Source organism: Streptosporangium sp. CA-135522, from assembly GCF_050949235.1.
Taxonomy (GTDB): domain Bacteria; phylum Actinomycetota; class Actinomycetes; order Streptosporangiales; family Streptosporangiaceae; genus Streptosporangium.
Genome location: NZ_CP192026.1, coordinates 9,249,915 through 9,702,244, shown reverse-complemented (window position 1 = coordinate 9,702,244; position 452,330 = coordinate 9,249,915). Strand labels below are relative to the sequence as shown.

409 protein-coding genes, 4 tRNA genes and 9 pseudogenes (2 of these 422 cut by a window edge) are annotated in these 452,330 nt (G+C 69.7%); 206 read left to right on the top strand and 216 right to left on the bottom strand.

The window, feature by feature from the left end:
- From ACQPYK_RS45565 to ACQPYK_RS45535, 7 genes are all read right to left on the bottom strand, one after another.
- Window positions 1–649: the start of an ADP-ribosyltransferase gene (locus ACQPYK_RS45565; RefSeq protein WP_433246628.1), read on the bottom strand. 2,303 nt of this gene lie to the left of the window's left edge; 649 of the gene's 2,952 nt are visible here — the first part of the coding sequence; it begins with the start codon at window positions 647–649; the stop codon falls past the left edge of the window.
- 386 nt (window positions 650–1,035) lie between these two features.
- The gene (locus tag ACQPYK_RS45560) at window positions 1,036–2,871 is read right to left on the bottom strand and encodes an ADP-ribosyltransferase (RefSeq protein WP_433246625.1); all 1,836 of its coding nucleotides are present in this window, start codon (window positions 2,869–2,871) and stop codon (window positions 1,036–1,038) included.
- Window positions 2,872–2,874: 3 nt separating this feature from the next.
- Window positions 2,875–3,180 carry a hypothetical protein gene (locus ACQPYK_RS45555; protein ID WP_433246622.1) on the bottom strand — a complete coding sequence of 102 codons (306 nt, stop codon included), beginning with the start codon at window positions 3,178–3,180 and terminating at the stop codon, window positions 2,875–2,877.
- Entirely contained in the window at window positions 3,177–3,572 is a 396-nt protein-coding gene (locus tag ACQPYK_RS45550; protein WP_433246619.1) for a YbaB/EbfC family nucleoid-associated protein, read from the bottom strand. The genes ACQPYK_RS45555 and ACQPYK_RS45550 overlap by 4 nt, the downstream gene beginning before the upstream one ends.
- A gap of 211 nt (window positions 3,573–3,783) precedes the next feature.
- Window positions 3,784–4,389 (bottom strand): hypothetical protein, encoded by a 606-nt coding sequence (locus ACQPYK_RS45545; RefSeq protein WP_433246616.1) that lies wholly within the window; start codon window positions 4,387–4,389, stop codon window positions 3,784–3,786.
- A 230-nt stretch (window positions 4,390–4,619) separates the two neighbouring features.
- Window positions 4,620–6,986 (bottom strand): helicase-associated domain-containing protein, encoded by a 2,367-nt coding sequence (locus ACQPYK_RS45540; RefSeq protein WP_433246613.1) that lies wholly within the window; start codon window positions 6,984–6,986, stop codon window positions 4,620–4,622.
- A gap of 103 nt (window positions 6,987–7,089) precedes the next feature.
- The gene (locus tag ACQPYK_RS45535; protein WP_433246610.1) at window positions 7,090–7,713 is read right to left on the bottom strand and encodes a TetR/AcrR family transcriptional regulator; all 624 of its coding nucleotides are present in this window, start codon (window positions 7,711–7,713) and stop codon (window positions 7,090–7,092) included.
- Between the two features lie 237 nt (window positions 7,714–7,950).
- Between ACQPYK_RS45535 and ACQPYK_RS45530 the strand changes: the two genes are divergently transcribed.
- Entirely contained in the window at window positions 7,951–8,568 is a 618-nt protein-coding gene (locus ACQPYK_RS45530; RefSeq protein WP_433246607.1) for an HAD family hydrolase, read from the top strand.
- A gap of 90 nt (window positions 8,569–8,658) precedes the next feature.
- Window positions 8,659–9,057 (top strand): cold-shock protein, encoded by a 399-nt coding sequence (locus ACQPYK_RS45525; RefSeq protein WP_433246604.1) that lies wholly within the window; start codon window positions 8,659–8,661, stop codon window positions 9,055–9,057.
- Between the two features lie 10 nt (window positions 9,058–9,067).
- On the opposite strand, the gene ACQPYK_RS45520 is transcribed toward ACQPYK_RS45525, so the two are convergent.
- On the bottom strand, window positions 9,068–10,687 hold the full coding sequence (locus ACQPYK_RS45520) for an MFS transporter (protein WP_433246601.1): 1,620 nt from the start codon (window positions 10,685–10,687) through the stop codon (window positions 9,068–9,070).
- 181 nt (window positions 10,688–10,868) lie between these two features.
- Here ACQPYK_RS45520 and ACQPYK_RS45515 point away from each other — a divergent pair, with 181 nt between their 5' ends.
- The 3 genes from ACQPYK_RS45515 to ACQPYK_RS45505 all read left to right on the top strand — a co-directional run bounded on the left by ACQPYK_RS45515 (window position 10,869) and on the right by ACQPYK_RS45505 (window position 16,140).
- The gene (locus tag ACQPYK_RS45515; protein WP_433246598.1) at window positions 10,869–11,687 is read left to right on the top strand and encodes a DUF3027 domain-containing protein; all 819 of its coding nucleotides are present in this window, start codon (window positions 10,869–10,871) and stop codon (window positions 11,685–11,687) included.
- A 96-nt stretch (window positions 11,688–11,783) separates the two neighbouring features.
- Window positions 11,784–14,948: a sacsin N-terminal ATP-binding-like domain-containing protein gene (locus tag ACQPYK_RS45510; protein ID WP_433246595.1), complete on the top strand. Its 3,165-nt coding sequence runs from the start codon at window positions 11,784–11,786 to the stop codon at window positions 14,946–14,948.
- A 208-nt stretch (window positions 14,949–15,156) separates the two neighbouring features.
- The gene (locus ACQPYK_RS45505; RefSeq protein WP_433246592.1) at window positions 15,157–16,140 is read left to right on the top strand and encodes a helix-turn-helix transcriptional regulator; all 984 of its coding nucleotides are present in this window, start codon (window positions 15,157–15,159) and stop codon (window positions 16,138–16,140) included.
- 12 nt (window positions 16,141–16,152) lie between these two features.
- Here the strand turns inward: ACQPYK_RS45505 and ACQPYK_RS45500 are convergent, their stop codons facing one another.
- The 4 genes from ACQPYK_RS45500 to ACQPYK_RS45485 form a co-directional block, all read right to left on the bottom strand.
- Complete coding sequence (locus ACQPYK_RS45500) at window positions 16,153–17,169, bottom strand: hypothetical protein (RefSeq protein ID WP_433246589.1); 1,017 nt, start codon at window positions 17,167–17,169, stop codon at window positions 16,153–16,155.
- Window positions 17,166–18,425, bottom strand: a complete 1,260-nt coding sequence (locus ACQPYK_RS45495) for an MFS transporter (protein ID WP_433246586.1) — start codon at window positions 18,423–18,425, stop codon at window positions 17,166–17,168. Before ACQPYK_RS45495 ends, ACQPYK_RS45500 begins: the two co-directional genes overlap by 4 nt.
- 141 nt (window positions 18,426–18,566) lie before the next feature.
- Window positions 18,567–20,276, bottom strand: coding sequence for an alkaline phosphatase family protein (locus tag ACQPYK_RS45490; RefSeq protein WP_433246583.1), 1,710 nt, complete (start codon window positions 20,274–20,276; stop codon window positions 18,567–18,569).
- Between the two features lie 97 nt (window positions 20,277–20,373).
- A complete protein-coding gene (locus ACQPYK_RS45485; protein ID WP_433246580.1) occupies window positions 20,374–21,600 on the bottom strand; it encodes a S8 family peptidase in 1,227 nt (408 codons plus the stop codon).
- A gap of 247 nt (window positions 21,601–21,847) precedes the next feature.
- Here ACQPYK_RS45485 and ACQPYK_RS45480 point away from each other — a divergent pair, with 247 nt between their 5' ends.
- Window positions 21,848–22,447, top strand: a complete 600-nt coding sequence (locus ACQPYK_RS45480; protein WP_433246577.1) for an ATP-binding protein — start codon at window positions 21,848–21,850, stop codon at window positions 22,445–22,447.
- A gap of 31 nt (window positions 22,448–22,478) precedes the next feature.
- Window positions 22,479–23,852, top strand: coding sequence for an L-serine ammonia-lyase (locus ACQPYK_RS45475; RefSeq protein WP_433246574.1), 1,374 nt, complete (start codon window positions 22,479–22,481; stop codon window positions 23,850–23,852).
- A gap of 2 nt (window positions 23,853–23,854) precedes the next feature.
- Here the strand turns inward: ACQPYK_RS45475 and ACQPYK_RS45470 are convergent, their stop codons facing one another.
- A complete protein-coding gene (locus ACQPYK_RS45470) occupies window positions 23,855–24,142 on the bottom strand; it encodes a DUF2530 domain-containing protein (RefSeq protein WP_433246571.1) in 288 nt (95 codons plus the stop codon).
- A 131-nt stretch (window positions 24,143–24,273) separates the two neighbouring features.
- Between ACQPYK_RS45470 and ACQPYK_RS45465 the strand changes: the two genes are divergently transcribed.
- From ACQPYK_RS45465 to thpR, 4 genes are all read left to right on the top strand, one after another.
- Window positions 24,274–25,737 (top strand): NCS2 family permease, encoded by a 1,464-nt coding sequence (locus ACQPYK_RS45465; RefSeq protein WP_433246568.1) that lies wholly within the window; start codon window positions 24,274–24,276, stop codon window positions 25,735–25,737.
- 607 nt (window positions 25,738–26,344) lie between these two features.
- Window positions 26,345–26,803, top strand: a complete 459-nt coding sequence (locus ACQPYK_RS45460) for a MarR family winged helix-turn-helix transcriptional regulator (RefSeq protein ID WP_433246565.1) — start codon at window positions 26,345–26,347, stop codon at window positions 26,801–26,803.
- Between the two features lie 86 nt (window positions 26,804–26,889).
- The gene (locus tag ACQPYK_RS45455; protein ID WP_433246562.1) at window positions 26,890–28,362 is read left to right on the top strand and encodes an MFS transporter; all 1,473 of its coding nucleotides are present in this window, start codon (window positions 26,890–26,892) and stop codon (window positions 28,360–28,362) included.
- Window positions 28,319–28,891: an RNA 2',3'-cyclic phosphodiesterase gene (gene thpR, locus ACQPYK_RS45450; RefSeq protein ID WP_433246559.1), complete on the top strand. Its 573-nt coding sequence runs from the start codon at window positions 28,319–28,321 to the stop codon at window positions 28,889–28,891. The genes ACQPYK_RS45455 and thpR overlap by 44 nt, the downstream gene beginning before the upstream one ends.
- A gap of 98 nt (window positions 28,892–28,989) precedes the next feature.
- Here thpR and ACQPYK_RS45445 read toward each other — a convergent pair whose 3' ends face one another.
- Entirely contained in the window at window positions 28,990–29,958 is a 969-nt protein-coding gene (locus tag ACQPYK_RS45445) for an aldo/keto reductase (RefSeq protein WP_433246556.1), read from the bottom strand.
- A 163-nt stretch (window positions 29,959–30,121) separates the two neighbouring features.
- Here ACQPYK_RS45445 and ACQPYK_RS45440 point away from each other — a divergent pair, with 163 nt between their 5' ends.
- Both ACQPYK_RS45440 and ACQPYK_RS45435 read left to right on the top strand, forming a co-directional pair.
- The gene (locus ACQPYK_RS45440; protein ID WP_433246553.1) at window positions 30,122–31,222 is read left to right on the top strand and encodes a hypothetical protein; all 1,101 of its coding nucleotides are present in this window, start codon (window positions 30,122–30,124) and stop codon (window positions 31,220–31,222) included.
- 81 nt (window positions 31,223–31,303) lie between these two features.
- Window positions 31,304–35,032 (top strand): SCO7613 C-terminal domain-containing membrane protein, encoded by a 3,729-nt coding sequence (locus ACQPYK_RS45435; RefSeq protein WP_433246547.1) that lies wholly within the window; start codon window positions 31,304–31,306, stop codon window positions 35,030–35,032.
- 2 nt (window positions 35,033–35,034) lie between these two features.
- Here the strand turns inward: ACQPYK_RS45435 and ACQPYK_RS45430 are convergent, their stop codons facing one another.
- Complete coding sequence (locus ACQPYK_RS45430; protein ID WP_433246544.1) at window positions 35,035–36,138, bottom strand: hypothetical protein; 1,104 nt, start codon at window positions 36,136–36,138, stop codon at window positions 35,035–35,037.
- A 331-nt stretch (window positions 36,139–36,469) separates the two neighbouring features.
- Between ACQPYK_RS45430 and lhgO the strand changes: the two genes are divergently transcribed.
- From lhgO to ACQPYK_RS45400, 6 genes are all read left to right on the top strand, one after another.
- Window positions 36,470–37,660, top strand: coding sequence for an L-2-hydroxyglutarate oxidase (lhgO, locus tag ACQPYK_RS45425; protein WP_433246541.1), 1,191 nt, complete (start codon window positions 36,470–36,472; stop codon window positions 37,658–37,660).
- 35 nt (window positions 37,661–37,695) lie between these two features.
- Complete coding sequence (locus ACQPYK_RS45420; protein WP_433246538.1) at window positions 37,696–38,403, top strand: response regulator transcription factor; 708 nt, start codon at window positions 37,696–37,698, stop codon at window positions 38,401–38,403.
- On the top strand, window positions 38,400–39,788 hold the full coding sequence (locus ACQPYK_RS45415) for a sensor histidine kinase (RefSeq protein ID WP_433246535.1): 1,389 nt from the start codon (window positions 38,400–38,402) through the stop codon (window positions 39,786–39,788). The genes ACQPYK_RS45420 and ACQPYK_RS45415 overlap by 4 nt, the downstream gene beginning before the upstream one ends.
- Window positions 39,789–39,969: 181 nt before the next feature.
- A complete protein-coding gene (locus ACQPYK_RS45410; RefSeq protein ID WP_433246532.1) occupies window positions 39,970–40,674 on the top strand; it encodes a response regulator transcription factor in 705 nt (234 codons plus the stop codon).
- Between the two features lie 262 nt (window positions 40,675–40,936).
- Window positions 40,937–42,826 (top strand): ABC transporter, encoded by a 1,890-nt coding sequence (locus ACQPYK_RS45405; protein WP_433246529.1) that lies wholly within the window; start codon window positions 40,937–40,939, stop codon window positions 42,824–42,826.
- The gene (locus tag ACQPYK_RS45400) at window positions 42,823–44,556 is read left to right on the top strand and encodes a GTPase family protein (protein ID WP_433246526.1); all 1,734 of its coding nucleotides are present in this window, start codon (window positions 42,823–42,825) and stop codon (window positions 44,554–44,556) included. The genes ACQPYK_RS45405 and ACQPYK_RS45400 overlap by 4 nt, the downstream gene beginning before the upstream one ends.
- A gap of 169 nt (window positions 44,557–44,725) precedes the next feature.
- On the opposite strand, the gene ACQPYK_RS45395 is transcribed toward ACQPYK_RS45400, so the two are convergent.
- Genes ACQPYK_RS45395 through ACQPYK_RS45385 form a run of 3 tightly spaced genes read right to left on the bottom strand, consistent with a single transcriptional unit; the run spans window position 44,726 to window position 46,604 of the window.
- Window positions 44,726–45,181 (bottom strand): hypothetical protein, encoded by a 456-nt coding sequence (locus ACQPYK_RS45395; RefSeq protein ID WP_433246523.1) that lies wholly within the window; start codon window positions 45,179–45,181, stop codon window positions 44,726–44,728.
- Window positions 45,178–45,675: an RNA polymerase sigma factor gene (locus tag ACQPYK_RS45390; RefSeq protein WP_433246520.1), complete on the bottom strand. Its 498-nt coding sequence runs from the start codon at window positions 45,673–45,675 to the stop codon at window positions 45,178–45,180. The genes ACQPYK_RS45395 and ACQPYK_RS45390 overlap by 4 nt, the downstream gene beginning before the upstream one ends.
- A complete protein-coding gene (locus ACQPYK_RS45385) occupies window positions 45,672–46,604 on the bottom strand; it encodes an alpha/beta fold hydrolase (protein ID WP_433246517.1) in 933 nt (310 codons plus the stop codon). The genes ACQPYK_RS45390 and ACQPYK_RS45385 overlap by 4 nt, the downstream gene beginning before the upstream one ends.
- Before the next feature lie 74 nt (window positions 46,605–46,678).
- On the opposite strand from ACQPYK_RS45385, the gene ACQPYK_RS45380 reads away from it, so the two are divergent.
- Window positions 46,679–47,215 (top strand): DUF3995 domain-containing protein, encoded by a 537-nt coding sequence (locus ACQPYK_RS45380; protein WP_433246514.1) that lies wholly within the window; start codon window positions 46,679–46,681, stop codon window positions 47,213–47,215.
- A gap of 158 nt (window positions 47,216–47,373) precedes the next feature.
- Here the strand turns inward: ACQPYK_RS45380 and ACQPYK_RS45375 are convergent, their stop codons facing one another.
- The 6 genes from ACQPYK_RS45375 to ACQPYK_RS45350 form a co-directional block, all read right to left on the bottom strand.
- Window positions 47,374–48,606 carry an MFS transporter gene (locus ACQPYK_RS45375; protein WP_433246511.1) on the bottom strand — a complete coding sequence of 411 codons (1,233 nt, stop codon included), beginning with the start codon at window positions 48,604–48,606 and terminating at the stop codon, window positions 47,374–47,376.
- Window positions 48,603–49,838, bottom strand: coding sequence for a tetratricopeptide repeat protein (locus tag ACQPYK_RS45370; RefSeq protein WP_433246508.1), 1,236 nt, complete (start codon window positions 49,836–49,838; stop codon window positions 48,603–48,605). Before ACQPYK_RS45370 ends, ACQPYK_RS45375 begins: the two co-directional genes overlap by 4 nt.
- On the bottom strand, window positions 49,831–51,069 hold the full coding sequence (locus tag ACQPYK_RS45365) for an FxsB family cyclophane-forming radical SAM/SPASM peptide maturase (RefSeq protein WP_433246505.1): 1,239 nt from the start codon (window positions 51,067–51,069) through the stop codon (window positions 49,831–49,833). Before ACQPYK_RS45365 ends, ACQPYK_RS45370 begins: the two co-directional genes overlap by 8 nt.
- A gap of 70 nt (window positions 51,070–51,139) precedes the next feature.
- Window positions 51,140–51,307 carry a hypothetical protein gene (locus ACQPYK_RS45360; RefSeq protein ID WP_433246502.1) on the bottom strand — a complete coding sequence of 56 codons (168 nt, stop codon included), beginning with the start codon at window positions 51,305–51,307 and terminating at the stop codon, window positions 51,140–51,142.
- Window positions 51,308–51,551: 244 nt separating this feature from the next.
- Complete coding sequence (locus tag ACQPYK_RS45355; protein WP_433246499.1) at window positions 51,552–51,899, bottom strand: hypothetical protein; 348 nt, start codon at window positions 51,897–51,899, stop codon at window positions 51,552–51,554.
- 665 nt (window positions 51,900–52,564) lie between these two features.
- Window positions 52,565–52,975 (bottom strand): SgcJ/EcaC family oxidoreductase, encoded by a 411-nt coding sequence (locus ACQPYK_RS45350; RefSeq protein ID WP_433246496.1) that lies wholly within the window; start codon window positions 52,973–52,975, stop codon window positions 52,565–52,567.
- Window positions 52,976–53,131: 156 nt separating this feature from the next.
- Here ACQPYK_RS45350 and ACQPYK_RS45345 point away from each other — a divergent pair, with 156 nt between their 5' ends.
- The gene (locus tag ACQPYK_RS45345) at window positions 53,132–54,136 is read left to right on the top strand and encodes a sigma-70 family RNA polymerase sigma factor (RefSeq protein WP_433246493.1); all 1,005 of its coding nucleotides are present in this window, start codon (window positions 53,132–53,134) and stop codon (window positions 54,134–54,136) included.
- Window positions 54,137–54,376: 240 nt separating this feature from the next.
- Here ACQPYK_RS45345 and ACQPYK_RS45340 read toward each other — a convergent pair whose 3' ends face one another.
- The 4 genes from ACQPYK_RS45340 to ACQPYK_RS45325 all read right to left on the bottom strand — a co-directional run bounded on the left by ACQPYK_RS45340 (window position 54,377) and on the right by ACQPYK_RS45325 (window position 56,673).
- Window positions 54,377–54,832, bottom strand: a complete 456-nt coding sequence (locus tag ACQPYK_RS45340) for a hypothetical protein (protein WP_433246490.1) — start codon at window positions 54,830–54,832, stop codon at window positions 54,377–54,379.
- Complete coding sequence (locus ACQPYK_RS45335; protein WP_433246487.1) at window positions 54,829–55,437, bottom strand: hypothetical protein; 609 nt, start codon at window positions 55,435–55,437, stop codon at window positions 54,829–54,831. The genes ACQPYK_RS45340 and ACQPYK_RS45335 overlap by 4 nt, the downstream gene beginning before the upstream one ends.
- A 199-nt stretch (window positions 55,438–55,636) precedes the next feature.
- Entirely contained in the window at window positions 55,637–55,849 is a 213-nt protein-coding gene (locus tag ACQPYK_RS45330; RefSeq protein WP_433246484.1) for a DUF397 domain-containing protein, read from the bottom strand.
- Complete coding sequence (locus ACQPYK_RS45325; RefSeq protein WP_433246481.1) at window positions 55,837–56,673, bottom strand: helix-turn-helix domain-containing protein; 837 nt, start codon at window positions 56,671–56,673, stop codon at window positions 55,837–55,839. The genes ACQPYK_RS45330 and ACQPYK_RS45325 overlap by 13 nt, the downstream gene beginning before the upstream one ends.
- 231 nt (window positions 56,674–56,904) lie before the next feature.
- Here ACQPYK_RS45325 and ACQPYK_RS45320 point away from each other — a divergent pair, with 231 nt between their 5' ends.
- Window positions 56,905–57,384, top strand: a complete 480-nt coding sequence (locus ACQPYK_RS45320; protein ID WP_433246478.1) for an ATP-binding protein — start codon at window positions 56,905–56,907, stop codon at window positions 57,382–57,384.
- 188 nt (window positions 57,385–57,572) lie between these two features.
- Here the strand turns inward: ACQPYK_RS45320 and ACQPYK_RS45315 are convergent, their stop codons facing one another.
- The gene (locus ACQPYK_RS45315; RefSeq protein ID WP_433246475.1) at window positions 57,573–58,685 is read right to left on the bottom strand and encodes an ABC transporter substrate-binding protein; all 1,113 of its coding nucleotides are present in this window, start codon (window positions 58,683–58,685) and stop codon (window positions 57,573–57,575) included.
- 146 nt (window positions 58,686–58,831) lie between these two features.
- A complete protein-coding gene (locus ACQPYK_RS45310) occupies window positions 58,832–59,566 on the bottom strand; it encodes a helix-turn-helix domain-containing protein (protein WP_433259104.1) in 735 nt (244 codons plus the stop codon).
- Window positions 59,567–59,788: 222 nt separating this feature from the next.
- Here ACQPYK_RS45310 and ACQPYK_RS45305 point away from each other — a divergent pair, with 222 nt between their 5' ends.
- Both ACQPYK_RS45305 and ACQPYK_RS45300 read left to right on the top strand, forming a co-directional pair.
- On the top strand, window positions 59,789–60,460 hold the full coding sequence (locus ACQPYK_RS45305) for a DUF4097 family beta strand repeat-containing protein (RefSeq protein WP_433246472.1): 672 nt from the start codon (window positions 59,789–59,791) through the stop codon (window positions 60,458–60,460).
- 95 nt (window positions 60,461–60,555) lie between these two features.
- The gene (locus ACQPYK_RS45300; RefSeq protein ID WP_433246469.1) at window positions 60,556–61,686 is read left to right on the top strand and encodes a serine hydrolase domain-containing protein; all 1,131 of its coding nucleotides are present in this window, start codon (window positions 60,556–60,558) and stop codon (window positions 61,684–61,686) included.
- Here ACQPYK_RS45300 and ACQPYK_RS45295 read toward each other — a convergent pair.
- The 5 genes from ACQPYK_RS45295 to tdh form a co-directional block, all read right to left on the bottom strand.
- Entirely contained in the window at window positions 61,587–62,753 is a 1,167-nt protein-coding gene (locus ACQPYK_RS45295) for a hypothetical protein (protein WP_433246466.1), read from the bottom strand. The two genes, ACQPYK_RS45300 and ACQPYK_RS45295, sit on opposite strands and share 100 nt — an antisense overlap.
- Window positions 62,754–62,759: 6 nt before the next feature.
- Entirely contained in the window at window positions 62,760–63,044 is a 285-nt protein-coding gene (locus ACQPYK_RS45290) for a hypothetical protein (RefSeq protein WP_433246464.1), read from the bottom strand.
- 237 nt (window positions 63,045–63,281) lie between these two features.
- Window positions 63,282–64,193: a LysR family transcriptional regulator gene (locus ACQPYK_RS45285; RefSeq protein WP_433246461.1), complete on the bottom strand. Its 912-nt coding sequence runs from the start codon at window positions 64,191–64,193 to the stop codon at window positions 63,282–63,284.
- Window positions 64,194–64,289: 96 nt separating this feature from the next.
- Window positions 64,290–65,462, bottom strand: a complete 1,173-nt coding sequence (locus ACQPYK_RS45280; protein ID WP_433259103.1) for a glycine C-acetyltransferase — start codon at window positions 65,460–65,462, stop codon at window positions 64,290–64,292.
- Window positions 65,462–66,490: an L-threonine 3-dehydrogenase gene (gene tdh / locus ACQPYK_RS45275; protein WP_433246458.1), complete on the bottom strand. Its 1,029-nt coding sequence runs from the start codon at window positions 66,488–66,490 to the stop codon at window positions 65,462–65,464. Before tdh ends, ACQPYK_RS45280 begins: the two co-directional genes overlap by 1 nt.
- Window positions 66,491–67,064: 574 nt before the next feature.
- On the opposite strand from tdh, the gene ACQPYK_RS45270 reads away from it, so the two are divergent.
- The 5 genes from ACQPYK_RS45270 (at window position 67,065) to ACQPYK_RS45250 (ending at window position 73,760) form a co-directional block, all read left to right on the top strand.
- Window positions 67,065–67,967: an ABC transporter permease gene (locus ACQPYK_RS45270; protein ID WP_433246455.1), complete on the top strand. Its 903-nt coding sequence runs from the start codon at window positions 67,065–67,067 to the stop codon at window positions 67,965–67,967.
- Entirely contained in the window at window positions 67,964–68,866 is a 903-nt protein-coding gene (locus ACQPYK_RS45265; protein ID WP_433246452.1) for a carbohydrate ABC transporter permease, read from the top strand. Before ACQPYK_RS45270 ends, ACQPYK_RS45265 begins: the two co-directional genes overlap by 4 nt.
- A gap of 27 nt (window positions 68,867–68,893) precedes the next feature.
- Complete coding sequence (locus tag ACQPYK_RS45260; RefSeq protein WP_433246449.1) at window positions 68,894–70,522, top strand: hypothetical protein; 1,629 nt, start codon at window positions 68,894–68,896, stop codon at window positions 70,520–70,522.
- A 42-nt stretch (window positions 70,523–70,564) separates the two neighbouring features.
- Window positions 70,565–71,734 (top strand): Gfo/Idh/MocA family protein, encoded by a 1,170-nt coding sequence (locus ACQPYK_RS45255; protein WP_433246446.1) that lies wholly within the window; start codon window positions 70,565–70,567, stop codon window positions 71,732–71,734.
- A 139-nt stretch (window positions 71,735–71,873) separates the two neighbouring features.
- Window positions 71,874–73,760, top strand: a complete 1,887-nt coding sequence (locus tag ACQPYK_RS45250; protein WP_433246443.1) for a hypothetical protein — start codon at window positions 71,874–71,876, stop codon at window positions 73,758–73,760.
- Here ACQPYK_RS45250 and ACQPYK_RS45245 read toward each other — a convergent pair.
- The 12 genes from ACQPYK_RS45245 to ACQPYK_RS45190 form a co-directional block, all read right to left on the bottom strand.
- Entirely contained in the window at window positions 73,736–74,827 is a 1,092-nt protein-coding gene (locus tag ACQPYK_RS45245) for an SPFH domain-containing protein (protein WP_433246440.1), read from the bottom strand. The two genes, ACQPYK_RS45250 and ACQPYK_RS45245, sit on opposite strands and share 25 nt — an antisense overlap.
- Before the next feature lie 2 nt (window positions 74,828–74,829).
- Complete coding sequence (locus tag ACQPYK_RS45240; RefSeq protein ID WP_433246437.1) at window positions 74,830–75,264, bottom strand: NfeD family protein; 435 nt, start codon at window positions 75,262–75,264, stop codon at window positions 74,830–74,832.
- A 157-nt stretch (window positions 75,265–75,421) separates the two neighbouring features.
- The gene (locus tag ACQPYK_RS45235) at window positions 75,422–76,513 is read right to left on the bottom strand and encodes an Ig-like domain-containing protein (RefSeq protein ID WP_433246434.1); all 1,092 of its coding nucleotides are present in this window, start codon (window positions 76,511–76,513) and stop codon (window positions 75,422–75,424) included.
- Between the two features lie 183 nt (window positions 76,514–76,696).
- Entirely contained in the window at window positions 76,697–77,833 is a 1,137-nt protein-coding gene (gene fahA / locus ACQPYK_RS45230; protein WP_433246431.1) for a fumarylacetoacetase, read from the bottom strand.
- On the bottom strand, window positions 77,833–78,612 hold the full coding sequence (locus ACQPYK_RS45225; protein ID WP_433246429.1) for a hypothetical protein: 780 nt from the start codon (window positions 78,610–78,612) through the stop codon (window positions 77,833–77,835). The genes fahA and ACQPYK_RS45225 overlap by 1 nt, the downstream gene beginning before the upstream one ends.
- Window positions 78,594–79,763, bottom strand: a complete 1,170-nt coding sequence (locus ACQPYK_RS45220; RefSeq protein ID WP_433246426.1) for a homogentisate 1,2-dioxygenase — start codon at window positions 79,761–79,763, stop codon at window positions 78,594–78,596. The genes ACQPYK_RS45225 and ACQPYK_RS45220 overlap by 19 nt, the downstream gene beginning before the upstream one ends.
- Before the next feature lie 256 nt (window positions 79,764–80,019).
- On the bottom strand, window positions 80,020–81,063 hold the full coding sequence (locus ACQPYK_RS45215) for a scabin-related ADP-ribosyltransferase (RefSeq protein ID WP_433246423.1): 1,044 nt from the start codon (window positions 81,061–81,063) through the stop codon (window positions 80,020–80,022).
- A gap of 85 nt (window positions 81,064–81,148) precedes the next feature.
- Window positions 81,149–81,412: a hypothetical protein gene (locus ACQPYK_RS45210; RefSeq protein WP_433246421.1), complete on the bottom strand. Its 264-nt coding sequence runs from the start codon at window positions 81,410–81,412 to the stop codon at window positions 81,149–81,151.
- Window positions 81,413–81,660: 248 nt separating this feature from the next.
- Complete coding sequence (locus ACQPYK_RS45205) at window positions 81,661–83,379, bottom strand: HAD-IIB family hydrolase (RefSeq protein WP_433246418.1); 1,719 nt, start codon at window positions 83,377–83,379, stop codon at window positions 81,661–81,663.
- A gap of 65 nt (window positions 83,380–83,444) precedes the next feature.
- A complete protein-coding gene (locus tag ACQPYK_RS45200; protein ID WP_433246415.1) occupies window positions 83,445–84,677 on the bottom strand; it encodes a cytochrome P450 in 1,233 nt (410 codons plus the stop codon).
- A gap of 39 nt (window positions 84,678–84,716) precedes the next feature.
- The gene (locus ACQPYK_RS45195) at window positions 84,717–86,117 is read right to left on the bottom strand and encodes an NAD(P)/FAD-dependent oxidoreductase (protein WP_433246413.1); all 1,401 of its coding nucleotides are present in this window, start codon (window positions 86,115–86,117) and stop codon (window positions 84,717–84,719) included.
- On the bottom strand, window positions 86,101–86,334 hold the full coding sequence (locus tag ACQPYK_RS45190) for a ferredoxin (RefSeq protein WP_433246410.1): 234 nt from the start codon (window positions 86,332–86,334) through the stop codon (window positions 86,101–86,103). The genes ACQPYK_RS45195 and ACQPYK_RS45190 overlap by 17 nt, the downstream gene beginning before the upstream one ends.
- A gap of 568 nt (window positions 86,335–86,902) precedes the next feature.
- Here ACQPYK_RS45190 and ACQPYK_RS45185 point away from each other — a divergent pair.
- Genes ACQPYK_RS45185 through ACQPYK_RS45170 form a run of 4 tightly spaced genes read left to right on the top strand, consistent with a single transcriptional unit; the run spans window position 86,903 to window position 90,133 of the window.
- Window positions 86,903–87,055 carry a hypothetical protein gene (locus tag ACQPYK_RS45185; protein ID WP_433246407.1) on the top strand — a complete coding sequence of 51 codons (153 nt, stop codon included), beginning with the start codon at window positions 86,903–86,905 and terminating at the stop codon, window positions 87,053–87,055.
- A gap of 30 nt (window positions 87,056–87,085) precedes the next feature.
- Window positions 87,086–87,589, top strand: coding sequence for a MauE/DoxX family redox-associated membrane protein (locus ACQPYK_RS45180; RefSeq protein ID WP_433246404.1), 504 nt, complete (start codon window positions 87,086–87,088; stop codon window positions 87,587–87,589).
- A 10-nt stretch (window positions 87,590–87,599) separates the two neighbouring features.
- Window positions 87,600–88,130 carry a TlpA family protein disulfide reductase gene (locus ACQPYK_RS45175; protein WP_433246401.1) on the top strand — a complete coding sequence of 177 codons (531 nt, stop codon included), beginning with the start codon at window positions 87,600–87,602 and terminating at the stop codon, window positions 88,128–88,130.
- Complete coding sequence (locus ACQPYK_RS45170; RefSeq protein ID WP_433246398.1) at window positions 88,127–90,133, top strand: ABC transporter ATP-binding protein; 2,007 nt, start codon at window positions 88,127–88,129, stop codon at window positions 90,131–90,133. The genes ACQPYK_RS45175 and ACQPYK_RS45170 overlap by 4 nt, the downstream gene beginning before the upstream one ends.
- Before the next feature lie 122 nt (window positions 90,134–90,255).
- Here ACQPYK_RS45170 and ACQPYK_RS45165 read toward each other — a convergent pair.
- Window positions 90,256–90,540, bottom strand: a pseudogene (locus ACQPYK_RS45165) (S24/S26 family peptidase); the annotation flags it as partial.
- Between the two features lie 246 nt (window positions 90,541–90,786).
- On the opposite strand from ACQPYK_RS45165, the gene ACQPYK_RS45160 reads away from it, so the two are divergent.
- Complete coding sequence (locus ACQPYK_RS45160) at window positions 90,787–92,094, top strand: hypothetical protein (protein WP_433246395.1); 1,308 nt, start codon at window positions 90,787–90,789, stop codon at window positions 92,092–92,094.
- A gap of 305 nt (window positions 92,095–92,399) precedes the next feature.
- Here the strand turns inward: ACQPYK_RS45160 and ACQPYK_RS45155 are convergent.
- Together ACQPYK_RS45155 and ACQPYK_RS45150 are read right to left on the bottom strand one after the other, a co-directional pair.
- Window positions 92,400–92,498 (bottom strand): annotated as a pseudogene (locus ACQPYK_RS45155) (hypothetical protein); the annotation flags it as partial.
- A gap of 125 nt (window positions 92,499–92,623) precedes the next feature.
- On the bottom strand, window positions 92,624–93,514 hold the full coding sequence (locus tag ACQPYK_RS45150; RefSeq protein WP_433246392.1) for an NmrA/HSCARG family protein: 891 nt from the start codon (window positions 93,512–93,514) through the stop codon (window positions 92,624–92,626).
- 403 nt (window positions 93,515–93,917) lie between these two features.
- Between ACQPYK_RS45150 and ACQPYK_RS45145 the strand changes: the two genes are divergently transcribed.
- Entirely contained in the window at window positions 93,918–95,045 is a 1,128-nt protein-coding gene (locus tag ACQPYK_RS45145) for a hypothetical protein (RefSeq protein WP_433246389.1), read from the top strand.
- A 94-nt stretch (window positions 95,046–95,139) separates the two neighbouring features.
- Here the strand turns inward: ACQPYK_RS45145 and ACQPYK_RS45140 are convergent, their stop codons facing one another.
- A complete protein-coding gene (locus ACQPYK_RS45140; protein WP_433246386.1) occupies window positions 95,140–95,772 on the bottom strand; it encodes an IclR family transcriptional regulator in 633 nt (210 codons plus the stop codon).
- 243 nt (window positions 95,773–96,015) lie between these two features.
- Between ACQPYK_RS45140 and ACQPYK_RS45135 the strand changes: the two genes are divergently transcribed.
- From ACQPYK_RS45135 to ACQPYK_RS45115, 5 genes are all read left to right on the top strand, one after another.
- Window positions 96,016–97,245, top strand: a complete 1,230-nt coding sequence (locus tag ACQPYK_RS45135; protein WP_433246383.1) for an NAD(P)/FAD-dependent oxidoreductase — start codon at window positions 96,016–96,018, stop codon at window positions 97,243–97,245.
- 119 nt (window positions 97,246–97,364) lie between these two features.
- Complete coding sequence (locus ACQPYK_RS45130; RefSeq protein WP_433246380.1) at window positions 97,365–99,101, top strand: fatty acyl-AMP ligase; 1,737 nt, start codon at window positions 97,365–97,367, stop codon at window positions 99,099–99,101.
- A complete protein-coding gene (locus tag ACQPYK_RS45125) occupies window positions 99,101–103,111 on the top strand; it encodes an MMPL family transporter (protein WP_433246378.1) in 4,011 nt (1,336 codons plus the stop codon). The genes ACQPYK_RS45130 and ACQPYK_RS45125 overlap by 1 nt, the downstream gene beginning before the upstream one ends.
- Before the next feature lie 74 nt (window positions 103,112–103,185).
- Complete coding sequence (locus ACQPYK_RS45120) at window positions 103,186–104,574, top strand: MFS transporter (RefSeq protein WP_433246375.1); 1,389 nt, start codon at window positions 103,186–103,188, stop codon at window positions 104,572–104,574.
- A complete protein-coding gene (locus ACQPYK_RS45115; protein WP_433246372.1) occupies window positions 104,571–105,788 on the top strand; it encodes a glycosyltransferase in 1,218 nt (405 codons plus the stop codon). The genes ACQPYK_RS45120 and ACQPYK_RS45115 overlap by 4 nt, the downstream gene beginning before the upstream one ends.
- Before the next feature lie 138 nt (window positions 105,789–105,926).
- Here the strand turns inward: ACQPYK_RS45115 and ACQPYK_RS45110 are convergent, their stop codons facing one another.
- Both ACQPYK_RS45110 and ACQPYK_RS45105 read right to left on the bottom strand, forming a co-directional pair.
- A complete protein-coding gene (locus ACQPYK_RS45110; protein ID WP_433246369.1) occupies window positions 105,927–107,213 on the bottom strand; it encodes an SGNH/GDSL hydrolase family protein in 1,287 nt (428 codons plus the stop codon).
- 78 nt (window positions 107,214–107,291) lie between these two features.
- Window positions 107,292–108,089 carry an SDR family oxidoreductase gene (locus tag ACQPYK_RS45105; RefSeq protein WP_433246366.1) on the bottom strand — a complete coding sequence of 266 codons (798 nt, stop codon included), beginning with the start codon at window positions 108,087–108,089 and terminating at the stop codon, window positions 107,292–107,294.
- Window positions 108,090–108,456: 367 nt separating this feature from the next.
- Between ACQPYK_RS45105 and ACQPYK_RS45100 the strand changes: the two genes are divergently transcribed.
- From ACQPYK_RS45100 to ACQPYK_RS45090, 3 genes are all read left to right on the top strand, one after another.
- Window positions 108,457–109,803, top strand: a complete 1,347-nt coding sequence (locus tag ACQPYK_RS45100; RefSeq protein WP_433246363.1) for a hypothetical protein — start codon at window positions 108,457–108,459, stop codon at window positions 109,801–109,803.
- A 586-nt stretch (window positions 109,804–110,389) separates the two neighbouring features.
- Window positions 110,390–111,505 carry an FAD-dependent oxidoreductase gene (locus ACQPYK_RS45095; protein ID WP_433246360.1) on the top strand — a complete coding sequence of 372 codons (1,116 nt, stop codon included), beginning with the start codon at window positions 110,390–110,392 and terminating at the stop codon, window positions 111,503–111,505.
- A gap of 31 nt (window positions 111,506–111,536) precedes the next feature.
- Window positions 111,537–112,397 (top strand): L,D-transpeptidase family protein, encoded by an 861-nt coding sequence (locus ACQPYK_RS45090; protein WP_433246357.1) that lies wholly within the window; start codon window positions 111,537–111,539, stop codon window positions 112,395–112,397.
- On the opposite strand, the gene ACQPYK_RS45085 is transcribed toward ACQPYK_RS45090, so the two are convergent.
- On the bottom strand, window positions 112,394–113,527 hold the full coding sequence (locus ACQPYK_RS45085; protein WP_433246354.1) for an alpha/beta hydrolase: 1,134 nt from the start codon (window positions 113,525–113,527) through the stop codon (window positions 112,394–112,396). The two genes, ACQPYK_RS45090 and ACQPYK_RS45085, sit on opposite strands and share 4 nt — an antisense overlap.
- 254 nt (window positions 113,528–113,781) lie before the next feature.
- On the opposite strand from ACQPYK_RS45085, the gene ACQPYK_RS45080 reads away from it, so the two are divergent.
- The gene (locus ACQPYK_RS45080; protein WP_433246351.1) at window positions 113,782–120,264 is read left to right on the top strand and encodes an SDR family NAD(P)-dependent oxidoreductase; all 6,483 of its coding nucleotides are present in this window, start codon (window positions 113,782–113,784) and stop codon (window positions 120,262–120,264) included.
- Window positions 120,261–121,571: a crotonyl-CoA carboxylase/reductase gene (ccrA, locus tag ACQPYK_RS45075; RefSeq protein WP_433246348.1), complete on the top strand. Its 1,311-nt coding sequence runs from the start codon at window positions 120,261–120,263 to the stop codon at window positions 121,569–121,571. The genes ACQPYK_RS45080 and ccrA overlap by 4 nt, the downstream gene beginning before the upstream one ends.
- Here the strand turns inward: ccrA and ACQPYK_RS45070 are convergent.
- The 4 genes from ACQPYK_RS45070 to ACQPYK_RS45055 all read right to left on the bottom strand — a co-directional run bounded on the left by ACQPYK_RS45070 (window position 121,552) and on the right by ACQPYK_RS45055 (window position 126,017).
- A complete protein-coding gene (locus tag ACQPYK_RS45070; protein ID WP_433246345.1) occupies window positions 121,552–122,805 on the bottom strand; it encodes a PucR family transcriptional regulator in 1,254 nt (417 codons plus the stop codon). The two genes, ccrA and ACQPYK_RS45070, sit on opposite strands and share 20 nt — an antisense overlap.
- Before the next feature lie 117 nt (window positions 122,806–122,922).
- The gene (locus tag ACQPYK_RS45065; RefSeq protein ID WP_306863101.1) at window positions 122,923–123,123 is read right to left on the bottom strand and encodes an EF-hand domain-containing protein; all 201 of its coding nucleotides are present in this window, start codon (window positions 123,121–123,123) and stop codon (window positions 122,923–122,925) included.
- A 173-nt stretch (window positions 123,124–123,296) separates the two neighbouring features.
- Window positions 123,297–125,567, bottom strand: a complete 2,271-nt coding sequence (gene secD / locus ACQPYK_RS45060) for a protein translocase subunit SecD (protein ID WP_433246341.1) — start codon at window positions 125,565–125,567, stop codon at window positions 123,297–123,299.
- A gap of 78 nt (window positions 125,568–125,645) precedes the next feature.
- Window positions 125,646–126,017 (bottom strand): hypothetical protein, encoded by a 372-nt coding sequence (locus ACQPYK_RS45055; RefSeq protein ID WP_433246338.1) that lies wholly within the window; start codon window positions 126,015–126,017, stop codon window positions 125,646–125,648.
- Between the two features lie 103 nt (window positions 126,018–126,120).
- Here ACQPYK_RS45055 and ACQPYK_RS45050 point away from each other — a divergent pair, with 103 nt between their 5' ends.
- Window positions 126,121–127,779 carry an alpha-amylase family protein gene (locus ACQPYK_RS45050; protein WP_433246335.1) on the top strand — a complete coding sequence of 553 codons (1,659 nt, stop codon included), beginning with the start codon at window positions 126,121–126,123 and terminating at the stop codon, window positions 127,777–127,779.
- Window positions 127,780–127,837: 58 nt separating this feature from the next.
- Here ACQPYK_RS45050 and ACQPYK_RS45045 read toward each other — a convergent pair whose 3' ends face one another.
- The gene (locus ACQPYK_RS45045) at window positions 127,838–128,197 is read right to left on the bottom strand and encodes a hypothetical protein (RefSeq protein ID WP_433246332.1); all 360 of its coding nucleotides are present in this window, start codon (window positions 128,195–128,197) and stop codon (window positions 127,838–127,840) included.
- A 94-nt stretch (window positions 128,198–128,291) separates the two neighbouring features.
- Here ACQPYK_RS45045 and ACQPYK_RS45040 point away from each other — a divergent pair, with 94 nt between their 5' ends.
- Window positions 128,292–130,955 carry a LuxR C-terminal-related transcriptional regulator gene (locus tag ACQPYK_RS45040; RefSeq protein WP_433246329.1) on the top strand — a complete coding sequence of 888 codons (2,664 nt, stop codon included), beginning with the start codon at window positions 128,292–128,294 and terminating at the stop codon, window positions 130,953–130,955.
- A 119-nt stretch (window positions 130,956–131,074) separates the two neighbouring features.
- On the opposite strand, the gene ACQPYK_RS45035 is transcribed toward ACQPYK_RS45040, so the two are convergent.
- From ACQPYK_RS45035 to ACQPYK_RS45020, 4 genes are all read right to left on the bottom strand, one after another.
- Window positions 131,075–132,658, bottom strand: a complete 1,584-nt coding sequence (locus tag ACQPYK_RS45035) for an ABC transporter permease (protein WP_433246326.1) — start codon at window positions 132,656–132,658, stop codon at window positions 131,075–131,077.
- Window positions 132,655–133,536 carry an ABC transporter ATP-binding protein gene (locus tag ACQPYK_RS45030; RefSeq protein WP_433246323.1) on the bottom strand — a complete coding sequence of 294 codons (882 nt, stop codon included), beginning with the start codon at window positions 133,534–133,536 and terminating at the stop codon, window positions 132,655–132,657. Before ACQPYK_RS45030 ends, ACQPYK_RS45035 begins: the two co-directional genes overlap by 4 nt.
- Window positions 133,537–133,810: 274 nt before the next feature.
- Window positions 133,811–134,554, bottom strand: coding sequence for a cytochrome d ubiquinol oxidase subunit II (locus tag ACQPYK_RS45025; RefSeq protein WP_433246320.1), 744 nt, complete (start codon window positions 134,552–134,554; stop codon window positions 133,811–133,813).
- 10 nt (window positions 134,555–134,564) lie between these two features.
- Complete coding sequence (locus tag ACQPYK_RS45020) at window positions 134,565–135,815, bottom strand: cytochrome ubiquinol oxidase subunit I (RefSeq protein ID WP_433246317.1); 1,251 nt, start codon at window positions 135,813–135,815, stop codon at window positions 134,565–134,567.
- 432 nt (window positions 135,816–136,247) lie between these two features.
- Here ACQPYK_RS45020 and ACQPYK_RS45015 point away from each other — a divergent pair, with 432 nt between their 5' ends.
- Window positions 136,248–137,150: an endo-beta-N-acetylglucosaminidase H gene (locus tag ACQPYK_RS45015; RefSeq protein ID WP_433246314.1), complete on the top strand. Its 903-nt coding sequence runs from the start codon at window positions 136,248–136,250 to the stop codon at window positions 137,148–137,150.
- A gap of 121 nt (window positions 137,151–137,271) precedes the next feature.
- A pseudogene (locus tag ACQPYK_RS45010) lies at window positions 137,272–137,373 on the top strand (IS481 family transposase); the annotation flags it as partial.
- A 2-nt stretch (window positions 137,374–137,375) separates the two neighbouring features.
- Here the strand turns inward: ACQPYK_RS45010 and ACQPYK_RS45005 are convergent.
- The 4 genes from ACQPYK_RS45005 to ACQPYK_RS44990 all read right to left on the bottom strand — a co-directional run bounded on the left by ACQPYK_RS45005 (window position 137,376) and on the right by ACQPYK_RS44990 (window position 141,499).
- A complete protein-coding gene (locus ACQPYK_RS45005; RefSeq protein WP_433246311.1) occupies window positions 137,376–138,041 on the bottom strand; it encodes a response regulator in 666 nt (221 codons plus the stop codon).
- Window positions 138,038–139,342 (bottom strand): sensor histidine kinase, encoded by a 1,305-nt coding sequence (locus ACQPYK_RS45000; protein ID WP_433246308.1) that lies wholly within the window; start codon window positions 139,340–139,342, stop codon window positions 138,038–138,040. The genes ACQPYK_RS45005 and ACQPYK_RS45000 overlap by 4 nt, the downstream gene beginning before the upstream one ends.
- The gene (locus ACQPYK_RS44995; protein ID WP_433246305.1) at window positions 139,329–141,194 is read right to left on the bottom strand and encodes a CASTOR/POLLUX-related putative ion channel; all 1,866 of its coding nucleotides are present in this window, start codon (window positions 141,192–141,194) and stop codon (window positions 139,329–139,331) included. Before ACQPYK_RS44995 ends, ACQPYK_RS45000 begins: the two co-directional genes overlap by 14 nt.
- A gap of 95 nt (window positions 141,195–141,289) precedes the next feature.
- The gene (locus ACQPYK_RS44990) at window positions 141,290–141,499 is read right to left on the bottom strand and encodes a hypothetical protein (RefSeq protein WP_433246302.1); all 210 of its coding nucleotides are present in this window, start codon (window positions 141,497–141,499) and stop codon (window positions 141,290–141,292) included.
- 153 nt (window positions 141,500–141,652) lie between these two features.
- On the opposite strand from ACQPYK_RS44990, the gene ACQPYK_RS44985 reads away from it, so the two are divergent.
- From ACQPYK_RS44985 to ACQPYK_RS44955, 7 genes are all read left to right on the top strand, one after another.
- The gene (locus ACQPYK_RS44985) at window positions 141,653–142,060 is read left to right on the top strand and encodes a hypothetical protein (protein WP_433246299.1); all 408 of its coding nucleotides are present in this window, start codon (window positions 141,653–141,655) and stop codon (window positions 142,058–142,060) included.
- On the top strand, window positions 142,054–143,214 hold the full coding sequence (locus ACQPYK_RS44980; RefSeq protein ID WP_433246296.1) for an adenosylhomocysteinase: 1,161 nt from the start codon (window positions 142,054–142,056) through the stop codon (window positions 143,212–143,214). Before ACQPYK_RS44985 ends, ACQPYK_RS44980 begins: the two co-directional genes overlap by 7 nt.
- Window positions 143,211–144,836: an ABC transporter ATP-binding protein gene (locus ACQPYK_RS44975; protein ID WP_433246293.1), complete on the top strand. Its 1,626-nt coding sequence runs from the start codon at window positions 143,211–143,213 to the stop codon at window positions 144,834–144,836. The genes ACQPYK_RS44980 and ACQPYK_RS44975 overlap by 4 nt, the downstream gene beginning before the upstream one ends.
- Window positions 144,833–145,396: an ECF transporter S component gene (locus ACQPYK_RS44970; protein WP_433246290.1), complete on the top strand. Its 564-nt coding sequence runs from the start codon at window positions 144,833–144,835 to the stop codon at window positions 145,394–145,396. The genes ACQPYK_RS44975 and ACQPYK_RS44970 overlap by 4 nt, the downstream gene beginning before the upstream one ends.
- Before the next feature lie 6 nt (window positions 145,397–145,402).
- Window positions 145,403–146,221, top strand: a complete 819-nt coding sequence (locus ACQPYK_RS44965) for an energy-coupling factor transporter transmembrane component T family protein (protein WP_433246287.1) — start codon at window positions 145,403–145,405, stop codon at window positions 146,219–146,221.
- Window positions 146,218–147,525 (top strand): amidohydrolase family protein, encoded by a 1,308-nt coding sequence (locus ACQPYK_RS44960; RefSeq protein ID WP_433246284.1) that lies wholly within the window; start codon window positions 146,218–146,220, stop codon window positions 147,523–147,525. Before ACQPYK_RS44965 ends, ACQPYK_RS44960 begins: the two co-directional genes overlap by 4 nt.
- A gap of 61 nt (window positions 147,526–147,586) precedes the next feature.
- Window positions 147,587–149,500, top strand: coding sequence for a sensor histidine kinase (locus tag ACQPYK_RS44955; RefSeq protein ID WP_433246281.1), 1,914 nt, complete (start codon window positions 147,587–147,589; stop codon window positions 149,498–149,500).
- A gap of 131 nt (window positions 149,501–149,631) precedes the next feature.
- Here ACQPYK_RS44955 and ACQPYK_RS44950 read toward each other — a convergent pair whose 3' ends face one another.
- The 8 genes and pseudogenes from ACQPYK_RS44950 to ACQPYK_RS44915 all read right to left on the bottom strand — a co-directional run bounded on the left by ACQPYK_RS44950 (window position 149,632) and on the right by ACQPYK_RS44915 (window position 153,699).
- Window positions 149,632–149,802 (bottom strand): hypothetical protein, encoded by a 171-nt coding sequence (locus tag ACQPYK_RS44950; RefSeq protein WP_433246279.1) that lies wholly within the window; start codon window positions 149,800–149,802, stop codon window positions 149,632–149,634.
- A 154-nt stretch (window positions 149,803–149,956) separates the two neighbouring features.
- Window positions 149,957–150,132, bottom strand: a pseudogene (locus tag ACQPYK_RS44945) (IS701 family transposase); the annotation flags it as partial.
- A gap of 19 nt (window positions 150,133–150,151) precedes the next feature.
- Window positions 150,152–151,084 (bottom strand): oxidoreductase, encoded by a 933-nt coding sequence (locus tag ACQPYK_RS44940; protein ID WP_433246276.1) that lies wholly within the window; start codon window positions 151,082–151,084, stop codon window positions 150,152–150,154.
- Window positions 151,084–151,686, bottom strand: a complete 603-nt coding sequence (locus tag ACQPYK_RS44935; protein ID WP_433246273.1) for a TetR/AcrR family transcriptional regulator — start codon at window positions 151,684–151,686, stop codon at window positions 151,084–151,086. The genes ACQPYK_RS44940 and ACQPYK_RS44935 overlap by 1 nt, the downstream gene beginning before the upstream one ends.
- Window positions 151,683–152,138 carry an ester cyclase gene (locus ACQPYK_RS44930; RefSeq protein ID WP_433246270.1) on the bottom strand — a complete coding sequence of 152 codons (456 nt, stop codon included), beginning with the start codon at window positions 152,136–152,138 and terminating at the stop codon, window positions 151,683–151,685. The genes ACQPYK_RS44935 and ACQPYK_RS44930 overlap by 4 nt, the downstream gene beginning before the upstream one ends.
- A 303-nt stretch (window positions 152,139–152,441) precedes the next feature.
- Window positions 152,442–152,720: a transposase gene (locus ACQPYK_RS44925; RefSeq protein WP_433246268.1), complete on the bottom strand. Its 279-nt coding sequence runs from the start codon at window positions 152,718–152,720 to the stop codon at window positions 152,442–152,444.
- Window positions 152,721–152,783: 63 nt separating this feature from the next.
- A pseudogene (locus ACQPYK_RS44920) lies at window positions 152,784–153,019 on the bottom strand (transposase); the annotation flags it as partial.
- Between the two features lie 86 nt (window positions 153,020–153,105).
- On the bottom strand, window positions 153,106–153,699 hold the full coding sequence (locus ACQPYK_RS44915; RefSeq protein ID WP_433246265.1) for a TetR/AcrR family transcriptional regulator: 594 nt from the start codon (window positions 153,697–153,699) through the stop codon (window positions 153,106–153,108).
- 94 nt (window positions 153,700–153,793) lie between these two features.
- On the opposite strand from ACQPYK_RS44915, the gene ACQPYK_RS44910 reads away from it, so the two are divergent.
- Together ACQPYK_RS44910 and ACQPYK_RS44905 are read left to right on the top strand one after the other, a co-directional pair.
- Window positions 153,794–155,014: an alpha/beta hydrolase family protein gene (locus tag ACQPYK_RS44910; protein ID WP_433246262.1), complete on the top strand. Its 1,221-nt coding sequence runs from the start codon at window positions 153,794–153,796 to the stop codon at window positions 155,012–155,014.
- 19 nt (window positions 155,015–155,033) lie between these two features.
- Complete coding sequence (locus ACQPYK_RS44905; RefSeq protein WP_433246259.1) at window positions 155,034–155,603, top strand: TIGR03086 family metal-binding protein; 570 nt, start codon at window positions 155,034–155,036, stop codon at window positions 155,601–155,603.
- Window positions 155,604–155,806: 203 nt separating this feature from the next.
- On the opposite strand, the gene ACQPYK_RS44900 is transcribed toward ACQPYK_RS44905, so the two are convergent.
- Entirely contained in the window at window positions 155,807–156,340 is a 534-nt protein-coding gene (locus ACQPYK_RS44900) for an NmrA family NAD(P)-binding protein (protein ID WP_433246256.1), read from the bottom strand.
- Window positions 156,341–156,395: 55 nt separating this feature from the next.
- Window positions 156,396–156,731 carry an ArsR/SmtB family transcription factor gene (locus ACQPYK_RS44895; protein WP_433246253.1) on the bottom strand — a complete coding sequence of 112 codons (336 nt, stop codon included), beginning with the start codon at window positions 156,729–156,731 and terminating at the stop codon, window positions 156,396–156,398.
- Between the two features lie 101 nt (window positions 156,732–156,832).
- Here ACQPYK_RS44895 and ACQPYK_RS44890 point away from each other — a divergent pair, with 101 nt between their 5' ends.
- Complete coding sequence (locus ACQPYK_RS44890; protein ID WP_433246250.1) at window positions 156,833–157,777, top strand: MFS transporter; 945 nt, start codon at window positions 156,833–156,835, stop codon at window positions 157,775–157,777.
- Window positions 157,778–158,789: 1,012 nt separating this feature from the next.
- Here the strand turns inward: ACQPYK_RS44890 and ACQPYK_RS44885 are convergent.
- The 6 genes from ACQPYK_RS44885 to ACQPYK_RS44860 all read right to left on the bottom strand — a co-directional run bounded on the left by ACQPYK_RS44885 (window position 158,790) and on the right by ACQPYK_RS44860 (window position 165,299).
- Complete coding sequence (locus ACQPYK_RS44885; protein WP_433246247.1) at window positions 158,790–159,056, bottom strand: hypothetical protein; 267 nt, start codon at window positions 159,054–159,056, stop codon at window positions 158,790–158,792.
- Complete coding sequence (locus ACQPYK_RS44880; protein WP_433246244.1) at window positions 159,053–159,454, bottom strand: hypothetical protein; 402 nt, start codon at window positions 159,452–159,454, stop codon at window positions 159,053–159,055. Before ACQPYK_RS44880 ends, ACQPYK_RS44885 begins: the two co-directional genes overlap by 4 nt.
- A 242-nt stretch (window positions 159,455–159,696) precedes the next feature.
- A complete protein-coding gene (locus tag ACQPYK_RS44875) occupies window positions 159,697–160,911 on the bottom strand; it encodes a helix-turn-helix domain-containing protein (RefSeq protein ID WP_433246241.1) in 1,215 nt (404 codons plus the stop codon).
- Between the two features lie 4 nt (window positions 160,912–160,915).
- The gene (locus tag ACQPYK_RS44870) at window positions 160,916–161,449 is read right to left on the bottom strand and encodes a flavoprotein (RefSeq protein WP_433246238.1); all 534 of its coding nucleotides are present in this window, start codon (window positions 161,447–161,449) and stop codon (window positions 160,916–160,918) included.
- A 162-nt stretch (window positions 161,450–161,611) separates the two neighbouring features.
- Window positions 161,612–163,033: a replication initiator gene (locus tag ACQPYK_RS44865; protein ID WP_433246235.1), complete on the bottom strand. Its 1,422-nt coding sequence runs from the start codon at window positions 163,031–163,033 to the stop codon at window positions 161,612–161,614.
- A 721-nt stretch (window positions 163,034–163,754) separates the two neighbouring features.
- Window positions 163,755–165,299, bottom strand: coding sequence for a recombinase family protein (locus ACQPYK_RS44860; RefSeq protein ID WP_433246232.1), 1,545 nt, complete (start codon window positions 165,297–165,299; stop codon window positions 163,755–163,757).
- Here ACQPYK_RS44860 and ACQPYK_RS44855 point away from each other — a divergent pair.
- Both ACQPYK_RS44855 and ACQPYK_RS44850 read left to right on the top strand, forming a co-directional pair.
- The gene (locus tag ACQPYK_RS44855; protein ID WP_433246229.1) at window positions 165,262–165,897 is read left to right on the top strand and encodes an MFS transporter; all 636 of its coding nucleotides are present in this window, start codon (window positions 165,262–165,264) and stop codon (window positions 165,895–165,897) included. The genes ACQPYK_RS44860 and ACQPYK_RS44855 overlap by 38 nt on opposite strands.
- 10 nt (window positions 165,898–165,907) lie before the next feature.
- Window positions 165,908–167,350: an FAD-dependent monooxygenase gene (locus ACQPYK_RS44850; RefSeq protein WP_433246226.1), complete on the top strand. Its 1,443-nt coding sequence runs from the start codon at window positions 165,908–165,910 to the stop codon at window positions 167,348–167,350.
- Window positions 167,351–167,553: 203 nt separating this feature from the next.
- On the opposite strand, the gene ACQPYK_RS44845 is transcribed toward ACQPYK_RS44850, so the two are convergent.
- The 3 genes from ACQPYK_RS44845 to ACQPYK_RS44835 form a co-directional block, all read right to left on the bottom strand.
- On the bottom strand, window positions 167,554–168,618 hold the full coding sequence (locus ACQPYK_RS44845) for a cobalamin-independent methionine synthase II family protein (protein WP_433246223.1): 1,065 nt from the start codon (window positions 168,616–168,618) through the stop codon (window positions 167,554–167,556).
- A gap of 297 nt (window positions 168,619–168,915) precedes the next feature.
- Window positions 168,916–169,830, bottom strand: coding sequence for an NADP-dependent oxidoreductase (locus ACQPYK_RS44840; RefSeq protein WP_433246220.1), 915 nt, complete (start codon window positions 169,828–169,830; stop codon window positions 168,916–168,918).
- Window positions 169,827–171,389: an MDR family MFS transporter gene (locus tag ACQPYK_RS44835; protein ID WP_433246217.1), complete on the bottom strand. Its 1,563-nt coding sequence runs from the start codon at window positions 171,387–171,389 to the stop codon at window positions 169,827–169,829. The genes ACQPYK_RS44840 and ACQPYK_RS44835 overlap by 4 nt, the downstream gene beginning before the upstream one ends.
- Window positions 171,390–171,454: 65 nt before the next feature.
- Here ACQPYK_RS44835 and ACQPYK_RS44830 point away from each other — a divergent pair, with 65 nt between their 5' ends.
- On the top strand, window positions 171,455–172,051 hold the full coding sequence (locus tag ACQPYK_RS44830; RefSeq protein ID WP_433246214.1) for a TetR/AcrR family transcriptional regulator: 597 nt from the start codon (window positions 171,455–171,457) through the stop codon (window positions 172,049–172,051).
- 103 nt (window positions 172,052–172,154) lie between these two features.
- Here the strand turns inward: ACQPYK_RS44830 and ACQPYK_RS44825 are convergent, their stop codons facing one another.
- Window positions 172,155–172,922, bottom strand: coding sequence for an SDR family oxidoreductase (locus ACQPYK_RS44825; protein ID WP_433246211.1), 768 nt, complete (start codon window positions 172,920–172,922; stop codon window positions 172,155–172,157).
- A 302-nt stretch (window positions 172,923–173,224) separates the two neighbouring features.
- Here ACQPYK_RS44825 and ACQPYK_RS44820 point away from each other — a divergent pair, with 302 nt between their 5' ends.
- Entirely contained in the window at window positions 173,225–174,106 is an 882-nt protein-coding gene (locus ACQPYK_RS44820; protein WP_433246208.1) for a helix-turn-helix transcriptional regulator, read from the top strand.
- A 34-nt stretch (window positions 174,107–174,140) separates the two neighbouring features.
- Here the strand turns inward: ACQPYK_RS44820 and ACQPYK_RS44815 are convergent, their stop codons facing one another.
- The 3 genes from ACQPYK_RS44815 to ACQPYK_RS44805 all read right to left on the bottom strand — a co-directional run bounded on the left by ACQPYK_RS44815 (window position 174,141) and on the right by ACQPYK_RS44805 (window position 176,139).
- Window positions 174,141–174,680: a DUF4262 domain-containing protein gene (locus ACQPYK_RS44815; RefSeq protein ID WP_433246205.1), complete on the bottom strand. Its 540-nt coding sequence runs from the start codon at window positions 174,678–174,680 to the stop codon at window positions 174,141–174,143.
- Window positions 174,681–174,850: 170 nt separating this feature from the next.
- Complete coding sequence (locus ACQPYK_RS44810) at window positions 174,851–175,294, bottom strand: hypothetical protein (protein ID WP_433246202.1); 444 nt, start codon at window positions 175,292–175,294, stop codon at window positions 174,851–174,853.
- Between the two features lie 221 nt (window positions 175,295–175,515).
- Window positions 175,516–176,139 (bottom strand): pentapeptide repeat-containing protein, encoded by a 624-nt coding sequence (locus ACQPYK_RS44805; RefSeq protein ID WP_433246199.1) that lies wholly within the window; start codon window positions 176,137–176,139, stop codon window positions 175,516–175,518.
- Between the two features lie 264 nt (window positions 176,140–176,403).
- Here ACQPYK_RS44805 and ACQPYK_RS44800 point away from each other — a divergent pair, with 264 nt between their 5' ends.
- The 3 genes from ACQPYK_RS44800 to ACQPYK_RS44790 all read left to right on the top strand — a co-directional run bounded on the left by ACQPYK_RS44800 (window position 176,404) and on the right by ACQPYK_RS44790 (window position 178,436).
- Window positions 176,404–176,958 carry a hypothetical protein gene (locus ACQPYK_RS44800; protein ID WP_433246196.1) on the top strand — a complete coding sequence of 185 codons (555 nt, stop codon included), beginning with the start codon at window positions 176,404–176,406 and terminating at the stop codon, window positions 176,956–176,958.
- A gap of 244 nt (window positions 176,959–177,202) precedes the next feature.
- The gene (locus tag ACQPYK_RS44795; RefSeq protein WP_433246193.1) at window positions 177,203–178,198 is read left to right on the top strand and encodes an NAD-dependent epimerase/dehydratase family protein; all 996 of its coding nucleotides are present in this window, start codon (window positions 177,203–177,205) and stop codon (window positions 178,196–178,198) included.
- 70 nt (window positions 178,199–178,268) lie between these two features.
- Complete coding sequence (locus ACQPYK_RS44790) at window positions 178,269–178,436, top strand: hypothetical protein (RefSeq protein ID WP_433246190.1); 168 nt, start codon at window positions 178,269–178,271, stop codon at window positions 178,434–178,436.
- A gap of 240 nt (window positions 178,437–178,676) precedes the next feature.
- Here ACQPYK_RS44790 and ACQPYK_RS44785 read toward each other — a convergent pair whose 3' ends face one another.
- Complete coding sequence (locus tag ACQPYK_RS44785; RefSeq protein ID WP_433246187.1) at window positions 178,677–179,357, bottom strand: TetR/AcrR family transcriptional regulator; 681 nt, start codon at window positions 179,355–179,357, stop codon at window positions 178,677–178,679.
- Between the two features lie 140 nt (window positions 179,358–179,497).
- Between ACQPYK_RS44785 and ACQPYK_RS44780 the strand changes: the two genes are divergently transcribed.
- The 4 genes from ACQPYK_RS44780 to ACQPYK_RS44765 all read left to right on the top strand — a co-directional run bounded on the left by ACQPYK_RS44780 (window position 179,498) and on the right by ACQPYK_RS44765 (window position 183,398).
- Window positions 179,498–180,316, top strand: a complete 819-nt coding sequence (locus ACQPYK_RS44780) for an alpha/beta fold hydrolase (protein WP_433246184.1) — start codon at window positions 179,498–179,500, stop codon at window positions 180,314–180,316.
- Between the two features lie 123 nt (window positions 180,317–180,439).
- Entirely contained in the window at window positions 180,440–181,285 is an 846-nt protein-coding gene (locus ACQPYK_RS44775; RefSeq protein ID WP_433246181.1) for an NAD(P)H-binding protein, read from the top strand.
- 404 nt (window positions 181,286–181,689) lie between these two features.
- A complete protein-coding gene (locus ACQPYK_RS44770) occupies window positions 181,690–182,211 on the top strand; it encodes an RNA polymerase sigma factor (protein ID WP_433246178.1) in 522 nt (173 codons plus the stop codon).
- Entirely contained in the window at window positions 182,208–183,398 is a 1,191-nt protein-coding gene (locus ACQPYK_RS44765; protein WP_433246175.1) for a CU044_5270 family protein, read from the top strand. The genes ACQPYK_RS44770 and ACQPYK_RS44765 overlap by 4 nt, the downstream gene beginning before the upstream one ends.
- A 157-nt stretch (window positions 183,399–183,555) precedes the next feature.
- Here ACQPYK_RS44765 and ACQPYK_RS44760 read toward each other — a convergent pair whose 3' ends face one another.
- A complete protein-coding gene (locus tag ACQPYK_RS44760; protein WP_433246172.1) occupies window positions 183,556–185,337 on the bottom strand; it encodes a sensor histidine kinase in 1,782 nt (593 codons plus the stop codon).
- Complete coding sequence (locus ACQPYK_RS44755) at window positions 185,334–186,023, bottom strand: response regulator (protein WP_433246169.1); 690 nt, start codon at window positions 186,021–186,023, stop codon at window positions 185,334–185,336. Before ACQPYK_RS44755 ends, ACQPYK_RS44760 begins: the two co-directional genes overlap by 4 nt.
- An 81-nt stretch (window positions 186,024–186,104) precedes the next feature.
- Between ACQPYK_RS44755 and ACQPYK_RS44750 the strand changes: the two genes are divergently transcribed.
- The 3 genes from ACQPYK_RS44750 to ACQPYK_RS44740 all read left to right on the top strand — a co-directional run bounded on the left by ACQPYK_RS44750 (window position 186,105) and on the right by ACQPYK_RS44740 (window position 187,992).
- Entirely contained in the window at window positions 186,105–186,869 is a 765-nt protein-coding gene (locus ACQPYK_RS44750) for a L,D-transpeptidase (RefSeq protein WP_433246166.1), read from the top strand.
- A gap of 38 nt (window positions 186,870–186,907) precedes the next feature.
- A complete protein-coding gene (locus ACQPYK_RS44745; RefSeq protein WP_433246163.1) occupies window positions 186,908–187,201 on the top strand; it encodes a hypothetical protein in 294 nt (97 codons plus the stop codon).
- 188 nt (window positions 187,202–187,389) lie between these two features.
- Window positions 187,390–187,992, top strand: coding sequence for a hypothetical protein (locus tag ACQPYK_RS44740; protein WP_433246160.1), 603 nt, complete (start codon window positions 187,390–187,392; stop codon window positions 187,990–187,992).
- A gap of 44 nt (window positions 187,993–188,036) precedes the next feature.
- Here ACQPYK_RS44740 and ACQPYK_RS44735 read toward each other — a convergent pair whose 3' ends face one another.
- The 3 genes from ACQPYK_RS44735 to ACQPYK_RS44725 all read right to left on the bottom strand — a co-directional run bounded on the left by ACQPYK_RS44735 (window position 188,037) and on the right by ACQPYK_RS44725 (window position 191,145).
- Window positions 188,037–189,308 (bottom strand): MFS transporter, encoded by a 1,272-nt coding sequence (locus ACQPYK_RS44735; RefSeq protein ID WP_433246157.1) that lies wholly within the window; start codon window positions 189,306–189,308, stop codon window positions 188,037–188,039.
- A gap of 80 nt (window positions 189,309–189,388) precedes the next feature.
- Window positions 189,389–189,868, bottom strand: a complete 480-nt coding sequence (locus ACQPYK_RS44730; RefSeq protein ID WP_433246154.1) for a GNAT family N-acetyltransferase — start codon at window positions 189,866–189,868, stop codon at window positions 189,389–189,391.
- A 311-nt stretch (window positions 189,869–190,179) separates the two neighbouring features.
- Window positions 190,180–191,145 carry an RNA polymerase subunit sigma-70 gene (locus tag ACQPYK_RS44725; protein ID WP_433246151.1) on the bottom strand — a complete coding sequence of 322 codons (966 nt, stop codon included), beginning with the start codon at window positions 191,143–191,145 and terminating at the stop codon, window positions 190,180–190,182.
- A gap of 90 nt (window positions 191,146–191,235) precedes the next feature.
- Here ACQPYK_RS44725 and ACQPYK_RS44720 point away from each other — a divergent pair, with 90 nt between their 5' ends.
- Both ACQPYK_RS44720 and ACQPYK_RS44715 read left to right on the top strand, forming a co-directional pair.
- Window positions 191,236–192,606 carry an MFS transporter gene (locus tag ACQPYK_RS44720; protein ID WP_433246148.1) on the top strand — a complete coding sequence of 457 codons (1,371 nt, stop codon included), beginning with the start codon at window positions 191,236–191,238 and terminating at the stop codon, window positions 192,604–192,606.
- 225 nt (window positions 192,607–192,831) lie between these two features.
- Window positions 192,832–193,653 carry an alpha/beta fold hydrolase gene (locus tag ACQPYK_RS44715; protein ID WP_433246145.1) on the top strand — a complete coding sequence of 274 codons (822 nt, stop codon included), beginning with the start codon at window positions 192,832–192,834 and terminating at the stop codon, window positions 193,651–193,653.
- A gap of 36 nt (window positions 193,654–193,689) precedes the next feature.
- Here ACQPYK_RS44715 and ACQPYK_RS44710 read toward each other — a convergent pair whose 3' ends face one another.
- From ACQPYK_RS44710 to ACQPYK_RS44700, 3 genes are all read right to left on the bottom strand, one after another.
- Entirely contained in the window at window positions 193,690–194,571 is an 882-nt protein-coding gene (locus tag ACQPYK_RS44710) for an alpha/beta fold hydrolase (protein ID WP_433246142.1), read from the bottom strand.
- A gap of 213 nt (window positions 194,572–194,784) precedes the next feature.
- Window positions 194,785–195,240, bottom strand: coding sequence for an ATP-binding protein (locus tag ACQPYK_RS44705; protein WP_433259102.1), 456 nt, complete (start codon window positions 195,238–195,240; stop codon window positions 194,785–194,787).
- A 731-nt stretch (window positions 195,241–195,971) separates the two neighbouring features.
- On the bottom strand, window positions 195,972–196,346 hold the full coding sequence (locus ACQPYK_RS44700) for a hypothetical protein (protein WP_433246139.1): 375 nt from the start codon (window positions 196,344–196,346) through the stop codon (window positions 195,972–195,974).
- A 92-nt stretch (window positions 196,347–196,438) separates the two neighbouring features.
- Between ACQPYK_RS44700 and ACQPYK_RS44695 the strand changes: the two genes are divergently transcribed.
- From ACQPYK_RS44695 to ACQPYK_RS44680, 4 genes are all read left to right on the top strand, one after another.
- A complete protein-coding gene (locus tag ACQPYK_RS44695) occupies window positions 196,439–197,713 on the top strand; it encodes a helix-turn-helix domain-containing protein (protein WP_433246136.1) in 1,275 nt (424 codons plus the stop codon).
- Complete coding sequence (locus ACQPYK_RS44690; RefSeq protein WP_433246133.1) at window positions 197,710–199,578, top strand: S9 family peptidase; 1,869 nt, start codon at window positions 197,710–197,712, stop codon at window positions 199,576–199,578. The genes ACQPYK_RS44695 and ACQPYK_RS44690 overlap by 4 nt, the downstream gene beginning before the upstream one ends.
- Window positions 199,571–200,041, top strand: coding sequence for a very short patch repair endonuclease (locus tag ACQPYK_RS44685; RefSeq protein WP_433246130.1), 471 nt, complete (start codon window positions 199,571–199,573; stop codon window positions 200,039–200,041). Before ACQPYK_RS44690 ends, ACQPYK_RS44685 begins: the two co-directional genes overlap by 8 nt.
- Before the next feature lie 475 nt (window positions 200,042–200,516).
- Complete coding sequence (locus tag ACQPYK_RS44680) at window positions 200,517–202,556, top strand: DNA cytosine methyltransferase (RefSeq protein WP_433246127.1); 2,040 nt, start codon at window positions 200,517–200,519, stop codon at window positions 202,554–202,556.
- Window positions 202,557–203,197: 641 nt separating this feature from the next.
- Here the strand turns inward: ACQPYK_RS44680 and ACQPYK_RS44675 are convergent.
- From ACQPYK_RS44675 to ACQPYK_RS44660, 4 genes are all read right to left on the bottom strand, one after another.
- Complete coding sequence (locus tag ACQPYK_RS44675; protein ID WP_433246124.1) at window positions 203,198–205,207, bottom strand: AIPR family protein; 2,010 nt, start codon at window positions 205,205–205,207, stop codon at window positions 203,198–203,200.
- Window positions 205,200–206,210: a PD-(D/E)XK motif protein gene (locus ACQPYK_RS44670; RefSeq protein ID WP_433246121.1), complete on the bottom strand. Its 1,011-nt coding sequence runs from the start codon at window positions 206,208–206,210 to the stop codon at window positions 205,200–205,202. Before ACQPYK_RS44670 ends, ACQPYK_RS44675 begins: the two co-directional genes overlap by 8 nt.
- A complete protein-coding gene (locus ACQPYK_RS44665; RefSeq protein ID WP_433246118.1) occupies window positions 206,207–208,990 on the bottom strand; it encodes a Z1 domain-containing protein in 2,784 nt (927 codons plus the stop codon). Before ACQPYK_RS44665 ends, ACQPYK_RS44670 begins: the two co-directional genes overlap by 4 nt.
- A gap of 63 nt (window positions 208,991–209,053) precedes the next feature.
- Window positions 209,054–210,529, bottom strand: coding sequence for an ATP-binding protein (locus ACQPYK_RS44660; protein ID WP_433246116.1), 1,476 nt, complete (start codon window positions 210,527–210,529; stop codon window positions 209,054–209,056).
- Window positions 210,530–210,767: 238 nt separating this feature from the next.
- On the opposite strand from ACQPYK_RS44660, the gene ACQPYK_RS44655 reads away from it, so the two are divergent.
- The gene (locus tag ACQPYK_RS44655; RefSeq protein ID WP_433246113.1) at window positions 210,768–211,295 is read left to right on the top strand and encodes a transposase; all 528 of its coding nucleotides are present in this window, start codon (window positions 210,768–210,770) and stop codon (window positions 211,293–211,295) included.
- Window positions 211,296–211,498: 203 nt separating this feature from the next.
- Here ACQPYK_RS44655 and ACQPYK_RS44650 read toward each other — a convergent pair whose 3' ends face one another.
- The 6 genes from ACQPYK_RS44650 to ACQPYK_RS44625 all read right to left on the bottom strand — a co-directional run bounded on the left by ACQPYK_RS44650 (window position 211,499) and on the right by ACQPYK_RS44625 (window position 218,427).
- Window positions 211,499–212,326 (bottom strand): NAD-dependent protein deacetylase, encoded by an 828-nt coding sequence (locus tag ACQPYK_RS44650; protein WP_433246110.1) that lies wholly within the window; start codon window positions 212,324–212,326, stop codon window positions 211,499–211,501.
- 102 nt (window positions 212,327–212,428) lie between these two features.
- Window positions 212,429–212,671, bottom strand: a complete 243-nt coding sequence (locus tag ACQPYK_RS44645; protein WP_433246108.1) for a hypothetical protein — start codon at window positions 212,669–212,671, stop codon at window positions 212,429–212,431.
- 65 nt (window positions 212,672–212,736) lie between these two features.
- Window positions 212,737–214,968, bottom strand: coding sequence for a hypothetical protein (locus tag ACQPYK_RS44640; protein ID WP_433246105.1), 2,232 nt, complete (start codon window positions 214,966–214,968; stop codon window positions 212,737–212,739).
- Window positions 214,965–216,551 (bottom strand): peroxidase family protein, encoded by a 1,587-nt coding sequence (locus ACQPYK_RS44635; RefSeq protein WP_433246102.1) that lies wholly within the window; start codon window positions 216,549–216,551, stop codon window positions 214,965–214,967. The genes ACQPYK_RS44640 and ACQPYK_RS44635 overlap by 4 nt, the downstream gene beginning before the upstream one ends.
- A gap of 2 nt (window positions 216,552–216,553) precedes the next feature.
- A complete protein-coding gene (locus ACQPYK_RS44630) occupies window positions 216,554–217,900 on the bottom strand; it encodes a cytochrome P450 (RefSeq protein WP_433246099.1) in 1,347 nt (448 codons plus the stop codon).
- A 299-nt stretch (window positions 217,901–218,199) separates the two neighbouring features.
- The gene (locus ACQPYK_RS44625; RefSeq protein WP_433246096.1) at window positions 218,200–218,427 is read right to left on the bottom strand and encodes a hypothetical protein; all 228 of its coding nucleotides are present in this window, start codon (window positions 218,425–218,427) and stop codon (window positions 218,200–218,202) included.
- Here ACQPYK_RS44625 and ACQPYK_RS44620 point away from each other — a divergent pair.
- On the top strand, window positions 218,417–219,331 hold the full coding sequence (locus ACQPYK_RS44620; RefSeq protein ID WP_433246093.1) for an acyl-CoA desaturase: 915 nt from the start codon (window positions 218,417–218,419) through the stop codon (window positions 219,329–219,331). The genes ACQPYK_RS44625 and ACQPYK_RS44620 overlap by 11 nt on opposite strands.
- Window positions 219,332–219,425: 94 nt before the next feature.
- On the opposite strand, the gene ACQPYK_RS44615 is transcribed toward ACQPYK_RS44620, so the two are convergent.
- The 3 genes from ACQPYK_RS44615 to ACQPYK_RS44605 are packed head-to-tail and all read right to left on the bottom strand — an operon-like array spanning window position 219,426 to window position 223,785.
- Window positions 219,426–221,441 carry an ABC transporter ATP-binding protein gene (locus ACQPYK_RS44615; protein ID WP_433246090.1) on the bottom strand — a complete coding sequence of 672 codons (2,016 nt, stop codon included), beginning with the start codon at window positions 221,439–221,441 and terminating at the stop codon, window positions 219,426–219,428.
- Window positions 221,438–223,171: an ABC transporter ATP-binding protein gene (locus ACQPYK_RS44610; RefSeq protein WP_433246087.1), complete on the bottom strand. Its 1,734-nt coding sequence runs from the start codon at window positions 223,169–223,171 to the stop codon at window positions 221,438–221,440. Before ACQPYK_RS44610 ends, ACQPYK_RS44615 begins: the two co-directional genes overlap by 4 nt.
- Complete coding sequence (locus ACQPYK_RS44605) at window positions 223,165–223,785, bottom strand: TetR/AcrR family transcriptional regulator (RefSeq protein ID WP_433246084.1); 621 nt, start codon at window positions 223,783–223,785, stop codon at window positions 223,165–223,167. The genes ACQPYK_RS44610 and ACQPYK_RS44605 overlap by 7 nt, the downstream gene beginning before the upstream one ends.
- 533 nt (window positions 223,786–224,318) lie before the next feature.
- Between ACQPYK_RS44605 and ACQPYK_RS44600 the strand changes: the two genes are divergently transcribed.
- Window positions 224,319–224,567, top strand: a complete 249-nt coding sequence (locus ACQPYK_RS44600) for a hypothetical protein (protein ID WP_433246081.1) — start codon at window positions 224,319–224,321, stop codon at window positions 224,565–224,567.
- Window positions 224,568–224,642: 75 nt separating this feature from the next.
- Here the strand turns inward: ACQPYK_RS44600 and ACQPYK_RS44595 are convergent, their stop codons facing one another.
- Complete coding sequence (locus tag ACQPYK_RS44595) at window positions 224,643–225,032, bottom strand: winged helix-turn-helix transcriptional regulator (protein ID WP_433246078.1); 390 nt, start codon at window positions 225,030–225,032, stop codon at window positions 224,643–224,645.
- A 140-nt stretch (window positions 225,033–225,172) separates the two neighbouring features.
- Between ACQPYK_RS44595 and ACQPYK_RS44590 the strand changes: the two genes are divergently transcribed.
- Window positions 225,173–225,757 (top strand): YceI family protein, encoded by a 585-nt coding sequence (locus ACQPYK_RS44590; protein ID WP_433246075.1) that lies wholly within the window; start codon window positions 225,173–225,175, stop codon window positions 225,755–225,757.
- Window positions 225,758–225,901: 144 nt separating this feature from the next.
- Here the strand turns inward: ACQPYK_RS44590 and ACQPYK_RS44585 are convergent, their stop codons facing one another.
- Window positions 225,902–226,918 (bottom strand): NAD-dependent epimerase/dehydratase family protein, encoded by a 1,017-nt coding sequence (locus ACQPYK_RS44585; RefSeq protein WP_433246072.1) that lies wholly within the window; start codon window positions 226,916–226,918, stop codon window positions 225,902–225,904.
- A 254-nt stretch (window positions 226,919–227,172) separates the two neighbouring features.
- On the opposite strand from ACQPYK_RS44585, the gene ACQPYK_RS44580 reads away from it, so the two are divergent.
- From ACQPYK_RS44580 to ACQPYK_RS44565, 4 genes are all read left to right on the top strand, one after another.
- Complete coding sequence (locus ACQPYK_RS44580; RefSeq protein ID WP_433246069.1) at window positions 227,173–227,463, top strand: STAS domain-containing protein; 291 nt, start codon at window positions 227,173–227,175, stop codon at window positions 227,461–227,463.
- Window positions 227,463–228,416 carry an anti-sigma factor RsbA family regulatory protein gene (locus ACQPYK_RS44575; RefSeq protein WP_433246066.1) on the top strand — a complete coding sequence of 318 codons (954 nt, stop codon included), beginning with the start codon at window positions 227,463–227,465 and terminating at the stop codon, window positions 228,414–228,416. Before ACQPYK_RS44580 ends, ACQPYK_RS44575 begins: the two co-directional genes overlap by 1 nt.
- A 106-nt stretch (window positions 228,417–228,522) precedes the next feature.
- Window positions 228,523–230,232, top strand: coding sequence for a PP2C family protein-serine/threonine phosphatase (locus ACQPYK_RS44570; RefSeq protein ID WP_433246063.1), 1,710 nt, complete (start codon window positions 228,523–228,525; stop codon window positions 230,230–230,232).
- Window positions 230,232–230,606 (top strand): STAS domain-containing protein, encoded by a 375-nt coding sequence (locus ACQPYK_RS44565; protein ID WP_433246060.1) that lies wholly within the window; start codon window positions 230,232–230,234, stop codon window positions 230,604–230,606. The genes ACQPYK_RS44570 and ACQPYK_RS44565 overlap by 1 nt, the downstream gene beginning before the upstream one ends.
- A gap of 176 nt (window positions 230,607–230,782) precedes the next feature.
- Here the strand turns inward: ACQPYK_RS44565 and ACQPYK_RS44560 are convergent, their stop codons facing one another.
- Genes ACQPYK_RS44560 through ACQPYK_RS44540 form a run of 5 tightly spaced genes read right to left on the bottom strand, consistent with a single transcriptional unit; the run spans window position 230,783 to window position 234,477 of the window.
- The gene (locus ACQPYK_RS44560) at window positions 230,783–231,223 is read right to left on the bottom strand and encodes a hypothetical protein (protein WP_433246057.1); all 441 of its coding nucleotides are present in this window, start codon (window positions 231,221–231,223) and stop codon (window positions 230,783–230,785) included.
- Window positions 231,220–232,320 carry a molybdopterin-dependent oxidoreductase gene (locus ACQPYK_RS44555; RefSeq protein ID WP_433246054.1) on the bottom strand — a complete coding sequence of 367 codons (1,101 nt, stop codon included), beginning with the start codon at window positions 232,318–232,320 and terminating at the stop codon, window positions 231,220–231,222. The genes ACQPYK_RS44560 and ACQPYK_RS44555 overlap by 4 nt, the downstream gene beginning before the upstream one ends.
- On the bottom strand, window positions 232,299–232,910 hold the full coding sequence (locus tag ACQPYK_RS44550; RefSeq protein ID WP_433246051.1) for a class I SAM-dependent methyltransferase: 612 nt from the start codon (window positions 232,908–232,910) through the stop codon (window positions 232,299–232,301). Before ACQPYK_RS44550 ends, ACQPYK_RS44555 begins: the two co-directional genes overlap by 22 nt.
- A complete protein-coding gene (locus ACQPYK_RS44545) occupies window positions 232,907–233,815 on the bottom strand; it encodes a TIGR04282 family arsenosugar biosynthesis glycosyltransferase (RefSeq protein ID WP_433246048.1) in 909 nt (302 codons plus the stop codon). Before ACQPYK_RS44545 ends, ACQPYK_RS44550 begins: the two co-directional genes overlap by 4 nt.
- Window positions 233,812–234,477, bottom strand: coding sequence for a glycosyltransferase family 2 protein (locus ACQPYK_RS44540; RefSeq protein ID WP_433246045.1), 666 nt, complete (start codon window positions 234,475–234,477; stop codon window positions 233,812–233,814). Before ACQPYK_RS44540 ends, ACQPYK_RS44545 begins: the two co-directional genes overlap by 4 nt.
- 193 nt (window positions 234,478–234,670) lie before the next feature.
- Here ACQPYK_RS44540 and ACQPYK_RS44535 point away from each other — a divergent pair, with 193 nt between their 5' ends.
- A complete protein-coding gene (locus ACQPYK_RS44535; RefSeq protein WP_433246042.1) occupies window positions 234,671–235,888 on the top strand; it encodes a hypothetical protein in 1,218 nt (405 codons plus the stop codon).
- A 96-nt stretch (window positions 235,889–235,984) separates the two neighbouring features.
- On the opposite strand, the gene ACQPYK_RS44530 is transcribed toward ACQPYK_RS44535, so the two are convergent.
- Both ACQPYK_RS44530 and ACQPYK_RS44525 read right to left on the bottom strand, forming a co-directional pair.
- Window positions 235,985–236,983, bottom strand: a complete 999-nt coding sequence (locus ACQPYK_RS44530) for an NAD-dependent epimerase/dehydratase family protein (RefSeq protein WP_433246039.1) — start codon at window positions 236,981–236,983, stop codon at window positions 235,985–235,987.
- Window positions 236,984–237,185: 202 nt separating this feature from the next.
- Window positions 237,186–237,605: a MarR family winged helix-turn-helix transcriptional regulator gene (locus ACQPYK_RS44525; RefSeq protein WP_433246036.1), complete on the bottom strand. Its 420-nt coding sequence runs from the start codon at window positions 237,603–237,605 to the stop codon at window positions 237,186–237,188.
- 97 nt (window positions 237,606–237,702) lie between these two features.
- Here ACQPYK_RS44525 and ACQPYK_RS44520 point away from each other — a divergent pair, with 97 nt between their 5' ends.
- Window positions 237,703–239,301 carry an MFS transporter gene (locus ACQPYK_RS44520; protein ID WP_433246033.1) on the top strand — a complete coding sequence of 533 codons (1,599 nt, stop codon included), beginning with the start codon at window positions 237,703–237,705 and terminating at the stop codon, window positions 239,299–239,301.
- Window positions 239,302–239,441: 140 nt separating this feature from the next.
- On the opposite strand, the gene ACQPYK_RS44515 is transcribed toward ACQPYK_RS44520, so the two are convergent.
- Complete coding sequence (locus ACQPYK_RS44515; RefSeq protein ID WP_433246030.1) at window positions 239,442–240,578, bottom strand: sugar ABC transporter substrate-binding protein; 1,137 nt, start codon at window positions 240,576–240,578, stop codon at window positions 239,442–239,444.
- A 50-nt stretch (window positions 240,579–240,628) separates the two neighbouring features.
- Window positions 240,629–241,159 (bottom strand): hypothetical protein, encoded by a 531-nt coding sequence (locus ACQPYK_RS44510; protein ID WP_433246027.1) that lies wholly within the window; start codon window positions 241,157–241,159, stop codon window positions 240,629–240,631.
- A gap of 280 nt (window positions 241,160–241,439) precedes the next feature.
- Between ACQPYK_RS44510 and ACQPYK_RS44505 the strand changes: the two genes are divergently transcribed.
- Both ACQPYK_RS44505 and ACQPYK_RS44500 read left to right on the top strand, forming a co-directional pair.
- On the top strand, window positions 241,440–242,672 hold the full coding sequence (locus ACQPYK_RS44505; RefSeq protein ID WP_433246024.1) for an FxsB family cyclophane-forming radical SAM/SPASM peptide maturase: 1,233 nt from the start codon (window positions 241,440–241,442) through the stop codon (window positions 242,670–242,672).
- Entirely contained in the window at window positions 242,669–244,012 is a 1,344-nt protein-coding gene (locus ACQPYK_RS44500) for an HEXXH motif domain-containing protein (protein WP_433246021.1), read from the top strand. The genes ACQPYK_RS44505 and ACQPYK_RS44500 overlap by 4 nt, the downstream gene beginning before the upstream one ends.
- A gap of 121 nt (window positions 244,013–244,133) precedes the next feature.
- On the opposite strand, the gene fxsT is transcribed toward ACQPYK_RS44500, so the two are convergent.
- A complete protein-coding gene (gene fxsT, locus ACQPYK_RS44495; protein WP_433246018.1) occupies window positions 244,134–246,695 on the bottom strand; it encodes an FxSxx-COOH system tetratricopeptide repeat protein in 2,562 nt (853 codons plus the stop codon).
- Window positions 246,696–246,951: 256 nt separating this feature from the next.
- On the opposite strand from fxsT, the gene fxsA reads away from it, so the two are divergent.
- The 3 genes from fxsA to ACQPYK_RS44480 all read left to right on the top strand — a co-directional run bounded on the left by fxsA (window position 246,952) and on the right by ACQPYK_RS44480 (window position 251,172).
- Window positions 246,952–247,122 carry an FxSxx-COOH cyclophane-containing RiPP peptide gene (gene fxsA / locus ACQPYK_RS44490; protein WP_433246015.1) on the top strand — a complete coding sequence of 57 codons (171 nt, stop codon included), beginning with the start codon at window positions 246,952–246,954 and terminating at the stop codon, window positions 247,120–247,122.
- A gap of 406 nt (window positions 247,123–247,528) precedes the next feature.
- Window positions 247,529–249,565: a hypothetical protein gene (locus tag ACQPYK_RS44485; protein WP_433246012.1), complete on the top strand. Its 2,037-nt coding sequence runs from the start codon at window positions 247,529–247,531 to the stop codon at window positions 249,563–249,565.
- Between the two features lie 188 nt (window positions 249,566–249,753).
- Window positions 249,754–251,172 (top strand): MFS transporter, encoded by a 1,419-nt coding sequence (locus ACQPYK_RS44480; protein WP_433246009.1) that lies wholly within the window; start codon window positions 249,754–249,756, stop codon window positions 251,170–251,172.
- 63 nt (window positions 251,173–251,235) lie between these two features.
- Here ACQPYK_RS44480 and ACQPYK_RS44475 read toward each other — a convergent pair whose 3' ends face one another.
- Window positions 251,236–251,667, bottom strand: a complete 432-nt coding sequence (locus ACQPYK_RS44475) for a hypothetical protein (RefSeq protein ID WP_433246006.1) — start codon at window positions 251,665–251,667, stop codon at window positions 251,236–251,238.
- A gap of 210 nt (window positions 251,668–251,877) precedes the next feature.
- Here ACQPYK_RS44475 and ACQPYK_RS44470 point away from each other — a divergent pair, with 210 nt between their 5' ends.
- On the top strand, window positions 251,878–253,341 hold the full coding sequence (locus ACQPYK_RS44470) for an FAD-dependent oxidoreductase (RefSeq protein ID WP_433246004.1): 1,464 nt from the start codon (window positions 251,878–251,880) through the stop codon (window positions 253,339–253,341).
- Here the strand turns inward: ACQPYK_RS44470 and ACQPYK_RS44465 are convergent.
- On the bottom strand, window positions 253,322–256,843 hold the full coding sequence (locus ACQPYK_RS44465) for an AfsR/SARP family transcriptional regulator (RefSeq protein WP_433246001.1): 3,522 nt from the start codon (window positions 256,841–256,843) through the stop codon (window positions 253,322–253,324). The genes ACQPYK_RS44470 and ACQPYK_RS44465 overlap by 20 nt on opposite strands.
- A gap of 300 nt (window positions 256,844–257,143) precedes the next feature.
- Between ACQPYK_RS44465 and ACQPYK_RS44460 the strand changes: the two genes are divergently transcribed.
- Window positions 257,144–257,968: a hypothetical protein gene (locus ACQPYK_RS44460; protein ID WP_433245998.1), complete on the top strand. Its 825-nt coding sequence runs from the start codon at window positions 257,144–257,146 to the stop codon at window positions 257,966–257,968.
- 205 nt (window positions 257,969–258,173) lie between these two features.
- On the opposite strand, the gene ACQPYK_RS44455 is transcribed toward ACQPYK_RS44460, so the two are convergent.
- Window positions 258,174–258,632, bottom strand: a complete 459-nt coding sequence (locus tag ACQPYK_RS44455) for a carboxymuconolactone decarboxylase family protein (RefSeq protein WP_433245995.1) — start codon at window positions 258,630–258,632, stop codon at window positions 258,174–258,176.
- Window positions 258,633–258,679: 47 nt separating this feature from the next.
- On the opposite strand from ACQPYK_RS44455, the gene ACQPYK_RS44450 reads away from it, so the two are divergent.
- Both ACQPYK_RS44450 and ACQPYK_RS44445 read left to right on the top strand, forming a co-directional pair.
- Window positions 258,680–260,122, top strand: coding sequence for a PLP-dependent aminotransferase family protein (locus ACQPYK_RS44450; RefSeq protein ID WP_433245992.1), 1,443 nt, complete (start codon window positions 258,680–258,682; stop codon window positions 260,120–260,122).
- A gap of 108 nt (window positions 260,123–260,230) precedes the next feature.
- Window positions 260,231–260,656 (top strand): hypothetical protein, encoded by a 426-nt coding sequence (locus ACQPYK_RS44445; RefSeq protein WP_433245989.1) that lies wholly within the window; start codon window positions 260,231–260,233, stop codon window positions 260,654–260,656.
- A gap of 48 nt (window positions 260,657–260,704) precedes the next feature.
- On the opposite strand, the gene ACQPYK_RS44440 is transcribed toward ACQPYK_RS44445, so the two are convergent.
- Together ACQPYK_RS44440 and ACQPYK_RS44435 are read right to left on the bottom strand one after the other, a co-directional pair.
- A complete protein-coding gene (locus ACQPYK_RS44440) occupies window positions 260,705–261,292 on the bottom strand; it encodes a hypothetical protein (protein ID WP_433245986.1) in 588 nt (195 codons plus the stop codon).
- 186 nt (window positions 261,293–261,478) lie between these two features.
- Window positions 261,479–261,985 (bottom strand): DinB family protein, encoded by a 507-nt coding sequence (locus ACQPYK_RS44435; RefSeq protein WP_433245983.1) that lies wholly within the window; start codon window positions 261,983–261,985, stop codon window positions 261,479–261,481.
- A 597-nt stretch (window positions 261,986–262,582) separates the two neighbouring features.
- Between ACQPYK_RS44435 and ACQPYK_RS44430 the strand changes: the two genes are divergently transcribed.
- The gene (locus tag ACQPYK_RS44430) at window positions 262,583–263,344 is read left to right on the top strand and encodes an SDR family NAD(P)-dependent oxidoreductase (RefSeq protein WP_433245980.1); all 762 of its coding nucleotides are present in this window, start codon (window positions 262,583–262,585) and stop codon (window positions 263,342–263,344) included.
- Window positions 263,345–263,495: 151 nt separating this feature from the next.
- Here ACQPYK_RS44430 and ACQPYK_RS44425 read toward each other — a convergent pair whose 3' ends face one another.
- The 10 genes from ACQPYK_RS44425 to ACQPYK_RS44380 form a co-directional block, all read right to left on the bottom strand.
- A complete protein-coding gene (locus ACQPYK_RS44425) occupies window positions 263,496–264,554 on the bottom strand; it encodes a lytic transglycosylase domain-containing protein (RefSeq protein WP_433245977.1) in 1,059 nt (352 codons plus the stop codon).
- Between the two features lie 394 nt (window positions 264,555–264,948).
- On the bottom strand, window positions 264,949–265,998 hold the full coding sequence (locus ACQPYK_RS44420; protein WP_433245974.1) for an AraC family transcriptional regulator ligand-binding domain-containing protein: 1,050 nt from the start codon (window positions 265,996–265,998) through the stop codon (window positions 264,949–264,951).
- Between the two features lie 246 nt (window positions 265,999–266,244).
- Complete coding sequence (locus tag ACQPYK_RS44415; protein ID WP_433245972.1) at window positions 266,245–267,054, bottom strand: SDR family oxidoreductase; 810 nt, start codon at window positions 267,052–267,054, stop codon at window positions 266,245–266,247.
- Between the two features lie 62 nt (window positions 267,055–267,116).
- Entirely contained in the window at window positions 267,117–268,094 is a 978-nt protein-coding gene (locus ACQPYK_RS44410; RefSeq protein WP_433259101.1) for an NADPH:quinone reductase, read from the bottom strand.
- Entirely contained in the window at window positions 268,094–268,261 is a 168-nt protein-coding gene (locus tag ACQPYK_RS44405) for a hypothetical protein (protein WP_433245969.1), read from the bottom strand. The genes ACQPYK_RS44410 and ACQPYK_RS44405 overlap by 1 nt, the downstream gene beginning before the upstream one ends.
- A gap of 31 nt (window positions 268,262–268,292) precedes the next feature.
- Window positions 268,293–268,472: a DUF1348 family protein gene (locus ACQPYK_RS44400; RefSeq protein WP_433245966.1), complete on the bottom strand. Its 180-nt coding sequence runs from the start codon at window positions 268,470–268,472 to the stop codon at window positions 268,293–268,295.
- Window positions 268,473–268,667: 195 nt separating this feature from the next.
- Complete coding sequence (locus tag ACQPYK_RS44395) at window positions 268,668–268,823, bottom strand: hypothetical protein (RefSeq protein ID WP_433245963.1); 156 nt, start codon at window positions 268,821–268,823, stop codon at window positions 268,668–268,670.
- 1,083 nt (window positions 268,824–269,906) lie between these two features.
- Window positions 269,907–270,833 (bottom strand): S1 family peptidase, encoded by a 927-nt coding sequence (locus tag ACQPYK_RS44390; RefSeq protein WP_433245960.1) that lies wholly within the window; start codon window positions 270,831–270,833, stop codon window positions 269,907–269,909.
- 491 nt (window positions 270,834–271,324) lie between these two features.
- Window positions 271,325–273,556 carry a catalase/peroxidase HPI gene (gene katG, locus ACQPYK_RS44385; RefSeq protein ID WP_433245957.1) on the bottom strand — a complete coding sequence of 744 codons (2,232 nt, stop codon included), beginning with the start codon at window positions 273,554–273,556 and terminating at the stop codon, window positions 271,325–271,327.
- Between the two features lie 32 nt (window positions 273,557–273,588).
- Window positions 273,589–274,026: a Fur family transcriptional regulator gene (locus ACQPYK_RS44380; RefSeq protein ID WP_433245954.1), complete on the bottom strand. Its 438-nt coding sequence runs from the start codon at window positions 274,024–274,026 to the stop codon at window positions 273,589–273,591.
- An 882-nt stretch (window positions 274,027–274,908) separates the two neighbouring features.
- Between ACQPYK_RS44380 and ACQPYK_RS44375 the strand changes: the two genes are divergently transcribed.
- Both ACQPYK_RS44375 and ACQPYK_RS44370 read left to right on the top strand, forming a co-directional pair.
- Window positions 274,909–275,445: a hypothetical protein gene (locus tag ACQPYK_RS44375; protein WP_433245952.1), complete on the top strand. Its 537-nt coding sequence runs from the start codon at window positions 274,909–274,911 to the stop codon at window positions 275,443–275,445.
- A 435-nt stretch (window positions 275,446–275,880) separates the two neighbouring features.
- Window positions 275,881–276,036 (top strand): annotated as a pseudogene (locus ACQPYK_RS44370) (IS5/IS1182 family transposase); the annotation flags it as partial.
- A gap of 651 nt (window positions 276,037–276,687) precedes the next feature.
- Here ACQPYK_RS44370 and ACQPYK_RS44365 read toward each other — a convergent pair.
- From ACQPYK_RS44365 to ACQPYK_RS44350, 4 genes are all read right to left on the bottom strand, one after another.
- Window positions 276,688–277,191 carry an inclusion body family protein gene (locus ACQPYK_RS44365; protein ID WP_433245949.1) on the bottom strand — a complete coding sequence of 168 codons (504 nt, stop codon included), beginning with the start codon at window positions 277,189–277,191 and terminating at the stop codon, window positions 276,688–276,690.
- A gap of 1,126 nt (window positions 277,192–278,317) precedes the next feature.
- Window positions 278,318–278,593 carry a helix-turn-helix domain-containing protein gene (locus ACQPYK_RS44360; RefSeq protein WP_433245946.1) on the bottom strand — a complete coding sequence of 92 codons (276 nt, stop codon included), beginning with the start codon at window positions 278,591–278,593 and terminating at the stop codon, window positions 278,318–278,320.
- 138 nt (window positions 278,594–278,731) lie between these two features.
- Window positions 278,732–279,226, bottom strand: a complete 495-nt coding sequence (locus ACQPYK_RS44355) for a hypothetical protein (protein ID WP_433245943.1) — start codon at window positions 279,224–279,226, stop codon at window positions 278,732–278,734.
- A gap of 18 nt (window positions 279,227–279,244) precedes the next feature.
- A complete protein-coding gene (locus tag ACQPYK_RS44350) occupies window positions 279,245–279,523 on the bottom strand; it encodes a hypothetical protein (protein WP_433245940.1) in 279 nt (92 codons plus the stop codon).
- A gap of 85 nt (window positions 279,524–279,608) precedes the next feature.
- Here ACQPYK_RS44350 and ACQPYK_RS44345 point away from each other — a divergent pair, with 85 nt between their 5' ends.
- Entirely contained in the window at window positions 279,609–280,349 is a 741-nt protein-coding gene (locus tag ACQPYK_RS44345; RefSeq protein ID WP_433245937.1) for a tyrosine-type recombinase/integrase, read from the top strand.
- A 129-nt stretch (window positions 280,350–280,478) separates the two neighbouring features.
- Here ACQPYK_RS44345 and ACQPYK_RS44340 read toward each other — a convergent pair whose 3' ends face one another.
- The 3 genes from ACQPYK_RS44340 to ACQPYK_RS44330 all read right to left on the bottom strand — a co-directional run bounded on the left by ACQPYK_RS44340 (window position 280,479) and on the right by ACQPYK_RS44330 (window position 282,381).
- A complete protein-coding gene (locus ACQPYK_RS44340; RefSeq protein WP_433245934.1) occupies window positions 280,479–281,111 on the bottom strand; it encodes a hypothetical protein in 633 nt (210 codons plus the stop codon).
- Window positions 281,108–281,716, bottom strand: coding sequence for an RNA polymerase sigma factor (locus ACQPYK_RS44335; protein ID WP_433245931.1), 609 nt, complete (start codon window positions 281,714–281,716; stop codon window positions 281,108–281,110). Before ACQPYK_RS44335 ends, ACQPYK_RS44340 begins: the two co-directional genes overlap by 4 nt.
- A 188-nt stretch (window positions 281,717–281,904) precedes the next feature.
- Window positions 281,905–282,381, bottom strand: a complete 477-nt coding sequence (locus ACQPYK_RS44330; protein ID WP_433245928.1) for an NUDIX hydrolase — start codon at window positions 282,379–282,381, stop codon at window positions 281,905–281,907.
- Between the two features lie 102 nt (window positions 282,382–282,483).
- Here ACQPYK_RS44330 and ACQPYK_RS44325 point away from each other — a divergent pair, with 102 nt between their 5' ends.
- The 4 genes from ACQPYK_RS44325 to ACQPYK_RS44310 all read left to right on the top strand — a co-directional run bounded on the left by ACQPYK_RS44325 (window position 282,484) and on the right by ACQPYK_RS44310 (window position 284,929).
- Window positions 282,484–282,840 carry an ArsR/SmtB family transcription factor gene (locus ACQPYK_RS44325; RefSeq protein WP_433245925.1) on the top strand — a complete coding sequence of 119 codons (357 nt, stop codon included), beginning with the start codon at window positions 282,484–282,486 and terminating at the stop codon, window positions 282,838–282,840.
- Window positions 282,841–282,881: 41 nt separating this feature from the next.
- A complete protein-coding gene (locus tag ACQPYK_RS44320) occupies window positions 282,882–283,343 on the top strand; it encodes an SRPBCC family protein (RefSeq protein WP_433245922.1) in 462 nt (153 codons plus the stop codon).
- Window positions 283,343–283,807: a VOC family protein gene (locus tag ACQPYK_RS44315; RefSeq protein ID WP_433245919.1), complete on the top strand. Its 465-nt coding sequence runs from the start codon at window positions 283,343–283,345 to the stop codon at window positions 283,805–283,807. Before ACQPYK_RS44320 ends, ACQPYK_RS44315 begins: the two co-directional genes overlap by 1 nt.
- A gap of 234 nt (window positions 283,808–284,041) precedes the next feature.
- Window positions 284,042–284,929: a permease-like cell division protein FtsX gene (locus tag ACQPYK_RS44310; RefSeq protein ID WP_433245916.1), complete on the top strand. Its 888-nt coding sequence runs from the start codon at window positions 284,042–284,044 to the stop codon at window positions 284,927–284,929.
- A 214-nt stretch (window positions 284,930–285,143) separates the two neighbouring features.
- Here ACQPYK_RS44310 and ACQPYK_RS44305 read toward each other — a convergent pair whose 3' ends face one another.
- On the bottom strand, window positions 285,144–285,488 hold the full coding sequence (locus ACQPYK_RS44305) for a hypothetical protein (RefSeq protein WP_433245913.1): 345 nt from the start codon (window positions 285,486–285,488) through the stop codon (window positions 285,144–285,146).
- A 403-nt stretch (window positions 285,489–285,891) separates the two neighbouring features.
- On the opposite strand from ACQPYK_RS44305, the gene ACQPYK_RS44300 reads away from it, so the two are divergent.
- Window positions 285,892–286,503, top strand: coding sequence for a hypothetical protein (locus ACQPYK_RS44300; protein ID WP_433245910.1), 612 nt, complete (start codon window positions 285,892–285,894; stop codon window positions 286,501–286,503).
- Window positions 286,504–287,125: 622 nt separating this feature from the next.
- Complete coding sequence (locus tag ACQPYK_RS44295; protein WP_433245907.1) at window positions 287,126–290,263, top strand: tetratricopeptide repeat protein; 3,138 nt, start codon at window positions 287,126–287,128, stop codon at window positions 290,261–290,263.
- A gap of 163 nt (window positions 290,264–290,426) precedes the next feature.
- Here ACQPYK_RS44295 and ACQPYK_RS44290 read toward each other — a convergent pair whose 3' ends face one another.
- The gene (locus ACQPYK_RS44290) at window positions 290,427–290,693 is read right to left on the bottom strand and encodes a GntR family transcriptional regulator (protein WP_433245904.1); all 267 of its coding nucleotides are present in this window, start codon (window positions 290,691–290,693) and stop codon (window positions 290,427–290,429) included.
- A 230-nt stretch (window positions 290,694–290,923) separates the two neighbouring features.
- On the opposite strand from ACQPYK_RS44290, the gene ACQPYK_RS44285 reads away from it, so the two are divergent.
- Window positions 290,924–291,286, top strand: a complete 363-nt coding sequence (locus ACQPYK_RS44285; RefSeq protein WP_433245901.1) for a hypothetical protein — start codon at window positions 290,924–290,926, stop codon at window positions 291,284–291,286.
- A gap of 98 nt (window positions 291,287–291,384) precedes the next feature.
- A complete protein-coding gene (locus ACQPYK_RS44280) occupies window positions 291,385–292,065 on the top strand; it encodes a hypothetical protein (protein WP_433245898.1) in 681 nt (226 codons plus the stop codon).
- Between the two features lie 462 nt (window positions 292,066–292,527).
- Here the strand turns inward: ACQPYK_RS44280 and ACQPYK_RS44275 are convergent, their stop codons facing one another.
- The 3 genes from ACQPYK_RS44275 to ACQPYK_RS44265 form a co-directional block, all read right to left on the bottom strand.
- The gene (locus ACQPYK_RS44275; RefSeq protein ID WP_433245895.1) at window positions 292,528–293,121 is read right to left on the bottom strand and encodes a guanylate kinase; all 594 of its coding nucleotides are present in this window, start codon (window positions 293,119–293,121) and stop codon (window positions 292,528–292,530) included.
- The gene (locus ACQPYK_RS44270; protein ID WP_433245892.1) at window positions 293,118–293,858 is read right to left on the bottom strand and encodes an AAA family ATPase; all 741 of its coding nucleotides are present in this window, start codon (window positions 293,856–293,858) and stop codon (window positions 293,118–293,120) included. The genes ACQPYK_RS44275 and ACQPYK_RS44270 overlap by 4 nt, the downstream gene beginning before the upstream one ends.
- 566 nt (window positions 293,859–294,424) lie before the next feature.
- Entirely contained in the window at window positions 294,425–294,793 is a 369-nt protein-coding gene (locus tag ACQPYK_RS44265) for a GntR family transcriptional regulator (RefSeq protein WP_433245890.1), read from the bottom strand.
- A 138-nt stretch (window positions 294,794–294,931) separates the two neighbouring features.
- Here ACQPYK_RS44265 and ACQPYK_RS44260 point away from each other — a divergent pair, with 138 nt between their 5' ends.
- From ACQPYK_RS44260 to ACQPYK_RS44215, 10 genes are all read left to right on the top strand, one after another.
- Window positions 294,932–295,270 (top strand): hypothetical protein, encoded by a 339-nt coding sequence (locus tag ACQPYK_RS44260; protein ID WP_433245887.1) that lies wholly within the window; start codon window positions 294,932–294,934, stop codon window positions 295,268–295,270.
- Window positions 295,267–296,640: an FtsK/SpoIIIE domain-containing protein gene (locus ACQPYK_RS44255; RefSeq protein ID WP_433245884.1), complete on the top strand. Its 1,374-nt coding sequence runs from the start codon at window positions 295,267–295,269 to the stop codon at window positions 296,638–296,640. The genes ACQPYK_RS44260 and ACQPYK_RS44255 overlap by 4 nt, the downstream gene beginning before the upstream one ends.
- Window positions 296,641–296,661: 21 nt before the next feature.
- Window positions 296,662–297,393: a DUF2637 domain-containing protein gene (locus ACQPYK_RS44250; protein WP_433245881.1), complete on the top strand. Its 732-nt coding sequence runs from the start codon at window positions 296,662–296,664 to the stop codon at window positions 297,391–297,393.
- 18 nt (window positions 297,394–297,411) lie between these two features.
- Window positions 297,412–297,774: a hypothetical protein gene (locus ACQPYK_RS44245; protein ID WP_433245878.1), complete on the top strand. Its 363-nt coding sequence runs from the start codon at window positions 297,412–297,414 to the stop codon at window positions 297,772–297,774.
- Between the two features lie 16 nt (window positions 297,775–297,790).
- A complete protein-coding gene (locus ACQPYK_RS44240) occupies window positions 297,791–297,967 on the top strand; it encodes a hypothetical protein (protein WP_433245875.1) in 177 nt (58 codons plus the stop codon).
- A complete protein-coding gene (locus ACQPYK_RS44235) occupies window positions 297,964–298,095 on the top strand; it encodes a hypothetical protein (protein ID WP_433245872.1) in 132 nt (43 codons plus the stop codon). Before ACQPYK_RS44240 ends, ACQPYK_RS44235 begins: the two co-directional genes overlap by 4 nt.
- Window positions 298,096–298,196: 101 nt before the next feature.
- The gene (locus ACQPYK_RS44230) at window positions 298,197–299,576 is read left to right on the top strand and encodes a replication initiator (protein WP_433245869.1); all 1,380 of its coding nucleotides are present in this window, start codon (window positions 298,197–298,199) and stop codon (window positions 299,574–299,576) included.
- The gene (locus ACQPYK_RS44225) at window positions 299,573–299,764 is read left to right on the top strand and encodes a helix-turn-helix transcriptional regulator (RefSeq protein WP_433245866.1); all 192 of its coding nucleotides are present in this window, start codon (window positions 299,573–299,575) and stop codon (window positions 299,762–299,764) included. The genes ACQPYK_RS44230 and ACQPYK_RS44225 overlap by 4 nt, the downstream gene beginning before the upstream one ends.
- Window positions 299,761–301,122 carry a tyrosine-type recombinase/integrase gene (locus tag ACQPYK_RS44220; RefSeq protein ID WP_433245863.1) on the top strand — a complete coding sequence of 454 codons (1,362 nt, stop codon included), beginning with the start codon at window positions 299,761–299,763 and terminating at the stop codon, window positions 301,120–301,122. Before ACQPYK_RS44225 ends, ACQPYK_RS44220 begins: the two co-directional genes overlap by 4 nt.
- A 271-nt stretch (window positions 301,123–301,393) precedes the next feature.
- A complete protein-coding gene (locus tag ACQPYK_RS44215; protein ID WP_433245860.1) occupies window positions 301,394–301,765 on the top strand; it encodes a hypothetical protein in 372 nt (123 codons plus the stop codon).
- 13 nt (window positions 301,766–301,778) lie between these two features.
- On the opposite strand, the gene ACQPYK_RS44210 is transcribed toward ACQPYK_RS44215, so the two are convergent.
- Both ACQPYK_RS44210 and ACQPYK_RS44205 read right to left on the bottom strand, forming a co-directional pair.
- Window positions 301,779–302,432 (bottom strand): HAD family hydrolase, encoded by a 654-nt coding sequence (locus tag ACQPYK_RS44210; protein ID WP_433245857.1) that lies wholly within the window; start codon window positions 302,430–302,432, stop codon window positions 301,779–301,781.
- A 218-nt stretch (window positions 302,433–302,650) separates the two neighbouring features.
- Window positions 302,651–302,723 (bottom strand) — tRNA-Arg (locus ACQPYK_RS44205).
- Between the two features lie 1,206 nt (window positions 302,724–303,929).
- Between ACQPYK_RS44205 and ACQPYK_RS44200 the strand changes: the two genes are divergently transcribed.
- Window positions 303,930–304,916: a D-alanyl-D-alanine carboxypeptidase family protein gene (locus tag ACQPYK_RS44200; protein WP_433245854.1), complete on the top strand. Its 987-nt coding sequence runs from the start codon at window positions 303,930–303,932 to the stop codon at window positions 304,914–304,916.
- A 236-nt stretch (window positions 304,917–305,152) separates the two neighbouring features.
- On the opposite strand, the gene ACQPYK_RS44195 is transcribed toward ACQPYK_RS44200, so the two are convergent.
- Together ACQPYK_RS44195 and ACQPYK_RS44190 are read right to left on the bottom strand one after the other, a co-directional pair.
- Window positions 305,153–305,758: an RcpC/CpaB family pilus assembly protein gene (locus ACQPYK_RS44195; RefSeq protein ID WP_433245851.1), complete on the bottom strand. Its 606-nt coding sequence runs from the start codon at window positions 305,756–305,758 to the stop codon at window positions 305,153–305,155.
- Window positions 305,759–306,293: 535 nt separating this feature from the next.
- On the bottom strand, window positions 306,294–307,103 hold the full coding sequence (locus ACQPYK_RS44190) for an S-methyl-5'-thioadenosine phosphorylase (protein WP_433245849.1): 810 nt from the start codon (window positions 307,101–307,103) through the stop codon (window positions 306,294–306,296).
- Window positions 307,104–307,251: 148 nt separating this feature from the next.
- Between ACQPYK_RS44190 and ACQPYK_RS44185 the strand changes: the two genes are divergently transcribed.
- Together ACQPYK_RS44185 and ACQPYK_RS44180 are read left to right on the top strand one after the other, a co-directional pair.
- A complete protein-coding gene (locus ACQPYK_RS44185; protein WP_433245846.1) occupies window positions 307,252–309,252 on the top strand; it encodes an MFS transporter in 2,001 nt (666 codons plus the stop codon).
- Window positions 309,253–309,456: 204 nt separating this feature from the next.
- Window positions 309,457–309,603 carry a hypothetical protein gene (locus ACQPYK_RS44180; RefSeq protein ID WP_433259151.1) on the top strand — a complete coding sequence of 49 codons (147 nt, stop codon included), beginning with the start codon at window positions 309,457–309,459 and terminating at the stop codon, window positions 309,601–309,603.
- A gap of 14 nt (window positions 309,604–309,617) precedes the next feature.
- Here ACQPYK_RS44180 and ACQPYK_RS44175 read toward each other — a convergent pair.
- From ACQPYK_RS44175 to ACQPYK_RS44165, 3 genes and pseudogenes are all read right to left on the bottom strand, one after another.
- Window positions 309,618–309,857: pseudogene (locus ACQPYK_RS44175) on the bottom strand (FmdB family zinc ribbon protein); the annotation flags it as partial.
- Between the two features lie 31 nt (window positions 309,858–309,888).
- Window positions 309,889–311,397: a potassium/proton antiporter gene (locus ACQPYK_RS44170; RefSeq protein WP_433245843.1), complete on the bottom strand. Its 1,509-nt coding sequence runs from the start codon at window positions 311,395–311,397 to the stop codon at window positions 309,889–309,891.
- Between the two features lie 99 nt (window positions 311,398–311,496).
- The gene (locus ACQPYK_RS44165; protein WP_433245840.1) at window positions 311,497–312,078 is read right to left on the bottom strand and encodes a 5-formyltetrahydrofolate cyclo-ligase; all 582 of its coding nucleotides are present in this window, start codon (window positions 312,076–312,078) and stop codon (window positions 311,497–311,499) included.
- Between the two features lie 25 nt (window positions 312,079–312,103).
- Between ACQPYK_RS44165 and galU the strand changes: the two genes are divergently transcribed.
- The 7 genes from galU to ACQPYK_RS44130 all read left to right on the top strand — a co-directional run bounded on the left by galU (window position 312,104) and on the right by ACQPYK_RS44130 (window position 316,952).
- Window positions 312,104–313,003 carry a UTP--glucose-1-phosphate uridylyltransferase GalU gene (galU, locus tag ACQPYK_RS44160; protein ID WP_433245837.1) on the top strand — a complete coding sequence of 300 codons (900 nt, stop codon included), beginning with the start codon at window positions 312,104–312,106 and terminating at the stop codon, window positions 313,001–313,003.
- Window positions 313,004–313,008: 5 nt separating this feature from the next.
- Window positions 313,009–314,196: a molybdotransferase-like divisome protein Glp gene (gene glp, locus ACQPYK_RS44155; RefSeq protein ID WP_433245834.1), complete on the top strand. Its 1,188-nt coding sequence runs from the start codon at window positions 313,009–313,011 to the stop codon at window positions 314,194–314,196.
- Between the two features lie 194 nt (window positions 314,197–314,390).
- Window positions 314,391–314,861, top strand: coding sequence for a cyclic pyranopterin monophosphate synthase MoaC (moaC, locus tag ACQPYK_RS44150; RefSeq protein WP_433245831.1), 471 nt, complete (start codon window positions 314,391–314,393; stop codon window positions 314,859–314,861).
- Between the two features lie 61 nt (window positions 314,862–314,922).
- The gene (locus tag ACQPYK_RS44145; protein ID WP_433245828.1) at window positions 314,923–315,405 is read left to right on the top strand and encodes a MogA/MoaB family molybdenum cofactor biosynthesis protein; all 483 of its coding nucleotides are present in this window, start codon (window positions 314,923–314,925) and stop codon (window positions 315,403–315,405) included.
- Between the two features lie 37 nt (window positions 315,406–315,442).
- Complete coding sequence (locus tag ACQPYK_RS44140) at window positions 315,443–316,096, top strand: GNAT family N-acetyltransferase (RefSeq protein ID WP_433259099.1); 654 nt, start codon at window positions 315,443–315,445, stop codon at window positions 316,094–316,096.
- A 124-nt stretch (window positions 316,097–316,220) separates the two neighbouring features.
- Window positions 316,221–316,820, top strand: a complete 600-nt coding sequence (gene sepX, locus ACQPYK_RS44135; protein WP_433245825.1) for a divisome protein SepX/GlpR — start codon at window positions 316,221–316,223, stop codon at window positions 316,818–316,820.
- A gap of 58 nt (window positions 316,821–316,878) precedes the next feature.
- Window positions 316,879–316,952: transfer RNA gene (locus tag ACQPYK_RS44130), tRNA-Ala, on the top strand.
- 135 nt (window positions 316,953–317,087) lie between these two features.
- Here ACQPYK_RS44130 and ACQPYK_RS44125 read toward each other — a convergent pair.
- Window positions 317,088–318,170 (bottom strand): DUF6461 domain-containing protein, encoded by a 1,083-nt coding sequence (locus tag ACQPYK_RS44125; protein WP_433245822.1) that lies wholly within the window; start codon window positions 318,168–318,170, stop codon window positions 317,088–317,090.
- 17 nt (window positions 318,171–318,187) lie between these two features.
- Between ACQPYK_RS44125 and ACQPYK_RS44120 the strand changes: the two genes are divergently transcribed.
- Complete coding sequence (locus ACQPYK_RS44120; protein ID WP_433245819.1) at window positions 318,188–318,427, top strand: GntR family transcriptional regulator; 240 nt, start codon at window positions 318,188–318,190, stop codon at window positions 318,425–318,427.
- A gap of 248 nt (window positions 318,428–318,675) precedes the next feature.
- Here ACQPYK_RS44120 and ACQPYK_RS44115 read toward each other — a convergent pair whose 3' ends face one another.
- Genes ACQPYK_RS44115 through ACQPYK_RS44095 form a run of 5 tightly spaced genes read right to left on the bottom strand, consistent with a single transcriptional unit; the run spans window position 318,676 to window position 322,115 of the window.
- A complete protein-coding gene (locus ACQPYK_RS44115) occupies window positions 318,676–318,933 on the bottom strand; it encodes an NAD(P)H-dependent oxidoreductase (protein ID WP_433245816.1) in 258 nt (85 codons plus the stop codon).
- On the bottom strand, window positions 318,933–319,796 hold the full coding sequence (locus ACQPYK_RS44110) for an alpha/beta fold hydrolase (RefSeq protein WP_433245813.1): 864 nt from the start codon (window positions 319,794–319,796) through the stop codon (window positions 318,933–318,935). The genes ACQPYK_RS44115 and ACQPYK_RS44110 overlap by 1 nt, the downstream gene beginning before the upstream one ends.
- A gap of 2 nt (window positions 319,797–319,798) precedes the next feature.
- Window positions 319,799–320,422, bottom strand: a complete 624-nt coding sequence (locus tag ACQPYK_RS44105) for an HD domain-containing protein (protein ID WP_433245810.1) — start codon at window positions 320,420–320,422, stop codon at window positions 319,799–319,801.
- Entirely contained in the window at window positions 320,419–321,555 is a 1,137-nt protein-coding gene (locus ACQPYK_RS44100) for an MFS transporter (RefSeq protein ID WP_433245807.1), read from the bottom strand. Before ACQPYK_RS44100 ends, ACQPYK_RS44105 begins: the two co-directional genes overlap by 4 nt.
- Entirely contained in the window at window positions 321,552–322,115 is a 564-nt protein-coding gene (locus tag ACQPYK_RS44095; RefSeq protein WP_433245804.1) for an NADPH-dependent FMN reductase, read from the bottom strand. Before ACQPYK_RS44095 ends, ACQPYK_RS44100 begins: the two co-directional genes overlap by 4 nt.
- Before the next feature lie 93 nt (window positions 322,116–322,208).
- Here ACQPYK_RS44095 and ACQPYK_RS44090 point away from each other — a divergent pair, with 93 nt between their 5' ends.
- The 3 genes from ACQPYK_RS44090 (at window position 322,209) to ACQPYK_RS44080 (ending at window position 324,537) form a co-directional block, all read left to right on the top strand.
- Window positions 322,209–322,346 (top strand): winged helix-turn-helix domain-containing protein, encoded by a 138-nt coding sequence (locus ACQPYK_RS44090; RefSeq protein WP_433245801.1) that lies wholly within the window; start codon window positions 322,209–322,211, stop codon window positions 322,344–322,346.
- A 439-nt stretch (window positions 322,347–322,785) separates the two neighbouring features.
- Window positions 322,786–323,325 (top strand): carboxymuconolactone decarboxylase family protein, encoded by a 540-nt coding sequence (locus tag ACQPYK_RS44085; protein WP_433245798.1) that lies wholly within the window; start codon window positions 322,786–322,788, stop codon window positions 323,323–323,325.
- 282 nt (window positions 323,326–323,607) lie between these two features.
- Entirely contained in the window at window positions 323,608–324,537 is a 930-nt protein-coding gene (locus ACQPYK_RS44080) for a DMT family transporter (protein ID WP_433245795.1), read from the top strand.
- Here ACQPYK_RS44080 and ACQPYK_RS44075 read toward each other — a convergent pair.
- Complete coding sequence (locus tag ACQPYK_RS44075) at window positions 324,471–327,416, bottom strand: tetratricopeptide repeat protein (protein ID WP_433245792.1); 2,946 nt, start codon at window positions 327,414–327,416, stop codon at window positions 324,471–324,473. The two genes, ACQPYK_RS44080 and ACQPYK_RS44075, sit on opposite strands and share 67 nt — an antisense overlap.
- A 111-nt stretch (window positions 327,417–327,527) precedes the next feature.
- On the opposite strand from ACQPYK_RS44075, the gene ACQPYK_RS44070 reads away from it, so the two are divergent.
- The 5 genes and pseudogenes from ACQPYK_RS44070 to ACQPYK_RS44050 all read left to right on the top strand — a co-directional run bounded on the left by ACQPYK_RS44070 (window position 327,528) and on the right by ACQPYK_RS44050 (window position 330,356).
- Complete coding sequence (locus tag ACQPYK_RS44070) at window positions 327,528–328,298, top strand: alpha/beta fold hydrolase (RefSeq protein ID WP_433259097.1); 771 nt, start codon at window positions 327,528–327,530, stop codon at window positions 328,296–328,298.
- A 189-nt stretch (window positions 328,299–328,487) separates the two neighbouring features.
- Window positions 328,488–328,712 (top strand): annotated as a pseudogene (locus ACQPYK_RS44065) (thioredoxin family protein); the annotation flags it as partial.
- Between the two features lie 65 nt (window positions 328,713–328,777).
- Window positions 328,778–329,200, top strand: coding sequence for a nuclear transport factor 2 family protein (locus ACQPYK_RS44060; RefSeq protein ID WP_433245789.1), 423 nt, complete (start codon window positions 328,778–328,780; stop codon window positions 329,198–329,200).
- Window positions 329,197–329,796: a pyridoxamine 5'-phosphate oxidase family protein gene (locus ACQPYK_RS44055; RefSeq protein WP_433245786.1), complete on the top strand. Its 600-nt coding sequence runs from the start codon at window positions 329,197–329,199 to the stop codon at window positions 329,794–329,796. Before ACQPYK_RS44060 ends, ACQPYK_RS44055 begins: the two co-directional genes overlap by 4 nt.
- Window positions 329,793–330,356, top strand: coding sequence for a CGNR zinc finger domain-containing protein (locus ACQPYK_RS44050; protein ID WP_433245783.1), 564 nt, complete (start codon window positions 329,793–329,795; stop codon window positions 330,354–330,356). Before ACQPYK_RS44055 ends, ACQPYK_RS44050 begins: the two co-directional genes overlap by 4 nt.
- 49 nt (window positions 330,357–330,405) lie before the next feature.
- Here the strand turns inward: ACQPYK_RS44050 and ACQPYK_RS44045 are convergent, their stop codons facing one another.
- Window positions 330,406–331,107 carry a winged helix-turn-helix transcriptional regulator gene (locus ACQPYK_RS44045; RefSeq protein ID WP_433245780.1) on the bottom strand — a complete coding sequence of 234 codons (702 nt, stop codon included), beginning with the start codon at window positions 331,105–331,107 and terminating at the stop codon, window positions 330,406–330,408.
- A gap of 351 nt (window positions 331,108–331,458) precedes the next feature.
- Here ACQPYK_RS44045 and ACQPYK_RS44040 point away from each other — a divergent pair, with 351 nt between their 5' ends.
- Entirely contained in the window at window positions 331,459–332,622 is a 1,164-nt protein-coding gene (locus ACQPYK_RS44040) for an MFS transporter (protein WP_433245777.1), read from the top strand.
- Window positions 332,623–333,023: 401 nt separating this feature from the next.
- The gene (locus tag ACQPYK_RS44035) at window positions 333,024–333,845 is read left to right on the top strand and encodes a nitroreductase/quinone reductase family protein (RefSeq protein ID WP_433245774.1); all 822 of its coding nucleotides are present in this window, start codon (window positions 333,024–333,026) and stop codon (window positions 333,843–333,845) included.
- Window positions 333,846–334,431: 586 nt separating this feature from the next.
- Here ACQPYK_RS44035 and ACQPYK_RS44030 read toward each other — a convergent pair.
- Window positions 334,432–334,815, bottom strand: coding sequence for a hypothetical protein (locus ACQPYK_RS44030; protein WP_433245771.1), 384 nt, complete (start codon window positions 334,813–334,815; stop codon window positions 334,432–334,434).
- Window positions 334,816–335,111: 296 nt separating this feature from the next.
- Here ACQPYK_RS44030 and ACQPYK_RS44025 point away from each other — a divergent pair, with 296 nt between their 5' ends.
- Complete coding sequence (locus ACQPYK_RS44025) at window positions 335,112–335,909, top strand: neutral zinc metallopeptidase (protein WP_433245768.1); 798 nt, start codon at window positions 335,112–335,114, stop codon at window positions 335,907–335,909.
- 335 nt (window positions 335,910–336,244) lie between these two features.
- Complete coding sequence (locus ACQPYK_RS44020; protein ID WP_433245765.1) at window positions 336,245–336,589, top strand: hypothetical protein; 345 nt, start codon at window positions 336,245–336,247, stop codon at window positions 336,587–336,589.
- 187 nt (window positions 336,590–336,776) lie between these two features.
- On the opposite strand, the gene ACQPYK_RS44015 is transcribed toward ACQPYK_RS44020, so the two are convergent.
- Window positions 336,777–337,718, bottom strand: coding sequence for a helix-turn-helix transcriptional regulator (locus ACQPYK_RS44015; RefSeq protein ID WP_433245762.1), 942 nt, complete (start codon window positions 337,716–337,718; stop codon window positions 336,777–336,779).
- Window positions 337,719–337,808: 90 nt separating this feature from the next.
- On the opposite strand from ACQPYK_RS44015, the gene ACQPYK_RS44010 reads away from it, so the two are divergent.
- From ACQPYK_RS44010 to ACQPYK_RS44000, 3 genes are all read left to right on the top strand, one after another.
- Entirely contained in the window at window positions 337,809–338,282 is a 474-nt protein-coding gene (locus ACQPYK_RS44010) for a VOC family protein (protein WP_433245759.1), read from the top strand.
- Window positions 338,283–338,571: 289 nt separating this feature from the next.
- Window positions 338,572–339,144: an RNA polymerase sigma factor gene (locus ACQPYK_RS44005; RefSeq protein WP_433245756.1), complete on the top strand. Its 573-nt coding sequence runs from the start codon at window positions 338,572–338,574 to the stop codon at window positions 339,142–339,144.
- A gap of 20 nt (window positions 339,145–339,164) precedes the next feature.
- Window positions 339,165–339,830 (top strand): hypothetical protein, encoded by a 666-nt coding sequence (locus ACQPYK_RS44000; RefSeq protein WP_433245753.1) that lies wholly within the window; start codon window positions 339,165–339,167, stop codon window positions 339,828–339,830.
- Window positions 339,831–339,911: 81 nt separating this feature from the next.
- Here the strand turns inward: ACQPYK_RS44000 and ACQPYK_RS43995 are convergent, their stop codons facing one another.
- The 3 genes from ACQPYK_RS43995 to ACQPYK_RS43985 all read right to left on the bottom strand — a co-directional run bounded on the left by ACQPYK_RS43995 (window position 339,912) and on the right by ACQPYK_RS43985 (window position 344,147).
- Window positions 339,912–341,207: an AI-2E family transporter gene (locus ACQPYK_RS43995; protein ID WP_433245750.1), complete on the bottom strand. Its 1,296-nt coding sequence runs from the start codon at window positions 341,205–341,207 to the stop codon at window positions 339,912–339,914.
- A gap of 95 nt (window positions 341,208–341,302) precedes the next feature.
- A complete protein-coding gene (locus ACQPYK_RS43990) occupies window positions 341,303–342,517 on the bottom strand; it encodes a hypothetical protein (RefSeq protein WP_433245747.1) in 1,215 nt (404 codons plus the stop codon).
- A 112-nt stretch (window positions 342,518–342,629) separates the two neighbouring features.
- On the bottom strand, window positions 342,630–344,147 hold the full coding sequence (locus ACQPYK_RS43985; RefSeq protein WP_433259096.1) for a dolichyl-phosphate-mannose--protein mannosyltransferase: 1,518 nt from the start codon (window positions 344,145–344,147) through the stop codon (window positions 342,630–342,632).
- Between the two features lie 212 nt (window positions 344,148–344,359).
- On the opposite strand from ACQPYK_RS43985, the gene rsmI reads away from it, so the two are divergent.
- A complete protein-coding gene (gene rsmI, locus ACQPYK_RS43980; protein ID WP_433245745.1) occupies window positions 344,360–345,214 on the top strand; it encodes a 16S rRNA (cytidine(1402)-2'-O)-methyltransferase in 855 nt (284 codons plus the stop codon).
- A gap of 59 nt (window positions 345,215–345,273) precedes the next feature.
- Window positions 345,274–346,836 (top strand): dolichyl-phosphate-mannose--protein mannosyltransferase, encoded by a 1,563-nt coding sequence (locus tag ACQPYK_RS43975; RefSeq protein WP_433245742.1) that lies wholly within the window; start codon window positions 345,274–345,276, stop codon window positions 346,834–346,836.
- Here the strand turns inward: ACQPYK_RS43975 and ACQPYK_RS43970 are convergent.
- A complete protein-coding gene (locus ACQPYK_RS43970; RefSeq protein WP_433245739.1) occupies window positions 346,784–348,367 on the bottom strand; it encodes a hypothetical protein in 1,584 nt (527 codons plus the stop codon). The genes ACQPYK_RS43975 and ACQPYK_RS43970 overlap by 53 nt on opposite strands.
- A gap of 101 nt (window positions 348,368–348,468) precedes the next feature.
- Between ACQPYK_RS43970 and ACQPYK_RS43965 the strand changes: the two genes are divergently transcribed.
- From ACQPYK_RS43965 to ACQPYK_RS43955, 3 genes are all read left to right on the top strand, one after another.
- Complete coding sequence (locus ACQPYK_RS43965) at window positions 348,469–349,761, top strand: glycosyltransferase (protein WP_433245736.1); 1,293 nt, start codon at window positions 348,469–348,471, stop codon at window positions 349,759–349,761.
- A gap of 25 nt (window positions 349,762–349,786) precedes the next feature.
- A complete protein-coding gene (gene metG, locus ACQPYK_RS43960; RefSeq protein WP_433245733.1) occupies window positions 349,787–351,565 on the top strand; it encodes a methionine--tRNA ligase in 1,779 nt (592 codons plus the stop codon).
- Between the two features lie 63 nt (window positions 351,566–351,628).
- Window positions 351,629–352,489 (top strand): TatD family hydrolase, encoded by an 861-nt coding sequence (locus ACQPYK_RS43955; protein WP_433245730.1) that lies wholly within the window; start codon window positions 351,629–351,631, stop codon window positions 352,487–352,489.
- A 157-nt stretch (window positions 352,490–352,646) separates the two neighbouring features.
- Here ACQPYK_RS43955 and ACQPYK_RS43950 read toward each other — a convergent pair whose 3' ends face one another.
- Window positions 352,647–354,167, bottom strand: coding sequence for a hypothetical protein (locus ACQPYK_RS43950; RefSeq protein ID WP_433245727.1), 1,521 nt, complete (start codon window positions 354,165–354,167; stop codon window positions 352,647–352,649).
- The gene (locus ACQPYK_RS43945) at window positions 354,164–355,879 is read right to left on the bottom strand and encodes a protein kinase domain-containing protein (RefSeq protein ID WP_433245724.1); all 1,716 of its coding nucleotides are present in this window, start codon (window positions 355,877–355,879) and stop codon (window positions 354,164–354,166) included. The genes ACQPYK_RS43950 and ACQPYK_RS43945 overlap by 4 nt, the downstream gene beginning before the upstream one ends.
- A gap of 159 nt (window positions 355,880–356,038) precedes the next feature.
- On the opposite strand from ACQPYK_RS43945, the gene rsmA reads away from it, so the two are divergent.
- The 3 genes from rsmA (at window position 356,039) to ACQPYK_RS43930 (ending at window position 359,766) form a co-directional block, all read left to right on the top strand.
- Entirely contained in the window at window positions 356,039–356,884 is an 846-nt protein-coding gene (gene rsmA, locus ACQPYK_RS43940) for a 16S rRNA (adenine(1518)-N(6)/adenine(1519)-N(6))-dimethyltransferase RsmA (protein ID WP_433245721.1), read from the top strand.
- Window positions 356,885–357,033: 149 nt separating this feature from the next.
- On the top strand, window positions 357,034–357,936 hold the full coding sequence (locus tag ACQPYK_RS43935; RefSeq protein ID WP_433245718.1) for a 4-(cytidine 5'-diphospho)-2-C-methyl-D-erythritol kinase: 903 nt from the start codon (window positions 357,034–357,036) through the stop codon (window positions 357,934–357,936).
- 27 nt (window positions 357,937–357,963) lie between these two features.
- Window positions 357,964–359,766, top strand: coding sequence for an ABC-F family ATP-binding cassette domain-containing protein (locus tag ACQPYK_RS43930; RefSeq protein ID WP_433245715.1), 1,803 nt, complete (start codon window positions 357,964–357,966; stop codon window positions 359,764–359,766).
- Window positions 359,767–359,814: 48 nt separating this feature from the next.
- Here ACQPYK_RS43930 and ACQPYK_RS43925 read toward each other — a convergent pair whose 3' ends face one another.
- Entirely contained in the window at window positions 359,815–360,357 is a 543-nt protein-coding gene (locus tag ACQPYK_RS43925) for a MarR family winged helix-turn-helix transcriptional regulator (protein ID WP_433245712.1), read from the bottom strand.
- A 56-nt stretch (window positions 360,358–360,413) separates the two neighbouring features.
- On the opposite strand from ACQPYK_RS43925, the gene ACQPYK_RS43920 reads away from it, so the two are divergent.
- The gene (locus tag ACQPYK_RS43920) at window positions 360,414–361,178 is read left to right on the top strand and encodes a trans-aconitate 2-methyltransferase (protein WP_433245709.1); all 765 of its coding nucleotides are present in this window, start codon (window positions 360,414–360,416) and stop codon (window positions 361,176–361,178) included.
- 90 nt (window positions 361,179–361,268) lie between these two features.
- On the top strand, window positions 361,269–362,747 hold the full coding sequence (locus ACQPYK_RS43915) for a CHAD domain-containing protein (protein ID WP_433245706.1): 1,479 nt from the start codon (window positions 361,269–361,271) through the stop codon (window positions 362,745–362,747).
- Window positions 362,748–362,781: 34 nt separating this feature from the next.
- Here the strand turns inward: ACQPYK_RS43915 and ACQPYK_RS43910 are convergent, their stop codons facing one another.
- The 5 genes from ACQPYK_RS43910 to ACQPYK_RS43890 form a co-directional block, all read right to left on the bottom strand.
- On the bottom strand, window positions 362,782–363,414 hold the full coding sequence (locus ACQPYK_RS43910) for a TMEM175 family protein (RefSeq protein WP_433245703.1): 633 nt from the start codon (window positions 363,412–363,414) through the stop codon (window positions 362,782–362,784).
- A 74-nt stretch (window positions 363,415–363,488) separates the two neighbouring features.
- Complete coding sequence (locus ACQPYK_RS43905) at window positions 363,489–364,367, bottom strand: NUDIX hydrolase (RefSeq protein ID WP_433245700.1); 879 nt, start codon at window positions 364,365–364,367, stop codon at window positions 363,489–363,491.
- Window positions 364,360–366,423 (bottom strand): RNA degradosome polyphosphate kinase, encoded by a 2,064-nt coding sequence (locus ACQPYK_RS43900; protein ID WP_433245697.1) that lies wholly within the window; start codon window positions 366,421–366,423, stop codon window positions 364,360–364,362. Before ACQPYK_RS43900 ends, ACQPYK_RS43905 begins: the two co-directional genes overlap by 8 nt.
- 62 nt (window positions 366,424–366,485) lie before the next feature.
- Entirely contained in the window at window positions 366,486–367,484 is a 999-nt protein-coding gene (locus tag ACQPYK_RS43895) for a TetR family transcriptional regulator (protein ID WP_433245694.1), read from the bottom strand.
- Window positions 367,485–367,611: 127 nt separating this feature from the next.
- Window positions 367,612–368,553: an acyl-CoA desaturase gene (locus tag ACQPYK_RS43890; protein WP_433245691.1), complete on the bottom strand. Its 942-nt coding sequence runs from the start codon at window positions 368,551–368,553 to the stop codon at window positions 367,612–367,614.
- Between the two features lie 324 nt (window positions 368,554–368,877).
- Here ACQPYK_RS43890 and ACQPYK_RS43885 point away from each other — a divergent pair.
- The 6 genes and pseudogenes from ACQPYK_RS43885 (at window position 368,878) to pth (ending at window position 373,055) form a co-directional block, all read left to right on the top strand.
- Window positions 368,878–368,952: transfer RNA gene (locus ACQPYK_RS43885), tRNA-Gln, on the top strand.
- Window positions 368,941–369,000, top strand: a pseudogene (locus ACQPYK_RS43880) (PEP-CTERM sorting domain-containing protein); the annotation flags it as partial. The gene ACQPYK_RS43885 and the pseudogene ACQPYK_RS43880, both read left to right, overlap by 12 nt.
- Window positions 369,001–369,115: 115 nt before the next feature.
- Window positions 369,116–370,567, top strand: a complete 1,452-nt coding sequence (gene glmU, locus ACQPYK_RS43875; RefSeq protein WP_433245688.1) for a bifunctional UDP-N-acetylglucosamine diphosphorylase/glucosamine-1-phosphate N-acetyltransferase GlmU — start codon at window positions 369,116–369,118, stop codon at window positions 370,565–370,567.
- On the top strand, window positions 370,564–371,541 hold the full coding sequence (locus tag ACQPYK_RS43870; protein ID WP_433245685.1) for a ribose-phosphate diphosphokinase: 978 nt from the start codon (window positions 370,564–370,566) through the stop codon (window positions 371,539–371,541). The genes glmU and ACQPYK_RS43870 overlap by 4 nt, the downstream gene beginning before the upstream one ends.
- Window positions 371,542–371,786: 245 nt before the next feature.
- Window positions 371,787–372,386, top strand: a complete 600-nt coding sequence (locus ACQPYK_RS43865) for a 50S ribosomal protein L25/general stress protein Ctc (protein ID WP_433245683.1) — start codon at window positions 371,787–371,789, stop codon at window positions 372,384–372,386.
- A gap of 63 nt (window positions 372,387–372,449) precedes the next feature.
- A complete protein-coding gene (gene pth / locus ACQPYK_RS43860) occupies window positions 372,450–373,055 on the top strand; it encodes an aminoacyl-tRNA hydrolase (RefSeq protein WP_433245680.1) in 606 nt (201 codons plus the stop codon).
- A 20-nt stretch (window positions 373,056–373,075) separates the two neighbouring features.
- Here the strand turns inward: pth and ACQPYK_RS43855 are convergent, their stop codons facing one another.
- Window positions 373,076–373,579, bottom strand: a complete 504-nt coding sequence (locus ACQPYK_RS43855) for a 3'-5' exoribonuclease domain-containing protein (protein ID WP_433245677.1) — start codon at window positions 373,577–373,579, stop codon at window positions 373,076–373,078.
- A 117-nt stretch (window positions 373,580–373,696) separates the two neighbouring features.
- On the opposite strand from ACQPYK_RS43855, the gene ACQPYK_RS43850 reads away from it, so the two are divergent.
- From ACQPYK_RS43850 to ACQPYK_RS43820, 7 genes are all read left to right on the top strand, one after another.
- Window positions 373,697–375,163 carry a sugar transferase gene (locus ACQPYK_RS43850; protein WP_433245674.1) on the top strand — a complete coding sequence of 489 codons (1,467 nt, stop codon included), beginning with the start codon at window positions 373,697–373,699 and terminating at the stop codon, window positions 375,161–375,163.
- Window positions 375,163–375,930: a 3'(2'),5'-bisphosphate nucleotidase CysQ gene (locus tag ACQPYK_RS43845; protein ID WP_433245671.1), complete on the top strand. Its 768-nt coding sequence runs from the start codon at window positions 375,163–375,165 to the stop codon at window positions 375,928–375,930. Before ACQPYK_RS43850 ends, ACQPYK_RS43845 begins: the two co-directional genes overlap by 1 nt.
- A 20-nt stretch (window positions 375,931–375,950) precedes the next feature.
- Window positions 375,951–376,865, top strand: coding sequence for a sulfate adenylyltransferase subunit CysD (gene cysD / locus ACQPYK_RS43840; RefSeq protein ID WP_433245669.1), 915 nt, complete (start codon window positions 375,951–375,953; stop codon window positions 376,863–376,865).
- A gap of 118 nt (window positions 376,866–376,983) precedes the next feature.
- Window positions 376,984–378,246: a sulfate adenylyltransferase subunit CysN gene (gene cysN, locus ACQPYK_RS43835; protein ID WP_433245666.1), complete on the top strand. Its 1,263-nt coding sequence runs from the start codon at window positions 376,984–376,986 to the stop codon at window positions 378,244–378,246.
- 213 nt (window positions 378,247–378,459) lie between these two features.
- Entirely contained in the window at window positions 378,460–379,419 is a 960-nt protein-coding gene (locus tag ACQPYK_RS43830) for a sulfotransferase (RefSeq protein WP_433245663.1), read from the top strand.
- The gene (locus ACQPYK_RS43825; protein WP_433245660.1) at window positions 379,416–380,357 is read left to right on the top strand and encodes a glycosyltransferase; all 942 of its coding nucleotides are present in this window, start codon (window positions 379,416–379,418) and stop codon (window positions 380,355–380,357) included. Before ACQPYK_RS43830 ends, ACQPYK_RS43825 begins: the two co-directional genes overlap by 4 nt.
- Window positions 380,357–381,196 carry a WecB/TagA/CpsF family glycosyltransferase gene (locus ACQPYK_RS43820; protein ID WP_433245657.1) on the top strand — a complete coding sequence of 280 codons (840 nt, stop codon included), beginning with the start codon at window positions 380,357–380,359 and terminating at the stop codon, window positions 381,194–381,196. The genes ACQPYK_RS43825 and ACQPYK_RS43820 overlap by 1 nt, the downstream gene beginning before the upstream one ends.
- Before the next feature lie 66 nt (window positions 381,197–381,262).
- Here ACQPYK_RS43820 and ACQPYK_RS43815 read toward each other — a convergent pair whose 3' ends face one another.
- Genes ACQPYK_RS43815 through ACQPYK_RS43790 form a run of 6 tightly spaced genes read right to left on the bottom strand, consistent with a single transcriptional unit; the run spans window position 381,263 to window position 387,584 of the window.
- Window positions 381,263–382,165, bottom strand: coding sequence for a sulfotransferase (locus ACQPYK_RS43815; RefSeq protein WP_433245654.1), 903 nt, complete (start codon window positions 382,163–382,165; stop codon window positions 381,263–381,265).
- Window positions 382,162–383,478: a lipopolysaccharide biosynthesis protein gene (locus ACQPYK_RS43810; protein WP_433245651.1), complete on the bottom strand. Its 1,317-nt coding sequence runs from the start codon at window positions 383,476–383,478 to the stop codon at window positions 382,162–382,164. The genes ACQPYK_RS43815 and ACQPYK_RS43810 overlap by 4 nt, the downstream gene beginning before the upstream one ends.
- A complete protein-coding gene (locus tag ACQPYK_RS43805; RefSeq protein WP_433245648.1) occupies window positions 383,445–384,302 on the bottom strand; it encodes a sulfotransferase domain-containing protein in 858 nt (285 codons plus the stop codon). Before ACQPYK_RS43805 ends, ACQPYK_RS43810 begins: the two co-directional genes overlap by 34 nt.
- A complete protein-coding gene (locus tag ACQPYK_RS43800; protein ID WP_433245645.1) occupies window positions 384,299–385,198 on the bottom strand; it encodes a hypothetical protein in 900 nt (299 codons plus the stop codon). Before ACQPYK_RS43800 ends, ACQPYK_RS43805 begins: the two co-directional genes overlap by 4 nt.
- The gene (locus tag ACQPYK_RS43795; RefSeq protein ID WP_433245642.1) at window positions 385,195–386,487 is read right to left on the bottom strand and encodes a hypothetical protein; all 1,293 of its coding nucleotides are present in this window, start codon (window positions 386,485–386,487) and stop codon (window positions 385,195–385,197) included. The genes ACQPYK_RS43800 and ACQPYK_RS43795 overlap by 4 nt, the downstream gene beginning before the upstream one ends.
- Window positions 386,484–387,584, bottom strand: coding sequence for a YveK family protein (locus ACQPYK_RS43790; RefSeq protein ID WP_433245639.1), 1,101 nt, complete (start codon window positions 387,582–387,584; stop codon window positions 386,484–386,486). The genes ACQPYK_RS43795 and ACQPYK_RS43790 overlap by 4 nt, the downstream gene beginning before the upstream one ends.
- Window positions 387,585–387,886: 302 nt before the next feature.
- Here ACQPYK_RS43790 and ACQPYK_RS43785 point away from each other — a divergent pair, with 302 nt between their 5' ends.
- On the top strand, window positions 387,887–388,969 hold the full coding sequence (locus tag ACQPYK_RS43785) for a glycoside hydrolase family 26 protein (protein WP_433259095.1): 1,083 nt from the start codon (window positions 387,887–387,889) through the stop codon (window positions 388,967–388,969).
- On the opposite strand, the gene ACQPYK_RS43780 is transcribed toward ACQPYK_RS43785, so the two are convergent.
- From ACQPYK_RS43780 to ACQPYK_RS43770, 3 genes are all read right to left on the bottom strand, one after another.
- Window positions 388,853–389,806, bottom strand: a complete 954-nt coding sequence (locus tag ACQPYK_RS43780; RefSeq protein ID WP_433245636.1) for a sulfite exporter TauE/SafE family protein — start codon at window positions 389,804–389,806, stop codon at window positions 388,853–388,855. The two genes, ACQPYK_RS43785 and ACQPYK_RS43780, sit on opposite strands and share 117 nt — an antisense overlap.
- A gap of 54 nt (window positions 389,807–389,860) precedes the next feature.
- Complete coding sequence (gene cysC / locus ACQPYK_RS43775) at window positions 389,861–391,090, bottom strand: adenylyl-sulfate kinase (protein WP_433245633.1); 1,230 nt, start codon at window positions 391,088–391,090, stop codon at window positions 389,861–389,863.
- An 80-nt stretch (window positions 391,091–391,170) separates the two neighbouring features.
- On the bottom strand, window positions 391,171–391,905 hold the full coding sequence (locus ACQPYK_RS43770) for a class I SAM-dependent methyltransferase (RefSeq protein ID WP_433245630.1): 735 nt from the start codon (window positions 391,903–391,905) through the stop codon (window positions 391,171–391,173).
- Between the two features lie 170 nt (window positions 391,906–392,075).
- Between ACQPYK_RS43770 and mfd the strand changes: the two genes are divergently transcribed.
- Genes mfd through ACQPYK_RS43755 form a run of 3 tightly spaced genes read left to right on the top strand, consistent with a single transcriptional unit; the run spans window position 392,076 to window position 397,227 of the window.
- Complete coding sequence (gene mfd, locus ACQPYK_RS43765; protein ID WP_433245627.1) at window positions 392,076–395,606, top strand: transcription-repair coupling factor; 3,531 nt, start codon at window positions 392,076–392,078, stop codon at window positions 395,604–395,606.
- A gap of 27 nt (window positions 395,607–395,633) precedes the next feature.
- Window positions 395,634–396,254, top strand: a complete 621-nt coding sequence (locus ACQPYK_RS43760) for a SurA N-terminal domain-containing protein (RefSeq protein WP_433245624.1) — start codon at window positions 395,634–395,636, stop codon at window positions 396,252–396,254.
- Window positions 396,255–396,264: 10 nt separating this feature from the next.
- Entirely contained in the window at window positions 396,265–397,227 is a 963-nt protein-coding gene (locus ACQPYK_RS43755) for a MazG family protein (RefSeq protein ID WP_433245622.1), read from the top strand.
- Window positions 397,228–397,243: 16 nt separating this feature from the next.
- Here ACQPYK_RS43755 and ACQPYK_RS43750 read toward each other — a convergent pair whose 3' ends face one another.
- Window positions 397,244–397,987 (bottom strand): class I SAM-dependent methyltransferase, encoded by a 744-nt coding sequence (locus ACQPYK_RS43750; protein WP_433245619.1) that lies wholly within the window; start codon window positions 397,985–397,987, stop codon window positions 397,244–397,246.
- A 111-nt stretch (window positions 397,988–398,098) separates the two neighbouring features.
- Here ACQPYK_RS43750 and eno point away from each other — a divergent pair, with 111 nt between their 5' ends.
- From eno to ACQPYK_RS43695, 11 genes are all read left to right on the top strand, one after another.
- Window positions 398,099–399,376, top strand: a complete 1,278-nt coding sequence (eno, locus tag ACQPYK_RS43745; protein ID WP_433245616.1) for a phosphopyruvate hydratase — start codon at window positions 398,099–398,101, stop codon at window positions 399,374–399,376.
- Window positions 399,377–399,592: 216 nt separating this feature from the next.
- Window positions 399,593–400,000: an FtsB family cell division protein gene (locus ACQPYK_RS43740; RefSeq protein WP_433245613.1), complete on the top strand. Its 408-nt coding sequence runs from the start codon at window positions 399,593–399,595 to the stop codon at window positions 399,998–400,000.
- Window positions 400,001–400,041: 41 nt separating this feature from the next.
- Entirely contained in the window at window positions 400,042–400,662 is a 621-nt protein-coding gene (locus ACQPYK_RS43735; RefSeq protein ID WP_433245610.1) for a DUF501 domain-containing protein, read from the top strand.
- Window positions 400,659–401,618 (top strand): exopolyphosphatase, encoded by a 960-nt coding sequence (locus tag ACQPYK_RS43730; RefSeq protein ID WP_433245607.1) that lies wholly within the window; start codon window positions 400,659–400,661, stop codon window positions 401,616–401,618. The genes ACQPYK_RS43735 and ACQPYK_RS43730 overlap by 4 nt, the downstream gene beginning before the upstream one ends.
- A gap of 170 nt (window positions 401,619–401,788) precedes the next feature.
- Window positions 401,789–403,171 carry a hypothetical protein gene (locus ACQPYK_RS43725; protein WP_433245605.1) on the top strand — a complete coding sequence of 461 codons (1,383 nt, stop codon included), beginning with the start codon at window positions 401,789–401,791 and terminating at the stop codon, window positions 403,169–403,171.
- 198 nt (window positions 403,172–403,369) lie between these two features.
- Window positions 403,370–404,167, top strand: coding sequence for a uracil-DNA glycosylase (locus ACQPYK_RS43720; RefSeq protein WP_433245602.1), 798 nt, complete (start codon window positions 403,370–403,372; stop codon window positions 404,165–404,167).
- A 171-nt stretch (window positions 404,168–404,338) separates the two neighbouring features.
- Complete coding sequence (locus ACQPYK_RS43715) at window positions 404,339–405,655, top strand: NAD(P)/FAD-dependent oxidoreductase (protein WP_433245599.1); 1,317 nt, start codon at window positions 404,339–404,341, stop codon at window positions 405,653–405,655.
- Window positions 405,656–405,762: 107 nt separating this feature from the next.
- Window positions 405,763–406,260, top strand: coding sequence for a glycine cleavage system protein R (locus ACQPYK_RS43710; RefSeq protein WP_433245596.1), 498 nt, complete (start codon window positions 405,763–405,765; stop codon window positions 406,258–406,260).
- 59 nt (window positions 406,261–406,319) lie between these two features.
- Entirely contained in the window at window positions 406,320–406,874 is a 555-nt protein-coding gene (locus ACQPYK_RS43705) for a peptide deformylase (RefSeq protein ID WP_433245593.1), read from the top strand.
- Window positions 406,875–407,068: 194 nt separating this feature from the next.
- Window positions 407,069–407,141: transfer RNA gene (locus ACQPYK_RS43700), tRNA-Leu, on the top strand.
- A gap of 81 nt (window positions 407,142–407,222) precedes the next feature.
- Window positions 407,223–407,756: a hypothetical protein gene (locus ACQPYK_RS43695; RefSeq protein WP_433245590.1), complete on the top strand. Its 534-nt coding sequence runs from the start codon at window positions 407,223–407,225 to the stop codon at window positions 407,754–407,756.
- Between the two features lie 28 nt (window positions 407,757–407,784).
- Here the strand turns inward: ACQPYK_RS43695 and ACQPYK_RS43690 are convergent, their stop codons facing one another.
- Window positions 407,785–408,060 carry a hypothetical protein gene (locus tag ACQPYK_RS43690; RefSeq protein ID WP_433245587.1) on the bottom strand — a complete coding sequence of 92 codons (276 nt, stop codon included), beginning with the start codon at window positions 408,058–408,060 and terminating at the stop codon, window positions 407,785–407,787.
- 20 nt (window positions 408,061–408,080) lie between these two features.
- On the opposite strand from ACQPYK_RS43690, the gene ACQPYK_RS43685 reads away from it, so the two are divergent.
- The 4 genes from ACQPYK_RS43685 to ACQPYK_RS43670 all read left to right on the top strand — a co-directional run bounded on the left by ACQPYK_RS43685 (window position 408,081) and on the right by ACQPYK_RS43670 (window position 410,131).
- Window positions 408,081–408,251, top strand: a complete 171-nt coding sequence (locus ACQPYK_RS43685) for a winged helix-turn-helix transcriptional regulator (RefSeq protein ID WP_433245584.1) — start codon at window positions 408,081–408,083, stop codon at window positions 408,249–408,251.
- A 153-nt stretch (window positions 408,252–408,404) separates the two neighbouring features.
- Entirely contained in the window at window positions 408,405–409,190 is a 786-nt protein-coding gene (locus ACQPYK_RS43680) for a Bax inhibitor-1/YccA family protein (RefSeq protein ID WP_433245581.1), read from the top strand.
- Window positions 409,191–409,376: 186 nt separating this feature from the next.
- Window positions 409,377–409,598: a DUF4287 domain-containing protein gene (locus tag ACQPYK_RS43675; protein ID WP_433245578.1), complete on the top strand. Its 222-nt coding sequence runs from the start codon at window positions 409,377–409,379 to the stop codon at window positions 409,596–409,598.
- 122 nt (window positions 409,599–409,720) lie between these two features.
- Entirely contained in the window at window positions 409,721–410,131 is a 411-nt protein-coding gene (locus ACQPYK_RS43670) for a PPOX class F420-dependent oxidoreductase (RefSeq protein ID WP_433245575.1), read from the top strand.
- Here ACQPYK_RS43670 and ACQPYK_RS43665 read toward each other — a convergent pair whose 3' ends face one another.
- From ACQPYK_RS43665 to ACQPYK_RS43655, 3 genes are all read right to left on the bottom strand, one after another.
- The gene (locus tag ACQPYK_RS43665) at window positions 410,132–411,352 is read right to left on the bottom strand and encodes an acetyl-CoA C-acetyltransferase (protein ID WP_433245572.1); all 1,221 of its coding nucleotides are present in this window, start codon (window positions 411,350–411,352) and stop codon (window positions 410,132–410,134) included.
- 144 nt (window positions 411,353–411,496) lie between these two features.
- The gene (locus ACQPYK_RS43660; RefSeq protein ID WP_433245569.1) at window positions 411,497–412,846 is read right to left on the bottom strand and encodes a PQQ-binding-like beta-propeller repeat protein; all 1,350 of its coding nucleotides are present in this window, start codon (window positions 412,844–412,846) and stop codon (window positions 411,497–411,499) included.
- A 53-nt stretch (window positions 412,847–412,899) separates the two neighbouring features.
- A complete protein-coding gene (locus ACQPYK_RS43655) occupies window positions 412,900–413,874 on the bottom strand; it encodes an SGNH/GDSL hydrolase family protein (RefSeq protein WP_433245566.1) in 975 nt (324 codons plus the stop codon).
- Window positions 413,875–414,007: 133 nt separating this feature from the next.
- Here ACQPYK_RS43655 and ACQPYK_RS43650 point away from each other — a divergent pair, with 133 nt between their 5' ends.
- On the top strand, window positions 414,008–415,378 hold the full coding sequence (locus ACQPYK_RS43650) for a cystathionine beta-synthase (RefSeq protein WP_433245563.1): 1,371 nt from the start codon (window positions 414,008–414,010) through the stop codon (window positions 415,376–415,378).
- A gap of 18 nt (window positions 415,379–415,396) precedes the next feature.
- Here the strand turns inward: ACQPYK_RS43650 and ACQPYK_RS43645 are convergent, their stop codons facing one another.
- Window positions 415,397–416,692, bottom strand: coding sequence for a sensor histidine kinase (locus ACQPYK_RS43645; protein ID WP_433245561.1), 1,296 nt, complete (start codon window positions 416,690–416,692; stop codon window positions 415,397–415,399).
- Window positions 416,693–416,829: 137 nt separating this feature from the next.
- Here ACQPYK_RS43645 and ACQPYK_RS43640 point away from each other — a divergent pair, with 137 nt between their 5' ends.
- Both ACQPYK_RS43640 and ACQPYK_RS43635 read left to right on the top strand, forming a co-directional pair.
- On the top strand, window positions 416,830–417,042 hold the full coding sequence (locus ACQPYK_RS43640) for a hypothetical protein (protein WP_433245558.1): 213 nt from the start codon (window positions 416,830–416,832) through the stop codon (window positions 417,040–417,042).
- Between the two features lie 185 nt (window positions 417,043–417,227).
- A complete protein-coding gene (locus ACQPYK_RS43635) occupies window positions 417,228–418,367 on the top strand; it encodes a cystathionine gamma-synthase (protein ID WP_433245555.1) in 1,140 nt (379 codons plus the stop codon).
- A 70-nt stretch (window positions 418,368–418,437) separates the two neighbouring features.
- Here ACQPYK_RS43635 and ACQPYK_RS43630 read toward each other — a convergent pair whose 3' ends face one another.
- A complete protein-coding gene (locus tag ACQPYK_RS43630; protein WP_433245552.1) occupies window positions 418,438–418,863 on the bottom strand; it encodes a hypothetical protein in 426 nt (141 codons plus the stop codon).
- A 90-nt stretch (window positions 418,864–418,953) separates the two neighbouring features.
- Complete coding sequence (locus ACQPYK_RS43625) at window positions 418,954–419,139, bottom strand: hypothetical protein (RefSeq protein WP_433245549.1); 186 nt, start codon at window positions 419,137–419,139, stop codon at window positions 418,954–418,956.
- 210 nt (window positions 419,140–419,349) lie between these two features.
- On the opposite strand from ACQPYK_RS43625, the gene ACQPYK_RS43620 reads away from it, so the two are divergent.
- A complete protein-coding gene (locus ACQPYK_RS43620; RefSeq protein ID WP_433259094.1) occupies window positions 419,350–419,766 on the top strand; it encodes a DUF6292 family protein in 417 nt (138 codons plus the stop codon).
- A 104-nt stretch (window positions 419,767–419,870) separates the two neighbouring features.
- On the opposite strand, the gene ACQPYK_RS43615 is transcribed toward ACQPYK_RS43620, so the two are convergent.
- A complete protein-coding gene (locus ACQPYK_RS43615; RefSeq protein WP_433245546.1) occupies window positions 419,871–421,817 on the bottom strand; it encodes a vWA domain-containing protein in 1,947 nt (648 codons plus the stop codon).
- 9 nt (window positions 421,818–421,826) lie between these two features.
- On the bottom strand, window positions 421,827–423,224 hold the full coding sequence (locus tag ACQPYK_RS43610) for a sigma 54-interacting transcriptional regulator (RefSeq protein ID WP_433245543.1): 1,398 nt from the start codon (window positions 423,222–423,224) through the stop codon (window positions 421,827–421,829).
- A gap of 192 nt (window positions 423,225–423,416) precedes the next feature.
- On the opposite strand from ACQPYK_RS43610, the gene ACQPYK_RS43605 reads away from it, so the two are divergent.
- The 4 genes from ACQPYK_RS43605 to ACQPYK_RS43590 all read left to right on the top strand — a co-directional run bounded on the left by ACQPYK_RS43605 (window position 423,417) and on the right by ACQPYK_RS43590 (window position 426,088).
- Window positions 423,417–424,577, top strand: a complete 1,161-nt coding sequence (locus ACQPYK_RS43605) for an FIST signal transduction protein (protein WP_433245540.1) — start codon at window positions 423,417–423,419, stop codon at window positions 424,575–424,577.
- Window positions 424,578–424,799 carry a hypothetical protein gene (locus ACQPYK_RS43600; RefSeq protein WP_433245537.1) on the top strand — a complete coding sequence of 74 codons (222 nt, stop codon included), beginning with the start codon at window positions 424,578–424,580 and terminating at the stop codon, window positions 424,797–424,799.
- A gap of 250 nt (window positions 424,800–425,049) precedes the next feature.
- Complete coding sequence (locus ACQPYK_RS43595; protein WP_433245534.1) at window positions 425,050–425,652, top strand: MerR family transcriptional regulator; 603 nt, start codon at window positions 425,050–425,052, stop codon at window positions 425,650–425,652.
- Window positions 425,642–426,088 carry a hypothetical protein gene (locus ACQPYK_RS43590; protein ID WP_433245531.1) on the top strand — a complete coding sequence of 149 codons (447 nt, stop codon included), beginning with the start codon at window positions 425,642–425,644 and terminating at the stop codon, window positions 426,086–426,088. The genes ACQPYK_RS43595 and ACQPYK_RS43590 overlap by 11 nt, the downstream gene beginning before the upstream one ends.
- A 134-nt stretch (window positions 426,089–426,222) precedes the next feature.
- On the opposite strand, the gene ACQPYK_RS43585 is transcribed toward ACQPYK_RS43590, so the two are convergent.
- The 7 genes from ACQPYK_RS43585 to ACQPYK_RS43555 all read right to left on the bottom strand — a co-directional run bounded on the left by ACQPYK_RS43585 (window position 426,223) and on the right by ACQPYK_RS43555 (window position 432,533).
- Window positions 426,223–427,398 (bottom strand): ABC transporter permease, encoded by a 1,176-nt coding sequence (locus tag ACQPYK_RS43585; RefSeq protein ID WP_433245528.1) that lies wholly within the window; start codon window positions 427,396–427,398, stop codon window positions 426,223–426,225.
- Between the two features lie 2 nt (window positions 427,399–427,400).
- A complete protein-coding gene (locus tag ACQPYK_RS43580; protein ID WP_433245525.1) occupies window positions 427,401–427,577 on the bottom strand; it encodes a hypothetical protein in 177 nt (58 codons plus the stop codon).
- Between the two features lie 2 nt (window positions 427,578–427,579).
- Complete coding sequence (locus tag ACQPYK_RS43575) at window positions 427,580–428,419, bottom strand: ABC transporter ATP-binding protein (protein WP_433245522.1); 840 nt, start codon at window positions 428,417–428,419, stop codon at window positions 427,580–427,582.
- Window positions 428,409–430,160, bottom strand: coding sequence for a peptidoglycan-binding protein (locus ACQPYK_RS43570; protein ID WP_433245520.1), 1,752 nt, complete (start codon window positions 430,158–430,160; stop codon window positions 428,409–428,411). Before ACQPYK_RS43570 ends, ACQPYK_RS43575 begins: the two co-directional genes overlap by 11 nt.
- 67 nt (window positions 430,161–430,227) lie before the next feature.
- Complete coding sequence (locus tag ACQPYK_RS43565) at window positions 430,228–431,136, bottom strand: hypothetical protein (RefSeq protein WP_433245517.1); 909 nt, start codon at window positions 431,134–431,136, stop codon at window positions 430,228–430,230.
- Between the two features lie 126 nt (window positions 431,137–431,262).
- On the bottom strand, window positions 431,263–432,186 hold the full coding sequence (locus tag ACQPYK_RS43560) for a hypothetical protein (RefSeq protein ID WP_433245514.1): 924 nt from the start codon (window positions 432,184–432,186) through the stop codon (window positions 431,263–431,265).
- Window positions 432,187–432,191: 5 nt separating this feature from the next.
- Window positions 432,192–432,533, bottom strand: coding sequence for a PadR family transcriptional regulator (locus tag ACQPYK_RS43555; RefSeq protein WP_433245511.1), 342 nt, complete (start codon window positions 432,531–432,533; stop codon window positions 432,192–432,194).
- Between the two features lie 134 nt (window positions 432,534–432,667).
- Here ACQPYK_RS43555 and ilvA point away from each other — a divergent pair, with 134 nt between their 5' ends.
- Complete coding sequence (gene ilvA / locus ACQPYK_RS43550; protein WP_433245508.1) at window positions 432,668–433,876, top strand: threonine ammonia-lyase; 1,209 nt, start codon at window positions 432,668–432,670, stop codon at window positions 433,874–433,876.
- Between the two features lie 18 nt (window positions 433,877–433,894).
- Here ilvA and ACQPYK_RS43545 read toward each other — a convergent pair whose 3' ends face one another.
- The 3 genes from ACQPYK_RS43545 to hppD form a co-directional block, all read right to left on the bottom strand.
- The gene (locus tag ACQPYK_RS43545) at window positions 433,895–435,355 is read right to left on the bottom strand and encodes a M1 family metallopeptidase (RefSeq protein WP_433245505.1); all 1,461 of its coding nucleotides are present in this window, start codon (window positions 435,353–435,355) and stop codon (window positions 433,895–433,897) included.
- An 82-nt stretch (window positions 435,356–435,437) separates the two neighbouring features.
- Complete coding sequence (locus tag ACQPYK_RS43540) at window positions 435,438–435,863, bottom strand: RDD family protein (RefSeq protein ID WP_433245502.1); 426 nt, start codon at window positions 435,861–435,863, stop codon at window positions 435,438–435,440.
- A 150-nt stretch (window positions 435,864–436,013) separates the two neighbouring features.
- Window positions 436,014–437,123, bottom strand: coding sequence for a 4-hydroxyphenylpyruvate dioxygenase (hppD, locus tag ACQPYK_RS43535; RefSeq protein WP_433245499.1), 1,110 nt, complete (start codon window positions 437,121–437,123; stop codon window positions 436,014–436,016).
- A 102-nt stretch (window positions 437,124–437,225) separates the two neighbouring features.
- Here hppD and ACQPYK_RS43530 point away from each other — a divergent pair, with 102 nt between their 5' ends.
- Window positions 437,226–437,705: an Lrp/AsnC family transcriptional regulator gene (locus ACQPYK_RS43530; RefSeq protein WP_433245497.1), complete on the top strand. Its 480-nt coding sequence runs from the start codon at window positions 437,226–437,228 to the stop codon at window positions 437,703–437,705.
- A 102-nt stretch (window positions 437,706–437,807) separates the two neighbouring features.
- Complete coding sequence (locus ACQPYK_RS43525) at window positions 437,808–440,012, top strand: transglycosylase domain-containing protein (RefSeq protein WP_433245494.1); 2,205 nt, start codon at window positions 437,808–437,810, stop codon at window positions 440,010–440,012.
- Window positions 440,013–440,148: 136 nt separating this feature from the next.
- Here the strand turns inward: ACQPYK_RS43525 and ACQPYK_RS43520 are convergent, their stop codons facing one another.
- Together ACQPYK_RS43520 and ACQPYK_RS43515 are read right to left on the bottom strand one after the other, a co-directional pair.
- Window positions 440,149–442,254, bottom strand: a complete 2,106-nt coding sequence (locus tag ACQPYK_RS43520; protein WP_433245491.1) for a thioredoxin domain-containing protein — start codon at window positions 442,252–442,254, stop codon at window positions 440,149–440,151.
- A gap of 302 nt (window positions 442,255–442,556) precedes the next feature.
- Window positions 442,557–442,919, bottom strand: a complete 363-nt coding sequence (locus ACQPYK_RS43515; protein WP_433245488.1) for a nuclear transport factor 2 family protein — start codon at window positions 442,917–442,919, stop codon at window positions 442,557–442,559.
- A 55-nt stretch (window positions 442,920–442,974) separates the two neighbouring features.
- On the opposite strand from ACQPYK_RS43515, the gene ACQPYK_RS43510 reads away from it, so the two are divergent.
- Window positions 442,975–444,120 carry a hypothetical protein gene (locus ACQPYK_RS43510; RefSeq protein WP_433245485.1) on the top strand — a complete coding sequence of 382 codons (1,146 nt, stop codon included), beginning with the start codon at window positions 442,975–442,977 and terminating at the stop codon, window positions 444,118–444,120.
- A 39-nt stretch (window positions 444,121–444,159) separates the two neighbouring features.
- On the opposite strand, the gene ACQPYK_RS43505 is transcribed toward ACQPYK_RS43510, so the two are convergent.
- Both ACQPYK_RS43505 and mca read right to left on the bottom strand, forming a co-directional pair.
- On the bottom strand, window positions 444,160–444,336 hold the full coding sequence (locus ACQPYK_RS43505; RefSeq protein ID WP_433245482.1) for a hypothetical protein: 177 nt from the start codon (window positions 444,334–444,336) through the stop codon (window positions 444,160–444,162).
- 34 nt (window positions 444,337–444,370) lie between these two features.
- Window positions 444,371–445,255, bottom strand: coding sequence for a mycothiol conjugate amidase Mca (mca, locus tag ACQPYK_RS43500; protein ID WP_433245479.1), 885 nt, complete (start codon window positions 445,253–445,255; stop codon window positions 444,371–444,373).
- A gap of 230 nt (window positions 445,256–445,485) precedes the next feature.
- Here mca and ACQPYK_RS43495 point away from each other — a divergent pair, with 230 nt between their 5' ends.
- The 3 genes from ACQPYK_RS43495 (at window position 445,486) to ACQPYK_RS43485 (ending at window position 448,090) form a co-directional block, all read left to right on the top strand.
- Window positions 445,486–445,914, top strand: a complete 429-nt coding sequence (locus ACQPYK_RS43495) for a DUF4307 domain-containing protein (protein WP_433245476.1) — start codon at window positions 445,486–445,488, stop codon at window positions 445,912–445,914.
- Window positions 445,915–446,019: 105 nt separating this feature from the next.
- Window positions 446,020–446,520 carry a transcription elongation factor GreA gene (greA, locus tag ACQPYK_RS43490; protein ID WP_433245473.1) on the top strand — a complete coding sequence of 167 codons (501 nt, stop codon included), beginning with the start codon at window positions 446,020–446,022 and terminating at the stop codon, window positions 446,518–446,520.
- A gap of 274 nt (window positions 446,521–446,794) precedes the next feature.
- Window positions 446,795–448,090 carry a C40 family peptidase gene (locus ACQPYK_RS43485; protein WP_433245470.1) on the top strand — a complete coding sequence of 432 codons (1,296 nt, stop codon included), beginning with the start codon at window positions 446,795–446,797 and terminating at the stop codon, window positions 448,088–448,090.
- Between the two features lie 92 nt (window positions 448,091–448,182).
- Here ACQPYK_RS43485 and ACQPYK_RS43480 read toward each other — a convergent pair whose 3' ends face one another.
- Together ACQPYK_RS43480 and ACQPYK_RS43475 are read right to left on the bottom strand one after the other, a co-directional pair.
- Window positions 448,183–448,782: a TetR family transcriptional regulator gene (locus ACQPYK_RS43480; RefSeq protein WP_433245467.1), complete on the bottom strand. Its 600-nt coding sequence runs from the start codon at window positions 448,780–448,782 to the stop codon at window positions 448,183–448,185.
- A complete protein-coding gene (locus tag ACQPYK_RS43475; RefSeq protein WP_433245465.1) occupies window positions 448,779–448,916 on the bottom strand; it encodes a hypothetical protein in 138 nt (45 codons plus the stop codon). Before ACQPYK_RS43475 ends, ACQPYK_RS43480 begins: the two co-directional genes overlap by 4 nt.
- A gap of 82 nt (window positions 448,917–448,998) precedes the next feature.
- Between ACQPYK_RS43475 and ACQPYK_RS43470 the strand changes: the two genes are divergently transcribed.
- From ACQPYK_RS43470 to ACQPYK_RS43460, 3 genes are all read left to right on the top strand, one after another.
- Window positions 448,999–449,526 (top strand): hypothetical protein, encoded by a 528-nt coding sequence (locus ACQPYK_RS43470; protein ID WP_433245462.1) that lies wholly within the window; start codon window positions 448,999–449,001, stop codon window positions 449,524–449,526.
- 290 nt (window positions 449,527–449,816) lie between these two features.
- The gene (locus ACQPYK_RS43465) at window positions 449,817–451,616 is read left to right on the top strand and encodes a phosphoenolpyruvate carboxykinase (GTP) (protein WP_433245459.1); all 1,800 of its coding nucleotides are present in this window, start codon (window positions 449,817–449,819) and stop codon (window positions 451,614–451,616) included.
- An 85-nt stretch (window positions 451,617–451,701) separates the two neighbouring features.
- On the top strand, window positions 451,702–452,330 hold the 5' portion of the coding sequence (locus ACQPYK_RS43460) for a TIGR04222 domain-containing membrane protein (protein WP_433245456.1). Its footprint extends 391 nt past the window's final position; 629 of the gene's 1,020 nt are visible here — the first part of the coding sequence; it begins with the start codon at window positions 451,702–451,704; its stop codon lies off the right edge, out of view.

The following is a 452,330-nucleotide window of genomic DNA, read 5'->3' as shown; positions in this document are numbered from 1 at the left end:
ACTTAACTGGGGACAGGCCGGTGAACAACGTCAGGAAAACCCCGTTCAGCGCTCCACCCTCGGCGCTGGCCCGGACCTGCTTCCAATCGATGTGATCACGACGCGACTGAGACGCCTGCACCGCGAAGTCCATGCCGGCGCCCAAAGCGCCGAACAGTCCCACGTTGAAGAGCAACCGCTTGCCCAACTGCGCGATGAAGGCACGGGTCAGCCTCATCCGCAGCCCGATCATGGCCAGCGCGGGAGCACCCAGCGGGCTCGTCCTGGCCACCACCAGCAACCAGCCGATCTGGAAAATGAGGAACCAGACCGACACCTCGATCATCTTCTTGGTGTATTCGACCTGCACCCCCACCCGGTTGAACTCCAGGGCCGCCGTCACCAGCTGCTCGATCAGATCGGCCTTCATGCCTCCCGACACGGTCCGCACGTGCTCGGCGAACGCCTTCAGCGCATCGCCGTCCCAGTCCTGGCCGGGAAGCGAGCTCTCCGACAGGTCTCTGCCCGTCTCCACGCTCTTGGCGGTGGCCACGCAGGCGTCGGCGAGCCGGAAACATCGGGACTCGTCACCTTCAGGCCAGTCCATGCCGACCACCCAGCCCACGTAGGGCTTGGCCCAGTCGGGCACGAGGAAACCGTCAAATCCCATGGGGGCTCACAGCTTAGACAGGTGACTCTAAAACCATCATGATCGTAGGGGGCCGGGTGCCCGGTAATCTATGCGATGACTTCATGGCTTGTCTGGCCGCCGCCCTCGCCGCTCTGGCGCGGTGGCGGTGCGAGGCCGTTGGCCTTCACCCAGCGTGGTCTCCGCACCTAGGCGACACCGGCGTCGAAGCCGGCGTCCTTGCGTGCAATGTGCCGAGTGGCGTCATCGGTGACCGCCGCCCACAGGTAGCCGACGACGGCGCCGTCCATGATGACCGGTGCAGATCGGACAGCGGACCGGGCTGTCCGTGGGTAGCTCCCAGGCGCCCGGACCGTCTGAGGTTCCGGATCGTCGTCCAGAGGCGAGGTCGGTGCTCCTTCTTCGGGTCACTCGTCCGGAAGCACCCGGCCGTAGACGTGCAGTATTCCGTCCACTCTCTCCACGTCTTCGACGAACCACGATCGGTCGCTGGCGAGCAGCAGCTCATACTCCCCGCCGTTGGTCATCGATTCGATATAGATCGCCGGCGTGCCCTCAGGCACTCGCAGGTGCAGGTGAACGTTCAGGTCCTTCCAATATGCCCAGTGCGCCTCGTTGCCGATTCTGGTCGACATGAACCCCCGTTCTCTCTGTACGGTTCCCGGTAGGTCGTCGACGGGCACGGTGAAGAGATCGTCGTTCATGGTCAGCGTCCGGAAAACGTCGATCGCCTCCGGGAGCGGCAGGTGACGCGTGGCCCGGTTTATGAGCTCGATCTTCGTGGGGAACTCCGCCCTCTCCCGGGAGATCCTCTCCTCCGAGGCGCCGCGGGCCAGTCTCTTCTCGAAGAATTCGCTGTCGCGCAGATATCCGTTGATATTCTTGTAGTCGCTGAGGATGTATCTGTAGACCGCTTCGTATTCCTCGGCGGGGAGATTTCTGACGACGTCGTCCCAGATCGCGCTTCCGAACGACGGGGTGACCAGGCGGTCTCCGAAGGGCGGGTCCATGGGGACGAACGAAGGAATGCGCCCATCGCCTTGCCCGCTCAATTCGGTGGCAGGCGCACTCGGGTGGGGGGTCCCGGGTTCTCCCGCGACCAGCCCGTCGGGTTCGGCGGCGATCCTTCCGCCTTCTCCGGCGAACCCCGCGCCTTCCTGGGAGGGCAGGGGCAGTCCATCCGGACGGTCACCGTTGGCCAGCCTGGTGCCCGCTTCGGAGACGGGCCCCGGACCGGACGAATCGTGCGCGGCGAGCTTCGAGCCGACGTGAGCGGTGGCGAGGTCGCTGTGCAGGCCGGCCGGGTCGGGCAGCGTGGGCAGGCGCAGCCCGTCTGCCGCTCGCGGACCTGTGTGCCCGGCCCTGCCGTCGATGCCGCCGATGAACCCCGAGGCCGCCGCCTTGGCCAGAGCCTCGGCGTTCAGCTGCCCGGTCGCGGCCAACGTCGGGATCGACCCGAGCAGAGAGGCGACGGTGCCCTGCACCGCCACCCCGCCCACCGTTTGCGACAGGAATGCCGCCACCTGCTCTCTGGCGGTCATCTCGCCCTTGAGCACGACACCGTCGAGCAGTCGCACCCCGCCCAACCGGGTGATGGCACCACCCAGCCCCATGAGGGCCAGCGCGGTCAGCATGCCACCCTCCGCCGCTACCAGCGTCTTGTCCGCGTCCCAGCTGTCGCGATCACCCTCCGCCATCTGCCACACCTGCGTGGCACCGTCCACGCCGACCATGAACGCGATGCTTCTCAGCAACAGCGCGGCGATCGTCCGCACGTTCATCCGCGCCAACGTGCACGCCGGACCGATGCTCCAGAACGACGCCCCGCCCGTCACCGGACCGAATGCGTAAGCACGCAACAAGGTGAAAGCCAGCAGAATGAGAACCAGGGCGATGTACTTCTGCGTGTAGTCGATGTCCAGGCCGTACTTCTCCAGCTGGTCCGCGGCCTTCTCGCACGCCCTGGCCAGCTCCTCCACATAGGCGGGTTCGTCGGCCGTGAACGTTCGCCAGTACGCGGTCATCGCGTTGGCCGCAGGGCCCTGCGCGAACCTCAGCACATGATTGAGAGCCTGGTCCCCCTCACCACCCGCGATCCGGATCTGACCGGCGGTCGCCCGCAAGACCTCGACCCCGGTCAGGCACTTTTCGGCGTCGCCTTCGGGGTAGTCCATCCCGACCACCCAGCCGAGCACCGGTTCCACGTACGGGAAGGCCGGCCCGAGCAGGGTCTTCAAATCCACGGCTCAGGCCTGGACGACGCGTGGCTGGTCGGCGTCTCGATAACAGTCCGATGCCCTGCCGACGCACTGCGTCAGCTCATTCATGCTGTCCGCGCCGCGTCGGCAGGCGTCGGCGAGATCTTCGAGCGTTTCTGCGAATCGGAATCGGAACTGCTCGGCGTACTGGTCTCTGCCCCACGGCGCGTCGGCCAGCACAGAGTCGATCAGGTCACCGCTCTTGCGTATCCGGTCGGCGGGACTGGACCAGTCTGTGCCGGCCCGTCGCATGTGGTCCCAGAAGACGGCGAACCCGTCCGCCCGCTCGGTCACTGCCTGGTCCTCCTCGCCGTCGGCTGTGGCTTGGGCGGCAGGAAGGTCATGTCGGCGGCGGTGCCGAAGAACTCGTCGACGGACATGTCCTCGTGGACGAGCGGGGCCATCAGTTCCCGGGTCTGGGCGGTGACGGCGGAGGTGGCTTGGTCGATCAGATCAAGGATGGTGCCGGACAGATCCGAGGGCGACAGCCTGGAGTAGACGCGGGGATGGAACTCGAGGGCGTCGACCCTGCCCTGAAGGCCCACCCTCACCGTCACCGTGCCATCAGGGGCCGTGACCGTGGCGCTCACCTCGTGGAGCCTGGCGTGAACTTCGCGAACCTGCTTGACCTGCCGGTTGTATTCGCCGAGAAGCTTCTCCAGGGTGGCCTGAAACTCCTCGTGCACCGATGCATCCTCCCGCCAGCAGACGATCCAGGACGCATATAGTCCCATAGATCATCGTTTTCGTCTTGGGTGGTAAGGATCGATTTCCTTCTGTTTCATCACCCGTCCCCACCTGGCCATGTCCTGCTGGAGGACGGTGGGGCGGGGACCGCTCCGTGAGGGTGTGATGCGCGGGAAGGGCTGTCGCGAAGGGTGGCCCATCCTCTTCGGCTCAGCTGTCGAACGCGCCGTTGATGCCCGCGATGACGAAGGCGCCGACGCCCAGGACGACCAGCGCGACGTTGATGCCGATGCTGATCCAGACCCACTTGAGCAGGTTCCTGGCGCCCCGGGGGTCGGTGTCGACCTTGCCCAGCGCGATGCCGGACAGGATGGCGCCGGCGATGCCGCCGATGCTGATGTAGCAGCTCAGGGCCAGCACGATGCTGATGACGAGCGCGACGATCGCGTGGGTCCTGGGGCCATCACCGCCCTGGTGCGGCGGCGGCGCGTAGCCGTAGCCCTGCTGATACTGCCCGTAGGGCTGCTGCTCGCCGTAGCCGTAACCGGGCTGTCCGTACTCCTGTCCCGGCTGGCCGTAGCCGGGCTGGCCGGGCTGGCCGGGCTGGCCGTACTCCTGCCCTGGCTGTCCGTACTCCTGCCCCGGCTGGCCGTAGGCGGGCTGGCCGTAACCCTGCCCCGGCTGGCCGTAGTCCGGCTGCTGGTGCCCCTGGCCGGGCTGCTGGCCGTAGCCGGGATTCTGGTTGGGGCCGGTGCTGTATGGGCTCTTCCAGTCGTCCGGGTTCGTGCTGGGGCCCTCGGGGTTGCCACTGCTCACTGTGAATCTCTCGCTTCTGTTGAGCCGGGAACATCAACAAATATCACGATATTGGGTTCGTGCTGTGGACCGTGGACCGAGGGTCCGGGCCGCATCCCGCATCCCGCATGACGGAGCCGGAGGCGAGTCCGCCCATCTGGTGGACGACGAGCACCTGGTGGACAACGAGCTTCCCCCAATTCGTGGCCGCCCGTGGCCGGGGCGGGCAATCCACGCCGAGGAGTTTTCACTCAGTTGATGTCGGCGATGCCGGTGATGCGGTGCAGGGCGAAGCGGTGCACCGCCGCGCGCGTCTCGTCGTAGGCGGTGAGATAGCCCCCTTCCATCCGGGCGGGTTCGAGGATCCGGCTGGTGGCGTTGCCCTGGGAGTCGAGGTAGCCGATCCAGACCTGGGAGCCCTGCCGGATGGCCTCGCGCAGCGCGACGATGGTGGCGGTCGCGGGAGAGCGGGGCACCTGGCCGTCGGGCGCGTCCACGGGCGCGCGCCGCGCCTGGTGCGCGGCGTCACCGGCCCGGACGGCGCGGACGGCCGCCGCCACGACGTCGGCCTCCAGCCCGCTGAAGGTGGCCGGGGGGCGGACGAGGGGTTGGCCGTCGGTCCGGCGGACGTCGAGCTGAGTGATGATCACGTCGCCGTCCAGGGACTCGGCCGCCGGGGCGTAGCCCATCGCGCGCAACGAGTCGACCAGGGTCGGCCGGGAGGTCTTGGAAGCGATCACGGTGGGGGCGAGCCGGCGCAGCCGTAGCGGCAACGCGCGCTTGTCGGCCATCACCTCGTCCAGCAACGAGGGGTCGTCGCACCGCACGTAGGCGCTCGCCGTACCGACACGCATGCGGCCGTGACGGCGGGCCACGTCGGTGACCAGGTAGCCGAGCGGCTGCGGCACCGGCGTCGCCGAGTGCCGCTCCAGCATGGCCAGCATCTCGTCGGCGCTCTGCCCGGCGTCCAGCGCCCGCCGGATGGACCGCTCGTCGAAGCGGTAGACCGTCGCGCCGCCGGTCGACTCCACGTCGGCGGCCAGTGCCAGCCACCGCCTCAGATCGCTGGTCAGCGGCCCGGGGGCGACGGCGGTCAGATCGGCCTGCAGGAGCACGTGGTCGAGTGGCTCCGGCAGCAGCGGGGCCAGCAGCTGGCCCGCCGACGTCGTCCGGTCCCCGCCGGGGAGCAGGGCGCACCCGTGACCGACGATCGCGCCGAGACCGGTGACCCCGATCTGCTCGGCCTCGCGCAGCGTGAACTCCACCAGCTGGTCACGGTGACCGCCGCGGCGGCGGGGCTGCTCCCATGCCAGGCGCCCGCGCACCGATTCGAGGGTGGGCGCCACTTCGGGGCCGGCGACGGCGAGCATGCCCAGGGTTGTGGTGCGGACCTCCGCGGCGGCCGAGCGGCGCAGGTCGGGGTGGAGGGCGTTGAGCAGCCGGTCGCGCTCGTCGCGCTCACCGATCACGCCCGGCACCCGGTCCATGGTGAGCCAGGTCGTGGCCAGCACCGTCCAGCGGTCCTCGGTGCCCTTCACCCGCCAGGAGTCATAGGCGGGAGTGGGCAGCCAGTCGCCGTCCACGGCGCCGCTCGCGGCCACCAGCCCGGCCGCGTGCGCCACCTCGATGACCAGTCCCGCCGCCCACTCGGGCAGGTCGAGCAGGACCGCGGCCCGCTTCAGGTCGCGCACGGCCAGGCCGCCGCTGCGCAGCACACCGGGAGGATCGACGCTCCAGCGCTCGCACAGCTCCTCCACCGCCCGGGTGAAGGCGAAGGCCTGCCCGGCGGCCGTGCGGCCGGCGAGCCCCCGGTCGCGGACCGTGCCGTCGAGCGCGGGCGGAAGAGGAGAGAGGTCCTGGTGCACCCGGCCGCCGCGCAGGAACAGGCCGACCTCACGGGGTAGGACGACGGTCTCCTCGCCGGTGGCGCCGAGCAGCGCTCGGGAGAGTAGCTGCTCGATCGGCGACTGGGCGGTGGCGGCCCGCACCTCCCGGCGCGCGTTGGGCACCCGTCCGCTGGCGGGCCCCCAGACCAGCTCGTTGAGGGCGGAGCGGGCCTGGGGGGAGACCTCCTCGATCAGCCGTCCGACGATTTCCGGGTCGCCGAGCAACTCGGCGAGGGCCTCCTTGGTGTCGCCGTCGCCACCGGCGTCCTGGATCAGCTCGGCCAGGCGCTCGGCGGGATGGTGCCTGAAGACCTCCGCCGCCGGCGGGCCGAGCCCCGCGGGCGCCTCAAGGACCTCCCGCACGCCCGGGGCCGGCGCCAGAGCCTTGTCGGGTCCGTAGACCAGGGCCAGGGTCCGCAGCCGGTCGACGGTCTCCTGGAGCGCGCCCTGGAACGCGGCGTCCGCCGAGCCCCGCAGCGCACGGCCCATCTGGGCGCGCAGCGTCCGGTAGGCGATCGGTGCCGGGAGCACCACCAGGGTCTCGATCACCGAGAGTGTGAACAGGTCGAGCCGGTCGAGCACGCGGCCGATCGCCGACGGGCTGCTCGCCCGCCCCGCCAGCCCTTCGAGGTGTGCCGGAACGGGGGTGATGAGCTCGGGTCGCACGGCGACGAGAGCCCGCAACTGGTCATCGCTCCGGCCGCGCAGCCACTCGGTGAACTCCGTGCTCATTCCGTCAATGGTAGGAGGCCTTACCGACAAAGCACCGCGCGGGGAAAATCCGGCTTCGTCGCGACAGACGGTGAATCAGGGGGAGCCGAGGGCTCGTTCCGGTTCAGGTGATCACCTGGACGGCCGGTCGGGGCAGCAGTCCGATCGCCAGCCGCACCCAGGAGGCGACGAAACGATCACGCTCGGCGCGCCCGGGGGGCTCGCCCACGGTCTCCTGGAAAAGCCGGTAGTGCACCACCGCGCCACCCAGCACGGCGCCGATCGCGGGCCAGTCGAGGTCGGCCTCGGCGTATTCGGGCTGGGCGCGAAACCACGCGGTGACCGCGTCGAACATGGGCTGCAGCAGGCCGTCGCGGACGATCGCCACCAGCTCGGGGAACTGGCTCAGATCACGGAAGAAGACGCGCGTCAGCTCGCTCTCCTCACGGACCTTGGCCAGCCCGGCCTTGCACAGGTGCGCCAGACGCTCCTCGATGTCGGTCGAGGGATCGACGGCGCTCATCTCGGTCAGGGTTTCGGCGATCTGCGTCCGGGTCCGGGCGGCGTGCTCGTTCACCGCCGCCGCCAGCACCTCGTACTTGGACTTGAAGTGCCGGTAGAGCCCGCCGGCGCCGGGAGACAGCCCGGAGGCGGCCTCGATCTCCGCGACCGAGGTCGCCGAGTAACCTCGCTCTGCGAACAGGCGCAGGGCTTCGTCGATGATCCGCTCGCGCGTCGATCTGGTCATTTCTCTGCCGATACCTCCCCCATGACCCTATCCAGTGCCGAACCCCCGGGCTTTCGGCGCGCCGGGCCGATCCCCTCGCCGCGGCCGGGGATTACCCGTGTCCCCAGAGATTTGGCATGCTTCGAAAGTCAAGCGGAGCAGACTCTCCGGCCGGCGCGTGAGGGAGCGGTGAACAACCGAATGAGCACCCGTACGAGCATCAGAACGAGCACCGAATGAGCACCGAATGAGCACCGAATGAGCTCGGTGGGGTTCGATCTGGACCTGACGCTCGCGGACACGCGCGCCGGTATCGCCGCCGTCTACGACGAGCTGGCGTCGCGCATCGGCGTGGTCATCGACAGCGCCGCCGTGGTGGCCCGGCTGGGGCCGCCGCTGGAATGGGAGCTGGCCAACTGGCTGCCCGCGGCGGAGATCCCCGCGGCCGCCGACCTCTACCGGTCGCTGTATCCCTCGATCGCCGTTCCGGCCACCACCCTCATGCCCGGCGCCCGCGAGGCCGTGGCGGCCGTACGGCGGGCCGGCGGCAGGGTCATCGTGGTGACCGGGAAGAACACCCCCGACGCCACCAGGACGGTCGAATTCCTCGGCCTGGACGTGGACGAGATCGCCGGGTCGGTGTTCGGGGCCGACAAGGGCCCGGCGCTGGCCGAGTTCGGCGCGACGGCCTATGTCGGGGACCACGTCGCCGACATCGAGGCGGCGCGGGCGGGCGGCGCGGTCAGCGTGGCGGTGGCGACCGGCCTCTACCCGCCGCGGGAATTACGCGATCACGGAGCCGACGTGGTGCTCGGTGATCTGACCGAGTTCGCCGAATGGTTCGGCGGGTGGCGAACCCCCGCCGCGCTCGTGTAATTCAGGCCTGAATAGACGGTCGCCCTCGGCCTCTGCTGGGCATAACCTACATCCATTCCTTTTCACGACAGTCTGAACGAGGTCACCCCTGTGCCGAGTGGCAAGGTCAAGTGGTACGACGCCGACAAGGGTTTCGGCTTCCTCACCCGCGACGACGGCGGTGAGGTCTTCGTGCATTCTTCCGCGCTTCCCGCAGGCGTGGACTCCCTCAAGCCGGGGCAGAAGGTCGAGTTCGGCGTGGCCGAGGGGCGCCGCGGTCAGCAGGCACTCTCGGTCCGCGTGATCGACCAGCCTCCCACGCTCGCCAAGGCCGTCAAGCCGAAGGGCAAGCGCAAGAAGCCCGACGAGATGGTCGTCATCGTGGAAGACCTGATCAAGCTCCTGGACGCGGTCTCCACCTCGTACCAGAAGGGCAAGCACCCCGAGGCCGTGCACGCCAAGAAGATCGCCGCCGTGCTCCGGGCCGTCGCCGACGACCTGGACGACTGACCCCCGCGGCTCAGCCGTGGGGATTGGTGAGTGGTTTGGTCCGCTTCTCCGTCGGGGGGTCCTCCCGTCGCACGACCGCGGTCGTCGTGCCCGCCGAGTCGGGCCGGCGCCGCTCCCAGGGGGCCGGCTCCGGGTCTTCCGAGGCCTCGGGCCGGGCTCCCGGGGCGTCCGCCTCGTCGCCGGGGGCCGCGGGCCGGGGGCCGTGGGCGGCCTCGACCCTGGCGTCCCTGGCGTCCAGGCGCCGGCGCCGCCGCACCAGCAGCCAGCCGAGCGAGCCCCCCAGCACCGCGGCCATCACCGCGAGGCCGGCGGGTCCGTCGGCGAACAGCGACGACAACAGGCCGGCCAGCCCGCCGAGCACCCATGCGACCTGTAAGAACGCCTCCACCACGCCGAAGGTGGACGAGCGCACCTCCTCGCCGATCTCACGCTGCACGATCGCGTCCAGGGCGAGCTTGCCCAGACCCTGGGCGAACGCGGAGACCAGGGCGACGCCCACCACGGTCCACAGGTCGAACACGATCGCCGCGACCACCGTGGTCACGGCCGACAACGCGAGCGTGAGCAGCACGATGAGCTGCGGTGAGCGGCTGCGCACCCAGGAGGCCACGACCGTTCCCGCCAGGCCGCCGGCGCCGGCCGCCACGGCCAGGACGCCGATCGTGACCGGGGGGGCGAACCCGGGCAGCTCGCCGTCCTGCACCAGGAAGAGCAGGTAGAACAGCAGGAATCCGGAGTAGAGGCGGATGGCCACGTTGGCCTTCATCGCTTCGGCGACCACCGGGCCAACGTTGAACATGGTGCGCCAGCGGGGCGGACGCTCTCCCTCCTCCTCCAGCTCCTCCAGGTCGGGGGAGTCGACGTGACGCGGGAGCCGTACGGCCAGCACGCCCTGGAACAGGAAGACCACCGTCGCGCCGCGCAACACCCACTCGGCGCCGAGCCAGGCGCTGGCGCCCGCCCCGACCGGGATCGCGACACCGGCCGTGACCAGGGAGAACAGGGCGGTTCTGGCGTTGGCGGTGACCAGCGAGATGTCGGCGGGCAGCACGTTCGGCGTGATCGCCGCGCGGGAGACGCTGTAGGCCTTCGACAGCACCAGCACGGCCAGCGCCGCGGGGAAGATGGTGAGCACGTCGTCCGGGACGATCGCCGCCGCCATCGCGAAGCAGAGCAGGCCGCGTCCGAACAGGGTGCCCGCCATCACGAAGCGCCGGCCCGAGCGGAACCGGTCGAGGACCGGGCCGACGAACGGCGCGACCACCACGAAGGGGATCATCGTGATCAGCAGGTAGAGGGCGACCTGGCCGCGGGCCTCGTTGACCGGAAGCTTGAACAGCGTCCCGGCCAGGGCCGCGGTGACCAGGGCGTCGCCGGCGCTCTGCGTCGCGGTCAGCTCGATGAGCTGGCCCAGCCCCGTGCGACCCGCGCCCTGGGCATGGGTCAGCCGCCGCGCGGCCCGCCCGGCCCGTCGCGTCCCGCCGACCGCGCCGCGGCCGGCCCGCGCGCTCGCCCGCCCCGCGCTCCTGCCGGCCCGCGCGCTCGCCCGTCCCACCCGGGCGGCCGAGCGGCCCACCCGGCGGGAGGCCTCGCCCACCGTCTTCCGCGCTCGTTCCCACCCACCTGCCACGCATCCAGTCTTACCCGAATGACGTGTGAGATGTCCGGTGCGGTAGGTCACTCCTCGTATCATCGCCCGATGGCGGTGCAGTACGCTCCGGGCATAGGTGAGAATGAACTGTGAGTCAGCGCAGCGAGCGAGCCAGAAAGCACAGCGGCCGTCGGGTTGCGAGGCCGACGGAGGAGAACTCGTGAGCCGTACTCGATCCCGCACCGCGCCCCTCGACCCGGCCTGCGTCGCCGCCGTCGACCTGGCCCGCTCCGCCATCGAGGAGAACGTCAGGCCCGACGAGGTGGGCGAACACCTCGGAGTCGAGGGTGAGGGCGAGCGCGTCGTCACCCATTACTTCGTCTGTCTCGACCGCGCCTACCGCGGCTGGCGCTGGGCCGTCACCGTCGCCCGGGCCTCCCGGGCGCGCAACGTGACGGTCAGCGAGGTCGTGCTCCTGCCCGGCGCCGGCGCGCTGCTGCCGCCGGAGTGGGTGCCGTGGAGCGAGCGGCTGCGTCCCGGCGACCTCGGCGTGGGCGACCTGCTGCCCACCGCCGCCGACGACGACCGGCTCGCGCCCGGCTACACCGAGACCGAGGACGACTCCGACCCTCAGATGATCCTGGAGTACGGCCTCGGCCGGGCCCGGGTGCTCTCCCCGATCGGCCGCGACCGTGCCGTGCGGCGCTGGCACTCCGGCGATTCCGGCCCGCACACCCCGCTCGCGCACGCCGCTCCCGCCCAGTGCTCGACCTGCGGCTTCTACTGGCCGCTGGCCGGCGTTCTGGGTGCCGGCTTCGGCGTCTGCACCAACGAGTACGCCCCCGACGACGGCCGGGTGGTCGCCGCCGACCACGGTTGCGGCGCGCATTCCGAGGCCGCCGTGCTGCCGCACCAGGTCGAGCCCACCTCGCCGATCCTCGACGACCTCGCCTACGACCACCTCCCCGAGGAATCCGCCGAGGCGGACATGGCCGGCTCCGTGGACGAGACCGACGCCGAGCCGCTGGGCCATTCCTGATCTGACGCTGTTCTCGCAGGCCGCGGGGCCGTACCCGGCCCGGCAGTCCGCCGTGCGACGTGACCTGCGGGCCCTTCGACCTTTGGACTCATCGCCTTGACTGACATTTTCGGCACCGACCGACTGCGTTCCGCCGTGCTCGCCGCCTGGACGGCCTCACCCGCGCGCTTCCGCGAGGACGCCAACGCCGAGGAGGACTTCGCGCTCGGCGGCTACCGCGACCGGCTGATCGTCGAGCTCGCCCAGAACGCCGCCGACGCCGCGCTCCGCGCGGGGGTGCCCGGCCGGCTTCGCCTGTCTCTGCGCGAGGGGGTGCTGTCGGCCGCCAACACCGGCGCCCCGGTGGACGCGGCCGGCATCGAGGGCCTGTCCACGCTGCGCGTCTCCGGCAAGCGAGACGAATCCGGCATGGCCGGCCGCTTCGGCGTCGGCTTCGCCGCCGTGGTGTCGGTCACCGACGAGCCGGTGATCGGCTCGCTCGGGTCCGGGGTCGTCCGCTGGTCGCGCGACCAGACGACGGCCCTGGTGGCGGGCGAGCCCGCGCTGGCCAAGGAGCTCGCCGAGCGTGGCCGGCACGTCCCGCTGCTGCGCCTGCCCTTCCCCGCCGGCCCGGTGGAGATCCCCGGCGGGTTCGACACGCTCGTCCGGCTGCCGCTGCGTGACAGGGCGGCCGAGGACGCGGTCCGGCGGATGCTGGCCGAGACCGGTCCCGCTCTGCTGCTCGGCCTGCCCGCGCTCGAATCGATCGAGATCGACGTGGACGGCGAGGTCCGCACGGTCCTGCCGGACGGCTGGCGGGTGGTGTCGGCCTCCGGGACGTTCGCCCCGGAGCAGGTGGCCGAGCTGTTCGCCGACCGGCCGACCGAGGAGCGGGCCCGGCCGTACTGGCTGGTCCGCTGGGCGGTGCCCGTCGACGAGGCCGCCGAAGGCGGCTCGCCGGACGCCTCGCGGGACGGTTCTCCGCAGGGGGCGCGAACGGGCGAGCCCCGGCCGCTGCCCGCGCGAGTTCCGCCCGTGGTGCACGCGCCGACGCCGAGCGACGAGCCGCTGGACCTGCCCGCGCTGCTGATCGCCTCGTTCCCGATGGCCACCGACCGGCGGCACGTGGCCATGGGCCCGCTGACCGGCTTCCTGGTCGAGCGGGCCGCCGACGCCTACCTCGAACTGCTCGCCGGCCTGCCCCGCACGCCCAAGCTGCTCGATCTCGTCCCCGGCCTGATGGGCAAGGGCGAGCTCGACGCCCGGATCCGCCGGGCGATCCTGCGCAGGCTCCCCGACGCCCCGCTGCTGCCGGCCCTGTCCCCGCCGTCCCCGCCGTCCCCGCCGTCCCAGTCGGCCCCGCCCGCCGAAGGCGACGGCCCGCAGACCGGCGGGGAGGGCCTGACCGACGGCGATGACCTGGTCGTGGCGGGACGGCAGGCGTCCGTGGTGGCGGCCCCGGCCGAGCTGCTGGAGAAGGTCGCCGATATGGTGCCCGGCCTGCTGCCCGCCGGATGGCCGTCCCGGCACCCCGCGATCAACGCGCTCGGCGTGAAGCGGGTGGAGCTCGCCGACGTCGTGGACCTGCTCTCCGGCGACGCCGTCAAGGACAGGGACCCGGCCTGGTGGCGGTCGCTGTATGAGGTGCTGCCCGCCGACGACCCCGAGGCGCTCGGCGCGCTGCCGGTGCCGCTGGCCGACGGGCGCCTGGTGCGGGGGCCCCGGGGCACGCTGCTGCTGTCCGACGGCTCCACGCTGGACCCGGCCGTGCTCGCTCCGCTCGGGCTGCGCGTCGTCCACCCGGACGCCGCCCACCCCCTGCTGCTGCGGCTCGGCGCGGGGGAGGCGACGCCCCGGACGGTCCTGGAGGACCCGCTGACCCGCGCCGCCGTCGCGCAGTCCATCGACAGCCCCGACGCGGAGCCGGTGGCCCAGGCGGTCCTCGCGCTGGTGGAAGCCGCCGGGCTGACCGCCGGTGAGGCCCCGTGGCTGGCCGAGCTGGCGCTGCGCGGCGCCGACGGCGAGCTCTATCCGGCCGGTGAGCTGCTGCTGGCCGACGGGTCGCTGGCCGGGCTGCTGGATGAGGAGACGCACTTCGGCACGGCCGCGCCCGAGCTGGTGGAGCGCTACGGCCCCCGCGTGCTGGCCGCGGCCGGGGTGCTCGACGGCTTCGCCGTGGTGAACGACGCCGACGTCATGATCGACCCGGACGAGTGCGACCACGACCTCGACCGCGAGGACGAGTGGCTGGAGGTCGTTCTCGACCTGCTGCCGGAGATGGACGTGCCGCCCGTCGCCCGGGAGTTCTCCGCGATCCGCGACCTGGAGTACGTCGCCGACTGGCCCTCGGCCCTGGCGCTGCTGTCGCGCCCGCCGCTGCGCTCGGTCCTGCACCCGCTGCGGATCCTGGTCGCCGGCGAGGTCGTGGAGGTGCCCTCCTACACCGCCTGGTGGCTGTCCACCCACCCGGTGCTGGGCGGCAGGCGCCCCACCGAGCTGCGGCTGCCGACCGGCGACCCGCTGCTGTTCGGCCTGTACGGCGAGGCCCCCGCGGGCATCGACGAGGCCGCACTGGCGATGATCGGCGTCCGGACCACCCTGCCCGACCTCCTCGCCTCGCACGGCGGCCCCGACGAGCTCCTGGAGCTGCTCGCCGACCCCGCGGTGGAGGTGGACCGGGCCCAGCTCCGCGCCCTGTGGGTGGCTCTGGCCGCCGTCGCCCCAGCCCGTGTCGCGCCCCCTCGCGCGGTGCGCGCCGTCCTCGACGGCGAGATCGTCGTCGCCGACGCCGAGGACGGCCACCTGCTGTCCGGCGCCGGGAGCGAGGCGGGCGGCGAGACGGGCGAACCGGTCGTGGTCGAGGCGCCCGACCTGCTTCCGCTGGTCGCCGGCCGGCCGCTGATCCTGGCCCCGTTCGACCTGGCCGAGGCGCTGTCGGAGCTGCTCGACCTGCCGCTGGCCGGGGAGGAGGCCGCCGGCGAGGTGACCTCCACGGGCACGGTCCGCGAGGTTCCGCCCGCCGTACGGTCCCTGCTGCCGACCGCGCCGGCCACCTACGTGGAACACGAGAAGCTGCTCGTGGACGGCGTCCCCGCGGCCTGGCGCTTCTTCGAGGGCACGGTGCACGCCACGGGCGTGGAGGGTCTGGCACGCGGTCTGGCCTGGGCGTCGGGCCAGTGGGGCGACCGGCTCGCGGCCGCGGCGCTGCTGCGTGACCCGGCCGCGGTGCCGCTGCTGCTCGCCGAGGCGGACCTGGACAGCTGGACCGCCTCGACCGGCTAGGCACGGGTCCCGCGAGTCCCCGATCACGGCCCGTTCCGGTCGTCCGGAACGGGCCGCCGTGCCCGGACGACCCCGTGGGCCGCCGGTGCCGCCTGCCGGTAACCATCCGGAAACGGGCCCTCACAGCTCGGCGTCCGATGGTTTACGCTTTCCGCGTTCTCACCGTTTGCTCATAAAGAGTCTTCCGGACAGGGCAGGCGACAACGCCATGATTCACGAGGAACTGCCGCGCCATCTCGCGCATCTCGGGCTCGGTGATCGCGAGGCCCTGGTGTACACGACCCTGCTGCAGACGGGTCCCATCACCGTCGAGGAGTTCGCCGACGCGCTGCTGTGGGACGTCGAGGTCCTCCAGGAGACGGTCGCCCGCCTGATCGAGCTCGGCCTGGCCGCCAGTTCGGGCGCCGACGGCGCCGCCGTCACGCCCGCGGAGCCGTCCATCGCGCTGGATCGGCTGGCCCACGAGCGGGCGGCCGAGCTGCAGCGGGCCCAGATCGCCGCGGCCAACGCCTATTTCACCTACCGGCGCACGGTCCACTCGCAGGCCACCGAGGACCTGGTCGAGGTGGTCACCGGGCCGCAGATCGTCGAGCGCATCCACCACATCGAGGGCGCGGCCGAGACGCAGGTGCTGCGCTTCGACTCGCCGCCGTACCACACCCACGGCCAGCCCAACGAGGAGGAGATCCGCAACCTGGAGGGGAACGTCGAGTACCGGGTGGTGTACTCCAGGTCGGCGGTCCAGAACGCCGACTACTACGCCCGCAACATCAAGCCCTGCATCGCCGCGGGAGAGCATGCACGGGTGCTGCCGACGGTGCCGGTGAAGCTGACGGTCTTCGACAGGCGGGTGGCGTTCGTCTCGATGTCGTTCGTCGAGGCCGAGATCAACGACTCGATGTTGATCGTGCGCCCGTCGAGCCTGCTGTCGGCGCTCATCGGCCTGTTCGAGACCGCGTGGCGCTCGGCGTTCCCGATGCACCTGGGCGAGCGCGAGCCTCCGGCGCTGAAGCAGATCCAGCGTCGGATCCTGGAGCTGCTCGCGACCGGCATCACCGACGAGAAGATCGCCGAACTGCTGGGCGTCAGCCGTCGCACGCTCTCGCGCCACCTCGAACAGCTCACCCACAGCGCCGGGGCCGCCACCCGTTTCCAGCTCGCCCTGCACGCCTCCCGCAACGGCTGGATCTGAGACCGCGGGAGCTCAGCCGAGCGCGGCGGGCGAGTCTGCGCCGCCGATGAGCGGCCGTGGCCGGCCGGAACCGTCGGCCGGCACCTGCCACACGTCCGCCTCCCCCCGGCCGCGCGGGATCGCGTACGCCACGGTGTTCCCGTCGATCCAGGCGGCCTGGTCGTCCACGCTGCGGGTCTCGGCCAGGCGGGTCTCGCGCATGGTCGCCAGGTCGAGGACCGACAGCCGCCAGCCCCGCCGGGGATCGCCGTCCACGGCCGACTTGAACGCCAGCCGGGTGCCGTCGGGCGACAGCGACGGGCATTCCACGTTCTCGTGCAGCGTCCGCAGGGTCTTGGCGATCAGGTCGCCCTCCACCAGGTAGCGGTGTCCCGCGGTGGACATGGTCGCGTAGAACCGCTGGTCGTCGGTGGTGAACGTGACACCCCAGAAGTTCAGGTCGGCGGCCTTGTAGGGCCTGCCGCCGACCGTGACCGCCCAGTCCTCCAAGGTGGGCACGAGTTCCTGGGTGTGGGTGTCGAGCAGGCCCACCCGGGTGGAGAACCGCCCGCCGTTGTAGGAGTCGCCGGTGACGAACACCGTCCAGGCGACCCAGCGCCCGCTGGGCGAGACGCGGGCCCGGTTGGGCACACCCACCAGCGGAATCGCACGTCGTTGCGCCAGCCCGGCGTCCAGCACGACCAGCTGGTAGGTGGTCAGGTCGCCGTCCAGCCGCAGGCACAGGCCGGTGCCGGCCGCCGCGTGGAAGCGCGCGCACGTCAGAGGCGACACCTGGCGCCGGGCTCCCGGGTCTCGCGACGGCACCGAGACCAGGTGACCGCGGCTGCTCCGATCGGTGCTGAGCGCCACCAGCCTCGGCCCGGGCGCGAGCGACAGCGCCGCGCCGGCGAGCCTGGCCGTGGCCGTACGGCCGCCGCCCGTGGCGGAGGCGATCGACAGCAAGGCGACGACGGCGAGCACCGCCGCGCAGGCGAACGCGAGGGCGAGCCGGAGCCGGCCGCCCTTCCCGGCACTCGTCGCGGCGCTCATGTGCGTACCTCCACGGGGGTGGGCCGCCGCAGCAGGGCGGCGGTCAGGACGATGGCGACGGCCACGCCGCCCGCGGCGATCCGGGTCGCGGCGGCCGGCCCCCAGTACTGCCAGGCGAGGCCGAAGCAGACGGACGAGGCGAAGTAGGCGAGCGCCTGGACGGTCTGGATCAGGGCGATCCCGGTCGTCCGCATGGGCTTCGGCAGTGTGGGGCCGGCGAGCGCCATGAGCACCCCGTCGGTGGCGGCGTAGAACGCGCCGTACAGGCCGACGGTGACGACGACGACGGCCGTCCCGGCGAACGGGCCGAACAGCAGCAGGTAGACCGCCAGCAGGGCGGCGTATCCACCCAGCACGACGGGCAGGCGGCCGCACCGGTCGGCGAGGGCCCCCAGCGGCGCGGCCAGCAGCAGGTAGGAGAGGTTGGTGCCGACGGCGAGCAGCGGGAACCAGCCGGCGCCGAAACCCTGGCCGCGCATCAGCATCAGGTAGACGAATCCGTCGCCGACGGTGGCCACGCCCAGCACGCAGGCCGCGCAGGCGAGCCTGCGCACGGCCGTGATCCGCAGCAGCCCGGCCGCCGTGCGCGGCGACACCGTGCCCGCGGGCGGGCGGGGTTCACGGCGGTCGCGTACGGTCGTCATCAGGATCAGCAGTCCCAGCGCGGCCACGCAGAAGCTCGTGACGAACAGCGCGTCGAACGCCGCCGCCGACGTGGTCCCCACCAGCGACAGCACGCCGAGCGCCGCCAGCGGGCCGGCGAAGGCGCCCAGGCTGTCCATGGCGCGGTGCACGCCGAAGGCCCGGCCCAGCAGCGGCTCGGGGGTCGACAGGGTGATCAGGGCGTCGCGCGGGGCCGTACGCAGGCCCTTGCCGCAGCGGTCGGCGACGATGACGGCGCCGATCGCCGTCACCGAGCCGCCGGCCGCCAGCAGTCCCAGCTTGGCGACGGCGGAGACGCCGTAGCCGATGCCCGCCACCGCCTTGCGGCGGCGGGCGCGGTCGGCGACGTAGCCTCCGACTAGGCGCAGCAGCGCGGTGGCGCCGGTGTAGAGGCCGTCCATCAGGCCGTAGGCGATCGGGCTCACCTGCAGGGTGAGGATGAAGTAGAGGGGCAGTACGGCGGTGACCATCTCCGACGAGATGTCGGTCATCAGGCTCACGGCACCGAGCGCGAAGACGTTCGCGGCGATTCCTCGCCCGCTCCGCCCGGCGCCGGCCTCCCCGTGCCGGAGACCGATCGTGGACAAGTACACGTTTCCTCCCGCGTCCCCGACGATGATCTGTGCCGCTGTGCCGCTGTGCCGCTGTGCCGCTGTGCCGCTGTGCCGCTGTGCCGCTTGTGGGGCCGGTGGCCGCGGGGTCGGCGGCCACCGGCTGTGGTCATGCGGTGGTCGTCATGAGGTGGTGGTGATGGTCAGGTCGTCGATCTGTGTTTCGAAGAGGCTGGCGGTGCCGGCGTCGGTCGCTTCGATGAGCAGGCGGATGGTTTCGCCGGCGTGGGCCGACAGGTCGGCCGTGGCCTGTCGCCAGGTGCCGTCGACCTCTGCGTTCCGGCCTTGTTCGTCGAAGACGGTTGCGGTGGTGGTTCCGTTGAGGATTTTGATCCGCAGGTGGTCGTCGGGTGTGGAGTTGGCGCCGTTGGCGAGGTTGTAGGAGAAGGCGAGGGTGGTCTTTCCGCCGGCGGGCAGGGTGATGGCGGTGGAGCGGACGGTGGTGGTCCCGCCGTCGAGGTCGTTGGCGCCGTAGGAGGTGCCGGCGGCGGCGCCGGTGACCAGGCAGGTGGCTCCGGAGACGGTGGCGCCGAGTTGTTTGGCCCTGTTGGTGGCGGTGGAGATGGTCTCCTCGGGGTCGCCGCGTTCCCAGGCGCCGCTGGTGGCGGTGTCGGTGCCGGCGGGGTCGACGCTCCAGCCCCTGTCGGACTCGAAGTCATCGGCGAACACCGTCACCGGTCCGGTTCCCGACGGGTTGATCTTCCAGGTGAACGTGGCGGAGGCGGTGGCCCCGTTCGCGTCCCCGGCCGTCGCCGTGACGGTCGAGGTGCCGGCCTCGGCAGGCGTTCCGGAGATCAGCCCGGTGGAGGCGCCCAGCGACAGTCCGGCGGGCAGGCCGGTGGCCGACCAGGTGTACGGCGTCGCGCCGCCGGAGGCCGAGAGCTGCAGCGAGCCGGCGACCCCCACGGTCCCCACCCGGTCGCCGGGACTGCTCACGGTCACGCCCGAGGCGGAGCCCCAGACGTCGGTGACGGCCGACTTGCTCCCGGCGCTGCCCAGCGCGGGGAGACCGTACATGTCCTCCAGCGTGCGCAGGATCGTGTAGTGGTCGATCTGGTTGGCGGACTGGTAGCCGGTCTTGACGTTCTGGCCGACGAACGTGGTGAAGATCTTGTTCACCGAGGTGAAGTTGTCCTCGTCGAAGGTCTGGATGAGCAGGCTGTTGTGGGTCTTGGCCCACTGGGCGTACTTGTCCAGGTTGTTCTTCAGCCAGGTGTCGCCCGTCTTGGTCGAGCAGTCGTGCATGTCGCTGCACATGTCCGGCACGACGAACGACACCGTGGGCAGCTTGGTGTAGTCGGTCGGGAAGCTGGAGAAGGGCACGTGGTACGCCGCTCCGCCGACGGTGGGGAAGTCGGCCCACGGCGCGTGCTTGCGGACGTATCTGCCACTGCTGCACTGGGTGTAGCCGGCGCTGGGCAGCCCCTCCGAGTACGCCTTGAAGGTCAGGCCCGCGTTGAGGAGCTGCTGGCCGAGGTTGCCCGTGGTGAAGTTCTTCGGACAGGAGTCGTTGGAGACGCCCTGCTGTGAGCCGGAGAACAGCGCGATGTAGTTCGGCTGGCTCGGGTGCGTCACCCCGAAGGAGTTGGTGAACAGCGCGCCCTGCGCGGCGAGTGAGTTGAGGTAGGGGGCGTTGGCGCTGCCCTTGATCGTGGAGTAGTTGGTGTTCTCGAAGATCACCACGACCACGTGGTCGTACCTGGGGACGGACGGAGCGGTCGCGGCCACCGGGGTGACGGCCGGGAGGGAGCCGGCCTGCACCGGACCGGCCGCCGTGGTGGCGGTGATGAGCGCCGCGGCCAGAGCCGCTGCTGCGATGCGATCGAGGCGCATGAAAGAGACCTCCTGGATGAGGACTGGGCACAAGGGCCGATGTGGTTTTACCCGCACTTCGCCCCGCCGGGTGGCGAAGCTGCGCCGTTGGCGTGTCTCAGCCATCGGCTGTGGCGGCGGTCGGGGCGTCGGCGCCGTCGACGAACAGCAGCCGGTTCGGGGAGCCGCTGCCCGGGTTGGAGATCTTTCCGGTGGTGGCGGCGGCGATCAGCGCCGACTGGACCTCCGCGGGCGTCGCGGCCGGATGCGCGGCCAGGTACAGCGCGGCCGCGCCGGTGACGTGCGGCGCCGCCATGGAAGTGCCGCCGAGGGATCTGGTCGCGGTGTCGCCGCTGTTCCACGCCGAGGTGATGCCCACCCCGGGGGCGAACAGGTCGGTGCAGCGGCCGTAGTTGGAATCGGAGGCGCGCCGGTCGCGGGAGTCGGCGTTGTTGACCACTATCGCGGCCTGGACGCGCCCGGGGGAGTTACGGCACGCGTCGGCGCCGGCGTTGCCCGAGGACACCACGTAGGTGATGCCCGCGGCGATGGAGTTGCCGATGGCGGTGTCCTGGGCGTCGCTCACCCCATTCGTGGTGTTCAGGCTCATGTTGACCACGGCGGGCTTGACCGCGTGCGCGGTGACCCAGTCCACGCCGGCGATGATCTTTGAGGCGGTGCCGTTGCCGGAGCAGTCGAGCACCCGGACCGCGACCAGCTTGACCTCCTTGGCGATGCCGTAGTCCCGGCCGCCGACCGTGCCGGCGACGTGGGTGCCGTGACCTTTGCAGTCCTGCCCGGCGCGGCCGTCGCCGACCTCGTCGACGCCGACGACGGCCCGGCCGCCGAACTGGGTGTGCGAGGTCCTGATGCCGGTGTCGACGATGTAGGCCGTGACCCCCGCGGCCGTGGTGCCGTAGCTGTAACTCTTGTTCAGGGGCAGGTCGCGCTGGTCCACGCGGTCCAGCCCCCAGGACGGCGGGTTGGGCTGGGTGGTACTGGCCTGCACCACGCTGTCCTGTTCCACGTAGGCGACCCGGGGGTCGGCGGCGATCTGTTGAGCCTGGTCGGCGCTCATCTCGGCGGCGTAGCCCTTGATCGCGAACGCGTAGCGGTGGTGGACCAGCCCGCCGTACCTCTCGGCCAGATCGGTGGACTGCTCGGTTGCCGACCGGGCGGACATCGTCCGGTCCTTCAGGACCACGATGTACCTGCCGGGCACCGGGTCGGAGGCCGCCATGACCCGGCCCGGACCCGACCGGTCCTGCTCGGCGCGCGAGGCCGCGGCGGCTCCCGGAGTGGGGAGGACCGCGCACAGTGTGGCCAGCGCACCGACCGCGGCCATGCTTCGAAGACGTTGTGACACCGCTGCTCCAATGGGGGGAGGGGAAAGGAGATCGACCAGGAGACCTGGTGGTGCATCGGTCTATCTCCCGCGGTGTCCCGGCAGGGGTACATCGCCGCCACTGGCGCCATTGCGACGCTTCCTGGGAATTGGCCATTTCGCGCCATTAGCGCGTGCGTGTCACCATGACCGGCCCACCGGCGATACATCTGGGCTGTTCCCGTCCGCCGAGGAGGACCAGCCCGCCATGCCCCGCGCCAGGATGCACTTCACCGTCGTCGCGACGCCCGAGGCCGTGAGCGCAGCGCGGCACCGGATCTCGGCGGCCGTCCGGTCCTGGGGTGTCCGGCTCGACCGGGACCTCGCCTACGCGATCGAGCTGGTCGCCTCGGAACTCCTGACGAACGCGCTGGTGCACGCGGGCGGGACGCTCATCGCCGGAGCCGTCCTCGACGCCGACCGTCTCGTCGTCGAGGTCTTCGACAGCAGCCCGGTCGAGCCCCGGCCCCGCGAGGCGAACCGGGACGACGAGGGCGGCCGGGGCCTGGCTCTGATCGGCTCGTTCGCCCTGGCCGGCGGCTGCGAGCCGATCCGGGGAGGCAAACGTTGCTGGGCGCTGCTGGAGGTCCCGGACTCCGCCACGCCGCGACAGGCGGTCGAGCAGTACGGGTCCGGTCCCTGCCCGGTCGAGCAGCACATGGCCGGTCCCCGCCCGATCGAACACCACGGGCCCGGTCCCTGTCCGGTCGAGCAGCACATGGCCGGTCCCCGCCCGGTCGAACACCACGGGTCCGGTCCCTGCCCGGCCGCTCCCGCGCCCCTGTCGCCCTTTCCCGCACGTATCTGAGCACCGCCCGAGCCCTCACCGGAGTGTCCCCTTGGCCATCAGCGTCTTCGACCTCTTCAAGGTCGGTATCGGGCCGTCCAGCTCGCACACCGGCGGCCCGATGACCGCCGCCCACGCCTTCGCCCGCGGCCTGCGCGACGACGGCCTGCTGCACCGGACCGCCTCGGTGCAAGTGATCCTGTACGGCTCGCTCGGGCTGACCGGCAAGGGCCACGGCAGCGACAAAGCCGTCATCCTCGGTCTAGAGGGCGACACGCCCGAACGAGTCGACGTGGACACCGTCGACGCGCGGCTGGCCTCCACCCGCGAGTCGGGCACGGTGTGGCTGTACGGCGAGCGGCAGGTGCCGTTCGTGGTCGGCGGGCACCTGATCTTCGAACGCAAGATCTCGCTGCCGCACCACCCCAACGGCATGCGCTTTTCCGCCTTCTCCGAAACCGGAGAACCGCTGCGCGAGAAGGTCTACTACTCGGTGGGCGGCGGCTTCGTCGTCGACGAGAGCGCCACCGGCGCCGACCGGATCAAACCGGACGACACCGCCCTGCCGTACCCCTTCACCACGGCCGCCGAACTGCTCGCCCACTGCGCCGAGACCGGCCTGTCGATCTCCGGGCTGATGCTGGAGAACGAGAAGGCCTTCGGCCGCTCGGCCGCCGAGATCGAGAAGCGGTCGCTCGACCTGTGGCGGGTGATGCGCGAATGCGTGATCCGCGGCTGCTCCCGTGAGGGAGTGCTGCCGGGCGGCCTACAGGTACGCCGTCGCGCGCACCGGCTCCACCGCGAGCTGGCCGCCGAGATCGGCACCGGCTCACTGCACGCGGTGGACTGGGTCTCGCTGTTCGCCCTCGCCGTGAACGAGGAGAACGCGGCGGGCGGCCGGATCGTCACCGCCCCGACCAACGGCGCCGCCGGCATCGTCCCGGCCGTGCTGCACTACTACGACCGGTTCACCCCCAAATCCGACGACGACGGGGTGATCCGCTTCCTGCTCACCGCGGGCGCGGTCGGCGTGCTGTTCAAGGAGAACGCCTCCATCTCCGGCGCCGAGGTCGGCTGCCAGGGCGAGGTCGGCTCGGCCTGCTCGATGGCCGCCGCCGGGCTCACCGAGGTGCTGGGCGGCACCCCGGAACAGGTGGAGAACGCCGCCGAGATCGGCATCGAGCACAACCTCGGCCTGACCTGCGACCCGATCGGCGGCCTGGTGCAGATCCCGTGCATCGAGCGCAACGCGGTCGCCTCGATCAAGGCCATCGCCGCCGCCCGCATCGCGCTACGCGGCGACGGCCGCCACTTCGTCTCGCTGGACAAGGCCATCAAGACCATGCGCGACACCGGCCGCGACATGCTCGACAAGTACAAGGAGACCAGCCGCGGCGGCCTGGCGGTGAACGTCGTCGAATGCTGACGTCACGGGGCCGGAGGCGCGGGGAAGACGGGCGGGATCGCCGTCGCGGGCTCGATCGGCGCCTCGGCGGACGGCGGTTCACGGCGGTCGCGGCGCCGGACGTACAGCAGGCCGAACAGACCGCCGCAGATCCCCGACACGCAGGTCCAGATCCACCAGCGGTGCCCGGGATCCGGCTGCATGATCAATAGCACGACCAGGGCGACCGCCCACAGGCACGTGCCCGCGAGGATCGTGGCCGTGTCGTTGGTCTTCAACGGCCGGAGATCCGGACGGCTAGGCTGGTTCACACGATCCAGCGTAGGCGACGGGTTCTCACTACTCGCAAAACGCCCCCGGTGAGAGCGCGAATCGATCTCGAAACCATCACCATCGGGACCCGGGGCTTCCGGTGACGGATGCTCGCTGCCACCCTGCGTCCGTGAGTGACACCAAAACCTCCCAAATAAGCGCTCTTGACCGTTTCTTTCACATCTCTGACCGAGGCTCATCAGTGGGCCAGGAAGTCCGCGGCGGTCTGGCCACGTTCTTCACGATGGCCTACATCGTCGTTCTCAACCCACTGATCATCGCCACCGTCAAGGACGCGGACGGCCAGTTCATCGGTGACGGAAGCGTGCCCAACGTGCCGCTGGTCGCGGCCGGCACCGCCCTGGTGGCCGGCCTGCTGAGCATCCTGATGGGCGTCATCGGCAAGGTTCCGTTCGCGATGGCCGCCGGTCTGGGCCTGAACGCCTTCGTCACCTACGGCATCGCCTCGCAGATGTCGTGGGAGTCGGCCATGGGCCTGGTCTTCCTGGAAGGCGTGATCATCGCGCTCCTGGTGCTGACCGGGTTCCGGACGGCGGTGTTCAACGCCATCCCGCCCCAGCTCAAAACCGCGATCAGCGTCGGCATCGGCCTGTTCATCGCGCTGATCGGCTTCGTGGACGCGGGTTTCGTCCGTAAGGCGCCCGCCGTGCCGCTGGAGCTCGGCATCGGCGGCAACCTGGCCAGCTGGCCGATCTTCGTCTTCGTGATCGGGGTGCTGACGATCGCCGTGCTGGTGGCCAGGAAGGTGAAGGGCGCCATCCTGATCGGCATCGTCGCGACCACGGTCCTCGCGGTCGTCGTCGAGGCCGTGGCCAAGGTCGGCGGCGCGGGGGCGCCCGACAGCCCGAACCCCGCCGGCTGGCGGCTCGTCGTGCCGACGATGCCGGAGAAGATCTTCGGTTTCAGCAACCCGCTGGTGCTGTTCAGGGAGTTCGACCCGTTCGGCGCCTTCGGCTCCGTCTCGGTCATCCTGGCCCTGCTGCTCGTCTTCACGCTGCTGATCACCGACTTCTTCGACACCATGGGCACCGTCGTGGGCGTCGGCGGCCAGGCCGGGCTGATCAGGGAGGACGGCACCATGGCCAGGACCCGCGAGATCCTCCTCGTCGACTCCATCGGCGCGGCGGTCGGCGGTGCGGCCTCCGTGTCCTCCAACACCACCTACGTCGAGTCGGCGGCGGGCGTCGGCGAGGGCGCGCGCACCGGCCTGGCCAGCGTCGTCACCGGCCTGCTCTTCCTGCTGGCCATCTTCGTCTCGCCGCTGGTCGCCGTCGTTCCCTACGAGGCCGCCGCGCCGGCACTGGTCATCGTCGGCTTCCTGATGATGACCGCGATCCGCGAGATCGACTTCACCGACTACGAGATCGCCATCCCGGCGTTCCTCACGATCGTGCTCATGCCGTTCAGCTACTCCATCGCCAACGGCATCGGCGCCGGTTTCATCAGCTTCGTGCTGATCAAGGTGGTCAAGGGCAAGGCCCGCGAGATCCACCCCCTGATGTGGCTGGTCGCGGCCCTGTTCGTCCTCTACTTCGCGCTGGGACCCATCAAGACGCTCCTCGGCCTCGGCTGAGAACCGCGCCATGGACCGTCATGGTGATCCACGGGAGTCGATCACCATGACGGCCTCTCATCCGGCAGGTCCGAGTCGAGATCGGCGGGTCGTTCATGATGCTGCCCTCCGCTCAGGGGTGTGTTGAGTGGCCCCAGCCGGCCGGCACCGCATCGAGGTCGACCCGCATGCGTGTGCCAAGGCCGCCCCGCGGGTCCGCCGACCAGCGAAGTGCCGTCTCGTCCGCCGGCGCCCAGGCCCGATCCGAGCACGGTGATCACACCTTCGGGCCGGTAGATGTGACTGCCCAGCCACAGGGTGGAAGCAAGGACGGGTGTCGGTGTGCGGCCGATCCTTTCGGCGTTCGGCCGCGAGCGCTTCGGCCGAAAAGGCGACCGGACAGGTGCGGCCCCGGTGCACGAGATACGACGATGGTCGCAGGAAGCGGATGCCGCAGGCCCTGCGTGGGGATGACGGATGACGGATCCGCCGGCTTCCGCCTGCGGAGACGTCACGCCGAGGTTGGGGATCGCCTCCCGGTCTGCCACGCTGTACGGCCCGCCTTGAGGAAACTCCCGGCCGGCGGGAATCCCGCGAGGTCGTATATAGTTAGCAAAGGTAATGACCCATGCTAATGAAACCCAAGAAGGATCCCGTCGCGAGCCTGCGAAGCGACGCCGGTCTAGCCTCAGCACTGCGCGTGTCACTGGCACGACTGAACAGACGCCTGCGCAGGCAGGCCGCGGGGCACTCGCTGACCCCCACCCAGCTCGCGACGCTCGCCGCGGTGGAACGGCATTCCGGGATAACCCCCGGCGAATTGGCCGAGCACGAGAAGGTGCAACCGCCCTCGATGACCCGCGTGATCGCCGTGCTGGAAGAGCGGGGGCTGGTGTCCCGTACGCCGCACCCGACCGACCGGCGTCAAGTGACCGTGAGCGTGACCGAGCAGGGCTCAACCCTGCTGAAGGAGGAGCGCCGCCGCAAGGAGGCGTGGCTGACGCAGCAGCTGAAGGAGCTGTCGGCCGAGGAGAGGGCGGTGCTCCGGCAGGCGGCTCCGATCCTGGAGAAGCTCAGCCGGATCTAGCCGAACCCGAGGAACCCGGGGCCTCGGCGGTCCCGCAGGACGCCGAGGCGCACGCCGCACCGGGCATCGAGCCGGGGTGGCGGGCAATGCTGCGACGGCGGCGCGTCGTGCGCGCCGTACCCGGAAAGAAGCCGGAATCCGACGAGAAGCCGGAAGCTGACAAGAAGCAGGAATCCGACGCGAAGCCGGAACCCGGCAAGAAGCTGGGATGGCGGGCGAGGCTGCGGCGGCGGCGCGTCGCGCGGGCCGCGGCGGCCGACGAGCTGCAGGCCGTCGAGACCGCGACCGCGCGGGCCGTTCCCGAGACGCGGGGCGGCATGTTCCGGTCGCTGCGCAACCACAACTACCGCCTGTTCGCGATGGGTGGGGTGATCTCCAACGTCGGCGGGTGGATGCAGCGCACCGCGCAGGACTGGCTGGTGCTGGACCTGACGCACGGCAGCGCCGCGGCGCTGGGCCTGACCACCGCGTTGCAGTTCCTGCCGCTGATGCTGTTCGGGCTCTGGGGCGGAATGCTCGCCGACCGCTATCCCAAGCGGCCGCTGCTGATGGTCGCCCAGTCGATCATGGGCCTGCTGGCGCTCACCATGGGCCTGCTCGTCGTGACCGGCGCCGCCCAGGCCTGGCACGTCTATGTGATGGCCTTCACGCTCGGCCTCATCTCCTGCGTCGAGGTGCCGACCAGGCAGTCGTTCGTGGTCGAGATGGTCGGCCGCCAGGACCTGTCCAACGCCATCGCGCTGAACGCCTCCAGCTTCAACCTGGCCCGCGTGGTCGGCCCGGCCCTCGCGGGAGTGCTGATCTACGCGCTCGGCGGCACGGGCCCGATGTTCCTGATCAACGCGATGTCGTTCCTCGCCGTGCTCGGCGGACTGGCCCTGATGCGCGCCTCGGAGCTGACCACCCCCGACCCGGTGCCCAGGGCCAAGGGCCAGCTTCGCGAGGGCCTGCGCTACGTGATGGCCCGGCCGGACCTGCTGATGCCGATACTGCTGGTCGCCTTCGTGTCGCTGTTCACGCAGTCGTTCTCGATGTCGATCGCGCTGATGGCGCGTGAGGTCTTCGGCGCCGGGGCCTCCTCCTTCGGCCTGGCCTCCAGCATGTTCGCCGTGGGCGCGCTGGGCGGAGCGCTGATGGCGGCCCGGCGGGTACGGCCCAGCCGGAAACTGCTGATCGGCGGCGCCCTGTCGTTCGGGCTGTTCCAGGTCGCCACCGGCCTGGCCCCCTGGTACCCGCTCTACCTGCTCTTCCTCATCCCCGCCGGCGTCGCGCTGATCTCGATAAACACCGCCGCCAACACCAGCGTGCAGCTCGCCTCCTCGCCGGAGATGCGCGGCCGGGTGATGGGCATCTACGTGCTGGTGTTCACCGGCGGCGCCCCGATCGGCGCGCCGTTGCTCGGCTGGGTCTCCGACCTGGGCGGCCCCCGCGTGGGAGTCATGATCGGCGGGGTGCTCACCCTCGCTGGGGTCGGCGCGGCGATAATGCTGACCAAGGTGCTCAGCAGGAGGTCGCATGCGACTGTTCGTGGGGCTACCGCTGCCGCGGCGGGTGCGTGACGAGCTCGATCACGCTCTCGTGCCCCACCGCGCCGCCTGGCCCGGCCTGCGCTGGCCCGATCCGGCGACCTGGCATGTGACGTTGTCGTTCCTGGGCGAGGTCCCGGAGGGGATCCTGCCCGACCTGGAGACGCGCCTCGCCCGGGCCGCGTCGCGCTACGCGCCGATGACGCTGTCGCTCACCGGCGCCGGCGCCTTCCCCTCGGCTCGCCGGGCGCGCGTCTTCTGGACCGGCGTGTACGGCTCCCGCCCCCAGCTCGTCCGGCTGGCCGACTCCCTGGGGGCGGGAGCGCGGCGGGCGGGAGCCGTACAGGCGGATCGGCGCCGGCTCCACCCGCATCTGACACTGGCCAGATCCGGCGCCGGCGCCGATCTGCAGCGCCTGGTCGAGGACTTCGGATCGTTCGCCGGCGCCGCCTGGGAGGCCGGCGCCGTGCACCTGGTGAGAAGCCATCTCGGGGCCGCGGTCCGCTACGAGACGATCGCGGAATACCCCCTTGCGGCGTCGGCACCCGGTGGGCAGAGCTAAGCTCCAGAGCGTGGATCGTCCCCGTCGCTGGCTGCTGCCCACGGTGCTCGCACTGCTCGTGCTGCTCGTGGTGATCGGCGCCCTGGTCTCCTAGCCTGCTACCAGGCGTATTCCTCGGGGGCGGTCTTGAACCCGGGGAAGATCTCGTCGAGGCGGGTCAGAGCCTTCTCGTCCAGCTTGATCTCCAGGGCCCTGGTGGTGCTGTCGAGCTGGTCGAGCGTGCGCGGACCGATGATCGGCGCGGTGACGACCTTCTGATGCAGCAGCCAGGCCAGGCCGACGTTCGCCGGGTCCTCACCGAGCTCCTCGCAGAACGCCTCATACTGCTCGATCTTGTCGCGGTGCTTGTCCAGCTCCTTGACCATGTGCTCCGCTGCCGAGCGACCCTTGTCGATCTTCCGGAGGATGCCGCCGAGCAGGCCGCCCGCCAGCGGGCTCCACGGGATCAGGCCCAGGCCGTAGTCCTCGGCCGCCGGGATGACCTCCAGCTCGGGAGTCCGGACGAGGAGGTTGTAGTGGGACTGCTCGGAGACCAGGCCGAGGCTGTTGCGGCGGCGGGCGGCCTCCTGGGCCTTGGCGATGTGCCAGCCCGCGAAGTTGGACGACCCGACGTACAGGATCTTGCCCTGCTGCTTGAGAATGTCCATGGCCTCCCAGAACTCCTCGAACGGGGTGTCCCGGTCGACGTGGTGGGCCTGGTAGAGGTCGATGTAGTCGGTCTGCATCCGCTTCAGCGAGGCGTCGGCGGCGCGGCGGATGTTGAGCGCGGACAGGCGGCCGTCGTTGGGCCAGTCACCCATGTCGCCGTAGAGCTTGGTGGCGATGACGGTCTTCTCACGGCGTCCTCCGCCCTGGGCGAACCATCGGCCGATGATGTTCTCGGTGATGCCCTCGCCCTTCTTCCAGCCGTAGACGTTGGCTGTGTCGAAGAAGTTGACTCCCAGCTCGTGGGCGTGGTCCATGATCGCGAAGGAGTCGTCTTCCGAGGTCACGGGGCCGAAGTTCATCGTGCCCAGGCAGAGGCGGCTGACCTTCAGGCCGGTACGGCCAAGCTGCGTGTAATCCATGGGTCCACCCTAAAGACCTGGAGCGCACTCCAGGCGAGCGTTGGCCTCCCCGACCCTGCGTCACCCTGCTTTCCGGCATTTTCGGCAATGCTGAGATGACCTTGAGGGAGACGAGAGGCTTCTGGGCCGTCCCGGGGCGCCGTCGGCAGGGCATGATGGCTGAATGGGGAGTAGGCCGGGCAATGTCATGACTCGCGGGTTCGTGGTGGCCGTGCTGGCCGGGGCGACGGTGTTCGCGGGAGCGGGAGCGGGAGCCGAAGCGGAAGCACGGGCGGAAGCACGGGCGGGAGCGGAAGCACGGGCGGACGGCGACGCGCTGCTGTTCACCTTCAAGGACAGGCGGATCACCGAGTCGAGCGGCCTGGCGGTCTCGCCGACGCACAAGGATCTCTACTACACCCACAACGACAGCTCGGCAGGGCCCGTCTTCTACGCCGTCGGGCCCAACGGACGCACCCGCGCGACCTTCACCCTCCGGGGCGCGGAGGCCCGCGACTGGGAGGGGATGGCCGCCACCAAGGATCCGGTGACCGGCGCGGGGGTGCTCTGGTTCGCCGACATCGGCGACAACTTCGACGGCGCGTGGCCGGACGTCTCCGTCTACAAGGTGACCGAGCCCACCACCTTCACCCGGACCGCGCTGCCCACCATCCTCCCCGCCGTGCGCTACCGGTTCCGCTACGAGGACGGCGGGCACAACGCCGAGGGCGTCATGGTCAACCCCCGCACCGGGCGGCTCTACATCGTGAGCAAGGAGTTCTCCGGCTCGGTGTACGCGGCCCCCAAGCGGTTGCGCGCCGACAGGGACAACGTGCTCCGCAAGGTCGGCTCCGCGCCCATCATGGCCACCGACGCCGCCTACGCCCCCGACGGGTCGAGTTTCGTGATCCGCACCTACTTCTCGGCCACGGTCTACCGCGTCCCGGGCGAACAGATCGCCCGGGTGTCGATGCCGGCCCTGGACCAGGCCGAGTCGATCACCTACACACCCGACGGCCAGGCGCTGCTGACCGGCAGTGAAGGGACAGGCAGTCCGGTCTACCGCGTGCCGCTGCCCGCCGACGTCCTGCAGCGGACGGCGCCCAAACCCGCGGCCACGCCGATGGCCAGCAGGAGCATCGGTGATGACACCGCCCTGGTGGCCAACGCCAGGGCGGACGAGGACGCCGACGCCGGAGTGCCGGGTTCGGTGGTGGCCGCCTGGCTGGCGGTCGCGGCCGCGGCCACCGGAATGATCACTTTCATCGCCCGCCGTACCCGCTAGCCGAGCCCGCATCGGACGACGCCGACGGCCGGATGGCGCACCGCAACCGAACAGCAATCTGCGCCCGGCATCCTTCGTGTCATGCGCGATCAGAATCCCCCACCAGGCCCGCGTCGTCCTCCGGCGGCGGTGAGCTGCCCGGAATGCGGCGCGGACATCACCGGGGCGCACGATCGCTGTCCGCACTGCGCGCTGCGGCTACGCGGACCGGTGGCGGCCGAGCTGTGGCAGCTCGACGGGGAGCTGGCCGGGCTGCGGGCCAGGGAAGCGCACCTCCTGCTGCGGCGCGACCAACTGCTCGGCCTGCTCAGAGGACAGCCGGCCGACCAAGCCGAGGGCGGCCCGAGCGTACGGCGGGCGGCGGCCGGAGCGGGTTCCGGGACGGAGCCGGTGAGGCTCCCCGGGACGGGTTCCGGGACGGAGCCGGGGCTCCCCTGGGCGGCGCCGGGAGCGTCCGGGCGGCCCGGTTCTTCCTTACCGCCGACGCAGAGGCTTCAGGGATCTGCGACGCCGGGCTCCTCCACGCCCGGGAGATCATCCGAGCCCGAAAGGACCTCCGCGTCCGGGCGGCCCGAGCCTCCGGAGCCCGTCGCGCCGCGGCGGGACTTCTCGCCGAAGGCCGTGCAGAACCTGCTGCTCGTCCTCGGCGGCCTGCTGCTCGTCGTGGCGGCCATCGTCTTCACGGTGGTCAGCTGGGGACACATCGGCATCGGCGGGCGGGCCGCGATTCTCGCCGGGGTGACCGCGCTGACCCTCGCCGCGCCGAAACTCCTGGTGAGGCGGGAGCTCGTCGCCACCGCCGAGACCATCGCGATGCTCGGCGTCGCCCTGCTCTTCCTGGACGGCTACGCGGCCCGGCGGGTCGGTCTGGCCGGAGCCGACGCCCTTCACGGGCTCGACTACGCCGCTTCACTGATCGGCCTGGTCGCACTCCTCATGGCGGGATACTCGCGGCTGCTTCCGCTGAGACTGCCGCTGCCCGTGGCGATCGTGCTCGCCCAACTCCCGCTCCCGCTGCTCGCCCTGGACGAGACGGCCCCCTGGATCACCGCCGCTTTGGCGGCGACCGCCGCCGCCGATGCCGCCTTCCTGGTGTTCGGCGGCGGGGGAGAGCGCGCCCGCGGGGTCCGGGGGACGGCGGGAGTCTGTTTCGGCGTGGTGTGGTCGCTGGGAGTGGGCTACGGGGCGCTGAGCTCCTACCCGGGCATGACGGGTCTCTTCGGCGCCGATGATCTGACGACATCCCTGGCCAAGGGGGTGCTGCTGATCGCGCTCGCGGTGATCGGCGCGACCGTGGCGTTCAATGGGGCCGTGCTGCCGAGGAGAGCCGTGGCGTCCGGGGCGGTGGTGCCCTCCGGGGCGGTGCCACACGAAACGGTGGTGCCACACAAGGCGGTGGTGCCACACGAGGCGGTGGTGTCCTCCGAGGCGGTGGTGTCCTCCGAGGCGGCGGTGCCATCCGAGCCGGTGACGGTGTCCGAGCCGGCTGTGTCGTTCGAGGCGATGGTGGCTTCCGAGGCGGGTGCGCACCGGCTCACGCTCCTGGCGGGCGCATCCGCGCTCGCGCTGACCGCCGGTCTGGCCGCGCCCGGCTGGCAGGTGTTCCCGACCGGTTGGCAGACCGTCCCGTACACCGTGGCGGCGCTGGTCACCGCGGTGATCGCGCTCCGGCTGCCCGTCTCGAACGTCTCAAACGTCTCGGATGCCTCGAAGACCTCCGACATCTCCGACGCCTCGAACGCCACGAACGCCTCGCGGGTCCGCTCGGCCGGGGCCGTCTCCGCCGCGATCCTGGCCGCGCTCACCGCGGTCCCGTTCCTGCCCGTCGCGATCCTCACGCTGCTCCTGCCGTTCAGCCGGCTCGGCGACGTCTGGTCGGGGGTCCACGGGTTCGACGACGGCCGGTGGGTCTCGCCGTTCCCGGAGGGGGCGGTCGTGTTCGGGCTGCTGGCGCTCGCCGCGGCGGTGACGGCGCTCCGGGGACGGCCACCCGCGCGGGGCGTCGCCCTGGCCACCGGCGCGTTGACGGTGGCGGTGGCCCCGATCGCCTTCGGCTGGGGCCACGCGGCGGACGTCGCGGTCCTGCTGACCCTGGCCGTCGTCCTCGCGGCCGGACTGACCCTGGCCAGACGGCCCTGGTGGGCGCGGGCTTTCACGGCCGTGGCCGGACCGGTCACCGCGGTGGCCGTGGCCACCGCGCTCGCGGACCGCGGCGGCACCTACGCGGTGCTCGCGGTTCTGGTGGTGGCCTACGGCCTGGCGACGTTCACCGCCCGGGTGCCCTGGTCGGCGGCGGTCGCGCTGGCGGCGGCGGTGCTGTCGGCGACCGGCCTGATCTGGGCGGTGGCCGCCGGGACACGCTGGCAGCCTGCCGGTGAAGCGTTGTCGCTGGCCCTGGCCGTCGGCGCCCTGCCGGCCGGGCTCCTGGCCCTGCGCCGGTGGCCCGCCGCGAGGGCGGCGTCCACGTCCGCGCCGGACGAGGTCGCCGACCCCCGGCGGGTGACCGGCCTCGTGCTGGGGGCCGTGCTCGCCGGGCTCGCGCTGCTTCCCATGTACGGCGCCGTCGCCGAGATCCTCGGGTTCTACCGCCCGGTCGCGCGGCCGTGGACGGCGTTGGACTCCCCGGCCGGCCGCCACCCGCTCCTCGTCGTGATCACGATCCTCGTCACGGTCGCGGCGCTGCTGGTCTCCTGGCAGGCGGCCGGGCGCAAGGGCGCGCTCAGGGCCGGTCTGACGGCCTGGCCGGTGGTGCTGGCGGCCCTGCCGGTCTCGGTCGGCCTGCCGTACGGGCTGGAGGTGGGGCTGTTCGTCGCGGGGCTGGGGCCGCTGGCGTGGACGGCCGCGCGAAGCCGTACGAGCTGGGCCTTCGGCGGGGCGGCCGCGCTGGTCATGGCCTCGGTCGCGCTCTCCTGGGCGTTGATGAGCGAGCCCGCCACGTTGGTCGTGCTCCCCGTGGTGGCGGTGATCGCCGCGACGACCGCGTTCTACGGGCGGGGGCGGGCCGTGCGGGTCGCGGGGGCAGGGTTGGCGACGCTGCTCGCCGGCGGGGAGGCCTTCGCCGCCGGGATGGCGCTTGAGTGGCCGGTACGGCATGCGGCGTTCGGCGTGCTCGCCGTGGCCTGCCTGGCCGCGGCCGTGGCGGGCCGGTTCAGGCGCTCGACGTTCGCGATCGGCGTGGAGACGTCCGGATACGTCCTCGTCGTCGCCGGCCTGCCGCTCGGTGCCGCCGATCTGCCGCTGGCAGGGTTGGCCTGCGCCGTCGTCGGCGTGCTGATGGCCGGTACGGCGCTGCGGCCCGACCGGCGGTGGGCCGGATATGTGAGCACGGGCTTTCTGCTGGCGGCCTCCTGGCTGCGGCTGCTCGCCTCCGACATCACCGTCGTCGAGGCCTACACGGTGCCGTTCTCACTGGTCCTGCTGGCCTTCGGCTGGTGGCGGGCGAGGGGCCGCGAGATCTCCTCCTGGGTCTCCTACGGGTCCGGGCTCGCCTCCAGCCTGCTTCCCAGCGTGATCGCCGTGCTCGCCGGCACCGGCTGGGTCCGGCCGCTGCTGCTCGGCGTGGTCTCGCTGGCCGTGCTGCTGGTCGGGGCCCGTTTCCGGCTCCAGGCTCCCGCGCTGCTCGGCGGGCTCACCCTGGCCGCCGTCGCCCTGCACGAGCTGGCACCGTGGATCGCACAGGTCGTCGTGATGGTGCCGAGATGGGTGCCGATGGCGGCCGGCGGGCTGTTGCTCGTCGTGGTGGGCGCGACGTACGAGGCGCGGCTGGGAGACGTACGCCGTCTGCGGGCGGCCGTCGGCCGGATGCGCTGACCTCACCCGCCCACGGCCGGTCTGGCGGCCGGCCTGATGGCCGGTCTGGCGGTTGATCTGGTGGTCGGCCTGATGGCCGGTCCGGCGGTCGGTCTGATGGTCGGTCTGGCGGCCGGTCCGGTGCGGCGGTAGGCCACGACGACGATCCTGCCCTCGCCGCACGCGCCCCGGTCGTCACAGGCCTTGACCGGCACCTGGTAGAGACCCGGACTGACCGGCCTGGCGGTCACCGCCCCATTGGCGCGGACCCTCACGTCCACCCACGGCTCGGGGACGCCCACGACGTAGGTAACCGTTCCTCCCTCCGGGTCCGTGGAGGCGAGGGAGCCGTCGAGGCTGCTTCCCGCCGGTCCGGACAGCACGAGGTACGGCATGCCGGGCGGCTGGTTCCCCTCCTCGGAGGGCGATGTGCAGGAGATCGACACCGAGTCGAGGAAATTGCCGTAGCCCGGCAGGGCCGTCCCGGAGGAGTTCGGGATGAACTCCACCCGGGTGCTCCGCTGTCCCCGAGGAACCCGGTAGCTGCCGCGGTAGTGTCCCCACGCGTCGTTGCCGTCGGCGATGCCGGGCCGATCCCGTCCGTCCGGGATCTGCGTGATGCCGCCGATCCGGACCACCATGATGTCCTTGCTGTTCGGGCTCCTCGTGCGTCCCCGGTGCGCCAGGCTCCAGCTCAGGGTGGAGCCCGGTGTCGTCGGGACGTCCTGGTAGAGCGTGGCCGCCGAGGTCCCGTTCAGCTCGGCGAACTGGTCTCCGGTGTCGGCCGGGACGGTGAAGTTCATGGGGGCGGCGCGGTTGCCCGGCCCCCAGAGCTCGACGAGACCGTCCCTCGACGACGTGTGCCACCCGAGCACGCCTCTGAGCCGGTTCTCCTGTCCGCGCAGGCCGCCGGGCTCCTCGAAGCCGCCGTTCATCGCGCATTCCCCGACCGCGGCCGTCACGCCGGTGCCGGCGGTCCTACCGGTCCCGGCGGACGCACCGACCGCGATCGTCGCGGCGGTCGCGGCGGTCCCGGCGGTCCCGGCGGTCGCGCCGGTCGTGCCGGTCGCGGCGGTCACGACCGGCACCGGCGGGATGGTCAGGACGAGGACGGCGGCAGCCGTCACCGACGACGCCGCGCCCCGCAGGAGCGCTCCCCGGGATCTCCGCGTCCCGACACGTGACCTTTTCATCTTTCCCCCGAGATCGATGGCCGCATCACGGTTCCCGACGCTGGCGTATTCACGTATTCCCAGGTCACAGCTGGTAAAGCTTGCCTACATATGGTTACGATCACCAACGAGACGGGGCATCCCCCTTCTCCTCCGGAGACAATTGCCGTTAACTTTCGACCATGCGTGTTCTGGTGACCGGAGCGTCCGGCTTCGTCGGCTCCCACGTGGTCGTCGAACCGGTTTTCTCGGATGGGGTCGGCAGGCCGGCCGGTAGGGGCGCGCGGTGAAAATCGGAATCGTCGGCGCGGGAATCGTCGGCCTGGCGGTGGCCAGGGAAGTGGCGCGGACCCACGGTGCCACGGTGACCGTCCTCGACAAGGAGGACCACGTCGGGGCCCACCAGACCGGTCACAACAGCGGGGTCGTCCACGCGGGGATCTACTACCAGCCGGGATCGCTCAAGGCCCGGCTCTGCCGCGAGGGCGTGGCCCTGCTCAGGCAGTACTGCGCCGAGCACGGCATTCCCTACGACGAGGTCGGCAAGCTCGTCATCGCCTCCACCCCGGCCGAGCGGGCCGGGTTGCGCGGGATCGCCGAGCGCGCCCGCGCCAACGGGGTCCCCGGCATCGCCGAGCTGGACGCGCTGGCACTGCGCGAGATCGAGCCGTACGCCGTCGGGGTGGCCGCCGTGCACTCCCCGCACACCGCGATCGCCGACTTCCCCGCCGTCGCCCGCAGGCTGGCCCAGGACGTGGAGGAGATGGGCGGCTCGGTGCTGCTGTCCCATCCGGTCCGCGCGCTGCGGGAGACCGCGGGCGGGGTGGACGTGCTGGCCGGGCGGCGCAAGCTGAGCTTCGACCGGTTGATCGTCTGCGCCGGACTCGGCACCGACGCCGTCGCCGAGATGGCAGGGGCCGCCGGTGACGTGCGGATCGTCCCTTTCCGGGGGGAGTACTACGCGCTGGCCGACGCGTCGAAGGACCTGGTGCGCGGGCTCATCTATCCCGTCCCCGACCCCCGATACCCGTTCCTCGGCGTTCACCTGACCCGCAGGATCGACGGCGAGGTGCTGGTCGGCCCCAACGCGGTCATGGCCCTGGCGCTGGAGGGCTACTCCTGGGGTGACATCGATCTCAGAGATCTACGCCGGATCCTGGCGTGGAAGGGCACCCGGCGACTGGCGGCCAGACACTGGCGGACCGGGGTGCGGGAGGTGCTCGGGTCCATGGCCAAGGGGTCCTTCCTGGCCGCCGCGCGCCGCTACGTACCCGCCCTCACCAGGGCCGACCTGGTCAGGACGACCGGTGGAGTGCGGGCCCAGGCCGTGGCCGGAGACGGGAGCATGCTCGACGATTTCGCGATCGACGTGCACGGCCGGGTCGTCCTGGTGCGCAACGCCCCCTCACCGGCGGCGACGTCCAGCCTGGCGATAGCCAGGCATATCGTGGGGTTAACCTCTGTGTTGACCTTTTAACTGCTTTTCCATGTAGGCAAGTGAAGATAAAACCCGTGACCGACTCACCCGAAGCCCGCCTGCTGATCGTCGAGGACGAGCCGAACATCCTCGAACTGCTGGCCGCGAGCCTGCGATTCGCCGGGTTCGGGGTGAACACGGCCGGCAACGGCACGGACGCCGTGGCCGCGGTGCAGCGCCACCGTCCGGATCTCATCGTGCTCGACGTGATGCTGCCCGACATGGACGGGTTCGACGTCGTGCGGCGCCTGCGCGGCGGCGGCACCGACACGCCCGTGGTCTTCCTCACCGCGCGTGACGCCACCGAGGACAAGATCCGCGGACTCACGGCGGGCGGGGACGACTACGTGACCAAGCCGTTCAGCCTGGAGGAGGTCGTGGCCCGGATCAGGGCGGTGCTCCGCCGTACCGGCTCGGGAGACCTGCTCGGCCGGCCGGCCCGTCTCACCTTCGCCGACATCGAGCTCGACGAGGAGAGCCACGAGGTGTGGCGCAGGGGCAGGGCGGTGGCGCTGTCACCGACGGAGTTCAAGCTTCTGCGCTACTTCATGGCCAATGCCGGCCGGGTGCTGTCCAAGGCCCAGATCCTCGACCACGTGTGGGACTACGACTTCCGGGGTGACGTCGGGATCGTGGAGTCCTACGTCTCCGTGCTCCGCCGGAAGATCGACAACGCCGACCCCCGACTGATCCACACCCTGCGCGGGGTGGGCTACGTGCTACGCCTCCCGCCCATATCGTGACCATCAACGGGGTCCCGCTGCGGGTGCGGCTGATCGCGATCATCCTGACCCTGCTGGCCATCGCGCTCACCCTCATCGGCATCGGCAGCGTCTCGATCATGCGCGGTTACCTCATCGACCGTGTCGACGGCCAGATCGACCTGACCATGGACGCCGCGCTGCGCCGCCTGCATCGCGGCGCCGCCACACTGGTGGGCAAGCCGCTTCCGGCCGACACCATGCTGGAGCTGCGCAACGCGGCGGGCACGATCGTCCTGCGGCTCAGCGGAACCGACGTGGAGGACAAGCCCGCTCCCCTGGTGTCCGCAGAACAAGGGGGCGGGCCGTTCGACAGTGGCGAGTGGCGCGCCCGCCGCACCACGCTGAACAGCGGCGGTACCCTCCTGACAGCCGTGGACATGACCGAGGTCCGGCAGATCGTCGGCCAGCTCGCGCTGGTGGAGCTACTCGGCGGAGGCGGGCTGATGCTGGCGCTGGCCGGAGCCGGAGTGATGGTCATACGACGCAGCCTGCGCCCGCTGGAGGAGATCGAGCTCACCGCCCAGGCCATCGCCGCCGGAGACCTGAGCCGCCGCGTCGCCGACGCCGACCCGCACACCGAGGTCGGGCGCCTCGGCCAGTCGCTGAACGGCATGCTCGCCCAGATCGAGGCCGCCTTCCGGGCCAGGTCGGAGTCCGAGGCCTCGGCCCGCCGGTCGGAGGAGCGCATGCGCAGGTTCGTCGCCGACGCCTCGCACGAGCTCCGCACGCCGTTGACCTCCATTCGCGGCTTCGCCGAGTTCTACCGGCAGGCGCCCGACACCGACGCCGCGCCGCTGATGCGCCGCGTGGAGTCCGAGGCGGTCCGGATGGGCCTGCTCGTGGACGACCTGCTGATGCTCGCCCGGATGGACCAGCAGCGCCCGGTGGCCATGCGCCCGGTGGACCTGCTCGCCATCGCCGCCGACACCGTCCACGACGCCCGCATCCTCGCCCCCGCCCGCGAGATCACGCTCTCGGTGGACGGCGCCGCGCTCATCGTCTCCGGCGACGAGGTACGGCTCCGCCAGGTCGTGGGCAACCTGATGACGAACGCGCTCACCCACACGCCGGACGGCACCCCCGTGCGGACGGCGCTGTCCGCCCAGGACGGCATGGCCGTCATCGAGGTGGCGGACGAAGGGCCGGGGCTCGACGCCGAGCAGTGCGAACGCGTCTTCGAGCGGTTCTACCGCGCCGACTCCGCCCGGGGGCGCCGCGCGCCCGAGGACGGCGGCAGCGGTCTCGGCCTGGCCATCGTGGCGGCCATCGTCGACGCCCATGGCGGCACGGTCGAGGTGGAGTCCGCTCCGGGGAAGGGCGCGGCGTTCCGGGTCCTCCTTCCCCTGGCGTCCGAATACGGCTGACGCCGGTGTCCGAACACTGCTGATGTCGACATCTGAACACGGCTGACGTCGGTGTCCGAACACCGCGACCGCGATCAACGAGTCGGGTGTCCGCAGGTGACGGCTCGCTTTCACGGGAAACGTTTTCTCAGGAAACGTTCAGCCTGAGCTGAGCTGCGTTCCAGCGGGGTCGGCGAGCCTCATGGGTGTGCTGGAGAGAGTCGAGGCCAGGCTGCTGGTCGTGGACGACGAGCCGAACATCCGCGAGTTGCTCTCGGCCAGCCTGCGCAGGTCCGGGTTCGAGGTGGTGACCGCGGTGGACGGCCGGGAGGCCGTGCACTTCGCGGAGCGGATCCGCCCGGACCTCGTCGTGCTGGACGTGATGCTGCCCGACATGGACGGCTTCGCGGTCGCGGGGCGGTTGCGGGAGATGGGCGGGCAGATACCGGTGGTCTTCCTGACCGCCAGGGACGCGACCGATGACAAGGTCACCGGCCTGCACGTGGCCGACGACTACGTGACCAAGCCGTTCAGCCTGGAGGAGGTCCTCGCCCGGATCCGGGCCGTGCTGCGCCGTACGAGAGGGGACCTCGACCTGCCCTCCCGCCTGCAGGTCGGCGACCTGGAGCTGGATGAGGAGGCGCACCAGGTGTGGCGCTCCGGCACTCCGGTACGGCTGTCGCCCACCGAGTTCAAGCTGCTGCACTACTTCATGGTCAACACCGGCCGGGTCCTGTCCAAGGCGCAGATCCTGGACCACGTCTGGAACTACGACTTCGGAGGCGACGCCGGGGTCGTCGAGTCCTACGTCTCCTATCTTCGCCGGAAAGTGGACATGACTGAGCCGCGACTCATACACACCCTGCGTGGCGTGGGATATGTCCTGCGGTTACCGCGCGGTGATTGAATCTTCAGCGAACACTCAGCTTCGCCTGACCTGACCTTGAGTTTCGGCTGTTCAAATGGTCAGCGCGTAACCCCTGATCACCCCGTGTTCGCACGGTGGGTCCGGGCTCGCCTCCAGCTGCGGGGGAGACGAGTCCGATACGGCCCGCCGCGCGAGGCTCGGGGGAAGGCCCCATCGCTCTACCGAGTTCGCCCCCGTGACCCGGTCGAGCGGTGGGGCAAAATCACGTCTAGGGGGCCTTTCGGCGGGAAGGATCGCTCCTATGAACGGGAGCGACGGTCTGCTTGAGGCGCTACGGGAGCTGCGACGCCACCTCGATCTCGGCCTGTTCCCGTTCGCGGCCGGCGACGTCGGGGATGACCGCCGGGCGCTGCGGGAGCTGACCGGCCAGCTCGACGACTATCTGATCCCCCGGCTCAGCGCGATCGACGCCCCGCTGCTGGCCGTCGTCGGCGGTTCCACCGGAGCGGGCAAGTCGACCCTGGTCAACTCCCTGGTCGGCGCCGACGTCTCCGAGCCCGGCGTGCTGCGGCCCACCACGCTTGCCCCGACCCTCGTCGTCAGCCCCGCGGATCAGGCCTGGTTCACCGCCCAGCACGTCCTGCCGGGCCTTCCCCGTGTCACGGGAGAGGGGCGCGGCGAGCCCGGCACGCTGCGGGTGGTCACCGTCCCCGACCTCCCGCCCGGTCTGGCCCTGCTCGACGCGCCGGACATCGACTCGGTCGTCACCGCCAACCGCGAGCTGGCCGCCCAGCTCCTGGCCGCCGCCGACCTCTGGCTGTTCACCACCACCGCGTCCCGCTACGCGGACGAGGTGCCGTGGGGCTTCCTGCGTTCGGCCAGGGAGCGCAGCACGGCGCTGGCCGTCATCCTGTCGCGGGTCCCGCCGGAGGCGCTGGGCGTGGTGAAGCGCGACCTGACCCGGCTGCTGGAGGCCAACGGGCTGGGTGGGACGCGCCTGTTCGAGGTGCCGGAGCTGGTGCTGCCCGAGGAGAACGCCCGGCTGCCGTACACCGCGGTCAAGCCCGTCGCCGGCTGGCTGGCCGGCATCGCGGCCGACTCCCAGGCCCGTGCCGACGTGGTGCGCCAGACCCTGTCCGGTGCCCTGGAGAGCCTCGCGACCCGGGTGCCCGCGCTCGCCGACGCGGTGGACCGCCAGCACGCCGTGGCCGCCGACCTCCGCTCGATGACGGACGCCGCCTACGCCGGAGGGCTGGCCGCGTTCGACGAGGGCATGCTGGACGGCTCGCTGCTGCGAGGCGAGGTGCTGGCCCGCTGGCAGGATTTCATCGGAACCGGTGACCTGATGCGTTCCCTGGAGAACCGGGTGGGCCGGTTCAGGGATCGCCTGGTGGCGCTGTTCACCGGGCGGCCCGCGCCCGAGAGCGAGCTGCGGGTGGCGCTGGAGAGCGGGGTGGAGGCGCTGATCAGGGCGTCGGCCGACGGCGCCGCCGAACGTGTGCTGGAGTCGTGGTCGTCGCACCCGTCGGGGCGCGCCCTGCTGGAGGAGGCCGGGGTCGCCGCCGCCGGGCGCCTGGGCAGGGCCTCGGCCGGACTGCCCGCCGACACGGAGGCGGCGGTTCGCGACTGGCAGGGATACGTGCTCGGCCTGGTCCGCGAGGAGGGCGCCGACAAGCGGACCACCGCCCGGCTCACCTCCTACGGCGTGAACGGCGCGGGGCTGCTGCTGATGCTCGCGGTGTTCGCCTCCACCGGCGGCCTGACCGGGATCGAGGTCGGCATCGCCGGAGGCACCAGCGTGCTGAGCCAGAAGCTTCTGGAGGCCGTCTTCGGTGACCAGGCCGTCCGCACCCTCACCGTCAAGGCCCGCACCGACCTGCGGGCACGGGTCGCCGTCCTGCTCGGCGCGGAGGCCGCACGTTTCACCGCGCTCCTCGACGCCGTCCAGCCTCCGCTGGAGGCCGCCCCCGCCCTGCGCGCCGCCGCGCGTGCCGTACGGGACCATCGTGGCGAGATCCCGGCGGCGGACCGCCGGACCGCGCTGCCGCCGGGGGAGCGGCAGGGGAGCCTTCCCGCCACGCCCGTCACGCTCACGCTCCCGGCCGGCGGGGCGAACATCGCCCCGGACCCACGGGACCGGTCCCCGGACGCCGTCGCCCGCACGAACGACCGGGAGGGAGAGGAGAGGTGAAGCTGTTGCGCCGCAGGAGCTCGGTCTCCCTGGACGACCGGCTGAGCGGGCTGGCCGAGGCCGCCGACCTCGCCGACGGGCGGCTGGACGCCGACGCGATCGCCGGGGCGCGTTCGGTGGTCTCCCGCGCCGGAGTACGGCGGAGCCTGTCCGTGGACCACACCGCGGTCGCCCTGGCCGGGGCCACCGGCAGCGGCAAGTCTTCGCTGTTCAACCTGCTGTCCGGCACCTCGCTCGCCACGGTGGGGGTCACCCGCCCGACCACCTCGACCGCGCAGGCCGCGCTCTGGGAGGGGTCGGGATCCGGGCCGCTGCTCGACTGGCTGGAGATTCCCCGCCGCCACGAGATGACGGCGGCGGGCCGGGCGGACGGCGACGCGGCCGGGCTGATCCTGCTCGACCTGCCCGACCACGACTCCATCGAGCTGGCGCACCGGCTGGAGGTGGACCGGCTGGTCGAGCTGGTCGATCTGCTGGTGTGGGTGCTCGACCCGCAGAAGTACGCCGACGCGGCCGTGCATGAGCGCTACCTCCGGCCGCTGGCCCGGCACCGGGACGTCATGGTCGTCGTCCTCAACCAGATCGACCGGCTGAGCCCGGCCGCCGCCGAGCGGTGCCTGAAGGATCTGCGCAGGCTGCTCGACGAGGACGGGCTCGCCGGGGTGCCGCTGGTCGGCGTCTCGACGCGCACCGGGGCGGGCCTCGCCGAGCTGCGTTCCCTGCTCGCCTCGCGGGTCGCCGACCGGCGATCCTGGGCCACCCGGTTGGCCGCCGACGTCGGCACCGCCGCGGACGCCCTGGTCAGAGCGTCCAGTGGTGGTTCCGCCGCCGGGCGGCTCGATTCGGGAGCCGGCTCGGCATCCGGCTCCGCGCCGGGCTCCGTCTCGGGCTCCGAGAGCGGCTCCGGCGCGGTCGCGATGGCGGCGGCGCCCGAGTCGTCCGTGGACCGCCTCGCGAAGCCGCTGACCGCCGCGCTGTCGGAGGCCGCCGGGGTGCCGGTCGTCGTCGAGGCGGTGGCCAAGGCCCATCGGCACCGTTCGGTCGTCGCCACCGGCTGGCCGCCGACCCGGTGGATCCGCCGGTTGCGGCCCGATCCGCTCCGCCGTCTCCGCCTGGGCACCCCCGCGGTCCAGTCCTCCGGCGAGCCCGTGGGACGGACCTCGCTGCCCGTCACGACCGCCGTGCAGCGCTCCCGGATGGACACCGCGATCCGCGAGGCCGCCGGGGCCGCCTCGGCGGGACTTCCCGAACCGTGGGCGGCGGCCGTACGGCGGGCGGCCCGCTCACACGCCGACGACCTGGAGAACGGCCTCGACCGGGCGGTGGCCACCACCTCGCTGGGGGCGGCCAGACGGCCCACCTGGTGGCGGGTCGCCGGGCTGGCGCAGTGGGCGGTGCTCGCGGCCGTGCTGGCGGGCGGGCTGTGGCTGTTCGGCCTGCTGGGGATGGACTACCTCCGGCTCCCGCGGCCGTACCTGCCGACCGCGGGCGAGTTGCCCTGGCCCACCCTGCTGCTGATCGGCGGGGTCCTCCTCGGACTGGTGATCGCGCTGCTCTCCCGGGTGGCCGCCTGGCTGGGAGGCCGCAGGCGGGCGCGCAAGGCGGCCAGGGCGCTTCGGGTGAGCGTGGACCGGGTCGGCCGCGAGCTCGTGCTGGCGCCGGTGGACGAGGAGCTGTCCCGCTACCGCCGGTTCGCCGAGGCGATCACGACGGCCCGCGACGGTGACTAGCAGGTCGGTCGGCTCGGCCGGCAACGCGGCCGCACCCGGTAGCGGGCGCACCGAGTCGACCTGCTCGGTGTAGGCGTCCGCGTGCGCCTGCCGCACCTCGTCGATCTGCCGCTGCGTCGGCGACAGGCCGGCCTCGCGCAGCAACGCGGTAACGAACGGGCCGGGTGTCTCACGCGAGCCGTTCCCGCACGCGGGCCTCGAAGCGGTCGAGCTCCCTTTCGAAACCGTGCCGCAGCAGCGGCATGGCGAGCTTGCGCAGGCCGGGTCTGCGGGTGGCGCCCGCGCGGGCGAGCAGGGTGCCGCCGGGCACGGGGATCGCCGCCAGGCCGAAGACGACGCGGTGGCTCTGCATCCAGCACCAGCCCGGCCGGAGGACGGCGTCGAATCGGGCGCACAACCCGGCCCGGCCGAGGGCCAGGACGTCCAGCCGGTCGCCCTGGCCGGGGGTGACCCGCAGGGTGTGGACATGGGGCTGGTAGCGGGGCAGTTCCCTCTCCAGGTCGGCGACGACCGCCCAGACCGTGTCGAAGGGAGCCGCGATCACCCGCTCCAGCAGCACGCACCCGGGGGTGGCGGCCGCCATGACGCGCAACCGCCGTACCGGATCCAGATCGGGTGAGTTCATCGGCTCCACGCCTTTCGGAAACTGAGTCGCGCCCGGTGCAGCCGGGACTTCACCGTGCCCTGGGGAAGGTTCAGCACGGCCGCCGCCTGCTGCTCGTCGAGTCCTTCCAGGTCGCGCAGGACGAGCACGGCCCGATGCTCGGGCGACAGCCTGTCCAGCGCATCGCGAACGTCGACGGACAGCTCGCCGTCGTCGCGTGCGGGGGTGTCGACCGGCGTCGCCGGCGGGTGCGCGCCGTGGCGGCGGGCGGCACGCACGGCCTCGCGCACCGCGATCGCGCGTACCCAGCCGCGCAGGGCCGCGGGTTCGCGCACGCCGCGCAGGCCGCGGAAGACCGCGATCAGCGTTTCCTGGGCGGCGTCCGGACCGTGCTGGGGGGTGATCGCGCCACAGATCCTGAAGACGTACGGCGACAGCTCGTCCATGAGGTCGTTCATCGCCATGGTGTCGCCCCGCTGCGCGGCCAGGACCAGGTCACCGAGCCCCTCCTTCACAGGAAGTCCCGCAGCAGGCGGTTCACCGGTTCGGCGCAGTCCATCTGCACGGCGTGGCCGCACCCGTCGAGCACCTCCACCCGGGCGCCGGGCATCAGCTCACCGATGCGCCGCGCCTGCCAGGCGGGCACCACCCTGTCCTGCCCACCCCACAGCAGCAGGGTGGGGGTTCTCGTCACGGGCATCGCGCTCTCCGTCTCGCCCCAGTCCAGGCCGCGTTCCAGCAGATACATGGCGCGCAGATTGTCATGGAAGGTGGCGGGCGCCCACAACTCGTCCACCAGTTCGTCGGTGGCCAGCTCCTGGTGAACGAAGAGGTTCCTGGTCCAGCCGAGGTAGGTCGCCCTGGTCGCGCCGCCGAGGTTGGCGAGCAATTCCCCGATCACCGGATACTTCATGATCTCCCAGCTCCAGGTGTCGCGGACGTGCAACGCGGTCGCCCCCAGCAGCGCCAGCCTGCTCACCCGGTCGGGGTGGCGCTGGGCGAACGCCAGCGCCCAGCCGCCGCTCCAGGAGTTGCCGGCCATCGCCGCCCGCCGTACGCCGACCCCGTCCATGAAGGCGCCGATGGCGCCGGTCATCGCCGCCAGATCCCAGTGGAAGTCGCGGTCCTTCAGCCGGGTGTAGCCCTGACCGGGCAGGTCCACCACGTAGACCGTGTGCCGCTCGGCGAGCGCCCGGAGCTGTTCCCTCCAGCCGATCACCGAGGCGGCCCCGGGAGACAGCAGGACCACCGGGGAGCCGGATCCGGACCGGACGTAGTGGAAGCGGGCGACGGGGGTGTCGACGAAGCGTGATCCCACCGCCCGCAGGTAGGGCGAGCGGAAAGAGCGGCCCGTCTCCGGGGGCTGGTAGCCGTACGCGCCGTAGAGCACCGCGGAGAAAAGGGCGGCGAGCAGGACGGCGAGCACCGCCCGGAGTATGCGCATCAGTCTGGCTCCTCCAGCTTTGACGATCTGTCTCGTCACCCAAGAGGCGTCGCACACCGCGGAGGTTCCACGGTGTGACGGTGATCACACCGTGGAACCCGGGGGCCGGACCGCTCCTCCTGGAGGGCATGAAGCAACAGACGAGAGTGCGCGCGGGCGTCGCCGTGGCGGCGGTCCTGGGCGCCGACGCCCTCATCCACCTCTACTGGTCGACCGGTGCGACCTGGCCCGCTCAGGGTGCCCGGGAGGTGTCCCTGGCGGTGCTCGACTTCGAGGTGCCGTTCACGCCGCGGGTGCTGCTGCCCCTGGTCGCCCTGCTCTGCGCAGGGGCGCTGGTGATGCTCGCGAGCGTGGACCGCCTCGGCGGGCTCGGCCGCCGGATCCCCGGCCGGGTGCTGAGACTGGGCACCTCCGCCATCGCCGCCGCGACCCTGCTGCGCGGGCTGCTGGGCGTGGTGTGGGCACTGGGGTACGGCACGCAGACCTGGACGCCGTTCTACTGGCTCAACCTGCTGCTCTACACCCCGCTCTGCCTGATGCTGTTCGCCGCCACGCGGGCCGCCGCGGGAGCCGGCGCCGCGAAGGCCGCCGCGAGCCCGCGACCTTCCTAACCCGCGGCTCTCCTCGCCTGCGACCTTCCTACAGGGTGACGGCAACGCGGAACACGATCGACCAGGGTGACGGCAACGCGGAACACGATCGACGCTGACCGGCCGGACGGCGTGCTCCACGCGCGCCAGGCGGGTGGGCGCGTCCCACTAGTCGTGACTCAGACGGTGGATTCGGCCAGGAAGGCCGACGGCCGGCGGATGGCGGGAACGGTGGTGGCCCAGACGGTGAGGAGGAGCATTCCCGCGAACAGGATTCGCACGGTGACGTCGACGCCCAGGTGTTCCGTGAGGAATCCACCGCAGACGGGCCCCACCGCGTTGCCGACGAACATGGACATGAGTATGACGCTGGACACCCGGCCCAGCATGTGCTCAGGGGCCTGCTGAACCAGATATGTATTCATGGCCACATTCCCCACCGAGCCGACGAACCCGCTGAGCAACAGGGTTCCCATCATCGGAAGGACGTCGACGCCCAGGAGCGGAAGGGCGAGCGCGCCGGTCCAGATCCACATTTGCGCGAGGACCAGCGAGAAGCCGAAGCGCCGGAAGAGCGGGGCCGCGACGAGTCCGCCGAGCACCCCTCCGATTCCCGGTGCCGAGAGCGTCACGCCGACCAGGAACGGCGACACCCCGTTCTGCTGGGCACTCGCCACGAAGGTGAGGATGAGAGCGTGCACGAGAATGCCCACCCCCACCGACATCACGATGTCGGCTCGTAGGAACGGGTTGCGCCCCACCCAGCCGAGCCCCTCGAGCATCTCCTGCAGGATGTGTCGTCGCTCGTGAGCCGGCCGCCTGGTGGTCACCCGCATCGAGACGAGCGTTCCAAGCGAGACGGCGAATGAGAGCGCGTCGACGACGAAGGGGACAGCCCGCCCAAGGCTGAAAAGGAAGCCGCCCAGCGACCGGCCCAGCAGCATGGCGGAATGGGTGCGGGTTTCGTTGCTCGCTATGGCGCCCGCGACCTGGTCGGTGGGCACGACCGACGGGACGGAGATCCGCTCGGCCAGGCGGTAGAAAACGCCCAGGGTTCCCTCGACGAAGGCAACGGTGATGATGAGGGCGATGCCCGGAGTCCCGAAGATCAGGGAGATGACAAGAGTGCAAACGGCCAGTCCTCGTCCGAGCTCGGCCAGCACCATCACTCTCCGCCAGTCCCACCGGTCGACCAGAGGGCCCGCCGGAGGGTAGAGCAGAAGATCGGGGAGCACCCCTGCGAACGCGACCCATCCCGCTTGCACGGGCGACCCGGTCAGCGCCAGAACGAGCAGGGGGAGCGCGATGCTGGAAGCCCGGCTGCCGAGGATGGAGACCGCGGACCCGATCCAGAGGAGGACGAAGTTTCTGTTCCGCCATAAGGCAGGGGGCTTCTCGTCGCCGAGCCTCATTTCGGCAGGCTCTTCAGCCGTTCATCCACCATGTCGACCGTGGGATCGACACGTTGGGACAGCAGGTAGTGATCACGAGCGAGATCCGGCTTCCCGAGCTGTTCGTAGACCCAGCCCAGGTAGAAGGCGGCCTCGGCGACCGCGAGGCCTCCCAACGGGAGCATGCGCTCGAACGCGTACAGCGCCTCGTCGACGCGCCCCGCCGCGACAAGAGCCCGCCCGCGCAGGTTCCACGTTCTGCGGTCGTGCGGGTTGAGCTCGACCAACCGGTCCGTCGCCGCTACGGCCAGCTCTACCTGGCCGAAGATGAGGAGAGTCTTCCCCAGAGTCTCGTACAGGGGCGTGGCGTGATCCTCCCAGGCCACGAGGCGCAACGTCCCATGAGAAGGTCGTCCGAGGACGAGACACTCCTCGGCGCGGTCGAGCGTGGCGAGCGTGGCCTTGGTGTCTGACTTCAGGAAAGGGAGGTAGGCCACCGCGCGCAGCCAGGTGTGCTCGGCCAGGAATGTGGCCGGTTCCGAGTCGTCGAGGGACGCCAGCGCCGCTTTGCCCAACTCCGCCGCTCGGTGTGCCTGCGGCGTATCGGTTCCCCTCTTGCCGTTGCGCACCACGATGAAGTTGGCCAGCATGAGACGCGCGTACGCGTCGATCCTCTCGTCCGCCGCCGCGTCCAGCGCCAGCTGCTCAAGCCGGGGCGAGTCATAGTGAAATTTGAAGAGGACCGACATCTCCTCGCGGGCGAACCGGGGACTGAAGCGATAGGCGTCGAGATCCGTCACGGACATGCCGAGGATCTCAGCTGCTCTCTTCGGATATCCCAGACGGAGCATCAGGTCGCAGGCAGCCCGCAATTCGGGAGGCGTGAGGGAGTCTCTGCCGCGGCACACTTGATCGACCTGGGACCACAGGCCGGACGCCAGGTCGGCGGGCATGTCCCCGAATTCCTCGGCGAAGGCGTCGGGACGGTTCCAACTGGCCGCGGTGAGAATCCGCAAAGCGTCGGGGGGCCGGGTGTTGAAGACCGGCAGCGCGGCGGCGGTTCCCTCCACCAGATGCCTGGCGATGGCATGCGTACTGATCGCGACGGTGTCGGACAGCGGCTGCGGATCCGCGAGGCCGACGTGCACGGGACATGCGGCGGGCCGGTCTGCGGACAACAGCGCGCGTATGCGCCGGGCGAACGGCTTCGTTCCCCCCGGATACTGGTATCTGGGAATGAGAAGTTCAGACATCAGACGTTTCCCCGTCCGGAAGAAGCTCTCGTCGCATGTCCCGCCGAACGTGCGTGATCAGCCGCAGCAGATCGGCGCAATATACCGACGGGTTGAGGAATCCTGAGCCGCTGCGATATCTGTGCGTATAGAGTCCGCCACCGCACGTGTCTCTGACGGAGCATGCCTGGCACGTCTCGCTGAGGCCCGAGACTCCTATCTGCCTGGCCGTCACCGCCGGGTGGGCCAGGGCCGTGTCGAAGCTGTGCTCAAAGACATTCAGCCCGGTCTCGGGGGCCCCGGGGAACGCCGACTTCAGCGAGTCGACCTGCTGGAGGCTGCCGTCGGTGTCGATGACGATGAGCCGGATCGGTGACAGCCCCATGGATTCCACGGTGCTGGGACCGCCCAGCAGCATCCTGAAGAGGTTCTGAAAGACCCGCACCTTCGCCTTCTGCGGATTCTTTCGCCAGTGCTCGTATATCTGGATCAGCCAGTCCGCGTACGGCGCGGGACTGGAACCACTCTCGGCACGTGGGGGAGGGGTCGTCCAGTTCGCGTGCGGAAGCATGAAGTCGATGATCGGCGGAGAGAACGCGGCCAAAGCCTCGTAGCACTCTATCGGGTCGTTTCTCAGGTCGATGGCGCAGAGGACTCCGCCGAAGGACGGCCGGAACCGGTCGGAGCCGAGAAGCTCCATCGCGCGTGCCACGTCCGAATAGCTGCCCCGGCCGTTGCGGTATTTACGGCTGCGATCGTTCGCCTCCATGCCGCCGTCCAGGCTCACCCCGATGCGAACGTCGTTGGCGAGCAGCATGTCGAGCATTCGCTCGTCGAGAAGCAGGCCGTTCGTCTGCATTTTGAACTGCACCGCGGCCCTGTCTCCGACGGCGCCGCGCACGGTGTGCACGAAACGGTCGATCATGTCGGCGCCGGCGAGCAGGGGTTCGCCTCCGTGAAGGACGACGTCAACATCGCGCAGGTCGTGTGCATCGACGTGCTCGGAAAGACGCCTGGCGAGTGCCTTGACGGTCTCGTTGGCCATCACCACCGGCCGCCCACGCCACGACTGGTCCGCCATTTCGTACATATAGCAGTACGTGCATGCCAGATTGCAGCGCTCATGAATTTTGGCGATGAACAGATTGAATGGCAGCGGTTGCCATCCTCCGGCGCGTAGCGCCGCTACATCCAGACCGCTCTCCGGCCATTCCTTGCGATTTAACTCGGTAATCTGAATTAATTCTGACATGCTTTATCCTTGCCACTAATAACAGTATCCCTCTCCCTGGTGACAGGTTGAGGGATACTGCGATCAAGCCTTAGATGCCAGAATTAAAGGTGGTGTCTCCCACGCAACCGACGAAACCTGCCGCCAGCTGCTCCAACTCGTCGGCGAAAGGGGTGCCGAGCAATTGCCTGGCGCCATTCGCCGTCTTCATGCTGCTCTTGATCTGGGAAATCTCCGAGGGATTCATGAACACCTCCACGGTTGGTCCTGTATGGACCTCGCCTTCCCCTATCTGGGGATGCTCGGCGAGCGTATGTTTCGATGATCAAGCCTGTCAATAGGGTCTTCGATCTTGAAGAAGGGGCTTGGACGTGGTCTGATGGGTGCGGTCCCGTGGCTCCGCGACGTGGATGCCGGCGACGTGGGGTCGGGCTTCCGGGCCGCGACCAGCATGGTCGCTCGCAGTTGACAGGACTGTTCATTCCGTTATTGGAACGCCTTCTTCATTGGTTGCTCCGGCGTCCGATCAATTCAATTCCCGCCTTGGCGAGATCGATTTTCTCTTCCTTTATTCGAGAGCAGGAGATTGCGATGCGCTGCCTCCCTTGATATTCCGCAATCGTGTTTCCTGGCCGCTCTCCAGCGATCTCGCCGGACCCGTGGGGGCAGTTTTCCGGATTCGTCTGCCGAAGATCGGTGAGATGCGTCGACGGCGGTGGTCTGAATGAAGGAATGCCGGCTCGCCGGGTGATCGCGGCGGTGGCGGTCATGAAGAGCGCTTTGACGACCGGTTCCGTGGTCCGGCGTTCACGGATGGACTGTCCGGCGATTCGCGGTGAATGGTCGTCCACGACGGCCGCGCGATAGGGCCGTCCTCCTTCGGAGGGGTGCCCGGTGGCGTCGGCCGGTCCGGGCCGGTCGGGTGCCTGGAGAGTCGGGTGCCTGGAGATGAGGGGCACCGGAGCAGGCCCTCCCCGGCCACGGCGTCAGCCAAGCCGCGACGGCCTCGTCGCAGGTGGGCACCCTGCGGTCCGGCCTCGCGCATCAGATGTCCGACGCGCTTTCGGCCCACGTCCGGCTTCAGGCCGAGCATCGGCTCCGTGTGTGCCGGGGACAAGTCGTAACCGCCGCGGAATTCGCCATGGATCTTTCCGAATGATCTTTACGAGGTCGGTATCGGTCTGCTCCGGCGGCGAGGTGGGCCGGCCGAGCCAATCGTGATATCTCGACCGGAACACCCCTGATGCTCAGCGGTCCACCGCGATGGGGACGTCATCGCCGGCGAGTTCGTGGACCGGCGAGCATGCTATTTCGGTAAATCGTTCTAACGGATGAGGCAGACCGTCACGCGTTTCAAGATCTCTTTCTCCCGCGTCGGTTGCCTGTTGTCGCGCTGTAGGTCGGCGGGCTCTCGTTTCTCCCCGGCCGTCAGTCGTTCCGAGGCGCCGTCCTTTTCGTCGGCCTGGGCCGACCGAGACTCGGCGCCGCGGGGAGACGGCGAAGGTCACCGGACGGGTCAGGCGGGGCAGTTGTGGTATGCGGCGAGGAGCCACTTGTCCTTCTGCTTGGTGAGCACCCAGGTCGCGACGACCCATCGGTCGGCGGGGGCTTCGGTCTCACCGGCCATGAGGACGGCGCTGCGGCTGACCACCACCGCCGCGCCGTCGTTCAGGAAGCGGACGTTCTGCACCTCGTCCAGGACCCGGGAGCCCTTGAGCGGGCCGGCGAAGGCGGCGGCCATGCGGTCACGGATCATGTCCCGGTTCTCCCGGTAGGAGCCGGGCAGGATGGAGGTCGCGTCCGCGACGCAGGACGCGACGAAAGCGTCCGCGTCGTTGTCCACCCAGGCCGTGTAGACGTCGTCGAGCACCGCGAGGACGGCGCTGTCGTCGGCGGTCGGAGCGGTCATGAGGTCGTTGCTCGTCATGGTTTTTCCTCTTCTGTGATGTCCTGTGATGGCATGACGCGAGCCGGTGGTTCGGCTCGCTGGTACATACCGAGCGGCCCGGCCGGACTCATCGCCGCCGCCGCGATGACTTTCGATCCGCCGGCCGGTATGTACCGACGAGGATTGGGAGCGATCGTGGTGGAGGACATGGTGGTGACACCGACCAGCGAGGACTTCGCCATCCGGACCGATCCGTTCCGGCGGGAGCTGCTGGCGCACTGCTACCGGCTGCTCGGTTCGGTCCACGACGCGGAGGACCTGCTTCAGGAGACCCTGCTGCGCGCCTGGCGGGCCTACGACCGTTTCGACGAGAGCCGCGCCTCGCTCCGCACCTGGCTGTACCGGATCGCGACCAACGCCTGCCTGACCGCGCTGGAACAGCGCAGCCGCAGGCCACTGCCCTCCGGCCTCGGCGCCTCTCCGAGCTCCGACCCCGAACAGCCGCTGATCCGCGGGGAGGAGGTGCCATGGCTGCAGCCCTTCCCGGACGCCATGCTCGGCGCCGACCACGGCGATCCCGCCGCCGTCCTGGCCTCCCGGGGAACCCTGCGACTGGCCTTCATCGCCGCCATGCAGTTCCTGCCCGCCCGGCAGCGCGCGGTCCTGGTGCTGCGTGACGTCCTCGACTGGCCGGCCGCGGAGGTCGCCGAAGCGTTGGACACCACCTCGGCCGCCGTGAACAGCGCCCTGCAGCGCGCGCGGGCCCGGCTCAGCGAGGTGGGCCTTGACGAGGACCAGATCGACGAACCGGCCGATCCGAGCCACCGCGCCCTCATCGACCGGTATGTCACCGCGTTCGAGAACGCCGACCTCGCCACGCTGGAGCGACTGCTGACCGACGACGCCGTCCTGGAGATGCCGCCCTTCCTCAACTGGTACGTCGGCCGCGAGGCCTATGTGCGCTTCATCGCCCGGATCTTCACCCTGCGCGGCACCGATTGGCGCATGCGGCCGGTCCGGGCCAACGGCCAGCCGGCGGTGGCGGCCTACGTCCGGGGCCGGGACGGCACGTACGGCCTCCATACCCTCCAGGTCTTCACCGTCACCGGCTCAGGCGTCAGCCGCACCACGGTCTTCCAGGACCCCGCCCTCTTCACGACCTTCGCGCTTCCCACCCGCCTTACATCCGACGCGGTGTGACACCCGGCTCCCGCCGCGGGTGGCGAGAGTGAAACAGGAGAAGCCCTCCGGACGCGTGGCCGAGGGCTTCCCAAGGGCATTCACATAGTTGTCGTGGGGTCAGTCGAACTCGCCGTTCTTCACACCGCCGACGAAGGCGGCCATTTCCCTTCACCCTGACCCGGTTCGTCGGTTGGCGTCGACGTCGGCTGGGTGCCGCATCTCAGCGAAGGGGAGATCGTCTCGCGTGTCCTGGTCACTTCAGAACAGGCCGAGGTGGTTGAGGAGTTTGTTTGCGGCGTCGATGAGCGAGCGTGCGGCAGTTATGGCGCGGTCCGCTTCGGCTGTTTCGACGACTTCATCGGGGAACTCTGGATATTCGAGTTCGTTGCGCCTGCGGCGCATGGTGCCGTACGGCTCGAACGTGGAACCGAACTGCCGGATCACCGCCTGCTGGACGGCATAGTGACCTCCGGAGGTGGTGGCGCGTAGTCCTTGCTGCGCCAGCAGACCGGCGCAGGCGAAGCGTGCCGCGTCATAGGCGAGGGTGTAGGCGGAGTTCGCGTCGCTGGCTTTGAGCTCCTCGGCGCTGGCGAGAGTGGTGGTTGCCTTTTCCAGCCACCCGGTGCCGTCGGCGGCCTCCCCCCGGACGCGCTGGAGTTCGCCGGAGGTCAGCATCCGTTCGATGTCGGCCTCGCCGCGTGTCCAGCGCGTCATGGGGTGAGCTTCTCCGATCGTGTTTGGATGTCAGCGGTCAGGTCGATCACGGGGGCCGACTTGATCTGCCGGATGAGGGCATCGGCTGCCGCGTCCCAGCGGCGCGCGGAGGCGAGGACGGGGTTGACCGGCATGCCGATGCGTTCCTGAGCGCGGTCCGCGGCGGCGTAGAGGGCAGCCCGGTCGACCTCGCCGACGACAAGTATGTCGATGTCGTGGGGGACGGGTCCTGGGTTTCCCGAATGGCGGGCGGCCCAGGAGCCGAAGATGAGCAGGCGCTCGATACCGGGGATGCCGGTGAACTCCTCGCTGAGGGCCGCACGAGGTCCATACATGTAGCTCAGGATCTCGGTCAGGGGCTGGATCAACGGATGGTCGGGATTGGCGTGCAAGACGCGGGAGCGTCCGACCTCGGTCACGGTGATGAGCTGTGCTTCGGTGAGGCGGTGGATCTCGGGGTGCAGGGTCGAGGGAGCCACATGGAGATCTCTGGCAAGCGAGGCGAGAGTCCAGGTCCGCTGAGGTCGCAGGTAAATGGCGGCGAGCACTTCCGCCTGGGTCTGGGTCCTGAAGATGGGAACGACGGGCGCGACGACGCTTCGCATAAGCCGAAGATATCTTCCGTTATATCGAATATCAACGCTCTGTTACGGGGGTAGCGCAGAGGAAGGACTGTCGGGGTCTGGCCTGTTCCGCCGACGCGGACAGAGGTGACCTCTCGAAGGGCATGGGGAAGCCCTCCGGGCGGGTGGCCGGAGGGCTTCTCGGGTGGACGTTCGGGTGAACGCCGTGGGTGTCGTGGGGTCAGTCGAACTCGCCGTTCTTCACGCCGCCGACGAAGGCGTCCCACTCTCCGGGGGTGAAGACCAGCGTGGGGCCGCCACGGTCCTTGCTGTCGCGTACGGCCCGGCGGCCGCCGGACAGGTCGGCGACCTCGACGCAGTTGCTGCCGTCGTCGCCGGAGAGAGTGGACTTACGCCACTGAGCGTTGTGGATTTCCTGGGTCACGTCGTCCATTTCCGCATCGTCTCCTTGATCATGTCGAGTGACTGGCGCCGGGACAGGGCGTCCACCCGGATCAGGTCATGTCTGAATGCTAGACCTTCCACCTCTTCAACCCGCTCGCTTACCCGATCTCCCGTGCTCTGTGAATCGATGTAGGCCACGGGGGGCGCGTTTCTCGGCATGTCCGCGACGACGAAGCCGCCCAGCAGACCAACTACATTGCACGCCTCGTGAGGAAGCACCTGGATCGAGATCGACCGGCTTTCCCCGACCTCAAGAAGGTGCTCGAACTGGCCTTTCATCACTTCCGCACCGGCGATGGGCCGGTGGAGAACACCCTCGTCCAGGATGACCCAGAGCATCGGGGGCGTCGGCCGCCGGAGAATGCCCTGCCGATCCATGCGGGCTATGACGTTTTCTTCCGCTTGCTCGGCGGTGACGCCGGGGCTGTGGCTCAGAATGGCGCGCGCGTAGTCCTCGGTCTGGAGGAGGCCGGGCACCATCAGCGGCTCCCACATGCGCAGTGCCTCCGCCTCGCGCTCGAACTCCAGCCAGGGCCGGAACCAGCGGGGGAGCTGATCCGCCGTGCGGTTCAGGCGGTCCAGCAGATCCACGAGCGTCGTGCCCAGGCCGAGAACGCCGTCCATCTTGCAGGCCAGTTCCCGGTTGGGCGCCCGGTGGCCGTTCTCCAGCATGCTCAACTGGCTGACGGAGAGGTGGATGGCCGTGCAGAGCTTTCTTTGGGTAAATCCCGACATAAGCCGGAATTTACGTAGTTCGATACCGAATTGGATGCGAGTGGACGTATATGGATCTGGTTCCGGGGGGACGTTCATTTTCCGGCTCCTCTCACCGATTCGCGCCGTGCACAGTCCATTGTCCTGGGAGTTCGCCCGGCCGCGCGAGAGGGTTCACAGGACTGTGAACACATTGCGAATACGGTTCACCGCCCCGATCTCCGCGTTTTTGCGACCGTATGAATGCCGCGCCGAAATGACGGCGGCGCCTCGGCCGACGGCCCGAGCGAGACGGAAATCCGGCCGGATTCGGCCGGGGGAGGCGAAACGATGAATCCGGAGACTCTCAAAGAGATATGTCTGCCCGGCGATCCCGGATCGGCCTCACGGGCGCGGGAAGAAGTCCGTGAATGGCTCGGGGAGGAGCACCCCGCCTACGAGACCGTACGGCTGGTCGTCTCCGAGCTGGTGACCAACGCCGTCCGGCACGCCCGGCCGGGGGTCGGCCCCGCCGCCGTCGACCCGCTGGTCCTGCGGCTGGTGGCGTACGGCGGGCTGCTGCGCGTCGAGGTCATGGACGCGGGCCTGACCATCGAGGAGCCCCGGGTCTGTGCGGACCCGGCGTGCCTCCTGACGGAGGGCGGACGAGGCCTGGCGATCGTCAGCGAGCTCTCCGGCGGGAACTGGGGCTACCGCTCGCACGAGCGCCGCCCCGGCCGGACCGTGTGGTGCGAGCTCCGGGCGGACCCGTCACCCTCTGGCGAGCCCTTCCCTGAAGTATCCGCCGCCCTGTCCTCCCTCGGGTCGTGACTCATGCTCTCCCTCCGGTGCTGGGTGGCATCGCCGTCCACATACCTTCAACGGGTTCGGCCTTCCCAGACGCCGGTACGGCGAGCGGGGGCACGGACCTGATCCGGCCCCGGTACCGGTGAACTCGCCTGTTCAACTGTCGCGAGTCATCGGCAACGTGGAGCTCGACGGTGACCGTCCGTGCTCTCTCAGCCGGCGTGAAGGATTCGAAAGCGATCGGGTTCCTCTGGATCTCGATCGACGACCTGGATCGGCGCCCAAGCCCATTGCCAAACGTTGATGCCCGGCGTGCGGGAGAACCGGATCTGCCCGCGGGTGCCTTCGACTGCAACGCGCGGCCAGGATTCGGCGGTGCGTGCCCGGTCCGTGCCGTGAGAACGCAGCACGTCGGCGAGGACGGTGACCGTGTCGTAGCCCTCGAAGGCGACGAAGGAGGGCGCTTCGGCCAGCCGCTCGCGGAGGGCCGTCTCGACTCGTGCACCGAGTGGGCTGAGGCGCTCGGGCAGGTAGCGCAAGAATGGGATCGCGGCGCTGTCGTCGCCCAGCAACCTCGCCCATTCGGCGAACTCCGGTTGCCCGGCCGGAGCACCGATCATGATCTCGGTGAGGCGCTGGTCGCGGCGGACAGCCTTGACGATCGACACTGCCGGCTCCGGGTGGCCGACCAGAAGAAGGAGGGCTGTCGCGCGATTGTCGACGAGTTCGTCGCACACGGCCGTGGGGGCGAGCGCGCGCATGTCGAGTTCGATGACGGTGCCGCCGCGTGGAGCGAGGTGGTCCCGCAGAATGCGGGCCCCAGATGACCAGTAGACACTCGACTCGGCTGCTACGGCGATTCGGCTGTGGCCCGCGCTGAGGAGGAAGTCCGCGTAGACCTGCCAGCCGTGGGACTGCGCCGGGGCGAGGCGCGCGACCCATTCCGTTGGCTGTTCGGTGAGCGCGTCGAGAACCGCTGACGAGCAGAGGAACGGCAGGCCGAGGGCATCGGCCCTGGCGGCGGCGGCGCGAGCGACGACGCTGTGATACTCCCCCGCCAAGGCGGCCACGCCCAGGCGAGCCAATTCATCTACGGCCGCCGCGGCCCTCTGTGGATCAGCCGCGGTGTCTCGGACCACCAGCTCGAGTGGTCTTCCGACGATCCCACCGGTGTCGTTGACTTCGCGAACGGCCAGCTCGAGTCCAGCGAGCAAGTGCTGGCCGGCCCCGACCCAGCCAGGCCGAGTCAGCGGAACGAGAGCGCCGATCTGGACGGATGATCCGTCAGTCCGCTCCGCTCCAGGTGGCGATGGTGGCGTATTCATCCGCTGGCGTCTCCCTTGTGATGATTCGGTCGCAGTATGCCCGGAGCGCAGAGTGGCGATGGCCTCGGTACCGGTGAGATCGCCTGGTCGACTGTCACGAGTGTCGACAACGTCAGGTTCAATGATCAACGTCCGTTGAACGTGGCTCAGGTGGTGCTGTCCGAGGTCGTTTCGGGTTTCGTGTGGAGGATCTCGCGGGCCTGCTCCGCGGCGCGGGCGATGCTCTCGGAGACGAAGTCGACGAAGCGGGCGATGTTCTCCAGTCGGGTGGCGGCCGGGGTGCCGGGGCCGAGGATGCTGACGCCCTGTCGTGCGGTTTCGCCGAGGTGGGCGGTGGCGCGGGCGCTGGCCATCGTTGACTGGTACATGACGTCGTCGTCGACGACGTAGCGCTCGCGGCGGCGTTCGTCGCGTTCCCGGCGGATAAGGCCCTGGCTCTCGAGGAACGCGACCGCTTTGGAGACGGACGCCGGGCTGACCTGGAGGCGCTGGACGAGTTCGGAGGCGGTGAGGCCGCCCGTGTCGGTGGTGTAGAGGCTGACCAGCGCCCGGGCCGTCATCTTGGGCAGGCCCGATTGCATGAAGACGGTGGCGAACACCTCCTCGTACTCGCGCACCGCCTCGGCGTCGCGTCCGTGGGCCTGCGGGGGCGCCTCCGACCCCCGGGGCGCGGCCCGCCTGCGGCGGTGGGTGCGGTGTTCGGTGGCGCGGTGGGCCAGGTCGGCGCGGTAGGCGGTGGGGCCGCCGTTGCGCATCACCTCACGCGTGATCGTCGAGGTGGGGCGGTCGAGGCGTCTGGCGATCTCGGCGTAGGCGAGGCCGTCGGCCAGCCCCAACGCGATCTGCTGACGGTCCTGCTGGGTGAGCCTGCCTCCCGGCATCGCGGTCTCCTTCATGGTCCGTGGTATCTCCACCCTAGCGTTCATCCCCGATTCATTGCAACGAACAGAGCGGGAATTGTTGCATTGAATTCAATACCAATGCAACGATTTCTCGGCTCCCACCAGCAAAAATGGCGATTATATGCAACGAGCACGTTGCCAAAATCTTGAGTGCAACGTAGCTTTTCCATCATCAGAAACAACGAACCACAGGAGCGCACCATGCAGAAGTTCGACACCCCCACCCCGGTGACCGCCATCCTCGACATCCCCGCCGGACACATCCGACTCATCGCCGCCGACCGAACCGACACCACGGTCGAGATCCTGCCCGCCAACACCGCCAAGAGCCGCGACGTCCAGACCGCCGAACAGACCACCGTCACCTACACCGACGGCATCCTGCGCATCCACACCCCCCAGCCCAAAAACCAGCTCCTCGGCCCCTCCGGATCCATCGAGGTGACCATCCAGCTGCCCGCCGGCTCCCACATCGAGGCAAAAGCGGCCAGCGCCGAATTCCGCGGCGTCGGACGACTCGGCGACGTCACCCTCGACGGCGCACACGGCTCGATCAAGCTCGACGAGACCGAAAGCGCCCACCTGACCCTCCAGGCCGGCGACATCACGGTCGGCCGCCTGGGCGGCCCCGCACAGATCAACACCCAAAAGGGCGACCTCCGCATCACCGAGGCCGTACGCGGCACGGTCGTGCTGCGCACCGAGGCCGGTCAGATCGCGATCGGCGCCGCCCGCGGCGTCTCCGCCTCCCTGGACGCCGGCACCTCCTACGGCCGCATCCACAACGCGCTCAACAACACCGACGGCGCCGCCGCCGCCCTGACCATCCACGCGACCACCGCCTACGGCGACATCACCGCCCGCAGCCTCTAGCCCACAGCCCACAGCCCACAGCCCACCCCCACGGCGACACCACCGCCCACAGCCTCTAGACACCACCGCCCACAGCCTCTGAAGGAGCACCCACCATGACCAACACCACCGACAACAGCGTGGCCATGCCGAAGCCCGCTACCGGGCAGGACCGCCCGGAACTACAGCAGGCCATCCAGGCGTTCGTCGATGCCGGTTTCGCCGGGGTGCAGCTGCGCGTGCGCGATGAGCGGGGGGAGTGGGTCGGCAGCGCCGGGGTGCGCGAGCTCGGCCAGACCGCCAAGCCGCCGACGAACGGGCACTTCCGGATCGGCAGCTCCACCAAGCCCTTCGTCGCGACCATGGTGCTGCAACTGGTGGCCGAGGGCAAGATCGGACTGGACAGCCCGGCGGACGACTACCTGCCCGAGTTCGGCCTGGGCCGGCGGATCACCGTGCGGATGCTGCTGCAACACACCAGCGGGGTGTTCAACTTCACCGGCGAGTACTACGACGACGGGACGGTCGCACCGGGGATCGTCTGGCAGGGCCAGGAATGGGTGGACAACCGGTTCAAGACCTACCAGCCGCAGGAGCTGGTACGGCTGGCGCTGTCCAAGCCGGCGCGGTTCGAGCCGGGCGCGGACTGGAGCTACGCCAACACCAACTACGTGCTGGCCAGGCTGCTGATCGAGCAGGTCACCGGCCACTCGTTCGCCGAGGAGCTGCAGCGGCTGATCCTGGGGCCGCTCGGGATGTCGGACACCGTGGCGCCGGGCACCTCGACGGAGATCTCCGAGCCGCACGCCCACAGCTACTACCGGTACGAGGAGGACGGTCAGGAGACGACGGTCGACGTCACTCGCCAGAACCCCTCCTGGGTCTCCGCCGGCGGCGACATGATCTCCACCACCCAGGACCTGGCCACGTTCTTCTCCGCGCTGATGGGCGGCAAGCTCCTGCCGGCCGAGCTGCTGGCCGAGATGCGCGAGCCGCACCCGAAGGTCGGCTACGGCCTGGGGGTGTTCGTGCAGGACCTGGGCCCGGACGGCGGCACCATCTTCCACCACAACGGCGGCATCGCGGGCTCCGGGGCGCTGATGTACAGCACGCCCGACGGCAAGAAGACCCTGACCGCCTCGGTGACCTATGTGGACGACGCAGCGATGTCCCTGGCAGCGGCGTTCCCGAAGGTGCTGGAGGGGCTCGTCAACGAGGTCTTCCACGGCGGGCAGGCCGAGGGCTGACGGGGTCGAGCCGGCTCAACAGCGTGGGCCGCCTCCCGCAACCCATCCCGCCCCAGGGCGGCGTACCCCGACACCGCGTCGGCGTACGCCGCCCCGTCGGCGTTCTCGGCCATGTGCGAGTTCTGCGAGAGTCCCGGAACGTGATCCGTGAACGGTGAACGGCCCGGTGAACGTTGGTGGTCACCCACAGGCAAGGGCCGGAAGGGCAGGCTTAAACCGGAGCCCGGCGCAGGGCCGTAGCGGCGTCCTGGAGGGCGTCCAGCAGGGGTGGCGCTCCGCACCATCGCCATGCCCGCCTCCTCAGGACTCCTCAAGGAGCTCGGCGGCGGCTTGGGATCCATGATGTTGGACCAGGCCTGCTCGGCAGGGAGAAGATGGCGCTCGGGCAGTGCGTACTCGGGGAACCATCCGTCCACTCCGCAGCCGGGAACCCGACTCAGGATCATCGCGGTCAGGTTCGCCGGGACCGAGCCGGTGATCCGGATCGCCGCGTAGGTCTCGTTACCGTCGTCGGCGCGGATCTGGATACCGAGGCGGAAGCCCGGGAAGTCGATGGCGTGCTCGTGGCCGTCGCGCAGGGAACCGCGTGCGAGGTCACGGACTGTGGAGTTGAGCCGGAGAACGAACCGGGTGGCCGCCTCGAGCCGGTAGCGGTCATGGTCGTCGCGGTTGGGCAGGAGATGCCCGCTGTAGGTGCCAGTGGTCAGAGGTTGATCGCGTTCGGCGTTGTAGCGGGCGCGGGCAGCCTTCGCGCTGCTCTCCAGGGCGGTGTAGAAGTCATCGCCGGAGCCGTCCTCACGGATGCCCGCCGCGACCAGCCACGTCCGGACCTCGGCGTCGGGTTCGTCGGCCCAGACGGCTCCGCGCCAGCGCCGCACCTTCACCTTGAACAACACCACGTCATCGATGGCACGGATGCGCTCGTGCGGAGTTCCCGGATCGGCGAACTGCTCGGAGGCCTTATCGAGCAGGGGATGACTGATCGTCTCCAGAGGGACTTGGGCGGAGGGGATGGGCAGTTCCAGGTCGTCGCGCAGGACACGGAGCGTAGGACGGACGCGGTGCACGGGATGTCATTCCTCCCAGTCGCCGGTGCCGCCGAGCTCGTTGATGCGTTCGGACGTCAGGCCGGTGAGCAGGGAGACGCTGGAGCTCAGGGAGCCATCCAGGACCTTCATCGATTCGATCATCCCGCGCCGGATGTGCTCGCGTTGCTGTTCCAGGTAGACGCGGACGGCGGCGGCGACCAGGTCCTTCTTGGTCATCCCCAGGAAATGAGCGCCCTGGGAGATCAGCTCGTCGGTCGCGGGGTCGACTTTCAGTGGTGACTGCCGCTTGGCCTGCTGGGGCATCGTCATGGCATCCTCCTGAGCCCATAGTACCTAGGTACCTCATACAGGAAGTAGTGAATCGCCTGTGGGTGCTGGAAACTCGACTAATGATCTTGAAAGGCCGGTGTACGACAACTCGAAGATCAGATGGCGGCGCTGCCTGTGAAGCTCTGACGAGTCGCTCGCCCTCCCGGTAGAGCACCAGATTTTCGTGGTGGTTGCTCCAGGTGTCGTCACAAGAACCTGGAAGCGGGCGGCGCGGCTTCAAACCGGGGCCCGGCGCAGGGCCGTAGCGGCGTCCTGGAGGGCGTCCAGCAGGGGGAGAAGCAGGGGGTGGCGCTCCGCGCCACGCCGTACGGCGGCGAAGACCCGCCGCTGCGGGCCGGCGACCGGGCGGACCACCACACCGGACAGGTCGGCCGCGCGCAGCGCCAGGCGTGGGACCATCGCCACACCCGCCCCGGCGGCGGCCAGGGCGACCACCGCGCTGAAGTCGTCGGAGGAGTGCGCGAACTCGGGGGCGAAACCCGCGTGCTCGCAGGCCAGGGCGATCACGTCGTGACAGGGGTTGCCCGGGTAGGGGCCGATCCACGTCTCGCCCGCCAGGTCCGCGACCGTCACCTCGTTTTCGGCGAGGGCGTGGTCGTGGGGGAGCACCACGTCGAACGGCTCGGAGTAGAGGGGAATGCGCGACAGGCGCCGGTCGTCCTCCGCCGGGGCGCCGCGATACTCCACGGCCACGGCCACGTCCACCGCGCCGTCCAGGACCATGGTGAGGCTCTGGTCGCCCTCGGCGTCGAGGACCCGCACCCGGATGCCGGGCTCCTTGTCCCGGAGCGCGCCCACCGCCGGCGCCACGACCAGCCCGATCGCGGTGGCGAAGGAGGCCGCCGTCACCTCGCCCGCCGTACCCGTCGTGTAGGCGGCGATGTCGGCCTCGGCCCGCTCCAGCTGGGCGAGCACCTCGTTGGTGTGGCCGAGCAGGATCTTGCCGACGGAGGTCAGGCGCACGCCCCGGCCGTCGCGTTCCAGCAGCCGGTGACCCACCTCGTTCTCCAGGGCGACGAGCTGCTGGGAGACGGCGGAGGGGGTCAGGTGGAGCGCGGCGGCGGCGGCGGTGACCGTCCGGTGGTCGGCCACCGCGCGCAGGGTCCTGAGCCGCCGCGTGTCTATCACCCGTACATTCTCGCCGAGGTCACTTCCTGGCCGAACCGGAGGTCACTCCGGCCGCGGTCACGTGCGGGCCGAGCCGGAGGTCACCTCGGCGAAAGGTCACTTGCGGGCCGCGACGAAGGCGTCCACCGCCCGGTCAACGTCGTCGGTGGAGTGGGCCGCCGAGAGCTGGACCCGGATCCGGGCCTTGCCGTGCGGGACCACGGGGTAGGAGAAGCCGATCACGTAGATGCCCTGCTCCAGCAGGCGATCGGCCATCGCGCCGGCCTCGGCGGCGTCGCCGATCATCACCGGGGCGATGGGGTGGTCACCGGGCAGGACGTCGAACCCGGCCTCGGTCATCCTGGTGCGGAACCGCTCGGTGTTGGCGCGCAGCCGCTCGCGGGCCTCATTGGAGCCGCTGATCAGGTCGAGGATGCGCAGCGAGGCTGCGGCGATCACCGGGGCGAGCGAGTTGGAGAACAGGTAGGGGCGTGAGCGCTGGCGCAGCAGCTCGCAGATCTCCTTGCGGGCCGCCACGTAACCGCCGCTGGCCCCGCCGAGCGCCTTGCCCAGGGTGCCGGTGATGATGTCGACCCGGTCCATCACCCCGTGCAGCTCGGGAGTGCCCCGGCCGTTCGGGCCGACGAAGCCGACGGCGTGCGAGTCGTCCACCATGACCATGGCGTCGTATCGCTCGGCCAGGTCGCAGATCTCCCGCAGCGGCGCGACGTAGCCGTCCATCGAGAAGACGCCGTCGGTGACGATCAGCCTGCGCCGGGCGTCGGCGGACTCCTTGAGCCTGGCCTCCAGCTCGGTCATGTCGCGGTTGGCGTAGCGCAGGCGGCGGGCCTTGGACAGCCGGATGCCGTCGATGATGCTCGCGTGGTTGAGCGCGTCGGAGATCACCGCGTCGCTGTCGTCGAGCAGCGTCTCGAACACCCCGCCGTTGGCGTCGAAACACGAGCTGTACAGGACCGTGTCCTCCTGGCCGAGGAAGTCCGACAGCCGTGTCTCCAGCTCCTTGTGCACCTCCTGGGTGCCGCAGATGAAGCGCACGGACGCCATGCCGAAGCCCCAGCGGTCCAGGGCCTCCTTGGCGGCGGCCACCACCTCGGGGTGGTCGGCCAGCCCGAGGTAGTTGTTGGCGCAGAAGTTGAGCACCTCGCCGCCTCCGGCGACGGCGATGTCGGCGCGCTGCGGGGTGGTGATGACCCGCTCGGGCTTGAGCAGCCCGGCGGAGGCGATCTCGTCGAGGGTGGCGCGCAGGTCGTCGCGGACGTTGTCGAACATCAGGCGGTCCAATCCAAGATGATCTTGCCGGTCTTGCCGCCGGCGGCGGTGTCGAAGGCCGCGTCGAAGTCGCGGTAGGAGAAGCGGTCGGTGATGACGGGAGAGAGGTCGAGGCCCTTCTCCAGGAGCACGGACATGGCGTACCACGTCTCGTACATCTCCCGGCCGTAGATGCCCTTGATGGTGATCATCGAGGTCACGATCGTCGCGAAGTCGACCGCGAACTCCTCGGCGGGCAGCCCGAGCATGGCGATCTTCCCGCCGTGCGTCATGTTCGCGATCATCTCGCGGAGCGCCTGCGGGTGCCCGGACATCTCCAGGCCCACGTCGAAGCCCTCACGCATGCCGAGCTGGTGCAGGCCGTCGGCGACGGACCGCTCGGCGACGTTCAGCGCCAGGGTGACCCCGAGCTTGTCCGCGATGGCCAGCCGCTCGGGGCTGACGTCGGTGATGACCACGTTGCGGGCGCCCACGTGCGTGGCCACGGCGGCGGCCATCAGCCCGATCGGCCCGGCGCCGGTGATCAGCACGTCCTCGCCGACCATCGGGAACGCCAGGGCGGTGTGTACGGCGTTGCCGAACGGATCGAAGATCGCCGCGACGTCCGGGTCCACCGGCACGCGGTGCACCCAGACGTTGGAGGCCGGAAGCGTCACGTACTCGGCGAAGGCGCCGTCCCGGTTGACGCCCAGCCCGACCGTGTTGCGGCACAGGTGCCGCCGACCGGCCATGCAGTTGCGGCACTTGCCGCACACGAGATGACCCTCGCCGCTGACCAGGTCACCGACCGCGATGTCCTCCACGCCGGGAGCCACCTCGACGACCTCGCCGCAGAACTCGTGCCCGACGATCAGCGGCGTCCGCAGGGTCTGCCGCGCCCACGCGTCGAAACTCCGGATGTGCAGGTCGGTTCCGCAGATCCCGGTCCGCAGCACCTTGATCAGGACTTCTCCGGCCCCGACGACCGGCTCCGGCACGTCCGTCAACCACAGGCCTGGCTCGGCCTTCTCCTTGACCAGCGCTTTCATCACAGATCCCCCCTCAGCTTCGACCTTACGCACTGTGCCCGGTCGGTTCCGAAGGTGTCCATCGCGGTTTTCTTAAGCCCGTTCCCAGTTCCGCTTCACGATGATTACGCAAGCAAGTTGGTTAAGTAAGGTGACCGGGTCGCGTGATCTTGGTCTGGTCGCATGGTCCCGGGGAAGCGCCCGGCCGTGGAATCGTCGCCTCCAGCCCGGCGGCGAGCCGGTTGTCCGGGGCGCGATCGGGCTCGCGTTCGACCATGCCGACCGGACGCTCTTTACCTCAGAGAGTTGCATAAATTGAGCCGGGCTCACGCTCCAGCCAGGCCGCCTCGGTAGCGGGGCAAAGCATGCCAAATAGGCCGTTTGTCTGATATAACGGTTCAGTCGCGGGCCGATCGCCGGCCGGTATCGAATCAGCCTTCCTGCTCGATCCTGCTCTATTTACGCTAGTTCATTCCATAAATGAGCGCTAGCCTCCCACTCACTCGGACAGGGAGGTTGAATCGTGGCGTCATCCACGGCGTCTCCGACGCTTGAGACTCCAGCGGAGTCGCGCCCCACGCAGGGGCCCCGCCACATGAGCCTGTGGGGCCGTTTGTGGCGGGATCGCACCCTGCTGCTGCTCTGCCTGCCAGGCGTGCTCTACTTCGTGCTCTTCTTCTACGTTCCGCTGGCCGGCAACGTGATCGCGTTCAAGGACTACGCGCCCTTCCTCGGCATCGGCGAGAGCCCGTGGGTAGGCCTGGAGAACTTCACCGTGCTGCTGTCGGAGCCGGAGTTCTGGACGGCGGTCGGCAACACCCTGCAGATCACCGCGCTTCAGCTGCTGCTCTTCTTCCCGGCCCCGATCGCGCTGGCGCTGCTGCTCAACTCGATCGTCGGCCACCACCTCAGGCGGTTCGTGCAGACCGTCGTCTACCTGCCGCACTTCCTGTCCTGGGTCGTCGTGGTCGCGATGTTCCAGCAGGTCATCGGGGGCGCGGGCACGGTCACCAGCTTCCTCGTCGAGCACAACGTGAACATCGGCAACCTGATGTCCAACCCGGACACCTTCAAGCTGCTGGTGACGGCCCAGTCCATCTGGAAGGACACGGGCTGGGGCACGATCATCTTCCTGGCCGCGATCACCTCGATCGACGCCTCACAGTACGAGGCGGCCGCGATCGACGGGGCCGACTGGAAACGCCGCCTCTGGCACGTCACGCTGCCCGGCATCCGCCCGGTGATCCTCATGCTGCTGATCCTGCGGCTGGGCGACATCCTCTCGGTCGGCTTCGAGCAGATGATCCTGCAGCGGCAGGCCGTCGGCGTCGACGTGTCCGAGGTGATCGACACCTACGTCTACTACCACGGCGTCATCGACGGGAAGTGGGGCGTCAGCACCGCCGCCGGGCTGATGAAGGGCGTACTCGGCGCGGGGCTGATCTACGCGGCGAACAAGCTCGCCCACCGCTTCGGAGAGCAGGGAATCTACCGATGAGCATGCTCAGCGCGGGAATCCGCCCGCCGTGGATGGAGCGGCCGACGCCGCTGGGCCGTACGGCGAAGTTCGTCGTGCTGGCCGCGGTCGTGCTGGTCGTGCTCTACCCGTTCGGCCTGGCCGTCGGGACCAGCCTGACCGGGCACGAGGAGAGCATCGCCAACGGCGGCTCCTACGTGCTCTTCCCCGAGCATCCCACGCTGGACGCCTACCGGGCCGTGCTCTCGGGTGGCGCCGTCTCGCACGCCGTGCTCGTCAGCGTCGCCGTCACGCTCGCGGGAACCCTGCTGAGCCTGATCTGCACGGTCTTCCTCGGCTACGGCCTGTCCCGCAAGGACCTGGTCGGCGGCAAGCCGATCCTGTTCATGGTGCTCGGCACCTTCCTCTTCGCGCCCGGCATGATTCCCAGCTACCTGACGGTCAAGGAGCTCGGGCTGCTGGACACCTACGCCGCGCTGATCGTGCCCGTCCTGGTCAACACGTTCAACGTGATCGTGGTGCGCGCGTTCTTCCAGGGGCTGCCGGACGAACTGTTCGACGCGGCCAGGATCGACGGCGCGAGCGAGTGGCGCATCCTGTTCAGGATCGCGATCCCGTTGTCCAAGGCGGTCATCGCCGTGGTCGGGCTCTTCTACGCGGTCAGCTACTGGAACACCTTCTTCAACGCGATCCTCTATCTCAACGACTCCACGATGTACCCCATCCAGGTGATCCTGCGGCAGTACATCTTCATGGGCGGCGGACCGGCCGCCAGCGAGCAGCTCATCAGCCGCAACGTGCCCGCGTCGTCCATCCAGATGGCGGTCCTGCTGATCGCGATGATCCCGATCCTCGCCGTCTACCCGTTCCTGCAGAAGTACTTCGTCAAGGGTGTCCTCACCGGCGCCATCAAGGGCTGAACCCCTCACCCCCCAGGAGAATCGATCATGTCTGCAAGCATGTCCCGCCGCGGTTTTCTCAGTCTCGCGATCGCCGGTGTCACGGCCGCCGGTCTCGCCGCCTGCTCGGGGCAGGTCGGCGGCGCGGCCGGAGTGAAGAAGGGTGGCGCGGAGCTGTCGGCCAAGCTCAAGCTGCCGACCTACGTCCCGGCCAAGGTGCCGACCCCCGACCTGCCGGGCAGCGCCCAGGGCATCGACCCCGCCTACCTGAAGTACCCGAAGGAACTGGTCAAGTCCGTCGCCGCGCCTCCCGGCGACGGCAGCAAGATCACCGCGCTGACCGAGACCTTCAATACCCCGGCCCCGCCGATGGCGCAGAACGCCTACTGGCAGGAGCTCAACAAGCGCCTCGGCTCCGAGTTCGACATGACGATCGTCGTGGACGACTACCCGGCCAAGTTCAACGCCGTGATCGCCAGCGACGACATTCCCGACCTGGTCTGGTTCCCGCCGAACCAGGGCCTGCAGCGTGTCCCGGAGCTGCTGGAGGCCAAGTTCCACGACCTCACGCCCCATCTGTCGGGCGACGCCGTGAAGAAGTACCCGAACCTGGCCAACATTCCGGAGTACGCCTGGAAGACGGCCGTGATGAACGGCAAGATCGTCGGTGTCGCGGTCGCCTACGGCATCTTCGGCCAGGTCTTCCTGACCAACACCGACTTCTGGCAGCCGGTCGGCGGCACCGCCTTCACCAGCGCCGACGACTTCCTGGCGAAGGCCAAGACGCTGCTGGACGCCAAGCGGAAGAAGTACGTCCTAGAGCCCGCGTACACGAACATGCTGCACATGTTCAGCCACTGGTACGGCGCGCCCAACACCTGGAGGCTGGAGGGCGGCAAGCTCGTCCACCAGATGGAGACCGCCGAGTACCAGGCCGCGATCGAGTTCACCAAGAAGGTCTACGACGCCGGGCTGTTCTGGCCCGACCCGAAGCTCACCACCACCCCCGAGAAGGTGGCCAACGGCAGCATCGGCGCCTACGTGCAGTCCTTCCCCGGCTTCATCCTCGACGCCAAGACCGTGAAGTTCCCGCTCGGCGTCATCAAGCCGTTCGCGGCCACCCCGGGCTCCAAGCCGGTCTTCAACGCCGGATACGGCTCGGTCGGCTTCACCGCGATCAACAAGAAGGCCGATCCGAAGCGCGTGGAGATGCTGCTCAACGTGATGAACTACCTCGCCGCGCCGTTCGGCACCGAGGAGGCCCAGTTCATCAACTTCGGCGTCGAGGGCACCCACTTCACCAAGACGGCCGACGGCGACATCGCCTTCACCCCTAAGGGCGAGGCCGAAGCCCCCACCACCTGGCAGCCGGTCTCCTTCCTGGTCAACTCGCCCGAGTACATCTACATCCCGAGCAAGCCCGACGCCGGAAAGCTCATCCACGAGTTCGAGACCACCGTCATGCCGATCATGCAGCCCCGGATCACCGTCGGCCACTTCTCCGACACCTTCACCGCCAAGGGCGCCGAGCTGACCACCATGCTCAGCGACGGGCTCGACGACGTCATCACCGGGCGCAAGCCGATGTCCTTCGTGAAGACCCTGACCGAGGACTGGAAGAAGAAGGGCGGCGACGCGATGCGCGCCGAGTACGAGGCGTCCCTGGCCAAGGGCTGACCCCACCGTTCAGCACCGCCGTACCACACGAAAGGAAAGCACGTGGAAGACCTGCGCATCGGAGTCATCGGCCTCGGTCTCCGGATCAACCTCGCCCTGTCGGCCCACCGGCCGGGCAAGGGGTCGGTCGTGACCGCGGTCTGCGACGCCGACCCGGCGGTCCTCGACAAGCAGGCGAAGAGGTTCGAGGCGAAGCTCGTGACCGAGGACTACCGGGAGTTGCTCGACTCGCCGGAGATCGACGCGGTCATCGTGATGACGCCCGACGACACCCACGAGCGCATCGCGATCGACTGCCTCCAGGCCGGCAAGGCCGTCTACCTGGAGAAGCCCATGCACATCACGGTGGAGGGCTGCGACAACATCCTGCGCACCGCGTACGAGACCGGAACCCGGCTCTACGTGGGGCACAACATGCGGCACATGGGCGTCGTCAGGCTGATGCGCGACATCATCGTCAAGGGTGTCATCGGCGAGCCGAAGACCGTCTGGGTCCGCCACTTCGTGTCGTACGGCGGTGACTACTACTTCAAGGACTGGCACGCCGAGCGCGGCCGCACCACCGGGCTGCTGCTGCAGAAGGCGGCCCACGACATCGACGTCGTGCACTGGCTCGCCGGGGGCTACACCACCCGGGTCAACGCCCTGGGCGACCTGATGCTCTACGGCGACCTGCCGCGTCGTGAGCCGGGCACGCCGCGCCCCGACGGCTGGTTGCACGAGTTCGAGTGGCCGCCCACCACCAGGAAGAACCTCAACCACCACATCGACGTCGAAGACGTCTCGGTGATGAACATGCGCCTGGACAACGGCGTCATCGCCGCATACCAGCAGTGCCACTTCTCGCCCGACTACGTGCGCAACTACACGGTCATCGGCACCGAGGGCCGCCTGGAGAACTTCGGCGACGGTCCCGGCGACACGGTCAAGGTCTGGAACACCGGGCCGACCGGCTACCGGGACGACTGCGACATCGCCTACAAGATCCCGGACGCCGAGGGCGGTCACGGTGGCGCCGACCCGGGGATTCTGGGTGAGTTCTGCAGGTTCGTCCGCGACGGTGGGGTCACCGACACCTCGCCGGTGGCGGCCCGGATGAGCGTGGCGGCCGGATACATGGCGACGATGTCGCTGCGCGACGGCGGCACGCCGTACGACATCCCGCCGCTCGACCCCGAGCTGATCGCCTACTTCGACCGCGGGCAGAGGTGATCGTCTCGATCTCCGGCCCGGTCCCGATCTCCGGCCCGGTCCGGTTCTCCGGCCCGGTCGAGGGAGCCGGGCGGCCACGGGGGAAGCCCGGGCGGCCACGGGAGAAAGAAGCCGTCCGCCGCGTTCGAGGAGCAGGACATTGACCAGGTACCACCTCCGCTACCAGCTCGCGCCCGGGCAGGATCCGGCCGCTCTGGCGGACTTCTGCGCCGGGCACGGCGTCGAGGAGGTCGTGCTGATCTACAACTCCGAGGAGCTGCACACCGGGCACCCGGTCGGCGCCGACGAGGACCTGTGGTTCGAGACCGTGCGCGCCGCCCGTGACCTGTTGGTCGACCGCGGCGTGTCGGTCAGCCTCAACCCGTGGGTGACGGTCGGTCACGTCGACCGGGGCAGAACCCAGGACGTGGGCTTCGCGCCGCTCGTGTCGCCCTACGGCGAGGTCGCCACCGCGGCGGCCTCGCCCGCCTGTCCGGTCTGGCGGGAGTGGCTGGCCGCGCACTACGGCAGGTTCGCCGAGATCGGCTTCCGGGTGATGTGGCTGGAAGACGACTTCCGCTACCACAACCATCGTCCGCTGACCTGGGGCGGCGGCTTTGAACCCGGGATTCTGGAGCGCCTGGGGCTGGACGCCACCCGCGAGGAACTGCTCGCCGCGATCACCGCTCCCGGCGAGCCGCACCCGTGGCGCCTCCTGCTACAGCGCAGGTGGCGGGAGATCCAGCTCGAAGTGGTGGATCTGGTACGGCAGGCCATCGGGGGAAGGGCCAAACTCGGGCTGATGAGCTCCGGACTCGGTATCGCCTCGGTCGAGGGACGAGACTGGGGCCGCATGTTCGAGCGGGTCGAGGTGCACCGCCCGCACTTCGCCCCCTACGGCGACACGGCGGCCGCCGACCTGTCCTACTCGCTGGCGATGCTCGAACTCCAGCGCCCCCTGCGGCCCGCGGGCGTCGAGGTGGCGCCCGAGATCGAGAACTGGCCGCACACCGAGTGGACCAAGTCCGACACCCAGACCTGGTCGGAGATGGTCGCCGCGCACCTGTCGGGCGCCGACGCGCTGCTCCTCGACGTGTTCCCCTTCGTGACCGGCGCCCCCGCGCGCTACCCCAGGGTCGGGCGGATGCTAACGGCGTCCAGGCCCGCGCTGGACGCCACGCTCACCCCCGACCTCACGACGTACGGCGTGGGCGTGCCGTGGTGGCAGGACACGGCCGCCTCCGTCGAGGGTGACGGGAGCCTGCGCGGGCTGACGGCGGATCCGCTGCGGGCCGCGGACTTCCTGCTCCCGTACGGCGTGCCGATCCAGGGGGGTGCCGCCCCGGTGACCGCGCTGTTCGGCGAGGTCGCCTGGGGCGTGCCCGACCCGCTGGAGCTGCTGCGCGGTGGGCTGTTGCTGGACGGTACCGCCGCGGCCATCCTGACCAGGCGCGGCTTCGGCGACCTGCTCGGCGTGCGGGTCGAAACGGTCGTGGATCGCATGACCCCCTCGGCCACGCCGTACAGCATGGAGCGGATCGTCGACGGCGGCGCGCTGCTGAGCGTCAACGAGCAGCGGCGGATGGCCCGGCTGGTCGCCGAACCGGGCACCGACCTGTGGACCGAGATCGTCACGGCGCGCGGCGAGCACTGGGGCGCGGGCAGGGTCGCGGCCGTCAACGCGCTGGGCGGGCGAGTGGTCACCATGGCCGCCTGCGAGCCCGAGCGCCTGGGCCGCTGCGACGACGGGCGGCGCCTGGCCCACACCGCCGTCGCCTTCGCCGGTGCCGACCTCCCGCTGGTCACCGGAGGGCCGCAGCTGATGGCGCAGTACGCGCGGGTGGGCGGCCGGTGGCGGCTGGCCGTCGTCAACGGCTCAGCCGACCCCGCCCGCCCCGAGGTCCTGCTCGACCGCGACCCGACGGCCGTACTGCTGGCCCCCCTGACCGAGCCGCGGCCGGTTCCGGTGACGCGCCGCGCGGCCGGCCGCGTCACCGTGGAGGCCGACGTGCCGCACCGTGGTTACGTCCTGTTCGAGTGGGACTGATCCCGTTCGGTGAAGGCGGCGAGGGCGTCGGGGGTGACAGGGCCGGGGCCGAGCTGACCGGGGCCGAGCTGGCGGGGACCGGCGTCGACGTCGGCGGCCTCGGCCACCGCCTCGGCCGCGGCCTGTTCCGCCTGGGCCGTCTCCCGGGCGGTCGCCTCGCTGATCGCGGGAGCCTCGCGGGTCGCGGCCGACTGGGGCAGGGACTCGGTGAAGGCCTTGGAGACGCTCTGGAGCGCGGAGGTGACCTCGCTCGGAATCACCCAGAAGGTGTTGCCCTGACCCTTGGCGAGCTCCGGCAGCACCTGAAGATACTGGTAGGCCAGCAGCTTGGGGTCCGGGTCGTTGCGGTGGACCGCCTGGAAGACCTCGTCGATGGCCTGGGACTGGCCCTGGGCCTTGAGGATCGCGGCGCTCCGGTCACCTTCGGCGCGCAGGATCGCGCTCTGCTTGTCACCCTCGGCGGTGAGGATCTGGGACTGACGCTGGCCTTCGGCGTTGAGGATCGCGGCGCGCTTGTCACGTTCGGCGCGCATCTGCTTCTCCATCGCCTCCTTGATGCTCTTGGGCGGGTCGATGGCCTTGATCTCCACCCGGTTGACCCGGATGCCCCACTTGCCGGTCGCGTCGTCCAGCACGCCGCGCAGCTGGCTGTTGATCGTGTCACGCGAGGTGAGCGTCATCTCCAGGTCCAGCGAGCCGACGACGTTGCGCAGGGTGGTGACCGTGAGCTGCTCGACGGCCTGGATGTAGTTGGCGATCTCGTAGGCGGCGGCGCGGGGGTCGGTGACCTGGAAGTAGAGGACGGTGTCGATCTCGACGACCAGGTTGTCCTCGGTGATCACCGGCTGCGGGCGGAAGGAGACCACCTGCTCGCGAAGGTCGATCATCGGGTAGACCCGGTCGATGTAGGGGATCACGAAGTTCAGGCCCGGCTTGAGCGTGCTGTGGTAGCGGCCCAGCCGCTCCACGTTGCGCGCACGGGCCTGCGGGACGATGCGCACCGAGCGGACCACGGTCAACACGGCGAACAGGACGATGAGCAGACCGGCGATCAACAATGCATCCATGGTCACTCCCGGGGATAGACGAGCGCGGTGGCGCCCTCGATCTCGATGACGTCGACGATCGCTCCCGCTGGGATCACCAGCGTCTCGTCGTAGGCTCTCGCCGACCACTCCTCGCCGCCGATCTGCACCCGGCCGTCGCGGCCGGTCACCTCGCGCACGACATAGGCGGGCTTGCCGACGAGGGCCTGGATTCCGAACCGCTGGGCCGCGGGCGTCCGCATGAGCTGGCGCCTGGCGAGGGGCCGGACCGCGACCACGCCGGTGGCCAGGGCGGCGGTGAACACCACGAGCTGAAGAGGGACCGGCAGGCCGAGACCGGCGGCGACGGCGGCGAACAACGCGGCGCCGCCGAGCAGGCCGAGCGCGGTGGTCAGGGTGAAGATCTCGGCGACGCCCAGGGTCACCGCGAGAATCAACCAGATCACCCAGTCATCCATGCTCCGGCCCTCCTACCTTGTTAAACGGGGCAGACGCCCGGGAGGTTCCTCTTTCCACCGTATGCCGTCATCCGAGGGCTGTCAGGTCCGTTCGGACCCACTTTGTCGATCATTTCAGACATGCCGACGTGCTGTCCTCGCCGTGCCGCCACCGGGTTCAGCGCGGCGCCGGAGCGGGGGTGATCAGGGGCCGTGGCGGCCTGGCGACGTGCAGGGCGCTGCCCCCGAGCCACTCCTGCCAGGACCGCTGCCAGTAGCCCCAGCCGTTGTTCCACGCCAGCTCACGGTCGGTGCCGCGGACGATGACGGGGTCGCCGCGCAGGGAGCCGTCGAAGAACCAGGCGGCCTGGTCGGGCCGGGCGTTGATGCAGCCGTGGCTGACGTTCTGCCTGCCCTGGGCCCAGAGGTTGTTCTTGGCGTGGACGTATTCGCCGCTGTCGGAGATCCGGACCGCATGGTCGATCATGACGTCGTAGAAGCCGGGATCGCCCTTCTTGCGGCCGGGGGAGACCATGCGGACCGGGCTGGCCTTGTCCATGGTCAGGTGGACGCCGCTCGTCGTGGTGTACTCCTCGGTGGTGGCCATGCCGGCGCTGACGGCCATCCGCTGGACCACCCGGCCGTCCCGCACGACCCGCATCTGGTGGGCCACGGTGTCGATGAGGCTGACCTGTTCCCGGCCGACGTCGAAGGCGACGGTGCGGTCGGCCGTGCCGTAGACGCCCCTGGACGCGCGGACGCCGGACAGGTGCGCGGTGAAGGAGACCCGCTGGTGGGCCGGCCAGTTGCGGTGCGGGCGGTAGACCACCTCGGTGTCGCTCACCCAGTGCCAGGCGCCCTCGACCGGCCTGGTGGAGCGCACCTCGAGGGCCCGCTCGACGGCCGCCCTGTCCTCCACCGGCGTGGTGAAGCCGACGATGACCGGCATGCCGACGCCCACGGTCTCGCCCGGATCGGGTGTGACGGAGCGGACCTGGAAGGTCTGGGCGGGAGTGAGCGTGCGGAACCTGCCCGAGGTGGTCACCGTGGCCCCGCCGGCTCCCGTCGCGGTGACGTTGACGACGTACTCCCGGCCGGGGGTCAGGGCCCAGTCCGAGCGCCAGATCGACCGGCCGCCGTAGAACCGGCCCGGCACCGGGACGCCGCCCGCGTAGGCGGTCACCCCGGCCAGCGTGCCGGTGCCGGCCCGGACGACCAGGCCGCGTCCGGTGCCCGCCCTCGTCGAGTTCAGAGGCGGAGAGATCTTCACGCCGGACGCCGACGCCCTCAGGTGGTCGCCGCCGGACACGAACGAGGAGCAACCCGTCACCGTGAGCGCGAGGAGAACGATCGGGAGACATCCCGCGGCGCGCCGCATCTGTTCCTGCCTTAGGGGTCGGCGAATACTCGGGCACCCCACATTAGCGACGAGTGATCAGATGAGCACACCAAGTCACCTCGCGGGCAGGACGGTCCCCGTCACCTCGCCTAGGGTGATCACGGTCCCGTCGGGGCCGGGGGCGGACGCGCTGATCGTGACGGTGTCGCCGTCCTCCAGGAAGGCTCGGGCCGAGCCGTCGGGCAGCTTGAGCGGCTCGGAGCCGTTCCAGGTGAGCTCGATCAGCGAACCCCGCTCGCCCGGGTCGGCGCCGGAGACCGTGCCGCTGGCGTAGAGGTCGCCGGTGCGCAGGGCGGCGCCGTTGACGGTCATGTGGGCGAGCATCTGGTCGGGCGTCCAGTACATGTCACGGTACGGCGGGCGGGAGACGACCTCGCCGTTCAGCCTGACCTCCATCGTCAGGTCGAGTCCCCACGGCTCCTGGCGGCGCAGGTAGTCCAGCGGCTGGGGGTCCTGCTCCCGGCCCGCGACGCGGGCCTGCGACAGGGCCGCGAGCGGGGTGATCCAGGGCGAGACGGAGGTGACGAAGGACTTGCCGAGGAACGGGCCCAGCGGGACGTACTCCCACGCCTGAATGTCCCGGGCGCTCCAGTCGTTGACCAGCGTCACGCCGAACACGTGGTCCTCGAACCGGCCGGCCCGCTCGCCGAGGGCCGTCGGCGTGCCGACCACGAATCCGAGCTCCGCCTCGATGTCCAGCTTGGCCGAGGGGCCGAAGACGCCGGCGCCGCGCTGCCCGGACGGCCGGACCACCGGGGTGCCGGACGCCACGACGGTCCCGGCCCGGCCGTGGTAGCCGACCGGCAGGTGCCGCCAGTTCGGCTTCAGCGGCTCGTCGTCGGGACGGAACATCCGGCCGAGGTTGGAGGCGTGCTCCAGCGAGCAGTAGAAGTCGACGTAGTCGGCCACCTCGATCGGCAGGTGCAGGGTGACCCGGTCCAGCGGGATCAGGTGCGGCTCGACCGCGGCCCGGTCACTGCTCAGCTTGTTCTGGATCACCGCCCGAGTGTCCCGCCACGCGGCCGCGCCCCTGGCCATGAAGGCGTTGAGCGAGCCGGTGGCGAACACCTCGTCGTGCAGCGCCCCGGCCAGGTCGACCACGTGCTCGCCGTAGCGCACGCCGACGCGCGGGGTCTCGTCCTCCTGCCGGGAGAAGACTCCGTAGGGCAGGTGCTCCAGGCCCCAAGACATCACACGTTCTCCTCTGCGTCGGCGGTCGTGCCGGTGGTGATCAGGCCGAGGGCCAGCAGGTCCTCGATCGGGGTGCTCGTGCTGCACGAGCCGTACGAAACCAGCAGCCTTCTGGCGCGCTCGGCGGTGTCGTCCGGTACGGCCTGCGCCAGCCGTACCAGCTCGCCCACGTCCGTCGAGCGCAGCACCGGCACCGGGTCGCGGCCCTCCACCGTCGCGCAGACCGCGAGGACCAGGTTGAGGAAGCCGTGCCGGTCGGTGCCCAGAGCCGGGTGGAAGTGGCGGACCGCGTTGTGCAGTCCGGCGGTCGCCTTGAACGGCAGATCGCGCTCGGCGCAGTAGACGATGAAGCGGCCCAGGTCCTGGGCGGTGGGGAAGGCCGCCGCGGTCAGCCCGCCGCATCGGATCTTCAGCCCGACCCCGGACGGCACGTCCACGGGCAGCTGGGCGGCGGTGACCTCGACGAACTGCCGGGCGGGGATGTCCAGCCCGACGGCCTTGCCGCCGGGCACCTCGACCAGCTCGACGGTGAGGTCGTCGAGCGGCGGGACGTCGGGGGTGTCGAGGATCAGCCCCAGCCTGACCGGGAAATCCAGGTGGGCGCGGAGCTCCGGCAGGCGGCTGGCCGAGCAGAGGAAACGGTGGGTGAGCACCGCGCTGCCCCTGTCCAGGTCGTTCCGGTGCCGCCGGAGGGCCTCGGCCATCGGCAGCGCGGTCGGCGGGAACAGCCCGGCGTCGTCGACGAGGTCGTGGAAGAGCCTCATCGGGCCCAGGTCCACGCGTAGGCGGGGTCCTCGACCGATAGCCCGGCGGGGCCCAGGTCGAGCGGGCGGAAGGTGTCGACCATCACGGCCAGCTCGCTGGTCTGGGTGTGCCCCTGCCGTACCGCTTCGATGACGGCCTCGACGGCGCCCGGCTGCGGGCCGTGGGTGAACCCGGCCGGGTGCAGCGAGATCGAGCCGACGTCGATGCCCGAGCCCTTGCGCGCGGTGTAGTCGCCGCCCGCGTAGAACATCAGCTCGTCGGAGTCGACGTTGTGGTGGTTGTAGGGGATCGGGACGGCGTCGGGGTGGAAGTCCAGCGGCCGGGGGCAGAACGAGCAGATCACGAAGTTCGGGCCCTCGAAGGTCTGGTGCACCGGCGGCGGGGCGTGGGTGCGCTTCACGACGGGCTCGAAGTCGTTGATGTTGAACGCGTAGGGATACAGGCAGCCGTCCCAGCCGACCACGTCGAAGGGGTGGTTGCGGTAGACCAGCCGGGTCAGCCCGCCACGCGTGCGAACCAGCACCGGCACCTCCTCGCCCTCGACGATCAGCGGCTCCTGCGGGGTGCGCAGGTCGCGCTCGGAGTAGGGGGCGTGCTCCAGGAACTGGCCGTACTTGGACAGGTAGCGCTTGGGCGGCCTGATGTGCCCGGCCGCCTCGATGGTGAAGGCCGTGACCCGGCCCTGGGGGACCCAGCGGTGGATCGTCCCGGTCGGGACGACGACGTAGTCGCCCTCGCCGGCTTCGATCACGCCGTAGGTCGACTCGAACCTGACCCGGCCGCTGGCGATGTAGACGCACTCGTCGCCCATGGAGTTGCGGTAGAGCTCGCTGGGGGTCTCGCTGGCGGCGTACGACATGCGGACGTCGGCGTTGCCGGCCAGCAGCCCGCGTCCGGTGACCAGGTCGCCGCCGACCGGCAGGTCCTGGGTGCGGAAGTGACGGGGCGACAGCGGCAGGTTGGGGGTCAGCGTCACCGGGGCGGGGGGCTCGACCGCCTCGGCCTTGATGATCGCCGTGGGGAGATGGCGGTGGTAGAGCAGGGAGGAGTCGCTGGAGAACCCTTCCTCGCCCATCAGTTCCTCGGCGTACAGCCCGCCGTCGGGCCGCCGGAACTGCACGTGTCGCTTGCGGGGGACCTCGCCCACGACCCGGTAGTACGGCATCCGCTTCTCCCCACGCTTGTCCGCTTATCGGACACTAGTGTCCTTTATACGAACAACCATCGGTCACCGGTGTGAGGATGTCAACCAGGGGCCGGCAGGTGTCGTTTCCCGCGCGGCTGTTCCTTTCCCGTATGCCCGCCGTGTGAAGCGCCGCATTCTCGCCGCGGCCGTCGGCCGTTCTTCGGGGATGCGGACGACCGGGCCGGCGAAGCCGGGCCGGTCGTGAGGCAGGCGTGATCAGCGCCCCGATCAGGGGTCAGGGGCGGTAGTGGGGATTATTTATATAGTCCCCGAACGTCTTGGTCGCCTCGTCGTAGGGGCGTGCCCCCTTGATGAATCGTCCTTCGACCCCGCCGGGGAACGCCACCTCCTGCTGGTGTCCGGTGCGCAGGGCGCTGCCCATGGTCTTGGTGATGTCGACTCCCCCTGGCGCGTCCACGTCGTAGAGGTATCTCGTGGGGAAGATGTCCATCGGATTCGACAGCCGGGTGGTGCTGACGAACGCCGACTCCTCGAACCGCAGGTGGGATTCGAGATCGGTGTTGTCGGGGCGGCGGGGGTGGAAGCCCGGTCCGAAGACCTCGTCGGGGTGGCGGTCGTCGGCGCGCCGGAGGATGAGCCGGTCGGTGCGCCACACCGGAGCGGGGGTGATCGCCTTGACGTTGACGTTCCGGTTGGCCGCCGCCCTCAGCGGATCCGGCCGGCCGCCGAACCGCATCCGGAGCCGGTCGGGGGATTTGGCGCCGAGGATGCCGTGGAGCCGGGTCGTGATGCCTCGGACCAGGGTCTTGCCGAAGAACCGTTCGAGTTCGCGGCGGAAGACGGCCGTCGCGCGCTGGGCGAGCATCCGCGAGCCCAAGATGGCCGTACGCGCCTGAACGGCGGCCATGCCGAAGGTGAAGGCGGACGCCGCGATGGCCCACGCCAGGATGGCGGCCACGATCCCGGCCGCGATGACGAGAACCTTTTTGAGGACTTCGACGAAGGTGGCGAACCCGTCGTGGGTGTCGGCCAGGGCGTGCATGGTGGTGGCGAGACTGGACAGGTGTCCGGAGTCGTCATCGTCGCGGTGGTAGTCGGCCCAGAAGGCGGTGAACGCGTCGATGTCGTCACCGGCGTTGTCCACGGCGGCGAACTGGACGGCACCGTGCGCGCCCGGGATGACATCGGCGGTGATCGTGATGGCACAGGCCCGGTACGCGGTGGCGCAGTCGCGCAGCCCGTCCTCGTCCTCGGTGGGCCACGGCACGCGCAGCATCCCGAACGCGGTCTCCAGTTCGGCGGGAAGCGTCACCGCCACCGCGCAGGCCCCCGTCCGCAACGCCGCTGTCCGGCCGTCGTCTCCCCGACCGGTCCCGTTCGGTACGGGCGGCTCACGTCAAGCGTCATCGGGTGGACGGATCCAGATCCTGGACGGTGAGCGTGTTGACCAGTTCGGTGCCACGTGCCTGACCGGCCATCTCCTGGACGCCCGCACCGGTCATGTCGAGATTGGCGTGCAGGTGACCGCATGCCTGACCGAGCGTCTCGTTGATCTGGTCCATGACCATGCCGATGACGCCGATCCCCCACGGCGAGCGTCCACCGCCGGCCACGGCCTTCAGTAACGCGTCCGTGTGCTGCCCGAACAGATCGATCGGCTCTTGCATGCGTCGTCCGGCACCGGTCAACGACACATGATCAATCTGCAGCTCGTGCCCCACCACCCACCACCCATACGGCTCGACCCGTGATCAGAACCATAGATTATTACTTGATACGGCCCATGAATTCCAGAAATTATGCCCAACCGAAAATGGCGGCAAGACCGGAGGGGGGGGAAGAACGCCCCGGATGCGGTCGATCGCACGGGATTCCCTGGGCCGCTCTCCAGGCGGCGGGCGGGTGCCGCTTGCTCTCAGGCGGACTCGGCGGAGGCGGTGTAACGCGCTCGGACGAGCTCGCACACGCGCCTTCTCGTGTCGCCGGACGGCTCCCCGGAGGCCCCCTCGACCTCGGCCACCTCGGCCGCCAGCTCCTCGTCCTTGACCTGTACGGCCAGCCATCGCGAGTAGTCACCCCGGCGCAGGTGGTGCTCCCACGTCTCGTCGTCGACGCCTTCGGCCAGGCTGCAGAAGGTCATGAGGTTGTTGGCCCGCAGGTTCAGGGCGCCCCGGGGGCCGCGGAAGTAGAAGCTCTCCACCCCGAGATCTCCGGTGGCGTACTTGCGGCGGTGCCGCCGGCGCTCCTCCTCGGGCGGGGCGAGCTCCACCCGGACCGGTCCACCGGCGGTGGGGTTCCACAGGAGCAGTTCCCCGGTCGGCAGGTCGGGGAGATCCTGACGGGGCAGGGGCCGGCCGGTCGCGGCGGCGAAAGCGCCGAGGACGTCCCCCGGCCGCTCCCCCACCGCGACGATCGCGTCGAGCGCCCGCAGGACCGGCTCGCTGACCGCGCCGGGATGCACGGTGACCAGCAGCAGCCCGCCCATCTCGCGCAGCAGTCCGATGGGCTGCGGGCCGAAGCCCTCGGGCATCATGTGGTGGGCCTCGTCCACCACCAGCCAGTGCGGGTGCCCCTGGCGGGCGCACAGCGCCGACAGGCGGGGCAGGAACGCCTCGAAGAAGCCCGGCCGGTCGTCGATGGGCAGGCCCAGCAGGTCGATCACCACGCTCTGCCGGAGGTCCTCCAGCACCTGGAGGACCTCGTCCCCGGTGGGCGTGCGGCGGGCGTCGCCGAGCACGATCGCCCCCTCGACCCCTTCGGCGTAGTCCCCTTCGGGATCGATCAGGCAGAACTGGTAGCCGGCCCTGGCGAGGCGCTCCAGCAGCGCCGCCGTGACCGTGGACTTCCCGCTGTGCGAAGGCCCGGCGACCAGCAGTCGCGGGCCGTACGGCGACAGCCACGTCTGCCCGGTTTCGCCGGTGCCGAGTAGCAGGCGGCGCCGTACCACGTCCACGTCGGCCAGGTCGGTCTCGAGAAGGCGGTCGGCCAGTTCGGCGACCCCGGCGCCGTGGTCCCGCTCGGTCACGAGATCGCAGCGTTCCTTGATCGCGGGGAGCGCGTTGGCCACCGCCACCGCGCACTCGCAGGCCGACAGGAAAGCGTGGTCGTTCTCCGCGTCGCCCACGCCCACCGTGCTGTGCTCCGATATCCCGAGCTCCACCAGGGCGGCGGCCAGGCCGCTGGCCTTGTTCACGCCCGAGGGCAGGACCATGACGGCGCCCTTGTTGAAGATCACCTGCATCTCCAGGCCGAGGTCGCGGATCGCGTCGAGAACGGTCTCACCGTGGGGTTCCCAGGTGGCGACGATCACCGAGCCGACACTGAGCGGCGCCACGCCGAGCTCGCGCAGGCGCCCTGCCAGGGCGACGGGCGGGCCTTCCGCCAGAGGCGAGACCGCCTGTGCCTCGGGCTCCCCGGGGCGGTACAGCACGGCCCCGTTCTCGGCGACGATCCGGTCGAACAGGTCCATCCGTCCGAAGTCTCGCCGCAGGTCGTCGATCTCCCGGCCGGTGACCATGACCAACCGTCGCCCGGAGCGCGCGAGGCGTTCGAGTGCGTCGAGGGTGTCGTCGTCGACGCGGCCGTCGGTGGCCAGCGTCCCGTCGTAGTCGCAGGCCACCGCGTGGTAACGCATACTCGACGCCTACCCCTGTCCGGTGATGGCACCATCCCGAACAGGTGAATTCCCGGTCGTGTTCGCTACGCCGTGATGCCGTCGAAGGCGACGGGAAGGTGGCGGGGGCCGCGCAGGACCGGGTTCTGCCGGTACGGGGGCGGGTCCTCCACCAGCCGCGGACCGCCGAGCCGCCGGGCGAGCTCGGTCAGCGCGATCTGTGCCTCCAGCCGGGCCAGCGGCGCGCCGAAGCAGTAGTGGATGCCGTTGCCGAAGCCGAGGTGCTGGTTGTCCGGGCGTCCGGGGTCGAACCGGTCGGGGTCGTCGAAGCGCCGGGGGTCGCGGTTGCCGGAGGCCAGCATGAGCCAGACGGGCGCGCCCGCGGGAATGACGGTGCCGGCGATGTCGATGTCGGCCAGCGCGGTGCGCTGGGGCAGCAACTGCACGGGAGGTTCGTAGCGCAGCAGCTCCTCCACGAGCGGGACGGCCAGGTCGGGGTCGCCGCGCAGCCGGTCGAGGACCTCCGGGTTGCGCAGCAGGGTGAGCATCCCGTTGGTGATGAGGTTGACGGTGGTCTCGTGGCCGGCGATGAGCAGCAGGACGGCGGTGGTGACCAGCTCCAGCGGTGACATCCGCCCGTCCGGGCCCTGATCGGTGACCAGGGCGGACAGCATGTCGTCGCCGGGGGCGCGGCGGTGTTCCTCGACGAGCCCGGCCAGGTAGGCGCCCAGTTCGGTCCGGGCCTGCTGGGACGTGCGCTGCCGCTCGGCGGGGCCCTCGGCGGGGCTGGGGTCGAGACCGGCGACGACCGCCTCGGCCCAGCCGTGGAAACGTGCCTCGTCCTGGTGGGGCACTCCCAGCAGCTTGCAGATCACCATCACCGGGAAGGGATAGGCGAAGTCCTCCACGATGTCGACCTGCTGCCTGCCCTGGAAGCCGTCGACCAGGCCGGACACCATCCGGGTGAGGTCGCCGCGCATGTCGCTGATCCGCCTGGGGCTGTGCGGCGGTCCGAACGGCCGCGTCGCCAGGCGGCGCAGCCGGTCGTGCTCGGGCGGGTCGAGCCGCAGGAAGCTGGGCGGCAGGGTCGAGTCCTCCTCGGGGGGGAGGGAACCGCCCGCCTGGGGTGCGAGGTTGCGCGCGTCGGAGCTGATCCGCGGGTCGTGCAGCAGGCTGAGGATCTCCCAGTAGGTGCTGACGGTGTAGACGCCGTCGTCCTGGCGCGCCACCGGTGTCCTGCGGAGCTCGGCGTACAGCGGGTAGGGGTCGGCGCGGTTGGCGTACTCGGTGATCTGGTGCAGCAGGGTGCCCGATGTCATGGCGAAGTCCTTGAACGTGGTCGGCAGGGGCGCTCGTCGTCAGGCGCGGGCCGGGGTGAAGGTGACCCGTCGATCGCTGGGCGAGTAGCCGCTCAGGGTGACGGTGGGCCCGTGGGTGGGCAGGGCGGGGTCAGGGAAGTCGGCTCCGACCGGCCGCAGCCCCTCGGGGCGCCGGTCGGCGTTGGTGAACTCGGGCGGGAACGGCGCGGCCGTCTCGATCTGCCGGCGGTAGAAGTCGATCCATCTGGCGTGGTCGAAGGTGACCGCGGCGATGACCCGGCCCTGGTAGCCGTAGGCCGCGGCGAAGCGCCGCTCGGCGAGGGATCCCTGGGTGACGAGGAGTTCGTCGCCCATGGGCGGGACGCCGATGGATTTGATGTTCACGCCGAACTGGGCGGACCAGAAGGCCGGCACCCACAGGTGCGGGCGGCGATCGGGCCCGGAGCTGATCATGTTGTGGGCGGCGATCTCGGCCTGGGCGACCGCGTTGCCCCAGTGCTCCAGGGAGAGGAACTGGTAGCCGAAGAGCGGGTGCGGGGAGCGGGCGACGTCGCCGGCGACGAAGATGTCATCGGTGACGATGCCGTGGACGTCGAAGGCCCGGCATCCGGCGTCGCAGGCGACTCCTCGCGGGCCGGCGCCCAGGCCGGACCCCGTGAGCCACTCGGTGTTGCGCATCGCGCCGAGTGCGATCACCGCCACCTCGGCCTCCAGCGTGGTGCCGTCGGACAGGTGGGCGCACCGGAGCCGTCCGGCCGGGTCGCCTTCGAGCGCGGTCACCGTGATGCCGCAGCGCAGATCGACGCCGTGCTCGCGCTGGAGCCGCGCCGCGACCGCGCCGACGACACCCCCGAGCGCCCCCACCAGCGGCGCCGGGCCGCGCTCGGCGACCGTGACCTCAAGCCCTCGCTCCCGGCAGGCGGAGGCGACCTCGGAGCCGGTGAACCCGGCGCCGATGACGAGCACCCGGCGCGGTCCGGCGGCCAGGCGCCGGTTCAGCCGGGCCGCGTCGTCGCTGGTGCGCAGGACGAAGACACCGTCCAGGTCGGCCTCCGTCTCCTTGATCCACGGCCGGGCGCGGGTGCCGGTGGCGATCAGCAGGCGGTCGAACTCGACCTCCTCGCCGTCGGCCAGGCGCACCCGCTTGCCGGTCAGGTCGAGTCCCGTGGCGGCGACCCCGAGCCGCCACTCCGCGTCGATCGCGCGGCGCCGGGGCAGGGCGGTGCCGTCCGCGGGCGTCCTGCCGAGCAGGACCTGTTTGGACAGCGGCGGCCGGTCGTAGGGCTGGTGCGACTCGTCCCCGATCATGGTCAGCGACCCGGTGAAGCCCTCCTCGCGAAGCGTCTCCGCGGCCCGCAGGCCCGCCAGGGAGGCGCCGACGACGACGATGCGGCCCTGACGCAAGAACGCCTTCGCCGGCGCGTCAACGGGCATGGTCATCCGCCCTTTCCAGCGCGGCCGGCACGTCGGCCAGATCGACGAGGATGGCCTGGACCGGGCAGGCCGCCGCGGCCCTCAGGACGTTCTCGCGCTGCGCCTCATCGGCGCCCGGGTCGTACATCAGTGCCTCTTCACCGTGCATGGTGAAGACGTCGGGCGCCAGGAAAGCGCACTGCGCATATCCCTCACACCGGTTGAGGTCGACGACTAGCCTCATGAGGACCCTGTCCCTCCGACGGGTTCGGTCATCAAGTGCTGTCAGGCTAAGGCGCTGAACAGGGAAAACGTCGACCGGAATCGCCGGTATGCGCCTTTTGGTATTACCTTTGCCGTGTTCCTCCCGAACGGTGGCCAACGAGCCGTCCGAAACCGGGGCGGCGGGCAGGGCGAAAAGCGCCTGACGTTTCGACGGGCAGGGAGTCGCCAATGAAGGCGCTCTTGAAGACACTCTGCCGGTGTAATCTATAAAAGATCCGCAAAACGCAGATATATCGTGATATCCGAATGGCGTTCCCTGGTGCCACCGGATCGCCGTTCGCCGGAAACCCGGGGTCACGTCACTTCGACGTCGGCCGGATGGTGAGGCGGGATAGAATCGGCAATGGACCGTTCCTGTCCAAATTCCTCCCTGTTCGGGGGGTTTGTTGTCAAGATCACTAAGCGCCAAAGTCGGACGCCGCTCTGGGCAAGGTCATCCGTTCTCCTGTGATCTTCAGGGACTGATCGTTGGTCACGCCAGTCACTTCTCTTCCAAGGAGAACACCGTGATCCGCGCCATCACCCGCATGGGAGACCAGCTTCTCGACAAGCTGCTGCCCAAGACCTCGGCCGCAGCCGTCTACTGCTGGACCGAATCCAACACCTCCGGCACGCGCTGCCGTCAGTGCTGCTGGCGCGACTGCTGCGGCACCAGCTGCGGTTCGTTCGACTACTGCTGACCGACCTTCCTCACGGATCGACCGATCGCGATGCAGTACGCCGTTCTGACCTTCCGCTGCCTGCTGGGCCTGGTCTTCCTGTCCGCGGTCGCCGGCAAGCTGCGCGACCCGGCCGCGTTCCGCGCCTCCGTGGCGGACATGGTTCCGGTCGGGCCTCGTGGAGTGCCGGTCGTGGGCCGGCTGACGATCCTCGCGGAGATCTGCGCGGTCGTACTGCTGGCGATCCCCCAGACGGTGCCGGCCGGGTTCGTCCTGGCCGGCACCGTGCTGACCGGATTCAGCGCGGGAATCGCCCGAGCCCTGCGGGCCGGCGCCCGCACGCCGTGCGGATGCTTCGGCGCGACGGCCACCCCGCTGGGGGCGCGCCACCTCGTCCGCAACGCCGCTCTCCTACTGTTCGCCGTGGCCGGGTTCGCCCTGACCGGAGCCGGTGACGCCGCCCATCCCGCAGGCATCGCCCTGGCCCTGACGACGGCCGCCCTGCTGGCCCTGCTCGTCGTCTTCTTCGAGGACATCGCAGACCTGTTCGCCTAGGAGTTCCGCCATGCCGTTTCTCGTCGCCGCCGTCGTCCTGGTCGGCGTCCTGTGCGTCCTCAACCTGGTGCTCACCGTCGCGGTCATCCGCCGCCTCCGGGAGCACACTGTCAAACTCGCCGAGGGTATGCCGACGCGGCCGAAGATGATCGAGGCCGGGACCGAGTTGCCCGCCTTCGACGCGACCGCCCTGGACGGCACCGGCGTGTCGAAGGAGTTCTTCACCGGCCCGACCGTGGTCGGCGTCTTCTCCACCAGTTGCGCGGCCTGCCACGAGCGGATGCCCGAGTTCACCGGTTACGTGGCCGGGATGGGAACCGATCAGGTGCTCGCCGTCGTGGTGCAGGACCGTGAGGGGGACGCCGGCTTCGACGCCGAGCTGTCCGCCGTGGCGACCGTGGTCCACGAGCCCGCGGGCGGTCCGGTGAGCAAGGCGCTGCAGGTGTCGATGTTCCCCGGCTTCTACCTCGTGGACGGAGACGGGGTGGTCGTGGCGGCCGTGGGCTCGCCCGCCGACCTGCCGCTTCCGGCCCGCTCATGAGCGTCGGCGCGATGCTCCACCGCGCACGGACCGCCGCGGGTCTCGCCTGGCGGGCACACCCCTCGGCGAGCGTGGGCGCGGTGGCGCTCGCGGCGGGCATGGGCGCGGTGCCGGTGGCGGCCGCCCTGCTGACCAAGCGGGTCATCGACGGCCTCTCCCGGGGAGACGGAGCCGACCGGCTGCTGCCGGCCGCCCTCGCCCTGGGGATCACGGCGCTGCTGGCGGTCACCCTGCCCGCGCTGTCGGAATACCTCCAGGGCCAGCTCCGCCGGGCGCTCGGGCTGCTGATCCAGGACCGGCTGTTCCGCGCGGTGAACGCCCACCCGGGGCTGCGGCACTTCGAGAACCCCGAGTTCCACAACCGGCTCAAGCTGGCCCGCGAGGCGGGTCAGAACGCGCCGGAGCGGATCGTCTCCTCCCTGCTGACGGTCGGCCAGGCGGTCCTCACCCTGGCCGGGTTCGTCGCGACGCTGATCGTGCTCAGCCCGGTGCTGGTCGCCGTGGTGGTCCTCGCGGCGCTGCCGTCCATCCGCGTGCAGCTCCACCTGAGCCGTCACCGGGCCGGCATGATGTGGGGCATCAGCGCCGGCACCCGCCGCCAGATCTTCTACGCCGACCTGCTCACCAGACCCGACGCCGCCAAGGAGATCCGGCTGTTCGGGCTGGGCGACTTCCTGCGTGAGCGCATGCTCGGCGAGCTGCGTACGGTCAACGCCGCCGAGCGCGAACTCGCCCGCCGTACGCTGCGCAGCCAGTGGTGGCTGTCCCTGCTCGGCGCGGTCGTCGCCGCGGCGGGGCTGGTCTGGGCCATCGTGAGCGCGGCCTCCGGGACGCTCACGGTCGGAGACGTGGCCGTGCTCGTCGCCGCCACGGCCGGCGTCCAGGGGGCGCTGTCCTCGATCGTCGCGCAGTCCGCCGACACCCACAACGCGCTGCTGATGTTCGGGCACTATCTCGACGTGGTCCGGGCCGTTCCCGACCTGCCGACGCCCGCCGAGCCCGCGGACCTGCCCGCGCTGCGCGACGGCATCGAGCTGCGCGACGTCTGGTTCCGCTACGAGGAGGACCATCCCTGGGTGCTTCGCGGGGTCGACCTGTTCATCCCGCGCGGGCAGTCGGTCGCCCTGGTCGGGCTGAACGGCGCGGGCAAGAGCACGCTGGTCAAGCTGTTGTGCCGGCTGTACGACCCGGAGCGCGGCGCCATCCTGTGGGACGGCGTCGACATACGGCACGTCCGCCCCGCCGACATGCGTGAACGTGTCGGAGCGGTGTTCCAGGACTACATGTCCTACGATCTCACGGCGCGGGAGAACATCAGGCTCGGCGACCTCAGAGCCGACGACCCCGACCTGGTGACGGCGGCGGCCCGGCGGGCCGGGATCCATGACAAGTTGAGCGGGCTGCCGAAGGGATACGACACGCTGCTCAGCCGGATCTTCTTCGGCGAGCAGGACGAATCGGCCGGGGTGGTGCTCTCCGGCGGCCAGTGGCAGCGCCTGGCGCTGGCCCGCGCCTTCATGCGTGATCGGCGCGACCTGCTCATCCTCGACGAGCCGAGCTCGGGCCTGGACGCCGAGGCCGAGTACGCCGTGCACGACGGCCTGCGCCGCCACCGTGAGGGACGCACCAGCCTGCTGATCTCCCATCGGCTGGGCGCCATCCGGGACGCCGACACGATCGTCGTCCTCGCCGACGGACGGATCGTGGAGCGCGGCTCGCACGCCGAGCTGATGGCCGGCACCGGAGAGGCCGCAGGGACCGGAGAGTACGCCCGGCTGTTCGCCCTGCAGGCCCGCGGTTACGGGCCGGCGGAGTCCGCCGGGTCCGACGACGGCTCAGGACCGGCGGGCATGGTGGCGATCGGCGGTCCCGGAACGGCGGGCATCGCGGGCACGGCGGAGCCGGGTGGTCCCGGGATGACGGGCGTCGCGGGGCCGGATGATCCCGGCCGGGACGACAGCCGCCGCACGACCACCCCGAGCATGCGGTCCGTGGGAACGTAGCCCCACGAGCGCGAGTCGGTGCTCAGCTTTCCGTCACCGATGACCACCATCCGCCCCGCGGGCACCCGCCCGCCCGGCGGTGTCTCGACCCGGTCCGCGACCTCCTCGGGGACCGGGTCGCCCGGCAGCGCGGTGACCCGCTTGATGACCCACTCCGCCTCGGACGGCGCCGGAAGCGGCCCGGTGTTCCATCTCCCGCGCCGCCCGCCCAGCAGCACGCGCGGCTCGAAGACCACCACCTGACCGCGCCTGAGCGCGGACGCGGCCACCCGGCGGATCAGGACGCGGTCACCGGACCGGTAGGTCGGCAGCATGCTCGGCCCGGTCACCCCGACGACGACGAACCGTCGCCTGGCCATCGCCAGGCCCATGGCGAGCGCCACGGTGGACGCCAGTACATAGCGCATTCTCATGATCGGACAATCATGGCGTATCGGACCGGCTGCCGGGGTGAGGCGCACTCTTCCGCGTGCCCGCCGACCGCCCGGCCGACTTCTTTCGCAAAACGGTGGCTTCCACGAAGAAGCCACTCCAGTGCATGATCTAGCCTTTGACGCCACTTGTTGATCATTATCATCGGCTGTGACGAGCGCTCGACGTGGCCTTCCAGGTCTACGGAGGCTGTACGCCGACCTAGGGGATGAGGCGACCATATGGCTGGTGAGGATGGGTTCGGCTACGACGGGGGTCTCCTCGGCGGGCTGGCGGAGGGCTTGCACGGCATGGCGGACAGGCTTGGGAGTCTGAGGTATTCCGGGGATGATGTCGTTCTTCCCACCTTCGCGCTGGGCGGGGCGGGTGAGTGGCCCGCCCGGCACGAGTACGGGAAGACCTGGGATGAACTCGGGCAGGAGTTCGGCTACGGCGAGCGCGAGGCCAGGACCCTGGGGGACAACCTGCGGCAGACGCGGAACAGTTACGCCAAGGTCGAAAGCGCGAATGTCCGCAGGGTGCTCGACGCCGTGGCCCAGGCCCGGCGGGCGGACCACGGCGTGCGTCCGGGCCTTTGGGACGGCTCTCCCGATTCCTATGATTACGATGCGAGCATATTCGAGCAGATGTTTGCTGATCCAACCGCATTGTCGTTCGGCGGTGGGGCCGCCGCCATAGCGGCGGGTGCGGGGGGACGCCTCATGGCTAATTTTCAAAAAGAGAGGGATCTTGAATCTCTTTGGCACAGGAAAATGGGCATTAATGAGGATGTGGATAGGCGCATAGGGAGCGTCGGTAAATCCATCGTCGAGCATATGGAGCGCACGAACTGGTCGAACGATCTCAATCCATACGAGGCGGAGCACCGGAAAAATTTGTTCAGAAAGGTGGAGGACCTGCATGCGGAAAGGGAGAGGAGATTGTCGGAGCTCGCCAAGCTCAGTAAGGGTACGCAGGTGAACGTCGCACGGGCGAAGGCGTTCTCCTGGACGGCCATAGCCGGTGGACTCGCCTGGAGTGTCATGGTCATCCCTTCGGACGAGGACATCGACCGTGCGATCAAGGGCTGGAACGCCCTCGCGTACAACTGCGGGGAGATCTTCGGGTATGACACCCGCCTGGTCCGTAAGGCCATAACGGAGGCCTGGGCCGGGTCCGCGATGGAGGCCGCCGACGCGAGGTTGGTCGACTTCATCGCCGCGGGCGTCCATCTGACCGAGAGGGTGCAGCACCTGTCCACGGCGCTCTCCACCACGGTCGAGGATCTCGGTGGCATCCACAAGGCCGCGCTCGCCTTCTCCCTCGCCAGCCTCGCGGCCATCACGGGCCTGGGAGTCGCGGCCCGGTTCAACCCCGCTCTGCGTCCCGCCGTCGAGCTTCTCGGCACCAGGCTCACCTCCGTGATGATCGTCTGCGCGAACATCGCCCCGGCGGTCACCGCCGCGGGCCTCTCCTGGTACAAGGTCGCCGACGCGAACCGGGTGACGAAGATCGGCGGTCGCGAGGTCACCGGGTTCCGGCGCTCCTGACCGGGGCCCTCGGGGTCGGCAGAAGCCGGGCCGTGGGCGCATTCGGCGCCTTCTTCGACTCGTGCCTTCACGGGCGGTCGCCGACGCGGCACCGCCACCGCCAGGCCGTCGTCCCCCTCCGCCACGGTGAGGTGCGCGGTCGCGCCGACCTCCTCGGCGAGCCTGCGCAGGGTGGGCAGGGCGCCCTCACGCAGCAGCGGCTGGACGGCGCGCGCCAGGACGAGGACGCCGAAGCCCAGGTGGACCCGGCCGTCGTCGTCCCGGCGGACGAAGCCCTCGCTCTGGAGGGTGGTGAGCAGGCGGTAGACCGCCGGGCGGCTCAGCCCGAGCTCGGCCGCGAGCTCGGTGGGCGTGCGGCCGCGGCGGCCGCCGCCAGTACGTAGCGCATTCTCATGATCGGACAATCATGACTTATCGGGCCGACGAACGGGATCATGCCGGGGAGGCGGTCGCTCCGGCGGCGAACGCCGGGAGCGGCCTCCGGGACTCCGGAAGCCGGTGGCTTGGTCGGCCGCTCCTCCGGAAGAGGCTAGGGACGGCCGGCCGCCAGGGCCGTGAACCTGGCCCCGCCTTCCCGATCCAGCCAGGTGGCGAAGTCCATGAGGTCGGGATGGAGCGCGCGGAGGGCGGGGATGTCGGCCTGCCAGCCGCCGAGGGATTCGGTGCGGGCCGCGTTGCCGCCGTCCGCGCCGGCCTCCGTGGGCTTCTCGCGGGAGGCGGGGGCGATCGGAAGCGCGCGGCCGACGGCTTCTTCGATGGCGGTGACGAGCTGCTGCCTGGTCAGCTCGTCACCGGCGATCTCGATGGCCTTGCCGAGGTAGGTGTCCGGGTCGGCGAAGGCCAGCCCGGCGAACGCGCCGATGTCGGTCACGGCGATGAGCTGGACCGTGGCGTGCGCCGGGATCATCCCGAGCAGCGGGGTCTCGCCGAAGACGCCGAACGGTCCCTCGATGTGGTTCTCCATGAACATCACGGGACGCAGGATCGTGTGCGGCAGGCCGAGCGCGCGGATGTGCTGCTCGATCCTCCACTTGGTGTTCCAGTGGTTGACGGTGGTGCCGCGGTCCGCGCTGCCGACCGAGGTGTAGACGAGGTGCCCGGCCCCGGCCGCGAGCGCCGCTTCGGCGACGTTCACCCCCAGCCGCACCTCCTCGTCGTCGAGGTGCGGTGCCGTGGCGGGCGGCTGGACGCTGAAGACGCCGTGGACGCCCTCGGCCGCCGCGTCCAGTGAGGCCCGGTCGTCCATGTCTCCTTTGACAAGCTCGGCGCCCGCGTCGGCGATCGCCCGCGCCGCCTCGGTCGAGGGGTCCCTGACCAGGGCTCTGACCCGCCAGCCGTCGGCCAGCAGCCGCCTCGCAGTCGCGCCGCCCTGCTGCCCGGTGGCGCCGGTGACCAGGATGATCTTCTCTGAGCTGGACATGTCTCTCCCGTGACCAGAATACGGAGCATCGCTCCGATTTAAATGGAGCACTGCTCCGGTTGTCAACGTCTCGCGTGGACACGGGAGTCCGGGGTCGTTCGCGGGCGGCGTCCTGGCCTTGACGGCGGCCACCCTGTCGGCCCTGCTCGTCGCCCCCTTCGAGGGCGTCGTGGATCCGGGTGCGGTCCTTGGGTCGACGGGTCGGCGGTGTGCTCGGTCCGGTAATCCTTGAAGCCGGCTATTTTCTGATTCGTCCCTTGATGTTCACTGATTCGTCCTTGATGTTTGCTTATTCATCCCGCGATGTCGACTAGTTGATCATTATCGTTGGGGTGCGAAGAACGCTGGGCGTGGTCTCCGGGGCCTTGGAGGCCGTGCGTCTGATCATGAGACGGATGGCTGTATGGCTGGTGAGAATGGATTCGCCTACGAAGAGAATGTCTTCGGTAAGGCGGCGCAGAGTTTGCAGGATATGCGTCACAAACTTGATGATCTGTCTAGATCCGGCGCGGATCTCCCCACCGGGGCGCTGGGTGTGGCGGGTTGGCTCGCCCAGAAAAAGTACGCCAATGCCTGGGATGATCTTCGGATAGAGATCTTCAATGGCTACGGAGAGGCCCGGGATCTGGCCGAGATGATGGGGAAGACCGGGAAAAATTACACCGGTACCGAGGGTGTGGTCATCGGCAGAATGCTCGACGCGCTGTCCGAGGCCAAGGATGTGTCCGAGGACAGGAAGGGCAGGCCTCCCGCTATTTTTCCCAGTTACCGTGGTTGGGCTCAGTTTGGCGATCCGGGGCAACCCCCAGCACAAATCCCAGGGTTGATGACCGCCGCAGCGGGCTTGGGAGCAGCCCTCAAATTCGACGAAATACTGTGGGAACAAGACCAGATGCGATGGGAATGGCTGAAGAGGAGGACGCCGTCGAGGCTCGCCACGTGCAGTCTGGCCACGGAAAAGAACCTGGTGTGCGCGAGGGCGTTCTCTTGGACGGTCATGGCCGGCGCGCTCGCCTGGAGTGCCACGGTCATCCCCTCGGACGATGTCATCGAGGAGGCGATCACGAGCTGGGGGTACCTCGCGTACAAGTGCGGGACAATCTTTGGATACGACACCAAGTTGGTTCGTGAGGCGGTGGAGGCGGCCTGGGCCGGGCCCGCCATGGAGGCCGCCGACGCGAGGCTGGTCGACTTCATCGCCGCGGGCGTCCTTCTGACCGAGCGGTTGCAGCACCTGTCCAAGACACTTTCCACCACGGTCGAGGATCTCGACAGGATCCACACGATCGCACTCGCCTTCTCCGCCTCCAGCCTCGCGCTCATCGTGGGCTTGGGAATCGCGGCCCGGTTCAGCCCCGCTTTGCGTCCCGCCGTCGAGCTTCTCGGCACCAGGCTCGCCTCCGTGATAATCGTCTGCGCGAACATCGCCCCGGCGGTCACCGCCGGCGCCATCACCGCGTTCGCGAACGTCGACGCGAACAAGGTGACGAAGATCGGCGGTCGTGAGGTCACCGGCTTCAGGCACCTCTGATCCAGGAAGGCGGGTGCGGGCCGCCGCGCCGAGCCGGTCGGGGCTCGCGTGATGGGAAACCCGCATCCCGGAGACCGAAACCGTGCGGCACCGGTCAGGCCAGGGAGGCGGCCAGTTCGGCGGCGGCGGCGGCGACCCGGGGGCCGACGGTCCCGGGATCGAGGGGGGTGAAGGCGATTACCCCCACCGAGGCTTCGAGCCAGGGGACGCCGGGGACGGGGGCGGCTATGCCCCGGGCGCCCTCCTGGAGCTGCCCCTCGGTGACGACGTAGCCGGTGCGGCCCTGACGCAGGGCGAGGACGGCGAGTCCGGCGGCGCCCCGGGTGAGCGGGTGGCGGGACCCCTCGCGGTAGGCGACGTGCATGTCCGTCCAGGAGGGCTCCACCACCGCCACCGCCAGGCCGTCGTCCCCCTCCGCCACGGTGAGGTGCGCGGTCGCGCCGACCTCCTCGGCGAGCCTGCGCAGGGTGGGCAGGGCGCCCTCACGCAGCAGCGGCTGGACGGCGCGCGCCAGGACGAGGACGCCGAAGCCCAGGTGGACCCGGCCGTCGTCGTCCCGGCGGACGAAGCCCTCGCTCTGGAGGGTGGTGAGCAGGCGGTAGACCGCCGGGCGGCTCAGCCCGAGCTCGGCCGCGAGTTCGGTGGGCGTGCGGCCGCGGCGGCCGTCGGCGAGCAGGCGGAGCAGGCGCAGGCCGCGCTCCAGGGTCTGCGAGGATTCGGCCGCCATCAGGGCGCCTGCCGTACTGGGAGCATGCTCCTGATTATCGACCGATCGCCGACGGGCGGCGGGCATGGTCCGCAGCGGAAGCGGTCCGTGGCGGAAGCGGTCCGCGGCGACCGGGGGCGGTCCGTGGCGGAAGCGGTCCGCGACGGGCCGGCGACGCTTGCGGTCGCGAGCGGGCATGGCCCACGGTGGATCCGAACGGGCATGGCCCACGGTAGGGAGAGCCCGGAAAAGGGGGAGCTCGGCATGAAGTCGGCCATCGTGGTCGGGGCGGGGATCTGGGGCACGTCGCTGGCGCTGCGGCTGGCGGAGTCCGGTTGGCGGGTCACACTGGTCGAGCAGTACCAGCCAGGGCATCTACGGCAGGCGAGCGCCGGGGAGACGCGGTTGCTGCGCGCCTCGCACGGCGGCGACGACTGGTACGCCCGGATGGCCCGCCGAGCCCGTGAGCTGTGGCGCGAACTCGGCGAGCGCATCGGGGAGGAGCTGTACACCGAGACGGGAATGCTCTGGTTCGCCCGGCGGGCGCAGGGCTGGGAACGGGCGAGCGCCTCGGTCCTGGAGCGGCTCGACATCCCGCACGAACTGTGGGACCCGGCCAGGGCGGCGGCGGCCTTCCCCGACTTCCGCGGCGATGACCTGGAGTTCGCGCTGTGGGAGCCGCAGGCCGGGGTGGTCAGGGCGCGTCGCGCCACGCAGGTGACGGCCCGCCTCGCCCGCGCCGCCGGAGTCACGGTGGTCAGGGGACGGGCGGAGCCGTACACCGAGACCCCCGAGGAGGTGGCCAGGCCGTACGACATGACGTTTCCGGGCGGGACGGAGCGGCACGGCCTGGCGTTCCAGGGATGGCGGGAGCGGGACGGTGCGGGCCGCGGGCCCGCGGTGCGGGTCGGAGACGAGGTGCTGCGGGCCGACCGGGTGGTGTGGGCCTGCGGGGCGTGGCTGCCGCGGCTGTTTCCCGGGGTTGCGGAGCTGCAGGTGACCAAGCAGGACACGGCGCACTTCGCGGTGGCGCCCGGGTGGGACGACACCCCCGCGTGGGTCGACTACGAGGGGTCGGTCTACGGGCACGGCGACATCGACGGGCTCGGGATGAAGGTCACCTCGGACGCCGAAGGCGAGCCGTACGACCCGGAGACCGGAGACCGGCGGATCTCGCCGTCGAGCGAGGAGGCGTCGCGGGCCTACCTCCGCCGCCGGTTCCCCTCTCTGGCCGGGGCGCCGCTGCTGTTCAGCCAGGTCTGCCAGTACACCCTCACCCCCGACGGCGAGTGGGTCATCGCGCAGGCGGCGGACGGGGTCTGGCTGCTCGGCGGGGACTCCGGCCACGGGTTCAAGCACGCCCCGGCGCTGGCGGAGTACGTCGCCGGGCTCCTCGACGGCGAGCGGGAACCCGAGCCCCGCTTCGGCCTGCACCACCGCGTCCCCACCCGGGGCCTGCGGACGAGCGGCCGGACCGACCTGGCCGACCGGTGATCAGTTGTCATGCGGGTAATAACCGGACGCCCGGAATGTGGATGTCTTTGGCAAGAACTGCCGGAGCCGCCTGACATAGGTTGCTAGGTCCCTGTACCTCGGCGAGGGGACCTTGAGTCATGAGCGACGCGCTGATCGCCCGGGTTGAGCGATGGGCAGGGGAGATCCCGGACGCCCCCGCGTACACCTTCATGGACTACTCCGCCGGGAGCGACGGGGTGAAGCGCACGCTCTCCTGGGCGAAGGCGCATCTCAAGGCGCGGGCGCTGGCCGTACGGCTGCGCGAGGTGACGCTCCCGGGCGAGCGGGCGGCGATCCTGGCGCCGCAGGGACTGGAGTACGTGGTCGCGATACTCGGGGCGATGTACGCGCGGGTGGTCGCGGTGCCGTTGTTCGCACCCGACCTGCCCGGCCACGCCGACCGGCTGATCCGCGCCTACGCCGACGCCGACCCGGTGTGCGTGCTCACCACGACCACCGCGCTGGAGGGCGTCCGCGCCTTCCTGGACGGCGGGTCCGCGCCCCGGCCCAAGCAGGTCATCACCCTGGACACGGTCTCCGACCTGCTCGCCGACGAGTGGGAACCGGAACCGATCGGGATCGACGACCTGGCCTACCTGCAGTACACCTCCGGCTCGACCCGCGTTCCCACCGGGGTGGAGATCAGCCACGCCAACGTCACCGCCAACGCCGAGCAGCTCTGGGAGGCCTTCCGGGCCACCCCCCGGGTCTCCACGGCTGCCCTGTGGCTGCCGCTCTTCCACGACATGGGCCTGATCGCCACGATCGCCGCGCCGATGGTGGGCGGCAACCAGGCGGTGTTCATGGACCCGGTCGCGTTCGTCATGCACCCGGTGCGGTGGCTGCGGATGCTCAGCGAACACGACGACGTGTTCACCGGCGGCCCCAACTTCGCCTACGAGTACACGGCCGCCCGCGTCACCGAGGAGGAGAAGGCCACGCTCGACCTGTCCGGGGTCTCGGTCATGCTCAACGGCGCCGAGCCGCTGCGGGGCAGCACGATCGACCGCTTCTCCGAGGCGTTCGCCGCGTGCGGGCTGCGACCCGAGGCGCACACCCCCGGATACGGCCTGGCGGAGGCGACGGTGTTCGTCACCGCGATGGACCGCGACCTGCCCGCCCGGGTGACCCGGTTCGACCGGGACGAGCTGACCGCCGGGCGGGCGGTGCCGGTCACCGGCCCGTCCACGGGCGGACGCATGGTCAGCGACCTGGTGTCCTGCGGGGTGCCGACGGGGCAGCGGGTGGTCATCGCCTCGGAGTCCGGTACGGCGAAGCCGGACGGCGAGGTCGGCGAGATCTGGGTGCGGGGGCCGAACGTGTCGCGCGCCTACTGGCGGGACGAGGAACGCAGCGCCGAGGTCTTCGGCAACGTGCTGGACGGCGAGGAGGGCACCTGGCTGCGGACCGGGGACCTGGGCGTCGTCCACGAGGGCGAGCTCTACATCACCGGGCGGATCAAGGACCTCATCATCGTCGACGGGCGCAACCACTATCCCCAGGACGTGGAGGTGACCGTGCAGGAGGCCGATCCCGCCGTCCGCCGGGACCACGTGGCGGCGTTCGCGGTGGCGGGGGAGGAGACCGAGCGGCTGGTCGTGGTGGCCGAGCGGTCCCGCAAGGCCGACGGCCGGGACCCGGCCGAGCTCACGGCCAACGTCCGCGCCGCCGTCGCGAAGAACCACGACCTGCGGTTGCACGACTTCGTGCTGGTCGAGGCGGGAGCCGTACCACGCACGTCGAGCGGGAAGATCGCCCGCCGGGCGTGTGTGCGGGCCTACCTGGACGGCGCCTTCGGCGCGCGGGCGGCCGGCTCCGGGGACGCCGACTCCTGATGTTCGAGTCGTTCGGGCGGACCGTCCATCGAGGGCGCTGGTCCGTGCTGGCGCTGGGGGTGGCCTTCGCGGTCGTCGCCGGATACTTCGGGCTGGGGCTGTTCGGGCGGATGGCCGACGGTGGTTTCGAGGATCCGGGCGCCGAGTCGACCTCGGCCGCCCGGTGGGGCGAGCAGTGGTTCGGCGGCAGCTCACCCGACGTGGTGGTCCTCTACACGCACCCGACGTTCGAGGCGGGCGACGAGCAGTACAGGAAGGACGTGCAGGCCGCGCTCCGGGCGCTGCCCGCCGAGCACGTCGCCAGGACGTCCACCTACTGGTCGACCAAGGCCAAGGAACTCGTCTCCAAGGACCGGCACTCCACCTACGCGCTGGTCACCCTGCGGGGCGGGCAACTGACGAAACAGAGCGGCTACGAGCAGATCAAAGACCTGCTCCGAAGGGCGCCCGCCGGATACACGGTCAAGGTCGGCGGTCCGATCCCGCTGCTGAAGGATCTGAACGCGCAGACCGGCGCGGACCTGCAACAGGCCGAGGCCCTGTCGATGCCGGTCCTGCTCGTCCTGCTCGTGCTGGTCTTCGGCAGCCTGGTCGCGGCCGGACTGCCGCTCGTCGTCGGGCTGTTGTCGGTGGTGGGCGCGCTCTTCCTGCTGCGGTTGCTCACCGAGGTGACCGACGTCTCGGTCTTCTCGCTGAACGTCGTGACGATGCTGGGCCTGGGCCTGGCCATCGACTACTCGCTGTTCGTGCTGAACGCCTTCCGCGAGGAGATCCGCCGGGGCTCGCCGGTGGAGACGGCCGTCGTGCGGACCATGGCGACGGCCGGTCGCACGGTCGCCTTCTCCGGGCTGACCGTGGCGACCTCGCTCAGCGGGCTGCTGCTGTTCCCGCAGATGTTCCTGCGCTCGATCGGCCTGGGGGCGGCGGCCGTGGTGCTGGTCGCGATGGCGGCCGCGCTGGTCGTGCTGCCCGCGCTGCTGGCCGTGCTGGGGCCGAAGGTGGACGCGCTCCGGGTCGCGCCGGATTTCGGCTTCGCCAGGCACAAGGGCGGCAGCGGGACCTGGCACGCCATCGCCTCCAGCGTGATGCGCCGCCCGGTGGTCTACCTCACCGGGGTCGGCGTGGTGCTGATCGCGCTGGCCGCGCCGTTCGCGCACGTGCGGTTCGGCAGCGTGGACCACCGGGTGCTGCCCGAGCGGTTCGAGAGCCGCCAGGTCGCGGAGGAGATCAACACGAGGTTCGCCCGGAACGCGATGTCGCCGATCGACGTCATCGTGCTCGTCGAACGCGACCTCGTCGGGCCGATGACCGTCTCGGCGCCCGGCGCGCTCACCTCGGAGGTGGGGACGCGGCGCGGCCCCGTCGGGGTCGGCAACTCGGGGATCACCCCGGTCACCGAGGTCGGCCCGCTGGACGTGCGGTCCTTCGCGGAGAGGCTGGAGGCGCTCGACCACGTCACCGGCGTGGACCTCACCGGGATCTCGCAGAACAACGGGGCCGTACGGCTGGCGGTCCGCTACGACAAGGATCCGATGTCGGACGAGGCCCGCTCGCTGGTCGAGCGGATTCGGGCCCTTCCCCACGAGCGGAACTTCCAGGACGTGGTCGTCGGCGGTCCCACCGCGGCCCAGCTCGACCTGCAGGCCAGCCTGAGGTCCACCCTGCCGTGGACCGCGCTGGTGGTCTGCCTGATGACCGGCATGCTGCTGTTCGCCGCGTTCGGCTCGGTCCTCCTGCCGATCAAGGCGATCCTGATGAACGTCCTGTCGCTGGGCGCGTCCTTCGGCGTGATCGTCTGGGCCTTCCAGGACGGCAACCTCGCCGGTCCGCTCGGCTTCACCCCGACCGGCAGCGTCGAGGCGACCATCACCGTGCTGATCCTGGCGGTGGTGTTCGGGCTGTCGATGGACTACGAACTGTTCCTGCTCAGCCGGGTCCGCGCCGAGTGGCTGCGGACCGGGGACAACACCGCCGCCGTGGCGACCGGCCTGGAGCGGACCGGCGGGGTCATCACCAGTGCCGCCCTGCTGCTGCTCGTGGTCATCGCCGCGTTCTCCACCGCGGGGATCACCATTGTGAAGATGCTCGGCGTCGGCATGTTCGTGGCCATCGTGGTGGACGCGACGCTGGTCCGGGCGCTGCTGGTGCCCGCGACGATGCGGCTGATGGGCAATGCCAACTGGTGGTTGCCGGGCTTCCTGCAGGGGTTCCACCGGCGCATCGAGATCCGTGAGCACGACCCGGCCGAGGTCGCCGCCGCCTATGTCACCGTGGAGCGCGAAGACGGCCCTGCCGACGGCCGCGCCGCGAACCGCCGCGCGATGAACCACCACGTCGCCGACCACCGTGCCGACCATCTGGCCGACCACCGTGCCGACCTGACGCACCACCTGGCGGTCCCCCCGCCGATTCCGCAGATCACCGCCTCCGAGGCGCCGCCCCTCGCCCCCGCCGTCCCGGTGCGCGTCATCAAGACCACCCGTGACGGCTCCGACTGGCAGTGGGTCGAGCAGCCCGCCCTCGACGCCGAACTTCCCGCGTCCCCTGCGTCTCCCGGGTCTTCTTCCCGTGCCGCGTCCCCTGCGTCTCCCGGGTCTTCTTCCCGTGCCGTGCCTCCCGGGTCTTCCGAATCCCCTTCCCCTGCCATGTCCCCCTTATCTCCCGGGTCCCCTTCCCGCGCCGCGTCCCCCTTGTCTCCCAGGTCCCCTTCTCGTGCCGTGCCTCCGTCTCCTCCGTCTCCTCCGCGACCGGTTCCGCCTCGCGCGAATCCGATCTCACCGTGGACCGCCCCCGCGTCACCTTCTCCGGTGCCCGCCCCCCGGCCTTTGCACCCGGAATCCCGGCCCGCGCCGTCACGGGCCTCTGCCCCTCCGCCCCGACAGCACCGGTCGAACCCCTATCCCCTTCCGGGACTCGACCCCGAGTCGGCACCTCCCGCTGTGTCTCCTCCCGCCACGGCACCCCCCGCCACGGCACCGTCCGCCGGGTCACCGGAGCGCGAGCCCACCCGGGCACGTAAGACCAGGAAGGTCATCAAGCCCAATCTGGACGGTCCCGGTTGGCACTGGGCCGAGGAGCACGAAGATCCGTCCCCGCCGCAACCCTTACTGACCGTTCAGGACGCGGTGGGACCCGCCCGCCACGCCCCGGTTCATTCCCCGATCCCCGGCCGCCCGGTTCCCCCGGCCGCCCCACCGACGCCGCCCCGACGGGAGCCCCCCACGCCGCCTCCCGTCATCCGGCTGCGCCCGGAGCCCGATCCCTTGCCACGAGCCAGACCGGTCCCTTCCACCCCGCCGGTCCTTTCCACCCCGCCGGTCCTTTCCACCCCATCGGTCCCTCCGGCCGTACCGGCGCCTCCGGCTCGCCAGGCCCTTCCGGCTCGACAGGTCCCGCCTGTTCATCAGGCCCCTCCGTCCGTACCGCCCTCCCCTCGGCCGGCTTCTCCCGGCGTCCCCGCACGGTCCGAGCCCGCCTCATCCGCGCCGACCGGCCGCGCGGCCGATGCCGGTGACGCGCCCCCTGCGCGGAGCGCGCCGCTGGTAAGCAGCCATCTGATCGACCAGTTGGAGCCGCTCATCAGACCGGCGGCGCCGGTCGCGGGGGAGCGGGCCGTACCGGCGCGGAGGAAGCAGCCCCTGGCAGTGCAAGCCGTACCTCCCGTGCCCCCGGCGAATGCCGCGCCATCGGCGGATGCCGCGCCGCCGATGGTGGAGGAGACCGGGCCCGCCGCGTCTGCTCCACCGACCTCGACCCCGACCCCGACCCCGACGCCGACCCCGGCACCGACGCCGACGCCGACGCCGACCCCGGCACCGACGCCGACCCCGGCACCGGCACCGACCCCGACCCCGGCACCGACGCCGACCCCGGCACCGACGGGGGCGGGGGAGCGACGGCAGGAGAGAAAGAGCGCCGGAGGCTGGGTCGCCGTGGGAAACCGCACCACGCGAGTCGTACGGCCCAAATCGGATGGATCCGGTTGGGAATGGTCGGAGGTGCAGGAGTGAGTGACCTCGCGGCCGACCCCGCGGACCTTCCGGATCCCATGGATTCCGCTGATCCTGCGGTTCTCCCGTACCCCGTGGATTCCGCCGATCCCGCCGATCCCGCGGATCTCCCGAACCCCGCACTCCGGTCGCGGACCGCACGCCGGGGGCTGCTGTTGCTGGTCATCGGCCTGGCCGGATTCGTGACGACGCTGGACAACACGGTCGTCACGGTGGCGCTGCCCACCCTGCAGGTCGAGCTGCACGCCTCCCTGGCGGCGCTCGAATGGGTCGTCACCGGCTACGTCCTCACCTTCTCCGGCCTCATGCTCGCCGGAGGCCGGCTGGCCGACGTCTACGGCCGCCGCAGGGTCCTCGTCGCCGGCCTCGCCGTCTTCACCGCGGCGTCCTTCGCCGCCGGGCTGGCCACCTCGGCGGGTGTGCTCGTCACCGCCCGGCTGGTGCAGGGGGCCGGCGCCGCGCTGATCCTGCCGGCGATGCTGGCGGTGGTCTCGGTGGGCAACGACGACCGGCAGCGGTCGGTCGGGGTGGCGGTCTGGATGGCCTCGGGCGCGGGAGCGCTCGCCCTGGGCCCGGTCGTCGGCGGCTACCTGACCCAGCACTTCCACTGGAGCTGGGTCTTCCTGCTCAACGTCCCCCTGGGCGTGCTCGTCATCGCGCTCGCCGTCGTCGCGGTCCCCGAGACGCGTGACGAGACGGCGGCCCGGGTGGACGTCGCGGGGGTCGTCACCTCGGTGGTCGTCCTGTCTGCGGGCACGTTCGCGCTGACCTTCGGGGCCGAGGTGGGCTGGACCTCGCCGGTGATCCTGGTCACGGCGGCCGTCAGCGCGGTCGCGGCCTTCGTCTTCGTGACCGTCGAGAGGCTCGGCGGGGACCCGATGGTCGATCTCGCCCTGTTCCGGTCCCGGACGTTCACCGGCGGAGTGGTCGCCCAGGTGCTCTGGGGGCTCGGTGTCAACGGGGTGTTCTTCTTCACCGCGCTGTTCCTTCAGGGAGTCCTCGGGTTCAGCCCGACCATGTCCGGTCTGGCGTTCGTGCCGCTGGCGCTGCTCGTCGCCGTGGTCACGCCGCTGGTCCCGGCCGTGGAACGCCGGCTCGGCGCCGGCCGTACGGTCGCGCTGGGACTTCTTCTCGTCGCCGCGGGCATGGCCGCCGTCGGGTTCCTACGTCCGGGGGACGGCTGGGCCGACCTGTTGCCCGCCGTGTGCGTGATCGGGGCCGGCTCGGCGCTGACCATGCCGCTGGGTTCGGCCGTGCTGGGAGCCGTTCCGGAGTCCAGGGCGGGTGTGGCGGGAGGGGTGTTCAGCGTGGCGCGGGAGATGTCGGGGTTGCTTGGCATCGCGGTCATCGGAGTGATCGTCAGCGGTTCGGCCAGCTTCACCCTGGGCTATTCGATCGGTCTGCTCACCGCCGCCGGCCTGGTCGTCGTCGGAGCCGCGGTCAGCCTGGTGACCCTCCCATGAGGATCGCGATCCTGGCGTTCGGGTCGAGGGGGGACACCCAGCCCTGCGTGGCGCTCGGGGTGGGGTTCGCGGCGCGTGGGCACCGGGTCACCGTCGTCGCCGCCGCGCGGTACGGCGGACTGGTGGCGGAGGCCGGGCTCGCACTCGCCCCGATCAGCGTCGACCCATTGAAGATCATGGAGTCCGAGGAGGGGCAGGCGTGGCTGCGCAGTGGTCCGGCCGGGTTCGTCCGGGGGTTCCGCAGGATCGTGGAGCCGCTCGCCGAACGGCTGGTCACCGAGGTGGACGCGGCCTGCGCCGACGCCGACCTGGTGCTCTCGCCCGCATTGGGCGGGTTCGGGCACCATCTCTCCGAGCGGTACGGCATGCCGTACGCGCTGCTCCACTTCCAGCCCAGCGAGCCCACCGCGGCTTTTCCCAACCCGCTGGTCCCGCTGCGCACCCTGGGCAGGCTGGGCAACCGGGCCAGCTACGCGCTGGTGGAGGGACTGAGCTGGCTGCTGCTCGGCCGCATGGTGAACAGGCTGCGGAGCAGGGTGTTCACGCTCGGCCCCCTGCGGGGCAGTCCTTTCCGGCAGGCACGTGCCGACCGGGTGCCGGTCCTGTGCGGGGTGAGCTCCTCGGTCGTCGCGCGCCCGGCGGACTGGCCGGACTACGTGCACCTGACCGGGTTCTGGCCGCTGGAGCGCCCCTGGGCCCCCAAGCCCGAGCTGACGGCGTTCCTGGACGCCGGGCCGCCGCCCGTCTACGTGGGATTCGGCAGCATGGTCCCCGCCGACCCCGCCGCGCTGGCGGAGACGGTGGTGGCGGCGCTGCGCCGGGCCGGGGTGCGGGGGGTCCTCCAGGGCATGCCGTACGGCGGGGCGGACGACATGTTCGTGATCGGCGACGCCGACCACGGGGAGCTTTTCCCGCGGATGGCCGCGGTGGTGCATCACGGGGGCGCCGGGACGACGGGAACCGGCCTGCGGGCGGGGGTCCCGGGGGTGGTCTGTCCCTTCTTCTCCGACCAGCCGTTCTGGGGCGCCCGAGTGGCCCTGCTGGGCGCGGGGCCCGAGCCGCTGCCGGTCCGCAGGGTCACCGCGCAGGCACTGGCCGACAGGGTGGCGCGTGCCGTACGGGATGACGGGATCCGGGCGGCGGCGGCCAGGATGGGGCGGCTGCTGCGCGCCGAGGACGGGGTGGGCCGCGCGTGCGAGGTGCTCAAGGTCTGACGACGTGCGGGGTGCCGGAGGTCCGGCGGGAGGGGTGTGGTCCCCGTGCTCTTCGCCTTCCCCGCCCCCGGCTCGTCGCCTTCCCCGCCCCCGGCTCGCCTTCCCCGCCCTGGCGGTCCCGGCCATCGCCGGGATCGATCAGAGAGAGTCGAGGTCGACGGCGTCGGCCATGGCCCGGTATCCGGCCGGGTTGGGGTGCACGGGGTCGTAGACCGTGTCGCTGAACCTGTGCATGAACTCCCTGCGCATCCGGGTCGGGTCGGCGGGGTCGGCCACAGCGCGGTCGAAGTCGGCCACCGCGTCATACTCACCGCTTGTGCGTATCCAGGAGTTGACCGCCTGGCGGAGCGACTCGGCCCGCTCGGTGTCCTCGTCGGGGGCGGCATCCCCCTGGAAGGGCGTCAGCGTCGCCCCCACGACCTTGACACCGCGGGCGTGCGCGCCGCGGATCAGCGCGCGGTAGCCGTCCAGCAGCCGCTGCAGGGTCACCGGCGGGTCGTCGCGCTCCACGCCGCATATGTGGTCGCCCCTGCGGAGAATGTCGTTCAGTCCGATCGACACGATCACCGCGCCGGCCCCGGGCTGGTCGAGGGCGTCGCGCTCGAATCGCGAGAGCGTCGCGTCCCCGCTACAGGCCGAATCGGCCAGCAGCTTGTTGCCCCCGATGCCGGCGTTGAGCACCGGTCGTGCCCGCCCTGCGGCGATCAGCCGTTCGGCGAGCGCATGGGGATAGCTGTCGTCGCCGTTCGGGGTCGCGCCGAAGCCGTCGGTGGTCGATTCGCCGATCGTGACGATTCCGTCCCGCCCGGACCGGTCGCCGGTCACCTCGACACCTTCCAGGTAGTACCAGGATCCCAGGCCGGGTTCGATCCTGTCCGTGAACGCGCTCGCGCGGGAGTCCCGGCGGTGGTCCCCGTCGGCCCGGTAGGTGGTCGTCATGGAGATCTGGTGATAGGTGGCCGGGCCGGTGGCGCCGGCGAAATACAGTGTCACGCTCAACTGGTCGCGCGGCCTGGTCGGCAGCCGTACCGGGTCGCTGACCACCTTTCCTCCCGCGGGAATCGTCACGGCGGTCGAGCGGTCGAAGCGCAGGGTACGGAGCGTCCCGGGCGCCACCGCGGCTCCCTTCCCCGTCCGGCCGACGCTCGCGCCGGTCAGGCGCAGAGGCGTCTTCCCGTAGGCGTTGGACAGCCGGATCCGCAGTTTCGACCCGCCCGCGTTGAGCCGGATCACCTGCCGCACCGACTGGTCGTCGAACCCCTTCTGCGCCCAGGTCTCGAACCACGGGGATCCTGACGGCCGCATCATCGCCGCCGTCCAGGCCCCGCTCCACTGCTCGGGATTCGGCTGGGCGGCAGCGGGCGCGGCGTTGAGTGACAGCGCCGCAAGGGCGGTGACCAGGGCGATTTTGAACGGCGAACTCATCTTCACGCTCTTTCGGGTTCAGCTCGTCTTGCGGACCGACTGATCCGGGACGTCGAGGGCCCGACAGGGGTGGGGCCTCTACCGGTTCTGACGCACCTGCTCGGCCAGGAAGTCTTCCCAGGTGCGGCGGCCCACGGCCCGTTCGGGGGCGAGGTTGGCGCCGGCTCGGTACGCGGCGGCGGCCTTGCCGGGGGTCCTGACCGGCATGATCAGCCGGCGCTTGCCGCTGGCCCGAAGGTAGCCGCGGGCAAGCTCGTCCATCCCGTACACGCGGGGTCCGGCGATGTCGGGCACGAGACCGGCCGGCTCGCCGAGAGCCAGCTCGACCAGCCGGGTCGCCACCTCGCCGGAGTCGACCGGTTGGAACCGGACGCCACCCCAGGTCGGCATCACCAGCGGCAGCTTGGCCATCTGCTGCAGGGTCATCAGAATCCAGTCGTGAAACTGGGTGGCGCGCAGGGTGGTCCACGGCACGCCGGACTCGGCCACGATGTGCTCGGCGTCTCGCTTGGCGGCGAAGTAGCCGAACATGGCGCGGTCGATGCCGCTGACAACCGGGACCCGGTCGGTGCCGACGACCGAGATGTACACCAGGTGCCGGACACCGGCCCGGGATGCCGCCTGAGCCAGGTTCCGGGCCTTGTCCTCATCGCCTTTGGCGCTTCCGGCGCAGTGCACGATGGTCTCGACCCCCTTCACCGCGGCGTCGAGCCCCTCGCCGGTGCCCACATCACCGGTCACGAACTCGATGCCGTTCCCGGGTTCGCGGCTGCTCCGGCTGAGCACCCGTACCTCGCGGCCGGCGTTCCGCAGCAGCGGCACGACCAGGCGCCCCAGCGTGCCCGTGCCACCGGTGACCATGATGGGCGACGTCATGACTTCTCCAAACTCATCCGGTCCCGGGGCTGTGTCCCCGGTCCCGTTCGCTCGTTCTCGCGGGTCTCTACTGCCATGACCCCGGGCGAGGGAGGAATGTGACACGGCGGGCGAACTCGAACGGCTGACCGGCCCGCTCCCCGCAACGCGAGATCGAGGAAGGGCTCGGCGCCGTCGAGGGGCGGGACGGCGCGACCGAGGTGATCTCCTCGGCAGGCGGGCTTCGGACTCTCGCCCGCCTGCCACCGGGACTGAACGCGGCGTGTCCGGAGTCTGACGTTTTCCTGTCAGGGCCTGTTGGGTCGATGGTGATCTCGGTAGAGTGCAAAAGATTGTTTTAACCGGCTTTACCGGGGAGTTTCAAGACATGCGATTAACTCTGCGGCGGGCACTCGCCGTCGGTGCCATGCTCACGGTCGCCGGTGTCGTGACCCCCGCGGTCGCGGCCTACTCCCAGGACGACCCCCGTAGCTGCAACGACCTGATGGGGGCGGACACCCCGGCGTACGTCGTGTGCCACTGGCTGGCCAAGCCGGAGGAGGCCCTCGGCGTCGCGCTGTTCTGGGGAGCCGACGACAACGCCAACCTCAAGGAGGCCACCCCGTCGGACGGGCAGTTCATCGACTGCTCCGCCCCGGGAAGCTCCTGCCCCGAGATCGAGGGGGAGGAGATCAGCGGCGACGAGAACTCCCCTGCGCCCGATGGAATGGAAGAGGGCGGGACGCCCGAGTGCGAGACCGGGCAGCAGTGCTCGGTGGACGGCAACGATCTGGGCGGCGACGGCACGCCGAGCCGCTCCGAGCTGGGCGGTACGGCCACCCCGTCCGCCTCGTCCGGGAAGACGACGGCCGCGCAGAGCTTCGCCGCGACCGCGCAGGAGGTCACCGCGGCCGCCCAGACCCCCGCCGGCCAGGCGGTCACCGCGGCCAAGGCCACCGGGGTCCGGGTCTGGATCGACACCGAGCTGGCCGACGACTGGAAGGCCGGCGCCACGAACTTCGCCGCGGCCGTCAAGCGAATCGGCGCGCTGGCCGCGCGGCCCGAAGTGGCCGGGATCCGGTTCAGCTCGCAGCTCGGCTACAACGCGACGTTCAAGACGGACGAGGAGATCACCGCGTTCGTCACCGCCGCCTCGGACGCGCTGCGCCAGGCGGCCCCCGGCAAGCGGCTGGGCGTCCACACGGTCGTGCCCGAGCTCGCCTGCGGCGCGGACGAGGCCTGCAAGACCGAGATGCGCAAGCGCTACCCGCTGATCGTCCCGGAGAAGGTCGAGTCGCTGCTGAGCGCGGGCCGCGTCGATCAGCTCTCCCTGGACACCGGCCTGCTGTACGGCGGCTACGAGACCTGGAAGATCAACGCCGAGAAGGCCCAGCGCAACCAGTGGATCCAGGTCCGTGCCCGCTCCTGGGACGTCCTGGCCCAGGTCGCCGCGGAGGAGACCGGTCTGGTCGGACAGGTCACGCCCGAGAAGGTCGCCGCACGGGTGTCCACGCCCGTCATGGACGCCGCCGCCCAGCAGGTGAACCTCTGGACCCGCGTCCAGACCGCCCAGGGTACGAACCGGCTGACCGCCTGGGACGAGTTGAAGAAGCTCAGCCCGATCAAGCGTCGTCTGGCGGCCGTCTACAACCCGACCGTCCCCGAGAAGGACGTGACCACCGACCTCAAGAAGATCGCCGAAGTCTTCAGCCAGGTCTATCTCGTCACCGCCTGACCCTCCGTCAGGTTCATCTCGTCACCGTCTGACACCGAACCGGGTGGGGCGCGGGGTTCCGCGCCCCACCCGGTGGCGTGAGAGGACCGTGAACCGTCCGTCGAGCGGATCGCGCCCGACGTGGCCTCCGTGCCCCGTCCCCGCCGGTCCTCCACGGCCCGTCCCCGCCGGTCCTCCGTGCCCCGTCCCCACCGGTTCTCCGCGGCGGTGCCATCGGGTCGCCGGGCCTCCGGCCGGGACCCGCCGGCCGTGACGACCACCGGCGCTCGGCCAAATGTGCGTCAACATCGGTTCGGGCCGTTCGCCGGATCAACGGTGTGAATCAGGCCCGCCGTCAAGACCGTCCATTAGGAGACCCGGCTTCCACGCGGCGGCGTCCCTGTTCGATCCAGGCGGTCTCATGCGCTGGTAATTATTCACCGTCGGCCCACGGCCGCCCTTCTTTCGTTTCGCGCTCGCCGCCTCCGGATTTCTCCGGCCCTCCGCCTTACCCTGGTCCCGCTTCAGCGTTCGTCGCGACGATTTCCGCGGTGGGCCATGCCATAAGCGATCGAGCCGGACAGTTCCGGAAGGAAGGCGTTCCCAAGTGCGCGCGAATTCGGAGAAAGTGCTTGTCGTCGGAGCCGGCGTGAGCGGACTGACGACCGCGCTCTGCCTGGCCAGGGAAGGTTTCCAGGTCACCGTGGTCGCGGAGAAGTTCGCGCCCGACATCGTCTCGGTCGTCGCGGGCGCGCTGTGGGAATGGCCGCCGGCGGTGTGCGGCTACCACCACGACCAGATCTCGCTCGCCCGCTCCAAGAGCTGGTGCGTCACCTCGTACAAGGTGTTCGAGGAACTGGCCCGGGCCAAGGTGCCCGGAGTGGCCATGCGGAGATCCAACTTCTACTTCCGGCACCCCCTGGAGGAGAGCCCGAACGACCTGCACAAGATGCAGGAGCTCGCGGGAAAGGTGCGCGGCTTCGTCCGCGACCGATCGCTGGCCGAGCGCAACGGCGTCAGTCCCGGTTACGGGGTGGTGGACGCCTACTCCCACATGGCTCCCATGATCGACACCGACCAGTACATGGTGTGGTTGATGCAGCAGGTCAGAATGCGCGGGGTGCAGGTCAGGCAGCTTCGGATCGAAGGGCTGCTGGCCGACCGGAGAGCCGAGCTCCTCGACCGGTTCGACGCGAAGGCGGTCGTCTGCTGCGCGGGGCTCGGCACCGCCCGGCTCCGCGGCGTCAGCATGTATCCGCTGCGCGGCGCGCTGGTGCGAGTCCGCAACGGCGGGCTCCGCGGCCCCCGCATCGATGAGGCTCACTGCGTCTCTCATGACGAGAGGCGAGACGAGCAGGACATCGTCTTCATCGTGCCGCGCAATCCGAAACTCCTCGTTCTCGGTGGCCTTGCGGAAAAAGACGAATGGGACACGAATATCAATCTGGAGAACCACGGGCCCGTGCGGGAGATGTATGAACGCTGCCTGGCGTTCATGCCCGCGCTGCGAAATGCCAAGCTCGACCCCGATGAGCCGGTTCGGGCGGGCCTGCGTCCATTCAGGGGAGAAAACGTCTGCCTGGAATGGGATGAGGAAAGCCAGGTCATTTACAATTTCGCGCACGGCGGGGCCGGATTCAGCTTCTCCTGGGGATGTGCCCGGGAGGCCGTCGGCCTGGTGCGTTCGGCCGTGCAGGACCGCGAATACTCACGCTCCTTCTGACCGGACCGTCTGAGATCGAACGGACGCGAGCATGCGAAGAACTGTTCAGTATTTTTTGATCGCCGGCGCGGGACTCGCGGTGATCGCGGCCCTGCCGTTCGATCTCGTGCCCGCCGGCGTCGCGTCACCGCGGCATTCCGGGGACCCCGCACCGCGCGCGGCGCGGGACTCGGATGCACCGCGCGGGGTACAGCCGAGCCCCGCGTCTCCCGCCGGCCACGCCGCCGTGCAGCCGAGCCCCGCGTCTCCCGCCGGTCACGCCGCCGTGTCGCCGCGCTTCCCCCTCCTCCGGCCCGGCGACCAGGGAGATCAGGTGCGCGAGGTGCAGAGGCGTCTCGATCGGTTGGGATTCGACTCCGGACCCGCCGGTTCCACCTACGGCCCCGCGCTGCGCGTGGCCGTGTGGGCCTTCCAGAAGGCGAACGGACTGCCGCCCGTCGACCGGGTCGATCCGCCGACCTGGCGCGCGCTCGCCCATCCGGCGCGCGTCAGGCCGCTGGTGCGTTACGGAGAGCCCACCAGGGTGGAGATCGATCTGCGTCGCCAGCTGCTCACGGCGTGGCAGGACGACAAGCCCGTGCTGATCTCCCACATCTCGACCGGCAACGGCGAGCACTACTGCAAGAACGGCCACTGCGGGGTCGCGATCACGCCGACCGGTGACTTCCGTGCCTGGTGGCGGACCTCCGGATGGACCAGCGGGCCGCTGGGCGACCAGTTCTACACCGTGTACTTCAACGGCGGGATAGGCTTCCACGGCTCCGAACGGGTTCCGCGGCGTCCCGCGTCCCACGGATGCATCCGCCTCCCGCTGCACAACGCCAAACCCCTTTTCGACATGGTCCAGACGGGGGAGCGGGTCTACGTCCGCCATTCCGAACGGGACGTCTAACGGGAGCCCCCGGCGCCGGAGACGGTGATCGGGGGCAGCCGTTCGAGCAGGCCCCAGTCGTCGCCGTCGTCTTCCCCGACGGGCGGAGGCTCCTGCTGGTCGGTGGCGGGCGGCGCCTTCAGATGGAGCGCGGAAAGGATCATCGGGAAGGACCGCTTGAACTCGCGCTGCCAGTAGGGCCAGCTGTGGGTGCCGTCCCCGTACAGGTGCACCACCGGCTTGACGCCGTGGCGACGGAGCTTGGCGATCAGATCCTTGGCCGTGTAGGCGGAGATCGGCTCGCTGAGGTGGGCAGGGCTCCACGGCGCGCCCGGCGGGTCGAGCTCGCCGAGCCGGCTGGTCGTGCCGCTGGAGATGTAGATGCTCACCCCCCGCAGGTTCCTGGCCAGGTAGGCGGGGTCGTTGTCCCGCCAGACCGACCGGTTCCCGATCGGGTCTCCCCACAGGGCCTTCGGGTCCTTCCCCTCGGCCGCCTGCGCGTTCATGATGAGGTCGGGGATGCCGGGCAGGCGGGTGGACATGATGCCGCTGTAGGAGCCGGCGAAACGGAACATCCCGGGGTGCCGCGCGGCATACTTCATCGCGCCGTAGGCGCCCATGGACAGTCCGGCGACGGCCCGGCGACCGCCGGCCCGGTAGCCGATCTCCAGCAGGCGGCGCACCTCGTAGGTGTGGAAGGTCTCCCAGGCGGGCGGGCCGCCCCTGCCGCCGTTGTACCAGTCGGAGTAGTTCCCGGCCCGTCCGGCCTCGGGCATCACGACGATCGCGTCCACGTTCTCGGTCATGTCCGCGATGTCCGTCATCCGGGTCCACGAGGTGTAGTTGTCGGCGCCGCCGTGCAGCAGGTAGAGCACCGGCCAGGTGCGCTTGGCCTTCTTCGACCAGCCCTTGGGCAGCAGCAGCCGGACCGGCAGCATCGCGTTGACCGAGGGCGACGACACCGTGATGTCGAGCGTGCGCGGGCCGAGCCAGCGCTCCTTGACCACCCGCGCGCCGCCGGACAACGCGGCCGGCCACGGACCCGACGGGCTCCTGCCGGTCCGCGGGGCCGGGGCGGCGTGCGCGACCGACGGCACCCCGACGATCATCGCTGCCGCCAGCACCAGGAATCCGCGTCGAGCAGGTCGCATCGTCTTACCTCCACCCGGCCTGGAGACAGGGGCCGTGGCAGGCGACCTTAGGCCTGGTCACCGGGGTGCGGCTATGCGTGATCGCAACGAAATGCGAAACGGGATTGAGCCCCATGAACAAATAGCCGAAAAATGTGGCCCTTATCACGTCGGTGACAAAACGCGCTGGTGGATTGTGGGTTGTCAGGGCTCCCTTATGCGGATTTGTCTCTGTAAGTTTGCCGATCACCTCGGGTGTTCTTGGGAGCCGCCACGTGGACCTGCTCGGTGAAGACGAGATCCGCCGCTTCCTCACGGAACGGATCGCGACCCGCTGCCACCTGTCCCACGCCGACGTCGACCCCGACCGTCCCCTGGAGGAGTTCGGGCTGTCCTCCAGGGACGCGGTCGCGGTCGCCGGCGAGCTGGAGGTGCTCCTGGGCCGGGAGCTGGGACCCACCCTGGTCTGGGAGCACCCGACGATCAACCGTCTCGCGCGAGGCCTCGCGTCCGGTACGGCCGCCGCCCCCGCGGCGGGCCGGGCGGCCGATCCGGACGAGCCGATCGCGGTGATCGGCCTCGGGTGCCGCCTTCCGGGGTCCGTGCACGGGCCTGAGGACTTCTGGCGGCTGCTGACGGCGGGCGGCGACGCCGTGGGCCGGCTGCCTGAGGGACGGTGGGAGGCGTTCGACGACGGCTCCCCCCGCACCGCCGAGGTGCTGGCCGCCACCACCCGGCACGGCGGGTTCCTGGACGACGTGGCCGGGTTCGACGCCGACTTCTTCGGGATCGCGCCGGGCGAGGCCGAGACCATGGACCCGCAGCAGCGGCTGCTGCTGGAGACGGCGTGGGAGGCGCTGGAGCACGCCGGCGTCGCCCCCCGGTCGTTGCGCGGCAGCCGTACCGGGGCGTTCGTCGGCATCTCCGGCAACGAGTACGCCTATCTGACCACCGCCGACGCGACGAAGGTGGACGCCTGGACGGCGACGGGAGCGGCGTTCAGCATCGCCGCGAACCGGCTGTCCTACCTGCTCGACCTGCGCGGGCCGAGCCTGTCGGTGGACACCGCCTGCTCGTCCTCGCTGGTCGCCACGCACCTCGCCGTCCGGAGCCTGCGGTCGGGGGAGAGCGACCTGGCGCTCGCGGCCGGGGTCAACCTGCTGCTGTCACCGGTGATCACGATGGCGTTCGACCAGGGCGGCGGGACCGCGCCTGACGGGCGTTGCAAGAGCTTCGACGCCTCGGCGGACGGGATGGTCAGGGCGGAGGGATGCGGCGTCGTCGTGCTGAAGCGGCTGGCCGATGCCCAACGGGACGGCGACCGGGTCTTGGCCGTCGTCCGCGCCAGCGCGGTCAACCAGGACGGCCGCTCGAACGGTCTGGTCGCGCCCAACCCCGAGGCCCAGGAAGAGCTCCTGCGCACGGCCTACGCCGGGTTGGAGGGCCCCGACTACATCGAGGCCCACGGCACCGGCACCTTCCTCGGCGATCCCATCGAGGCCCGCGCCATCGACGCCGCCCTGTGCGGCGGCCGTACCACGCCCCTGCTCATCGGCTCCGCCAAGAGCAACCTCGGCCACCTCGAAGCCGCCGCGGGGATCACCGGTCTGATCAAGACCGTCCTGTCCCTGCACCACGGCGTGATCCCGCCGAGCATCCACTTCCGGCGGCCCAACCCGCACATCCCCTGGGACCGTCTCCGGGTCGTCACCGCCCCGACCCCCTGGCCGAGCGGCCGTCCCCGGGCCGGGGTTTCCTCCTTCGGCTTCGGCGGCACCAACGCGCACGTCGTCCTGGAGGCCGCCCCGACCCCCTCCGCCGCCTCCCCGTTCGCCGTGCCCCCGTCCGCCACTGCCCCGTCCGCCGCCTCCCTGTCCGCCGTGCTCCCGTCCGCCCCGACCCCCTCCGTGTCCGCCCCGACCTCCGCCGACGCCCCGTCCCCGGGCCGGTACGGCGAGCGGCACGGCGGCGGGACCGGCCGGGACCGGCCGGGCGCGAAGGTGTTCCTGCTCACGGACGCCTCCGCCGAGCGGGTCCGGGACCACGCCCGGCGGCTGGCCGACTGGGTGGACTCCGAGGTCGCGCCGGACACCGCCGGGTCCGGGGGCGTCACGCTCGGCGACGTCGCGCACACCCTCGCCCGCCGGGCCGGGCGCGGGCGGGCCGGGGCCGCCGTCGTGGCCGCCGACCGGCGGGAACTGCTCGCCGGGCTGCGGGCCGTACAGGAGGGCGGGGGCGTCACCGGGGCGGCGGTGGCAGGCGGCCGGGGACCGGTGTGGGTCTTCTCCGGGTACGGCTCGCAGTGGGCGGGGATGGGCGCCCGGCTCTACGCCGATGAGCCGGTTTTCGCCGCGGCGATCGACGAGCTGGACCCGATGTTCCGCGACGAGGCGGGCATCGCGCTGCGGGAGCTCGTCGCCGGAGGCCGGGACGCGACGGGCGTGGCCACGGCACAGCCGCTGATCTTCGCGGTGCAGGTGGCGCTGGCCGGGCTCTGGACGTCCCACGGGGTACGGCCGGCGGCGGTCGTCGGGCATTCGATGGGAGAGGTCGCCGCGGCCGTGGTCGCGGGCGGGATCGGGCTGCGGGACGCGGTCCGGGTGATCTGCCGCCGCGCCGGACTGCTGGCCACGCTGGGCGGCGGCGGGGCGATGGCGGTGCTGGAGGTGGCCGCCGCCGAGGTCCCGGACGACCTGCACGTCGCCGTCCACTCCTCGCCGAGGCAGTGCGTCGTCACCGGCGACCCCGGCCGGGTGGCGGCCTTCGCCGCCGAGGTCGAGGCGCGGGGACTGCTCTCCCGGATGCTGACCGCCGAGGGAGCCGGGCACTCGCCGCAGGTCAAACCGCTCCTGCCGAAGCTTCGCCAGGCGCTGGCCACGATCGCCGGAGGCAAGCCCGAGATCCCGTTCTACTCGACGGTGTTCGACGACCCCCGCGAGGTCCCCACCTTCGAACCGGCCTACTGGGCCGCCGGAATCCGCCGCCCGGTCCGCCTGCTCACCGCCGTCCAGGCGGCGGCGGAGGACGGCCACACCCTTTTCACCGAGATCAGCCCGCACCCGGTCCTGACCGCTGCCCTGCGCGACACGCTCCCGGCGGGCACGGTGATCACGCACTCCCTCCGCCGGGGACACGACGAGGAGCTGCGCCTGCAGCTCGCCGCCACGGCGGTCGCCATGCCCGCCCTGGTCGCGGCGCCCGCCGGCCGGCTCGTCGATCTTCCGCCCGCACCCTGGCGACACGGACGCCACTGGGTCGCCGCCCGGCGCACCGCGCTCCCGCCCGGCAGCCACCCGCTGCTCGGTGTGCACGTCGAGAGCCCCGCCGGACATGTGTGGACCACGACCCTCGACGACCTCTCCGACGCCCCCTGGCGCCTGGACCCTCCGGCCTGGCGGCCGCACGGACTGCCGGTCATGCCGCTCGCCGTGGTGGCGGCCCTCGCGCAGGCGGCGGCCCGCGAGGTGCTGGGCCGGGCCGAGCTGACCGGCGTCACCCTGGACGCGCTGCTGCCGCTGCCCGCCACGATCACCGTCACCCTCACCCCGTCCGGCGAGGTCGGGATCGACGCCAAGAACGCCGCGGGCGTCTGGGCCAGGTACGGCACCGCGGCCGTCGCGCCCGGCTCGCCTCCGGCCGAAGCCCTCCCCGGCCCCGCGGAGCTGGCCGGGCGGCTGAGTGGCTGGGCGGGGATGCCGGTGCAGATCGGGCGGCTGGGCGGCGACGGCACCCCGGAAGGGGTGCTGACCAGGCAGATCCCGGTCACCGCCGTACCGGTTCCGCTGGCCGGCAAGCTCGTGGGACGCGTGTGGACGCCGGCCCCATGTGTCGAAACCCCGCAAACCGGGAACGGATCCGATCCGCGCCCGGTCCGCGGCTGGCTCATCGTGGCCGGTAAGGGGGATCCGCGGGCCGGGCGCCTGGCCACCGGCCTGGCCTCCGCCGGGCACACCGTCCGGCACCTCGACCTGCCCGGCGTGTCCCCGGCCGGGCCCATGCCCTCCCTGGTCCCGGCCCAGCGATCGGTCTCGCCCGCCGACGAGCCGGTGACGGCCCCGTTCACCGTGCCGGTGGCCGACGAGGTCGTGGTGCTGGTCCCGCCGGGCCTGAATCCGGCGGGCGCCGAGGCCCTGCTCCTCACCGTCACCCGGATCGTCCGGGCGCTGGCCGGCGGCGGGACGCGCCTGCGGCTCGTCACCGATCGGGCGCAGGCCGTACGGGCGGGGGAGGCGGGCGACCCCGGCGCCGCCGCGCTGCGCGGCCTGGTCCGGGTTCTCGCCTTCGAGCAGGCGGGCCTGCGGGCCTGCCTGATCGACGTGGACGATCCGGACGCCCTGGTGGCCGAGCTGGCGGCCGACGCGCCGGACGACGAGGTGGCCTGGCGGGACGGCGTCCGCCACACCGCCCGCCTGGCGGCGCTGCCCGGCGAGGCGGACGGCTCCCGCCGCACCGGAGCCGCCGCGCCCGGCCGGCCCGGCGCCGGCGGGGGCACGCCGGTGGTACGGCGCGGCGGGGGATACCTGATCACCGGCGGGTACGGCGGGCTGGGCCTGGTGGTGGCCCGATGGCTGGTCGACAGGGGAGCTGGGCGGATCGTGCTCGGCGGCCGGTCGGGACCCTCGGACGAGGGCGCCGCGACGATCGCGGAACTGCGGGCACGCGGCGCGGACATCCAGGTCGTGACCGGGGACCTGGCCGTGCCGGGGGTGGCCCGCGGGCTGGTCGACGTGGCCACGGCCGGCGGGGTGCGACTGCGCGGGGTGGTGCACGCGGCGGGCGTGCTGGACGACCGCCTCGTCACCGACGTGGGACCCGAGGACCTGCACCGGGTCTGGTCGGCCAAGGTCCACGGCGGCCTGGCGTTGCACGAGGCCACCAGGGACGCCGGCCTCGACTGGTGGGTGGCGTTCTCCTCGGCGGCGGCGCTGCTCGGCTCGCCCGGACAGGCCGCCTACGCGGCGGCGAACGCCTGGCTGGACGCGTTGTGCGACCTGCGCCGGGCCGAGGGGCTGCCCGCGACGACGATCAACTGGGGCACGTGGGCCGAGGTCGGCGGCGCGAGCCAGGCGGCGCTGCCCGCGGTCTCGCCCCTGACCCCGGACGAGGGGGTCGAGGCGCTGGAGGCCCTGCTGGCGCGTGGCACGGCCGCCGTGGGCGTGCTGCGGCTGGACGCGGCCACGGCCGTCGCGGCCTTCCCCGGCATCGCGCGCATGCCGTACTTCGCGGAGCTCGCGGAGCCGGCGGGCGCGACCGGCGGCGACTGGGCGGGACCCGAGGCGCTGGCCTCGATGGAACCCGGCGAGGCCCTTGAGGTCATCATCGCCAAGGTCAGGGGGCGCACGGCCGTCGTGCTGGGGCTGGAAGCCGCCTGGCTCCAGGAGGGCACGGTGCTCACCGAGGCGGGTCTCGACTCGCTCGCGGCCACCCGGGTGCGCGGCATGATCGAGCACGACTTCGGGGTGGCCGTGCCCGCCGCGCTGCTGCTGCAGGGCGCGACACTCGCAGACGTCGCCGCGGCCGTGGCCGCCGGGCTGGGCGTTCACGGCGTCGCGGGGACACGCCCGGTCGAGCCCAGGGACGCGGCGGAACGGCAGGTCGTCGCGGCGCTCACGCGGCTCCTCGGACGCGAGCCCGGGGTCACCGAGGAGATCCCGCCCGAGGTCCTGCCCGCCCTGCTGGACGTCCTCGGCCGGGAGGCCGGCCGCGAGCTGGCCGCGAGCGGTGCGCCGACCGGAGCCCAGGTCGCCTGCCTGCTCCGGGAGATCGACGAGGAGGAGGCCGGGCGGGGCGTCGTGCGCCCGCTCACCCCCGCGGCCCGCGCCTACCTGGCCGCCCGCCGCGCCGCGGCGGAGGTGCCGGACGCGAGCGCGCCGGACGAGGGCGCGTCGGACGCGAGCGCGCCGGACGAGGGCGCGTCGGACGCGAGCGCATCGGACGAGGGGACGCCGGACGCGGCGGCGGTGGAAGGCGGGTCGGCGCCGCTGTTCCTGGGGCATCCGGCCGGAGGGACCACCGGGGTGTACGCGCTGCTGGCAGGGGCGTTGGGCGCCGACCGGGTGGTGTTCGGGCTGGAGCGGCCGGACGACGTGGGAACCCTCGGCTCGGAGGCGGGGGTGAGCGAGCGGGCGGCCCGCTACGTGGCGGAGATCAGGAAGGTGCAGCCGGCCGGGCCGTACCGGGTGGGGGGATGGTCGTTCGGCGGGATCCTGGCGTTCGAGATCGCGCGGCAGCTCGGGGCGGAGAACGTGGAGCTGGTGGCGATGATCGACTCAGGCCTGCCGGACGAGGTGGCGGCGGCGGAACGGGTGCGGATCGCGGCGCGGAGATACGCGGACTTCGCCGTCTACCTCACCGAGACCTACGGGGTGCGCGTCCGGCTGGCCTACGACGAGCTCGCGGACCTGGACGAGACCGGCCAGCTCGCGCTGGTCGAGGCGCGCGTCGCCGAATCGGGGGTGCTGGACCTGCTGGGAGAGGCCATCCTCCGGCACCAGATCACCTCGCACTCCGACACCCGGGCCATCGAGGGATACCGGGCCGGGACCTACGAGGGCCGCGTGGTGCTCTACCGCTCCACCGACCCGACCCCCTGGGCGGTCGAGGACAGCCGATACGTCCACGCCGACGACCCCACGAGGGGATTCGGCCCGTTCAGCCCGGAGCTGGAGATCGTCACCATCCCCGGGTCGCACCACCTCAACCTGCTCGACCCGCCCCACGTCGAAGTCATCGCCGCTCATCTTGGAGGCCAGCTGTGACACTCGCCCAGGCCGTCGTCGACGGTGCCGACCCCGAAGAGCTCGCGCGCCTGGAGGTCCCCACGACCTTCCGGGCCGCCCACACGCGCAAGGACGAGGTCGGCGTGTTCGGCCGCAGCCCGCACGGCGTCAACGGCGTCGACAAGGACATCACCGCGTCCATCCACGTGGACGACGTGCCCATGCCGGAGCTGGCGCCGGACGAGGTGCTGATCGCGGTCATGGCGAGCGCCATCAACTTCAACACCGTGTGGACGGCCATGTTCGAGCCGATCCCGACGTTCGCGTTCCTGGAGCGCTTCGGGCGCGAGGACCCGCGGCACGACCAGGACTTCCACGTGCTCGGCTCGGACGCCAGCGGAGTGGTCGTCCGGATGGGCGCCGCCGTACGGCACTGGAAGATCGGTGACAGGGTCGTCGTCTCGCCCGCCTACGTGGACGCGCAGGACCCGATCACCCACGCCGACTCCATGCTCGGCGCCGACCTGCGAGCCTGGGGGTTCGAGACGAACTACGGCGGGCTGGCCGAGTTCGCGGTGGTCAAGGCCACCCAGCTCCTGCCCAAGCCCAAGCATCTGACCTGGGAGGAGGCCGCCTGCAACATGCTGTGCGCCTCCACCGCCTACCGGATGCTGGTCGGCGAGCACGGCTCCCGGATGAAGCAGGGCGACGTGGTGCTGATCTGGGGCGCGACCGGTGGGCTCGGCGCGTACGGCGTGCAACTCGTCAAGAACGGCGGCGGTATCCCGGTCGGCGTGGTCAGCTCCGAGGAGAAGGCCGACCTGCTGCGCCGGATGGGCTGCGAGCACGTCGTGGACCGCTCGCAGTTCGAGCATCTCAACGACGAGAAGGCATGGCGCAGGCTCGGCGGCGAGGTCCGCAGGCAGACCGGGGAGGACCCGCACATCGTCTTCGAACACACCGGCAAGGAGACCTTCGGCGCGTCCGTCTACGTCGCGCGGCGCGGCGGCTCCGTCGTCACCTGCGGATCCTCCAGCGGCTACGCCCACGAGTACGACAACCGGCACCTGTGGATGAAGCTCAAGCGGATCGTCGGCTCCCACGGGGCGAACTACCAGGAGTGCCACGAGGTCAACCGGCTGCTCTCGCTGGGCGTGCTGCAGCCCACCCTGTCCACGGTCTACCCCCTCGCCCAGACCGGCGACGCCGCCCGTGCCGTACAGCTCAACAGGCATGTCGGCAAGGTCGGCGTGCTGGGTCTGGCTCCCGCCGAGGACCTCGGCGTCGAGGATCGGGCGCTCAGGGAGCGCGTCGGCGAGGACCGGATCAGGATGTTCCGGAGCTGACGGACCTCCTGGCGCGCAGGACGATCTCCAGCTCGAACCGGACGTCGGGATCGCTGAGCTGGTCGCCGTAGAGCTCCTCTAGCTGGCGCAGCCGGTAGCGCACGGTCTGCGGGTGCACGTGGAGGCGGGCGGCGACCTCCCCGGCGCCCCGGCCGTGCCGCAACCACGCCAGCAGCGTCTCGGCCAGCCGGTCCTGCTGGCTGGGACGCAGGTGGGCCAGCGGCGCCAGCCGCACTTCGGTGAGGGCGTTGACCAGCTCCTCGTCCTTGAACACGATCAGGGTGGCCATGTGGTCGGAGCAGCGGAGCACGCCGCGCTCCTCGGTGAGAACGCCCCGCCTGTGCAGGTCCAGTGCCTCGCGGGCCCAGCGTAACGAGGTGGCGGCGGCCGCCAGCGGCACGGCGGGCCCGACCGCCGCCTTCCAGCCGCGCAGCCCGGCCTCCAGAGTCTGGGCCTGACCGGGGCCGTTGGGGTCGGGCACGATCAGGCAGGGACCGGGCCGGTCGAGGCCGGACAGCACGTCCGGCGGAAGCGAGGGAGCGCGGTATCCCCGGGAACGCTCGTCCAGGGCGACCCCGGCCACGGTCTTGGGCAGCCGCCAGCCGGCCGCCTTGGCCAGGTCGGCGATCGCGTCGGGAGAGGCGGCCGGCTGGCTCAGCAGAAGATCCATCAGCCGGTGGCGGCGGCGCTCGATCTCTCCCGCCGCGCGTGCCCTGGCCTCGTCGAAGCCCTCGGCGGCGGCGTCGGCGAGCTGGTCGAGGTAGACGAAGATGGCCTCGCCCAGGTCGTAGAGGTGCTGCGGGGTGAGACCGAGCTGCTCCGACTGCTCGGTCAGCCGCCGCCAGGCCACCCGGGCGCCCAGCCGCATCGCGGTCTGCAGCGGATCGAGATTGCGGCCCTCGTTGGCCTCGCCGCGTCCGATGGTGCGGAACACGTCGGGCTCCCACGGCGTGCTGGGATTCTCGATCCGGTCGACGAACTGGCGCAGCGCCTCGTCCACGGCCAGCCGGATGGCCTTGATGTAGATCTCGTCGGCCGGTCGCGAGTATTCGGGGATGCGGGCCGTGATCTCGTCGATCACCTGGTCGGCGACCTCGGCGAGACCCGGTCTCAGCAGCCTGGCGACTTCTGCGGGCGCCGATCCCCACAGCCGCTGATCGGATAGATCATGAGATCTCCCCTTACGGCCGCCGAAGCCGGTGACAACGAGCCTGGAATCTTCTTTTATCGACATAGACCCTCCCGTCGGAGTGCGCCTCACATTCTGATCTCATTGACACTTTGAGCAAGAAGCAAACGCTTGTTCTTGTCTCAAATGCAACATATGAGGCATCCGGCGGGAGGGCCATGATTATTTGAGGTATCCGGCGAACTCCTCCAGGGAGATCAGCCCGTCGCCGTCCAGGTCGATCCTGGCGATGGCGGCCTCGGCGGCCTCCGGGGTGATCGGCTGGCCGAGCACCTCCATCAGGCGCGTCATCTCGGTGGCCGAGATCAGGCCGTCGCCGTCGACGTCGATAATCTTGAAAGTCGTCGCGTAGTCGTCCGCCACGATTGCATCCGCCTTCCGGTAGCGGGGAAATCAGACGCCAAGCACATTAGCGGGATGTCGCCGCCGCGCGGACAGCCCCTTCGTCATCCGTTCGAACCGCCACGTCCGCCGTCCGCCGTTCCCGTGAACGGTCCCGTCCGCCGTCCGCACGAACGACGGACGGGACCGTCCGTTCAGACCACCGCGCCCGATCCCTGGCGGGTCCGGGGCGCGGGTCCGCTCCGGGGTCGCGGCGGCGGCATCGAGCTACGCCGTTCGAACGTGATCGACAGCGGCGCCGCGACCAGCGCCGAGGACAGCGTGCCGACGACGATGCCGATCAGCAGCGCCACCGCGAAGTCGGTCAGCGAATCGCCGCCGAGGACGGCCAGGGCGGTCAGGATGAACAGCGCGCCCAGGCCCGTGTTCACCGTGCGCGGCACGGTCTGCAGGATCGCGTCGTCGATCATCTCCGCGAACGGCCTCCCGGGCCGCAGGGCCCACAGCTCGCGGACGCGGTCGAAGACCACGACCTTGTCGTTGACGGAGTAACCGACCACGGTGAGCATCGCCGCCAGGAACACCCCGTCCACCGGCTTGCCCAGCCACGCGAACGCGCCGACCACGATCGCGGCGTCCGTGACCAGGGCCAGCACCGCCGCAAGCCCGAACGTCCAGCGGAACCGGAAAGCCAGGTAGGCGAGCTGCGCGGCGAGCGCGACGCCCAGCGCGATCAGCGCGTTGCGGCGCAGCTCGTCGCCCAGGCTCGGGCCGATGAGCTCGTCGCGCACCTTGGTCACCTGCCCGGCCCCGCTCTCCAGCGCCGCCTCGATCCGCGTCAGATCATCGGCGCTGAGCCGCCCGGCCCGGATGGAGATGTCCGCGCCGGAAGACTGCACCACCGCGTTCGGCAACCCGGCCTCGACGACCAAATCGCGGGCGGCGTCGGCGGCGATCGGGGCGCCGGTGGAGTACTCCACCAGCCGACCACCGGTGAACTCCACCCCGAAGTCGACTCCCCGCACCGCCGCCCCGGCCACGGCGCCGGCCAGCAGCACGCACGTGACCACGAGATAGGCCACACGGTGACGCATCAGGCCGGGCCTGCGCGTGTTCAGCCAGGTCCGGACCCGCCCGATGTCGGACAGGCCGGTCAGCCGTGGCCGCCGGGCCACCGACTGCCTCGTCACCGCCCACTCGGCCAGGACCCGGGTGACGACCATGGCGGTGACCAACGAGGCGACCACGCCGATGCTCAGCGTGACGCCGAAGCCGCGCACCGGCCCGGAGGCCAGGAAGAACAGCAGCCCCGCGGCCAGCAGCGTGGTGATGTTGGAGTCGGCCACCGCGCTCCAGGCGTTGCGGAAACCCTTCTCCAGTGCGGGCCGGAGCTTCGGTCCGGCGGCGTACTCCTCCCTGGCCCGTTCGAAGACCAGCACGTTGGCGTCCACCGCCATGCCGATCGCCAGCACGAATCCCGCCAGTCCCGGCAGGGTGAGCGTGGCGCCGAGCGCGACCAGCGCCGCGTAGGAGACGAGCCCGTAACAGGCCAGGGCGACGGCGGCCAGGAGTCCCATCAGCCGGTAGGTCACCACGATGAACAGCGCGGTGAGCAGCACGCCGATGACGGCCGCCTCGGCACTGGCCGCGATCGCCGCCGCGCCGAGCGTCGGGCCGACGATCCGCTGCTCGACGATCTCGACGGGCACCGGCAGCGAGCCGCCCTTGATCAGGACGGCCAGGTCTTCCGCCTCCTCGGCGGTGAAGGAACCGGTGATCTCGGTGGAGTCGCCCGGCATGCCCACGTCGCAGGCCACGCCCTCGTTCACCTGGGGCGAGACGATGACCTTGTCGTCGAGCACGATGGCGACGCGCCGCTTCGGGTCGCCCGCCGGGTTGCACGCCGCCTCGCCGGTCAGCTTCGCCCACGCCTGACGGCCCTCCTCGCGCAGGTCGACGGTGACGAACCAGCCGCCGCCTCGCTGGGGGTCGGTCCCGGCACGGGCGTCGCCCACACCGTCTCCGGTGAGCCGGGCCGGGCCGATGAGCAGCTTCACGCCGTCCTCGTCGGCGATGATCCGCTCGTCTTTGCCGGCACGGGTCGCCGGATCGGCCAGGGCGAGGACGGGGTGGAAGGTGAGCTGGGCGGTCTTGCCGATGACCTCGGCGGCCTCGGCCGGGTCCTGCACGCCGGGCAGTTCCACGATGATGCGCCGCTCACCCGAGCGGGCCAGCGGCGCGTCCGCCACGCCCAGGGCGTCGGCCCGGCGGCGGAGCACCTCCAGGGCGCGGTCGGTGGCCGCGGCGTCGGCCTTGACGGTCGGAGAGTCCTTGGTCTCCAGGACGATCTGGGTGCCGCCGCGCAGGTCGAGACCGAGGCGCGGGGTCATGGTCAGGGCGATGAGAAGGGACAGGGCGATGACGGCGAACGCCGTCACCGCGCGCACCACAGGGGCACGCGACATGGGGGCCTCCACAGGCAGGGAAAGGTTTGCGGTACGGCGAAGCACCCGCAGCGGCTCTGGGCCCGGCTGCGAGGTGTTTCAGACGCCTGTGGAGGGCGGCGCCCGGCTGGGGTGGAGGAGGGGAGCCGCCGGCGGGCGCGGATCGTCGTCCCGGGCCCGGTGCGAGCCGAGGCCGGGGTCGAGGGACGGCAGAGGGGCGTCCGGCGGGCGGGCCGCGACCGGGTGGCCGCCGCCGGCTCCGGCGCCGAGGAGGCCCGCGGTGACGGCGTGCTGCTCCCGGCCGGGGTGAACCTGACGGGACAGGGGCCGGTGCTCTCCGGCGGCCGTGGCGACCGCGGGGTGCCCCAGGAGGGCGGTGACGCCGCCCCCGCTCAGGCCTCCGGAGACGAGCAGGGGGAAAAGGAGGGCGAGCAGCCAGCCGAGGGGCGCACCGCGCCGCAGCTGCCGCATGATCTCCTCCTGGCCGTCGGTCCCACCGTAGCCCTTCACCCGCGAACACGGGCAGGTGTCCCTTCCCCCGATAAACCGCTCATGTGGGGGTAGTCCCAATCCCATGCGACTGACCTACACAGCTGATCTGTGGTGGAAGAACGCGGTGGTCTACTGCCTGGACGTCGAGACCTACAAGGACGGCAACGGCGACGGCATCGGTGACTTCCGCGGCCTGACCCAGCAGATCGACCACCTGGACCGACTCGGGGTGACCTGCATCTGGCTGATGCCGTTCTTCCCGACCCCCAACCGCGACGACGGTTACGACATCACCGACTTCTACTCGGTGGATCCCCGGCTGGGCACGCTCGGCGACTTCGTGGAGTTCATGCGCACCGCCAGGGACCGGGGCATCCGGGTGATCGCGGACCTGGTGGTCAACCACACCTCCGACGAGCACCCCTGGTTCAAGGAGGCGCGCTCCAGCCGGGACTCCGCCAAGCGGGACTGGTACATCTGGCAGGACGATCCGGATCCGGTCGATCCCAAGGCCATCGTCTTCCCCGACAAGGAGGACAGCATCTGGGAGCTGGACGAGAAGACCGGCCAGTACTACCTCCACAGCTTCTACCGGTTCCAGCCCGACCTGAACGTGGCCAACCCGGAGGTCCGCGACGAGATCGCGCGCATCCTCGGCTTCTGGATGGAGCTGGGGCTGTCCGGCTTCCGGGTGGACGCGGTGCCGTTCCTGATCGAGGGCGTCGGCCCCGATCCGCACGAGTTCCTCGCCGACCTGCGTGCCTTCATGAACCGCCGCGACGGCGGCGCCATCCTGCTGGGCGAGGTCAACCTGCCCTACCCGGACCTGATGAAGTATTTCGGCAACGGTAACGGCGACCAGGTCACCATGTGCTTCGACTTCATCGGCATGCAGCGCTTCCACCTGTCGATGGCCCGCCAGAACCCGCGGGTCCTCGCCGAGGCGCTGCGCGAGCGGCCCGCTCCGCCCGACGACTCCCACTGGGCGACCTTCATCCGCAACCACGACGAGCTGACCCTGGACAAGCTCACCGACGCCGAACGCCAGGAGGTCTTCGACGCCTTCGGCCCGGAAAAGGACATGCAGGTCTTCGGCCGGGGTCTGCGCCGCCGCCTGCCTCCGATGCTCGGCGGCGACCTGCGGCGACTCAAGCTGGCCTACAGCGTCCTGTTCTCCCTGCCGGGCACGCCGGTGCTCTTCTACGGCGAGGAGATCGGCCTCGGTGAGAACCCCGAGGCCGAGGGCCGGATGGCGGTGCGGATCCCGATGCAGTGGTCCGGCTCCGGAGGTTTCTCACCCGACCCCAAGACGCCCGTCCTGCCTCCCGACGGTGAGTACGGTCCGCGCAACGTCAACGTGGAGGACCAGCGCCGCGATCCCGGCTCGCTGCTCAAATGGGTCGCGATGCTGGTCGAGCGCTACCGGGAGTCGCCGGAGCTGGCCTGGGGACGCTACGAGGTGCTGGACGCCGGAGACGAGGCCGTGCTGGCCCACCGGGCCGACGCCGAGGGCGGCACCGTGATCGCCGTCCATAACTTCGCCGACCGCGAGGCGCGGGCGGAGCTGGTGCTGAAGGACCTCGGCCACTGCGACGTGCTGACCGACCTGCTGGTGGACGGCACTCTCGACCTGCCTACGGACGGCCGGGTGGAGTTCGTCCTGGAGCCGTACGGCACGCGCTGGCTGCGCGCCACCGTTCCCGACGCGCCCCTGGAGGACAGCTCGGCCAAGAGCAACTGACGTCCATCCCCGCCTGGCCGTGCGAGCACGTCGCCGGCCTCGTCGCGAGAGCGGGTGGTCACGGCCGGTGGGGACGGTCGTGGCGCGGATCCCGCCGGGTCTTGAGCCTGTCCAGCCGGTGGATCAGGTCGTCGCGGACCTCGGTCAGCGCGGCGGGCAGTTCGGGCTCGGCCGAGGTGGCCACCAGGGGGTCGACCCGGGCGAGCCGGCATTCGAGGGTCACCTTCTGTTCCGCCCGGCCGCGGTTCTTGACGCTCAGACGCAGCTCCACCGAGTCGGGGGGAAACGAGCGCAGCCGTTTCCCCAGGGCGGTGAACCGCTCGACGATCTCCGCGCGCTCGTTCTCGGTGAAGCCGGTGCCGAGGACGAGCCGCTCGCCGAGGACGTCCGTCTGATCGTCATCCGTGTTGTCCGCCATCGCCCGCATCCCATCTTGTAGTTATATAACTACAATAAGTAACAGAAGTGGGGCGGTTGGCATCACCCAGGGGGCGTTGGCTAGCTTCCAGGGCATGTTGCACGGTCGGAAGAAGGAACTGGCGGAGATCGACCGCCTCCTCGCGGATGCGAGGGCGGGACTCAGTTCGGCGTTGATCATGCGGGCCGAGCCGGGCTGGGGGAAGACGGCTCTGCTCGGCCACGCGGAGCAGGCCGCGGACGGGTTTCTGATCATGCGCGGCGTCGGCGTCGAAACCGAGACGGAGCTGCCCTTCGCCGCCCTGCAGATGCTGCTGCGACCTGCCCTCGACCGTCTCGGCGAGCTTCCCGGGCCGCAGGCGGCCGCGCTCCGGGGCGCGTTCGGCCTGGCACCCGCCACCGGGGCCGACAGGTTCCTCATCGGGCTGGCCACGCTCACCCTCCTGGCGGAGCTGGCCGAGGACAGGCCGGTGCTGTGCCTGATCGACGACGCCCAGTGGCTGGACGGCCCCTCGTCCGAGGCGTTGCTGTTCGCGGCGCGGCGGCTGCACGCGGAGGGGATCGTGATGCTGTTCGCGGCGCACGAGGACTTCACCGCCCCGACGTTGCCCACGATGCGGCTCGGCGGGCTGGATCGCGCCGCCGCCACGGCGATGCTCGCGGAGCGGGCCCCGGATCTGCCGTCGCACGTGCGGGATCGGATCCTGGCCGAGTCGGAGGGCAACCCACTGGCGCTGACCGAGCTGCCGGGTGCGGACATCGGCGCACTGCCGATCGTGCCGCTCCCGCTGCCACACCGGCTGCGGGAGACCTACCGGCGCAGGATCGACGAGCTGCCCGCGCGGGCGCGGACGTTCCTGCTGGTGGCCGCCGCCGAGGAGCGCTCCGACCTCACCGCCGTCCTGCGGGCCCTGCGAATCCTGGGCGTCGCCGAGGACGCGCTGGAGCAGGCCGAGCGTGCCGGGATCGTCGCGGTCCGCGAGCGCTCGGTGGTCTTCGGCTACCCGCTGATGCGCGCCGCCGCCTACCAGGCGGGGTCCTTCGCCGAGCGGGCCGCCGTCCACCGTGCTCTCGCCGAGGTCTTCACCGACGACCCCGATCGGCGAGCCTGGCACCTCGCCGCCGCGGCGACCGGCCCGGACGAGGAGGTCGCCGCGGGGCTGGAGTCGGCGGCCGAACGGGCCGGACAGCGGACCGGATACGCCGCCGCGGCGACCGCGCTCGAACTCGCCGCGCGGCTCACCCCGGCGCGGGAGCGGCGGGCCGGCCGTCTTCTCCGGGCGGCGGAGACGGCGTTCGGCGCGGGGCAGCCCACCCGGGCGACCGCCCTGGCCGACCAGGCCGCCGAACTGATCGAAGATCCGGCGCAACTCGCCCGGCTGGCCGTGCTGCGAGCCGGGATCGAATACGAACACGGCTCCCTGCGCGCGGTCCACGAGATCCTCACGGCGGCGGCGCAGACGGTGCCCGACCCCGTCACCGCCGCGGCGCTGCTGCTGGACGCCGCCAGGGCGGCCTGGGCGGTGGGCGATCCCGGCCGATTGGAGCTGGTGCACGGCAGGCTGCGCGCGTTGCCGCTGCCGCCGGAGGACGCCACCGTCGCCTCGGTCGGCGCCATGATCGAGTTGGTCGCCGGGGATCCGGTCATCGGCCTGTCCGGGCTGCGTGGCCACCTGGCCCGGATGCCGGGCCGCACGGGCGGCAAGGGTCCCGCTCCCGCCACCACCCTCGCCCTCCTGTCCGGGGACTTCGAAACGGTGCGGGAAGCCATGCTCACGCTTGTCGCCGAGTGCCGCGCGCAGGGCATGATCGGCTGGTTGCCGCCCGCCCTCGGCGCCCTCGCCGAGGCGGAGATCCATCTGGGCCGTTTCCGCGACGCGGCCGTGTCCGCGGAGGAGGCCCTGCGCATCGCCGAGGACATCGGCCGCTCGCACCGCACCGCCCATCTGTACGGCGTCCTGGCGTTCGTCGCGGCCATCGGTGGCGAGGCGGAACGGTGCCGGGACCTCGCCGAGCGCAACCTGCGCCACTTCGCCTTGGACTACAACGCCTCGGGTGCCGCCTGGGGCGAATGGGCCCTGGCCGTGCTGGACCTGGGCTCCGGCCACCCGGAGACGGCGCTCGACCGCTTGGAGGCCGCCGCCGACGGGCCGATCGGACACCAGAACCACGCCGACCACTTCGCGCCCGACCAGATCGAGGCCGCGATACGGCTGGGTGCTCCCGAACGGGCCACCGTGCCGCTCCTGCGGTTCGAGCGGTGGGCCGCCGCGGTCGACGCCCCCTGGGCGCAGGCCGTCCTGCATCGCTGCCGCGCTTTGCTGGCCGACGACCCCGAACCCTGCTTCATGCGGGCCGTACACCTTCACGCGACGGGCGGGCGGCCGTTCGACTCGGCCAGGACCCGGCTCCTCTACGGCGAGTGGCTGCGTCGCCTGCGTCGCAAATCCGAGGCCCGCACCCACCTGCGGGCCGCGCTGGAACTCTTCGAACGGGTCGGCGCGACCCCCTGGGCGGACCACGCCCGCGCGGAGCTGCGGGCCGCCGGGGAGGCGGTCGCCCAGGTCGGCCCCGACGCGGCGGCGCTGCTCAGCCCGCAGGAGCTCCAGGTCGTACGGCTGGCCGCCGCGGGCGCCACCAACCGGGAGATCGCCGCACAGCTTTTCCTCAGTCCCAAGACCGTCGGTCACCATCTCTACCGCGCCTTTCCCAAGCTGAGGGTCTCCACCCGGGTCGAACTGGCCAGGCTCGCCCTGTGAGGAGCGGGCACGCGGGGATCGAACTGGCCAGGCGCGCTCTGTGAGGGGCGGGCACGCGGGGAGGGGGCGGTCGCCGAACGACCGCCCCCTCCCCGCTGCTCCCCGGCCCGTCCCGCCGCTCACACGATGTCGCGGCGCCGGTAGGCGAGCAGGCCCGCCCCGCAGAGCAGGGCTGCGACCGCGGTGAGCGCCACGATCGGGGTGGCGGCGAACTCACCGCCGGACAGGATCTTCGGCAGGTGGTGGAAGGGCACCGCGGTGTTCGCGATCCAGTAGTCCATGCCGAGGATCGGGCCGAGCACCTCACCGAAGAGGTTGACGAACAGGAAGGCGCCCCAGGAGATCGCGGCGGCGAGCCTCGGCAGGAGCCCGAAGGCCAGCACCGCGACCCCGCCGACCGTCCACACGGCCGGGACCTGGACGAGCGTGGCGCCGAGCACCCTGACGGTGTCGCCCGTGGCCAGCCCCATGGTGAGCCCCGCGGCGGCCAGCACGGCCACCGGGCCCAGGGCGGCGAAGACCAGGTGGCTCGCGGCCAGCCGGAGACGGCCGACCGGGGTGGCCAGCAGCATCTCCGTGTGCCCGGTGCTCTCCTCGCCGCGCAGCCGCAGCGTCGCCAGGGCGGGATAGAGGGCGGCGGTGTAGCCGAGACTGAGCGCGATCAGCCAGAGGTAGGCGTCGGTGAGGCTGGACCCCTCCGGGCCGGCGTAGCGGCGGAAGAACTCCTGGATCGAGGCGCCCTCACCGGCCACCTCGGGGATCGTGGCGGCCAGGCCGCCGAAGAACACACCCATCACCGCGAAGCCGGTCGTCCAGCCGAGCAGCAGGCCACGCTGGAGCCGCCAGGCGAGGGCGAGCGGGCTGCGCAGGCCGGGGGCGGCGGTGGCCGGGCCGGGGCGCTGGGGGATCAGGCCGGTGCCCAGATCCCTGCGGGCGGCCAGCCGGTAGGCCACGGCGATCGTGAGGAGGGCGACCGACAGGCCCAGGGCGAGCGGTGTCCACCGCTCGTCCGCGTAGGGGCGGATGAGGTGGCTCCAGCCCTGCGGGGACAGCCATTTGATCCACTCCTGGCCGGAGCCGTCCGCGACGAACCGCAGCACGTAGCTCACGGCCAGGACCCCGCTCGCCAGGGCGGTCGCGGTACGCGCCCGCTCGGTGAGCTGGGTCGTCACCGCCGCGACCCCGGCGAAGATCAGCCCGGGTACGGTCATCCCGATGCCGAGCGCCAGCGACCCGGTCGCGTCCAGTCCGGCGCCCGTCATGCCGAGTGCGATGACCAGGCCGGTGAGGAGGCTCGCGGCACAGGTCACCACCAGGCTCGCGGTCAGTGCCGCGAAGCGGCCGACCACGGCGGAGCCGACCAGCTCGGCCCGCCCCGACTCCTCCTCGGCGCGGGTGTGCCGCACGACCGTCAGCACGGCCATGAGCCCGATCAGCGTGTAGACGATGTCGGCGATCTTCCAGACGGTCATGCCGCCGAGCGTGGGGCTGTAGATCTCGCCGCCGAAGGCGATCAGCGCCCGGTTGCCGCCCATCTCGGCGGCGAAGTCCGCGATGGCCTGTGTGGTGGGGAAGGTCTGGGCGTATCGCTTGACCTGTCCCACGGTCATCACGACGAGCAGGGCGATCCACAGCGGGGTCATGACGCGTTCGCGCCGCAGGGCCAGCCGGATCAGGGCACCGGTTCCGATCAGGGAGTTCATCGGACGACCTCGGCCTTCGTGTCGCTCTCGTAATGCCGCATGAACAGCTCCTCCAGCGTCGGCGGCTGGCACGTGAGGTTCCGCACGCCCGCGGCGGTGAGCGCGCGCAGCACGTCGTTGAGCTCATCGGCGTCCACCTGGCAGCGGACGAGGTTGCCGTCGGTCTCCAGGCCGGGGATCGCCGGTGGCGGGCCGGCCAGCTCGGCGGTGATCGAGATCCGGGTGAGATGCCGCAGGTCGGCGAGGGTGCCGGACTCGACGTTACGGCCGGCCCTGATGATGCTCACCCGGTCGCAGAGGGTCTCGACCTCCGACAGGATGTGGCTGGACAGCAGCACGGTCCTGCCCTTGGCCTTCTCCTCGGCGACGCAGCTTCGGAAGACGGCCTCCATCAGCGGGTCCAGGCCCGAGGTCGGCTCGTCCAGGATCAGCAGTTCGGCGTCCGAGGCGAACGCCGCGACCAGCGCCACCTTCTGCCGGTTGCCCTTGGAGTAGGCGCGTGCCTTCTTGCGGGGGTCCAGCTCGAACCGGTCGAGCAGCTCCGCCCTGCGCCCGGCGTTCAGGCCGCCGCGGAGCCTGCCGAGCAGGTCGATCACCTCGCCGCCGGTCAGCTGGGGCCAGAGCGCCACATCACCGGGGACGTAGGCGAGCCTGCGGTGCAGTCCGGTGTCGGCGGGGTCGCCGCCGAGCAGCCGGACCGTGCCGCCGTCGGCGCGCATCAGACCGAGTAGGACACGGATCGTGGTGGACTTTCCAGCTCCGTTGGGACCGAGGAAGCCGTGCACCTCGCCGGTTCTGACGGTGAGGTCCAGGCCGTCCAGGGCACGGGTCCGGCCGAAGGTCTTGACCAGGCCGGACACCGCGATGACGTGCTCCATGGGGGAACTCCTGCGTTCTGTGAGGGTCGTTCCTCACAGGTCACGACGCTAGGGATCCCGTGGCCGGCGCGGTATCGGGCGAATGCCCCAATCGGTGGCGCCCGGCCCACGTGCGGGACTGCCTCTCAGTGCACATATGCTTCGCATGGCCAAATTTATGGATTTAGCGTGACTTAAAGGGAGAAATTGACCGTGTACAAGGAGTTCGCAGTCGAGGCCGTGGTGTGGCTGATCCCCGTCGTCGTGCTGCTCGGCCTGGCCTTCATGATCACTGCTACCTGATCCGGACGCGGCCGAAGGCCCACCAGAGCCACCCCTGCGACGCCACCAGCACGGGAGTGATCACCAGCAGTGACGGAGTGAGCAGGGCGAGGGTCGCCGGGTCGGCCAGGTTCTCCGCCAGTGGCAGGCGGGACCCGGCCAGCAGGCAGGCCAGTGCCATCCCGCCCGAGGTCAGGGCGTAGATCGTGCGCTCGCCCGAGGCTCCGGCGAACCGCCGTGCCCGCTCCCTCGGGCCGCCGTACAGCCGCAGAGCGGCCAGGGCCAGCCCGTGGGCGCAGAACAAGGCGACGACCGCGGGCACGACGATCGCCGCGCCGAGAGCGGTGACGCCCTCCCGGCCTGTCCCGGCGAGGACGAAACCCCAGCTCAGCACCACCGTCCAGCTTCCCCCGACCACGGCGCCGTCACACCCGGCCCGCCACGCGGCCCGTTCCACCCGGCCCCGCAGCCAGATGCCCGCGTCCCGGCTCACCCAGCCGAGCAGCAGCGTCACGAACGGCACGTACAACCCGCCCAGCAGTTCCCCCTCCAGGATGGGGAAGGCCCCGGCGAGGACCCCGGCCGCCGCGACCAGCCACACCTCGTTGGACAGGAAGAACGGGGTGATCGAGGCGAGCACCCGCCCGCGCTCTTCGCCGGAGCGGCCGAGGTACGGCAGAAGCATGCCGATCCCCAGATCCGCGCCCGCCAGCACGAAGTAGCCGACGGCGAAGAACGCCAGAAACGCGATTTCCACGGAAGTCCTCTCAGAAGGCCAGGACGGGCAGCGGCTCGGCGGCGAGGGCGGTGCCGGGGGCGGCCTCCTCGGGGCCCCGGCGGGCGCTGCGGGCGAGCATCCAGGTGTTGACGGCGATCAGCAGGCCGAACAGCGAGGCGAAGGCGACCAGCGAGAACCGGAGCGCACCGGGTGACAGGTCGCCCAGCGCGTCCCGCGTGGTCAGCAGGCCGTACACCACCCAGGGCTGGCGGCCCGCCTCCCGAAACAGCCAGCCGGCGAGCATGGCGGCGAACGGTAGCGGGATCGCCGCGGTCAGCAGCAGGTGCCAGATCCGCAGCCGTCGGACCGTCCAGGGGAACAGCGCCAGCAGGGTGCTCAACCCCGAGACGAGCAGCATCACCGCGAAGGCGATCATCATGGCGGTGGCGCCGATCTGCACCGGCGCGGCGGACGGGATGTAGTCGCCGGGCCCGTGCGCGGCGACCATCCCGGCCTGGAGCCGCGCGACCTCCTCCGTCCGGTGGGCGTAGACCGCCAGCTTCATCGGCTGCGCCGTGTCGAACTGCAGACCGCCGAACGTCGCGGTGACCATCAGCGCGGGCAGGGTGGTGAACACCCCGATCCGCAGTGACCGGCGGAAGAACTCCTGCTCCCCGGTGCGCCGGCGCAGGTGGTGGGCGCTCACTCCGGCCATGAAGAACCCGGCGACCACCAGTGCGCCGGACAGGATGTGCACGGCCGCGACGACCGCCGCCGGGTTGGTGAGCACCGCCGTCACGTCGGTGAGCCGGAGCACGCCGTCCACCACCTCGGCGCCGACCGGGTTCTGCAGGAAACCGTTGGAGACCATGATCCAGTAAGCGGAGGCGTAGGCGGTGAGGGTGACCACCCAGATCACCCCCAGGTGTGCCCACCGGTTCAGCCGGTCCCAGCCGAAGATCCACAATCCGAGGAACGTCGACTCGACGAAGAAGGCGGTGAGCGTCTCCATCGCCAGCGAGGCGCCGAACACGTTGCCCGCGAAGTGCGTCAGCCCGTTCCAGACCAGGCCGAGCTGGAACTCCATCACCAGGCCGGTGACGATCCCCATCGCGTAGTTGATCACGTAGAGCCGTCCCCAGAACCGCGTCATCCGCCGGTGCACGGCCGAGCCGGTCAGCGTGGCCCGGGTCTGCATGAGTGCCACCAGGGTCGCCAGGCCGAGGGTCAGGGCCACGAACAGGAAATGCGATCCGGCGGTGAGGGCGAACTGCAGGCGGGCGAGGTCGAGCGTCTCCATGCCCCGAGGTTCGCGGTACGGTCGCCGCCCGCGCGTCCCTCCCGGCGTGTATCCGCCGTACTCCAGAAGTCGCGCCCGCGCGCCCGCGCCGTACACCTCTTCGCGCCTGCTTGAGGATCACGACGTGCTTTCCGGCGGCCCTCCGCCGGTCCTGGACCGCCCTACCGCCGCCCCTCAAACCTGGTGGCGGAGCGTTTCGGTGGTGTGGGCGCCGGTCGGCACCGAGGCCGAGATGTAGGTGGAGGTGAAGGCGGTGGCCGGCCGGACCGAGATCTCACCCTGCGCTGAGGACACCTTGACAGCGGGCCCTGAGCTACCGATGATCGATGCGCTATACCGATTTATCTCCAGTCCCCGTCTGTCTTTCTGACAGGTGGTGAGCTGGACTTAACCGATATAGCAGCATGCCCCCCCGTGATGAGGAGTCGATCGATGAGTGCACCGCTGATGCGGAGAAGGACCCTGCTGTCGGTCCTGGCCGCGGCCACCGCCGGTGTCGCGCTGCCCACCACGGCGCACGCCGAGCGCCGCCCACGTGCGAAGACCGGACCGATCTCGGTCGTCTACGTCGAGGTCAACAACGAGAGCATGACGAACGCCGCGAAGTACACGCTCGCCAAGGGCGGTGCGCAGGTGTTCGACATCGCGGTCATCTTTGCGGCCAACATCAACTACGACGGCACGAACGCCTACCTGCACTTCAACGAGAACGTGCAGAACGTGCTCGACAACGTGGCGACCGAGATCCGCCCGCTGCAGCAGAAGGGCATCAAGGTCCTGCTGTCCGTCCTCGGCAACCACCAGGGCGCCGGCTTCGCGAACTTCCCGTCCCGGCAGGCCGCTGACGCGTTCGCCCAGGAGCTGGCCGACGCGGTGACGACGTACGGACTCGACGGCATCGACTTCGACGACGAGTACGTCGAGTACGGCAACAACGGCACCGGTCAGCCGAACGACTTCTCATTCGTCTACCTGGTCTCGGCCCTGCGCCAGAAGCTGCCGAACAAGCTCATCACGCTGTACGACATCGGCCCGGCCTCGGGCCGCCTGACCTACAACGGGGTGAGCATCGCCAACACCTTCGACTACGCCTGGAACCCGTACTACGGCACCTGGGCCGTGCCGAGCGGCCCGAGCTCCAAGTCCCGTCTCTCCCCGGCCGCGGTGTCGTTCAGCGCGACCAGTTCGTCCACCGCCGCGCGCCTGGCCCAGCGCACGGTCAACGAGGGGTACGGCGTCTTCCTCACCTACAACCTCACCGCGGCGAACACGGCCTCCTACATCTCGGCGTTCACCAACAAGCTCTACGGCAGCTCTGCCGTCTACAACGCCTAGGTGTACTGACCACAGAGGTCGAGTACGGGAGCGACACGGGCCCGATGTTCTTGGAATGAAGGAGGGTCTCCGTCGGCTCGGTGTGGATCGCGACACCTACACCGAGCCGACGGAGACCCTCATGCCTCACCGTAACGTCTCTTTGACCGAGACCGGCAGGCTGTGTCTCGCCCGGTGCGCCGTGGATGACGGGTGGCCGCTGCGGCGTGCCGCGGGACGGTACACCTAGTCCATCCACCCGGGGGTGACCACGCCCGCCTCGTAGGCGAGGACCACGAGCTGGGTCCGGTCCCGCGCGTGCAGCTTGGTCATGATCCGGCTCACGTGGGTCTTGGCGGTGGCCGGGCTCAACACCAGCCTGGCGGCGATCTCGTCGTTGGACAGCCCGCCGGCGACCAGCGTCAGTACCTCCCGCTCGCGCTCGGTCAGCCCGTTGAACTCCGGCCCCGGCTCGGGCCGCTTCACCCGCCCGGCGAACTCCGCGATCAGCCGCCGGGTGACCGACGGCGCGATCAGCGCGTCGCCCCTGGCCACCACCCTGACCCCGTGGATGAGCTCGGCCGGCTCGGTGTCCTTGACCAGGAACCCGCCGGCTCCTGCGCGCAGCGCGCCGTACACGTAGTCGTCGAGGTCGAAAGTGGTCAGGATGATCACCTTGGTGGCGGCCAGCCGACCGTCGGCGACGATCCGCCGCGTGGCCTCCAGCCCGTCCAGCTCGGGCATCCGGATGTCCATCAGCACCACGTCGGGGCCCAACTCGCCGGCGAGCCGTACGGCCCGCGCCCCGTCGGCCGCCTCCCCGACCACCTCGATGTCGTCCTCGCCCTCCAGGATCGACCGGAATCCGGCGCGGACCAGCGTCTGGTCGTCGGCGAGCAGCACGCGAATCATGAGGTTCCTCTCAGGGGAAGCCGGGCGCGGACGCGGAAGCCTCCGCCGGGGCGGGGCCCCGCCTCCAGGAATCCGCCCAGGGCGACGGCCCGCTCCCGCATGCCGATGATCCCGAACCCGGTCCCGGGTCCGGACGCCGGTCCCACCCCGGACGCCGGCCCGGCACCGGTTCCGGGTTTCGGGGTGCCGGACGGCGTGGCGTCGGGCTCTCCGGCCGTGTCGTCGGGCCCGTGGTCGTCGATCTGGAGGACGAGGTCGGCCTCGCCGTACCGGACGACGAGGTCGGCGGCGCCCGTGCCCGAGTGGCGGGTGACGTTGGTCAGCGCCTCCTGGATGATGCGCACGGCCGCGTGGTCCACCTCCGCGGGCAGGGCGCGGGCCTCGCCGAGGAGCTCGGTCCGCACGGTCAGCCCACTCCGGTCGGTCAGCTCCCGGATCCGGGTCAGGCTCGGCGCCGGGCCGGTGGGGGACTCCTCGTCCACCTGCCTCAGCACGCCCAGCGTGGCCCGAAGCTCGCGCAGGACCTCCTTGCTGGTCTCCTTGATGGTCGCCAGCGCCGCTTCGGCCTGCTCGGGCCGGTCCTGGATCCGGTGCAGCGCGGCCCCGGCCTGCACGTTGATCATCGAGATGTTGTGGCCGAGCGTGTCGTGCAGCTCCCGGGCGATCCGCAGCCGTTCCTCGACGGCCCTGCGCCGCGCCTCCTCCTCGCGGGTGCGCTCGGCCTCCTCCAGCCTTCGCCCGGCCTCGGCCAGGTAGGCGCGCCGGTTGCGTGACACCCCGCCCATCGCCAGGGTCGCGAGCACCCAGCCGCCCAGCAGCAGAAACTGGCTGTCGTCGAGATGCCGGATCGGGCTGCTCAGCTCGCTGAGGGTGATCGCCAGCAGGCTGACGACCGTGACGGTCGCCGCCGCGGCGAGATGGCCGAGGTCGGCGGCGGTGAACAGGGTGAGGAGCACCGGCAGGAAGACCAGGCCGTCCATGCGCGCCAGCGGGTAGTACAGCCCGGCCGCCGCCACGGCCAGGATCAGCGCCGGGACCGGGAGGCGGCGTCGGAGGGCGGCCCCGGCGCACGCCAGCGGCGGCATCGTGTAGTCCCAGACGTTGAGCGTCACCTCCGGCCGGAGCACGGCCATGGTGACGTTGCCGGCGAGCATTCCGATGATCACCACGGCGGTGACCAGGGTCTCCGCCGGAACGCGGCGCGATCTCGTCCCCGATGCTCCGCGAACCGCTTGCCGGGCGACGGCGGCGTGCCGCGCCTGATCTCCGTCCCGGCCCGCGAACGGGTCAGCGTTCGGCAAGGACGATCACCGAGTCCCCGGGGCCCAGGCGGAGCGGCTGCGACTTGTCGGGGTTGAGGACGACGCCGAAGTGCGGAGCCTCGTTCACCCGGTCCGCCAGGCGGTAGCCGATCGCGGTCTCACCCCGGCGGCGGGCCGACTCGATCACCGAGGCGAAGCTGATCGGGGCCCCGGCACGGACGTACTGGCCGGCCGGGCGGGGGTAGATCTCCGATCCGCGCGAGTCGAAGAGGTAGCCGAACACGTCGATCAGGTGCCGGTTCTCGGTGAGCTGGGCCAGCAGCAGCCCGATGACCGTGTCGCTGATCACGATGTCGTCGGCCCGGGTCACCTCGGCCAGGGCGCGGTTGTTCTCGTCGTGCATCTCGCTGACGATGGAGTAGCGCTCGCCGAGCGTGGTCTGCATGTCGCGGAGCTGGAGCAGGGTCATCAGCGTCCGGGTGTCGGCGTGCGTGGCGCTGTAGCGGTCGTCGGAGAGCACGATCACGTGCTGGTAGACGCCCAGCCCCAGGGCTTCCAGCGCGTAGCGGTCGGTGGTGTCGCACTCCTTGACGTTCACCGTCAGGTTGACCAGGCTCTCGGAGCCGATGGAGGCGCCGGGGTGGTCGGAGGCGATGTCCAGGACGGAGCCGGGGGCGGCGTAGCCGTCGAGGCAGTGGATGATCTGGTGGCCCCGGCCGTTCCAGTTGAGGACGAGGGTCCGCTCCGGCCCGATCCTGTCGGGCTCGGACGAGACGATCGACTCCTCCTGGGCCTTCGGCATGCCGTCGGCCAGATGGATCATCGAGTCGTCCTGGGCGATCACGATGATCTGGTCGTCCGCGGCGATCACGGTGTCCATCGATGGGTTCAGCAGCGTCCGGTCCTCGCGGCGCAGGCCGATGACCGTGGCGGTCTGGTAGGCCGGGAGTGCCTCGCCGTACGTCATACCGGCCAGCTCCGGGTCGGAGCGCATGTAGATCTCGCCGCCGGAGAAGTTGAGCAGGTCCATGCAGACCACGGACGTGCCCGACTGCCGCGACGACTGCACGATGAGCCGGGAGGCGGTGTCGTCGGAGTCGACCAGGTGGACGTCCGGGCCTCCGGCCAGGCGGGCGGCGGCCATGTTGGCGGTGCTCGCGATCGCCGCCACCACCGGCGGGTGGTCGCCGGAGCGTTTGACCAGGGCGAGCAGGGTCTTGATGACGTGCGCGTCGGGGTCGTCGCCCTGCGGGGACAGCACGACCACCGAGCGGGCCGCGTCGAGGTTCATCAGGTCGAGGTCCGCCGGCTCGGTGGGCCGGCCGGTGCGGCAGACCAGCTTGGTCCTGCCGGTCTCGCCCACGTGCTCGCGGATGTCGTCCTCCATGGCGAGCTTGTCCCGGTCGGCCAGGATCGAGATGACGGAGCCGTGCTGGCTGGCGTGCGCCTGGACCAGCTCGTCGATGATCGTGAAGATCTGGTCCGACCAGCCGAGGATCACGGTGTGCCTGGTCTCGAGGATCCGGGACCTGCCCTTGCGCAACTGCTCGAACTTGGTCTTGAGCCCGTTGGAGAGCACGCCGACCAGGGCGCTCACGATGAAGATCCCGCCCAGCGACGCGGTGAACATGAGCGCGATGAACAACGCGCTCCCGCTGTCGCTGGCGACCTTGCCGGGGCTCAGCGTGCGCATGAGCGACATCCACAGCATGCCCGGGAAGCCGTTGTTCTTGGCCGCCTCGACCGGCGTCAGCCACAGGCTCAACCCCGTGATCAGCAGGATCAGGCCGATGGAGATCAGAGCGAGCCAGCCGATCAGGGCCACCGCGCCTCGCGACATGGTGTTGTCGAACCAGTATCGCACCCGTTCCCGGAATGTCGCCCTGGACACCGGTACCTCCCCGTAGGTAAATGCCCGCCCAACAATCGCACAAAGTTACCGGTCGCTCTGGTGTTCGCAAATCGGTGGAGCGTCGCCGCCGGACATTACGGGGCCCGGCTCGGCGATCTTCGCGCGGGGCGGTCGAACGGGGCTTCGCGCGAGGCGGTCGAACGGCGAGCGAGGTCGGCGGGGAAGCGTGCGGGATCGCGCGTGGCCCGGAGCTCCGGAACGGCTCGGGCGGCGACCTCCGCCCGGGGACGGACGCCTTCGCGGGGCGCGTCGTGGACGGCGGCCCGGGTGTCGCAATCCAGCATGTTTCACACCGTAGAAGGGGCTTTGAGGGGATATAGGGGGACCCTTGTCAGCATCACACGTGCTGATTGTCGTCTTTTATCGGGCGAAGAGCATTGTCACTGGGTGTGAATCTCCCCTTTAATCGGATCTTGCAAAAGATCGGACGAGGGGTCATGAGCGACGGACAACACCGGGCACAGGCCGCGATCCAGACGATTCTTCGGCTCACCAACCTGCTGATGGCCGGCAAGCGCGTCGCCGTCCTCGGCCACGAGCCGGAACTGGCCTCCTGTCTGCGGGCGATGGGGGCGCAGACCCTCCTTACCGACCCGGCGGCGGCGCTGCGAGGGCACCGGGTCCTGTCCGAGGCGCAGGCCGTGGCGCTGGCCGATCTGGTGATCGGCGCGAGCGGGGAGCACCTGCCCCTCCTGCGGGACGGGGCGATCCTGGCGTCGGCCGGGTCCTCCTCGCCGACGTCGGCGATGTTCGACGGATCGGCGGGGGTGAGGGTCCGTGACGGGATCACCGCCTACCGGCTCGACCCCGACCGCGAGGTGTTCGTGCTGGACATGGCGTGTTAGCTGACATCAGGGACGCCTCGCTCCGGGGACGCGGGCTGGAGCGCATCGCCTGGGCGCGGCGGTCCATGCCGGTGCTGAACGCGATCGCCGGGGAACTCGACCTGACCGGGCGGAAGGTCGGCCTGGTGCTCGTGCTGGAGCCCAAGACCGCGAACCTGGCGCTCACGCTCAGGGACGCCGGGGCGGACGTCATCGTGACCTGTCCGGCGAGCGGGACCTCCGACGACGTGGCCGCGGCCCTGGTGTCGGAGGGAGTGGCCGTGCTCGCCCGCTCCGATGCCTCGCCGGCCCAGGACCGGGACTTCGCGCTGCGCATGCTCGGCCAGAGACCGGACGTGCTCGCCGACGACGGTTCCAGGGTCGTACGGCTGGCCCACGCCGTCGGCCTCCTGGACGGGTTGATCGGGGCGGCCGAGGAGACGACCAGCGGCCTGCGCCCGCTACGGGTCATGGCCGAGCGGGGCGAGCTGCGGATCCCCGTGCTGGCCGTCAACGACGCCCGCTCGAAATACCTGTTCGACAACGTGCACGGGACCGGGCAGTCCTGCGTGATGGCCGCCGTGGACCTGACCGGCCTGCGGCTCGCCGGCGCCGTCTGCGTGGTCGCGGGCTACGGCCACGTCGGCCAGGGGGTCGCCCGCTACGCCGGGGCGCTCGGCGCCCGGGTCGTCGTGACCGAGGTGGAGCCGTTCGCCGCGCTGCGCGCCCACCACGAGGGGTTCGAGGTCCGCCCGCTGCTCGACGCCTGTCCGGGGGCCGATCTGGTGTTCTCCGCGACCGGCGTGGCGCACACGATCACCCGCGAGCACCTGCGGGCCATGCGAGCCGGCGCCGTGGTGGCGGTCGCCGGCGGGGTGCCGGACGAGGTCGAGACCGATGACGTGCCGCCCGGCATCACCGTGCTGGCCGAGGGGGAGTGCGTGAACTGCGCGGCGGCCGAGGGGAACCCGATCGAGATCATGGACCTGTCGCTGTCGGTGCAGGCGCTCGCCGTGGAGCACCTGGTGACGCACGGCCCCGCCATGGCGCCCGCCGTCCATCTCATGCCCGCCGAACTGGACGAGCGGGTCGCCCGGCTCAAGCTGCGCGCGCTGGGGATCGGCCTCGACGAGCCGTCCGCCGGCCAGCGCGAGTTCCTGGGCAGCGGCCTGTGATCGTCGAGCTGCGGTCCGCGTCGGTCCGCTACCAGGTCACCGGCCGGCAGGTGCTCACCGAGGTGGACCTCGCCGTCGGCCCGGGGGATCTCGTGCTGGTCAGCGGGCCCTCCGGCTGCGGCAAGAGCACCCTGCTGCGGCTGCTCAACGGGCTCGTCCCGCACGCCTACCGGGCCGAGGCGACCGGCGAGGTCCTGGTCGGCGGGCGGCCGGTGGCCGGGCAGAGCGTCAGGCAGCTGTCCACCACCGTCGGCACCCTGCTCCAGGATCCCCGCAAGCAGATCGTCGGCACCACCGTGGACGCCGAGCTGGCCTTCGGCCCGGAGAACCTGGGCCTGCCCCGCGCCGAGATCCGCCGCCGCATCGCCGAGGTGGTCGACCGGGTCGGCATCCGTCACCTGCTGGGCCGGGCCACCGCCGAGCTGAGCGGCGGCGAGCTGCAGATGGTGGCGTTCGCCGGGGTGCTGGTGATGCGCCCGCGGATCGTACTGGTGGACGAGCCGCTGGCCAACCTCGACCTGGAGGCGAGCCTGCGGCTCATGCGCGAGCTGCGCCGGTTCGTCGACGAGGGCGGGGCCGCCGTGGTCGTCGAGCACCGGGTGGAGGAGATCCTCGACTTCGCGCCCACCCAGGTCCTCTACCTGGAGGACGGGCGCAGCCGGTACGCGGGGGACGTGGCCGGTTTCCTGGAGTTCGCGCCGGTGGCCCACGTGAAGCTGCCGTTCGAGACGCTGGTGGCCAGGGCCGCCGAGCTGCCCGCCGTACCGGTGGGCCCACGCCGGGCCAGGCCGGGCACCACGCCCCGGCTGGACTACCGGAAGGTCGCGCTGGGATACGGCGGGCGGGCCGTGCTGGACGGTGTGGACCTGGCGTTCGGCGCCGGCGAGCGGGTGGCGGTCCTCGGGCGGAACGGGGCGGGGAAGTCCACCCTGCTGCGCGCCGCCGTACGGCTCCTCGAACCGCTGCGCGGCGCGGTCCACGTGGACGGCGCGCCCGTCACGGAGCGCTCGACCCTGGAGCTGGCCACCACCTTCGGATACGTCTTCCAGAACCCGGGCCAGGCGTTGTTCTGCGCGACGGTCGCCGACGAGCTGGCCTTCGGCCCGCACAACCTCGGCTGGCCGGCGGAGGAGGTCGCGCGGGTCTCGCGGGAGGCGCTGCGCGCGATGCTCCTCGACGGCGAGATCGACGTCATGAACCGCTCGCCGCGCACGCTCTCCTTCGGCCAGCAGCGCCGCCTCACCGTCGCCCTGGCCCTGGCCATGCGGCCCCGCACGCTCATCCTCGACGAGCCCACCGCCGGCCAGGACCTGCACGCCACCACGCGGTTCATGGCGTCGGTCCTGGAAGCCGCGGAAAGCGTCTACTTCATCACCCACGACGTCGATCTGGCGCTGACCTCCGCCGATCGGATCGTCCTCGTCGACGGGGGCCGCGTCGTCGCCGACGCGTCACCCGTCGAACTGGCCTGCGACGCGGACGTCTGGTCCCGCGCCGGGCTCCGAGAGACCAGCCTGGTCCGGGCCATCCGCGACCACCTTTCCGGCGCGGGGGGGATTCCCCACCCGTTCGACCTCGCGCGCCGCCTCATCCCCCACCCGGAAGGAAGCCCCCCTTCATGAGCACCGAGGCACTGTCACCGCGCCACTCACCGTGGGCCATCAGCTCCAGGACGATCGTGTTCGGCGCCGTCGGCGCGGCCCTGTACGCCGTGCTCGGCCTGTTCAGCTTCCTCATCCCCGGCACCCAGAGCGTCGCCGTCCGGCCCGCGTTCGCGCTGGTGCCGTTCTTCGGCAAGCGCTTCGGCGTCATCACCGGCTTCTTCGTCGGCCTCGTCGGCAACCTCATCATCGACCTCATCCAGGGCAGCGGCCTGCTCTGGTGGAACTGGAGCGTCGCCAACGGCCTGGTCGGCGCGACGGCCGCGCTGATCTTCACCGTGATCCCGCCGATCGCCAACGAGACCGTCCGCTACCTGGTCACGGCCGTCGCGGCGCTCGCCGCCACCGCGATCGGCCTGCTCTTCGTGATCACCGACATCTGGCTCCAGGAGGTGGACTTCTCCACCTTCCTCTTCGTGAACTACCTGCCGGCGCTGCTGGCCAACGGCATCGCGGTCGTCATCCTGGTCCCGGCGCTGGACGCCGCCTGGGAGCCGCTCGCCAAGCGCGCGGGGCTGTAGCGGCCGATGGACGTCACGCCACGCTATCTGGGCGCGGGTTCCTTCCTCGCGCGACGTGACCCGCGCGTGCTCCTGCTGGTCCCCGTGCTCTACTTCGTGGCGGTGACGAAGGTCGCCGACCTTCGCGGCATGCTCGGGTGCGCCGTGGTCGCCCTGGTGTACTACCGCGCCGCGGGCATCCCGTGGCGTGAGGTCAGGGCGAACTGGGTCTTCATGCTGGTCTTCACCACCCTGCTGGTGACGGTCAACAGCGTCTTCACCGCGGCGGACACCCGCTCGGGGGCCGGGGAGACGCTGTTCACCGTTCCGCTCGCCGGGACGGAGGTCACCTGGGCCACGCTGTCGTACGCGCTGACCCTGCTGGTCCGCTACGTCTCCCTGGCCATGGTCAGCTTCCCGGTGGCCTTCGCCATCGCCCCGGCCGATCTCGGCGTCGCCCTCGCCCGTCTGCGCCTGTCCCAGCGGCTGGCCTACGGCGTGGACCTGACGTTCCGGTTCCTGCCGTCCACGGTCGCCGCGATGCGCGAGACCGTCGACGCCCAGCGGGTTCGCGGCTACGAGCACAGCCGCAGCCGCAACCCGGTCAGGAAGCTCGCCTCGCTGAGGCCCGTGGTCGTCCCGGTGACGGTGAACGCGCTGATCGACGCCGAGGACACCGCCAACGCCATGGACCTGCGCGGCTTCGGCGCCAAGCACCGCACCTGGATGCGCGAGCTCGGCTTCGAGCGCACCGACTACCTGGTCATGGGCGCCTTCCTGGCGCTCGCCGCGGCGATGACCGCCGCCAAGTTCTTCGGGCCGTTCGGCGAGGTGTGGGCGCCGTGACCGGCCGCGCCGCGCGGATCGCCCGGCCGGCCCGGTGGGAGGCGGACGTCGTGATCCACTCCGCTCCGCTGGTCCTGCCGGTCAGCGCGCCCCCCGTCCACGACGGTGCCCTGGTCGTACGGCGGGGCCGGATCGTCGCGCTCGGCCCGCGCGCCGGGATCCTGGCCTCGTGGCCGGAGCGCGAGGAGACCCGCTGGGACGGGGTGATCGTCGCCGGACTGGTCAACGCCCACACCCACCTGCAGTACACGCACATGGCCGAGGTGGGACAGCGCACCCACGCCTCCTTCGAGGAGTGGTCCACGGCCTTCGACGAGGTCTACTTCGGCACCCCGATCGACTGGGCGGCCAGCGCCCTCGACGGTGCCCGGCAGGCGCTGCGCTCCGGGACCACCTCGGCCGCCGACGTCGTCACCGACCTGCCGGCGGCCGGCGCGCTGCGGGCGGCCGGACTGGGCGGCCTGCCGTACCTGGAGACGCTCGGCGACAACGACGCGAGCTGGGCGGGGTCGGGGCGGGAGCGGTTCGCCGCCATGCTCGACGCGGCGGAGGTGCCCATGGGGATCTCCCCGCACGCGCCGTACACGCTCGACACCGGGACGCTGCGGGACGTGACCGCGCTGGCCCGCTCCCGGGGGGCGCGCCTGCACATCCACCTCGCCGAGGGCGAGCACGAGCGCGAGTACACGGTCTCCGGCACCGGACCACTGGCCCTGATGGTCAGGGAGCTGGGCTTCGACTTCGCGGTCCTGCGCGAGGGCGGCACCGGGCTCGGGCCCACCGCGTTCCTGGACGAGCTCGGCGTGCTCGGGCCGCGATGCCACGTCGCGCACGGCGTCCACCTCGACGCCGACGACCGCGCCCTGCTGCGCGCGAGGGGCACCGTCGTCGCGCTCTGCCCCCGCTCCAACCGGACGGTCGGCACGCGGGGCCCGGACGTGGCCGCGCTGCTCACCGAGGGCAATCCCATCGCGGTCGGCACTGACTCCCTGTCCTCCTCGCCGTCGCTGGACCTGCTGGAGGACGTGGCGGCGCTGCGCGATCTCGCGGTACGGCAGGGCTACCGGGCCGCCGACCTGGACCGGCGCCTGGTGGAGGCCGCGACGCTCGGCGGAGCCCGCGCGCTGGGCGTGGCGGGTGGACTGGCCCCCGGCGGGCCGGCCGACTTCGCGGTCTTCGACGTCTCTCCCGGGGCGCGGCCGTACCGGACCTTGATCGAGGAGGGGCCGGGGCGCTGCGTCGCGACGGTCGTCGCGGGCGAGATGATGTGGGATCAGCGGACAGCAGCCGCCGTTAGGTGTTAACCTCCGATCTTTCGCGCTATTTGTCGGTATTGCGGACATCGATATTGCAGGCACGGAGTCCATGGCATCCCGGACCATTCGCTTCAAGCTGTACGCGCTGCTCAGCATCCCCATCGTGGCGCTCATCGCACTGTGGACGTTCGTCACCGGCTACGTCGTCGGAGATTTCTTCGAGCTGCGCCAGGCCACCACGCTGTACGAGCAGGTGTCGGCGCCCGCCTCCGCACTGGCCACCGAGGTGCAGAACGAGCGCAAGCGCTCGGCCATCGCGCTGGGCAAGCGCACCTCCCAGCCCGACGAACTGGCCAAGGTCCGGGACCTGACCGACAAGGCGGTCAGCACCTTCCGGCAGCGGGCCACCTCGCTGGAGGCCACGACGGTCACCGGCCCGGAGTTGAGCACGGCGATCAAGGCGATCCTCGGCGAGGCGGAGAAACTGCGAGCCGTCCGCCGGGAGGTCGACGGGCGCACGGCCAACCGGCTCCAGATCATCCAGGAGTTCAGCCGCATCACCGACGCGGTCTACCGCCTCCAGGACCGGATCGTCACCGTCTCGGAGATCGGGCTCTACCAGCAGGCCGTCGGCCTCCAGCGGATCTCGCACGCCCATGACCTGCTGTCCAGAGAGGACGCGCTGATCTCCGCCGCCACCCTGGCGGGCAACCTGACCCACGGCGAGTACGAGGCGATCGAGGTGCTCGCGCCGAACCGGCGGCTGCTGCTCACCGAGGGCGTCGCCACGCTGGACGACGAGCTGCGCGCCCCCTTCAGCTCGCTCATCGCCTCTCCCAGCTACCGGGCGCTGGTCACCCTGGAGCTGGAGGTCGTCGACCGATCGACGCTGCCCCGGGACCGGGGAGCCTGGCAGCCGCTCGCCGACACCTTCTACACGACCGTCGACCGCCTCCTGGTCAGCCGGGCGGAGCTGCTGAACGAGCGCACCGACGCCGCCGCGGGCGGCATCATCCTGAAGATCGTCCTCGCCGGTGGTCTCGGCCTCGCCGCGATCTTCGGCGCGGTGATCCTGTCCGCCAGGCTCGGCCGAATCCTCGCGGAGGAGCTGGGCAACCTGCGCCGGGCGGCCCTCGACCTGGCCGAGACCCGGCTGCCGCAGGTCGTCGAACGACTGCGCAAGGGCGAGTCGGTGAACGTGGAGACCGAGGCGCCGTCCATCCCCACGACCGGCACCACCCTGGAGATCACCGACGTCGGCCGGGCGTTCTCCACCGTCCAGCGCACGGCCGTCGAGGCGGCCGTGGGCGAGGCCCGGCTCCGCCAGGGGTTCAACCGGGTCTTCCGCAACCTGGCCCGGCGCAACCAGTCGCTGGTCCACCGCCAGCTCGTCCAGCTCGACGCGATGCAGCGCAAGACCGCCGATCCTGAGGCGCTGGAGGACCTTTACCGGCTCGACCACCTCACCACCCGCATGCGGCGGCAGTCGGAGGGCCTGGTCATCCTCTCCGGCGCCACGGCCGGCCGCAGCTGGCGCACCCCCGTCTCCCTCATGGACGTGGTCCGGGGCGCCGTGGCCGAGGTCGAGGACTACCGGCGGATCGTCGTGCCGCCCCTGCCGCACGCCAGGCTGACCGGCTCGGCCACCGCCGACGTCACCCACCTGCTGGCCGAACTGCTGGAGAACGCGACCGTCTTCTCGCCGCCGAACACCCCGGTGCACGTCCGAGGGGAGATCGTCGGACGGGGCTTCGTGATCGAGATCGAGGACCGGGGCCTCGGCATGCCGGACACGGAGCGCGCGGGGATCAACGAGCGTCTCGCCAGCCCGCCCGAGTTCGACGTGGCCGACAGCGAACAGCTCGGCCTGTTCGTGGTGAGCCAGCTCGCCGCCCGGCACGGCATCAAGGTCACCCTGAGCCGCTCGCCCTTCGGCGGCACCACGGCCGTCGTGCTCATCCCGCAGACGGTGCTCGCCGAGTCGGAGACGCAGGAGGCGCCGGCCGTACGAGCTCTCGAATAGCCGGCGCGGCGCCTGGAAGACCCGTCTTCGAAGTGGCGACCTGATCGGGCAGCATGATCTTGTGCTGCCTCCGCGACTGCTTTGGCCACGGTGTTGAACCGGTCGATCCGCTCGCGCACCGTCTGTATGTGTCAGCCCAGCTTGGCGGCGATTGCACTGGTCCGCAGGCCCTGCCAGCTCAATACGATCATCTGCGCCCGCACGATCCAATCGGCCGGGGTGTGCCGCGCTCCGGCCAGTTTACGGATCTTGCGTTCCTCGTCGGCGTCCAACGGCGGGCGCGCGTACAGTAGTTTCGGCATGATGGCCCCTGGGGCCATCATCCCCCCCAGCTCGGCTGGTATCCACACCCCCATTCAGGAACCCAGCTCTAGTAGTACTTCGTTAGGTTGGTTCGGGTGGGTGGTGTTCTGGCCGTGCTGCGGCGGGTATGTCGCGGTGGCGTGATGATGCCCGGCCTCGCCAGGTGCGGCCCTCGAAGTGGCCCAGGCCCAGACCGTGCTTCATCTCCCGGTAGTCGTGCTCGATGCGTCGGCGCACCTTGGCCCGGCCGACCAGGCGCTGCAGCGGGATGCCGGCGCTCAACTACTCAGCCAGTACTCGGTGGGCGCCTGAACGCCGGTAGGCCACTTTGCCGGATGTCGCGCAGTTTCAGCAGGCGAAGTCGTAGCGGACCCCCGTGAGTTGCTCCGACAGGTCCCAGAGGCGGCGAGCGGTCTCAGGGTTCTTGGCGGATTCGGTCGGCTGCACGAGCGTGGGGTGGCCCTTGGACTCGTTGCGTCCGTCGGGTCCGATGAACTGGCCGCTCTGTGCGTGCGGATCGACGGCCGCGTAGAGCTGGTTGAGCGCGCCCATCTCGACGTCCTGAGCGATAAGCCGGTTGGTGATCTTGAGGATCAGGTTGAGCAGGCCGGTCGGTCCGGAGGACTGGAGGTTTGTGGCCGAGTAGCCGGGATGGGCCAGCAGGCTTTGCACGGGGCTGCCGCTCGCACGAAGCCGCCGGTCCAGCTCCAAGCCGAACAGGACGTTGGCATACTTGGACTGGGCGTAGAACCCCCGCGGTGAGTACAAACGTTCTCCGTTGGGGTCGTCGAAGTGGATGGATCCGTTCTTGTGCAGGGTGGACGTGACGGTCACCACGCGTGGGTCGCGTCCAGTCCGCAGCCGGTCCAGCAGCAGCCCAGTCAGTGCGAAGTGACCGAGGTGGTTGGTACCGAACTGGGACTCGAACCCCTGCTTGGTGAGGGAGCGCGGCGGCATCATGATCCCCGCGTTGTTGATCAGTACGTCTACCGGAGTGGCGAGGCCGTCGGCGAACGCGTGGACCGAATCCAGGTCGGCCAGGTCCAGGGAGCGCAGCTCGACGGTGGAGTCGGTCTGCTCGTCACGAAGCCTGTCTAGTGCGGCCCTTCCCTTGGCCGGGTTTCGTGCGGTGAGTATGACACGCGCGCCGTGGCGGGCGAGTTCACGCGCGGTGACGTAGCCCAGGCCGCTGTTGGCACCGGTCACGATGATCGTGCGGCCGGTCTGGTCCGGGATCTTTTCGGCCGTCCATCGGTCGCTGATGGCGAGTGCCGTGGTCATCAGGCGCCTCCTTGCGGTTGTTGTGGAGTTCGGAGCAGGTCGTCGACGCTCGCTGCGAGCAGCCGGTGCAGGTGCGCGCGGTCGATGGGGAGTTTGCCGATAGCGTGCAGGGCGGCGAGGCCGTGCCCGGTGGCCCAGATTCTGGCGATGCGGTCGTCGTTGGGATCGGTGGTGCCGAGGGCGCTGGCGATCACGGCGCCGACCGCATCGCCCTCGGTGACGGTGTCGGCGGCGGGTATGTGGACTCCGCCGAGGCCGTACATCACCTGGTAGAGGTCGGGCTCGTCGAGCGCGAAGTCCAGGTAGGCGGCTGCCGCGGTGTGCACTGACGCGCCGGCCGCCCGCATGGTGTCGGCGAGTTGGACGAAACCGTCCTTGACGAAGGCCAGCAGGATGTCGTCGCGGCCCTTGAAGTAGCGGTAGGCGTAGTTGGTCGAGTAGCCGATCCGCTCGGCCAGGCGGCGCATGCTCACCGAGTCCCAGCCCTCGGTGCGGGCCAGTTCGCGGGCGGCTTGCAGGATCGCGGTCCGCGTTTCGGCGCGTTCCCGGTCCCGGCGCTGCTGGGACCGGGAACGCTCAGGCTCCCGTGGAGAGAGTGTCATACAGGGGTGCCGTCCTGGCTCTGCGCGCTGTCGGGTGCGCCACCGGGCATGCTCATAGGCGCGAGCAGGCCCAGCTGGGTGAAGAATTCGACGGTGTTGAGCTCGTCCCAGTGCTCGACCGCCATGCCGTCTCGCACCCGCCAGATGTCCAGTGACCGCATCTCCACCTCGCGGCCGGTGGGCTCCTCGCCGAGCAGCGACCCGAGGTGGGTGGCTCGGTAGGTGAACCTGCCGACCACGCGGTCGCCGTCGACCAGGACGTCCTCGAGGGTCACTCGGGTGTCCGGGAAGGCGGCGAACCAGCGGGTCCAGAAGGCTCGGTTAGCCTCCCGGCCGTCCTCGACATAGGGGTTGTGATTGACGTAGTCCTGGGCCACGAAACCGTCCACGGCGTTGGGGTCGTGACCGTTCATCAACGCGGCGAACGCGTGCGCAACAGTGTCCTGGGGCATCAGATTCTCCGATCAGCTAGTGGTTACACTGTACACGAAGTGTACGATGTAACCAAAATGAGTGAGATGCGGTGCCGTAAGAAATGAGCCCTGGGTTCCCGAGCGTCTCTCCAGGTCATCCAGCCTCAGGACCGGGGCGCTTTCCATATAGAGCATGTCGGCCTGGTGGTTGAGGGGATCTCGGGATCGGTGAAGCTTCTCCCTTTTCGTTGAAGCAGCGGTGAAGCCGAGGAGGCGCGGGCCGGGCTCGGCGGAGGGCGCCTCGGTCCGGTGCCGAGTGTCGCCCTGACAGAGAACGCCTGCTCACGCGGGGGCTCTGCACGCCAGCTCAGGTGCCCCGGCCGCTCGCCGGGCCGGCCGCCGGCCGGTCCCGCCGTACGGCATGGCGGTGCGACGGGCATCGGCTGCCGGCGGCGCGGTATCGGAGCGTATCCCCACCACGTACGGGATATCCGGCTCGGCCGGCGCCAGCCGGAAGGCACCGTCTTGGCCGTAGCCTTCATCGGCGACCACCAGCGGGGCATCCAGTCCCCAGCTTTCCAGCTCGTCGATCGTGCTGATGGCCGGCCGCGACTTCGGCATATGCCCGATATCGCCGGGGAGGTAGGCCCGGCGCCTGCGTGCCGTGACCGCTTCAACGACACCTCGTCGATCACCCAGGCGGCCGGGTGAGTCGCCTCTTCCATCCGCCAGGCCGGCTCGGCCGGCACCAGCTGATGCGACCAGGGCGCGTCGGTGAGGAACTGCTGCACCCCTTGACGGTCGATGCCCAGCCGGGTTGCCATCGGTTCCATCGACTTGCGGCGCCCGTCGGTCAGCAGGCCGCGTACATACAGCTGACCCCACCGCCGTTGATCAGCGCGGGCGAAACCGGAGAACACCTCGGCGCCGTTCGCCTCACGAAGCCCCGATCGGTCACTGTGCTTGCGTCGCTGTGTGCGGGAGCGTAGGCCCGCTTCGGCTCACCTCATGGTCGGGGCACTGAAGAGGGGGCCGGCAGGCGGTCGACCAGCCCGCCGACATAGGCCGTGGTGAGCGGGCCGGCTCCGAACAGGATGCGTATATACATCGGGGCCAGGACGTGGTCGAGGATCTCCAGGCCGTCTGGTGGGTGTTCGCCTCGGTCGCCGGCGCGGTCCAGCATGACCTGTAGCTGGCGGGCGCGCTCGGCGAGGAACGCATCGCGCGCATGCAGGCCCTGTTGTCCTGCCGTGGACAGGGCGATGACCAGGCGTAGTACCGCCAGCCCATCGGGTCCGGTGATGTCGCGGGCCACATTGGCGGCGTAGGTGCGCAGGTCGCCGTCCAGGCTGCCGGTGTCGGGGATCGGGGACGTGGTGGTGAGCCAGGTGACGGCCACGTCCATGAGCAGGGTTTCGAGGGTGCCCCAGCGGCGGTAGATGCTCGTGTCGGCCACGCCTGTGCGGGCGGCGACATCGCCGACGGTGAAGTTCCCATATCCGCGTTCGCCGACCGGGTCGGTGACCGCCTGATGCGCCATCGCGCGGACGCGGACGCTGCGGCCACCGGGCCGGCGGGCCCGCTGTCGTTCGCTCTCCACGCCCCTACCTTAACGCAGTCATGACTTGCGTTTGCCGCTCCCGTGGTTCTAAAGTCCCCGCTAAACGCAGTTTATGACTGCTTTAGGAGTGGAAATGGAACCCCTGTTCTTCCCGCATAACCCCCAGTTCTGGTTCGAGACACTGCGGACCTTCGGGCACATCGCCTATGGCGGCGCTGACTTCGGTGAGGCCGCGGTCACCTGCCAGCGGATCACCGAGGGGGACTACGACAGCTGGCACGACGAGTGGCTCGCCACGGCCGACCGGGTGGCGGCCGAGGGACGGGCGTCCCTGGCGGATGGGCACCGGATCAGCGCCCGGGACGCCTTCCTGCGCGCCTCGAACTACTACCGCAACGCCGAGTTCTTCCTGCACGGCGACGCCGCCGACCCGCGTATCCAGCACGCCTATGACGCCTCGGTCGCCTGCTTCCACCAGGCCGCCGCGCTGTTCACCCCGGCCATCGAGCCGGTGGAGATCCCCTACGAAGGTACCGTCCTGCCCGGCTATCTCTACCGGGTCGACGACTCCGGTACCGCCCGGCCGACCGTGATCATGTTCAACGGCTTCGACGGCACCGTCGAGGAGATGCACTTCTTCGGCGCCGCCGCAGCCGTCGAACGCGGCTACACCGTGCTGACCTTCGACGGCCCCGGCCAGCCGGGCACCCGCCACCACCAGGGCCTGACCTTCCGCCCCGACTGGGAGAACGTGGTCGGCCCCGTCCTGGATCACGCCTTTGCCCGTCCTGAAGTGGACCCTGCCCGGATCGCCCTGCTGGGCAACAGCATGGGCGGCCTGCTCGCGCCACGCGCCGCGGCATTCGACCACCGCCTGGCCGCCCTCATCGCCCTCGACGGCGTCTACGACCTGGGCGACATCTCCACCAGCTCCATACCCCTCGACCGCGCCGAGGCCGAACGACGGTTGCGCGCCGACCACGACCCCGAACTCGACGCCGCCATGGAGACGGCCATGGCCGCCAGCCCCATGCTGCACTGGGCCATCCACCACGGCATGTACGCCATGGGCGTCGACACCCCGCGCGCCTTCGGCGCCGCCTATCTCGACTACCACCTGCGCGACGGCATCGCCGAAAAGATCACCTGCCCCACCCTGGTCTGCGCCGGCGCCGACGACGGCTTCTTCCACGGTCAGCCCGAACTGCTGTATGAGCACCTGACCTGTCCCAAGACGCTGCTGGAGTTCACCGCCGAGCAGGGAGCCGAGGCCCACTGCCAGGCGGGCGCCCAGCGCCTGGCCTATGCCCGCGTGTACGACTGGCTTGACGACGTCATGGCCGAGCAGGCCTGACAACGGTTGGAGGAACGACATGACCAGCGTGATCGACCAGATCGACCGGGCCCTCGACATGACGGCCGCCATCGTCAGAAACCTCACCGACGATCGGCTCCGGACCCCCACGCCGTGCCAAGGGTGGGACGTGCACGCGGAACTTAACCACCTGGTGGGCGGTATGCGAATCTTCGCCGCCGAGCTCGGCGGCACCGACGCCGGGGCTGATCACGAGGACGACTGGCTGGGCACCGGCCCGCAGGACGCCTTCGCCGCCGCCGCCGACCTGGATCGCGCAGCGTGGCACCGTGCAGGCGCTCTCCAGACGACCGTGCATTTGGGTTTCGGCGCGGTCCCCGGGCCGGTGGCGGCGCTGATCCACCTGACCGAGGTTCTCGTGCACGGCGTGGACCTGGCGATTGCCACCGGGCAGGAGACACTCGTGGACGAACGGGTGTGCGAGGAACTGCTCACGATCATGCGTGCTATGGACTTCGGCGCCTTCCGCCGCCCCGGCATGTTCGGCCCCGAGGTCGGGACGCCCGCGGACGCTCCCGCACACTGGCGACTGCTCGCCTTCCTCGGCCGCGATCTCTCCCCGCAGTGAGCCTATCGGGAGGTCAGGAAGGACAGACCGAAAGGTCGGCTGTCGGCTGGATGAACCAGCCGCGTGGTGGCGGGCCGCAGGCGGTTCTGGATCGGTGTCGTGTCCTGCGTCAGTTGACGGTCACGGCACAGGGCTGAGCAAGCCGGACCTGCCGCCAAGGCGCGAGGTGACCGGCCGACGCCCTTCAGAATGCAGTCACTCGCTCAACTGAAGTCACCAGCATGATCGATCGCCCATTCGGCGAACCTGCGCGCGGCACGTCCCGTTATCTTCTCCACCAGAGTCGAGGTCTGTGCCGGCGTGCCGTTACGGGCCGTCCACTGCTTTACGATCACCTCGACGCCGACTGGCGGCATCGTACGTCCCAGTTCCTCCCGTGCTTCCGTGACCGAGATCACGTTGATCGGGATCGGGCGGCCGATAGCCTTCGCGATGTGCTCGACCTGCTGCCGCAACGTGAGCGACTCCGGTCCGTACACGGTGTAGGCCCGCCGTTCGTGCCCCGGCTGCCGCAGGGTGGTCACCGCGAGCGCCGCGAGGTCCTTCTCGTGGACGGGAGCCGTCTGCGACTCCGGATACGGCAGGCGCACCACGCCCTTGCCGCGAATCGGCTCCCGCCACCACCACAACGCGTTCGTTGCGAACATGCCAGGCCGGATGAACGTCCAGTCCAGTCCCGAGTCCTCCACCGCCGTCTCTACGGCCCGGTGCTGCAGGGCGATCGGATCGCGATCCATCGGATGGTGCACAGCCCTGAGCCGTGTGGGGTGGGGATGTCTCGCGGGGAGCGCCTCAGACGGCGGTGACCTGGTCGGCGGCCCGGCCGAAGGACTCCTCCGACAGCAGCAGGTCGAGCAGTCCGGGGAATCGGGCGTCGAGGTCGTCGCGGCGCAGGGTGATGTAGAGCTTGCGGCCGGAGGGGCGCTGCCGGATGACGCCGCTCTCGCGCAGCACCCGCCAGTGGTGGGTGAGGGTCGATTTCGGCACGCCGGGGACGATCTCGCCGCAGAACGTCTCCTTGCCCGAGGAGGAGAGCTTCCGCACGATCGACGCCCGGATCGGATGGCCGAGCGCGGCCAGCACCTCTTCGAGCTGGAACTGCTCACGGGCCGGGTGAAGAGCGGTCATAGGGCGATTGTACGGAAAACACGAACTTGACGCGCCACCCTCAATTGTACGAGTATGCCGAACAGTCCAACTGTTCGTGTTTTCCGAACAATTGAGGAATCATGTCGTCTCCCTCCCTCGCCCCGCCCCGGCGCCGCCATCTCGGCCGGACCCTGGCCCTGCTGGCCTTCGCCCAGCTCATCACCGCGCTCGACTTCAACATCGTCTTCGTCGCCCTCCCCGAGATCGGCCGGGACCTCGGCTTCTCGGCCCACACGCTCCAGTGGGTGACCAGCGCGTACGCGGTCACCTACGGAGGCTTCCTGCTGCTCGGCGGGCGGGCGGCCGACCTGCTCGGCCGCCGGCGCCTGTTCGTCGTGGCCCTGCTGCTGTACGCGCTCTCCTCGCTGGTCGGCGGGCTCGCCGAGAACGCCGGGCTGTTGATCGCCGCCCGCGCGGTGCAGGGACTCGGCGGGGCACTGCTCTTCCCCGCCACCCTGTCGCTGGTCAACACCCTGTTCGCAGAGGGGGCCGAACGGAACCGGGCGCTGGCGATCTGGAGCGGCGCCGGGGCCAGCGGCCTGTGCCTGGGCTCACTGCTGGGCGGCCTGCTCACCGACGCCTTCGGCTGGGAAGCGGTGTTCTACGTCAACGTCCCGCTCGCCGGCGGCGCCGCGCTGCTCGCCTTCGCGTTCATCCCCGCGGACGGCGCCCGGCAGCGAGGCCGCAGCTTCGACCTGCCCGGCGCGGTCACCGCCACCGCCGGGGTGACCCTGCTCGCCTTCGCGCTCATCCAGGGGCCCGAGTCCGGCTGGACCTCACCGGTCATCCTGGCGAGCTTCGCCCTCGCCACCGCGCTGCTCGCGGCCTTCCTCGCCATCGAGGCCCGCAGCAGCGACCCCCTCATGCCGCTGCGCCTGCTGGGCAACCGCAGTCTGAGCAGGGCGATGGCCATCACCCTGATCTTCGGCGCCACCTTCAGCGCCCTGCCGTACTTTCTGACGCTCTACTTGAAGAACATGCCTCTAGGCAAGCTTTTAACGAGATGCAGTTTCAGCCCGGTCTAGGAAGCCCCGAGGCTCAGGAGATGAGCCGAGGGGCTTTGACGTGCGTAGGTGGTGTCTCGATGCCCTCGATGCCGCATCGGGAACGTGATCATCCAGAGACTACGAACCATGATCGGCGACGAGTTTCATTACAGGGTCAAGGCGGCAGCGCTCCGCGCCGCCGCACGGCGGGGCGTGCCCGCCCGCGCCGCGCGGACATCGGGACCGGGCGTGCGGCCCTGGCGGCCGGTCCCGGCCCGCGCCCGCGCCACGCGGACGGTCAGACCCCGCCGCCCGCCGCACCAGGCCGCCCGCCGCAGCCGAACGTCGCGCCGACCACTGACGCACTGCCGCCAAGGCCGCTTCGATCACCGGCCTGTCCACAAGCACCGGGCATCCCACGGCCATGATCATCTAGGCGATGGGTGACGCTCTGACGATCGCCTGATGGTGGCCGATCTCCGTATGGGGTCGGGGGCGATCGACGGTCCGGCGCTTCGTCCCTCAGCCCCGGCCCACCGGGCAACGGGGTAGGCGCGGCTCATTCACTGCGTGCCTGTCGTGGTCTGCCAGCAGGTTCCCCAGGACGGACACAGGAAGTCACGAGAAACGAGCCGCTCACTCTCGCCTGATGAACTGTCCGGCATGGGTAAGAGGGTGTTGCTTGCTTTCGCCGCTCCGACCACCGGCCCCAACCGCTTCGCGGCCCCTACGGGGTGCTTCGCATCGGCGCCGGCCGCTCCGCTCCCGTCGATGGTTTCTCCGGCGATGCCAGGTGGCTCCTCCCCCGCCCCCGACTACCTGACGTGCTCGTATCCCTTGCTCAGCGTCGTCTCCGCCGATGCACGCTGTGGGGGCAACGATGCATCGCGCGCGTGGGGACGCGCCAGAACGGAGCTCAGCTTCAACCAGGACGCGAGATCGGCAGTCGCCGAGGACGGGGGAGGAACGGGACCAGGAGTTCCCGGATGACTCCTGGCAGGCGTGGCGACGCCGTCCCTCCAGATCCCACGCCGCCACGCCCGTCTATGGGCTACGACGCCCGCTGCGACGGGGCGCGCATCCAGATCTGACCCTCAAGCCGCGTCTCGGCCTCCAGGTTGCGCGCCAGCTCGGTCAGGGTCGCGCCGCAGCGGACATCGGACAGGCCATGCGCACTCCCGTGAGCCGAGACCACCACGCGCCGCACGGCGTACCAGCCGCCCCCGACCGCGTCGGAGATGGTCCAGGTCCGCCCGTGGCGCGTCCTCAGTTCGGCCAGGGTGACCGCGCCGTTGCCGTGTGACGACTCGGCGCTCACCGGGGCTCTTGCTCCGGCTGTGCGGCGAGGATCAGAGCGACCACCTTTTCCGGGTGCTCGCTCCTGACGACCTGCGGGTCGAGGTCACTGCGCCGGGAGACCAGGTAGGAGCCGGAACGCGGCCCTATGGTCACCGTGACATCGTGACCGCCCTGAGGACCGATGACGGCCAGCTCGGGCGGGTAGCGGTCCAGCCAGCATCGGAGGGGCCGGTGGGGCCAGGTGATCTCATCCGTGCGGCTGGCGAAGAGCCCGAGACTGATCGTGTGATGGCACTGGGCATGGATGCCCCGCTCTGCGAGGAGTCGTTGTACGACGGCCAGCGCCCGGTCGTGACGTTCTGCCGTCGCCTCATCGATTACCTTCTGAGATTCCAGTGTTCCCGCGTGCTGTGTCACTGGTCTCCCAAGGTCGTAGTGGTACATCCAAGCGACGTTGGGAGTGGTGGGTCGATCCGGGGTGGCACGCGGTCAGATTTCGCGCTGTGTGCGCGTAGTGCTGGCATGACCTGGTCTTCCCTCCTGGCAGCGAGTGCTACGGGTGGCGTTTGCGCGCCAGGAGGAACTGTAGGTTCGGCCCGATGGCCGTACCCGTATCGCGGTGAGGGCACAGAACCCGCACTTTTGTGCGGGTCGTTGGGTCAGGCGATGCCCGCTCGGGTGGCCAGGCCCCGGAGTTGTGGCGTGCTGGCACGGTGCTCACGCTTGAGGAGCTGGGTCAGCAGTTCGCGGGTACGCCCGCCGTAGCGCACGAGTTCGGGAGAGAGCTGTTCGGCCGCAAGGAGCATGTTCACCGACGCGGCGTCCTTGCGCTGGACGGCGTAAGCCCGCGCAAGATCCAGATGGACCTGTGCGCGGCGCCCGACCAGTCCGGGAGCCAGGGTGTCGGCATCGAGCGTTTCGGCCTTGGTAATGGCTTGGCGCGCGTCTCCGGATTCCACTGCCGCCGACACCTCGTGAATGGTGACGTTGGTCAGCCCGAAGGCGGTCCAGAAGTCGTTGCGATCCTCGCCGAGGCGTTCGGCGGCCTGCCGGGCTTGCGCAAGGAAAGTGCGCACGGCTGCCTGGTCGCACTGGGCGGCAGCGGACGTGACCGCCACCAGGTAGAGCGCGCCGAGCATTGACAAGGACCGGGGGTCACTACGACGGGCGGATCGGTGTAGGGCATCCGCCGCGCGGAGGACGAGTTGGAGTGCCTTGTCCGGCTCACGCAGGCGGACGAAGACGTAGCCGAGCCGGTAAGCGCTCACGGCGGCGAGCAACGGCCGTTCAGCTTCCTCGGCGGCGGCCAGCGAGCGGTCGGCGGCCAGCCAGGCGAGGTCGGGTTCCCCAACGCGGCGCAGTGTGGTCGTGGCGCAGTGGTAGGTCAGTGAGCGGAGCGTCTGATAGGTCCGGCGCCGGTGCACCGGTGCGTGACGGCTGCCGAGTTCGGTCGCCACGATGAGTCCCGGCAGGCGCCTGCCCACCTCGTCGTACTGGGTGGCCTGGTAGAGCCGGTTCACCCGGCGGACCTCGTGGCGCAGCCAGACGAAGCTCTCCGGGGAGCCCTCGGCCCGGCGGGGATCGATCAGGGAGGACAGGCCGTCGTAGCCCATCATGGCGTGACGGATGGCGGATGCTGCCTGATAGTGCGTCATGGCGTCTGTCTTCGCGGTGGTGAGGTCGTCGGCGGCCAGACCCAGGATCTCACCCAGTGCGCTGATCACGCTGTGGCTGTCCACCGAGCGTTGCCCGCGCTCTACCTGGCTCAACCAGCTCTCCGACCGGCCGATCAACCCGGCGAGGACGGCCTGTGACAGGCCACGACGGTGGCGTGCCCGAGCGATCCGCTGACCGATGTCCTTACGGGCATCCACACCATCACCCCTGTGAGTGTCGCCCCCCGACAACGCTGCGCAGTTCTTGCATGATCTGTTCCCAGGATGGCATGCGCGCATGTGACGGCGCGGCAGGATCGAACAGTACCCGCACGCCCATCTCCCGCAGCGCCTCCAGGCTCCGGCCGAAGGCCAGATGCTTGGCCAGCGCGTCCTTCAGCAGGGGCACCGCGACGATGGGGACGCCGAACCCCATCACCTCGCACAGCAGGCCGACCGCGAAGGTGTCCGCCATCCCACCGGCCCATTTGTTGATGGTGTTGAACGTCGCCGGAGCCACCACCACCGCATCGGCCGGAGGCAGCCCCTTCGGCTCGCCTGGCATGCGGTACGTGCTGCGGACCCGATCCCCGGTCATCCGCTCCAACTCCTCAGCATCGACGAAGCGGGCGCCCATGGGCGTGGTGACCACGTGCACCTGCCAGCCGTCCTTCTGGGCGAGCATCACCAGGCGGGCGAGGTCGGCCGCCGCCGGAGCGGCACACGCGACCACGTACAGCACTCCGGGCGTCTCCATACCGCGTGATCCTAATCAGGACCCGGTAGCCGATGCGGCAGGGTAGAGCGCCGACGGGAACAGCCGCAGTGCCACCGGCCGAACTCGCTTTGCTCGCCCTTCGGGTGCCTGTCGGCATTCCGCCGGCCGCACCGCTCAGCACGGGGACGCGTCTTTCACCGGTCAGCCGAGGTCGGGCTGTTCCCGTTGCCTGGCAACCCGGCGAGCTGTGGTGATGCGCTGGCGGGCGAGTTCGGCCCAGAACGGTTCGCCGTATCGGTGACCGCTTCCTCCGTAGCGCCACTCCGAGACCGTGAGCGTCTTGCCGTCGTCGGGATCAGGAAGGCCGAGGATCATCCGTGCTTGCTCGGCCCGGTAGTCGGCACGTGCCCGGCGCATCGCGCCCAGAGTGATGGAGTAGCGGCGGGACTTGGTCGAGAAATGTCCCCGGTAGCCCAGCATGTGCGCCCACTGCCGTAAGGGGATGTCCCGGTAGGGCGGAAGTTCACCCAGGCTGAAACAGGTCAGGATCATGCGGCGGGCGTGCTTGGTGATGTCCAAGCCGGTGATGTCCCAGATGTTGTGGATCGGCCGGTCGACTGTCCCGGCTGACTCGGCGCCCTTGGTGGCGTACTTGGCTACGTAGGATGCCACGCGCTGATCGCTCACCCCTTCCAGGTCGGCCGAGACATAGACGGGGCGAATGTCGAGTTGTTCACCCCAGCGCAGCAGGACCGGGGAAGAGGCGTCCGGTGGCCCGGTCGGGACGGTGATCGTGACCTGGCCGGATGCATGCCGGATCGCGCGGTCGAGCAGGGAAACGGTGGCCCAGTCCGGTGGTGGGTCGGCCGGTCCTTCCGGGCCGTCGAGCCGGATCACCGCATGGAAGTGGACCAGACCACGCGCTTGGTACTCGGCGACCTTGGCGTACGACAGCCGCAGCGTACGGCGTAGCTCAGTACGGCTGACGCCGAGCAGGCGGGCGAAGACCGACGGAATGGCCTTGGTGAACTCCCGCCAGAGCCGGCCCGCGTGGGCGTTCCACAGCACCGCCCCCTGGTAGTCGTAGCAGTTCAGACAGAGAGGTTGCCCAACCTGGGGGTCATCGCGGTCATGGCGCGCGCCGCAGCCTTCCGGCCGCCCGTGCTCGCAGATCGGGAGGTCGCGCCGGGGACGGCAGGGCAGGGTCTTGCCGTCCTTTCCCTCCCGGTGGGCGTGGACCGCGCCGAAGGACGGAGCGGTGAAGGTGGCGAACACGCGAGGATGGCCGCTCACATCCTCCGGGACGCCTTTGCCGCCCCGGAGGCCAGAGATGATCAGGTGATAGGTGTCGTCCTTGTACGTCGCCGAGCAGGCCAGGCAGCGGGACGCGCGGCGGTTGCCGCACGCGGTCAGTAGGAAACCCGTGGGTTCGTCGGCGGTCCGGTAGACGTCCAGGACCTCACCTGTCCCGGCGTCCACGGTGATGCGTTCGCCGTGGAGCCGGACGGGCTGAGCACAGCCGCCAGTGGCGTACACCATGCGTTGCCACCGGGTGAAGTCCGGCATGGCTGCACGCTGTACGGCGGCCAGGATGTCAGAGGAGAACGGAGGGACGGTGCTCACGCGGCAGCATCCCTTCCGGCCTCCGAGGAGACAGGGGCGGGGGCGTCGGCGATCTCGTGAGAGAACTCGATGCCGTAGATGGCAGCCACACGCCGCCATGCCTCGGGGGAACGCTCAGGGGCCTGAGCGATCATGCGCGTGCTCCACTCCTCGGCAAGCGCGGCGTACGGTACCAGTTCAGGAGGTACCAACCGACTCCTTTCCTCGCAGGAAAGCCGCCGCTTGGTTCGGAAAGCGATAAGCGTCATTGCCAGGCATGCTGATATTGCATGACTGTTCGTGTGATGACGTTTATCAGCGAGAGTTTCGGAGTGTTTTTATGCGACTGTTAAACCAGTGAGCGCTGCCGGTGATGCTGACCTACCGATGGCCGGGTCTCCCCATCGGAACGGCCGGTTTTCGCCATGTGGCCCGGTGGCGTCCTGCGCTCTTTCTCTGTCGCTGCTGGTTTCTCGCTGCTTCCCGAACGGCGGAGCTCTTTCGTACCTTCAGTTCTACCACTAAGAGAACGAATGAACACAGGTAAAAGTTCCCGTCACCGCCATTCTCGGTGAGCCTTGGACGTCCTCATAAGTGTCTCCAGAGGTCCACTGTCGTCCAGTGGCGTCCAACTGCATACGGCTGCATATGAATCTCATGTATTAACGAGTAAGGAAGCTGTCACCATGAGGCTAGGTGGCCAGCTCCCTAATCGTCGAGGACGTCCTGAGACGTCTCGCTGTTACTCCTCCCGCCAGACCGGTTCCAGTAGGTTCGGGTCGAAGGCCCGCCTACCAGGCCCCGCCGAATGGATGATCACGGTGATGAGGTCGGCCCGGATGTGCGCCCGCTTCTGCGACAGGGGTAGGCCGCCTTCCTCCTCGGGCAGGTACCAGCGCCGCCGGATGTCATCGACGTCGATGGCCGCCGCAACCTCCTGCCGCTTCACCGCCGCGTCATGCTTGGCCTTTTCGCTGCGAAGGCCGTTGATCTTCTTTTCCAGGATCGGTAGATCGTGGAAGTAGCTCTGATTGGATATGTTCCGTGCGTGCCACTGCTCCCGGAGCATAGCGAGCTGTTCCATGGCGTCTTTCAGCTCATCTCTTCCTGCCCACTCCATGGATTCCTGAGGAGCGTTGAATGCCGCTTTCTTCGCCATCCGATTGAGAACAAGTTCTGAGATGAAGAAGTCCACCAGGTCGCCGCGCCGACTGATTCCGCCACAGCCACCCGAGCCTTTCGCCTGACACGCGTAGCGGTGCGTGGCGCTGTTCTTCGGCGTGGTCACCCGTAGCGACTTGCCGCAGATTCCGCCGTCCTCGGTAGGGCGTCCACAGCGAAGGAATCCGGTAAGCAGGTAATGGACTTCGCGTGCGTCACCGGGGAGCGGCAACGGCCCGAGGGGCACACCGTCCACCCCGACGCGTCGCCCCCTACGGCTGTTGATGATCGCTTGTACGGCGTGCCACTCCTGTTGAGTGAGAATCGGCGTCCACTCCCCGACGATCGGTTCGCCATCCGCATCCCGCATGATCTCTCCATGGAAGAGCCGCCATCCGCACAGCCGAGGAGAGGTGAACATGACCCGGAGCGTCTGGACGCTCCACTCATTGCCCCGAGGCGTGCGCACACCTGACTTCCGCCACTGGCCGACGATGGAGTTGAGCGAGCGGCCTCCAATGAACTCGCGTGCCGCCTCCTGAATGATCCGGCTCTCGACCGGGGCCAGCGTCCGCCGATCGGCCTGCCAGCCGAATGGCCGATGACCGCCCACCGGCCTGCCCTCGCTGGCACGGTTTCGGTGTGAGTCACGCATCCGGCGCGCGATCTTCCTTGCCTCGATCCTGGCCCCGACCACGCTGTAGAGGCCCATGCTCTCCACGTCTTCGCTGTAGAGGTTCTTGACCTGCCGGTAGTCGGCGAACACGAACCCCTCGTGCAGCGTGAACGCCTCCACGAAACGTTCATAGTCGCCCGGACGCCGCGCAAGGCGGTCGTCGGCCACGACCACCACTCCGCGAACAGGGGTGCCGTCGGCAAGCTGTCCCGCCCGCAGCGCCGAGACCATCGCCTCGAAGTCGTCGCGCACCACGTTGACCTTGGACGCCGACTTGTCGTTGTCGGTGAACTCATGCACGACCGTCCACCCTTGGCGCTTGGCGGTCTCGTGGTTCATCCGGTGCTGATCCCTCACACCGTGTTCGTCCTTCTTAAGATCTGCCGAGATCCGGGCGTAGGAGACCACCGGAATGGGTGAGTCTGGGGCCAGTGTTGCCAGACGTAACATGAACACCTCCGTTGAGATACTCCCTCTAAGTTGGTTCTACTTCCAGACTGTCCGCGGCTACAGTGCGCTCGTGACCGGGGTGGCCTTCCTGGTGCCGTCGCTGATGATCGCCGCCGGCACCCAGATCGGCGAGCGGATGGCCACCCGCGCCGGGATGCGCCTGACCCTGCTCACCGGCATCGTCGCCGGCACCGCCGGCACCGTCCTGCTCGCCGTGGGCATGAGCGCCGGGGGCTCCTACTGGCACGTGCTGCCCGGCATCGTCGTCGGAGGACTCGGGCAGGGCCTGACCTGGACCGGCATGTGGATCGCCGCCGCCTCCGGGGTCGCCGCCGGGGAGCAGGGGGTCGCCTCCGGCACGGCGTCCACCGCCCTGCAGGTCGGAACCGCTCTCGGCCTGGCCGTGCTCGTCGCGCTCGCCGCCCGGGACACCACCGGCCTGGCCGGTGCCGCCCTGCGCGGTGAGATCACGGCCGGCCTGCGGGTCGCGATCTACGTCGCCGCCGCCGGTATCCTGCTGAGCGCCCTGGTGGCCCTGACCTTCCGGCGCAGCAGCATCGCAGACCCCCAACCCGCGCACGCGGACGCGGACGCCTGAGGAGATTCCCATGAGCTTCGACGTCGCGGTGGTCGGCGGCGGTCCGGTCGGCATGCTGCTCGCGGCCGAACTCGCCCTTCAGGGCGTCCGGCCGGTGGTCCTGGAACGGCTTCCCACCCCGACGGGGGAGTCCAAGGCGGGCACGCTGCACGCCAGGACCGCCCAAAGCCTGAACCGCCGGGGCCTGCTCGACGCGGTGGGCCGCTCCTCCTACGGCGGTGTGCGCTTCCACTTCTCCGGCATGTTCGAGCTGGACCTCGGCGCGGTGGCCGGGGAGGGGCCGAGCATCGTCGGCAGCCCGCAGGCGTGGGCGGAGCAGGTGTTCGCCGACCGCGCCGTCAGCCTGGGCGCGGAGATCCGGCGGGGGCACGAGGTCGTCGGCCTCGTCCAGGACGCCGACCGGGTCACGCTGACCGTGACCGGGCCGGCCGGGCCGTACGAGCTGGCCGCCCGCTACGTGGTCGGCGCCGACGGCGCCCGCAGCGCCGTGCGCGGGCTGGCGGGCATCCCGTTCACCGGAACCCCGGCGGGCGTCGCCGCTCTGATGGGCGACGTCCGGTTGCTGGATCCGCTGCCCGGCGGCTGGCACCGCACCCCGCGCGGGTGGCTGATGGTCTGGGGCGGCGGCACGTACGGCCACAGCCGGATCGGCACCTACGACTTCCGCGGCCCGCACGCCGACCGGCAGGCCCCGGTGACCCTGGAGGAGCTGCGGAGCGTGGTCGAGCACATCGCCGGTCACCCGGTCAGGATGGTCGAACCGCGCGGCCTGACCAGGTACGGCGACGCGGCACTGCAGGCGGAGAGCTATCGCCGGGGCCGCGTGCTCGTCGCCGGGGACGCCGCCCACGTGCACTTCCCCTGGGGTGGACAGGGACTCAACACCGGAATGGAGGACGCCGTGAACCTGGGCTGGAAGCTCGCCGCCCAGGTGCGGGGGCATGCTCCGGACGGGTTGCTCGACACCTACCACGACGAGCGGCACCCGGTGGCGGCACGGGTCCTGTGGAACGTCCGCGCGCAGACCGCCCTGGCCGACCCCGATCCCCGCGTCGACCCCCTGCGGGAGCTTTTCACCGAACTCATGCGGCTGGAGCAGGTCAACGACCATCTCAGCGGCATGATCAGCGGCACCGCCACGGCCTACGACGTCGGCCATCCCGGCGCCGGCCGGCTCGCCCCGGACATGGAGCTCAAGACCGCCGACGGCGACGTCAGCCTGGTGGAGCTGCTCCGTCCGGGCAGGCCCCTGTTCCTGGGGTCCCCCGACGAGGGGGACGAGCTGGTGGACGTCGTGGCACGATGGGCCGGCCGGGTCGACACCGTACGGGCGCGATGCGAACCGCAGCTCATCCGCCCGGACGGCTACGTCGCCTGGTGCGCCCCCGGCGATGCCGCCTCCCTGCGCGCCGCGCTCCGCCGCTGGTTCGGCGAACCCGGCGAACCCGGCTGACCCCGCAACCCCGACCCCGCAACCCCGACCCCGCAACCCCGACCCCGCAACCCCGACCCCGCAACCCCGGCCCAGCCCCGCAGCCCCGGCCCTGTCGATCCGGCCCCGCAGACCCGGCCGGCCATGTTGACCTGGCCGATCCTGCCGGCCTGGCTGATCCGCCTGCCACCGGCAGGCGGATCAGGGGTGGCAGGGCCGGCGGGTCAGACGCCCAGGGCCTGCGCGGCGAGCGCGGTTCCCCGTACCCGGGCGTCGATCTTGGCGAAGGCGATCTCGCGGGAGGTGGAGGTGTCGTCGGCGAATGGGGAGAACCCGCAGTCGTCGCAGGTGCCCAGTTGCTCGACCGGGATGTGCCGGGCGGCCAGCAGCACCCGGTCACGCACCTGTTCGGGGGTCTCCACCTTGGGATCGATCGGATCGGTCACCCCGACGAAGACCCTGGTCCCGGGTCGCAGATGGGCGCCGATGATCTCCAGCACCCGGGCAGGGTCGGGCTCGCCGGCCAGCTGGACGTAGAAGTTGCCGGCCTGCAGCCGAAAGAGCTCGGGCAGCAGGTCGGCGTAGTCGACGTCGGCGCTGTGGGTGGAGTCCTGATCGCCGCCAGGGCAGGTGTGCACGCCGATCCGGGCCCGCTCGGCCGCGCTGAAGCGCTCCAGCACCTGGTTGTTGAGGGCGATGAAGTCATCCAGCAGCCCGCCGCTGGGATCGAGCTTGAGCGACAGCCGTCCCTCGGTGAAGTCCAGTTGCACGGCGTGCGCACCCGCGTCGAGGCAGCCGCGGATGTCGGCCTCGGCCTCGGCGGCCAGGTCGTCCAGGAAGACCTTGCGAGGGTAGTCGGCGATGCCGCCGGCCGGATAGAGCAGGCTCAGCGCCGACGGGGCGATGACCGCCTGCTTGACCGGCAGCCGGGTGTGGCGCCTGGCTTCTTTCAGGTATTCCGCGGCGTGGACGCGGTAGCGGAACGGCCCGGAGGTCAGGCAGGGCAGCTGACGGGTGTGCCCGTCGGCGAACGGGATGACCGCCCCGTCCGGGCTGAGCCCCTCCAGCCCGGTGATCGGGTAGGTGACGAAGCTGGGCTTGGACTGCTCGCCGTCGACGAGGACCGGACAGCCGAGCCGCTCCAGCCGCGCGACGGTGTCGGCGACGGCCTCGGCCTGTCGCGAGGCCAGCTCGGCGTCGCCGATCCGGCCTGCCGCGTGGTCGACCAGCGCGGCCAGCAGGGCGGGAGAACGAGGGATGCTGCCGATCGGTTCGGTAGGGATCTCCATGCCGTGAGACTAGATAACGATCTGTTGTTTATCAATCACTTAGGGATATGAGTGCTCTCGGATATGGCTTTGGCGGAGTAGCCGGGGAAACTTCACTACGTCACCCCGCACCGCGCCGCGCCGCGCCGACCGCACCGCGCCGACCGCCCCGCATCGCACTGCGCCGCGCCGCGCCGACCGCACCGCGCCGACCGCACTGCATCGCATCGCGCCGACCGCGCCGCGCCGAGGGCGGCCGCCGCCCACGGCCGCTCCCGTTCCGCCTGCACGCCCGTACGGTCCGCACGCCCGTACGGCCTACATGGTCAGGACCACCTTGCCGCGGACGTGCCCGGTCTCGACCTCGCGGTGCGCCTCGGCGACCTCGTTCAACGGATACGTCCGGTGGATCGCGACGCGCAGCTTCCCGGCGGTGTGCAGGTCGACCAGCTCGGTCAACCGCTCGGTCGAGCGCTCGGTGCTCAGCCTGCGCACGCCGAGCTCCTCGGCGAGCGGGTTGAACGCGACCGTGCCGACGCGGGCGGGGTCCTTCACCAGCGCGACGGAGGATCGGAGGGAGTCCTCGGTCGCGATGCCGTCGAGGGCGGCGTCGACTCCGCCCGGTGCCAGGGCGCGCACCCGGTCGGCCAGGCCGTCGCCGTAGACGACCGGGATCGCGCCGAGAGAGCGCAGGAACTCGTGGTTGCGCCCGCTCGCAGTGCCGATGGCCGTCGCTCCCCAGGCGACGGCGAGCTGTACGGCGATGCTGCCGACGCCACCGGCGGCCGCGTGGATCAGCACGGTGTCGCCTTCGCTCACACCCAGCTCGCGCAGGGAGGTGTGCGCGGTCTGCCCCGAGGCCGACAGCGCGCCTGCCTCCGCCCAGGGCATCCCCGCGGGCTTGGCCACGAGCTGGTCGACGCCGACGATCGCGTGCTCGGCGAAGGCGGCCAGCGTCACCCAGCCGAGCACCTCGTCGCCCACGGCGAACTCGGTGACCCCGGGACCCGTCGCCTCGACGATCCCCGCGACCTCGTTGCCGAGCGTCTGCGGGAAGTGCGCGGGCACCCACTGCGCAGTCTGGCCGCTGCGGAAGAGGTTGTCGAAGGGCTGGACCGCCGCGGCCTTGACGCGGACGAGAACCTGGCCGGGACCGGGCTCGCCGGGCTCGACATCGATGATCTTCAGCACGTCCGGCGTGCCGTATTCGGAGAAGACGACGGTCTTGCTCATGTCGTGGTCCTTTCGTGTTCGCGGGCCTGCAGGCCCGACATGGTGCGCAACGGCAGCTCCTTGACCAGGAGTGCCATCAGGAAGCCCGCCGCCGCGACGATCGCGATCAGCAGGAAGACCGGCCGCATGGCCGCGGCGAATCCGACTTTGAAGGGCGCGGCCAGGCGTGGGTCGAGCAGGTGGAGGAAAGACGAGTCGTCGATCACGCCGGTGGGCAGCCGCCCGCCCGCCGCGCGTAGTGCGGCCCGGAAGCCCGGGTCCGGCAGTGCCGCCGCCATGGCACTCGCGATGCGGTCGCCCACCGTGCCGAAGAGCACGGACACGAAGACCGCCACGCCCAGCGTGCCGCCCATCTGCCGCAGGAAGGTGGCCGAGGAGGTGGCGACCCCCATGTCGCGGGGCGGTGCGGCGGTCTGCACGGCGAGGGTCAGCGGCTGCATGGAGCCGCCCAGCCCGAGGCCCAGCAGGACCAGGAGCGCCGACAGGACCGGCAGCGGCGTGCCGACGTCGAGCAGCAGATGGAGAGAGAGCGATGCCAACGAGATCAGCGCCGTGCCCACGACGAAGAAGATCCGGTAGTGCCCGGTGCGCGCGATCACCCTGCCCGAGCCGATCGAGGCGATCACCAGCCCGGCCATGAGCGGCAGGAGCATGAGCCCGGACTGCGTGGGGCTCGCGCCGCGCACGATCTGGAAGTAGAGCGGGATCGTCATCATGCCGCCGAACATCGCCACGCCGAGCAGCAGGGTCACGATGGCCGCCAGGCTGAACGCGGCGCCGCGGAACAGCCGTAGCGGGATGAGCGCGTCGTCGCCCATCCGCCGTTCGACCAGCAGCCAGGCGCCCAGCCCCGCGGCCCCGAGCAGGTAGCAGGCGACGGCCGCACCGGAGCCGAAGCCCCATCCGCGGCCCTGCTCGGCGACGACCAGGAGCGGGACCACACCCGTCACGAGGGTGACGGCGCCCAGCCAGTCGACGCGATGGTCGCGTCTGGCGTGCGGGACGTTGAGCACGCGTGCCACGACGTACAGCGCCGCCAGACCGATGGGCACGTTGATGACGAAGATCCACCGCCAGCCGGCGCCTCCCGCCAGGAAGCCGCCGATGAGCGGCCCCGCGACGCTGGAGGTGGCGAAGACCGCCAGGAAGTAGCCCTGGTACCTGGCCCGCTCGCGTGGCGGCACGATGTCGGCCAGGATCGCGAAGGCCAGCGACATCAGGCCGCCCGCGCCCAGCCCCTGAACGGCGCGCAAGGCCGCCAGGCCGTACATGGACGTCGAGAGTGTGCAGAACATCGAGCCGGCGATGAAGATCGAGATCGCCGCGAGGAAGAGCGGCTTGCGTCCGTAGAGGTCGGACAGCTTGCCGTACAGCGGCATGGAGACGGTCGAGGTGATCAGGTAGGCGGTCGACACCCATGCCTGCAGGCTGAGGCCATCGAGATCGTCGGCGATGGTGCGCATGGCGGTGGCGACGATCGTCTGATCGAGGGCGGCCAGGAACATGCCCAGCATCAGCCCACTGATGATCGTCAGGATCTGCCGATGAGATGGTTGCACGAGTCGATATTCAACTAAACGATTGAATTTTGTCAACTGAGCGATTGAATCGCTATCATGGGCGCATGGCCAGACGTCGTGCGGTGGTGGAGGACGAGCGAGGCGCGTCCGCGGAGCGGACCAGAGAGCGCATCCTGCAGGCGGCCGTCGAGGAGTTCGGCGCCAAGGGCTACTCCGGTGCCCGTACGGCGGGCATCGCCACCAGGGCCGGAGTCAACCAGCAGCTCATCTCCTACCATTTCGGCGGCAAACAGGGCCTGCTCGACGAGCTGCGCAGACGGTGGGCGGAGCGGGAGGCCGCGCTCGTCCCGCCGGACGCCTCCTTCGCCGAGTCGTTCTCCACCTACCTCGATGCCACCCTCGACCAGCCCGACTGGTCGCGGCTGGTGATCTGGCAGGCGCTCGGCGACGGAGAGGGGATGACCGCGACGCAGCGGGCCGGGCTGCGGCAGGCGGTCGAGGGAATGCGACGGCGCCAGGAGGGCGGGGAGCTCACCGGCGACCTCGACCCCGGGTTCGTCCTGTTGCTGGCCTACGTGCTGACCTTCGCCCCGATCTCGCTGCCCGAGCACGTGCGCGAGATCCTCGGCGTCGACCCCCTCTCCGAGGAGTATCGGGCCCAGGTCCGCGACCAGCTGATGAAGGTGCTGCGCGCCGAGTAGGGTCCGGTGCGCCGTCACCTCCGCCCTTTCGGCACGCGTTCCGAGGGGGACCGGCCGCCGGGCTCCCCGTTCCCCCGCCTCCGGCGGCCCGCGCCGCCCGCCGTCACGCCTGGCGCGTCGGCAGCACGATGACCTGCCGCAGGTTGACGTGCCGGGGACGGCTCGACACGTACGCGACGACATCGGCCACGTCGTCGGCCGCGAGCGGGCCGATCGCGTCGACCATCTCGCCCAGCTGGCCGTCCAGCCCGAGGGTCGCGTTGTCGATGTGCGAGCCGAGCTCGGTGTCGGTCAGGCCGGGCTCGACGTTCGTCACGCGGACGTCGCGCGGGCCGTACTCGGCGCGCAGCGAAGCCGACAGATGGGTGAGCGCCGCCTTGGTCGCGCCGTACACCGCGTAGTTCGGGAACGTGACGTGCGCGCCGATCGAGGAGACGTTGACCAGGTCGGCGGTCAGGCCCTCGGCGGCCGCCGCGACGAGATCGGCGGAGAAGGCGCGGATCACGCGCAGGACCCCGGTGACATTCGTGTCGATCATGCGACTCCACTCGTCGACGCGGCCGTCGTCGACGGGGTTGGGCAGCATGACGCCGGCCGCGTTCACCACCAGGTCGACCCGGCCGAGCTCGGCGTGTACCCGATCGGCGCCCGCGTCCACCGAATCCTGGTCGGTGACGTCCACGGTGACGGCGACGGCCCGGCCGCCGTCCGCCTCGATCCCGGCTGCGAGCTCCCTCAGCCGGTCCTCGCGGCGGGCGAGCAGCGCGACGCGCGCCCCTCGGGCGGCGAGAAGCCGGGCGGTGGCGGCGCCGATGCCGCTGGCGGCACCGGTGACGACGGCGGTACGGCCGGACAGGGAGGTGGTGCTCATGACGTGTGCTCCTGTGCTTGTTGTCCTTGTCATGCCTGTGAGCGGGTGTTTCCCGAGGGCGTTCCGGCTCACGTCTGCAACTGTGCCCGCACGCGCGGAGGCGGCCCAGGGCAACGGTTTTCCTGGGTCTGCGAGTACCACCGTCCCGGCGCTCGCTCGTGACGGCGGTACTTGTGACGGTGTCTCTCGTGAGGGTGTCTCCCGTAAGGACATCTCTCGTGGCGGTGTCGCTTGTGACGGTGTCTCCCGTAAGGACATCTCTCGTGACGGTGTCTCTCGTGACGGCGTCTAGAGTCCGGTTCATGAGCGATGTTTCCCTCGGCCGGCTCGGTGACTTCCTGCGCTCCCGCCGCGCTCGGATCCAGCCTGAAGACGTCGGCCTGCCGGTCTTCGGCCGCCGCCGTCGCGTGCCCGGGCTGCGCCGTGAAGAGGTCGCGCAACTGGCGGGCGTGAGCGTCGACTACTACATCCGCCTCGAACAGGGGCGCGGGCACAACGCCTCGGACACCGTCCTGGACGCGGTCGCCCGGGTGCTGCGGCTCGACCGGACGGAGCGCGAACACCTGCTGGACCTGGCCCGCCCGTCACGCGTGGCGGACACGCCCACCCAGACGCCCGCGCGCCCCGGTGTCCGGGTGCTGCTCGACATGATCGACACGCCCGCCTTCGTGCTGGGCCGCTGCATGGACGTGCTGGCCTGGAACGCTCCCGCGGACGCCGTCATCGGCTTCTCCGCGATGGCCCCGGGGGCGCGCAACATGGTGCGTCACGCGTTTCTGGACCCGGCGGCTCGCGCCCGCTACCCCGACTGGGCGGCGGTCGCCGCCGACACGGTCGCCTACCTGCGCCTGGAGGCCGCCCGTCATCCGGACGACGGCCGGATGGCGGCGCTGGTGGAGGAGCTGTCGGCGGGTGACGCGACGTTCCGGCGGCTGTGGGAGGAGCATCAGGTCACGGAGAAGACGTACGGCACGAAGCTGCTGTGCCACCCGGAGGTCGGGGAGTTCGAGGTCGGCTACGAGACGCTCACGCTGCCGGGCGACGCCGACCAGCTGATCGTGGTGTACACGGCGGTGCCGGGATCGGTCGCGGCGCGCAAACTCGCCGCTCTCACGGGGGATGCGGGCGGGCCGGCGCCCCTCAGTGATGCGGTGGCCTCTGGGACGGCGTCCGCCTCGGTCTGATCACCCGGGCCTGACCGCCCGGCCCCCGAGGGCCTCAGGGCAGCTTCGTCCACGGTCCCGGGGCGTGGTCGTCCTTCGGAATCCACAACGACGGCTGGAGCTCGCGCAGCCCCGGCGCCGAACGGGGATCCCACGGGTAGTGGCCTCCGGCGTCAGGCCAGACGACCTCCATGAAAGGCAGCGGGGGCTCCTGGTAGAAGTGCAGGGCCATGCCGAACAGCGAGCGGTACCAGCTCGTGTCCACCGTCTTGGTGACGACGGAGTAATTCCTGATGACGTCGTCCCGCTCCTGGTCGGCGACGAGATGGCGACCGGCGGCGACCCCGTCGGCCAGGGTGTTCAGGCAGTTCTTCATCACCTCGACCCGGAGCCCGAACATCGCCGCCTCCGGTGAGCGGAAGGTGTGCCACAGCCCCACGGTGAACGCCCACCCCGGCCCGTCCTCGTCCTCCGGGATCATGATGACGGCCCACCCGCGCTCCCGGACATGCCGCATCGTGCTGCGGTCGGCCTCATCGAGCTCCACGTCGCGTTCGATGCACAGGAGACAGTGGCATTCAAGCTGGTCGAACATGGTATCGAGGGTAATGGTCGGCGCGTGAGGAAATTGCCAGGCCAGGGATGATGCCCGCCGTACGGGGACGTCTGGGCCGTTTCCGGGCACCCCCGGGTTCGCGAACCGGGCGCACCACGCCCCCGTCTGCCCGGCCGGTCGGGCAGACGGGGGCGTGGTGACGGCAGGGCTTACGGGTTGTCGACGCCGATCCAGTTGACGTACCACTGGAATGTCTCCGCGGTGGCGGGGGTGATGGGGCTGCTGTCGCTCCAGCGGACGTACACGCGGAATCCGGTCGCGGTGGGAGTGTAAACGGCACTGGTGCCCGTCAGCGCCCACTGGTCGCCGCTACCACCGACAGAGCTTGTGTAGACAGGACTGCCGGTGAACGCCGCGGAGGTGGTGTCGACGTCGATGTAGAGGCCGGTGTTGCCTCCGTAGGAAATCCAGCCCTGTCCAGGCCTCGTCTTCCCGGCGGCGATCCGTTGGGTCGTCTTCGACGACGACGCCTCGGCCGACACCTGCTTGGCGACCGGGCGGTCCTCGGCGTGCGCGCTCACCCCTGTCATCAGTGTGGCGCCGAATGCCAAGGCGGCGGACAGGGCAACGGTCGTGGACCTCACGATGGACATATGTTCTCCTTCGGTCAGATCCTCGGCGGTCATGACCTCGGAGGGGCGCTGTTCGCAGGTGCGATCAACGCCTGTCATGGTGGCTGAGGAAGCAAATGATCATCACTGATGGTAATCAGGCCGAAGCGGATTGTCGTTGAACGCCACATGTTCGATGAGGGTTCGTTTTGGGCGAGTGGGAACGACTCGATCCGGCGGCCCCCGCCGGATCGGCCCCCGGTTCAGTCGGAGCGCACCTCAAGGCCCAGCACGGTGGCGATCGTGACGGCCTGCCGTATGTCGATCACCGCGTCCTTCAGCTTGACGACGAACGGGTCCAGTGCGGAAAGGTCGCTTCCTCGAAGGTCGGCGCGGGAGAGGTCGGCGCTGTGCAGCCAGGCACCCGACAGGTCGATCTCGCGGAGTGTGGCCCCCGCGCAGCGCGCGCCGGTGAGGTCGGCCTCGCGCATCCGTACGTCTCTGAAGGAGGCGCTGTGCAGGTCGGCTCCGGGGAGCCCGACGAACGACCAGTCGCCGCCGGCGACCTTGAGGAGGTCGAAGGTGCAGGCGTCGAACACGCTGCCGACGAACTTGCAGCCGGTGAAGGTGGCGTCGAAGAACGTGCAGCGCTTGAAGGTGCAGTTGGTGAACGCGGCGTCGGAGTGCACGGCCGCGTTGAACCGGACCCCCGTGAAGGTGCACTCGTGGAAGAGCGCGCCCCGGCTCGACGTCTCGGTCATGTCCACGTCGATGAAGGCGACCCGTTCGTGGCTCTGCCCCGACAGGTCCTCGCTGTCCCAGTCCTCGGACCGGATGGTCGTGTGGGTCTCGGGCGCGGGCACGCCGTACTTGCGCTCAGCCGTCATTCGTCGTGCCTTTCGTGCCGGATGGGGATCACCGCCTCGCGTCCCGTCCGGGACGTTCTGTTGGAGCCGGGGCAGGCCCTGCAAAGGTAGTGCCCCGGTCCGACATTCCCCGGGCGGGACGCGAGGCGGCCTGCGATCATTACCAAAAGTGTTGAAATGGCCACGAAGGGAACGGGAGGGGGGCGCAGGTCGTAGCGCCATGAGTTCCATGGGGGAAAAATGGCCATACGGAGATCTCGGCTCGCTGCCGTTCCGATAGCGGTGATGCTGGCGGTGACACTGGTCGGTGGCTGTGGAGGCGCCCGGCCCGCCATCCTGACGCCGGAGAGCGGGGTGGCCGTTCGTCCGGTGGTCGCGACCGTCCCGCCGGCGACGACGGCCACCGACCGGCAGGCCGGCGAGGAGTGCCCGGTCGCGGGCAACACCAAGCGGTTCGCCAAGACGCGCTTCGCGTTACACGCGGGCCTCGCGCTGGGGGCGTTCTACCGCTACATCTACAAACCGCTGCGCAGCGGCGGCTTCAAGGCCGGAGCGGAAAAGCGCAAGCGCACCTTCGTGAAGGCGGCGGTGGCCGCTCTCTTCGCCGCGCACGAGCTGAAAGTCGCCAAGCGCTTCGCCATGGCCAATCCGACGTTGTGCAAGGGCGTCCAGGCGGTCAGCGACAGCTTCGCCGACCTCACCGGCAAGCTGAAGAACGGCACGGCCACCGAAGCCGACCTTGAGGCCAGCAAGAACTCCTTCGAGGTCCTGAAGCGGAGCGCCGCCAGGAACGGCTACGACTTCAAGGAGAAGAACGTCGCCGTCCCCGGCGCCGGCTGATCCGGGGGCCTCACCACTGCCCGGCCGGAGCCGGCGCGACCTCCACCCACCGCCCGGACCGAGACGCCTGGACCGAGACGCCTGGACCGAGACGCCTGGACCGAGACGCCTGGACCGAGACGCCCGGACCGAGACGCCCGGACCGAGACGCCGGGAACGCCGGCCTCATCGGTCGACGACGGCGTGACTACGCCCGTGGTGAATTCGAGGCGTCGCCGGTTCCGCTGGAGCCAGGATGGCCGATATGAGAGTTCTTGTACTGGGTGGAACGCATTTCGTAGGACGGGCCGTCGTCGAGACGGCGCTGATGCGCGGCGACGAGGTCACCACGCTCAACCGGGGCACGAGCGGGCCCGCCGCGATCGGGGTGGACGCGATCCTCGTGGACCGGACCGACCCCGAGGCACTGCGCCGGGCGCTCGGAGCGCACGAGTGGGACGCGGTCATCGACACCTGGAGCGGCGCGCCGCGGGTGATCGGCGACTCGTGCGGGCTGCTCGCCGGCCGTGCCGGCCACTACGGATACGTGTCCAGCCGATCGGTCTACGGGTGGCCGATGCCGTCCGGCGTCGATGAACGCGCCCAGCTGGTCGACGGCGATCCTGACGACGACGCCGTCGAGGACTACGCCGTCGCCAAGCGCGGCGGCGAGCTCGCCGTCCTGCGGGCGTTCGGGGACCGGGCCCTGCTCGCCCGAGCCGGGCTGGTCCTCGGCCCCTACGAGGACATCGGGCGGCTGCCCTGGTGGCTGCGCCGCATCCAGCGTGGCGGGCGTGTTCTGGCACCCGGCGACCCCACCCGTCCGCTCCAGTACATCGATGCCAGAGACCTGGCGGCGTGGATGCTCGCCGCCGCCGAGCGCGGTGTCGGCGGCGCTTTCAACGCCGTCAGCCACCCCGGTCACACCACGATGGGCGAGCTGCTCGACACGGCGGTGAAGGTCATCGGGTCGGACGCCGAACTGGTCTGGACGGCTCCCGAAGTGATCGCGGAAGCGGGCATCAGTCCATGGACCGAGCTGCCGATCTGGGTGCCCGACGACGCCGAGTACGGCGGGATGCACAACGGGGACGTCTCCGCCGTCCACGACGCGGGGCTCACCTGCCGTCCGGTCCAGGAGACGGTCGCCGACACCTGGACCTGGCTCCAAGCGGAAGGTGACCCGCGACTGCGGTCCGACAGGCCCCAGGTCGGGCTCGACCCCGTGAAGGAGAAGCGGGTGCTCGACGGGAACGCCTGACAAACGCCCGAATCATGGGAGAATCGCCTTCGTTTGACGAGGCCGCGTAGTGGCGGCAAAAGGGAGAATCGTGAATCGCAAGACCCTCGACCTCGCCGTTCCCATGGTCTTCGGAGCTGCGCTGGCGCTGGCCGCCGTCCTCGGCGCCAGCGGGACGACCGTCCGGGCGGTCGCCCTGGTGGGTGGCATGGCGGTGGCGATCTACTACGCCGCGCTTCGCAAGAACCTCAAGCAGTAACGCCTCCGGCGACCAGACGCCGAGCGAAGAACGGCATCTCGTCGCCGCGCGCTTGGCTGTACGGCGGGCTGTACGGCGAGGCGCCGCGCGGAGAACGGCGCCTCGCCGCCGCACGTTCCCGATGCGCGTGAGGGCCCGCGCCTGTTCCCGATGCGCGGGAGGGTCCGCGCGGGAGTTCGTGCGGGGAGAGCCCACGCGGGAGGACTACGGCGCGAGACGCGTGCTCGGCCGCGCGGCCGTTCAGCCGTGGCCGTCGGCGGTGGAGGAGCCGGTCCGCTCTTCCCCCTCGTCCTGTCTCCCGCCGTCCTGTCCTTTCTCGCCGTCCTGTCTCCCGCCGATCGCTCCGATGCTCGCCATGATGCCGCGCAGTCCCTCCAACACCTCGGGGCCGGACGGCGACTGCTCGGGGTCGGTCAGCCACTGGACCATCACGCCGGACAGCAGCGCCATCTGCACCGAGCCGAGGGTGCGCACGGTGGAGTCCGGGAGCTCGTCCTCCGTGCAGCCCAGCAGCGTCGCCGCCAGCCCGCGTCGTCCTTCCCGCTGGGCGCCGGCCAGATACTGCCGCAGCTCAAGTGAGTGTTCGGCCTGCAGGAGCGCCTCGACGGTGGCGATCCACAGCTTGCGGTGCGTGCTGAACGACTCGATCACCCGCATCCACATGGCCTCATACCGCTCGACAGGGGTGGCGGCGGGGTCGCCGTAGGAGGCCAGGGTGCGCCCGGTCTCGCTGCCCCACTCGTCGATCGCCTGGATGAGCGCGGCGTTCAGCAGGGCTTCCCGGGAACCGAAGTGGTAACCGATGGCGGCCATGCTGACGCCTCCGGAAGCGGCCGAGATGTCGCGGACGGTGGTCCGTCCCCAGCCCTTCTCCTCCAGGCAGCGCCGAGCGCCGGCGAGGAGGTCCTCACGATTTCCCATACCGGGATGCTACTTCCCTGGTGAGAAACGCCGCCCCGCGATTAGAGCAAATGCCTAAGACGTTTGTATTGCGCAAGCGCGCAACCCGCCTGTAGCGTTCAGGTCAGCAAGAGCCGCGAAGCCATCCGAAAGAGGCAGTAATGAACCAGGGCGTCACCTCCCAGGCGAGCACTCCCGTCCACGCCGAGTTCGACATCGACGGCCGCCGCCTGTCCTACCTCGACTTCGGCGGAACCGGCCGTCCCCTCGTCGCCCTGCACGGCCACATGTCCGAGGGGGCGAGCTTCGCCGACCTGGCCGCCGCGCTGGCCCCCGAATGGCGGGTCATCGCCCCCGACCAGCGCGGCCACGGCGAGTCGGACCGGGCCGCCGACTACTCGCGGGAGGGCTACGTCGCCGACGTCGTCGCCCTGCTCGACCACCTCGGCCTCGACCGGACCGTGATCCTGGGTCACTCGCTCGGCGGCATCAACACCTACCAGCTCGCCGCCCGCCACCCCGAGCGGGTCAGCGCCTTCGTCAACGCCGAAGGCGCGGCCTCCCTCGGTCTCCACGGCCCCAACCCGCTGGCCTTCGTGCTCGCCCTGCCCTACGAAGCCCCCACCCGTGAGGCGTTGATCGAGGGTCTCGGCCAGATGGGCCCCTTCTTCGGCCGGGCCCTGCGGGAGAACCCCGACGGCACCTGGCGTCTGCCCTTCCACCCCCAGGACATCGTCGACTCCGAGGACCTGGTGCACGGCGACCACTGGAGCGACTGGCTGGCCGGCACCTGCCCGGCCCTCCTGGTCCGGGGCACCGAAGGGGTCATCCCCGCCGAACAGGCCCAGGCCATGATCGAGCGTCGCCCGAACACCCACTTCGCCGAGCTGGCGACCGACCACTTCGTCTACGCCGCCGACCCCGAGGGGTTCGCCAAGGTCGTCCGCGAGTTCCTCCGGTCTCTGGACGCCTCGGAATGACCCGGGCGCGGGTGTCCGCCGGCACGGTCACCGGTTCGCCTGAACAACAGGAACGAATAGGAACAAAGTCTTCCTAATGGGCTTCTAGTGTCGGAGGCACATCGAACGAAGGAAGGCCTCGCAATGATCCTTGTCACCGCCGCCACCGCCCCCGTCGGCCGCTCCATCGTCGAGCAGCTCCTCGCCGACGGGCAGCCGGTCCGGGCGCTCACCCGCGACGCCGACGCCGCGGGACTCCCCGCCGGGGTGGAGATCGCCGTCGGAGACCTGGCGGACACCGACAGCCTCAAGGCCGCGATGCGAGGGGTCTCGGCCGTGTTCCTTCTCGCGGTCGTCCCCGACTTCGCGCCCGCGTTCCTCGCCGCGGCCAGGGACGCCGGGGTCCGCCGGATCGTCTTCCAGTCCTCCGGCGCCATCGACGACGACGCCGCCGAGCAGCCCGACCAGGTGGCCGCCTTCCACGCGGATCTGGAGCGGGAGATCGCCGCCTCGGGGCTGGAATGGACCTTCCTGCGACTGGAGCTGGCCTCCGCGAACGCGATCCAGTGGGCGCTGGACGTGCCGGGACAGGTCAAGGCCGGTGACGTCGTGCGCGGGCCGTACGGCGAGGCGGCCGGTTCCCCGATCCACCCGGCTGACTTCGCCGCGGTGGCGGTCGAGGCACTGACCTCGGCCGAGCACGCCGGAGCCGTCTACAGCATGACCGGCTCGGAATCCCTGACCCACGTCCAGCAGATCAAGCTCATCGGCGAGGCCATCGGCCGCCCGCTGCGCTACGAGGAGATCACCCCTGACGAGGCCCGCGAGGCGATGGGCCCCTATGCCCCCTCTGACGTGCTGCTGGCCGACTGGGCCAGACACGTCGGCACGCCCGCACCGATCAGCGGCACCGTGGAGAAGATCACCGGCCGCCCGGCCCGCACGTTCGCCCGGTGGGCCGCCGACCACGCCGCCGACTTCGCGATGTGACCGCCGTCGGCTCGACGGTGATGGTCACCATCGACTTCGCGGTGTGACCGCCATCGGCAGGGAGACTGCGACCGTTCAGACGTGGCGACGCCGCCCCTTCAAGCTCACGCCGCCACATCCGTCAACCGGGCCCGGCGGATGGCGGTGTCATCCGGCCCGACCCGAGCCTCGTCGACCGGTCACCGCCGGTTCTCGCGTACTTCGAAGCCGCCGCCGCACCGGATTGCTCGCCGTACGAACCTCCGTCTCCGGAAGGCCCGGCGCCTGATCCTTCGCCCCCGGAAGGTCCGGCGCCCGATCCGGCCCTCTGCGGAATGGGATTTGCGGCAAGGGCCTGTAACAATGCGGCGTCCCGGACCACTTCCCGATGTCAGAGGAACACACCCGGACGAAGGGGGTGGGCGGTGACGGATGATTCGCGCCGATTCACCAGCATGTACGACGAGTGCCGGCAACGAGTGTGGGCCTACGTGGTCAGCCGCGCGGGGCGGCAGGTGGCGGACGAGGTGGTCAGCGAGACGTTCGCGATCGCCTGGCGGCGACTGGACGACGTGCCGGAGCCGGCCCTGCCGTGGCTCCTCGGGGTGGCCCGCAACGTGTTGCGCGACAGCATCCGCGCGGAGGTCCGCCGGGAGGCGCTCGGCGCCGAGCTGCGGGCCTGGACGGAGGGGGACGTCGCCGAGCAGGTGACGGAACGGCTCAGCGTGCTCAAGGCACTTGCCGAACTGCCCGAGGACGACCGGGAGATCCTGATCCTGGTCGCCTGGCAGGGACTCTCCCCGCGCGCCGCGGCTCGTGTCGTCGGCTGCTCCGCGGCCGCGTTCCGCGTGCGGCTGCACCGCGCGCGCAAGCGGCTCAAACAGCAGATGGAGACCGTCACGTACTCCCGGCCCCGGGTGAGGAATCTCAGTGAGGAGTGGTCATGAATCCCATCGACGAACTGCGGGCCGCACGCCCCGCGCACCTGGGCGACGCCCCGGTCGACCAGCACACCAGGGCCACCGAGCTCTCCTACGCCATGGCGCAGGCCCGGCCGGCCCGGTCGGCGCGGAGAAGGCGCGGGATCGCACGGCCGATGTGGGGTCTCAGCCTCGCAGGAGCAGCCGCGGCCGTGACCGCGGTGGCCGTCGTCGCCACCGGAACCGGCGGTACGGCTCCGCGTGCGCCTTCCGGCAGCCAGGCGGCACCGACCGGCGACCAGGCGGAATCGACCCGGCAGGTCCAGCTCTCCGCGCGCGCCGTCCTGCTGGCCGCCGCCCACCGGGCGGATCGCCAGCGGGACGAGACGGGCGCCTACTGGCACACCACATCCGTGCGCCGGAGCCTGTTCAAGGTCGAGGGCGCGGACTACGCCGTCATGGACCGGGAGCGGATAGAGAGCTGGACCCCCTCCGCGACCGGCCGGAAGCAGGAGCAGCGGAGCCGGACGCAGACCCTCGGGGCGCTGCCCGCGAGCCCGCAGGACGAGGCGGCCTGGAAGCAGGCAGGCTCTCCGGCGAAGATCCCCGTCGTGGTGCCAGGAAAGCGGGGGGCCAAGCTCGCCCTGTCGACCACGCCGGGAGCCGTGCAGTACGGCCACTCCGCCCTGTTCCAGGGGGACAAGGTGTTCTGGCTGGGCCGCAACGTCACGATGAAGGACCTGCGCGGCCTGCCGTCGGAGCCGGGCAGGCTCAAGGCCTGGCTGCTGCGCTCGTACGAAGGGCACGGCACCGAGTCGTCGAGCGATCCGATGTCATCGGACGCCTGGCTGTTCGCCGTCACGGTCGGGCTGATCACGGACATGCCGGTCACCCCGCAGGTGCGTGGTGCGGCCTTCCGGATGCTCGCCGACCTTGAGACCATCAAGGTCATCGACGACGTCACCGACGCCGAGGGCCGCACCGGCACCGCGGTCGCGATCGACGAGCACGTCAAGGCGAAGGCGGCCGGCGAGGACGACGGCGCGATCCTGCAGAACCGCCTGATCTTCGATGAGGAGACCGGGCAGGCGCTGGCCAATGAGAACGTCGTGGTGGAGCCGGGCGGTCTCCAGGCCGACCTGGCGCCGGGCACCGTGTGGAACTCCCAGACCGTCCTCGATATCGGCTGGACCGACGACAAGCCCGCCACCTGATCCCCACCCCTTCTCACCCCGCCGTCCCTCATCACCCCGCCGTGCTCTCGATCACCCCGCCGTGCTCTCGCGAACCCCTGTGGTGCTCTCGCGAACCCCGCCGCGCTCCCGCGACGCGCGAGGACGTGTCACGAGAGCACGGCGGGCCGTGATCGGCTCATGCCTGCGGATCCGGTTCCACCGGCAGCCGCATCCTGAAGACCGTGCCCTCGCCCGGGGTGCTCGCGACGCTCACGGTCCCGTGGTGGGCCTCGGCCAGATTGCGGACGATGGCGAGGCCGAGCCCGCTGCCGCCGGTACGCCGGTTGCGTGACTTCTCCTCCCGCCAGAACCGGTCGAAGACACGGGGAAGATGCTCAGGGGCGATGCCGGCGCCGGTGTCGGCCACCTCGATCAGGACGTGTCCGTCCGTGAGGCGACCGCTCAGGGTGATCCGCCCGCCGGGCGGCGTGTAGTGCACGGCGTTGCTCACCAGATTTCCCACGGCCTGGCGCAGCCGTACCGGATCGGCGAGGAGTTCGGGGGCGCCGGCGATCCTGGTCGTCAGGGTGAGACCGGCGGACTCGGCGCGGCCGCGATGCGCCGTGGCGACCTGGTCGAGCAGGTCGGCCACGTTCACCGGTTCGGGATGCAGCCGCAGCTTGCCGGCGTCCGCTAGGGCCAGCTCCTGCAGGTCGTCGACGATGTGCTGGAGCAGCAAGATCTCCTCCACCAGCGAGGCGATCAACTCGGGGTCCAGCTCGGCGACGCCGTCCTGAACGGCCTCCAGCCAACCCCGCAGGTTGCTCAACGGGGTGCGGAGCTCGTGGGAGACGTCGCTGACCATGGCCTTGCGCTGCACCTCCATCTGCTCCAGGTGTTCCGACATCCTGTTGAACGCCTCCGAAAGCTCGCCCACCTCGCCCGTGGCCGTCACCGTGACGCGGGCGGAGCTGTCACCCTGCCGCATCCGCTGGGCCGCCTCGGTGAGCGCCCGCACCGGTCTGGCCAGCCGGGTGGAGACCACGACGCTCACCGCGACCGCGAACAGCAGGACGAGCAGCGCGGTGCCCGCGATACGCGCCACCCCGGCCGAGGTCAGCTCGGTGGAGGGCGCCTGCGCCGAGGAGCCGAGGTAGAGCAGGGCCGCGGGCGCGACGTACGCCTTGAGCTGCTCGCGTCTGGCGCTCGCCAGACAGGCGGAGACGGGCTGCTGATCGAGGACGCGCGGGACGGCGGAGGGGCGCGATCCGAAGAGCGTCCAGGACAGGTCGAGGGCGAGCGTGACCTCGAACTTGCCCTGACTCACCAGACATCGGTTGACCAGATGATTGAGCTGGCGCAACGCCTTGCGTTCGGTCACGGTGGGGCTGTTCAGCCTCTTCGAGGCGCACGTGGAGGTCGCGTAGGTGTCCTTGCTGGGAATCTCGACGGAGGGACGCCCGGAAGGGGAGAGGACGACGTTGGCCTCCAGCCCGTTGCGGCGCACGCAGACCGCCCCCACGTTGGCGATCTTCCTCAGTCGGGACCGTTCCGCGGAGGGGAGTTTGAACGGCCCGACCGCCCGGGGATCGATGCGGTCCTTGGCCGCTCCCGGCACCAGGGTCACGTCCACCCGCAACGGATCGATGACCACCGAGGGTTTGGCGGGCAGGGGAGTGGCGCTGGAGTCGGCGATCGGCTCGCCGCTCTCGGTGGTGAGCGCGATGCGGCGCCCTGTCCTGCCGGCCAGGTCCCGCACCGTCTGGTCGACGCCGTCCCAGCTCGCGTGCGTCGCGCCGTAGCCGAGCAGGGTGTCGTTGATACGGGTGTCGGTGATCAGGGTCTGGTCCTGCTCCCTGCGGATCGCACCTGAGGTGCCCTGGCTGGCCAGCCAGGCGGTCGCCGAGATCGAGCAGACGGCCACCAGGACGGAGCTCGCCAGGAGCCGCGTGAGCAGGCTGTGGCGCCGGACCCTCATCCGGAGCCGTCGGTCAGCTTGTAGCCGACGCCGTAGACGGTCAGGATCCGGGTCGGCCTGCGCGGGTCGGGCTCGATCTTCTTGCGCAGGTTCAGCATGTGCACGTCGACCGTGCGCTTGGTGATGAAGCGGTCGAACCCGTGGACCTCTTCCAGAAGCTGGTTGCGGGTGAAAACCCGCTCCGGCTGCGCGGCGAGCGTCTCCAGGATCCGGAACTCGGCGGGCGTGCAGTCCACCCGCCGGTCGCCGACGCTGACGCGGTGGCGTACGGGGTCGACGAGGAGGTCGCCGACCTTCAGCGTCTCCCCGGGATCCTTGGCGCGCTGCGCCCGCCGCAGGAGCGTGCGGACCCTGGCCATCAGCTCCCGTGGGCTGTAGGGCTTGGTGACGTAGTCGTCGGCACCCAGGTCGAGGCCGGCGAGCAGGTCGTCCTCCGTGGTGCGGGCGGTCAGCATGATCACGGGAACGTCCGACTCCGCGCGGATGACGCGGCACACGTCGAGACCGTCGGCCTTCGGCATCATCACGTCGAGCACCACGAGATCGGGCTCGCGCCTGCGGGCCTCATCGATCGCGCTCTGCCCGTCATGCACGACGAGCACCGCGTGACCCTCCCGCTCCAGATAGCGGCGGACCAGCTCGGCCTGCTTCGGGTCATCCTCTGCAACCAGCACATATGCGCACATCGGAAGGAGGCTATGCGACCCAGATAGGTCGTTGACAGTGGGCAAACAGGATCTTCACATTCCTCCGCCAGTCTGCGTCGCGTGAAGTCCAACGGCTATATCGCAACGGCGGCGCTCCTCGCCGCGATCACGTTGACCGGCTGCTCGGCGCCCGGCGCGCCGTCGGCCTCCTCGCGGGTCGCCGCCACCACCGATCACGCCGAAGCGGGGGCCGGCGTGGAGGCCGAAGTGGGAGCCGGCGCGGAGGCAGGTGTGGAGGTGGCGACCGCGCGGGGACCCAGGGTCGGGATCTACCGGAGTAAGGGAGCGCGCTCGCCCTGGCGCGAGCTCGCCAGCCCCAACGACTACGGCGCGGAGCGGGTCTTCCTCGTGGAGCGCCACGACGGCGAGTGGCTGCGGGTCCTGCTGCCGATCAGGCCCAACGGCAGTACGGGCTGGATCAGGGCGGGAGAGGTCACGCTGACCAGGACCACACGCCGGGTGGAGATCGACCCCGCGACGTTCGGGTTCACCGTCTACGACGGGGACCGCGTCCTGCGCAGGGGAGAGGTGGCGACCGGCCAGAAGGGCACGCCCACGCCTCCCGGTCGCTACTTCTTCACCGAACTCGTGCGCCCGCCTGACCCGCGCGGGCCGTACGGAGCCTACGCCTTCGGGCTGAGCGGGTTCTCCCCGACGCTGAAGAGCTTCGCGGGAGGTCCGGGGCAGCTCGCCGTCCACGGGACCGATGACGCGACGGCCATCGGCACGCGGGCCAGCCACGGCTGCGTGCGGGTCGGCAACGCTGACATCACCTGGATGGCCGAGAACCTGGCGATCGGCACCCCGGTCGTCGTGAAGGGCTGAGGTCCTTCAACCACCGAGAACAACGAAAGGTGAGACACATGCGTCTCAAGATCGCACTCATCGGCGGCGTCGTCGCCCTGGCCCTCGGCGCCGGCCTGGTCGGTACGGCGATGGCCGACGAGCCCGCCAGGCCCGCCGTCGCCAAGCCCTCGGCCGCACCCGCCAAGCCCGCGGTCGAGTCCGACAGGCCTTCGGCCGAGTCCGACAGGCCCTCGGCCGCACCCGCCGTGACCGCCACCCCCCGGCTCGGTCGCACCAGGCCCGGTCACACCGGGGTCCGCGCGGAGCCGGAGCCGGCCCCGGCCGTCAGGCAGCCCCGCTACACCGGCTGAACACAGGCGGAAGACGACGGGGTGCCCGCGATCGGCGGGCACCCCGTCGTGCCGGCTCAGGTCGAGCATCTCGCCGATAGGTGGGGCTCTCCCTACCACCGACCAGGGTGTCCGCGGGCATGATCCGACCCGGCGGGCGGAGCAGACTCTCAAGGGAAAGTTCTCCGCCAACGACAGAGGTGACCCCCATGCCGGCACGGCACGCAACACAGCCTTCCCCCGACTCTCCGGCCGTTCCCGCGACGGCCGTTCCCGCGACGGCCGTTCCCGCGACGGCCGTTCCCGCGACGGCCGCTTCCGCGACGGCCGCTTCCGCGACGGCCGCTTCCGCGACGGCCGCGCCCGCGAACGTCAGGACCGCGTCCGCGCTCTGGTTCATCGCCGTCGGGGCCGGTGTCTTCGAGGCCGCCCTGGCCGTCACCGGCCTGCTGGCCGACGGGTCGGCCTCCCTGTCCGGCCTGGCCGGAAGCCTGGGCATTCGAGCGGGGATCTTCGCTTTGGCGATCTTCATGGCCGTGCGCCTGCGCCAGGGGCGCAACTGGGCCCGCGTCGCGCTCACCCTCCTGCTCGGCGTCTTCGGCACCCTCTCACTGGTGATCGAACCCGTCCGGTGGCTGCTGGAGGGAAACTCGATCGGACAGTTCCTCGCGGACGCCGACGTGATGACGCTCGCGTTCACCGCCAGCCGGATCGTGCACCTCACCGCCGTTCTGTCGGCCGTGGCCCTGATGTTCAGCTCGGCGTCCAACGCCTACTTCCGAAGCGTGTCCCGTGCCTCACGCGGCATCTGAGCCCGCTACGCGGCTCAACTCCCTGACCGGCCCAATCGCAGAGCCTAGGCGGTCGCCCGGGGCCGGGACGGGGCGCGCCGATGCTGACGTTCTCCGCGGGCCGTGACCGCCAGGGCAATGGCGGTCATCGCAGCGAGCAGGCCCCAGGCTGGTGCGAAACTGCCGGTCAGGTCCTTGAGCAGGCCGAGCACGGGCGGCGCCAGGACGACGGCGATCTGGCTGACGGCCATGGCCAAGCCGAGGGCGAATCCTGTCCTGCCCGGCGGTGCCGATTCGGCGACATGGGCAACCCATGGGCCGTACCAGCCGATCCCGAAGAACCCGAGCCAGATGAACAACAGGCAGGCTGCCGCAGGCGAATGCCCCAGGGGAGTGATCAGCGCCAACATTCCTACGGTCACGGCGACCATGCAGGCCAAGACACAGACGTAGCGCCCGGACCCGCTGCGATCGCTCCAAGCCGCCAGACAGATGCGACCGACGGCGCCCGCCCCCTGGGTCGCCACCAGAACGAGGGCCGCCGGACCTGCCTCAACAGCCGTCACCTCGTGGAGATACAGCACGGTCAGGACGCCTACGCCGCTGTGCACCGAGACCAGACTCATCCCGGACAAGATGATCTTCACCATGGACGGTTCACGGAGCATCCGCAGCCGGGCACCGAACCATGACGCGAGCGAGGCACGCGGCTCCGAGTAATGAGAAGCGCTGTCCCAAGGATGGCTTTGGGCGGGCGGCCGACGGTAGAAGCACATGAAGGCGACGGCGCCCAGCAGCGCGACGAGTGCGCCGGCCGTGAGCGTCACCCGCCAGCCGAGAGCAGCAGCGAGGACGGGAAGCACGGCTGCAGCGAGTACGCCGCCCAGCGGCAGACCCGCCTGGCGGATCCCCATCGCCAACCCCCGCTGGGACGCATCAAACCAAGACGCCACCGACTTGCTGCCGCCGGGCTGAACAGTGCTGTATCCCGCACCGACGATCAGCAGGACAAGGAGCAGGGACGCGTATCCCTGCACCACGCTTCCCACACCCAGACTCACAGCGACGACACAGGCACCTACCCCGACGACCCAGCGCTCGTTGTAGCGGTCCAGCAGTTCCCCGGCCACCAGCAACCCGACCAGGGGGACCAGTTGGGCCGCCGAGAGCAAGAGGCCCAGCTGAGCCGTGCTCAGGCTCAGATCACGTTGCAGGTGGATGCCCATCGCCCCGATGCCCTGCACGAAGAAGCCGGAGGCGGCCTGGGCGAAGGTGGCGACACCGAGGATGACCCACCGATATCGCCACGTGCGGTGCGTCGACTCGCCGCCGCTCATCCGACTCCCTGCTCCGGATGACGCACCGCCGGGCTGGTCACGGTCGACGCGGCCGATTGCCCGGTACGGCTGAGTATTCATCACGGGCGCCAGCACAGCGCGGGGTCAGGATGGTCGAAGAAGCCGAGTTCCCGGTAGAGCGGCGCGCCCTCGCGAGAGGCGTACAGGTCCACCCGGACGGCCTCACGTTCCCGGAACCAGTCAAGCAGGCCCCGCATGATCGCGCGGCTGTGGCCACGCCGTCGATGCGCCGGATCGGTGACCACGCCGATCACGTGTCCGATCCGGCCGTTCCGCGAGTGCGGGCCGGGAAACCACTGCTCGATGGTGCCGATGCCACAGGCGGCGAGGCCGTTGTCGCCGTCCACGACCAAGATCCGTGCGTCGTCCTCCGCCAGCTTTTCCTTCAGCACCGCGGCAAGGGCGTCCCGCCAGTCGTCACCTGCTGATGAGGGGTTGAAGAAGTCGCCGCCGAGGTCCTCGAACAGCAACGCCCGCAGGCGGACGAGTTCGGTGATGTCGTCTTCCGACGCCTGCCGTACATCGGTGTGATGTGTCATGCGGATCAGGCTGCTGTAACAGTCTTATGCACTTCAACCCTTACGGCGCGGATGCGGTGAACCTGGCCGCGGACTTGGCCAACCGGCGCCCGGCGAGCGCCGAGGAGCTCGCGGACCGCCGCCGCGCCGCCGGGCTCGTACTGGAGCGGCCCGTTACGCCGCAGGACCTGGACCATGTCCACACCGTGCTGAGGTGTGGGAGAAGGTCGTCGACGCCACCGACGAGCGCGAGCGCGCCGAGCTGGTCGACTTCCTCAGCGCACGTGAACAAACTGATCGCGGGCGCTGAGCGGCCCAGGGACGCTTGCTGATCACAGGGATCGGGGCAGGCCGAAATAGGGGAAGACGCTCGTGTCCCGGAACCAGGTGATCGCCGAGATCCCTTCCGCGGTGGTGGTGAGCACCACCAGCCCGTACGGGCGGGCGATCGCGGCGTTCTGGCACGGCAGGTAGCAGCCCAGCGCCGGCTGCCCGTTCGCACGCGTGGGTACGGCACGCAGCGCGGCGCCCTGAAGCATCGCCCTGTACCGCAGGAACTCGCCGATCGCGATCGGGCCCTGGTACTGGTAGGGCTCGGGCGGCATGGTGAGCCAGGCGTCGTCGGTCAGCAGGGAGAGGACACCGTCGGTGTCGCCGGCTCCCAGGGCGGTGGCGAACAGGCCGGCCAGCTCGCGCTCCCGCGGTGACGGCGGCGCGGCGATCTCGTCCCGGCCGGCTTCGAGGGTCGTACGAGCGCGTTGCAGCAGGCCCTTCACCGCGGTTGGCGTGTTGTCCAGCATCTGCGCGGCCTCGTTGAGGCGGAAGCCGAGAACGTCGCAAAGCACGACGGCGGCCCGCTGGCGGGGCGGGAGGCGCTGGATCAGGGTGGTGAAGGCCAGGCCGACGGTCTCGCGTGTCTCGTAGCGGGCCTCGGGACCCACGGGCACGGTGAGCGCGTCGTCCAGGAGGCTGTCGGGGTACGGCTCAAGCCAGAGGGGTTCGGCCAGCCGCGTGGGCTCGGGGAGCTGGTTGGCCGCCTGCTGGGGGCGGCGAGCGTTGTCTCGCAAGGCGTTCAGGCTCCGGTTGGTCGCGATCCGATACAGCCAGCTGCGCAGGGAGGCGCGGCCCTCGAAGCTCTCCCGGCCGCGCCACGCCGCGAGCATGGTCTCCTGCACCAGGTCGTCGGCGTCGGCGAGCGAGCCGACGATGCGGTAACAGTGCAGGTGCAGCTCACGCCGGTAGGGCTCGATGAGCTCGGCGAACGCGTCGTCGACGCGGGGCTGGACATGGTCGGACACGGGGTGGCTCCCTTCCTTCCCCCGTTGTGACACCGGGCGGCGCCAAAACGGAACGGTCCGATTCCGGATCGGGCGGTGTCTTAGCCTGACATGAGCGAAACAAGCACATCACGATGGGTTCTCGGGCTGACGGCTGTGGCGGCCCTCCTGGTCGGATTGGACGCGACCGTGGTGTCCACCGCCCTGACCTCGATCAAGGCCGGGCTGGACGCTTCGGGCGAGCAGCTGGAATGGATGGTCAACGCCTACACCCTGAGCTTCGCGGTCCTCATGCTGACGGCCGCCGCGCTGGGGGACCGGTTCGGGCGCAGGAGGGTGTTCGCCGCGGGGCTGGCGATCTTCGGTGCCGCCTCGGTGGGGTGTGCGGTCGCGCCGGACGCCGGCTGGCTGATCGCGGCCCGCGCCGTGCAGGGCGCCGGGGCGGCCGCGGTGATGCCGCTGGCGCTGGCGCTCCTCGGGGCGGCCGTCCCGCCGGCCGGGCGGGCCAAGGCGTTGGGCGCCTTCACCGCGGTGGTGGGCGCGTCGGTCCCGGTCGGCCCGCTGCTGGGCGGTGCGGTCGTGGACGGGTTCTCCTGGCGGTGGATCTTCTGGCTGAACGTGCCGATCGTCGCGGTCATGATCCCGGCGATCGCGCGCCTCATCCCCGAGAGCCATGGCTCGCGGGCCCGGATCGACCTGCCTGGGCTGGTATTGGGCACCGGGGCCGCGTTCGCCCTGGTATTCGGGCTGGTCAGGGCGGCAGCCGTACCGCTGGTCGCGGGCGGCGCGCTGGCCGTGGCCTTCGTGGCGGTTGAACTGCGCCGTGCCGAGCCGATGCTGCCGATGCGCCTGTTCCGGTCCCGCGCGTTCTCCGCCGGGAACGCGTCGATCTTCCTGCTGTGGGCGTCCACCTTCGGATCGCTCTACTACATGGCGCAGTTCCTGCAGCTCGGCCTCGGTTCACGGCCGCTGGTGGCGGGGCTGCAGCTGATGCCGTGGGGCGCCATGACGATCCTGGTCCCGCGGGTGGCGGGCGCGCTGATCTCCCGGTACGGCGAGCGTCCCTTTCTCGTCGCCGGAATGGCCCTGCACGGGGCGTCCATGCTGTGGATCGCCGCCGTCGCGGCACCGGACCTGGAGTACTGGCGGATGATCGTCCCGCTGGTGCTGTCGGGCACGGGCGTGGCAGCGGGGATCCCCGCTACGCAGAGCGCGGTGCTCGGTGCCGTCACACCGGCCGACATGGGCAAGGCGTCCGGCGTCTACAGCACGCTTCGCCAGCTCGGGGGCGCATTCGGGGTCGCTTCGCTGGTGGCGGCATTCTCCGCCGGGGGCGGCTTCACCACGCCGCAGCAGTTCACCGACGGATTCACCGTCGCCCTCACCTTGAGCGCCGTCCTCGCAGGCGCTTCGCTCCTGTCCGGGGTGTTCCTTCCCGGCCGATCTCTCGTGCGCGGAGAGCTCAGTGTCGGTCGCCGATAAGGGCATCCTCCTCGATCAAGCGTTCGTGAACAGATCAATCGTTACGACGGCCGGCCCCGGCGGGGGGAGCGCCCGGGGCATGCGGAAGGACTCCCGGGTTCGTACGGCACAACTCGTATTCAAGAGCGTTGGATGCAAAAGAGAGCACTGCTCTTGCAGGAAATGGGACGGAGTGGTTTACTTCTTCTAACGGAGAGCAGTGATCTCATTTTGGAGCGATGAGCTATGAAGACGATGGACTCGATCGAGGGGCGGATCGCCTACCGGCTGCAGGGCCCCGCCGACGGCTCCCTGCTCGTCCTGGTCCACGGGATGGGAGACACCGGCGCGACCTACCGGCTCCTCACCCCTCACTTGATCGCCGCCGGATACCGGGTCGCCGTCATGGACGTGCGCGGCTACGGAGCCTCCAGCACCGGCTGGACCGACCATTCGGTGGCCTCCGTCGGCACCGACCTGCTGCGTCTCATCCGGCACCTGAACGGCGACGCTCCCGTCTCGGTCATCGCCCACTCCATCGGCTGCTCCTCCGCCGTCTGGGCCGCGGCCGAGGCGCCTGAGACGATCACGAGTCTGGTGCTGATCGGCACCTTCTCCGGCGACGCGCCGATCAAGCCCTGGATGAAGGCCGCCTCCAGGCTCGTCGGCCGCAGTGCCACCCTGTGGGGGCTGTTCCTGCGCTCCTCCTACCCGACCGCCAGGCCCGCCGACTTCGCCGACCACCTGGCCGCGCTCAAGGCCAACCTGCGTGAGCCCGGCCGCCTGGCCGCGCTCCGAGCCCAGATCGAGACCTCCCTGTCCGGGGTCGTCAACCGCTATGCCGATATCACCCAGCCGACCCTGATCATCATGGGCACCAAGGACGGCGACTTCTCCGACCCCGCGGCCGACGCCTCGCTGAGCGCCGCGAAGCTGGGCGGACCCTCCCGGATCCACCTGGTCGAGGGTTCGGGCCACTACCCGCACGCCGAGATGCCCGCCGCGACCGCCGAAGGACTGCTCGCCTTCCTGGCCGGGATCCGGCCCTCGGTCGAACTCGCCTCCTGATCCGGGGCGTCACAAAGGATGTTCTCAGGGGTGTTCTCAGAGGTGTGAGATCACCTCGCGGAGCTTGGCGGCGAACGTCTCGTGCTGGGCGCCGAAGCCGCCGTGGTCGCCGGGGAACACCACGGGTCGCGTCCCCAGCCGTTCGGCCACGGCGAAGGTCGCCCGGTGCGGCGGCTCACCCTCCGACGCCTCACCCACCGCCGTCACCACCCGCACCCGGGACTCCTGGAGCGCGGCGACGTCGGGGACGTATTCGGCGAACGACGGCACCTCATAGCCGATGAAGAACCCCATGTTCTTCTCCATGCGGGTCATCATCTCCATCATCTCGGGACTCGGCTCCTCCTGCGGCGCCTGGGCGGCCGCGTCGTCCCGCGTCTGCTCGCCCCCGTCCTCCTGCTCGCCGCCTCCCATCTCCGAACCGGTGGCGAAGACCTGCATGGCGGGCCCGGCGCCCTCCTTGAGGAAGGTGTCCTCCACGTCCCGCATGACAGCGCGCCAGTGGTCGCGGTCGGGCAGCATTTCGAAGAGGGGCGGTTCGTGGGCGACCAGGGCGCGCACCTGCTCGGGGTGGCGGGCGGCCAGTTCCAAGCCGATGGTCGCGCCGGAACTGTTGCCGAAGACGTACGCGGGTTCGTCCGCCGTGACGCCCACCGCCGCCAGCACGCGGTGGGCGTCGTCGCCGTGGACCTCGATGCTCTGGTGCTCCGGCGGCCCGTCCAGGGGACTGCGCGAGTTGCCGCGCCGGTCATACGTCACCACCGTGTACCGGTCGGCGAGCCGCTGGGCCAGTCCGGCGTACCCGGCGGCGTCGTAGACCCCGCCGCAGATCAGCAGCAGGACGGGGCCGGAGCCGCGAACCTCGTAGTACAGGTTCGCGCCGGGCGCCTTCAGGGTGTTCGTCTTCGTGGGTTCCATGGTCGTTGCCCCTCGGGGGTCGTCGTCTGTCTCGGTTCGGCCGGTCATGGTTCGGCCGGTCATGGAGGAGTCGGAGCCGCCGGCCGCGTCTCTACATCCGGCCTACATCCGGGACTGAGATTCATCTCCTCGAAGAACGGCGCCCGATCTCTCAACGGCGGAGCCGAGCTCGAACCAGGTCACGCTTCCGATGGAGTCACGGTGGAAGCCCCATCAGGCGGCGATGCCGTTGACCAGCGCGAGCCCCCGGCCACCCGTGTCGTCCGACCCCGCGTCCCTCGGGCAGGGGATGCTCAGGGAGCCGGGATCCTGAACGGTGACCAGCACGCCGCCGAGGACGAAGCTCACCGTGACGAGGAACTCCCGCGGTCCGCCGACCGGCCCGGTGGGGTGCTCGACGGCGTTGGCGGCGAGCTCGCTGGTGAGGAGCATGGCGTCGTCACGATGCGGGTGACCGTCCCCGAGGATCTCGGCGACGAAATTCCGTGAATGCCTGACCTGGTCGGGTGTGGCCGTGAAACGCCGGGAGATCACCAGGGAGTTCGCGGGCACCTGACCCAGGGGAGGCCGCAGCGGGTCAAGGCGGGCGGGAGCCGTACCCCGGTCGGCCATCGTCCGGAACCGATCGGCGAACACACCGACGATCATGGACAGGAGTCGTGCCGCCATCTTTGTCACGCCCCCTCTATCGCGATCCCGGCGCTGAGAATTCCCGGCCACGGCTCCGGTAAGGCCGCCGGCCCCCGCGCGGGCAGGCTCAGACTCCGGTACGGCTCGCGCCTCCCGAACGAGGGACGCGCGTTCGGCGGCGATTCACGCCCGTACGGCACGGCGGCGGTCACGGCCGGTCGCGAGTGGCGTCCCCGGCTTCCGTGTGAAATCGCGGGGAGACGAAGCCTCGGCGGGCGCGCCGTCAAAGCGTCCGGCACGGCCGGGAGCGGTCGGCCGCACAGACCGAGGCGTCGCCGTGCCGCCATGCGGGCGCGGACCTGGGCGGGAGTGGGCTGGTCCCACAGGTGGTCACGACGGTGCGGCAGGCCGGCCGCGTCGTGGGCGTACGGCGGATGGCCGCACCACCGGCAACCAAGGGGAGACGGGGGCTGTTCGGCATGCCAACGAACCCGGATGATCCTGATGCCTCTACTAGGGTTGGACACAGGTCGCACCTCCGGTGTGCGGTCAAGGCTCTGCCGGGCGACGGGATTCGCCTGGTAGAGCCGTTTTCATGGTTTCTCCGGCCTGCCGTCGAGCCGGACGGTCCGCCGGACGAACGGCTGGCCGCCGTGGGTCCACGCCACCGGCGGTATCGGATTCCAGGTGAGGCCGGATGGCGTCGATAGAGGGTCGGCGGGCGCTTCTGAGCCCGGCGGCACAGGGCCGCCGGGCCGGGCGGACATTTCTTACAGGTGGCGCGACGGCACGGTGGGAAGGCCCGCAGACCAGGGCCGGGGTCCTGTGCGGGACGTGCCGTCGCGCCGGTCTGAGGGACTACCGGCCGATCTCCGCGAGAACGCGTTCATCCGGTCGGCGGTGGTCTCGACGTCGTTGATCGGCGTGATCGGAGACGGCCAGGGGAGCCAGAGCCTCCCGCCGGTGTTCGGGGCGGTGAGCACACTCCCGGCCAACACCGGCGCAGCCTCGTCGACCATGGCCAACGAGGTGGGACGGCCTTTCTCCAGGTGCAGCCGGACGGCGAAGCTCCGCCGGTCCGGTTCCGCGGCGAGTCTCTCCAGCTGATCGAAGGCATGTACGGCGTCGGCACTCATGGCATCCATCTCTCGCGATTCGATGTCCTCAAGGTGCTGACAGGAGACCTCACAGCCTGATTTGCTCGCAACGACCAGCAAAGACAACGCGAGGTGCGCACATGACCACGGAGAGGAAGAAAGGCCGTGGGCGGCCGTCCAAGGTCCTCGACCCCGGCGCGTCACTGCTCGCCGCTCTGGGCGCCAGGATGCGTGAGCTGCGCAAAGGACGTTCACTGACGTTGATGGAGCTCGGAGAACTGACCGGATACTCCTGGCAGCACCTCGGCGCCGTGGAACGAGGCTCCGTCGCCCCCTCGGAATCGGTGATCGTCGCGTGTGACACCGCACTCGACGCCGGCGGGACGCTGAACGGCATGCTCCCCAGCGTCATCCACGAGCAGGCGCACCTCCGCCACAGCAGCGAGGCCGCGCGCAGGCCCGGCCCGGAGGCGCCGGGTCCCGACGTCGACTGGGGACGACTCGGCGCGTGCGGCAAACACGCCTCGGCGCTGACCGCCGCGGTGGTCGAAGACATAGAAATGATCACGATGTATCAGCGCCGCCTCTACCACGAGCTGACGTCGACCCAGATGCTCGTCCCGGTCGACGGCCATCTCGGACTGCTGCTCTCCCTTCTGGAGACCTCCGCACCGGACCGCCTACGGCGGCGCATCGCCTCCGCGGCGGGGGAGGCCGCCGGATTCTCGGCCTGGATCTGGTTCGACCTGGGTGACCACTTCAAGATGGGCCGCCGGTACGGCATCGCACTGGACGCCCTGGCCGAAAGTGATGACAGAGGATTGCGGTCCTACGTCAGCGCCTATCAGGCGGTCACCGCGGACGCGGCCGGACAGGCCCGCGAAGCCGTACGCCATGCCTCGACGGCCCTGGACATGGCGGATCACTCGGTCACCCACGTGACGAGGTCCTGGCTTCACGCCGTGCACGCCACCACCTGCGCCCACGCGGGCGACAGCCGTACCGCCTTGTCCCAGCTCGGCCAAGCGCACGGAGCCCTGGAAGAGGCCGGCGACGAACGCGACGAGTGGATGTACGACTTCGACCACGAGCGCCTTCTGGGCTACGAGGGCAACTGCCTGCTGGAACTCGGCCGATACGCCCAGGCGGCAAGCTCCTTCGAACACGCCCTCAGTGGCGTTCCCGCCACATGCGTACGCCGCCGGGCGGAGCTCAACGTCGACCTGGCACAGGCACGCCTCGGAGAAGGCGAAACAGCCGAAGCCGTACGGCTGGCACGGGAAGCGATCACCGTGTTCGCCCGGCGGGGATCCGCCTCGGGCATGTCCCGGGTGCGACGGCTCCGCGATCGCATGACGGACCAGCCCGGGGCGGTTCGCGAATTGGATGACTTCGTCCGAACATGGCAAGAGTGAGCCCTATCTCGGCCGAACTCGTCGCCCGCGCCACCGTCTCCTACGACGCCGTCCAGACGGTCGGCGAGACCGTCTACTGGATCGAGGGACGACCGGACGGGGACGTCCTCATGCGCTGGACCCCCTCCGGGGGTCCCCAGGACGCTCTGCCTGAAGGCTTCCACGTCACCTCCTACGTGCACGAGTACGGCGGAGGCGCCTACTTGGCCATCGAGTGGGACATCTGGTTCTGCAACGCCGCTGACCAGCGGATCTATCGTGCGAGTGACGGCCGGCCTCCCGTACCGGTGACGCCTTCCCCTGTCCAGCCGGGGGTTTTGCGCTACGCGGACCTTCGCCTTCTGCCGGGCACCGACAAATTGATCTGCGTCCGCGAGCGACATGAGGGCGACGGGTCGGTTCACAACGAGCTCGTCATGCTGCCGGTCGACGGCTCGGCGGAGCCGAAGGTGATCGTCTCCGGCGACGACTTCTACATGTCGCCCGAACCGAGTCCCGACGGGAGGCGACTGGCCTGGGTGTCGTGGAACGCACCGCTCATGCCGTGGGACGGCACCTGGTTATGGGTGGCCGACATTCAAGCGGACGGAACCCTCACCGGCCGGCGGCTCGTCGCCGGAGGCGAGGAGGAGTCGGTGTGCCAGCCGCGGTGGAGCCCGGACGGCGTGCTGCACCTCGTCTCGGACCGCTCCGGCTGGTGGAACCTGTACGCATGGCGTGACGACCGCCTCGACCCGGTGATCACAGGGGAGTTCGAGGTCGCGGCGGCGCCCTGGGAGTTCGGCTATCGCACCTACGCATTCCGGGACACCCAGATCGTGGCGGTCGTCCAACAGGGTCCGCGGCACCGTCTCGTGGCGAGACATTCTGACGGTTCCCTGGAGCCGTTGGCTCTGCCGTACACCTCGATCAAGCCCTATCTGGCCATGGCAGGTCGGAAGCTCGCCTTCATCGGCTCCAGTCCCGCCAAGCTGCCCACGGTGGTGCTGGCCGATCCAGACGGCTCCGTCCAAGAGCTCACCGACAACGACTTCGGGATCGATCCGACGTCGTTCGCTCAACCCGAACGCTTCACTTTTCCCACCCGTGACGGGGGCGAGGCGTATGGCCTGTACTACCCGCCCTTTGAGGAGAGCGATCAGCCTCCGCCGTTGCTCGTACGGGCTCACCCAGGGCCGACGACGAACTGGCCCATGCGGCTGGACCTCCACGCCCAGTTCTTCGCCGGCCACGGCTTCGCCGTCGCTGATGTCGACTACCGGGGAAGCACGGGATACGGCCGCGCGTACCGGCTGGGGCTCCGTGGGAGATGGGGAGCCGCCGACGCCACCGACTGCGCTGACGCCGCCCTTCACCTGACCTCCGTCGGCCGGGCGGATCCCGAGCGAACGGCGATCTGGGGTGCCAGTGCCGGCGGATACACGGTTCTGCGTGCCCTGGCGACGACCGACGTGTTCGCCGCCGGGATCGCCAGGTCTGCCGTGGTTGATCTCACGACTTGGAGCAGTGCGGCACCGAAGTTTCAGGCTCATCACGCAGAACTACTCGACAGTGATCATCACCATGACGCAGACGAATCCAAGGTCGGGATCCGGCGCCCGCTGCTCTTAATCCACGGAGACGAAGATTGCATAACCTCGATAAGCCAAGTCCGATCCCTCGCTCAACGCTTTAGCCACGGCTCACAACTGATCATCATTTCTGGAGCAGGTCACGTTCTGCGGAGGCATTCCGACATCCAACATGTTCTCTTCACGGAGTTGGGGTACATCATGGTCTCCACCAAACTCTGGGTGGTTCAGTGCGAGGCTTCACTTGGCCGACACGGTGGCATCGTGAATGTAGGAGTGCGTCGCTGTGACTGATGATCGATCGTGGGAGCCAACAGAGAAGGGGGCTCACCTCCGGGGGAGGCGTACGCGTAACACGCGACCCGAGGTTGAGCTGCGCCGGGCGGTCCATGCCTTGGGGCTCAGGTTCCGCCTCCACCGTCGGCTGGTTGCCCGGTGCACCCCTGACTTCGTGCTCCCCAGATGGCAGCTCGCGGTCTTCGTCGACGGATGCTTCTGGCATGGGTGCCCCAACCACTCGCCGGCCGAATTCAAGGGGCCCAACGCGAAGAGGTGGCGCCTCAAGATCGACACGAACCGGGGCAGGGACGCCCGGAACAACACGCTTCTGACCGAGGCTGGCTGGCGGGTGCTCCGCATCTGGGAGTGCGAGATCAAGCATGATCTCCAACGCGCCGCCCACCGGGTAGAGCAGGAAGCAAGGGGCGTCGAATACTCTGGTCAGCAGAGTGTCGACGCGCCAGGTCGCCCCTCCTGAGAGGATCTACACCCCTCAGTCAACAGACACATGCCGCAGTAGGGCTCGGCCGGCAGGTAGACGGTCTGTGGGTTCCGGCTGAAGATTGACCCCGTGACTCCGCCCTAAAATTCGCGCGTCGCCTGGGGCTGGTTTGACCCTCCCCTCGTACTGTGGAGACCTTGATCACCCTAAACCGCTCGACGGCCAGGAAAGCGTGGAACCCGACTAACCCTGCGCACCAGCTGGGCTCCCACACTGATCACAGCCGGGAATCACCCCTCAGTCGAACTCTTCGGTCGACCATGCCAAGATCGCGAAGTATCCAGGCTAAGATTGCTTCCGGTTATCGCACCAGAACATCGTTTCGAGTCGAGGTCTGGGAACCCTATGGATTCATAGGGCTCCTGACGGGGCGTGGCGGTTGGGCGGTGGGCATTTTCCGTGGTCAGCACGGCGGAACCCTTGCCTCCATCGGCGCGTCTGTGATCTCCTGGTGCTCGTTGTTCTCGTCGGTGTGGAGGTGCGTGCTGTGCAGGAGGAGGAGCACTATGGCGTCCCTCTTGAGCGCAGCGATTACCTGAGGCTCAAGCCCAACAGGAACAGCTGCAAGCCTGAGGAGTTTGCTGAGTGGCTCGAAGGCTTTGGTAGGGGGAAGCGGCTGGCTGTCGACCTCTTCTCCGGAGCAGGTGGCTTGAGTCTCGGGCTTCAGTGGGCAGGATGGACGGTGGCGGCCGCGATCGACTTCGACGAGCGCGCCTTGGAGACCCACGCGCGGAACTTCCCTGGCATGAGTCTGCGCATGGACCTGGGTAATCCCGCCGAGAGGGACAGGCTCGAGGAGCTCTTGGCGCCGGCTAAGGGCAGGATCGACCTGGTGGCGGGAGGGCCCCCTTGTCAGCCGTTCAGTAGGGCGGGGCGCAGCAAGATCCGCAGTCTCGTGGAGCACCACGGGCGTGATCCCGAGGACCGCCGCAAGGAACTGTGGAGCGCCTACCTCGACATGGTGAAGCGCCTCGAGCCGCGCGCGGTCCTCATGGAGAACGTACCCGATATGGGACTCAGTGATGATTTTTTCGTGGTGCGCACGATCGAACAGCAGCTGGAGGAATTGCACTACGCGACCCAGGTGCGCCTCGTGGACGCCTGGCGATACGGAGTCCCGCAGCATCGGAAGCGGCTGATCCTGCTGGCCAGGAACGACATGGAGAAGTTCGATTGGCCACAGGCGGTGGAGGAAAAGGGCCGCACCACGCTGCGAGATGCAATTGGCGATCTGCCGGAACTGCCCGTCGTGCCTAGGGAACGCGTCGGGGATCGCGATTGGCCGTACGGAACGCCACCCGAAAAGCAGTCCGACTTTGCTAAGGGCATGCGCAAGAGAGTGCAGAAGGACGTCGTCTGGGACCATATGACCCGCAGGGTCAGAGCGGACGACTGGCAGATCTTCGACGGGATGGATTCCAAAACCCTGTACTCGGAGATCGATCCCACACTGCAGCGCTACAAGGCTGACCAGTTCACCGACAAGTACAAGAAGTTGGACTGGGACGACCTCAGCAGGTCGATTACAGCCCACATCGCCAAGGACGGGTACTGGTACATCCACCCCGACCAGAACCGCACCTTGACTGTTCGGGAGGCGGCGCGGGTGCAGACCTTCCCGGACCGCTTCCGCTTCGCCGGTACACGTAGTGATGCGTTCCGACAGATCGGCAACGCCGTGCCACCGCTGCTCGGCAAAGCTGCGGCCGAAGCGCTGTTGCCCTCGGACAACACCCCAGTGGACGGGACCGAGCTTCATCCTCGCTGGGTTACCGTACGGAGCGACCTGACCGCGTGGGCGGAGCGCCGACGTGCTGACAGTGACTGGTACCAGCTACCCAAACTTTCCCCGCTACATGCGGCGATTGTGGCCTTGCTGTCCAGCACTAGGCTGCAGTCCGAGCAGCTGGGACAGATACTCGAGCCGCTTCGAGAACACGCGAAGTTGAACAAGTACAACTTGGGGGCTCTCCTGGGTGCTGCTCCCACCTCGGCTGCTCGGGCTCGCATCGACAGGCTGGCTGCGGCGGCGGCGGGCAAGCAGAGCCTGTGGGAAGAGGAGGAAGACAAGGAGAAGCACGAGCTACCTGGGCTCCTTGGTATGAAGCCAGCCGAGAGAACCCTCTACCGGCTGCTTAGAGGTGACGACCTGCTTTGGGTTGGGCAGGGAGCACTACGCGTCGCTGCGCGCCTGAACGGCAGTGACTCCGACCGAACGAACAGACTCAGCGACGGTCGGGTGAATCTGGTGAAATTGGTCGGAGCTGGGGAAAACGCCGCGCTCCGCATGGCAGCGCTGCGACTTATTGGGAACACCGTATGCCGGACTAAGGATCCCCTCTGTGACGGGTGTCCCCTGAGCCAGTACTGCGTCGGCAGGGAGAAGGTCTCGGGCGACCTATTCAGTGACGCTGTGAGTGGGACACACGGTCGGGGAACGGCGCTGACCCAGAGTCGCGAGGCGGCGCTCCGCAGTGCAGGGCAACGCTGAGCGCCGTGCGTTCAATGTCGGTCCGGGTATCGCATTCCCAGCCACGGACCACGGGCCATCTTGCAGCCTCGATGTCACGACGGTCTCGCCTTGTTCGTCTCGATCTTCGCTGCCACAGAGAGGCGTTTAGCCCCCTTAACGCCGTCGGGCCGTGAACGGGACAGCCGTGCCAGAAGCGCCCATCGATGGACACAGCGATGTCGTATCTGGGCAGGACGAAGTCCGCCGTACAACGGGCAGCCATTTGGCGCTGGAGTCAGAATCTGAGCTCGAGCCTGTGTACTGCCCGCCGGAGGGTCACCTTCGGAGCGGTGTCACGCACACGTCGATCGGAGGTGGGGAGCACTTCTCGGTGCTGACCCAACCCACGTCCAGTGCGTCGTTATATGGCGTCATGTCCCCTTGCCCCTGCTTGTCGGCAGCAGGTTGTCACACTCCTTCCATGCTTCGGGAACCAGTTGAACTCCAGATCGACGACCAAGGCCGGGACGAGCTCCCCCTCGGCCTGCTTGCCGCACTGGGGACGGACCTCACGGCGTTCAGTGACGGAGGCGGGCGGATCGTGCTTCGCCCGCCGAGGACACCCCATAAGGGACCTCGTCGAGCGCGGGCAGCTACGAGTACAGCAGGCTGGATGCCGTCTATGGTTCGGGGGTGAACCCGAGAGACAGGGCCTCGTTACGAGTGTGCAGGGCCTGTACCGCCTGCGGCTCAGGGACCTCTTGGCCGAGTTCCAGGCGTCGTCCGACGTACTGGGCCAACTGGCGCTGCGACGGTTCGAGATTGTGCGTTTCCTTCGCCCACCGGTTGATCGCGTACCACTCGTCCGCCGGCACCAACACCACCTCTTCGCTCGCCCCCCTGTCACCTTCGGTGCTGCCGGCGAGCGTCTCTTCGTCCAAGGGGTACTCGCGTAGCTCGCTCTCCAGGTTTTGAGGCACGGACCAGCGTATGCGGGAGACTGCGTCCCAGCACGTGGCCTTCTTGGCCCACTCACCCACATGGTTGCCCTCGCGCGGCCTGGTTACGATTGCCATCACCCGGGGGCACAGGTTGTAGATTGCGTTCTCGAGCGCCGGTGAGATCCGCTGCTCACGCCAGATCCGGTCCAGATCGATACGCTGGCCTGTGGCGAGGGACAGTCTGGCCATGGTGTAGGCCGTGATCATGCTCTTGTAGCTGCCTGCCTCGTGTGCCGTCGCGATTCTGTCGATCGCCTTAAACAGGATGGCCATCGCGATTACACGCTGGCAGTACTGGACGTCGACGCGAGGGGGCGCCTCGTCGAGGGCGGTCATGAACGCGGCGAAGTTCTTCTGCGACCCCCGACTCACATGGAACGGGAGTTGGTTCCAGGAATTGACGTACTTGGCGAGCTCTGCCTTCGTGAACTTCTGCTTCGTCGGATTGAGCTTCTTGAAGGTGCGCTGCTTCGCGGGAGTCCGGGCTTTGGCTACCTCGTCCGTGTACTGGCCGCGTGCGCGCTCGTAGAACCAGTGAGTTTCCTGACCGCTCCCGTCTGTTGCCGGAGCCCACAAAGACCGGGTAATCCGCTGGAATGCCACGTGGTACTCGTGGTTCGAGCTGAAGTCGACCAGCGTCACGCGGTTCTGCGTGTTGGAGTACTCGGAGATCATCGGGACGATCTCTGAGAGACGCTCCGGAGATACCTCCGTCAGCTTCATCTGCACCGCCACGTGCGACAGATCAGCCTTGTCCCGGCTCTGCGCATAGTGCAGCGAGGCCGTCGTCTGGCCGCCGTTCACCACTTGGAGCCCGTGCACACGAGCTATCCCCGTCGGTCTGCCGTCTGGGCCGTACACGAAGTCGACCTGTGACGCGGTCGCCGTGATGCCGTTGTTGTACGCCAGGAACCTGCCCGGTGAGTTCAGCAGGGTTTCTCTGATGCCTCGGTTCACCGAGCCCCGGGCCTGGAGGAACGAGCGGACGTTGAGTTCGAGGAGGCGGGTGCCGTACTCGCCGTAAAGTTCAGCCAGCCTCTGGCCAGGAATGACGGCCATAGTAACCGAGTGGTCCGGCTCGCTGCTGGGTGCGGAAACACACGGCAACGGGGAGTCAAAGGAGACCACGATGGGCTCGCTGATGTTCCCGGACGTTGCGTGGCGGTGTAGTCGTGCCAGGTCCCACACCTCGTGGGTGACGGGAAGACCGTCGAAGGCCGTGGGGGATACAGCAGTGCTGGTGCCAATGCGGTTGCTGAGGAGAAAGAGCCGGATCTTCTGCACCTCGGTGAGGGCTTTCTCGACTGCTGCGCACATGTCGTAGACATCGAAGGACTCGTCGATGTTCTGCCGCAACCCGTCTCTGCACCGTCGAACGAACGTCAGTAGACGCTTGAAGGCGGTCTCCGTTTGTCCCTTCGTGAGCTTGGACTCCAGCGGGTCCAGGTGGAAATCCGTGATGAACAGGTCGAGGCACTCGCCGGACTCCCCGATGCCATACCCATGCACCAGATGCCCGTGCATCATGTGGTACGCAGTGAAAGTGTTGGAGACGATGCCGGCTTCCTCTAAGTCCTCAAACACTCGGCGAGTAAAAGCCTCTGGTGTGGTGGTTCCCTCGGCGTCGGCAGTCGCCTGTACGTCCGCGACGAGGTCACGGGAGTACTCGGACAGGTCACGCTCAGGCATGAAATCCCCCGATCAGTCCAGTCACCTCGTTGGTCGTGGCACGGTACTGGTCCAGCCCCGAGGTGCTCACATGGTAGGTACAGTCACCGACGCCCTCAGGAAGATTCGCCTCAATGAGTCTCGGAAAGCCCCCCTGCACGTGCCAGAAGCACAGGTCACGGAGGGTGTAGCGAGGCTCGTCGTACAAGTCGCGCTGCCCGGGGAGGTATCCCGCTTGAATAAGTCGCCCATCAAACCCGGCGCGCACAACAGGGCTGGTGAGCCGCTCGCGTATACGGTCCACCAGCCGGTTCAGACTCTCGCCTGTTCCGCCACGTCGCTCGTCGAGCAATGCCAACGCCAGCAGCAGCACGGGTGTGCCGGCGCCGTCCAGCTGCCGCTCGCTTGTAATGCGTATGTTTCGGGGGCGTTTGGCGGTGCTCGTCTTCGTTTCAACTGCCACTTCTGGCAGTTGGAAGTCCTGGTTGGCTCCACTCGGGCCGGTCCATGACTCCACCGCCTCGGCTGGATCAACATGAGGCAGAACGCAGTCCCGGAGAACTAGTAGTTCGCCGACCAAGCCTCGACGCGCCTCGGGCCCCAAGCCGTCCCTGCCGACTGCTCGAAGGAGGTCTTGCCATCGCTCGAACCTGTCTACCGCGGCGGTCAGGGCGGCAGCGGCCCCCGGGGCGTCCCTAACGGTATCGGCAACGTCGGTGACAAGCGGGTTGAACACCTCACGCAGCTCGTTCGCGGTCAGGACCACTTGGAGCTCGTACTCTAGCCGTGATACCGCGCTCAGGTTTATCTCCAGACCAGCCGCCCTGGGCAGTCGCCCCACGGAGCGCACGATCTGGTCCGCAGAGCGGGCATCGGCCCTCAGGATCAGCATGCGTTGGTGGCCGGGGTGGGAGACGGCAAGATAGATGTCCAGCGGAGCGTTCGGGTGCAGCCGGAGTCTAGATCGACCGGGCGTGGTCTGAGGAGTCTCCAGATTGCGCCACTCGGCCTCGGTAACGGTCACTCCCCGTTCTCCTCGTTGTCGAAGAAGTCGAGACCCTCTTGCTGCCAGATGCTATTGACGACATACTCCGTGTCGGACTGGTGCTCAGAGCGGGGGAAGCTGACTTTGAAGCCCACCAGCGGCGGCTCTGCCACACCGCCTGGAGATGTCGGCTGCTCGATCAGGTAGATCAGCAGAAGAGCCTGGTCGGGCCTTCGTTGCCAACGCAGGTGCTCACCCGAGGGGGACTGCGGGACCTTCTCCTTCTTTTTCATCGCCGCGGCCTTCTGCGTCGCCTCGAGAGCAGTATCCACCTGCTCTTTGTCGAGGTCGAGGTATTCATCAGGTGGGCTGAGCACACGGCGGATCGTGTACCGCCCCTCGGTCCTGAAGTCGGAGTTGATCGCCGCGCGGGTGACGGGCCCGACGACGTGCCCGGCGACATTCTGCGGATTCTGTGCTGCAGCTTTGCCGATCAGATACACCGTCCACTGAGGCAGCTCGCCTACCGCCATGCACTGGTCGATGTACTTCGCGATAAACCTGGGACGCACTCGCTGCGCCATGCGGTCGGTCTCGTAGCTAGAGAGGAAATCGGCGACCATCTCGGAAGGTACCCCCCTCCAGGCCACGTTGCCGCCAGGGACCTTAGAATCGGCCACCGTAACGCCGTCGAGCCTCTGCACGAAGTCCTCGAGCGCCTTGAGGTTGTGGTCGACAGTCTTCTGCGCGAGATTGAAGATCACCGTCTCTGGACCCTCACCGGAGTAACTGAGCATGACCTTCGCACCCTGACGCATCTTGTTGGCGGCTGTGATCGAGAGGCCGAGCGAGGAGGCGCGTACCTTCAAACCGAAGTCCCCAGGCGTGAGATCGAGAGCGGCCATCTCTTCCACCTCACGGCGCAGCTCGTCGGTCGCGGCAGTCACCTCGACGTACTTGGCCTGAAGGTCGGGGGTTGTGTAGAGACGGCACAGGTCCTCGTAGCCTGGGCGGTATCCGAACCACCGGCCCATCTGGAGCAGGGTGTCGTAGGTGCTGGACACGCGCAGGTAGTAGCTGACAGTCAGCCCTTCGAGGGTGAGCCCTCGGGAGAGCTTCTGACCTCCGATGGCGATCACCGAGAGCCCGGTCCGGCGGTGCTCGTAGTAGTCGAGTGCGTCTCGCGAGGCGCCGTTCACGGTCTTGACCACGATCTTGCGCAGGGCTGGCATGAGCTGTGCGGACACTTCCGCCCACGTTAAGCGCTCGGCCTCGTCCATAGGGAAGTGGTCAGTGGTGGGGACGAAGTCACGCTTCCACAGGGCCTGGAACTCCGCTATCCGCTCCGGCCCTTTTCCGTACCGGTCGCGCAGCGAGTCCACGAGAAAGCCCAGATGATCGGCCACCTGGTCACGGACGATTCCTTGGACGGCGGTAAAGCGGGTGACGTGCACCAGCATGGAGTTGTGCACCTTCGTCTGCTCCCGCGCCCTGCGGGCAGCGCACGAAAGCACGAACGAGGCGATTGCCTCGCGCAGGGACTGAGGGAGGTTGTCAGAGGGGATGAAGGAGGACCTGTGCTTACTCGGTACCCAGCTCTCGGCGTCGTCTACAGCGCGCACCAGCGGCAGCGGGGGCACATCGTCTTCGTCGTCGGTGTCGACTTGGAGTCCGAAAACACGCTCAGGTCCGAGGTAGTTAGATGGCGAGGGCAGGGTCCGGATGAAGCTGTCGGGGAAGAGGTCGGCGCCGAGCTCGGCGTGGTCGACGTCGGGATCGATGTAGATGTTGGCGTATGGAGTGGCGGTGTACCCGACGTAGGCCGACTTCTCGAAGCTCTGCATGAGGTCACGGATCGCGGCGTTGGTCTTGGTCGGATCCGCGTCGGGATCACGGTTGGTGTTGATGGAGGCGTTGTCGGCTTCGTCGTCGATGATGAAGAGCGGTATGTCGCGCACGACCTTACGGCCGGTTTCGTCCTCGGCCCCCTGGACTTCTGTCACCCACGTACGTAGGTACTCAAGGATCTTCCAGTGCTTCTTCACGACGAGAACGACCGGGAACCGGCCGAGGGGGAAGTTGACCGCGTTCGCCGCCTGACGACCGAAGTCGCCCTTCTCGGAGCTGTTGGTGGGCGACGCGATGTCGAGCCTTTTGGCGCCGGGCATCCGCCCGGCGCCCATGAGGCGGGACTTACCGTTCTGGTTGGACCGCTGCTGGTGCTGTGTGTCAAAGCCCAAGAGGCCCTCGTCGACGCGTAACTGCGTCTGGCTGCGGAGGTCGTTGTGAATGCCGGCGAGGATCACCACGAACTGGTATCCCGCGTCCACGGCCTTCGCGCTGAGTCCGATATACTGCCCCGTCTTACCTGACTGGACCTGCCCGATCACAAGACCTGTTCGGCGCCAGGAGCCGACACGACGCGGGTCCTCCAGCTGGCTCAGGACCTCGTCCGTACTCTGGTCAAGCCGACGTACGACAATCGGGGGGAGGTTGTGGACATCCTCTAGATAGCGCCGGTAGCGTTCCCAGAAGTCCCAGTCGCGGTCGTTTTTGGCCTCGGGCAACCACGGTTCGTGTCCCTTGTCGTTCTCCAGCCCGGAGGAGCCCTCCTGGAACACGGTGGTTATGGTCTCGATCTCCTTAGCCAACTGGTCCCGGTCGAGGATCTCGCCTTGACCGGCCAGCATCCCGAAGATGACAGTGACCGCGTTCTGTACCTCGTCCGGCGTCGGCTGACGGTCTTGGGGTAACAGTGCGAGAACCAGTCGCTTGGCCTTGGCGAGGGACTCGAGGGAATCCTCGGGGGTGGAACTCATTGCGGACCTCCCGTTGGGCTGAAACGGTATCGGGCAGGGCAGAGGCGATCACTGACAACGGGCTCATCCGCTCCAGAAGCCCTGCATCTGGTTGAAGGGGGGCATGGTTCGCAGTCGTTCCCGGGCTGCGGCGGGTGAACGCCCCTCGGAGACCAACGCCTTGTAGATGCATTGTGCGACTTCTGTCGCTCCGGCGTCGGCTGGCCCTGGCCCGCCGAAGGGTTCGGGGTCATCGCTCGTGTCCGTCTCGTGCATCACGCGAAGGGCGGTGACCGGCACAGTCTCCTCCAACAGGCGGATCAGAGCACGCATGTCGTCCGGATCGGCACCGCCGGGGCGCAGCGCAGCCTTAACCAAGGGGTGACTGCGGTTGATTCTGCAGGTGACCTGGTCGTTCGTGCGTCGAACGTTCCATGCGTACAGAAGTGGGTCGCCATGGGTACGTGCCGCGACCTGCCCGCGGTAGCGCAGCACGTCGGCGGCTCTTCTCCGGGCCTGTAGCGCGATGCGACGAAGGTGTGGACGCAGGCCGACAGGCGGCACAACGCTGGATTTCCGGACGTCGACGCTCCACTCGACATCCGTCTCGGCGGGGATGTCAACGGCGATGCGCGCCAAGTTGTACTTCTCCTCACGGCGTAGCCCGCGCTGTCCGAGCCAGTCTCCGGCCAGAATCAGACGGTCCCGGCGGTACACGTAGAACCCCTGCTGATCGAGCCAGCCGCGTGGACCGCCGGCCTTCTCGTACTCGGCCTGGGTGAGTCGTTGTGCGCTGGGGAGGACGAATGCCTCCACGCGCACAGAGCCTGCGCCGAGTGGGAAGCGTTCCACCGGAAGGGGTTGCACGGATGGGTGCCCGGCGAGGAAGGGGTCCCAGGGATCGACCGGGCTGCCGGAAACTCGGATGGTGCGGCGTCGGCTGCCTGTCAAGAACCGGGCGAAGATCATGCCAAGGTGCGACTCGACGCGGGTGGCCTCCGCATAGAACTGCTTCTGGGTCGCCTCGTCGTCTTCCGTCACGCAGTCAACGTGATAGCCGTTTAGCCGCCGCCACAACACGATAGTTCCACGATCAGCCGTACCGCGAATCCTGTCGAGCAGGTTCGTCGTCGCCTCGTCCGAGTCGTGTAGCAGCCTCCATTGGCCGGACTTCTCGACGACGTCGAGGTCCCATGTACGTACATGCCATACACCGGATGCGGAGGTGGCGACGGTGAGCTGCCGGGCCTGGGAGAACGATGCGGACTTGAGGCCGACGCCGAAGCGTCCCAGGTCCGTGGCTGTACGCGGTGTTGCGGGACCACGTGCAGCCACGGTCATGGCAGTCACAAGTTCGTCTGCAGTCATTCCCTCACCGTCGTCGACGACCGCGACCCAAGAGTCGCGCCCGGCCCAGGTGAACTCCACGTCGACGCTGGATGCCTTTGCAGAGATGCTGTTGTCCACAAGATCCGCGATGGCTGCGGGCAATGAGTAGCCGAACGAGCTGAGCGAGGCGACCATGCCTGCGGGTTCAGGGGCTGCGATGTCGTAATTCATGTCCAGTTCCAGCCCTCGCTGTTGCAGCCCCTTGCCGATGCAGCGTCCCAGCGTTACCCCGACCTGAGCACGATGCCTCACAGGAAGATCCGTGTATGACTCTGAGCTCATCCCACGGGCCAACTCCCCCCACTTATGCAAAATCGTAGTAGGGCCATGCAGTCAAAGTTGCTGCTTCAGTCGATCTGCTGGGCTTTCCCTCATAACGTAGAGACATCGCCTTAAAAAGGAAACGGCGATGATAGAGACGCAACGAAAGTTCGATCAGGACTTCAAGGATGGTGCGGTCCGGATCGTTAAGGAAACGGGCAGACCGTTCGTGCAGGTATCCCGAAAGTTGGGTATCAACACGGGCACCCCGGTCAACTGGGTGAACATGGCCCAGCAGCGGCGGCGGGCCGGTAACGAAGGCCTGAGCTTGTTCCGCTTTGACGGACACCGTCGGAGTGGGGACGCCAGGCACAGTCGAATGGAGCCGTGGGGTCTGGACGATCCGGTTGGACTGTTCGTGACACAGCTCGCCGCACCGTCGGCAATGAAGCTGGGCGATGGCGACGAGGTCGTCCTGTGGAACGTGGCCACCGGCTCGCAGACCGCCACCACGCTCGATCCGGAAGGCGGGTGGACGGATTCGCCAGCGCGGTCCACTCCGGCTATGGGACGTGGTCGAGAACGCCACCCTGGCCTGGCAGGAGGCCGGTTCCCCGCACTAGTCGGCGTACGGGCTCACGGTCACCGGGGACCGTCAGTATGTCTGGCTGAGTGAGCCCGATGGGCCGAGGCGGGACCTGCCCGCCTGACCGGCGCGGCTGGGCCGTACTGGACTGACATTCCGAGAACCATCGGTGGCGCCGTCCGTAGTACGCTCGGCTTCGTCCTATGGGGATCTCGACATACAGATCTCGACCATCTCGGATTGTCGTCCACCTAGAACGGGCCCGTCGATTCGGGCGAGTCGATCCTTACGGCTCATGCGTCGGTGAGGCGGACCAGTTCTGGAAGGAACGTGCCCAGGGGCGCGTCGATGGCGAGTGTCGCGTACTTGTCACCCCGGGTCGGGCCCTGGTTGACGATCGCCACGGGGACGCCGAGCTTGGCGGCGTGCAACACGAAACGGCGCCCCGACATCACCGTCAACGACGATCCGAGAACCAGGAGCAGGCGTGCCCTCTCCACGAGGGCGAAGCACTCGCGCACCCGCTCCGCCGGGACGGTCTCTCCGAAGAAGACGACGTCGGGCTTCAACACTCCGGTGCCGCACGCCCGGCATCCGACCATCTGGAACCCGTCGATCTCCGCCTCCCGCAGATCGACGTCACCGTCCGGGTTGATCGCGGTGGCTCGGGCGCCGAACTGTGGATTCGCCTGTGTCAGGCGACGGTCCAGCTCCTCCCGCGAGCTCAGGTCACCGCAGTCGAGACAGATCACCTGATGCAGGCTGCCGTGCAGTTCGACGACCGTCCGGGCGCCGCCCGCCTGGTGCAGGCCGTCGACGTTCTGCGTCACGACACCGGCCACCAGGCCCCGCTCCTGGAGACGCGCCACCGCGTGGTGGCCGCTGTTCGGCGTCGCCCGGCTCATCGCCCGCCACCCGACATAGCTACGGGCCCAGTAGCGCCGCCTGGCCGCCGGGTCGCCGATGAACGCCTGGTAGGTCATCGGACTGCTCCGGCGTGAGGCCCCGCTCGGCCCCCGGTAGTCGGGGATCCCCGACTCCGTCGATATCCCGGCCCCGCTCAGCACCACGACATCGCCCGCGGTCAACAGCTTCGCCAGCGTGCTCGTACCTTCGCTCACCCTTCCATGCTGCCCCACCACGCGCGCCGAGCAGCCTCCGGCCGCTGTTCGCCCCTTTCGAACATCGATGGGGCACGGCTCTTCAACTCATGATCGAGCGTGTCAGCGGCTGATGTGATCGGCGTAGGCGTGCAACCGGACGGCGGCCTCGGCCAGGTCGTCGGAGGCCACGGCACAGGCGGTGATGTGGGCGTTCACGGTTTCCCGCAGCCACGGCGGCGCGGCGCCGTCCGCGCCCAGCCGGGCTTCGATCTCCCGTAGGCGTTCGGCGCACTCGGCGAGCACACGGGCGTCGGACTGCAGGACCGCCGCATGGGCGGCGATCGCTTCGGGAACGTCGGGCATCGGAATGCTCCTTCGGAGGTCGGACGGCAGAGGTCGGCCTTCAGAGGTCGGACGGTCCATACGGGTCAGACGGTCCGCACCGCGACGCCGGCGCCGCGGAGCGTTTGATGGGTGACGGAGGACAGGCACAGCAGGGGGCGGGCGCCGTCGAGGCCCAGCTCTCGCAGGTGCCGCGCCATGGGGTGGGCCGCCTGCCCGACGGTCAGGCGTGCCCGTGGCGCGGGGTGCAGCCGGCCCCGGCCGCGCGTCTCGACGCACGACCGCAGCATGGTGTCCTCGTGGCGCGAGTAGGCGACCAGGTCCCGGTCCTCGACGGGGATTCCCGGGCCGAGGGATCCTCGGAAGGTGAGGAGCCTGTCGTCCGGGCCGCCGGCCACGACGCGGGCGAACTTCGCCGTGAGCGCCACGTCCAGGGCCATGACCGACGGCGTACAGCCCCAGATCTCCGGCGCCACGGCCGACACGGCGTCGGTGTCGACCACGGAGTCGACGAGACAGCTGCCGGAGCGCCGGTGATCCGCCCTGCGGACGAGGTCCGGCCAGACGAGGAACGGCCGTGGCCGCCACGGATCGTGCACGACGATCCCGAGGTCGACCTCGCGGTAGCCGCCCAGGCTGGTGCGCCGGTTCCAGAACGCGTGGACGGCGACGAGGGCACGCCCCGCGACCCGGACGGCGGGGCCGAGACCGGTGCCCGCCAGCAGAACGGCCGCCACGCCCGGGTCCGCGGCGAAGTAGGCGGTGAGGGCGCATCCGTCCTGGCACCTGACCGGCAACTCGACCGGTCCCCGCGAGGTCGTCACCGGATAGGTCGGCACGGTGAGGAAGGGGAACCCTTCCGGATGGGGAGCGCGGTCGAGCAGCAGGTAGGCCTGCGAGCGGGTGACCGGGCCCCGGTACGGCGCGAGCCGGCGGTCGATCAGGTCACGGGCCTCGGGCAGGTCGTCGGCGATGTTGGCGGTGTAGTGCTCGATGCTGTGGCAGATCGGGAACAGGTGGGTCGAGTCGAAGTAGTCGACCACGTACCAGTCGGGATGCAGGTCGAAGCAGTTGCCCGCGCCTTGCCCGTCCAGGGTGGGGATGATGTCGTGCTGGTTGGTGACGCTGGCGATCCATGTCCGCGGGTCGGCGGGTTTCTTGAAGTCGACCGGCGACCCGACGGCCACGGCGTGGGTGACGGTGTAGCGGGCGCAGAACTCCGCGTCCTGCGCCAGGTTCATGATCGCCGCGCCGCCGGCGCTGTGCCCGATCAGGGCGATCTCGGCTCCCGCCGGGATGCCGAAGTCGTCGATGGCCTTGGCCAGCGCGCGGCTGTAGGGGCCGCTGTCGAGTACGGCGCTGCTGAAGGCGCCGAGCAGGTCCTGCGGGGAGTCGTTGTCGGGCCGGCCGGCTCGCATGCCGGGCGCCTGGACGACGTGGCGTGCCACGCCGTCCGGATCCGTCACGCTCTGGACGAGGACGCGCCCGGTCGTGCCGACGACGCCGATGTTGCGCAGGAAGCCGAGCAGCGAGCCCTCCGGGCACAGCCGCGCGACCTCGGCGGGGTCGAGCTCCACCCGGCGCGCGGCGCCTTCCCCCATGTCGAGGACCGCTATGGCCCTGTTGCTCATGCCGGTGATCGGATCGGCGCTGGCGTACCCCTTCCCGGTCGCGATCAGCCACGCAGCGGTGTCGTTGAGCGGATTCTCGTCCAGCAGGGCCCGCAGGGCGAGAACCTCGCCGAAGGCCGGGGCGAGCTCGCTGAGAGCCCGTACGGCGCCGCGGTCCTTCAGCAGGGCGCGCAGCGCCCGGACCGACTCGATGTCACGGTCGGCGCCGACCGCCCCGATGAGCCTGTTCAGGAGAGGGTCGCCGACCAGCTCCGGATGGTCCAGTGCCACGGCGGCGATCCGTAGCCGCAGTGAGGTCGCCAGGACGAGGACGGTCAGGCTCTCCGCGCCCGCCATGCCGCCGAGCCTGGCCGCGAGATCACCCAGCCGGCCGCCGGAGAACGCGTATCCGAGTCCCTGGCGGTTCGTCACCGCGCGCAGCAGGGCGCGCTGCGCCCGGCAGCCCTCCGCCGGGGCGCGCCGCAGGGCGCCGAGCACGGCGCCGTCGGTGAGCGCCGCCGTGGCGTGGGCGGACCTCTCCTGGATCGTCGCCCCGATGTCGGCCAGCTCGCGGGCCGCGGCGCGCAGCAGCTTCGCGGTCGCGGCACTCGTGGCCATGGTGCTCTCGGCGGGTGCGCCCGCCGCCGGGGCGCTCCTGCCGAGGACGTCGGAACGGGGGTGGTCCCCGGAGTCGTCCCCGTCGCTCACGGCGCTCCCCACCGGGTCATGCTCACGAAACGCGGCCGCGGGTCCTCGGGAACGTTGCGGTGCAGCACGTCCGACAGCGTCCGCGTGGTGGCGATGATCCTCATCCCGAGCGGGGAGAAGGTGGCGGCGTTGAACACCCGCGACGCCAGCAGCGGATTGGTCAGCGCCTGGGAGAAGGCGTCAATGGCGATGATCTTCGTCAGGAGCGGCGGCAGTATGGCGTCCGGGGCTCCCGGCTCCTCGGCGAACAGGCCGACGTACAGGTCCACGTCGTCCACGCTCCGATAGAGCTCACGCAGCGCCTCGCTCACCCTCATGTCACCGGAGATCTGGTCGAAGCGGCGCACGCGGGGGAAACGGCAGTGTTCGCGGTAGCCGTTGTAGGGGGCAAGGCGCAGCTCGCGCGACTCGGCGATGCTGGCCACCTCCACCGCCCGCAGGACGGGGTCGGTGTTGAACAGGCCGATGCGACCGGCGCGCTGCCGTGAGGCGTCCTCGAAGAGCTGGCCCAGACCCGGATCGGGGATGAGCGCCCCACCGACCAGGGTCTCCGCCATCGCGAGCTCCCGGTCGCCCACCGACAGGGTGGAGGGGATCAGGCTGTGCCAGCGATAGACGAGGTTGAACTCCGCCGAGGCCCAGTTCTGCCGGTGCCAGGGCGCGTGGGCCAGCAAGGCCGACAGCCGCGAGTCCAGCGTGAAGCGGAAGTGATAGGGAGTGATGTGGTTGATGTACTCCTCCATCACCAGTTTGATGAGGAGCACGATGAGGATGTTGCGCGTCGTCTGGAACAGGCGTTCGTCGTCCCAGCGCGGATGACGCTCGGCCAGCAGGCGCGCCACCCTGTTGTGCTCGCGCAGGAACAGCACCGTGAGCATGGTGAAACCGATCTGGATGTTGCCCCGGTCGCTGCCCGTCGCGAACAGGGTGTCGCGCTGCGCGTCGGTGAGCTCGGCGAAACGGACCACGCTCAGCGCGGAGAACTCGGCCTTGATCTTGCCGTTCTCGCAGAGGTACGGGGGGAACTCCGCGCCGTTGAGGAGCCGGCTCTTGAGCAGCCCGCCGTCGAACGTCCGGAGGGCGGCGGTCGCCGCGTCGTCGAGCCCGTAGAGCTGGTTCAGGTCGATGTGGTGATTGGAACTGTTCTTACGCGGATCCCTCGGGACGTGCGTGTCGCCACGGAGGAACCCGTCGGTGAACCACTGGGCGAAGTAGGCGAACAGCACGGTGGACCGGGGGCACGGGATCATGGTGTCACCGCGGGTGAACAGGTCGGCGGCGCGCTCGGGCGTGGGCCGGCCGCTCTCGTCGGCGGCGATCGGCGGCAGGTGACGCCCGCTGAACGTCCGGTCGGTCAGCGAGGACCACGAGGTGTAGTCGGCCATGGTGCTCAGCGGCTCGGGCCGTGGCGGCATCTCACGGATCGCGTGGTCGATCAGCGAGGCGTTGAGGCGCCGCCGTACGGGCGGGATGCGCTGGGCGAGGTCCCACAGCGGGCGTCCGCTGGTCAGGGCCAGGAACCTGAGACGGTTGGCCGCGCCGTCGGTCGCGACGCTTCGCGCCGTCGTTCTGGTGGACGCCACCCTCACACCCCCTTCCCGTCCGGACCGAGCGCGAGGACGAACCGGTCGGGGAAGATCCCGTGCGCGCGGACGACCTCTCCGTCCGGTGGCGGGAGCGTGCGGACCCCGGGACGGCGCAACAGGCGGCGCACGACCTCGCAGATGACGGCCCTGGCGGGATGTACGCCGAGGCACGCGTGGTGGCCGTGGCCGAAGAACAGCTGGACATGCCCCGGCCGGTCGAGGCGGAAGTCGTCCGGCTCCTCCACCACGTCCGGGTCGAACATGGCCGAGGCCGGCGCGGCGAGCACGAACGTGCCCGCGGGGATGACCGTCCGGCGCGGGGTGCCCGCGGCCAGGACGTGGTCGCGCTCGCACAACCGGGGAAGCAGCTTGAAGAACGGGCTGAACCGCAACGCCTCCCAGACGTAGCGGTCGAAGCGGGCGGGGTCGGGGTCCCGGGCGGCGTCGACGGCCTCCGCGCGCACCCGCGGGCGGAGCATGAGCTGCTCCACCGCCTCGACCATGGCCCCCGGTCCGCTCTCCACGAATCCCAGGGGCAGCCCCGCCATGTTGACCAGCAGCCGGTCGTCGTCGACGCCGACCTCGGCGGGGAGGGTCGTGCGGATGAGGCGGGAGAAGACGTCCTCCGCCGGTGGCCGCCGCCCCGCCTCCAGGGCGGCCCGGCGCTCGGCGAGCAGGCCGCGCAGGTAGGCCATCATCTCCTCGCCCGCGCGGACCGACTCGGCCTGGATCATCGGGTCACCCTGGAAGTTGGCGAAGCCGTCGGTGACCACGGCCCTCGTCCACCGTGACAGGGTCTGCGGGGTGGGCCCGGGGAAGCCGAAGTATTCTTCGCACACACGCAGGGCGACATGCCGGAAGAGCTCGCCGACGGCCTCGATGCGGCCCCGCGGCGCCGCGGCGTCGAGAGCCTCGTCCGCGATCCGCCCCGCCAGCTCGCGCAGGTCCGCCGCGTCCTGCGGGGCGAGCATGACCTGCATCAGCCCCTTTTCCCGCCAGTTCATCGGCGTCGCGTCCCTGCCCAGCATGAACGGCGCGCCCAGGGCCGCGTCCAGGCGTGGGCCGAAGGCCCGGACCGTGAAGACCTCCTCGCGGGAGAGCACCTCGACGACATCGGCGAAACGGGTCACGACGGTGAAGGCCGGCGTGACGAAGATCGGCCTTTGGCCGCGGAGCTCCGCGAAGAAGGTCCGCCAGTCCGTGCGCATCCATTCCCGGACGAGGGCCAGCGCGGACATCGGGTCGCGCGCCAGGGCGGCGTCGTATCTCTTCAGGCATCTCTCCAGGTGGTCACCCGGAGTGCTCTCCAGACGGTCGCCCGCAGCCGATTGATCGACAGCACCCATGCCGTAGGGCCTCCGCTCCACGCGTGACCGACCACTGAAGCCATGGCGAACAGGGATCGTCACTTTCCGTAGCCGCAATCTAGGTGGGCGTCACATTACCTCAAGATGGCTACCGAATGCATTGTTTTGACTCCAGTACGTGATTAAGACATCACTTCCCGGCAAGTCCCGTCGCCCGGCCGTCCGGCCATTGAATGAGTGGCCGGACCGCGCACCGGACGGTCCGCACACCGGACGGTCCTCGCCGGTCGCGAGTGACCGCAAGGAGGTAGCGTGACCAGGTCGGTCTTCCCGTCGGGTCAGCCGGAGCCGGATACGGCCGGGGCGCCGGAGTCAGGCGTGGCCGTGGTGCCGGAGCCGGGCACGTCGAAAGCGGTCACGGAGCCGGGCATGTCGAAAGCTGCGGCGGAGCCGGGGGCCGAGACGGAGCCGTGCGCGTCGAAAGCTGCGGCGGAATCGGGGGCCGAGACGGAGCCGTGCGCGTCGAAAGCTGCGGCGGAGCCGGGGGCCGAGACGGTGGCGGTCACGGCCGGGCGCCGTACCGTCTATCTGGTCGTCCTCGTCGTCCTGCCGGTGCTGGTCCTGGCCGCGGCGGTTCCCGCCGTCTGGGGCTGGGGGATCGGCCCGCGTGACGCGGTCATCGCCGTCGTCATGTATCTGGTCAGCATTTTCGGGATCGCCATCGGCTACCACCGGCACTTCACCCACCGCGCCTTCAAATGCCGCAGACCGTTGCGCATCGCCCTCATGCTGGCCGGCGGCATGGCGCTCGAAGGCCCCGTCATGCTGTGGACGGCCGAGCACCGCCGCCACCACAAGTACGCCGACCGGCCCGGCGACCCGCACTCGCCGTGGCGCTACGGTGACAGCGGCCTGGCCCTGTTGCGCGGCATGGCACACGCTCACGTCGGCTGGTTCTACACCGCGCGCCGGCGCTCCAGCCGGCAGCGCTGGGTGCCGGACCTGATGGCCGACCCGGACGTCCGGCGGTTCGACGCCGCCTACCCCGCCGTCGCGGCGCTGTCGTTCCTGCTGCCCGCGGCGGCGGGGGGACTGTGGGCGATGTCGTGGAGTGGCGTGTGGACCGCCCTCTTCTGGGGCGGGCTGGTCCGCTACGCCGTGGTGCACCACGTGACCTGGTCGGTCAACTCCGTCGCCCACACCTTCGGCGACCGCCCCTTCACGACCAGGGACCGCTCGTCCAACGTCCGGTGGGTGGCGCTGCTGACCCTCGGCGAGGGCTGGCACAACTGGCACCACGTCGATCCGGCCTGCGCCCGCCACGGGGTGCTGAGAGGCCAGGTCGACCCGAGCGCCCGGTTGATCCGCTGGTTCGAGCGGGCGGGCTGGGCGTACGGCGTGCGCTGGCCCGACCCCAAGCGCCTGGCCGCCCGCCGCGCGACCCCCTCGCCCCCGCCGCCTCGTGCCTGACCGTTCGCCGCGTCAGGCCCTCACCGCCTCGTGTCTGGCCGCCCGCCGCGCGACCCCCTCGCCCTCGCCGCCTCGTGCCTGATCGCTCGCCGCGTCAGGCCCTCGCCCCCGCCACCTCCTCCCCGCTCATCTCGTCGTCACCCGGGACCAGCGCGCCGCTGAACTGCGCCGAGTAGAGCCGGTGGTAGGCGCCCCGGGCGGCCAGCAGCTCGTCGTGGGTGCCCTGCTCGACGATGCGGCCCGCGTCCATCACCAGGATGAGGTCCGCGTCGCGGATGGTGGACAGCCGGTGGGCGATGACGAAGCTGGTGCGGTCCGAGCGGAGGGCCGCCATCGCGTGCTGCACCAGGACCTCGGTCCGGGTGTCGACCGAGCTGGTGGCCTCGTCGAGGATGAGCAGGGACGGTTCGGCGAGGAAGGCGCGGGCGATGGTCAGCAGCTGTTTCTCGCCGGCGCTGATGTTGTTTCCCTCCTCGTCGATCACGGTGTCGTAGCCGTCGGGCAGCGTCCGAACGAACCGGTCGACGAACGAGGCCCGCGCGGCGGCCTGGATCTGCTCCTCGGTGGCCCGGGGGTTGCCGTAGGCGATGTTCTCGCGGATGGTCCCGCCGAACAGCCAGGTGTCCTGGAGCACCATGCCGATCTGCGAGCGCAGGTCCTCGCGGCGCATCGCGGTGATGTCGACGCCGTCGAGGGTGATCCGGCCCGCGTCCAGCTCGTAGAAGCGCATGACCAGGTTGACGAGGGTGGTCTTCCCCGCGCCGGTCGGGCCGACGATCGCGACCGTGTGCCCGGGTTCGGCCACCAGCGACAGGTCGTCGATGAGAGGCTGGTCCGGCTTGTAGCGGAAGGACACGCGCTCGAACTCGACGCGGCCCCGCCGTACGGTCGGCGGCACCGGGTCGGCGGGGTCCGGTTCCTGCTCCTCGGCGTCCAGCAGCTCGAAGACCCGCTCGGCGGAGGCCACTCCGGACTGCAGCAGGTTGGCCATCGAGGCCACCTGGGTCAGGGGCTGGGTGAACTGCCGGGAGTACTGGATGAACGCCTGGACGTCGCCCAGGCTCATCGACCCGGTGGCGACCCGCACGCCGCCGACGACGGCGATGGCGACGTAGTTGAGGTTCCCGATGAACATCATCGTCGGCATGATGATCCCGGAGATGAACTGGGCGCCGAAGCTGGCCTTGAACAGCTCCTCGTTCCTGTCGCGGAACACCTGCTCGACCTCCGGCCGGCGGCCGAACACCTTCACCAGCTCGTGGCCGGTGAACGCCTCCTCGATCTGGGCGTTCAGGGCGCCGGTCCCGGCCCACTGCGCGACGAACAGCTTCTGTGAGCGTTTGGCGATCAGGCTGGTGACGAGCGCGGACACCGGGATGGTCACCAGCGCGATCAGCGCGAGCAGCGGTGAGATCACGAACATCATCGCCAGCACGCCGATCACGGTCAGCAGCGAGTTCAGCAGCTGGCTCATCGTCTGTTGCAGGGTCTGCGCCACGTTGTCGATGTCGTTGGTGACCCGGCTGAGCAGCTCGCCGCGCGGCTGGCCGTCGAAGAAGCGCAGGGGAAGCCGGTTCAGCTTGTCCTCGACGTCGGCCCGCAGCCGGAACACGGTGCGCTGCACCACGTCGTTGAGCAGGTAGCCCTGCAGCCAGCCGAAGACCGAGGCGGCGACGTAGAGCGCCAGAACCCACCCCAGGACCGTGGCCAGTGCGGCGAAGTCGATCCCGCGACCGGGGACGACGTCCATCCGTGCGAGCAGGTCGGCGAAGTTGTCGTCGCCCGACGCGCGGGCGGCCTGGACCGCCTGCTCGGTCGTGGTGCCGGAGGGAAGCCGTCTGCCGATCACCCCGCTGAAGATCAGGTCCGTCGCGCGGCCGAGGATCTTCGGTCCCACGACGCCGAAGACCACGCTGGCCACGGCGAGGCCGATCGCGGTCAGGAGCTTCGGACGTTCGGGGGTCAGGCGTCGCAGCAGCCGTCGCATGGAGGGGCCGAAGTTCATCGACTTCTCCACGGGCATCCCGGCGCCCCCGAAGGGACCCCGGCCGAAGGGGCCGCCTCCCATCGGAGGGCGCGGTCGCGCGGTCGTCACGGGCCGGTCGCTCATGCTGCGCTCTCCGCGGCTAGTTGGGACTCGACGATCTCGATGTACGTCGGGCAGGAATCCAGCAGCTCGGCATGGGTCCCCATGCCGACGATCTCGCCGTCGTCGAGCACGATGATCTGGTCGGCGTCGGCGATGGTGGAGACCCGCTGGCCGACGATGATGACGGCCGCCTCGGCGGTGTGCGGGCGCAGGGCGGCGCGCAGCCGGGCGTCGGTGGCCAGGTCGAGGGCCGAGAACGAGTCGTCGAACAGGTAGATCTCGGGCTTGCTGACCAGCGCGCGGGCGATCGAGAGCCGCTGCCGCTGGCCGCCGGACACGTTCGTGCCGCCCTGAGTGATGGGCGCGTCGAGGCCGTCGGGCATCGCCTCGACGAAATCGCGGGCCTGGGCGACCTCCAGGGCCTCCCACAGCTCCTCGTCGCCGGCGTCCGGGTTGCCGTAACGCAGGTTGCTCGCGACGGTTCCGGTGAACAGGTACGGCTTCTGCGGCACCAGGCCGATGCGCGTCCAGAGCATCTGGGGGTCCAGGTCGCGCACGTCGACGCCGTCCACCGAGACCGTGCCGGAGGTGGCGTCGAAAAGGCGGGGTATGAGGGAGACGAGCGTCGTCTTGCCCGACCCCGTGCTGCCGATGACGGCGGTGGTCTGTCCCGCGACGGCGCGGAAGGAGATGCCGGACAGCACCGGTGCCGCGGCGCCCGGGTAGCGGAACTCGACGTCGCGCAGCTCCAGCTCGCCTCGGGAACGCACCTGCCGTACGGGATCGGCGGGCGGGGACACCGAGGACTCGGTGTCCAGCACCTCGCTGATGCGCTCGGCGCAGACCGCGGCGCGCGGAATCATGATCGAGATGAAGGTGGCCATCATCATCGAGGTGAGGATCTGCATCAGATACATGAGGAAGGCGGTGAGCGCGCCGACCTGCATCTCGCCGCCGTCGACGCGGCCGGCGCCGAACCAGAGCACGGCGACGCTGGAGGCGTTGAGGATCAGCATCACCACGGGGAAGATGAGCGCGGTCAGCCGTCCGACGCGCAGCGCGGTCCCGGTCAGCGCGTCGTTGGCCGTGGCGAACCGGCGGGCCTCCTCGTCCTCCCGGACGAAGGCGCGCACGACGCGGATGCCGGACAGCTGCTCGCGCAGCACCTGGTTGACCGCGTCGATCCGGGTCTGCATCGCGCGGAACTGGGGAACCATGCGAAAGACGATCAGGCCGATCGAGATCAGCAGCGCGGGAACGCAGACCAGCATGAGCCAGGAAAGGCCGATGTCCTGCCGCAACGCCATGATGATGCCGCCGACGCACATGATCGGCGCGGCGACCAGCATCGTGCAGGTCATCACCACCAGCATCTGCACCTGCTGCACGTCGTTGGTGCTGCGGGTGATCAGCGAGGGCGCTCCGAAGTGGGAGACCTCCCGGGCGGAGAAGCCGCCCACCTGGTGGAAGACGGCCGAGCGGACGTCCCGCCCGAATCCCATGGCCGCGCGGGCACCGTAGTAGACCGCCGCGATCGAGCAGGCGATCTGCACGAGGGACACGGCCAGCATCCAGCCGCCGGTGGTCAGGATGTAGCCGGTGTCGCCGGTGGCGACGCCCCGGTCGATGATGTCGGCGTTCAGGCTGGGCAGGTACAGCGAGGCCATGGTGCCGACCAGTTGCAGCACCACCACGGCGGTCAACGCCGAGGAGTAGGGGCGCAGGTAGGTGCGCAGCAGCCGGGTCAGCACGGGGAGCCTCCGACGGTTCCGGGTTCGGAGCGCAGGCGGATGCCGTCGAGCAGGGTGAAGACGATGTCGGTGGGCGACATCGGGTCGTCCTCGACGATCCGGGGATGGCTGCCCGCGATGGTCAGCAGGTGCAGCCGGCGGGCGGCCTCACGTGGCTCGCACCGCAACAGGTCGCGGTCGGGTTCCATCAGCTCGACGAGCACCTGCCCGATGAGGGCTCCCTCCGCGGATCGGGCGCGGCGGTTCTCGTCGGTCCTGGCGACGTCCAGCGTGCCCAGCGCGTCCATCAACCGGAAGATGCGTTCCGTACGGCGCTGCAGGAGTTCGGCCGCCGCGATGAGGCGGACCGGCAGGGGAGCGGCGCGGTCGATGGACCTCAGGTCGCTCAGAAGGGTGGAGGAGTCGAAGGCGCTGGCCACGGCGGCGTTCACGAGCTCGTCCTTGGTGCTGAAGACCCGGAAGATCGTTCCCTCGGCCACGCCGGCCGCCTGCGCGATCTGCCGGGTGCTGACGTCGGGTCCGTGGGCGAGGACCAGGGCCAGCGTGGACGCGATGAGTGAGGCACGCCGTTCGTCGGGTGGGAGGGGGGTGGCGCGTTGGGAAGTCGATATCACGTAGATCACCTTATATGAGTGAGCTACTCACTCATAAGGGATTTTTGGTGAATGAAGTGATCCGGGTGGGGTCATGCCGGGTGACGTGCGGGTGCGGGACTCGCCTCGTCGAGGAGAGCCCGTCGAGTCGAGAGGAGAGCCCGTCGAGGAGGGCCCGGATCGGGGTGAGGGCCGGAGCACCGATGAGCCGGAGCACCGATGAGGCGGAGCACCGATGAGGCGGAGCACCGATGAGGCGGAGCCGGATCGGGGTGGGGGCCGGAGTGCCGACGAGGCGGGGACGGACCGCGGAAACGGCGGCGCGCGTCCGGCCGTGCCACGGAAATGGCGGCGCGCGTCCGGCCGTGCCACGGAACCGGTGATGCGCGTCCGGCCGTGCCGTACCGAGACACGGCTTGACCTGTGTGATTGTTAGGCCGGCGAAGGCCGGGGGTATGGCCGCCCTGGGGACGCGTATTGAGGACGCGTATTGAGGACGCGTATTGAGGACGCGTCCCGGGACATGCCCAAGGGCGACGCGAGGAGGTGATCCCATGGCGCTCATCGACCGGGAATGCGTCCTGCGGTTGCTGGAATCCCCCGATCCCGACGCGGCCCTGGTGTTCGTCCGGGGAGACTGCGTGGTCCTGAACGACGAGGAGATCGACGACGACCACCGGGCGCTGATCATCGCGCGCCGCCGGGACCTGGCGGGGTTCGTCACCGACGACGTGGTCACCGACCGGCAGCTCGACGTGCTGACGGACCGGCTCGACAACATCGCCCGCGACATAGGGGTCTGAGGCTCGAGGGATCAGCCGACATAGGGGTCTGAGGCTCGAGGGATCAGCCGAGATGGGGGTTCGCGGTCCGAGGGATCAGTCGAGCGCGCTGAACTCCTCGACGCGGGTGTCGTAGCGGGCGCGAGTGGCCTCGATCTCCTCGACGTGCTCCTCCGCCCAGGAGGTGAGGAAGCTGACGGCCTCGAGCAGCGTACGGCCCAGCGGGGTGAGCGCGTAGTCGACTCGGGGCGGCATGACCGGATACATGGTCCGGGAGACGATGCCGTCGCGTTCCAGCCCGCGCAGGGTGACGGTCAGCATGCGCTGGCTGATGCCGTCGATCTCGCGTTTGAGCGCGGTGAACCGTTTGGTGCCGTCGCTCAGCTGGGCGATCACGTAAAGCGACCATTTGTCCCCGATGCGCCCCAGAATCTCGCGAGCCCGGCAGTTCGCCGGGGTGTGGCCGTAGGGAGCCGGGGTGTCCATGGTTATCTCCGGGTAACTCGGCAAGGTGAAAGTGCCTTCTTGTGCCCTTTAGGGGTGTGTCTCCAGGATAAATACAGTTCCTCTACGGAACCACCCCATCAAAGGGAACCTTCTTACAGTACGTAACTCAAGGAGACACGATGACGGCCAACGCTGTCGAGATCCCGGGCTATGCCGCCGGCACGTGGACCATCGACCCGATCCACTCCGAGGTGAGCTTCGTCGTCCGGCATCTCATGATCAGCAAGGTCCGCGGACGCTTCACCGCCTTCGAGGGCCGGATCGTCACCGGGACCGACCCGCTGGAGTCCGGCGTGACCGCGACCATCGACCTGACCTCGATCGACACCGGAAGCAAGCAGCGGGACGACCACCTCCGCTCCGCCGACTTCTTCGAGGTCGACACCCACCCGACCATGACCTACCGCTCCACCGGAATCCGTCCCGACGGCGACGACTTCGTGCTCGACGGCGAGCTCACACTCAAGGGAGTGACCCGTCCGGTCCCGCTGAAGCTGGAGGTCAACGGGTTCGGCCCCGACGCCTTCGCCGCCGATCCCTTCGCCGGCGCCCGCGCGGGATTCACCGCCACCGGCGAGATCAACCGCATGGACTTCGGCGTCAGCTACAACGGTCCCATCCCCGGCGGCGGCGTGGCCCTGAGCGAGAAGGTCCAGATCGTCATCGAGATCCAGGCGGCCCTGCAGACCGGCGCCACCGCGTGACACGTGAACGCGGGCACGGGCCGGGCACCACGTGACACGTGAACGCGGGCACGGGCCGGGCACCACGTGACACGTGAACGCGGGCACGGGCCGGGCGCCGGGTGACGGCGTCCGGAGGGGACGGCCGTCACCCGGCGGGGGAGGTCATCCCCGGGCGCGGGAACGCCACCTGGCCAGGAGTTCGGCCTCCCGGTCCGGGCTGATCGTGGTGCTCGTCGAGAAGGACGCCTCCGACTGCCGGATCTCGCGTACCGATCGGCCGAAGGGACGCGGGCCGAGCCCCGCGGCGGTGGCGGCGGCCGGGTCGGCGGTGTTGACGGCCGAGCCCTCCTCACCCTCCGACCACAGCGGCAGCGACGTGCCGTTCTCGCCCTCGGCGAGCAGGAAGTCCTGCCCGACCCAGGTCAGCGTGGTCCCGGGTGGCCCCACCTCGGCCACGATCGCCTCCAGCATGTCGCCGAAGGAGAACGGCGGAGCGGGGCTGACCGCGTGGAAGACGCCCGATCCGGCCTTCCTCCTGGTCGCCGGCGCCTCGTCCGCGTTCGCCTTCTCGGTCATGGCGACGATCCAGGCGGCCATGTCCCGCCCGTCGATCACCTGGATCGGATCCGAAGGGTCGCCCGGGGCCAGGACCTCGCCGCCGCGCGCGATCCGGTTCACCCAGTAGGTGAAACGGCCGGTGTAGTCGTACGGGCCGATCACGTAGGTCGGCCGTACGATCAGCGTCGCCGGGCCGAAACGGTCGACCGCGGCGCGTTCGCAGAGCACCTTCAGCGCCCCGTAGGTCTCGACGGTGACCTTCTCCGGAACCGGGCCGTCGATCTCGGTCAGGGCCGAGTCCTCGGTGAAGCCCGGCGCCCGCGGGACGGCGTAGACCGCGGTGCTGGAGACGAAGACGTACTGTCCGGTGGAGACGGCCTCGGCGAGGGAGACGACCTGAGACGGAAGGTAGGCGCTGACGTCGATCGTGACGTCCCACCGCCTGCCGCGCAGGACCGACAGGTCCGTGTTGCGGTCGGCCCGCAGGTGCTCCACCTCGGGGAACAGCTCCGGTCCCGTCCGCCCTCGGTGCAGCAGCGAGACCTCATGTCCGGCCGCGATCGCGGCTTCGGTGATGTGCCGGCCGACGAACCGGGTACCACCGATGATCAGAATGCGCATACCCGTCATTTTCTGGCATGGAACTGTCCGGATGGTTCCGCTTCTGATCCCACACCGCCGATCCGTGCGCCCCGGGGCCGTCTCTTTCGCCGCGGAAGGCGACAGCGGGTACGTTAGAGGTGTCCATCGCCGATTTCAGGATGGTCACCGTGACGATCTGGCCAGAGGTGAGACCGAGCATGCCGCCGCCTCCGGCCCTCGGATCCGGTCCTTCGACGTCCGGCGCTCGTGAGTCGTGCACCCATGATCTCCGCGTGGACCTGGCCGGTGCGCCCGCCCGCCCGAAGGTGAGCGGCGAGATCGACCGCACGACCAGGGGCGCCTGGCAGGAGGCGCTGGGCACGCTCGTCGCCCGAGGTGAGGACGTGCACCTCGACCTGTCCGGGCTGACGTTCATCGACGTCCGGGGGGCATGGCTGCTGATCGAGGCCGCGCGTGGCCTTCCCGCGGGGAAAAAGGTGTTCCTGCACCGCACGCCCTACTGTCTGAGATCCGTACTCGCCTTGATCGGATCGGACCCCTTCCCGATCGAAGTGGAGACGTGATGAGCACGACGACGACCACGGAGGTGGATCCGTTCGTCCATCCCGCACTGTTCTACCGGGGAATCCGGCAGTATCTCGACGGCACCGTGCCGTTCGTCCGGGAAGGACTGGCGGCCGGGGAGCCGGTCGCGGTGGCCGTTCCCCCGTGGAACATGGAGCCGCTGCGGGCCGAGCTCGGCGAGAGCGCCTCAGAGGTGCGCTTCCTCGACATGACGCAGGCCGGCCGCAACCCGGGCCGCATCATCCCGTCCGTCCTGTGCGCCTTCGCCGACCTCCACCCGAAGGGCCGGGTCCGCATCATCGGCGAGCCGATCTGGCCCGACCGGTCCACGACGGAGTATCCCGCCTGCGTCCAGCACGAAGCGCTGATCAACCTCGCGTTCACCGGTCGCGCCGTCACCATCCTGTGCCCCTACGACCTCGACGGGCTCACCCCCTCCATCCTCAAGGACGCCGAGCTGACCCACCCCGTCCTCATGGACGGCTCCGGCCCGCGCACCAGCAGCGACTACGCGCCCGAACGCGTCATCCAGGACTACAACCGGCCGTTGCCCGACCCCGCCGACGCCGCGGCCTTCGGCTTCGACGACGGCCCCCTGGTCCGCGTACGCGACTTCGTCGCCGAGCACGCCGTCCGCATGGGGCTGTCCGGAGAGCGCCTGGAGGACCTGCGGCTGATCGCCAGCGAGCTGGCGGCCAACAGCCTCGACTATGGAGGCGGTTCGGGAACCGTGCGTATCTGGTCGGAAAACGGGCAGGTTGTCATGGACGTCAGCGACGCCGGCCACATCCTCGACCCCCTCGCCGGTCGCCGCCCGGTCGACGCCCGGCAACGCGGCTCCCGCGGCCTGCTGGTGACCAATCTCCTCAGCGACCTCGTCCGCATCCACACCCACCAGGGCGGCACCACCGTCCGCGTGTACTTCACCGTCCCGGCCGTCCAGGCCATCTGAACCGGCCCGGCGAAGCCCGCGCCACGCCCCCGTCACCAGGCCCTCCCCGCCCGGTACGGCCACGCGGAAGGAAACGATCCTGAGCCCAGGAGACGAACGTCGACTGATGCCCTCCAACAGGTCGAACGTCTTGGAGACGACCGTCGCGGCACCCTCGGCCCCCGGGGGACGTGAGGAGGGCCCGGCGGAACCGCGCGCGGGAACCGCCCCGGCGCAGTCCGCCGACCTCGCGGTCGAGCGGTTCATGGAGTCTCTGCCCGTCCCGGACCGCCCCTCCGCCTCCGCGACGGCGGTGCAGGCCGTACTCGACGTGCTGCCCGGGTCGGTGGTCTGGTCCGTGCCGATCCATGACCCGTCGGGCGCGATCGTCGACTTCCTCATCCGGGCGGCGAGCCCGGAAGCCGAGGACGTCCACGGCCGGCGGGGCCGGGAGCTGATCGGCCTGCGCATCCGGCAGAGCTACCCCTCGACGGTGGGCACCCCGCTGTGGGAGGCCTACCTGCGGGTGGCGGAGACCGGCGTGTCCGAGCAGATCAGCGAATACGAGCACGTCGAACTGGCCGAGGGCGTTCCGCACCGCTCGACCTACATCCTGCGGATCGCCCGGCTCGACGACGGCCTGCTCATCACCTGGGTTCGTGACGACCTCGCGGACCGGCTGGAGACGCGCCTGGCCCGCACCGAGCATCTGGGCAACCTCGGCTGGGGGCGCTGGAACCTGATCACCGGGGAGATCACCTGGTCGCCGCAGCTCTACCGCATCCACGGGCGTGATCCGGCGGAGGGCCCTCTCACCATCGAGGAGTACTCCACCCTCGTCCACGACGACGACGTGCCGATCCTGAAGCGGGCGAGTGAGGCGTGGGCGCGCGGCGCCGAGCCGCACGAGTTCGAGATCCGGATCGAGGTCGCGGGCTCCGTCCGCCACATCCGCGTCTCGGCCGAGGCGTTCCACGACGCGGCGGGCCGGCCCGTGGAGGTCCACGGGCTCATGCAGGACGTCACCGGCTGGCGCCGGACGGTCGACGAGCTCGCCGACGTCAGCCGGCGGCTGGAGGAGGAGAACCAGCTCACCGCCCACCTGCAGAAGATCGTCATGCCGGTCCAGGACGAGCCCTACGACCTGCCCGGGTTGCGGTTGGCCACGCGCTACCAGCCCGCCGAGACGGCGGGTTATCTGGGCGGCGACTGGTACCAGGCGATCGGCCTGGACAACGGCGACGTGCTGCTCGCCGTCGGAGACGTGGCCGGGCACGGGCTGGCCGCCGCCTCCGCCATGGCGAAGCTGCGTCACGCGATCACCGGCCTGGCCTTCGCCGGCCACGACCCCGCGGAGATCCTCGCCGCGCTGAACCGACTGCTGTGCAAGCTACGGCCCGACGTGCTGGCGACCGCGCTCGTGGCCCTCTACCACCCGGCCGACCGTACCCTGCGCTGGACCCACGCCGGGCACCCCCCGATGCTCCTGGCACGGGGCTCCCACGTGGAGCGCCTGCTGCATCCCGGCGTCCTGCTCGGCGTCTTCGAGGACGCGACCTACACCTGCGGCACCGTACGGCTCAGGCCCGACGACCTTCTGGTGATGTTCACCGACGGGCTCATCGAAAAGCGGGGCCGCGACCTCTACGAAGGACTCGATCTCCTGAGCACCGCCGTGGCCGAGGCGCTCAGGCCGATCCCGGCCGCCTCCCCTGACAAGCTGACGGCGGTCATGGACTCGATGGTGCCGGTCAACGCGGCCGACGACGCCTGCATCCTGGCCGCCCAGATCACCCAGGCCGCTCAGATCGCACCGCCCGCTCGGTGGGAAGGCTGATGTCCGGCTTCGAGCTGCAGACGCCCGAGGTCGGATTCTCGGCGACGGCCGCCGCGGGTGCGGGGATCGTGGTGATCCGGGGAAGCCTCGACCACTCGATCCACGATCTCGCCGTCGATTTCTTCGATCAGGTCTTCGCCTCGTTCGGCCCGAATCTGATCGTCGATCTCTCTGGCCTCGACCTGTTGGACTCCCGCGGCACGGGTCTGATCGTCACCTGCTGGAAACGCGCCGTCGGACAGGGCGGCCGGCTGGCCCTGGTCGGAGCCGAGCACGGTGCCACGCGCATTCTGTGGATCACCGGGCTGACCACGCGCATCCCCACCTTCCTCACGGTCGAGGACGCCCTCGCGGCGCTGCCTTCCCACCCTTAGGCCTTCCCCGACCTCGACCTCCGCCCCTTGACCTCTCGGCCCTCGACCCTCCGTCCCCTCGACCCTCCGCCCCCTCGGCTTTCGACCCTCCGCCCCCTCGGCCTTTCGACCTCCGCCCCCTCGACCCGAACCCCTCGATCTCCGACCCCTCGCCGCCGAGGTTCCCGTGACCGAGGTCAGGGTTCCGGCCGGGGAGCCGGGCCCGGGCGATCCCGGTCGCGCGGGCGGGCCACGCGCGACCGGCGGACGCGTGTCAGCGCACCGGCGACCAGCCCGGCGACCGCGACCACGCCGAGGACGAGGACGAGGTTGACCCCGTAGTCCAGCGGCAGCTGGGAGGGGTTGTCGGCGCGGCGGCCGAAGCCCAGGACCATGGGGAGCGCGACGAGGGCGACCAGCGCGCCGATCACCATCGCCGCCCGGTACGGCCACCGCATCCGGTGAGCGAGGAGTCCGACCGCGAGCACCAGCGGCACGAGCAGCAGGTCATGTGCGACGACGAGGCCGCCGAACCACATCACCCAGCTCAGCGGCCGGGTCTGGTCGGCGTCGGCGAGCAGCCCGGCGAATCCCAGCACGACCAGTCCGATTCCGGCCGCGTAGCCGATCGCCCTCATGAGACCACCACCTTCCCGACCCACTTGGTCTGCATGACACCGGGCCGGTTCGGCGCGATGAGCCGCAGCGGATAGCCGTGTTCCAGGTGGAGCGTCTGGCCGTTGACGCGCAGGGCGAGCAGGGTGAGCGGATCGTTCCAATGAGGTGGTCGCAGCTCACTGGCCCGGTAGACGCCGGAGGGGCGCTCGAACGACTCCACCGTGACCACGGCGTCGGGCGCCGCACCCGCCACCAGGTCGCGCAGCCGGACGCCGGTCCAGCGCGCCGACGCGCTCCAGCCCTCGACGCAGGCGATCGGCAGCTCGACCGTGTGCTGCGGCAGCCGTAGCAGGTCCTCGTAGGAGTATTCGGCCCGGACCGCGCCGGTGACGACCAGGCGGTAGTCCGCGCCGACCGGTTTGACCCCGGCCGCCTGGGCGGTCCGGTTGACCGGCAGGCCCTGCGGGCCGATCCCCGGATTTCGCGGCGCGAGCACGGCGAGCCGTTTGAGCGGCGCGAACGTCTCGCCCACGGTGAGCAGCACGGTCAGTCCGGAGGCGGCGGCGATGGTGAGCAGGAAGCCGCGGCGGCTCGGCTCCAGCGGCACAGGGACGGACCGGCGCACCTTGGACCACTCATTGGCGACGTGGACGATCAGGGCGCCGTAGACGATGAACGAGGTCCAGTAGTGCGCGGTCGGGAAGAAGAACGACCAGGGGTAGGTGTAGGCGATGTTCAGCAGGCCGGTGACCAGCTGGAACAGCGACCCGGCGACCAGCAGCAGGACGAGCGCGCGCTCGACCGCGTGCCCAGCGGAGCGCAGCGGCGGCCACTGCCACAGCTTCGGGTAGACCGTCCACAGCTTGGCCAGCAGCAGCGGGATCGTGGCCAGCCCGCCGATGACGTGTATCCCCTGGGTGAGTCGATACAGCCAGACGGGCCGTGACGGCCAGTCCAGCCAGGGCGGCGGATGTTGCAGGAAGTGGCTGAACAGGCCGGTGATCAGGGCGAGGGTGAAGCTGATGCCCAGCAGCACACCGAGCCGCGCGGCCACGCCCTCCGAGCGCAGCCCGCTGGTGAACACCACCTTCTCCATCAGCGCAGGCTTGCGAACCATCGTCCTGCCTCCTTCCATGAGTCTACGCAGGCGAAACCGTTGCGCCAGGCGAGGGTTCCCAGGTCGGAGACCGAAACGGTGGCCCAGCCGAACCACGCGCCGGCGAGCTCCCGGCCGCGCAGCCGTACCCGCTCGACACGCCCGGCCGTCCCCGGCGGCTCCACCTCGGCGATCACCTCGCCACCCGGCCGGACCAGCTCGCGGACCCTGCGGAGCAGGGCGTCCGGGTCGCCGCCGATCCCGATGTTGCCGTCGGCCAGCAGCGCGGTGGCCCAGCGGCCGTGTCCGGGCAGCCGCTCGAAGACGTTCCGGCAGATCGCCCGGCCTCCGGCACGCCGGGTGAGGTGGACCGCGTAGGGGGCCACGTCGACGCCCAGGGCCGGCACTCCTCGTCGCGCGAGCGCGACGGTGAGGCGTCCGGGACCGGAACCGACGTCCAGGGTGGGGCCGTCGCACCGCGCGAGCATGGCCTCGTCCCCGTCGATCGGGGTGAGCCAGCGGGCCGAGTCGAGCGGCGCGGTCCGGCCGTCGGCGTACTCGATCTCCACCGCGGCCCCGGCCAGGGACCTCTCGTAGAGTTGCCCGATCACCGAGCCGCCCCTGTGTTCAATGTGGCCAGGACGGCGGCGAAGCGGGACGACGGCGCCTCGGCCGCCACCGCCACGGCGTCGTCCACGGTGTCCACATCCCTCAGGGTGGGCAGCATCCCCACCGACAGGCCCGCCGCGCGCAGCCGCCGCAGCTGCGCGGCACCGGTCGTGGGCCGCGACATCGGCACGCCGAGCAGCAGCGCGGGGTCGGGGCGGCGCAGGCCGAGCAGCCAGAACCCGCCGTCGGCGGCGGGACCGAACACGGCGTCGCAGGTGGCCAGCGCGGCCACCGCGCAGGCCAGCAGCGGCGAGGTGACCTGCGGGGTGTCCATGCCGATCAGGACGACGGGCAGCGGACGAGCCCGGTAGGCGTCGTCGAAGGCGGCGGCGAGCCGCTCGTCCAGCCCGTTGCCCCGCTGTGGCAGTACGGCGAAGCCCGGAGGCAACCAGGGGCCGGTGCCGCCGCGCAGCACGAGCACCCGGCGGCGCACCGGGACCCCCGCCACCGCCCCCAGGGTGTCCGCCAGCGCGGCGGTGGCCAGGGTCGCGGCCTCCCGAGGGGTGAACGGCGGGGTGAGCCTGGTCTTGACCCGCCCCGGCACCGGCTCCTTGGCGATCACGACGACCTGCCCCGGCACGGGCTCCCCGGCGACGACGTGCCCCGGCTGGGGTTCCCCTGCGACACCGTGCTCCGGCAGAGGTTCCCTGGCGACGACGTGCCCCGGCAGGAGTTTCCCGGCGGCATCGTGTTCCGGCGGGGGTCCGCTGGCGACGAGGTGCCCCGGCTGGGGTTTCCCGGCGGCATCGTGTTCCGGCACGTGCTCTTGAGCGGTGCCGGAGGCCTGGCCGTCACCATCGGCGGCCCGTCCCCTCGCGTCCCGATCCGCGTCCCGATCATCGCTCACACCGTGCCGCCCGACTCGCCCAGGACCCGGCGCATGTCGCCGACCGCGCGCAGCGTGCCGCGCACGGTCCCGGTGACCTTGGACCGCCCGGTGCGGGGCAGGTAGTCCACCGCGGTCTCGGTGATCCGCCAGCCTCCGCCGGCCGCCCGCAGGACCATCTCCAGCGGGTAGCCGAAGCGCCGGTCGGTCAACCCCAGGGCCACGAGGTCGGCCCGGCGGCAGGCCCGCATCGGGCCGATGTCGCGCAGCCGCGTGCCCGTACGGCGGGCCAGCCGCCAGCCGAGGAAGGCGTTGCCCAGCCGCGCGTGCAGCGGCCAGGCGGCTCCCGGGCCGGGCACCCGCCTGCCGAGCACCAGGTCGGCCCGGCCCGAGACGACCGGCCCGGTCACCCTGGGCAGCTGGCCGGGGTCCAAAGACGCGTCGGCGTCCATGAAACACACCACCTCGCTCGTCGCGGCAAGCAGGCCCGCGTGGCAGGCGGCGCCGAACCCGCGCCTGGGCTCGCTCACCACCAACGCCCCCAGCTCGGCCGCGATCCGCGCCGATCCGTCGGTGGAGCCGTTGTCCACCACGATCGGGCGGTAGCCGTCCGGCACGCGCCCCAGCACCCACGGCAGGGCCTTCTCCTCGTCCAGGCACGGGAGCACCACATCGATCTCCATGCTTGCGACGCTAGAGCCGACAGGGCCCGTCAACCCTTACGGAGTGATGACGTGTCGCGAGAAAATCCCAGGTCAGGCCTAATGTGATGGGGTGATCAGAAACTCCCGGCAACAGGTCAGGGGCCTTTCTGCGGTGTATGGCCCGTTTCGGGGGAACGCCGGTCCCCGCGACCGGGGGAGCCGGGCGGCGCTCGTGGCCTGGGCCTCGCTCATCGTCGTGGCGTTCACGGTGGGGGCCGTTCTGCACGCCCGTGGCATGTTGCCCATCGACCACCTGCCACCGCTGCACGCTCAGGCGCGCCCGCCGGCGCTCTCGCTCCTGCCCGCCCTGCTCCTGGCCGCCCTAGCGGTCACCGTGCTCCCCGCCGTCGTCGCGCGGTCCCGCTTCGGGACGGCCCTGCTCGCGGCATACGGCGTGGCCCTCGCCTGGACGGTGCTGCTGGCCCTCTCCGGCGACGGCCTGGCTCAGCCGTTCACCAGCCGTTACGAGTACCAAGCGGTGCTGCCCGCCGTGGGGGACGACCCGCTCGGCTGGCTCGCCTCCTTCACCGAGCGGCTCCCCGGCTATCCCACCCACGTGCGCGGACATCCGCCGCTTGCGGTGCTGGTGCTGTGGGCGCTGGCGAGGGTCGGGCTGCCCGGACCGCTGCCGGCGGCGGTGCTGGTCGTCGTGGTGGGCTGCTCGGCGACCGTGGCCGTCGCGGTCACCGTCCGGCGCCTGGCGGGGGAGGAGGCCGCCCGCCAGGCTCTGCCGTACCTCGCCCTGACCCCCGCCGCGGTCTGGATCGCCACCACCATGGACGCCTTCTTCGCGGGGGTGGGCGCCTGGGGTGTCGCCCTGCTGGTGTCCGGCGGCAGGGCCCGGGTCCCGCTCGGGGCGGCGGCGGGGGTGTTGCTGGGGGCCCTGCCGTACCTCAGCTACGGGCTCGTGCCCTATCTGCTGATCCCGGTGGTCGCCGCCGCGGTCGCGCGGATCACCCGCGCGACCGTGATCGCCTGCCTGGCGGGGGCGGCGGCGGTCACGGCCGCCTTCGCCGCGGGCGGGTTTCGGTGGCCGGCGGGGGTGCTCGCCACTCACGCGGAGTGGGCCGCCGACCCAGGCGCGACCCGGCCCTACCTCTACTTCCTGATCGCCAACCTGGCGGTGCTGGCCCTGCTGACCGGCCCCGCGACCGCCGCCGGCCTGGTGCGGACCGTACCCGGCGGTGTGCGCGCGCTGGTCGCCGCGGCGATCGTGGCCGTGCTCGCCCTCGACGTCAGCGGGGTGACCAGGGGGGAGGTGGAGCGCATCTGGGTCCCCTACGCCGTCTGGATCGTCCTGGCCGCAGCGGCGTCTCCCGGCCGCCGGTGGCTCGCCGCCCAGGCTCTGACCGGGCTCCTGCTGCAGGGGCTCGTCGCCTCCCCGTGGTGATCGGTCCGGCCGGGCGGTGGAGGACTTTCCGCGCCGATCGGTCCGTCAGGTAGGGGAGGACTTTCCGCGCTGATCAGCCCAGCCGGGCGGTGCCGATCAGCCCAGCCGGGCGGTGGAGAACTCCTTCATCCCGTCCGCGAACGGGATCGCCGCGCGAAAGCCGAGCTCCGCCGCCGCGCGCTGCGGGCCGGCGACGATGTGCCGCACGTCGCCCAGCCGGTATTCGCCGGTGGTCACGGGGGCCGGGCCGCCTCGCTCGCCGGCGAGGGCCGCGGCCATCTCGCCGACCGTGTGCGGCTCGCCGCTGGCGATGTTGTAGGCCGACAGCGTGCCCGGGGCTCGAGTGCCGAGCCCGCCGAGCGCCGCGAGGTTGGCCCTGGCCACGTCACGCACGTGCACGAAGTCCCGGCGTTGGCGGCCGTCCTCGAACACGCGCGGGGCCCGGCCCGCCTCCAGCGCCGACCGGAAGATCGCCGCCACCCCCGCGTAGGGGGTGTCCCGCGGCATCCGCGGCCCGTAGACGTTGTGATAGCGCAGAGCCACGGCGACGCCGCCCGTCTCCCGTGCCCAGTTCGCCGCCAGGTGTTCCTGGGCGAGCTTGGTCGTGGCGTAGGCGTTGCGCGGGTCGGCGGGGGCGTCCTCGCCGATGGCGGCAGGGCTCACCGCCAGCCCGCACCGCGGGCACCGCGGCTCGAAATCTCCCCGGGCGAGATCATGCTCGGCTCTCGGCCCCGGCCGTACCCCGCCGTGTTCGGCGCACTCGTAGGCGCCCTCGCCGTACACCACCATCGACGAGGCCAGCACCAGCCGCTCGACACCGTGCCCGGCCATGGCGGCCAGCAGCGTGGCGGTGCCCAGGACGTTCGTCGAGGCGTAGTCCGGAAGGTCGGCCACGTTCACTCCCAGCCCCACCTTCGCCGCCTGGTGCACCACGGCGTCGACGCCGCCCAGCACGCGGTCGAGCGCCGCTCTGTCCCGGACGTCCCCGCCGCCGTCGCGCAGGTCGAGGCCGACGACCTCGTGTCCGGCCTCCTCCAGGGCCTCGACCACGTGACTTCCGATGAACCCGGCGGCGCCGGTGACCAGTGTCCTCATGCGGCGACGCTATCCCCGCCCGCCGCGGCGCGGGGGAGGCGCGGCCGTGGCGTTCGCACCTCGTAAGAATCGGCCCACGGACGCCCGGCCTGGTCGATGTCGGCCCGCGGACGTCCGGCCCGGGTCGATGTCGGCGGGCATCCGGTCCGGTCGATGTCCTCAGGTGTCCGGGCCGGTCACTACCCGCGGACGCCCGGCCCGGTCACTGCCCGCGGATGCCGCTGATCAGTCGGATGAGCTCGGCGCGCAGCGCCTCGGGGTCCTCCACCCGGTCGGTGATGATCCGTTCGGCGGAGTCGCCCGCCAGGAGCGCGGTGTAGGTCCGCTCTCCCCGGGAGGTGCGGCTCACCATCACGCGACGCCGGTCGGCCGGGTCGCGCTCCCGGCTGATGTGCCCGTCGCGTTCGAGCCGGTCGAGCACCGGGCGGATCGTCTGCTCCTCGACGTAGGTGCGGGCCGCGAGCTCCCGCTGGGTCTGCGGGCCGTCCTCGAGCGCGTTCAGGGTGAGGAAACCCGCGTGGGTGAGGCCGTGTTCGGCGAGCACGGCGTTCCACTCGCGCTCCACCAGACGCGCGGCGACCAGAAGGAGGCGGCCGGTCGGCCAGGACGCGTGGTCGTCCACGAAACTCCATCTGCCGGTGCTCGGATGAAACCCTGAGGCCACGTTATCCGAAGGAAGCTAAGGGTACTTAGCATTGGATTCCGAGGAGGCGGCCGGGTTGAGCACGACGACATCACCACGGGCGGAGCACGCGAGCGGCCGGGCACGGTGGGCGGGACTCGCCTTCATCGCGCTGGCCGTGGCAATGATCATCTCCAGTGCGACGATCACCAACGTGGCCGTCCCGCAGCTCATCGGTGATCTCCGGCTGAGTTCGACGGGCGCGCAGTGGGTTCAGGAGGCCTATGCGCTGGTGTTCGCCGCGCTTCTGCTCACCTTCGGACGCCTGGCCGACCGGCTGGGGCGCCGGCGCCTGCTCCTGGCCGGGGTGACGCTGTTCGCGGCGATGTCCCTGCTCGCCTCGGCGGCGGTCAGCGGCCCGATGCTCGTCGGAGCACGCATCCTGCAGGGCATCGGCGGAGCCATGATCTTCCCCACGACGCTGTCGCTGCTGAACGCGGGGTTTCGCGGCAGGGACCGGGCGACCGCGTTCGCCGTCTGGGGCGCCACGATCGGCGGGATGGCCGCGGTCGGGCCGCTGATCGGTGGCTGGCTCACCACCGACCTGTCCTGGCGCTGGGCGTTCGGGGTCAACATCCCCGTCGCCGTCGCCGTGGTGATCGGCGTCCTGGCGTTCGTGCCGGAATCGCGCGAGCTCGACGGCAGGGCCGGTGCCGACGTGACCGGCGCGGCGCTGTCGACCCTCGGATTCGGCCTCCTGGTGTTCGGCCTGGTCGAGGGCCGGGTCTACGGCTGGTGGTCGGCCATCGAGACGTTCACCGTCGGTGGCTGGAGCTGGCCGCTCACGATCTCGCCGGTGCCGGTGGCCTTCGCCGCCTCCGCGCTGGCCTTGACCGTCTTCGTGCTGGTGGAACGGGCCCGCAATCGGGGAGAGCGGGTCGCGCTGCTGGACCTGTCGCTGTTGGCCATCCCCTCCTTCCGCAACGGCAACGTCGCCGCGCTGATCGTCAGCCTCGGCGAGTTCGGCGTGCTGTTCGCGCTTCCGCTGTGGATGCAGTTCGTGCTCGGCTACTCGCCGCTGCAGACGGGCGTCGCCCTCCTCCCGCTCGCGGTGGGTTCCTTCGCGGCCAGCGCCTTCGCCTCCCGTATGGCGCGGTCCCGCGGTCCCGCGTTCACCGTGCGCGTCGGCCTGGTGCTGGAGATCGTCGGCATCGCCGGGCTCGGCCTCGTGGTCTCCGCGGGCACCCCGTGGGCACTGCCGGTGCCGTTCCTGTTCTGCTACGGCATGGGCATCGGGCTGGCCACCGCGCAGCTCACCGGCGTGGTCCTGTCCGAGGTCCCGGTCGAGCGCAGCGGTCAGGGCTCGGGCACGCAGAGCACGGTCAGGCAGGTCGGCTCGGCTCTCGGTATCGCCGTGCTCGGCACGTTGCTCTTCGCCGGGCTCGGCGCGGACCTCGACCAGCGGCTGGGCGGAGTGAACGGGATGGACGCCACGCGACGCGAGCAACTCGTCTCCGCCGTGCAGCGCAGTGCCGGTGGGGCCATCGCGGGTCTGTCCCGGCAACCGGAGGTCGCCCGCGCCGCCAGGCAGGCTCTCGCGACCGGCACCCGCTACGCGGCGTTCGGCGCGGCGGGCTTCCTCACCCTCGGCCTGCTGGCCAGCCTGTCACTGGGCGGCCGGCGCGCCGAGGACTGACGGTTGCGCCGTGGTCACCAGGATGTGGTCACCAGGAACATGGTCACCGGGGAGGGGCGCGGCCGACGAAGAGAAGCCGCCGCCCCGCCGCGGTCGACGAAGAGAGGCCTCGGCGTGCGGGCGGGCCGGTCGCAACCGGCTCAGAGGAGCCTGGCGGCCTTGCACGCGGCACGGACGGCCGGCGTGCAGATCTCCTGGACGGTCCAGAAGCCGTCCTTGACCACGGTGTCCTTGATGTTGTCCTTGGTGACCACGATCGGCTGGATGATCTGGGTGGGGATGGAGGAGGAGGTCCCGTTGCCCACGGTGCCATCGTCGCCTCCGCCGCCCGTCACCGCCTTGCCCGAGCCGAGGTCGACGGCCATCCGGGCGGCGTTGCGGGCCTCCGGCTCGATCGGCTTGTAGACGGTCATCGTCTGGGTGCCCAGCAGGATGCGCTGGACGGCCGCGAGTTCGGCGTCCTGGCCGGTCAACGGCGTGCCCTCGCCGACCCCGGTGTCGCGCATCGCGCGGGCGACGCCGCCGGCCATGCCGTCGTTGGCGGAGTACACCCCGATGACCTTGGCCGCGCCGAGTGCGGTGAACGCGTCCGCCGCCTCGGCGCCGGCCCGGTCGGGGCTCCAGTCCGGGATGTCGTACTCCTTGCCGACGACCACCTGGCCGTCGAGGACCGAGTGGACGCCCTTGCGGTAGTCGTCCACGTTCGGGTCGGCCGGCGAGCCGTTGACCATCACGATCGGCCCCCGCCTGGGATCGCCTCCCGCCCTGAGCGCGTCGAGCAGGGCCTGTCCCTGCATCTTGCCGATCTGGATGTTGTCGAAGGAGGTGTAGGCGTCGATCGGCCCACCGGCCAGGCGGTCGTAGGCGATGACCTTCACCCCCCGGCCGCGGGCCCGGAACACCGCCGGCGTGATCGCCTTGGCGTCCACCGCGTCCAGGATGATCACCTTGACGTCGCCGGCGAGCATCGAGTCGAACTGCTGCCGCTGCCGTTCGGCGTCCTGGTCGGCGTTGCCGTAGACGACCTGGCAGCCGGGGCAGAGCGCGGTGATGTCCCGCGTGATGTAAGGGCGGTCGAACTTTTCGTAGCGTGCCGTCCTGGACTCCGGCAACAGTAGGCCGATCTTGAAACCGCCGGCCACGGTGCTTCCGACGTCGCCGGAAGCCGAGGCGTCGCCGTCACCCCAGCCCTTCCCGGCGGCCCCGCAGGCGACCGTCCCGAACGCCATGGCAAGGGCCATCCCGCCCATCACCAGGCGAGTTACCGCTCTCTTCACTGCCAACCCCCCGAAATTCCCCCAAACATACACAAAACGGGCAGATGGTGTCATCGGCGGGCGATCGCCGGCGGTGTGAGGAGTTCGCCGCGCATCGCCTCGTGGAGGCCGTGGTAGGCCGTGTCGCGGGCGCCGGAGGGATCCTGGCGCTCCCAGGTCCTCCTCATCCGCAGTTCGGTCGCGGTGAGGTGGGCGACGGCGGCCTCCGCGACGTCGGCGCCCCCGATCAGGAACAGCGCGTTGGCGGCCTCCCGCCAGGCGAGCTCCGCGACGTGCATCCGCTCGACGACTTCGGGGGAGACGTGTTGTGGGCTGGAAAGCAATTCATCATAAAGTGCCTGAATCTCATGATATAGCCGGTCCCAGGTCGACCAGTAGCCCAGGTACGCCTCTCGGCGTTCCTGGCGGAGCTGGGTCGTGCGCTCGTTCAGGAGGCGTCGATCCTCGTTTCGCGCCTGCCATCGCTGATTGAGAATAACGGTGACGAAACCGACGGTTCCGGTCAGTAACCCGCCGCCGAGTGTGCCGGCTAGAGCGAACCATCCGGAGACGACGTCGGCCGTGGCCGCGAACGCGGTCACGAGACGACTTCCGAGAGAAATTCGAGTTCAGGGCCGGTGGGAGCGTACGGTGAACCAGTCATGACCCCAGTTTTCCGATTGGCGGCATTCTGGTCCACCGGAAGCCGTCAAGTGCCGTCATCGCGAAGGCATCGCTGTGGCGCGTTCCTTTTGGAACAGCACTCTTCGTCGATTCGGTCCTGATATTTATCGGCTACCGGTGAAACTATTCAATGCCTTCATTTTTGTAGTTAGAATAAAATTTCCCCGATTGCCGGGCTGGTGCAGGAGTGTTTCCAGCGTGAGCGCCGACATCGCAGAACCCGAGCCTCAACGCCCGCCCGAGTGGCCGGCCACGCTCGATGTCGACGCCTTGGTCGAAGGTGGCTGGCGGCCACGGCCGTTCCAGCAGTTCCTGCTCAAAGTGCACAGCCGCTGCAACCTGGCCTGTGACTACTGCTACGTCTACACCATGGCGGACCAGAGCTGGCGGTCACGCCCGATGGTCATGCCCATGAGCCTGGTCGCCGTCGCGGCTCGCCGGATCGCCGAGCACGCGCGGGCGCACGGCCTCACCTCCGTACGGATCATCCTGCATGGCGGCGAGCCGCTGCTGGCCGGCGGCCGATACCTGTCCGAGGCCGTCAACGCCGTCCGCGCCGTGTGCGCCCCCGACGTCCGGGTCGAGGCCGCCGTGCAGACCAACGGCGTCCTCCTGGACGAAGACGTCCTGCGCCTGTTCGGCGAGCTGGACCTGCGGGTGGGGGTCAGTCTCGACGGAGGCCGGCGGGACAACGACCGCCACCGGCGCTACGCCGACGGGCGCGGCAGCCACGACGCCGTCGCCGGAGCCCTGCGTCTGCTGATGAGCCCCGCCCACCGGCGGCTGTACGGAGGGCTGCTCTGCACGATCGACCTCGACAACGATCCCGTCGAGACCTACGAGGAACTGCTCGCCTTCGAGCCGCCGGTGATCGGCTTCCTGCTCCCGCACGGCACGTGGTCCTCCCCGCCCCCGGGGCGCACGGCCGACCGGACGCGCACGCCGTACGCCGACTGGCTGATCCAGATCTTCGACCGATGGTACGGCGCACCCCGGCAGGAGACGGACGTGCGGCTGCTGAGGGAGATCATCTACCTGCTGCTCGGACGCGAGTCGGCGAGCGAGGCGGTCGGCCTGACCCCGTCGAGTCTCGTGGTGGTCGAGACCGACGGAGGCATCGAGCAGCTCGACGCGTTGAAGGTGGTCGAGCAGGGGGCTCCCGCCACGGGGATGAACATCGTCGACCACTCCTTCGACGCCGTCCTGCGCCATCCGGGCATCGTCGCCAGGCAGCTCGGCCGGGCGGCTCTGAGCGAGACGTGCCAGAGCTGCGACCTGGCCCGCGTCTGCGGGGCCGGCCTCTACCCGCACCGCTACCGCGAGGGAAGCGGTTACCTCAACCCCTCGGTCTACTGTCCCGACCTCTACCGGCTCATCCAGCACATTCGCACCCGCCTTCAGCTTGATCTCCAGAGGAGACGACAAGGGTGATCCAGAGGTACGTCATCCCCGGGGACGTCTTCACCGCGCTGGCCGAGGGCGGAGGAGGAATGAACGGGATCCGCTTCCTCGCCGGCACCCAGCGCAGCAAGCACCTGTTGCTGCTGCGCAGCGTGGTCGCCACCGCGGCCAAGATCGATCACCATCGCGCCGGGGAGATGGAGGAGGCGTACGGCCTCCTGGCGGCGCTCCAGGCCGACCATCCGGACCTGGTCGAGCCGGTGCTCCGCCATCCCACCGTCGGCACCTGGGCGCTTCGGACCCTGCACGCGCTGTCGACCAAGACGGGCGGGCCCCTCTCGTTCGCCTACCTGCCGGCCATGGCCGCGGCGGCGGCGCTGCGCTCCGGGGTGGAGTGCGCCGTCGACTTCACCGTCCACGGCAGCCGGGTGGTCCTTCCCTCGCTGGGCGTCGCCCGCCTGCCGGTGGCCGGGCGCCGTAGCGCGACGCGGGTGACCGTACGGTCCGCGGCGGGCGCCGGAGAGGTGCTCGGGGACGGCAGGAGCGTCGTCGTACCCGCCGAGCCGTACCGCTATGCCGAGGGCTGGACGGGGCTACGGACGTTCACCGTCCGCGAGGGGGCCGAGCCGCTCACCGTCACCCTCGACGACCTCGATCCCTACCGGCTGCCCAAGGGAGGGCCGGCGGGCCGGCAGGGGCCGGTCGCCGCGCGGCGGTGGGAGCGGGTCCTGGAAGAGGGGTGGAGTCTCCTGGTCGCGCACCACCCCAAGGTGGCCGCGGAGATATCGGCGGCGACGACCACCCTGGTCCCCATGCGATCCCCCGCGGGACGCCAGGTGAGCGCCACCTCGCGGACCGCGTTCGGGGCGGTGGCGCTGTCCCTGCCGAAGGACGGGCGGACCCTGGCCTCGGTGCTGGCGCACGAGGTGCAGCACGCCAAGCTGTGGGCGCTGCTGGATCTCCTCCCGCTGGTCAACGCGGCCGAGGAGCCGGACTGGCCGCGCTGGTACGCCCCCTGGCGGGACGACCCGCGCCCGCTGGTCGGCCTGCTGCAGGGCGCCTACGCGCACCTCGCGGTGGCGGACTTCTGGCGGACCCAGCGCTTCCTCGACCAGGGGGAGCAGGCTCTGCGTGCCCACGCCGACTACGCGCGGTGGCGCCAGCAGACCGGGGAGGTGGTGACCACCCTGCTGGAGAGCGGCCGGTTGTCGCCGGCCGGGGTCGAGTTCGTGACGGGGATGGCCGCGACCCTGGAGAGCTGGAAGGGGGACGACATCCCCTTCGACGCGATGAGGCGGGCACGCGCGGCCGCCCTGAACCACCGCGCGCAGTGGGGGCGGCGCCACCCGGGGCCCGGCCGGGAGAGCTGAGGCGCGGGCCACCCGGGGCCGGGTAGGGAGGGCTGATGGGAGAGCCGGGGCGCGGGCCACGGGGCCCCGGCCGGAGACCGTGGCGCCGGCCGTGAGAGGCCGGCGGGAGAGCCGGGACCGGTCAGAAGGGCGTCGGTTCGAAGTCGAAGTCGAGTCGGTCGCCGTTCCGGGCGAACCGGACGTCGATGTAGTTTTCGCCCAGCATGCGGACGTAGCGTTCGACGGTGTCGTTACGCAGCTTGCCGGCCTCCGGCCGGTGCCCGAGCGTCGCGAGATCGATGGACAGGTTAGAGGCGCAGGCCAGGGTGTGGGGGTGGTCCAAACCCAGCACCGCGCGGAAGCGCCGTAGCGTGTCCTCGCCGAGCTGCCGCGCGCCTTCGGTGTCGCCCAGGTCGGCCAGCGCGCTGGCCAGGTTGGTGGCGCACGTCAGCGTGTAGTGGTGGTCGGCCCCGATGCTGTCGTTGCGCAGGAAGCCGTCCATGGCCTTCTCCAGCAGCTTCCTGGCGCCGAGGGCGTCCCCGAGCTGGCGGCGGACCACCGCGAGGTTGAGCGCGCACCCATGGGTGAACGGATGATCGATGCCCAGCACCCTCCCGTAGCGGTCCACGGTCTGCTCGATCAGCTCGGCCGCCGCGGAGAGCTCCCCCGCCAGGCGTTGGGCGTTGCCGAGGTTGATGGCCGCGGCCAGGGATTCGGGGTGGTTGTCGCCGTACACCCGCCGGTATCGGGCGTCGACCTCCTTGGCGAGCTCGAAGGCCTCGGCCACGGCTCCCGCCTTCCGCCGGATCACCGACAGGTCCTTGGCCTGGAGCAGGATGGAGGGGTGGTTCTCCGCCATCACGCGCTGCCGGACGATCTCCTGATAGGTGAGGTAGACCCGTTCGGCCCGCTGCCTGGCCTCCCCGTAACGTCCGATCAGACGCAGGTCGCGAGCCAGGGCGGCGCTGGTGGAGACGACCCTCGGGTGGTCGTCGCGGCCGTAGTAGTAGTCGCTGCGATCCTGGTAGAGGTCCTCATGGAGGCGGAGCGCCTCTTCGTAGCGGTTGGTGAGGGAGTAGTCGACGGCGAGGTTGTTGACCGCGTTGAACGTCTCGGGATAAGCCCTTCCGAAGACCTTCCTGTGCAGCTCCAGCGAGACCTCGTCGAGTTCGAGGGCGGCGTTGAAGTTGCCGCGGGCCCGCAGGAGCCCTCCGTAGGTGTTCGTCAGGCCGAGGGTCTCCTCGTGCTCCAGCCCCAGCGTCGCCCGCATCCTCGGGAGGATCTCCTCGCTGAGGGCGAAGGCCTCGTCGAACCTGCCCGTGGCGAACAGGAGGTTCACCTTGTGCCGCGACATCACCAGCACGTGCAGGTCGTCCGTCCCGCTGGCGACGGTCCACTCCTTGAGCGCGTTCTCGGCCATGACCTCGCAGGAGGCGAAGTCGCCCGTCATGAACAGGTAGCGCACCATGTTGGTGGCCAGCCGCCGGATGTCCGCCCGGTGACACGACAGGAGGGCGGAGGGGTCGGCGTGGGCGACGAGCTCGGCGTACTTGGGCCAGTTCTCCACGTCGTCGGGGACGTCGGGGGCGGCGGCCTCCAGCAGGAGGTGGACGTCGTGGCGGATGACCTCCTGCTCCTCCTCGGAGAGGTTCTTGCGGATCAGGGTCTGGATGATCCGGTGCATCTGCAGGGTGCGGCGGAAGTTGTCGATCCGGACCAGGGAGTAGCGGCCGAGCTCCCGGATCGCCCGGTTCCTCTGGTAGTGGTCCTGGATGGTGTCGCGCAGCGAGGAGGGGGCGAGCATGAGGTGGCGCTGCTCGATGATCTCAAGGGGGATCGGCTCCGGCCCGAAATAGGCGCAGCGATACAGCAGCTCCAGCGCGTTGGGCATCTGCTCGCGCAGCCGGGCCATCGACAGGCTCCAGGCGGCGGCGACCGTGTGGGGATAGTCGGCGGGCTGGTTCTCCGCCAGGATCTTCTCCGCCTCGGTGTCCAGCAGGTCGAGGTAGGAGGCCACGGACATCGCCGTCTCGGACATCAACGCGCCCGCCTGCTCCAGTGCCAGCGGCAGGTCGCCGAGCTTGTCGGCGAGCTTGTTCGCGTCGGCCGCGGCCACCGCGGGGACCCGCCGCCTGAGGAACTCGAGGCTCTCCTCGCGGGGGAACACCTCGACCTCCAGGATGCGGGCGCGGTTCTGCCAGCGGTGGTTGCGCGAGGTCACCAGGACGTGTCCCGTCCCGCCGGTGGGGATGATGTCGTAGAGGTCCTCGGGCTGGTCGGCGTTGTCGAACACCAGCAGCCAGTCGGGATAGGGGTCTCCGCGCCGGAGCGCGTCGAGCACGGCCGTGACGAGCTCCTCGACGCGGCCGGGGGCGATGCCGGTGATGCCCAGGCGGGGCGCCAGCGCCGCGAGCGTGGACCGGATCAGCGTGGGCTGATCGGCCGACACCCACCACACCACCTGGTATTCGGCCGCGTGGCGGTGGACGTACTCGATCGCCAGCTGGGTCTTGCCCACGCCGCCGTATCCGTGGAGGGTGTGCGGGACCAGGGCCGTCACCTCGCTGGTCACCCGCTGCCTCAGCTGGCCGAGAAGATCGATGCGGCCGGTGAAATTCGGGTTGCGCTGTGGGACGTTTCCCCAAATGATCGGTGCCGACGAACCCGTCATCCCAGAGACGCCGCCGGTCTCGGACACAGCCATATCGGGCCTCCTACGCGAAACGCAACTCCGACCATGCTAACCAGAACTTAGCCAAATAATTGGCCGCCTGGAAATTAGGGTGAACTGTAATCGGATATAGAATTCATCCTAATTTATTTCGTCTGGTGAGCGGCCGTTTTGGCGACTATGCGGCGGGAGATATTCCCGTATCATCGGGAACGGTGTCCTGTATGGTGCAGGTCGTCCGACGGTGATCCCGGGCAGGCGCGGCCCGGGGAACGGGAGGGAAGCCGGCATGAGCAACACTTTCGCCGAGTTCGAAACGGCCCTGGTGGACGTCAGCGAACTCTCCCTGTCCGACCTCGCCGCGTTCGGCGACTCCGTCCTCGGCCGGGCTCTGGGCCATGTCGTGGCGGATGTCGATGCGGCGAGCAGCCAGGTCGCGGAGTTCGAGTCCGCCCTGTGACCGGTGGCCGGACGGCGTCGCCGTGAACGCGGATGACGCCTCCGGTCGACTGCGCCGCCCATCGGGGGAAGACGGGGGAAAAGGGTGACAGGACCTTCCCGAATCCGCGCCTATCCGTTCGTACGGCGGGCAATTATCATCGGCTCATGGTGCGGGCGCTGCCGAGGGTGCGAAAACGATCGCGCATCGCCGTGTTCCCGTCCCGCGCCGGTGCGCGGGGAAACGAAAGGGTCGGCGCGGACGCCGGCCTCACGCCGAACCGTGAGCCGCCGCCCCCGAACGGGTGCGGCCGGCCTCCCGTGTGCGGCGTGCGCGATAATGTGAAAACCATTCGCGGTAATTCGCGTATGCGTGCTTTCTGTGACATCTTTCCAGGCCTGGGCTTTCGCTCCGGACGAAAGGCGTGATGGCCGTGGAGGAGAGCCCCTACGTCGGCCTGCGAGCCTTCGACGACGGCGACCAGGAGCGCTTCTTCGGCCGAACGGAGGAGTCGCGCACGCTGGCGGCCCTGTGGCTGAGAAACCGGCTGGTCATCCTGCACGGGCCGTCGGGGGTGGGCAAGACCTCCCTGATCCGCGCCGGGGCCCTGCCCGTCCTGGACGCCGCCGCCGACCTGCTGCCGGTCGGGCGGGCCTCGCACGCCTCGGCCTTTCCCCTCGCCGCGCTTCCGCGGCACAACCCCTACACGCTCGCCCTGCTGTCGACATGGTCCCCGGAGGAGTCGCCCATCCGGCTGTCCCGGCTGACGATCAGCGAGTTCCTGCGCACCCGCCCGGTGCGCAAGGACGCGCACGGCGCCCCGCTTCCCGTGCTCGCCGCGATCGACCAGTTCGAGGAGGTCCCCGACGACCCGACCTCCCGATCCGTCCACCAGGAGGACTTCCGCTCCCAGCTGAGCGAGGCGGTCAAGGAGTTCCCGAACCTGCGGCTGCTGATCTCGATCACGGACGGCAGGTTGTCCGCCGTGCTCCCCCTGGAGACGGATCTGGCCGGGCACGACAGGGCGAGGCTGCACCTGCGGCCGCTGAACGCCGAGGCCGCGATCGAGGCGGTGGCCGGGCCGCCGCGCGACAGCGGGTGGTCCTTGGCGCCGGAGGTCGCCCAGAGCCTGGTGGAGAGCCTGCACGGTGCGCGGTGGGAGACGACCTCCGCGGGCGCCTGGGGAGGCGGCGCCGGAATCGAGCCCTGGCGGCTGCAGGTGGTCTGCTCGGAGCTGTGGAGGCGGCTGCCGGCGGACGTCGACGTGATCGCCCCCGGCCACCTGCGTGCCTTCGCCGACGCGGGCCGGGTGCTCGAAAGGTTCTACCGCCGGACGATCCACGCCGTCGCACGCGACTACGGCGTGACCGAGGAGCAGCTGAGGGAGTGGCTGGAACGGGCGTTCCCGGCCGACTCCGCGCCGCGGGGGGAGGTCCGCGAGCCGTACCGGGCCGGAGGCGGCCTGCCCCCCTCCCTGGCCCGGGTCCTGGAACGGCGGCACATCCTGCGGGCGAGACCGGAAGGCGACGCCTGGCGGTACGAACTCCAGGACGAGCTGCTCGCCACGGTCATCCGGCAGCCGAACCGGCCGTGGCCGGCCGACGACGTCCCGTCCGCCGACGAGGACGGCACCGGTCCGGCCGACAGCCTTCGCGCGGCGGAGGACGCCATGGTCGACGGCGAGCTGCTCGTCGCCAGAAGGCACGCCGCCGAGGCGGTCCGCCTGTGCGGACACGACGAGATCCGTCTGCAGGCCGAGGCGCAGTCGATGCTGGGCAACATCGCCTTCCTGCGCGAGCTGCTGGGAGAGGCCGAAGAGTGCTACCAGCGGGCGGCGCAGCTGTTCGAGATGCTGCAGTCGCACGTGGCGGTGGCCCGCCTGCTGGCCGCGATCGGGCGACTTCTGCTCATCAGGGGCGAGTACGCCAAGGCGATCGTCAAGCTCGGCGCGGCGGTCCGGCGGCTCGACGGCGACCTGTCGCTCCGCTCGGAGCTCGCCCGGGCGCTGTGGGGGGCCGGAGACCTGTGGCCGGCGGCGGCCGAGTTCGGCAGGGTGCTGACCGTCGTCCCCAACGAGCCGGAGGCGCTGGCCGGACGCGGCCAGATCCTGGCCGAACGCGGAGATCACCGTGGTGCCCTGCAGGACCTGAGCCGTCTGGACCGGTCACGGCCCGACGTCGCCGCACGACCCGAGGTGCGGGCCGCCCGGGCCCTCGCCCTGGCTCACGTGGGCAGGACCACCGAGGCGGCCGAGGAGATCGACCACGCCGTGGCGGCGGCTCCCTCCAACGGACCGGTGCTCCTGAGGGCAGCCGAGGTGGCGGCACGGTCGCAGCAGCCCGGCCGGGCCGTCTCGCTGCTGCGCAGGGCGCTGCACGCGTCGGATCCCACGCTCTTCCCGCACCAGTTCGGGCATGCGCGAAGCATGCTTCTGAGGCTGGAATCACATGGTTCCGCCGAGTAGCCGGCCGAGTCCCACGCGGTAGCCGGTCGCATTCCACGATGAGCGACCGGTGTTCCATGAAGTGAGCGGTCGGTGTTCCATGAAGTGAGCAGCCGGCATTCCACGGAGTGAGCGGCCGGCCGGATCGCGCGTGCGGCCTTCGACCGAACCGCTTCGGGCGTTTCCCGTGGCTGATCTAATTGCTCTCCATGTTTTGCTCGCGAACGGCACTCCGGTCGGAGGCCTCGCCTTCCGCTGTTGTTGACTGCGCACCAGCAGGTCAGACGGGGGTGGGGGCGAGGGAAACGGCCGAAATACATGCGTCATTCGAAACAGCGGATATATCGGGAAAACTCCATAAAAATCGGCAATTCCTGTGGACCTGGGCGGGTGCGGCTCTCTCCACCGTGGGATCGCGGACCCTGGGCGTCGCCTACCCGCTGCTCGCCCTGGCGGTGATGGACTCGCCCATCTCGGCCGGCTGGGTCGCCTTCGCCTCGACCCTTCCCGGCCTCCTGGTGTACGTCCCCGCGGGTGTCCTGGTCGATCGGTGGGGCTACCGAAGAGTCATGTTGTGGAGTGAGTCACTCCGCGTCCTCGCCGTCGCCAGCGTGATCGCGCCGCTGCTGCTCTGGAACCGGCCGCCGCCGCTGGCCTGGCTCCTGCTGATGGCCTTCATCGAGGGAGGCCTCTGGGTCTTCTACTCGCTGGCCCAGTCCGCGCTGGTCCCCTCGCTCGTCCGGAAGGGACACCTGGCCTCCGCTGTGGCATGGCACGAGGTCAGCAGCCACGTCTCGGTACTCCTGGGCCGCTCGATAGGGGGAGTCCTGCACGGCGTTCACCTGGTCGCGCCCTTCCTGTCGAACATCGTGATGTCGCTCATGTCGCTGTGCACCCTCGCGTTCGTGAAGGACGAGCCTTGGTCACGATCGCCGCGGGCGTCCTTCACCCGCGAGGTGGCCGACGGCGCGGGCAAGCTCTGGAGGCACCCGTTCCTGAGCGTGGCGACGGTCCTGACCGGGATGACCACCGTGATGACGCAGGCGCTCATAATGATCTTCATCAACGCCCTCCCCTCCATGAACCTGGCGCCGATGCTGGTGGGCGTGCTGCTCGCGGCATCGGGCATCGGGGGAGCACTGGGGGCCGGTGTCGTTCCCCGGAGAAGGAGCGTCATGAACAGGATCGTCCACGCCACCGGCCCGGAGACCTCGGCCCGATGGCTCACCTGGCTCGTCGGCATGCTCGCGAACGGCCGGTCGATCCTGCTCGTTCACGCCTGGGTGTGGGTGGGCGCGCTGACGATCGTCCTGTGGTTCGACGGCCCGATCGCCTTCGGAATCGCGATGTTCGTGATGGGCTTCGCCGGATCGCTGAGCAACGTGATGATCAGAACGATCATGGTGCGGGTCGCCCCGGGCAGCCTCGCACGGGTCTTCGGCGTCTCCCGGCTCGTCAGCCACGGCGCGGTGGCGCTCGGACCGCTGGTGGGTGCGGCCCTCGTCGCGGTCTTCAAAGACTGGGCGGTCGGCGTCCTGGCCGTCGCCATGGTCGCCACCGCAGGAGTCGTGACCGTGGTTCCCTCACTGCGCAGAAGCCTGTCCACCGGCGCTCCCGTGACGGCCTGACCGGCGGCGCGTCCGGCCGGGCCGCCGGCGGCGGGTGACGGGCCGATCCGCCGAAGGGTTTCCTCAGGCGCCCGGCCGGTCGTCGAGCCACACGTCCGTCTGGCGGCTCGTGCTCGTCCTGGCCCGTGACTGCGGGGTCGCCCGGGTCTCCGTCACGGTGAAGTCGGCGACCACGTGCCGGTTGTGCAGGAGGAAACCGACCACGCCCGCGATGGCCTGGATGCTGTCACGGGCCCGGGCGTGACCGGTCAGGAGGTAGACCAGTGGCGTGGACGGCTGATCGAGGGCGAAGCGGCGGCCGTGGTGGTGGACGTCCTGAAGGGTCCGGATGGGGACCGGCCGGTCGGTGGTGAACCAGGCCGCGACCTCCCAGAACGACAGGGCCGGATCGGGATTGACCGACTCCTCGTAACAGACCACGCAGCCGCGGCGGGCGTCCTGCCCATGGGGGCACGCCCAGGAGTCGGCGTCGTGCGGCATGTTGCGCTCAGACATGAGCCGACCGTATCTCCCGCATGCCCATGACATGGTCTCCCGGGGATCAGATCTCCACCGGCCAGGGGGCGCCGGTCTCCGCCCCTGTCCGCCCCTGTCACGTCATTGCGCGGCGCGGACAGCGATCTGACAGCGGTCTGGCAGCGGGGCGGGACATGGTCTTCCCCGTAACCACCCAGGAGCTTGTCCGCGACCACTCAGGAGTCAGTGATGAACGAAACCCAGGTGCTCATCGTCGGCGCGGGACCGACCGGGCTGACGCTGGCCGTCGACCTGGCCCGGCGCGGAGTCGGCTTCAGGATCGTGGAGAGGTCTCCCGGGCATCCCGCCGGGTCGCGGGGCAAGGGCCTGCAACCGCGCACCCAGGAGGTCTTCGACGACCTCGGTGTCATCGACGAGGTTCTCGCCACCGGCGAGGTCTACCCGCCCATCCGCACCTACTCGGGTGACCGGGTGGTCTGGGAGGGCAGGATGCACGAGCCCAGGGAGCCTGAGGCCGCCGTGCCGTACCCGATGGTGCTCATGCAGCCGCAGTGGCGCACCGAGCGCATCCTGCGCGACAGGCTCGCCGCGCTGGGCCACCACGTCGAGCTCGACACCGAGATGACCGCGTTCGAGCAGGACGAGGACGGGGTGACGGTCACGCTCAACGGCACCGAGAAGGTGCGGTGCGCCTACCTCGTCGGCGCGGACGGCGGGCGCGGCGCGGTGCGCAAGCGACTCGGCGTCGGTTTCGAGGGCGAGACGTTCGAGACCGAGCGCATGCTCCTGGGGGACGTCAAGACCTCCGACCTGGACCACGACCACTGGCACACCTGGGCCGACATGGCGTCCCGGACGCTGCGCGTCGCGCTGTGCCCGATGCCGGGCACCGACGTGTTCCAGTTCACCGCGCCGTTCACCGGCGAGAACGCTCCGGAACTCTCCCTGGAGTCCTTCCAGAAGATCCTGGAGGAGGGGTCGGGGCGTTCCGACATCCGGCTCACCGACCTCACCTGGACGTCGATCTACCGGGTGAACATCCGCATGGCGGAACGGTTCCGGGTGGGCCGGGTCTTCCTCGCCGGGGACGCCGCCCACGTCCACTCCCCGGCGGGCGGACAGGGACTCAACACCGGCGTGCAGGACGCCTACAACCTCGGCTGGAAGCTCGCGGCCGTCCTCGCCGGCGCCCCCGAGCGGCTCCTGGACACCTATGAGGAGGAGCGGCTGCCGGTGGCGGCGGACGTGCTCGGCATCAGCACCGAGCTGTACGCCAGGGCCAAGCGGGGCGAGGAAGGGGCCCACACCCGGGACGAGGAGACGCAGCAGCTCCTGCTCGGCTACCGGGACGCTTCGCTGGCCGTCGGCGAGCGCGGCGGCGAGCGCGCCCCCGACGCGACGCTCGACGGCGTCCGCCTCTTCGACGTCCTGCGCGGCCCCCACTTCACCCTGCTCGCCCTCGGCGCGGCCCACGCCGGACTGGTCGCCGAGGTCAACGCCTCGTACGGCTCGGCGATCCGCGCCCACAGCGTGGTCCGGAGAGGAGAGACGGGCGACCTGGTCGACGTCCACGACCAGGTCCACGATCACTACGGCCAGGGGCTCGTGCTCATCCGCCCCGACGGCTACGTCGGCTACCACGGTGACGCGAGCGGCCTGCGGAACCATCTCGTCACGGTGATCGCGGGCTGATCCCTTCCAGGGCGAGTGACTCGGGGCTCGACAGGGCGGCGCCCCGCTCCCGCGCCGTCCGGTAACCATCCTCGCCCAGCGCCGCGACGGCCTGGGCGACCAGCGAGCCGACGGCCGGGTCGGTGGTCCGTGCGATGCCGCGAAGAGCGTGCGCCGCTCCGATCAGCGCCGCCGCCCGTTCCATGGCTCGGGAGGCCGCCCGTTCCATGGCGGGAGAGGAAGGGGCGGCTGAGGCGTGCCACTCGGCGGCCTCTTCCAGGACCGACGCGCGAACGGTCTCGTCCCCGCTGTGGACGATCGACTCGAGCGCGCGGCGGAGCGGCGAGCGGGCGAGGCCGGGCTCACCGCGCAGCCGGAGCACCCGGGAGAGCTCCACGTTCACCAGTGCCACCAGCTGGAGCGGGGCCGCGGCCTGCTCCCGCAGCAGCTCCAGCGTCTCGCGCAGCAAGGTCTCGGCGCCCCCGAGATCTCCGCGCAACCGGGCCAGCTCCCCGCGGGCATATCCGACGCGGGCCGCCGCGACCACGTCCCCGCCCCGGTGCGCGGTGGTCCCATCCCGGTGCGCGGTGGTCCCTGCCCGGTGCACGACCGTTCCGTCCCCGTCCCCGTCCCGGTTCCGGCCCCCGTCTCCCTGCGCGGTCGTCTCCGCCCGGTTCACCGCGGTCCCCCTTCGGTCCACGGCCGCCCAGGCACGGTCCTCGGCGGTCCCCCTTCGGTCCACGGCCGCCCAGGCACGGTCCTCGGCGGTCCCCCTTCGGTCCACGGCCGCCCAGGCACGGTCCAACTCCTTCTCGGCGCCGGAGAGGTCACCGGTGCGCGCCCGGAGCTGGCCGAGCCGTACCCGGAGCATGGCCGGCCCCGGGACCGCCTCCAGGCCACCGATCTCCGCCGCCGACGCCGCGGACTCCTCCAGCAGGGACAGAGCCTCATCGAAGTCACCGCCGTTCTCGGCCGCCAGTGACAGCCAGTAGAGCGCGAGCGACAGCCCCCACCGGTCGCCGGCCAGACGGTAGTCCTCCAGCGCCGGCCGTAGCAGTGCCTGCGCCCGAGAGGCCCCCGCGCGCCCGTACTCGAACTCGACGATCCCGCCCACCAGCCGGGCGGTCGCCCTCGTCCACGGATCGTGGTGATCGCGGAATCTTCCGCTCATGGCCAGCGCCCGCTCGAAGGTCTCCTCGGGACCACCGGCGTAGCCGTTGGCGATCACCCACGCTCCCAGCGCGGCCGGGTGGTCCGATTCCTTCACCGTCCGCAGGGCCCGCGTCAGCGCGGTGGGCGCGTCCCGCGTCGCGGACGGCCGTGCCGGAGCGGTCAGCACGCACAGCGCGTGCGCCAGCTCCCGACCCTTCGGCGGATCTTCGCCGACGGCCGCGAGCACCGCCGCCGCCCGTTCTCCCGCCTCGCGGCGCCGTCCGCGCATCACCCACGGCCACAGCCTGGCCATGATCATCTGTAGTGCGAGGTCGCCGTCCGCGACGGAGATCGCGTGATCGAGGGCGGCGTCCAGGTTGCCCTGTTCGATGTCGAGCATCGTGAGCAGGCGTAGCTGGTCACCGGTCCGCAGCGACGGCTCGGCCGCCTCGGCCAGCTCCAGGAAGTGGAGAGCGTGGCCGGTGCGGACCCGATCGGCCTCGCCCGACTCCTTCAGCCTCTCGGCGGCGTACTGCCGAACCGTCTCCAGCAGCCGGTATCGGACCTCGTCGCCGTCCTCGCCCGTCCGCGGCGAGACGGCGACCAGCGACCTGTCGACGAGCGAGGCGACCATGTCCACGTCCTGGCCGCAGACCCGTCGTATCGCGTCGGCGGTCGCGCCTCCGGAGAACACCGACATCCGCCGCAGCAGCGTCCGCTCGTCGGCGCTCAGCAGCTCCCAGCTCCAGTCGATCACCGCTCGCAGCGTGCGATGCCTGGGCTGTGCCGTACGGCTCCCGCGAAACGCCAGCCGATCACCGATCATGTCGGCGAGCTGGCCGGGGGTGAGGGAGCGCAGCCGGGCCGCCGCCAGCTCGATGGCCAGGGGGATGCCGTCGAGCTCCCGGCACAGCCGTACCACGTCGGTCACGGTCTCGTGGTCGACGCGCATGCCCGGCAGAGCCGCCGCCGCGCGGTCGCCGAACAGCGCCACGGCCGGGAACGCCAGCGCGTCCTCGACGCCGGCGCCCGGTCCGGGAGTGCCGAGCGGGAGCACCGGGTGGAGGCTTTCGCCGGTGATGTCCAGAGGCTCGCGGCTGGTGGCGAGGATCCGCAGCCCGCCGGAGGCCGCCAGCAGCCGACCGGCGATCCGAGCCGCCTCGTCGATCACGTGCTCGCAGTTGTCCAGTATCAGTAGCGGGGATCTGTCGCGGAGCGCCCCGGCCAGCCGGTCCAGCGCGCTCTCCTCTCCCCGGCCGGCACTGTCCGTCAGGAGACCGCTGCCGCCGAGCACGGCCTGTACGGCCGCCGCCACGCCGGACGGATGGGAGAGCGCGGCCAGCTCCACCAGCCAGACGCCGTCCGGCACGTCGAGTCCCGCGGCCGTCTCGATCGCCAGCCGGGTCTTGCCCACCCCGCCGGGACCGGTGAGAGTGACCAGTCGTGCGTTCCCGAGCAGTTCCCGCAGCCGAGCCAGGTCCGCCTGCCTGCCGACGAAGCTCGTCAGCCGGGCGGGCAGGTTTCCCCGGCGCGGGACGGGCGCGGATGTCCGGGGCGGGGCGGGTGCGGAGGTCAGGGGCGCGGAGGTCCAGGGCGGGGCGGGTGCGGAGGCCGCCGTTTCCCGGGGAGCGGCGGCCGTACGGGACGGACCGTCGCGTAGGGCGGTGAGATGCGCGTCGCGAAGCTCGGGGCCGGGGTCCACACCGAGCCGGTCGGCCAGGTGCAGCCTGATCCGCTCGAACGCCTCCAGCGCGTCCGCGCGGCGTCCGTCGGCCAGCAGGGCCAGCACGAGCCGGGCGTGAAACGGCTCGTGCAGAGGGTGCGTCGCGGTCACCTTCTCCAGCTCGGCCACCAGGTCGGAGGAGGAGCCGGGGTTCCGGCCGCCGGCCAGGGCGAGATCGGCGTCGAAGCGGGCCTGCAGCGCCGTCAGCCGCAGCTCCTCCAGGTGAGCCGCCGGAGCGATGGCGAAGGCCATGCCGGAGGCGTCGGCCAGGGCCGCGCCGCGCCACAGGGACAGCGCCTCCCGCAGCAGGGACGCCGCTCGAATCGGGTCGTCCGAAACCGCACGGCCCTCGCCGGCCAGCCGTTCGAAGGCCCAGGCGTCGATCTCCTCCCGAGGAAGGTCGAGCAGGTAGCCGGCGGGATGGGAGACGATCGCACCGGGCAGCTCGCGACGGAGCCGCGAGACCAGAGACTGCAGCGCGTTCGCCGGATGGGCGGGCGAGCCGTCGGGCCAGAGGTCGTCGATCAGTCGTTCGGCGGTGATCACGCGTCCCGGGTCGAGGGCCAGCCTGACCAGGAGGAAGCGCAGTCGCGCACCCCCGATTTCGGTGCCGGACACACGCAGCGGCCCCAGAATCCCGATTCGCATGGCATCCCATTGTCCTCTCCGCCGGGCACCCGCTCGGGCCGGGTCACACCCGCCGAGATGCCCGGATCCATAGGCCTTTCGGGCGACACGAAGACCTGGGCGTTTCTCCTCGATGTGTGAATTTTTCGGACAGGTGACTGTCGGATCTGCTAGGAAGATGCCCGACCGAAATTCATGTCAGAAAGGGGCATCGTGGGGCACGACGGCATCCAAGGGCCATACGAAGAAGATCCCCGTGAGCAGACCGGCCCCTTGGGACCCGTCGCGCCTCAGCGTGAACCCGGTCGCCCGGATGGCGACGTGCTGTCGGACGGGTGGAGCCCGGACGCCGCCCAGGATCCGACACGGGGCGAGGAGTCCCCGCAGGCCGTCCAGGAGGCGCTGTGGAACGACGAGCCGGGAGAAGCGGTCCCAGAGCCGGTTCACGGTGACGACTCCCCGGAAACGGCGGAGTTCGGCGACGAGGACGACCGGCACTTCCCGCGTGAGACAGAGGACGACCGGCGCTTCCCGCGCGAGACGGACGGCGACCCGGAGCAGGGGCGGGGTTTCCTGGGGTCGGGCTGGCGGGAGGAGCCGGAGCACGACGAACCCCGGCGGCGGCGGAGCAAGACGCTGCTGACCGTGGTCGCGGCCATCGTGACGGTGGGGCTCGCCGGGGGATGGATGCTGTCGTCCAGCATGGGGTCGGCGCCCGGCACCTCCTGCTCGGCCGGTGCCCGATGCGCGAGGGCGGAGATGCCGCCGCCCGCGGAGACGTCGCTTCCCGAGCCCACCGAACCCGTCCCGACGACGGAGCCGACCGCCGAGGAGAGCCGGTCGACTCCCCGGCCGGAGGTCTCCCGCGCTCCGGTGCCGCACACGCGGACGCCCCGGCCGGTGCCGACGCGCAGTGCCCCGCCGGTCAAGCCGAGCCCGAGGCCGACCCGGGAACGCGAGCGGGACGACTCCCACGACCTGGACTCCCGGCCGCACGCCTCATCGGAGCCCGAGCCCGATCCTTCGACCGAGGACCCGGCCCCGAGTGAGAGTTCCGCGCCGGCCGAGAGCTCGGCCCCGAGCGGGAACCAGCCTCCGAGCCAGAACCCCGACAAGGGGGGCGGCCTGCTCGACTGGCTGTTCTGAGCGGCGTGTCCCGGGGCCGTGCCGGTTCTGAGCCGTGTCCGGATGGCCGGGCCGGGTGGCCGTGCCGGTTCTGAGTGGTGTATCCGGGTGGCCGTGCCGGTTCTGAGTGGTGTGTCCGGGTGGCCGTACCGGACGATCCGAACGGCCGGCTGCTTCGAGCGGCCACCCGGCCGGCGAGCCGTACCCTTCGTTGCGAAGGGTACGGTCACGCCAGAGGCCAGGGGTGGGCGATGGCGCCGAGCCGGTTCCAGGCGTTGATCACCGTGATCGTCCAGATGAGCTCGGCCAACTCGGTCTCGTCGAACTGGGCCGAGGCCCGCTCGTACACCTCGTCGGTCACCGGCCCGTCGGTGAGCCGGGTGCCCGCCTCGGTCAGCTCCAACGCCGCGCGTTCCCGCTCGGTGAAGAACGGCGTCTCCCGCCAGACCGGGAGGGCGAACAGCCGCTGCTCGCTGTCTCCGCCCTTGATCGCGTCCCGGGAGTGCAGGTCGACGCAGTAGGCGCAACCGTTGAGCTGCGAGGCGCGAGCCCTCACCAGCTCCAGCAGGGAGGACTCCAGCTTCGTCTCCCGAGAGGCCGCGTCCAGCGCGTTCATCGCCCGATTGATGTGCGGGGCGAGCTTGTCCACCGCGAGGCGGACGGGGGAGGAGTTCGTCGTAGTCATACGGGCGACTCTAAGGAAACACTGGACCGAGAATAAGATCCAATATTGTGTCGGAATTTTGGACCACTTTCGGTGTCGACCTGTATCTGGAAGTCGACGTCGCGACCGGGCGCCGCTCCGGCCTGGAGCATGCCCTGCGTGACGCCATCCGCGCCGGACGGCTCGCCCCGCAGGCCCGGATGCCCTCGACCCGCAGGCTGGCCGTGGAGCTCGGCCTGTCCCGGGGCACGGTGACCGCCGCCTACGACCAGCTCATCGCCGAGGGCTACCTGACCGCCCGCCGGGGTTCCGGCACCACGGTCGCCGATCTCACGCGACACCCCGCACCGGTGCCGCCGCCCCCGCCGAACGCCGCCGCGCCCCGCCACGACCTGCGGCCGGGCAGCCCCGACGTGAGCGCCTTTCCCGCCGAGGCCTGGCTGCGAGCCACCCGGCGCGCGCTCGCCGCGACGTCGGCCGAGGTCTACGACTACGGCGACCCGCGCGGGCGGATCGAGCTGCGCGTCGCGCTGTCCGAATATCTGGGACGGACGCGTGGCGTGCTCGCACCCCCGGAACAGATCGTGATCACTACCGGATATGTCCAGGCTCTGGCCCTGCTGGCCCGGGTGCTCGACGACGCGGGGGTGGCCGAGATCGCCATGGAGGACCCGGGTCTGGGCTTTCACCGTGAGGTGGTCCGGCGAGCCGGCCCGGCCGTCGCCGTGCTCCCGGTGGACGAGCGCGGAGCCCGCCCCGATCGGCTGTACCGTGACCGGCGGGTGGGAGCGGTCGTGGTGACCCCGGCCCACCAGTATCCGACCGGCGTCACCCTGCACCCGGCCCGCCGCCACGCGTTCACCGAGTGGGCCCGTGGCCACGACGGCCTGATCGTCGAGGACGACTACGACGGCGAGTTCCGCTACGACCGCCAGCCCGTCGGCGCGCTTCAGGGCATGGCGCCCGATCACGTCGTCTACGTGGGAAGCGCGTCCAAGACCCTCGGCCCAGCCCTTCGTCTGGGCTGGATGGTGTTGCCGCACCGTCTCGTCGAACCGGTGACGAGCGCCAAGCTGCACCTCGATCACCACACCGAGGCGATCGGACAGCTGGCCCTCACGGACCTGATCACCACACATGTCTACGACCGGCACATCCGCGCCTGCCGTCTGCGCTACCGGCGGCGTCGCGACCTCCTGCTGACTCGCCTCGGTGCCATGCCGGACCTGGCCGTCCACGGAATCGCGGCCGGGCTCCACGCGATGGTCAGCCTGCCCGCCGGCGGTCCCGGCGAGGCCGAGGTGCTCGCCCTCGCCTCGGCCCAGGGCCTGGCCCTGGGAAGCCTGGGAGACCACTGGCACCGGTCCGGCGACCACGCACAGGCGATCATCATCGGGTACGGCACGCCGCGCGAGAGCGCGTATCCGGCCGCTCTCGACGCTCTCGTGCGCGTTCTCGCGAGGGTCGGGACGGTGCCGGGGAGCGGGCATGCGCGGCTTTTGAAAGGGTAGTGACAGGGGGCCGGCTGGAGAGGCCCGGTGGACGCCGACCACTGACCGGTCGGCCATAGAGAACTTTCTTATGTAGACAAGCTACATGTAGACAGGTAGCTTGTTCGTATGAGTCAACTCAGACGATGGCCATGGCTGCCTTCGGCGATAGCCGGCGCAGTGGTGTTCGCGCTCATGCTGCTGCTCTACGCGGGCAAGCCGCTGCGGGGGATCGCGTTGGCGAGCGCCGTCAACATGGCGTGTGTCGCCTTCTTTCTCATCGGCGGAATGTTCTTCGCCGCCCGGCTGGCGACCGGGCAGGGCCCCGGCGCTCTCATCCGGCCGTTGATAGCGGGCATCGTGCCCTTCGTCGGCTGTCTGCTGGTCGTGGTGATATCGCGGCAGCTGACCCTGCCGGACGAGCCGTTCAGCGAATCCTTCCTGCAGGACGGGCTCGGCCGGGCGGTCATCGTCTACCCGCCCGCCGTGGTGATCGGCTACGTGGCCGAATTCGTCAAGCGGGCTCGCCTGTCGATGAGCTCCTCGCGGCAGTAGCGGGCCCCGCCCGGAGGGGTCGGGGCGAAGATCCGGGAGGAGCCCGCCTCAGGGCAGCCGGACTCCCTTGATGATTCTGTTGAGTTCGGGAACGAGCGGCTCGCTGGCCATCACGGTGACCACGATTCCCCTCCGCTCGATCCAGCCGGCGTATCGCCCGTGGCCGAGCGCGCCGTCGCCCTCCTGGACGAGCACCCTGCGATCGCCGACTCTCACGGTCTTCGGGTCGGCCGAGAAACCGCCGATGTCGAACGGGGCGTTTCTCAGCCGCGAGAGTTTCCGGACGTCCGGCCAGCAGACCACCCGCACCCACAGAGCCCGATGCCTTCGATCGACATCGTCACGGCCGTCGATCCACCGGTAGCCGTACTCGCTGAGGCCGTCATGCTCGCTGACGACGACCTGGCCCGTGGAAAAGCCCTTCGGAACGTGGCCGACGCGGAGGCCCTTGATGGCGGTGGCGCCCCTCGGCGGCTGGTCGGACATGGCCGACCTGGACCGCCCGGCCTCCGCCTTGGTGGGGACGGGGCAGCCGGAACGGTCGGTGGTGGCCGCGTCGGCGGGCGAGACGATCAGCGTTCCAGCCGACATGAAGGACAACGCGCACAGAGCGAGTGCTTGCTGAAGTCTTCTCATGCTCAGGTTGGATGCGCCCGCGGCGGCGAAAGTTCACCCGTGCGGACGGCGGAGATCTCGTGTGGGGAGCCGGCCGGTCGGTGAGCCCGGCGGGCTTCATAGGCCGGGACGGAGCTTCATAGGCCGGGACGGAGTGGAGCCGACCGGACTCTCGACGGACCGGGTGAGGGGATGTCGCCGGGTGTTTCAGGCTCCGACGGTCCCGTCGATGCCCTCGCGCAGGAAGTCGGCATGCCCGTTGTGCCGGGCGTACTCGTGGATCAGGTGCAGCATCACCATGCGCAGCGACACATCCTCACCCCATCTGGGCTGGTAGCCGGTCACATCGAGAGACTTCGCCTCCTCCTCGATCCGGCGCGAGTGCTCGATCTCCGTCTGCCAGGCGCCGAAAGCCTCCGACCGCGTGGCCCCGCTCGCGTCGTAGGCCACCTGGTAGTCGCCCTCGTCCGACCACACGAGCGGAACGTCCTCCCCGTTGATCACTCGGCGGAACCACGTGCGCTCCACCTCGGCCATGTGCCGTACGAGGCCGAGCAGCGAAAGCGTCGAAGGCGGCATCGAGCGGCGGCGCAGGTCCTCGTCGGAGAGACCGTCGCACTTCATGGCGAGCGTCGCGCGGTGGAAGTCGAGATAGACGCGGAGAGTCTCGCGCTCGCCGGCGGTCCGGGGCGGGTCCATCCGTTCGGTGGTCATTGCTGGGTTCCTTTCCACGGTGACGGTGTTGCTCCGGCCTCAGCCTGCCGTACCGAGCCTGTCACCCTCCACGGGACGGCGGGCGCGGCGGGCATGCGAGAGCGCGACTTCGAACCTCGACCTGCACGAACACCGAGATCACGGTTTCTTCGCATACGCACGGATCTCTCGGTTCGCCGAGGGGCATGCGGGGCTCTCGGTTCGCCGAGGGGCATACTGACGTGATCTCCTCGTACGGCTGACCCCGTTGGGCTTGCGGGCCATGGGGGAGCGGATGCTCGCCGGGGCAGGGACGTCCCGCTGGTCGGAGAGCCGGCGGATGCCCCGCCGGGGGAGCTGCTGGGCGTGTGCTCGCGCAGCACTACACCCCGGAGACCGCCACGATCGAGCTGGAAGGCCGGCTGGCGGCGCACGATGAGAATTCCACGCCGTCCGCCGAGCCAGGTCATCCGCCGCCGCCGTCCGCCGCCGTCCGCCGAGCCAGGTCATCCGCCGAGCCAGGTCGTCCGCCGCCGTCAGCCGACCATGGCTCGTTGTCAGTGGGCTGTCAGCCTCTCCCGCGAGTCTTCGACCAAGCAACTGACGAAGGAGTTCGACATGACAGCTCTGACCGGCAAGACGGCTCTGGTGACCGGCGCCTCCCGCGGCATCGGCAAGGCGATCGCGTTGCGGCTGGCGGCGGACGGCGCACTGGTCGCGGTGCACTACGCCGGCAACGACGAGGCCGCCGGGCAGACCGTGGCGGAGATCGAGCAGGCCGGCGGCCGGGCGTTCGCGATCCGCGCCGAGCTGGGTGTCGACGGAGACGTGGACACCCTGTTCGCGGGCCTGAACAACGGCCTGGCCGGACGGCCGCTGGACATCCTGGTCAACAACGCGGCTCAGACCTCCACCGGCCCGATCGCCGAGACCACCCCCGAGCAGTTCGACAGACTGTACGCGGTCAACGTCAAGGCGCCGTTCTTCATCATCCAGCAGGCCCTGCCGCTGATGAGCGACGGCGGGCGCATCATCAACATCTCCTCCGCCGTGACCCGCATCGCCCTGCCCGAGCTGGCCTACGCCACGACCAAGGGCGCCCTCAACGCCCTCGGCCGCACCCTGGCGCAGGAGGTCGGCGTCCGCGGCATCACCGTCAACACCGTCGCTCCCGGCCCCACCGCCACCGAGGCGCAGAGCTGGATGACCTCCAGCCCCGAAATGGAGGCCAGGGTCGCGGCCGGCAACGCGCTCAACCGGGTCGGCGTCCCCTCCGACATCGCCGCCGCGGTCGCCTTCCTGTCCTCCGACGATTCTCGCTGGATCACCGGCGACCTGCTGGACGTCACCGGCGGCTGCTTCCTCGGCCCCCGCTTCTGAACGCGATTCGCATCGACGACGGAGCCGGCGTTCCTCGACGATCGAGGGCGGCTGGTCGGGGTCGTCCGCCTGCCGTACCTCGACACCCTGGGAAGATCGGATGTCTGAAACCGCGGAGACTTGCTACCCGCCGGAGGACCGCGGAGGCTTTCTACCCGCCGGAGGAGGAGCGCCGAGTCGTGAGGCCAGGGCCGGTGAGACGACGGTCGCCACGGGTGGTGACCACGAAGACCTGCCAGTTGTAGTAGGCGTAGTAGTTCCTGATGTCCTGCTTGATCTGGCGTGCGTGCAGCAGCACCGCGTCGACGTAGGCCTGGGAGTGGTTGTAGGCGTACAGCGCGCGCCGGTAGTCGCGCGGCGCCCCCGACGCGTGCAGGTAGTTGGCCGCGGCGAGCAGGGCGTCGCGGGTGTCCTGGATGTCACCGCCCATTCCGTAGGCGTCCCACGTTCCCGGCATGAACTGCATGGGACCCTTGGCGCCCGTGTAGCTCGGTGAGCGCACACGGCCGAACTTGGTCTCGACGAACATCACCGCCGCAAGCACCTCCCACTCGACGCCGAACCGGCGCTCGGCATGCCGGAAGTGGCCGAGCAGGACATCGGCGGGCTTGGCCGGCTGGACGCGGAACTTCGCCGATCCACTGATGGGATGGACGAGGGAGAGCAGATTCCGGGCGGCCGTCACGTTGTCCTTCGCCTGCCCGGCCAGGGCCTTCGGCAGCCTGGCGTAGGTGCGGGAGGCGACCTGTGGATTGCGGGCCAGGTAGCGGTAGACGCGCTGCTGGTGCAGGGCCAGCAGCACCACCGGCTCGGGGGGCTGCCCCTTGACGGGGTCTCCCTCGCGCACCCAGTCATCGATGGCACGCCGGAGCTCCGTGACGGTGCCGGTCAGGGAACGGGCCAGCCGTGCCGGATCGGTGGGGATCGCCATGTCCGGCGCGGGCGGGGCGGGCGCCTGGCCTGCGGACTCCTTCACCGGTGGCGTCGCCGACAGCTCCGGAGCCGGCTGTGTCGCCGTCCGGCCGGTGGCGGCAGGTGAGGCGGCGGCCGGCGAGGCGGCGCCTTGTGCGCCGGCGCAGCCGGAGATCGCGACGGCCAGGCCGATGAGCGAGGCGACCATCGACCTTCCGCGCGACCGGCCTGCGCGCATGCCCTGCGGCCTGCCGTCCGAGGCGCCCGGTTGTGCGGGCGTCGCTCGTCCTGCGGACATCGCCCTTCCGCTCGGCCGGTGGCCCCGTTCCGGCCGTGCCACTTCCGTCTGCTGATCCTTCATCGGCCCCAACGTACCCGAGCGGTGATCCCCCAGGCCGTTTTCCCGGGTGATGGCGGCCTTTCCCGGGTGATGGCGACTTTCGTGAGCGACGGCGACTTTCATGAGCGACGGCGGCTTTCCTGGGCGACGGCGGCGAGGAGGCGGCTCGCCGTACCGGCGCCAGAACCAGCGAGGTCCTCCTGGAGGAGTTTCGTCATGACCTGGGTGCGAAGCGGCGGTTGTGAGGATCGAGTTGCTCGGTCTCCGGGTGGCGGCCGCCACCCGGCGGCCCGGTGAAGACGAGCCGCCCGTCGAGCAGCTCGTCAGAGCCCGGCAGCGTCGCGCGATGACATCAACCGTCGGCCGGCACGAGCAATTCGGTTGGAGCCAGTCCTTTGCGAAGGGTGTGAGGAGGACGGCCATGCCATCGGTGTACGGCTCGCCGTAACGTCCGCACGTCGCTGTACCCCAGCCGGACGGCGATCGACCGGATGGGCAGGTCGGTGTCGCGGAGCAGTTTGAGCGCCTGCTCCTGCCGGACCGTCTCGATCTCCTCCCGCCAGCTGGTCCCGTGCTCGCCGAGGCGCCGCTGCAGGGTGCGCACGCTCATGGCCAGCCGCTGGGCGACCCGGTCCAGGGCCGGGGAACTGTCCTCGGCGAAGGTCGTGGCGAGCGTCATGCGGAACATGCTCGGCCAGTCCAGCACCGGCTTGGAGGCGACGAGGACCTGGTCGGCCTGTTGGAGGAGGACGTGCTCGATGCCGGGAGGTGACATCGGCAGCGGCGCCCGGGCGTCACCGTCCAGGAAGGTGAGGGAGTTGTACGGGGCGTCGTATTCGATGTTCGCGGTGCCGAACGCCTCGACCAGGTGCCCGTGGGTCCGGCGGGGCCGGTGTCGGAAGGTGACCCGCACCGGGACGATCGCACGCCTGGTGGCCTCCCTGGCCCGCCTGAGCCACAACATCTGTGCGAAGATCTCGATGGCCTCGACCACCTCGGGTACGGCCGGGCCGGTCTGGTGCCGGATGGTGAACAGCCGGCCGTCCTCGATCGTCACGGCTCGCTCGGTGCTGGGATCACCGACCAGGTTCAGATAGCCGAGGGCGCGGCTCGCGCCGTCGATGAGGTTCTCGCCGGTCAGGAAGAGGTAGTCCCACACCCCGTAGTGGCCCACCGGCACCAGCGTGGTGGCCTGGGCGCCGATGGCCGTGCCGAGGTCGCAGGTGATGAGCTGTTCCCACATGGAGGTCAGGGTGGGTGTGGAGACCCGGGACAGGTCGTCGGCCAGCACATGGGACTGCAGATCGGGCAGGTGCGCGAACGCGGCCGGATCCATCCCGGCATGGGACAGAGCCTTGATCATCATTCGTGCCATGCCGACTGAGTTCGACCCCTCGTTCACACCCGAATCATAGACATCCCCCCCTTCTCGCCCTTTTCGGGCCATTGTGCGCGGAATTAAGTAGATCATCCGAACCTTCATAGGCTCGTCGAGTTTTCGTTCGTGGGTCCCGGATGGCGAGTCCGCCTGGTCGCTGCCGTTGCGAACGACGCCCGCGCCACCGTGTCTCCGGATGGTCGCCCCACTGGGCGCCCTCCGGAGGCGCGGCGTGGCACGGGCCGGGTCCGGCGGACGCGTCATTAGCCGTCATGAGCCGAGACCGTGGTCGCGGGCGAACTCGGCGAACGAACGGGCCTGGCGGCCGACGACCTGGGCGAAGTCGGGGGTGGTGTAGTCGCCCCAGCCGGAGGCGTACGCCCTGCCGTACTCCACGCTGACCGCGGCGATCCAGTCGGGCAGGCCGAAGCCGATCATCGCGGTGTGGGCCTGCTCGTCGGTGACGGGCTGGTAGGTGGCGCCCACCGTGGCGGCCGCCTCGTGCAGGGAGATACTGGCCGGTCCGGTGATGGTGTAGGTGCGGCCGGCGTGCGGTGCGGGATTGATCAGTACGGCTGCCGCGAAGTCGGCGATGTCACGCACGTCGATCATCCCCAGACGGCCGTGACCGAGCCCGGCGTACAGGGTGCCGCCGCTGACCGAACCGAGCAGGTTCTGCATGAAGAAGCCAGGCTTGATGATCGTCCAGTCCAGGCCGGAAACTCGCAGTTCGTGGTCGGACAGGGCGTGCAGGCGGCCGTTACGGGTGGGAGCGTCGTGGGCCGCGCCGATGGCGGACATGCGGACGACGTGCTTGACGCCCGCCTGCTTGGCGGCGTGGACGGCGTTCATGCTGGCGTGCGGGGCTTGTGGACCCATGGCCGTGAGCAGCCACAGCGTGTCGACCCCGGCGAAGGCCTCCGCCAGTGTGGACGGCTCGTCCAGGTCGCCGACCACGACGTCGACGCCTTCGGGGGCCTTGGCCGGATCGCGGACCATGGCCCGCGCCTTCTGGCCCTTCAACGAAGCGAGCAGGGCACTGGAGACAGAGCCGTTCGCGCCGGTGATCAGGATGGTCATGGGAGGTGCACCTTTCACAGCCACAGATGGATCTTTCACGGTCACGCGTGGATCTTTCACGGTCACAGGTGGATGACGACGCGGCCCGTCGCCGCGGCGTGTTCGGTGAGGTCGTGGGCCTCGGCGATGTCGTCGAGGGCGAAGCGGCCGGCGATCGGGTAGCGCAGGTCGTCCTGGAGCAGGGCGGCGGTGAGTTCGGCGGCCGCGGCCCGGTTGGCCTCCTCGGGGAAGTCGTCGTTGCTGAGGAAGCGCACGGTGATGTTCTTGAAGCCCAGGGGCCAGTACGGCACGGCCGGATTCGCGTCATCGGTGGCGTAGGTGGCGATCGTCCCGCCGTAGCGCAGGATCTCCAGATCGACGGCGATGTTGGCGCCGAAGGCCAGTTCCGCGACCCGATCCACACCGCCGGGAGCGATGTCGAGAATGCGCCCGACGACCTCGCCCTCGGAGACGTCGATCGCGTGGTGCGCTCCGGCGTCCAACGCCTGCTCCAGATGGGCCGCCTGCCGTACTGTGGCGATCACGAGTGCACCTCCGCGGCGCGCGACTGCGACAGCGGTGCGGCCTACGGCGCCCAGCGCGCCGGTCACCACGATCGTCTGCCCGTCCACCGACCCGTCACCAAGAATGGCGCGATGGGCGGTGATGCCCGGAATGCCCAGTCCGGCCGCCTGCTCCAGCGGGATCCTTTCCGGCAGGGGTACGGCATGCGCCGCAGGCACGACGGTGTACTCCGCCGCAGTGCCGAACGGCCGGTAGGACTGGGCCAGGTAGACCCAGACCCGCTCGCCGAGCCGCTCGGGATCCACGCCCGGGCCGACCTCGACGATCGTTCCCGCGCCGTCGCCGTGCGGGATCACCCGGGGGAAGGCCATGGTGGAGCCCCACCAGCCGCGCCGCTTGCCCAGATCTCCGACGTGGACGCCGGACACGATGATCTTGACCCTGACCTCGCCGGGTCCTGGCGCGGGGATCGGCATCGTGCCGACGGTCAGCACCTCGCGGGCCGGGCCCTGACGCTCGTACCATGCCGCCCGCATCACGAGGCGCTCCCCGGGGCGAGGCGCGGGATTTCCTGGTCGTCCATCGCGTGTCCCCTGTCGGGAGAGTCGAGCAGGGGCCGGCTCCGCTGCTTGCCGCAGAACCGTTCAAACTCTCTATCGGCCACTTGCTTGGCCGAGATCGAGAAGTGTATGAGGTGCTCCATCGTTGCTCCTTCAGCCGTACCTGGCCGGTGGTTATCGCCCATCGTCTTCGCGGGGTCCGAAGACGGTCCGCGTGGTCTCGGTGACGGGGACGTCGTCGACGCCGGCCTCCCGGCAGGACATGAGGCCGTCGGCGTCGAATTCCCACAGCTCGTTGCCCTGGCTGCGCCACCACTGCCCGGTCTCGTCGTGCCATTCACACTGGAACCGCACGGCGATTCGCACTGGAACCGCACGGCGATCCGGTCGCCGGTGTGAGCCCACGGCCGCCTGCGCGGCGCGTAGCCGTTTTCCTCGGACCACCTGCGGGATCGGTTCGCCTGCGGGGTCGGTTCACTTGCGGGTTCGGCCTACCTGCGGGTCAGGAAGGCACGGACCTCCTCCCGGCCGGTCGGGAACTCCTCGCGGTCACGCCGGCTCGAAATGAGTCGTGACGGCACGTTCGGTCGGATCGACAGATGGATCCGGGGCGTGGTCCGGCTGGAGGACCGTCTTGGGCTCCTGGTGGCGGTGACGGCCGCGATAGCCGTACGGCAGAGCTGTGGACAGCGCGTCGATGATCACGGGATCCTCGCTTGGTTCGGTGAGGTGGTTGGGGCCCGTAATCGAAGCTAGGGCCGCGGAGCTCGGATGGTGAGGGCCTCAAGCTGTCACGGAGGGGGCGATTCACGCCAAGGCGGACCGGACTTCCCGTGCGGAGTCGCCGCAGCGTGCACCGCGCACCAGCCTTGGCGGGCTTTGAGCACGTCCGGCGTCCAGAGCAGGATCCAACGGTGACGATCCCCACCCGCCATCCGAGCGTGCGTGGCTCGGCCGTCTCGCTTTGGCCGAATGCGGGGTGTTCCGGCCACTGAGGTGGCCAAGTGGGCCGGGCACAGCGTTGACGTGCTGCTCCGCGTCCACGCCGGCGCATGGAAGGACGGCGCCGTGCCAATGAGAAGATCGCTGATGCTCTCAGTGATTGATCCAGAAATGTCCTGACGGATCTCTGTGGTTGCCGAGCCCGTGATTACAGCGACCGGCGGGCTCAGCTTGATCTTCAACCTCCGCCGCGGTCGGTTCGTTGAACTGACCGACGGTTCTGGTGTTCGCCGGACGGCAAAGCGGCCCTGGCGTGATCACGTGCGTTGCCGAAGCGCCCATGATCACCGACCGAGGCCGTGAGGACGAGCCTGCTGGACGATGCCGCTCGCGTCGAGCCGCCGACCGTGTCGTTCCGGCTCCGGACCGACCTCTACGACTGTCCTACCGTCCGATCGGATGCGTCGTTCGAGCTCACCGACGTGCTGCCGGGTGCCGACGGCGCGGTCAGATCGCTGGTCGATCCAACACCGGCCCCCCGAGCGCCGGCGCGGCCACGGCGCCCTGTATGACGCCTTGAACTGCGGCCGGATCGAGGAGAGCCGGCTGCGTGCCGGGGGTTTCGGAACCTCCGCGCGAAGACCGCTCTGCCGGCCGGCGTACTCGGACCCGGCGTACTCGAACCCGGCAGACTCGGCCCCGGATGCTCCCGGTTCCAAGAAACGCACGCCAGCACCCCCTACGACGTCGGCAAAACCGTCGAACGAGACCTCACCATGACCGCCCGACGACAACGCGCAGGTCAAAAGATCAAGCTAATCGGCACCCGCACGGTCCGCCACGTGATCAGGAGGCGCTGTGAAGCTCTGCGGAGACGTGTTCCCTGATGGTGTCGGTGATCCAGGAGCGGTAGTGGGTCACGTCGGTCCAGATGCCGACTCCCGGCTCACCCTCGGGGTTGGTGGAGCAGCCGGCGCCGCCGTCCATGCGGTCCTCCATGTCGTCGCCATCGCGCGAGGTGGCTCCGATCAACTCCCACCGGCCGCCCACCCTGCGGATCTGCGGACCTCCGGAGTCGCCGTTGCAGGCGCTGGCCGCACGCCCGTGGCGCTCGCCGGTGCACAGCTCACTGCCGCGGTTGAGGGAAGTGCACCGGTTGTCGGGCACGCGTACGGTGTCGAGTTCCTGCAACTGCCGGGGACCGTTCTTACAGGTCGGGTTGTTCCTGTCCTCGCATGCCATGCCCCAGCCGATGACGCGGCTCGGCTCGCCCACCCTGCCGGGGTCGTCGGCGATGCGGATGGGTTCAAGGTCTACCTGCCGGTCCAACTGGACCAGCGCGATGTCCTGCTCGAAACCCCCGCCCCGACCGGATTCGTCGTAGCCGGGATGGGTGATGGCGCGCTTCACGCCGGTGAGAGCTCCGCCCTCGCCGCGGTCGAGAGAGCCGATCCGTACCTGCGTCCTGCCAGGCTTCATGAGTCCCTTGCAGTGGGCGGCGGTGACGACCCAGTCCGGGGCGATGAGGGAACCGCCACAGTGGTGGCTGGGTAGTCCCGGCAACTGGAAGGAGACCATGAACGAGTAGGGCTCCGTTGCGGCCTTCCCACCGATGATGGCCGGGCGGCCCGCGCTCGCCGAGCGGGCCGAGGCCGCCTCGTGGAGGGTGGCCGCGGCGGCCGTTGTGGCGGTGGTCAGTGCGAGCCCGGCCATGAGAGTGACGGCCATGAGGGTGGCGAGCACCGTTGATCGTCTGACGATTGCCTTGAACACAGATCTCCCATCAGTCGAGAGGTGCGGCTGGGGAGACACCTTGAACGTTCCACGATTCGATTACGGTTCTCGGGCGGCAAGCTCAACCGGTGGCAGCCGCACTGGCCCAGCTCACCCGCCGGTTTGCACCGCGAACTTCCGACAGCGACGAGTCGGACATTCCACGGTGGTGGGCCAGAAGCATCCACCGGCTCGACACACGGTCACACAAGGTTACCTGCGGCTCCTGACCGAAACCGACAAACCAGGTCAACTTCAATCAACGCATGTCAGAGCGCCTACGACACCACGAGTCCATATTCAGTAACCGAGCGGGCAGGCTCACCGGCCCGCCCTCTGCTCGACCGCAACTCTCTCGACGTGACCCGCGCTGGAGGCGGACGATGCCGAGATCCTTCGAACTGAGGACGTCCAGGTCGGCCCGCGCGGGCCGAATCCTTCGGACTGATGGCGTCCAGGTCGGCCGGCGCGGGCCGACCTGGACGTCATGATCAGACGAGGTCGAACCGGTCGAGGTTCATCACCTTGTCCCACGCCGCGACGAAGTCGTTCACGAACTTCTCCTTCGCGTCATCACTCGCGTAGACCTCCGCGATCGCGCGCAGCTCGGAGTTCGACCCGAAGACGAGGTCGGCCCGGCTGCCGGTCCACTTGACCTCGCCCGTGGCGGCGTCGCGACCCTCGAACGTGTTCGCGTCCTCGGACGTCGCCTTCCACGTCGTGCCCAGGTCGAGCAGGTTGCCGAAGAAGTCGTTGGTCAGTGACCCGGGGGTCGTGGTGAAGACGCCGAGCGGCGACTGCTGGGAGTTCGCGCCCAGGACACGGAGGCCACCGACGAGGACCGTCATCTCGGGGGCGCTCAGGTTCAGCAGGTTCGCCCGGTCGATCAGCAGGTACTCGGCCGGCAGCCGGTTGCCCTTCCCGAGGTAGTTGCGGAATCCGTCGGCGGTCGGCTCGAGCGCGACGAACGACTCCACGTCGGTCTGCTCCTGCGACGCGTCCACGCGGCCCGGCGTGAAGGGGACCTCGACGGCGAAGCCGGCGTCCTTGGCGGCCTGCTCGACGGCCGCACCACCGGCGAGCACGATCAGGTCGGCGAGCGAGACCTGCTTGCCGCCGGTCTGGGCGGCGTTGAAGGCCTGCTGGACTCCCTCCAGGGTGCGCAGCACCGTCGCCAGCTGGTCGGGGTCGTTGGCCTCCCATCCGCTCTGCGGCTCGAGGCGGATGCGCGCACCGTTGGCGCCGCCGCGCTTGTCACTGCCACGGAAGGACGAGGCCGACGCCCACGCGGTGGACACGAGCTGGGACACCGACAGGCCCGAGGCGAGGATCTGGCCCTTGAGGGAGGCCATGTCGTCAGCGTCGATGAGCTCGTGCGTCACCGCGGGAAGAGGGTCCTGCCACAGCAGCGTCTCGGTCGGGACCTCCGGGCCGAGATAGCGCACGATCGGGCCCATGTCGCGGTGGGTCAGCTTGAACCACGCCCGGGCGAAGGCGTCCGCGAACTCGTCGGGGTTCTCGTGGAAGCGACGCGAGATCTGCTCATAGATCGGGTCGATGCGGAGCGCGAGGTCGGTCGTCAGCATCATCGGGGCGTGGCTCTTCGACGGGTCGTGGGCGTCGGGGACGGTACCCGCTCCGGCGCCGTCCTTCGGCTTCCACTGATGCGCGCCGGCGGGGCTCTTGGTCAGCTCCCACTCGTAGCCGAAGAGGATCTCGAAGAAGCTGTTGTCCCACGTCACCGGGGTGTCCGTCCACGCACCCTCGAGCCCGCTGGTGATCGTGTCGCCGCCCTTGCCGGTGCCGTAGGTGTTCTTCCAGCCGAGGCCCTGCTCCTCGATCGAGGCAGCCTCGGGGTCGGCGCCGACGTGGTCCGACGGGCCCGCACCGTGGGACTTGCCGAAGGTGTGACCGCCTGCGATCAGAGCGACCGTCTCCTCGTCGTTCATCGCCATCCGGCGGAACGTCTCACGGATGTCGCGGGCCGAGGCGAGCGGGTCCGGGTTGCCGTTCGGGCCCTCCGGGTTGACGTAGATGAGGCCCATCTGGACCGCGGCGAGAGGGTTCTCGAGCTCCCGGTCGCCGGTGTAGCGCTCGTCACCGAGCCAGGTGGACTCGGGGCCCCAGTAGACGTCCTCGTCGGGCTCCCAGACGTCCGCACGACCGCCGGCGAAGCCGAAGGTTTTGAAACCCATCAATTCCAGGGCGACGTTGCCGGTGAGGATCAGGAGGTCGGCCCACGAGAGCTTCTGGCCGTATTTCTTCTTGACCGGCCACAGCAGGCGGCGGGCCTTGTCGAGGTTCCCGTTGTCCGGCCAGCTGTTGAGGGGGGCGAAGCGCTGCTGGCCGGCTCCGGCGCCGCCGCGGCCGTCGCTGATCCGGTAGGTGCCCGCGCTGTGCCACGCCATCCGGACCATGAGCGGGCCGTAGTGGCCGTAGTCGGCCGGCCACCAGTCCTGCGAGGTCGTCAGCACCTCCGCGATGTCCCGCTTCACGGCCGCGAGGTCGAGGGTCGTGAACGCCTCGGCGTAGTTGAACTCCTCACCGAGGGGGTTGGCCACGGCGGGGTTCTTGGCGAGGATCTTCAGGTTGAGCCGCTCCGGCCACCACTGGCGGTTTCCGCCGCCCTGAACTGGGTGCGGGGCGCGCCCGTGCGCGACCGGGCAGCCACCTTCGCCCTCCGTCTTCGGGTCTGTGACGATTGCATCATGGTTCTCAGACATGGGAATCCTTCCGACTGGGCGGATCACGGTGCTCAGGAAGTGCGGGCAGTGGAACAGTCGAGGCACAGGCCCCAGTAGATGACCTCGGCCTCGTCGATCGAGAAGCCGTGGTCGTCGGACGCGGTCAGGCAGGGCGCCTCGCCGACCGCGCAGTCGACATCAGCGACGACACCGCACGACCGGCACACGACGTGGTGGTGGTTGTCGCCGATGCGTCCCTCGAACAGGGCCGGGCTGCCGGGCGGTTCGATGCGGCGTACAAGTCCCGCCGCGGTGAGCGCGTGGAGGGCCTCGTACACGGCTTGAAGGGAGATGTGGCCTACGCGATCGCGCACCCCGGAGGCGATCGCCTCGACGTCGAGGTGATCACCGTCCCGGACGGTCTCGAGCAGTGCGACGCGGGCGGCCGTCACTCGCAGGCCGACACCGCGCAGCTCATCGGCGGTGGTCGGAGTCCTGGGTGCGCTCATGGCGCCCAACCTATCGCCATAAACACGAATAATTCAAGACAACGAATGGTCCAAGTCTAGTGTCATGTCGTGCGACGTTTGTCCTGTTGTGGCGTGATGTGCCGTCCGGATGGTGGACTTGGGGGCGGTGCGTCACGGTCAGGCCGTCTTGGTAGCAGGACGCGTACGCGAGATGGATGACGAAGAGGGGCGGCGGCTGCGGATCATCCACAGAGGCGCTGGGCCGGTGGTGACCTGGCGGCGGGCGCGGACGGTACTGCCGTCCGCACAGGGCATGCCGGTGGCCGAGATCGTCGGGGTGAGGTTCACCGGCACGGGCCGGTGCGGGAGGCGATTAGCCGCTCTTGATCCAAGATAAATGGTCAAGAACTCTCTGGTCGCGGACTGCGTAGCTGATGGGAAGCGTGCCCCCGGCATGATTCGAACATGCGACACCCGCTTGAGAAGAGAGGTGGCCTCACGGCAGGCCTAGATACTGTGACCTGCAAGAACGCCTGCTTCGCCTGCCAGTCTCAGAAAGATCATCCCGTGTATGCCCCGTGGCGAGGTGGGGGTCTCGCCCATCCGGCGGCTAGACCCCTGACGATCCGCCCCTAGCCGGTCTCAGCCTTGACTTGAGAGCGGGTCTCTCACTTTCCGGTTCCCGGGGTTGTTCAGCCTGCCCTTTTGGATCAAGGATGACATCAGGGCCGCCATGGCGTGTTCCAACAGCCGTCGTGCGTGTGCTGTATTTCGTGTGCTGTACGAAGGAGATCAAGTATCTGACCTCCTCCACACATGGGGGCCGATATGGATGGCGGCATCGTAGCGATCCTCACTGGACTCGTCGGAGTAGCGGACACACTCGGAGGCGCACTTGTCGGCAGACGAGGTGCGGTCAGAGTGGCCTCGGTGGCGAGCGATTCCAACCACGAGTCGGCGCGTCAGGCGGCCCGCCGCCAGGCCTACGCTGCGCTCGGCACGGCCGCGTTTCGGTTCGGGCGCAAGGTCGTTGACATCCAACAGATCATGGACAAGCGCTGGGCCGGACAGATCATGGACAAGCGCTGGGCCGGATCGCGTCCTACTCATGTAGGCGTGCCGGCCGAGGAGTACGCCGCGCTGGATGCCTGCTTGGACGAGGTGGCACACACCGCCATCAGCGTTCAACTACACGGACCGGTCGAGCTTGTCGATATGGCTTGGGACATCTACGCCGCTTGTCAACGTGCTGAGAGGGCTCTCGCGAAATACGGGGTAGTCGGCCGATCTGGCCTGGAAGAGATCAGAGGGGCGCTGGAAGCCGCCATGAATGAGGCGTCCCGGGCGCGTGGAATCTTCTTGAGCAACGGGCGTGCACATCTAGAGGGAAAGCCAGTGCCGCTTCAGGCCGAGCCGACCCTGCGAACCGCAGACAACGGCGACGGGGCTCAAGGCTAACGCGCTTCCGCCACAGAACCGCGGCGCTCACGAAGTAGCATCCCGGCGCGGGTTCGGGTCACGGACAGGCGCGGGTTCGGGTCACGGACATCAGCCATAGTTCATTCGGCGGCAAACTGACCCGGAGCACAGGCTGCCAGGCCCGAGCGACGGAAGCGGCGCGGCAGCATGACCGTCCGCTTTTCAGGCGGACCAACCATCCTGCCCCGCTCGACGAACACGAGGTCAGAAGGTTGTGGACGACTACCGCCGAATGCCTGTGGTGGCCGATGTCATCGTTGTCGTCAACCCCACATCCAGCAGCCAGCGGTGGATGCTCGAAGCGTTCAAAGGCTCCGCGGTGACACCATCAGCTCACGCCGGCCACGACAGTGCTCACGAGTACGCCGTCCCCGAGACGATGATCACCGCGTGCTCAACGGCGTGGTGTGGAAGATCGTGCGCGCCCACCAGCACGCCGCCAGGGCCAAAAGGGGACCGCACCCGGCCGAACCGCCAGATCACGCCCTCGGTCGATCACGCGGCGGACTGACCAGCAAGATCCATCTGGCCTGTGACGGCCGCGGCCGGTCCCTGGCGTTCGTGATCACGCTCCCGCATGAAGAAAGTTGTGGCTCCCTTGAGAATGTCGACGTCCTCGCGTAACAAGCGCAGGTAGGCCCGCCGCATTGCTGCGGCGGGCCCTCAAAACCGTGCGGGCAAATCCTCGCTGAACACGGCTCAGGTAAGCCCCGAAGGGCGATCCAGCTGTGCTGCGCCCCTGCGCCGGCGGGCGAGCAGCATGCGATGGCTAGAGGCGTGGACGAGGCGGGGCTGGCACCGTCCGAAGGGCCGGGTCGTCCGTGGTGCACGAGGTAGTCGGCAACTACCGCGCGTCGGCGGCATGAAGCCACCATCGCTCCCATCGGGCCGGAATTGAGGTGGCTGCTCGGCGGTCAGGAGATGATCTCCGCAGAGCGGACCCGCGCGTTCTGCCTGGTGAGAAGCCGTAGCGTGTACCGATCGATCGAAGGGGTCACCTGATTGCGCCGATCGACCAAGTAGCCGGTTCATCGATGGATCGTCGGGAGACGCCCCACCCAAGACCGATATGTGCCGGACGATGCTCGTCCAGGGTAATTACGTCAGGTAAGCGCCGCTGTCGCTGTCGCCGAATAATCGCCTATCATTCCTGAACATGTTTCACGTTCTCACGGCGAAGTGTCACCGGACGCAGATGGGCGAATCGGTGCACCGACTCCGTCAATCCTGAATATTGATGTATGGGTCCCAGTAGTAGTAACCCTGCTTTTCACCTTTGTGGTTGAGAACCATGAAGCTGAAATTGTAGGTGACCGTCCCCGTGTCCAAGACCTCGGACTCCCAGTAGTAGCTGTTGATTTTCTGGGTAGTGGGATTCAATGGGTCCTGGCTGCTCGGCTGCGGCTCGTTGAGGACCACCGACCTTGGTACGGGAGTGCTGATCAGACCCTGTCCGGACAGGGCGTTGAACCTGTAGAGGATGCTGGTGTACTCGGAGTTCAGAGATAGTGTCGTCTCACGCCACCTGATGATGTCCATGGGGGAGGCGTTGATCGTCAGCTCGCTTCCCGGAGTACTCCCGAGTTGGTTCTGCCGGGTCGTCATGTAGATCAAACTGCTGCTGTCGGGGATCGACGTGGGGCTGTTCGGATCGGTGTTCTTGCCGTATTTTCCGAGAATGGTTTCCGCGTCGATGGCGATGAGGACGTTAATGAACTCCGACATACAGAAATTCTCCCTGTAGTGATCCGAAAAGACAGGCCGTAGTCCAGAATCCTGCAATCACGACTTGACTGTAAATCGCCCGCACTGGAGAGCTTGCCGAGCCGGTGAACAATTGTCAAGATTTGTGAATCAAGATCCTTGAACAGGATTCCCATTAGGGCGTTCAATAAGGATGTCAAGGGCCATATTTCTTCCTTTTGGGCAACGCAAGAAATGCCGTTCCGTAGTGCCCTTAAGTGCTAGCCCTGCGCCGTTGAGTCGGTCGACTAATGGGAATCATGATGAATATCGAGACTAGAATGGTGGATTGGAAGGCGGTCGCGCAGGCGGGCGCTGCTTGGGGTTCCACGAGCGGGGAGGCCTCTCGCACGCGGGGATGGTCCGCCGGGCTGCTTCCGGTCGCGCCCGGGCCGGCGGTGCTCCCCGCGCACGTGGGAGTGAGCCGCCTGGATCCGGCACGTATGTCTGTGCGCGTCCGTCTTCCCCACGCGCGTGGGGATGATCCCGCGACCTGGACGGTTCCCAGGGACGCCGTCCCGTGCTCCCCGCGCACGCGGGATGGTCCCACCGGCGATGAACCGCAGGCGTTTTTCGGAGAGTGCTCCCCACACACGGAGATGGCCATTCCGGCTCATTCTTGGCGAGTGTGCGTGTTGTCGTCAGCGTTGTCGTCAAAGCCAGACAAGAACGCCCCGACCATGATCGGCTCGGGGCGTTTTGGCTGTTCAGATGTGGTGGTCAGCGGCGGGGTCGAACCGTTGACCTTCCGCTTTTCAGGCGGACCGATCACCCTGTTCGGATGTTGGGAACCTTGGTTAGAGGGGGGTGGACGGTAGCCCGAGTGTGCTCATGGGTGGGGACGTTGCTGTCACCGCTTCTCTGAGGCCTGCCGAGATCACTTCAGCCTGTAGGACCATGTCCACATGTCAGCGACCGAGTTCGTCGGTGTGACCGGAGACAAAGATCGTGGCGTTACCTCCAAGAACGGGCTGTACGAGTTCTGGACCGATAAGGGCGCTCACGTCTATCTCCACGACACCGATTTCAGTCGCCTGACCTATCAACTCAACCCGGCAGGCCGCCGGTGCTGGAGCTCGTCTACGCCCCGCGATGGGCTCCGGCCGAGCTACCCGGGGCACCCGGTCACCGCTGCCTCATCGCGTTCCATCGCGCGCCGGGCCGATACCTGGCAGGAGTAGCCGTTGCGGATCAGCAGCTTGCGCACGCCTTGGAGGGTGTAGATCAGATGGAAGCGCCGGCCGATCGCGGTCTTGACCCGAGACGGCGTCCAGAGCTGATCGGGCCGGCCGTGCCGGACGGGCCCCTTGAGCAGTTCTTGTTCCAGCGTGGCGAGTTGCCGTTCGCCGAGCCGGGGCAGCGAGGCCGGACCGTGCGAGCGCAACGCTCCGACTATCGAGACAGTCCGTCCGGACATCGGGACGGCAACGGACGAGGTACGGCATGCGCCTGTGGCGCAGGCTGGGTGCCATCGCTCCGGTGACCCCCGGCGGGGGTGCGGGTCCGCACAGGTCATGGCGGCTCAGTCGCGGGTTTTGAGGCGGTCGTTGTAGTAGTGCTCCCCGCCGACCAGGACTGAGGTGATAAGGACCGGGAGACCATCGGAAGTTCGCGGGACCTCCTGGGAGGTCTGGCGGGTGAATCCCAGCGAGACGCCGGGGATGAACGGGTACTCGATCTCCGTCTGGTCGACGTTCCAACCGCGCTCGGCCGCGCGGCGGAAGATCTCCTCGGCCGGAGTCCGGAACACATCGTCACCGTCCAGCAGGACGCGCGTGCTGGTCTGCTTGCCCTCGCCAGGCCACCACAGTTCGACCGCGGTGACGAGGGCCCCCGTTTCCAGTAGGACCTGCACGCCGACTCCGTCGCAGGACGTGGAGATGGTCACCGGGGCCCGGTTCCGGCGGGTCCGTACTTTGGGCTCTCCCCAGGGGGAAACCGCCGCGACGGCCTCGTCGAGTGTCATCCCGAGTTGTACGGGAGCGACTCCATAGGGCGGATTCAGCACAAGGTCCATGGTCGTTCCCTCTTCGCCTCACTTCAGAATGTCGTAGTCGATCATCCAGGCGCTGGGACTGTAAAACGAACGGTTTGCGTATAGCTCCTGATCGAGGCTGCGCCGGCGAGCCAAGGCGTGTTCGGGACTGTTTCTGCGGATCCGCGGGTCCCGTGCTGTTAGGAGGACGAGCAGCCGCTCGACGATGCAGCGGGTCAGGGAGTCCTTGTCCAGGAACGCCCAGCCGGTGATGTCGGACAGGAAGCGGGAGAACTCGGTCTTGCCGGACCCGGCGTATCGGATCGCACTCGATGCCATCTCGGTCACCTTTGACGGCAAGGAAGCCGCAGCCAACACCGTACGGCGGAAGCGGGCGATCCTTCATCACCTCCTGGAGCTGGCGGTGGAACAGAAGATGTTCGCGACCAACCCACTGCACGAGATCAAGTGGAAGCAGCCCAAGGCCGTCACCGTCGTCGACCCCCGTACGGTGATCAATCCGGCTCAGGCGAAGCAGCTCCTGGCCGCCGTGCCCAAGGTCGGCCGCACTCGGGGCGTCCGGCTCAAGGCCCTGTTCGCCTGCATCTACTACGCGGGCCTGCGGCCAGAAGAGGCGACGAACCTTCGCCTGAAGAACTGCACCCTGCCCGAATCGGGATGGGGGCAGATCATCCTTGAGAAGGTGAGACCGCAGGCGAACAAGCGATGGACCGACTCGGGGGAGACCCACGAGTCGCGCAGTCTCAAGCACCGGGCGAAGAAGGAGACCAGGGAGATCCCCATCCCATCTGCCCTGGTGGCCATCCTCCGTGAGCACATCGACGCCTACGGCACCGAGGACGACGGCCGGCTGTTCCGGACGACCAAGGGAGGTTGCTATTCCAGTTCGGCATGCTCCTACGTTTGGCAGGAAGCGCGAGCGCTCGTCTTCACCGATGAGCAGGTGAGGTCACCGCTCGCCGCCCGGCCCTACGACCTGCGACACGCCGCCCTGTCCCTCTGGCTCAACGCGGGCGTACCGGCCACCGAGGTGGCCAAGCGAGCCGGGCACAGTGTGGAGGTTCTCCACCGGGTGTACGCCAAGTGCATGGAAGGGCAGCAGGAACGGATGAACGGGAAGATCGGCAGCGCTCTCGATGGGTGATCGACACAGACGCTCGTCTCGGGCCCCGGCACAAGCCGGGGCCTTCTTCATTGAGGGCTTCGTCAAGGTGCGGCAGGCGCCCCCGTGGGGATGGCCCAGCGGCCTGCCGCACCTTGAGGAGGGGGTTGGTCAGTTGCCTCGGGGCGGGCCGAGCGGGGCCTCGGTGCTGTCGACCAGCTCGCAGTCGGCCACGGGCCCGTTGGAGACGCGCGCCCGGATGGCGGCGATTATCCCCCCCTGATTCTCGGAGACGCTGAACTCCAGCACCGCGACCTGGTCGTCCTTGACGACCTTGGGGTCGATCGTGAAGCCTCGCCCCCAGTTCTCCGGTACCGAGACGCTGAGGGGAGCGTCCTCCTTGGACAGGAAGCTCTCGCTGCGGGGCTGCGGGCTGCACTGCTTGCCCATGGGAACGTAGTCCACGACCGCGTTGAGACCCATGTCCCGCAGATCTGCCTGCAGGCTTTTGGGATCCTTGGCCTCGTTGATGGTGATGAGGATGGTGCCGTCGTCATTCTGGGAGACGGCGTAGGCCGCGCCGCCGCCCAGAGCCAGCGGGGCGGCGATCGCCACGGCGGCGGCCAGCACCGGGGCCAAGACAGCAGGGCGTAGCAGTCGCCACTTCGGCCTGGCGGGTCGAGCGTCCTGGTGAATCTCGGTCATCACGAACTCCTTGAGGCGTCGGTGCCGGTCCCGCGGGAGTTCGGGCTCCACCTGAAACGGCAGTAGCCGGGCCAGCTCTTCTCGCTCGCCTGCGTTCATCGGTACTCCTCCCTTGTGAACCGGACCGCGGTATCGCGGTCACCTCTTACCTGTCGTGACGGCCAAGGTGGTTCCCTTTCAGCCGCGAACTTCTCCAGCTTCTTCCGCGCCCGGGACAGCCGGGACCGGACCGTGCCCACCGAGATGCCGAGCGCCTCGGCCGCCTCGGCGTAGCCGAGGCCCGCCCCGACGACCAACGCGAACACCTCCTGCTCCTGGCGGCGCAGCCTGCCGTAGACCCGCCGGATCGCAGCCAGCCGCTCGGTGTCGTCGATGCGCCCCACCACCTCGTCGGCGAGGTCCGAGACCTCCTCGCTTCTGGGCATCCGGGTCAGGGCGTCGTCGTATCGGCGGGCGGCCCGCCGGGTATTGCGTGCGACGTTGGTGGCGATGCCCAGCAACCACGGCCGCAGGGAGCCGTCGTTGGCGTCGATGCGGTGCCGCAGCCGCCAGGCCTCCAGGAAGGTCAGGGACGTCACGTCCTCGGCGGTCGACCAGTTGCCCGTCAGCCGGAAGGCATGGCCGTACACCGATCGGGCGAACTCATCGAAGAGCTGCTCGAACGCCTCTGTATCTCCGTCACGTATCCGGGCACGTATTGACATGTCCACACACAGGGACTGTCCACAGCGCCACCTGGGTTCCCGAAAAGCGCAAAGAAGTCCGGCGGCAGTGACGGCTACAACTTGCAGGACGAGCAGTGGGAAGCCCGCCGGTTCTTCGTCCGCGACTCGAATGGCCGCGTGGTCAACATCCTGGGGTATCGATGACCGCAAAGAGCCCGACAGCAGTTTCAGGTGATGTGCGGTACAGCCCTGCCAGCCAGGAAGTAGCCGATCCGCAGCCGCATTGACCGGTCCACCGCCAGCGTCTCGACCTCCTCGCGTGGCACCCAACGGACTTCACGGGATTCGTCGCCCGGTGTCGGCTCGCCCTCGACGGCGCGACCGGTGAGCACGATGGAGAACTCCTGGCGAGCCTCGCCGTTGGAGGTGTAGAGGATGACGTGCCGAGGATCGGTGTAGGTGCCGATCAGGCCGGTGACCTCACACTTGATTCCGGTCTCCTCCGGTGTCTCGCGGATCGCAGCCTCGGGAAGGGACTCGCCCAGGTCGATCGCGCCGCCGGGAACGGCCCAGTCGCCGTTGTCGCTGCGGCGGATCATCGGGATCTCGCCCGTCTCGTTGGTGACTACGACGTTCACCGATGGAACAAGGCTGTTGGGCTTGGGCGCGACGGGGCCGTCGTAGAAGTCGATCCGGCGGGTCATGGGACAGGACCCACCGGCGTGGGCGCTGAACCGAAGTCCTTGACAGGGCCGAACCCGGCGCGGTACAAAACCATCTAGTTATAAAACCGAAAGGTAATCAATATGGCTGCCGACGTTCTCGACGCAACGTTCGCCGCGCTGGCCGACCCGACCCGGCGAGCGATTCTGGCCCGGCTGATGGAGGGCGAGGCCACGGTGACCGAATTGGCCGCGCCGTTTGCGATGAGCCAACCGGGCATCTCCAAGCACCTGCGGGTGCTGGAGCGGGCCGGGCTGATCTCTCGTGGACGCGACGCGCAGCGCAGGCCCCGCCGGCTGGAGGCCAGCCCGCTTAAGGACGCCATGGATTGGCTGGCGAACTACCGCTCCTACTGGGAGGAGAGCTATCAGAGGCTGGACGACCTGCTCGGCGAACTCGAGTCCGGCGGACCGAAGGCCGTCGAACGGGAAAGTCCATGATGTCGCGGCAGGAGCAGACCGAAGGCCTAACGGTACGGGCAGTGTCCGACACCGACCTCGTGCTCACCAGGACGTTCGCCGCACCCCGCCGGCTCGTCTTCGACGCGTTCACCCGGCCCGAGTTGCTCCGGCGGTGGCACGGCGCGCGCGGCTGGCACCTCGTCGTCTGTGAGGTCGACTTGCGTCCGGGCGGTGTCTGGCGCTTCGTGTCGCGCGGGCCGGACGGTGCCGAGTTGGGCCACGGCGGGGTGTTCCACGAGGTCGATGCGCCCGGCCGGCTGGTCCAGAGCGAGGTCCATGACGGCTGGGACGCGGGTGAGGCCCTCGTCACTACCGTCTTCGACGAGCGGGACGGCCGAACCGTGATGACCACCACGGTGCGCTACCCCTCGCGGGAGGTCCGCGACAGCGTGCTCCGTACCCCCATGAAACGCGGCGCGGGCGAGGCGTACGACCGTCTCGCCGAGATGCTCAACGAGATGACCTTGAAAGGCGAGCTGTAATGACCGACACCCAGCCCACGCGGCCCGAAATCCCGGCCGACATCGCCGATATCCCGGCCAGCCTCACTGGACCGCCCGTCCGTCCCGGCGCGCTTCTCCTCGAGCTCGTCCCGGTGCCTGTCACGGACATCGACCGGGCCAAGGCTTTCTACGCCGACCGCCTCGGCTTCCACGTGGACGTCGACGTGCGGCCCTCGGACGGGGTTCGAATCGTTCAGCTCACCCCGCCGGGCTCGGCCTGCTCGATCACCCTGACCGAGGGCATCTCGTCCCTCGACATGCCGGTCGGCACGTTGCGCGGCCTGCACCTGGTAGTGAGCGACATTGAGAAGGCCCGTGAGGTACTCCTCGAGCGCGGTGCGGACGTGGGTCCGGTCGAGGACCTGGGCGGTGTCTACTACGCTCGCTTCGCCGACCCGGACGGCAACACCTGGACTCTCCAGCACATGCCCTGGCGCGTCTAAGGACGCTTTTGAAGCCGTCCAAGTAGGTCAAGGCCATGTATGAGCCGGGACCGAACGCATCAGGATCAAGCTCTACTGGTGTAGCACCGGCCTGGACGGCTCTGAAACTGTCGACGTAGGTCGCGACCATGGCCGCGGCCCTATCACCTTGCGCAGGTGCATGACCGGGGCGTTGGAGGCGAGGTGATGCCGGAAGCTTGACCGGCACACCGTTCTTCCAGGATCTTGGCCTGTGTGACTTCCGGCCCTGGTGAGGGAGACGCTCCGTCAAAAGGCGTCTCTGGCTCTGACAAGGTCGTGTCGGCTGTTCCTCGGCGGCGACTCTTGATAGCGGTGATGGTTACGGTGGTCGCCGTCGTCCTGTGTGCGGTGGCGACGGGTTTCTTGCTCCAGGAACGGCCGTCCCTCACCGTCCTGCCCCCGCCCGACGGGCCTTGGCCGGAGACGCTCTTCTCCGTCTGGCTCTGTCCGGACAAGAAGGGGGAGGGCGAGGGCGCTGAGAAATGCCGGAGCGGAGTCACCGACCGGCAGCGGCGAGCGGTCGAGACGGTGATCCGCGGAGTGCCCGGTGTCGAGAAGTTCATGTTTGTGAGTGCCGGAGAGGCGGCCAGGCAGACGGCCGAGCAGTTCGGTGAGGAGGGTCTCCTCACCGAGGAGGAGGCTCCACCGTCGTTCGACGGCCACCTGCGGAACGTCGGGGATGAGGACGCGACGCGTCCCCTGATGGACGGCCTGCGAGCGGCTGTAGAGGACCTGCCTGGCGTGGTGTCCGTGAACTTCTCCACCGAGCACCTCTTCTGGGACGGAAAATCGGATCTGTCGGTCCAGCTCTGCGGGGAGGGCCTGGAGCAGGAACCGCCCTGTACGGGGCGAGGACGGCCCACAGGGCAGGAGCGAGAGGCGATCGAGGCGGTGCTCGCGACGGTCGGCGGGATTGACAAGGTCTATTTCCAGGAGGCCGAGCACACGCGCAAGGTCGCCGAGTACATGCTGGGCGAGCCGCCCGCCCTTCATGAGGTGGTCGAGAGCTACGAGATCAAGATTACCGACAGGCGGGCGGTGGACGCGGTCAAGTCGGTGCTCCGGAATGTTTCAGGAGTAGGCAAGGTCGTGGTGCGGTAGTCCGGCCTCCGGGGCGGCCGGGAGAGTTCAGGGTGTAGAGAGTTCTGGCGTAGTAGATATTTGTCCGGCTCTCGCAGAGGCTGATCCTTGTCCGCTGCCCGATAGACCTGCTGTGATGCGTCACGCGGTCACAGCAGAGATAGGCAGAACGGGTGTATATCTCAATCCTGCCGGTCGCCTGGGCATGGTCCGGGCCTTTCTTCATTGAGACTAGTCACCCCTGGAAGTGCGGCGCGAGCTCGGCAAACCTGTAACCGCTCAGCGCTGCGAAAACGAGGTAGGCGATCCAGGCCGACTTGTGTTTTCGCAGGATCACAAGCACGACGGTGGCGAGGAACAGGCTGATCCCTGAGGAGAGGAAGGCAAGGAACACCCCGTCCGGATCGCTGAAGTCCGGCATCTCCGGATCCCAGCTGTAGCTGGTCGGCATGAAGCTGATGAGCATCATGAACAGCGCGAGGATGGAGATGCCGGTGCTGGTCAGGGCGATAGCAGCCCTTTGACACCCACGACCGTACGCGTCAGGGGCAAGCTGCTCCTCTGGAGATTCGCTGCTCATCACAGAGTCTCTCCGTATCTCGCTGAGCGTTCAGTGCCTCTGGAAGAGGTCGTTTCTCGTAGTCCGGGAAGCTTTCACGATCTAGAGCGATCAGGCAGTCAACGATCTCATGCTTCAAGCCCTGTTACTCTCCGAACCCTTCAATCCATAGATGTAACGCTCTGTGGCGATCTATGGAGTGTTGTCCGGTACGAAGAGTGCCAGCCATTGTATGGTGGCTCATCCTAGGTCGAGCCCCTCACAGGTCTGAGAATTCACAACAAAATGATCTACGATGTGCTTTGATCTCTCGTTGTAGCGGTGGTGAGAAGAGGAGGAAGGGCTCGGCTGAAACCCCGGGAGCAGCGATGTCAAAGCCGAATGGGGACGAATGGCGGCTTCGGGTCGGCGGTCGGCTGTATGGGTGAGCGCCGCTGTAGCGCTTGTGGTCGCGGCCGTCGCTTGGTCCGCCCTGCAGCCGTTCTGGTCTGATGTAGCGGGCACAGCCAAAGAGGAGGTTGTCTCGGTCGACTCCTCGACGCGCGAGGCGCTCCTTGAGGCCGCTGACCGTTTTTTGGAGACGGATCCCGATCGTGTCGGAAGCTATGCCTTGGCCAATGACAGGCCGGATCTGAGTCCGCGTGTGTTCTGCCATGAGGAATTCATAGAGGTACGTCGGAAAAGCTCTCAACTATTGCTCGGGATCGTGGCCGCGTGTGAGGAGCTAGCCCGTTCCGGGACCTTGCTCGTTGGCGGCAGCGGGTACCGGACCTCGCTTCTTCTGACCGTCGAGTCGGTCGATGGACGCTTGACCATACGGCAGGTGGAGGAGGCTTCGGACGGTGACCTGAACGTCCCCTCGGTCCGCGAGATGTTCTCCCCCCGGGGTGCGCCGCGGGCATTGGAACTGGCGGCCACCGGTTCGGACATGCACTCTGTGGTCAGAGAAGAGGCCCGCGAGGCCTTCGGCCTGCCTGCGGACGCCGATGTCACGTACATCACCGACCTGGAGAGCACTTCCAGCCCTCGTCCGTAGTCCGTGGGCTCGTCCACGTGATGTTTCTGGCCAGGCCCTGGCCGATTCATCTACATGACGGGCATGACTCGTACAGAGATCATTCTGTAGGGGCTTTGGGACGGCTGCAGAATCGGGAGGCTCTGGCGTGCCGGCGGTTTGCCAAGTTGGGGGGCGACCTGCGGAAACGCTGCCAAGATCATTCCGCGTATATTCCGTGACCGCTGGCACAGGGCTGCCTACGGCTGCATTCGGCTGCCTAGGTGTGCTGAGGTGCGATCATGAATAGCCCCAGGTCAGGGGCATATTCGCTGGTAAGAAGAGTGCCCCCGGCATGATTCGAACATGCGACACCCGCTTTAGGAGAGCGATCGTCTTTTTTCTGAATTACCCTTCTGAGCTGCTAAAACTTTACATCTACGATCACATCTCTATTGATCATTCCATGCATGCTCCATAGCTGGAAACTCGGTTGCTGCGGTCATCCGGTGGCAAGGCCTGACGAAGGAGGGCCGCGGCAGTCGATCGCCCCAGCCCGTACAGGGAAGCACCGAAGTAAGCGATCGCCACGGTCTGAAGGCGGTTGTTTGCGATTGGGTAACTCGACCGACATGGGCATTCGGTCTGCTCTAGACACCTAACTATGAGCATGTGGTGGCGGATGTTGGTGGCTGTAGGGGTGGCTGCGTTCGCGGCGGGAGCGGCGGCGTTGGCTGACAGTAAGCCATGGGCGACGGTGATCTGGGCGGGGATCGGCGGAGTAGGAACCGCATTCGCACCGACGATATGGGAGCGCTGGAAGGCTGGACAGGCAGCCGGTGAAGCGATGGAGGATGTGGCAGAGCTGCTACCGGAGGGACCAGCGGCGCTGTTGCACCCGTTGCGAGCGGTGGTGCCGTTCACTGGACGAGAGCAGGAACTGGAGCAATTGCTGGCATGGTGTGCTGATCCGGATGCGGAGCGGTTGCGGTTGTTGGTGGGGCCCGGCGGGGTGGGGAAATCCCGCTTGGCAGTGGAATTAGCAACGCGACTGGAACCTTTGTGGGGAGCTGTGGAGGTCCGCGATGATACCGAGGCTCAAGCATTATCGAAGTGGCGGGTGAGCAGCGGAGATCGATTGTTAATCGTGGTCGATTACGCCGAAACCCGTACCGAGCTAGCAGCATTGTTACAGGAGGTGGCCGCTGATATAGGGCGGCGAGTGCGGGTGTTGCTGCTGGCGCGTAGTGCTGGGGAGTGGTGGCGACAACTGGGGGCGCAATCGGTACGGGTGCGGCAGATGGTTGCAGCAGCCGGGCAAGGGTTGTTACTGGCGGAAGAGGTGCAAGAGCGTGCATCGGATCGTCAGGTGGTAGCCGAAGCGGTGCCGCATTTCGCTAAGGCGTTGCGAGTAGCGGTGCCGAGACGGATAGAAGTAGAGCTGAGCGAGGGACCTCAGCGGATCTTGGATTTGCATGCGGCGGCGTTGGTAATCGTGTTGCGATCAATGCCACAGACGGCATCGCAGGTCGGGCCGGTTACAGTAAGCGATGTGCTGGAGGAGTTGCTAGGGCATGAGCGACGATTTTGGCTACAAAGCGCCCAAGCACGAGGATTTTTCTCCGGTCCACAAGGATTGAGCACAACAGCGATAGAGCAGATAGTGGCGGCAGGCACCTTTTTGGGGGCACGGAACCGAGTGCAGGCAGCCGCAGTGGTGGGGCGAGTTCCGGACGGAACTGCATCGGCACGGGTGGCGGACTGGTTGCGGGAATTGTATCCCCCCGATATGGACGATGATCAGCAGTGGCTGGGACGGCTGCGGCCGGACCGGCTAGCCGAGTTGCACATCACTCGGCAGTTGAGCAACTGCCCGGAGTTGCTGACAGCTTGTTTAAAGGATCTAGATGCGCAGCAGAGGCGACGAGCACTGGTGACATTAGCTCAGGCAGCACAAGAACTGGACGACGCCGGGGAGATGGTGCAGCAACTGCTGCCCGATGTCGCCGATGAAGTCGGGACAGTTTCAGCTCCACGAGAGACGTTAGTGGCGTTGTACGAAGTACTGCCCTACCCATCCCTGATTTTGGCTGACTCACACGCCATGTTGGCACAACGCATCTTAGACAGCATTCCCGATGATGCTGAAGACGCGGAGCGCGCCCGTTGGTTATCTGCTGCGGGTTTACATCTATCGGATCTGGGTCGCCTTGCCGACGCTTTTTCTTACGAGACAGAAGCTGTTGCCATTCGCCGCAGATTGGTCAATCATTACCCTAGTCTCCACTATCCCGGGCTTGCCGCTTCGCTTGCAAATCTTGCTGCAACATTTTCCGACCTAGGTCGACCCGCCGATGCGCTCCCTGTCATCAATGAAGCTTGTACGATTTACCGTAAATTGACAGATAATCATCCTGGTCAATATCAGTCTAGGCTTGCTGATGCCGTTTCTAAATCAGGAATCTATCGGGCGGAAGCAGGTCATCCTCTCGATGCGCTTCCTAGCTTCAAGGAGGCTCTTTCCATTTATCGCGACTTGGCTGAAAGTCACCCTGAACGCTATCGTTCTGGCCTTGCCAGCTCTCTAAATAATCTCGGCACAGCATTGGCCGAACTGGGGAAACATGCCGATTCACTCCCCCTTACTAGAGAAGCTGCCGCTATTTACCGGGAATTGGCCGAGCGTAATCCCGACCGCTATCAGCCAAGTTTAGCGCATTCTCTGACCGGTGTTGGGACTCGTCTAGTAGATCTAGGGAAGCCTGAGGATGCGCTTTCTGTTACCGAGGAAGCTTTTTTCATTTACCGGGAACTGGCTGAGCGTTACCCCGACCGCTACCGATCCAATCTCTCTGATTGTCTTTCCAATATGGGTGTATATTTTTTCGCTTTAGGCCGCACTGCTGAAGCGCTTCGCGCAGAGCAGCAAGCAATGAACATTCGCCGCGAGCTATCTACTCAATATCCGGACCGCTATCTCCCTCATCTTGCCCGTTCTCTTTCTAATCTTGGAAATTACTACTCGACCCTAAGCCAGCACGATGAGGCTCTTAGTGTTGAAAAAGAAGCCGTAGCCATCTATCGCGAATTGACAATACTCTACCCAGATCGACACCTTAATGATCTCGCAAGCACTCTATCTCAACTCGGCCTCCGATTCTCGGAGTTAGGTCATCCCGTCGACTCGCTCGCAGCCGCAAAAGAATCAATTTTAATTCATCGGGAATTATCTACCCGCTATTCAGATCGCTATCTTCCTAAGCTTGCTGGCTCTCTATCTAATTTCGGTGTCTGCTGCTCAAGTTCAGGTAAGTATGGCGAGGCTCTTGATGTTGAAAAAGAAGCCGTAGCCATCTATCGCGAATTAACCATACGCTATCCCGATCGATATCGTGCCGACCTTGCAATTTCCCTTTCCAATCTTGGCTCCTATTATTCAGAAATTGGCCAGGCCGCTGACGCCCTTCATGAGGCCAAGGAGGCTGTCGTTATTTTTCGTGAGGTGGCGACCCTCTATCCAGATCGATATCGACCTAGTCTCGCCCGGGCTTTACTTAATCTCAGCACTTGCCTCTCAAAGCTGGATAGATTTACGGAGGCTCTCCCTCTTGCGGAAGAAGCCGTTGCCATTTATCGAAATCTGACCGTTAAATCCAGCCGTCGCTATCGCCCCTATCTTGTTCGTTCTTTGAGGGATCTTTCAAATCTCCTTGCAAAGGTGGGGCGAGAAGAAGAAGCTGACGAAGCTTTAGACGAAGCATGGGATATCGTCGATTTCGACGGCGAAGAAGACCTTGAGTGATGAGGCGCGTGGGCGGTGCTGGCCGCGACCGGCCGAAGAGCCGCAGCGCGGCCAGCGACCGCCCGACGCGCGGCGAGACGCCGAAGGCGGCTCGCCTTTAAAGACGTAGAGAAAGTTCTCATCCGGAGGAGTCGACCTCCGATGATCTTGGACTCTGTGATGGCTACTCGGGAGCGTCGCCGGCCTCGGCTGTGCGTTCCTCGGTGGTGGTGACGAAGCTGCCCATGCCGCGCTCGGTCCGGATCCAGCAGTCCTTGCGCAGAGCGTTCATGACTTTCTGTGCGGTCTGGGTGGCGATCCCGAACTCTTGGGTCAGGTCGATGACCGAGGGGATGCGCTGGCCGGGCTTGTACTGGCCGGTCTCGATGCGCTTGACGATGATGTCTCGTACCTGTCGCCACCTGGGCAGATCGTCGCGCAGCTCGGTCATGAGAACACGGTAGAAGTCGACGGTGGAGAGCCATCCACCAGCACATACTGCGGTGTTCTATGGTGTACTACAGCATGGTGTGCTTATGATGCGGACATGGCCAACGACGAGAGACCGCACCCGAGAAGGAGACGAAGGCCTTCGAGCTTGACCTGTCCAACTCAAGCAGGTCCGACTTTAAAAGCCGAAATGGCACATTCACGGATGGCGAGTACGGCAGGAGGTGAAGGATGACCGCAACCCTCCTCGACGGCGCGGGAACGGTGGAGGCGGCTGAGGAACTCCGTACGGCCCTGGCACGACACGGGATAACCGCCGATGTTCATGACGGATACGGGCTGGCGTTGGTGTCGGTCTGGGTGGGGCTGGTCGTCTGGTGTCATGGCGGGCGGTTCTGCTGGCGCATCGGGTGGAACGCCCGTCAGCATCGCCCCGTCTACGCCTGGCATCCGGCGGTAGAGCCCGTTCGGGCCGCGCACCGGGTTGCTCTGCGATATGCGGAGCTGCGACAGATGCAGGCGCAACCGCAGACGCTCACCGAGCACCCGCCGGCGCCGGACCCGGCTGCGATGGAAGACGAGGCGCCGTGCTGACCGGGCGGGAGACGACCGATCATGTCGCCGCGGACATGCCTCCTTCACGTTCGGAGGATTCACCTTCGGGGCTCTGGCGGCCGGTCAAGGTCGGAGACTTGGTCGAGGTTGTCTCGATGGAGGGCAATCCCGATCTGATCCGAAAGCGGGCCTCCTGGTTGGTGGGGCAGACGGCCCGAGTTGTCTTCACTCCAGCGCGTAGCCCCCTGGTCGAGGTGGAACTACAGGAGCATCCCCTGGCCAAGGGGCGGCGTCGGCTGTGGAAGCTGCATGCCGCCGGGTTGAAGGTGCTGCCCACCCCGGGAGACGAACAGCCGGGGCGATCATCGCAACGGCGTCCGGTGCGGGCGGGGGACCGGGCGACGGTCATCCAGCTGCTGCACAGTCACAGCCGCGCCCGTGCACACGGCCAGTGGCTGATCGGCCAATGGGGGACGATTCTGCGTCGTCTGCGCAACGGCTACGTCCTGGTCGAGCTCGACGAGACCTCCACACGCCTGGGCGGGGCACGGCGCTGGCATCTGCACCTGGGCGACCTGCTCGTCGAAGCTGTCGAGCCTCCGGCCGACGAACAGGACGGCCTTTACGGTGTCGGCCTGTCGCTGTCCGATCGTGAGGTCGTCCGGCACGCGGTGCCGCCGCAGCAGACGGCGGGGTTGTGCGGAGCAAGGGTACGCCCCGTGCGGATCGGCGAATGGGTACCGCCGTTCATGCCTGCTCTGGTCAACGTCTGCCCGGTCTGTGCCAACATCGTCCGGAGTAGAGGGGCCGGCGGCTGATAGACGGGCATGACGGCGACGGCTCTGGGAGGGGTGGCGCCGTCATGCCTGGCAGGGAACCTGGTGTTTCCCTGCCCGTTTCTCTCTCGTCCCTGATACCGCCCGAGTGCGTGACTCGGTTGAAGGGGCGGCTCCGTCTTCGGTGTTCGCTCCCCGGCGTCCACCGTCCATCCCCATAGACGGAAGTCACCCTCTTGACCCTCACAACGGTTGACCCTCACAACGGCGCGATGGTCAGGGACGAGAGAGGCACGAATATCACGACCGAACAGACGCGGAAAGCGGAAAGGGGAGCGGGAAGCATGGTCTTGCCGACTGGCTATGGACTCTCCTTGAGCCGCTGCCCGCATAGTTCGGTGCAGTGGACGGCGAACCCCCAGGGAATCTGGACAGGCGCACAGTGCAACGACTGCGGGACCTGGTGGCGACTGGACCTGATCCCGCCGGACGTCACGGCTCGGCTCACCGGGGGCACTGCGCCCCGTGAGGATCTCCGGCCATCCGTAGCCGATCGTAGGCGCCCATGATCTCTTCGGCTGCGGCGTCGACCCCGACGCGGTCGGTATGGAGGCGCAGGTGAAAGAACCCCGCGTCGGTGCCTGTCTCCAGGTCGGCGAGCGTCTCGTCCCACGCGGTCAGGCGCTTGCCGGTGTCGGCGTCCCCGCGGCCTCGGGAGCGTTGCTCGGTGACCTCGCGGGGCACCCACAGCAGCACGCGCAGCCAGGAGTCCGGCGCCTTGCCGATGAGCTGGCGCAGGTCGGCGATGTTGCCCATGTGGGCGACGGGGACGTAGCCGGCGGCGTGCCGGTCTTCGATGGTCTGCCGGTCGACGGCGTAGACGTTGCCGTAGCGGCGGGTCTCGACCAGCAGCCGGCCCGCGTCGCGGAGCTTGTCCAGGTGCTCGGCGCTGACGAACTCATAGCCGTCCGCCCGGCCGGTGCCGACCTTGAGCTTGGGCAGCGGCACGAACCGCGCATCCAGCCGGGCAAGGGCGGCGGTGACGGTGTCCTTGCCGCTGGCCGGCGGGCCGTACAAGACGACTCCTTGCAGGCTCACGTGAGGATCCGCTTGAGTGCCTCGCGGGTCTGGTCGGCAAGACTGATCGCCGACCCAAGACGGTTGTCGACCGTGACATGCGCGGTGGGCGGGCTGGCCTCGACCTGGAGGCCCTCGGCGTACTGCTGCCAGTTGTCCAGCTTCCAAGCGTCGCGGGCGGCGCCGCGGAATTCGATGTACTCGCGCATCGACTCGGGATCGCAGCGGACCCAGATCGCCGCCACGTCGATGCCCTTGGCCGCGCACCGGTTCTCCAGGCGGGTGAACCATGCCTCGTCCTTCAGCTCCGCGATGAACGGGGCGGACAGGATGGTGGAGGTGCCGACGTTGAGGTTGTCCCACGCGGTCTCCATCAGGCACCGGTACTCCAGCGGCCGGACCTCCTTGAGATACAGGTCGGTGTGGCGGTCATTGGGGTCACCGCCCAGGGAGACGAGCAACCGCTCGACGATGCAGCGGGTCAGCGAGTCCTTGTCCAGGAACGCCCAGCCGGTGATGTCGGACAGGAAGCGGGAGAACTCGGTCTTGCCGGATCCGGCGTATCCACCCACCAGGACGAGGATGGGTTTGGGGCTTCCGCCGCCGTGGCGTCGACGCCAGGCGTCGACCACCCGACTACGCAACAGGGCCTGCGGGGAGCCGTCCGCCTGGATGCCGCCGACGGAGACTTTCGTGAACGCCTCCTCGATGACCTGGGCGGCGGCGTTGTCGGCTGCGGGGTCAGCGGGCGTAGGCAAATCGGAAATCACGATTTCCGCTTTCTGTGATTCACCGGGCAAAGGCGGACGAAATCCTAGTTCGGGCTCACTTGCCTGGTAAAGCAGACAATAAGCACGCCGGTAATGCGGGCCGGGGAACACCGTGCCTTGTTCATGTCCCCAGAGCGTTTGGAAGTTGGCGGCCGGGACGGTCAGGCCGTGGCGGCCGGCGGCCTGGCGGAGTCGTTCGCCTGCGCCTTCGAGGGTGAGGCCGTGGGCTTCGCGGTGTTCCCGCAGGCGGGAAGGGGTCCAGCCGGGGCGCTGGGTCGTCTTCATTGCATACCTTCGCCTTCGCACTTCGGGGACGGTGCGGTCGTGCATGTGAAAACGCATGTGTAAATGGCGTTGAGCGGAACTGAAGAAGCTTAACTAGATCGGCGTGATACCGGAAACCCCCAGCTCACGGTGAACTTAAGCCATCCCGAAAGGCGAAAGACACCGCAGAGCAAGGGAGAAACCGATGAACGTCGACCCGCAGCGCATCATCTGGGAATTGGCCGCGATCCGGGCGGAGCTGGACGAGTTGGCGTGCCGGATCGGTGAGATCACTTCGGCGCTTCGAAGACTGCCGCCTCCAGAGCGGCGAGCCGGTCCCCCAGTTCCTTGAGGCTCTGGCGGGTCTGGGCGAGTTGGTCGAGGATCTCGGCGGTCGCGTCGGGCGTCTGCGGCTTGGCGGTTTCGGCGGGGGTCTCGCGGACGAACACGCCCTTGCCCTGTTGACCGATGACCACGCCTTCGGTGCGCAGCACGCTGATCGCGGCTTTGACGACGCTGGCGGAGACGTCGAAGCGCTCGCACAGTTGGGCGATGGACGGCAGTGCCGTACCGGGCGCGAGTGCACCGCTGTGGATCTGGCCGCGCAGCTCGTCGACGATCTGCAGGTAGGCCGGCTGGCCGGTCTTCTCCACCATCATCTGCGCTCTCCTCGTCTCACCTCCAGTTGAGCACACCTCGGTAAAGAAACCAACTAAGTCTGCGAGGCACTCATTGACAACTTAGAATTCTAAGCATTCCATGTGTTCTAAGAGTTCAACCGAGCAAAGGAAACGATCATGCGCACCATCCCCATCCCCGTCGACGTCACCAAGCTCCAGGTCACCTGCGTCAAGCCCGCCAAGCCTCGCCTGGTCAACAAGGACACCGGCGAGATCAAGCGCGACAAGGACGGCAACGTCATGTACGAGCTCACGCTCCTGTTCGAAGACGAGTTCAGCCGAATGGAACTGGTCAAGGTCAGCATCACACCGGAACCGCAGGTCATCGCCGGTGAGGAGGTCGTCCCGGTCGGCCTGGTCGGCTACGTCTGGGAACAGGGCGGACGCTGGGGCATCTCCTACCGGGCAAAGTCCTTCGTCCCCGCCGGTTCCGCCGGAACGGGGGCGGACCTGTGATCGACCTCGGCCACCCCTTACTCAAGGTCCTCGCCGTCCTGGTCGCACTGATCCTGTGGCGGCGCTGGGCTCCGGTCTCCTACTGGTATGTCCTCGTCTTCCCCCGCAAGGCGGTCTGGCTGCGCTGGTCCTGGCGGCACGTGGCCTCCGGCTGCGGGCTGACCAAGAAGCGGCACCGCTGGTGGTTCACCACCGTCCCCGGCCTGATCGCCTCGACCGGCGTCGTGCGGGTCAAGCGGCGCTTCCAGCGGGTCGAGGTCGACACCAAGCCCTGGATGGGCCTACCCCGGCCGGTGCGGGACGGCTTCCGCATCACCTTCCACCTGCTCGACGGACAGGTGCCCGACGACTACGCCAAGGTCTGCGAACGCCTCGCGCACGCCTGGCGAATCGAAGCGGTCCGCGTCGTCGGCTCCCGGCCCGGCCGCGTCACCCTCCAGGGGATCACCCGCGACCCGTTGGCCCACGTCGCACCCGCCGTACCCCCGGCTGAACCCCGGGACGGCTGGCGGGCCGAAGACCTGCTGCGGCCGGTCGTCGGGGTACTGGAAACCGGCGCGGCCTGGCGGATGGACCTGCGGCTCATCCCGCACTGGATGAACGCCGGCGCCACCCAGTCCGGCAAGTCCAACCTGATCAACGCGCTCATCGTCGGCCTGGCCCCGCAACCGGTCGCCCTGGTCGGCTTCGACCTCAAAGGCGGGGTGGAATTGTCGGCCTACGCCGCCCGGCTGACCGCGCTGGCCACCACCCGCGCCGAGTGCCTCGATCTGCTCGGCGATCTGATCGCGGTGATGGGCGCGCGGATGCTGGCCTGCCGCCGCTACGGGGTGCGCGACATCTGGCAGCTCCCGGACGCCGCCCGGCCCATCCCGGTGGTGGTCCTGGTCGACGAGGTGGCCGAACTGTTCCTCACCGCCGACAAGGCCGAAAAGGATCAGGTGACCCGGACGGCTACCGCGCTGCTGCGCATCGCCCAGCTCGGCCGCGCCTTCGGCATCCACCTGATCCTGTCCGGCCAGCGCATCGGCTCCGACCTCGGCCCCGGCGTCACCGCGCTGCGCGCCCAGATCGGCGGACGGGTCTGCCACCGGGTCAACGACCCCGAAACCGCGGTGATGACGCTCGGCGACCTCGACCCCGACGCCCTCGTCGCCGCCCGATCCATCCCGCCGGAACTGCCCGGCGTGGCCGTGATCACCGGAAGCGACGGTCGCTGGTATCGCGCCCGGTCCGGCTACGTCTCCACCACCGCAGCCGAACAGGCCGCCGACACTTACGCCGACGTCACTCCCTCCTGGAACCAGGTCGCCGCCTCCGGCCTCGGCCACGAACTGCCCGGCGCCGACACTCCCGAACTCGCCGCCTGAGATCCGGAAGGAGACCCGACCATGACCACGACCGCACCTTGCCTGGCCGTACGGCTGGCCGACTCCGCACTGGTCCTCATCCTCGCAGCGATCGCCGGGGCGGGCAGCTTCACCCACATCCGCGACACCGCCACCGAGCACGGACAGTCCGGACCGATGGCCTGGGCCGTGGCGGTCTGCGTCGACCTCACGTGCGTCATGGCCGCGGGGGAACGGCAGCGCGACAAGAAGAACGGCCGCCAGCGGGACGGCTGGATCTCCTGGCCCACCCTCGTCCTGATCGGCGGGATCGCCCTGTCGCTGGCTGCGAACCTCGCTCAGGCCGAACCGTCCGCCTGGGGATGGATCACCGCCGCGACTCCGGCCGGCGCGTTCCTGATCGCGGTCTCCATGCTCGAACGCCGTGCCTCCGAACCCCGTCCCGAACCGTCCCTGGCACTCGTCCCCGTTCCGGACGCCGTACCGCACCCCGTTCCCGTCCTGAACACCGTCCCGCAGAACGTCACCGAACCGCCTGCTGCCCTACCGCTGCCCGGCCTCGCCGTACCCGACCAGAACGGCACCGAGAACAGCCAGAACGACGCTGGTACGGCTGGGCCGCTGCTCGACTACGCCCGCCGCGTCGCCGACGAACACCACAACCGGCACGGCAAGCCCATCACCCGTGACGCCCTGCGCACCCGCCTGGGCGTGTCCAGCCAACTCGCCTCCGACCTGCTGCGCGCCCTGCGCGACAGCCCCGAACCCGCCTGAGCGCAAAGGAGAACCGCCATGACCAACGACCGCCGCGCCGCCCTGATCAACGGCCTGCGCGACCTGGCCGCCTTCCTGGAGGCCAACCCTGATGTCCCCGCCCCGTGTTTCCCCCGGATCCACTACTTCGCCGAAGGAACCGACAGCGAGATGCGCGCCGAGATCGACGGCATCGCCGCGCTCCTCGGAACCGAGATCGACCCCGGTGACCTGGGCTACGGCCACTACCGGACCGGCCTGAACTTCGGCCCGGTCGAGTACACGGCCGTGGGCATCCTCGCCCGCGCCAGGGCCCGCCACGACGCCGACGTCTCGTATACGGGCTGCGTCGCCCCCGACCCCATCACCCCCGACGCCGGCACCCCTGCCCGCGCCGCCTAAATCAAGGAGAACCCCCATGCGCATCCGCATCGACGGCACCTACGCCGAACTCGCCTACGCCGCCAACAAGATCCGCACGATCCTGCCCGTCGGCCAGATATCGCCGATCATGCCGCTCCACGAACGGCCCCATACCTGGCGCGTGTTCATCAACACCGCCCCCAAGCACGACACCGGGAGATGGATCACATGAACGACGACCAGGACACCCCGCTCGTCGACATCGCGCCCAAGCGCTGGCTGTGCTGCCACTGCGGAGGGACCGGCGTCGACTCCTGCGGCCAGACCTGCCAGCACTGCGAGGGACTCGGCTTCTGCTGAGCCTCGGCGCCCCCGGCGTGACCACACATCCGCCAAGACGTCCGCCACGTCGGGGGCCATCCCGCACCGAACCTCGAAAGCCCGGAAGGGACGCACCCATCATGCCAAGCACCTACGCGGTAGCCGGACTCATCACCCGGCTCCACGATCCCCAATACGCCCGCTGGGCCTCCCAGATCCGCCGGACCGGCGGCTGCCGACAGCCCATCCACCTACGCGGCCACGTCTTCCACGTCGACCCCACCACCGGCCGGCGCCTGCACAGCTACACCACCGCAGGCGAACCGGACGGCATCCTGCGCCTCCCGTGCAAGACCCGCCGCGCGACCCGTTGCCCCTCCTGCGCCGAGACCTACCGGGCCGACACCTACCAACTGGTGCGCGCCGGCCTCGTCGGCGGCAAGGGTGTCCCCGCCTCGGTCACTGCGCACCCGTGCCTGTTCGTCACCCTCACCGCCCCCTCCTTCGGAACCGTCCACACCCGCCGAGAGAAGAACGGCACCGTCCTACCCTGCCACCCCCGCCGCGACGCTGGGATGTGCCCGCACGGGCGGGTCATGTCCTGCACCGCACGGCACAGGGCCGACGAGACGTGCCTTGGTGAACCGCTCTGCCCAGACTGCTACGACTACACCGGAAGCGTGCTGTTCAACGCCCTGGCCCCGGAACTGTGGCGGCGCTTCACCGAAGCCCTGCGCCGCCGCGTTGCCAAGCTCGGAGGCCTGACGCTCCGGGAGCTCCGTGACCAGGTCACGATCTCTTTCGCCAAGGTCGCCGAGTACCAGCGGCGCGGCGTCGTCCACTTCCACGCCGTGATCCGCCTCGACGGCCCCGACGGACCCGCCTCACCACCCCCAGCCTGGGCGACCGCTGACGCCCTGGCGGACGCCGTACGGCACGCCGCCTCCGCTGTAGCGGTCACCGTCCCTGCGGTCCCCGGCGAGCCCACGCGGGCCTTCCACTGGGGCACCCAGCTCGACGCCCGGCAGATCACTATGCACGGCGACCTCACCGACCAGGCCGTAGCCGCCTACATCGCCAAGTACGCCACCAAGGCCGCCGAATGTGTCGGCACCCTCGACCGGCGCATCAACCCCCTCGACGACCTCGCCGCACTCCCGATCCGCGACCACGCCCGACGCCTCATCGCCGAATGTCTGCGCCTGGGCGCCCTCGACGAACTGGCCGACCTCCGGCTCATCAAATGGGCCCACATGCTCGGCTTCCGCGGCCACTTCTCCACCAAATCTCGTCGTTACTCCACCACCCTTGGCAAGCTCCGTGAAGCTCGCGCTGCCTTCGCACACAGGGAGGAGATCACGACCGGTCGCCTCCCGATCCTCGACGAGGACACCGTTCTCGTGATCTCCCACTGGGAGTACGCGGGAAAGGGCTTGTCGGCCGGTGACGCGCTCCTCGCGGCCGCACTGACCGGAAAACCCTTGGCTCCGTCTCAGGGGTTCGGAGGTGGCGCCCGATGAACCGTCGCGGTGACCTCATGCCCCTGGATCAGGTGCTCGCCGAACTGGGCGGTATCTCGCGCCGGACCTTCTATCGCTGGCGTGAACTCGGTCGAGCTCCCGTGTGCGTCCAGCTCCCCAACCGGGACCTCTGCGTCTGGCGGAGTGACTTCGTTGCCTGGCTCGACTCCATGCGGGAGGCGGCGTGAACATCAGCTACGACGTGAAGCTCTGGGACATCCGCCGCAACCCCTCCAGCAAGACACCCTCCTATATGGTGCGCTGGAAGGTCGGTGGCAAGGAGAAGTCCAAGACGCTGCGCACCAAGGCACTGGCGGAGAACTTTCTCTCCGACCTCCGCCAGGCGGCGAAGAACGGGGAGCCCTTCGACATCGCCACCGGGCTCCCTATGTCCCTCCAAGCCGCCGCACCGCGCAAGACTTTCCTTGCCTTCGCGCAGCAGTACATGGAGGCGCGGTGGCTCCACACAGCCGCCAGGACCCGGGAAACGATGACGTATGCACTCATGTCCCTGGTGCCCGCGCTCGTCAAGGATCTGCCCGGCAAGCCCGATGATGAGGACCTGCGCGCCGTGCTCCGGAACCATGCCTTCCTCCCCGCCAAGCGTCGCGGGCAGCCACCGGCAGAGCAGGTAACCGCGCTCCGGTGGCTTGAGTCCGCCTCGCTGCCTCTGGTTGATCTGCAAGAGCCGAGCGTCGTCCGGGCGGCTCTCGATGCGATCGCGCTTCGCTTCGACGGTAAACCGGCTGCGGCCAACGCGGTCCGGCGGAAGCGAGGTGTCTTCCACCACATGATGGAGACGGCGGTGGAGCTCAAAGAGCTACCGTCCAACCCGTTGAAGCTGATCAAGTGGAAGCCGCCGAAGGCTGCCTCTTCGGTCGATCCGCGTACGGTGGTCAACCCGGTTCAAGCCCGAGAGCTCCTCGTCGCCGTGTCCTACGTGGGGCGCACGCGAGGGCGTCACCTGGCCGCGCTGTTCGCCTGCATGTACTACGCGGCTCTTCGGCCAGAAGAGGCGGCGGGCTTGCGACGGCAGAACTGTGACTTGCCTGCCAAGGGGTGGGGCATGATCATCCTTGAACGGGCACGGCCTCAGGCGAACAAGCGGTGGACCGACTCGGGGGAGACCCACGACTCGCGCGGCCTCAAGCACCGGGCCAGCGACGACACCAGGGAAATCCCGATTCCGCCGCGCCTCGTCGAGATCCTCCGTAGGCACATCGAGAAATACGGCGTCGCGGACGACGGCAGACTGTTCCGCACGTCGAAAGGGAAGCCGTTCTCCGCCTCGGCCTACTCGGGCGTCTGGCAGATCGCCCGGGAGCTGGCGCTCACACCGGAGCAGGCGGCCTCACCGCTGGCCGCACGGCCGTACGACCTTCGGCATGCGGCGGTCTCCCTCTGGCTCAACGCGGGAGTACCTCCGACCGAAGTCGCCCAGCGTGCCGGTCATGGGGTTGACGTGCTCCTACGGGTCTACGCCAAGTGCATCGACGGCCAGCGCTCCCGGGCCAACTGGCAGATCTCCAGTGCGCTCGACGACTGATCTCCAATCTCTCCAAGAGACCTCGGCTCCCGCTGGGGTCTCTTTCGTCGTTCGTAGTGTCCCGTGACATCGGACCTTGAGCTCTTGTCATCGAAGGCTGAGTGGTCAAGGGCGCCGACTGGTCACAGGCGGGCGATCCACTCGTGGCCCGTGAGGACGTCAGCCCCCCTGGCCGGGAAGACGCGGTTGATCAATGTCCCCGATCACTACAGCTAGTGATGCGGGTCAGGGCGTCCACGCCCGGTCTCGATGCTCGACTACCGTGTCGCGCATGGACCTCAGTGCCTACTGCGGATACTTCCTGGACTCGATCGTCGTCCAAGCTGACTCCGCCGTCAGCACTGCGAGAATCAGCCTCACGAGCGGAGCCGATGACACTGCTGTCATCGAGCTGTTTGGCGTTGTCCATATGACGATGGACAGGCCGGATGCCGAGGGCGACTTCATCGACGAGGCCGTTGTAAGCGATCTGCCGAGAACCGGAGCCTGGCCGGCTGACGCCCATCACCTTCTTCACCTTCACAACAACGACAGTGAGCTGGTCTGGCTCAGGGTGATCGGTCCCCAGGAGATCGAGATGGTGGCAAGGAGGCTCACCACCGAACATCAAAGTGGGGTCAGAAAGCGCTCGCTCAATCAGTAGCTCCATCGGTCGATCACCAATCGCGTCTCAGCAAGATCTCCATGGCCTGTAAGACGTCGGTAACAGTGTGGTCCGCTTTGTGGTCAGCGTCTGGCCAGGTGCCTCGGTCGATCCATATCGTCCGTAGACCTGCCGACCGCCCGCCGGCGATGTCCGCGGTGAGGTTGTCACCGATCACCCAGCCTCCGCCGGAGAGAGTCATCCCGCAGCGCTCGGCCGCGATCTCGAAGAGTCTCGTTTCGGGCTTGCGGATGCCCTCGATGCCAGAAAGCGCCATGGCGTCCACAGCCTCCGCCAGCCCCGTCTGCCGGATCTTCCCCAACTGGTTGTCCGCCGTCCCGTTGGTGACGATCGCCACCCGCCATCCCGACGCCCGTAGCCGGAACAGGCCGTCTATGACCTCGGGTCGACAATGGACGAGGTGCGGCATGCGCCTTCGGTACTGACTCCAGAGCTCGTCAACCGGATCGGGGAGTCCGAAGTGCTCTCGTACCTTGGCGAAGAACACTTCGCGGTGCGGGTGGCCGGAACGGTCGAGGGCGATCAGCCAGCTCACGCCGTCGTGTCCGAGATCGCGGTCTTGGGCGAACTCCTCGGCCCACACGCGGAACGCCTCGTCCAGGTCGACGAGGGTGTTGTCCAGGTCGAAGAGGGCCAGTCGCTGCACGGGAACCGAGCCTATCCGGCGCTGTTTCCCGGATCCGTGCGCTCCGCGCCGGCGCCGTTTGGGTGACCTGAGCTGGCGAAACGGCATCAAGATCATCACGTGCATGCTCCGCGACCGCTGACATACGGCTGCCTACAGTGACATCTCGCTGCCTATGGCCGTGAAGGGGAGGGAAGGCGAAAGCCCAGGTGGGAGGGCATTTTCGCTGGTAAGAAGAGTGCCCCCGGCATGATTCGAACATGCGACACCCGCTTTAGGAGAGCGGTGCTCTATCCCCTGAGCTACGGAGGCAGGGGCTACCCGTAAGAGTAGCGAAAATGGCGAGTGCGTGTGCAGCCGAGGGGTGGGCGAGAGCGGAATGATGGGTCACTGCTTCGCTGAGCTGCGGTAAAGGGGCGACAAGCGGGGCGGGATCTCGGGTGGGGCGTGGCTAGTGTCACGGTCCGTGATCGAACGGCGGCGGAAGCAGCTTCGGGGGCATCGCGCGCTGCGACCGTTGGTGCTGTGCGGGGCGATGTTGGCGCCCGCGCTTTTGGCGGGCGGCCTTCTGGCGGCTGAGCTTACCGGGTATGGCGGGGGGTCTCGGGGAGCTGCCGCACAGGCGGAGCCCGGGAGGGGTGTGGCGCCGCTGGTGATGGCGCCTGTGCGGGACGGGATCTTCGAGCCGAGGCTGGTGCCGCCACCCTCTCCTTCCCCTTTTCCTCGTTCCTCCTCGCCCGGGCCGGGGCGGGTGTACGGGGGCTGGGCGTCTCCTGTCGGGGTGGGCGTGCGCCGGGCGGCGGAGGACGCCGCTCACGTGGATGTTCCCGATGTCGTGCGGAAGGTGTTGCCCCGGCGTTCCGAGCCGCCTCCGGCGAGGCGGGCGTCGCCTGAACCCGCGCGGACGGAGGACGGGTTCGGATGTCCGGTGGAGTGGCGGGAGACCTGGTTGTGGGAGGTCTGTCAGGAACACGCACGGCGTGAGACGTGAGGGAAGCGGCGTGAGACCTGAGGAAAAGCGCGGTGGAAGCTCGGAGAAAGCGCGGTGGAAGCCCCGGGAAAGCGCGGCGGGACCTGAGGGAAAGTACGGCGGGAGCTTGGGGAAAGCGCTGTGGGATCTGAGGGGAGGGGGTCAAATGGGGTGTTCGACACATATCCGCTGTGGGGAGTCGGGCCCGGGCACTCGGCGAGCTGTAGTAGCGTGCGTGCCTGGCCCAGGTCAAGAGTTCGCAAACGGAGGGGTCGAACGTGCCACCTCGTCGATCAGCGGGTCTGATCGCCGTTGTCGCGACCATGACTTCCCTTACGCCGGGGGCCGCCGCCGCGCAGCGTGCACCGGTGGAGGCCCGGTCCGTCGTCGGTGAGTCCATGGGACTTGCCGTGCTGGGCCACAGGTCCGTGAGTTCGGCCGGCCCGCGTCCTGGGTCCGCGGCGCTCATCGGGTCGCGCTCCGAGCCGGTGAGTCTGGCCGGCTCGCGCCCCGGGTCTGCTGCTCTCACCGGACCGGGGTATGAGACCGTGAGCCTGGCCGAGCTGCGCCGCGAGCCGGTGAACCTCACCGAGTTGCGCCGTGAGGCGGAGAAGGCGTCCAAAGACCTGGAAGGCGCGACGAAGGCGCTGGAACAGCGGCGGGCCCAGGTCAGGACCTCGCAGAAGGAGCTCACCGCCAAGCTGCGCGAGCTGCAGGTCGCCGAGAGGGCCTTCGCCCAGGTGCGGCAGCCCCTGTCGGACATCGTCGGCCAGCTCTACCAGCAGTCCATGAGCAGCGGTCTGGCCGGTTTCCTTTCGGGTAAGTCCGACGCGGCGACCCTGCGGGCGATGGCCGATGTCTCCCAGGTCGTGGCCGCGCGGGACCAGGTCCTCGCGGAGAGCAGTCGCCTGCAGGCCGAGCGCGAGCGGTTGGCCGCCGAGGCGCAGGAGCTGCGGGCGGGCAACCTGCTGGCCGAGGCGCAGATGGGCGCCGAGATCGAGACCCTCAGGGTGCGTTCCGACAAGATCGTGAAATCGTTGACCCAGGCCTTGGTGAAGCTGGGTGTGAAGGTCGACAAGGGTGGGCAGCCCGCGGCGGGGTGCGCGCCGACCAAGGCGTTGTCGGCGAACGAGTTCGCCAACGGACTGATCCCGAAGGCCTACCTGTGCCCGCTCCAGCAGCCGGGTAACGAGCTGCGGGGGGACGCGGCGCTCGCGTTCATCAGTCTCAACGAGGCCTACCGGCGGCAGTTCGGCAGGCCCATATGCGTGACCGACAGCTATCGGAGCCTGGCCGAGCAGCAGTCCGTCTACTACCGCCGTCCCGGATTCGCCGCCGTTCCCGGCCGCAGCAACCACGGTCTGGGACTCGCCGTCGACCTGTGCGGGGGCGTGCAGAACTTCCGATCGGCCCAGTTCAACTGGCTGGAGTCCAACGGCAAGAAGTTCGGCTGGTTTCACCCGAAATGGGCCTATATCAGCCCGTTCGAACCCTGGCACTGGGAGTATGACCCGAAGCTGGGCTCCCTGCTGTAGGCGTTACGGGATCTCCGGCACGCACGGCAGGCGACCTTCCCCGGCCCCGCCTCCCGGACCTTTGACCCGCCGGGATGACCGGGCGGCGAACCACGCGGGGTCCGTGTGGGATCGGTGCGGGTCCGTGTGTGAACCATGTGAGGTCGGTGCGGGGCCGTGTGGGAACCGTGTGAGGTCGGTGCGGGAGCCATGTGGGAACCGTGTGGGATTCGTCGAGGAGCCGCGTGTCGCGGTGGTCATCCCTTGCGGGCGTTGATCGTGATCGACAACCGCCCGCCGGCCTGAGCCGAGGCGAGCTCGATCGCCTGGTGCGAGGTGGTGGCGAGCACGATGAGCGCTCCGCGGTCCGACTCTCCGTCAGGGGTGGTGAGGACGGTGACGTCTTCGGCCACGGTCCGGGCGGGAGCGGCGCCCTCCCAGGTGGAGGAGGCGGCGAGGACGTCCACGACATCGCCGGGGGACAGCAGGCGCGCCGTCTCGGGGTCGGCGACCCGGACCGGGGTGGCGACCGTTCCCGGCCCCTGGGTGGCCAGCAGGCTCGGGCCGAGCAGGCGGGCGTCCGTCAGCGGCTCCCCGCGACGCATGGGACCGGCCAGGACTCTTCCGGCGATCGACGCGCCGGGTCTCACGGCGCCGTCGGGGACCGTGTCGGGTCGCAGGCCGACCGGCTTCAGGTCGGCGACGTCCAGTGCGCCGCTCGGGAGATCCCGGGCCGCGGCGAGAACCGTCACCGACGCGGTGTCCGGCCGTAGCGCGACGAGAGCGCACGTCGTCGCCAGGGCGGCGACGGCGGCGGCGACGAGACGGTGGCGGCGGCCGAGGATACGGCGGAATGCGCGCATGACTGACTCCAGTGGGGAGAGCCGGGCGGCGCGGAGCCCGTGACGAGGTGCCCGCCGTAGGGTGCGGGGCCGGTGGCAGGGGGCCCCGCCCTCGAGCGCGGAGCCCGTGGCGGGTGCCTGCCGTACGGCGGGCTGGATGGCTGGATGGTGGGCGGGAGGTGTTCTGGCCGTGTGGCGGGGTGGTGGGGGCGGTCCCGGGCACTGCGGTGGGCCCGGGACAGGACCGGAGGGCACCGGACAGGGCAAGGCGACGGGCGCTGGACAGGGCAGGGCCGACAGGGCAAGACGACGGGTGCCGGTCAAGGCAAGGCGGGCAGAGCGAGACGACGGGTACTGGTCAGGGTAAGGCGGGCAGAGCGAGGCGACGGGCGCCGGTCAAGGTAAGGCGGACAGGGCGGACGGCGGGCGCCGGACAGGGCGAGACGGTCAAGGTAAGGCGGTCAGGTAAGGCGGACAGGGCAAGACGACGGGCACTGGTCAGGGCAAGAGGGTCAGGCAAGAGGGTCAGGACAAGGGGGGTCAGGCAAGGGGAGGGTCAGTCGGGAAGCTGGAAGGGGAGTTTGAGGCCGTCCAGAGCGCTGCCGCAGGGGCAGGTGCGCTCCTCGGGCAGGGCGGCGACGACGTCGGTGACGAGGGAGCGCATGCGGGCGACGTTGGTGGCGAAGAAGGCGAGGACCTCCTCGTGGGTGACTCCTTCTCCGGTCTCGACCCCGGCGTCGTGGTCGGTGACCAGGGACAGCGAGGTGTAGCAGAGGGCCAGCTCGCGCGCGAGGACGGACTCGGGGAAGCCGGTCATGCCGACGATCGTCCAGCCGTTGGCGGTGAACCAGCGGGACTCGGCGCGGGTGGAGAAGCGGGGGCCTTCGATGACCACCAGGGTGCCGCGGTCGACCAGGTCCCACCGGGAGGAACGGGCGGTCGAGACGGCCGCCGCGCGGCCGGCCGGGCAGTAGGGGTCGGCGAAGGCGACGTGGACGACGCCGTCGGCGTCATAGTAGGTCTGCATACGGCCGGAGGTGCGGTCGACGAGCTGGTCCGGAACCACCAGGGTGCCGGGGCCGACCTCGGGGCGCAGGGAGCCGACGGCGCTGGGGGCGAGGACCTGGCGGACGCCGAGGGAGCGCAGGGCCCATAGGTTGGCGCGGTAGGGGATGCGATGGGGCGGGAAGCGGTGGTCGCGGCCGTGGCGGGGCAGGAAGGCCACCGAACGGGAGCCGATCCTGCCGACGGTGACGACGTCGCTGGGAGGACCGTAGGGGGTGGTGACCTCGATCTCCGTGGCGTCGTCGAGCAGGGAGTAGAAGCCCGAGCCGCCGATGACTCCGATGTCCGCGCGAGTGACCATGGCGCAGAGAGTAGCGTCATGGGCGCTGCGTGAGGAGGCCGGGACCACCCCCTGTGGACGAAGAATCCCTCCTGTGGATAACCATGTCAGAAATGTGGCTGTCTGATCACGCTAGGTATGATCTGCCGTACACCGATCGGGGGTTCGGATGGAGGCCCGGCAGTCTCGGCGGAACGCGCGGCACACGGAAGGTCTGGGGTTCGTCATCGGCGCGCTCATGCTCGGCATGTTGCTCGCCGCGCTGGACCAGACGATCGTCTCGACCGCCCTGCCGACGATCGTCAGCGATCTGGGCGGCCTGGAGGAGCTGTCCTGGGCCGTCACCGCCTACATACTCTCCTCGACGGTCTCGACACCCCTGTGGGGCAAGCTCGGCGACCAGTACGGCAGGAAGAAGCTGTTCCAGGCCGCGATCGTCGTCTTCCTCGTGGGGTCGGCGCTGTGCGGCCTGTCGCGGAACATGGGCGAGCTCATCGGCTTCCGCGCCCTGCAGGGGCTCGGCGGCGGCGGGCTCATGGTGCTCGCCCAGGCGATCGTCGGGGACGTCGTGCCCGTCCGCGAGCGGGGAAGGTACCAGGGGTTCTTCGGCGCGGTGTTCGCCGTGTCCAGCGTCGCGGGACCGTTGCTCGGCGGCCTGTTCGTGGACCACCTGTCCTGGCACTGGGTCTTCTACGTCAATCTGCCGGTCGGCGCCCTCGCGCTGGCGGTGGTCTCCTCGGTGCTGCCGTCCGGCGTCGAGCGGACCCGGCACGCCATCGACTACCTCGGCATGGCCTTCCTGGGCGGTGCGACCACCTGTCTGGTGTTGATGACCACCTGGGGCGGGACGGCCTACCGCTGGGACGATCCGGTCATCCTGGGGCTGGCGGCCGCGGCGGCGGTGCTGCTGGCGCTGTGGTGGCGGGCGGAGAAGCGGGCTGCGGAGCCGGTGCTGCCGCCGCGCCTGTTCGGGCTGAGGGCCTTCAACGTGGCCTCGCTGGTCGGCTTCGTCGTGGGTTTCGCGATGTTCGGCTCGCTGACCTACATGCCGCTGTTCCTCCAGGTCGTCCAGGGGGTCTCGCCCACGCTGTCCGGAATCCACCTGCTGCCGATGATGGGCGGCATGCTGGTGACCTCGATCGCCAGCGGCCAGATCATCTCGCGCACCGGGAGATACAAGGCCTTCCCCGTCCTCGGCACCGCGATCACCGCGCTCGGGCTCTTCCTGCTCTCCTCCGTCCACGCGGACGTCTCCGCCCTCCGGCTGAGCGTCTTCCTGCTGGTCCTGGGCGTCGGCATCGGCCTGGTGATGCAGGTGCTGGTGATCGTGGTGCAGAACTCCGTCGGCTTCGACGATCTCGGGGTCGCCACCTCGGGGGCGACCTTCTTCCGCCTGATCGGAGGCTCCTTCGGCGTCGCGGTCGCCGGTTCGATCTTCACCTCGCGGCTCACCGGAGATCTGGAACGGCTCTCGCGCACGGTGCGCGTCCCACCGGGGCTGGAGCGGGCGGTCCAGTCGGATCCGACGGCCATCCGGAGGCTGCCGCCGGAGACCGCCACGGCGTTCCTCGCGGCGTACTCCGACGCGATCGCCCACGTCTTCCTCTACGGCGCGCCGGTGGCCCTGGTCGCCTTCGTCGCCGCCTGGCTGCTGCCGGAGGTGCCCCTGCGAGAGACCACCAAAGAGGCTGACCTGGGCGAATGCTACGGCGCCGTGCCCACGGAACGCTCCTCGCTGGCGCAGGTCGAGCGAGGGCTGTGGCGGTTGGCCGAGGCGGACATGCGCAGGGACTACTACCGCCGCCTGGGTGACCTGAGCGGCGTGGACCTGCCGCCCGGCGCGGTGTGGCTGCTCGCACGGCTGGGCACTCGGGGACGCCAGAGCGGCGCCGAGCTCGCCGAACGGGCGGGCGTGACGGTCGAGAGGGGCCGGCCGTACGTGGACCTGCTGGTCGCACGCGGTCTGATCCGCCGGGTCGGCGACGGCGCCCTGGAGCTCACCCCGGCCGGCGAACAGGTGGCCGACCGGCTGGTCGCGGAGGCCCGCGAGGGGCTCGGGCGGCTCATCCGGGACTGGAACCCCCAGGAGCATCCCAAGCTACGCGAGCTGTTGCACAGGCTTCCCGGCGAGCTGCTCGGCTCACCGGCCGATCGCCCGCGCGACGGCTGAACCCGCCGCTACGGCTGTACTCGCTGCACCGGCTGAACCCGTAGCGCCGGCTGTACTCGCCGCGATGGCTGAACCCATAGAGCCGACTGAACCCGTAGCGCCGACTGAACCCGCTGCGACGGCTGAACCCGCCGCGCCGGCGGATCCGGCCCGAAAGGGGCCGGTCCGCCCGGGGATCAGGAGGCCGCGGCCGCCGGGCTGCTCGTGCTCTTCGAGGACGACGCCGACTCCGTCGACGAGCCGGACGTGGACGCCGAACTCGCGGAGCCCGTGGAGCTCGCGGAGCTCGACGAGGAACTCGTGCTGGAGCTCACCGTGCTGGTGGAGGAGGAACGGCTGTCGGTCCGGTAGAAGCCCGAACCCTTGAAGACGATGCCGACCGCGGAGAACACCTTGCGGAGCTCGCCTGAGCACTTGGGGCACTCGGTGAGCGCGTCGTCGGAGAACTTCTGGACGATGTCGAACTCATTGCCACATGCACTACAGGCGTACTGGTAGGTGGGCACGCGCTCCTCCTCTTCAATCCGCGCCGATTGGCACTCTACTGACGCGACTGCTAATGGTACGCAGCCGACAAGCTTAAACGCGAGTCGAACCTGTCGCATTCCACTCGGATCAGGTGCCCGGCCCGCCCGATCACGCGCCCAGCTCGCCGAACCAGCCCGCGAGTTTGCCCCTGCGGCTGATCGCCCGGATCCGCCGTTCGACCGGATCGCGGCAGGCGGCGGTGGTCACGACCAGCAGTTGGTCGTCGATCCTGATCCTGGTGGAATCGGCCGGCACGAACGTCCGGCCGTCCCTGACGATCAGGGTGACCTGGGCGTCGGTGGGCAGCCGCAGCTCGAAGATCTCCACACCGTGCAGTTTGGAGGTCGGCGGCACCCTGATCTGCAGCAGGTCGGCGTTCAGCTCCTCCAAAGGTGCCGACTCCACCTCCAGGTCGCGGGCCTCGTCGGGGGTGGACAGGCCCAGCAGCTTCGCCACGAAGGGCAGCGTCGGCCCCTGCACCAGGGTGTAGACGACGACGATGACGAAGACCTCGTTGAACACGAGCTTGGCGGTGCCGCCGGTGGACGAGCCGGCCGCCGCCCAGGGGATGGTGGCGAGCACGATGGGCACCGCTCCGCGCAGCCCCGCCCATGACAGGAAGGTCTGCTCCCGCCAGTTCAGCCGGTCGACCCCCGCCAGCCGTACCAGGAAGGCGGAGACGACGATCGAGAGCGGCCGGGCCAGCAGGACCAGGATCAGCCCTGCCACCAGGCCCGGGACGATGGCCGCCGGAATCTCCGACGGGCTGGCCAGCGCGCCGAGCATGACGAACAGACCGATCTGGGCCAGCCAGGCGACTCCCTCGGCGAACCCCCGGGCGGCGGCCCGGTGCGGCATCCGGGAGTTGCCCATGACGAGGGAGGCCAGATAGACGGCGAGGAAACCGCTGCCGTGCAGGAGCACGGCTCCGGCGTAGGCGACGAACGCCAGCGCGAGCACCGCGATCGGATACAGGCCGGAGACCGGTAGCGCGATGCGGCGCAACGCGTAGACCCCCAGGGGGCCGACGGCCAGGCCGACGAGCGCGCCCACCACCAGTTCGAAGGCGACCAGCAGCAGCGCGCTTCCCAGGCTGGGCGACGTGGCGGCGCTCAGCAGCATCACGGCGATGACGGTGGGCGCGTCGTTGAGACCGGACTCGGCCTCCAGGATGCCCGCCAGGCGTGGGGGCAGCGGAAGGCGGCGCAGGACGGAGAAGACGGCCGCCGCGTCGGTGGAGGCGAGGATCGCGCCCAGCAGCAGCGAGGTCCGCCAGTCCATGCCGAGCAGCAGCCGCACCGGGACCGCGACGGCCACGATGCTCACCCCGACCCCGATCGTGGCCAGCACCAGCGCGGTCGGGACGGAACGTCTGACGTGGTTCCAGTTGGTGGTCAGGCCGCCCTCGGCCAGGATGATCGCCAGGGCGACCAGTCCCATCTGCTGGGCGAGCTCAGGGTTTTCGAACTGGAGCCCCAAGCCGGACTCGCCGACGACCAGGCCGAGACCGAGGAAGATGAGAAGGCTGGGCAGTCCGCTGCGATGGGCGACCCGCACCGCGAGGATGGCCGCGATGACGATTCCAGCCCCGAGAAGCAGCCAGACATCCCATCCCATCTGGCCCCCTCTCTCACTCTGGGGACCATTGTGTCGCATTCGACCAAGTCGTCGGGCACGCCCTGCGGCGACGCGTCGGGCACGTCCTGCGGCTACGCGTCAGGCACGCCCCGCGGCGATGCGGACGATCCCGCTCGGCAGCGCCGCGTAGCGGACCGGCAGGTCGTGAGCCTCGGCGGGGACGTCCTCCAGCAGCTCGCCCTCGTACAGCAGGGCGACCGTCGGCACGTTCGGGCCGACCCGCGACAGCGCCCGGTCGTAGGAGCCGCCGCCGCGGCCGAGCCGTACACCGGTGGTCCTGTCCACCGCCAGTGCGGGCACGATCACCAGGGCCGCGGTCCTGATCGCGTCGACGCCACGCCGGGTGTCGACCGGCTCCATGATCCCGAAACGGCCGGGGGCGAGGGTGTCGGGCCCGTCGTACACCGCCCAGTCGAGATCGTTGTCGTCGCGCAGCACCGGCAGGATCACGGTGGCGCCGTGTTTCCACAGGGCGAAGACCAGACCGTGGGTCGCCGGCTCGGCGCCGATCGACCAGTAGCACGCGACGAGCCCGGCCATCTGGACCCACGGCTGCTCCAGCAGAGTCTCCCGTGTCCGGGCGGATGCCGCATGCCGTTCGTCCTCGGGGATCGAGACGCGCGCGGCCTCGATCGCCGAGCGTAGCTTCAGCTTGTCCACAGATCCCTCCACTATGGTTTTGGTTATGGCCGACTTCCATCCTGTGACCAAAGCAGTTGTTCCCGCCGCCGGTTTGGGCACCCGCTTCCTGCCGGCGACCAAGGCGACTCCTAAGGAGATGCTGCCGATCGTCGACAAGCCAGCGATCCAGTATGTCCTCGAGGAGGCCGTCTCCGCCGGGTTGCTCGACGTCCTCATGGTCACCGGCAAGAACAAGCGTTCCATCGAGGACCACTTCGACCGGGCGATCGAGCTTGAGGACGCGCTGGAGGCCAAGGGCGACGACGAGCGGCTCTCCCAGGTGCGCGAGCCCGCCGACCTGGCGACCCTTCACTACGTACGGCAGGGTGAGCCGCGCGGCCTCGGCCACGCCGTGCTCTGCGCCAAGCAGCATGTGGGCGACCACCCGTTCGCCTGTCTGCTCGGCGACGACCTGATCGACTACCGCGACGAGCTCCTCAAGCGGATGATCGAGGTGCGCGGCACTTACGGCGGCAGCGTCATCGCGCTGATGGAGGTGCCCAAGGAGCAGGTGTCCCTGTACGGCTGCGCCGCCATCGAGCCCACCTCCGAGAGCGACGTGGTGCGGGTGACCGACCTGGTGGAGAAGCCTCCGGCGGAGGAGGCCCCGTCCAACTGGGCCGTCATCGGCCGCTACGTGATCGACCCGGCCGTGTTCGAGGTCCTGGAGAACACCCCTCCGGGTCGTGGCAACGAGATCCAGCTGACCGACGCCCTGCGCACCCTGGCCGGCCGCGGCGGCGACGAGGGTGGACCGGTCCACGGCGTGCTGTTCCGCGGGCGCCGCTACGACACCGGCAACAAGCTCGACTACCTCCGCACGGTGGTGCAGTTCGCCGCCGACCGCTCCGACCTGGCGCCGGATTTCCTGCCCTGGCTGAAGGAGTTCCTGGCTTCCCGATGAACGCGATGAGATCGGTAGACGACCACCTGGCGGACATCCTGCTCACCGTGCGGGCGCTCGCTCCGCTGGAAGTCGACCTGGAGCAGGCACTGGGCACCACCCTCGCCGAGGAGGTCGTGGCCCCGGTCGCGCTGCCGCCGTTCGACAACTCGGCCATGGACGGCTACGCCGTACGGGCCGAAGACGTCAGGCAGACCCCGGTCACGCTTCCGGTGCTCGGCGACATCGCGGCCGGCGACGGCGGGCGGCTCGTGGTCGGCCCCGGCACGGTCACGCGGATCATGACCGGCGCCCCGATGCCGGCGGGCGCCGACGCCGTGGTCCCGGTCGAGTGGACCGACGGCGGCACGACCCACGTCACGATCGGCCGGCCGGCGCCGCAGGGGAACGCCATCCGCCGTGCGGGCGAAGACGTGGGCGCCGGCGAGGTCGTGCTGCCCGCCGGGGCCCTGATCGGCCCTGCGCAGCTGGGCATCCTGGCCGGCGTCGGCCGCCGCCGGGTGCTGGTACGGCCCCGCCCGAGGGTCGTGGTGATCTCCACCGGCGCCGAGCTGGCCGAGCCGGGCACGCCCCTGGCTCCCGGCCAGATCTGGGAGTCCAACAGCTACACCCTGGTCGCCGCCGTGCGCGAGGCCGGGGGAGAGGGGTATCGGGCCGGAGTCGTGGCCGACGACGCGAGGCTGTTCCTCGACCAGCTCGACGCCCAACTCCTGCGGGCCGACCTTGTGATCACCAGCGGCGGCGTCTCGATGGGCGCCTACGAGCCGGTCAAGGAGGCGCTCGGCCCCCTCGGCACGGTCCGCTTCGACCGCGTCGCCATGCAGCCCGGCATGCCCCAGGGTTTCGGCGTGGTGGGCGCGGACCAGATCCCGATCTTCGCGTTGCCGGGCAACCCGGTGTCGTCCTTCGTGTCGTTCATGCTGTTCGTACGGCCGGCGCTGCGGAAGATGCGCGGCCTGCCCGCCGGGCCCACGCCGACCGTGCGAGCCGTGACCACTTCCTCCCTCCGCTCGCCCGAGGGCAGGCGGTCGTACCTGCGGGCGGTGCTGGCCGCCGACGGCTCGGTGGCTCCGGTGCGGCGCCAGGGTTCCCACCAGCTCGCCGCGCTGGCCGCGGCCAACGCCCTGGTCGTGGTCCCCGAGAACGTCACCGAGCTGCCCGAGGGGGCCACCGTGGAGGTCATCCCGCTGTGAGCGGGCGGGAGCGGGTGGGCGCAGAGCGGGCAGAGCAGAGCGGGCAGAGAGGGCGGAGCGGGTGGGCGCAGGCCCGGGAGGGATCTGTGGCCGGTCAGGGATTCGTGAACGGCCAGGGGCCTGTGGGCGACCAGCGGTCGTGAACGGGCGGGGGCTGTGAACACCGGCGCCGGGACGCAGGGCATTGTGTGCCTATGAGTGGATTCACGCATATCGACGAAACCGGCGCGGCACGGATGGTGGACGTCTCGGCCAAGGACGTCTCGGTCCGTACGGCGAGCGCCACCGGCAAGGTGCTGCTGTCGACCGAGGCCGTGGCCCTGCTGCGGTCGGGGGACGTCCCCAAGGGGGACGCGATCGGCACCGCGCGGATCGCGGGCATCATGGGCGCCAAGCGCACCCCCGACCTGATCCCGCTCTGCCATCCGATCGCGTTGCACGGTGTGAAGGTCGACCTGACCGTGGCCGACGACGGCGTGGAGATCACCGCACGGGTGAAGACCGCCGACCGGACGGGGGTCGAGATGGAGGCGCTGACCGCCGTCTCGGTCGCCGCGCTCGCGCTGATCGACATGGTCAAGGCCGTGGATCCGGCGGCCGTGATCACCGACGTCCGGGTCGAGGAGAAGACCGGCGGCAAGACCGGGCTCTGGACCCGGCCGTGACCGGAGGGGCCGGCAGGATGGCGGGGCTGGCCGTGACCGGAGGGGCTGGCAGGATGGCGGCATGAGAGCTCTGGTGATCACGGCGTCCAACCGGGCCTCCGCCGGGATATACGAAGATAAATCCGGGAAACTGCTGGCCGAGCTCCTCGGAGAGGCCGGATGCGAGGTGGACGGTCCACGGGTGGTCCCCGACGGGGAGCCGGTCGAGGCGGCACTGCGGTCGGGGGTGGCCGAGGGATACGACGTGATCGTCACCACCGGTGGCACCGGGCTGACCCCGACCGACCTCACCCCGGAGATGACCGGACGGGTGCTCGACCGGGAGATCCCCGGCATCGCCGAGGCCGTCCGGCAGGCGAACCGTGACAGGGTGCCCACCTCGATCCTGTCCCGGGGGCTCGCCGGGCAGGCGGGCGGCAGTCTGATCGTCAACCTGCCGGGCTCCTCCGGGGGAGTGCGCGACGGCATGGCCGTGCTCCTGCCCGTGCTCGGGCACGCCGTGGACCAGATTCGCGGAGGGGACCACCCGCGCCCGCCCGCCTGATGGACTCCATGGCACGCCGGTGTGTCTTCGAGGGATGATGGAGAACGTGGATCGACTTCGTGGCTGGCCGGTGACCCTGGCGGAAGGCCCGGTGGGACTTCGGCCGCTGCGCCTGCGAGATGTTCGGGTCTGGCGGGAGTCGCGGCTGCGCAACGCCAACTGGTTGCGCCCCTGGGAGCCGAGCAATCCTGAGACCCCCCTGTTCAGGACGGGGCTCGGCCCCTACGTCTCGATGGCCGGCACCCTCCGCAGGGAGGCCAGGCAGGGGCTCGCGCTGCCCTGGGTCGTCACATACGACGGCGCCTTCGCCGGGCAGCTCACCGTCGGCGCCATCGTCTGGGGCTCGGCCCGATCGGCCCAGATCGGCTACTGGGTGGACGGCGCCCTGGCCGGCCGGGGCATCATCCCCACCGCCGTGGCCATGGCGGTCGACCACTGCTTCTTCACCACCGGGTTGCACCGGGTGGAAGCCAACATCAGGCCGGAGAACCACGCCAGCCGCCGGGTGGTTGAAAAGCTCGGTTTCCGGGAAGAAGGGATCAGACGGCGGCATCTGCACATCGACGGTGCTTGGCGTGACCACATTTGTTACGCGCTCACGGTCGAAGACGCACCAAGAGGTTTGCTCGTGCGGTGGCGCAGGACCCGGGAGTCGGCGGCCAGTGGTGGCGCTCCCCATGAAGAGGTTTGAAGATCTCGCGACACACCGCACTGAATACTCGTCAAATAGTGACACGCGGTCTTACGGTGCGTGACGTGAGCACATTGAGGACGCCAAGAGACCACAGGCGTCCTCATGCTGCCCGGAGGTGGCCGTGAGCAGCGCTTTTCTGTATCTGGCCATTGTCATCATGTGGTTGTGCGTCCTCGTTCCCATGTGGTTGCGTCGGGACCGCTCCACCTTCGTCGAGACCCACAAGGGCGCCGAGTCGTACGTCCAGGACGAGCAGCCGGTCGAGGACGAGGCCTCCGACACCAGGTCTGACATCACTTCCGCAGGGGCGGGTCCGGCCGGACGGCGCCCCGCGACCTCCTCGGACGAACGCAGACGCGCGGAGCAGCGTCGCCGGGCGGCGCAGGTGGCCAAACGCAGGCGGCTGACCTTCTGGTGCACATTGCTGGTCCTCGCCTCGGCGGTGACGGCCACCGTCCGGGTGATCCCCTGGTGGGGCGTGGCGCCCTCGGTGGTGCTCCTGGGCTCCTATCTCGCCGTCCTGCGAGTCTCGGTGCAGATCGACGCCGAGCGGCGCAGGGCCGTGGCCCAGGCCCGCGCGGAACGCGCCAGGCGCGCCCGCCGTCGAGCCGCCGAGTTGGAGGCCCGGCGACCGGTGGCGGAGATCATCGATCTGGACGCCCACCGCGACGAACTCTTCGATCAGTACGCCGAGGCCCCACGCCGCGCGGTCGGCGACTGATCTTCCGCTGCGGATGGCGCGAGCGCCCCCGGAAGTTTGCTAACCTAGTGCACGTCTTGGGGATGTAGCGCAGTCCGGTAGCGCACTTCGTTCGCATCGAAGGGGCCAGGGGTTCGAATCCCCTCATCTCCACAAGATTGAAAGACCCGGTTCCAGATCATGGAGCCGGGTCTTCTCATTGTTCGGGATCCAGGTGACAGCAGATTCTGGGATGTGTGTCGGTCGCCGGTGGATACGCGCATCTTTGAGAGGGGAACCCAGGGCCGGTCAGGGGTGTCGCAGGTCGTATGCGATGCGTTCGACGACGTTGCTCAGCACACGTAGGCGCATGTGGTCTGTCCTGGTCGCGCAGAAATTCCCAGCCCGCTCGACAGCGGAGCCGGCCGCGTCGACGGGGGAAGGGCCCAGAGCCTGTTCCAGGAGGACGAGCGCGGAGCTCCTGCGCCACAGCGGCATCGCCTCGTCACCCCTACCCGATGTGGAGCGCGCCTGGGTCAGCATGGCCTGCTGGTCGGTCTCGGTGCGTAGTCGGGCCAGGCGTGACCGTAGCGCCTCGCGTTCGCCGGGCGAGTGTTCACCGTGCTCCAGTACCCGCAGTGTCTCCTCGCCGAGTGAATCCTCCAGGTCGATCGCGGCGACGGCGAAGGAGACGGCCAGCTTGGTGATGTCGAGCAGTACGGCTGGCGAGGGGGCGGCGAGAATCCGCGCCATCTCCGGCTCGTCCAGGAAAGGCGCGCGCGGACTCAGAAGCGCGGCAGGCACGAGGGGGTCGGGCAATGGGTCGGTGACCAGGACCGTGAACTGATCGGAGCGCAGCCACTGCGGAGTCAGGCGCTGCCCGCTGATCGCTTCGCCCAGGGCCAGGACCCGTGCCTTGCGCGCCTGCCCCGGCAGGCCGTCGTGCAGGCCGACCTGACGCAGGAGCCCGTCCAGGGCCGCCGGATCACTGCCTGAGCGCTGCCCGATGTCCAGCAAGTCGAAGGACGTGACGACCCGGCCGTCGACGGCGTAAGCCACCTCGTTGTCCCACTCGACGTTCCAGAACACACTGAAGGCACATCCGCCAACCGACAAAGGCTCCAAGACCGCGGAGCGCACTCCCTGGAATCCGCTGGGTTCCATGGCGATCGTCCATTCGCCCATCGTGGTGAGTTCGACCAGTTCCTCTCCGTGCTCCTCCTCCAGATCCTCGAGTTCGTCGAGCGTGGCCCACGACCCTGTTCCGGGAGCCGCGCCGAAGTGGTGGGCGACCTCCTCCAAGTCGCTGTTCTTACACCAGGTCACGCACACTTGGACGTCAGGGAAACCGGCTTCGAGGAGTTCGGCGTATCGCGCATGGATCGGATCCATGGGGCGCTCCTTTGCGTATGGCATGGCAGGAGGGGGCAACGATCCTGGAGTTGCCGGAGGGGCATCCGTCGTATTCGTCAATGGCGAGGGAATGCGACGGGCGGCGACTGACCCATACTGCGATCAAGCTCGAGATGGTCAGAAGTCAAGGCATCGCTCGTGGCGTCGCTCACCAGGCGGTGGCCATGCTACGCGAGGAGGAGCAGGTGATCACCTTGTCGCAGCGTGGAAACTTCGTGACCGGCGAGGAGAACTGACCCACGGAGGGCTGAGCGGAGTCAGCGAAAAGTCAGCGAACCCGCTGACACGGGGGCGTGGCCGAGATCATCGCATGGCATCGGCGCGGCACTTGACGACACCGGACGGCATCCGGCGAGCAGGCCCGGCACGTCCTACCAGGGTTCGCATCGAAGGGGCCAGGGGTTCGAATCCCCTCATCTCCACAAGAGGGCCGTTCTTGAAACGGCTGGACTGAAGTTGACGGGATCCCGTCTGACCTTGAAGGTCAGGCGGGATCTCGTCGTTTCAGGGGTTTCCAAGCCTGGTCCTGGCGGGTTGGGGGCCTGCGAATCGGGCGTGGCGGAAGGCTCGGGGTGCACTCGCGCGGCGTGTGGGACGCGGTGAGCGAGCCGGTGGGCATGGCGTCGAGCCCCCGGGAGAGCTCGGTCGCCACGCCCGCGGGCGCGATGCGCATCGCGGTCCTGAGCGCGGCTTCGTTGACCGATCCCTCCCGGAGGCTCCCGCAGATCAGGAGGATCCGCATCAGCCGATCTTGCGTCCCAGGAAGTCGCGGATCAGGTCGGTGATCTCGGTGCCGTGGGTTTCCAGCGCGAAGTGGCCGGCGTCGAGCAGGTGGAGCTCGGCCTCGGGCAGGTCGCGTAGGTAGGCCTTGGCGCCGTCGGCGGCGAAGATCTCGTCGTTCTGGCCCCAGGTGATCAGGGTCGGCGGCTGGTGGGTGCGGAAGTATTCCTGGAAGGCCGGGTAGCCGTCGAGGTTGTTCTTGTAGTCGTGGAAGAGCTGGAGCTGGATCTCTTTGTTGCCGGGCCGGTCCAGGTAGGCCTGGTCCAGGGTCCAGGTGTCCGGGCTGATCGACTCCAGTCTGTCGGCCGGGACGCCGTGGGTGTATTGCCAGTGGGTCGCGTCGGCTTGGAGCAGTTTGCGTACGGCGGGTTCGTGCGTGATGCGGTCGGAGGCGTGGGCGAACAGCACCTCCCAGAAGGGGGTGAAGCCTTCCAGGTAGGCGTTGCCGCTTTGGGTGATGAGTGCGGTGATTCGTTCGGGGTTGCGGGAGGCGATGCGCAGGCCGATCGGGGCGCCGTAGTCCTGGATGTAGAGGGCGAACCGGTCGAGGCCGAGGGTGTCGAGCAGTTCCAGGGTGATCTCGGTGAGCTTGTCGAAGCTGTAGTCGAACTCCTCGACGGAGGGGGCGGCCGACTGGCCGAAGCCGAGGTGGTCGGGGGCGATGAGGTGGTAGGAGTCGGCCAGGGCGGGGATCAGGTTGCGGAACATCGCCGAGCTGGTCGGGAAGCCGTGCAGCAGGACCAGGGTCGGGTTCGCCGGATCGCCCGCCTCCCGGTAGAAGACCTTCTGGCCCTGGATGGCGACGGTGCGGTGCGTAACGGTCATGACTATTCCTTCCACGGTGAGGTCTGGATGACCTCGACGAAGTCACCGCGGCGGAAGCCGGGGACGAAATGGGCGAGCACGTCGGCCTTGACGTTGCCGAACGTGGTGTCGGGACGGTCCTTGACGCCGTCGGTGAACGCGGCGAGGATCTGGCGCTTGAAGTCGGGGCGCGGGTGCTGCGCGACCACGGCGGCGCGCTGCTCCTCGGTGATCTCGTGGTAGCCGAGGCCGAGCACGTCCAGCTCGACACCCGTGGTCACCAGCGCGATCTCGGGCGCCATGTGCAGGGGGACCTCGGGGGTGGTGTGCAGCGCGATCCCGGTCCAGGCCAGCTGCGCCACGTCTTCGGCGATGCCGTGCGAGAGCAGGAACCTGCGGGCCTCGTCGGCGCCGTCGATCTCGAAGCGCCGGGCCGTGCGAAACTCGGGCACCAGGCCGAGGTCGTGGAAGAGCGCGCCCACATAGAGGATTTCCGGGTCGTACCGCAGGTTTTCGCGCTGGCCGCGTAGCGCTCCCCAGAAGTAGACGCGGCGGGAGTGGTGGTAGATCAGCGGCGAGGCGGCCTGCCGTACCAGGTCGGTGGCCTCGGCCACGAGCTTCGTGTCGGGAACGACGGGCAGCTTCATGAGACGGTCACCGGCTTTCTGGTCGGAGTGAGCAGTACGGCCGCCGCGACGCTGAAGGCCAGGCCCAGCGCGAAGTAGCCGCGGTAGCTGTCGGTCAGGGTGTGGACGATCGCCGCCACGCCCAGCCCGGCCGCGGCGGCAAGCTGATGGGTGACCCAGGCGGGGGCCAGGGTCCGGCCGATCCTGGCGCGGTCGAGCCCGCGTGACAGGACCGCCATGGTCAGCGGGATCATCGGGAAGGAGGCGGCGCCGAACAGCACCGCGACCGCCACCAGCACCTCCGGGCCGGGGACGAGGACGGCGAGCGCCAGGGACAGGGTGCGCACGCCGTACAGGAAACGCAGCAGCGTCTCGGGGCTGTGGCGGCGCAGCAGGCGCGAGACCAGCGCCGAGGTGAGGCCCGCCGACACCGCGGCGAGCGCGACCAGCCGGCCGGTGCCGGCGACCGACCAGCCGGCCTCGATGGCGTGCTTGGGCAGCATGAGGACGACCACGTACATGGTCGCCGCGTGCAGGCCGAAGGAGACCAGCACCTTGACCCGCCCGGCCAGTGACTCGCCGCGCGCGGACCTCGAGGTCTCCACCCGGTCGCCGGGCAACTGCGTCCACAGGATGGCGGTGACGACCAGGCCCGCCGTGCCCAGGAGCACGTAGGTGGCCCGGACACCGACCGGCTCGAACAGCGAGGTGGCCGCCCACGGAGCGAGCACCTGGCCCAGGTTGATGCCGATCGCCGCCCGGGCGAGCGCGGGCCCGGCCTCGCTGCCGTACGAGCGGGAGATCAGGGTGGTGATGGTGAGGCTGGAGGAGGCGGCGAACCCGAGCCCGCCGAGCACCATGTAGGCGGCGACGAACTCCCACGTCTCGTGGACCACCGACAGGACGAGGTAGCTCCCCGAGGTCAGGATCAACCCCACCGCCAGCACCGCTCTGGCGCCGATCTGGTCGAGCAGGGCGCCGATGCGCCACTGCACCAGCCCGGTGAGCGCGGTGCTGAGCGCCGCGGCCAGGGCCAGCGCCGTGGCGCTGATTCCATAGGCGGCAGCAGTCGGTGCGAAGAAGACACCCATGGAGAAGTTGAGCCCGAAGGACACCGTCATCGCGGCCAGAGCCGCGTTCGCCGTACGGATCATCGGAGGATCTTCTCTTTGAGCGCGGTGAGCAGAGCCGCGACGAGGTCGGCCGTGGCATCGTCGAGCAGGTTGCCGTCCGCGTCGAACCGCTCACCGGAGCGGAAGGCGATCACCTCGGGCTTGACCACGACGTCGGAGTGGGTCCACAGGAACACCTGGCGCAGGGCCAGCTGGGCGCGCACCGACCCGAAGTTGGTGGGCGCGGCGCCCATGATGGCGATCGGCTTGTGCAGGAGCGGCAGGCCTTCGGTCTTGGTCCAGTCGGTGCTGACCCAGTCGATGGCGTTCTTCAACGTGCCGGGGATGGAGTAGTTGAACTCGGGCGTGGCGATCAGCAGCCCGTCGGCCTCGCTGATACGCCGCCGCAGATCCCGCACGATCGGGGGCCGGTCCTGCGGGGTGTCGAGATCCAGATCGTAGGGCGGAATGTCCCGCAGGCTGTCGTAGATCTCGATGTCCAGGCCGCCAGGGTTGACCTTCTGGGCAGCACGCAGGAGGAAGGTGTTGTGGGAGGCGGCACGGAGGCTGCCGGAGATCGCGAGAATCTTCAGGTTGGTCACGTGAAGAGCATGGAAGGCGCGGTTGATGCATTCCCTATCCCATCGCCATGCACGACTGGATAGGGGCGGGCGCACTTCGCCATCCTCGGGCCGGTGACCCTTCCCGGAGCAGCTCCGCGGCACCGGGCGATCCTGGCCTACCTCCTGCTGCACGCGCGCACCGTCCTCAGCGCCGAGCAGCTCATCGACGCCCTGTGGGGGCTCACCCCGCCGGACAGCGCGCGGGCGTAGATCCACAGCTCGATCGCCGCCATCCGCCGGGCCCTGTGGGCGGCGGGAGCCGTACAGGCACTGGAAACCCACGCGGGCGGCTACCTGATCCGCCCGGAGCCGCACCGGTTCGACCTGGAGGAGTTCACCGCCCAGGTGGCGAAGTCGTAGCCCCAGGAATCCTCACCCGTAGGGTGAACGCTCAGGATCCGCAGGTTACGCGGGGAGGCGGCCTCAACGGCTTCTTCGGACGGTGTGCGGCGCGAGCACACGAACGCTCCCGGAACGCGGCCTGTCGGCGACGCTGCGCTTGTGATCGCCACACTGGAGCCGGCCGCGGCCAGTGCGCGACCTCGGCCCTATGGGGCTGTCGATGGCGGATGCATGGGGGATCTATCAACCCGCTCTCGCATGATCTGGCTCAGTACCGAACCACTCGGAAAGAATGTGAGACCGGGATATGTCAGGACTTACCCTGATCCAGCCAGACTCCGCCACCGGCCAGGCCGCCGAGCTGCTGGCCGCCGTACAGAAGGCCCTTGGCCTCGTCCCGAACATGACCAAGGCGATGGTCAACAGTCCCGCCGTGCTCAAGGGTTACCTGGAGTTCTCCGGCGCCCTGGGCGGCGGCGGCCTGGGCGCAGCCGTCCGCGAGCGCATCGCGATCCTGGTGGCCCAGGAGAACGGGTGTGACTACTGCCTGTCGGCCCACACCTACATCGGCACCAAGCTGGCCGGGTTGAGCCAGGACCAGGCCGCCGCCGCCCGCAAGGGCCAGGCCGATGACGCCCAGGCCGCCGCGGCTCTCACCCTGGCCCTCGCGCTGGTCCGCGGCCAGGGCAGTGTCACCGATGCCGAACTGGCCGAGGCCGGCGAATACCTGTCCGAAGGTGAGATCGCCGAGGTCGTCGCGAACGTGGCGCTCAACGTCTTCACCAACTACCTCAACAAGGCCGGCCGCGTGGCCATCGACTGGCCGCTCGTTCGCCACACCGACTGACAGAGGACCTGGTACGGCTCGCGTCGTCTGGCGCGAGCCGTACCGCAAGAACGGAGCGCACATGCGATCCGGGAGCTTCAGCGCCCGCACGGTGACGGTCGATCCGACCGGGGCAGGATCGGGCGATCTGCCTGGATGTGTTCACCACCGGCGAGCACCACGAACGACCTCATGAAGATCGCCGACGACTACGCGCCGCGACTCTCGTGATCGCGGACAGCCCGCAGCAGGCCATCGACAAAACAGTTCGACCCTTCTCTCCTACGACGTTCTGAGGCCGCCATGAGCGCACATCGCCGTTTCGTACTGATCGCGGTTCTAGGGGCTCTCGTCATCTCGACGTCGGCGCCTCTCGTCCGGCTCTCGGGGGTATCGCCCGCCACCTCCGCGTTGTTCCGCTGCTTGTACGCGGTGCCTCCGCTGCTGGCGCTGGCCTGGCTGGAGTGGCGCAAGCTGGGACCGATGCCGTCCAGAGCGCGCTACCTCGCCTGGGGCGCGGGCACGATGTTCGCGCTCGACCTGCTCTTCTGGCACCACGCCATCGCCTACGTGGGCGCCGGACTGGCCACGGTGCTGGGGAACCTCCAGGTGTTCCTGGTGGCGTTCGGCGCTTGGGTCGTCTTCAGCGAAAGGCCCCCGCGTCCACTGATGATGGCCACGCCGGTGGTCTTCGGCGGCGTCATGCTCATCTCAGGTGTCTTCGACAGCGCAGCCTACGGGGCCAACCCGCTGCTCGGCGTCGTGTTCGGGCTGGCGACCTCGATCGCCTACGCCGTCTACCTGCTGCTCATGCGCGCTGTCTCCGGCGAGCCACGCCGTACGGCCGGCCCGCTCGCGCACAGCACGCTCGTCGCCGTGGCCACCATAGCGCTGCTCAGCCCGCTCTTCGGCGGCGCCGACCTGATGCCGAACTGGCAAGCACACGGCTGGTTGCTCCTACTCGCACTCGGCCCGCAGGTGCTCGGCTGGACGCTGATCACCTACTCGCTGCCCAGGCAGCCCGCGGCTCTCACCGCGCTGCTGCTGCTCGTCCAGCCGATGGCTACTGTCAGCATCTCCGCGGTGTTCCTCGGCGAGCGCCCGTCAGGGCTCCAACTCGCCGGCTGCGCCGTGGTCGTGCTGGGCGTCCTATACGGCTCGCGCCATCAGCGGGATGCCCCTTCGACCGATATGACCGCCCCGCAAATCGAGAACGCGCGATGCCCGGGATGACGGTCCTGTTGGGCGTCCGGCACACCGAGGTCGGCGAACAGATCCAGGGCCCGCGCGGCATGCGTGCGCGCAAGATCGTCCTGGCCTAGGTCACGATGCGCCCGCGTCAGGCCGTGGTGGGCCGCGGCCTGGCGCGGGCGGTTGGCGATCTCGTCGGCGATGGTCAGGGCTGCTTGGAGGTCGGTCGCGGCCTGGGCGGGGTCGCCCATGGTGCGAACGGTCTCGCCGAGTTGGCTGAGCACCTCGGACTCTCGGTAGCGGTTGCCGAGGTCGCGATAGACCTCGAGGGCCTGACCGTAGTGGTCGAGGGCCCGCCGGAAGTCCCCCATCCCCTGGTACGCACCCCCCAGGCAGGCCATGCAGTGGGCCTCCAGCGCCAGGTATCCCACATTGCGGGCGATGGCCAAAGCCTCCTGAAGGTACTCAAGGGCCTGGTGGTAGTTGCCAAGCTCCACTTCCAGGAGGCCCAGATTGCTCAGCGCGACGGCCTCGCCGACGCGCTCGCCGTACCGGTGGTAGACCTCCAGACACCGGGTGTAGGAGGAGCGGGCGCGCTCGTGGTCACCGAGCGACATGTGGATGCCGGCGAGGTTGTTCAGCGCATTGGCCTCGCCGCTCTGGTCGCCGGCCTCCCGGAAGCGTTCCACGGCCCGCGTGAAGCACTCATCGGCTTCGGCATAGTCTCCCTGCGGCCAGTGGACGTCCCCGAGGTAGCTGAACGCGAGGCCTTCTGCGGATACGTCGCCGAGGCGACGGCTGGCCCGTGCCGCCGCCGCATTGATGGTCAAGGCATCCCCATAATGCGTGCGTTCGACCAGAAAGCGATGAAAGGTCTGAGCAATGCCCACCGCGTGCGCGGGCCAGTCGGCGTCAGCGGCGTGGACACCGGCACGGATCAGATTGGCCCGCTCCGCGTCCAGCCAGGCCGTCGCTCCCGCCGGGTCGGCGAAGGGCAGCTCCTTCGGCTCGGCGAAACGCGGCCGATGGTGGCGCCCGTCCGGGTAGAGCAGATCCATGGCGGCGGCCGCAGTGTGCAGGTAGTGGTCGAGTAGCCGGGTCAGGGCCGTGTTCCGTGTCTCGGTGCTCTCCTCATCGGCGACGGTCCTGCGGGCTTGCTCGCGAAGGAGATCGTGGAAGGTGTAGCGGCCGATCTCGTGTTGCATCAGCATGTGGGTGTCCAGCAGGTCTTCCAGGATCTCCTCGCCCCGCTCCGGTGGCAGGTCTGCGAGCACCGCCGCGGCATGCACGTCGGCGTCGACGCCTGGGTGCAGGCCCAGCAGCCGGAACATGCGCTGCTGGTCTGGGTTCAGCTGCTGGTAGGACAGGGTGAACGCGGCTGCGACGCCTCGCTCGGCGGTGGACAGCTCGGCCAGCCGGCGGCGTTGGTCGCGGAGCCGATCGGCGAGGTAGGTCACCGTCCACCGCGGGCGATGGCGCAGGCGGGCGGCGGCGATCCGTACGGCCAGCGGCAGGAACCCGCACAACTGCAGCACGTCCAGCACGCTGATGGGTTCGGCCAGCGCCCGCTCACCCACGATCGAGGTGAACAGCGCGCTGGCGTCCTCGGCGGGCAGTACCTCCATCGACAGCGTGTGGGCACCGTCCAGATCGACCATCCGCCGACGGCTGGTCACCAGGACCAGACTGCGGGAGGCACCGGAGAGCAGCGGACGCACGTGATCGGCGTCGCCCGCGTTGTCGACCACGACGAGCAGGCGGCGATGGGTCAGCTCTGCCCGCCAGAGCGCGGACAGCTCCACGGTGCCCGCCGGTAGGCGCTCCGGGGGGATGCCGAGCTGGCGCAGCAAGGTCTCCAGCACAGCGTCCGGTTCGACTCGCGCCTGGCCGACGGTGTGAGCGTGCAGGTCGATGAAGAGTTGCCCGTCGGGGTAGTGCTCGGCGAGCCGGTGCGCGGCGCGGACGGCCAGGGTGGTCTTGCCGATCCCGGCCATGCCGTCGATCGTCACGATCCCGCCGTTCTCGGACAGCGAGTCGATGATCCAGTCGAGTTCACCGGGTCGCCCGGCGAAGTCCGGGATGTCCATGGGCAGGAACGAGGCCGGCCGCCGAGTCGCCGGCTCGGCCACGGCAACGGCGACCGGCTCCGGCGCTTGCCGGGCAGGTGGGCTCAGGCTCTGGTCGGCACGCAGAATCGACTGCTCCAGAGCCAGAAAGGACCGGCTGGGGTCGAGTCCCTGTTGATCGGCCAGCCGTTCCCGGAAGCTTCGGGCGACGTTCAGCCCGTCGGTTTGCAGGCCGCTCCGGTACAGCGCCAGCATGAGCTGGCCGCAGAGCCGTTCCCGCAGGGGGTGCTCGGCCAGTTCGGCGGTCAGCGTGTCGACGAGCTCCGCATGGCGGCCCATGGCCAGCTCCAGCTCGACCAGCCGTTCGACGACGGCCAGCCGCCGCTGTTGCAGTCGCGTCCTGGCCTGGTCGACGAAGTCGGCGGTCAAACCGGCCAGCGGTTCGCCCTGCCACAGTGCCAGCGCGGCGCGCAGCTGCTCCGCGTCGGCGTCGGGGGCGGCGACCTGGCGGGTGAACACCTCCAGGTCCACCTGGTCGGGCTCGGTGAGCAGGATGTATCCGGCTGTTCTGGTCTGCAGGATCTCCCCGGCGCCGGCCGTCCGCAGCACCTGGCGGATCGCCGCGATCGCGGACTGGAGCTGGGCGCGAGCCGTGTCGGGCGGAGTCACTCCCCACATGGCGCCGATGAGCCTGTCCGCGCTGATCACCGTTCTGGGGTGCAGCAGCAGGTAGGCCAGGACCGCCTGACGCCGCGGCGCGGCGGCCGGGACAGGGCGGCCGGCCGCCGACACCGTCACCGGGCCGAGCACCGCGAACCGCACGTTCATCATTCCTCCGCAGGGCGCCGATCTCATAGGACCTCGATGGGGCAATCCATGGCGATCGCATGGGGAATCTATCAACGGCCGCCCGCATGCTCGGACTCGGCTCGCTTCGACCGGAATATTTTCTAACGGTTAAAGCATATTATAACAATTAGACTGAGGAGAGATGGTCATGTCCAGGCTTCCCTTGATCCAGCCCGAGAGCGCGTCATCGCCCCCGACCATCTCGGCTTCGGCCAGTCGGCCGCCCCCTCCGTCGAGGAGTTCGACTACAGCTTCGACAAGCTCACCGAGATCACCCTGGAACTGCTCGACACCCTCGGCCTCGACCGGTTCGCCCTCTACATCCAGGACTACGGCGCCCCGATCGGCCTGCGCATCGCCTCCCGCAACCCCGAACGAATCACCGCACTCATCACCCAAAGCGGCAACGCCTACCTGGAAGGCTTCACCCCCTTCTGGGAGGTGCTGTTCGCCCACGCCTCCGACCGCGTCACCCACGAGCCCGCCGTACGCAAACTGCTCCAAGCCGACGCGACCCACTGGCAATACACCCACGGCGTCCCGGCCGACAGACTGGAATCGATCAGCCCGGACACCTGGACCCTGGACCAGGCCTACCTGGACCGGCCCGGCAACAAAGAGATCCAGCTCCAGCTCTTCCACGACTACAAGAACAACCTCGACGGCTACCCGGCCTTCCAGGAATACTTCCGCACCCACCAGCCGCCGACCCTGATCACCTGGGGCCAGAACGACGAGATCTTCGCCGCCGACGGCGCCAAGGCCTACCTACGCGACCTGCCCGAGGCCGAGCTCCACCTGCTCGACGCCGGCCACTTCGCGCTGGAAACCCACGGCACCGAGATCACCGACCTGATCCGCGACTTCCTGGGACGCAAGGTCGGCTGACGTTGCCGCGAAATATCCCCTCAAAAGGGAATCAACGATCGCTTCTAATGGTTAACATGATTTGTAGACATTAGAAAGGGGTGGTGATGGCCGCCACGACCATCGTCGTCACGCCCGAGACCTCCGCTGAGAAGGTCCTGGCCGGCGACAAGCCCGTGCCGGTCGACTTTCTGAGCCGGCCGGTGCCACCCCTGCCACATGCTCGCCCCGATCCTGGAGCAGCTCGCCGATGAGAAGGCCGACGAACTGGTCATCGCCAAGGTCGACATCGAGGCCCACCAGGAGCTGGTCGAGCAGTACCACGTGCACGCCTTCCACACCCTCAACCTCCTCCGTGACGGCCGCGTCGTCCACCAGATCGTCGGCACCGCGCCCAAGCGAGTCCTGCTGTCCGAGCTCGCCGACCACCTCTGAGACTCCGGTACGGCAGGCGCGCTCGCCTGCCGTACCGGCACCACCTCTTCGTAAGGAGCACCTCCATGTCCCGTCCGCCGCTTCCCCCCTTCACCGCCGAGACGGCCGCGCAGAAGGTCCAGCTGGCCGAGCACGCCTGGAACAGCCGCGACCCCGAGCGGGTCGCCCTGGCCTACACCCCCGACTCGGTCTGGCGCAACCGTGACGAATTCCTCACCGGCCGCGAGGAGATCAAGGCCTTCCTGACCCGCAAGTGGGCCGAGGAGAACGGCTACGCCCTGCGCAAGCAGCTGTGGGCCTTCACCGACAACCGCATCGCGGTCCGCTTCCAGTACGAGTGGCACGACGAGGCCGGCCAATGGTGGCGCTCGCATGGCAACGAGTTGTGGGAGTTCACCCCCGACGGGCTGATGGCCCGCCGTGAGGCCAGCATCAACGACGTCCCCATCGACGAGAAGGACCGCGTCATCTTCGGATCACGGTCATGAGCAGGTTCGCCCAGCTCGCCTTCACCGAGAGTGTCCAGGCCCACCAGAAGGCGCACGGCAGCGACCGCGCCTACCGCCGCATGCTCAACGGCTCCGTCGAGGCCGACCTGCTCGGGCCCGACGAGCGCGCCTTCATCGCCGAGCGCGACAGCTTCTACATCGCCACGGTCAGCGAGACCGGCTGGCCGTACATCCAGCACCGCGGCGGGCCGCCTGGCTTTCTGCAGGTGATCGACGAGCACACGCTGGGCTTCGCCGACTTCCGCGGCAACCGGCAATACATCACCCGCGGCAACCTCGACCACGATGACCGCGTCTCGCTGTTCCTCATGGACTACGCCAACCAGACGAGGCTCAAGCTGCTGGGCCGCGCCCGGGTGGTGGAGGGTGACCAGTCGCTGGCCGAGGCAGGCTACGCTGCCAAGGTGGAACGCGCGGTCATCATCCAGATCGAGGGGATCGACTGGAACTGCCCCCAGCACATCCCTCGGCTGTTCCCCCGTGACGCCGTCGAACACGCCCTCGGCCATCTCCAGGACCGCATCGCCGAACTCGAGCGGGAGAACACCCGGCTACGCGAGGCCGTGAGGGCATGAGCGCACCGGTGATGGGCGAACCGCTGCCCATCGAGCTGGCCAACGCCACCTACGCCGTGCGCGGCCGGCTCCAGGACGGTCTGCGGACCGTCGTGGAGCTGGCCGCCTGGCTGGAGGCGGTCCGCGGCCGGCTCGCGCTCCCGCTGCCCGACTCCCTCGAGCCCACGACCGCCGACCTGGCCGGGGCGCGCGAACTCCGCGACGGCATCCGCGCCCTGGCCACCGCCGCGACCGCCGGCTCCCCGCCCGAACCGGACGCGGTCGAGGCCGTCAACAAGCACGTCCGCGCCGCTCCCCGCTGGCGCGAGCTGAGCTGGGACCCGGTGCCCGCCGCGCACGCGCACAGCTCCGCGCCGGCCGTGCCCGCTGTGTTGTCCGCCATCGCCCAGCAGGCCGTCGACCTGTTCACCGGACCCGAACTGGCCGACCTGCGCGCCTGCCACGCGCCCGGCTGCGTGCTCTTCTTCGTCAAGGATCACCACCGCCGCGAATGGTGCTCGGCCGCCTGCGGCAACCGCGCCCGCGCCGCCCGCCACTACAGCCAGACGCGCGCCAAGTAGCCGAGATCGGCCAGGACGGCGCGGACGCCTGGGCGAGTTCCCCGAACATCTACGCACGGTCACCGGACTGGACATCTACCGGGTGTGGGGACCGGCCACTTCTGAATGGCGCTCCTTGAGAGGTAGTCGTCTGATCGCCGGAGGGCCACGGGTCGGTGACCGCGTGCAGCAGCCGGCCGATGGCCGACAGATCTCCTACGACGGTGACGCTGCCGTCGGCACATGCGGTTGCGAGTGTGGCTGGATCGGCCAGCAGGGCGCTGAGCGTCTTGGGCTCTGCACGGAGCGAGACGTCTGCCGTCGCGGGTTCACCGGGCTGCACCTGAACCCGTCCGGACGCTAGGCGGACCGTCCAAACCCGACCGGCGAGCTCGAGACGGTAATTCGTGGGCGGCGCCGCGGGGTCGGGGCGAGCGGCACGTTGCAGGAAGATCAGCACGGAGGTGGCGCTGAGCGCGGTCGGCGACGGGGGTTGCGGTGCGTCGGTCCCCCAGTCGCCCAGAGCTAGCAGGATCGGTTCCAGCTTCCGACCCCGTTCGGTCAGTTCGTAGACCCGCGGGCCTTCCGCCGGTGCCAGTCGACGGCGGATCACCCCGTTGTGTTCGAGTTCTCGGAGTCGGTCTGCAAGCAGGTTCGAGCTGACGTGGGGCAGAGCACGCCGCAGCTCTGAGAAACGTTGAGGCGCCAAGAGCAGCTCGCGGACGACCAGCAGGGCCCATCGCTCCCCGACGACGTCGAGAGCCCGAGCCATCCCACATGAGTCCCGATAGCTACGGCTGGTTGGCATGGCCACTCTCCTCATCCAATCCGATCCGAAACCACAATAGCATATAGTTGTTTTTTTCAACTGACTCTGGTTACTATTTTGCTCGCATGGCCGTACTGGGCCCAGGACGGCCGCGACAGCGATGACGGTGCTCGACCGGCCTCCCGGCGCACGGAGAGGACCGATCATGGGGCAGCCACATGTCCACGTCGAGATCACTGGGCCCATCTGGCGACCCTCGGCAGCACCAGCGCGAGGGATTCCTCGAGATGGAGCGGGATGATGCGGATGAGTCCTCAGCCGGTAGCGCTGAGCCGGGGCAAGACGAGCCTCGTTTTGGCCACGCTGTTCTTAGGGATGTTCGTGCTCGGCAGCGGCGAACTGCTCGTGGTCGGCTTGCTGAACCTGATCGCCGCCGACCTTCAGGTCTCCACCCCCGTGGCCGGCGTTCTGGTGACCGCTTATGCGTTGGGCCTGGCCATCGGTGGCCCGATCCTGACCGCGCTGACGATCAAGCTGAACAAGCGGATGATCCTGATCGGCACGGTCATCCTGGTCATCCTCTGCACCCTGGTCCCGGTGCTGACCACCAGCTTCGGCCTGTTCGTCGTGGTGCGTACCGTCATCGGAGCGCTGCATGGCCTGTTCGTCGCCGTCGGGTTCGTGCTGGCGATGTCGATCGTCCCGCCGGAGCGCGTGGGCCGGGCGATCTCCGTGGTCGTCTCCGGTCTCTTCGTGTCGACCGCTTTGGGCGTGCCGCTGGGCACACTGGTCGGCCAGCTACTGGGCTGGCGCGGCTCGTTCACTGCGGTCGCCGTGCTCAGCGTGGTTGCACTCGTCGCCACGCTGATGCTGATCCCGTCCATGCCCAGCACCGGCGGCGGCGCGGGCAGCCAGGCCAAGTATGCGTTCGCACCGCGGGTGCTCGCCGCACTGGTCGTGAACGTCGTGGCGTTCGCGGCGGTGTACTCGGCACTCACGTACATCGTGCCGTTCCTGGAGAGCGTCACAGGCATCTCCGGCGCGCTGATCAGCTTGTTCCTCCTGGCCTACGGTGTGGCCACCGCGGTGGGCTCGTTCGCCGGCGGCCGGTTCGCCGACCAGAATGCCGCGCGCACCCTGATCGTCGGCGCCATCGGTGTAGCGGCCTCCCTGCTGGTGCTCTACCTTGTCGGCACGATCGCCGTGCTCGTGGCGCTGGCGCTAATGGCTTTCGGCTTGTTCGCCATGGGCATGGTGCCCTCGATGCAGTACCGCGTGGTGAGCCTGGCCGGCCCGGGTGGACAGCTGGCGTCCTCGCTGCCCGCCTCCGCGGCCAACGTAGGCATCGCGTTGGGCTCGTATGCCGGTGGCGTGGCGATCGGCACCTTCACCGCCTCGTCTACGGTGATCACCGGCCTGATCATCGCGGTGATCTCCATCCCGGTCGCCTGGGCCACCAGCTTCCTGAAGCCTCCGGTGATTGCGGACGCGACAGAGCCCGCAGCGGCGACGGTGTGACCACCGAGCTGTAAGCGACAAGGGGCCGGCGGTCACTACTCCAAATGAGATCAACGACTGTGGGTGACGGTCAGAGTCGCAAGCCCAAGGGGCGAGCCGACAGCCGATCTGTATGCGCCGCTTCGAGAAGGTCTCTGACCGCGGAGCTTTCAAGGATGCAGTCGGCTCCGCCGTCGTAGGGGTGGCAGATCCTTACGGGTGCTGGACGGGGCACCACTGACGGATGTGCCACTTTTGCGGAGAATATCTTGATGAAGTAGCCTGACCCGCGTGACTGCCGGGTCGGCCTTGGGCCACGAACCAGAGAGCAGCCCGGCTGACGCTTGATCGCCGGGTGGGCACGCGGCCCGCCGCCTTCTTCTCCATCAGTACGGCACAGTAGAAATCACCAATGGAGAAGAATGGATTTCAACAATCAGGTCATCGGCGAGTTCCGCGCCAACAACGGCCAGGTCGGTGGCTATTTCGAGGGAGCGAGACTGCTCCTGCTCACCACCACGGGCGCCCGCTCGGGAAAGCCGCATACGACCCCGCTCGGCTACCTGCCCGACGGCGTCGAGCGCATGCTGGTCATCGCCTCCGCCGGGGGAGCGCCGAACAACCCGGCCTGGTACCACAACCTGAAGGCCGACCCACGCGCCACCGTGGAGACTGGCGTCTTCATCTTCGACGTCGAGGCGGAGGTCCTGGAGGGCGCCGAGCGTGACGCGGCGTTCGCCCGCGCGGGGGAAAGCGACCCTGGCTGGGCCGACTACCAGGCCAAGACGACGCGCACCATCCCGGTCGTCGCACTTCGCGTGATCGGTCCGCCCCGGGGTAGCGCACCGTCGGGCGGTGCGTACCTCAAGCTGGTGCACGACGGCTTCCGCCGTGAACTCGCGCTGATCCGCAAGGAGCTGTCCGATTCAGGACGGCCCGGCCTGGGCGTGCAGCTGCGGATCAACTGCCTGACCGTCTGCCAGGGGCTGCACCATCACCACACGGGCGAGGACACCATGATGTTCCCCGGCCTGGCCGAGCAGCATCCCTCGCTCGCTCCGACCTTGGAGCGGCTGGCCAGGGAGCACGAGCGCATCGCCGTACTCCTGGAAGAGCTGAAGCAGGCCCTTTCCGGTGAGGATCCGCTGAAGGTGCGGGCCGAGATCGAGCGGCTCGTCGACGAGCTCGAAGCGCACCTGACGTATGAGGAGGAGCAGCTGATCTCGGTTCTCGACCTCGCTTGAGGTTCCGAGGAATGCCGACGAGTGGGGACCTGGGAAACGATCTCGAACCAGCCGGGAAGTGATCTTCTCTGCCTCTCTGAATACCCGGCTCAGCCGTAGTCGTGAACACCCCACCAAGGTCAAGGGCCGTCTCCGGTGATCAGAGACGGCCTTTTTGATCTTCTGAGTGACTACGCGATCCACCTACCGGGTCCGCGCCCTTCAAGGCTTCGAAAACGAGATAGCCCGGCGAGGTGAACACTTTCGCCGGGCCGGGATCGCGACAGGGAGCCGAGCCAGAGATCTGGAAAGAGTCCGTCCATCGCCTCGGCACCCTCCAGCAGGACGGGCCGGAGCTGCTTGCGGTGGGCGGTCTCGGTGACCGTGGTGTCGCGGTGGCCGACCAGGCGGGAGATGTTCTCCGGGAACACCGGAGTCCGACAGCGGCGAGACGAAGCTGTGGCGCAACTGACGGTTCGGGCCGTCTGAGGTACGGCCAGACGTGGCAGAGGTCCATTCGGCAGGCTCCGGCCGTCATGGGATCCCACCTCGTGACAGTCGTCACGCGCGACGGGCCGCGCCACCAGCGTGCTGATCGGTGGTCTTGTCAGTAGAGGATGCTGGGCAGGTATGCCCCCGCCGGTTCATTGTAGAGGCCGATGGTCATCATGGTCATGAGTTGGGTGATCTTCAGGCCGTTGTGCAGGCCCCACTGGAGCAGCGCGCTGTTGCTCGCGGGAACGAGAATGCCAGGACCACCGAAGGTGACGGCTGCCCCGACAAGAGCCTTGATGTCGTCTGTCGTCTCCCCCACTGCGTGGGCGAAGAATGCCAGATCCGTGGCGTAACCGGTCAGGCGGCCATCGTGCTCGACAACCCGGGCTGTGCCCTGCTTGAGGGCGTCGATGACTTCTCCGCCACGGTCGGTTCCGTGGACCCGGCGGCACACCTCGTTGCAGGCGGTCAGGTCCGCGTCCGTAGCGGCTCGCACGGCATAGCCGGGAATGGGCAGCCCGATCCGAGTCGGAGATGGTCAAGGACCACGGCGTCGCTCGCGATACAGGCCGCCAGGCCGTGGCCATGCTGCGAGATGAGGGATGGGCCGTCACTCTGCCGCAGCGTGGGAGCTTCGTGGCCGACAAGGAGAACTGACCGGCGGAGAGATAGGCGGCGACGGTCCGAGGCAGGATCGGACGTTTGTAGGCGCTGATCAATAGCCGGTAAGCCGGCGCAGCGAGGGGCAAATGCCTGCTGGCCCATATCGTCGCTTCTGTAAAGTTTGGCGCCATGCGTACCCCCCATATCGCCTTGCTGACCGGGGCCCTGGCCTGTCTGATGCTTACCGGCACCGCCCACGCCGACACCGGCACGGCCGGTGCACCGGTTCCCACCGGCGCCAAGGCGCTGACCCACAACCCGCTGTACCGCAGCGGCAAGCTGATGGTGCCTTGCGGCGGCCAACCGGAGGACACCGGCAGCGTCACCGCAGCTAAAAAGCACCTAACCACGATGCTGAACTGCTTGAACGCCTCGTGGTCCGCGCAGCTGAAGAAGGCCGGTCTGCCGTTCAAGAAACCAAAGATCCGGTTCATGAGCAAGCCCAGCCACGCGTGCGGGTCGGCCTGGGGTAAGAACATCACCGGTCGTTACTGCACCGACGAGCGACAGTTGGTGATCCTGATCGACGACCAAGCCATCGAGGATCCGGCCGACCCGATAGCGCTGCACCTGATCGCGCACGAGTATGCCCATCACGTTCAGAATCTCACCGGCATGTGGACCGCCTACCAGAACAGGCCGGCTCGCACCAAGGCCCAAGCGCTGGCACAGAGCCGTCGCTTGGAGTTGCAGGCCGACTGCCTGGGCGCGGCTTTCATGGGCAGCATCTGGGCCTCGCAGGACTACCAGGACGAGGACTGGAAGGACGTCGTGGACCTCTACCGGCGCAGCGGCGATGAAAATCTCAACATGGAGCGCTATCACGGCACCGGGGAGAACCGGGTTGCCTGGCTGCAGAAGGGATTTGCCGCTGCATCCTCGGCCGCGTGCAACACCTGGACCGCACCGGCGTCCCGCGTCGCCTGACGGCCGGCTCCCCATGATGACGGGAAGCCGGCAAGGGGAACCGGCCGGCGGAGAGCTGAGTGACCAGCTGGGTGACAACGGTCACGGACGGGGCCGGACGATGAGGGATTGCCCCGCAGCTCAAGCGGCGCATAGGCCAGGCTCCAAGCCAGGGTGAAATGGCTTCGCGTCGAAGGAGCGAGGGGTTCGAATCCCCCCATCTCCACCAAGATCAAGAGCCGTTCCCGCTAGCCGGGAGCGGTCCTTTTGATCTTCTGGGTGGCTGAGAGTCGCTGACGCGATGAGCTGAGGCGGCGGCGGCAGGTCAAGGTGCAGCCGAGATCGAGGAAGGCTTCGTGGCCGCCGCCCCGGTCATCGCCGACGCCACCCCGCGGACCGGGCCCGCCGGCAGCGTGCAGACGAGCCTGAACGACCTGGTCCGCACCGGCGACTTCCCCGGCGCCCTGGCCGCGGTGCGGGGTCGTGACGGGCGGGTGCGCGACTACACCGCCGGTGCGGGAGACCTGGAGACGCGGGAGAAGGTCCCGGTCAACGGGCGGGTGCGCATCGGCAGCACCCCGCGAGACGTCAACCGTTTCCTGGGCGGGCTGCTGGGCGGCAAGCTGCTCACGCCGCCCATGCTGGAGCAGATGAAGCAGACGGTCGAGGGCCTCCGAGGGGATGCCGCCGGACCGGCGTAGTAGCTCCTGCCGACCGTCGATGCACTTGACGCAGACGCGGAGCAGGACGTCTTCTCGTCTGTGGTCCGACCATGGAGGCGCAGCGGGTAGCGGTCCGGCCGTCCACCCGTTCGCCATCGTCGGCGCGGGTGGCGACACTGGTCGGCGTTCGGTGATCCTGACAGGCGGCCTCTGCCGGCGTTTCCGGCTATCGGGCCGCTGCGCGGGTGAGGCGGCCGGCGAGTGCCAGCAGGTGCGCGTTCAACTCCGGCGGCTCGTGCACCTCGAACTCGCAGCCCAGCGCCAGCAACCGGAAGGCGAGCCAGTCCAGGGTGTCGGCGTGCGTGCGCAGCCGGCACGTCCCCTCGCCGATCTGGGCGACCTCGCCCAGGCTCCTGATCGCCTCGGTCACAGGTGCGTGGAGGGTGACGATCGCCTCATATGTGGACGCGAGCGAGTAGAGCCTCTCGGCCACGTAGGCGGCGGCGTCCTCGGCGGGCGGGTCGCGCGGCGCGATCCTGGCGCCGGTCGCGTGCAGGTCGGTGATGCGGTCGATACGGAAGATCCGCCAGTCGTCGCGGTCGCGGTCGTGTCCGAGCAGATACCACTGCCGCCCGGCCGCAACGAGACGGTGCGGGTCGACCAGGCGGGTGCTGGTGGATCCGTCATGGGCCCGGTACACGAACCGCACCCGCTCCCGGTTGGCCACGGCCGCCGCCAGGGTCGTGAGCTGCTCCGGATCGACCTCAGACCCAGGGCCGCCGGGGAGCGGGACGGTGGCGCCGCCCAGCGACCTGACCCGGTAGCGCAGCCGGGCCGGCAGCACCTGTTCCAGCTTGGCCAGGGCGCGCACCGACGCCTCCTCGATCCCCCGCACTGGATGTCGGGCCGCGGTGGACAGGCCGACGGTGATGGCCACCGCCTCCTCGTCGTCCAGCAACAGCGGCGGCATCGCGGCGCCCGCGACCAGTCGGTAGCCGCCGTCGGCCCCCATGGTGGCCTCAACCGGGTAGCCGAGGACGCGCAGGCGCTCGACGTCGCGCCGGACGGTACGGCGGCTGACGCTCAGGCGCTCGGCCAGCTCGCCGCCGGGCCACTCGCGCGGGGTCTGGAGCAGCGACAGCAGGCTGAGAAGACGTGATTCGCTCATGGATCCAAGAATGCCCTTCCATGTGGGACAGGTTCTGACCTACTTCCGAAATAGCGTTTCACGTACGAACTTCGCACTCCTGGAGGACCCTTGATTTCCAAGTTCATGCCCGAGGGCTACGCCACCGTGACGCCGTGGATCATCTCCCACGACACCGCAGGCCTGATCGACTACCTCAAGAGCGCGTTCGGCGCCGTGGAACTGGCGCGTGTGACCGACGACGAGGGCCGTATCGGCCACGCGGAGGTGCGGATCGGGGACGCGGTGGTGATGATGTTCGACGCCAAGCCCGATTGGCCGCGGACACCGGCCTTCCTGCGCCTTTACGTCCCCGACGCCGACGCCACCCACCGCCAGGCCGTCGAGGCGGGCGGCACGTCGGTCACCGAGGTCACGCACCTGTTCTTCGGCGACCGTGTCGGCCGGGTCAGGGACCCGTTCGGCAATCTGTGGTGGATCCAGACCCACATCGAGGACGTCTCCCCTGAGGAGATGGAGCGCCGCCTGAGTGACCCGGTGTTCACCAAGGCGATGGAGTACCTCCAGGGTGCCGACTTCTTCTGATGCCGGAGTCCGGTCCGCCATGCGGTGGCACGGAGGATCCAGTGGTCTCCTCGCTCTCCTCCCTCCTGGGTGACGTGCGGGTCGGCGACGCACGGGCCCGTGACGCGGCGGTCGCCGCTTCATCTGTGACGCACGGGCCCGCGACGCGGCGGTCGCCGCCTCGTCTGTGAAGACTTCTGGCCGACATGTAATGCTTCGTCAGCCTTCCTCCAAGCCCGGCATGTAACGCTTCGTCAGCCTTCCTCCAAGCAGGGGTGTATTCGGGAGGACGACGAAGGGAGCACGGCCGGTGCGCCTCAAACAGAAGGGGTCGGCGGAGATCTCCACCGACCCCGAGGCTTTCGAAGCCTTCTACCGGCGCCACGTCGAAGCGGTCACGCGATTTCTGGCCCGCCGGGTGGCCGACCCCCACACGGTCGCCGACCTGGTCGCGGAGGTCTTCATCGCGGTGCTCGACTCGGCGCACACCTACCGCCCCGGCCTGGGCAGCGAGATCGGCTGGCTGTACGGCGTGGCACGCAACACCCTGTCCGCCGAACGGCGGCGGGCGGCGCGTGAACTGCGTCTCGCCGGCCGGATCGGCGGACGCCGCCTCCTCGACGCGGACGACCTGTCGCGCATGGAGGAGCGTCTGGACGCGGAGAGCACGGCCCGGCGGGCCTTCGAGGCCATGGCCGGACTTCCGGACAGCGAGCGCGCCGTACTGGAACTGGTCGCCATCGACCAGCTCTCGGTGACGGAGGCGGCCGCCGCGCTCGGCATCCGGCAGGGGACCGCCAGGGTCCGGCTGCACCGCGCCCGCCGGTCGCTGCGCCACGTTCCCGGCGTCGTCTCGCCCACGGTCATGGAAGGACTCCGATGAACTTCGAGGAGAGATTGCTCATGGAGCTCAAGGCAGAGATCAACGAGCGGGCGGCGCGGGGGCCCGTCCGCAGGCCGATGCGCCGCCGCCTGCTGGCGGGGGTCGCGGTCGCGGGCATCGCCGCCGCGGCCGTGGTCGCCGTGCCGCTGATCACCGGGTCGGAGAGCCCGGCGTACGCGCTGACCCGCAACGGCGACGGGTCGATCACCCTGAAGATCAACGAGTTCCGGGACCCGGACCAGGTCGAAAAGGATCTCGCCGACCTGGGTGTGAAGGCCGACGTCTCTTACGTCGAGCCGGGCAAGAGGTGTGCTCCGGATCGTTTCCGCCTCATAGGGGAGCCGACCTTCACCCCTGAGGAACTGAAGAGCAAGGACCCCGCGGTCAAACGCCGGGTGTTGAAGGCGATCGACGACACGCCCTCGCGAAGGGCGTACGACACGGTGCCCGGCGGCGGCCTGAGGATCTATCCGGACAGGATCAAGCCGGAGTGGAAGGTCGTCATGGAGTTCGCCGAGAACGAGGACCAGACCTCGGGCCCGGAGAAGCCCAGAGTGCTGTGGCAGTTCTCCTTCCAGGTCACCGACGGTCCTGTCAAGCCGTGCGTGATCGTCGACGACCCGTCCTGGAACGACATCGGCGACCCGGTGAAGAACCCCGAGGCGTTCCCGCCCGCGGGTAGCTGACCCATCGGCCGGTCGCGGGGGTACGGCGGGCGCCCGCCGTACCCCCGCGACCGGTGGTCGTCCACGTCGTCCGATCGGAGGTCAGGCCTTCTCCTGCCGGGGCATGACCACCTCGCGCACGATGAGCAGGATCGCCGCCACCAGCGGGATGCCCAGCAGGGCGCCCACCACGCCCAGCAGCGCGCCGCCGAGCAGGGCGCCGACGATCGTGGCCAGCGGTGGGACGTCCACCGAGCTCCTCATCACGCTCGGCGCGATCCAGTAGTTCTCGATCTGCTGGTAGACGGTGAAGAAGACCACGCAGACGATGCCGACGGTCGGCGAGACGAAGAACCCGACCAGGGAGGCGACCCCCGCGCCGATGAAGGCGCCGACCATCGGGATGAGGTCGGTCAGGGCCACGATGAGCGCCAGCGCCAGCGCGTAGGGGACCTTCATGAGCATCAGGAAGAAGAAGGTCGTCACCCCGGCGATCAGCGAGATGATCAGGTTTCCGGCGACGTAGCCGCCGATGCTGTCGATGATCTGGTCGCCGAGCAGGCTGGCGCGGGTCCGGCGGGACCTGGGCACCAGGCGGTAGGCCATCTTCTTCAGCGAGTTCAGCGAGCCCAGGAAGTAGAGCGTCAGGACCAGGACCGTCAGCGCGTTGAAGACCGCTCCGATCAGCACCTGGCCGAAGCCGAGGACGCCGCCGAACATCTGGCTGCCGAAGTCGCCGCTCGTCACGTACTGCTGGAGCTTGTCCAGGATCTGGAAACGCTGGTCCAGGTCGCGGATCATCGGGTTGTTCTGCAGCTCCTGGACGTACTGCGGGAGCTTGGTCACGAAGTCGGTGGACTGGGTGGTGAGCGGTGGCACCACGGCCAGGCCGAAGGCGACGAAGACGGCGATGACGCCGAGGAAGACCACGGTGATCGCGACCAGGCGGGCGAGCCCGAGCTTCTGCAGCTTCTCCACGGCCGGGTTCAGGCCGATGGCGAGGAAGAGCGAGACGACGATGAGGATCAGCACCGAGCTCGCGCTCACCACGGCCTGCACCAGCCACCAGGCGGTGAGCACGCCCAGAGCGGCGGTGAAGCCGAACACGAACGGGTTGTTGCGCATCGACCGCCCGGGCCTGCCGAAGGGGAGGTCGGAGGCTGCCTCGGGCAGGGGCTCCAGCGGACGCACCGGCCCGGCCGAGGTGAGGACCGGCTCGGCTGCGGGGCCCTCGGACTCCTCTGGCTCCTCGGGGGCCGCGATGGGGCGCACGGGGCCGGCGGAGGTCAGGGCCGGTTCCGCCGTGACGGCCGAGGTCAGGGCCGGTTCCGCCGTGACGGCGGAGATGGGGGCGGGAGCGGCCGATTCGGCGCGGTCGCTGGGGATGGGCTTGGACACGGACGGCAACTGCCCGTTATATGGCGAATTAGTCCACCCTGGTTAGTCCACCCTGGTTAGTTCGCCCCGGGGGGCGGCGGCCGTCACCGGACAGGTCAACTCATGCTGACGTACTGCCGGGGTCGCAGCGCATGGCTGCGCAGCGCGGCCAGAGCGGCCGACCTGCCCGCCTGGGTGAGCCCGCCCGCGCGGCGCAGTCCGAAGGCGTCCAGGCGCCGTTCCAGCTCCGACAGCGAGGCCTCCACCTCCGCGATCTGCCACTCCTCGCAGTCGATCACCTCGGCGACGCGCTCACGGTCGGCGGGGGAGCCGTCGGCGAGCAGCATGAGCGCCACCTCCCGGGCCGGTGCCCGGAACCCGTGCTCCCCGGCCTGCGGAGCCAGCAGGGCCGCCGCCGCGGCCTCCCAGAGCTGGTCGCGGTCGTGGAGCAGGCGCTCTCCGGCCGAGGTGATCACCAGCCGCCTCCCGGCGCGGCGTAGCGCGCCCATCGGGCCCTGGGCCACCTCGCGGACCGCCGCCAGCTCCGCGCCGCTCCAGGGGCTCTCCGCGAGCACGGCGCGGGCCAGGTTGTGCCGCTGGGTCAGCGGGATGCCCCCCGGCCGGCAGCCCAGCGTCAGCAGCCACGACAGCGCGTCGAGGTGGTCACCGGCCGGAGCCGGGATCGGGGCGTGCAGGCGCACCTCGAAGGGCTGGGCGAGCTCGCGCCAGGCGGGCCCCCGGCCGAGCACCCAGCGGTTCAGTCGCTCGCCCTGGACCCGGTGGAGCCAGTTGTCCCCGCCCAGCTCGGCGCGGGGCGTGGTCAGCCAGTGGCGGGTCAGCGCCTGCCGCTCGGACGAGCCGGCGGTCAGCTCCCCGGAGACGATGGCGAGCTCCAGCGCGGCGGAGCAGGCGCCGTGCGCGCCCAGCTCCTCGGGACCCATGATCGAGCTCCAGCGCAGTTCGGGCACATCGGGCGGGAGTACTCCGGTGGCGTCGAGGGCGCTCTGGTAGGCGGCCATTCCGGCGTCCTCGCCGGAGCGGGCGTAGACGCGCATGATCTGCATGGTCGTCGAGGACGAGCAGAGCGCGGCGTAGCGCTCCAGGCCGCCCAGCCGGAACAGGCTGCCCAGCGCGCGGGCGATCGCGAGGCGGTCGCCGCCGACCTTGGTCGGCAGCGTGTACCACAGGAACTCGCAGACGTTGAGCTCGGTGATGGTCTCCAGCGGTTCGCCGCCGGTCAGCCAGTCGATCGCACTGCGGGCATGCTCGGCGTAGTCGGGCTCGGATCGCTCCAACTCGGAGAGGAGCGCGGCCACGTCCGGTGCAGGCATGCTTCGCAGTCTGCCGTATGCGGGCCTGCTCTGACGATGAACGTGACGTAATGGATCGTGCACGTCGCCTACCCTAAGGAATCAGCTCTAAGCAGCTCATATGCGTGGACGGTCAGATCCAGCCCTTCTTGAAGAGCATGCGCGAACTCCACTCCGCGTAGGGGATGACCTCGGCGGTGAGCACCGGATAGAGCCACCAGAAGTTGATGAGCGCCAGCAGCGTGAAGGCGCCGACGATCGAGGCGCCGACGATGCGGCGCGGCGGCGCGGCGCCCGCCGGGCCGATGATCAGTCCGGCGGCGAGCACGATCGCCAGGATCATGAAGGGGACCATGGGGATCGCGTAGAACAGGAACATGGTGCGCTTGTCGGCGATGGCCCAGTAGAACCAGGGCAGCCAGCCGGCGGCGTAGCCCACCAGAACGGCCCCGGCCCGCCAGTCCCGGGTGGCGACGTACCAGGCGATCATCGCGATGAGCGCGGCCAGCCCGCCGTACCAGATGATCGGGGTGCCGACCCCGAGGACCGCCTGCGAGCAGTTTCCCGTCCCGCACCCGGTCTTGGGCGTCTCGTAGAAGAAGGCCACCGGGCGCAGCAGCAGCGGCCAGCTCCAGGGCTCGGACTGGTAGTTGTGCGGGGTCGCCAGGCCGGTGTGGAAGCCGAGCACCTGGAAGTGGTAGTTCAGCCACGACCGGATGGAGTCGAAGACGAAGAAGAACGGCCCCTGGGAGGTCGCCTGGGCCCAGTTGCGGCCCCAGCCGAGCGAGGAGGCGAACCAGCCGCTCCAGGAGAGCAGGTAGGTGAGCGCCGGGACCGCCGCCATGGCCAAAAGCGCGGTGGGCAGGTCCTTGCTGGCCATTCCGCTGTAGGGTCTGCGCAGCCCGACGGCGCGGCGGGCGCCGGCGTCCCAGACGAGGGACATGACGGCGAAGGCGATCAGGAAGAAGATCCCCGACCACTTGACCGCGCACGCCGCGCCCAGGCAGAGGCCGGCGGCGATCCGCCAGGGACGCGCGCCCAGCCAGGGGCCGTGCTCGCTCAACGGCGAGGTCTCATACCAGTCGGCCAGGCGCTCGCGGGTACGGTCGCGGTCGATCACCAGGCAGGCGAAGCCGGCCAGGACGAAGAACATCAGGAAGATGTCCAGCAGCGCGGTCCGCGACAGCACCAGGTGCAGGCCCTCGACGGACAGCAACAGGCCGGCCAGGCAGCCCAGCATCGTGGAGCGGGTCATCCGGCGGGCGACCCTGGCCAGGATCAGGATCGACACCACACCGATCAGGGCTCCGGCGAACCGCCAGCCGAACGGGTTCATGCCGAAGACCTGCTCGCCGAGGCCGATCATCCACTTGCCCAGCGGCGGATGGACCACGTAGGAGGCGCACTTGTCGATCTCGGCGGGCGCGCACTGCTGCCAGATGTCGGTGTTGTTGTGCATCAGGAGCTTGTCGGCGTCCTTGACCGCGTTCTTCTCCGCACCGAACTTGATCAGCGCCCACGCGTCCTTGGCGTAGTACGTCTCGTCGAACATGACCGCGTGCGGGCGTCCCAGGTCGGTGAAGCGCAGGATCGCCCCGAACCCGGCGATCAGCAACGGTCCCAGCCAGCCCCACAGAACGCTGCCCGGCATCGCGGGCACCAGTCGGTCGCGCACGGAACCCGCCGATCCGCCGTCCGGTCGGGGCTCCGGCTGGTCGAACGCCTGGTTGGTGAAGTCGGTCACGGCCACCCGGACATCGTACGGGCCACCACACACGGTGAACCCAGGAAACACCGCCTACATGCCTAATTAGGAATTTCCTCCCGAGGTGAAACCTCACTCGGGATGGGAGCCCGTCGGGAATGGGGGAGGATGGGACCGTGACGGACAACGGCAGGCTGGTGCTGGCGGGAGCTCCGATCGGGCAGGTGGGCGACGCCTCTCCCCGGCTGCGGGAGGCGCTGGAGGCCGCCGACGTGGTGGCGGCCGAAGACACCCGCCGCCTGCGGCGGCTGGCCGGAGAGCTCGGCGCGGAGATCAGGGGCAGGGTCGTCTCCTACTACGACGCCAACGAGGCCGGCCGGGCGGCCGAGCTGCTGCAGGCACTCCAGGACGGCAGGACCGTCCTGATCATCACCGACGCCGGTATGCCCGGCGTCTCCGATCCCGGCTACCGCCTGACCCACCTGGCCGTCGAGGCGGGGATCACGGTGACCTCGCTGCCCGGCCCGTCCGCGGTCACCACCGCGCTGGCCGTCTCCGGGCTGCCCAGTGACCGGTTCTGCTTCGAGGGCTTCCTGCCGCGCAAGGCCGGTGAGCGGGCCCGCAGGCTGGACGCCCTGGCCGGAGAGGAGCGCACGATGGTGTTCTTCGAGGCACCGCACCGGCTGCAGGTCGCCCTGGAGGCGATGGCGGAGGCGCTCGGCGCCGAGCGCCCCGCGGCGGTCTGCCGGGAGCTCACCAAGACCTACGAGGAAGTACGGCGCGGCGGCCTGGGCGAGCTGGCCGGATGGGCGGCCGGCGGGGTCAAGGGGGAGATCACCGTGGTCGTCGCCGGGCATGCCCCGGAGAGCCTGCCGCCGGTCATCGAGGACCTGGTGGCCGAGGTCGCACGCCGCGAGGAGACGGGGGTGCCCAAGAAGCAGGCGATCGTCGACGTGGCCAAGTCGGCGGGGATCCCCAAACGCGATCTCTATGACGCGGTCCATCGCGGCTGACCGGAAGTGATCTTCATTACGCCGCTCATCAAGGTCGATTTATCTCCATAATTTTCTAAATGGGATCAACGCGAAGTCGGCTGTCACCGCCCATGCCGGGCAGCGTTCTGTGGGGCTGGCTGGGACCGTTGCTGATCGCCGGGTTCGGGGCGATCCTGCGCTTCACCGACCTGGGACGCCCGCACGCGGTCGTGTTCGACGAGACGTACTACGCCAAGGACGCGTTCGCGCTGATCACCTACGGCGTTGAGCGGGCCTCTCTCGGAAACACCGACGACCCGATCGCCGACCGGATGCTCATAGCCGGCGACACCGACATCTGGGTCGGCTGCACCCCGCCCGAGGCCGACCCCTGCCCGCTGTACGTGGCCCATCCGCCGCTGGGCAAGTGGATGATCGGCCTCGGCGAGCAGGTCTTCGGCATGAACCCGTTCGGCTGGCGGTTCGCCGGAGCCCTGATCGGTGTGGTGTCGATCCTGATCCTGGCCAGGGTCGCCCGCCGGATGACCCGCTCCACGATGCTGGGCTGCCTGGCCGGCCTGTTGCTGTCCGTCGAGGGCCTGCACCTGGTGCTGTCGCGGACCGCGCTGCTGGACATCTTCCTGATGTTCTTCGTCCTGGCCGGCTTCGCCTGCCTGGTGATCGACCGCGACCGTACCCGCGAGCGCCTGGCCGACTGGTATGAGACCTCGCCGTTGAGCGAGCACGGCCCCTGGCTGGGCGCGCGTCCCTGGCGGATCGCCGCCGGCCTCTGCCTGGGCGCGGCGTGCGCGGTCAAGTGGTCGGGGATCTTCTTCCTGATCGCCTTCGCCGTCATGTCCCTCGTCTGGGACGCCGGCGCCCGCCGCGCCGTCGGGCTGCGCAGACCCTACAGCGGAATGCTCGACAAGGACCTGCCCACCGCGCTTTTGGCCATGGCGGCGGTCCCGGCGCTCACCTACCTGCTCTCCTGGAGCGGCTGGTTCGCCTCCTCGCTCGGCTGGGGCCGCAACTGGGCCCAGGCGACCTCCCAGGGGCCCGCCTACTTCGTCTTCGACTCGCTGCGCTCCTGGCTGTCGTATCAGGTGCAGGTCCTCGGCTTCCACACCGGCCTGACGGACGGGCACGACTACCGGTCCGAGCCCTGGAGCTGGCCGCTGCTGCTGCGCCCGGTGGCCTTCTTCTCCGAGCCGTCCGCGACCGGGTGCGGGACGGCGAAGTGTGCCCGGGAGGTGCTCGGGGTCGGCACCCCGATCATCTGGTACGGCGGGCTGGCCGCGCTCATCGCGATGATCGCCTGGTACGTCGCCACCCGGGACTGGCGGGCCGGGGCCGTTCTGGTGGGCTACGCCGCCGGCTGGCTGCCCTGGTTCTACTGGGCCATCGCCGACAAGCGCACCATGTTCCTGTTCTACGCGATCCCCATGGTCCCCTTCATGATCCTCGCGCTGACCCTGGCCGCCGGACTGATCATCGGCAAGGCGGACGCCACGCCCAACCGCCGGGCGGTGGGGGCCGCGTTCGCCGGCGCCTTCGCGATCCTCGCCCTGGTCAACTTCGCGTGGCTCCGTCCGGTGCTCGTCGCCGAGATCATTCCGCAGTCGCAGTGGTGGGCGCGGATGCTTTTCTCCCGGTGGGTCTAGCGGCGGGTCCAGCGATGGATCCAGCGGCGGGTTCAGCGGCCCCGCGCCGAAGGGGAACCCCGTGGCGCAGGGAGATCGCGGCGGCCAGGCAGGCCAGCGGCACCGCGGGCAGCAGGTAGCGGTAGTCGAACTCGGCGGTCGCGGCCGGCGCCAGGATGAGTCCGAAGGCGGCCAGCCACGGCAGGAGCACCGGGCCGCCCAGCCTGCGCCAGCGCACCGCCACCCCGACCAGGCCGATCAGCAGCAGGACGCCGTTGACGATGCCGGGCAGCCGGACGATCCCCATGTAGCCCTGCATGAAGGAGGCCCACGGGTCGTGCAGGCGGGTGCCGATCACCCTCATCCTGCCGTCGATCATCGAGGTCGGCAGGCTCGGGTCGTACGCGCGCGCGTCGCCGTCGCTGGTGCCTCTGTAGGAGGGCCAGTTCGGCAGGACCTTGCCGACGGGCAGGAACTCGTACTGCAGGTAGGTGGCGTAGTCGGGAAAACGCGGCCGGCCCCAGTGGAAGGCGCGGAAGAAGTCGAGGGCCACCTTGCCGAGGTAGTCGCCGGGCTGGGAGAGGATGGCCCGCTTGGCGAACACCCCGGCGACCTGGTTCATCTGCGGGGTGAACGTGCTGCCCGTGCCGAAGAAATGGAAGCGCTGGCCGTCCTTGGACCACCACAGGTAGTTCTGACCGGAGAAGCTGCGCTTGTCCGGCGGGACGCTGATGCACAGCAGCGCGAGCTCTAGCTCCTTGCGGGGATCGACCCCCATCTTCGTGCAGTCGGCGAACAGCGCGGTCCGCATGTAGAGGATCGCCCCGTCGCTGTTGGTCATCGCGAAGTTGCCGTGGGCCGAGGCGAACCAGCCCATGTAGCCCAGCACCGGGATCGCGCACGCCGTGATCATGGCCGCGATCGGCTTCCAGCCGGTGCGCTTGACCAGCAGGTAGACCACGACCAGCCCGAGGATCGGCAGGCCGATCGACCGGGTCAGGGCGGTGAGCGCGAGCAGCAGGCCGATCACCGCCCCCATCCGCCACGACACCTTCCGGTGCCACAGCACCAGCGTCACGACGCCCACGACCAGCAGCATGAACATCGTGTCGGACATGACCAGGTGTTCGAGCTGGATCTGGTAGGCGTCGAACAGCACCGGCAGCGTGGCCAGCGTCGCCCCCCAGCCGGGCAGCCCGAACCTCCGGCGCAGCAGCATGTAGATCAGCACCGCGATGGCCAGGCCCATCAGGTGCTGGCTGAAGGTCACCAGGCTGAAACTGTGGAAGGGGCGCAGCAGGAGCAGCCAGAAGGAGTAACCGTTCGGGCGCAGGGCACTGGGTCTGTCGGGGTTGACCGCCCCCGAGACGTATTCGTAGGAGTCGTTGAACCACAGCGCCGGGCCGTAGCCGAGCATGGTGACCACACGCAGCGCGAACGCCAGTGAGAGTGCGGCCACGAAGAGGTGGTGGCGGCGTAGGAACGCCCACAGACGCCCGGTCCAGCCTGTCGAAGGCGCGTCCGGACGTGCTCGTTCGGCGACGGTCACCATGCATTACAGGATGCCAGTCGTTTCATGGAGTTGACCCGCGCGGTGGTCGATAGAGGGCATCATGATGAGATTGGCCTGTGCCGTATACGAAGGGTTGAGACGTGGAACTGACCGTGGTGATGCCTTGTTTGAATGAGGCGGAGACCGTGGAAACCTGCGTACGCAAGGCACTGGCCTGCATGCGGGAACACGGGATCGACGGGGAAGTGCTGATCGCCGACAACGGCAGCACCGACGGCTCGCAGCAGCTCGCGCGAGACGCCGGGGCCCGGGTGGTGCACGTGGACGCCAAGGGGTACGGAAACGCTCTGATGGGCGGCATCCGGGCGGCTCGTGGCAAGTACGTCATCATGGGCGACGCCGACGACTCCTACGACTTCACCGCGCTGCTGCCGTTCGTCGAGCAGTTGCGCGACGGGGCCGACCTGGTGATGGGCAACCGGTTCAAGGGCGGCATCGCGCCGGGCGCCATGCCCCCGCTGCACCGCTACCTCGGCAACCCGGTGCTGTCCTTCATCGGCCGGCTGTTCTTCCCCAGCGCGATCGGCGACTTCCACTGCGGCCTGCGCGGCTTCCGCCGTGACTCCATCATCAAGCTCGGTCTGCAGACCGGCGGCATGGAGTTCGCCAGCGAGATGGTGGTGCGTTCGACGCTGTCCGGGCTGGACGTGCGCGAGGTGGCCACCACGCTGTCGCCCGACGGCCGCTCGCGCCCGCCGCACCTGCGCTCCTGGCGCGACGGCTGGCGCCACCTGCGCTTCCTGATGCTCTACAGCCCGCGCTGGCTGTTCCTCATCCCGGGCATGGTCCTGATGACCATCGGCCTGGGCGCGGGCGCCACCCTGACCTTCGGCCCGGTCTACATCGGCAAGCTCGGCTTCGACGTCGACACCCTGGTCGGCGCCTCGGCCGCGCTGGTGATCGGCTTCCAGGCGGTGCTGTTCGCGGTGTTCACCAAGGTGTACGCGGCCGAGGAGGGGTTCCTGCCGGAGGACAGGCGGGTGCGCAAACTCGTCGACATCGTGACCCTGGAGAAGGGCCTGGTCGTCGGCGGCCTGCTGGCCCTGGCAGGTCTCGGTGGCCTGGTCGCCTCGCTGGTCCACTGGCAGACGCGTAGTTTCGGCACGCTGATCCCGTCCGAGTCGCTGCGTCTGGTCGTGCCCTCCGCCACCGCGCTGATCATGAGCTTCCAGACCATCTTCGCGGCGCTGTTCGTCAGCATCCTGGGCATTCGCCGGACCAAGGAGACGCCCATCGACGTGGCCGCCTCCGCCGCCGAGGAGGCCGCCGAGGCCGTGACCCGGCAGAGCGCCGAAGAGGTCGCCGAGACCGGAACCCGGCAGAACGCCGAGGAGAGCGCCGAGACCGGAACCCGGGAGAGCACCAAGGCCTGAGCCCGCGTCCCTTAGGCTTGGCATCATGTCCCAGCACATCTTGACCGCGGTCGCGTGGCCTTACGCCAACGGCCCCCGCCACATCGGGCACGTCTCCGGATTCGGCGTGCCGTCCGACATGTTCAGCCGCTACCAGCGGATGGTGGGCAACAAGGTCCTGATGGTCAGCGGGACCGATGAGCACGGCACCCCCATCCAGGTGCAGGCCGACAAGGAGGGTGTCAGCGCCCGCGAGCTCGCCGACCGCTACAACCGGGTGATCGTCGAGGACCTCCAGGCGCTGGGGCTCTCCTACGACCTGTTCACCCGGACCACGACCGACAACCACTACGCCGTGGTCCAGGAGGTCTTCAAGGGCCTTCACGCCAACGGCTACATCTTCCCCAAGACCACGATGGGCGCGATCTCGCCGTCCACCGGTCGCACCCTGCCCGACCGCTACATCGAGGGCACCTGCCCGATCTGCCACTACGACGGCGCCCGCGGCGACCAGTGCGACAACTGCGGCAACCAGCTCGACCCGATCCAGCTGATCAACCCGGTCAGCAAGATCAACGGTGAGACGCCGATCTTCGTCGAGACCGAGCACTTCATGCTCGACCTGCCCGCCTTCGCCGAGGTGCTGGGGTCCTGGATGCGGTCGAAGCAGGGCGAGTGGCGGCCGAACGTGCTGAAGTTCGCCCTCAACCTCCTGGACGACCTGCAGCCCCGCGCGATGAGCCGCGACCTCGACTGGGGCGTGCCGATCCCGCTGGAGGGCTGGAGCGACCAGCCCAACAAGCGGCTCTACGTCTGGTTCGACGCCGTCGTCGGCTATCTCAGCGCCTCCATCGAGTGGGCCCGCCGCTCCGGCGACCCGGAGGCCTGGCGGCAGTGGTGGCAGAACCCCGACGCCCGTGGTCACTACTTCATGGGCAAGGACAACATCGTCTTCCACGCGGAGATCTGGCCGGCGCTGCTGCTCGGCTACAACGGCCAGGGCGCCCGCGACGGCAGCCCCGGCTCGCTGGGCACGCTGGACCTGCCGTCCGAGGTCGTCTCCAGCGAGTTCCTCACCATGGAGGGGCGCAAGTTCTCCTCCTCCCGTCAGGTCGTCATCTACGTTCGTGACTTCCTGGCCCGCTACGACGCCGACGCGCTGCGCTACTACATCGCGGTGGCCGGCCCGGAGAACCAGGACACCGACTTCACCTGGTCGGAGTTCCTCAACCGCAACAACGGCGAGCTGGTGGCGGCCTGGGGCAACCTGGTCAACCGCTCGATCTCGATGGCCGCCAAGAACTTCGGCGTCATCCCCGAGGCGGGCGAGTTCACCGACGCCGACCGGGCGATGCTGGAGCGCAGCCGCGCCGCCTTCCCGAAGGTCGGCGCCGAGTTCGCCGCCTCCCGATTCAAGAACGCGACGAACGAGGCGTTCGAGGTCATCCGCGAGGCCAACAGATACCTGGCCGAGCAGGAGCCCTGGAAGATCAAGGACGACCCCGAGCGGGTCAAGACCATCCTCCACGTGGCCCTGCAGGTCGTCGACGACGCCAAGACCCTGCTCACCCCGGTCCTGCCCGGCTCCTCCAACAAGATCTACGCGATGCTCGGCGGCACCGGCGTGTGGTCGGGGATGCCGGAGATCCACGAGGTCGAGGAGGGCGACCGGAGCTACCCGATCATCACCGGCTCCTACGAGGGCGCCGCCCGCTGGGAGCCCATGCCGATCAAGGCCGGCACCCCGCTCGCGCCACCGACCCCGCTGTTCACCAAGCTCGACCCGAAGATCGTCGAAGAGGAGCTCGCCCGCCTGGGCGAGTGACGCCTCCCCGGTACGGCCCACGCCCGGCGCGGGCCGTACCGGCTCCTCGGTAGGTTGGACGGCGTGAGCACGACGAAGCTTCCCGCAGCCCCTGACCCCCTGGCCACCGAGGTGTTCGACAGCCACTGTCACCTGGACATCATGGTGGGCAACCGCCAGGCGTCCTCGGGAGATCCGGTCGCCCAGGCCGCCCAGGCGGCGCAGGCGAGCGTCGAGGGGATCCTCCGGGAGGCTCGTTCGGTCGGCGTGACGCGGCTCGTCACGATCGGCTACGACCTGCCGTCCTCGCGCTGGAACGCCGACACGGCGCGGTTGCACGACGACGTCTACGCCGGGGTGGCGATCCATCCCAACGAGGCGCACGCCTCGACGCCGGAGGTCCTCACCGAGATCGAGGAGCTGGCCCGGCTTCCCCACGTCCGGGCGGTGGGGGAGACCGGGCTCGACTACTACCGCGACTGGGCGTCCAAGGACGATCAGCACGCCAGCTTCCGGGCGCACATCGAGATCGCCAAGCGGACCGGCAAGGCCCTGGTGATCCACGACCGCGAGGCCCATGACGACGTGCTGCGCGTGCTGGCCGATCAGGGGGCCCCGGAGGTCGTGGTCTTCCACAGCTTCTCCGGCGACGCCGAGATGGCGAAGAAGTGCGTCGAGGCCGGCTACTTCATGTCCTTCTCCGGCCCGGTCACCTACAAGAACGCCGCCTACCTCCGCGAGGCCGCGGCGATCGCGCCCAGCGAGCTGATGCTCGTCGAGACGGACGCGCCCTATCTCCCGCCGACACCGCATCGGGGCAAGCCCAACGCGCCCTACCTGCTGCCCCTGACGCTGCGTTGCCTGGCCGAGGTCAAGGGGATGGAGGCGGCCGAGCTCGCCGCCGTCATCACCGCGAACGGGGAGACCGTCTTCGGCTCCTGGTGACCGCCTCCGGGCCGGTCCGGCGCCGCCCGGCTTCCCCTTTCCATCGGCTCGTCCGGTCCGGCGTCGTCCGGCTTTCCCTTTCCATCGGCTCGTCCGGTCCGGCGCCGCCCGGCTCGTCCGGTCCGGTTTCCGGCGTGGTCAGGCCGTCGCCGGGAGCTCAGCCCACCGCCGCGCCGAAGTCGGCCGATTCGCCGCCGACGCCGGGCACCTTGCCGGTCCCCGGTGTGAGCGTGATCCCCGTGGCGTCGTTGCGGCCCAGCAGCGCCGCCGCTCCCGAGGCTCCCCGGTCCGGCGCACCGACCACCAGGCGGTTCCCGCTGAATCCCACCGCCCAGCCGGAGCGGTCGCCGGGGCCGCCCCGACCGACCAGCCTGGCCTGTCCCGGATCCCGCACCGGCACCAGCCGTACGCCGCCGCGCTGCTGCGGCCCGCGGAACGGGATTCCCACGGCCAGCCTGGTGTCCTCCCCGCTTTCCCCGCCGCCGAACGCCAGCGAGAAGCCGTAGCCGTCGCCCGCGGCGCCCTCCGCGCCCTGGTCGAAGACGCCGGCGGGGGTGAGCTGCGCGGTGCCGGCCGCCCGGAAGAGCCGGACCAGCCCGGAGTCCTCGACCCCTCCGCCGTCGCCGAGCGGCGCGCTCACCGCCAGGTAGCCCACGTCGCCCTCCCGGGCGTAGGCCATCGCGTAGCCGAAGCGGTCGCCCGCCTCGGCGGGGGCGACCTCGTGCAGGTCCCACTTGCGGCCGGTGTACTCCTCCCGGGGGCCGCGCACATCGAAGATCACGGCGATCGCCCCCGAGTCGAGCTTGCCCTCGCCGTCCTGCCGTCCCACTCCGTCGTCGTTCTCGTACGGCGCGCCGACCGCGAGATCCTCCTCACCGGGGAGGCCCCCCAGCCCGCCGACCGCCACCGACCAGCCGAACATGTCGCCGACCTCGCCGCTGCCGGAGACTCCCGGGCTCTCCTGGGAGATCCGCCGGGCCCGGTCCGGGGCGCCGGGCTCGAAAACGTACACCGCCCCCGCGTCGCGCACCCCGTCGGCGTCCTCGTGCGGCGCGCCGACCGCCACCACGGTCGTCCCGGCGGCCAGGGACCAGCCGAAGTGCGCGTCGCGCTCCGGTTCGGGGGCGACCGTACGCGCCGTCGCCCGCCGCGCCCCGCCGTACACGGCGTAGACCGCGCCCGCGTCCGGCAGGCCTGACACGTCCGTGTACGGCGCTCCGATCAGCAGGTCCGCGCAGCGGTCGGCGTCGAGGTGGGTCATCCGCACCGACCACCCGAAGCCGTCGCCCGCGCCGGGCCGGGGAGCGGTCACGACCGTTCCGCCCTCGCCCCGGCCGAACAGCATGTGCACGGCTCCGGCCCCGCCCAGCCCGGCGGCGCCGGCGAACGGATCGCCGATCACCGTGTCGTCGGTGCCGTCGCCGTCGAAGTCGTTCGCGCTCGCCCCGGAGCAGTCGGCGGAGGCGGCGTGAACGGCGGGCGGCACCGGCAGGGCGGCGGGCAGAGCGATGGGCAGGACGGCGTGAACGGCGGGCGGCACCGGCAGGGCGGCGGGCAGAGCGATGGGCAGGACGGCGTGAACGGCGGGCGGCACCGGCAGGGCGGCGGGCAGAGCGATGGGCAGGGCGGGCGGCATCGGCAGGACCGCCGCGGCCAGCAGGAACGCCAGAATTCTCATGAGAGCCTTACCTCGATCTTCCCGCCCCCTTCGATGACACGGCCGGTCAGCTTCAGAGGTCTGCGGGCCGGGGGCAGGTCGTAGACGAGGACGCCCTCCATCTTGCCGCCGGGGGCCAGGATGCCCGACAGGCCCGTCGAGACCGGTTCGGGAGCGTGGGTCACGCCGCGGTCGTCCACCAGGGTGAGAGGGACGCGGCTGACCGGAGCGGCTTTTCCACCGGTGTTGAGCAGGATCCAGCCGATCACGCAGAACCGGCCGCGGGCCGAGGTGGCGCCCTGGTAGCCGGTCAGGTCGCAGCGCGGAGCCCGCGGGATGATCAGTTGCGGATCCTCGATGAGGGAGCCGGTCGCGATCCGGCGGCCCACGTCGGTGACGCCGCTCCTCGTGCCGGTCGTCGCCCGTGGTTTCTGCCCAGTCCCGCCCGCGTTGACCAGCACGGCGACCAGCACGGCGATCGTGGCGGCGAGGGCCGTCGCCACGGCGGGCACGGCGAGCCGCAGGCGTCGTCGCGGTGGCCGTTCCCGGACGGTCGTGACGGGCGGCGGCCGCAGTGAGGCGGGAGCCGTACCGGATGACGGGGTCTCGGACGGACCGGCGGCCGTGTGCGGCGGGGAGGCAGGGGAGGGGGTCGGCGGGGAGGTAGGGGAGGGGGTCGTGGCCGGGTCAGGGCCGGGAGAGGTCGAGGGGCCCTCCACGCCCGGCATGCCGAAGGTCCGGGTGGAGTCGGGCTCCACGTTGGCCGGGGGCCGCCACGACCGGCTGAGCATGTCGGTGGCGACAAGGGTGGGCGGGTCCGCCGGGACGGACGCCGCCGCGGGCGCCGCGATCCCGCCGCCGACCAGGGCGATCAGCAGGTCTTGGGCGGTGGGCCGCCGGTGGGGGTCCATCGTGGTGGCCCGGCGGACCAGGTCGTCGAGGGGGGCGGGGAGCGCGCCGAGGTCGGGAGGGGAGTTCAGCAGCCGGGTGGCCATGGTGATCAGGTCGCCTCTGCCGTACGGGTGGCGGCCGTTGCCCGCGTAGGCGACCAGGCACCCCCAGGCGAAGACGTCGGCCGCCGGGGTGATCTCCAGGCCCCGCACCTGCTCGGGAGCCCACCAGCCGGGGCTGCCGAGCACCTCGCCCGACAGGGTGAACCCCTGGGTGGAGTCCAACGCCCTGGCGATGCCGAAATCGATCACGCGGGGGCCCGACATGGACAGGATCACGTTGGCGGGCTTGAGGTCGCGGTGGACCAGTCCGGCGACGTGGATGGCGGCCAGCGCGGCGGCGACCCCCAGGGCGACCCCGTGCAGGGGGCCGGGTTCGAGCGGGCCGTGCAGGGCGATCTGGCGGGACAGGGGCGTGCCGGCGATGTATTCGGTGACCATGTACGGCCGGCCGTCCTCGCCGGTGCCGTCGTCGAGCACCTGGGCGGTGCAGAACGAGGCCACGCGGCGGGCGTTGTCCACCTCGGCGTGGAACCTCACGGCGAACCCGTCCTCGACCGCGAACTCCGCTTTGATCATCTTGACCGCCACCTGTCGCCCGGTGGGGGCCAGTCCGAGGTAGACGGTGCCCATGCCGCCCTCGCCGAGCCGCCCGAGCAGCCGGTAACCCCCGACCTGCTCCGGGTCGCCGGGGCGTAACCCCTCGGCAGGGTGGTTCACGTCCTCATCACCGGGTGGATCCCCTTCCTTGCCGACGATCCCCCGTATGGCAACGTTATCCACAACGGAACCTCCCATGTTCATCACGCGTCGTCACAGTACGTTCGATGCGCGAAACTTGTCGGATGACGTGGGGAGTGCAGTCGTGAGCAAGCGCAGCGAACGGGCCGGGCACAGCGGCCCGGCGAACGCAGGTGCCGTGGCGCCGGGCGGGGAACCAGCATGAGTCTTCTCGGCCCGGTAGAAATACGTAATTTGGCGGAGAAGCTGGATATCCGTCCGACGAAAAAGCTCGGCCAGAACTTCGTGATCGACGGCGGCACGGTCCGCCGGATCGTCCGGGTCGCCGGGCTCCGGCCGGATGACGTGGTCATCGAGGTCGGCCCCGGGCTGGGCTCGCTCACCCTCGCGCTGCTTCCCGAGGTCCGCGGCGTGGTGGCGGTGGAGATCGATCCGGTCCTGGCCGCCCAGCTGCCGCTGACCGTCGCCGAGCGCGCCCCGGAGTTCGCCGACCGCCTCACCGTCGTGCTCGCCGACGCCCTGCGTATCCGGTCCGGCGACCTGCCCGAGGAACAGCCGACCGCGCTGGTCGCCAACCTGCCCTACAACGTGTCCGTCCCGGTGGTGCTGCACCTGCTGGAGACCCTGCCGTCCCTGCGCACCATCCTGGTCATGGTCCAGTCCGAGGTCGCCGACCGGCTGGCCGCCGCACCGGGTTCCAAGATCTACGGCATTCCGTCGGTCAAGGCCGCCTGGTACGCCGACGTCCGCCGGGCCGGTCCCGTCGGCCGCACGGTCTTCTGGCCGGTTCCCAACGTCGACTCCGGCCTCGTCGCGATGACCCGTCGTGAGCCTCCCTCGACCAAGGCCGGCCGCGAGGACGTCTTCGCCGTCGTCGACGCCGCCTTCGCCCAGCGCCGCAAGACCCTGCGCGCCGCGCTGGCCTCCTGGGCCGGTACGGCCGCCGCCGCCGAGCAGGCGCTGCGCGCCGCCGGGATCGACCCCGCGCAACGTGGTGAGCAGCTCACCGTCGAGGATTTCGCGCGGATCGCCGAGAACCGCGTCTAGCGCGACCGGCCGAAGGGGCGGCGCGAGGGGGAGGCGCGGGGTGCGGACGGCCCCCGTCAGGGACGGCGCGAGGGGGGAGGCGCGGAGCGCGGACGGCCCCCGTTACGATCGGACACCGTGACGAGCAAGCGAGCGCCGATGAGGGACGCATGAACTCCGTGACCGTCCGTGTGCCCGCGAAGGTCAACCTGCAGCTGGCCGTCGGGCCGCTGCGCGATGACGGCTACCACGACCTGGTGAACGTCTTCCACGCGGTCTCGATCTTCGATGAGGTGACGGCCACCGCGGAGATCGGGATGAGCGTCCGGGTCGAGGGCGAGTCCGCCGACCAGGTGCCCGAAGACGGCGACAATCTCGCCATCCAGGCCGCCCTGGCGCTGGCCAGGCACGCCGGCCGGTCCTACGGCGTCAACCTGATCATTCGCAAGGCGATCCCGGTGGCGGGCGGCATGGCCGGCGGCAGCGCCGACGCCGCCGCCGCGCTGGTCGCCTGCAACGAGCTGTGGGGCCTCGGCCTGCCGATGGAGGATCTGCTGGAGATCGCCGCCGACCTCGGCAGCGACGTCCCGTTCGCGCTGCTCGGCGGTACGGCGGTCGGCACCGGCCGGGGCGAGCGGCTCACCCCGCTGGAGGTCGGCGGCCGCTTCCACTGGGTGTTCGCGCTGGCCGACGGCGGCCTGTCCACGGCCAAGGTCTACGCCGAGTGCGACCGCATGCGCGAGGCGCTCGGCGAGCGGGTCGCCTGGCCCCGGGCCGCCGACCCGCTGCTGGCCGCGCTGCGCAGGGGAGACGCCAAGGCCCTGGGCGCCGAGCTGGCCAACGACCTGCAGCCCGCGGCCGTGATGCTCCGCCGCTCCCTGGCCCGCACCCTGGAGGCCGGTCGCGAGCACGGGGCGTTCGGAGCCGTCGTCTCCGGCTCAGGACCCACCTGCGCCTTCCTCGCCGAGTCCGAGTCGCACGCCGATGAGCTGGCCCTTTCCCTCAAGGCCGCGGGCGTGGCCCGCGACGTCATCACCGCCTATGGCCCCGTTCCCGGCCCGACGGTGGTGTAGGCCGCGAGCGGATACCCTTGTAGGGCGATGAATCTGGTCAATCTTGAGTCGGTCTCCCACTCCTACGGTCCCAAGCCGCTGCTCAGCGACGTCTCCCTCGGCATCGAGGCGGGCGATCGCATCGGGGTGGTCGGCCGCAACGGCGGCGGCAAGACCACGCTCATCTCGGTGATCGCCGGCGATCTCAAGCCCAACGGCGGGCGGGTCACCCACAACCGGGGGCTTCACGTCGGGACCCTGTCCCAGGGTGACGATCTCGATCCGGCGCTGTCGGTGCAGGACATCGTCCTCGGCGGCAGGCCCGAGCACGAATGGGCCGGTGACGCGGGCATCCGCGAGATCCTGGCCAGCCTGCTCGGTGACATCGATCTCACCGCGCTCGCCGGGAGCCTGTCGGGCGGTGAGCGGCGCCGTACGGCGCTCGCCAAGCTGCTCATCGACGAGCACGACCTGATCATCCTGGACGAGCCCACCAACCACCTCGACATCGAGGCCATCGACTGGCTGGCCAGGCACCTGTCCGGCCGCAGGACCGCGTTGCTGGTCGTCACCCACGACCGGTGGTTCCTGGACGCGGTCTCCACCCGGACCTGGGAGGTCGTGGACGGCTCGGTCGAGCGTTACGAAGGCGGGTACGCCGCCTACGTGCTGGCCAAGGCCGAACGCGCCCGGGTCGCCGCCGCCTCCGAGGCCCGCCGCCAGAACCTGATGCGCAAGGAGATCGCCTGGCTGCGCCGTGGCCCGCCCGCGCGCACCTCCAAGCCCAAGTTCCGCATCGACGCGGCCCAGGCGCTGATCGCCGACGAGCCTCCCGCCCGGGAGACCGTCGAGCTGGTCAAGTTCGCCGCCGCCCGGCTGGGCCGTACGGTCTACGATCTTGAGGACGTCACCCTGCACGCCGGCGGTCCCGGGCAGGGCCCGCTGGTCCTCGACCACTCCACCTGGCAGTTCGGCCCGGGTGACCGGATCGGCCTGATCGGTGTGAACGGTTCGGGCAAGTCCTCGGTGCTGCGCCTGCTCTCCGACACGGTCCAGCCTGACTCCGGCAGGGTCGTGCGGGGCCGGACGGTCCGCCTGGCCCACCTGTCGCAGGAGCTGAGCGAGCTCGACCCCGCCCGCCGGGTGCTGGAGACGGTCGAGGAGATCCGCAAGTTCATCCAGGTCGGCAAGAAGGAGTGGACCGCCTCCCAGCTCCTGGAGCGCCTCGGCTTCAAGGGCGACGCCCAGTGGAAGGTCGTCGGCGACCTGTCCGGTGGCGAGCGGCGGCGGCTGCAGCTTCTCCGGCTGCTGATGGACGACCCGAACGTCCTGCTGCTCGACGAGCCGACCAACGACCTCGACATCGAGACGCTCAACGAGCTGGAGGACCTGCTCGACGGCTGGCCGGGCACGCTGGTCCTGGTCAGCCACGACCGTTACTTCCTGGAGCGGGTCTCCGACCGGATCGTCGCCCTGCTCGGCGACGGCAGGTTGTCGATGCTCCCCGGAGGCGTGGACGAATACCTGGCCAGGCGCGCCTCGGGCGCGGCGCTGTCGGCACGGGCGGCCTCCGCCTCGGCGGCGCCCGCGACCCCGGCGGCTCCCGTGGGGGCCCCGGAGTCCGGTCTGTCGACCAAGGAGGAGCGTGAGCTTCGCAAGGAGCTCTCCCGTCTGGAGCGTCAGCTCGACAAGCTGAGCGGCCGGGAGGCGAAGCTGCACGCCTCCATGGCCGACGCCGCCGCCGACTACGGCCGTCTGGCCTCCCTCGACGCCGAGCTCAAGGAGATCCTCGCCGAGAAGGACGCCATCGAGGCCGAATGGCTGGAGGTGGCCGACCGCCTGGGTGAATGAAGCCCTTTCCCGCTGATCGGTTTATCCCCGGTCAGCGGGGCAGAGTGCTCAGTGCGCTCCGGTGTCGGTCGCGTCAAAAGGGACGAGTAGCGTGCGCAGCAGGCCCGAAAGGGCCTGCTGTTCATGTTTTCCGAGGCTCGCCAGCAACTCGCGCTCCCGGCGGAGCAGGTCGGCGAAGGCGTTGTCCACCCGGACCCGCCCGGCGTCGGTCAGGGACACCAGGACCCCGCGCCGATCCTCGGGGTCGGGGCGCCGCCGGACCAGCCCGGCCGCGGCGAGGCGGTCGATCCGGTTGGTCATCGTCCCGGACGTCACCAGGGTCGCGCGCAGCAGGGCCCCCGGGCTCAGTTCGTACGGCTCGCCGGCCCGGCGCAGGGCCGTGAGCACGTCGAACTCCCAGGTCTCCAGGTCGTGCTCGGCGAAGGAGGCCCGGCGGGCACGGTCCAGGTGGCGGGCCAGCCGGGAGACCCGGCTGAGCACCTGGAGGGGCTCCACGTCCAGGTCGGGTCGCTCCTGGCGCCAGGCGGCGACCAGACGATCGACCTCGTCCGCGGGGCGGTCGGCGTCGTGGTCCGCGTGGTGCAGGGTCATACGACGAGTGTATCTCTCTTGACATCGAGATATCTCGCTCGATATCAATTATCTTGATGTCAAGAGATATGTGGGATCCCGAGATCTACGGCCGCTATGCCGACGAGCGCTCACGGCCCTTCTTCGACCTCGTCGCAAGGATAGCCGCCGAGCATCCCCGCCAGGTGGTCGACGTGGGCTGCGGCAGCGGCGAACTCACCGCCGAGCTCGCCCGGCGCTGGCCGGACGCCGACGTGCACGGGTTCGACTCCTCGCCCGCGATGATCGGGAAGGCTCCGGCCGGCGACCGGCTGTCCTTCTCCGTGGGCGACGTCACGCGATGGCGCCCCGAGCGTCCGGTGGACGTGATCGTCTCCAACGCGGTCCTGCAGTGGGTGCCCGAGCACCGGGAGTTGCTGGCGCGCTGGATCGACGCGCTCGCCCCCGGGGGCTGGCTCGCCTTCCAGGTGCCGGGCAACTTCGACGCTCCCAGCCACGCGCTGGTGCGCGAGCTGTGCCGGACGAAATGGCGTGACCGGCTCGCCGACCTCGCCGGGCGATCACCGGTGGACGACCCGGCCGGCTATCTCGACCGGCTCACCGCGCTGGGCTGCCGGGTGGACGCGTGGGAGACCACCTACCTGCACGTGCTCGCCGGCGAAGACGCCGTGCTCCGGTGGGTCACCGGCACCGCTCTGCGTCCCATGCTCGACCGGCTGGATCCGGAGGAGGCGGACGTCTTCCTCGCCGACTGCGCCGCCCTGCTCGGCGAGGCCTACCCGCGGCGGCCGTACGGGACGATCTTCCCGTTCCGCCGCATATTCGTGGTCGCCCAGAAATGATCGATTGCTCAGCGTTTCTGGACGAATAACCGGGCATCAATAAATACTGCTAGAACATGGTTGATAACTGGGCAAATCAGGGGATGACCTGTGGCGATAGAGGTCGAGGACAAATTCGACGTATCCGTGGACTACGAGATCCCCGAGCTGACCGGACTGCCCGGAGTCGTGGAGGTCGTGGGCCCCAAGTCCCACCAGCTGGTCGCACTCTACTTCGACACCCCCGACCTGCGGCTCGCCGCCCGGGGCATCACCCTGCGGCGGCGCAGGGGCGGGACCGACCCCGGCTGGCACCTCAAGCTGCCCAGGGCCAAGGGCGTCCGGCAGGAGGTCACCCACCCCCTGACCCGCAGCACCAAGATCGTTCCTCCTGAGCTGGCGAACCTCGTGCTCGCCCACACCCGGGGCGCCCCGCTGGCTCCGATCGCCGAGCTCGACACCCGCCGAGCGGTGACCGCACTGGTCAACGGAGCGGGCGTACGGCTGGTGGAGATCGCCGACGACCGGGTCAAAGGCACGGTGTTCGGCGCGGAGGCGCACGTCGAGCGCTGGCGCGAGGTCGAGGCGGAGCTCATCGAGGGCGACGAGAAACTGCTCAGGAAGACCGGCAGGCGACTGACCAAGGCCGGAGCCGTCCCCGCCGACTCGGCGAACAAGCTCTCCCGCCTGCTCGGCGCCACCACGTCCGTTCCCGAGCCGCCACGCGCCGCGACCAGACCGGGATCAGCCGGAGAGGTCGTCATGGACTACCTCCACGCGCAGACGGACGCCCTGCTCTCGCAGGATCCCCGGGTACGGCGGGCCGAGGAGGACGCGGTGCACCAGATGCGCGTCGCCAGCCGCCGTCTCCGCAGCGCGCTGAAGTCGTTCGCAGCGCTCGTCGAAGGCACCGAGCACCTTCAGGAGGAGCTCAAGTGGCTGGGGCAGATCCTTGGTGAGGCACGCGACCTGGAGGTCGTTCGGGAACGCTTCGCCGGCAGGCTCGACAGCCTGGACGGCACTCTGATCGTGGGCCCGATCAGGGCGCGTCTCAGCTCCGACCTGCTGGACGCCGAGCACGAGGCCTACGACCGGATCCGGGAGACGCTCGGCGGCGAGCGTTACTTCGCCCTGCTCGACGCCCTCGACGACCTGGCCGGCACCCCCGTGCTCACCAAGGCCGCCGGCAAGCCCGCCGCCACTTTGGACACCGTCGCCGCCAAGAGCTGGCGCCGGGTCACCCGGGCCTACGACAGGGCCCAGAGCATCGGTGACCCCACCGAACGCGAGCACGCCATGCACGACGTGCGCAAGGCGGCCAAACGCGCCCGCTACACCGCCGAGGCGATCGGGATGGACAAGCTCGCCAAGCGGGCGGAGTCCGTCCAGGAGGTGCTGGGCACGCACCTGGACGGCGTCGTCGCGCAGGGACGGCTGGCGGCCGAGGCCGAGAACGCCCGGCTGCTGGGGGAGGACACCTTCACCTACGGCGTGCTGACCGGCCTGGAACGGGCCGAGGCCGATCGCGCCTTCGAGGAGTTTCCCCGTATCTGGGCCGAGACCGTACAGGCCGTCGGCAAGCTCCTGTGACCTGCTCTCCGGCCCGAAGGCCGCGGTGCCCGCATCACGCCCCGGAGGTGCGTGGACGCATGTCGAAGAAGTAGAAGGCCAGCAGGAAGACGTACAGGCACAGGCTGGCGATCGCGCTGAACACGCCGACGGCCGTGGCGACGAGGTAGAGCAGCGGACCCACCCCCCAGCGGATGCGAAGGGCCCGCGCCTCGGCGGGCGTGATGCCGTCGCCGAGGTGGCGGTGCCGGGAGGAGGCGTACCACCACAGCCCGTTGAAGAACAGCCCGCCGATCACCAGGATCGCGCCGTAGAAGACCGCGGCGGCCGAAGCGCCCTCCCCCGCGGTGATGGCCTCGGCCAGCACGTGCGTGGGAAAGGGCAGGAAGGCCACGTCCATGAGCAGGAGCAGGTTGAGCGCGAGCAGCATTCCGTCGACCCTGCGGATGTGGTTGAACATCCGGTGGTGGTTCATCCAGATCATCCCGATCAGCAGGAACGTCACCACGTAGGCGAGATATGAGGGCCACAGCCCCCAGAGCGCCTCCCAGAGATGCGCGTGGGACCGCGGCTCCTCGGGGAGCCGGATCTCCAGGACCAGCAAAGTGATCGCGATGGCGAATACGCCGTCGCTGAAGGCCTCGACCCGGCCCGTGCTCATGGCGGTCCCACCGCCGATATCGGTCACGGCAGAAATGGTAGCGAAACAGCCTCTATCCCCTTGAAACTCCTTTGAAGGGTCGCCTGCGTCGTTCGTCACGGCTAGGTGAGGTAGCGGTCCATGCCCACGACCTTGCCGTCGGCGTGGTGCAGCACCATGAAGGCGCCCTTACGCAACTGCACGTCCCCCGGCCGGTCGCCGATGCCGGCGATCAGCTCGGGCAGGACCTTGCCGTGGCTGCACAGAGCCACGGGCAGGTTCGAGTCCATCGCTTTGGAGACCAGGCGAAGAGAGGCACGGGGGTCGTAGTTGGTCTCCGACAGCAGGCGTTCGCGGCGGATCTCCAGACCGGCCCGTTCGGCGTACGGTTCCAGCGTCTGCACGCACCGCCTGCTGGGGGAGCTGACGAGCTCGGTGGGGTGGTAGCCGGACAGCACGTCCGCGAGCACCTCGGCCTGCATCGTGCCCGCCTCGTCGAGCGGCCTCTCGTCGTCGTCCCCCTCCCAGTCCTGGCGCGACCCCGCCAGGCCGTGCCGGACGAGGATGAGCGGCGTGGTCTCCAGGGGCACCGCGGTGAGCGCGCGGAGCAGCCCGGCGTCCCACTCGTAGGTCAGCCGCCGCCTGGCCTCCTTCACCGGCAGCCAGACCACCTCGTCGACCTCGTCCACCGCGGTGTACCGGTCGCCGGAGACCACCCGGGCCGCCCAGTAGTCGACGCGCTTGAGCCGCTTGCCCTTCAGATAGTGGATCGGCGGCAGCGACCGGCCGAGCCGCGCGGTGATCCCCGTCTCCTCGGCCACCTCGCGCAGCGCCCCGGCGATGACGTGCTCGCCGGGCTTCAGCTTGCCCTTGGGGAACGTCCAGTCGTCGTACTTCGGCCGGTGGACGAGCGCGACCTCCGGCGCGGACTCGGCCCCCCGCCACACCACCGCTCCGGCCGCCCGGATCATGTCGGTCGGATGGACGTCCAGCTCAGTCATCAATCGTCCTCCACCGCCGGGTGCCGACCAGATGGGTTTGCAGGTCCTCGCCCTGGTGCCGGGACCAGGTGCCGTCCGAGTTGAGCCACCAGGTGGAGGTCTCCTCCGACGTCGCGCGGTCGAGGAGATCGCTGAGATAGACCCGTTGCCGCTGGCTGGTGACCTTGACCAGCGCCTCCACCCGGCGGTCCAGGTTGCGGCGCATCAGGTCCGCGCTGCCGATCCAGATCTCCGGCCTGCGCCCGCGGCCGAACTCGTAGATTCGCGAATGCTCCAGGAACCGGCCCAGCACGCTCCTGACCCGGATGTTCTCCGACAGGCCGGGAACGCCGGGCCGTAGCGTGCACACCCCGCGCACCCACAGGTCGACCGGGACGCCCGCCTGGGAGGCCCGGTAGAGCGCGTCGATGATCGGCTCGTCCACCAGGGAGTTCGTTTTCATCCTGATGCCCGCCGGACGTCCCGCCTGCTGGTGGGAGATCTCCCGCTCGATCCGGGCCAGCAGCCCGCCCCGCATCGAGTGCGGGGCGACCAGCAGCCGGCGGTAGGCCGAGTGGTTGGAGTATCCGGTCAGGTGGATGAACAGGTCGGTGACGTCCTCGCCGACCAGCGGATCGGCGGTGAGCAGCCCCAGGTCCTCGTAGACCCGGGCGGTCTTGGGGTTGTAGTTGCCGGTGCCGATGTGGCAGTAGCTGCGCAGCTCGCCGGAGGGCTCCTGCCGTACGACCAGGGCCAGTTTGCAGTGGGTCTTCAGTCCCACCACTCCGTAGACCACGTGGCAGCCGGCCCGCTCCAGCTTGCGCGCCCAGGTGATGTTGGCGTGCTCGTCGAAGCGCGCCTTGATCTCCACCACCACGACGACCTGCTTGCCCGCCTCGGCCGCGTCGATCAGCGCGTCCACGATCGGCGAGTCGCCGCTGGTCCGGTAGAGCGTCTGCTTGATGGCGAGCACGTTCGGATCGGCCGCCGCCTGCTCGATGAAGCGCTGCACGCTCGTGGCGAACGAGTCGTACGGGTGGTGCAGCAGCACGTCCCGCTCGCGGAGCACCGCGAAGATGTCGTCCTCGACGTGGACGACCTCCGCGGGCACGAAGGGGCGGAAGCTCAGCTCGCCCCGGTCGAGGTCGGCGATCGCGTGCAGTCCGGTGAGGTCCAGCGGGCCGGGCAGCCGATAGATCTCGTGCTCGGCCACCCCCAGCTCGTCCACCAGCAGGTCCAGCACCTCGGGTGTGATGGTGTCCTCGACCTCCAGCCGGACCGGCGGGCCGAAACGGCGCTTGAGCAGCTCCCGCTCCAGCGCCTGCATGAGGTTTTCGGTGACGTCCTCGTCGACGTCCAGGTCCTCGTTGCGCGTCACCCGGAAGACGTGGTGCTCGACGACCTCCATGCCCTTGAAGAGCTGGCCGAGGTGTGCGGCGATCACGTCCTCGAGCGGGACGAAGCGGTCCTTGGAGGCCGCGACGAAGCGGGGGAGCTGGCTCGGCACCTTCACCCGGGCGAACACGGTGTGACCGGTCGTGGGATTACGGACGGTGACGGCAAGGTTGAGCGACAGGCCGGAGATATAGGGAAAAGGGTGGGCGGGATCGACGGCCAGCGGTGTCAGCACCGGCCGGATCCGCTCCCGGAAGAGCCGGCGCATCTCGGTGCGCTCGTCCCGGCCGAGATCCTCCCAGCGGGCGATCTCGATGCCCTCGGCGGCCAGTTGCGGGCACAGTCGATCGTGGAAGCAGGTCGAGTGCCGCTGTGCGAGGTCGTCGGCGATGGCGGCTATCCTGGCCAGCTCCTCGCGAGGCTTGAGTCCGCTTTTCGTCCGCAGTAGCAGGCCGGTGGCCATCCGCCGCTTGAGACCGGCCACCCGCACCCGGAAGAACTCGTCCAGGTTGCTGGCGAAGATCGCCAGGAACCTGACCCGCTCCAGCAGGGGGAGGGACGGGTCTTCCGCCAGCTCCAGAACCCGCTGATTGAACTGTAACCAGCTCTCCTCGCGGTTGAGGAAGCGTTCTTGTGGAAGGGGGAGTCCTTCGGGGATGGGGTGTGCGGGTTCTGCGGACATATGACCAGAATGCCCGCTTTGGTTGAACGGAACGTTAATTTCGGCTCAACTACCGCTGTTGCTTACTCGCTTGGTTCAAGTTTCTCTATCGCGTCGCCGGTGCGCTCGGTGAGGCTGGCCTGCCTGGACGCCTCCCGCTCGGCGGTCTTCGCCTCCCGGACCCGCACCTTCTCCTGCTCCCTGAGCTCCCGCTCGCGGATCTTCTCCTGCTCCTTGAGCAGTCGCTCCTGCTCGCGGGCCTCTCGCTCGCGTGCCTTCTCCCGCTCGCGTTCCTCCCGCAGCCGAGCCTTCTCCTGGTCTCGTGCCAGCTTCTCGGCCTCACGTTGCTCGCGCTCGCGGATCTTCTCCTGCTCCTTGAGTTCGCGCTCGCGGGCCTTGCCCATCTCCCGTAGCTCTTTCTCGGTCGGGCGTGGCGGCAGCGGTGCCCGCCGCTGCTCCATGCCCCGGGAGGAGGCGGTCAGGCGGGGGTTCGGATCCAGCCCGACCAGCCCGTTCCACGCCAGGTTGACCAGGTGCGCGGCCACCTCCTCGCGCGGCGGCCTGCGCACGTCCAGCCACCACTGTCCGGTCAGCGCCACCATGCCGACCAGCATCTGCGCGTACATCGGTGCCAGCTTCGGGTCGTATCCCCGCTCCACGAACTCGTCGACCATCACGTCTTCGACCTGGCTGGCGATGTCGTTGATGAGACTGGCGAACGTGCCGGTCCCCGATGCAGCGTGCGAGTCGCGGACCAGGATCCGGAAACCCTCGCTGTTCTCCTCCACGTAGGCCAGCAGCGCCAGAGCGGCCCGTTCCAGTTTGATCAGCGCGTGCGAGGCGGACAGCGCCTCCGTCACCAGGGCCAGCAGCTTCTGCATCTCCCGGTCGACGACGACCGCGTAGACGCCCTCCTTGCCGCCGAAGTGCTCGTAGACCACCGGTTTGGAGACGTTGGCGGTCGCCGCGATCTCCTCGACCGACGTGCCGTCGAACCCCTTCTCGGCGAACAGGGTCCTGCTGATCTGGATCAGCTGCTCCCGGCGTTCTTTACCTGACATGCGTCGTCGGGGTTCACTCACGGTTCTAATAATGGCGCTCCCCACTTGTGAAGAGGGAACCGTGCCCGGGGCCGCTGTGGCGGTCGCGGTGGGGTTGTCGGGCGGCGTTGGTGTTGTTCGGGCCGCTGTGGCGGTCGCGGTGGGGCCGTCAGGCGGCAATGCGCTTCGCCGCCAGTCGCTCGGGGGTCGGCCAGCGGACGTCGTAGGCCCAGCCGGCCTTCTCGAACCAGCTGATCACGCCGGCGCTGAGGTCGATCTGGCCCTTGAGCGCGCCGTGCCGGGCGCAGGTCGGGTCGGAGTGGTGCAGGTTGTGCCAGGACTCGCCGAAGGAGGGGATGGCCAGCCACCAGACGTTGCGCGACTTGTCACGTGACTCGAAGACCTCCTCGCCGAAGACGTGGCAGATGGAGTTGATCGACCAGGTCACGTGGTGCAGCAGCCCGATCCGGACCAGCGTGCCCCAGAAGAAGCCGGTCACCATGCCCCACCATGACAGGGTCAGCAGGCCGCCCAGCAGGGCGGGAAGCACCATCGAGGTGATCGCCAGCGTCGGGAAGAGCTTGTGCAGCTTGACGATGTCGGGGTCCTTGACCAGGTCCGGGGCGTACTTCTCCCGGTTGGCCCGGTCGGTCTCGAACAGCCAGCCCATGTGCGCCCAGAGCAGGCCCTTGCTCACGGCGCGGAAGCCGGTGCCGAACCGCCACGGCGAGTGCGGGTCGCCTTCTTTGTCGGAGAACTTGTGGTGCTTGCGGTGGGTGGCCACCCAGTCGAGCACCGACATCTCCATGGAGAGGCTGCCCGCGATGCCCAGCGCGATCTTCAGCGGGCGCTTGGCCTTGAACGACCCGTGGGTGAAGTGGCGGTGCAGACCGACGGTCACGCCGAGGCCGGTGACCACGTAGAAGACGCCGGCGATCACGACGTCGCTCCAGCCCAGTCCCCAGCCCCACGCGAACGGGACGGCGGCGGCGAGAGCGATCAGCGGGGCGGCCACCACCACGCCGAAGACGATGATCTCGGGCTTGGTCTTCGGCTCGGGATCGGCGTCAGGTTTGGGGCCTGGAGCTGGGCGTTCTGCGATGACGGTCATGCGCTACCTCGCGGAGGCTCGGAGAAGGATGGTGGGCTTTGTCTGGCTACGCCACCGTAACCTACGCCATCGTAAGTTAGGAATCCCTAAGCAATTAATGTAGAGAAGCTGACTCCCGTGCGGAGATCCCGTAGTGGTTTCCTGTCTTGTCTACCACCGGCTTGACCTGCTAAACGGTCCGCAGCTCATCGCCCCGGGAAGATCCTTCTCCTACTTGATCGCCCCCGTGGTCGATGAGGACCCAAAACGAGGCGCGTTCGATATCAAGGGATCGGTATCGTAGGGGGGCCGGGCTTTCGGATCCCGTCCGAGACGCCAGGCTGATCCGGCATTGGGTAATTGGCAGCCCGCAAGGTTTTGGTCCTTGTTGTCCAGGTTCGAGTCCTGGTGCCGGAGCCATCGCTTCTGTCTGGTTTATTGATCGGCCTGGTCGGCTGGGTGGGTTCACGGTGGGGAAGGTATCCTCACGTTGTCAAGTGGGTGACCGGCCGATGCCCTCGAGGTAGCCGTCTGGCATCCCGTTTCGTCATGTCTCAGCCGCGACGCCGAGGGAGCCTCGTCCGTGAGTGTGCCGCGCCCGGCCGCCGTCATCGTCCTTGCCGCAGGCGAGGGCACCCGGATGAAGTCGAAAACACCCAAGATTCTGCACGAGCTGTGCGGCCGTACCCTGGTCGACCACATGCTCACCGCCGCTCGAGGTCTCGAACCCGAGCGGCTCATTGTTGTCATAGGTCACGAACGAGAGCGGGTCCAGGCCCACCTGGCACGGACCAGCCCGGACGCGCAGGCCGTCGTGCAGGCCGAGCAGAAGGGGACCGGCCACGCGGTCAGGATCGTGCTGGAGACGGCCGGCAGCATCGACGGCACGGTTCTGGTCACCTACGGGGACACGCCGTTGCTGCGCACGGAAACCCTGGCCACGCTGCTGGAACGGCACGAGCAGGACCGCAACGCCGTCACCGTGCTCACCGCCGAGGTCCCCGACCCGTACGGCTACGGCCGGATCATCCGTGACACCACGGGAGCGGTCCTGGAGATCGTCGAGGAGAAGGACGCCAGCCCCGAGCAGCGGATGATCCGGGAGATGAACTCCGGCGTCTACGCCTTCGACGGGCTCCTGCTGGCCGACGCGGTCAAGCGGGTGTCCAGCTCCAACGCCCAGGGCGAGGAATATCTCACCGACGTCCTGTCCATCCTCAGGGAGGACGGCCACCGGGTCGGCGCGCACATCGCGGCCGACTACGTCGAGGTGGAGGGCGTCAACGACCGGGTACAGCTCGCCTTCGCCCGCAAGGTCGTCAACTCCCGGCTGCTGGAGGCCCACATGCGCGCGGGGGTCACGGTGATCGACCCGGCCAGCACCTGGGTGGACGTGGGCGTGACCCTGGAACAGGACGTGGTGATCCACCCGGGCACCCAGCTGCACGGCCGTACGTCCGTCGCCGAGGGCGCCGAGATCGGCCCGGCCTCCACGCTGACCGACACGGTCGTCGGCGAGGGGGCGACGGTCCGCAACGCCGTCTGCGTCGAGGCCGAGATCGGCCCCGAGGCCATGGTGGGACCCTACGCCTACCTGCGGCCGGGCGCGGTGCTGGGCCGCAAGGCCAAGGCCGGGACCTATGTCGAGGTAAAGAACTCCGAGGTGGGCGCGGGCGCGAAGGTGCCCCACCTGACATACGTGGGAGACGCCACGATCGGCGCGGGGGCCAACATCGGCGCCTCGGCGATCTTCGTCAACTACGACGGGGTCAACAAACACCGCACGACCGTGGGCGAGAACGCCTTCGTCGGATGCGACACCATGCTCGTCGCGCCGGTGAACATCGGCGACGGCGCCTACACTGCCGCGGGCTCGGTCATCGACAACGACGTCCCGCCGGGGGCGATCGGCGTGGCCCGAGGGCGGCAGCGCAACATTGAAGGGTGGGTCGCGCGCAGGCGCGCGGGCACCAAGTCGGCCGAGGCGGCACTGCGGGCCGCCGAGGCCGGAAATCAGCAGGGGAGCAAGTCGTGAGTGGCATCAAGCAGACCGGCGAGAAGAACCTGATGTTCTTCTCGGGGCGCGCGCATCCGGATCTCGCCGAGGAGGTGGCCAGCCACCTCGGGGTGGACACGACCCCCACCGCGCTACGCGACTTCGCCAACGGCGAGATCTACGCCCGCTACCTGGAGTCCGTCCGGGGCTGTGACGCGTTCGTCATCCAGAGCCACACCGGGCCCATCAACAAGTGGATCATGGAGCAGCTGATCATGGTGGACGCGCTCAAGCGCGCCTCCGCCAAGCGGATCACCGTGATAATGCCGTTCTTCGGCTACGCCCGCCAGGACAAGAAGGGCCGGGGTCGCGAGCCCATCACCGCCCGCCTGATGGCCGACATGTTCAAGACCGCGGGTGCCGACCGGCTGATGTCGATCGACCTGCACACCCCCCAGATCCAGGGCTTCTTCGACGGCCCGGTGGACCACCTGTTCGCCATGCCGGTGCTGGTGAACTACCTCAAGGACAAGCTCGACCTGGAGGCGACGACGATCGTCTCGCCCGACACCGGCCGGGTGCGGCTGGCGGAGCGCTGGGCCGACACGCTGGGCACCCCGATGGCCTTCATCCACAAGCGCCGCGACCTCGACGTCGCCAACCAGGTGAAGGTGAGCGAGGTCGTCGGCAAGGTGCGCGGCCGCACCTGCGTGCTGATCGACGACATGATCGACACCGCGGGCACCATCTGCAAGGCCGCCGACGCGCTCTACGAGCAGGGAGCCACCAACGTGCTCGTGGCGGCCACGCACGCCGTGTTCTCCGACCCGGCCGTCGACCGGCTGAAGAACTCCAAGATCTCCGAAGTGATCGTCACCAACACTCTCCCGCTCGCCGAGGAGAAGAGGTTCGACAAGCTCACCGTGCTGTCCATCGCTCCGATGATCGCCCGCGCGATCACCGAGGTCTTCAGCGACGGTTCGGTGACGAGCCTGTTCGAGGGCGACAGCTGACCTACCGCGTCTGACCTACCGCGTCGCGCCCGGCGGGGCGCGGTGTGCCGGGGTTCAGGGTCGAGGCCGATGTCCGACGACCGGCCGCCGGACACCGGCCGCCGGTCGTCGGCGGCCGGTCGTGGGGCGGAGCCCGGCGACATGCCGGTAGGCTATGCAGATTGCGTGCGTTCGTAACGCCTTCCGCTAGGGCGGGTGAGGGGGAACGCACCCTCCATTCGTCGAAGATCCCTAGGAGATCCGTCGTGTCCGAAGTAGTCATCAACGCCGAATCGCGCAACGAGTTCGGCAAGGGCGCCGCCCGCAAGATCCGCCGCGAGCACAAGGTGCCCGTCGTCCTCTACGGGCACGGCACGGACCCGCAGCACCTGTCCCTGCCGGGCCACGAGCTCCTGCTCGCCCTGCGCACGCCGAACGTGCTGATCCGCCTCCAGGGCGCGGTCACCGAGCTGGCGCTGCCCAAGGGCGTCCAGCGTGACCCGATCAAGGGCTTCCTCGAGCACGTCGACCTCCTGCTCGTCAAGCGCGGCGAGAAGGTCACCGTCGACATCCCCGTCACCGTGGTGGGCGAGGTGGCCGACGGCATCCTCGACCAGCAGCTCGTCTCCATCTCGGTCGAGGCCGAGGCCACCCACATCCCGACGGGCGTCGAGGTCGACGTCGAGGGCATGCAGGTCGGCACCCAGTTCACCGCGGGCGACCTGAAGCTCCCCGAGGGCACCACCCTGATCGCCGAGCCGGAGACGCTGGTCCTGCACGTCACCGCGGCGCCGACCGCCGAGCCCGAGGGCGAGGCCGCCGAGGGCGAGGCCGCCGAGGGTGCCGAGGGCGAGTCCGCCGAGTAGTTTTCTCTGCTACACCTGTCAGGGCAGTCCGGGACCGGGCTGCCCTGACGCGCATATGAAGGGATGCCGACCGTGGACCGCTGGTTGGTCGTGGGCCTGGGGAATCCCGGGCCGGAGTATGCCGGAAACCGGCACAACGCCGGTTTCATGGTCCTTGACGAGCTCGCCGCCCGGGCCGGAGGACGCTTCAAGGTGCACAGGTCGCGGGCCGAGGTGCTGGAGGGTCGCGTGGCAGGCGCTCCGGCGGTGCTGGCCAAGCCGCTGTCCTTCATGAACCTCTCCGGCGGACCGGTCAAGGCCCTGGCCGACTTCTACAAGGTGGACCCGGCGCGCGTGATCGCGGTCCACGACGAGTTGGACATCCCCTACGGCGCGCTCCGGGCCAAGCTGGGCGGCGGCGACAACGGCCACAACGGACTGAAGTCGATCACTAAGTCCCTGGCCACCAAGGACTATCTGCGGGTGCGGTTCGGCATCGGCCGCCCGCCCGGCCGGATGGACGCCGCCTCCTACGTCCTGCGGGACTTCGCCACCGCCGAGCGCAAGGACCTGCCGTTCCTGGTCGACCGGGCCGCCGACGTGGTGGAGTCGCTGATCACCTCGGGTCTGGAGACGACCCAGAACACCTTCCACACCGGTGACCTGAACGTCTCCGGCCCGCCCAGGTAGCGAGGGTCCGCCGGGCGGGCTCAGCCGAGGGCCATCAGGTTCTGCAGCAGCTCGGCCTGCTCGATCGCGTCGTCGAGCGCGTTGTGGGTGTGCGGCCGAGACGAGAGCAGGTGCTTGGGCATCTGCCGCTTGGTGGCCCAGCCGATGGGCACGCCCGCCTTGGCGGCGTAGAGCGTCTTGATGTCCAGGCAGCGCGAGTGCCCGAACGGCGAGACGCCGCCGAAGCGCATGAAGTACCAGTACATCCACATCCAGTCGTAGGACAGCGGGTAGGCCGCCAGCACCGGCGTGCTGTTGCCGCACACCTCGCGGATCCACGCCGCGGCGGCCTTCATCGCCTCGACCGGCTCCAGACCCTCGCGAATCAACGCCTCCCGGTCGAGCCCGCTGACGGCGAGCGCCTCGGGAACGTGGTCGTCGCTGATCGGCTTCAGCTCGGCGTAGAAGGTGTCGAGCTGCGGATCGATCGGTTCGAAGGCCTTGCCGGTCATCCGTCCGGCCACGGCCATGCCGAAGCTGACCATCGAATACGGCCCAGGAATCGGGCCATCGGCCTCAATGTCCACAGAGATATACGTTTCGGTCTTCAACCTTCGGGCCTTTCCTCTCCCCGCTAGCATTCGGCTACTGTCCGTCAATGAATGGTTACGCAGGGGGATCGCGTGCGCGACGTGACCGTCGTCCAGGTGACGCCGAGGTCCGTGCCGGTGTCCCGCCCCCGCATGCCGGGCTGGGTGCGCGGGTATCGGGCACGAGCCGTCGCCGCCGACATCGGCTCCGCCTCCCTGGCCGCCTCCCTCGCCCTGTTCGTCCGCTTCGGCGAGGTTACTCCTTACGTCACCCCCTACGTGATGTTGAGCGCCGGGCTCCCGATCGTCTGGGTCTGCGCGATCGCCCTGAACCGCGCCTACGAGCCTCGCCTGTTCGGCGTGGGCCCCGAGGAGTTCCAGCGGGTCTTCCAGTGCGGGTTCATGCTCATCGCGGCCCTCGCCATCGGCGCCTACGTGACGAAGACCGACGTGGCCCGCGGTTACGTGGTGCTGGCGCTCCCGATGGCCACGCTGCTCACCCTCCTGTCGCGCTACGGCCTGCGCCGCCGCCTGCACCGCAGGCGCGCGCACGGCGGTTGCATGCGGCGGGTCGTGACGGTGGGCCACCGCGCCGCGACCGCCGAGTTGATCCGCCGCTTCCGCAAGGAGCGCTATCACGGCATGGAGGTCGTCGGGGTCTGCATGCCGCGTGACGGCATGGGCGATGTGGAAGGGGTCGCGGTGCTGGGGGACCTGTCCGACGTTCCGCTCGTGGTCGGGCAGATCGCGGCGGACACCGTGGCCGTGCTCGCCTGCCCGGAGATGGACGGGGTGGCGTTGCGGCGGCTGGCCTGGCGGCTGGAGAAGACCGACACCGACCTGGTGGTGGCCCCGGCGCTCATGGAGGTGGCCGGGCCGCGGATCACGATCCGCCCGGCGGCGGGGCTGCCGCTGCTGCACGTGGACCACCCCGAGATCGCGGGACTGCGCCAGGTGGTCAAGAACCTCTTCGACCGGATCGGCGCCGGGCTGCTGCTGGTGGTGCTGCTGCCGATCTTCGTCGGCCTGGTGGTGGCCGTGCGGATGTCGGGTCCCGGGCCCGCGTTCTTCCGCCAGACGCGGGTGGGCCGGGACGGCGGCGAGTTCACGATCTACAAGTTCCGGACGATGGGCGCCGACGCCGAACGGCAGAGGATCTCCCTCGTCGGAGACGGGCAGGGCGTGCTGTTCAAGATCAGGAAAGATCCGCGGGTGACCCCGCTGGGCTCCCGGCTGCGCCGGCACTCCCTTGACGAGCTGCCCCAGCTGATCAATGTGCTGCTCGGCCACATGTCACTGGTCGGTCCCCGGCCGCCGTTGCCCGACGAGGTCGCCCGCTACGGGGACGACGTCCGCCGTAGGTTGTTGGTCAAGCCTGGAATGACCGGCCTTTGGCAAGTCAGTGGACGATCTGACCTATCTTGGGAGGAATCGGTACAGTTGGATTTGCGTTATGTGGAGAATTGGTCCCTCACGCTGGACCTGCAGATCCTGTGGAAGACTTGGTCGGCTGTCGCGCGAGGAGCTGGAGCATACTGATGACGATTCGCGACGATCACGTCCTCGCCACGGATCTGGCGACGGAGGCCGGTGAGAGACTGCTGGCCCTGCGGGAGAAAAAGGGCTTCGCCGACCCCGTCGCACTGCGCAAGGAAGGCGACGCCTCCGCCCACCTGTTCCTCATGGAGGCCCTGGCGCGGTTGCGCCCGAGTGACAGTGTGCTGTCCGAAGAGGCGACCAGGGAGGAGCGTCTCGACCCTCGCCGGCTCGGGGCCGAGCGGGTGTGGATCGTCGACCCCCTGGACGGCACCCGCGAGTTCGCCGAAGAGGGCCGGGGCGACTGGGCGGTCCACGTCGCGCTTTGGGAGCGCGGCGCGCTGACCGCCGGAGCGGTGGCCCTGCCCGCTCAGGGCCGGACGCTGTCCACTCTCGAACCGCCCGTGCTGCCCGCCCTCCACCCGGAGGCCAGAGCGCGGATCGCGGTCAGCCGGACCCGGCCACCGGAGTTCGTGCAGAGCCTGGCCCGTTCGGCCGGCGCCGACCTGGTGCCGATCGGATCGGCGGGCGCCAAGATCTCCGCGGTGCTCACCGGAGAGGTCGAGGCCTACGTGCACGCCGGCGGCCAGTATGAATGGGACTCCGCCGCGCCGGTGGCGGTGGCCCTCGCCGCCGGAGCCCATGCCAGTCGCATAGACGGTTCAACTCTGTCCTATAACCAAGCCGACCCGTCACTGCCGGATATCCTTGTTTCCCTACCGGGACTAGCGCCGACGTTGCTCGCTGGAATCCGGGATCTGCACCGCTGAATCCCCGCTAGGAGAGTCTGATGCTCCAGTGCGACTACACCACGTCGCAGCTCGATGTCCTCGAGGCAGAGGCCATTCACATCATGCGTGAAGTGGCGGCCGAGTTCGAGCGTCCCTGTCTGCTCTTCTCCGGTGGCAAGGATTCCATCGTCATGCTCCGCATCGCGGAGAAGGCGTTCTGGCCCGCGCCCATCCCCTTCCCACTGATGCACGTCGACACCGGGCACAACTTCTCCGAAGTCATCGAGTTCCGCGACCGCCGCGCCGCGGAGCTGGGCGCGCGCCTGGTCGTGGCCAGCGTCCAGGACTCCATCGACGCCGGCCGGGTGGCCGAGGAGACCGGTCGCCGGGCTTCCCGCAACCGGCTGCAGACCACCACCCTGCTCGACGCGATCGAGGACAACGAGTACGACGCGGTGTTCGGCGGCGCCCGCCGTGACGAGGAGAAGGCCCGCGCAAAGGAGCGGGTGTTCTCCTTCCGCGACGAGTTCGGCCAGTGGGACCCCAAGAGCCAGCGGCCGGAGCTGTGGAACCTCTACAACTCCAAGATCCGCAAGGGGGAGCACATCCGGGTGTTCCCGCTGTCCAACTGGACCGAGCTCGACATCTGGGACTACATCCGGCGTGAGGGCATCGAGATCCCGTCGATCTACTACGCGCACACGCGTAAGGTCTTCGAGCGGGACGGCATGCTGCTGGCCGACAGCGAGTTCATCACCCGTGACGACGACGAACCGCTCTTCGAGACCGTGGTCCGCTACCGCACGGTCGGCGACGTGACCTGCACCGGCGCCGTGCAGTCCACCGCCGCGACGGTCGAGGAGATCATCAGCGAGATCGCCGCCACCCGGATCACCGAGCGCGGCGCCACCCGCGCCGACGACCGGGCCTCCGAGGCCTCGATGGAAGACCGCAAGCGGGAGGGTTACTTCTAGTGCGTGATCTCTCACCGCACCGGTCGGCCACCGCGCACGACCGGCCGCCTGCGATCCGGGGACCACTCCCGGCGCAGTCTTCCCGCGAAAGCCGTACGACCTCTGGAGAGCAGTTCTGATGGACATCCTTCGCTTTGCCACCGCGGGAAGCGTCGACGACGGCAAGTCGACCCTGATCGGACGGCTGCTCTTCGACTCCAAGGCGATCTTCGAAGACCAGCTCGAGGCGGTCGAGCGCACCTCTCGCGACCGCGGTACCGAATACACCGACCTGTCGCTGCTCACCGACGGCCTGCGGGCCGAGCGGGAGCAGGGCATCACGATCGACGTGGCCTACCGCTACTTCGCCACGCCCAAGCGCAAGTTCATCATCGCCGACACCCCCGGGCACATCCAGTACACCCGCAACATGGTCACCGGCGCCTCCACGGCCGACCTGGCGATCGTCCTGATCGACGCGCGCAAGGGCGTGCTGGAGCAGTCGCGCCGGCACGCGTTCCTGACCACCCTGCTGCGTGTGCCGCACCTGGTGCTGGCGGTCAACAAGATGGACCTGGTCGACTACTCCCAGGAGCGGTTCGAGGAGATCCGCGAGGAGTTCACCTCGTTCGCGGCCAAGCTGAACGCGCCCGACCTGACGTTCATCCCGATCTCGGCGTTGCACGGCGACAACGTGGTCTCCCGCTCGGAGAACATGCCCTGGTACAACGGCTCCTCCCTGCTGCACCACCTGGAGAACGTGCACATCGCCTCCGACCGGAACCTGGTCGACGTGCGCTTCCCCGTCCAGTACGTCATCCGGCCGCAGCGGGCCACCGACCCGGCCTTCCACGACTACCGGGGCTACGCCGGCCAGGTCGCCGGCGGCGTGCTCAAGCCGGGTGACGAGGTCGTGCACCTGCCCTCGGGGCTGGTCACCCGGATCGCGTCGATCGACACCTTCGACGGGCCGGTCGACGAGGCGTTCGCCCCGATGTCGGTGACCCTCCGGCTGGAGGACGACATCGACATCTCGCGCGGTGACATGATCTGCCGCCCGAACAACCAGCCGCACGTCGCCCAGGAGCTGGAGGCGATGATCTGCTGGATGACCGACGCCAGCAAGCTGGGACCGCGCACCAAGCTGACCATCAAGCACACCACCCGCACGGCCCGCGCGCTGGTCCGTGACCTGCACTACCGGCTGGACGTCAACACCCTGCACCGCGACGAGTCGGCCCAGTCGCTCGGCCTGAACGAGATCGGCCGGGTGTCGCTCCGCGTCACCCAGCCGCTGTTCGTCGACGACTACGCCAGAAACCGCCTGACCGGCGGCTTCATCCTCGTGGACGAGGCCACCAGCAACACCGTCGCCGCCGGGATGATCGTCGAGGCGAAGTAGAGCCCACCCGGGCGCCTCGCCGCCTCCATCACGCCGGCCCCCTCCGGCGCGTCCACCGGCATCATGGGCGCGTGGCAGGGGGCCGTCGTGCTTTCCTGAGCCGCCGCGTCGTCCGGGCTTCCAGGTAGATCCTTTGACTGTTCTCCGATAGATCGGTGACTCTCCGCGCTATTGTCGGCACGTTCCGTATCCGTTGGGTAAGGATTTGTGCCCATGCCTGACCGTCCACCCCCCGCCCGGGTCGTCTTCGTGGGCGGTCTCGGCCGTAGCGGCACCACACTGCTGGAGCGGCTCCTCGGAGAGGTGCCCGGCATCGCACCGCTCGGAGAGGTCGTCCATCTCTGGGCCAGGGGCGTGCTCGCGAACGAGGCGTGCGGGTGCGGCGAGCCGTTCGGTTCCTGCCCGTTCTGGAACGAGGTCGGCGAGCGCGCGTTCGGCGGCTGGTCCGACGGGCTGGCCCACCGGGTGCTCGCGCTCGGGCAGCGGGTCGACCGCACCCGGCGCATTCCCGGCCTGGCCCAGATCCTCACAGAGGAAGGGGCGGACACCTGCCCGTGGTCGTCCCCCGGGCTGGCCGGGCTCGGCGAATACGTCGCCGCCCACCGCCGGCTCTACGACGCCGCGGGCGAGGTCGCCGGCTGCCCGATCGTGATCGACTCCAGCAAGCACGCCTCCCTGGCGTTCTGCCTGGCCGCGGCCGGAGTCGACGTGCACGTCGTGCACGTCGTGCGCGACCCCCGCGCGGTCGCGCACTCCTGGCATCGGCGGGTCGCGCGCCCCGAGGACGGCCGCCCGATGACCCGCTGGTCGCCGGCCCGCACCTCGGTTCACTGGCTGGCGCAGAACCTCAGCCTCGAACTCCTGGCCCGCCGGGGCGTCTCCGTCACCCGGATCCGCTATGAGGATCTCCTCCAAGCTCCCGGTGACACGCTCAGGAGCCTGGTCGCCAGGATCGGTCTCCGGCCCCACCTGGGGTTCCTCGCCGACGGCGAGGCCGAGCTCTCCGTGGCCCACACGGCCTCGGGCAACCCCATGCGCTTCACGGTCGGCCGGATCGGTCTGGCCCCGGACGACGGCTGGCGCACCGGCGCCTCCGTCCGGCACCAACGCCTGGTCACCGCGCTGACGTGGCCCCTCATGAACAAATACGGCTATCGCGGGAGGCTCGCGTGAGTCCATCGGTGGGCGTGGTCATCCCCACGCGAGGGCGTCGGCCCGAACAGTTGCGCTCGGCCGTGCGCGCCGCGCTCGGCCAGGACCACGCCGGCGCCATGGAGGTCGTGGTCGTCGTGGACGGCGGCGACCCGGCCCCGGTCGCCGATCAGGTGGCCGACCTGCTGGCCGGCCGCACCCTGACGGTCGGGCCGGGCAGGACGCTCTCGCGCGGCGTCCGGGTGATGCCCAACCGGCTCAGCCCCGGCCTGCCGGGCACGCGTAACACCGGCATCGCGGCGCTCGACACCGACCTGGTGGCCTTCTGCGACGACGACGACCAGTGGCTGCCCGGCAAGATCGGCGCCCAGGTCGCCGCGCTGGAGACGGAGCCGGACGCGGAGTTCTCCAGTTGCGCCATCGAGGTCGAGTACGGCTCGCGCCGCGTCCCCCGGCTCGCCGGGACCGACCGGATCACCCGTGCCCACCTGTTGCGCTCGCGCATGGTGATGGCGCACTCCTCGACGTTCCTGTTCCGGCGTGGCGCGTTCTGGGTGGACGAGAGCGCGCCCAACGGCCAGAACGAGGACTGGGACCTGGTGCTGCGCGCCGCCGAACGCCACCCGATCGTCCATGTCGACCGCCCCCTGGTGCGGGTTCGCTGGGGCGCCTCCCTGTACGTTACCCGCTGGGCCGACCGAATCGCCGGGCTGGAGTGGATACTCGCCCGGCATCCTGATCTGGCCGTGGATCCGCGCGGCGCGGCGCGGGTCTACGGTCAGCTCGCCTTTCACCATGCCGCCCTCGGCAGGCGACGGGAGGCGGGCCGCTGGGCCTGGCGGGCGTTCGCCGCCCGGCGCGGTGAGCCCCGCGCGCCCATCGCGCTCGCGGTGGCGGCGGGTCTGGTGTCGGCCCAGACCGTGCTCAGCACGTTGCATCATCGCGGGCACGGCATCTGATGGCGCTCAGGACCGTCCAGGAGGCGTTGAGCGTCCCGCGCCAGCGGTCGCGGCCGGACAAGGCCACCCGCAAGCGGCTGCGCCGCAGGGTGCACGTGGCCGGGCTCGCCATCGACCCGATGACCGAGGGTGAGGTCGTCGACCACGTGGTCGCCGCTCTGAAGCGCGGCGAAGGCGGACACCTGGTCACCCCGAACGTCGACATCGGCTGGGCCGCCGCCCACGATCCAGAGGCGCGCCGCATCATCGAGAGCGCCGATCTCGTGGTGGCCGACGGCATGCCGCTGGTGTGGGCGGCGAAGCTGCTCGGCACGCCCGTGCCCGGCCGGGTCGCCGGTGCCGATCTGATCTGGTCCCTGGCGGAGGCCGCCACCTTCTACCGCTACCCGATCTACCTCCTGGGCGGTCCACCGGGGGTCGCCGGGCAGGCGGCCGCCAGGCTGACCGACCGCTACCCCGGCCTGCTCGTCGCCGGCACCGACGCCCCGCCGTACGGGTTCGAGACCTCCGCCGAGAGCCGTGCCAAGGTCAAGGACACCGTGGTGGCGGCCGCGCCCCGGCTGGTCTTCGTCGGACTCGGCTTCCCCAAGCAGGACCGCCTCATCGCGTCGCTGCGCCAGGAATTGCCCGGCGCCTGGTTCGTCGGGTGCGGCGCGGCCATCGCGTTCGCGGCCGGCACGGTGCCCCGGGCGCCGGTGTGGATGCAGCGGGCCGGGCTGGAGTGGCTCTTCCGGCTGCTCAACGAGCCCGGCCGGCTGGCCCGCCGCTACCTGCTTCACGACGTGCCGTTCGCGCTGTGGCTGCTCACCACCTGCCTGTTCCGGCGGCTGTTCTCCTGATCCGGCGACGGCGTCGTGCCCGCCGCCCATGTCGGCACACCGTTCGCGCCCCTGGCCTCCCTCGCCCTACAGGGAGGCCAGTTCCCTGACCCGGTGGATCTCCTCCGGGGTCAGCCGGCCGGCCGCCGTGGCCAACGCCTGCCGGGAGTCCATCGGCCGGTAGGCCGTGCGGGACAGGCCGTTCCAGACGAAGCCGCCGGCGCCGCCCGCGGCGGCCGTGCACGCGCGGGAGATGCGCTCCTCGGCCCGGGCGGACCAGGTCAGGCCCGACCATTCGTACAGGCGACGGAAGCCCCGCGGTGGGTCGGCGGCCAGATCCTCATAGCGGACCAGCAGGATTCCCGGATGTCGGGCGGCGAGGTCGAGGGCGACGGTCCGGGCCGCCCGCCACAGCGCGACGGCCTTGGCGACCCGGTCCTGGCAGCCCACCAGGGGGCGAAGCGCCTCCAGATGCGGGTGGTCGCGGACCAGCAACGGCTGTTCGAGCAGCTCGTGGAAGTAGATTGTCCAGCCGAGCCGTTGCCAGCTCCCGACGAACGACACGGGGTCGCGCAGCAGGATGATCACTCGGCAGCTCAGCCGTTCGGCGAACCAGCCGGCCGACAGCAGCGCGAACGGGTCGTCCAGCAGGGCCCGGCGCCCGGTCAGCCGGCCCAGCGTGAAGGCCGTGCCGTAGCGGATCATGCGCGCCAGGTCGTACGGCGAGCGGTTGCGGCGCAGCTCGGCCAGGAACCGGTAGCGCAGCGCGACGGTGTCGGCGAAGGCGGGCAGCCAGACCTCGTCGTTGTCCGGGCAGATGTACTGGAAGCGATGGGTGACCTGGGCGTCGAGCACCCCCGGGCACTGCCCGGGCGGGTGCTGGGGGTTCAGCGGCTCGTTGACGTAGACCAGCTCGCCGCTCGCCGCCAGCATCTTGCCCGTCCAGCTCGTCCCGCTCCTGGGCAGCCCGGTCACCAGTACGGGCGTCATCGTGCCCGCCATGACCGCAGGGCGGCCAGGCTGTGCGCGCCGAAGGGACGCAGGCCGTACCGGCGATGGACGCCCCAAAGTGGCAGCAGGTTCTTCACCAGCATGCCCGCGGCCCAGCCGAGGGCCGCACCGAGCGCTCCGCAGGCGGGGACCAGCCACGCGTCCAGCGCCACGGTCACCGCGATGGCGGCGACCAGGTTGACCAGGCTGGCACCGGTGTGCCCGGCGGCGGTCAGCACCACGTCGACCATCCCGCACGCGGTGGCGAACATCATCGTCATGGCCAGCACGAGCGCCACCGGGGCGCCGGAGGCGTAGCCGTCGCCGAACAGGCCGAGCAGCCACGGTGCGAGCGCGGCGTAGCCCAGCCAGATCGGCCAGGTCAGCAGGACGAGCCACACGGTGGCCGATTGGTACAGCTCGCGGGCCCGCGCCAGGTCGTCCTCGGCCAGCGCGCGCACCAGTCTCGGCTGCACGGCCTGGGCGAGTCCCTGGTTGACGAGCTGGCCCACGATCTTGAATCTGGTGGCGGCGGTGTAGACGGCGGCCTCGACCGGCCCGGCGAGCATCGCCACGATCACGATGTCGAGCCGCTGGAACACCGCCTGGATCGCGGCGGCCACCGACCGGGGCCAGGTGTAACGCCACAGGTCGTGCGCGGTGCCCGGCAGGTAGGGGGCGGACGGCAGCCGCCGGTGCAACCACAGCGCCGCCAGCAGCAGGCAGGGCAGGGACGGCAGGGCCCAGGCCGCCGCGAGCAGTGGCACCGAGTGCGCTCCCGCCAGCACCACCGCGGCGACCAGCACGAGCTGGGACACCGGTTGGAGCACACCGCCCAGCAGCGCGGTCGGTCGCATCGCGCCGAACCCGCGGGTCGCGGCCACCGCGACGTCCGCGCACACCATCACGGGAAGCGCCACGGCCAGCACCCGGACCGTCGGGTCGGGCGTGCCGAGACCGGCCGCCACCCCGGCGACCAGCGAGAGCGTCACGACGGGGACGAGCGCGGCGCGGACGTATCCGCGGGTGCAGCGGTATCCGAACGGCCGGGACCGGGCGATGAAGTAGATCAGCCCGTTGCCGGCGTCCATCCGCAGGATCCCGCCGGCCATCAGGCACAGCGCGGTCGCCGTGAAGAAGGTGCCGGCGGCCTCCTGCCCGGCTCCCCGGGTGACCAGCACCACCGTCGTGAACTGCGCGGTGGCGCTGACGCCGGCCCCGGCCAGCCCGGCCAGCCCGCCCCGCGCCACCCCTTTCAGGCGGGGCGGCCGCGGATGCGTCAGCGCCGCCATGTCGGTTCCGCGCCGAGCCATGGGGTCAGCAGGGCGTCGAGTTCCGCGAAGTGATCGGTCAGCTCGCGGCGCAGTGACTCGGGCATCGCCGAGGGCCGGGGCCGGGCGTTGTGCCGCTCGAACACCGGATCGCCGATGTGCGGCAGGCCGAGGAACTCCAGCACCCGGTCGTAGACGATCTCCGGCTCGGTGAAGAACCGTCCGCTGTCCAGCACGAGCAGCCGGTCCCGGCCGATCAGCTGTTCCAGCGGGGCGAGCTGTTCGGCGTAGCGTCCCCTGGCCAGGTAGGCGTGGTGGCGGTGGGCGTGGCTGATCGAGTAGGGGGAGGCGCGCAGTTCCTCCACGGTCCCGGCCAGCCGCTCCTCCTCCATTTCTACGGCCCTGGCGAAGGAGGTCTCGGTCTCGAAGCCCCTGGCCAGCTCGTGGGCGTGGGCGGAGAAGGCGCGTTCCACCGGGTCGCGGACCAGCGCGATCACCTTCACACCGGGCAGGTCCCAGGCGATCCGCGGGCAGGCGAGCGGATGGAACAGGTAGTAGGGCGACGACTCGAAGGCCTGCGGGCGGCAGCCGTATCGGCGTGCCAGCCGGGAGGCCGTGGCCTGCCGCGGGAAATGCGCTCGGTACCAGGGCAGGCCCCGGTCGTAGGCCACGTCGAAGTAGTGCACGCCCTTGTGGAAGACGGGCTTGAGGATCAGTGGGTGCTGGGCCAGCGCCCGGTAGAGCGAGGTGGTGCCGGAGCGTTGCGCGCCGGCGATCAGGAAGGAGGGCAGCACCCGGCTCCCGGCGGTGACGCGCCCGGTGGTCCGTGACACGGCGTGGACGGAACGCTTCAGCCTGGGCTTCATGTCAGGACCTCCTCGAAGTCGACGGCGGGGTTGAGCCAGCGGTCGGGCGGGCCGAGCGGGGCGTGGCCGTCGGCCGTGTGCCGCTCCGCCAGTGCGATGAGGTAGTGGATCGCGGTCGATCTGGCCTCGGCGGCCGACAGTCCGAACGGGGCCAGGACCGGCAGGGCCTGGGCCAGGCATGCCCGAGCCGCGGTGGCCGGACCGGTGCGGCGCAGGGCGCGCTGGAAGAAGTGGTGGACGGCGTCGAAGCCGAGTGGCACCCCGGTGGCGAACCGCTCCCAGTCCCAGACCAGCAGCCGTCCGTCCGCAGCGCGTGCGATGTTCCACGGCGAGAAGTCGCCGTGCCAGGCGAACCGGTGGTCGCAGAGCCCGCTGATCTCTTCGATCGCCTCGGTGAGCAGGTCCGCGGGGATCGGGCCGCGCCGTACCGGAAGGGGGGTCAGAGCGAGCACGGACAGGCCGCGCCAGGACCCGTGGTGCAGCACGGACGGCGGGACGACGGTCTTCAGCGGCACGCCGGCGAGCAGGTGGAGCGCACGCGCCTCGTTCGCGACGAGCTCACGGACCCGATCGGTGTCGCCGATCTTCACGAAGGCGGCCAGCCCGTCCGGGGCGTGGGCCTCCAGGATCGGCTTGCGGTTGGCCCGCCGGGCGGGCCGCACGTGCAGCACGACCCGGATCGGGGCGCTCAGCGCCTCACTGAGGTAGGTCTCGATCGTGTCCTCTCCCGACGGGACCATGACCTTCCCGCCGGGGTGCCACCAGGCGCGGGGGGCCAGCCGGCGCGGCAGCAGGGGGTGGGGCAGCACGGTGTACGGGCGGGCCTCGCCGGGCCCGGGAAACAGCAGGCCGAGGGTCTGGTCGAGGTAGCGCAGCCGGCCGCGGGCGTCGTTCATGTGGTCCTGCCCGCCATCGAGTTCCTCCAGAGCAGCGCGAATGAGATCAGATACAGGCTGAGCGGCGTGACCAGCCCGTCGTAGACGAACATGTAAAGGAGGGTGAGGATCATCACCAGGACTCCGGCCAGGCCGATCGGGCTCCGGTCGTGCCAGTGGCGGCGGACGGCCCCGGCGAAGAACGCCACGTAGAGCACGGCGCCGACGAACCCCTGAGTGATCATCAGGTGCCAGAGCTGGCCGTCGCTGCCCAGCGGTGGGTGGCCGCAGGCATCGCACCAGTCGGTCTTCCCGGTGGTGATCGTGCGGTGGTTGCCCGTCGCGTTGCGGGTGTTGCCGTAACCGATGATCGGCGAGGTGGCCGCCGCGGCGACGGTCGCCGTCACGGTGAAGGCGCGGATGTCGTTGCTGTGCGGGTTGTCCAGCCGCTGGGCCACCATCGTCTGCAGCGGGCTGAGGAAGAACACCAGCGCTCCGCAGGCGGTGGCCGAGCAGACCACGACGCGGGACCTCGTGCCCAGACGCAGGAACAGGTAGGCGGTGGCGACGCCCAGACCGATCCAGAGGCCGCGGTTGAGGGAGTAGACGATCGGGACGGCGGCCAGCGCGATCAGCGGGGCCACGGCCAGGCGTCTGCGCGGCCCGCCGTACACCCACCAGCCGACCACGAACCAGATGAGCAGCACCGAGACGTTGCTGCCCCAGGCGTTGGCCCACTCGAACGGCGCCTCCGGGCGCGGGGAGGCGTGGCCCAGGACCTTCTGCACCTGGGCGGTGGTCGGGTGGATCAGGTTGTGGACGAAGGAGTTGTCACTGACCCAGGCGGGCAGGATCCGCTCGACCGGTGAGGTGAAGTCGGCCTGCGGGGCGAGCACGCCCAGCAGGCCGCCCGCGACGGTCGTGACGAACAGCGCGCCGAGCATGCGCACCAGGGTGAGCTGCGGCAGCTCCCGCTCGGTGAGGTTGCCCAGGTAGAGCATCATGATCATTAATGAGACGTAGAGGAACAGGCGCATGAGGTAGCCGATCGCCCGGCCGGCGCCGAACTCGCCGTAGGTGTCGGGCGGCATCTCGTCGAGCATGAGCGCACTGACCAGGTAGCCCGCCAGCAGCAGCAGCCAGAGCCCGAACCCCCGCGGGGCCTTGATCGGTCGCCGGCGCCAAAGGATCAGCGCCATCGGCGGGGCCAGCACGATCACCGAAAGCCCGCCGAAGCCCAGCGCCCACCACAGCGGGTATCCCACCAGCAGCGCGGCGATCGGCCAGGCCGCCCGATGCGGGCGCGTCACGAGGGGAAGACCATCTTGTCGGCCGCGGGCGGTTGTGGCGGCGGGGACGGCAGGGACGCCCGGGACGCCCGGAGGGGCCGGGACGTCCGCGGCGGGTCCGGTGTGGTGACGACCGCGCCGGTCACGGGGATTCCGCGCTCGTTCAGCCCTCGTACGGCCCGCGCCACGTCGCGCGAGGACGTGCCCGGCACGCCGACCAGCAGCACGGCGCCCCCCGTGCCGGCCAGCTCGCCGATCTCGGCGGTGCCGAGGACGTCGAGGCCGGTCAGGCGCCTGATGTCGGACCTGTCGCGGATCGCGGTGTCGAGACGGTCGCGGAGCCAGGCGCCGCCGACCCCGGCGAGCAGGCCGATCATGAGCCCGCTGCCGAGATGGAGGGAGAGGCCGGGGGCGCTGGGCTCGGCCGGCGCGACCGCGTCGCTGATCACCGATCCCGGGGTGACGGCGACGGTCTTGAGCGCGTCGTATTTGACGGTGAGGTTGTAGACCTGGCGGCTGAGCACGTTCTGCCGCTGCAGGGCGATGGTCCGCTCGGCGGTGCCCCTCGCCAGCCCGGGCAGCGTGTCCACCACGGTGACCAGGCTCGCGTTGACCTGTTTGAGTTTGGCCAGGAGGGTCTTGAGCTGGGCGTCCAGCGCCTGCGTGGTCGACTCGCTCCGGTTGGCCAGGTAGGCCTGGGCGTAGGCGCTGGCCCCCGCGGCCGCGGCGTGCGGGTCGGCGGCGGTGTAGGAGATCTCCAGGACCGAGGTGTTGGGCGGCACGGAGACGTCGACGGGACCCGGCGTGGTCTTGAGCACGGCCTGGACCTTCTTGGCGACCACCGCGGACTGGGCGATCTGGGCCTCGGTGTCGAGGTTGAGCGACTCGCGCTGCCGGTTGGTCACCTGGTTGGTCTGCTCCCCCAGGCCGGTGGGGGACACCAGCACCTGGGCGGAGGCGGTGTAGGCCGCGGGGGTGAGCCGGAACAGGGCGACGCCGCCGCCGACTCCGGCCGTCAGGAAGAACAGCAGGATCGCCCACCTGCGGCGCAGGAGGGAGGCGTAGTCCGCCAGGTCTCCGCCGGAGCGGCGGACGTCGGCGTCCGGCGGGAGGGGCATGCTTGGTGGTCCCTTTCGGGCGGCGGCGAGGCTTCGGAACCCTAGGAACTATAGGTCGGATCGCCATTTCCCCGAACCAATACACAAGATTTTCTTCGGGGCGATCCCGCTAATCACGGTGCAATAACTCTCTTTTATCCGATATTTCTCTCCTGCTGTCGGATGGCTGCCGCATGGACCGGCAAAGTTCGCGACGCAGCACGTCCGGAGGATGGGAAAGTGTGTTCCGGGCAAGGTCGGAAACGGGTGGACGGAGCAGCTGTGAGGAACCGTTGCATCGGATAAATGCCGTTTTGGGGATAATGTCGCGCGGCGCCAGAATCGGTGCGACGTGTCTCGCGCTGTCCCTGGGAATGAGCGCGTGCGCCCAGTCCTCGGCGGTTTCCGGAGACCCTCCGGAGAGCGTCACGGCCCGGGTCAACGGCATGCTGGGCATTCACCCGTCGGCGTCGGGCTGCGAGGTCACCGCCACGCTCATCCCCTCGTGCGGGGCGTGGTGGGGAGTCGCACCGGAGATCTTCACCGGCCGGCGCCCCGGGCGGGCGCTGGAACGGATCGAGGAGCGCATGGGCCGCCCGGCCGACATCATGCACGTCTACCACCGGGGCTCGGAGCTCTTCCCGACCCCCGAGGAGCGGGAGATCGCCCGCGATCCCGCCGGTCGCAGGCTCCTGCTGGTCAACTGGAAGCCGTCCTTCGACCACACCTGGGCGGAGATCGCCGGTGGCGCGCTGGACGGGCGGATCGACCGGCTGGCCGACCACATCCTGAAGACCTTCCCCGAGAGGTTCTTCCTGACCGTCCACCACGAGCCGGAGAACGACGTGCGGCAGGAGCCGGGCTCGGGGATGACCGCCGAGGACTACGCCGCCATGTTCCGGCACGTGGTGCTGCGGCTGCGGCAGCGGGGCGTGCGCAACGCGGTCACGGTCATGACCTACATGGGCGCGCCCAACTGGGCGGCCAACCCCTGGTTCGAGGGACTCTATCCCGGAGACGACGTGGTCGACTGGGTGGCCATGGACCCCTACGTCGACGGCAGGGTGCACACCTTCGACGGTCTGATCAACAAGACCCGCGAGGACTTCGCCGGGTGGCCGGGGTTCTACCGCTGGATGCAGTCGCGCTTCCCCGGCAAGCCCATCATGGTCGCGGAGTGGGGCGTGTTCGAGCGCTACGGGCAGCCCGGGTTCAAGGAGTCGTTCTTCGCCTCGGTGCGCCAGGAGGTGCGGCGCTACCCGCAGATCAAGGCGCTGGTCTACTTCGACTCACCGCGCGCCCCGCGAGGGGACACCCGTTTCGACACCACTCCCGGGGGCCTGCGGGCCTTCTGCGACCTCGCCGGCGACCCCTACCTTCGCGCGACCACGGTGCCAGAGCAGTGACCACCCGGCCGCCCCGGCCGCGACGGCGCCGGCCAGGATCCAGAGCGTGGCGGTGTTTCCCACACCGAGCAGCTTCAGCGCGGACGCCAGCAGCACCACCGCGAGCAGGGCCCGGATGACCCCGCCGGGGGCCCGGGACGAGATCCGCGCGCCCAGATAGACACCGGGAATCGAGCCCGCCAGCAGCGAAGTGGTGACGTCGAGCTGAAAGTCACCGAACAGCAGGTGCCCCAGGGCGGCCGAGACGACCAGCGGGATGGCCTGGACCAGGTCGGTGCCGACGAGCTGGTTGGCCTTCAACGCGGGATAGAGCGCGAGCAACGCCACGATGATGAGGGACCCGGAGCCCACGGAGGAGATGCCGACCACCAGGCCACCGATCGTACCGACCAGTAAGGTCGGAAATGGGCGCACGACGATCTCCCCGAGGTCCGCCGAGGCCTCCTCCTCGCCGCGCGAGAGCCAGGCCTTGGCGGCCAGTCCCGCGACGGCCAGCAGCAACGCGCCCCCCAGGGCGTATTTGATCGTCTGCTGGATCTGCTCGCCGTCCCCGAACGCCCGGGCCACGAGCACCCCGCAGAAGGCGGCGGGCACCGAGCCGGCGCACAGCCAGCCGACCAGCCGGAGGTTGACCGTGCCCCGGCGCATGTGGACGATCCCGCCCACCGGTTTCATCACGGCCGAGGCGACGAGGTCGCTGGAGACGGCCGCCAGGGGCGGCACGTTGAACAGCAGCATCATCATCGGCGTCATCAGCGCGCCGCCGCCCATGCCGGTCAGCCCGACGACGATCGCCACGAGGAACGACCCTATGGCGAGGGGGAAGTCGATGCCCATCGGTCGTTCACTCCTTGCTCTGGTTGCCGTCGGTCGCCGCGCCGGCCCGTGGCCTCACCGGACCCACCCTCCCCCGACCAGCGGGTCCAGCACCTGCTGGACCGCCCGGTCCACGCTGATCGAGGTGGTGTCGATGACCAGGTCGGCGTCGTCGGGCTCCTCGTAGGGGTCGGAGACGCCGGTGAACTCGGGGATGAGCCCGGCCCGGGCCTTGGCGTAGAGCCCCTTGCGGTCGCGGCGCTCGCACTCCTCCAGGGGAGTGGCCACGTGGACCAGCAGGAAGTCGGCGCCGACGGCCTCGACCATCGCGCGGACCTCCTCGCGGGTGGCGGCGTAGGGGGCGATGGGCGCGCAGATCGCCAGCCCGCCGTGTCTGGCGGCCTCGGCGGCGACGAACCCGATCCGGCGGATGTTGAGGTCGCGGTCCTGCTTGGAGAAGCTCAGCCCCGCCGACAGCAGGTGACGGACCACGTCGCCGTCGAGGTAGGTGATCGTGCGGCTGCCGCGCTCCAGCAACGCGTCGCGCAGCCCGCGCGCGACGGTGGACTTGCCGGAGCCCGAAAGGCCGGTGAAGAAGACCACCAGCCCGCGCCGGTGCGGTGGCCCGGGAAGCGTCACGGGCTCCGGGCCGGCCAGGTGCTCGGTCGCGCCATAGGCCTCGGCCACGCGCTCGCGCAGCTCCAGGTCGATGCTGGGCTCCTCCCGGGGCGCCAGCGGCACCACGGCCACGAGCGTGTCCTCGGGCAGCTGGCCGCGGGCCTTGAGGGCGGCGCGGACCACCGCGGGACCGCCTTCGCCGAAGGCCAGGGGAAGCAGCAGGATCGCGGCGTCCAGCTCCCTGGCGGTCGCCCGGATCTCCTCCAGATCGTCCAGCGCCCCGCGCATGGTGACCGCCAGCACCTGCCGGCCGGCCAGATCCTTGCGGACCTCCAGGGGAGTGCGGCGCAGCCGGGCGAACGGCCCGTGCTCGGGCGCCTGCAGAGCCTCCAGCGGGCCGGCGACGAAACCGTCCTGCCGCTCGGTGACGGTCAGCACGGCCAGCGCGGCGCCCTCGGGATCGTGCAGCGTGATCCGGTCGCCGGCGGCGGCGGGGTGGTCGTCGGGCAGGGCGAACGTCACGGGCGCGGGCCATGGCGTGCCGTCCGCCAGCGCGCCGTGCTCCTGCACGGCGTGTGCGTCGGCCGAGCTCAGGAAGCCCGTCAGGGGCTGGAAGGCGCCGGAGAGCAACAGCTCCAGATCGGCCAGCTCACGGGCGTCGGGGGTCCACTCGAAAGGCGCCGTCATCTGCTCCACAATCCCGATCGAATTAGTCGGATTTCGTCAGCTTACCCACTCCGCTTCCTCCGCACCAGCCGGGTGGCCTGTCAGATCACCCGGGTGAAGTGGCTGTGGGGCTTGCGGATCACCATGATGATCTCATCGTGCGAGGAGGGCCGGCGTCCCCTGGAAAGGCTTTCCAGCACCGAGCAGGCGGCGCGGGCCACCCTGCCCATCGGCCCGCTCAGCGCGGGCCCGCTCGTCGCGGAGGTGTCGTCGGTCACCATGAGTCCCCGCGTCAGGCAGAAGGAGTGCATCCCCTCGCGCGAGGTGACCGGCCCGTAGAACGGGGGCAGCGGGCCCAGGGCCCCGGCCGGGACGAACCGGTGCCACAGCAGCCGCCGCAGCGCCGTGGGCGTCAGGCGGTCCAGCGTGCCGTAGGCCGAGGACCTGTCGCGCATCCGCAACAGCAGCAGGCCGCCCGGCCGCAGGCCGGTGAGCAGCCGGTCGAGCACCAGCTCGGGATGCTCGATCCGCTCCAGCAGGAACGACACGTAGACGATGTCGAACGACCGCGGCGGCACCGGCACCGAGCGCAGGTCGCCCAGCGCCCAGGAGTGCAGGTCCTTGCGCATGGAGGTGCTCGCCCGCAGCGCCGGCAGGTCCTCGTCGATCCCGGTGACCCGGGCCTCCACCTGGTCCAGCTCCAGCTCCAGCGGCTCGGGCCACCCGCACCCGGCGATCAGGACGTCGAGCCGACGACCTGACTGCGCGGTCCACTGCTCGCGGATCCGCCGACTGAACATGTCGTCTCGCGAGACGACCGACCGTACCTCTGACATGTGACTAAGAGTAGTCAACTCAACACGATTCGTCGCGCATTTCCCCCTTCCTGAGGAGCGATCTGCTTGCGGGAGGCCGGCCGCCGGGGAAGTAGCCTTGGGGAGTAACCCCCGTGCCCTGACGGCCGGGGGCCTGTCGTGTTGCCGTCGTGGGGCTGTGGGCGAAACTGATGAGCCTTTCCGGACTGCTGGACCTTGTCATCGAAGAGCCGAAGCTGGCTTCGGCTCTTGAGGACATCCGAGGGGGAGACTCCTCCGACGTGTCGCTGATCGCGCCGCCCGCACTGCGGCCGTTCACCGTGGCCGCGCTGGCCAGGGAGGGGGCCGGGAAAGGGACGCGGACCGTCCTCGCGGTGACCGCCACCGGGCGCGAGGCCGAGGATCTCGCCGCGGCGCTCACCAGCCTCCTCGATCCCGGCACGATCGCCGTCTTCCCCGCCTGGGAGACGCTGCCGCACGAGCGGCTGTCGCCGCGCAGCGACACGGTGGGCCAGCGGCTCGCCGTACTGCGCAGGCTGGCGCACCCGGTCGAGGGCGACGCCGCCGCGGGCCCGCTGCAGGTGATCGTCGCGCCGGTCCGGGCAGTGCTCCAGCCGATCGTGCGCGGCCTGGGCGACCTGCGTCCGGTACGGCTGCGCGCCGGCGGCGACGCCGATCTCGACGATATCGTCCAGCGGCTGGTGGAAAACGGCTACAACCGGGTCGACATGGTGGAGAAGCGCGGCGAGGTGGCCGTCAGGGGCGGCCTGCTCGACGTCTTCCCGCCGACCGAGGAGCACCCGCTGCGGCTGGAGTTCTGGGGCGACAGCGTCGAGGAGATCCGCTGGTTCAAGGTCGCCGACCAGCGGTCGCTGGAGGTGGCGGAGGACGGCCTGTTCGCCGCCCCCTGCCGCGAACTGCTGCTGACCGACGAGGTCCGGGAGAGGGCGCGGGAGCTCGCCGAGCGGCATCCCGCGCTGGCCGAGATCCTGGACCAGCTCGCCGAGGGCGTCCCGATGGAGGGCATGGAGGCGTTCGCGCCGGTGCTCGCCGGGGAGATGGACCTGCTCGTCGACCACCTGCCGGCGCAGGCGGCGGTGTTCGTGTGCGACCCGGAGCGCATCCGCAGCCGGGCCGACGAACTGGTGCGCACCAGTCAGGAGTTCCTGGAGGCGTCCTGGATCAACGCCGCGTCCGGCGGTGAGGCGCCGATCGACCTGGGGGCGGCGGCGTTCCGCACGCTGGAGGAGATCCGCGACCACGCGCGGGAGCTCGGCCAGCCCTGGTGGTCGATCGCGCCGTTCGGCGGCGACGACCTCGGTGACGGGCTGGCCCTGCGGGCGCAGGAGGCCGAGGCCTACCGGGGCGACACCCAGAGGGCGCTGGGCGACATCAAGGGCTGGCTGGACGAGGACAAGGTGGTCGTGCTGCTCAGCGAGGGCCACGGTCCCGCCGAGCGGATGGTCGAGCTGCTCAAGGGAGTGGACCTGCCCGCGCGGCTGGAGCCGGCACTCGACCGGGTGCCGGACGCGAAGGTCGTCCACGTCAGCACGGGCCTGATCGAGCACGGCTTCGTCGGCCCCGCCCTGGCCGTGCTGACGCACCTGGACCTGGTCGGGCAGAAGGCGTCCACCAAGGACATGCGGAGGCTGCCCTCCAAACGGCGCAACATGGTCGACCCGCTGCAGCTCAAGGTCGGCGACCATGTGGTGCACGAGCAGCACGGGGTGGGCCGCTACGTCGAGATGGTGCAGCGGACCGTGCAGGGCGCCACCCGCGAATACCTGGTCATCGAGTACGCCAAGGGCGACCGCCTCTACGTGCCGACCGACCAGCTCGACGAGGTCACCCGCTATGTCGGCGGCGAGTCGCCCACGCTCAACCGGATGGGCGGCGCCGACTGGGCCAAGGCCAAGACCAAGGCGAAGAAGGCGGTCAAGGAGATCGCCGGGGAGCTGATCCGCCTCTACTCCGCCCGGATGGCCTCACCGGGACACGCGTTCGGGCCCGACACCCCGTGGCAGCGGGAGATGGAGGACGCCTTCCCCTACGCCGAGACCGGCGACCAGTTGGAGGCCATCGACGAGGTCAAGCGCGACATGGAGCGCGGCGTCCCGATGGACCGGCTGATCTGCGGCGACGTCGGCTACGGCAAGACCGAGATCGCGGTGCGGGCGGCGTTCAAGGCCGTGCAGGACGGCAAGCAGGTGGCGGTGCTGGTGCCGACCACCCTGCTGGTCCAGCAGCACCTGTCCACCTTCACCGAGCGGTTCTCCGGGTTTCCGCTGAACGTGCGGCCGGTGTCGCGCTTCCAGACCGACTCGGAGGTCAAGGGGACGCTGGAGGGCCTGCGCGACGGCTCGGTGGACGTGGTGATCGGCACGCACCGGTTGTTCTCGCCGGAGGTCAGGTTCAAGGAGCTGGGCCTGATCATCATCGACGAGGAGCAGCGCTTCGGCGTCGAGCACAAGGAGGCCATGAAGCACCTGCGCACCCAAGTAGACGTGCTGGCCATGTCCGCCACGCCGATCCCCCGCACACTGGAGATGGGCATCACGGGCATCCGCGAGATGTCGACGATCCTCACCCCGCCGGAGGAGCGCCACCCGATCCTCACCTTCGTCGGCCCCTACGACAACAAGCAGATCGGCGCCGCGATCCGGCGCGAGCTGATGCGCGACGGCCAGATCTTCTTCGTCCACAACCGCGTCTCCAGCATCAACAAGGTCGCGGCCATGCTGCGCGAGCTCGTGCCCGAGGCCAGGATCGCCGTCGCGCACGGCCAGATGAACGAGCACCAGCTCGAAAAGATCATGGTGGGTTTCTGGGAGCGCGACTTCGACGTGCTGGTCTCCACCACGATCGTCGAGTCCGGCCTCGACGTGCCCAACGCCAACACGCTGATCGTGGACCGGGCCGACAACTACGGCCTTTCCCAGCTCCACCAGCTGCGCGGCCGGGTCGGCCGGGGCCGCGAGCGCGGCTACGCCTACTTCCTCTACCCGCCGGAGAAGCCGCTCACCGAGACCGCCCACGAGCGCCTGGCCACCATCTCCCAGCACACGGAGATGGGCGCGGGCATGTACGTCGCGATGAAGGACCTGGAGATCCGCGGCGCGGGCAACATCCTGGGCGCCGAGCAGTCGGGCTTCATCGCGGGCGTCGGCTTCGACCTCTACGTGCGCATGATGGCCGAGGCCGTACAGGAGCAGAAGGCCAAGCTGTCGGGCGGCCCCGTGGAGGAGGAGCGGCCGGAGGTCAAGGTCGAGCTGCCGATCAACGCGCACATCCCGCACGACTACGTGACCTCCGAACGGCTGCGGCTTGAGGCCTACAAGCGGATCGCCGGAATCGGCGCCGACGACCAGATCGCCGCGGTGCGCGAGGAGCTCGTCGACCGGTACGGCAGGCCGCCCCGGGAGGTGGAGAACCTCCTGGAGGTCGCCCGCTTCCGGATCCGCGCCCGCCTGGCCGGGTTGTCCGACGTCACCCTGCAGGGCCAGCACATCAGGTTCGCCCCGGTGACGCTCAGGGACTCCCAGCAGGTCAGGCTCCAGCGGCTGTACCCGAAGGCGCTGCTGAAGCAGGCGAGCGGTACGTTGCTGGTGCCCGTGCCCAAGACCAGGCCGCTCGGCGGTCAGCCGCTGCGCGACCTGGATCTGCTCAAGTGGTGCGGCGACCTGGTCGAGGCGATGTTCCTCGAGAACATGCCGGTAAAGTAAGCGACGTTTGTCGTGAAGGGATCGCATGTGAAGTCGACTCGAGTGCGCGTCATCCTGGCGGTCGCCGCCGCGGGTGTCGCGCTGACCGCCTGCTCTCCGACGCAGGCAGGCGCGGCCGCCATCGTGGGCGGGGAGCGGATCAGCTCCAACCAGTTGGACGGCAACGTGCGGGAGTTCGAGGCCGCGCTGGCCAAGGCGAACGTCTCCGCCTCGCAGCTGCAGTTCCCCGGCAGCGTCCCGCAGGTCGTGCTCTTCCAGCTCGCCAGCGCCAAGCAGTACACCCAGGTGGCCGAGAGCAGGGGCATCACGGCCACCGAGGCCGAGATCGACCAGGTGATCGCGGCCGCGGGTGGTCAGGCCAAGTACGAGCAGCAGATGCTGCAGCAGGCCATAGCGCCCTCGCAGTCGCGTGATTTCACCAGGGCCAAGCTGATGATGACCAAGCTCATGGCCAAGTACGGCGGCGGCACCGACCAGGCCGCCCTCCAGCGCGGCCAGCAGCAGGCGATCAAGGACCTGCAGACGGTGCGGATCAGCTGGAACCCGCGCTACGGCCAGATCAACGCGCAGCCGAGCCAGGAGCAGCCGAGTCTCTTCCTCGACAGCGGCCGCTTCGGCGCGAGCCCCGCGACCGCGGCGTCCCAGTAACCTCGGTGGCATGCCCCTGATCGTCGTCACCACCTCGCCCCGGGTCGCCCCGGGGCTGCTCAGCCGCCGCGCGTGGCAGGTTCTCGAGGACGGTCCGGTGCGCACCGGGTCGGCGGACCATCCGCACCTGCCCTACCTGGCCGAGGCCGGGGTCGTCGTCGAGGTCGTGACCCCGGATCCGGCCGCCCTGGTCCGGGAGGCACGCGAGGCGACCGTCGTGTGGCTGGAGGCCGACGAGGCGCTGATGCGCTCCATCGGTTACGCGGCGGTGGCCCTTGAGGATCCGCCGGTGATCGAGATCGTGCCCGGCTCGTACGACCTGCCGGGGGCGCGGGTGCTCGACCTCGTCGCGGTGATGGACCGGCTCCGGACGAACTGCCCGTGGGACGCCGAGCAGACTCACGAGTCGCTGGCGCCCTACCTCCTGGAGGAGGCCTACGAGGTGCTGGAGACCATCGAGGAGGGCGACCACGCCGCGCTGCGGGAGGAGCTGGGCGACCTGCTGTTGCAGGTGGCCTTCCACGCGCGGGTGGCGCATGAGCGCTCCGACGGGTTCGACATCGACGACGTGGCCGACGGGATCGTCTCCAAGCTCGTCCGCCGCCACCCGCACGTGTTCGCCGACACGCGGGTCGAGGGCGCCGACGAGGTCAACGACAACTGGGAGACCATCAAGGCGGCCGAGCGCGCGGCCAAGAACGGCGGCGACTCGGGCTCGGTCCTGGACGGCGTCCCGATGGGTCAGCCCGCGCTCTCCCTCGCCGCCCAGCTGCTGCGGCGCGCCGAGCGCGCCGGAGCCCCCGGCGCCCTCGCCGCCCGGCCCTCCGCCGACGACCTGGGGACGCGGCTGTTCGAGCTCGTACGGCAGGCGCACGCGGCCGGTCTCGACCCGGAGGCCGAGCTTCGCACCGCCGCCCGCCTCTATCGCGACCGGGTCCGCGCCTGGGAGTCGGGCGGCTCCGGCGACGCCTGAGCACGCCTCGGGGTCGTCAGACCAGGCGCCCGCTCGCGAACTGCATGAGCCCGTAGGTTCGGTGACGCACCCCGGAGAAGCCGAGCCGGGAGAGGGCGTCGGTGATCTCGCGGTCGCCGAACAGGCGAATCCCCGACAGGGTGCCGGCCACCTCGTTGAGCGGGCCGGCCGGTGACAGGCGCCGGGTCGTCATGACGGCGATCCGGCCGCCCGGTTTGAGCACCCGCGCCATCTCCGCGAGGGCGTCGAAGGGCCGGTCGAACAGGTAGAGGGCCGCCAGGCAGCACACCGCGTCGAAGCCCGCCGGTCGGAAGGGCAGGTCCACGGCGTCCCCGCGCACGTAGCCGACGTTTCCCGCCCGGGTGTCGCGCACCGCGCGGGCGAGCATCGAGGCCGAGGCGTCGATCCCCGTGACCAGCCCGTCGTCGACGTCCCCGGCCAGGGCACGCGTCACGTTGCCGGGACCGCAGGCCACATCCAGCACGTGGTCGGTGGGGCCGAGCGCGAGCACCGCCCGGACCAGCGCCGTCTCCTGCCGGGTGTCCGGCCCGAGCGGACCCTTCATCGCCCCGATCAGCACGGGGCGCCAGAAACGCTCGTAGATCCTCGGCAGGAATCCCGAACGCATGAGGCGTTGTGCCGGCGACTCGTCAACGGGTTCGTCGCCGAGCAGGTCCAGATATCCGTGCTCGGAGGCGGGAGCGGGCAGGGCCGGGTCCAGCAGCTCGCGTACCCGGTCGAGCGCCGTGAGATCGCTCATGCCTCCGATTGGATCACACGTCCCCTCCGGTGGGGATGGCGGCCGCCGTACCGGCAAGTAGGCCTCGGTAGGCTTCTGAGGCAAACTGTCCTGCGACTTTAGGAGCGCTTCGTGGCTTCCATCGAGGGCGTCACCGCCCGCGAGATCCTTGACTCCAGGGGCAACCCGACGGTCGAGGTCGACATCCTGCTGGACGACGGCAGCGAAGGTCGCGCCGCGGTTCCGAGCGGCGCGTCCACCGGCCAGTTCGAGGCCGTGGAGCTGCGTGACGGTGACGAGCGTTACGGCGGCAAGGGCGTCGAGAAGGCCGTTCTCGGCGTGACCGACGAGATCGCCGATGAGATCATCGGATTCGACGCGGCCGAGCAGCGCAGCATCGACCAGGTCATGATCGACCTGGACGGCACGCCGAACAAGGCCCGGCTGGGCGCCAACGCCATCCTGGGCGTCTCCCTCGCCGTGGCCAAGGCCGCCGCCGAGAGCGCCGAGCTGCCGTTGTTCCGCTACCTCGGCGGTCCGAACGCGCACGTCCTGCCCGTGCCGATGATGAACATCCTCAACGGTGGCGCGCACGCCGACACCAACGTGGACATCCAGGAGTTCATGATCGCGCCGATCGGCGCGGAGTCGTTCCGCGAGGCCGTGCGAATGGGGACCGAGGTCTACCACGCGCTCAAGGCCGTGCTGAAGGAGAAGGGCTACGCCACCGGTCTGGGCGACGAGGGCGGTTTCGCGCCCAACCTGCCCTCCAACCGCGACGCGCTCGACCTGATCCTGGTCGCCATCGAGAAGGCCGGCTACGTGCCCGGCGAGGACGTCGCGCTGGCGCTCGACGTGGCCGCCTCCGAGTTCCACAAGGACGGCGTCTACACCATCGACGGCAAGGGCCTGTCGGCCACCGAGCTGATCGCCTTCTACGAGGACCTGGTCGCCAACTACCCGTTGGTCTCCATCGAGGACCCGCTGAACGAGGAGGACTGGGAGGGCTGGAACGCCATCACCAGGGCGCTCGGCGACAAGGTCCAGCTCGTCGGCGACGACCTGTTCGTGACCAACCCCGAGCGCCTGGCCCGGGGCATCGCCGAGGGCACCGCCAACGCCCTGCTGGTCAAGGTCAACCAGATCGGCACCCTGACCGAGACCCTCGACGCCGTGGACCTGGCCCACCGCAGCGGTTACCGCTGCATGATGAGCCACCGCTCCGGTGAGACCGAGGACACCACGATCGCCGACCTCGCGGTGGCCACCAACTGCGGCCAGATCAAGACCGGCGCCCCGGCCCGATCCGACCGCGTGGCCAAGTACAACCAGCTGCTGCGCATCGAGGAGCTCCTCGACGACGCCGCCCGTTACGCGGGTCGCGCGGCGTTCCCGCGGTTCCAGCGGTAGTTTCGCACGATACGGTTTGCGCCCGATTCAGTCGGGCGCGAGCCGTACCGCGCGGGAAACCGCCCGGTGTCCGGCATCGGGGCCGTGGCACCGGGAAGTCCACCGGCGGTGCCCGGCCGCGCCGGGCCGCGCCGGGCCGCGCCGGGCCGCGCCGGGCCGCCGGACCCGAGCCGTCGTGCACGGCAGGGCGCAGACGGGGAAGACGGGGAGAGACGCATGGCGAAACGGCCGCAGCTGACGGGACGGGCCGCGATCCTCGCGATCGTGGTGTGCGCGATCGCCATGAGCCTCGCCTACCCGGTCAGGGCGTACATCGAGCAGCGCCGCCAGATCTCCCAGCTGCTGCAGCAGCAGACCAGGGAGCTTGAGGCCATCAAGGCGCTGGACGATCGCCGCAAGCAGCTCCAGGACCCCGGCTACATCAAGCGGATGGCCAGGGAGCGGCTCCACTACTGCGACCCCGGGCACAAGTGCTACGTCGTCATGGGCAAGCAGGCCACGGAGGGCAAGGGCACGACGGGGGAGAAGAAGGTCGTCAGGCCACCGTGGTACGAGACGCTCTGGGAGTCGGTCGAGGCGGCCGACACCGGTAAGGGCCACAAGGCGGCCGAGGCGACGGGGTGACCCCGATAACCTGGTCGTCGTCTTCTCAGGGGGTGTCACGAATGGTGGATGATCGCGACGTGGCGGCGGTGGAGCGGCAGCTCGGCCGGACGCCGCGGGGCCTGCGGGCGGTGGCGCACCGCTGCCCGTGCGGGCTGCCCGACGTGGTGGAGACCGCGCCCCGGCTGCCCGACGGCTCGCCGTTCCCGACGCTGTTCTACCTGACCTGCCCGAAGGCCGCCTCGGCGATCGGCACGCTGGAGACCTCGGGGATGATGCGGGCCATGCAGGCCAGACTCGCCGAGGATCCCGACCTGGCCCGTGCCTACCAGGCGGCCCACGACGACTACGTCGCGCGCCGGGACAAGGCCGCCGCCGACGCCGACCTGGAGCCGCTGCCCCGGGACATGCAGAGCACCGGGGGCATGCCCACCCGGGTCAAGTGCCTGCACGCCCTGGTCGGGCACGAGCTCGCGGTGCCCGGGAGCAATCCCTTCGGCCGCGAGGCGCTCGACGCGCTCGGCGAGTGGTGGGCCGACGGGCCCTGCTGCGCCGTCGAGGGAAGCGCGGAATCGGCCGTGACCCCGAGCACACACCCGGCCGTGACCCCGAGCACACAACCGGCCGTGACCCCGAGCACGGACCCGGCCGTGACCCCGAGCACACAACAGGAGACCTCGTGACCCGCGTCGCCGCCATCGACTGTGGCACCAATTCCGTCCGCCTGCTGATCGCGGACGTCCACGCGGACACCCTGACCGACGTCGAGCGGCGGATGGAGATCGTCCGGCTCGGCCAGGGAGTGGACCAGACCGGCAGGCTGGCCCCGGAGGCCCTGGAGCGCACGTTCGGCGCGATGCGCGGCTACGCCAAGCTCATCGACCAGCACGGCGCCCGCGCGGTCCGTGTGGTGGCCACCAGCGCCACCAGGGACGCCGCCAACCGGCAGGAGTTCGTGGACGGCGTGCGTGAGATCTTCGGGGTGGAGCCCGAGGTGGTCACGGGCGCCGAGGAGGCGGAGCTGTCGTTCGCCGGAGCCACCCGTGACCTGGTGCGGCTCTCGCCCGAGACCGGCCTGCCCACCCCGGACGGCACCCGCCCGCCGTACCTCGTGGTCGACATCGGCGGCGGCTCCACCGAGTTCGTCGTCGGCTCCACGCACGTGGAGGCGGCGTTGTCGGTGGACATCGGTTGCGTCCGGCTGACCGAGCGGCATCTGCGCGACGTGGGCACGCCGCCGCGGGCCGAGGTGATCGAGGCCATGATCGCCGACATCGACGACGCGCTCGACCGGGTCTCCCAGGACGTTCCGGTGGAACGGGCACTCACCATGGTCGGCCTCGCCGGCTCCGTCACGACCGTCGCCGCCATGGCGCTCGGCCTGTCCGCCTACGATCCGGAGAGAATCCACCATTCGCGAATTCCGGCAAATCGGGTAAATAGCGTTTCAAGGCGACTTCTGGAGATGACACACGAGGAGCGGGCGGCCATTCCCGTCATGCATCCCGGACGGGTCGACGTGATCGGTGCCGGCGCGCTGATTCTTGACCGGATTATGGAGCGGTACGGTTTCACCGAAGTCGTTGTCAGTGAACACGACATTTTGGATGGAATCGCCTGGTCCGTGTCTAAACCTTAACAACATCTGGACATTTCATATGTCTAGGGAGTATTGAGAGATCCTTCCGTTTTATGGTTAGGTAAAGAAGCTTTAGCGAGGCTTTGCCGTGGGGCCCGGCACAGCTGGTGTCGGGGCGGCAACCGTCTCCGGAGCGCACTTTCGTTCCTAACGAAACGGAGCATCCCCTCATGTCCGGACTAGCTCGTAAGCTAGCCGCCGTAGGAGCCAGCGCGGCCATGCTGGCGACCATGGCGGCGGGGCTTCTGGCCACGCCCGCAGCGGCGGCCAGCGGTTCCAACCAGGCAGGGAAGGCAGCCGCCTCCTCCCTCGCCAAGTCGAGGCCCGCGATCTCGGTCGGCAAGACCAGCGCCTCCCCCTCGCACTCCGACACGTGTCCCACCCGGGTGACCTTCTCTTCGAAGATCAAGGTGAGGACCCACGGGGGCAAGACCACCGTCGCCTACCGCTGGCTGCGTGGCAACGGCTCCAAGAGCTCGGTCAAGAGCTTCACCGTCAAGGGCAAGGGCCTCAAGAGCTTCACGGTGAAGGAGTCGTCGACCTTCAAGGGCGGTGACGTCAGGGGCTGGGAGGCACTCCAGGTCCTGTCGCCGCGCAAGGCCACCTCCAGCAAGGGCTACTTCAAGGTCTCCTGTGGCGACGACGAGTGGGACGGTGACAAGGAAGTCGTCAACACCGGCACCGTCGGCGCCCAGGCGTGGGTGGACGAGGGCAACTGCGAGGCGACCCTGGTCGGCCGCATCACCTCCTCCGGCCCGCGTTGGGTGCGTTACCAGTGGGTCGTCAACGGCCACGTCGTCGACCGCGACTCCGTCCACGTCGACGGCTCGCGCCGGGTCTACCACGTGATCAGGCCGCACGACGACCTGCGTGGCTGGGCGGTTCTGCAGATCATCGACCCGGTCGAGACCTCCTCCGCTCGCGCCTACTTCAAGATCTGGTGCGGGGACTCGTCGCCGGCGGTCTCGGCCTCCGTCGACGCCCCGGCGGACTACCAGGGTGACTGCCCGGTCACCCGCTCCTTCACCGGCACGATCAAGGCCTCCTACGGCCGTGGCACCGTGAAGTACCGCTGGATCCGCAACGGCGTCGCGGGCGGCTGGGAGAGCGTCTACTTCACCGGTGGCGGTTACCAGAGCCGCACCGTGAGCGACTCCTGGACCGCTTCGGCGTCCGGGACGAGCAGCCGCGCGATCGAGATCTACGGTGGCTCCACCAGCGGCACCGTCCAGGGCCGGGTCACCTGCAAGGCCGCCCCCGAGGTCAAGTCCTGGATCGAGAACGCCTCGGCCAGCCAGGTCGCGGGCGCGTGCCCGGCGGCCTCGGTCACCGGCACCGGCAGCGTCTACGCCACCGGCGCGACCACGGTCAAGTACGTCTGGACCCTCAACGGCAACGTCGTGAAGTCCGGTGACCTTGACTTCGCCTCGGCCGGCAGCAAGAGCGTCTCCTTCTCCAGCGCCTCGGACGGCACCAAGAGCGGGACCGCCAAGCTGGCGATCGTCGGCGCGGGCTCGCTGCCCGTGAGCTACGACGCCGTCTGCCCCGCCTAGTCAGAACCGGGACCGGCGTCTGACGCCGGACCTCATCCGAAACGAAACAGGCGGTGCCCGCATCCGGCGGGCACCGCCTGTTTCGTTTTCCTCGCCTCACCTCGCCCCCGCTCCATCCCGCCCCGCCCCCGCTCTCGGCGCTGGAGCCCGTACGGCCTCTGGTCGATCGCCCTCGTCCGATCGGGCACCATCGAGGGCATGACCTGTGTTCCTCCCGGATCCGGCTGGCCGGGCGACCCCGCCCGGCCGGACACACCCGTCGCCCACGACCCCGCCCAGGTGGGCGAGCTCGCCGGTGCGAGCCGTACCCTCGCCGAACTCACCGCCCGGCAGTCGGTCTGCCGGGCCTGCCCGCGCCTGGTGGAATGGCGTGAGGAGGTGGCGACGGTCAAGCGGCGGGCCTTCGCTGAGGAGACCTACTGGGGACGGCCCATCGCGGGGTGGGGGGAGGAGAAGCCGGAGGTTCTCATCGTCGGGCTGGCTCCGGCCGCGCACGGGGGCAACCGCACCGGCCGCATCTTCACCGGAGACCGCAGCGGAGACTGGCTGTTCGCCTCGCTGCACCGTACGGGCCTGGCGACGCAGGAGACCAGCGTCCACGCGGACGACGGGCAGCGGCTCGTCGGCGCCCGCATGCTGGCCGCCGTCCGGTGCGCGCCGCCGGCCAACAAGCCCGATCCGTCGGAGCGGGCCGCCTGCTTCCCCTGGCTGGCCCGCGAGCTCGCATTGGTCGCCGACAGCGTGCGGGTGGTGGTCGCGCTGGGCGGCTTCGCCTGGCAGGCGGTCTGGCCCGCGCTGAAGGACGCGGGATACGACCTGCCGCGCCCGAGGCCGCCCTTCGGGCACGGCGCCGAGGTGGAGATCTCTCGTGACGGGACCGTCGCGCACCTGCTCGGCTGCTACCACCCGAGCCAGCAGAACACTTTCACCGGCCGGGTGACCGCCGAAATGCTCGACCAGCTCTTCACCAGGGCAAACGTCCTACGCTCCTTGTGAAGTCGATCACAAGGAGAATATCGACCGATCTTTGGGGGAGAAGGTAGACGATTCCTCCCGATTGTGAAAAAAATCTCGGAACTTGTCCAAAGTGGACATGGCGGGGCCCGAGGGACGGACGTATGCTTGTGAAAGCTTTCACAAAGCCTTGGACCTAAGGATGGCGCCGAAGTGAACCGCAACTCCAAGCACATCGTGGTCGTCGGTGGCGGCTACGTCGGTCTCTATACCGTGCTCCGACTGCAGCACACGCTCCGCAAGGAGCTGCGCGACGGCAGCGTGCGCATCACTGTCCTCACCCCCGAATCCCACATGACCTACCAGCCGTTCCTGCCCGAAGCGGCGGCGGGAAACCTCTCGCCGCGGCACGTGGTGGTCCCCCTCCGCCGGGTTCTGAGGAAGGCGCGGATCCTCAACGGCAAGGTCTCCAAGGTCAACCACGCTTCCAAGACGGTCACTTTCGCGCCCAACGTCGGCACGCCGCACGAGATCGGCTACGACATCGTGGTCATGGCCGCCGGCTCCATCTCCCGCACGCTTCCCATCCCCGGCCTCGCCGACGCCGCGATCGGCTTCAAGACGGTCGGCGAGGCGATCGCGCTGCGCAACCGGGTGCTCGAACTCCTCGACCGGGCCGAGTCCGACGACGACGAGGCCCTGCGCCGCCGGGCGCTGACGTTCGTCGTGATCGGCGGTGGCTTCGCGGGCGTCGAGGCGCTCGCAGAGCTGGAGGACATGGCGGTCGACGCCGTCCGCTACTACCGCAACATCTCCCGCAAGGACATGCGCTGGGTCCTCGTCGAGGCGACCGACCGCATCCTTCCCGAGGTCGGTCCCGAGATGGGCAAGTGGACCGCCGAGCAGCTGCGCGAGCGCGGCATCGAGGTCAAGCTGAACACCCGCCTGGAATCCTGCGTGGGCGGCCTGGTCAAGCTCTCCGACGGCGAGGAGTTCGAGTCGGCCACCATCGTGTGGACCGCCGGCGTGAAGCCCAGCCCGGTCGCCAACGCCGGTGACCTGCCGCTGGACGAGCGCGGCCGGATCAAGGCGACCACCCGTCTGACCGTGGCCGGAGTCGAGGACGCCTTCTCGGCCGGAGACGTCGCCGGGGTGCCCGACGTGACCAACCCGGGTCAGTACTGCGCGCCCAACGCCCAGCACGCCGTCCGGCAGGCCAAGGTCCTCGCCGACAACATCACCCGCCTGCTTCACGGGCAGGAACTGGTCGACTACCGGCACAAGTACGTCGGATCGGTCGCCGGTCTCGGCCTGCACAAGGGCGTCGCCAACGTCTACGGGGTCAAGCTTCGCGGATTGCCTGCGTGGTTCATGCACCGCACCTACCATCTGTCGCGGGTGCCTACTCTCAACCGCAAGGTCCGTGTGATGGCGGACTGGACCCTGGCGTTGTTCTTCAAGCGGGAAACCGTCTCGCTCGGAGAGATCGAGGAGCCGCGTACGGAGTTCCGCGAGGCGGCGACGAGCTGAGTTCCTGGCACCCACGGGTGGGAAACTGCTGGGTTCTCGTCAGGGTTTGTTGCTGATTGTCATGCTCGTCCCTTGAGCCCCCAGCCCGAGCCGGGAGGGGGCCAGGGGTGGGCTTGTCTGCGGTCACCGTGCTGGGAGTGGACAGACCAGGAATGATCACCGAGGTGACCTCGGTGCTCGCCGGGTGCGGTGCGAACGTCGAGGATTCGGCGATGACGCTGCTCGGCGGCCACGTGGCGATGATGCTGCTGGTCTCCGGCCGGCTGCCGCCCGCCTCGGCTTTCCCCGGCGTGGTCGTCACCGTGACCGACGTCGAGTCCCGCCGTGACCTCGACCGGGCCGTGGGCGGCCTCGGCTACGTCCTCACCGTCCACGGTCCCGACCGGCCCGGCATCATCTCCGCGATCAGCGCGGTGCTCGCCGGGGCCGGCGGCGACATCACCGGCATGACCACCCGCCTGTGCGGCCGGCTGTACGTCCTGATCGCGGACGTGCGGCTGCCGGAGGCGGTGGACGTGGCGGATCTGATGTGCCGCCTGGCCGCGGTGGGCGTGGATCTCGGATCGGAGATGACCTTCCGCCCCGCCGAGCCGGAGGTGCTGTGATGGGTGCCTCCGTACGGCGGGACACGACGGCGCCCGCGTTCCCCGGCAGGACCTAGGACATGGTCACGACCGGCGCTCCCCGCGAGCTGATCGCCGCCCCGCATCCCGTGCTGACCGCTCGGGCCCTGCCCGTCGACCCCACCGACCCCCTGGTCGTGGCCGCGGCGGCCGACCTCCTCGCCACCATGCGCCGGGTCCGGCGGTGCGTGGGCCTGGCCGCCCCGCAGATAGGCGTGGGCTGGCGTCTGCTCTCCTTCGACGTCTCCTCCCATCCCCGGGCCCGCTCCTGCGCGGGGGAGTTGGTCGTGGCCAACCCCCACCTGGTCGCCGCCTCCCGCTGGGAGCCCGGCCGTGAAGGCTGCCTGTCCGTTCCAGGCCTGGTCGCAGACGTCCTGCGAGCCACCCGCATCACCGTCCGCGGAGAGAGCCCCGGCACCGGCGCACCCGTCGTCGTCGACGCCGACGCACTGGAGGCCCGGTGCATCCAGCACCAGCTCGACCACCTCGACGGCGTGTTGTTCATGGATCGTGTCATCGGAGCCCGGGCGGCTCACCGTACGGGGTCGGGGCCTGCCGGAGAGCGGACGACTGCGGGTGACTTCAGTGACTATTGAGAGCTTTGCGCCTTAAATCCAGTTTTTCTTGCCGTTCTCCGTGGTAAGTCCGGGACCGGGGTGCCCGTCGCCGTCGCGATCCGACCGGCCGACGCCCCTGCGGAGACCGGGCGCGTCAATGATCACGAGTTCGTGTGACTCATGATACGAAGTTGTGCTCCTCGGATGAGTGGTCTGTTACGTATGATTGCGGCGCCCCCGTAGCCCAATGGCAGAGGCAAACCCCTTAAAAGGGTTCGAGTGAGGGTTCGAGTCCCTCCGGGGGCACTGACGGTGATCTGCCGCATCAGGCCCGTGACCAAGGATCGGCGTATGGCGCTGGTGAACCGGACGCTATGTTGATCATCCGTGATGAAGAAATCGACGATCGTGCTACTGCTCGCGTTGACCGCCTGCTCGTCCCCGGCCGAGGACCCGATCCTGAAGGACCCGGCGAGCTGGCCGCTCGCCACGCTGAAGGCGGTGCGCACCAAGGGCGACCTGGATGAGAAGGCGGACAAGGCGCTGGCGCGGATCCAGGTCGGCTCCCACGACCTGGCGCCGTGGATCAACGCCAAGGGCACCTGCGGGCTCACCGATCACGGCAGCGGCGAGGAGTGGAGCCTCTCCATCGGGCTGGACCAGTCCAGCGGCGCCAGCACCAGCGGTGAGGAAGGCTTCGCCGGACAGGTCGAGCCTGCGGCCCTTGCATCCTGGGACAGCACCGTGTATCTGATCTGTACTCCGACTCGCATGATGGTCAAGGTCAAGACCCGTGAGACGAAGGTCGAACTGAGCGGTAGCGCGTCCGCACAGGTGGGCAACGGCCTCGTGGCGGTCGTGATCGGCACGCCCGAGGCGCGCAAGGAGTCGCTCCCCCAGGCGACCGTCACCGGCAAGTAGATGAACGAACGACTGAAACGACCCGCTCTCACCTCAGCACCCCCTCGTGAAGTACACGGGGTGCTTGTCCTACTTCTTGCTTCTTGGCGTCGGCGATGACGGTGAGCACGCGTCGCACCTGCCCCTGAAAGTCGATCACTACCGCCTCGTATCCGTCACCCCTGCGCCGCCGACCGGCGATGCGCCGGTCGGCGTACCAGCCGATGAACCCATCGGCCTCGAACGGGACAGAGATCCGGGCCCGGGACCACTGCGGCTCGAACGGATAGGTCGGCTTCGCCGACCCACCGGGATCAATCCGCACCCAGGTATAAAATAGTAACCATGGGCGGCGAATACCCGACCTCCCCGCCCAGGGTGGAATACACGCTCACCGGGATCGGACGGGAGCTGCTCGTCACCGTGACGGGCATCTGCGAGTGGGCCCGGCGCAATCTCGACGAGGTCGAGGCGGCCCAGCTCCTCTTCGACGAGCGGGTGGTGATGCCGGTGTGACCGCCGGGAACCTGAAGCCGAGGCCGTTCGTTGGATCATTCGGCGGTAGCCGTACGGCCGCGAAGACCGGACAGACATGGATATCAACACGATACGGCCGTGTGACAACCGATCTAATACGCTGATCGCGTAGGTCGCAGCGTGGAGGCAGCGATGGAGAGCAAGAACCCCGTATTCAGTCGACAGTCCCAGGGACACCAGCAGGGCTGGGGATCGCCGACACCCACCCCTGACCAGCTTCAGGGCATGTACGACAGGCCGTCGTACGCGCCCCCCGCGCAGCGGACCATGACGATCGACGACGTGGTCGTGCGCGGTTTCATCACCCTGGGCACGCTGATCGTCTCCGCGGCGGTGGCCTGGACCCTCAACCTCGGCACGGCCGCCCTGGCCGTCGGCGTGATCGTCGGCCTGGTGCTCGGCCTGATCATCTCGTTCAAGCAGAGCACGAACCCGGCGCTGATCCTCGGCTACTCGGTCGCCTACGGCGTGGCCATCGGCGTGGTCAGCCACATCTACAACGACCTGTACCACGGCATCGTGTTCCAGGCCGTGGTCGGCACGGCTCTGGCCTTCGCCGCCATGCTCATCGTGTACTCGCTGCGCATCATCCGCGTCACGCCGAAGTTCACCAGGTTCGTCGTGGCGGCGGGCATCGGCCTGATGGGCCTCATGCTCGTCAACATAGTCGCGAGCTTCTTCATCGCCGACGGCATCGGCATCCGCTCCGGCGGTGCCCTGGCCTACGTGTTCAGCATCGCGGCGATCCTCGTGGGGTGCTTCTTCCTGCTGCTGGACTTCGACTCGGTCGAGCAGGGCGTGCGCGCCGGCGCCCCGGAGAAATACTCCTGGCTGATGGCCTTCGGCCTGACGGTCACCCTGGTGTGGATCTACCTGGAGATCCTGCGGTTCCTGAGCTACTTCACCAGCAACGACTAGCCGCGAGCGAAAACCCCGCCGGAGACTGCTCGAGCGGGGTTTTTTCTTTCCCAGGGTGGGCACGCCGATGAACGAGAAGCCACCAATGAGCGACCAATCATCACTGATGACCAGCTAGTGAGGGCTTGCTATCTGCGGACTCGTGATGCACTGTCGAGCAAAGGAGCCCTATCCGTGGAGGTGCCCATGTCGTTGAACCACTCACTGGAGACGCAGAGCAAGCTGATCGCAAGGGTTTCGGACATAACAGGACGCGCCCTCCCAGAGTGGTTCCAAGCCATCGACAACGGCCCGTCTTTCCTGCGCTGTGACGAGCGCGCCAACTGGCTCGCCGACGAGCACGGGCTGACCCACGGCTACGCCGCCGCCATCGTGCACGAGCACGAGAGGCACCGCCGTAACCGCTGACTGCAACCGTCCATCTTCGCGAAGGCCCGCACCTCCGGACGGAGGCGCGGGCCTTCGTCCGTCGGCGCGAGCCTTCGCGCGCAAGCATGATCTTCTCCCGGGTGAGCGGGCATGATGGTGTCATGGATCTCGACAAGGCACGTAATTTCATCCGCGACAACCATCGCGCGGTCCTGCTGACCTGGCACGCCGACGGGCGGCCGCAGATGTCGCCGGTCACCGTCGGGCTGGATGCCGAGGGGCATGCGATCGTCAGCACCCGGGAGACCGCCGCGAAGGTCCGCAACCTCCGCAGGAGTCCCCGGATGGCGCTCTGTGTGACGACCGACGCCTTCTACGGCGAGTGGATCCAGATCGAGGGCACCGCCGAGATCGTCTCGCTTCCCGAGGCGATGGAACCGCTGGTGAGCTACTACCGCGACATCTCCGGCGAGCATCCCGACTGGGACGACTATCGCCGGGCCATGGAGCGGGACCGGCGGGTGATTCTGAGGATCGATCTCACCCGCGCCGGCCCCGACGTCCACGGCTGACTAGCTGAGGCGCTCCAGGACCATGGCCATGCCCTGGCCGCCGCCCACGCACATGGTCTCAAGGCCGATCGACCTGTCGTGGAACCTGAGGCTGTTGATCAGTGTGGAGGTGATCCGGGCGCCGGTCATGCCGAACGGGTGGCCCACCGCGATGGCGCCGCCGTTGACGTTGAGCCGGTCGAGGTCGATGCCGAGGTCCTGGTAGGACGGGATGACCTGGGCGGCGAACGCCTCGTTGATCTCGACGAGGTCCACGTCGCCGATCGACATGCCCGCCCGCGCCAGGGCCTGCTTGGAGGCCTCGACCGGTCCCAGGCCCATGATCTCGGGAGACAGGCCCGTCACGCCGGTGGAGACGATCCGGGCGAGGGGGGTGATGCCCAGTTCGGCGGCCTTGGTGTCGCTCATCACGATCACGGCTGCGGCGCCGTCGTTCAGCGCGCAGCAGTTGCCGGCGGTGACCGTCCCGTCCGGGCGGAAGACCGGCTTCAGCTGCGAGACCGCCTCGTAGGTGGTGCCCGCCCGAGGACCGTCGTCCTTGCCGACCACGGTTCCGTCGGGCAGGGTGACCGGGGTGATGTCCGTCTCCCAGAAGCCGTTGGCGATCGCCTTCTCGGCCAGGTTCTGGGACCGGACACCGAACTCGTCCTGCTCCTGGCGGGAGATGCCCTTCAGACCGGCGAGGTTCTCCGCGGTCTGGCCCATCGCGATGTAGACGTCGGGCAGTGCGCCGTTCTCACGCGGGTCGTGCCACACTCCGGCGCCGCCCTCGGCGGCCTTGGCCGAACGGGTGCGGGCCTCGTCGAACATCCCGTTCTGCGTGTCGGGCAGCGAGTCGGAATTGCCCTTGGCGAAACGGGAGACGCACTCCACGCCCGCCGAGACGAACACGTCGCCCTCGCCCGCCTTGATCGCGTGCAGTGCCATCCTGGTGGTCTGCAACGAGGACGAGCAGTAGCGGGTGACGGTGGTGCCGGGCACGGTGTCCAGCCCGAGCAGCGTGGAGACCACGCGGGCCATGTTGAACCCCTGCTCGCCGCCCGGCAGGCCGCAGCCCAGCATCAGGTCGTCGATGGTGGTCGGGTCGAGCTGGGGGACCTTGGCCAGCGCGGCTTTGATCATCTGCGCGGTCAGGTCGTCGGGACGGATGTCCTTGAGGGACCCCTTGAAGGCGCGTCCGATCGGCGAGCGCGCGGTTGCGACGATGACTGCCTCGGGCATGTGGCTCTCCTGGGTTCGTTGGTCGCTCCTCCTGCGGAGGTTACCGCGCGGTAGCCCATATGCCACGCCCCGGGGCGGGATGAAACAGAACTTTGTACGGCATGCACAGGGGCCCACCCGGAGACGGGCCCCTGTCACAGCTGCTCAGCCGTACATGCCCGGCGAGGTGCCGGTACCGTCCTTGATCCCGTGCAGGCCGCCCCGCTCGTCGCGCCAGGTCCGCCAGCCGTTCTGGCTGCCGGTGAACCAGGCGGGCGGCGCGTCGGCGCCGTTCATCTTCCTGCCGTCGGCCAGTTCGAACTCGCACAGCGAGGCCACCGAGTAGAAGCCGGGGGCCTGACCCTTGAGTGCGAGGGGCTTGGGGTCGGTGACGCAGAAGGACCAGCCCCGCTCGTCCTTGATCTCGGCGTTCTGGCCGGTGGTCAGGTCGAAGGCGCTGCCGGGCTTGCCGTGCTTGAGGAAGCCGAGCTTCTCCATCCCGGAGGGGAAAGCCAGCCACCAGCCCGAGTCGGGAACCTGGGTGGCCGGGATCTGGCCGAGGACCCGGCCGCTCTCGGCGTCGAGCCGGGCGAAGCCGCCGTACTGGCCCTGCTGGTCGACCGGGCGGACCACCGGCGCGAAACCGGGGCTGCCGCTGGGGTAGACGCGCACCACCGAGGGGCGGATCCAGTTGACCGAGCCGTCGGCGAGCTTGACGGAGAAGAGACCGAAAGTGGAGACCTTCTTCGTGGTGGGGTCGGTGTAGGGGGCGATGTAGCCGATGAGGTTGTCGGCCGTCGCGCCGAACGACCAGCCGCCCGACATGTCCACCCCGCCGCCGAGAGGCTGCTCGATCGGCAACCGCCAGCCGATCTTGCCGGTCCTCAGGTCGTACTGCTCCAGGACGGGATGCTGGGCCAGGCGCAGGAACACGACGTGGGAGGCGTCGGACCACTCGACCTCGGCGATGCCGGGCAGCTTCCACTTCAGCTCGCCGGTGGCGGGGTCGAGCACCACGACCCGGGCCGTGGCCAGGGCGGTCTGCTCCGGCATGCACACGAACGCGCCGCACTTCTGCGGTCCGAACGTGGAGTGCACCGGGCGGGTCCACTTCTGCGCCCCGCTCCTCGCGTCGCGGGCGACGAGTGTGGCGTTCCAGCGGCCCTGCCTGGCGGGGTCGAGCGCGACGGCGACGGCCTGGTTCGCGCCGGTCTCGACGATCGCCGGAGCCGGGACCCCCATCCCCGGCAGGCGCCCCGCCATGGTCGCGGGGTGGGACCACAGCTTCCGGCCCGAGGCGAGGTCGACGGCCACCGTCTCCAGCGTGCCGTCGGGCTTCATGGCGGTCGTCATGGCGACGCCGCCGCCGGCGGCGGTGCGGCTGACCGCGTTCACCTCGGCGTTGTGCCAGGTGGGGTAGGTCGGTGTGGCCGCTTCACTGCCGGAGCAGCCAGCCAGGGCCAGGGCTGCGGCGAGCACCAGAGCCGGTTTCGCGTGAGGCCGGATCACGGGCATTCCACTCCAATGCGGGCGAGACGTCACGACTTCGCCGCGGAGGGTAACCGTGTTCAGGCATCGTCGGGCAGCGCCCCAGGCCTCCGGCGGAGCATCGTCACCCACCGTCCGTGGGGTCCGGTCGCTCGACCGGCGACGCGGGTCGCGGAGACCTCGGTGCCGGGTTCCTCCGCGGCCATAGCCGCCGCGAGGTAGATCGACTCACTGCGCTGGGGCCGAGGTTCGGGCCACAGTCCCAACGCACTGCCTACAGAAGGTAGCACCGCGTAAGCAATCTGTAGATAACCTTGGACAGATGGATGGAAACGATCCGGTCCGAACATTTCATCTGGGTTTGTATCGAATTCCTCTCCCAGTAGGTCCGCGAAGGCCACCGTCCGCCCGCCCGCCTCGACCACGGCGACCGTCTGCGCGGCGGCGAGCTGGCGGCTCCAGCGCCGGGTCACCCAGCGCAGCGGCTGCACGATCGGCCGGACCGTACCGAGGTCGGGACAGGTGCCCACGACCACCTCGGCCCCGGCCTCACGCAGCCGCCGCACCGCCTTCTGCAGGTGCCGTACGGCCTGCGCGGGCAGTCTCTGCGTGGTGACGTCGTTGGCGCCGACGAAGATGACCGCGATCTCGGGCCCGGCCTCCAGCGCCCGGTCCACCTGCTCGGCCAGCTCCGCCGAGGCCGCCCCCGACTTGCCGACCACGGTCAGCCGCACCGGTCGCTCGGCGACGACCGCCAGGCTCGAGGCGATCAACACGCCCGGGGTCTCTGCGGGATCCGTGGTGCCCAGACCGACCGAGGTGGAGTCGCCGAGCATGACCATCCGGATCGGCTCGCCCTCGAAGGCGCCGTAGACCCCGTCCGACGGCGGTCCCTCCATGCCGTGCGGACGGCCGACGATCCGGCGGGCGACCATGGCCTCGGCCAGCAGGAGCCCGTAGGTGGCCGCGCCCAGCGCGGTCAGACCCCCTCCGCCCACGGCCGCGGCCGCGGCGATGCGCCGGGCGGTTCGTGCCGCCCCCGGTGTCCAGGTCACGTGGCGTTGCTCCCTCGATACGGCGCGGCGGTAGCGTTGTCCTGAAAGCTGACCGGGTCCCGACCACCCCAGGGGATCTCGGCGTTCGACACAACAAGCTGACAGAGCTTTGGTATTTCGAGGTGATCATCCGGTGCGCGTACATGATTCACTCGTGGAGTTGATGGGAAACACTCCACTCGTCCGGCTGCACAAAGTGACGGCGGGGGCGCCGGCTCAGGTGCTGGCCAAAGTGGAGTATTTCAACCCGGGCGGTTCGGTGAAAGACCGAATCGCGGTCCGGATGATCGATGCCGCCGAGAAGTCGGGCGCGCTGCGTCCGGGGGGCACGATCGTGGAGCCCACATCGGGCAACACGGGGGTCGGCCTGGCCATCGTGGCCCAGCAGCGAGGCTACAAGTGCCTGTTCGTGGTGCCCGACAAGGTGGCCCAGGACAAGATCGCGGTGCTGCGCGCCTACGGCGCCGAGGTCGTGGTCTGCCCGACGGCGGTCTCTCCTGACCACCCCAACTCCTACTATTCCGTCTCCGATCGGCTGGCCAGGGAGACGCCGAACGCCTGGAAGCCGGACCAGTACTCCAACCCGAACAACCCCGACAGCCACTACCACTCCACCGGTCCGGAGATCTGGGAGCAGACCGAGGGCCGCATCACCCACTTCGTGGCGGGTGTCGGCACGGGCGGCACGATCAGCGGCACCGGCCGTTACCTCAAGGAGGTCTCCGGCGGCCGCGTCAAGATCATCGGTGCCGACCCGGAGGGCTCGGTCTACTCCGGCGGCACCGGGCGGCCCTACCTGGTGGAGGGCGTCGGTGAGGACATCTGGCCGGCCACCTACGACACCACGATCTGCGACGAGATCATCGCGGTCTCCGACAAGGATTCCTTCGGCATGACCCGCCGCCTGGCCCGCGAGGAGGCGCTGCTGGTGGGCGGCTCCTGCGGCATGGCCGCGGTCGCCGCGCTGCGCGTGGCCAAGCAGGCCGGTCCGGACGACGTGGTGGTCGTGCTGCTGCCCGACGGCGGCCGGGGCTACCTGTCGAAGATCTTCAATGACGACTGGATGGCCGACTACGGCTTCCTGACCACCTCCAGCGACGAGGGCCTGGTCAGGGACGTGCTGACCCGCAAGAGCTCCGGCATGCCGGAGTTCGTGCACACCCACCCGCACGAGTCGGTCGACACGGCCATCTCCATCATGCGGGAGTACGGCGTGTCGCAGCTTCCGGTGATGAAGGAGGAGCCGCCGGTCATGGCCGCCGAGGTGGTCGGCTCGATCCTGGAGCGCGACCTGCTCGACGCCCTCTATCGCGGCCGGGTCCGGCCGACCGACCCGCTGGCCGACCACATGTCCCAGCCGCTGCCGATGATCGGCGCGGGTGAGCCGGTCTCCATCGCGGTCGAGGCGCTTGAGAAGGCCGACGCCGCGGTCGTCCTCGACGACGGCAAGCCGGTCGGGCTGCTCACCCGCCAGGACCTGCTGGCTTTCCTGGCCAATCACTGACCGACCGGCGACGACCGGTCAGACGACGAACTCCGCCAGCACCTCCCAGGCCCCCTCCGGGGTGGGGCCGGCGACAAGGCGGCCGCCGAGCGCCTCAACGCGCTCGGCCATGCCCACCAGGCCGAACCCGCCGCCCAGGCGGGAGACCCTGATGTCGGCCGCCGAGCCGTAGTTGCGCACGCGCAGCCGTACCGTTCTGGTCGCGCCGCCCGGCTGGTTGCGCGCGTCCTGCCTGCCGTTAGGGGACTGCCTGCCGTTCGAGGGGTGGCCGCTGCTCGGGGGCTGTCCGCCGTTGGGGGGCTGTCCGCTGTTCGGGGGTCGCCCGCCGGGACCGTGCCAATCCTGGAAACCGTCGACCAGCCTCAGGTCGGCCTCCACCCAGCCGGCCCCCGGGGCGTGCCGGCGGACGTTGGTGAGCGACTCCTGCAGGACCCGGTGCAGGGTGGTCATCATCTCCGGCGCCAGGGTCTCGTCGGTGATGCCCTGGCCGATGTCGAAGGCGACCCGGGGACCGCCGGCGGAGAAGCGTTCCACCATCGTGCGCATGTCCATGAGCGTGGTGCCCGGGGACCGGTCGGCCTCGTCCTCGGCGCGCAGCACGCTCACCAGCCGGCGCATCGAGGTCAGCGCGTCGGCGCCGGCGGTGGCGATCGCCTCCAGTGAGGGGACCACGGCCTCCGGTTTCTGCTCGGCGACGACCTTGGCCGCCTGCGCCTGGACGACGATCCCGGTGATGTGGTGGGCGACCAGGTCGTGCAGTTCCCTGGCGAGCTCCAGGCGTTCGGCCCGCCGTACGGAGCTCACCGCCTCCTTGCGTCGTTCCAACTGGAAGCGGAGGTAGGCGCCGACCGCGGCGGCGACGGACCAGCCGATGAAGGCGAGGAAACCGACGGCGATGGCCATGCTGTCCTGGTTCGTGCGCCCGGCGGCGGCCTCCAGCACGATCATCGACGCCAGGGAGAACAGCCCGGCCCGCCGGATCGGCTCGATCCAGCGCAACCCGCCGATGGTCAGGATCAGCAGCGATCCCGTCTCGGCCAGCCCCGGCATCCCCCGGTCACCGATGACGCCGACGACCAGGGTGGAGGCGAACGACAGCCCCAGGAGCACGGCGAATCCGCTGACCCGCCGGGTGCGGCGCCACAGCACGGCCAGGACGCCGACGAAGCCGCACAGGGGGCCGGACCACATCGCCCAGGAACCGTTCGACACCGCCGCCGCGATGTCGACGAGGAGCAGCAGCGAGAGCCAGCCGATGAGCGCGAACTCGCTGAGCCGCTGGATCCAGTAGACGAGGCGATGTGTTTCTCCCACGGCCCCTGAGCCTAGGCCTGATGGACGACCCGATATATCAGCCGTTCGGCTGACAGGTCCGCCTTTGAACCGATCCTTCAGCGGAGGCGGAGCCAGGGGGCGCCGGCGATGCTTGAAGCGTCGAAGGGAAGAGGGAAATGACCATCATCGGAATCGTGCTGCTGGCCGTCGGGCTCCTGGTCGTGGTGTCCCTGGTGCTCGCGGACCCCGTCCTGCTGTCGCGCATCAACGGGGAGGACGCGCAGGGCGCCAGCGGCCGTCACATTCAGGCTCCGCCGCTGAGCGCCGGCGGCGAACTCGTGCGGCTGCCGGTGCGCCGGGTGGAGGACCACGAGCCCCAGGCGGCCTGACGGCCGGCGCCCGTCCCGGTGGACCTGCCGTCTGGCGCGTCCGTGCCGGCGGCGGGCCGTCGCATGAGATGTCCGGACACGAGTGCCGTGCTCGGTTCGGGAAGGGGATGGCCGGGTCCGGGCGACATGGCCGGGTCGTCATGCTGTCGCATGGCGCAGGTGCTTTTGCGAGTAGCGTTGGCCGTATGAGTGAAGGATTCGAGACGCTTGCCATCCACGCAGGTCAGGAGCCTGACCCCCACACAGGGGCCGTAGTTCCGCCGATCTACGCGGTGTCGACGTATAAGCAGGACGGCGTGGGCGGGCTGCGCGCCGGATACGAGTACAGCCGGTCGGCCAACCCGACCAGGACCGCGCTGGAGGAGGCCATGGCCGCCGTCGAGGGCGGCTCCCGGGGCCTGGCCTTCGCCTCCGGCCTGGCGGCCGAGGACGCGGTGCTCCGCACGGTCTGCAAGCCGGACGACCATGTCATCATTCCGAACGACGCCTACGGCGGCACCTACCGACTGTTCTCCAAGGTCCACGCGCGCTGGGGCCTGCACTACGACCCCGTGCCGCTCGGCGACCTGACCGCGGTGGCGGCCGCGATGACCCAGAAGACCAGGATCGTCTGGGTCGAGACGCCCACCAACCCGCTGCTCGGCATCGCCGACATCGCAGCCCTGGCCGAGCTCGCGCACGACAACGGCGCGCTGCTGGTGGTCGACAACACCTTCGCCTCGCCCTACCTCCAGCAGCCGCTGTCGCTGGGGGCGGACATCGTGGTGCACTCCACTACCAAATATGTGGGTGGCCACTCCGATGTGGTCGGCGGTGCGCTCGTCACGGCCGACGCGGCTCTGGGCGCCGAGCTCGCCTTCCACCAGAACGCGATGGGCGCGGTGGCGGGGCCGTTCGACGCGTGGTTGACGTTGCGCGGCCTCAAGACGCTCGGGGTGCGGATGGACCGCCACTGCGACAACGCCGAGCGCGTCGTCGAGCTTCTGCTCGCCCATCCCGGGGTGACCTCGGTGCTCTACCCGGGTCTGCCCGACCACCCCGGTCACGAGGTCGCGGCCAAGCAGATGAAGCGTTTCGGAGGCATGATCTCCTTCCGGGTGGCGGCAGGAGAGGCCGAGGCGGTCGAGATCTGCAACCGGACCAGGTTGTTCACTCTGGGAGAGTCGCTCGGCGGCGTGGAGTCGCTGATCGAGCATCCCGGCCGTATGACGCACGCTTCCGCGGCGGGCTCACCGCTGGAGGTCCCCGGTGACCTCGTCCGCCTGTCGGTCGGCATCGAGTCGATCGACGACCTGCTCGCCGACCTGAGCCAGGCGCTGGGCTAGGAGCCGGGACGACGGGTCCTCCCAGCCTCCTGGGAGGACCCGTCGCCCCGGGGTGGGACGGCCCGTCGTCTCAGGAGGGGTTGCCCCAGACCATCAGCGCCAGGATGATCAGCCAGATCAGGGCCACGATGCCGGAGAGTGTGGCGATCCGCCCGGTCTGTACCTTCGCGTCGTCGTTCGGGTTCTCGTCGCCGAGGACCCGGATGGCGGTGAGCTGGTCCCGGTCCACGATGACCAGGAGCACCGCGGCGACGATGAAGAGCGTCATGGAGACCGACAGGTAGGGCCTGCCCAGGAATTCGCGGCCCAGCAGCACACCGAACACGAACACGCCGACGGCCGCGATGGCGTAGACGCGCGTGGTCTTGTGCAGATAGCGCAGCACGCTGACGTCTTTGGCGCGGATGAAGCGGGGGGTGGACATGGTGGCGGCGGTGACCGGCCCCAGGGCGAAGATCGCGAAACCGATGTGCAGCCAGAGCAGCAGGTCTGTCATGCGCCAGACACTAGCCCTCGATGATCTCGCCTGGATATGGCTCGCCCAAGCCGTCCGCCGATGTCTTCGCCCTCCGGGACGCGCACGAGGTCATCGCGCGCCGGAGAGGTCCTGCTTGTCACGGGCGCGGGAGACCGCGCACAGCTCGTAGCAGACGCAGGTGATGAGCGTCAGCGTCACCACGATCGCCACGACCATCGGACCGCCTCGCTTCCGCTTCGTGACGGCGGATGCCGTCAGGGAGAGAGACGGGAAGAGCATGTGAGTGGTTGTCACGAAAACATCACATTGCGGATAATGCGCCTTTCGGACACTGCGGGACGGTAGATCTTCGCATTTCGGCCCTGAGCATCCCCGCGGAGTGAGTAGGATCACTGGCGAGTTCGCTCCCGTGTGATGGGACCGTCGGCGGTGAGGTCGCGGTCGTGCCGGGCGAGCGTTGAACCGGACCGTGCACGACGGCACAAGGGAGTGCCCGCTGTGGGTATGAAACATGTCGAGCCGTACACCGAGGAGTGGCTGAGGCAGCCGGCTCTTTACGTGAGCCGCGTCGTCGACGCGCTGGGCGCCGAGGCCGTCGACTGGTGGGAGGGCCCCTGCGACCCGCGCGCCGTCACGATCCTCCTGACCGGCGGCGACGCGCTGGTGTGGGACGAGGAGAGCGGCTGGCGCCGAGGCCGTTACGTCTCCGGTGACCGTGGCGTCTGCACGGTGCTCGCCGACGCCCGCTACCTCGGCGGTGGTCTGCTGCTCCGTCCGGAACGCGTCCCCTCCGCCATCGCCGACGCCCGGGCGGGCGTCGGCAACAGCACGGCCTGGCGGCCCTGCTACCGCTCCTACCGCCACTACCGCGACGGCTTCGACCTCGCGCTCAACGGCTACCTCGCATACGCCGACGCGTGAGCTGAGGCCTCTCGCGTCCCCGCCGGGAGGCACTCGCGGCCGACCTCTCCCATCGGGGACGCGGTCAGCGCGTCCGGCGGATCTGCAGACCAGCGCGTCCGAGATCAGCGTGCCCGGCGGGTCCGCAGGAAGTCGCTGACGACGTATTCGCCCAGGCGGTCGGCGCTGGAGGAGAACACCCGGCCGCCGTTGCGCCGGGCCACCTCGTTCACGAAATCCTTCAGGCGCTCGTCCTCGGCGAGCATGAACACGTTGAGCGTCGCCCTGCGCCGGGTCATCTTGTCCACCTCGGCGAGGGTCAGCTCCAGCGTTTCCTGGGTGGGAGGCCACTCGAAGGCCGCCGAGCCGTTGCGCCGCAGATGGGCGGTCGGCTCGCCGTCGGTGACCACGAGCACGACCGGCTCGAAGTCGGGATGGCGGTCCAGATGCCGGCCCGCGATCAGCAGGGCGTGGTGCAGGTTCGTGCCCTGGACCATGTCCCACTCCAACCCGGCCAGCTCGTCCGGCTGCAGGACGCGGGCGTAGTTGGAGAAGCCGATGATCTGCACCGAGTCCTGGGGGAACTTCGAGGCGACCAGCGCCTGAAGGGCCATCGCGGTCTGCTTGGCCGCCGCCCAGGTGCCGCGCAGGGCCATCGAGTAGGACAGGTCCACCAGCAGGCACACCGCCGCGGCCGTGCGCCTCTCGGTCTCGGCCACCTCGAAGTCGTCGACCGACAGGGTGACCGCGCCGTCGCCCCCGCCGCGTCGCACGCCGTTGACCACCGTGCGCACCACGTCGATGGGCTGCTCGTCACCGAACCGCCAGGGCCGGGAGGAACCGGTGAGCTCTCCGGCGGCGCCGGCGTCCACCTGGTCGTGGTCTCCGCGACGGCCCGAGTCGAGCGAGGCGAAGACGCGGCGCAGGGCGGTCTCGCCGAGGCGCCGGACGGCCTTGGGAGTGAGCTCCAGCTTGCCGCGCTGGCGGCGGAGGTAGCCCTGCTGCTCCAGCTCCCGCTCGATCTGCCGGAGCGCCTCCAGGTCGTCGACGGCCGCACGGCCCAGCGCGCGGCGGATCGCCGCCTCGTCGATGTCGTCCAGCCGGGCTCCGGGATAGTCCTGGCGGAGCGCGGCCTCCAGCTGGGTCAGGTCGGCGAGCTCGTCCAGCGCGGTCACCGCGTCGCCCATCCCCATCGGGTCCTCGCCGGTCAACCGCTCGGGAGTGTTCCAGGCGAGGTCGGGGCGGCGGGCGTAGAGCGACTCGCCCAGGCGGCGCATCTGCTCGCCCATCCCGGCCGACTCCAGCGTCTGGTTGATCAGCGCGTTGAGCTCCTCACGCTGGCGAGGGGTGAGCGAGGCCAGCAGGCGCTGGGTGGCCGCGGCCCGGCGCGCGAGGATGTCGACCAGTTCTTCCAGGTTCCGCGGCGACTCCGGAAACATGTCGCCATATTTCGACATGAACTGCTCGAAGTCGCCTTGCGTGTGCTCGCCCCGCGCGTCCCGGTCGAGCATGTCGTTCAGCTCGGACATCATCTCCCGGACCCGCTCCATCGCGGCGGGATCGGGGTTGGCCAGCGCTTCACGCATGCCGCGGAACTGGCTGTCGAGGACCTCCCTGCGCAGCAGGTCGCGCAACTCCTCGAAGGTCTGCCGCGCGGCGGCCGAGCGCCACTCGTAGTTGCTCAGCTCCTGGATCGCGCTCGCCGTGTCCTCCGGGAGGCCGTCGAGCTCCGACTCCCGCAGCCGGGCATCGTCCGACGGGTCGGGGAACAGCTCGCCGCGCTCCTGGCCGATCGCCTTGTCCAGCAGGGCCCTGGCCCGCTCCAGCGTCCCGTCGAGCCGGCCACGTTCGCGCAGCTCGCGGCGGCGCCGCCGTACCTCGCGGAGCAGGTCGTCGAGCCCACGCCGGTTCTCCGCGCCCGGCAGGCCCTGCTTGAGCAGGTCGCGCAGGGCATGGCCGGGGTTGGAGCCGGACAGGACGGCGTCGCCCATCTGGTCGAGCGCCGAACGGACGTCGTACGGCGGGGCGAGCGGGTCGGGCCCGTCCTGATATTCGCCATAGCGATAGCTCATGCTGACACCTCAGGTGCGGTAGACCGCCGTGCCGTCCACATCGTCCTTGGACAGGCGGCGCAGGAGGTAGAGGCCCTCCAGGGCGAACTCCAGCGCGGCCGCGGCGTGCCCGGGGGACTCGTCGCCGATGCCGAGCCTCGTCATGATCTTCGCCAGGCCGGGCACCGGGCCGATCCTGCGCAGCAGTTCGGCGGCGGGGACCATGGGCCCGGACTCGACCTGGACGCCCTCGGAGAACTTCTCCAGCAGCGGGGACAGATCCGCGCCGCCGAGCGTGCCGCGGAACGTCTCGGCCGTGGCCCGGCGCAGCAGGTGGGCGAGGACCTCGGTCTCCCGGCCCTCCTCGCTGACCTCGAACTCGACCTTGCCGCGCAACGTGTGCACGATGCCCGGCAGGTCGGCCACCCGGGTGACCGCGTGCTCCTCATCGGTCAGCGCCGCGCGCCGCACGGCGGAGGCGGCCGCGGTCTCGGCCGCGGCGATGGAGAAGCGGGCCGACACCCCGGAGCGGGCGTCCACCGCGGTGGACTCGCGCACCAGCCGGGTGAAGCGGGCGATCACCTCGACCAGGTGGTCGGGCAGGTCGGCTCCCACCTGGTCGAGCGCCGCCTCCTGGCGGATGAGCGTGAGCTCGGCCTCGATCGACAACGGGTAGTGGGTGCGGATCTCGGCGCCGAAGCGGTCCTTCAGCGGGGTGATGATCCGGCCGCGGTTGGTGTAGTCCTCGGGGTTGGCACTGGCGATCAGCAGGATGTCGAGCGGCAGCCGCAGGTTGTATCCCCGGACCTGGATGTCGCGCTCCTCCAGCACGTTGAGCAGCGACACCTGGATCCGCTCGGCCAGGTCGGGCAACTCGTTGACGGAGAAGACACCCCGGTTGCTCCGGGGGACCAGCCCGTAGTGGACGGTCTCCGGGTCGCCGAGGGTGCGCCCCTCCGCGATCTTGATCGGGTCGATGTCGCCGATCAGGTCGCCCACGGAGGTGTCCGGGGTGGCGAGCTTCTCGCCGTAGCGGTCGTCCCGGTGCTTCCAGGAGATCGGCAGCTCCTCGCCCGTCTCGGCGGCCAGACGGCGGCAGCGGACGCAGGAGGGCTCATAGGGGTGGTCGTTGATCTCGCAGCCCTCGACGACCGGGGTCCACTCGTCGAGCAGTCCGGTGACGGTGCGGATGAGCCGGGTCTTGCCCTGGCCACGCTCACCCAGCAGGACCAGGTCGTGCCCGGCGAGAAGGGCTCGTTCCAGATGGGGCAGGACGGTGTCGTCGAAGCCCACGATGCCGGGGAACCGTGGCTCTCCGGCCCGTAGACGGGCCAGGAGATTCTCGCGGATCTCGGCCTTTACCGTACGGTGGATATGGCCGCTCGCGCGTAGCTCGCGCAGAGTACGTGGCTCTGGGATTTGAGGCACGGGATCGAGCCTACGTCCCCGAAGCCGAAACCGGCACTCTTATCCCGGTTTCGGATCTTGACTATTGCGTGACGGTCGATGGGCGTGCTTGTCCCCGCAGTGGGGACAATCGCTCCAGGGCAAGGCTTCGGACAAGAAGGGGAGGCGAGACGAGTGGCGCTATTGACGAGTCGTTTCGCCGATGGTCTCGCAGTGGGATCCGATCTGGTCACCACTGCCGAGATCGCGGTGCGCCAGGCCCTGTCAGGGCTGGCCGGTCCGCCTGACCTGGTCTGTTTCTTCATCTGCGGCGACGACCCCGACGACGTCTCCCGCGCGGGGCTGCGTGTGATGGCCATGACCTCCGACGCCTCGGTGGTCGGCTGCAGCGCCACCGGAGTGATCGGCGACGGACAGGGGGTCGAGGTCACCCCCGCGGTGAGCGTCTGGGCCGCCACTCTGGACGGGGCCCGGCTGACGACCTTCGCGCTGGACACGTTACGGACCGATGACCGTTTCGTCGTGGTCGGCCTGCCGGAGCGCCGCTCCGACGATCACGCGGCCATCCTGTTCGCCGATCCCTACAGCTTCCCCACCGACGGCTTCGTCGAGCGCTCCCAGGAGGTGCTGGGCACCCTCCCGCTGATCGGCGGGCTGGCCAACGCGATCCAGGGCCGGGGCGCCGTGCGGCTGTTCGCCGACGGGGAGGTCTACACCGAGGGCGCCGTCGGGGTGCTGCTCAGCGGTCCGGTAAACATCAGCACCGTGGTCAGCCAGGGGTGCCGCCCGATCGGCCCGACGATGGCCGTCACCGCCGTCGAGGACAACCTTCTTCTCGAGCTCGCCGGCCAGCCGGCTCTGGCCCGGCTGGAGGAGATCGTCAGCGCGCTGGACGAGGACGATCGGGACCTGGTCGCCTCCGGGCTGCAGATCGGCGTCGCCATGAACGAATACGCCGAGCGGCACGAGCGCGGCGACTTCCTGATCCGGGGAGTGCTCGGGATCGACCCCGAACGGGAGGCCGTGGCCATCGGTGACGTCGTCGAGATCGGCCGCACCGTGCGCTTCCAGGTCCGCGACGCCGCCACCGCCGACGAGGATCTCTACGACCTGCTCGACGCCCACCGCGAGGAGTTCGGCCGGGTGGACGGTGCGCTGCTGTTCTCCTGCAACGGCCGAGGTTCGGCCATGTTCGGCAACGCCGACCACGACGCGGTCGCGGTGCGCGACACGCTCGGTCCGATCAGCGTCGCCGGGTTCTTCGCGGCGGGGGAGGTCGGCCCGGTCGGCGGGCAGAACCACGTGCACGGGTTCACCGCCTCCGTCCTGGTCTTCTCCTCCCGGCAGGCCACAGATCAGCCCTACGATCGCTAGATGTCCGGATCGGTGCCGGCCGTCGACATCGGCGGGACGAAGGTCGCCGCCGACCACTACCGGCAGACGCCAAGCCTGAGCCTCTTCCTGCAGGTGCCGCGTCTCTGCTTCGAACCGCTCCAGGCCCCCTGTGGTTTCGATCGCGCGCTCCAGATGGCCGCTCTCGCGCCACCTGCGATGGCTGGTCATCGTGCCATCTCCTTCCGCCGATCCATGAGGTAGATCTCATACAACCGCTCGGCGCGCCTCGCCGTACCGGGCCGGGCTCCGTGGGACGCCGCGCCGCCGGCGCGCGTGGCCGGCCGTCGTGACGCCGACCGTTCACGGGCCGCCCGCGCTGCCGCGCGGGTGAGCCGCGCCTACCGATGCCAGGGCCAAGCCAGGAGACCCGCTTCAATAAACGATCAGTGCTGACTCCCGATTTAAAGGCCGAAACAGGGAGTAGCATCAAGAGGAAGGGAGAATCGTCCTCATGGCTGGTGTCAAGCCCGGGAAGTCTTCGGTGGGAGCGGTCAAGAAGCGAAAGCATCGGACATCTCCGACGCAGTGCGATCAGGAAACGGCCGGTATGGCGCAGGCCCTCCGTAGGAAAGAGGTCGAAGAGCGGGCCGCGCTGGCTCTGTTCGACCAGGCGCAACGGCTGGACGCGGTGGCTGCCAGCACCCATGAGACCGACACCCGCGACACGGTCAGAGAAGTCGTCCAGGACCTGCTCGCCCATGCCGAGCCGGTGCGGGCGACGATCGCATCGAAGATCCTTGGCGTTGACGAGAAGACGGTTCGCGCATGGGTCAAGGAAGGGTTGCTCTCCCCGGTCAGGGACCGGGCCCGGTTGATGCTTGAGGCCGAACGTCTGTACGCCGTGGCGACGCTCGTCCAGGATCTGCGTCGAGCCGGCCGTACCCGCAATCTTGCCGAGGCGGTCTGGCGTCGCCTGCAGGACGGGGAATTCGCAGAGAGCGATCAGCTAGCGGACAGCCTGCGGCAGATGGAGCAAGGTGAGGGCCGTCCGTGGCGAGAGATCAAGGCGGAGTGGGGTTCCAAGAACTCGGAGCTGACTGCCGGTGAGGACTGAGGTCTATCTTTCGGTTCTCGCGGAGAAACAGGCGGAGGCCTTGCGCGGAGCGGATCTGAGAGCCTTCGTCGCCTTCGTCGGAGACCTGGAAGCACGAGGTTGCGCGGCCCTTGGATACCGGCTCACCGGGGAGTTTCCGGTAAACCGGTTGTGCGTCAAGCATCTGAGAGGCGCCATGCGCGTAGTGGTCGCCTTCGAAGGCGCGGGTCGCTCATGGGTGCTGATGATGGGGCCCCATGATGAGCGCGATCGGACGCACGATGTCTACGCTTCACTATGGGGAGTCTGCGGACTGGACGCGCCGCCGGTGGGCGAACGCACCAAGCCCGCCTGCTGCGATGGCGACGGAGCGGAGCCGAACCTGCCCGAAATCGATGACCTGACAGCCCGTTGCCGTGATCTTGTAAAGACTCGTCGGCGTAAGCGCGCAGGCTGACAGACTTCGGATCGTGCGGCTTCGCCCCCTCGGCGCGCCTCGCCGTACCGGGCCGGACTCCGTGGCGCGCCGCGCCGCCGACGTGCGTGATCGTCGCGTGGCGCCGTCTTCGTGGGAGGGCCGTCGAGGAGGGCTCAGCGCAGAGCGTCCACGGGTTCCATGCGGGCGGCGCGAAGGGCCGGGTAGAGGCCTGCCAGGAGGCCTACGGCGGCGCCGGCCAGAGGGGCGGCGAGGGCGAGGCGGGCGTCGAGGACGGGGGTCCACTCGTTGACGGCGGAGATGGCGACGACGGCGAGCAGACCCAAGCTGGCGCCGATCACGCCGCCGGTCATGCCGATCAGCGTGGACTCCAGCAGGAACTGGGCGGCGATGTGGCGGCGGGCGGCGCCCAGGGAGCGGCGCAGGCCGATCTCGGCGACGCGCTCCATCACGGTGACCAGCGTGACGTTGGCGATGCCGATGGCGCCGACCACCAGGGACACCAGGCCGAGGATCAAAAACAGGCCGTTGACGTCGTCCTGGACGCCGTCGCGAGCGCGCTTGGGACTGGGTGGGGCGATCACCTGGAGCTCGCCGGGGTGGTTGGGGCTCAGCGCGACGGGGGCCTGACGGGCGATCAGTTCGGCGGCGCCGAGGGTGGTGTTGGCCAGGACGCGAGTGACGTTCTTCAGCCCGAAGTCGGCGCCGATCGTGGGCGGCACGATCACGGCGGTGGACAGGATCTGCTCACGGCGCAGGTCGCCCAGGATGCCGATCACCGTGTAGGCGCGGTCCTCGATGAAGACGGCGGGGGCGCTCGTCAGGCGGGTGACGCCGAGCATCTCGGCGGCCTGGTCGCCGAGGACCACCACGCGGTCGCGGCGCTTGATATGCCCGGTGTCGAAGAAGCGGCCCTCGGTCATCCGGCCGTGGACCGCCCGCGGGAGTTCGGGTCCGGCGGCCACCACGGCCAGGGTCTGGTCGGTCACCCTGGTCGGGTCCACCAGGGTGTTGGAGGCGACCTGGAGGTTGGAGCTCTTGTCGGTCTGGGCGAGCGCGGCGGCCGAGGTGACCCCACGCAGCCGGGTGAGGGCGGCCGGAGCGTCCCAGGTGACCAGCGGGTCGGGCTTGTCGGGGACCTCGACGGTGATCGCGGTGGCGATCAGTTCGTCGAACCGGCCGACGATCTGGTTTCCGGCGGTGGCGGCGATGCCCAGGGTGATGACCAGGGTGGTGATGCCGAGGACGGTGCCGAGCGTGGTCAGCGCCGAGCGGACCGGGCGGGCGAGCATGCCCGCCAGGGCCTCGGTCCAGAGGTCACGGATGTCCACGGTCACACCTTCCCGAAGGGACGGAGGGCGGGTGAAGGCGTGGTCGCGTTCCAGCGGACGGTCGGGAAGGCGGCCTCGTCCAGGCGAGTGCGCGCGGTCACGTGCCGGAGGGCGGTCGCGGGTGTGGCCACGTTCCGAGCGGGGTGGAGGGAGCCGGCTGTGCGGTCGTGGAGACGCATGGTCACTCCTCGGTGAGGACGCCGTCGCTGATGCGGACCCGGCGCCCGGCGCGGGAGCTCACCGCGTCCTCGTGAGTGATGACCAGAAGGGTGAGCCCCTGGGCGCGGAGGTCGTCGAAGAGATCGAGGACCGCTTCGGTGTTCCTGCTGTCGAGGTTGCCGGTGGGCTCGTCGCACAGCAGCAGCGACGGGGCTCCCATCAGCGCGCGGGCGATGGCCACCCGCTGGCGTTCGCCGCCGGACAGACGGCCGGGCAGGAAGTCGACGCGGTGGGTCATGCCCACCTTCTCCAACGCCTCCTCGGCGCGTGCCCGCCGCCCCCGCCGACCGTGCCGGCCGGGGGCGGGGCTCACCGGGGCACCCGCCGGCAGGTTTCCCGCGTCCTCATACCCGCTCCGGCCGCTCCGGCCGCCCGGGCCGCCCGGGCCGCCTTGGCCGCTCCGGTCGCTCCGGCTGCCTCGGTCGCCTTGGACGCCTCTCCCGCTTCGGCCGTAGACCTCGGCGAGCATGACGTTCTCCGCCACCGTCCGATGGGCGAGCAGGTGGAAGGACTGGTAGACGAACCCGATCTTGCGCCCGCGCAGCTTGGTCCTGGCCCCGTCCTTCAAGGTGGTCGTCTCGATTCCGTCCAGCAGGTAGGAGCCCGAGGTGGGCCGGTCCAGCAGGCCCAACGTGTTGAGCAGGGTGGACTTCCCGGACCCCGAGGGGCCCACGATGGCCATGTAGTCCCCCTGCCCAACACGCAGGCAGATCTTGGAGAGCGCGTGCACGGGTGGCTCTGTGTGGAACACCCGGCTGACGTCGTCCAGCCGGATGACGTCGGGGATCACGTCAGGAATCACCGCTCACCACCACCCGGTCGCCCTCTTTCAGGCCGCCCGGCTTCACAGGCGTCACCTCGACGTCGCCGTCGGCGGTGAGGCCGGTCCTGACCTCGACGTCGTGGACCTTGTCGCCGGAATCGCTGGAGCCGCCGGAGTCATCAGGGTCGCCGGACACCTCTACCTGGACCCGCGGCCGGCCGTCTGCCGAGGTGACGACCGCGGCCACCGGCACGGTGAGCACGGCGCCCCCGGTGGCGCCGATGGAGATCTTCACGGTGACCGGCACGCCGACCAGCCGGCGCAGACCCTTGGTGACCGTCGGGGTGAGCAGCACCGGCACCGAGCCCAGCGTCTCCGCGGAAGCCTTGTCGTCTTCGGACTTCTTCTCCTCCTCGGCGGGCTTGGCCGCCTCCCCGGTCGCGCTCAGCACGGCCGGGAATCTCGTGCCGTCGGTGGTCTCCAACGTCGCCTTCATGCCCTTGCGCAGGAGTTTGGCCTCCTTGCTCTCCACCGAGCCGGTCACCGCGAAGGCCGAGCTGGTCACGGTTGCGACCTTGCCCTCGACGGTGTCGCCGGGTTTCACCGACGCCTTGTCCAGCCGGGCGGGGAGCGAGGGCAGGAAGACGATCTCGCCGGGTGGGACGCCGACGCCGTACGTCTTCATGTATTCGGCCAGGATCGTCTTGGCGCTCGTGAGGTTCTCGCGGCCGTTGGCGATCTTCAACCGGAGCGGGGAGTCCTGCCGGGCCTGGCGCAGTGCCTGCTCGGCGGCGACCAGGTTCTCCTGGGCCAGCCGTACGGCCTTGCGCAGCTCCTCAAGGCGCTTGTCCCTGCCCTCGCCCGCCTGGTCGTCGAAGGTGTCCAGCGCCGCCCGCGCGGACTCCAGGTTCTGCCGGGCGTTGGAGGCCTTCATCTCCAGCAGCCGCCGGTCGTCCTCGGGCTTGGCCGCGGCCAGCGCCTGGTCGGCGGCGAGCACCTCCTCCTCGGCGGTCCGTACGGCCCGGCGCAGGTCCTCCAGCTGGCGGGTCTCCTCGGCGGTGAGGTCGGCGGAGCCCGCCTCCTCCAGCGCGCCCTCGGCGGTTCGCAGGTCCGCGCGGGTGTTGTCGAATTTGAGCTTCAGCGGCATGACGTCACGTCCGGCGTCCAGCGCCTTGCTGTCGGTGAGCAGGGCCTCCTCGGCGGTCTGCACGGCCTGGCGTAGCTGCTGCCTGTTCTGCTTGGCGGCCAGGTCGGGCTCCTGGACCTTGTAGCCCCGCTTGGCGTACCAGCGCTGGACGGCGGCCGTGGTCGCGGAGTCGAAGACGCCGGTGGCCGGCGCGCCGAACCCGAGGCGGCGCAGCGCCGTCTGGAGCTGCCTGACGTCGGCGCCCGCGGTGCCCGGTGCGATGGTCCGGTGCATGGGGACCTTGCCGCGCAGGGCGAACACCGGGCGGCCGTTGACCTCCATCAGCACCGATCCCTCGGCGATCCTGCCGGGGCGGGGGGCCCGGGTGACCCGCTGGGCCTCGGCGGTGCCGCCGACCACGCCGGCGAGGGTGACGGGCAGCGGCGAGCCGTAGGCCAGAGTGCCGCTCACGGCGACCGTGCTGGTCAGCTTCTTCCGTACGACGGGAGAGGTGATCAGCGACGCCTTGGGCGGCTGCCGCAGCGCGGCCTCGTCGGCGGGGGAGCGCAGCCGGGAGCCGACGGCCCACCCGGCCCCGGCGATCACGACGACCCCGGCCACGATGCCGCTCAGCGCCCGGCGCCTCGACCTCACCGCGGCTCACCCGCTGGAAGGCACGGTACGGCACGGCTGCGGGTGCGGGTGGGAGACGGCAGTAGCTTCACCACGGCAGCAACCCGTCCTTCTGGCCGAACTGGTTCCACACCTCTTCCCAGATCTCCGTTTGTCTGGGAAGGAACGCGGCGTAGAAGTCCTTGCCGCACTCCAGGTCGTCCAGTGCGACCTTGATCTCCTTGGCCAGGTACGGCCTCGCCTCGCCGGGTGACAGGCGCAGGGACGCGAAATTCTTGCCCGCGCTCGATCCCACGTACTTGTTCAGCACGGTGGTGCGCTCCTTCTCGAACATGTCCCAGCTGTTGAACGCCATCGCGGTGGGCTTGAGCGAGGCGACCGGGTAGCCCTTGCGCTTGAGGCAGCCGCCGAAGTCCCCGGCCAGCTCGACCAACTGCGGGTCGCCGTCGAGCCGGCGCTCCCTGGTTTTGATGAACAGGTCGTCCGCCTGTGTGGTGACGTCGTCCGCGGAGGAGACCTTCTTGCCGGTGAACTTGTTGAACACCGCCGCGTAGCAGGCGTTGTCAGCGGCGGACCAGGCTTTGTACTGGGTCTTCGAGAGCGACTGCGCGAGATCCATGTTGGGGTCGGGGATGGACTGCCCGAGGCCGTACTCGGGGTCGTCGGGATAGGCGAAGGCGAAGTAGACCCCGAAGCCGTGCTTCTCGCGATATCTGCGCATGGCCGGATAGTCGCCGTTTCCCGCGAGGGCGGCGTCCTTGTGAACTTTCTCCGGCGGAGGGATGTTCGGGATGTACTTGAAGCCCCTCTGCTTCATGCAGTCGGCGCGCATCGCCTCCATCTGGCGGCGCTTGCCGTGTGGAGCGGCGGCCGCGGACGCCTGCCCGGTGGCGGTAGCGGTGGCGGTGGCGGCGGGCGGTGCCGGGTCCGCGCCGCAGCCGGCCAGCGTGGCCAGGGCCAGGGCGGCCGCGGGCATGACGGTGAGAGCTCGTGACACTGGGTGACCCCGTTTCGATGTGCGGGCATGCCTGCGAGAGGCGGCGGCGCCCGTGACAGGAGAGACGTGCGAAGGGGTTACGCGAGGACGCCGGAGGAGGGGCTCGCGAGGAGGCCGGAGGAGGGGCTAGAGGACGATGCGCCGTTTCGCGCGGTACGGCACGGCCGCGGCGAACGCCGTGAGGAGGACCAGCACGGCCAGGTGGGCCAGGTCCTGCTCGGAGTGGTCGCCGAGGTTCTCGGCGTACACCGCCAGCACCGGTACCAGGTAGATGCCGGCGGCCATGGCCCAGCGTGGGTCGTGCGCCACGTGACCGGCCCAGGCGGCGAGCAGGAGCACTCCGATCTCCAGACCGGCCCTGGCCATGGCGTGCGACCCGGCGCCCGCGGAGAAGTCCAGCCCCGCCGGGTCGGCGCCGGCCAGCAGCGGGACCGCCGGCAGCCAGAACCAGGAGCGTTCGCCGAGCCGCCGCTCGTGGGCGGCCAGCGTCAGCAGGCCCAGGACGACCAGCGCGTAGCCGGCCATCGGCGCCACCGGGCCACCGCCTCCGTAGAGCGCCCCGCCGCCCCAGAACCGATCGGGATCGACGGGCAGCAGGGTGCGGTCCAGCCAGGGCTGCCCCAGCGTGATCGCGCACACCTTGACCGCGACCGGCACCACCACCGGCAGCGCGAGCCGTACCCGCCCGCGCATGACGAGCAGGACGGCCAGCGCCGACAGCCCCACCCAGAGCGGGACGACGCTCGCGTACGGCACCAGCATCGCCAGCTGGGCGATCGACAGTGCCAGGACCCCGAGGTGGAGCCCGTCGATCCAGGCGGGCCGCTGCGTGGCGTAGATCATCCGGGTTCGCACCCCGCCGACGACCAGCGCGAAGGACTCGCGGGCCGCGGGCAGGGTGCGCCCCGGTTCGGCGGTGTCGAGCAGGGTGGCGATGAGCTCGTCGCCGTAACCGGACCGGTAGGCGCGGGGGTAGCCCAGCAGCAGCCGCCGATAGCGCCGCTCCAGAACTCCCGTACCCGCCCCCGTGGCGGTGCGGTGTTCTGTCACGACGGTCACGAGAACGCCGATCCGGGGCGCAGGATCCGTTTGGTCACGACCGAGGCGGCCTGCTGCATGCGCAGGGCCTCGGCCGAGACCAGGTTCCGTCCCTGGTCGGTGAGCTGGAAATATCTCCTCGGCCGGCCGTCGACGACCTCTTCGCGGTCCACGTGGATGAGGCCGTTGGCGGCCAGCCGGTCGAGCGCGCCGTAGAGCGTGCCGACCGGCAGCTTCACCCGGTTCTCCGAGAGCTCCAGGGTCTGCTTGATGATTCCGTGTCCGTGCAGAGGGCCGTCGAGCAGCGAGGCGAGGATGAAATAGGTCGGCTCACTGACCGCAGGTGATCCTTTAGCCATGCGGAAGACCATACTTCGATCGACGAAGTATGGTCAACTGTGGCCTTGAAGTGACTTGCCATGACCTGTCCGGCACGGCTCCGCCCGTTGTGCCGGGTGCGGCCGTACCGGACGGGGGTGGAAGGATGGCAGGCATGTCCGACCCCCAGGTGACCTACGACGACGTGGTCGCCGCCCGTGACCTCCTGACCGACGTGGCCCTGCGGACCCCTCTGCTGCACTCGCACGCGCTGTCGGAGATCATCGGCGGTCCGGTCCACCTCAAGTGCGAGAACCTGCAGCGTTCCGGGTCGTTCAAGGTGCGCGGGGCCTACGTGAGAATCGCCGGGCTGACCGGTCCGGAGCGCGACCGGGGCGTGGTGGCGGCCAGCGCGGGCAACCACGCGCAGGGGGTGGCGCTCGGCTCGGGACTGGTCGGGGCCAAGGCGACGGTCTACATGCCCGAGGGAGCGCCGCTGCCCAAGGTGGCCGCGACCCGCTCCTACGGCGCCGAGGTGATCTTCGCCGGCCACACCGTCGACGTCGCGCTGGCCCAGGCCAAGGAGCACGCCGAGCGGAGCGGGGCGGTGTTCATCCACCCGTTCGACCATCCGGACGTCATCGCCGGGCAGGGCACGATCGGGCTGGAGATCCTGGAACAGCTTCCCGAGGTCGGCACGATCGTGATGTCGCTCGGCGGCGGCGGCCTGACCGCCGGGGTCGCGCTCGCGGTCAAGTCGCTGCGTCCGGGCGTACGGATCGTCGGCGTGCAGGCCGAGCGGGCCGCCGCCTACCCCGCCTCGCTGGCGGCCGGACATCCGGTCATGGTCCAGCCCGCCTCCACGATGGCCGACGGCATCGCGGTGGGCCGTCCCGGCGAGCTGCCCTTCGAGCTGATCCACTATCTGGTCGACAGCGTCGTGACGGTCACCGAAAGCGACATCTCCCGGGCGCTGGTGCTCTGCCTCGAACGCGCCAAGCAGGTCGTCGAGCCGGCGGGGGTGGCGGGGGTGGCCGCGATCCTGGCCGAACCACAGGTCTTCGAGCCCCCGGTGGTGGCCGTGCTCTCCGGCGGGAACATCGACCCGCTGCTGCTGGCCAAGGTCCTGCGGCACGGCCTGGCGGCGGCGGGCCGCTATCTGACTCTGCGAGTGCCGTTGCCCGACCGGCCGGGCGTGCTGGCGCTGCTGCTGACCAAGCTGGGCGGGCTCGGCGCGAACGTCCTCGACATCGTGCACGAGCGGCTCGGCGTGCACCTGGGAGAGGTCGAGGTCCAGCTCCAACTGGAGACCAAGGGCCCCGACCACTCCGAGGAGGTGCTCGCCTCGCTGCGCAAGGACGGCTACCGGCTCACCTTCGGCTGACCCGCGCCGGCCGGGGCGTCACCATTCGGTCGGCTTGCCGGGAGTGAACAGCCAGACCTCGAAGAGCTTGTCGAGCTGCTTGCCGGAGAGCGTCTCGGCCAGCGCCACGAACTCATCGGTCGTGACATACCCGTACTTGTGCTGGGCGGTCCAGGTCTTCAGCAGCGTGAAGAACACCGGGTCTCCGATCCGCTGCCTGAGCGCGTGCAGCGTCATGGCGCCACGGGAGTAGACGGAGTTGTTGAACAGGTCCTCCGGCTTGGCGCGACCGGGCGGGTATTTCCAGATGGCGGCCTCCGGGCCGGCCGAGTAGCGGCTGCGGAACGTCCGCTCGGCGGTGCCCTGGCCCTGGTGCTCGGCCCACAGCCACTCGGCGTAGCTCGCGAAGCCCTCGTTGAGCCAGAGGTCGCGCCACCGCGTGATGCTCAGGCTGTCACCGAACCACTGGTGGGCCAGCTCGTGGGAGACGATGCCCTCGTCCGGGTCGAACCCGCCGTACATGGGCTTGGTCTGGTTCTCCAGCGCGTAGCCCGCGGAGAAGTCGTCGATCACGCCGCCGGTGGAGGAGAACGGGTAGGGGCCGAACACCGTGCTCCAGTAGTCGGTGACCTTCTCCGAAAGGGTGTAGAGGTCGTCGAGCCCGCTGCGGTAGCGCGGGTCCACGGCCACCAGGTTCGGGATACCCCCGGCCGTGGTGCCCCGGCGCAGCTCGAACCTGCCCAGCGTCGCGGTGGCCAGGTAGCTCACCATCGGGTGGCTCTCCCGCCAGACGAAGGTCGTCCTGCCCCCGGCGGTCTTCGGCGCGCCGACGAGCTCGCCGTTGGCCAGCGCGGTCAACCCCGCGGGGACGGTGATCTCGAAGTCGTAGCGCGCCTTGTCCGCCGGATGGTCGTTGCCGGGGAACCAGGTCTTGGCGCCGTTGGGCTGGCAGGCGACGAAGGCGCCGTCCTCGGTCGGGATGAACCCGTAGGTGCCCAGGTTGGACGAGCCCCTGACCGGCTTGGGCTCCCCGGCGTAGGTGACCTCGACGGTGAACGCGGCCCGGTTGGAGATCGGCCTGGCCGGGAACACGACGAGCTCGTCCCCGGCCCGCTCGAACCGCGCGGCGGTGCCGTTCACGGTGATCCGGCCGACCTCGAACCCGCTCAGGTCCAGGTCGAACCGGGCCAGGTCCTGGGTGGCCTTCGCCTCGATCCCGGTCACGCCGGAAAGGTGCTTGGAAGCGGGGTCGTAGTCGATTTTGAGCCGGTAGTGGTCGACGTCGTAGCCGCCGTTGCCGTCGTTGGGGAAGTCGGGGTCGCCGATCCCGGCGGCACCGATCCTGCCGCCCGCCGCGTGGGGCGGGTTGGAGGCCGGTGCGCCCGAGGACGCCGGGCTCCTGACGGAGATGCTCTCCCCGCTCGACGCCGAGCAGGCGACGGTGCCGAGTATGCCGAGAAGAGTGACGGTTGCCGCCGTAGCCAGCCGACCGGACGCCATGCCCTCGAATCCCCCTTCTGACCCGGCCGTTCCGAGCCGCCTCATCGCAGACTACGCGAGCGAGGACCGTGACCTGGGGCGATCAGACATCTACGACCAGTGTCCTGGCGGCGATGTCATGAATGGCCTGTTTTCTCTTGTTGAAAAGGATGAAGGCGAGGTTGATCCAGCCCAGGCAGCAGGTGGCGTACAGCAGCCACGCCACCAGTTCGCGGACCGCGGCCTGCCCGACTCCGACCTTGCCTCCGCCGACGTCCACCACGCGCAGGCCGAACAGCTTCTTGCCCAGCGTCTGCCCGTTCCAGAAGGCGGTCAGCAGCCAGTAGTACAGGAAGCCGATGAGAGCGGCCAGGAAGGTGTGCTGGATGGGTACCCGCACGAAGACGTCCTTGTCGGTGTCCCAGACGGTGGTGAACGTCTCGTAGGTGAACGGCGAGGAGATGACGCCGACGATGATGATGTCGAGGATGCCCGCGAACAGGCGGCGCCAGCGCCCGCCGAGCCTCATCGCCGCCCCGCCGCCGTGGCCCCACCCTGGGGGTGGGGCCGACCAGGGAGGTGGTCCCGAGTCGTCCGGCGGTGGCGGCGGTGGTGGTGACGGTGGTGTTCCCATGGGCGTTTGATCACCGGGGACTCGCCGTCACAAAGCCAAGGGCGGTTACAGGTTGCCCCTGAGGTCCTGCTCACGCTCGATCGCCTCGAAGAGCGCCTTGAAGTTGCCCTTGCCGAAGCCGAGCGAGCCGTGCCGCTCGATGAGCTCGAAGAACACCGTGGGACGGTCCTGCACCGGCTTGGTGAAGATCTGCAGCAGGTAGCCGTCCTCGTCCCGGTCGACCAGGATCTTGCGCTTCTTCAGCTCGTCGATCGGCGCGCGGACCTCGCCGATGCGGGCGCGCAGCTCCGGGTCGTCGTAGTAGGAGTCGGGCGTGTCGAGGAACTGCACGCCCGCCGCGCGCATGTGGTCGACGGTGCTGAGGATGTCGTTGGTGGCCAGCGCGATGTGCTGCACGCCGGGGCCGCCGTAGAACTCCAGATACTCGTCGATCTGCGACTTCTTCTTGGAGATCGCCGGCTCGTTGAGGGGGAACTTCACCTTGCGAGTGCCGTCGGCGACCACCTTGGACATCAGCGCCGAGTATTCGGTGGCGATGTCGTCGCCGATGAACTCCGCCATGTTGGTGAAGCCCATGACCCGGCCGTAGAACTCCACCCACTCGTCCATCTTGCCGAGCTCCACGTTGCCGACGCAGTGGTCTACGGCCTGGAACAGGCGACCGTTCTTCACGTCGGGGGCCGGGACCATGGGCTCGGCCGCCACGTAGCCGGGCAGGTAGGGGCCGCTGTAGTTGGACCGGTCGACCAGCGTGTGACGGGTCTCGCCGTAGGTGGCGATCGCCGCGAGCACGACCTTGCCGTGCTCGTCCTCCACCGTGTACGGCTCGGCGAGGCCCTTGGCGCCCCGGGCCAGCGCGCCGCTGTAGGCCGCCTCCACGTCCGGGACCTCGATGGCCAGGTCGATCACGCCGTCGCCGTGCTCGGCGACATGGCGGGAGACACCTGTGCCGGGCCGTACCGCGCCGCGGAACTCGAACCGGGCACTGCCGGAGGTGAGGACGTAGGCGACCTCGTCACGGCTGCCGTTCTCCGGGCCCCGGTAGGCCACCAGCCGCATGCCGAACGCGCTGGAGTAGTAGTGGGCGGCCTGCTTGGCGTTGCCGACGGCGAAGACGACGGCGTGCATGCCGTTCACGGGAAAGATGTCACTCATGCGCACACTGTCGGTTTTGATGGGCTGTCTGTGCAAGGGATACTTGAAACAGTGGACAATCTGTTCAGCAAGTCGTGTGTTCCGCAGGAGTGTCTGTACATCATGACGATTGATCGACTCGACGCCCGGCTCATCGCCCTGCTGGCGGCCGAGCCCAGGCTCGGCGTGCTGGAGTGCTCCCGGCGGCTCGGCGTGGCCAGGGGGACCGTGCAGGCACGTCTCGACCGGCTCACCGCCCGGGGAGTGATCACCGGATTCGGCCCCGACGTCAATCCGGCCGCGCTCGGATACGACGTCACCGCGTTCGTCACCCTGCAGATCCGGCAGGTCAGCGGGCACGATCCGGTCGCCGACCAGCTCGCCGGCATCCCCGAGGTGCTGGAGGTGCACACGATCACCGGAGGCGACGACATGCACTGCCGGGTGGTGGCGCGCAGCAATGCCGATCTGCAGAGGGTCATTGACCTGATTGTTGACGTTCACGGGGTGGTCAGGACCTCGTCGGTGATCGCGCTGGACACCCCCGTGCCATACCGGGTTCTTCCTTTGGTGGCCGATGTACCGCGCCAGGGGAAGAGCTAGCCGTACTATCCCAAGCGGGGTTCAGACACCGTTATCCATCGTTTACCCTTACGGTCCGCACAGCTCACGGGGGGTGAACGCGGAGTGGATGGGGGTTCGGGCGTGGCAAAGGGCGGCGGGAAGGGCAGATCCAGGAGGAGACTCCTGCGGGTCACGCTCATCGTCTTCGGCGTCTCCGTGGTCTCCGTGGCCTGCCTTCTCGGGGTGGTGTGGCTCATGACGCCGATCCCGGACAGCACGCAGCCCCAAGCCACCGCGCAGGGCTCGGTGATCTACTACCGGGACGGCAAGACCGTGCTGGGCAAGCAGGGGGTCAACCGCAGGAGCGTGGCGCTGTCGCGGATACCGGAGAGCGTCAAGGACGCGGTCATCGCCGCGGAGAACCGCTCGTTCTACGAGGACAAGGGCGTGTCCCTCAAGGGCACCTTCCGCGCCATGTGGTCCACGGTCACCGGCCAGCAGCTCCAGGGCGGCTCGACGATCACCCAGCAGATGGTCCGCAACTACTACAGCGGCCTCAGCCAGGAGCGCTCCGTCGTCCGCAAGCTCAAGGAGGTCATGATCTCCTTGAAGGTGGACCAGTCGAAGTCCAAGGACTGGGTGCTGGAGCAGTACCTCAACACGATCTACTTCGGCCGGGGCGCCGACGGCATCCAGGCGGCGGCCGACGCCTACTTCCGCAAGGACGTCGGCAAGCTCACCCTCGCCGAGAGCGCCTACCTCGCCGCGGTGATCCAGCAGCCGTCCCGGTTCGCCGACCCCCGGGGGGCCGACCTGGACGCGGCCAAGGCGCGCTGGAAGTCGGTGATCGACGGCATGGTGCAGACCGGGGCCCTGACCTCCGAGCAGGCCGCCGCGACCACCTTTCCCGCCCTCAGGAAACCCAGGGCGGTCTTCGACCCCAAGGGTCAGGAGGGCTACATGCTCGACCAGGTGGCCGCCGAGCTCAAGCGCATGGGATACACCGACGAGATCATCAACCAGGGTGGTTTGAAGATCGTCTCGACCTTCGACAAGGGCCTGATGGCCGCCGCGGAGCGGGCCGTCACCTCGGTCCTGCCCGAGGGCACCTCCAAGCGGGTCCGCACCGGCCTGGCCGCGGTCGACCCCGAGACCGGCGAGGTCGTCGCCTTCTACGGCGGCCGCGACTACGACGCCAACAAGTTCGACAACTCCTTCTCGGCCAAGGTGCAGGCCGGATCCACCTTCAAGGCCTACACGCTGGCCGCCGCCCTGGACAACGGCTTCGGCCTCGACACCCGGGTGAACGGCAACTCGCCCCTGAGAGTCGCCTCCGACCAGGAGATCCCCAACTCCGAGGGCTACTCCTACGGCGAGATCAACCTGGTCAAGGCCACCCAGAGCTCGGTGAACACCGCGTTCGTGGACCTCGGGCAGAAGGTCGGCCTCGACAAGGTCGTCAAAACCGCCGAGGAGGCCGGAATCCCCAGCGGCCAGCTCGACCCGCACCGGTCCGCAGCCACGCTGCCGCTGGGCGTGGCGTCGGTCAGCGCCGTGCAGAACGCCTCCGGCTTCGCCACGTTCGCCGCCGGAGGCGTCCACCGCGACGCCCACGTGATCCGCTCGATCACCGATGCCAGGGGGAAGACCACCAAGATCAAGGTCAAGGGCAGGCGGGCCTTCGCCGAGCAGGCCTCCATCGACGCCACCTACGCGCTGACCCAGGTCGTCGAGGCGGGCACCGGCTCGGCCGCTCGCCTCTACGACCGCCCGGTGGCCGGAAAGACCGGCACCACCGACAAGTCGGCGGCCGTGTGGTTCGCCGGGTTCACCCCGCAGCTGGCGACCGCGGTCGACATGTTCCGCGACGACAACAAGCCGGTGGTCGTCAACGGCAGCGCCCAGTACGGCGGGACCTACCCGGCCCAGATCTGGCGCGCCTTCATGACCGAGGCGATGTCGGGCAAGCCGGTCAAGGACTTCGCCGAACCGTCCAACTACGGCTACTCCACCTACTACGACGACGGCTACGGCGACGAAGGCGACGACGGCTATCCCTCGGACGAGCGTGATTTCGGCACCGACGACGGCCGTGACGCCGTCACTCCCACGCCGTTCCCCGACGGGACGACCGGTCAGACTCCTGACCAGACCCAGTCCCCGGACGGTACGGGCGACGGCGACGGCATGGGCGACGGGGACGGCACGGGCGACGGAACGGACGGCCCCGCCGACAACGGGACGGGTGACGGCACGGGCGTCGGCGACGGCACGGGCGACGGCACCCAGGGCCGGGGCCAGAACCGGCCTCCGGCGAACGTCTCCCCGGCGCCTCAGGGCCGCTGACCGGGCGTTGAGCTCTCGTGGTCGTCGCGACACCCCGGCTCGGGGAGTGCGATGGCCTTCGAGGCCCGCGAGGGCCGAGGCCTCTTCCCGCGACTCCCGGACGTGGCCCCCGCCTCGGGGCGCCGTCCGGGAGTCTTCAGGAGGCCAGCTCGGCCCGTAGCGCGGCCACCGTGGTGACGGGCATCCTGCAGGCGAACCCGCGGCACACGTAGGCCGCCGGGACCCCGTCCACCGGCCCCCGGCCCTCGAGAAGCGGGACCTCGGTCGCTCCGGGCTCGCCGAGCGCGACGACCAGCCCGGGAACGGGGGACATCAGGGCGGCCCGGTGCAGCGCGGAGGTCGCCGGATCGTCGCGCGGACCCACGATCGCGACCTCTACCGGCCCGGAGACGGCGGCCTGTGCCACCGCGAGCCCCCACCCCGCGAACCGCGCGTGCTTGCCGGCCAGGACGGTCACCGTGCCGAGGGCCGACTCGGCGCTCTCCCGGTGCCGGGCCGAGCCGGTCAGGGCCGCATACGACAGCAGCGCCCCGGCGGCGGCGAACCGGCCCGAGGGGGTCGCGTTGTCGGTGGGGTCCTGTGGGCGCTGGAACAGCCGCTCAGAGTCGTCGGCGGTGTCGAAGAAGCCACCGGAGCCGTCGGGGAACCGGTCGAGGACGGCCTCCAGCAGCGCCCCGGCCCGCCGGAACCAGCGGACCTCCCCGGTCACGCCGTACAGGGCGAGCAGACCTTCGGCGAGATCCGCGTAGTCTTCCAGGACCCCCGCGTTGGTGCCCGCGCGGCCGTCGCGGGAGGTGCGCAGCAGCCGGTCGCCGTCCACGTGCAGCTCGTCGAGGAGTATGGCGGCGGCCCGCGCCGCCTCCACCAGGTCGGGCCGCTCGAACAGGGCTCCGGTCTCGGCCAGCGCGGCGATGGCCAGGCCGTTCCAGGCGGCCACCACCTTGTCGTCCCGGCCGGGCCGTACCCGGCGGGCCCGCGCCGCCAGCAGCGCGGCGCGGACCCGGGCGAACCGCTCGTCGTCCTGCGGATCGGACGGCAGCTGCAGCACCGAGGTGCCGTGCTCGAACGTGCCGGTCACCTCGAACAGCTCGACCGCCCAGGCGCCGTCCTCCTCGCCCAGGACCTCGTGGATCTCCTCGGGGGTCCAGGCGTAGAACTTGCCCTCCACGCCCTCGCTGTCGGCGTCCAGAGCGGAGGCGAAGCCCCCCTCGGGGGTGCGCATCTCGGCCAGCAGCCAGTCGGCCGTCTCCAGGGCCACCCGCCGGGCCAGGGCCGAGCCGGTGGAGCGCCACCAGTGCGCGTAGACCCGCAGCAGCAGCGCGTTGTCGTAGAGCATCTTCTCGAAGTGCGGCACCACCCAGCCGGCGTCCACGCTGTAGCGGGCGAAGCCGCCACCGAGCTGGTCGTAGATCCCACCCCTGGCCATGGCCTCCAGCGTCCGCTCGGCCATCGTCATCGCCGTCGCGGCGTCCGCCTCGGGCTCCTCCCCGGCTCGCGAAGCTCCCGGCTCACCCTGTCCCGGCTCGCTCTGTCCCGGCTCGCTCTGTCCCGGCTCGCTCTGTCCCGGCTCGCTCTGTCCCGGCCCGTCCGCGCTCCCGGCTCCGGCGGCGGCGCCGTACCGCAGCAGGAACTCCAGTGCCATCGACGGCGGAAACTTGGGCGCTCCGCCGAAGCCGCCGCGCACCGGGTCGAAGGACAGGTTGAGCGTGTGTACGGCCCGCGCCAGCGTGCTCGGAGCGGGCAGCGGACCCGGCGGGAACTCCGCCTGCCGGTTCAGCGCCTCCACGATCTTCGAGCTCTGCTCGACGACCGCCTGACGATCGTCGTTCCAGGCGTTCGACACCCCGGCCAGCAGCCGCTGGAACTGGGGCCTGGGGAAATAGGTCCCGGTGTAGAAGGGGTGCCCCTGCGGGGTGGCGAAGACGGTCATCGGCCACCCGCCCTGACCGGTCATGGCCTGGGTGGCCGTCATGTAGACCGCGTCGACGTCCGGCCGCTCCTCGCGGTCCACCTTGACGTTGACGAAGCGTTCGTTCATCAGCGCGGCGGTGCCCTCGTCCTCGAACGACTCGTGCGCCATCACGTGACACCAGTGGCAGGCCGAGTAGCCGACGGAGATCAGCAACGGCACGTCCCGTCGCCGGGCCTCCTCGAAGGCCTCCTCGCCCCAGGGGAACCAGTCGACGGGATTGTCCGCGTGCTGCAACAGGTAGGGGCTCGTCGCATCCTTCAAACGGTTCATAACGATCTCCTGCGTGCATTCGCCTCGCGCGAGGGGCGTGGAGGTCGCGCGTCGCGGTCTCCGCCCGCACGGTCCTTCCCACAGTAAACCGGTACGAGGACGACGAGGTGAGCGTGGGGCGGCGGTCGGGGCGGTACGCCGGTGTCCGTTGGCGCCCTCGGCCGGTCCGCCGTGGCCCCGTGAACGGGCCGAACGCGGTGGGCGGGCCGAACGCGGTGGGCGGGCCGAACGTGGTGGGAAGGCCGCCGTCCGGCTCCCCGGGGAGGGGGAAGCCGGATGGCGGCCGGGACGTCCCGGTGCTCTCAGACGATCGGGTGGCCGCCGGCTGTGGTCTCGGGCACGTTCTCCTTGACGTCCCAGTGTTCGGCGATCAGCCCCTCGGCGACGCGGAAGACGTCGACGACGGCCATGCCGGGGTCGCCCTCGTGCGCGGTGAAGTGGCTGTGGGTGAACACCAGGTCGCCGTCGGCGGCCAGGCGGCGGATCTCGAAGCGGCCCTGCGGGACCTGCTTGCGGAAGCCGTCGACGAACTCGGCCACCGGGGTCCGGCCGTCGGGGAGGTTCGGGTTGTGCTGGATGAGGTCTTCGGCCAGATACCGGCCGGCGAGGTCGGCGCGGCCCTGGTTCCACACGGTCTCGAGGTAGTCGCGGAGGCGGGCGCGCACGTGTTGCCGGGGCGGAAGGTGTGTTCCCGCGGCTTCGGGCGTAGGCTCACTGGGCGTGGATCTCGACTTCGTCTGTGTGCACGCCGGCCGGCCCGCCACCGAGCTGACCCGCCGTGATGTGGCCCGTGCACTGCTCGCGGTGCCGTCGGGAGTGGCACTGGTGGCCCTTCCCGACCTGCGCCGAGCGTTGATGGCGGCGGGAAACCCGCTGTCCCTGCCCTTCTGGGAGTCGGCCAAGGCGACGCTGAGCGCGATCGAGTCCGGCAGCGCGACCGTGGGCGACGTGCAACGGTGGCTGGAGTCCACCGGCACCGAGCCGCTCCTGCTCACCCGGAGCTTCTTCGTGTGGCCCGAGGAGGACGAGCGGGGGCCGGTCGCCGAGGAGATGTTCCACGGGCTGGTCGCCTACCTGGAGGGCCGGGTCGCCGCCCGGGAGGTCGATCCGGACGCGCTCGCGACGGGCGACGAGGAGGCCAGGGAGGCCTACGAAGACCTGCAGGAGCGCTGGCTCAACAGCCCGTTGCCCGACGGCAGGGTGCCCGGGATCGCGGTCAGCGACGAGCAGGACGAGGAGCTGTTCGCGGCCTGGGACGAGGAGGAGGCCTTCGCGCTCAGCGAACTGCGGCGCATCCTGGCCGGCCTGCCCGCTCCCGCGCGACCCGCCGGGGACCTGCGGGCTGCGTGCGCACGGCTGCGCGAGATGCTGGCCGGCCCCGGCTATCCGGGCAACGTGCTGCGGGCCTGCGCCGGATACGACGGGGAGCCGCTGCCCTCCGACGACGAGGAGCTCTGGCTGACCGTCACGGCGGGCATCGCCGGACCGATCTCGGATCTGCCCGAGGACGACGACACCCCCGAGAGGTTCGCCGATCTGGAGGGCGAGCTCAGCCACGAGGACTCGGTGCTGGCCTCGCTGTGCGCGATCCACCACGCGGACTGGCTGGCCGTGGTGGCCGCCCTGGCACGGCGCGGCCCCGGGGTGCTGGCCTCGCCCGAGCGGATCGCCCGGCTCATCGCCGAGTCCGAGGACATCGACGTCCAGATGGACGAGCCGGAGGACCTGGAGGCGGCGGAGACGCTCTTCAGCTCGGTCACGCCGCTGTGGGCGTGCCTGGGGATCGTCGACAAGAGCGAGGTGCTGACCCCGCTGGGCCACTGGGGCCTGCCCAAAGCCCTGGAACGGGCCTGGTCGACGGACTGAGGCGGGCGGGCCGGGAACGCGGCGGCGGCCGGAACCCGGTCAGGCGGTGGGCTTGCGCTTGTTCAGCTCGGACTCGGACGGGACCTCGATCTTGGAGATCTGCTTCCTCATCGACTTCACGAGCAGGAACAGCGCGAGCCCCAGCGCCGCGACGATGAGGAATCCCATCAGGCCGGGGCTGACGTCACCTTGGAGGGCGGTGTCTAGTGCAATCACAACTCAAGTCTGCCACCGCCCTCCCGCGGTCGTGTCAGTGGCAGGCGGGCGAGACCTCTTCGGCGTGAATGCCGGTGAACAGGTCGTCCTCGGGAAGCTCGGTGTCGACCAGGGAGCGGGCCAGGTGATAGTCCTCGGTCGGCCAGATCTCACGCTGCAGGTCGCGCGGGCAGACGAACCAGAAACCGTCCGGGTCGACCTGGGTGGCATGGGCCATCAGAGCCTCGTCGCGGACCTCGAAGTAGTCCCCGCAGGGGATACGCGTGGTCACCGGCCACTTCTGCGGGCGGTCCTCCCAGCGCGCGATCCAGTCGGCGTAGGGGGAGCCGATGCCGCGAGCGTTCATCGCCTCGTGCAACGCCTCGAACCGGTCCTTGGTGAAGCCCATGTGGTAGTAGAGCTTGAGCGGCTGCCAGGGCTCCCCGGCCTCGGGGTAGCGGTCGGGATCGCCCGCCGCCTCGAAGGCCTCCACCGAGACGCGGTTGGTCATGATGTGGTCGGGGTGCGGGTAGCCGCCGTCGTCGTCGTAGGTCAGGATGACGTGCGGCCTGAACTCGCGTACGGCGGCGACCAGCGGCGCCGAGGCGACCTCGATCGGCTGGAGGGCGAAGCAGCCCTCGGGCAGCGGCTCGTTCTCGTCCTCCGGCAGGCCCGAGTCGATGAAGCCCATGAAACGCTGCCGCACGCCGAGGATCTCCCGGGCGCGCTCCATCTCCAGGCGCCGGACCTCGCCGATGTTCTCCAGGATCTCCGGGCGGTCCATCTTGGGGTTCAAAATTGAGCCACGTTCACCCCCGGTGAGGGTACAGACGAGCACGTCCACGCCTTCCGCGACGTAACGCGCCATCGTGGCCGCACCCTTGCTCGACTCGTCGTCAGGATGGGCGTGAACGGCCATCAGCCTCAGCGGTGCACTCACGGGCTCGATGTCTCCTCTTCATAGGTCACGCTCGGATCCTCGCCCCGTCTCGCGTCCGGACGGCTTCGCCGTACCGTCCGCGATGCTCGCTCGGATGCCGTGCCGCTCCCTAGGTTGGCCTGGGTCACTCTAGAGAGAGGTTAGTTTCTCTTATGGCGGTCGCGGGGGCGAGGCCCCCGCACGGGACAATTGTCTCGGATAACGCCGAGGTAGTGCAGGGAGATTCCGTCATGGCCACCAGCGAGGCCGAGAAGGGCCGACAGAACGGTCCGGTTCTCGGCACCCCGGGCGACTTCCCCGACCGCCCGGAGCGCAGGGGGCGCTTCGTCGTGCACATCGTGATCGCGATCCTGTGCGCGGTGTGCGCCGGGGGATGGGGCTACGTGATGTGGGCGTCCAAGGGGAACATCGAGGTCATCGACCAGGTCATCGCTTTCGATGCCAGCCGCGGCGATTCTATTCAGATCACCTTCGAAGTGGTCAAGCCATCCGATCGCGCGGCCCTCTGCCGGTTGCAGGCGCTGGACGTCTCCCACGCGGAGGTGGGCAGCCGCGAGGTCACTATTCCGGCTGGTGAGGGATATGTCCGGCTTACTGAACGGCTAGAGACCAGTGCCCAGGCCACTTCAGGCGCCGTCCACCACTGCTATCTCGTATAGTGAGATATTTGGGGAAGCGTTCGAGCGGTTAACTTGTTAGCCTTTCGCAGTTCGAACGTCAGCTACCCAAGTACGAAGCCCCCATAGAGGAAGCAAGGAGAACCCGTGGCCGACTCCCACAACGAGAGCGTCACCTGGCTCACTCAGGAGGCGTACGACCGCCTGAAGGCGGAGTTCGAACACCTCTCGGGGCCCGGGCGCGTCGACATCGCCAAGAAGATCGAAGCCGCCCGCGAAGAGGGCGACCTGAAGGAGAACGGCGGATACCACGCCGCCAAGGACGAGCAGGGCAAGATGGAGGCCCGCATCTTCCACCTTCGTCAGATCATCGACAACGCGAAGGTCGGCGAGGCGCCGCGCACCGAGGGCGTGGTCGGCCCCGGCATGACCGTCACGGTGCGCTTCGAGGGCGACGACGAGGAGGTCGCCTTCCTGCTGGCCTCCCGCGAGGAGAGCGGCGCCCCGATCGACGTCTACTCGCCCAAGTCGCCGCTGGGTGCGGCGATCAACGGCAAGAAGATCGGTGAGAAGGCCACCTACACGATGCCGAACGGCCGTTCCAACACCGTCGAGATCCTTGAGGCCGTTCCCTACATCGGCAACTGACCTCGCCCGAACCTGACTGATCCGCCGGGAAAGACGTCCCGGCGGATCGCCGTGTTCCGGGGCCTGTCCCTTGAGGGAGCAGAACCTGCCTTCTGGCGAAGATGTCGCCGAAGGCGGGCTCTGAGGCTTGTAGGGCGGCTTGTGACTGTGTCAGGGATAACAGAGTGTTTCGGTGGTTTCGCGTGCATCCTGGCGCGGTGTGCGGCACTCTCTTAGAGCCGGATGTACGGCGCCCGCTCAAGGCTGGGTCCGAACGGGTGAAAAGGGGGATCTCGTGCTGGATCGGCGGACACGTGTCTCCGACCTGGTCCATGAGGCCCGGCAGGACCTCGCCTACCGCCCGCGCATCGGCCAAGGTCCCGGCCAAGGCCACGGTCACCGCGGCGTCGGCCTGCCGCGACCGGTGATCTTCGCCATCGTGATCCTCTTCGCCGCCGTGCTGGCGACCACCGTGGTGGTCGTCACTCAGCTGCCGGGCCAGCCTCCGGAGACGACGGTCGCCCTGCGCAGGCCCGTCGCCGTACGGACCGTGCAGGGCGACGCGTCCGCGGTCACGCCCACGCAGGCCCCGCCGCCTCCGGTGGCCCCGCTGACCTCCACTCACCGGCCGCATCTGTTCGTCGTCGCCGCCAAGCCGCTGCGCTCGTCCGTGGTGGCGAAGGTCGCGCAGGTCGCCGGGGTGCGGGCGGTGGAGCGCGCCGACGCGGCGGAGGTGGGCATGGACGGCAAGCGGGTGCAGACCCTGGGGGTGAACCCCTCGACGTTCCGCGCCTACACTCCCAAACCGACCGCGCGTTCCGACAGGCTCTGGCGCAACGTCTCGGCCGGTGAGATCGCCGTCTCCTTCGTCCTCGGCAACGACGGCGGCATGCCGCTGGGCAAGACCTTCACCACTGCCGGACGGACCCTGCGGGTGGGGGCCTACGCGACGATGGGCATGGGGGACATCGACGCCGTCGTCTCCCGGCAGACCGCGCGATCCCTGGGCATCCCGGAGAACAACGCGCTGGTGGTGAGCGCCCCACGGGCCGACTCGGCCAAGCTGCGACGCGCCCTGCTGCGAATCCTGCCCCGGGGCAGTCAGATCGCCACGATCAACCCGGTGCTGTCGGTCGCCAGGAACACGGGGCAGGGGCAGAACGGGCACACGGTCTGGTCGGCCGGCGCCTTCATGACCGTGGCACAGGTCAAGACCGCGCTCACCGCGGCGATCAGCAAGCTCGGCCGCCCCTACGTGTGGGGCGCCGAGGGGCCGGACACCTTCGACTGCTCCGGCCTGGTCCAGTGGGCCTACGCCCAGGCGGGCGTCAAGGTGCCCCGGGTGACGCACCAGCAGTTCGTCTCGGGCCCGCAGATCCCGCTCTCCCAGGTTCAGCCCGGGGACCTGCTGTTCTGGCGGCACGACCCGACCAACCCGGGCTACGTCTCGCACGTGGCGATCTACTGGGGCAACGGCAAGATGCTGCAGGCCCCCAGGACCGGCGACGTGGTCAAGCTCAGTCCCGTCAGCACCCGCAATTTCGCCGGGGCGGTGCGGATCAGTCCGGCGGTCGCAGCCCGGGTCCGCTGAAGCGCCGCGAGGGGCTCAGGGGCACAGGCTCGACTGAGCGCCGGGACGGGCTCAGGGCCGCAGCCCGGGTCCGCTGAAGCGCCGCGACGGGCTCAGGGGCGCAGGCCCGACTCCAGGAGGGCGAGCGCCTCGTCGACGTCGTCGGCCAGCCGCCGGGCGCCGTCGGCCTCCGCCCAGGCGAACACGGCCGGGAGCAGCGCGCCGAACACGGCCCCGGCCGTCGTGCGGCTGAGCAGGTCGGGGGACTCGAGCCCGCGGCGCCGGGCGATGCCCTCGGCGAGCATGTCAATGGTCTTGATCATTCCGTCCACCGTCTTGCCGCGCAGAGCGGCGTGGCCGAGCTGCAGCCTGGTGCGGGTGAGGAGCTGCAGCTCCTCCTCACGGGGAAGCCGCCCGAACGCCTCGCGCACGGTGGCGCGCAGCGCGGGGACGGGGGCGAGCTCCGCCGGCTGCGCGGCCAGCAGTTCCGCCAGGAGGGGGTCGTAGTCGTCGTGGACGACGACGTCCTCCTTGGAGGGGAAATAGCGGAAGAAGGTGCTGGGTGAGATCTCCGAGGCCTCGGCGATCTGCTCGACCGTCGTGGTCTCGTATCCCTGCTCGGCGAACAGTCTCAGGGCGTGGTCCTGGATCGTCCGCCTGGTCTTGGCCTTCTTTCGTTCGCGCAGTCCTTCGGCGCGCGGAGGTGAGCTCATGTGCCGATTGTCATGCCTGGGTCGCGCATCTGAACATCCGTCGTGTCTGGCTCGCGCATCCGGATATCCATCGTGCCTGGCGTGCATCCGAACACCGCCGCGAACACCGCCGCGAACATCGCCGCGAACACCACGCACCGGCGCCTGCGAGAAGCGCGGACGGATGTCGGGAAGAGGTGCTGGCAACATGGGATGAAGCCATGTAATCTCAATTACATGGAAAACGACGAAGCAGTGACGAAGCTCCGGGGCTGGTTCTCCGGCCGGTTGCCCGAGGAGTGGTTCGAGGGGCAGCCGGAGATCGTGCTCGACCGCGAGGAGATCGCCGTCATCGGCAGACTCCAGGCCCCGGCGCTCGGCGACGACGTCTCCGATGTCGAGCGGGCCGCCGCCGTGGAGGGCGGCGTGCAGCGTTTCCGGGAGGAGACCAGGGAGCGACGCATCGAGATCGCGCTGGAGGCCGAGCACCGCTTCCGCCGGAAGGTCTCCTGGGGAGTCGCCGTCGGTGACCAGACGGTGATGTTCACCACACTGTCAGTGCCGGTCATGACCCGGTTGCGCCAGTCGGAACGGCGGGTGCTCGACACCCTCGTGGCCGCCGGGGTGGCGCGTAGTCGCAGTGACGCGCTGGCCTGGTGCGTACGCCTGGTGGGCAAGCACACCGACACCTGGCTGACCGATCTGCGGGACGCGCTCCAGCATGTCGACCGCGTACGAGCGTCCGGCCCCGACGTGAACACCTGAGGCTGGGCAGGGAAAACGGGCGGAAATTGGTCTGAACCTGTTCAGCGATTGGTTTAGACCTCTGTAATTGGCCTATACCACTGCCGAAACGGCTTTCTTTAGTTTCTCTTCTCGTGGGTACGTCCCTCAGAACGTCGCGGCCTCTGCCAGCCCGTATGTCCGGCGACATGGGAGGACCGAGGACATCACGACGTCTAACCGCATGAATTCACTGGTCTATGCCAATTGGATTAAGTGCGGTTTTCCGGTCAATGATGTTTTGGCCCTGAGAAGCGTAAGGAGCCGCAGCAGTGTCCGTTATCGCAGACGTAACCGCCCCCAGCCCGACCAGCCACACAGAGCTGGCCGCATGGGTCAAGGAGATCGCCGAGCTCACCCAGCCCGACCGGATCGAATGGTGTGACGGCTCGGAGACCGAGTGGACGCGCCTGACGAATCTGCTGGTCGAGCAGGGAACGTTCACGCGCCTGGCCAAACGGCAGAACAGCTTCTATGCCGCCTCGGACCCCAGCGACGTCGCCCGCGTCGAGGACCGCACCTACATCTGCTCCGAGCGCGAAGAGGACGCCGGGCCGACCAACAACTGGATCGCCCCCGCCGAGATGCGCCGCACCTTCGGTGAGATCTTCAAGGGCAGCATGCGCGGCCGCACCATGTACGTCGTGCCGTTCTGCATGGGCCCGCTGGGCGGGGAGATCTCCCAGCTCGGCGTCGAGATCACCGACTCACCCTACGTGGTCGTGTCGATGCGCATCATGACGCGCATGGGTGACGCGGCGCTGCGGCTCATCGAGGAGCGGGAAGGCTACGTCAAGGCCGTCCACTCGGTCGGCGCCCCGCTGGAGCCCGGTCAGGCCGACGTGCCGTGGCCGTGCAACTCCACCAAATACATCAGCCACTTCCCCGAGACCCGCGAGATCTGGTCCTACGGCTCGGGCTACGGCGGCAACGCGCTGCTCGGCAAGAAGTGCTACGCGCTGCGGATCGCCAGCACGATGGCCCGCGACGAGGGCTGGCTGGCCGAGCACATGCTCATCCTCAAGCTGACCCCGCCGTCCGGGGAGACCCGCTACATCGCGGCGGCGTTCCCCAGCGCGTGCGGCAAGACCAACCTCGCCATGCTCCAGCCGACGATTCCGGGCTGGAAGGTCGAGACGGTCGGCGACGACATCGCCTGGATGCGCTTCGGCGCCGACGGCCGCCTGTACGCCATCAACCCCGAAGCGGGCTTCTTCGGCGTGGCGCCGGGCACCGGCGAGGCCACCAACGCCAACGCGATCAACACGCTCTGGGGTAACAGCATCTTCACCAACGTCGCCCTCACCGACGACGGCGACGTGTGGTGGGAAGGGCTGACCGAGGAGCCTCCGGCGCACCTGACCGACTGGAAGGGGCGCGACTGGACCCCGGACAGCGCCGAGCCCGCCGCCCACCCGAACGCCCGCTTCGCGGTGCCCGCCGCGCAGTGCCCGACCATCGCCCCCGAGTGGCAGGACCCCAAGGGCGTGCCGATCTCGGCGATCCTGTTCGGCGGCCGCCGCGCCACCGCGGTCCCCCTGGTGACCGAGACGCTGAGCTGGCAGCACGGTGTCTTCACCGGCGCCAACATCGCCTCGGAGAAGACCGCCGCGGCCGAGGGGAAGGTCGGCGAGCTGCGCCGCGACCCGTTCGCGATGCTGCCGTTCTGCGGATACAACATGGGTGACTACTTCGCCCACTGGGTCAAGATGGGCCAGCGCGAGAATGTCCGGCTGCCGCGCATCTACTACGTCAACTGGTTCCGCAAGAACGACGACGGCAAGTTCATCTGGCCCGGCTTCGGAGAGAACAGCCGCGTGCTCAAGTGGATCGTCGACCGCCTCAACGGTGAAGCCGACGCGGTGCGGACCCCGATCGGCCTGCTCCCCGCCGAGCTCGACACCGAGGGCCTCGACATCTCCGCCGAGGATCTGCGGACCCTGCTGAGCGTGGACAAGGAGATCTGGAAGGACGAGGCGTCGCTGATCCCGGCCTTCTTCGAGACTTTCGGCGACCACCTTCCCAAGGAGCTCTGGGAGGAGTACAACGCGCTGGTCGACCGGCTGAACTGAGGTCCCGGCGACTGCAACTTCCGTGCGGCCCCGTGCGTCTACATGACAACGGGGCACACGCCCCGCCTTCCCCCCGGAGGCGGACATGGAGTTCGTACTGTTCGTCACGTCCCTCGTTCTCGCCGTGGCCGTCCAGCGCACGGTGGCGGCGCTGCACGACGAGCATCGCAGGGTTCGCTCGGCCGCGCCCGGTTCCGGCCATCCCGAGCTGGGCCCCTACGAGCTCGCCTATCTGTCCGGCGGGCCGCGCCGGGTGGTCAACACCGCGCTCGGCCTGCTGGCCAGGGCCGGTGCCGTCCGGGTGTCGCGGGGCGGGCAGGTCAGCCTCGTGATCGGGGCCCTGGACCGCTCCGAGGCGATCGAGCAGGCCGTCCTCGACGCCCTCCGCGCCCGCGGCAACTCCTGCCTCGCGGCGGAGCTGCGCCATACGGTGGCCCAGGGGCAGGCCATGGACGGCCTGCGCTACCGCCTGGTGGGAACGGGCCTGCTGGTGCCCGAAGGCGCGCTCGCCGAGGCGCGGAGGCTGCTGAACCGGCTGCCGATCCTCACGGCGATCGCGGGCGTCTGCGAGGTCGCCGCCATTCTCACCATCACCTCCTGGGGGTTCCTCAGCGTGGGCTCCGCGGTGGCGAGCGGCCTGGCCGGGGTCGGCGGTCTGGTCACCTACTCCCGGCAGAAGCGGGCACTGCGAGGAGTCGTCAGCGAGGCCGGAGG

What these genes read in the sequence shown, in the direction of transcription:
- ACQPYK_RS45540 (WP_433246613.1), bottom strand. Translation starts at nt 6,986, where the DNA reads ATGAGCACGGAGTTCACCGAGTGGCTGCGCGGCCGGAGCGATGACCAG.
- ACQPYK_RS45535 (WP_433246610.1), bottom strand. Translation starts at nt 7,713, where the DNA reads ATGACCAGATCGACGCGCGAGCGGATCATCGACGAAGCCCTGCGCCTG.
- ACQPYK_RS45530 (WP_433246607.1), top strand. Translation starts at nt 7,951, where the DNA reads ATGAGCTCGGTGGGGTTCGATCTGGACCTGACGCTCGCGGACACGCGC.
- ACQPYK_RS45505 (WP_433246592.1), top strand. Translation starts at nt 15,157, where the DNA reads ATGATTCACGAGGAACTGCCGCGCCATCTCGCGCATCTCGGGCTCGGT.
- ACQPYK_RS45500 (WP_433246589.1), bottom strand. Translation starts at nt 17,169, where the DNA reads ATGAGCGCCGCGACGAGTGCCGGGAAGGGCGGCCGGCTCCGGCTCGCC.
- ACQPYK_RS45490 (WP_433246583.1), bottom strand. Translation starts at nt 20,276, where the DNA reads ATGCGCCTCGATCGCATCGCAGCAGCGGCTCTGGCCGCGGCGCTCATC.
- ACQPYK_RS45485 (WP_433246580.1), bottom strand. Translation starts at nt 21,600, where the DNA reads ATGGCCGCGGTCGGTGCGCTGGCCACACTGTGCGCGGTCCTCCCCACT.
- ACQPYK_RS45480 (WP_433246577.1), top strand. Translation starts at nt 21,848, where the DNA reads ATGCCCCGCGCCAGGATGCACTTCACCGTCGTCGCGACGCCCGAGGCC.
- ACQPYK_RS45460 (WP_433246565.1), top strand. Translation starts at nt 26,345, where the DNA reads ATGCTAATGAAACCCAAGAAGGATCCCGTCGCGAGCCTGCGAAGCGAC.
- ACQPYK_RS45455 (WP_433246562.1), top strand. Translation starts at nt 26,890, where the DNA reads ATGCTGCGACGGCGGCGCGTCGTGCGCGCCGTACCCGGAAAGAAGCCG.
- thpR (WP_433246559.1), top strand. Translation starts at nt 28,319, where the DNA reads ATGCGACTGTTCGTGGGGCTACCGCTGCCGCGGCGGGTGCGTGACGAG.
- ACQPYK_RS45445 (WP_433246556.1), bottom strand. Translation starts at nt 29,958, where the DNA reads ATGGATTACACGCAGCTTGGCCGTACCGGCCTGAAGGTCAGCCGCCTC.
- ACQPYK_RS45440 (WP_433246553.1), top strand. Translation starts at nt 30,122, where the DNA reads ATGGGGAGTAGGCCGGGCAATGTCATGACTCGCGGGTTCGTGGTGGCC.
- ACQPYK_RS45435 (WP_433246547.1), top strand. Translation starts at nt 31,304, where the DNA reads ATGCGCGATCAGAATCCCCCACCAGGCCCGCGTCGTCCTCCGGCGGCG.
- ACQPYK_RS45410 (WP_433246532.1), top strand. Translation starts at nt 39,970, where the DNA reads ATGGGTGTGCTGGAGAGAGTCGAGGCCAGGCTGCTGGTCGTGGACGAC.
- ACQPYK_RS45405 (WP_433246529.1), top strand. Translation starts at nt 40,937, where the DNA reads ATGAACGGGAGCGACGGTCTGCTTGAGGCGCTACGGGAGCTGCGACGC.
- ACQPYK_RS45395 (WP_433246523.1), bottom strand. Translation starts at nt 45,181, where the DNA reads ATGAACTCACCCGATCTGGATCCGGTACGGCGGTTGCGCGTCATGGCG.
- ACQPYK_RS45385 (WP_433246517.1), bottom strand. Translation starts at nt 46,604, where the DNA reads ATGCGCATACTCCGGGCGGTGCTCGCCGTCCTGCTCGCCGCCCTTTTC.
- ACQPYK_RS45375 (WP_433246511.1), bottom strand. Translation starts at nt 48,606, where the DNA reads ATGAGGCTCGGCGACGAGAAGCCCCCTGCCTTATGGCGGAACAGAAAC.
- ACQPYK_RS45370 (WP_433246508.1), bottom strand. Translation starts at nt 49,838, where the DNA reads ATGTCTGAACTTCTCATTCCCAGATACCAGTATCCGGGGGGAACGAAG.
- ACQPYK_RS45365 (WP_433246505.1), bottom strand. Translation starts at nt 51,069, where the DNA reads ATGTCAGAATTAATTCAGATTACCGAGTTAAATCGCAAGGAATGGCCG.
- ACQPYK_RS45350 (WP_433246496.1), bottom strand. Translation starts at nt 52,975, where the DNA reads ATGACGAGCAACGACCTCATGACCGCTCCGACCGCCGACGACAGCGCC.
- ACQPYK_RS45340 (WP_433246490.1), bottom strand. Translation starts at nt 54,832, where the DNA reads ATGACGCGCTGGACACGCGGCGAGGCCGACATCGAACGGATGCTGACC.
- ACQPYK_RS45335 (WP_433246487.1), bottom strand. Translation starts at nt 55,437, where the DNA reads ATGCGAAGCGTCGTCGCGCCCGTCGTTCCCATCTTCAGGACCCAGACC.
- ACQPYK_RS45330 (WP_433246484.1), bottom strand. Translation starts at nt 55,849, where the DNA reads ATGGACGACGTGACCCAGGAAATCCACAACGCTCAGTGGCGTAAGTCC.
- ACQPYK_RS45325 (WP_433246481.1), bottom strand. Translation starts at nt 56,673, where the DNA reads ATGAACGTCCCCCCGGAACCAGATCCATATACGTCCACTCGCATCCAA.
- ACQPYK_RS45320 (WP_433246478.1), top strand. Translation starts at nt 56,905, where the DNA reads ATGAATCCGGAGACTCTCAAAGAGATATGTCTGCCCGGCGATCCCGGA.
- ACQPYK_RS45315 (WP_433246475.1), bottom strand. Translation starts at nt 58,685, where the DNA reads ATGAATACGCCACCATCGCCACCTGGAGCGGAGCGGACTGACGGATCA.
- ACQPYK_RS45310 (WP_433259104.1), bottom strand. Translation starts at nt 59,566, where the DNA reads ATGCCGGGAGGCAGGCTCACCCAGCAGGACCGTCAGCAGATCGCGTTG.
- ACQPYK_RS45305 (WP_433246472.1), top strand. Translation starts at nt 59,789, where the DNA reads ATGCAGAAGTTCGACACCCCCACCCCGGTGACCGCCATCCTCGACATC.
- ACQPYK_RS45300 (WP_433246469.1), top strand. Translation starts at nt 60,556, where the DNA reads ATGACCAACACCACCGACAACAGCGTGGCCATGCCGAAGCCCGCTACC.
- ACQPYK_RS45290 (WP_433246464.1), bottom strand. Translation starts at nt 63,044, where the DNA reads ATGACGATGCCCCAGCAGGCCAAGCGGCAGTCACCACTGAAAGTCGAC.
- ACQPYK_RS45280 (WP_433259103.1), bottom strand. Translation starts at nt 65,462, where the DNA reads ATGTTCGACAACGTCCGCGACGACCTGCGCGCCACCCTCGACGAGATC.
- tdh (WP_433246458.1), bottom strand. Translation starts at nt 66,490, where the DNA reads ATGAAAGCGCTGGTCAAGGAGAAGGCCGAGCCAGGCCTGTGGTTGACG.
- ACQPYK_RS45270 (WP_433246455.1), top strand. Translation starts at nt 67,065, where the DNA reads ATGAGCCTGTGGGGCCGTTTGTGGCGGGATCGCACCCTGCTGCTGCTC.
- ACQPYK_RS45265 (WP_433246452.1), top strand. Translation starts at nt 67,964, where the DNA reads ATGAGCATGCTCAGCGCGGGAATCCGCCCGCCGTGGATGGAGCGGCCG.
- ACQPYK_RS45260 (WP_433246449.1), top strand. Translation starts at nt 68,894, where the DNA reads ATGTCTGCAAGCATGTCCCGCCGCGGTTTTCTCAGTCTCGCGATCGCC.
- ACQPYK_RS45245 (WP_433246440.1), bottom strand. Translation starts at nt 74,827, where the DNA reads ATGGATGCATTGTTGATCGCCGGTCTGCTCATCGTCCTGTTCGCCGTG.
- ACQPYK_RS45240 (WP_433246437.1), bottom strand. Translation starts at nt 75,264, where the DNA reads ATGGATGACTGGGTGATCTGGTTGATTCTCGCGGTGACCCTGGGCGTC.
- fahA (WP_433246431.1), bottom strand. Translation starts at nt 77,833, where the DNA reads ATGTCTTGGGGCCTGGAGCACCTGCCCTACGGAGTCTTCTCCCGGCAG.
- ACQPYK_RS45220 (WP_433246426.1), bottom strand. Translation starts at nt 79,763, where the DNA reads ATGCCGTACTACCGGGTCGTGGGCGAGGTCCCCCGCAAGCGACACGTG.
- ACQPYK_RS45210 (WP_433246421.1), bottom strand. Translation starts at nt 81,412, where the DNA reads ATGCAAGAGCCGATCGATCTGTTCGGGCAGCACACGGACGCGTTACTG.
- ACQPYK_RS45205 (WP_433246418.1), bottom strand. Translation starts at nt 83,379, where the DNA reads ATGCGTTACCACGCGGTGGCCTGCGACTACGACGGGACGCTGGCCACC.
- ACQPYK_RS45200 (WP_433246415.1), bottom strand. Translation starts at nt 84,677, where the DNA reads ATGACATCGGGCACCCTGCTGCACCAGATCACCGAGTACGCCAACCGC.
- ACQPYK_RS45195 (WP_433246413.1), bottom strand. Translation starts at nt 86,117, where the DNA reads ATGACCATGCCCGTTGACGCGCCGGCGAAGGCGTTCTTGCGTCAGGGC.
- ACQPYK_RS45190 (WP_433246410.1), bottom strand. Translation starts at nt 86,334, where the DNA reads ATGAGGCTAGTCGTCGACCTCAACCGGTGTGAGGGATATGCGCAGTGC.
- ACQPYK_RS45185 (WP_433246407.1), top strand. Translation starts at nt 86,903, where the DNA reads ATGGGAGACCAGCTTCTCGACAAGCTGCTGCCCAAGACCTCGGCCGCA.
- ACQPYK_RS45180 (WP_433246404.1), top strand. Translation starts at nt 87,086, where the DNA reads ATGCAGTACGCCGTTCTGACCTTCCGCTGCCTGCTGGGCCTGGTCTTC.
- ACQPYK_RS45175 (WP_433246401.1), top strand. Translation starts at nt 87,600, where the DNA reads ATGCCGTTTCTCGTCGCCGCCGTCGTCCTGGTCGGCGTCCTGTGCGTC.
- ACQPYK_RS45170 (WP_433246398.1), top strand. Translation starts at nt 88,127, where the DNA reads ATGAGCGTCGGCGCGATGCTCCACCGCGCACGGACCGCCGCGGGTCTC.
- ACQPYK_RS45160 (WP_433246395.1), top strand. Translation starts at nt 90,787, where the DNA reads ATGGCTGGTGAGGATGGGTTCGGCTACGACGGGGGTCTCCTCGGCGGG.
- ACQPYK_RS45150 (WP_433246392.1), bottom strand. Translation starts at nt 93,514, where the DNA reads ATGTCCAGCTCAGAGAAGATCATCCTGGTCACCGGCGCCACCGGGCAG.
- ACQPYK_RS45145 (WP_433246389.1), top strand. Translation starts at nt 93,918, where the DNA reads ATGGCTGGTGAGAATGGATTCGCCTACGAAGAGAATGTCTTCGGTAAG.
- ACQPYK_RS45140 (WP_433246386.1), bottom strand. Translation starts at nt 95,772, where the DNA reads ATGGCGGCCGAATCCTCGCAGACCCTGGAGCGCGGCCTGCGCCTGCTC.
- ACQPYK_RS45135 (WP_433246383.1), top strand. Translation starts at nt 96,016, where the DNA reads ATGAAGTCGGCCATCGTGGTCGGGGCGGGGATCTGGGGCACGTCGCTG.
- ACQPYK_RS45130 (WP_433246380.1), top strand. Translation starts at nt 97,365, where the DNA reads ATGAGCGACGCGCTGATCGCCCGGGTTGAGCGATGGGCAGGGGAGATC.
- ACQPYK_RS45125 (WP_433246378.1), top strand. Translation starts at nt 99,101, where the DNA reads ATGTTCGAGTCGTTCGGGCGGACCGTCCATCGAGGGCGCTGGTCCGTG.
- ACQPYK_RS45115 (WP_433246372.1), top strand. Translation starts at nt 104,571, where the DNA reads ATGAGGATCGCGATCCTGGCGTTCGGGTCGAGGGGGGACACCCAGCCC.
- ACQPYK_RS45110 (WP_433246369.1), bottom strand. Translation starts at nt 107,213, where the DNA reads ATGAGTTCGCCGTTCAAAATCGCCCTGGTCACCGCCCTTGCGGCGCTG.
- ACQPYK_RS45105 (WP_433246366.1), bottom strand. Translation starts at nt 108,089, where the DNA reads ATGACGTCGCCCATCATGGTCACCGGTGGCACGGGCACGCTGGGGCGC.
- ACQPYK_RS45100 (WP_433246363.1), top strand. Translation starts at nt 108,457, where the DNA reads ATGCGATTAACTCTGCGGCGGGCACTCGCCGTCGGTGCCATGCTCACG.
- ACQPYK_RS45090 (WP_433246357.1), top strand. Translation starts at nt 111,537, where the DNA reads ATGCGAAGAACTGTTCAGTATTTTTTGATCGCCGGCGCGGGACTCGCG.
- ACQPYK_RS45085 (WP_433246354.1), bottom strand. Translation starts at nt 113,527, where the DNA reads ATGCGACCTGCTCGACGCGGATTCCTGGTGCTGGCGGCAGCGATGATC.
- ACQPYK_RS45070 (WP_433246345.1), bottom strand. Translation starts at nt 122,805, where the DNA reads ATGTCGATAAAAGAAGATTCCAGGCTCGTTGTCACCGGCTTCGGCGGC.
- secD (WP_433246341.1), bottom strand. Translation starts at nt 125,567, where the DNA reads ATGTCGCGTGCCCCTGTGGTGCGCGCGGTGACGGCGTTCGCCGTCATC.
- ACQPYK_RS45055 (WP_433246338.1), bottom strand. Translation starts at nt 126,017, where the DNA reads ATGCGGCAGCTGCGGCGCGGTGCGCCCCTCGGCTGGCTGCTCGCCCTC.
- ACQPYK_RS45050 (WP_433246335.1), top strand. Translation starts at nt 126,121, where the DNA reads ATGCGACTGACCTACACAGCTGATCTGTGGTGGAAGAACGCGGTGGTC.
- ACQPYK_RS45045 (WP_433246332.1), bottom strand. Translation starts at nt 128,197, where the DNA reads ATGGCGGACAACACGGATGACGATCAGACGGACGTCCTCGGCGAGCGG.
- ACQPYK_RS45040 (WP_433246329.1), top strand. Translation starts at nt 128,292, where the DNA reads ATGTTGCACGGTCGGAAGAAGGAACTGGCGGAGATCGACCGCCTCCTC.
- ACQPYK_RS45035 (WP_433246326.1), bottom strand. Translation starts at nt 132,658, where the DNA reads ATGAACTCCCTGATCGGAACCGGTGCCCTGATCCGGCTGGCCCTGCGG.
- ACQPYK_RS45030 (WP_433246323.1), bottom strand. Translation starts at nt 133,536, where the DNA reads ATGGAGCACGTCATCGCGGTGTCCGGCCTGGTCAAGACCTTCGGCCGG.
- ACQPYK_RS45020 (WP_433246317.1), bottom strand. Translation starts at nt 135,815, where the DNA reads ATGGAGACGCTCGACCTCGCCCGCCTGCAGTTCGCCCTCACCGCCGGA.
- ACQPYK_RS45015 (WP_433246314.1), top strand. Translation starts at nt 136,248, where the DNA reads ATGAGTGCACCGCTGATGCGGAGAAGGACCCTGCTGTCGGTCCTGGCC.
- ACQPYK_RS45005 (WP_433246311.1), bottom strand. Translation starts at nt 138,041, where the DNA reads ATGATTCGCGTGCTGCTCGCCGACGACCAGACGCTGGTCCGCGCCGGA.
- ACQPYK_RS44990 (WP_433246302.1), bottom strand. Translation starts at nt 141,499, where the DNA reads ATGCTGGATTGCGACACCCGGGCCGCCGTCCACGACGCGCCCCGCGAA.
- ACQPYK_RS44985 (WP_433246299.1), top strand. Translation starts at nt 141,653, where the DNA reads ATGAGCGACGGACAACACCGGGCACAGGCCGCGATCCAGACGATTCTT.
- ACQPYK_RS44970 (WP_433246290.1), top strand. Translation starts at nt 144,833, where the DNA reads ATGAGCACCGAGGCACTGTCACCGCGCCACTCACCGTGGGCCATCAGC.
- ACQPYK_RS44965 (WP_433246287.1), top strand. Translation starts at nt 145,403, where the DNA reads ATGGACGTCACGCCACGCTATCTGGGCGCGGGTTCCTTCCTCGCGCGA.
- ACQPYK_RS44955 (WP_433246281.1), top strand. Translation starts at nt 147,587, where the DNA reads ATGGCATCCCGGACCATTCGCTTCAAGCTGTACGCGCTGCTCAGCATC.
- ACQPYK_RS44950 (WP_433246279.1), bottom strand. Translation starts at nt 149,802, where the DNA reads ATGCCGAAACTACTGTACGCGCGCCCGCCGTTGGACGCCGACGAGGAA.
- ACQPYK_RS44940 (WP_433246276.1), bottom strand. Translation starts at nt 151,084, where the DNA reads ATGACCACGGCACTCGCCATCAGCGACCGATGGACGGCCGAAAAGATC.
- ACQPYK_RS44935 (WP_433246273.1), bottom strand. Translation starts at nt 151,686, where the DNA reads ATGACACTCTCTCCACGGGAGCCTGAGCGTTCCCGGTCCCAGCAGCGC.
- ACQPYK_RS44930 (WP_433246270.1), bottom strand. Translation starts at nt 152,138, where the DNA reads ATGCCCCAGGACACTGTTGCGCACGCGTTCGCCGCGTTGATGAACGGT.
- ACQPYK_RS44925 (WP_433246268.1), bottom strand. Translation starts at nt 152,720, where the DNA reads ATGCCGAAGTCGCGGCCGGCCATCAGCACGATCGACGAGCTGGAAAGC.
- ACQPYK_RS44910 (WP_433246262.1), top strand. Translation starts at nt 153,794, where the DNA reads ATGGAACCCCTGTTCTTCCCGCATAACCCCCAGTTCTGGTTCGAGACA.
- ACQPYK_RS44905 (WP_433246259.1), top strand. Translation starts at nt 155,034, where the DNA reads ATGACCAGCGTGATCGACCAGATCGACCGGGCCCTCGACATGACGGCC.
- ACQPYK_RS44900 (WP_433246256.1), bottom strand. Translation starts at nt 156,340, where the DNA reads ATGGATCGCGATCCGATCGCCCTGCAGCACCGGGCCGTAGAGACGGCG.
- ACQPYK_RS44895 (WP_433246253.1), bottom strand. Translation starts at nt 156,731, where the DNA reads ATGACCGCTCTTCACCCGGCCCGTGAGCAGTTCCAGCTCGAAGAGGTG.
- ACQPYK_RS44890 (WP_433246250.1), top strand. Translation starts at nt 156,833, where the DNA reads ATGTCGTCTCCCTCCCTCGCCCCGCCCCGGCGCCGCCATCTCGGCCGG.
- ACQPYK_RS44870 (WP_433246238.1), bottom strand. Translation starts at nt 161,449, where the DNA reads ATGGAGACGCCCGGAGTGCTGTACGTGGTCGCGTGTGCCGCTCCGGCG.
- ACQPYK_RS44855 (WP_433246229.1), top strand. Translation starts at nt 165,262, where the DNA reads ATGGGTGAGTCTGGGGCCAGTGTTGCCAGACGTAACATGAACACCTCC.
- ACQPYK_RS44860 (WP_433246232.1), bottom strand. Translation starts at nt 165,299, where the DNA reads ATGTTACGTCTGGCAACACTGGCCCCAGACTCACCCATTCCGGTGGTC.
- ACQPYK_RS44850 (WP_433246226.1), top strand. Translation starts at nt 165,908, where the DNA reads ATGAGCTTCGACGTCGCGGTGGTCGGCGGCGGTCCGGTCGGCATGCTG.
- ACQPYK_RS44845 (WP_433246223.1), bottom strand. Translation starts at nt 168,618, where the DNA reads ATGGAGATCCCTACCGAACCGATCGGCAGCATCCCTCGTTCTCCCGCC.
- ACQPYK_RS44840 (WP_433246220.1), bottom strand. Translation starts at nt 169,830, where the DNA reads ATGAGCAAGACCGTCGTCTTCTCCGAATACGGCACGCCGGACGTGCTG.
- ACQPYK_RS44830 (WP_433246214.1), top strand. Translation starts at nt 171,455, where the DNA reads ATGGCCAGACGTCGTGCGGTGGTGGAGGACGAGCGAGGCGCGTCCGCG.
- ACQPYK_RS44825 (WP_433246211.1), bottom strand. Translation starts at nt 172,922, where the DNA reads ATGAGCACCACCTCCCTGTCCGGCCGTACCGCCGTCGTCACCGGTGCC.
- ACQPYK_RS44820 (WP_433246208.1), top strand. Translation starts at nt 173,225, where the DNA reads ATGAGCGATGTTTCCCTCGGCCGGCTCGGTGACTTCCTGCGCTCCCGC.
- ACQPYK_RS44815 (WP_433246205.1), bottom strand. Translation starts at nt 174,680, where the DNA reads ATGTTCGACCAGCTTGAATGCCACTGTCTCCTGTGCATCGAACGCGAC.
- ACQPYK_RS44810 (WP_433246202.1), bottom strand. Translation starts at nt 175,294, where the DNA reads ATGTCCATCGTGAGGTCCACGACCGTTGCCCTGTCCGCCGCCTTGGCA.
- ACQPYK_RS44805 (WP_433246199.1), bottom strand. Translation starts at nt 176,139, where the DNA reads ATGACGGCTGAGCGCAAGTACGGCGTGCCCGCGCCCGAGACCCACACG.
- ACQPYK_RS44800 (WP_433246196.1), top strand. Translation starts at nt 176,404, where the DNA reads ATGCTGGCGGTGACACTGGTCGGTGGCTGTGGAGGCGCCCGGCCCGCC.
- ACQPYK_RS44795 (WP_433246193.1), top strand. Translation starts at nt 177,203, where the DNA reads ATGAGAGTTCTTGTACTGGGTGGAACGCATTTCGTAGGACGGGCCGTC.
- ACQPYK_RS44785 (WP_433246187.1), bottom strand. Translation starts at nt 179,357, where the DNA reads ATGGGAAATCGTGAGGACCTCCTCGCCGGCGCTCGGCGCTGCCTGGAG.
- ACQPYK_RS44780 (WP_433246184.1), top strand. Translation starts at nt 179,498, where the DNA reads ATGAACCAGGGCGTCACCTCCCAGGCGAGCACTCCCGTCCACGCCGAG.
- ACQPYK_RS44775 (WP_433246181.1), top strand. Translation starts at nt 180,440, where the DNA reads ATGATCCTTGTCACCGCCGCCACCGCCCCCGTCGGCCGCTCCATCGTC.
- ACQPYK_RS44765 (WP_433246175.1), top strand. Translation starts at nt 182,208, where the DNA reads ATGAATCCCATCGACGAACTGCGGGCCGCACGCCCCGCGCACCTGGGC.
- ACQPYK_RS44760 (WP_433246172.1), bottom strand. Translation starts at nt 185,337, where the DNA reads ATGAGGGTCCGGCGCCACAGCCTGCTCACGCGGCTCCTGGCGAGCTCC.
- ACQPYK_RS44755 (WP_433246169.1), bottom strand. Translation starts at nt 186,023, where the DNA reads ATGTGCGCATATGTGCTGGTTGCAGAGGATGACCCGAAGCAGGCCGAG.
- ACQPYK_RS44745 (WP_433246163.1), top strand. Translation starts at nt 186,908, where the DNA reads ATGCGTCTCAAGATCGCACTCATCGGCGGCGTCGTCGCCCTGGCCCTC.
- ACQPYK_RS44740 (WP_433246160.1), top strand. Translation starts at nt 187,390, where the DNA reads ATGCCGGCACGGCACGCAACACAGCCTTCCCCCGACTCTCCGGCCGTT.
- ACQPYK_RS44735 (WP_433246157.1), bottom strand. Translation starts at nt 189,308, where the DNA reads ATGAGCGGCGGCGAGTCGACGCACCGCACGTGGCGATATCGGTGGGTC.
- ACQPYK_RS44730 (WP_433246154.1), bottom strand. Translation starts at nt 189,868, where the DNA reads ATGACACATCACACCGATGTACGGCAGGCGTCGGAAGACGACATCACC.
- ACQPYK_RS44720 (WP_433246148.1), top strand. Translation starts at nt 191,236, where the DNA reads ATGAGCGAAACAAGCACATCACGATGGGTTCTCGGGCTGACGGCTGTG.
- ACQPYK_RS44715 (WP_433246145.1), top strand. Translation starts at nt 192,832, where the DNA reads ATGAAGACGATGGACTCGATCGAGGGGCGGATCGCCTACCGGCTGCAG.
- ACQPYK_RS44710 (WP_433246142.1), bottom strand. Translation starts at nt 194,571, where the DNA reads ATGGAACCCACGAAGACGAACACCCTGAAGGCGCCCGGCGCGAACCTG.
- ACQPYK_RS44705 (WP_433259102.1), bottom strand. Translation starts at nt 195,240, where the DNA reads ATGGCGGCACGACTCCTGTCCATGATCGTCGGTGTGTTCGCCGATCGG.
- ACQPYK_RS44700 (WP_433246139.1), bottom strand. Translation starts at nt 196,346, where the DNA reads ATGGATGCCATGAGTGCCGACGCCGTACATGCCTTCGATCAGCTGGAG.
- ACQPYK_RS44695 (WP_433246136.1), top strand. Translation starts at nt 196,439, where the DNA reads ATGACCACGGAGAGGAAGAAAGGCCGTGGGCGGCCGTCCAAGGTCCTC.
- ACQPYK_RS44675 (WP_433246124.1), bottom strand. Translation starts at nt 205,207, where the DNA reads ATGCCTGAGCGTGACCTGTCCGAGTACTCCCGTGACCTCGTCGCGGAC.
- ACQPYK_RS44665 (WP_433246118.1), bottom strand. Translation starts at nt 208,990, where the DNA reads ATGAGTTCCACCCCCGAGGATTCCCTCGAGTCCCTCGCCAAGGCCAAG.
- ACQPYK_RS44660 (WP_433246116.1), bottom strand. Translation starts at nt 210,529, where the DNA reads ATGAATTACGACATCGCAGCCCCTGAACCCGCAGGCATGGTCGCCTCG.
- ACQPYK_RS44655 (WP_433246113.1), top strand. Translation starts at nt 210,768, where the DNA reads ATGATAGAGACGCAACGAAAGTTCGATCAGGACTTCAAGGATGGTGCG.
- ACQPYK_RS44645 (WP_433246108.1), bottom strand. Translation starts at nt 212,671, where the DNA reads ATGCCCGACGTTCCCGAAGCGATCGCCGCCCATGCGGCGGTCCTGCAG.
- ACQPYK_RS44630 (WP_433246099.1), bottom strand. Translation starts at nt 217,900, where the DNA reads ATGGGTGCTGTCGATCAATCGGCTGCGGGCGACCGTCTGGAGAGCACT.
- ACQPYK_RS44615 (WP_433246090.1), bottom strand. Translation starts at nt 221,441, where the DNA reads ATGAGCGACCGGCCCGTGACGACCGCGCGACCGCGCCCTCCGATGGGA.
- ACQPYK_RS44600 (WP_433246081.1), top strand. Translation starts at nt 224,319, where the DNA reads ATGGCGCTCATCGACCGGGAATGCGTCCTGCGGTTGCTGGAATCCCCC.
- ACQPYK_RS44595 (WP_433246078.1), bottom strand. Translation starts at nt 225,032, where the DNA reads ATGGACACCCCGGCTCCCTACGGCCACACCCCGGCGAACTGCCGGGCT.
- ACQPYK_RS44590 (WP_433246075.1), top strand. Translation starts at nt 225,173, where the DNA reads ATGACGGCCAACGCTGTCGAGATCCCGGGCTATGCCGCCGGCACGTGG.
- ACQPYK_RS44585 (WP_433246072.1), bottom strand. Translation starts at nt 226,918, where the DNA reads ATGCGCATTCTGATCATCGGTGGTACCCGGTTCGTCGGCCGGCACATC.
- ACQPYK_RS44575 (WP_433246066.1), top strand. Translation starts at nt 227,463, where the DNA reads ATGAGCACGACGACGACCACGGAGGTGGATCCGTTCGTCCATCCCGCA.
- ACQPYK_RS44570 (WP_433246063.1), top strand. Translation starts at nt 228,523, where the DNA reads ATGCCCTCCAACAGGTCGAACGTCTTGGAGACGACCGTCGCGGCACCC.
- ACQPYK_RS44565 (WP_433246060.1), top strand. Translation starts at nt 230,232, where the DNA reads ATGTCCGGCTTCGAGCTGCAGACGCCCGAGGTCGGATTCTCGGCGACG.
- ACQPYK_RS44560 (WP_433246057.1), bottom strand. Translation starts at nt 231,223, where the DNA reads ATGAGGGCGATCGGCTACGCGGCCGGAATCGGACTGGTCGTGCTGGGA.
- ACQPYK_RS44555 (WP_433246054.1), bottom strand. Translation starts at nt 232,320, where the DNA reads ATGGTTCGCAAGCCTGCGCTGATGGAGAAGGTGGTGTTCACCAGCGGG.
- ACQPYK_RS44540 (WP_433246045.1), bottom strand. Translation starts at nt 234,477, where the DNA reads ATGGAGATCGATGTGGTGCTCCCGTGCCTGGACGAGGAGAAGGCCCTG.
- ACQPYK_RS44530 (WP_433246039.1), bottom strand. Translation starts at nt 236,983, where the DNA reads ATGAGGACACTGGTCACCGGCGCCGCCGGGTTCATCGGAAGTCACGTG.
- fxsT (WP_433246018.1), bottom strand. Translation starts at nt 246,695, where the DNA reads ATGGCTGTGTCCGAGACCGGCGGCGTCTCTGGGATGACGGGTTCGTCG.
- fxsA (WP_433246015.1), top strand. Translation starts at nt 246,952, where the DNA reads ATGAGCAACACTTTCGCCGAGTTCGAAACGGCCCTGGTGGACGTCAGC.
- ACQPYK_RS44485 (WP_433246012.1), top strand. Translation starts at nt 247,529, where the DNA reads ATGGCCGTGGAGGAGAGCCCCTACGTCGGCCTGCGAGCCTTCGACGAC.
- ACQPYK_RS44480 (WP_433246009.1), top strand. Translation starts at nt 249,754, where the DNA reads ATGTTTTGCTCGCGAACGGCACTCCGGTCGGAGGCCTCGCCTTCCGCT.
- ACQPYK_RS44475 (WP_433246006.1), bottom strand. Translation starts at nt 251,667, where the DNA reads ATGTCTGAGCGCAACATGCCGCACGACGCCGACTCCTGGGCGTGCCCC.
- ACQPYK_RS44470 (WP_433246004.1), top strand. Translation starts at nt 251,878, where the DNA reads ATGAACGAAACCCAGGTGCTCATCGTCGGCGCGGGACCGACCGGGCTG.
- ACQPYK_RS44465 (WP_433246001.1), bottom strand. Translation starts at nt 256,843, where the DNA reads ATGCGAATCGGGATTCTGGGGCCGCTGCGTGTGTCCGGCACCGAAATC.
- ACQPYK_RS44455 (WP_433245995.1), bottom strand. Translation starts at nt 258,632, where the DNA reads ATGACTACGACGAACTCCTCCCCCGTCCGCCTCGCGGTGGACAAGCTC.
- ACQPYK_RS44445 (WP_433245989.1), top strand. Translation starts at nt 260,231, where the DNA reads ATGAGTCAACTCAGACGATGGCCATGGCTGCCTTCGGCGATAGCCGGC.
- ACQPYK_RS44440 (WP_433245986.1), bottom strand. Translation starts at nt 261,292, where the DNA reads ATGAGAAGACTTCAGCAAGCACTCGCTCTGTGCGCGTTGTCCTTCATG.
- ACQPYK_RS44435 (WP_433245983.1), bottom strand. Translation starts at nt 261,985, where the DNA reads ATGACCACCGAACGGATGGACCCGCCCCGGACCGCCGGCGAGCGCGAG.
- ACQPYK_RS44430 (WP_433245980.1), top strand. Translation starts at nt 262,583, where the DNA reads ATGACAGCTCTGACCGGCAAGACGGCTCTGGTGACCGGCGCCTCCCGC.
- ACQPYK_RS44425 (WP_433245977.1), bottom strand. Translation starts at nt 264,554, where the DNA reads ATGTCCGCAGGACGAGCGACGCCCGCACAACCGGGCGCCTCGGACGGC.
- ACQPYK_RS44415 (WP_433245972.1), bottom strand. Translation starts at nt 267,054, where the DNA reads ATGACCATCCTGATCACCGGCGCGAACGGCTCTGTCTCCAGTGCCCTG.
- ACQPYK_RS44410 (WP_433259101.1), bottom strand. Translation starts at nt 268,094, where the DNA reads ATGCGGGCGGCATGGTACGAGCGTCAGGGCCCGGCCCGCGAGGTGCTG.
- ACQPYK_RS44405 (WP_433245969.1), bottom strand. Translation starts at nt 268,261, where the DNA reads ATGGAGCACCTCATACACTTCTCGATCTCGGCCAAGCAAGTGGCCGAT.
- katG (WP_433245957.1), bottom strand. Translation starts at nt 273,556, where the DNA reads ATGTCTGAGAACCATGATGCAATCGTCACAGACCCGAAGACGGAGGGC.
- ACQPYK_RS44380 (WP_433245954.1), bottom strand. Translation starts at nt 274,026, where the DNA reads ATGAGCGCACCCAGGACTCCGACCACCGCCGATGAGCTGCGCGGTGTC.
- ACQPYK_RS44365 (WP_433245949.1), bottom strand. Translation starts at nt 277,191, where the DNA reads ATGTCGGAGTTCATTAACGTCCTCATCGCCATCGACGCGGAAACCATT.
- ACQPYK_RS44355 (WP_433245943.1), bottom strand. Translation starts at nt 279,226, where the DNA reads ATGGACCTTGTGCTGAATCCGCCCTATGGAGTCGCTCCCGTACAACTC.
- ACQPYK_RS44350 (WP_433245940.1), bottom strand. Translation starts at nt 279,523, where the DNA reads ATGGCATCGAGTGCGATCCGATACGCCGGGTCCGGCAAGACCGAGTTC.
- ACQPYK_RS44340 (WP_433245934.1), bottom strand. Translation starts at nt 281,111, where the DNA reads ATGAACGCAGGCGAGCGAGAAGAGCTGGCCCGGCTACTGCCGTTTCAG.
- ACQPYK_RS44335 (WP_433245931.1), bottom strand. Translation starts at nt 281,716, where the DNA reads ATGTCAATACGTGCCCGGATACGTGACGGAGATACAGAGGCGTTCGAG.
- ACQPYK_RS44330 (WP_433245928.1), bottom strand. Translation starts at nt 282,381, where the DNA reads ATGACCCGCCGGATCGACTTCTACGACGGCCCCGTCGCGCCCAAGCCC.
- ACQPYK_RS44325 (WP_433245925.1), top strand. Translation starts at nt 282,484, where the DNA reads ATGGCTGCCGACGTTCTCGACGCAACGTTCGCCGCGCTGGCCGACCCG.
- ACQPYK_RS44315 (WP_433245919.1), top strand. Translation starts at nt 283,343, where the DNA reads ATGACCGACACCCAGCCCACGCGGCCCGAAATCCCGGCCGACATCGCC.
- ACQPYK_RS44305 (WP_433245913.1), bottom strand. Translation starts at nt 285,488, where the DNA reads ATGAGCAGCGAATCTCCAGAGGAGCAGCTTGCCCCTGACGCGTACGGT.
- ACQPYK_RS44295 (WP_433245907.1), top strand. Translation starts at nt 287,126, where the DNA reads ATGAGCATGTGGTGGCGGATGTTGGTGGCTGTAGGGGTGGCTGCGTTC.
- ACQPYK_RS44290 (WP_433245904.1), bottom strand. Translation starts at nt 290,693, where the DNA reads ATGACCGAGCTGCGCGACGATCTGCCCAGGTGGCGACAGGTACGAGAC.
- ACQPYK_RS44285 (WP_433245901.1), top strand. Translation starts at nt 290,924, where the DNA reads ATGACCGCAACCCTCCTCGACGGCGCGGGAACGGTGGAGGCGGCTGAG.
- ACQPYK_RS44265 (WP_433245890.1), bottom strand. Translation starts at nt 294,793, where the DNA reads ATGATGGTGGAGAAGACCGGCCAGCCGGCCTACCTGCAGATCGTCGAC.
- ACQPYK_RS44260 (WP_433245887.1), top strand. Translation starts at nt 294,932, where the DNA reads ATGCGCACCATCCCCATCCCCGTCGACGTCACCAAGCTCCAGGTCACC.
- ACQPYK_RS44250 (WP_433245881.1), top strand. Translation starts at nt 296,662, where the DNA reads ATGACCACGACCGCACCTTGCCTGGCCGTACGGCTGGCCGACTCCGCA.
- ACQPYK_RS44245 (WP_433245878.1), top strand. Translation starts at nt 297,412, where the DNA reads ATGACCAACGACCGCCGCGCCGCCCTGATCAACGGCCTGCGCGACCTG.
- ACQPYK_RS44240 (WP_433245875.1), top strand. Translation starts at nt 297,791, where the DNA reads ATGCGCATCCGCATCGACGGCACCTACGCCGAACTCGCCTACGCCGCC.
- ACQPYK_RS44235 (WP_433245872.1), top strand. Translation starts at nt 297,964, where the DNA reads ATGAACGACGACCAGGACACCCCGCTCGTCGACATCGCGCCCAAGCGC.
- ACQPYK_RS44230 (WP_433245869.1), top strand. Translation starts at nt 298,197, where the DNA reads ATGCCAAGCACCTACGCGGTAGCCGGACTCATCACCCGGCTCCACGAT.
- ACQPYK_RS44225 (WP_433245866.1), top strand. Translation starts at nt 299,573, where the DNA reads ATGAACCGTCGCGGTGACCTCATGCCCCTGGATCAGGTGCTCGCCGAA.
- ACQPYK_RS44215 (WP_433245860.1), top strand. Translation starts at nt 301,394, where the DNA reads ATGGACCTCAGTGCCTACTGCGGATACTTCCTGGACTCGATCGTCGTC.
- ACQPYK_RS44195 (WP_433245851.1), bottom strand. Translation starts at nt 305,758, where the DNA reads ATGCGCGCATTCCGCCGTATCCTCGGCCGCCGCCACCGTCTCGTCGCC.
- ACQPYK_RS44190 (WP_433245849.1), bottom strand. Translation starts at nt 307,103, where the DNA reads ATGGTCACTCGCGCGGACATCGGAGTCATCGGCGGCTCGGGCTTCTAC.
- ACQPYK_RS44185 (WP_433245846.1), top strand. Translation starts at nt 307,252, where the DNA reads ATGGAGGCCCGGCAGTCTCGGCGGAACGCGCGGCACACGGAAGGTCTG.
- ACQPYK_RS44170 (WP_433245843.1), bottom strand. Translation starts at nt 311,397, where the DNA reads ATGGGATGGGATGTCTGGCTGCTTCTCGGGGCTGGAATCGTCATCGCG.
- galU (WP_433245837.1), top strand. Translation starts at nt 312,104, where the DNA reads ATGGCCGACTTCCATCCTGTGACCAAAGCAGTTGTTCCCGCCGCCGGT.
- glp (WP_433245834.1), top strand. Translation starts at nt 313,009, where the DNA reads ATGAGATCGGTAGACGACCACCTGGCGGACATCCTGCTCACCGTGCGG.
- moaC (WP_433245831.1), top strand. Translation starts at nt 314,391, where the DNA reads ATGAGTGGATTCACGCATATCGACGAAACCGGCGCGGCACGGATGGTG.
- ACQPYK_RS44145 (WP_433245828.1), top strand. Translation starts at nt 314,923, where the DNA reads ATGAGAGCTCTGGTGATCACGGCGTCCAACCGGGCCTCCGCCGGGATA.
- ACQPYK_RS44140 (WP_433259099.1), top strand. Translation starts at nt 315,443, where the DNA reads ATGGAGAACGTGGATCGACTTCGTGGCTGGCCGGTGACCCTGGCGGAA.
- ACQPYK_RS44125 (WP_433245822.1), bottom strand. Translation starts at nt 318,170, where the DNA reads ATGGATCCGATCCATGCGCGATACGCCGAACTCCTCGAAGCCGGTTTC.
- ACQPYK_RS44120 (WP_433245819.1), top strand. Translation starts at nt 318,188, where the DNA reads ATGGCATGGCAGGAGGGGGCAACGATCCTGGAGTTGCCGGAGGGGCAT.
- ACQPYK_RS44115 (WP_433245816.1), bottom strand. Translation starts at nt 318,933, where the DNA reads ATGCGGATCCTCCTGATCTGCGGGAGCCTCCGGGAGGGATCGGTCAAC.
- ACQPYK_RS44110 (WP_433245813.1), bottom strand. Translation starts at nt 319,796, where the DNA reads ATGACCGTTACGCACCGCACCGTCGCCATCCAGGGCCAGAAGGTCTTC.
- ACQPYK_RS44105 (WP_433245810.1), bottom strand. Translation starts at nt 320,422, where the DNA reads ATGAAGCTGCCCGTCGTTCCCGACACGAAGCTCGTGGCCGAGGCCACC.
- ACQPYK_RS44100 (WP_433245807.1), bottom strand. Translation starts at nt 321,555, where the DNA reads ATGATCCGTACGGCGAACGCGGCTCTGGCCGCGATGACGGTGTCCTTC.
- ACQPYK_RS44085 (WP_433245798.1), top strand. Translation starts at nt 322,786, where the DNA reads ATGTCAGGACTTACCCTGATCCAGCCAGACTCCGCCACCGGCCAGGCC.
- ACQPYK_RS44080 (WP_433245795.1), top strand. Translation starts at nt 323,608, where the DNA reads ATGAGCGCACATCGCCGTTTCGTACTGATCGCGGTTCTAGGGGCTCTC.
- ACQPYK_RS44075 (WP_433245792.1), bottom strand. Translation starts at nt 327,416, where the DNA reads ATGAGATCGGCGCCCTGCGGAGGAATGATGAACGTGCGGTTCGCGGTG.
- ACQPYK_RS44060 (WP_433245789.1), top strand. Translation starts at nt 328,778, where the DNA reads ATGTCCCGTCCGCCGCTTCCCCCCTTCACCGCCGAGACGGCCGCGCAG.
- ACQPYK_RS44055 (WP_433245786.1), top strand. Translation starts at nt 329,197, where the DNA reads ATGAGCAGGTTCGCCCAGCTCGCCTTCACCGAGAGTGTCCAGGCCCAC.
- ACQPYK_RS44050 (WP_433245783.1), top strand. Translation starts at nt 329,793, where the DNA reads ATGAGCGCACCGGTGATGGGCGAACCGCTGCCCATCGAGCTGGCCAAC.
- ACQPYK_RS44045 (WP_433245780.1), bottom strand. Translation starts at nt 331,107, where the DNA reads ATGGCTCGGGCTCTCGACGTCGTCGGGGAGCGATGGGCCCTGCTGGTC.
- ACQPYK_RS44035 (WP_433245774.1), top strand. Translation starts at nt 333,024, where the DNA reads ATGGATTTCAACAATCAGGTCATCGGCGAGTTCCGCGCCAACAACGGC.
- ACQPYK_RS44025 (WP_433245768.1), top strand. Translation starts at nt 335,112, where the DNA reads ATGCGTACCCCCCATATCGCCTTGCTGACCGGGGCCCTGGCCTGTCTG.
- ACQPYK_RS44015 (WP_433245762.1), bottom strand. Translation starts at nt 337,718, where the DNA reads ATGAGCGAATCACGTCTTCTCAGCCTGCTGTCGCTGCTCCAGACCCCG.
- ACQPYK_RS44000 (WP_433245753.1), top strand. Translation starts at nt 339,165, where the DNA reads ATGGAGCTCAAGGCAGAGATCAACGAGCGGGCGGCGCGGGGGCCCGTC.
- ACQPYK_RS43990 (WP_433245747.1), bottom strand. Translation starts at nt 342,517, where the DNA reads ATGCCTGCACCGGACGTGGCCGCGCTCCTCTCCGAGTTGGAGCGATCC.
- ACQPYK_RS43985 (WP_433259096.1), bottom strand. Translation starts at nt 344,147, where the DNA reads ATGCCGGGCAGCGTTCTGTGGGGCTGGCTGGGACCGTTGCTGATCGCC.
- rsmI (WP_433245745.1), top strand. Translation starts at nt 344,360, where the DNA reads ATGGGGGAGGATGGGACCGTGACGGACAACGGCAGGCTGGTGCTGGCG.
- ACQPYK_RS43975 (WP_433245742.1), top strand. Translation starts at nt 345,274, where the DNA reads ATGGGATCAACGCGAAGTCGGCTGTCACCGCCCATGCCGGGCAGCGTT.
- ACQPYK_RS43970 (WP_433245739.1), bottom strand. Translation starts at nt 348,367, where the DNA reads ATGGTGACCGTCGCCGAACGAGCACGTCCGGACGCGCCTTCGACAGGC.
- metG (WP_433245733.1), top strand. Translation starts at nt 349,787, where the DNA reads ATGTCCCAGCACATCTTGACCGCGGTCGCGTGGCCTTACGCCAACGGC.
- ACQPYK_RS43950 (WP_433245727.1), bottom strand. Translation starts at nt 354,167, where the DNA reads ATGAGAATTCTGGCGTTCCTGCTGGCCGCGGCGGTCCTGCCGATGCCG.
- rsmA (WP_433245721.1), top strand. Translation starts at nt 356,039, where the DNA reads ATGAGTCTTCTCGGCCCGGTAGAAATACGTAATTTGGCGGAGAAGCTG.
- ACQPYK_RS43935 (WP_433245718.1), top strand. Translation starts at nt 357,034, where the DNA reads ATGAACTCCGTGACCGTCCGTGTGCCCGCGAAGGTCAACCTGCAGCTG.
- ACQPYK_RS43930 (WP_433245715.1), top strand. Translation starts at nt 357,964, where the DNA reads ATGAATCTGGTCAATCTTGAGTCGGTCTCCCACTCCTACGGTCCCAAG.
- ACQPYK_RS43925 (WP_433245712.1), bottom strand. Translation starts at nt 360,357, where the DNA reads ATGACCCTGCACCACGCGGACCACGACGCCGACCGCCCCGCGGACGAG.
- ACQPYK_RS43920 (WP_433245709.1), top strand. Translation starts at nt 360,414, where the DNA reads ATGTCAAGAGATATGTGGGATCCCGAGATCTACGGCCGCTATGCCGAC.
- ACQPYK_RS43905 (WP_433245700.1), bottom strand. Translation starts at nt 364,367, where the DNA reads ATGACTGAGCTGGACGTCCATCCGACCGACATGATCCGGGCGGCCGGA.
- ACQPYK_RS43900 (WP_433245697.1), bottom strand. Translation starts at nt 366,423, where the DNA reads ATGTCCGCAGAACCCGCACACCCCATCCCCGAAGGACTCCCCCTTCCA.
- ACQPYK_RS43890 (WP_433245691.1), bottom strand. Translation starts at nt 368,553, where the DNA reads ATGACCGTCATCGCAGAACGCCCAGCTCCAGGCCCCAAACCTGACGCC.
- pth (WP_433245680.1), top strand. Translation starts at nt 372,450, where the DNA reads ATGCCGACCGTGGACCGCTGGTTGGTCGTGGGCCTGGGGAATCCCGGG.
- ACQPYK_RS43855 (WP_433245677.1), bottom strand. Translation starts at nt 373,579, where the DNA reads ATGGTCAGCTTCGGCATGGCCGTGGCCGGACGGATGACCGGCAAGGCC.
- ACQPYK_RS43850 (WP_433245674.1), top strand. Translation starts at nt 373,697, where the DNA reads ATGGTTACGCAGGGGGATCGCGTGCGCGACGTGACCGTCGTCCAGGTG.
- ACQPYK_RS43845 (WP_433245671.1), top strand. Translation starts at nt 375,163, where the DNA reads ATGACGATTCGCGACGATCACGTCCTCGCCACGGATCTGGCGACGGAG.
- cysD (WP_433245669.1), top strand. Translation starts at nt 375,951, where the DNA reads ATGCTCCAGTGCGACTACACCACGTCGCAGCTCGATGTCCTCGAGGCA.
- cysN (WP_433245666.1), top strand. Translation starts at nt 376,984, where the DNA reads ATGGACATCCTTCGCTTTGCCACCGCGGGAAGCGTCGACGACGGCAAG.
- ACQPYK_RS43830 (WP_433245663.1), top strand. Translation starts at nt 378,460, where the DNA reads ATGCCTGACCGTCCACCCCCCGCCCGGGTCGTCTTCGTGGGCGGTCTC.
- ACQPYK_RS43820 (WP_433245657.1), top strand. Translation starts at nt 380,357, where the DNA reads ATGGCGCTCAGGACCGTCCAGGAGGCGTTGAGCGTCCCGCGCCAGCGG.
- ACQPYK_RS43815 (WP_433245654.1), bottom strand. Translation starts at nt 382,165, where the DNA reads ATGACGCCCGTACTGGTGACCGGGCTGCCCAGGAGCGGGACGAGCTGG.
- ACQPYK_RS43810 (WP_433245651.1), bottom strand. Translation starts at nt 383,478, where the DNA reads ATGGCTCGGCGCGGAACCGACATGGCGGCGCTGACGCATCCGCGGCCG.
- ACQPYK_RS43805 (WP_433245648.1), bottom strand. Translation starts at nt 384,302, where the DNA reads ATGAAGCCCAGGCTGAAGCGTTCCGTCCACGCCGTGTCACGGACCACC.
- ACQPYK_RS43800 (WP_433245645.1), bottom strand. Translation starts at nt 385,198, where the DNA reads ATGAACGACGCCCGCGGCCGGCTGCGCTACCTCGACCAGACCCTCGGC.
- ACQPYK_RS43790 (WP_433245639.1), bottom strand. Translation starts at nt 387,584, where the DNA reads ATGCCCCTCCCGCCGGACGCCGACGTCCGCCGCTCCGGCGGAGACCTG.
- ACQPYK_RS43785 (WP_433259095.1), top strand. Translation starts at nt 387,887, where the DNA reads ATGTCGCGCGGCGCCAGAATCGGTGCGACGTGTCTCGCGCTGTCCCTG.
- ACQPYK_RS43780 (WP_433245636.1), bottom strand. Translation starts at nt 389,806, where the DNA reads ATGGGCATCGACTTCCCCCTCGCCATAGGGTCGTTCCTCGTGGCGATC.
- cysC (WP_433245633.1), bottom strand. Translation starts at nt 391,090, where the DNA reads ATGACGGCGCCTTTCGAGTGGACCCCCGACGCCCGTGAGCTGGCCGAT.
- ACQPYK_RS43770 (WP_433245630.1), bottom strand. Translation starts at nt 391,905, where the DNA reads ATGTCAGAGGTACGGTCGGTCGTCTCGCGAGACGACATGTTCAGTCGG.
- mfd (WP_433245627.1), top strand. Translation starts at nt 392,076, where the DNA reads ATGAGCCTTTCCGGACTGCTGGACCTTGTCATCGAAGAGCCGAAGCTG.
- ACQPYK_RS43755 (WP_433245622.1), top strand. Translation starts at nt 396,265, where the DNA reads ATGCCCCTGATCGTCGTCACCACCTCGCCCCGGGTCGCCCCGGGGCTG.
- ACQPYK_RS43750 (WP_433245619.1), bottom strand. Translation starts at nt 397,987, where the DNA reads ATGAGCGATCTCACGGCGCTCGACCGGGTACGCGAGCTGCTGGACCCG.
- ACQPYK_RS43740 (WP_433245613.1), top strand. Translation starts at nt 399,593, where the DNA reads ATGGCGAAACGGCCGCAGCTGACGGGACGGGCCGCGATCCTCGCGATC.
- ACQPYK_RS43735 (WP_433245610.1), top strand. Translation starts at nt 400,042, where the DNA reads ATGGTGGATGATCGCGACGTGGCGGCGGTGGAGCGGCAGCTCGGCCGG.
- ACQPYK_RS43725 (WP_433245605.1), top strand. Translation starts at nt 401,789, where the DNA reads ATGTCCGGACTAGCTCGTAAGCTAGCCGCCGTAGGAGCCAGCGCGGCC.
- ACQPYK_RS43720 (WP_433245602.1), top strand. Translation starts at nt 403,370, where the DNA reads ATGACCTGTGTTCCTCCCGGATCCGGCTGGCCGGGCGACCCCGCCCGG.
- ACQPYK_RS43705 (WP_433245593.1), top strand. Translation starts at nt 406,320, where the DNA reads ATGGTCACGACCGGCGCTCCCCGCGAGCTGATCGCCGCCCCGCATCCC.
- ACQPYK_RS43685 (WP_433245584.1), top strand. Translation starts at nt 408,081, where the DNA reads ATGGGCGGCGAATACCCGACCTCCCCGCCCAGGGTGGAATACACGCTC.
- ACQPYK_RS43680 (WP_433245581.1), top strand. Translation starts at nt 408,405, where the DNA reads ATGGAGAGCAAGAACCCCGTATTCAGTCGACAGTCCCAGGGACACCAG.
- ACQPYK_RS43675 (WP_433245578.1), top strand. Translation starts at nt 409,377, where the DNA reads ATGTCGTTGAACCACTCACTGGAGACGCAGAGCAAGCTGATCGCAAGG.
- ACQPYK_RS43670 (WP_433245575.1), top strand. Translation starts at nt 409,721, where the DNA reads ATGGATCTCGACAAGGCACGTAATTTCATCCGCGACAACCATCGCGCG.
- ACQPYK_RS43665 (WP_433245572.1), bottom strand. Translation starts at nt 411,352, where the DNA reads ATGCCCGAGGCAGTCATCGTCGCAACCGCGCGCTCGCCGATCGGACGC.
- ACQPYK_RS43660 (WP_433245569.1), bottom strand. Translation starts at nt 412,846, where the DNA reads ATGCCCGTGATCCGGCCTCACGCGAAACCGGCTCTGGTGCTCGCCGCA.
- ACQPYK_RS43640 (WP_433245558.1), top strand. Translation starts at nt 416,830, where the DNA reads ATGACCATCATCGGAATCGTGCTGCTGGCCGTCGGGCTCCTGGTCGTG.
- ACQPYK_RS43635 (WP_433245555.1), top strand. Translation starts at nt 417,228, where the DNA reads ATGAGTGAAGGATTCGAGACGCTTGCCATCCACGCAGGTCAGGAGCCT.
- ACQPYK_RS43630 (WP_433245552.1), bottom strand. Translation starts at nt 418,863, where the DNA reads ATGACAGACCTGCTGCTCTGGCTGCACATCGGTTTCGCGATCTTCGCC.
- ACQPYK_RS43620 (WP_433259094.1), top strand. Translation starts at nt 419,350, where the DNA reads ATGAAACATGTCGAGCCGTACACCGAGGAGTGGCTGAGGCAGCCGGCT.
- ACQPYK_RS43615 (WP_433245546.1), bottom strand. Translation starts at nt 421,817, where the DNA reads ATGAGCTATCGCTATGGCGAATATCAGGACGGGCCCGACCCGCTCGCC.
- ACQPYK_RS43600 (WP_433245537.1), top strand. Translation starts at nt 424,578, where the DNA reads ATGTCCGGATCGGTGCCGGCCGTCGACATCGGCGGGACGAAGGTCGCC.
- ACQPYK_RS43595 (WP_433245534.1), top strand. Translation starts at nt 425,050, where the DNA reads ATGGCTGGTGTCAAGCCCGGGAAGTCTTCGGTGGGAGCGGTCAAGAAG.
- ACQPYK_RS43580 (WP_433245525.1), bottom strand. Translation starts at nt 427,577, where the DNA reads ATGCGTCTCCACGACCGCACAGCCGGCTCCCTCCACCCCGCTCGGAAC.
- ACQPYK_RS43555 (WP_433245511.1), bottom strand. Translation starts at nt 432,533, where the DNA reads ATGGCTAAAGGATCACCTGCGGTCAGTGAGCCGACCTATTTCATCCTC.
- ilvA (WP_433245508.1), top strand. Translation starts at nt 432,668, where the DNA reads ATGTCCGACCCCCAGGTGACCTACGACGACGTGGTCGCCGCCCGTGAC.
- ACQPYK_RS43545 (WP_433245505.1), bottom strand. Translation starts at nt 435,355, where the DNA reads ATGGCGTCCGGTCGGCTGGCTACGGCGGCAACCGTCACTCTTCTCGGC.
- ACQPYK_RS43540 (WP_433245502.1), bottom strand. Translation starts at nt 435,863, where the DNA reads ATGAGGCTCGGCGGGCGCTGGCGCCGCCTGTTCGCGGGCATCCTCGAC.
- hppD (WP_433245499.1), bottom strand. Translation starts at nt 437,123, where the DNA reads ATGAGTGACATCTTTCCCGTGAACGGCATGCACGCCGTCGTCTTCGCC.
- ACQPYK_RS43530 (WP_433245497.1), top strand. Translation starts at nt 437,226, where the DNA reads ATGACGATTGATCGACTCGACGCCCGGCTCATCGCCCTGCTGGCGGCC.
- ACQPYK_RS43520 (WP_433245491.1), bottom strand. Translation starts at nt 442,254, where the DNA reads ATGAACCGTTTGAAGGATGCGACGAGCCCCTACCTGTTGCAGCACGCG.
- ACQPYK_RS43495 (WP_433245476.1), top strand. Translation starts at nt 445,486, where the DNA reads ATGGCCACCAGCGAGGCCGAGAAGGGCCGACAGAACGGTCCGGTTCTC.
- ACQPYK_RS43480 (WP_433245467.1), bottom strand. Translation starts at nt 448,782, where the DNA reads ATGAGCTCACCTCCGCGCGCCGAAGGACTGCGCGAACGAAAGAAGGCC.
- ACQPYK_RS43470 (WP_433245462.1), top strand. Translation starts at nt 448,999, where the DNA reads ATGGAAAACGACGAAGCAGTGACGAAGCTCCGGGGCTGGTTCTCCGGC.